General features: G+C 66.0%; 459 protein-coding genes, 5 tRNA genes, 1 other RNA gene, 1 pseudogene and 2 riboswitches (2 of these 468 cut by a window edge). Of the genes and pseudogenes, 290 read left to right on the top strand and 176 right to left on the bottom strand.

Annotated elements, in window-relative coordinates; genetic code table 11:
* The 4 genes in view from QOL79_RS01115 to QOL79_RS01130 are tightly spaced (at most 9 nt apart) and all read right to left on the bottom strand, a layout consistent with a single transcriptional unit that may run on beyond the window.
* Positions 1–146, bottom strand: the 5' portion of a protein-coding gene (locus QOL79_RS01115; RefSeq protein WP_283418344.1) for a WS/DGAT/MGAT family O-acyltransferase. 1,297 nt of this gene lie to the left of the window's left edge; 146 of the gene's 1,443 nt are visible here — the first part of the coding sequence; the start codon lies at positions 144–146; its stop codon lies beyond the left edge, outside the window.
* 9 nt (positions 147–155) lie between these two features.
* On the bottom strand, positions 156–512 hold the full coding sequence (locus tag QOL79_RS01120; protein ID WP_283418345.1) for a TehB-like domain-containing protein: 357 nt from the start codon (positions 510–512) through the stop codon (positions 156–158).
* 1 nt (position 513) lies between these two features.
* Positions 514–936, bottom strand: a complete 423-nt coding sequence (locus QOL79_RS01125) for a hypothetical protein (protein ID WP_058455692.1) — start codon at positions 934–936, stop codon at positions 514–516.
* Positions 929–1,405 carry a group III truncated hemoglobin gene (locus QOL79_RS01130; protein ID WP_283418346.1) on the bottom strand — a complete coding sequence of 159 codons (477 nt, stop codon included), beginning with the start codon at positions 1,403–1,405 and terminating at the stop codon, positions 929–931. Before QOL79_RS01130 ends, QOL79_RS01125 begins: the two co-directional genes overlap by 8 nt.
* A gap of 80 nt (positions 1,406–1,485) precedes the next feature.
* Between QOL79_RS01130 and QOL79_RS01135 the strand changes: the two genes are divergently transcribed.
* From QOL79_RS01135 to QOL79_RS01175, 9 genes are all read left to right on the top strand, one after another.
* Complete coding sequence (locus QOL79_RS01135) at positions 1,486–1,917, top strand: RrF2 family transcriptional regulator (protein WP_283418347.1); 432 nt, start codon at positions 1,486–1,488, stop codon at positions 1,915–1,917.
* Between the two features lie 41 nt (positions 1,918–1,958).
* Positions 1,959–2,573 carry a thymidine kinase gene (locus QOL79_RS01140; RefSeq protein ID WP_283418348.1) on the top strand — a complete coding sequence of 205 codons (615 nt, stop codon included), beginning with the start codon at positions 1,959–1,961 and terminating at the stop codon, positions 2,571–2,573.
* Positions 2,566–3,108 (top strand): GNAT family N-acetyltransferase, encoded by a 543-nt coding sequence (locus tag QOL79_RS01145; RefSeq protein ID WP_058455696.1) that lies wholly within the window; start codon positions 2,566–2,568, stop codon positions 3,106–3,108. Before QOL79_RS01140 ends, QOL79_RS01145 begins: the two co-directional genes overlap by 8 nt.
* An 84-nt stretch (positions 3,109–3,192) precedes the next feature.
* Positions 3,193–3,615, top strand: a complete 423-nt coding sequence (locus QOL79_RS01150) for a DUF6491 family protein (RefSeq protein WP_283418349.1) — start codon at positions 3,193–3,195, stop codon at positions 3,613–3,615.
* Positions 3,616–3,647: 32 nt separating this feature from the next.
* Positions 3,648–4,604, top strand: coding sequence for a tRNA pseudouridine(55) synthase TruB (gene truB, locus QOL79_RS01155; protein WP_058455697.1), 957 nt, complete (start codon positions 3,648–3,650; stop codon positions 4,602–4,604).
* Positions 4,605–4,626: 22 nt separating this feature from the next.
* Positions 4,627–4,896 carry a 30S ribosomal protein S15 gene (rpsO, locus tag QOL79_RS01160; RefSeq protein WP_058455698.1) on the top strand — a complete coding sequence of 90 codons (270 nt, stop codon included), beginning with the start codon at positions 4,627–4,629 and terminating at the stop codon, positions 4,894–4,896.
* Between the two features lie 194 nt (positions 4,897–5,090).
* The gene (gene pnp, locus QOL79_RS01165; RefSeq protein WP_058455699.1) at positions 5,091–7,418 is read left to right on the top strand and encodes a polyribonucleotide nucleotidyltransferase; all 2,328 of its coding nucleotides are present in this window, start codon (positions 5,091–5,093) and stop codon (positions 7,416–7,418) included.
* A 397-nt stretch (positions 7,419–7,815) separates the two neighbouring features.
* A complete protein-coding gene (locus QOL79_RS01170; protein WP_283418350.1) occupies positions 7,816–8,415 on the top strand; it encodes a DNA-3-methyladenine glycosylase I in 600 nt (199 codons plus the stop codon).
* A gap of 201 nt (positions 8,416–8,616) precedes the next feature.
* Positions 8,617–9,918, top strand: coding sequence for an Hsp70 family protein (locus QOL79_RS01175; RefSeq protein ID WP_283418351.1), 1,302 nt, complete (start codon positions 8,617–8,619; stop codon positions 9,916–9,918).
* 63 nt (positions 9,919–9,981) lie between these two features.
* Here QOL79_RS01175 and QOL79_RS01180 read toward each other — a convergent pair whose 3' ends face one another.
* Both QOL79_RS01180 and QOL79_RS01185 read right to left on the bottom strand, forming a co-directional pair.
* On the bottom strand, positions 9,982–10,515 hold the full coding sequence (locus QOL79_RS01180; RefSeq protein ID WP_283418352.1) for an SRPBCC family protein: 534 nt from the start codon (positions 10,513–10,515) through the stop codon (positions 9,982–9,984).
* Entirely contained in the window at positions 10,493–10,888 is a 396-nt protein-coding gene (locus QOL79_RS01185; protein ID WP_283418353.1) for an ArsR/SmtB family transcription factor, read from the bottom strand. Before QOL79_RS01185 ends, QOL79_RS01180 begins: the two co-directional genes overlap by 23 nt.
* Before the next feature lie 130 nt (positions 10,889–11,018).
* Here QOL79_RS01185 and QOL79_RS01190 point away from each other — a divergent pair, with 130 nt between their 5' ends.
* The 12 genes from QOL79_RS01190 to phhA (QOL79_RS01245) all read left to right on the top strand — a co-directional run bounded on the left by QOL79_RS01190 (position 11,019) and on the right by phhA (QOL79_RS01245) (position 24,426).
* Complete coding sequence (locus QOL79_RS01190; RefSeq protein ID WP_283419024.1) at positions 11,019–11,735, top strand: peptidylprolyl isomerase; 717 nt, start codon at positions 11,019–11,021, stop codon at positions 11,733–11,735.
* Between the two features lie 74 nt (positions 11,736–11,809).
* Positions 11,810–12,604, top strand: a complete 795-nt coding sequence (locus QOL79_RS01195) for an outer membrane protein assembly factor BamD (protein WP_058455703.1) — start codon at positions 11,810–11,812, stop codon at positions 12,602–12,604.
* Between the two features lie 49 nt (positions 12,605–12,653).
* Complete coding sequence (gene recN / locus QOL79_RS01200) at positions 12,654–14,321, top strand: DNA repair protein RecN (protein WP_283418354.1); 1,668 nt, start codon at positions 12,654–12,656, stop codon at positions 14,319–14,321.
* Positions 14,318–14,977, top strand: coding sequence for a hypothetical protein (locus QOL79_RS01205; RefSeq protein ID WP_283418355.1), 660 nt, complete (start codon positions 14,318–14,320; stop codon positions 14,975–14,977). The genes recN and QOL79_RS01205 overlap by 4 nt, the downstream gene beginning before the upstream one ends.
* A 7-nt stretch (positions 14,978–14,984) precedes the next feature.
* On the top strand, positions 14,985–15,671 hold the full coding sequence (locus tag QOL79_RS01210; RefSeq protein ID WP_283418356.1) for a GNAT family N-acetyltransferase: 687 nt from the start codon (positions 14,985–14,987) through the stop codon (positions 15,669–15,671).
* Positions 15,668–16,063: a putative quinol monooxygenase gene (locus QOL79_RS01215; RefSeq protein ID WP_502957441.1), complete on the top strand. Its 396-nt coding sequence runs from the start codon at positions 15,668–15,670 to the stop codon at positions 16,061–16,063. Before QOL79_RS01210 ends, QOL79_RS01215 begins: the two co-directional genes overlap by 4 nt.
* Positions 16,060–18,234, top strand: a complete 2,175-nt coding sequence (gene ligA / locus QOL79_RS01220) for an NAD-dependent DNA ligase LigA (RefSeq protein ID WP_283418357.1) — start codon at positions 16,060–16,062, stop codon at positions 18,232–18,234. The genes QOL79_RS01215 and ligA overlap by 4 nt, the downstream gene beginning before the upstream one ends.
* A 200-nt stretch (positions 18,235–18,434) precedes the next feature.
* On the top strand, positions 18,435–19,604 hold the full coding sequence (locus QOL79_RS01225; protein ID WP_283418358.1) for a sterol desaturase family protein: 1,170 nt from the start codon (positions 18,435–18,437) through the stop codon (positions 19,602–19,604).
* A 65-nt stretch (positions 19,605–19,669) separates the two neighbouring features.
* On the top strand, positions 19,670–20,062 hold the full coding sequence (locus QOL79_RS01230; protein ID WP_283418359.1) for a hypothetical protein: 393 nt from the start codon (positions 19,670–19,672) through the stop codon (positions 20,060–20,062).
* A gap of 72 nt (positions 20,063–20,134) precedes the next feature.
* Complete coding sequence (locus QOL79_RS01235) at positions 20,135–22,159, top strand: TonB-dependent receptor family protein (protein ID WP_283418360.1); 2,025 nt, start codon at positions 20,135–20,137, stop codon at positions 22,157–22,159.
* Positions 22,160–22,173: 14 nt separating this feature from the next.
* The gene (locus QOL79_RS01240) at positions 22,174–23,511 is read left to right on the top strand and encodes a PepSY-associated TM helix domain-containing protein (protein ID WP_283418361.1); all 1,338 of its coding nucleotides are present in this window, start codon (positions 22,174–22,176) and stop codon (positions 23,509–23,511) included.
* Between the two features lie 39 nt (positions 23,512–23,550).
* Positions 23,551–24,426: a phenylalanine 4-monooxygenase gene (gene phhA, locus QOL79_RS01245; RefSeq protein ID WP_283418362.1), complete on the top strand. Its 876-nt coding sequence runs from the start codon at positions 23,551–23,553 to the stop codon at positions 24,424–24,426.
* Positions 24,427–24,570: 144 nt separating this feature from the next.
* Here the strand turns inward: phhA (QOL79_RS01245) and QOL79_RS01250 are convergent, their stop codons facing one another.
* The 5 genes from QOL79_RS01250 to QOL79_RS01270 form a co-directional block, all read right to left on the bottom strand.
* Entirely contained in the window at positions 24,571–25,542 is a 972-nt protein-coding gene (locus QOL79_RS01250; RefSeq protein ID WP_283418363.1) for a 50S ribosomal protein L11 methyltransferase, read from the bottom strand.
* Positions 25,539–26,438 carry a subclass B3 metallo-beta-lactamase gene (bla, locus tag QOL79_RS01255; protein WP_283418364.1) on the bottom strand — a complete coding sequence of 300 codons (900 nt, stop codon included), beginning with the start codon at positions 26,436–26,438 and terminating at the stop codon, positions 25,539–25,541. The genes QOL79_RS01250 and bla overlap by 4 nt, the downstream gene beginning before the upstream one ends.
* Entirely contained in the window at positions 26,428–27,120 is a 693-nt protein-coding gene (locus tag QOL79_RS01260; RefSeq protein ID WP_283418365.1) for an SDR family NAD(P)-dependent oxidoreductase, read from the bottom strand. The genes bla and QOL79_RS01260 overlap by 11 nt, the downstream gene beginning before the upstream one ends.
* 38 nt (positions 27,121–27,158) lie before the next feature.
* Complete coding sequence (locus QOL79_RS01265; RefSeq protein ID WP_058456960.1) at positions 27,159–28,511, bottom strand: methyl-accepting chemotaxis protein; 1,353 nt, start codon at positions 28,509–28,511, stop codon at positions 27,159–27,161.
* A 127-nt stretch (positions 28,512–28,638) separates the two neighbouring features.
* Entirely contained in the window at positions 28,639–29,121 is a 483-nt protein-coding gene (locus QOL79_RS01270; RefSeq protein WP_058456961.1) for an Lrp/AsnC family transcriptional regulator, read from the bottom strand.
* 159 nt (positions 29,122–29,280) lie between these two features.
* Here QOL79_RS01270 and ald point away from each other — a divergent pair, with 159 nt between their 5' ends.
* The 5 genes from ald (at position 29,281) to sdhA (ending at position 33,675) form a co-directional block, all read left to right on the top strand.
* Positions 29,281–30,396: an alanine dehydrogenase gene (ald, locus tag QOL79_RS01275; RefSeq protein ID WP_058456962.1), complete on the top strand. Its 1,116-nt coding sequence runs from the start codon at positions 29,281–29,283 to the stop codon at positions 30,394–30,396.
* A 19-nt stretch (positions 30,397–30,415) separates the two neighbouring features.
* Positions 30,416–30,649 (top strand): hypothetical protein, encoded by a 234-nt coding sequence (locus QOL79_RS01280; RefSeq protein ID WP_058456963.1) that lies wholly within the window; start codon positions 30,416–30,418, stop codon positions 30,647–30,649.
* Between the two features lie 444 nt (positions 30,650–31,093).
* Positions 31,094–31,474: a succinate dehydrogenase, cytochrome b556 subunit gene (gene sdhC, locus QOL79_RS01285; protein ID WP_502957442.1), complete on the top strand. Its 381-nt coding sequence runs from the start codon at positions 31,094–31,096 to the stop codon at positions 31,472–31,474.
* Positions 31,467–31,871 (top strand): succinate dehydrogenase, hydrophobic membrane anchor protein, encoded by a 405-nt coding sequence (gene sdhD, locus QOL79_RS01290; RefSeq protein ID WP_283418367.1) that lies wholly within the window; start codon positions 31,467–31,469, stop codon positions 31,869–31,871. The genes sdhC and sdhD overlap by 8 nt, the downstream gene beginning before the upstream one ends.
* 1 nt (position 31,872) lies before the next feature.
* Positions 31,873–33,675, top strand: coding sequence for a succinate dehydrogenase flavoprotein subunit (sdhA, locus tag QOL79_RS01295; RefSeq protein ID WP_283418368.1), 1,803 nt, complete (start codon positions 31,873–31,875; stop codon positions 33,673–33,675).
* A gap of 40 nt (positions 33,676–33,715) precedes the next feature.
* Here the strand turns inward: sdhA and QOL79_RS01300 are convergent, their stop codons facing one another.
* The 5 genes from QOL79_RS01300 to leuC all read right to left on the bottom strand — a co-directional run bounded on the left by QOL79_RS01300 (position 33,716) and on the right by leuC (position 37,413).
* On the bottom strand, positions 33,716–33,985 hold the full coding sequence (locus QOL79_RS01300; protein WP_231729000.1) for a hypothetical protein: 270 nt from the start codon (positions 33,983–33,985) through the stop codon (positions 33,716–33,718).
* A 117-nt stretch (positions 33,986–34,102) separates the two neighbouring features.
* The gene (locus tag QOL79_RS01305) at positions 34,103–34,312 is read right to left on the bottom strand and encodes a DUF167 domain-containing protein (RefSeq protein WP_283418369.1); all 210 of its coding nucleotides are present in this window, start codon (positions 34,310–34,312) and stop codon (positions 34,103–34,105) included.
* Between the two features lie 65 nt (positions 34,313–34,377).
* The gene (locus tag QOL79_RS01310; protein ID WP_058456968.1) at positions 34,378–35,373 is read right to left on the bottom strand and encodes an NADPH:quinone oxidoreductase family protein; all 996 of its coding nucleotides are present in this window, start codon (positions 35,371–35,373) and stop codon (positions 34,378–34,380) included.
* Between the two features lie 22 nt (positions 35,374–35,395).
* Positions 35,396–35,986 (bottom strand): 3-isopropylmalate dehydratase small subunit, encoded by a 591-nt coding sequence (gene leuD, locus QOL79_RS01315; protein ID WP_058456969.1) that lies wholly within the window; start codon positions 35,984–35,986, stop codon positions 35,396–35,398.
* On the bottom strand, positions 35,983–37,413 hold the full coding sequence (gene leuC, locus QOL79_RS01320; RefSeq protein WP_283418370.1) for a 3-isopropylmalate dehydratase large subunit: 1,431 nt from the start codon (positions 37,411–37,413) through the stop codon (positions 35,983–35,985). Before leuC ends, leuD begins: the two co-directional genes overlap by 4 nt.
* Before the next feature lie 204 nt (positions 37,414–37,617).
* Here leuC and QOL79_RS01325 point away from each other — a divergent pair, with 204 nt between their 5' ends.
* Positions 37,618–38,136 carry a sterol desaturase family protein gene (locus QOL79_RS01325; protein WP_283418371.1) on the top strand — a complete coding sequence of 173 codons (519 nt, stop codon included), beginning with the start codon at positions 37,618–37,620 and terminating at the stop codon, positions 38,134–38,136.
* A 123-nt stretch (positions 38,137–38,259) separates the two neighbouring features.
* Here the strand turns inward: QOL79_RS01325 and QOL79_RS01330 are convergent, their stop codons facing one another.
* The 7 genes from QOL79_RS01330 to QOL79_RS01360 form a co-directional block, all read right to left on the bottom strand.
* Positions 38,260–38,940: a glutathione S-transferase family protein gene (locus QOL79_RS01330; RefSeq protein WP_283418372.1), complete on the bottom strand. Its 681-nt coding sequence runs from the start codon at positions 38,938–38,940 to the stop codon at positions 38,260–38,262.
* Positions 38,928–39,905, bottom strand: a complete 978-nt coding sequence (locus QOL79_RS01335) for an NAD-dependent epimerase/dehydratase family protein (protein WP_283418373.1) — start codon at positions 39,903–39,905, stop codon at positions 38,928–38,930. The genes QOL79_RS01330 and QOL79_RS01335 overlap by 13 nt, the downstream gene beginning before the upstream one ends.
* Positions 39,906–39,962: 57 nt before the next feature.
* Positions 39,963–41,243, bottom strand: a complete 1,281-nt coding sequence (locus QOL79_RS01340; protein ID WP_283418374.1) for a serine hydrolase domain-containing protein — start codon at positions 41,241–41,243, stop codon at positions 39,963–39,965.
* 79 nt (positions 41,244–41,322) lie between these two features.
* On the bottom strand, positions 41,323–41,772 hold the full coding sequence (locus QOL79_RS01345; protein WP_283418375.1) for a hypothetical protein: 450 nt from the start codon (positions 41,770–41,772) through the stop codon (positions 41,323–41,325).
* Positions 41,765–42,400, bottom strand: coding sequence for a CoA transferase subunit B (locus tag QOL79_RS01350; protein WP_058457034.1), 636 nt, complete (start codon positions 42,398–42,400; stop codon positions 41,765–41,767). Before QOL79_RS01350 ends, QOL79_RS01345 begins: the two co-directional genes overlap by 8 nt.
* On the bottom strand, positions 42,397–43,290 hold the full coding sequence (locus QOL79_RS01355; RefSeq protein WP_349306406.1) for an HAD family acid phosphatase: 894 nt from the start codon (positions 43,288–43,290) through the stop codon (positions 42,397–42,399). The genes QOL79_RS01350 and QOL79_RS01355 overlap by 4 nt, the downstream gene beginning before the upstream one ends.
* Entirely contained in the window at positions 43,290–44,000 is a 711-nt protein-coding gene (locus tag QOL79_RS01360; RefSeq protein ID WP_283418377.1) for a CoA transferase subunit A, read from the bottom strand. Before QOL79_RS01360 ends, QOL79_RS01355 begins: the two co-directional genes overlap by 1 nt.
* A gap of 91 nt (positions 44,001–44,091) precedes the next feature.
* Between QOL79_RS01360 and QOL79_RS01365 the strand changes: the two genes are divergently transcribed.
* Entirely contained in the window at positions 44,092–44,988 is an 897-nt protein-coding gene (locus QOL79_RS01365; RefSeq protein ID WP_283418378.1) for a LysR family transcriptional regulator, read from the top strand.
* Positions 44,989–45,050: 62 nt separating this feature from the next.
* Positions 45,051–45,860 carry a universal stress protein gene (locus QOL79_RS01370; protein WP_283418379.1) on the top strand — a complete coding sequence of 270 codons (810 nt, stop codon included), beginning with the start codon at positions 45,051–45,053 and terminating at the stop codon, positions 45,858–45,860.
* A gap of 24 nt (positions 45,861–45,884) precedes the next feature.
* On the opposite strand, the gene QOL79_RS01375 is transcribed toward QOL79_RS01370, so the two are convergent.
* The 3 genes from QOL79_RS01375 to QOL79_RS01385 form a co-directional block, all read right to left on the bottom strand.
* The gene (locus QOL79_RS01375) at positions 45,885–46,547 is read right to left on the bottom strand and encodes an HAD-IA family hydrolase (RefSeq protein WP_283418380.1); all 663 of its coding nucleotides are present in this window, start codon (positions 46,545–46,547) and stop codon (positions 45,885–45,887) included.
* A 55-nt stretch (positions 46,548–46,602) separates the two neighbouring features.
* Complete coding sequence (locus tag QOL79_RS01380) at positions 46,603–46,989, bottom strand: hypothetical protein (RefSeq protein ID WP_283418381.1); 387 nt, start codon at positions 46,987–46,989, stop codon at positions 46,603–46,605.
* An 88-nt stretch (positions 46,990–47,077) separates the two neighbouring features.
* Complete coding sequence (locus tag QOL79_RS01385; RefSeq protein WP_283418382.1) at positions 47,078–48,190, bottom strand: DUF2855 family protein; 1,113 nt, start codon at positions 48,188–48,190, stop codon at positions 47,078–47,080.
* Positions 48,191–48,246: 56 nt separating this feature from the next.
* Between QOL79_RS01385 and QOL79_RS01390 the strand changes: the two genes are divergently transcribed.
* On the top strand, positions 48,247–48,630 hold the full coding sequence (locus QOL79_RS01390) for a DUF488 domain-containing protein (RefSeq protein WP_283418383.1): 384 nt from the start codon (positions 48,247–48,249) through the stop codon (positions 48,628–48,630).
* Positions 48,631–48,684: 54 nt separating this feature from the next.
* On the opposite strand, the gene QOL79_RS01395 is transcribed toward QOL79_RS01390, so the two are convergent.
* The 3 genes from QOL79_RS01395 to QOL79_RS01405 are packed head-to-tail and all read right to left on the bottom strand — an operon-like array spanning position 48,685 to position 50,815.
* Positions 48,685–49,371 (bottom strand): VIT1/CCC1 transporter family protein, encoded by a 687-nt coding sequence (locus tag QOL79_RS01395; RefSeq protein WP_283418384.1) that lies wholly within the window; start codon positions 49,369–49,371, stop codon positions 48,685–48,687.
* Positions 49,372–49,408: 37 nt separating this feature from the next.
* A complete protein-coding gene (locus QOL79_RS01400; RefSeq protein ID WP_283418385.1) occupies positions 49,409–49,873 on the bottom strand; it encodes a GlcG/HbpS family heme-binding protein in 465 nt (154 codons plus the stop codon).
* Between the two features lie 21 nt (positions 49,874–49,894).
* Positions 49,895–50,815 (bottom strand): SMP-30/gluconolactonase/LRE family protein, encoded by a 921-nt coding sequence (locus tag QOL79_RS01405; protein ID WP_283418386.1) that lies wholly within the window; start codon positions 50,813–50,815, stop codon positions 49,895–49,897.
* A 193-nt stretch (positions 50,816–51,008) separates the two neighbouring features.
* Between QOL79_RS01405 and QOL79_RS01410 the strand changes: the two genes are divergently transcribed.
* Together QOL79_RS01410 and QOL79_RS01415 are read left to right on the top strand one after the other, a co-directional pair.
* The gene (locus QOL79_RS01410; RefSeq protein WP_283418387.1) at positions 51,009–51,608 is read left to right on the top strand and encodes a TIGR02466 family protein; all 600 of its coding nucleotides are present in this window, start codon (positions 51,009–51,011) and stop codon (positions 51,606–51,608) included.
* Between the two features lie 136 nt (positions 51,609–51,744).
* A complete protein-coding gene (locus tag QOL79_RS01415) occupies positions 51,745–53,178 on the top strand; it encodes an NAD-dependent succinate-semialdehyde dehydrogenase (RefSeq protein WP_283418388.1) in 1,434 nt (477 codons plus the stop codon).
* 270 nt (positions 53,179–53,448) lie between these two features.
* On the opposite strand, the gene QOL79_RS01420 is transcribed toward QOL79_RS01415, so the two are convergent.
* Together QOL79_RS01420 and QOL79_RS01425 are read right to left on the bottom strand one after the other, a co-directional pair.
* Entirely contained in the window at positions 53,449–54,210 is a 762-nt protein-coding gene (locus QOL79_RS01420) for an SDR family oxidoreductase (RefSeq protein WP_282946371.1), read from the bottom strand.
* Positions 54,207–54,578 (bottom strand): dihydroneopterin aldolase, encoded by a 372-nt coding sequence (locus QOL79_RS01425; RefSeq protein WP_058456990.1) that lies wholly within the window; start codon positions 54,576–54,578, stop codon positions 54,207–54,209. Before QOL79_RS01425 ends, QOL79_RS01420 begins: the two co-directional genes overlap by 4 nt.
* A 90-nt stretch (positions 54,579–54,668) precedes the next feature.
* On the opposite strand from QOL79_RS01425, the gene QOL79_RS01430 reads away from it, so the two are divergent.
* The 4 genes from QOL79_RS01430 (at position 54,669) to QOL79_RS01445 (ending at position 57,875) form a co-directional block, all read left to right on the top strand.
* Positions 54,669–55,172 carry a GNAT family N-acetyltransferase gene (locus tag QOL79_RS01430; RefSeq protein ID WP_283418389.1) on the top strand — a complete coding sequence of 168 codons (504 nt, stop codon included), beginning with the start codon at positions 54,669–54,671 and terminating at the stop codon, positions 55,170–55,172.
* A 332-nt stretch (positions 55,173–55,504) separates the two neighbouring features.
* Entirely contained in the window at positions 55,505–56,089 is a 585-nt protein-coding gene (locus tag QOL79_RS01435) for a DUF1285 domain-containing protein (RefSeq protein ID WP_283418390.1), read from the top strand.
* Complete coding sequence (locus QOL79_RS01440; protein WP_204992568.1) at positions 56,089–56,676, top strand: CoA pyrophosphatase; 588 nt, start codon at positions 56,089–56,091, stop codon at positions 56,674–56,676. Before QOL79_RS01435 ends, QOL79_RS01440 begins: the two co-directional genes overlap by 1 nt.
* On the top strand, positions 56,673–57,875 hold the full coding sequence (locus QOL79_RS01445) for a CCA tRNA nucleotidyltransferase (protein WP_283418391.1): 1,203 nt from the start codon (positions 56,673–56,675) through the stop codon (positions 57,873–57,875). Before QOL79_RS01440 ends, QOL79_RS01445 begins: the two co-directional genes overlap by 4 nt.
* On the opposite strand, the gene QOL79_RS01450 is transcribed toward QOL79_RS01445, so the two are convergent.
* Together QOL79_RS01450 and parC are read right to left on the bottom strand one after the other, a co-directional pair.
* Positions 57,848–59,527, bottom strand: a complete 1,680-nt coding sequence (locus tag QOL79_RS01450; RefSeq protein ID WP_283418392.1) for a putative bifunctional diguanylate cyclase/phosphodiesterase — start codon at positions 59,525–59,527, stop codon at positions 57,848–57,850. The two genes, QOL79_RS01445 and QOL79_RS01450, sit on opposite strands and share 28 nt — an antisense overlap.
* A gap of 89 nt (positions 59,528–59,616) precedes the next feature.
* The gene (gene parC, locus QOL79_RS01455; protein ID WP_283418393.1) at positions 59,617–61,914 is read right to left on the bottom strand and encodes a DNA topoisomerase IV subunit A; all 2,298 of its coding nucleotides are present in this window, start codon (positions 61,912–61,914) and stop codon (positions 59,617–59,619) included.
* Positions 61,915–62,014: 100 nt separating this feature from the next.
* On the opposite strand from parC, the gene QOL79_RS01460 reads away from it, so the two are divergent.
* Entirely contained in the window at positions 62,015–63,361 is a 1,347-nt protein-coding gene (locus tag QOL79_RS01460; RefSeq protein WP_283418394.1) for an acyltransferase family protein, read from the top strand.
* Between the two features lie 257 nt (positions 63,362–63,618).
* Here the strand turns inward: QOL79_RS01460 and QOL79_RS01465 are convergent.
* A tRNA-Arg gene (locus QOL79_RS01465) sits at positions 63,619–63,695 on the bottom strand.
* Positions 63,696–63,770: 75 nt separating this feature from the next.
* Here QOL79_RS01465 and QOL79_RS01470 point away from each other — a divergent pair.
* Together QOL79_RS01470 and QOL79_RS01475 are read left to right on the top strand one after the other, a co-directional pair.
* Positions 63,771–64,520 carry a queuosine precursor transporter gene (locus QOL79_RS01470; protein ID WP_283418395.1) on the top strand — a complete coding sequence of 250 codons (750 nt, stop codon included), beginning with the start codon at positions 63,771–63,773 and terminating at the stop codon, positions 64,518–64,520.
* Positions 64,521–64,528: 8 nt separating this feature from the next.
* Positions 64,529–64,912 carry a hypothetical protein gene (locus QOL79_RS01475; protein WP_058456998.1) on the top strand — a complete coding sequence of 128 codons (384 nt, stop codon included), beginning with the start codon at positions 64,529–64,531 and terminating at the stop codon, positions 64,910–64,912.
* On the opposite strand, the gene purQ is transcribed toward QOL79_RS01475, so the two are convergent.
* Together purQ and purS are read right to left on the bottom strand one after the other, a co-directional pair.
* Complete coding sequence (gene purQ / locus QOL79_RS01480; RefSeq protein ID WP_282946397.1) at positions 64,874–65,539, bottom strand: phosphoribosylformylglycinamidine synthase subunit PurQ; 666 nt, start codon at positions 65,537–65,539, stop codon at positions 64,874–64,876. The two genes, QOL79_RS01475 and purQ, sit on opposite strands and share 39 nt — an antisense overlap.
* Positions 65,540–65,555: 16 nt before the next feature.
* Positions 65,556–65,786 carry a phosphoribosylformylglycinamidine synthase subunit PurS gene (gene purS / locus QOL79_RS01485; protein ID WP_037513977.1) on the bottom strand — a complete coding sequence of 77 codons (231 nt, stop codon included), beginning with the start codon at positions 65,784–65,786 and terminating at the stop codon, positions 65,556–65,558.
* Positions 65,787–65,968: 182 nt separating this feature from the next.
* On the opposite strand from purS, the gene QOL79_RS01490 reads away from it, so the two are divergent.
* From QOL79_RS01490 to QOL79_RS01500, 3 genes are all read left to right on the top strand, one after another.
* The gene (locus QOL79_RS01490; RefSeq protein ID WP_058457000.1) at positions 65,969–66,142 is read left to right on the top strand and encodes a (2Fe-2S)-binding protein; all 174 of its coding nucleotides are present in this window, start codon (positions 65,969–65,971) and stop codon (positions 66,140–66,142) included.
* Positions 66,143–66,243: 101 nt separating this feature from the next.
* Positions 66,244–66,726 carry a bacterioferritin gene (bfr, locus tag QOL79_RS01495; RefSeq protein WP_058457001.1) on the top strand — a complete coding sequence of 161 codons (483 nt, stop codon included), beginning with the start codon at positions 66,244–66,246 and terminating at the stop codon, positions 66,724–66,726.
* Between the two features lie 241 nt (positions 66,727–66,967).
* Positions 66,968–67,396 (top strand): addiction module antidote protein, encoded by a 429-nt coding sequence (locus tag QOL79_RS01500; RefSeq protein WP_283418396.1) that lies wholly within the window; start codon positions 66,968–66,970, stop codon positions 67,394–67,396.
* Between the two features lie 194 nt (positions 67,397–67,590).
* On the opposite strand, the gene QOL79_RS01505 is transcribed toward QOL79_RS01500, so the two are convergent.
* Complete coding sequence (locus tag QOL79_RS01505; RefSeq protein WP_283418397.1) at positions 67,591–68,046, bottom strand: hypothetical protein; 456 nt, start codon at positions 68,044–68,046, stop codon at positions 67,591–67,593.
* Between the two features lie 3 nt (positions 68,047–68,049).
* Entirely contained in the window at positions 68,050–68,436 is a 387-nt protein-coding gene (locus QOL79_RS01510) for a DoxX family protein (RefSeq protein ID WP_231728997.1), read from the bottom strand.
* Positions 68,437–68,637: 201 nt separating this feature from the next.
* Between QOL79_RS01510 and QOL79_RS01515 the strand changes: the two genes are divergently transcribed.
* The 3 genes from QOL79_RS01515 to QOL79_RS01525 are packed head-to-tail and all read left to right on the top strand — an operon-like array spanning position 68,638 to position 70,179.
* Positions 68,638–69,096 (top strand): carboxymuconolactone decarboxylase family protein, encoded by a 459-nt coding sequence (locus tag QOL79_RS01515; protein ID WP_283418398.1) that lies wholly within the window; start codon positions 68,638–68,640, stop codon positions 69,094–69,096.
* 26 nt (positions 69,097–69,122) lie between these two features.
* On the top strand, positions 69,123–69,974 hold the full coding sequence (locus QOL79_RS01520; RefSeq protein ID WP_502957473.1) for a sigma-70 family RNA polymerase sigma factor: 852 nt from the start codon (positions 69,123–69,125) through the stop codon (positions 69,972–69,974).
* A gap of 19 nt (positions 69,975–69,993) precedes the next feature.
* Complete coding sequence (locus tag QOL79_RS01525) at positions 69,994–70,179, top strand: hypothetical protein (protein WP_283418400.1); 186 nt, start codon at positions 69,994–69,996, stop codon at positions 70,177–70,179.
* A gap of 364 nt (positions 70,180–70,543) precedes the next feature.
* On the opposite strand, the gene QOL79_RS01530 is transcribed toward QOL79_RS01525, so the two are convergent.
* Complete coding sequence (locus QOL79_RS01530) at positions 70,544–71,473, bottom strand: isopenicillin N synthase family dioxygenase (RefSeq protein ID WP_283418401.1); 930 nt, start codon at positions 71,471–71,473, stop codon at positions 70,544–70,546.
* 133 nt (positions 71,474–71,606) lie between these two features.
* Between QOL79_RS01530 and QOL79_RS01535 the strand changes: the two genes are divergently transcribed.
* Entirely contained in the window at positions 71,607–72,032 is a 426-nt protein-coding gene (locus QOL79_RS01535; protein ID WP_058457007.1) for an EVE domain-containing protein, read from the top strand.
* Between the two features lie 3 nt (positions 72,033–72,035).
* Here the strand turns inward: QOL79_RS01535 and QOL79_RS01540 are convergent, their stop codons facing one another.
* The 8 genes from QOL79_RS01540 to QOL79_RS01575 all read right to left on the bottom strand — a co-directional run bounded on the left by QOL79_RS01540 (position 72,036) and on the right by QOL79_RS01575 (position 76,990).
* Positions 72,036–72,350 carry a PilZ domain-containing protein gene (locus QOL79_RS01540; protein WP_282946420.1) on the bottom strand — a complete coding sequence of 105 codons (315 nt, stop codon included), beginning with the start codon at positions 72,348–72,350 and terminating at the stop codon, positions 72,036–72,038.
* Positions 72,351–72,432: 82 nt separating this feature from the next.
* On the bottom strand, positions 72,433–73,023 hold the full coding sequence (locus tag QOL79_RS01545) for an SOS response-associated peptidase family protein (protein ID WP_283418402.1): 591 nt from the start codon (positions 73,021–73,023) through the stop codon (positions 72,433–72,435).
* A gap of 2 nt (positions 73,024–73,025) precedes the next feature.
* Positions 73,026–73,424 carry an alternative ribosome rescue aminoacyl-tRNA hydrolase ArfB gene (arfB, locus tag QOL79_RS01550; RefSeq protein ID WP_058457010.1) on the bottom strand — a complete coding sequence of 133 codons (399 nt, stop codon included), beginning with the start codon at positions 73,422–73,424 and terminating at the stop codon, positions 73,026–73,028.
* Positions 73,417–74,100, bottom strand: coding sequence for an RluA family pseudouridine synthase (locus QOL79_RS01555; RefSeq protein ID WP_283418403.1), 684 nt, complete (start codon positions 74,098–74,100; stop codon positions 73,417–73,419). The genes arfB and QOL79_RS01555 overlap by 8 nt, the downstream gene beginning before the upstream one ends.
* A 7-nt stretch (positions 74,101–74,107) precedes the next feature.
* Positions 74,108–74,932, bottom strand: coding sequence for a DODA-type extradiol aromatic ring-opening family dioxygenase (locus QOL79_RS01560; protein ID WP_204993392.1), 825 nt, complete (start codon positions 74,930–74,932; stop codon positions 74,108–74,110).
* A gap of 4 nt (positions 74,933–74,936) precedes the next feature.
* Positions 74,937–75,539 carry an NAD(P)H:quinone oxidoreductase gene (wrbA, locus tag QOL79_RS01565; RefSeq protein ID WP_283418404.1) on the bottom strand — a complete coding sequence of 201 codons (603 nt, stop codon included), beginning with the start codon at positions 75,537–75,539 and terminating at the stop codon, positions 74,937–74,939.
* A gap of 68 nt (positions 75,540–75,607) precedes the next feature.
* Entirely contained in the window at positions 75,608–76,204 is a 597-nt protein-coding gene (locus QOL79_RS01570; RefSeq protein WP_282946432.1) for an FMN-dependent NADH-azoreductase, read from the bottom strand.
* A gap of 87 nt (positions 76,205–76,291) precedes the next feature.
* Positions 76,292–76,990, bottom strand: a complete 699-nt coding sequence (locus QOL79_RS01575) for a pirin family protein (RefSeq protein WP_283418405.1) — start codon at positions 76,988–76,990, stop codon at positions 76,292–76,294.
* 138 nt (positions 76,991–77,128) lie between these two features.
* On the opposite strand from QOL79_RS01575, the gene QOL79_RS01580 reads away from it, so the two are divergent.
* Positions 77,129–78,064 (top strand): LysR family transcriptional regulator, encoded by a 936-nt coding sequence (locus QOL79_RS01580; protein ID WP_283418406.1) that lies wholly within the window; start codon positions 77,129–77,131, stop codon positions 78,062–78,064.
* Positions 78,065–78,260: 196 nt separating this feature from the next.
* Entirely contained in the window at positions 78,261–78,968 is a 708-nt protein-coding gene (ctrA, locus tag QOL79_RS01585) for a response regulator transcription factor CtrA (RefSeq protein WP_058457016.1), read from the top strand.
* A gap of 68 nt (positions 78,969–79,036) precedes the next feature.
* Here ctrA and QOL79_RS01590 read toward each other — a convergent pair whose 3' ends face one another.
* Positions 79,037–79,411: a RidA family protein gene (locus QOL79_RS01590; RefSeq protein ID WP_283418407.1), complete on the bottom strand. Its 375-nt coding sequence runs from the start codon at positions 79,409–79,411 to the stop codon at positions 79,037–79,039.
* Between the two features lie 122 nt (positions 79,412–79,533).
* Here QOL79_RS01590 and QOL79_RS01595 point away from each other — a divergent pair, with 122 nt between their 5' ends.
* The 9 genes from QOL79_RS01595 to QOL79_RS01635 all read left to right on the top strand — a co-directional run bounded on the left by QOL79_RS01595 (position 79,534) and on the right by QOL79_RS01635 (position 88,677).
* Positions 79,534–80,004, top strand: coding sequence for an SEL1-like repeat protein (locus QOL79_RS01595; RefSeq protein WP_283418408.1), 471 nt, complete (start codon positions 79,534–79,536; stop codon positions 80,002–80,004).
* Positions 80,005–80,238: 234 nt separating this feature from the next.
* A complete protein-coding gene (locus QOL79_RS01600) occupies positions 80,239–80,442 on the top strand; it encodes a hypothetical protein (protein ID WP_283418409.1) in 204 nt (67 codons plus the stop codon).
* Between the two features lie 326 nt (positions 80,443–80,768).
* Complete coding sequence (locus QOL79_RS01605) at positions 80,769–80,975, top strand: hypothetical protein (RefSeq protein ID WP_231728995.1); 207 nt, start codon at positions 80,769–80,771, stop codon at positions 80,973–80,975.
* A gap of 115 nt (positions 80,976–81,090) precedes the next feature.
* Positions 81,091–83,826, top strand: coding sequence for a preprotein translocase subunit SecA (gene secA, locus QOL79_RS01610; protein ID WP_283418410.1), 2,736 nt, complete (start codon positions 81,091–81,093; stop codon positions 83,824–83,826).
* A 15-nt stretch (positions 83,827–83,841) separates the two neighbouring features.
* Positions 83,842–84,576 (top strand): sulfite exporter TauE/SafE family protein, encoded by a 735-nt coding sequence (locus QOL79_RS01615; RefSeq protein ID WP_282946447.1) that lies wholly within the window; start codon positions 83,842–83,844, stop codon positions 84,574–84,576.
* 135 nt (positions 84,577–84,711) lie between these two features.
* Entirely contained in the window at positions 84,712–86,151 is a 1,440-nt protein-coding gene (locus QOL79_RS01620) for a circularly permuted type 2 ATP-grasp protein (protein WP_282946449.1), read from the top strand.
* A complete protein-coding gene (locus QOL79_RS01625) occupies positions 86,151–87,092 on the top strand; it encodes an alpha-E domain-containing protein (RefSeq protein ID WP_058457023.1) in 942 nt (313 codons plus the stop codon). The genes QOL79_RS01620 and QOL79_RS01625 overlap by 1 nt, the downstream gene beginning before the upstream one ends.
* Positions 87,089–87,898: a transglutaminase family protein gene (locus QOL79_RS01630; protein ID WP_349306407.1), complete on the top strand. Its 810-nt coding sequence runs from the start codon at positions 87,089–87,091 to the stop codon at positions 87,896–87,898. Before QOL79_RS01625 ends, QOL79_RS01630 begins: the two co-directional genes overlap by 4 nt.
* Before the next feature lie 47 nt (positions 87,899–87,945).
* Complete coding sequence (locus QOL79_RS01635) at positions 87,946–88,677, top strand: proteasome-type protease (protein ID WP_215355205.1); 732 nt, start codon at positions 87,946–87,948, stop codon at positions 88,675–88,677.
* A gap of 207 nt (positions 88,678–88,884) precedes the next feature.
* Here the strand turns inward: QOL79_RS01635 and acs are convergent, their stop codons facing one another.
* On the bottom strand, positions 88,885–90,849 hold the full coding sequence (gene acs, locus QOL79_RS01640; RefSeq protein WP_283418411.1) for an acetate--CoA ligase: 1,965 nt from the start codon (positions 90,847–90,849) through the stop codon (positions 88,885–88,887).
* Positions 90,850–90,945: 96 nt separating this feature from the next.
* Between acs and amaB the strand changes: the two genes are divergently transcribed.
* The gene (gene amaB, locus QOL79_RS01645) at positions 90,946–92,448 is read left to right on the top strand and encodes an L-piperidine-6-carboxylate dehydrogenase (RefSeq protein WP_283418412.1); all 1,503 of its coding nucleotides are present in this window, start codon (positions 90,946–90,948) and stop codon (positions 92,446–92,448) included.
* Positions 92,449–92,568: 120 nt separating this feature from the next.
* Here amaB and QOL79_RS01650 read toward each other — a convergent pair whose 3' ends face one another.
* The 3 genes from QOL79_RS01650 to fsa all read right to left on the bottom strand — a co-directional run bounded on the left by QOL79_RS01650 (position 92,569) and on the right by fsa (position 95,709).
* Complete coding sequence (locus QOL79_RS01650) at positions 92,569–94,071, bottom strand: acetyl-CoA acetyltransferase (protein ID WP_282946460.1); 1,503 nt, start codon at positions 94,069–94,071, stop codon at positions 92,569–92,571.
* Between the two features lies 1 nt (position 94,072).
* Positions 94,073–94,867 (bottom strand): enoyl-CoA hydratase-related protein, encoded by a 795-nt coding sequence (locus tag QOL79_RS01655; protein ID WP_204993377.1) that lies wholly within the window; start codon positions 94,865–94,867, stop codon positions 94,073–94,075.
* A gap of 191 nt (positions 94,868–95,058) precedes the next feature.
* The gene (gene fsa, locus QOL79_RS01660) at positions 95,059–95,709 is read right to left on the bottom strand and encodes a fructose-6-phosphate aldolase (RefSeq protein ID WP_283418413.1); all 651 of its coding nucleotides are present in this window, start codon (positions 95,707–95,709) and stop codon (positions 95,059–95,061) included.
* A gap of 189 nt (positions 95,710–95,898) precedes the next feature.
* On the opposite strand from fsa, the gene radA reads away from it, so the two are divergent.
* Genes radA through QOL79_RS01680 form a run of 4 tightly spaced genes read left to right on the top strand, consistent with a single transcriptional unit; the run spans position 95,899 to position 100,127 of the window.
* Entirely contained in the window at positions 95,899–97,260 is a 1,362-nt protein-coding gene (gene radA / locus QOL79_RS01665) for a DNA repair protein RadA (RefSeq protein ID WP_283419026.1), read from the top strand.
* Positions 97,261–97,270: 10 nt separating this feature from the next.
* Entirely contained in the window at positions 97,271–97,819 is a 549-nt protein-coding gene (locus tag QOL79_RS01670) for a CvpA family protein (protein ID WP_283418414.1), read from the top strand.
* Positions 97,816–98,244, top strand: coding sequence for an iron-sulfur cluster assembly scaffold protein (locus QOL79_RS01675; protein WP_283418415.1), 429 nt, complete (start codon positions 97,816–97,818; stop codon positions 98,242–98,244). Before QOL79_RS01670 ends, QOL79_RS01675 begins: the two co-directional genes overlap by 4 nt.
* Positions 98,241–100,127, top strand: coding sequence for a cation:proton antiporter domain-containing protein (locus QOL79_RS01680; RefSeq protein ID WP_283418416.1), 1,887 nt, complete (start codon positions 98,241–98,243; stop codon positions 100,125–100,127). The genes QOL79_RS01675 and QOL79_RS01680 overlap by 4 nt, the downstream gene beginning before the upstream one ends.
* 509 nt (positions 100,128–100,636) lie before the next feature.
* On the opposite strand, the gene aroB is transcribed toward QOL79_RS01680, so the two are convergent.
* Together aroB and QOL79_RS01690 are read right to left on the bottom strand one after the other, a co-directional pair.
* Entirely contained in the window at positions 100,637–101,731 is a 1,095-nt protein-coding gene (aroB, locus tag QOL79_RS01685; RefSeq protein ID WP_283418417.1) for a 3-dehydroquinate synthase, read from the bottom strand.
* Positions 101,719–102,294, bottom strand: coding sequence for a shikimate kinase (locus QOL79_RS01690; protein ID WP_082657529.1), 576 nt, complete (start codon positions 102,292–102,294; stop codon positions 101,719–101,721). Before QOL79_RS01690 ends, aroB begins: the two co-directional genes overlap by 13 nt.
* 274 nt (positions 102,295–102,568) lie before the next feature.
* On the opposite strand from QOL79_RS01690, the gene QOL79_RS01695 reads away from it, so the two are divergent.
* The 4 genes from QOL79_RS01695 (at position 102,569) to QOL79_RS01710 (ending at position 107,932) form a co-directional block, all read left to right on the top strand.
* Entirely contained in the window at positions 102,569–104,383 is a 1,815-nt protein-coding gene (locus QOL79_RS01695; protein WP_283418418.1) for a hypothetical protein, read from the top strand.
* A 48-nt stretch (positions 104,384–104,431) separates the two neighbouring features.
* Complete coding sequence (locus QOL79_RS01700) at positions 104,432–105,355, top strand: tyrosine recombinase (RefSeq protein ID WP_283418419.1); 924 nt, start codon at positions 104,432–104,434, stop codon at positions 105,353–105,355.
* Between the two features lie 9 nt (positions 105,356–105,364).
* The gene (locus QOL79_RS01705; protein WP_283418420.1) at positions 105,365–106,312 is read left to right on the top strand and encodes an acetyl-CoA carboxylase carboxyltransferase subunit alpha; all 948 of its coding nucleotides are present in this window, start codon (positions 105,365–105,367) and stop codon (positions 106,310–106,312) included.
* Between the two features lie 126 nt (positions 106,313–106,438).
* Positions 106,439–107,932 carry a M48 family metalloprotease gene (locus QOL79_RS01710; RefSeq protein WP_502957443.1) on the top strand — a complete coding sequence of 498 codons (1,494 nt, stop codon included), beginning with the start codon at positions 106,439–106,441 and terminating at the stop codon, positions 107,930–107,932.
* Between the two features lie 83 nt (positions 107,933–108,015).
* Here QOL79_RS01710 and QOL79_RS01715 read toward each other — a convergent pair whose 3' ends face one another.
* Positions 108,016–108,180, bottom strand: coding sequence for a Flp family type IVb pilin (locus QOL79_RS01715; protein ID WP_058454677.1), 165 nt, complete (start codon positions 108,178–108,180; stop codon positions 108,016–108,018).
* Between the two features lie 149 nt (positions 108,181–108,329).
* Positions 108,330–108,500, bottom strand: a complete 171-nt coding sequence (locus QOL79_RS01720) for a Flp family type IVb pilin (RefSeq protein ID WP_082657531.1) — start codon at positions 108,498–108,500, stop codon at positions 108,330–108,332.
* Between the two features lie 83 nt (positions 108,501–108,583).
* Here QOL79_RS01720 and QOL79_RS01725 point away from each other — a divergent pair, with 83 nt between their 5' ends.
* Positions 108,584–108,994, top strand: coding sequence for a (deoxy)nucleoside triphosphate pyrophosphohydrolase (locus QOL79_RS01725; RefSeq protein ID WP_058454676.1), 411 nt, complete (start codon positions 108,584–108,586; stop codon positions 108,992–108,994).
* 13 nt (positions 108,995–109,007) lie between these two features.
* Here QOL79_RS01725 and QOL79_RS01730 read toward each other — a convergent pair whose 3' ends face one another.
* The gene (locus QOL79_RS01730; protein WP_283418421.1) at positions 109,008–109,856 is read right to left on the bottom strand and encodes a class I SAM-dependent methyltransferase; all 849 of its coding nucleotides are present in this window, start codon (positions 109,854–109,856) and stop codon (positions 109,008–109,010) included.
* 94 nt (positions 109,857–109,950) lie between these two features.
* Here QOL79_RS01730 and QOL79_RS01735 point away from each other — a divergent pair, with 94 nt between their 5' ends.
* From QOL79_RS01735 to QOL79_RS01750, 4 genes are all read left to right on the top strand, one after another.
* Complete coding sequence (locus tag QOL79_RS01735) at positions 109,951–110,760, top strand: ComF family protein (protein ID WP_156416455.1); 810 nt, start codon at positions 109,951–109,953, stop codon at positions 110,758–110,760.
* 12 nt (positions 110,761–110,772) lie between these two features.
* The gene (gene grxC / locus QOL79_RS01740) at positions 110,773–111,033 is read left to right on the top strand and encodes a glutaredoxin 3 (protein ID WP_058454674.1); all 261 of its coding nucleotides are present in this window, start codon (positions 110,773–110,775) and stop codon (positions 111,031–111,033) included.
* A 2-nt stretch (positions 111,034–111,035) separates the two neighbouring features.
* Positions 111,036–111,506: a DUF1178 family protein gene (locus QOL79_RS01745; RefSeq protein WP_283418423.1), complete on the top strand. Its 471-nt coding sequence runs from the start codon at positions 111,036–111,038 to the stop codon at positions 111,504–111,506.
* A 47-nt stretch (positions 111,507–111,553) separates the two neighbouring features.
* Positions 111,554–111,630, top strand: a tRNA-Arg gene (locus QOL79_RS01750).
* A 94-nt stretch (positions 111,631–111,724) separates the two neighbouring features.
* Here QOL79_RS01750 and dmpG read toward each other — a convergent pair.
* Genes dmpG through QOL79_RS01765 form a run of 3 tightly spaced genes read right to left on the bottom strand, consistent with a single transcriptional unit; the run spans position 111,725 to position 114,498 of the window.
* Complete coding sequence (gene dmpG, locus QOL79_RS01755) at positions 111,725–112,759, bottom strand: 4-hydroxy-2-oxovalerate aldolase (protein ID WP_283418424.1); 1,035 nt, start codon at positions 112,757–112,759, stop codon at positions 111,725–111,727.
* Positions 112,756–113,709: an acetaldehyde dehydrogenase (acetylating) gene (locus QOL79_RS01760; RefSeq protein WP_283418425.1), complete on the bottom strand. Its 954-nt coding sequence runs from the start codon at positions 113,707–113,709 to the stop codon at positions 112,756–112,758. Before QOL79_RS01760 ends, dmpG begins: the two co-directional genes overlap by 4 nt.
* Positions 113,710–113,712: 3 nt before the next feature.
* Positions 113,713–114,498, bottom strand: coding sequence for a 2-keto-4-pentenoate hydratase (locus QOL79_RS01765; protein WP_282946495.1), 786 nt, complete (start codon positions 114,496–114,498; stop codon positions 113,713–113,715).
* 84 nt (positions 114,499–114,582) lie between these two features.
* Between QOL79_RS01765 and QOL79_RS01770 the strand changes: the two genes are divergently transcribed.
* The 3 genes and pseudogenes from QOL79_RS01770 (at position 114,583) to QOL79_RS01780 (ending at position 116,079) form a co-directional block, all read left to right on the top strand.
* The gene (locus QOL79_RS01770) at positions 114,583–115,344 is read left to right on the top strand and encodes an IclR family transcriptional regulator (protein ID WP_282946498.1); all 762 of its coding nucleotides are present in this window, start codon (positions 114,583–114,585) and stop codon (positions 115,342–115,344) included.
* A gap of 136 nt (positions 115,345–115,480) precedes the next feature.
* Positions 115,481–115,657 (top strand): annotated as a pseudogene (locus tag QOL79_RS01775) (MFS transporter); the annotation flags it as partial.
* Positions 115,658–115,902: 245 nt separating this feature from the next.
* Entirely contained in the window at positions 115,903–116,079 is a 177-nt protein-coding gene (locus QOL79_RS01780; RefSeq protein ID WP_156416441.1) for a hypothetical protein, read from the top strand.
* An 82-nt stretch (positions 116,080–116,161) separates the two neighbouring features.
* Here QOL79_RS01780 and phhA (QOL79_RS01785) read toward each other — a convergent pair whose 3' ends face one another.
* Entirely contained in the window at positions 116,162–116,995 is an 834-nt protein-coding gene (gene phhA, locus QOL79_RS01785) for a phenylalanine 4-monooxygenase (protein ID WP_282946501.1), read from the bottom strand.
* Positions 116,996–117,199: 204 nt separating this feature from the next.
* On the opposite strand from phhA (QOL79_RS01785), the gene QOL79_RS01790 reads away from it, so the two are divergent.
* From QOL79_RS01790 to maiA, 9 genes are read left to right on the top strand one after another with little or no spacing between them, the layout of a single operon-like run.
* Complete coding sequence (locus tag QOL79_RS01790) at positions 117,200–117,667, top strand: Lrp/AsnC family transcriptional regulator (protein WP_058454667.1); 468 nt, start codon at positions 117,200–117,202, stop codon at positions 117,665–117,667.
* Positions 117,668–117,686: 19 nt separating this feature from the next.
* The gene (locus QOL79_RS01795; RefSeq protein WP_283418426.1) at positions 117,687–118,595 is read left to right on the top strand and encodes a tryptophan 2,3-dioxygenase; all 909 of its coding nucleotides are present in this window, start codon (positions 117,687–117,689) and stop codon (positions 118,593–118,595) included.
* Positions 118,592–119,221 (top strand): arylformamidase, encoded by a 630-nt coding sequence (gene kynB, locus QOL79_RS01800; protein ID WP_204993345.1) that lies wholly within the window; start codon positions 118,592–118,594, stop codon positions 119,219–119,221. The genes QOL79_RS01795 and kynB overlap by 4 nt, the downstream gene beginning before the upstream one ends.
* On the top strand, positions 119,218–120,453 hold the full coding sequence (gene kynU, locus QOL79_RS01805) for a kynureninase (protein ID WP_349306408.1): 1,236 nt from the start codon (positions 119,218–119,220) through the stop codon (positions 120,451–120,453). The genes kynB and kynU overlap by 4 nt, the downstream gene beginning before the upstream one ends.
* 10 nt (positions 120,454–120,463) lie before the next feature.
* Complete coding sequence (locus QOL79_RS01810) at positions 120,464–121,474, top strand: carbon-nitrogen hydrolase family protein (RefSeq protein WP_283418427.1); 1,011 nt, start codon at positions 120,464–120,466, stop codon at positions 121,472–121,474.
* 20 nt (positions 121,475–121,494) lie between these two features.
* Entirely contained in the window at positions 121,495–122,631 is a 1,137-nt protein-coding gene (locus QOL79_RS01815; protein ID WP_283418428.1) for a cupin domain-containing protein, read from the top strand.
* Positions 122,632–122,664: 33 nt separating this feature from the next.
* On the top strand, positions 122,665–123,573 hold the full coding sequence (locus QOL79_RS01820) for a fumarylacetoacetate hydrolase family protein (protein WP_283418429.1): 909 nt from the start codon (positions 122,665–122,667) through the stop codon (positions 123,571–123,573).
* 11 nt (positions 123,574–123,584) lie between these two features.
* A complete protein-coding gene (locus QOL79_RS01825) occupies positions 123,585–124,337 on the top strand; it encodes a maleate cis-trans isomerase family protein (protein ID WP_283418430.1) in 753 nt (250 codons plus the stop codon).
* Between the two features lie 17 nt (positions 124,338–124,354).
* Positions 124,355–124,996 carry a maleylacetoacetate isomerase gene (gene maiA, locus QOL79_RS01830; RefSeq protein ID WP_283419029.1) on the top strand — a complete coding sequence of 214 codons (642 nt, stop codon included), beginning with the start codon at positions 124,355–124,357 and terminating at the stop codon, positions 124,994–124,996.
* A gap of 11 nt (positions 124,997–125,007) precedes the next feature.
* Here maiA and QOL79_RS01835 read toward each other — a convergent pair whose 3' ends face one another.
* The 4 genes from QOL79_RS01835 to manD are packed head-to-tail and all read right to left on the bottom strand — an operon-like array spanning position 125,008 to position 129,607.
* On the bottom strand, positions 125,008–126,711 hold the full coding sequence (locus QOL79_RS01835; protein ID WP_283418431.1) for an N-acyl-D-amino-acid deacylase family protein: 1,704 nt from the start codon (positions 126,709–126,711) through the stop codon (positions 125,008–125,010).
* A 43-nt stretch (positions 126,712–126,754) separates the two neighbouring features.
* On the bottom strand, positions 126,755–127,468 hold the full coding sequence (locus QOL79_RS01840) for a FadR/GntR family transcriptional regulator (RefSeq protein WP_058454659.1): 714 nt from the start codon (positions 127,466–127,468) through the stop codon (positions 126,755–126,757).
* Positions 127,469–127,502: 34 nt separating this feature from the next.
* Positions 127,503–128,396 carry a DUF4861 family protein gene (locus tag QOL79_RS01845; protein ID WP_283418432.1) on the bottom strand — a complete coding sequence of 298 codons (894 nt, stop codon included), beginning with the start codon at positions 128,394–128,396 and terminating at the stop codon, positions 127,503–127,505.
* Complete coding sequence (gene manD / locus QOL79_RS01850) at positions 128,396–129,607, bottom strand: D-mannonate dehydratase ManD (RefSeq protein WP_204993338.1); 1,212 nt, start codon at positions 129,605–129,607, stop codon at positions 128,396–128,398. Before manD ends, QOL79_RS01845 begins: the two co-directional genes overlap by 1 nt.
* Positions 129,608–129,728: 121 nt before the next feature.
* Between manD and QOL79_RS01855 the strand changes: the two genes are divergently transcribed.
* The 6 genes from QOL79_RS01855 (at position 129,729) to QOL79_RS01880 (ending at position 140,628) form a co-directional block, all read left to right on the top strand.
* On the top strand, positions 129,729–130,883 hold the full coding sequence (locus tag QOL79_RS01855) for a glycoside hydrolase family 88/105 protein (RefSeq protein WP_283418433.1): 1,155 nt from the start codon (positions 129,729–129,731) through the stop codon (positions 130,881–130,883).
* Positions 130,880–132,103 carry an alginate lyase family protein gene (locus QOL79_RS01860; RefSeq protein WP_283418434.1) on the top strand — a complete coding sequence of 408 codons (1,224 nt, stop codon included), beginning with the start codon at positions 130,880–130,882 and terminating at the stop codon, positions 132,101–132,103. The genes QOL79_RS01855 and QOL79_RS01860 overlap by 4 nt, the downstream gene beginning before the upstream one ends.
* Positions 132,100–133,260 carry an alginate lyase family protein gene (locus QOL79_RS01865; protein WP_283418435.1) on the top strand — a complete coding sequence of 387 codons (1,161 nt, stop codon included), beginning with the start codon at positions 132,100–132,102 and terminating at the stop codon, positions 133,258–133,260. Before QOL79_RS01860 ends, QOL79_RS01865 begins: the two co-directional genes overlap by 4 nt.
* A gap of 269 nt (positions 133,261–133,529) precedes the next feature.
* The gene (locus tag QOL79_RS01870; RefSeq protein ID WP_282946529.1) at positions 133,530–136,148 is read left to right on the top strand and encodes a TonB-dependent receptor; all 2,619 of its coding nucleotides are present in this window, start codon (positions 133,530–133,532) and stop codon (positions 136,146–136,148) included.
* A gap of 70 nt (positions 136,149–136,218) precedes the next feature.
* Entirely contained in the window at positions 136,219–137,907 is a 1,689-nt protein-coding gene (locus QOL79_RS01875; protein WP_283418436.1) for a hypothetical protein, read from the top strand.
* A gap of 186 nt (positions 137,908–138,093) precedes the next feature.
* Positions 138,094–140,628 (top strand): TonB-dependent receptor, encoded by a 2,535-nt coding sequence (locus QOL79_RS01880; protein WP_283418437.1) that lies wholly within the window; start codon positions 138,094–138,096, stop codon positions 140,626–140,628.
* A 122-nt stretch (positions 140,629–140,750) separates the two neighbouring features.
* On the opposite strand, the gene QOL79_RS01885 is transcribed toward QOL79_RS01880, so the two are convergent.
* On the bottom strand, positions 140,751–143,702 hold the full coding sequence (locus tag QOL79_RS01885; protein ID WP_283418438.1) for a TonB-dependent receptor: 2,952 nt from the start codon (positions 143,700–143,702) through the stop codon (positions 140,751–140,753).
* Positions 143,703–144,137: 435 nt separating this feature from the next.
* Between QOL79_RS01885 and folE the strand changes: the two genes are divergently transcribed.
* Positions 144,138–144,734: a GTP cyclohydrolase I FolE gene (folE, locus tag QOL79_RS01890; protein WP_058454650.1), complete on the top strand. Its 597-nt coding sequence runs from the start codon at positions 144,138–144,140 to the stop codon at positions 144,732–144,734.
* 13 nt (positions 144,735–144,747) lie between these two features.
* On the opposite strand, the gene QOL79_RS01895 is transcribed toward folE, so the two are convergent.
* Genes QOL79_RS01895 through QOL79_RS01905 form a run of 3 tightly spaced genes read right to left on the bottom strand, consistent with a single transcriptional unit; the run spans position 144,748 to position 146,401 of the window.
* Positions 144,748–145,395: a heme exporter protein CcmB gene (locus tag QOL79_RS01895; protein WP_058454649.1), complete on the bottom strand. Its 648-nt coding sequence runs from the start codon at positions 145,393–145,395 to the stop codon at positions 144,748–144,750.
* Entirely contained in the window at positions 145,392–145,976 is a 585-nt protein-coding gene (gene ccmA, locus QOL79_RS01900; RefSeq protein WP_283418439.1) for a heme ABC exporter ATP-binding protein CcmA, read from the bottom strand. The genes QOL79_RS01895 and ccmA overlap by 4 nt, the downstream gene beginning before the upstream one ends.
* On the bottom strand, positions 145,973–146,401 hold the full coding sequence (locus QOL79_RS01905) for a metallopeptidase family protein (RefSeq protein WP_204993329.1): 429 nt from the start codon (positions 146,399–146,401) through the stop codon (positions 145,973–145,975). Before QOL79_RS01905 ends, ccmA begins: the two co-directional genes overlap by 4 nt.
* Positions 146,402–146,453: 52 nt before the next feature.
* On the opposite strand from QOL79_RS01905, the gene QOL79_RS01910 reads away from it, so the two are divergent.
* Positions 146,454–146,741 carry a 4a-hydroxytetrahydrobiopterin dehydratase gene (locus QOL79_RS01910; protein WP_058454646.1) on the top strand — a complete coding sequence of 96 codons (288 nt, stop codon included), beginning with the start codon at positions 146,454–146,456 and terminating at the stop codon, positions 146,739–146,741.
* A gap of 103 nt (positions 146,742–146,844) precedes the next feature.
* Here QOL79_RS01910 and rplI read toward each other — a convergent pair whose 3' ends face one another.
* The 4 genes from rplI to QOL79_RS01930 form a co-directional block, all read right to left on the bottom strand.
* On the bottom strand, positions 146,845–147,471 hold the full coding sequence (gene rplI, locus QOL79_RS01915; RefSeq protein WP_058454645.1) for a 50S ribosomal protein L9: 627 nt from the start codon (positions 147,469–147,471) through the stop codon (positions 146,845–146,847).
* A gap of 13 nt (positions 147,472–147,484) precedes the next feature.
* Positions 147,485–147,709 (bottom strand): 30S ribosomal protein S18, encoded by a 225-nt coding sequence (gene rpsR / locus QOL79_RS01920; protein ID WP_058454644.1) that lies wholly within the window; start codon positions 147,707–147,709, stop codon positions 147,485–147,487.
* A gap of 11 nt (positions 147,710–147,720) precedes the next feature.
* A complete protein-coding gene (gene rpsF / locus QOL79_RS01925) occupies positions 147,721–148,086 on the bottom strand; it encodes a 30S ribosomal protein S6 (RefSeq protein ID WP_058454643.1) in 366 nt (121 codons plus the stop codon).
* Positions 148,087–148,244: 158 nt separating this feature from the next.
* Positions 148,245–149,630 (bottom strand): Mur ligase family protein, encoded by a 1,386-nt coding sequence (locus QOL79_RS01930; RefSeq protein WP_283418440.1) that lies wholly within the window; start codon positions 149,628–149,630, stop codon positions 148,245–148,247.
* A gap of 149 nt (positions 149,631–149,779) precedes the next feature.
* Between QOL79_RS01930 and QOL79_RS01935 the strand changes: the two genes are divergently transcribed.
* The 4 genes from QOL79_RS01935 to QOL79_RS01950 are packed head-to-tail and all read left to right on the top strand — an operon-like array spanning position 149,780 to position 152,928.
* A complete protein-coding gene (locus QOL79_RS01935; protein ID WP_283418441.1) occupies positions 149,780–150,607 on the top strand; it encodes an LD-carboxypeptidase in 828 nt (275 codons plus the stop codon).
* 44 nt (positions 150,608–150,651) lie between these two features.
* The gene (gene fabD, locus QOL79_RS01940; protein ID WP_283418442.1) at positions 150,652–151,590 is read left to right on the top strand and encodes an ACP S-malonyltransferase; all 939 of its coding nucleotides are present in this window, start codon (positions 150,652–150,654) and stop codon (positions 151,588–151,590) included.
* A 23-nt stretch (positions 151,591–151,613) separates the two neighbouring features.
* A complete protein-coding gene (fabG, locus tag QOL79_RS01945) occupies positions 151,614–152,354 on the top strand; it encodes a 3-oxoacyl-[acyl-carrier-protein] reductase (protein ID WP_283418443.1) in 741 nt (246 codons plus the stop codon).
* Between the two features lie 34 nt (positions 152,355–152,388).
* Positions 152,389–152,928 (top strand): hypothetical protein, encoded by a 540-nt coding sequence (locus QOL79_RS01950; protein WP_058454638.1) that lies wholly within the window; start codon positions 152,389–152,391, stop codon positions 152,926–152,928.
* Between the two features lie 63 nt (positions 152,929–152,991).
* Here QOL79_RS01950 and QOL79_RS01955 read toward each other — a convergent pair whose 3' ends face one another.
* Positions 152,992–155,061, bottom strand: a complete 2,070-nt coding sequence (locus tag QOL79_RS01955) for a TonB-dependent receptor (RefSeq protein ID WP_283418444.1) — start codon at positions 155,059–155,061, stop codon at positions 152,992–152,994.
* Positions 155,062–155,256: 195 nt separating this feature from the next.
* Between QOL79_RS01955 and QOL79_RS01960 the strand changes: the two genes are divergently transcribed.
* The 33 genes from QOL79_RS01960 to QOL79_RS02120 all read left to right on the top strand — a co-directional run bounded on the left by QOL79_RS01960 (position 155,257) and on the right by QOL79_RS02120 (position 190,678).
* A complete protein-coding gene (locus QOL79_RS01960) occupies positions 155,257–156,228 on the top strand; it encodes a cysteine synthase A (RefSeq protein WP_058454636.1) in 972 nt (323 codons plus the stop codon).
* Entirely contained in the window at positions 156,225–156,608 is a 384-nt protein-coding gene (locus QOL79_RS01965) for a hypothetical protein (protein WP_283418445.1), read from the top strand. The genes QOL79_RS01960 and QOL79_RS01965 overlap by 4 nt, the downstream gene beginning before the upstream one ends.
* Positions 156,605–157,753, top strand: coding sequence for a Gldg family protein (locus tag QOL79_RS01970; RefSeq protein ID WP_283418446.1), 1,149 nt, complete (start codon positions 156,605–156,607; stop codon positions 157,751–157,753). The genes QOL79_RS01965 and QOL79_RS01970 overlap by 4 nt, the downstream gene beginning before the upstream one ends.
* A 304-nt stretch (positions 157,754–158,057) precedes the next feature.
* On the top strand, positions 158,058–158,558 hold the full coding sequence (locus QOL79_RS01975) for a division/cell wall cluster transcriptional repressor MraZ (RefSeq protein WP_058454633.1): 501 nt from the start codon (positions 158,058–158,060) through the stop codon (positions 158,556–158,558).
* Positions 158,555–159,544, top strand: coding sequence for a 16S rRNA (cytosine(1402)-N(4))-methyltransferase RsmH (gene rsmH / locus QOL79_RS01980; RefSeq protein ID WP_283418447.1), 990 nt, complete (start codon positions 158,555–158,557; stop codon positions 159,542–159,544). The genes QOL79_RS01975 and rsmH overlap by 4 nt, the downstream gene beginning before the upstream one ends.
* Positions 159,538–160,152, top strand: coding sequence for a hypothetical protein (locus tag QOL79_RS01985; protein ID WP_058454631.1), 615 nt, complete (start codon positions 159,538–159,540; stop codon positions 160,150–160,152). Before rsmH ends, QOL79_RS01985 begins: the two co-directional genes overlap by 7 nt.
* Positions 160,149–161,840, top strand: coding sequence for a peptidoglycan D,D-transpeptidase FtsI family protein (locus QOL79_RS01990; protein ID WP_283418448.1), 1,692 nt, complete (start codon positions 160,149–160,151; stop codon positions 161,838–161,840). The genes QOL79_RS01985 and QOL79_RS01990 overlap by 4 nt, the downstream gene beginning before the upstream one ends.
* Positions 161,840–163,279: a UDP-N-acetylmuramoyl-L-alanyl-D-glutamate--2,6-diaminopimelate ligase gene (locus QOL79_RS01995; protein ID WP_283418449.1), complete on the top strand. Its 1,440-nt coding sequence runs from the start codon at positions 161,840–161,842 to the stop codon at positions 163,277–163,279. Before QOL79_RS01990 ends, QOL79_RS01995 begins: the two co-directional genes overlap by 1 nt.
* Positions 163,276–164,652 (top strand): UDP-N-acetylmuramoyl-tripeptide--D-alanyl-D-alanine ligase, encoded by a 1,377-nt coding sequence (locus tag QOL79_RS02000; protein ID WP_283418450.1) that lies wholly within the window; start codon positions 163,276–163,278, stop codon positions 164,650–164,652. The genes QOL79_RS01995 and QOL79_RS02000 overlap by 4 nt, the downstream gene beginning before the upstream one ends.
* Complete coding sequence (gene mraY / locus QOL79_RS02005; RefSeq protein ID WP_058454627.1) at positions 164,652–165,722, top strand: phospho-N-acetylmuramoyl-pentapeptide-transferase; 1,071 nt, start codon at positions 164,652–164,654, stop codon at positions 165,720–165,722. The genes QOL79_RS02000 and mraY overlap by 1 nt, the downstream gene beginning before the upstream one ends.
* Positions 165,719–167,026, top strand: a complete 1,308-nt coding sequence (gene murD / locus QOL79_RS02010) for a UDP-N-acetylmuramoyl-L-alanine--D-glutamate ligase (RefSeq protein ID WP_283418451.1) — start codon at positions 165,719–165,721, stop codon at positions 167,024–167,026. Before mraY ends, murD begins: the two co-directional genes overlap by 4 nt.
* Before the next feature lie 25 nt (positions 167,027–167,051).
* On the top strand, positions 167,052–168,269 hold the full coding sequence (locus QOL79_RS02015; RefSeq protein ID WP_167541728.1) for an FtsW/RodA/SpoVE family cell cycle protein: 1,218 nt from the start codon (positions 167,052–167,054) through the stop codon (positions 168,267–168,269).
* On the top strand, positions 168,266–169,450 hold the full coding sequence (gene murG / locus QOL79_RS02020; protein ID WP_058454625.1) for an undecaprenyldiphospho-muramoylpentapeptide beta-N-acetylglucosaminyltransferase: 1,185 nt from the start codon (positions 168,266–168,268) through the stop codon (positions 169,448–169,450). Before QOL79_RS02015 ends, murG begins: the two co-directional genes overlap by 4 nt.
* Complete coding sequence (gene murC / locus QOL79_RS02025; RefSeq protein WP_283418452.1) at positions 169,450–170,880, top strand: UDP-N-acetylmuramate--L-alanine ligase; 1,431 nt, start codon at positions 169,450–169,452, stop codon at positions 170,878–170,880. The genes murG and murC overlap by 1 nt, the downstream gene beginning before the upstream one ends.
* Positions 170,877–171,776 carry a UDP-N-acetylmuramate dehydrogenase gene (murB, locus tag QOL79_RS02030; protein ID WP_283418453.1) on the top strand — a complete coding sequence of 300 codons (900 nt, stop codon included), beginning with the start codon at positions 170,877–170,879 and terminating at the stop codon, positions 171,774–171,776. The genes murC and murB overlap by 4 nt, the downstream gene beginning before the upstream one ends.
* Positions 171,773–172,699, top strand: a complete 927-nt coding sequence (locus tag QOL79_RS02035; RefSeq protein ID WP_283418454.1) for a D-alanine--D-alanine ligase — start codon at positions 171,773–171,775, stop codon at positions 172,697–172,699. The genes murB and QOL79_RS02035 overlap by 4 nt, the downstream gene beginning before the upstream one ends.
* A 10-nt stretch (positions 172,700–172,709) precedes the next feature.
* Positions 172,710–173,651 carry a cell division protein FtsQ/DivIB gene (locus QOL79_RS02040; RefSeq protein ID WP_058454621.1) on the top strand — a complete coding sequence of 314 codons (942 nt, stop codon included), beginning with the start codon at positions 172,710–172,712 and terminating at the stop codon, positions 173,649–173,651.
* A 3-nt stretch (positions 173,652–173,654) separates the two neighbouring features.
* Positions 173,655–174,911: a cell division protein FtsA gene (ftsA, locus tag QOL79_RS02045; RefSeq protein WP_058454620.1), complete on the top strand. Its 1,257-nt coding sequence runs from the start codon at positions 173,655–173,657 to the stop codon at positions 174,909–174,911.
* Positions 174,912–175,063: 152 nt separating this feature from the next.
* The gene (gene ftsZ, locus QOL79_RS02050) at positions 175,064–176,515 is read left to right on the top strand and encodes a cell division protein FtsZ (RefSeq protein ID WP_058454619.1); all 1,452 of its coding nucleotides are present in this window, start codon (positions 175,064–175,066) and stop codon (positions 176,513–176,515) included.
* A gap of 119 nt (positions 176,516–176,634) precedes the next feature.
* On the top strand, positions 176,635–178,560 hold the full coding sequence (locus tag QOL79_RS02055) for a tetratricopeptide repeat protein (RefSeq protein ID WP_283418455.1): 1,926 nt from the start codon (positions 176,635–176,637) through the stop codon (positions 178,558–178,560).
* Entirely contained in the window at positions 178,557–179,729 is a 1,173-nt protein-coding gene (locus QOL79_RS02060) for a deoxyguanosinetriphosphate triphosphohydrolase (protein ID WP_282946593.1), read from the top strand. The genes QOL79_RS02055 and QOL79_RS02060 overlap by 4 nt, the downstream gene beginning before the upstream one ends.
* Positions 179,722–180,369, top strand: a complete 648-nt coding sequence (locus tag QOL79_RS02065; RefSeq protein WP_283418456.1) for a Rossmann-fold NAD(P)-binding domain-containing protein — start codon at positions 179,722–179,724, stop codon at positions 180,367–180,369. Before QOL79_RS02060 ends, QOL79_RS02065 begins: the two co-directional genes overlap by 8 nt.
* A 60-nt stretch (positions 180,370–180,429) precedes the next feature.
* Positions 180,430–180,527: riboswitch (glycine riboswitch) on the top strand.
* A riboswitch (glycine riboswitch) is annotated at positions 180,528–180,647 on the top strand.
* Positions 180,648–180,702: 55 nt separating this feature from the next.
* Positions 180,703–181,845 (top strand): glycine cleavage system aminomethyltransferase GcvT, encoded by a 1,143-nt coding sequence (gene gcvT, locus QOL79_RS02070; RefSeq protein ID WP_283418457.1) that lies wholly within the window; start codon positions 180,703–180,705, stop codon positions 181,843–181,845.
* 3 nt (positions 181,846–181,848) lie between these two features.
* Positions 181,849–182,220, top strand: coding sequence for a glycine cleavage system protein GcvH (gcvH, locus tag QOL79_RS02075; protein WP_058454616.1), 372 nt, complete (start codon positions 181,849–181,851; stop codon positions 182,218–182,220).
* 36 nt (positions 182,221–182,256) lie between these two features.
* Positions 182,257–183,075 (top strand): glycosyltransferase, encoded by an 819-nt coding sequence (locus QOL79_RS02080; RefSeq protein WP_283418458.1) that lies wholly within the window; start codon positions 182,257–182,259, stop codon positions 183,073–183,075.
* 3 nt (positions 183,076–183,078) lie between these two features.
* Positions 183,079–184,437 carry an aminomethyl-transferring glycine dehydrogenase subunit GcvPA gene (gene gcvPA, locus QOL79_RS02085; protein ID WP_283418459.1) on the top strand — a complete coding sequence of 453 codons (1,359 nt, stop codon included), beginning with the start codon at positions 183,079–183,081 and terminating at the stop codon, positions 184,435–184,437.
* Positions 184,434–186,026: an aminomethyl-transferring glycine dehydrogenase subunit GcvPB gene (gcvPB, locus tag QOL79_RS02090; RefSeq protein ID WP_283418460.1), complete on the top strand. Its 1,593-nt coding sequence runs from the start codon at positions 184,434–184,436 to the stop codon at positions 186,024–186,026. The genes gcvPA and gcvPB overlap by 4 nt, the downstream gene beginning before the upstream one ends.
* A 45-nt stretch (positions 186,027–186,071) precedes the next feature.
* Positions 186,072–186,989 carry a hypothetical protein gene (locus QOL79_RS02095; RefSeq protein ID WP_283418461.1) on the top strand — a complete coding sequence of 306 codons (918 nt, stop codon included), beginning with the start codon at positions 186,072–186,074 and terminating at the stop codon, positions 186,987–186,989.
* A 9-nt stretch (positions 186,990–186,998) separates the two neighbouring features.
* Positions 186,999–187,343: a hypothetical protein gene (locus tag QOL79_RS02100; RefSeq protein ID WP_058454611.1), complete on the top strand. Its 345-nt coding sequence runs from the start codon at positions 186,999–187,001 to the stop codon at positions 187,341–187,343.
* A 16-nt stretch (positions 187,344–187,359) separates the two neighbouring features.
* Positions 187,360–187,809, top strand: coding sequence for an ABA4-like family protein (locus QOL79_RS02105; protein ID WP_283418462.1), 450 nt, complete (start codon positions 187,360–187,362; stop codon positions 187,807–187,809).
* Positions 187,806–188,441: a DUF938 domain-containing protein gene (locus tag QOL79_RS02110; RefSeq protein WP_283418463.1), complete on the top strand. Its 636-nt coding sequence runs from the start codon at positions 187,806–187,808 to the stop codon at positions 188,439–188,441. The genes QOL79_RS02105 and QOL79_RS02110 overlap by 4 nt, the downstream gene beginning before the upstream one ends.
* A 104-nt stretch (positions 188,442–188,545) precedes the next feature.
* The gene (locus QOL79_RS02115; RefSeq protein ID WP_058454608.1) at positions 188,546–190,105 is read left to right on the top strand and encodes a fatty acid--CoA ligase; all 1,560 of its coding nucleotides are present in this window, start codon (positions 188,546–188,548) and stop codon (positions 190,103–190,105) included.
* An 84-nt stretch (positions 190,106–190,189) separates the two neighbouring features.
* Positions 190,190–190,678, top strand: coding sequence for a hypothetical protein (locus QOL79_RS02120; protein WP_156416435.1), 489 nt, complete (start codon positions 190,190–190,192; stop codon positions 190,676–190,678).
* Positions 190,679–190,708: 30 nt separating this feature from the next.
* On the opposite strand, the gene QOL79_RS02125 is transcribed toward QOL79_RS02120, so the two are convergent.
* Both QOL79_RS02125 and QOL79_RS02130 read right to left on the bottom strand, forming a co-directional pair.
* On the bottom strand, positions 190,709–191,326 hold the full coding sequence (locus tag QOL79_RS02125; protein WP_058454607.1) for a glutathione S-transferase family protein: 618 nt from the start codon (positions 191,324–191,326) through the stop codon (positions 190,709–190,711).
* Positions 191,323–192,258 carry a DMT family transporter gene (locus tag QOL79_RS02130; protein WP_283418464.1) on the bottom strand — a complete coding sequence of 312 codons (936 nt, stop codon included), beginning with the start codon at positions 192,256–192,258 and terminating at the stop codon, positions 191,323–191,325. The genes QOL79_RS02125 and QOL79_RS02130 overlap by 4 nt, the downstream gene beginning before the upstream one ends.
* A gap of 92 nt (positions 192,259–192,350) precedes the next feature.
* Here QOL79_RS02130 and QOL79_RS02135 point away from each other — a divergent pair.
* The 6 genes from QOL79_RS02135 (at position 192,351) to ligD (ending at position 197,830) form a co-directional block, all read left to right on the top strand.
* A tRNA-Trp gene (locus QOL79_RS02135) sits at positions 192,351–192,426 on the top strand.
* A gap of 318 nt (positions 192,427–192,744) precedes the next feature.
* Entirely contained in the window at positions 192,745–193,302 is a 558-nt protein-coding gene (locus QOL79_RS02140; RefSeq protein WP_283418465.1) for a hypothetical protein, read from the top strand.
* Positions 193,302–193,781: a DUF421 domain-containing protein gene (locus QOL79_RS02145; protein WP_058454604.1), complete on the top strand. Its 480-nt coding sequence runs from the start codon at positions 193,302–193,304 to the stop codon at positions 193,779–193,781. Before QOL79_RS02140 ends, QOL79_RS02145 begins: the two co-directional genes overlap by 1 nt.
* Before the next feature lie 203 nt (positions 193,782–193,984).
* Positions 193,985–194,860 (top strand): non-homologous end joining protein Ku, encoded by an 876-nt coding sequence (ku, locus tag QOL79_RS02150; RefSeq protein WP_283418466.1) that lies wholly within the window; start codon positions 193,985–193,987, stop codon positions 194,858–194,860.
* Positions 194,860–195,330, top strand: a complete 471-nt coding sequence (locus QOL79_RS02155; RefSeq protein WP_283418467.1) for an MgtC/SapB family protein — start codon at positions 194,860–194,862, stop codon at positions 195,328–195,330. The genes ku and QOL79_RS02155 overlap by 1 nt, the downstream gene beginning before the upstream one ends.
* Complete coding sequence (gene ligD, locus QOL79_RS02160; RefSeq protein WP_283418468.1) at positions 195,314–197,830, top strand: DNA ligase D; 2,517 nt, start codon at positions 195,314–195,316, stop codon at positions 197,828–197,830. Before QOL79_RS02155 ends, ligD begins: the two co-directional genes overlap by 17 nt.
* A gap of 308 nt (positions 197,831–198,138) precedes the next feature.
* Here ligD and QOL79_RS02165 read toward each other — a convergent pair whose 3' ends face one another.
* Positions 198,139–198,387 carry a DUF4136 domain-containing protein gene (locus QOL79_RS02165; RefSeq protein ID WP_283418469.1) on the bottom strand — a complete coding sequence of 83 codons (249 nt, stop codon included), beginning with the start codon at positions 198,385–198,387 and terminating at the stop codon, positions 198,139–198,141.
* 227 nt (positions 198,388–198,614) lie between these two features.
* Between QOL79_RS02165 and QOL79_RS02170 the strand changes: the two genes are divergently transcribed.
* Positions 198,615–200,069, top strand: coding sequence for a CYTH and CHAD domain-containing protein (locus QOL79_RS02170; RefSeq protein WP_283418470.1), 1,455 nt, complete (start codon positions 198,615–198,617; stop codon positions 200,067–200,069).
* Between the two features lie 272 nt (positions 200,070–200,341).
* Here the strand turns inward: QOL79_RS02170 and QOL79_RS02175 are convergent, their stop codons facing one another.
* The gene (locus tag QOL79_RS02175) at positions 200,342–200,962 is read right to left on the bottom strand and encodes a TetR/AcrR family transcriptional regulator (protein WP_283418471.1); all 621 of its coding nucleotides are present in this window, start codon (positions 200,960–200,962) and stop codon (positions 200,342–200,344) included.
* Positions 200,963–201,073: 111 nt separating this feature from the next.
* Here QOL79_RS02175 and QOL79_RS02180 point away from each other — a divergent pair, with 111 nt between their 5' ends.
* From QOL79_RS02180 to QOL79_RS02190, 3 genes are read left to right on the top strand one after another with little or no spacing between them, the layout of a single operon-like run.
* Positions 201,074–201,442 (top strand): hypothetical protein, encoded by a 369-nt coding sequence (locus tag QOL79_RS02180; RefSeq protein ID WP_282946630.1) that lies wholly within the window; start codon positions 201,074–201,076, stop codon positions 201,440–201,442.
* Positions 201,439–202,173: a TspO-related membrane protein gene (locus QOL79_RS02185; protein WP_283418472.1), complete on the top strand. Its 735-nt coding sequence runs from the start codon at positions 201,439–201,441 to the stop codon at positions 202,171–202,173. The genes QOL79_RS02180 and QOL79_RS02185 overlap by 4 nt, the downstream gene beginning before the upstream one ends.
* A 40-nt stretch (positions 202,174–202,213) precedes the next feature.
* Positions 202,214–202,612 carry an MAPEG family protein gene (locus QOL79_RS02190; protein ID WP_283418473.1) on the top strand — a complete coding sequence of 133 codons (399 nt, stop codon included), beginning with the start codon at positions 202,214–202,216 and terminating at the stop codon, positions 202,610–202,612.
* A gap of 128 nt (positions 202,613–202,740) precedes the next feature.
* Here the strand turns inward: QOL79_RS02190 and QOL79_RS02195 are convergent, their stop codons facing one another.
* Positions 202,741–203,544 (bottom strand): LytTR family transcriptional regulator DNA-binding domain-containing protein, encoded by an 804-nt coding sequence (locus QOL79_RS02195; RefSeq protein ID WP_283418474.1) that lies wholly within the window; start codon positions 203,542–203,544, stop codon positions 202,741–202,743.
* Positions 203,545–203,553: 9 nt separating this feature from the next.
* On the opposite strand from QOL79_RS02195, the gene QOL79_RS02200 reads away from it, so the two are divergent.
* Positions 203,554–204,156: a DUF1579 domain-containing protein gene (locus QOL79_RS02200; RefSeq protein ID WP_156416432.1), complete on the top strand. Its 603-nt coding sequence runs from the start codon at positions 203,554–203,556 to the stop codon at positions 204,154–204,156.
* 564 nt (positions 204,157–204,720) lie between these two features.
* The gene (locus QOL79_RS02205; RefSeq protein ID WP_283418475.1) at positions 204,721–205,383 is read left to right on the top strand and encodes a BON domain-containing protein; all 663 of its coding nucleotides are present in this window, start codon (positions 204,721–204,723) and stop codon (positions 205,381–205,383) included.
* 68 nt (positions 205,384–205,451) lie between these two features.
* Here the strand turns inward: QOL79_RS02205 and QOL79_RS02210 are convergent, their stop codons facing one another.
* Positions 205,452–205,919 (bottom strand): NUDIX hydrolase, encoded by a 468-nt coding sequence (locus tag QOL79_RS02210; protein ID WP_283418476.1) that lies wholly within the window; start codon positions 205,917–205,919, stop codon positions 205,452–205,454.
* Between the two features lie 117 nt (positions 205,920–206,036).
* On the opposite strand from QOL79_RS02210, the gene QOL79_RS02215 reads away from it, so the two are divergent.
* The 3 genes from QOL79_RS02215 (at position 206,037) to QOL79_RS02225 (ending at position 208,698) form a co-directional block, all read left to right on the top strand.
* Complete coding sequence (locus QOL79_RS02215; RefSeq protein ID WP_283418477.1) at positions 206,037–206,309, top strand: hypothetical protein; 273 nt, start codon at positions 206,037–206,039, stop codon at positions 206,307–206,309.
* 309 nt (positions 206,310–206,618) lie between these two features.
* The gene (locus tag QOL79_RS02220) at positions 206,619–208,172 is read left to right on the top strand and encodes a flavin-containing monooxygenase (protein ID WP_283418478.1); all 1,554 of its coding nucleotides are present in this window, start codon (positions 206,619–206,621) and stop codon (positions 208,170–208,172) included.
* 73 nt (positions 208,173–208,245) lie between these two features.
* A complete protein-coding gene (locus QOL79_RS02225; RefSeq protein ID WP_058454589.1) occupies positions 208,246–208,698 on the top strand; it encodes a potassium channel family protein in 453 nt (150 codons plus the stop codon).
* Between the two features lie 153 nt (positions 208,699–208,851).
* Here QOL79_RS02225 and QOL79_RS02230 read toward each other — a convergent pair whose 3' ends face one another.
* The 5 genes from QOL79_RS02230 to QOL79_RS02250 all read right to left on the bottom strand — a co-directional run bounded on the left by QOL79_RS02230 (position 208,852) and on the right by QOL79_RS02250 (position 213,477).
* Positions 208,852–209,223 (bottom strand): SpoIIAA family protein, encoded by a 372-nt coding sequence (locus QOL79_RS02230; RefSeq protein ID WP_283418479.1) that lies wholly within the window; start codon positions 209,221–209,223, stop codon positions 208,852–208,854.
* The gene (locus QOL79_RS02235; protein WP_283418480.1) at positions 209,211–209,768 is read right to left on the bottom strand and encodes a hypothetical protein; all 558 of its coding nucleotides are present in this window, start codon (positions 209,766–209,768) and stop codon (positions 209,211–209,213) included. Before QOL79_RS02235 ends, QOL79_RS02230 begins: the two co-directional genes overlap by 13 nt.
* A gap of 298 nt (positions 209,769–210,066) precedes the next feature.
* On the bottom strand, positions 210,067–211,134 hold the full coding sequence (locus tag QOL79_RS02240; protein WP_283418481.1) for a zinc-dependent alcohol dehydrogenase family protein: 1,068 nt from the start codon (positions 211,132–211,134) through the stop codon (positions 210,067–210,069).
* Positions 211,131–212,840, bottom strand: a complete 1,710-nt coding sequence (locus tag QOL79_RS02245) for an MBL fold metallo-hydrolase (RefSeq protein ID WP_283418482.1) — start codon at positions 212,838–212,840, stop codon at positions 211,131–211,133. The genes QOL79_RS02240 and QOL79_RS02245 overlap by 4 nt, the downstream gene beginning before the upstream one ends.
* Positions 212,841–212,892: 52 nt before the next feature.
* On the bottom strand, positions 212,893–213,477 hold the full coding sequence (locus tag QOL79_RS02250) for an NAD(P)H-dependent oxidoreductase (RefSeq protein WP_283418483.1): 585 nt from the start codon (positions 213,475–213,477) through the stop codon (positions 212,893–212,895).
* Between the two features lie 330 nt (positions 213,478–213,807).
* Here QOL79_RS02250 and QOL79_RS02255 point away from each other — a divergent pair, with 330 nt between their 5' ends.
* The 3 genes from QOL79_RS02255 to QOL79_RS02265 all read left to right on the top strand — a co-directional run bounded on the left by QOL79_RS02255 (position 213,808) and on the right by QOL79_RS02265 (position 216,682).
* Positions 213,808–215,682 carry a PAS domain-containing sensor histidine kinase gene (locus tag QOL79_RS02255; RefSeq protein WP_502957445.1) on the top strand — a complete coding sequence of 625 codons (1,875 nt, stop codon included), beginning with the start codon at positions 213,808–213,810 and terminating at the stop codon, positions 215,680–215,682.
* Positions 215,672–216,286, top strand: coding sequence for a response regulator transcription factor (locus QOL79_RS02260; protein WP_204993425.1), 615 nt, complete (start codon positions 215,672–215,674; stop codon positions 216,284–216,286). Before QOL79_RS02255 ends, QOL79_RS02260 begins: the two co-directional genes overlap by 11 nt.
* A 72-nt stretch (positions 216,287–216,358) precedes the next feature.
* Positions 216,359–216,682 (top strand): LuxR C-terminal-related transcriptional regulator, encoded by a 324-nt coding sequence (locus tag QOL79_RS02265; protein WP_283418484.1) that lies wholly within the window; start codon positions 216,359–216,361, stop codon positions 216,680–216,682.
* Here QOL79_RS02265 and QOL79_RS02270 read toward each other — a convergent pair.
* The 4 genes from QOL79_RS02270 to QOL79_RS02285 are packed head-to-tail and all read right to left on the bottom strand — an operon-like array spanning position 216,679 to position 219,937.
* Positions 216,679–217,998, bottom strand: a complete 1,320-nt coding sequence (locus tag QOL79_RS02270) for an NRAMP family divalent metal transporter (RefSeq protein WP_058454583.1) — start codon at positions 217,996–217,998, stop codon at positions 216,679–216,681. The genes QOL79_RS02265 and QOL79_RS02270 overlap by 4 nt on opposite strands.
* A gap of 58 nt (positions 217,999–218,056) precedes the next feature.
* The gene (locus QOL79_RS02275) at positions 218,057–219,334 is read right to left on the bottom strand and encodes an MgtC/SapB family protein (protein ID WP_283418485.1); all 1,278 of its coding nucleotides are present in this window, start codon (positions 219,332–219,334) and stop codon (positions 218,057–218,059) included.
* A 22-nt stretch (positions 219,335–219,356) separates the two neighbouring features.
* The gene (locus QOL79_RS02280) at positions 219,357–219,689 is read right to left on the bottom strand and encodes a TraR/DksA family transcriptional regulator (protein WP_283418486.1); all 333 of its coding nucleotides are present in this window, start codon (positions 219,687–219,689) and stop codon (positions 219,357–219,359) included.
* Positions 219,689–219,937: an HP1242/YdcH family protein gene (locus QOL79_RS02285; protein ID WP_058454580.1), complete on the bottom strand. Its 249-nt coding sequence runs from the start codon at positions 219,935–219,937 to the stop codon at positions 219,689–219,691. The genes QOL79_RS02280 and QOL79_RS02285 overlap by 1 nt, the downstream gene beginning before the upstream one ends.
* Positions 219,938–220,215: 278 nt before the next feature.
* Between QOL79_RS02285 and QOL79_RS02290 the strand changes: the two genes are divergently transcribed.
* Both QOL79_RS02290 and QOL79_RS02295 read left to right on the top strand, forming a co-directional pair.
* On the top strand, positions 220,216–220,899 hold the full coding sequence (locus tag QOL79_RS02290) for a Crp/Fnr family transcriptional regulator (RefSeq protein ID WP_282946666.1): 684 nt from the start codon (positions 220,216–220,218) through the stop codon (positions 220,897–220,899).
* Positions 220,900–220,903: 4 nt separating this feature from the next.
* The gene (locus tag QOL79_RS02295) at positions 220,904–221,881 is read left to right on the top strand and encodes a L,D-transpeptidase (protein WP_283418487.1); all 978 of its coding nucleotides are present in this window, start codon (positions 220,904–220,906) and stop codon (positions 221,879–221,881) included.
* Between the two features lie 103 nt (positions 221,882–221,984).
* Here the strand turns inward: QOL79_RS02295 and QOL79_RS02300 are convergent, their stop codons facing one another.
* Positions 221,985–222,470, bottom strand: coding sequence for an Hsp20/alpha crystallin family protein (locus tag QOL79_RS02300; RefSeq protein WP_231728992.1), 486 nt, complete (start codon positions 222,468–222,470; stop codon positions 221,985–221,987).
* A 296-nt stretch (positions 222,471–222,766) separates the two neighbouring features.
* Between QOL79_RS02300 and QOL79_RS02305 the strand changes: the two genes are divergently transcribed.
* The 3 genes from QOL79_RS02305 (at position 222,767) to QOL79_RS02315 (ending at position 224,909) form a co-directional block, all read left to right on the top strand.
* Complete coding sequence (locus QOL79_RS02305; RefSeq protein ID WP_283418488.1) at positions 222,767–223,426, top strand: BON domain-containing protein; 660 nt, start codon at positions 222,767–222,769, stop codon at positions 223,424–223,426.
* 138 nt (positions 223,427–223,564) lie between these two features.
* Entirely contained in the window at positions 223,565–224,359 is a 795-nt protein-coding gene (locus QOL79_RS02310; protein WP_283418489.1) for a universal stress protein, read from the top strand.
* A gap of 130 nt (positions 224,360–224,489) precedes the next feature.
* Entirely contained in the window at positions 224,490–224,909 is a 420-nt protein-coding gene (locus QOL79_RS02315; protein WP_283418490.1) for a response regulator, read from the top strand.
* A gap of 27 nt (positions 224,910–224,936) precedes the next feature.
* Here the strand turns inward: QOL79_RS02315 and QOL79_RS02320 are convergent, their stop codons facing one another.
* The 3 genes from QOL79_RS02320 to QOL79_RS02330 form a co-directional block, all read right to left on the bottom strand.
* Entirely contained in the window at positions 224,937–225,137 is a 201-nt protein-coding gene (locus QOL79_RS02320; RefSeq protein WP_282946674.1) for a hypothetical protein, read from the bottom strand.
* 65 nt (positions 225,138–225,202) lie between these two features.
* The gene (locus QOL79_RS02325) at positions 225,203–226,219 is read right to left on the bottom strand and encodes a zinc-dependent alcohol dehydrogenase family protein (RefSeq protein WP_283418491.1); all 1,017 of its coding nucleotides are present in this window, start codon (positions 226,217–226,219) and stop codon (positions 225,203–225,205) included.
* A 52-nt stretch (positions 226,220–226,271) separates the two neighbouring features.
* Positions 226,272–226,817, bottom strand: coding sequence for a GNAT family N-acetyltransferase (locus tag QOL79_RS02330; RefSeq protein ID WP_283418492.1), 546 nt, complete (start codon positions 226,815–226,817; stop codon positions 226,272–226,274).
* 747 nt (positions 226,818–227,564) lie between these two features.
* Here QOL79_RS02330 and QOL79_RS02335 point away from each other — a divergent pair.
* The 4 genes from QOL79_RS02335 (at position 227,565) to QOL79_RS02350 (ending at position 235,350) form a co-directional block, all read left to right on the top strand.
* Positions 227,565–228,560 carry a substrate-binding domain-containing protein gene (locus QOL79_RS02335; protein ID WP_283418493.1) on the top strand — a complete coding sequence of 332 codons (996 nt, stop codon included), beginning with the start codon at positions 227,565–227,567 and terminating at the stop codon, positions 228,558–228,560.
* A 131-nt stretch (positions 228,561–228,691) separates the two neighbouring features.
* Positions 228,692–231,661 carry a beta-phosphoglucomutase gene (pgmB, locus tag QOL79_RS02340; protein ID WP_283419031.1) on the top strand — a complete coding sequence of 990 codons (2,970 nt, stop codon included), beginning with the start codon at positions 228,692–228,694 and terminating at the stop codon, positions 231,659–231,661.
* Positions 231,655–234,021 (top strand): TonB-dependent siderophore receptor, encoded by a 2,367-nt coding sequence (locus QOL79_RS02345; RefSeq protein WP_283418494.1) that lies wholly within the window; start codon positions 231,655–231,657, stop codon positions 234,019–234,021. Before pgmB ends, QOL79_RS02345 begins: the two co-directional genes overlap by 7 nt.
* Positions 234,022–234,120: 99 nt before the next feature.
* A complete protein-coding gene (locus QOL79_RS02350) occupies positions 234,121–235,350 on the top strand; it encodes an MFS transporter (RefSeq protein ID WP_283418495.1) in 1,230 nt (409 codons plus the stop codon).
* A gap of 183 nt (positions 235,351–235,533) precedes the next feature.
* Here QOL79_RS02350 and QOL79_RS02355 read toward each other — a convergent pair whose 3' ends face one another.
* The gene (locus tag QOL79_RS02355; RefSeq protein ID WP_204993264.1) at positions 235,534–236,280 is read right to left on the bottom strand and encodes a LytR/AlgR family response regulator transcription factor; all 747 of its coding nucleotides are present in this window, start codon (positions 236,278–236,280) and stop codon (positions 235,534–235,536) included.
* Positions 236,277–237,371: a sensor histidine kinase gene (locus QOL79_RS02360; protein ID WP_283418496.1), complete on the bottom strand. Its 1,095-nt coding sequence runs from the start codon at positions 237,369–237,371 to the stop codon at positions 236,277–236,279. The genes QOL79_RS02355 and QOL79_RS02360 overlap by 4 nt, the downstream gene beginning before the upstream one ends.
* Positions 237,372–237,575: 204 nt before the next feature.
* On the opposite strand from QOL79_RS02360, the gene QOL79_RS02365 reads away from it, so the two are divergent.
* Positions 237,576–238,544, top strand: a complete 969-nt coding sequence (locus QOL79_RS02365) for a retroviral-like aspartic protease family protein (RefSeq protein ID WP_283418497.1) — start codon at positions 237,576–237,578, stop codon at positions 238,542–238,544.
* Positions 238,545–238,735: 191 nt separating this feature from the next.
* On the opposite strand, the gene QOL79_RS02370 is transcribed toward QOL79_RS02365, so the two are convergent.
* From QOL79_RS02370 to QOL79_RS02380, 3 genes are all read right to left on the bottom strand, one after another.
* A complete protein-coding gene (locus QOL79_RS02370) occupies positions 238,736–239,965 on the bottom strand; it encodes an acetyl-CoA C-acetyltransferase (protein WP_283418498.1) in 1,230 nt (409 codons plus the stop codon).
* 26 nt (positions 239,966–239,991) lie between these two features.
* Positions 239,992–240,891, bottom strand: coding sequence for an SDR family NAD(P)-dependent oxidoreductase (locus QOL79_RS02375; protein WP_283418499.1), 900 nt, complete (start codon positions 240,889–240,891; stop codon positions 239,992–239,994).
* 202 nt (positions 240,892–241,093) lie between these two features.
* On the bottom strand, positions 241,094–242,308 hold the full coding sequence (locus tag QOL79_RS02380; protein WP_283418500.1) for a TetR/AcrR family transcriptional regulator: 1,215 nt from the start codon (positions 242,306–242,308) through the stop codon (positions 241,094–241,096).
* A gap of 282 nt (positions 242,309–242,590) precedes the next feature.
* On the opposite strand from QOL79_RS02380, the gene QOL79_RS02385 reads away from it, so the two are divergent.
* From QOL79_RS02385 to rplA, 6 genes are all read left to right on the top strand, one after another.
* Positions 242,591–242,911: a DMT family transporter gene (locus QOL79_RS02385; RefSeq protein WP_283418501.1), complete on the top strand. Its 321-nt coding sequence runs from the start codon at positions 242,591–242,593 to the stop codon at positions 242,909–242,911.
* A gap of 205 nt (positions 242,912–243,116) precedes the next feature.
* On the top strand, positions 243,117–243,314 hold the full coding sequence (gene secE / locus QOL79_RS02390; RefSeq protein ID WP_058454700.1) for a preprotein translocase subunit SecE: 198 nt from the start codon (positions 243,117–243,119) through the stop codon (positions 243,312–243,314).
* Positions 243,315–243,345: 31 nt separating this feature from the next.
* Positions 243,346–243,882 (top strand): transcription termination/antitermination protein NusG, encoded by a 537-nt coding sequence (gene nusG, locus QOL79_RS02395; protein WP_058454563.1) that lies wholly within the window; start codon positions 243,346–243,348, stop codon positions 243,880–243,882.
* 40 nt (positions 243,883–243,922) lie between these two features.
* Positions 243,923–244,849 carry an acyl-CoA thioesterase gene (locus QOL79_RS02400; RefSeq protein ID WP_283418502.1) on the top strand — a complete coding sequence of 309 codons (927 nt, stop codon included), beginning with the start codon at positions 243,923–243,925 and terminating at the stop codon, positions 244,847–244,849.
* Positions 244,850–245,004: 155 nt separating this feature from the next.
* The gene (gene rplK / locus QOL79_RS02405) at positions 245,005–245,436 is read left to right on the top strand and encodes a 50S ribosomal protein L11 (RefSeq protein WP_058454562.1); all 432 of its coding nucleotides are present in this window, start codon (positions 245,005–245,007) and stop codon (positions 245,434–245,436) included.
* Between the two features lie 4 nt (positions 245,437–245,440).
* Entirely contained in the window at positions 245,441–246,139 is a 699-nt protein-coding gene (gene rplA, locus QOL79_RS02410) for a 50S ribosomal protein L1 (protein ID WP_058454561.1), read from the top strand.
* 98 nt (positions 246,140–246,237) lie between these two features.
* Here rplA and QOL79_RS02415 read toward each other — a convergent pair whose 3' ends face one another.
* Positions 246,238–246,582 carry an arsenate reductase family protein gene (locus QOL79_RS02415; protein ID WP_283418503.1) on the bottom strand — a complete coding sequence of 115 codons (345 nt, stop codon included), beginning with the start codon at positions 246,580–246,582 and terminating at the stop codon, positions 246,238–246,240.
* Positions 246,583–246,779: 197 nt separating this feature from the next.
* Here QOL79_RS02415 and QOL79_RS02420 point away from each other — a divergent pair, with 197 nt between their 5' ends.
* On the top strand, positions 246,780–247,502 hold the full coding sequence (locus tag QOL79_RS02420) for a murein L,D-transpeptidase catalytic domain family protein (protein ID WP_283418504.1): 723 nt from the start codon (positions 246,780–246,782) through the stop codon (positions 247,500–247,502).
* Positions 247,503–247,542: 40 nt separating this feature from the next.
* Here QOL79_RS02420 and QOL79_RS02425 read toward each other — a convergent pair whose 3' ends face one another.
* From QOL79_RS02425 to QOL79_RS02440, 4 genes are all read right to left on the bottom strand, one after another.
* Positions 247,543–248,913: a L,D-transpeptidase family protein gene (locus QOL79_RS02425; protein WP_283418505.1), complete on the bottom strand. Its 1,371-nt coding sequence runs from the start codon at positions 248,911–248,913 to the stop codon at positions 247,543–247,545.
* Positions 248,914–249,069: 156 nt separating this feature from the next.
* Positions 249,070–250,428: an acetyl-CoA carboxylase biotin carboxylase subunit gene (accC, locus tag QOL79_RS02430; RefSeq protein WP_204993254.1), complete on the bottom strand. Its 1,359-nt coding sequence runs from the start codon at positions 250,426–250,428 to the stop codon at positions 249,070–249,072.
* A 10-nt stretch (positions 250,429–250,438) separates the two neighbouring features.
* Complete coding sequence (gene accB / locus QOL79_RS02435; protein WP_283418506.1) at positions 250,439–250,918, bottom strand: acetyl-CoA carboxylase biotin carboxyl carrier protein; 480 nt, start codon at positions 250,916–250,918, stop codon at positions 250,439–250,441.
* 67 nt (positions 250,919–250,985) lie between these two features.
* Positions 250,986–251,426, bottom strand: coding sequence for a type II 3-dehydroquinate dehydratase (locus QOL79_RS02440; protein WP_283418507.1), 441 nt, complete (start codon positions 251,424–251,426; stop codon positions 250,986–250,988).
* A gap of 81 nt (positions 251,427–251,507) precedes the next feature.
* Here QOL79_RS02440 and thiS point away from each other — a divergent pair, with 81 nt between their 5' ends.
* Both thiS and QOL79_RS02445 read left to right on the top strand, forming a co-directional pair.
* Entirely contained in the window at positions 251,508–251,711 is a 204-nt protein-coding gene (thiS, locus tag QOL79_RS19545; RefSeq protein ID WP_349306410.1) for a sulfur carrier protein ThiS, read from the top strand.
* Positions 251,708–252,478 carry a bifunctional sulfur carrier protein/thiazole synthase protein gene (locus QOL79_RS02445; protein ID WP_349306411.1) on the top strand — a complete coding sequence of 257 codons (771 nt, stop codon included), beginning with the start codon at positions 251,708–251,710 and terminating at the stop codon, positions 252,476–252,478. The genes thiS and QOL79_RS02445 overlap by 4 nt, the downstream gene beginning before the upstream one ends.
* A 110-nt stretch (positions 252,479–252,588) precedes the next feature.
* On the opposite strand, the gene QOL79_RS02450 is transcribed toward QOL79_RS02445, so the two are convergent.
* Entirely contained in the window at positions 252,589–253,980 is a 1,392-nt protein-coding gene (locus QOL79_RS02450; RefSeq protein ID WP_283419032.1) for a DUF1254 domain-containing protein, read from the bottom strand.
* 126 nt (positions 253,981–254,106) lie between these two features.
* Between QOL79_RS02450 and QOL79_RS02455 the strand changes: the two genes are divergently transcribed.
* Entirely contained in the window at positions 254,107–254,826 is a 720-nt protein-coding gene (locus tag QOL79_RS02455; protein ID WP_283418508.1) for a Crp/Fnr family transcriptional regulator, read from the top strand.
* 113 nt (positions 254,827–254,939) lie between these two features.
* Complete coding sequence (locus QOL79_RS02460; RefSeq protein WP_283418509.1) at positions 254,940–255,122, top strand: CsbD family protein; 183 nt, start codon at positions 254,940–254,942, stop codon at positions 255,120–255,122.
* Between the two features lie 76 nt (positions 255,123–255,198).
* Here QOL79_RS02460 and QOL79_RS02465 read toward each other — a convergent pair whose 3' ends face one another.
* The 4 genes from QOL79_RS02465 to QOL79_RS02480 all read right to left on the bottom strand — a co-directional run bounded on the left by QOL79_RS02465 (position 255,199) and on the right by QOL79_RS02480 (position 257,588).
* Positions 255,199–255,948, bottom strand: a complete 750-nt coding sequence (locus tag QOL79_RS02465) for a hypothetical protein (RefSeq protein ID WP_283418510.1) — start codon at positions 255,946–255,948, stop codon at positions 255,199–255,201.
* A gap of 86 nt (positions 255,949–256,034) precedes the next feature.
* Positions 256,035–256,481 carry a DUF1330 domain-containing protein gene (locus tag QOL79_RS02470; RefSeq protein ID WP_283418511.1) on the bottom strand — a complete coding sequence of 149 codons (447 nt, stop codon included), beginning with the start codon at positions 256,479–256,481 and terminating at the stop codon, positions 256,035–256,037.
* Positions 256,478–257,029 (bottom strand): GNAT family N-acetyltransferase, encoded by a 552-nt coding sequence (locus QOL79_RS02475; protein WP_283418512.1) that lies wholly within the window; start codon positions 257,027–257,029, stop codon positions 256,478–256,480. Before QOL79_RS02475 ends, QOL79_RS02470 begins: the two co-directional genes overlap by 4 nt.
* A 160-nt stretch (positions 257,030–257,189) precedes the next feature.
* Positions 257,190–257,588 carry a glycine zipper 2TM domain-containing protein gene (locus tag QOL79_RS02480; protein WP_058454546.1) on the bottom strand — a complete coding sequence of 133 codons (399 nt, stop codon included), beginning with the start codon at positions 257,586–257,588 and terminating at the stop codon, positions 257,190–257,192.
* A 180-nt stretch (positions 257,589–257,768) separates the two neighbouring features.
* Between QOL79_RS02480 and QOL79_RS02485 the strand changes: the two genes are divergently transcribed.
* Positions 257,769–257,990 carry a hypothetical protein gene (locus tag QOL79_RS02485; protein WP_058454698.1) on the top strand — a complete coding sequence of 74 codons (222 nt, stop codon included), beginning with the start codon at positions 257,769–257,771 and terminating at the stop codon, positions 257,988–257,990.
* A 19-nt stretch (positions 257,991–258,009) separates the two neighbouring features.
* Positions 258,010–258,927, top strand: coding sequence for an EamA family transporter RarD (gene rarD, locus QOL79_RS02490; protein WP_283418513.1), 918 nt, complete (start codon positions 258,010–258,012; stop codon positions 258,925–258,927).
* A 134-nt stretch (positions 258,928–259,061) separates the two neighbouring features.
* On the opposite strand, the gene pyrC is transcribed toward rarD, so the two are convergent.
* Complete coding sequence (gene pyrC / locus QOL79_RS02495) at positions 259,062–260,084, bottom strand: dihydroorotase (RefSeq protein WP_283418514.1); 1,023 nt, start codon at positions 260,082–260,084, stop codon at positions 259,062–259,064.
* A gap of 59 nt (positions 260,085–260,143) precedes the next feature.
* Between pyrC and ygfZ the strand changes: the two genes are divergently transcribed.
* From ygfZ to QOL79_RS02515, 4 genes are read left to right on the top strand one after another with little or no spacing between them, the layout of a single operon-like run.
* Positions 260,144–260,872 (top strand): CAF17-like 4Fe-4S cluster assembly/insertion protein YgfZ, encoded by a 729-nt coding sequence (ygfZ, locus tag QOL79_RS02500; protein WP_283418515.1) that lies wholly within the window; start codon positions 260,144–260,146, stop codon positions 260,870–260,872.
* Positions 260,873–260,904: 32 nt separating this feature from the next.
* Positions 260,905–261,495, top strand: a complete 591-nt coding sequence (locus QOL79_RS02505) for a hypothetical protein (RefSeq protein WP_283418516.1) — start codon at positions 260,905–260,907, stop codon at positions 261,493–261,495.
* Between the two features lie 40 nt (positions 261,496–261,535).
* Positions 261,536–262,081 (top strand): retropepsin-like aspartic protease family protein, encoded by a 546-nt coding sequence (locus QOL79_RS02510; RefSeq protein WP_282946732.1) that lies wholly within the window; start codon positions 261,536–261,538, stop codon positions 262,079–262,081.
* A 53-nt stretch (positions 262,082–262,134) separates the two neighbouring features.
* Positions 262,135–262,797, top strand: coding sequence for an MBL fold metallo-hydrolase (locus QOL79_RS02515; protein WP_282946734.1), 663 nt, complete (start codon positions 262,135–262,137; stop codon positions 262,795–262,797).
* Positions 262,798–262,802: 5 nt separating this feature from the next.
* Here the strand turns inward: QOL79_RS02515 and QOL79_RS02520 are convergent, their stop codons facing one another.
* Entirely contained in the window at positions 262,803–263,240 is a 438-nt protein-coding gene (locus QOL79_RS02520) for an MAPEG family protein (RefSeq protein ID WP_282946737.1), read from the bottom strand.
* Between the two features lie 429 nt (positions 263,241–263,669).
* On the opposite strand from QOL79_RS02520, the gene rpmF reads away from it, so the two are divergent.
* The 6 genes from rpmF to QOL79_RS02550 all read left to right on the top strand — a co-directional run bounded on the left by rpmF (position 263,670) and on the right by QOL79_RS02550 (position 267,194).
* Positions 263,670–263,846 carry a 50S ribosomal protein L32 gene (gene rpmF / locus QOL79_RS02525; RefSeq protein ID WP_053553947.1) on the top strand — a complete coding sequence of 59 codons (177 nt, stop codon included), beginning with the start codon at positions 263,670–263,672 and terminating at the stop codon, positions 263,844–263,846.
* Between the two features lie 22 nt (positions 263,847–263,868).
* Positions 263,869–264,903, top strand: a complete 1,035-nt coding sequence (gene plsX, locus QOL79_RS02530; protein ID WP_283418517.1) for a phosphate acyltransferase PlsX — start codon at positions 263,869–263,871, stop codon at positions 264,901–264,903.
* A complete protein-coding gene (locus tag QOL79_RS02535) occupies positions 264,900–265,865 on the top strand; it encodes a beta-ketoacyl-ACP synthase III (RefSeq protein WP_283418518.1) in 966 nt (321 codons plus the stop codon). The genes plsX and QOL79_RS02535 overlap by 4 nt, the downstream gene beginning before the upstream one ends.
* A 177-nt stretch (positions 265,866–266,042) precedes the next feature.
* Entirely contained in the window at positions 266,043–266,336 is a 294-nt protein-coding gene (locus QOL79_RS02540; RefSeq protein ID WP_058454537.1) for an integration host factor subunit alpha, read from the top strand.
* Between the two features lie 14 nt (positions 266,337–266,350).
* Positions 266,351–266,743: a MerR family transcriptional regulator gene (locus tag QOL79_RS02545; RefSeq protein WP_283418519.1), complete on the top strand. Its 393-nt coding sequence runs from the start codon at positions 266,351–266,353 to the stop codon at positions 266,741–266,743.
* 70 nt (positions 266,744–266,813) lie between these two features.
* Positions 266,814–267,194, top strand: coding sequence for a hypothetical protein (locus QOL79_RS02550; protein ID WP_283418520.1), 381 nt, complete (start codon positions 266,814–266,816; stop codon positions 267,192–267,194).
* 115 nt (positions 267,195–267,309) lie between these two features.
* Here the strand turns inward: QOL79_RS02550 and QOL79_RS02555 are convergent, their stop codons facing one another.
* Positions 267,310–267,477, bottom strand: a complete 168-nt coding sequence (locus QOL79_RS02555; RefSeq protein ID WP_167541730.1) for a hypothetical protein — start codon at positions 267,475–267,477, stop codon at positions 267,310–267,312.
* Between the two features lie 254 nt (positions 267,478–267,731).
* Between QOL79_RS02555 and ahpC the strand changes: the two genes are divergently transcribed.
* From ahpC to QOL79_RS02570, 3 genes are all read left to right on the top strand, one after another.
* Complete coding sequence (gene ahpC, locus QOL79_RS02560) at positions 267,732–268,295, top strand: alkyl hydroperoxide reductase subunit C (RefSeq protein WP_215349665.1); 564 nt, start codon at positions 267,732–267,734, stop codon at positions 268,293–268,295.
* A gap of 138 nt (positions 268,296–268,433) precedes the next feature.
* Positions 268,434–270,017, top strand: a complete 1,584-nt coding sequence (ahpF, locus tag QOL79_RS02565) for an alkyl hydroperoxide reductase subunit F (protein ID WP_283418521.1) — start codon at positions 268,434–268,436, stop codon at positions 270,015–270,017.
* Between the two features lie 250 nt (positions 270,018–270,267).
* The gene (locus QOL79_RS02570; RefSeq protein ID WP_283418522.1) at positions 270,268–270,396 is read left to right on the top strand and encodes a hypothetical protein; all 129 of its coding nucleotides are present in this window, start codon (positions 270,268–270,270) and stop codon (positions 270,394–270,396) included.
* Here QOL79_RS02570 and QOL79_RS02575 read toward each other — a convergent pair.
* Positions 270,393–271,292 carry an AraC family transcriptional regulator gene (locus QOL79_RS02575; protein WP_283418523.1) on the bottom strand — a complete coding sequence of 300 codons (900 nt, stop codon included), beginning with the start codon at positions 271,290–271,292 and terminating at the stop codon, positions 270,393–270,395. The genes QOL79_RS02570 and QOL79_RS02575 overlap by 4 nt on opposite strands.
* 97 nt (positions 271,293–271,389) lie before the next feature.
* Here QOL79_RS02575 and QOL79_RS02580 point away from each other — a divergent pair, with 97 nt between their 5' ends.
* A complete protein-coding gene (locus QOL79_RS02580; protein ID WP_283418524.1) occupies positions 271,390–272,130 on the top strand; it encodes an SDR family oxidoreductase in 741 nt (246 codons plus the stop codon).
* Here QOL79_RS02580 and glpD read toward each other — a convergent pair.
* Complete coding sequence (gene glpD, locus QOL79_RS02585; RefSeq protein ID WP_283418525.1) at positions 272,127–273,644, bottom strand: glycerol-3-phosphate dehydrogenase; 1,518 nt, start codon at positions 273,642–273,644, stop codon at positions 272,127–272,129. The genes QOL79_RS02580 and glpD overlap by 4 nt on opposite strands.
* A gap of 183 nt (positions 273,645–273,827) precedes the next feature.
* Between glpD and zwf the strand changes: the two genes are divergently transcribed.
* From zwf to QOL79_RS02635, 10 genes are all read left to right on the top strand, one after another.
* A complete protein-coding gene (zwf, locus tag QOL79_RS02590; protein ID WP_283419033.1) occupies positions 273,828–275,231 on the top strand; it encodes a glucose-6-phosphate dehydrogenase in 1,404 nt (467 codons plus the stop codon).
* Between the two features lie 95 nt (positions 275,232–275,326).
* Positions 275,327–277,249: a dihydroxy-acid dehydratase domain-containing protein gene (locus tag QOL79_RS02595; protein WP_283418526.1), complete on the top strand. Its 1,923-nt coding sequence runs from the start codon at positions 275,327–275,329 to the stop codon at positions 277,247–277,249.
* Positions 277,250–277,339: 90 nt separating this feature from the next.
* A complete protein-coding gene (gene eda / locus QOL79_RS02600) occupies positions 277,340–277,963 on the top strand; it encodes a bifunctional 4-hydroxy-2-oxoglutarate aldolase/2-dehydro-3-deoxy-phosphogluconate aldolase (RefSeq protein ID WP_283418527.1) in 624 nt (207 codons plus the stop codon).
* A 62-nt stretch (positions 277,964–278,025) separates the two neighbouring features.
* Entirely contained in the window at positions 278,026–279,594 is a 1,569-nt protein-coding gene (locus QOL79_RS02605; RefSeq protein ID WP_283418528.1) for an HAD-IB family hydrolase, read from the top strand.
* A gap of 122 nt (positions 279,595–279,716) precedes the next feature.
* Entirely contained in the window at positions 279,717–282,059 is a 2,343-nt protein-coding gene (locus tag QOL79_RS02610) for a glycerol-3-phosphate 1-O-acyltransferase (protein WP_283418529.1), read from the top strand.
* A 122-nt stretch (positions 282,060–282,181) separates the two neighbouring features.
* Complete coding sequence (locus QOL79_RS02615; RefSeq protein ID WP_058454526.1) at positions 282,182–283,786, top strand: wax ester/triacylglycerol synthase family O-acyltransferase; 1,605 nt, start codon at positions 282,182–282,184, stop codon at positions 283,784–283,786.
* A gap of 165 nt (positions 283,787–283,951) precedes the next feature.
* Positions 283,952–285,400, top strand: coding sequence for a DUF3336 domain-containing protein (locus QOL79_RS02620; RefSeq protein ID WP_283418530.1), 1,449 nt, complete (start codon positions 283,952–283,954; stop codon positions 285,398–285,400).
* Between the two features lies 1 nt (position 285,401).
* Positions 285,402–286,256: an alpha/beta hydrolase gene (locus QOL79_RS02625; protein ID WP_283418531.1), complete on the top strand. Its 855-nt coding sequence runs from the start codon at positions 285,402–285,404 to the stop codon at positions 286,254–286,256.
* Positions 286,253–287,188: an alpha/beta fold hydrolase gene (locus QOL79_RS02630; protein ID WP_283418532.1), complete on the top strand. Its 936-nt coding sequence runs from the start codon at positions 286,253–286,255 to the stop codon at positions 287,186–287,188. The genes QOL79_RS02625 and QOL79_RS02630 overlap by 4 nt, the downstream gene beginning before the upstream one ends.
* A 143-nt stretch (positions 287,189–287,331) precedes the next feature.
* Positions 287,332–288,333: an NAD(P)H-dependent glycerol-3-phosphate dehydrogenase gene (locus QOL79_RS02635; RefSeq protein ID WP_283418533.1), complete on the top strand. Its 1,002-nt coding sequence runs from the start codon at positions 287,332–287,334 to the stop codon at positions 288,331–288,333.
* Position 288,334: 1 nt separating this feature from the next.
* Here the strand turns inward: QOL79_RS02635 and QOL79_RS02640 are convergent, their stop codons facing one another.
* Positions 288,335–288,961 carry a TlpA family protein disulfide reductase gene (locus QOL79_RS02640; protein ID WP_283418534.1) on the bottom strand — a complete coding sequence of 209 codons (627 nt, stop codon included), beginning with the start codon at positions 288,959–288,961 and terminating at the stop codon, positions 288,335–288,337.
* Here QOL79_RS02640 and argH point away from each other — a divergent pair.
* The 4 genes from argH to QOL79_RS02660 are packed head-to-tail and all read left to right on the top strand — an operon-like array spanning position 288,933 to position 292,645.
* A complete protein-coding gene (gene argH / locus QOL79_RS02645) occupies positions 288,933–290,336 on the top strand; it encodes an argininosuccinate lyase (protein WP_283418535.1) in 1,404 nt (467 codons plus the stop codon). The genes QOL79_RS02640 and argH overlap by 29 nt on opposite strands.
* On the top strand, positions 290,336–290,587 hold the full coding sequence (locus tag QOL79_RS02650) for a hypothetical protein (protein WP_058454520.1): 252 nt from the start codon (positions 290,336–290,338) through the stop codon (positions 290,585–290,587). The genes argH and QOL79_RS02650 overlap by 1 nt, the downstream gene beginning before the upstream one ends.
* Before the next feature lie 19 nt (positions 290,588–290,606).
* Positions 290,607–291,866, top strand: a complete 1,260-nt coding sequence (gene lysA / locus QOL79_RS02655) for a diaminopimelate decarboxylase (RefSeq protein WP_283418536.1) — start codon at positions 290,607–290,609, stop codon at positions 291,864–291,866.
* Positions 291,867–291,868: 2 nt separating this feature from the next.
* Positions 291,869–292,645, top strand: a complete 777-nt coding sequence (locus QOL79_RS02660; protein ID WP_283418537.1) for a precorrin-2 dehydrogenase/sirohydrochlorin ferrochelatase family protein — start codon at positions 291,869–291,871, stop codon at positions 292,643–292,645.
* A gap of 152 nt (positions 292,646–292,797) precedes the next feature.
* On the opposite strand, the gene QOL79_RS02665 is transcribed toward QOL79_RS02660, so the two are convergent.
* Positions 292,798–293,601 (bottom strand): SDR family oxidoreductase, encoded by an 804-nt coding sequence (locus QOL79_RS02665; protein ID WP_058454517.1) that lies wholly within the window; start codon positions 293,599–293,601, stop codon positions 292,798–292,800.
* Positions 293,602–293,709: 108 nt separating this feature from the next.
* On the opposite strand from QOL79_RS02665, the gene QOL79_RS02670 reads away from it, so the two are divergent.
* Positions 293,710–294,222: a hypothetical protein gene (locus QOL79_RS02670; RefSeq protein WP_058454516.1), complete on the top strand. Its 513-nt coding sequence runs from the start codon at positions 293,710–293,712 to the stop codon at positions 294,220–294,222.
* Between the two features lie 225 nt (positions 294,223–294,447).
* On the opposite strand, the gene QOL79_RS02675 is transcribed toward QOL79_RS02670, so the two are convergent.
* From QOL79_RS02675 to QOL79_RS02685, 3 genes are all read right to left on the bottom strand, one after another.
* Entirely contained in the window at positions 294,448–294,999 is a 552-nt protein-coding gene (locus QOL79_RS02675) for a SixA phosphatase family protein (RefSeq protein WP_204993217.1), read from the bottom strand.
* Positions 295,000–295,051: 52 nt separating this feature from the next.
* Complete coding sequence (locus QOL79_RS02680; RefSeq protein WP_283418538.1) at positions 295,052–297,781, bottom strand: ATP-dependent DNA helicase; 2,730 nt, start codon at positions 297,779–297,781, stop codon at positions 295,052–295,054.
* Between the two features lie 177 nt (positions 297,782–297,958).
* Positions 297,959–298,327 carry a PilZ domain-containing protein gene (locus QOL79_RS02685; protein ID WP_283418539.1) on the bottom strand — a complete coding sequence of 123 codons (369 nt, stop codon included), beginning with the start codon at positions 298,325–298,327 and terminating at the stop codon, positions 297,959–297,961.
* A 94-nt stretch (positions 298,328–298,421) separates the two neighbouring features.
* Here QOL79_RS02685 and QOL79_RS02690 point away from each other — a divergent pair, with 94 nt between their 5' ends.
* From QOL79_RS02690 to QOL79_RS02730, 9 genes are all read left to right on the top strand, one after another.
* A complete protein-coding gene (locus tag QOL79_RS02690; protein ID WP_283418540.1) occupies positions 298,422–298,838 on the top strand; it encodes a response regulator transcription factor in 417 nt (138 codons plus the stop codon).
* Between the two features lie 98 nt (positions 298,839–298,936).
* Positions 298,937–299,473: a DUF4199 domain-containing protein gene (locus tag QOL79_RS02695; protein WP_058454513.1), complete on the top strand. Its 537-nt coding sequence runs from the start codon at positions 298,937–298,939 to the stop codon at positions 299,471–299,473.
* Between the two features lie 70 nt (positions 299,474–299,543).
* Positions 299,544–301,145: a lysine--tRNA ligase gene (locus QOL79_RS02700; RefSeq protein WP_058454512.1), complete on the top strand. Its 1,602-nt coding sequence runs from the start codon at positions 299,544–299,546 to the stop codon at positions 301,143–301,145.
* A gap of 120 nt (positions 301,146–301,265) precedes the next feature.
* Entirely contained in the window at positions 301,266–301,751 is a 486-nt protein-coding gene (locus QOL79_RS02705) for a DUF3291 domain-containing protein (RefSeq protein WP_282946808.1), read from the top strand.
* Complete coding sequence (locus QOL79_RS02710; protein ID WP_282946809.1) at positions 301,748–302,233, top strand: asparaginase domain-containing protein; 486 nt, start codon at positions 301,748–301,750, stop codon at positions 302,231–302,233. Before QOL79_RS02705 ends, QOL79_RS02710 begins: the two co-directional genes overlap by 4 nt.
* A 94-nt stretch (positions 302,234–302,327) precedes the next feature.
* On the top strand, positions 302,328–302,612 hold the full coding sequence (bufA2, locus tag QOL79_RS02715; protein ID WP_058454510.1) for a BufA2 family periplasmic bufferin-type metallophore: 285 nt from the start codon (positions 302,328–302,330) through the stop codon (positions 302,610–302,612).
* A 171-nt stretch (positions 302,613–302,783) separates the two neighbouring features.
* Positions 302,784–303,092, top strand: coding sequence for a hypothetical protein (locus QOL79_RS02720; protein ID WP_058454509.1), 309 nt, complete (start codon positions 302,784–302,786; stop codon positions 303,090–303,092).
* Between the two features lie 63 nt (positions 303,093–303,155).
* Positions 303,156–304,004 (top strand): MNIO family bufferin maturase, encoded by an 849-nt coding sequence (gene bufB / locus QOL79_RS02725; RefSeq protein WP_283419034.1) that lies wholly within the window; start codon positions 303,156–303,158, stop codon positions 304,002–304,004.
* Positions 303,997–304,767 carry an HvfC/BufC N-terminal domain-containing protein gene (locus QOL79_RS02730; protein WP_283418541.1) on the top strand — a complete coding sequence of 257 codons (771 nt, stop codon included), beginning with the start codon at positions 303,997–303,999 and terminating at the stop codon, positions 304,765–304,767. Before bufB ends, QOL79_RS02730 begins: the two co-directional genes overlap by 8 nt.
* On the opposite strand, the gene QOL79_RS02735 is transcribed toward QOL79_RS02730, so the two are convergent.
* Positions 304,764–305,795: a fatty acid desaturase family protein gene (locus tag QOL79_RS02735; protein WP_058454506.1), complete on the bottom strand. Its 1,032-nt coding sequence runs from the start codon at positions 305,793–305,795 to the stop codon at positions 304,764–304,766. The two genes, QOL79_RS02730 and QOL79_RS02735, sit on opposite strands and share 4 nt — an antisense overlap.
* A gap of 237 nt (positions 305,796–306,032) precedes the next feature.
* Between QOL79_RS02735 and QOL79_RS02740 the strand changes: the two genes are divergently transcribed.
* Positions 306,033–308,588, top strand: coding sequence for an EAL domain-containing protein (locus QOL79_RS02740; RefSeq protein WP_283418542.1), 2,556 nt, complete (start codon positions 306,033–306,035; stop codon positions 308,586–308,588).
* Between the two features lie 7 nt (positions 308,589–308,595).
* On the opposite strand, the gene QOL79_RS02745 is transcribed toward QOL79_RS02740, so the two are convergent.
* The 4 genes from QOL79_RS02745 to QOL79_RS02760 all read right to left on the bottom strand — a co-directional run bounded on the left by QOL79_RS02745 (position 308,596) and on the right by QOL79_RS02760 (position 312,395).
* Positions 308,596–309,867, bottom strand: coding sequence for a metal-dependent hydrolase family protein (locus tag QOL79_RS02745; protein WP_283418543.1), 1,272 nt, complete (start codon positions 309,865–309,867; stop codon positions 308,596–308,598).
* A gap of 131 nt (positions 309,868–309,998) precedes the next feature.
* A complete protein-coding gene (locus QOL79_RS02750; protein WP_283418544.1) occupies positions 309,999–310,949 on the bottom strand; it encodes an RcnB family protein in 951 nt (316 codons plus the stop codon).
* 108 nt (positions 310,950–311,057) lie between these two features.
* Positions 311,058–311,603: a (2Fe-2S)-binding protein gene (locus tag QOL79_RS02755; protein ID WP_058454502.1), complete on the bottom strand. Its 546-nt coding sequence runs from the start codon at positions 311,601–311,603 to the stop codon at positions 311,058–311,060.
* 27 nt (positions 311,604–311,630) lie between these two features.
* The gene (locus QOL79_RS02760) at positions 311,631–312,395 is read right to left on the bottom strand and encodes a class II aldolase/adducin family protein (protein WP_058454501.1); all 765 of its coding nucleotides are present in this window, start codon (positions 312,393–312,395) and stop codon (positions 311,631–311,633) included.
* A 272-nt stretch (positions 312,396–312,667) separates the two neighbouring features.
* Between QOL79_RS02760 and rpsU the strand changes: the two genes are divergently transcribed.
* The gene (rpsU, locus tag QOL79_RS02765; RefSeq protein ID WP_003047635.1) at positions 312,668–312,874 is read left to right on the top strand and encodes a 30S ribosomal protein S21; all 207 of its coding nucleotides are present in this window, start codon (positions 312,668–312,670) and stop codon (positions 312,872–312,874) included.
* A gap of 168 nt (positions 312,875–313,042) precedes the next feature.
* Here rpsU and QOL79_RS02770 read toward each other — a convergent pair whose 3' ends face one another.
* Positions 313,043–313,831 (bottom strand): cold-shock protein, encoded by a 789-nt coding sequence (locus QOL79_RS02770; protein ID WP_204993203.1) that lies wholly within the window; start codon positions 313,829–313,831, stop codon positions 313,043–313,045.
* Between the two features lie 261 nt (positions 313,832–314,092).
* Between QOL79_RS02770 and QOL79_RS02775 the strand changes: the two genes are divergently transcribed.
* The 5 genes from QOL79_RS02775 (at position 314,093) to QOL79_RS02795 (ending at position 318,404) form a co-directional block, all read left to right on the top strand.
* Positions 314,093–314,710 carry a ribonuclease D gene (locus QOL79_RS02775; protein ID WP_283418545.1) on the top strand — a complete coding sequence of 206 codons (618 nt, stop codon included), beginning with the start codon at positions 314,093–314,095 and terminating at the stop codon, positions 314,708–314,710.
* A gap of 16 nt (positions 314,711–314,726) precedes the next feature.
* Entirely contained in the window at positions 314,727–315,368 is a 642-nt protein-coding gene (lptC, locus tag QOL79_RS02780; protein WP_282946834.1) for an LPS export ABC transporter periplasmic protein LptC, read from the top strand.
* Complete coding sequence (locus tag QOL79_RS02785; RefSeq protein ID WP_283418546.1) at positions 315,365–315,943, top strand: LptA/OstA family protein; 579 nt, start codon at positions 315,365–315,367, stop codon at positions 315,941–315,943. Before lptC ends, QOL79_RS02785 begins: the two co-directional genes overlap by 4 nt.
* Before the next feature lie 103 nt (positions 315,944–316,046).
* A complete protein-coding gene (locus tag QOL79_RS02790; RefSeq protein WP_204993199.1) occupies positions 316,047–316,196 on the top strand; it encodes a hypothetical protein in 150 nt (49 codons plus the stop codon).
* A 393-nt stretch (positions 316,197–316,589) separates the two neighbouring features.
* Entirely contained in the window at positions 316,590–318,404 is a 1,815-nt protein-coding gene (locus QOL79_RS02795) for an ABCB family ABC transporter ATP-binding protein/permease (protein ID WP_283418547.1), read from the top strand.
* A gap of 89 nt (positions 318,405–318,493) precedes the next feature.
* Here QOL79_RS02795 and QOL79_RS02800 read toward each other — a convergent pair whose 3' ends face one another.
* From QOL79_RS02800 to QOL79_RS02830, 7 genes are all read right to left on the bottom strand, one after another.
* Positions 318,494–318,928, bottom strand: coding sequence for a PilZ domain-containing protein (locus tag QOL79_RS02800; RefSeq protein WP_283418548.1), 435 nt, complete (start codon positions 318,926–318,928; stop codon positions 318,494–318,496).
* A 106-nt stretch (positions 318,929–319,034) separates the two neighbouring features.
* Positions 319,035–320,354 carry a M28 family metallopeptidase gene (locus QOL79_RS02805; protein ID WP_283418549.1) on the bottom strand — a complete coding sequence of 440 codons (1,320 nt, stop codon included), beginning with the start codon at positions 320,352–320,354 and terminating at the stop codon, positions 319,035–319,037.
* 93 nt (positions 320,355–320,447) lie between these two features.
* Positions 320,448–321,014, bottom strand: a complete 567-nt coding sequence (locus QOL79_RS02810; protein WP_283418550.1) for a hypothetical protein — start codon at positions 321,012–321,014, stop codon at positions 320,448–320,450.
* A 183-nt stretch (positions 321,015–321,197) separates the two neighbouring features.
* Entirely contained in the window at positions 321,198–321,758 is a 561-nt protein-coding gene (locus QOL79_RS02815) for a hypothetical protein (RefSeq protein ID WP_283418551.1), read from the bottom strand.
* Positions 321,759–321,944: 186 nt separating this feature from the next.
* Positions 321,945–322,769 carry a glycine zipper domain-containing protein gene (locus QOL79_RS02820; RefSeq protein WP_283418552.1) on the bottom strand — a complete coding sequence of 275 codons (825 nt, stop codon included), beginning with the start codon at positions 322,767–322,769 and terminating at the stop codon, positions 321,945–321,947.
* A gap of 146 nt (positions 322,770–322,915) precedes the next feature.
* Positions 322,916–323,404 carry a free L-methionine (R)-S-oxide reductase MsrC gene (gene msrC, locus QOL79_RS02825; protein WP_283418553.1) on the bottom strand — a complete coding sequence of 163 codons (489 nt, stop codon included), beginning with the start codon at positions 323,402–323,404 and terminating at the stop codon, positions 322,916–322,918.
* Positions 323,405–323,413: 9 nt separating this feature from the next.
* Positions 323,414–325,573, bottom strand: a complete 2,160-nt coding sequence (locus QOL79_RS02830; protein ID WP_283418554.1) for a prolyl oligopeptidase family serine peptidase — start codon at positions 325,571–325,573, stop codon at positions 323,414–323,416.
* Between the two features lie 317 nt (positions 325,574–325,890).
* On the opposite strand from QOL79_RS02830, the gene QOL79_RS02835 reads away from it, so the two are divergent.
* Positions 325,891–326,547 (top strand): PEPxxWA-CTERM sorting domain-containing protein, encoded by a 657-nt coding sequence (locus QOL79_RS02835; RefSeq protein WP_283418555.1) that lies wholly within the window; start codon positions 325,891–325,893, stop codon positions 326,545–326,547.
* Positions 326,548–326,656: 109 nt separating this feature from the next.
* Here the strand turns inward: QOL79_RS02835 and rplQ are convergent, their stop codons facing one another.
* From rplQ to rpsM, 4 genes are all read right to left on the bottom strand, one after another.
* Entirely contained in the window at positions 326,657–327,076 is a 420-nt protein-coding gene (gene rplQ / locus QOL79_RS02840) for a 50S ribosomal protein L17 (RefSeq protein ID WP_058454490.1), read from the bottom strand.
* A 108-nt stretch (positions 327,077–327,184) separates the two neighbouring features.
* Positions 327,185–328,243: a DNA-directed RNA polymerase subunit alpha gene (locus QOL79_RS02845; protein WP_058454489.1), complete on the bottom strand. Its 1,059-nt coding sequence runs from the start codon at positions 328,241–328,243 to the stop codon at positions 327,185–327,187.
* A 101-nt stretch (positions 328,244–328,344) separates the two neighbouring features.
* Complete coding sequence (gene rpsK / locus QOL79_RS02850) at positions 328,345–328,734, bottom strand: 30S ribosomal protein S11 (RefSeq protein WP_003040416.1); 390 nt, start codon at positions 328,732–328,734, stop codon at positions 328,345–328,347.
* 78 nt (positions 328,735–328,812) lie between these two features.
* Positions 328,813–329,181, bottom strand: coding sequence for a 30S ribosomal protein S13 (gene rpsM / locus QOL79_RS02855; RefSeq protein WP_058454488.1), 369 nt, complete (start codon positions 329,179–329,181; stop codon positions 328,813–328,815).
* Positions 329,182–329,393: 212 nt separating this feature from the next.
* Here rpsM and QOL79_RS02860 point away from each other — a divergent pair, with 212 nt between their 5' ends.
* Positions 329,394–329,912: a TetR family transcriptional regulator gene (locus tag QOL79_RS02860; RefSeq protein WP_283418556.1), complete on the top strand. Its 519-nt coding sequence runs from the start codon at positions 329,394–329,396 to the stop codon at positions 329,910–329,912.
* Here QOL79_RS02860 and QOL79_RS02865 read toward each other — a convergent pair.
* The 4 genes from QOL79_RS02865 to QOL79_RS02880 all read right to left on the bottom strand — a co-directional run bounded on the left by QOL79_RS02865 (position 329,897) and on the right by QOL79_RS02880 (position 332,997).
* A complete protein-coding gene (locus QOL79_RS02865) occupies positions 329,897–330,310 on the bottom strand; it encodes a hypothetical protein (protein ID WP_283418557.1) in 414 nt (137 codons plus the stop codon). The two genes, QOL79_RS02860 and QOL79_RS02865, sit on opposite strands and share 16 nt — an antisense overlap.
* A gap of 90 nt (positions 330,311–330,400) precedes the next feature.
* On the bottom strand, positions 330,401–331,192 hold the full coding sequence (locus QOL79_RS02870) for an inositol monophosphatase family protein (RefSeq protein ID WP_204993187.1): 792 nt from the start codon (positions 331,190–331,192) through the stop codon (positions 330,401–330,403).
* 10 nt (positions 331,193–331,202) lie between these two features.
* Positions 331,203–332,546, bottom strand: a complete 1,344-nt coding sequence (locus QOL79_RS02875) for a TldD/PmbA family protein (protein ID WP_283418558.1) — start codon at positions 332,544–332,546, stop codon at positions 331,203–331,205.
* Positions 332,547–332,598: 52 nt separating this feature from the next.
* Positions 332,599–332,997, bottom strand: a complete 399-nt coding sequence (locus QOL79_RS02880) for a hypothetical protein (RefSeq protein WP_058454483.1) — start codon at positions 332,995–332,997, stop codon at positions 332,599–332,601.
* Positions 332,998–333,299: 302 nt separating this feature from the next.
* Between QOL79_RS02880 and QOL79_RS02885 the strand changes: the two genes are divergently transcribed.
* Both QOL79_RS02885 and QOL79_RS02890 read left to right on the top strand, forming a co-directional pair.
* On the top strand, positions 333,300–335,234 hold the full coding sequence (locus QOL79_RS02885; protein ID WP_283418559.1) for a S9 family peptidase: 1,935 nt from the start codon (positions 333,300–333,302) through the stop codon (positions 335,232–335,234).
* Positions 335,235–335,304: 70 nt separating this feature from the next.
* Positions 335,305–336,567: a SulP family inorganic anion transporter gene (locus QOL79_RS02890; RefSeq protein WP_283418560.1), complete on the top strand. Its 1,263-nt coding sequence runs from the start codon at positions 335,305–335,307 to the stop codon at positions 336,565–336,567.
* Between the two features lie 4 nt (positions 336,568–336,571).
* Here QOL79_RS02890 and QOL79_RS02895 read toward each other — a convergent pair whose 3' ends face one another.
* From QOL79_RS02895 to QOL79_RS02940, 10 genes are all read right to left on the bottom strand, one after another.
* Complete coding sequence (locus QOL79_RS02895) at positions 336,572–337,180, bottom strand: hypothetical protein (RefSeq protein WP_282946883.1); 609 nt, start codon at positions 337,178–337,180, stop codon at positions 336,572–336,574.
* Positions 337,181–337,263: 83 nt separating this feature from the next.
* A complete protein-coding gene (locus QOL79_RS02900) occupies positions 337,264–337,782 on the bottom strand; it encodes a demethoxyubiquinone hydroxylase family protein (RefSeq protein WP_204993182.1) in 519 nt (172 codons plus the stop codon).
* Positions 337,779–338,261 carry a disulfide bond formation protein B gene (locus tag QOL79_RS02905; RefSeq protein ID WP_283418561.1) on the bottom strand — a complete coding sequence of 161 codons (483 nt, stop codon included), beginning with the start codon at positions 338,259–338,261 and terminating at the stop codon, positions 337,779–337,781. The genes QOL79_RS02900 and QOL79_RS02905 overlap by 4 nt, the downstream gene beginning before the upstream one ends.
* Before the next feature lie 19 nt (positions 338,262–338,280).
* Positions 338,281–339,681, bottom strand: coding sequence for a S41 family peptidase (locus tag QOL79_RS02910; RefSeq protein ID WP_058454478.1), 1,401 nt, complete (start codon positions 339,679–339,681; stop codon positions 338,281–338,283).
* Between the two features lie 132 nt (positions 339,682–339,813).
* Positions 339,814–341,028, bottom strand: coding sequence for a murein hydrolase activator EnvC family protein (locus QOL79_RS02915; protein ID WP_283418562.1), 1,215 nt, complete (start codon positions 341,026–341,028; stop codon positions 339,814–339,816).
* Positions 341,025–341,453 (bottom strand): 23S rRNA (pseudouridine(1915)-N(3))-methyltransferase RlmH, encoded by a 429-nt coding sequence (locus tag QOL79_RS02920; RefSeq protein ID WP_282948251.1) that lies wholly within the window; start codon positions 341,451–341,453, stop codon positions 341,025–341,027. Before QOL79_RS02920 ends, QOL79_RS02915 begins: the two co-directional genes overlap by 4 nt.
* Before the next feature lie 32 nt (positions 341,454–341,485).
* Complete coding sequence (gene rsfS, locus QOL79_RS02925) at positions 341,486–341,896, bottom strand: ribosome silencing factor (protein ID WP_082657548.1); 411 nt, start codon at positions 341,894–341,896, stop codon at positions 341,486–341,488.
* On the bottom strand, positions 341,893–342,546 hold the full coding sequence (locus tag QOL79_RS02930; RefSeq protein ID WP_283418563.1) for a nicotinate-nucleotide adenylyltransferase: 654 nt from the start codon (positions 342,544–342,546) through the stop codon (positions 341,893–341,895). Before QOL79_RS02930 ends, rsfS begins: the two co-directional genes overlap by 4 nt.
* The gene (locus QOL79_RS02935) at positions 342,543–342,923 is read right to left on the bottom strand and encodes a hypothetical protein (protein ID WP_058454474.1); all 381 of its coding nucleotides are present in this window, start codon (positions 342,921–342,923) and stop codon (positions 342,543–342,545) included. Before QOL79_RS02935 ends, QOL79_RS02930 begins: the two co-directional genes overlap by 4 nt.
* Positions 342,887–344,170: a glutamate-5-semialdehyde dehydrogenase gene (locus tag QOL79_RS02940; RefSeq protein ID WP_283418564.1), complete on the bottom strand. Its 1,284-nt coding sequence runs from the start codon at positions 344,168–344,170 to the stop codon at positions 342,887–342,889. Before QOL79_RS02940 ends, QOL79_RS02935 begins: the two co-directional genes overlap by 37 nt.
* Positions 344,171–344,248: 78 nt before the next feature.
* Between QOL79_RS02940 and QOL79_RS02945 the strand changes: the two genes are divergently transcribed.
* Both QOL79_RS02945 and QOL79_RS02950 read left to right on the top strand, forming a co-directional pair.
* Positions 344,249–345,379: a DUF3667 domain-containing protein gene (locus QOL79_RS02945; RefSeq protein WP_283418565.1), complete on the top strand. Its 1,131-nt coding sequence runs from the start codon at positions 344,249–344,251 to the stop codon at positions 345,377–345,379.
* A 68-nt stretch (positions 345,380–345,447) separates the two neighbouring features.
* Positions 345,448–347,079 carry an alkaline phosphatase D family protein gene (locus QOL79_RS02950; RefSeq protein WP_283418566.1) on the top strand — a complete coding sequence of 544 codons (1,632 nt, stop codon included), beginning with the start codon at positions 345,448–345,450 and terminating at the stop codon, positions 347,077–347,079.
* Here QOL79_RS02950 and QOL79_RS02955 read toward each other — a convergent pair.
* Complete coding sequence (locus tag QOL79_RS02955; protein WP_283418567.1) at positions 347,076–347,999, bottom strand: crotonase/enoyl-CoA hydratase family protein; 924 nt, start codon at positions 347,997–347,999, stop codon at positions 347,076–347,078. The two genes, QOL79_RS02950 and QOL79_RS02955, sit on opposite strands and share 4 nt — an antisense overlap.
* Before the next feature lie 202 nt (positions 348,000–348,201).
* Here QOL79_RS02955 and purC point away from each other — a divergent pair, with 202 nt between their 5' ends.
* The 3 genes from purC to QOL79_RS02970 all read left to right on the top strand — a co-directional run bounded on the left by purC (position 348,202) and on the right by QOL79_RS02970 (position 352,645).
* On the top strand, positions 348,202–348,978 hold the full coding sequence (gene purC / locus QOL79_RS02960) for a phosphoribosylaminoimidazolesuccinocarboxamide synthase (RefSeq protein WP_058454471.1): 777 nt from the start codon (positions 348,202–348,204) through the stop codon (positions 348,976–348,978).
* 119 nt (positions 348,979–349,097) lie between these two features.
* Positions 349,098–351,989, top strand: a complete 2,892-nt coding sequence (locus QOL79_RS02965) for a M16 family metallopeptidase (RefSeq protein ID WP_283418568.1) — start codon at positions 349,098–349,100, stop codon at positions 351,987–351,989.
* A 125-nt stretch (positions 351,990–352,114) separates the two neighbouring features.
* Positions 352,115–352,645, top strand: a complete 531-nt coding sequence (locus tag QOL79_RS02970; protein ID WP_283418569.1) for an FKBP-type peptidyl-prolyl cis-trans isomerase — start codon at positions 352,115–352,117, stop codon at positions 352,643–352,645.
* A gap of 38 nt (positions 352,646–352,683) precedes the next feature.
* Here QOL79_RS02970 and QOL79_RS02975 read toward each other — a convergent pair whose 3' ends face one another.
* The 5 genes from QOL79_RS02975 to pyrE all read right to left on the bottom strand — a co-directional run bounded on the left by QOL79_RS02975 (position 352,684) and on the right by pyrE (position 356,528).
* A complete protein-coding gene (locus tag QOL79_RS02975) occupies positions 352,684–353,784 on the bottom strand; it encodes an AI-2E family transporter (RefSeq protein WP_283418570.1) in 1,101 nt (366 codons plus the stop codon).
* Between the two features lie 18 nt (positions 353,785–353,802).
* Positions 353,803–354,642, bottom strand: a complete 840-nt coding sequence (gene lepB / locus QOL79_RS02980) for a signal peptidase I (RefSeq protein ID WP_283418571.1) — start codon at positions 354,640–354,642, stop codon at positions 353,803–353,805.
* Between the two features lie 2 nt (positions 354,643–354,644).
* The gene (gene acpS, locus QOL79_RS02985) at positions 354,645–355,046 is read right to left on the bottom strand and encodes a holo-ACP synthase (protein ID WP_058454466.1); all 402 of its coding nucleotides are present in this window, start codon (positions 355,044–355,046) and stop codon (positions 354,645–354,647) included.
* Positions 355,047–355,203: 157 nt separating this feature from the next.
* Complete coding sequence (locus QOL79_RS02990; protein ID WP_058454465.1) at positions 355,204–355,935, bottom strand: pyridoxine 5'-phosphate synthase; 732 nt, start codon at positions 355,933–355,935, stop codon at positions 355,204–355,206.
* Positions 355,936–355,940: 5 nt separating this feature from the next.
* Complete coding sequence (gene pyrE, locus QOL79_RS02995; protein WP_283418572.1) at positions 355,941–356,528, bottom strand: orotate phosphoribosyltransferase; 588 nt, start codon at positions 356,526–356,528, stop codon at positions 355,941–355,943.
* Positions 356,529–356,761: 233 nt separating this feature from the next.
* Between pyrE and coxB the strand changes: the two genes are divergently transcribed.
* The 10 genes from coxB (at position 356,762) to QOL79_RS03045 (ending at position 365,562) form a co-directional block, all read left to right on the top strand.
* Entirely contained in the window at positions 356,762–357,856 is a 1,095-nt protein-coding gene (coxB, locus tag QOL79_RS03000) for a cytochrome c oxidase subunit II (RefSeq protein WP_283418573.1), read from the top strand.
* 17 nt (positions 357,857–357,873) lie between these two features.
* Positions 357,874–359,553: a cytochrome c oxidase subunit I gene (gene ctaD, locus QOL79_RS03005; RefSeq protein ID WP_058454462.1), complete on the top strand. Its 1,680-nt coding sequence runs from the start codon at positions 357,874–357,876 to the stop codon at positions 359,551–359,553.
* 73 nt (positions 359,554–359,626) lie between these two features.
* Positions 359,627–360,538, top strand: a complete 912-nt coding sequence (locus tag QOL79_RS03010; protein ID WP_283418574.1) for a heme o synthase — start codon at positions 359,627–359,629, stop codon at positions 360,536–360,538.
* The gene (locus QOL79_RS03015; protein ID WP_282946922.1) at positions 360,535–360,702 is read left to right on the top strand and encodes a cytochrome c oxidase system small membrane protein; all 168 of its coding nucleotides are present in this window, start codon (positions 360,535–360,537) and stop codon (positions 360,700–360,702) included. The genes QOL79_RS03010 and QOL79_RS03015 overlap by 4 nt, the downstream gene beginning before the upstream one ends.
* Positions 360,699–361,256: a cytochrome c oxidase assembly protein gene (locus QOL79_RS03020; protein WP_058454460.1), complete on the top strand. Its 558-nt coding sequence runs from the start codon at positions 360,699–360,701 to the stop codon at positions 361,254–361,256. Before QOL79_RS03015 ends, QOL79_RS03020 begins: the two co-directional genes overlap by 4 nt.
* Positions 361,257–361,337: 81 nt before the next feature.
* Positions 361,338–362,213 (top strand): cytochrome c oxidase subunit 3, encoded by an 876-nt coding sequence (locus QOL79_RS03025; protein WP_058454459.1) that lies wholly within the window; start codon positions 361,338–361,340, stop codon positions 362,211–362,213.
* A gap of 1 nt (position 362,214) precedes the next feature.
* The gene (locus tag QOL79_RS03030) at positions 362,215–362,601 is read left to right on the top strand and encodes a DUF983 domain-containing protein (protein ID WP_283418575.1); all 387 of its coding nucleotides are present in this window, start codon (positions 362,215–362,217) and stop codon (positions 362,599–362,601) included.
* Positions 362,594–363,253: an SURF1 family cytochrome oxidase biogenesis protein gene (locus QOL79_RS03035; protein ID WP_058454457.1), complete on the top strand. Its 660-nt coding sequence runs from the start codon at positions 362,594–362,596 to the stop codon at positions 363,251–363,253. Before QOL79_RS03030 ends, QOL79_RS03035 begins: the two co-directional genes overlap by 8 nt.
* 28 nt (positions 363,254–363,281) lie before the next feature.
* The gene (gene thrC / locus QOL79_RS03040; protein WP_283418576.1) at positions 363,282–364,679 is read left to right on the top strand and encodes a threonine synthase; all 1,398 of its coding nucleotides are present in this window, start codon (positions 363,282–363,284) and stop codon (positions 364,677–364,679) included.
* Positions 364,672–365,562 (top strand): class I SAM-dependent methyltransferase, encoded by an 891-nt coding sequence (locus QOL79_RS03045; protein ID WP_283418577.1) that lies wholly within the window; start codon positions 364,672–364,674, stop codon positions 365,560–365,562. The genes thrC and QOL79_RS03045 overlap by 8 nt, the downstream gene beginning before the upstream one ends.
* Here QOL79_RS03045 and QOL79_RS03050 read toward each other — a convergent pair.
* The gene (locus QOL79_RS03050) at positions 365,559–366,695 is read right to left on the bottom strand and encodes a GGDEF domain-containing protein (RefSeq protein ID WP_283418578.1); all 1,137 of its coding nucleotides are present in this window, start codon (positions 366,693–366,695) and stop codon (positions 365,559–365,561) included. The genes QOL79_RS03045 and QOL79_RS03050 overlap by 4 nt on opposite strands.
* A 52-nt stretch (positions 366,696–366,747) precedes the next feature.
* Complete coding sequence (locus tag QOL79_RS03055) at positions 366,748–367,989, bottom strand: MFS transporter (RefSeq protein ID WP_283418579.1); 1,242 nt, start codon at positions 367,987–367,989, stop codon at positions 366,748–366,750.
* Positions 367,990–368,428: 439 nt separating this feature from the next.
* On the opposite strand from QOL79_RS03055, the gene guaB reads away from it, so the two are divergent.
* Genes guaB through QOL79_RS03070 form a run of 3 tightly spaced genes read left to right on the top strand, consistent with a single transcriptional unit; the run spans position 368,429 to position 371,657 of the window.
* The gene (gene guaB / locus QOL79_RS03060; protein WP_058454453.1) at positions 368,429–369,886 is read left to right on the top strand and encodes an IMP dehydrogenase; all 1,458 of its coding nucleotides are present in this window, start codon (positions 368,429–368,431) and stop codon (positions 369,884–369,886) included.
* 23 nt (positions 369,887–369,909) lie between these two features.
* Positions 369,910–371,100 carry an RsmB/NOP family class I SAM-dependent RNA methyltransferase gene (locus QOL79_RS03065; RefSeq protein WP_283418580.1) on the top strand — a complete coding sequence of 397 codons (1,191 nt, stop codon included), beginning with the start codon at positions 369,910–369,912 and terminating at the stop codon, positions 371,098–371,100.
* A 32-nt stretch (positions 371,101–371,132) separates the two neighbouring features.
* Complete coding sequence (locus tag QOL79_RS03070; protein WP_283418581.1) at positions 371,133–371,657, top strand: hypothetical protein; 525 nt, start codon at positions 371,133–371,135, stop codon at positions 371,655–371,657.
* 176 nt (positions 371,658–371,833) lie between these two features.
* Here QOL79_RS03070 and QOL79_RS03075 read toward each other — a convergent pair whose 3' ends face one another.
* Positions 371,834–374,050, bottom strand: a complete 2,217-nt coding sequence (locus QOL79_RS03075; protein WP_502957474.1) for an LPS-assembly protein LptD — start codon at positions 374,048–374,050, stop codon at positions 371,834–371,836.
* A gap of 208 nt (positions 374,051–374,258) precedes the next feature.
* On the opposite strand from QOL79_RS03075, the gene QOL79_RS03080 reads away from it, so the two are divergent.
* Entirely contained in the window at positions 374,259–375,704 is a 1,446-nt protein-coding gene (locus QOL79_RS03080) for a leucyl aminopeptidase (RefSeq protein ID WP_283418583.1), read from the top strand.
* A 133-nt stretch (positions 375,705–375,837) separates the two neighbouring features.
* Complete coding sequence (locus QOL79_RS03085; RefSeq protein ID WP_058454449.1) at positions 375,838–376,287, top strand: DNA polymerase III subunit chi; 450 nt, start codon at positions 375,838–375,840, stop codon at positions 376,285–376,287.
* On the opposite strand, the gene QOL79_RS03090 is transcribed toward QOL79_RS03085, so the two are convergent.
* Positions 376,284–376,925, bottom strand: coding sequence for a dioxygenase family protein (locus QOL79_RS03090; protein WP_282946940.1), 642 nt, complete (start codon positions 376,923–376,925; stop codon positions 376,284–376,286). The two genes, QOL79_RS03085 and QOL79_RS03090, sit on opposite strands and share 4 nt — an antisense overlap.
* A 141-nt stretch (positions 376,926–377,066) precedes the next feature.
* On the opposite strand from QOL79_RS03090, the gene ndk reads away from it, so the two are divergent.
* Positions 377,067–377,489, top strand: a complete 423-nt coding sequence (gene ndk, locus QOL79_RS03095) for a nucleoside-diphosphate kinase (protein WP_282946942.1) — start codon at positions 377,067–377,069, stop codon at positions 377,487–377,489.
* A gap of 57 nt (positions 377,490–377,546) precedes the next feature.
* Here ndk and purN read toward each other — a convergent pair whose 3' ends face one another.
* Both purN and purM read right to left on the bottom strand, forming a co-directional pair.
* Positions 377,547–378,497: a phosphoribosylglycinamide formyltransferase gene (gene purN / locus QOL79_RS03100; RefSeq protein WP_283418584.1), complete on the bottom strand. Its 951-nt coding sequence runs from the start codon at positions 378,495–378,497 to the stop codon at positions 377,547–377,549.
* Complete coding sequence (gene purM, locus QOL79_RS03105; RefSeq protein WP_283418585.1) at positions 378,490–379,596, bottom strand: phosphoribosylformylglycinamidine cyclo-ligase; 1,107 nt, start codon at positions 379,594–379,596, stop codon at positions 378,490–378,492. Before purM ends, purN begins: the two co-directional genes overlap by 8 nt.
* 85 nt (positions 379,597–379,681) lie before the next feature.
* Here purM and QOL79_RS03110 point away from each other — a divergent pair, with 85 nt between their 5' ends.
* From QOL79_RS03110 to QOL79_RS03125, 4 genes are read left to right on the top strand one after another with little or no spacing between them, the layout of a single operon-like run.
* Positions 379,682–380,953 (top strand): heavy-metal-associated domain-containing protein, encoded by a 1,272-nt coding sequence (locus tag QOL79_RS03110; RefSeq protein ID WP_283418586.1) that lies wholly within the window; start codon positions 379,682–379,684, stop codon positions 380,951–380,953.
* Positions 380,953–381,609 carry an HdaA/DnaA family protein gene (locus QOL79_RS03115; RefSeq protein ID WP_282946949.1) on the top strand — a complete coding sequence of 219 codons (657 nt, stop codon included), beginning with the start codon at positions 380,953–380,955 and terminating at the stop codon, positions 381,607–381,609. The genes QOL79_RS03110 and QOL79_RS03115 overlap by 1 nt, the downstream gene beginning before the upstream one ends.
* On the top strand, positions 381,600–383,768 hold the full coding sequence (locus QOL79_RS03120) for an RNA degradosome polyphosphate kinase (RefSeq protein ID WP_058454442.1): 2,169 nt from the start codon (positions 381,600–381,602) through the stop codon (positions 383,766–383,768). The genes QOL79_RS03115 and QOL79_RS03120 overlap by 10 nt, the downstream gene beginning before the upstream one ends.
* A gap of 51 nt (positions 383,769–383,819) precedes the next feature.
* Entirely contained in the window at positions 383,820–385,262 is a 1,443-nt protein-coding gene (locus QOL79_RS03125; protein ID WP_283418587.1) for a Ppx/GppA family phosphatase, read from the top strand.
* Here QOL79_RS03125 and rnd read toward each other — a convergent pair.
* On the bottom strand, positions 385,259–386,449 hold the full coding sequence (gene rnd, locus QOL79_RS03130; RefSeq protein WP_283418588.1) for a ribonuclease D: 1,191 nt from the start codon (positions 386,447–386,449) through the stop codon (positions 385,259–385,261). The two genes, QOL79_RS03125 and rnd, sit on opposite strands and share 4 nt — an antisense overlap.
* 181 nt (positions 386,450–386,630) lie before the next feature.
* On the opposite strand from rnd, the gene aspS reads away from it, so the two are divergent.
* From aspS to QOL79_RS03160, 6 genes are all read left to right on the top strand, one after another.
* Complete coding sequence (aspS, locus tag QOL79_RS03135) at positions 386,631–388,421, top strand: aspartate--tRNA ligase (protein ID WP_283418589.1); 1,791 nt, start codon at positions 386,631–386,633, stop codon at positions 388,419–388,421.
* A 114-nt stretch (positions 388,422–388,535) separates the two neighbouring features.
* Complete coding sequence (locus tag QOL79_RS03140) at positions 388,536–389,408, top strand: alpha/beta fold hydrolase (RefSeq protein ID WP_283418590.1); 873 nt, start codon at positions 388,536–388,538, stop codon at positions 389,406–389,408.
* A 55-nt stretch (positions 389,409–389,463) separates the two neighbouring features.
* Entirely contained in the window at positions 389,464–390,396 is a 933-nt protein-coding gene (locus QOL79_RS03145; RefSeq protein WP_283418591.1) for a hypothetical protein, read from the top strand.
* Between the two features lie 70 nt (positions 390,397–390,466).
* Positions 390,467–391,252 (top strand): polyphosphate kinase 2 family protein, encoded by a 786-nt coding sequence (locus QOL79_RS03150; RefSeq protein WP_283418592.1) that lies wholly within the window; start codon positions 390,467–390,469, stop codon positions 391,250–391,252.
* Between the two features lie 55 nt (positions 391,253–391,307).
* Positions 391,308–391,844, top strand: coding sequence for a J domain-containing protein (locus QOL79_RS03155; RefSeq protein WP_204993143.1), 537 nt, complete (start codon positions 391,308–391,310; stop codon positions 391,842–391,844).
* Positions 391,845–391,851: 7 nt separating this feature from the next.
* The gene (locus tag QOL79_RS03160) at positions 391,852–392,157 is read left to right on the top strand and encodes a hypothetical protein (protein WP_283418593.1); all 306 of its coding nucleotides are present in this window, start codon (positions 391,852–391,854) and stop codon (positions 392,155–392,157) included.
* 63 nt (positions 392,158–392,220) lie between these two features.
* Here QOL79_RS03160 and mtgA read toward each other — a convergent pair whose 3' ends face one another.
* The 3 genes from mtgA to QOL79_RS03175 all read right to left on the bottom strand — a co-directional run bounded on the left by mtgA (position 392,221) and on the right by QOL79_RS03175 (position 395,005).
* A complete protein-coding gene (mtgA, locus tag QOL79_RS03165) occupies positions 392,221–392,928 on the bottom strand; it encodes a monofunctional biosynthetic peptidoglycan transglycosylase (protein WP_283418594.1) in 708 nt (235 codons plus the stop codon).
* A gap of 142 nt (positions 392,929–393,070) precedes the next feature.
* A complete protein-coding gene (gene rpoH / locus QOL79_RS03170; protein ID WP_058454433.1) occupies positions 393,071–393,973 on the bottom strand; it encodes an RNA polymerase sigma factor RpoH in 903 nt (300 codons plus the stop codon).
* Positions 393,974–394,051: 78 nt separating this feature from the next.
* A complete protein-coding gene (locus QOL79_RS03175; protein WP_058454432.1) occupies positions 394,052–395,005 on the bottom strand; it encodes an RluA family pseudouridine synthase in 954 nt (317 codons plus the stop codon).
* Positions 395,006–395,129: 124 nt separating this feature from the next.
* Here QOL79_RS03175 and QOL79_RS03180 point away from each other — a divergent pair, with 124 nt between their 5' ends.
* The 9 genes from QOL79_RS03180 (at position 395,130) to QOL79_RS03220 (ending at position 402,833) form a co-directional block, all read left to right on the top strand.
* Entirely contained in the window at positions 395,130–395,771 is a 642-nt protein-coding gene (locus QOL79_RS03180) for a histidine phosphotransferase family protein (protein WP_058454431.1), read from the top strand.
* A gap of 112 nt (positions 395,772–395,883) precedes the next feature.
* Positions 395,884–398,268, top strand: coding sequence for a chemotaxis protein CheA (locus QOL79_RS03185; protein ID WP_283418595.1), 2,385 nt, complete (start codon positions 395,884–395,886; stop codon positions 398,266–398,268).
* Positions 398,265–398,702 carry a chemotaxis protein CheW gene (locus QOL79_RS03190; RefSeq protein WP_204993137.1) on the top strand — a complete coding sequence of 146 codons (438 nt, stop codon included), beginning with the start codon at positions 398,265–398,267 and terminating at the stop codon, positions 398,700–398,702. Before QOL79_RS03185 ends, QOL79_RS03190 begins: the two co-directional genes overlap by 4 nt.
* A 61-nt stretch (positions 398,703–398,763) precedes the next feature.
* Entirely contained in the window at positions 398,764–399,138 is a 375-nt protein-coding gene (locus QOL79_RS03195) for a response regulator (RefSeq protein WP_058454428.1), read from the top strand.
* Positions 399,139–399,148: 10 nt separating this feature from the next.
* Positions 399,149–400,261, top strand: a complete 1,113-nt coding sequence (cheB, locus tag QOL79_RS03200) for a chemotaxis-specific protein-glutamate methyltransferase CheB (RefSeq protein ID WP_283418596.1) — start codon at positions 399,149–399,151, stop codon at positions 400,259–400,261.
* Positions 400,258–401,130 carry a CheR family methyltransferase gene (locus tag QOL79_RS03205; RefSeq protein WP_283418597.1) on the top strand — a complete coding sequence of 291 codons (873 nt, stop codon included), beginning with the start codon at positions 400,258–400,260 and terminating at the stop codon, positions 401,128–401,130. The genes cheB and QOL79_RS03205 overlap by 4 nt, the downstream gene beginning before the upstream one ends.
* 67 nt (positions 401,131–401,197) lie before the next feature.
* Positions 401,198–401,887, top strand: a complete 690-nt coding sequence (locus QOL79_RS03210) for an N-acetylmuramoyl-L-alanine amidase (RefSeq protein WP_282946977.1) — start codon at positions 401,198–401,200, stop codon at positions 401,885–401,887.
* Positions 401,888–402,218: 331 nt separating this feature from the next.
* An RNA gene (rnpB, locus tag QOL79_RS03215) (RNase P RNA component class A) lies at positions 402,219–402,603 on the top strand.
* Positions 402,604–402,677: 74 nt separating this feature from the next.
* On the top strand, positions 402,678–402,833 hold the full coding sequence (locus tag QOL79_RS03220; protein WP_167541754.1) for a hypothetical protein: 156 nt from the start codon (positions 402,678–402,680) through the stop codon (positions 402,831–402,833).
* A gap of 6 nt (positions 402,834–402,839) precedes the next feature.
* Here QOL79_RS03220 and QOL79_RS03225 read toward each other — a convergent pair whose 3' ends face one another.
* Positions 402,840–403,502, bottom strand: a complete 663-nt coding sequence (locus QOL79_RS03225; RefSeq protein ID WP_283418598.1) for a hypothetical protein — start codon at positions 403,500–403,502, stop codon at positions 402,840–402,842.
* A 509-nt stretch (positions 403,503–404,011) separates the two neighbouring features.
* Here QOL79_RS03225 and QOL79_RS03230 point away from each other — a divergent pair.
* On the top strand, positions 404,012–405,724 hold the full coding sequence (locus QOL79_RS03230) for a caspase family protein (protein WP_283418599.1): 1,713 nt from the start codon (positions 404,012–404,014) through the stop codon (positions 405,722–405,724).
* A 3-nt stretch (positions 405,725–405,727) separates the two neighbouring features.
* Here QOL79_RS03230 and greB read toward each other — a convergent pair whose 3' ends face one another.
* Positions 405,728–406,210 (bottom strand): transcription elongation factor GreB, encoded by a 483-nt coding sequence (gene greB / locus QOL79_RS03235; RefSeq protein WP_283418600.1) that lies wholly within the window; start codon positions 406,208–406,210, stop codon positions 405,728–405,730.
* Between the two features lie 5 nt (positions 406,211–406,215).
* Positions 406,216–408,243 (bottom strand): lytic transglycosylase domain-containing protein, encoded by a 2,028-nt coding sequence (locus QOL79_RS03240; RefSeq protein WP_502957457.1) that lies wholly within the window; start codon positions 408,241–408,243, stop codon positions 406,216–406,218.
* Between the two features lie 99 nt (positions 408,244–408,342).
* Between QOL79_RS03240 and dapA the strand changes: the two genes are divergently transcribed.
* The 13 genes from dapA (at position 408,343) to QOL79_RS03305 (ending at position 422,818) form a co-directional block, all read left to right on the top strand.
* Positions 408,343–409,218, top strand: a complete 876-nt coding sequence (gene dapA, locus QOL79_RS03245; RefSeq protein WP_283418602.1) for a 4-hydroxy-tetrahydrodipicolinate synthase — start codon at positions 408,343–408,345, stop codon at positions 409,216–409,218.
* A 9-nt stretch (positions 409,219–409,227) separates the two neighbouring features.
* Positions 409,228–409,713: an SsrA-binding protein SmpB gene (gene smpB / locus QOL79_RS03250; protein WP_204993129.1), complete on the top strand. Its 486-nt coding sequence runs from the start codon at positions 409,228–409,230 to the stop codon at positions 409,711–409,713.
* A 32-nt stretch (positions 409,714–409,745) separates the two neighbouring features.
* Complete coding sequence (locus QOL79_RS03255) at positions 409,746–410,333, top strand: DUF2062 domain-containing protein (RefSeq protein WP_349306412.1); 588 nt, start codon at positions 409,746–409,748, stop codon at positions 410,331–410,333.
* Positions 410,334–410,429: 96 nt separating this feature from the next.
* Positions 410,430–412,484, top strand: coding sequence for a M13 family metallopeptidase (locus QOL79_RS03260; RefSeq protein ID WP_502957459.1), 2,055 nt, complete (start codon positions 410,430–410,432; stop codon positions 412,482–412,484).
* 107 nt (positions 412,485–412,591) lie between these two features.
* Positions 412,592–414,952: a hybrid sensor histidine kinase/response regulator gene (locus QOL79_RS03265; protein ID WP_058457456.1), complete on the top strand. Its 2,361-nt coding sequence runs from the start codon at positions 412,592–412,594 to the stop codon at positions 414,950–414,952.
* Positions 414,945–415,301 (top strand): response regulator, encoded by a 357-nt coding sequence (locus tag QOL79_RS03270; protein WP_283418604.1) that lies wholly within the window; start codon positions 414,945–414,947, stop codon positions 415,299–415,301. The genes QOL79_RS03265 and QOL79_RS03270 overlap by 8 nt, the downstream gene beginning before the upstream one ends.
* A 117-nt stretch (positions 415,302–415,418) precedes the next feature.
* Entirely contained in the window at positions 415,419–416,501 is a 1,083-nt protein-coding gene (recA, locus tag QOL79_RS03275; RefSeq protein WP_058457444.1) for a recombinase RecA, read from the top strand.
* A gap of 236 nt (positions 416,502–416,737) precedes the next feature.
* Entirely contained in the window at positions 416,738–417,553 is an 816-nt protein-coding gene (gene speB, locus QOL79_RS03280; RefSeq protein WP_283418605.1) for an agmatinase, read from the top strand.
* Positions 417,554–417,570: 17 nt separating this feature from the next.
* Positions 417,571–418,197, top strand: a complete 627-nt coding sequence (locus QOL79_RS03285; protein WP_283418606.1) for a glutathione S-transferase family protein — start codon at positions 417,571–417,573, stop codon at positions 418,195–418,197.
* A complete protein-coding gene (locus tag QOL79_RS03290) occupies positions 418,187–418,786 on the top strand; it encodes a hypothetical protein (RefSeq protein ID WP_058457441.1) in 600 nt (199 codons plus the stop codon). The genes QOL79_RS03285 and QOL79_RS03290 overlap by 11 nt, the downstream gene beginning before the upstream one ends.
* 100 nt (positions 418,787–418,886) lie before the next feature.
* Positions 418,887–419,621, top strand: coding sequence for a hypothetical protein (locus tag QOL79_RS03295; RefSeq protein ID WP_283418607.1), 735 nt, complete (start codon positions 418,887–418,889; stop codon positions 419,619–419,621).
* A 63-nt stretch (positions 419,622–419,684) separates the two neighbouring features.
* On the top strand, positions 419,685–422,330 hold the full coding sequence (gene alaS / locus QOL79_RS03300; RefSeq protein ID WP_283418608.1) for an alanine--tRNA ligase: 2,646 nt from the start codon (positions 419,685–419,687) through the stop codon (positions 422,328–422,330).
* Between the two features lie 11 nt (positions 422,331–422,341).
* Complete coding sequence (locus QOL79_RS03305) at positions 422,342–422,818, top strand: SRPBCC family protein (protein WP_283418609.1); 477 nt, start codon at positions 422,342–422,344, stop codon at positions 422,816–422,818.
* A gap of 78 nt (positions 422,819–422,896) precedes the next feature.
* On the opposite strand, the gene QOL79_RS03310 is transcribed toward QOL79_RS03305, so the two are convergent.
* Both QOL79_RS03310 and QOL79_RS03315 read right to left on the bottom strand, forming a co-directional pair.
* Positions 422,897–423,310 (bottom strand): holin family protein, encoded by a 414-nt coding sequence (locus tag QOL79_RS03310; protein WP_215351542.1) that lies wholly within the window; start codon positions 423,308–423,310, stop codon positions 422,897–422,899.
* 62 nt (positions 423,311–423,372) lie between these two features.
* Positions 423,373–423,942 carry a glycoside hydrolase family 108 protein gene (locus tag QOL79_RS03315; RefSeq protein WP_283418610.1) on the bottom strand — a complete coding sequence of 190 codons (570 nt, stop codon included), beginning with the start codon at positions 423,940–423,942 and terminating at the stop codon, positions 423,373–423,375.
* Positions 423,943–424,014: 72 nt separating this feature from the next.
* Here QOL79_RS03315 and QOL79_RS03320 point away from each other — a divergent pair, with 72 nt between their 5' ends.
* Together QOL79_RS03320 and QOL79_RS03325 are read left to right on the top strand one after the other, a co-directional pair.
* Positions 424,015–424,992: an NADPH:quinone oxidoreductase family protein gene (locus tag QOL79_RS03320; RefSeq protein ID WP_058457435.1), complete on the top strand. Its 978-nt coding sequence runs from the start codon at positions 424,015–424,017 to the stop codon at positions 424,990–424,992.
* Positions 424,993–425,132: 140 nt separating this feature from the next.
* The gene (locus QOL79_RS03325; protein ID WP_283418611.1) at positions 425,133–425,477 is read left to right on the top strand and encodes an EF-hand domain-containing protein; all 345 of its coding nucleotides are present in this window, start codon (positions 425,133–425,135) and stop codon (positions 425,475–425,477) included.
* Positions 425,478–425,516: 39 nt separating this feature from the next.
* Here QOL79_RS03325 and QOL79_RS03330 read toward each other — a convergent pair whose 3' ends face one another.
* Both QOL79_RS03330 and QOL79_RS03335 read right to left on the bottom strand, forming a co-directional pair.
* Positions 425,517–426,260 (bottom strand): sulfite exporter TauE/SafE family protein, encoded by a 744-nt coding sequence (locus QOL79_RS03330; RefSeq protein WP_283418612.1) that lies wholly within the window; start codon positions 426,258–426,260, stop codon positions 425,517–425,519.
* Between the two features lie 44 nt (positions 426,261–426,304).
* Positions 426,305–426,381 (bottom strand) — tRNA-Pro (locus QOL79_RS03335).
* Between the two features lie 272 nt (positions 426,382–426,653).
* On the opposite strand from QOL79_RS03335, the gene yajC reads away from it, so the two are divergent.
* From yajC to secF, 3 genes are read left to right on the top strand one after another with little or no spacing between them, the layout of a single operon-like run.
* Positions 426,654–426,983 (top strand): preprotein translocase subunit YajC, encoded by a 330-nt coding sequence (gene yajC / locus QOL79_RS03340; protein ID WP_058457429.1) that lies wholly within the window; start codon positions 426,654–426,656, stop codon positions 426,981–426,983.
* 50 nt (positions 426,984–427,033) lie between these two features.
* Complete coding sequence (gene secD, locus QOL79_RS03345) at positions 427,034–428,653, top strand: protein translocase subunit SecD (protein WP_283418613.1); 1,620 nt, start codon at positions 427,034–427,036, stop codon at positions 428,651–428,653.
* 15 nt (positions 428,654–428,668) lie between these two features.
* Positions 428,669–429,649, top strand: a complete 981-nt coding sequence (gene secF / locus QOL79_RS03350) for a protein translocase subunit SecF (RefSeq protein ID WP_058457427.1) — start codon at positions 428,669–428,671, stop codon at positions 429,647–429,649.
* Between the two features lie 4 nt (positions 429,650–429,653).
* Here the strand turns inward: secF and QOL79_RS03355 are convergent, their stop codons facing one another.
* Both QOL79_RS03355 and QOL79_RS03360 read right to left on the bottom strand, forming a co-directional pair.
* Entirely contained in the window at positions 429,654–430,823 is a 1,170-nt protein-coding gene (locus QOL79_RS03355) for a glycosyltransferase (RefSeq protein ID WP_283418614.1), read from the bottom strand.
* A 106-nt stretch (positions 430,824–430,929) separates the two neighbouring features.
* Positions 430,930–431,490, bottom strand: coding sequence for a helix-turn-helix domain-containing protein (locus QOL79_RS03360; RefSeq protein WP_283418615.1), 561 nt, complete (start codon positions 431,488–431,490; stop codon positions 430,930–430,932).
* Between the two features lie 86 nt (positions 431,491–431,576).
* Here QOL79_RS03360 and QOL79_RS03365 point away from each other — a divergent pair, with 86 nt between their 5' ends.
* Positions 431,577–432,059: a DUF6456 domain-containing protein gene (locus QOL79_RS03365; RefSeq protein WP_283418616.1), complete on the top strand. Its 483-nt coding sequence runs from the start codon at positions 431,577–431,579 to the stop codon at positions 432,057–432,059.
* A gap of 533 nt (positions 432,060–432,592) precedes the next feature.
* Here QOL79_RS03365 and QOL79_RS03370 read toward each other — a convergent pair.
* Positions 432,593–434,371, bottom strand: coding sequence for an ABC-F family ATP-binding cassette domain-containing protein (locus QOL79_RS03370; RefSeq protein ID WP_283418617.1), 1,779 nt, complete (start codon positions 434,369–434,371; stop codon positions 432,593–432,595).
* A 134-nt stretch (positions 434,372–434,505) separates the two neighbouring features.
* Between QOL79_RS03370 and QOL79_RS03375 the strand changes: the two genes are divergently transcribed.
* Positions 434,506–435,252, top strand: a complete 747-nt coding sequence (locus QOL79_RS03375; RefSeq protein ID WP_283418618.1) for an SIMPL domain-containing protein — start codon at positions 434,506–434,508, stop codon at positions 435,250–435,252.
* Between the two features lie 74 nt (positions 435,253–435,326).
* On the opposite strand, the gene QOL79_RS03380 is transcribed toward QOL79_RS03375, so the two are convergent.
* Entirely contained in the window at positions 435,327–436,007 is a 681-nt protein-coding gene (locus QOL79_RS03380; RefSeq protein ID WP_283418619.1) for a prolyl hydroxylase family protein, read from the bottom strand.
* A 102-nt stretch (positions 436,008–436,109) separates the two neighbouring features.
* On the opposite strand from QOL79_RS03380, the gene QOL79_RS03385 reads away from it, so the two are divergent.
* The 11 genes from QOL79_RS03385 to QOL79_RS03435 all read left to right on the top strand — a co-directional run.
* Positions 436,110–436,186, top strand: a tRNA-His gene (locus tag QOL79_RS03385).
* A 98-nt stretch (positions 436,187–436,284) separates the two neighbouring features.
* On the top strand, positions 436,285–437,334 hold the full coding sequence (locus tag QOL79_RS03390) for a Glu/Leu/Phe/Val family dehydrogenase (protein WP_283418620.1): 1,050 nt from the start codon (positions 436,285–436,287) through the stop codon (positions 437,332–437,334).
* A 135-nt stretch (positions 437,335–437,469) separates the two neighbouring features.
* Positions 437,470–437,823, top strand: a complete 354-nt coding sequence (locus tag QOL79_RS03395) for a YbaN family protein (RefSeq protein WP_204993108.1) — start codon at positions 437,470–437,472, stop codon at positions 437,821–437,823.
* 98 nt (positions 437,824–437,921) lie between these two features.
* Positions 437,922–438,668, top strand: coding sequence for a heme ABC transporter permease CcmC (gene ccmC, locus QOL79_RS03400; protein ID WP_058457566.1), 747 nt, complete (start codon positions 437,922–437,924; stop codon positions 438,666–438,668).
* A gap of 3 nt (positions 438,669–438,671) precedes the next feature.
* A complete protein-coding gene (locus QOL79_RS03405) occupies positions 438,672–438,827 on the top strand; it encodes a hypothetical protein (protein ID WP_167541752.1) in 156 nt (51 codons plus the stop codon).
* Positions 438,824–439,261: a cytochrome c maturation protein CcmE gene (gene ccmE / locus QOL79_RS03410; RefSeq protein WP_283418621.1), complete on the top strand. Its 438-nt coding sequence runs from the start codon at positions 438,824–438,826 to the stop codon at positions 439,259–439,261. The genes QOL79_RS03405 and ccmE overlap by 4 nt, the downstream gene beginning before the upstream one ends.
* Positions 439,262–439,373: 112 nt before the next feature.
* Positions 439,374–441,341, top strand: a complete 1,968-nt coding sequence (locus QOL79_RS03415) for a heme lyase CcmF/NrfE family subunit (RefSeq protein ID WP_283418622.1) — start codon at positions 439,374–439,376, stop codon at positions 441,339–441,341.
* The gene (locus QOL79_RS03420) at positions 441,338–441,868 is read left to right on the top strand and encodes a DsbE family thiol:disulfide interchange protein (RefSeq protein WP_058457563.1); all 531 of its coding nucleotides are present in this window, start codon (positions 441,338–441,340) and stop codon (positions 441,866–441,868) included. Before QOL79_RS03415 ends, QOL79_RS03420 begins: the two co-directional genes overlap by 4 nt.
* 128 nt (positions 441,869–441,996) lie before the next feature.
* Positions 441,997–442,422 (top strand): cytochrome c-type biogenesis protein, encoded by a 426-nt coding sequence (locus QOL79_RS03425; protein ID WP_197410114.1) that lies wholly within the window; start codon positions 441,997–441,999, stop codon positions 442,420–442,422.
* Entirely contained in the window at positions 442,419–443,081 is a 663-nt protein-coding gene (locus QOL79_RS03430; RefSeq protein WP_058457562.1) for a tetratricopeptide repeat protein, read from the top strand. Before QOL79_RS03425 ends, QOL79_RS03430 begins: the two co-directional genes overlap by 4 nt.
* A gap of 56 nt (positions 443,082–443,137) precedes the next feature.
* Positions 443,138–443,776, top strand: the start of a protein-coding gene (locus QOL79_RS03435; protein ID WP_282947048.1) for a potassium transporter Kup. 1,323 nt of this gene lie beyond the right edge of the window; the window shows 639 of its 1,962 coding nt (coding positions 1–639); the start codon lies at positions 443,138–443,140; its stop codon lies beyond the right edge, outside the window.

Consider the following 443,776-nt stretch of genomic DNA (forward strand, 5'->3'; position numbering starts at 1 on the left):
TCGAGCCATTCGGTCTCGTCGACCTTGTCGGGCAAAGTATAGAGATTGACGCCGCCGACATGCATGGGGGTTTCGCGCGTCTCAGCGACCAGAAACATCGCGTCGCTTATCGGCATCAGCCGCATGGTCGCTCTCCCCACTGTCATGCTGCGACTTTATGCTGCGCAGCATGGCAGCGGCGGTGAGCGAGTCAAGCGGCGGCGATTTTCCGCAATGGTACAGAAGGTGAGGGCGATGATGACCGGACCCTCGCGTTCGAGATGATGCGGCGCGGCGGGCGGGATCAATATCGTCTCGCCCGCCGACAGGAGGCGTTCGCCGCCCCGTTGGTCGTCCCAGCAGAAACGGATATTTCCTTCCTCGACCGACAACAGGCCCCAGACGCCAGCCTTCAGCTCGTGTTGCAGCCAGAGGCCCGCGGGGATGCTGTCAGCATCGAACGGGCCGATGGTCCGGTAGGGCCTGGCCTGTACTGGAAGATCGGGGCCGCGCTGGACGATCTGCGCCGCCATATCAGAAGCCCGCAGTCGCGCGGATCACGAAGAAAGTGACGCCGAGGAAGGCGAAGCCCGCCGGCACCGCGAGGATCTGCGCTGCGACCGTGTGGCGGTCCATCGGCCCGGTCCAAGTCTGCAGCACGCCGTCGCTGCGGTCGAGCGGCGAGGCATGTTCCTCGCCTTTCTGCGCGTGTAGGATACCCGCGGTGACGAAATACATCAGCGCATAGAGCAGCGAGATCACGAGCATGAAGACCGTCGCGGTATCGCGCCCGGTCGCCGCCGCGATGCCGACGAAGAAGACGCCATAGAGCGCGAACATCGCGCGCCAGATTGTGCGGGGAAGCTGGAAGCCCGCCTGCATGCCGTGAACCTCATACGGATCGTTCGGCAGATGGATGGCGGCTTTGTCGTGGTCGGACGTCAGATGGTCAAACATGGGGAAGCTCCACTTTGCTGGACAAGGCCTCATCGCGGTCGCGATGAACGCTGATGCCGGCGAGGAGGCTTTCGGCGATCATGCGCGCCTTCGCCCCGACATGGTCCCGCGCCGCCGGCGTCGGCGCGATGTCGTTCAGTGTTCCGTAAAATAGCGCGAGCCAGCGCTCAAAATGCGGCTGACCGAGCGTCGGGATCGCTAGATGCTTCATCATCGGATTGCCGGAGAACGTCCCGGCGCCGAGCAGAATCGACTGCCAGAAGCGGTTCATCTGTCCCAGATGCGCGGGCCAGTCGTCGACGCGTTCGCCGAAGATCGGTCCCAGGTCGGCGTCGTCGCGGACGGCAGCATAGAAGCGGTCGACGAGCGCAGCGATGAAGTCCGCATCAATGCCCATCGCCGCAGCTTCGGCCTGACGGCCCGCGCGCGCGGCGATCGCATGGGGGTGGGCGGTGACGGTCCTGTTCATGGCTTCGACTCGATAATTGGTATCTGAAATACCTTTTATTCGTGGTTGAGGATAAAATCAATATCTGATATGCATATTTTATGCGATTGAGCCTTCATAGCGATTATGCCCTGCGCATCCTGATGGCGCTTGGCGCCACAGGCGAGCAGATGTCGGTCGACGAGATTGCGGGGCGCTATGGTGTCTCCCGCAACCATCTTGCGAAGGTCGCGCAGCGACTGCAGGGGCTCGGCTATGTCGCGACCCAGCGCGGGCGCGGTGGCGGGATGCGGCTCGCGCAGGACGCCGGCGAGATCAACGTCGGAACCGTCGTCCGCCAGTTCGAAAATCTCGACACGTTCGTCGAGTGCATGGATCCGGCGACCTCGACCTGCCCGGTACGCGGCGCGTGCGGATTGCAGGGCGTCCTCGGCGGCGCGCTCGGCGCCTTCGTCCGCTATCTCGACGATTATACGCTCGCCGATCTGCTGTCCCAGCCGGGCCGGTTCCGCGCGCTGCTCGGCGCCGGCTGATTCCCGTTGCGCGCCGCCACCAAGGCGGTATCGCAGCGGACATGGCCAAGCTCTATTTCTATTATGCCAGCATGAACGCCGGCAAATCGACGACGCTGCTGCAGGCGGATTTCAACTATCGCGAGCGCGGGATGGAGACGATGCTGTGGACCGCGGCGCTCGACGACCGCTATGGCGCGGGTCAGATCACCAGCCGCATCGGCCTGCTCGCCGAGGCGCATAAATTCGATCCCGAAAGCGACCTGTTCGCTGCGGTCAGCGCCGAGCATCTGGAGCGGCCGCTGGCATGTGTTCTCGTCGACGAGGCGCAATTTCTGTCGCGCGATCAGGTGCTCGGGCTCGCGCGGCTGGCCGACGAGATGAACATTCCGGTGCTTTGCTATGGGCTGCGCACCGACTTCGCCGCGAACCTGTTTCCGGGATCGGCGGCCCTGCTGGGCCTTGCCGACGCGCTCGTCGAATTGAAGGCCGTTTGCGAATGCGGGCGCAAGGCGACAATGAACCTCCGCGTCGACGAAAGCGGCCGCGCGGTCGTCGAGGGCGCGCAGACCGAGATCGGCGGCAACGACCGCTATGTCGCCATGTGCCGCCGCCACTTCATGGAGAAGCGCCGCGAGGCGGCAAGCGTGCCAACCGCGGTAGTCGCCGATGCGTAACGCGCTCTATATCGAACTCGGTGACGGCGACCTGCGTCTCGTCAAGCTGGCCGAGCCGCACCGCGAGGCGCTGCGCGCCGCCTGCGCCGCCGACCCCGACATCTGGCCGATCTATTCGTCGAGCTTCGATCCCGAGCATTTCGATGCGAGCTTCGCGGCGCTGATCGGACACGAAAGCCGGATGCCCTATGCGATTTTCGGCGGCGACCGGCTCGTCGGAATGACCGCCTGGCTGCGTCCCGACTGGACGGCGCAGACGATCGAGGTCGGCAACAGCTATATCCATCCCGACGCACGCGGCACGGGGTTCAACGGACGGCTCAAACGCTTGATGATCGATCATGCCTTTGCCGTCGGCATCCGCCGCATCGAGTTTCGCATCGACGAACGCAACAAGCGGTCCCAGGCTGCCGTCGCGAAGCTCGGCTGCACCAAGGAGGGGGTGCTGCGCGCCGAACGCATCACTTGGACGGGCCATGTTCGCGATACCGGGCTGTGGTCGCTGCTTGCGGACGAATGGAGGGCGCGCGCATGAGCCTCTGAAGGGTCAGCCCGGGTTCAGGGTCGACTTGCTATGGGACCGTGCAGGGCAGGGATTCGTGAATCGAAAGACCCGGACATGAAAAAACTGCTCTCCATCGCGCTCGCCGCCGTCCTGCTCCTCCCCGCCGCTTCGCCCGTGCTTGCCAAGTCCGCTGACGAGCCGCGCCCGCTCGGCGTCGAATCGAGCATCGCCTTTCCGAACGATGCAACGATCAAGACGTGGGAAGCCGATGGCGAGGACGGCATCTGGATTCAGACCCGCCATCGCGAATGGTATTACGGCAAGTTCGCGACGATCTGCCGCGACCTGGATTTCGCGCACGGCATCGGCATCGACAATCGCGGCACGGGGCAGCTCGACAAGTTCGCGGCAATTCTCGTCGGTCGCCAGCGCTGCCAGCTCATCTCCTTCGTGACCTCCGCGCCGCCGCCGACCAAGGCCGAACGGAAAGCGACCGTGGAAGCCGCAAAGGCGACGAAAGCCGCCGAGGCAAATTGACAAGCGCGCCGCGCGCCAGCAGGGCGCGCAGGATGAACGGCTGGATCATTCTCGACAAACCCGTGGGGCTCGGTTCGACGCAGGCGGTCGCCGCGGTTAAGCGGGTCTGCCGCGAGGCGGGGCTGGGCAAGGTCAAGGTCGGCCATGGCGGCACGCTCGACCCGCTGGCGTCGGGGGTGCTGCCGATCGCGCTCGGCGAGGCGACGAAGCTGTGCGGGCGGATGCTCGATGCCAGCAAGGTCTATGAGTTTACCGTGCAGTTCGGGACCGAGACCGCCGGGCTCGATGCCGAAGGCGAGGTGGTTGCGACCAGCGACGTGCGGCCGACGCCCACCGAGGTCGAGGCGGTGCTGCCGCGCTTCACCGGGGCGATCGAGCAGGTGCCACCCGCATACTCCGCGATCAAGATCGACGGGCAGCGGGCCTATGACCGTGCGCGGGCTGGCGAAACGGTCGAGATGAAGGCGCGGGCGGTGACCATTCACTCCCTTCGTCATGCCGGACTTGATCCGGCATCCATTGCAGCGGCCGAAGAATGGACCCCGGATCAAGTCCGGGGTGACGAAGCAGAAGAGGCGCGGCTCGCCTCCATCACCCTCACCGCCCATGTCTCGAAGGGCACCTATATCCGCAGCCTTGCACGCGACATCGCGCGGGCGGTAGGCAGCGTCGGGCATGTCACCATGCTTCGCCGCGTGCGTGCGGGGCCGTTCGACTTGCGACAAGCGATTTCGCTGGACAAATTGAACGCTTTCGGCCAAGGCGCCGCGCAATCAGATATCATTCTGCCGCTCGAGGCAGGGCTGGTCGACATCCCGGCTCTGAACCTTTCCCCGGAAGCGGCAGGGGCGATCCGTCAGGGTCGCGTCTGGACCGGGGAAAGCACGCACGACGGGCTCTATTGGGGACGCGATGCCGATAGTCGGCCGGTCGCCCTGATCGAGGCTTTGGCGGGAACGCTGAAAGTCGTGCGGGGCTTCAACATATGACACGATGTTCGAAGGAAGAAATATGTCGATTACCGCAGAGCGCAAAACCGAAGTCATCAACGACAATGCGCGCGCAAAGGGCGATACCGGTTCGCCGGAAGTCCAGGTCGCGATCCTGACCGACCGCATCAACACGCTGACCGAGCATTTCAAGGCGCACCACAAGGACAACCACAGCCGCCGCGGGCTGCTGATGATGGTCAACAAGCGCCGCAGCCTTCTCGACTATCTTCGCAAGAAGGACGAGGACCGCTACCAGGCGCTGATCGCGAAGCTGGGTCTTCGTAAATAAGAATTCGAGGGCGGCCCCGGACTTCCGGGGCCGCTGTCATATTGGTCGCCCGCATTTGCGCGCGATCGCAGGGCCGCTCCCGCATCCGGCGGGACCGCCACAGGGGCATCAAAGCGCCCCGTACCGCCCCGGGCCGGATTGCCCGGAATCAGAGGCCCCGCCCGGCATAGGGCCCGGCGGGCGAAGGAAACCACATGTTTGACGTGAAAAAAGTATCGATCGAGTGGGGCGGTGAAACGCTGACTCTCGAAACGGGCAAGGTTGCCCGCCAGGCCGACGGCGCCGTGATGGCGACGCTGGGTGAAACGGTCGTCCTGTGCGCGGTGACCGCCGCGAAGTCGGTGAAGGAGGGGCAGGACTTCTTCCCGCTCACCGTCCATTATCAGGAGAAATATTCGGCCGCGGGCCGCATCCCGGGCGGCTTCTTCAAGCGCGAGCGCGGCGCGACCGAAAAGGAAACGCTGGTCAGCCGCCTGATCGACCGTCCGATCCGCCCGCTGTTCCCCGAAGGTTTCTATAACGAAATCAACGCGATCGCCCAGGTGCTGAGCTATGACGGCCACAACGAGCCCGACATCCTCGCGATGGTCGCCGCATCGGCCGCGCTCACCATTTCGGGCGTGCCCTTCATGGGTCCGATCGGCGCCGCGCGCGTCGGTTATCTGAACGGCGAATATATCCTGAACCCGACCGACGAGCAGGTTGCCGAAGGCGACCTCGATCTGGTTGTCGCCGCGACCTATGACGCTGTGATGATGGTCGAATCCGAAGCGAACGAGCTGTCGGAAGAGGTCATGCTCGGCGCCGTCCTGTTCGCGCACGACGCGTGCAAGGAAGTCATCAAGGCGATCGTCAAGCTCGCCGAGCAGGCTGCCAAGGAACCTTGGGAAATGGCCGCGTCGGACGACAACGCCGCGCTCAAGGACAAGCTCAAGAAGCTGATCGGCAAGGACATCGCCGCCGCCTACAAGCTGACCGACAAGTCGGCCCGCTCGAACGCGCTGAACGAAGCGCGCGCGAAGGCGAAGGAAAGCTTCACCGCCGACGGCCTCAGCCCGCAGGACGTCATGGCCGGCATCAAGCTGACCAAGAAGCTGGAAGCCGAAATCGTCCGCACCGCCATCCTCAAGGACGGCAAGCGCATCGACGGCCGCACGACGACGCAGATCCGTCCGATCGTCGCCGAAACGCACTTCCTGCCCCGCGCGCACGGCTCGGCGCTGTTCACTCGCGGCGAAACCCAGACGATCGCCACGGCGACGCTGGGCACCAAGGATGCGGAGCAGATGATCGACGGCCTCAACGGCCTGTCGTACCAGCACTTCATGCTGCACTATAACTTCCCGCCCTATTCGGTCGGTGAAGTCGGCCGCTTCGGCGCGCCGGGCCGCCGCGAAGTCGGTCATGGCAAGCTCGCCTGGCGCGCGCTGCACCCCGTGCTGCCGACGAAGGACGAGTTCCCCTATACGATCCGCCTGACCAGCGACATCACCGAATCGAACGGTTCGTCGTCGATGGCGTCGGTGTGCGGCGGTTCGCTCGCGATGATGGACGCCGGCGTGCCGATCAAGCGGCCGGTGTCGGGCATCGCGATGGGCCTGATCCTCGAAGGCAAGGATTATGCGATCCTGTCGGACATCCTCGGCGACGAAGATCACCTCGGCGATATGGATTTCAAGGTTGCGGGCACGTCCGAAGGCATCACGACGATGCAGATGGACATCAAGATCGCGGGCATCACGCGCGAGATCTTCGAAGCCGCGCTCAACCAGGCGAAGGAAGGCCGCGCGCACATCCTTGGCGAGATGAACAAGGCGCTCGGCGAAACCCGCAGCGAATTGTCGGCGCACGCGCCGCGCATCGAGACGATGCAGATCGACAAGGCGAAGATCCGCGACGTCATCGGCACCGGCGGCAAGGTGATCCGCGAGATCGTCGCGACCACCGGCGCCAAGGTCGACATCGACGACGAAGGTCTGATCAAGATTTCGTCGAGCGACCTCACCCAGATCGAAGCGGCCCGCAAGTGGATCGCCGGCATCGTCGAGGAAGCCGAAGTCGGCAAGATCTATGACGGCAAGGTCGTCAACCTCGTCGATTTCGGTGCGTTCGTGAATTTCATGGGCGGCAAGGACGGTCTCGTCCACGTCAGCGAAATCAAGAACGAGCGCGTCGAGAAGGTCTCGGACGTCCTGAGCGAAGGCCAGGACGTCAAGGTCAAGGTCCTCGAGATCGACCCGCGCGGCAAGGTCCGTCTGTCGATGCGCGTCGTCGATCAGGAAACCGGCGAAGAGCTGGAAGACACCCGCCCGGCGCGCGAACCCCGCGAAGACCGCGGCCCCCGCGGCGATCGTGGCCCGCGCCGTGACGGTGACCGCGGCCCGCGTGGCGGTGGTGGCCGTGACCGCGATCGCGGCCCCCGCCGTGACGGCGGCGACCGCGGTGATCGCGGCCCGCGCCGCGAGCGTTCGGAAGACGGTCCGGAAGATCAGGGCCATGTGCCCGACTTCCTGAAGGACTAAGTCTTTCCGCAAACGGAACGAGAAGGGGCTGCCGAAAGGCGGCCCCTTTTTTGTCGGTTGTGGGGTGGTTTCCAGCCTTCCCATTCTCGTCATCCTGAACTTGTTTCAGGATCCATGGTCCGCCATTTCCTTAATCGCCGCGCCGGACGAACACTCAGTCCATGGATGCTGAAACAAGTTCAGCATGACGATGTTAGAAATGTCGTGGTCCGGTTGATTTCGGCCGTTGACGCCGGAACGGCCGCAAATGGCAGTAGATGTCCGCGACCGACCATCATCACCATCCCACGCGGCGTGGCTGCCCCCGGCCGACACGGACACGCATTGCGGTTCTTCCTTGAAACGGTCGACAGGGCTCAATAAGAGAACATATCGTGAATAAGATGGGAGGCCGGCTATGACGCTCTTCACCGCTTCCGACGGCATCGCGCGCTGCGGCTGGTGTGCGGCGTCGGAGGATTATATCGCCTACCACGACCGCGAATGGGGATTTCCCGTCGCCGACGACCGGCGATTGTTCGAGAAATTGAGCCTCGAAGGCTTCCAGTCGGGGCTCAGCTGGCGGACGATCCTGATGAAGCGCGAGAATTTCCGCGCGGCATTCGCCGGTTTCGATTTCGACCGCGTTGCGGATTTCGACGAAGGTGATGTCGAGCGCCTGCTTCAGGATGCCGGGATCGTCCGGCATCGCGGCAAGATCGAGGCGGTCATCAACAACGCTCGCCGCGCGCAGGATCTGATAGGCGAGAAAGGCTCGCTCGCGGCCTATGTGTGGGGCTTCGAGCCGCGCGGCGATATTCCCTATCTGGCCTCGACGTCGCCCGCGTCGATCGCGATGTCGAAGGATCTGAAGAAACGCGGCTGGAAATTCGTTGGCCCGACGACGGTGCACGCCTTTATGCAGGCGATGGGGCTGATCAACGATCATGCCGAGGGCTGCGCGATCCGGGCTGCCGCTGCGGACGCAAGGAAGGCCTTTCAGCCGCCACCGGGCTAGCCCCATTTTCCAGAATTCGTCATCGCGGACCCTTCGACAGGCTCAGGACAGGCTTGATCCGGGATCGATCGCGGCGATGAGGTCGTGGACCCCCGGATCAAGTCGGAGGGGACGAATCGGTGGGGCTCGCCCGGCTTGCCCCACCCGTCGTCCCGTGCAATAGGCGCCGCCCCTCGCACACCGGCCGGCACAGGACAGATTATGGATAGCAGCATGGCCGCCAGCGCGCTCGGCCTCGACTTCGGTACGACGAACACCGTCGTCGCGCTCGCCGACGGGCAGGGCGGTTCGCACCTCGTCGACTTCGCCGGCGACGAGGCGACCGGCCCCGTCTTCCGCTCGGCGCTCTGCTTCTGGGAAGAGGAGCGCGCGTGGCAGGGGATCGCATCCGAGGCGGGGCCATGGGCCATTTCGGAATATCTCCAGTCGCCGCTCGACAGCCGTTTCGTCCAGTCGTTCAAGAGCGTCGCGGCGAGCCCGCTGTTCGAGCGCGCGACGATCTTCGGCAAGCCGTTCCGCTTCGAGGATATGGGACGGCTGTTCCTCCAACGGCTCGTTGCGCACGCGGGCGGCCGCCTCGATCAGCGGCCGCGCCGCGTCATCGTCGGACGGCCGGTCGAATATGCGGGCGCGCGCGCCGACCCCGCGCTGGCGCGGCAGCGGTACGATGCGATGCTGGGTCAGTTCGGCATCGAGCTTTTCTATGTCCACGAACCGCTCGGCGCGGCGCACAGCTATGCCTCGCGCCTGACCGAACCGGCGACGATCCTCGTCGCCGATTTCGGCGGTGGCACCACCGATTTTTCGATTGTCCGCATCGCCGCGCCTGGGAGCCCGCGCCGCTGCGTCCCGCTCGCCTCGTCGGGCGTCGCGATCGCCGGTGACCGCTTCGACCAGCGGATCGTCGACAAGCTCGTCCTGCCGCTCCTCGGCAAGGGCGGCCGCTATCGCTCTTTCGACAAGATACTGGAGATTCCGGGCGGCTATTTCTCCGACTTCGCCGACTGGTCGCGGCTCGCGATGATGCGCAACCGCCGCACAATCGACGAGTTGAAGCGCCTGCAGCGCGACGCGATCGAACCCGCGCCTATCGGCCGGATGATCGCGCTGATCGAGCATGAGCAGGGCTTTCCGCTCTATGATGCGGTGGGCAAGGCCAAGCGCGCGCTTTCGGGCAGTGAGGAGGCTGAGTTCCGCTTCAGCGGCGGCGGCGTCGAGATCGGCGCGACGGTACGCCGCGCCGATTTCGAGGCGTGGATCGCCGACGACCTGGTGCGTATCGAGGCCGCGATGGACGCGGCGCTCGCCAAGGCGGGCGTCGAGGCGCGCGCCATCGATCGCATCTTCCTGACCGGCGGTTCGTCGCTGATTCCGGCGATCCGCGCGATCTTCGACCGCCGGTTCGGGGCCGAGCGCATCGCGTCGGGCGGCGAGCTGACCTCGATCGCGCACGGCCTCGCGCTGATCGGCGAGGAGCCCGACCCCGCGGAATGGGCGGCCTGACCAATCGACCGGGAAGGAAGGGGACGCGTGGGCGACCCCTTCCCTTCACACGCGGTCGGGGGATCAGCGCGCGAAGCGCTCGGCATAGTCGGCGCGCAGCCGGAGCCAATTGTCCCAATGCGGCGCGGGGGTCGCGCCGCGCAGCCGCGCTTCGAGCAGATCGACATGCGCGTGCCAGCCCGCGCTGACGTTCAGGCGGACGGTGACGTCCTCGATCCGTCTGTGGACGATGGTCAGCAAGACCTCGTCGCCCTGTTCTTCGAGGGTGAAGGTCACGCCGCCGGTGCTGCCCCACGTGACCGACAGCATGTGCGGGCCGTCGATCGCGGTGACCTCGCACGTCATGCGGTGCTCTTCGGCCATGCCTTCGGGGCGTTCGCCGGGCGGGTCGGTCAGTTCGTCGTTGCGCCAGACGAATTCGACCGGCGCCCCGACCTTTTCCTCCATCGTGCCCGCGGCGAGCCACTGGCGGCGCAACTCGCCGTCGGTGAGATAGGCCCAGACGCGGTCGATCGGGCCGGGAAGTAGGCGCTGGAGGGTCAGCGTCGCGGGCTCGGTCAGCGTGCCATAGGCGTCATCGGTCAGCGTGGCGGTCATCGTCATTCTCCTTCTTTGCCGGGGAGGGGCTTTCTGCGGGCAGGGGTTGCGGATTGCGGAGCAGTGCTTCGAGGGTGTCGAGGCGGTCGGTCCAGAAGCGGCGATAGATGCCGAGCCACTGATGGGCGCTCATCAGCGGGGCCGGATCGAGGCTGCAGACATGGGTGCGCCCGCGAACGTCGCGGCGGATCAGCCCCGCCGCCTCAAGCACCTTGATATGCTTGGACGCCGCCGCGAGCGACATCGCGAAAGGTTCGGCAAGCTCGCCGACGGTGCGCTCGCCCACGGCGAGTTCGCCGAGCATTTGGCGCCGCGTCGTATCGCCGAGCGCGTGGAAGATCGTGTCGAGGCTATGCGAATCATGTTCAACCATGTGGTTTAATATTGACGAGTCGGATTTTATTGTCAACCATATGGTTGAATGATAGCGGGCTCGCTTGGCGCAGCCGTAAACTGCGTCTAGCCTCTGTGCTGACCGTGTCCGCAATCAGAGTGATTCCATGATGTTCGAAACGCTGATCCTGTCGATTGCCATCGCGAGCGTGGCGGCCGCGCCGGCTCCGCAGCCGACTCCATCGTCCCCGCCGATGATGGCGCCGCCGCCTCCGCCGCCGCCGCTTCCGGTGCCGCCGAAGGCCGACGAGCCCGACACGCGGCCTTATGTGGCGCTGGTCACCGACGCGGGGACGATCGTAGTGCGGATCGAGAACAAGCGCGCCCCGGTCACCGCCGCCAACTTCCTCCGCTATGTCGACACCAAGCGCATGGACGGCTTTTCCTTCTATCGCACGACGCGCAGCTGGGGCCCCGACAGCAAGCTGGTGCAGGCGGGCAACCGCGGTGACGCGCGCAAGAATTTCCCGCCGATCGCGCACGAGCCGACCAATGTGACGGGGCTCAAGAGCTGCGACGGCGCTCTCCTGATGGCACGGCTCGCGCCGGGTGATGCGACCACCGACTTCTTCCTGCTGCTCAGCAACATCCCGGGGTTCGAGGCCGATCCCAAGGCGCCCGGCGACAATGCGGGCTTCGCGGTGTTCGGCGAGATGGTCGCGGGCCGCGACGTCGCCGAGAAAATCTACGCGCTGCCGGTGTCGGCGACCGCGGGCGAGGGCGCGATGAAGGGGCAAATGATCGAACCCGCGGTAAAGATCGTCTCTGCCCGCCGCGTCCCCGCGCCGGCCGAGGCGCCGAAAGGCTGCGTGACGGGGGGCAGCTGACGCGCTGGGCAAAGGCCGCGTGGGCAAGCGATCATTTATTTTGCGTTCATCCGCGCTGTGGCTATACCGCAGCCATGATTCAGCGTCCCTCCCTGCGCGCCACGACGCGCCTGCTCGCCGCCGCTCTCGTCATTTCGCCGCTGCTCGCCGCCTGTGCGGGCGGGTCGGGGGTCAAGAAGGACACGCGTTACGTCGCGCGCGACGTCAACACGCTGTACCGCGCGGCGCAGGACCGGCTTGACCGCAAGCAGTACAAGGTCGCGGCGGCGCTGTTCGACGAAGTCGAGCGCCAGCACCCCTATTCGCCATGGGCGCGCCGCGCGCAGCTGATGAGCGCGTTCAGTTACTATATGGACCGCGAATATACCCCGGCGATCGAGGCGGCGCAGCGCTTTCTGTCGATCCACCCGGGCAACAAGGACGCGCCCTACGCCTATTATCTGATCGGCCTCAGCTATTATGAGCAGATCAGCGACGTGACCCGCGACCAGAAGATCACCGAGCAGGCGAAAAATGCGCTCGGCGAAGTGATCCGCCGCTATCCCGACAGCCGCTACGCCGCCGACGCGCGGCTCAAGGTCGACCTGGTGCAGGACCATCTTGCGGGCAAGGAGATGGAGATCGGCCGCTTCTATGAGCGCAGTTCGAACTGGCTCGCCGCTTCGATCCGCTTCCGCGAAGTGACCGAGAAATTCCAGACGACGAGCCACACGCCCGAGGCGCTCTATCGCCTGACCGAATGCTATCTCGCGCTCGGCATTCCCGAGGAAGCGAAGAAGTCGGCGGCCGTGCTCGGCGCCAACTATCCGGGCAGCAAATGGTACGACCGGGCCTACGACCTGATGCGGAAGCACGCGCCGACGGCGTGATGCGGTTCGGGGAATAGATTCGCATTTTGTTCTGCGTTAAGAGCGGGACATGCTGACCGCCTTGTCCATCGCCAACATCGTTCTGATCGAACGGCTCGATCTCGATTTCGAGGCCGGGCTGGGCGTTCTGACGGGCGAGACCGGCGCGGGCAAGTCGATCCTGCTCGACGCGCTGGGCCTTGCGCTCGGGATGCGCGCCGACAGCGCGCTGGTGCGGCAGGGCACGGACAAGGCGCAGGTGACCGCAAGTTTCACGCCCCCGGCCGAAGCGACGCCGCTCGCCACGCTGCTGGCGGAGAATGAGGTCGCGCTGGAACCCGGCGAGCCGCTGCTGATCCGCCGGACGCTGAAGGCCGACGGCGGCAGCCGCGCCTTCCTCAATGACCAGCCCTGTTCGGCGGCGCTGCTGCGCGAGGTCGGGGGGTATCTGGTTGAAATCCATGGCCAGCACGACGATCGCGGCCTGCTCGCGCCCGCGGGCCACCGCGCCCTGCTCGACGCCTATGCACGTGCGGATACCGGCGCGGTGGCTGTGGCGCACGCGGCCTGGCGCGCGGCGGAGGAAAAGCTGGCGGTGGCGAAGGCCGCGATTTCGGAAGCGACACGCGACCGCGAATGGCTCGAGCATTGCGTCGCCGAACTGCAGACGCTCGACCCGCAGCCGGGCGAGGAAGCCGAGCTCGCCGAAGCGCGCGCGGCGATGCAGAAGGGCGAGAAGATCGCGGGCGATCTCGGTACGATCCTCGAGGCCTTCGACGGCAGCGACGGCGGTCCCGCACTGCTGCGCGGCGCGGCGCGGCGGCTCGACCGGCTCGCGGGCGATCACCCGCTGCTCGCCGAGGCGCTCGCGGCGCTCGACCGTGCGATCATCGACGCAGACGATGCCGAGACCAAGCTGGGAGAGGCTGCGCGCGCGCTCGAGTATGATCCCGAGCGGCTCGAAGCGGCGGAGACGCGGCTGTTCGAACTGCGCGCGATGGCGCGCAAACATGGGGTCCAGCCCGACGAGCTGGCCGAACTCACGGGCACATTGGCCGCGCGGCTCGATGCGATCGAGGGCGGCAGCGCGGGGCTCGCGAAACTCGAGGCTGCGGTGGCCGAGACCGCCGCCGCCTATACCCATGCCGCGACCGCGCTGTCCGACCTGCGCGCCAAGGCGGCGACGCGGCTCGACGCCGCGGTCGCGGGCGAACTCGTGCCGCTGAAACTCGACGCGGCGCGCTTCCAGACCGCGGTCGAACGGCTTCCCGCCGAGCGCTGGGGCGCCGACGGGATCGACCGCGTCGAATTCCTGATCTCGACCAATCCCGGCGCGCCCTTCGCGCCGCTCGCGAAGATCGCGTCGGGCGGCGAGCTCTCGCGCTTCATTCTCGCGCTGAAAGTCGCGCTCGCCGAGGAGGGCGGGGCCGACACGATCATCTTCGACGAGATCGACCGCGGCGTCGGCGGCGCGGTGGCGAGCGCGATCGGCGAGCGGCTCGCGCGCCTGTCACGCGGCGGCAAGCAATTGCTCGCGGTGACGCACAGCCCGCAAGTCGCGGCGAAAGGCGCGTCGCATTTCATCATCGCCAAGTCGAGCGAGGGCACGGTCACGCGCACCGGCGTCCGCGCGCTTGACGAGCCGGGCCGCCGCGAGGAAATCGCGCGCATGTTGTCGGGCGCCGAAGTCACCGAAGAAGCGCGCGCGCAGGCCGAAAGATTGCTGGAGACGATATGACCGGGCAGGCCGAACGCTATCGCGACGAAGGCTATCTCGCGCTGCCCGGCTTCGTGCCGACCGACGTCACGCACGCGCTGCTCGGCATGATGAAGGGCGACCTGACGCGCGGCGGCGTGTCGTTCGACCGGCTGAAGCGCAAACACGCGCTGCTCGCGAACGAGGCGGTCGAGATTTACGGGCGGCATTATCTGCCGCTCTCGACCTTCCTCTGGGGGATGACGCCGGCGGTCAGCGCGCTCGTCGGGACCGCGCTCAAGCCCTCCTATTGCTATTTCCGCATGTATCGGCAGGGCGACGTCTGCCACGTCCATTCGGACCGCTACGCCTGCGAGCACAGCCTGTCGCTGTTGCTCGCCGCAAGCGACGACAAGCCGTGGGCGCTCGAGGTCGGATCGCAGCATATCGAGACCCCGCGCGAGCGCGCCGATCCCGATTTCGGCGATGAGGCCTACGGCTCGGTGCCGATGCTGCCGGGCGACGCGGTGCTTTACCAGGGCGTTCACCGCCTGCACGGACGGACGATGCCGAACCCCAATCGCTGGTCGGCGCATCTCTTTCTCCACTGGGTCGATCCCGCGGGCCCCTATGCCGAACATGCGATGGAAGGCGTGGTGATCCCAGCGACCGAAACGCTGGCGATGGAACAGGCGTGATCGCGCGATGACGCCCGCGCATCCGCTCGACCGTCCGATCTGGACGATGCTCACCGGACGGCAGGCGCATCTGGCTGAGGGGGGCGACCGCGCGAAGCGGATCGACCGCGGCTATGGCGTGTTCGGGGTCGCCGCCGATACCGGCGCGGAGGCGCAGGCGGCGCTCGCGGCGCTGGTTCCCGATGACGGCGAACTCTGGATCGTTGAAGGCGAGCCGTGGCCCGTTCCGGCGGGTGCGCGCGAGGTAAAGCGGGCAGTGCTTGCGCAGATGGTCGCCGACGGTCCGCCCCCCGAACCGCGCGACGGCGAGCCGCCGATCGTCGCGCTCGGCGAGGGGGACGCGGCGGAAATGGCGGCGCTTGCCGACCATGCAAGGCCGGGACCATGGGGCCCCGCGACGCATCGCTATGGTCCCTTCTTCGGGATCCGCGAGAATGGCCGCCTGCTCGCGATGGCGGGGCAGCGCATCCTCGTGCCCGGCATGGCCGAGGTCAGCGGCGTTTCGACGTGGGCGGATTGTCGCGGACGCGGCCTGGCGCGCGCGCTGATCGGCCATGTCATGCGCGCAATGGTCGCGCGCGGCGAGCAGCCGTTCCTGCACAGCTATGCCGACAATGAAGGCGCGATCGGCCTCTATGAATCGCTCGGCTTTCGCATCCGGCGCGAGGTGCATGTGCTGGTGGTCGCGAAGTGAACCGCCGCGAACATCTCATGGCGCTGCTGGCGATGGCGGCAGCCTTGTTGCCCGCGGCGAGGGGCCGGGCTCTGGAGGACATGATGGAAGACGCCGATCCGCACTATGGCCTCATCGGGCAGATGATCGCGCAGCCGGGGCAGCGCGCGGCGCTCGTCGCGATTCTTGGCGAAGGTACGGGGGCGATGCCGGGCAACATCGCCTATCTGATCGGCGAGGACGCTGCGAACCCCGATGCGATCTGGATCGTCGAGCTGTGGGACAGCAAGGACGCGCACGCCGCATCGCTGCAGCTTCCCGAGGTTCGGGCGGCGATCGCGAAAGGTCGCCCGCTTATTGCAGGATTTGGCACTCGCGCGGAGTTCAAGCCGGTGGCAAAAGCCGCTGCATGACCGAGATTGAATCGCTTTCCCCCGCCGACGCCGCCAACGAACTGATGCGGTTGGCAAAGCAGATCGCGCATCACAACAAGCGCTATCACGCCGAGGATGCGCCCGAGATTTCCGACGCCGATTATGACGCGCTCGTCCGCCGCAACAATGAAATCGAAGCGGCTTTCCCCGATCTGATCCGTGCCGACAGCCCGAACCGGCTCGTCGGCGCCGCGGTCGAGGCCTCGCCGCTCGCCAAGGTCACGCACGCGGTGCGGATGATGAGCCTCGACAACGCCTTTTCGGGCGAGGATGTCGAGGAATTCGCCGCGCGCGTGCGGCGCTTCCTCAACCTCGGCGAGGGCGAGGGTGTCGCGCTGACCGCCGAGGACAAGATCGACGGGCTGTCCTGTTCGCTGCGCTACGAACAGGGCCGGCTGGTGCAGGCGGCGACGCGCGGCGACGGCACGGTGGGCGAGGATGTGACCGCGAACGTTCGCACGATCGGCGATATTCCGCAGGAGCTGGCGGGCGAGGCGCCCGACGTCTTCGAGATCAGGGGCGAGGTCTATATGGCCAAGTCCGATTTTGCGGCGCTGAACGCGCGGTTGATGGAGGAGGGAAGGGCGCTTGCGGCGCAGCGCGGGCAGGAATTCGATCCCGCGACCGTCCGCCAGTTCGCCAACCCGCGCAACGCGGCGGCGGGATCGCTGCGCCAGAAGGACGCGAGCGTCACCGCGTCGCGCCCCTTGCGCTTCCTTGCGCATGGCTGGGGTGAGGCGAGCGCGGTTCCTGCCGACACCCAGTTCGACATGATGCAGCGGATCGCGGCGTGGGGCGTTCCCGTCTCGCCGCTACTGAAGCGCTTCGAGGGCGTTGCCGAGGTGCTGGCGCATTACCGGACGATCGAGGCCGAGCGCGCCGAGATGCCCTACGACATCGACGGCGTCGTCTATAAGGTCGACCGGCTCGACTGGCAGCAGCGGCTGGGCTTCGTCGCGAAGGCGCCGCGCTGGGCGATCGCGCACAAATTCCCGGCCGAGCGGGCGCAGACGACGCTCGAAGCCATCGACATCCAGGTCGGCCGCACCGGCAAGCTGACCCCGGTCGGGCGGCTTACGCCCGTCACCGTCGGCGGGGTCGTCGTCTCGAACGTCACGCTCCACAACCGCGACGAGATCGGCCGCCTAGGCGTGCGCCCCGGCGACCGCGTCGTGATCCAGCGCGCCGGGGATGTGATCCCGCAGGTGGTGGAGAATCTGACACGCGACGAGGAACGCGCCGCTTACATTTTCCCCGATCATTGCCCGGTGTGCGGCAGCGAGGCGGTCGCCGAGGAGGGCGAGGTCGACGTGCGCTGCACCGGCGGCCTGATTTGCAACGCGCAGAAGTTCGAGCGCCTGCGCCACTTCGTCAGCCGCGGCGCGCTCGACATCGAGGGGCTGGGCGAGAAGAGCATCCAGGAATTCCTCGACCTCGGCTGGCTAGACAAGGGGCCAGCCGACATCTTCCGCCTGAAGAACCACCGCGACGAATTGCTCGGCCGCGAGGGGTGGAAGGAAAAGTCGGTCGACAATCTGTTCGCCGCGATCGAGGCGAAGCGGTCGCCCGACGCGGCGCGGCTGCTGTTCGGGCTCGGCATCCGCCATATCGGCGCGGTGACCGCGCGCGATTTGCTCAAAGGCTTAGGTGATATTGCGCTGCTGCCCGCAAAAGCGGCCGAGATTCAGGCCTATCTCGACGCCAACCCGCAAGCCGAAGGCGAGTCCGACGGCAAATATCAGACGCGCAAGATGGACGCGATCAAGGCGATCCTCGAAGTGCGGGCCGACGGGATCGGACCGGCCGTCGCCGAAGCGCTCGGCGATTTCTTCCATGAGCCGCACAACCGCGCGCTGTGGGATGATCTGCTGAGCGAAGTGTCACCGCCGCCCTATGTCGTCGAGACGCGCGAAAGCGAGGTGTCGGGGATGACCGTCGTCTTCACCGGCAAACTGGAGACGATGAGCCGGGACGAGGCGAAGGCGCAGGCCGAAGCGCTGGGGGCCAAGGCGGCGGGAAGCGTGAGCGCCAAGACCGATCTCGTCGTCGCGGGACCGGGCGCCGGATCGAAGCTCAAACAGGCGAGCGCGCTGGGTATCAGGGTGATTGACGAGGCTGAATGGGCGGAGATTGTGAAGGCGGCGGGATGATAATCCTCCCTGACGCGAAGCGATGGGGAGGGGGACCGCCCGCCATGCGGGTGGTGGAGGGGCTGCGACGTCGCGCCAATAGCCCCTCCGTCAGCGGCTACGCCGCTGCCACCTCCCCATGGCTTCGCCACAGGGAGGAGCTATAACGACGGTGCGCGCCGTCACAGACGGTCGCCACGAAATGCTGTGAAGGGGCGGACATGGCAAAGGGTCATTATCTCAAGACACTGATGCACGATCTCGAATCGCACACCGAAGTGCGGCGGTTCGGCAGCGGCTGGCTGTCGGGTTTCTTCGGGCTGCTGTTCGCGATCGCCGGCTTCTTCATGGTGATCGCGCTGCGCTTCCCCGACTGGTTCGCGACCCCCGAACTCGAGATCATCAAGAATTGGGGCGGCTTTCGCGGCGCGGTCCACCTCGTCTTGCTGATCAGCTACGGCCTGTCGTTGCTCAGCCTGCTGCTCCGCCCGCGCAAGGTGCTCGGGCTCACCGCGCTGATGATCGGGCTGGCGGCGATCCTGCTCGGCGGATCGAACGTCCAGCCGCAGGAAACGCGCGACTGGGGTATCTTCTTCGGGCTCGACTTTTTCGTCGTGAACCTGCTCGTCACCGGCTTCATGTTCGCGCCGCTCGAGCGCGCCTTCCCGCATCGCCGCGCGCAGCGGCTGTTCCGCACCGAATGGCGCGAGGATCTCTTCTATTATCTCGTGAGCACGATGTTCGTGCAGGTGCTCGGCTTCCTCGCATTGGCCCCGCAGCAGTTCGTCAACGCGCACACGAACAGCTGGGACGCGTTCCGCGCCGCGGTCGCGTCGCTGCCGTGGATCGTCCAGTTCCTGATCGTGCTCGTCGCGTCGGACCTCGCGCAATATTGGTACCACCGGCTGTTCCATAAGGTGCCGTTCCTCTGGGGCTTCCACGCGATCCATCACAGCGCCAAGTCGATGGACTGGCTTGCCGGGTCGCGGATGCATTTCGTCGAGATCATCTTGCTCCGCGCGATCACCTCGCTGCCGCTCTTCACGCTCGGCTTCTCGCCGTCGGTGATGCAGGCCTATATCGGCTTCGTCTATGTCTGGTCGTCGCTGCTCCACGCCAATGTCGGCGGCAATTTCAACCGGCTCGGCCATTGGATCGCGACGCCGCGCTTCCACCACTGGCATCACGGGCTGGAGCGCGAGGCTTTCGACGTCAATTTCGCGATCCACTTTCCCGTGCTCGACAAGATTTTCGGGACCTTTCATTTGCCCAAGGACCGCTGGCCCGAAAATTACGGCATCCCCGAGGATGTACCCAAGGCCTATTGGGGCCAGTTCCTCTATCCGTGGACGCGCACGGGCAAGAAGAGCGACGAGGCGCCCGCCGAATAGCTTGCTGCGGCGCTGGACGCTTTGTCCGCTTGTCAGCGCGGGCGCCGCGTCATAAGGGGCGGGCCGTGGGCCTCCTCGCCGCCTTTCGCCGTCCGGGCATCCTGCTGCTGCTGCCGCTGATCCTCGCGCTCGCCGCGCGGGTGCTCGTCGCGCCGGGCTGGATGATCGAGAGCGACGCGGCGGGATCGATCACCGTCCGCGTTTGTTCGGACCCGTCCAATCCGGGGGCGACGCTGACAATCCCGCTCCAGAAGGCGGGCGAGCATCAGGCGGGCGAATGGCAGCAGCATTGCCCGTGGGGCGCGCTGGCCGCGGCGCCGATCGTCCCCGACCTGCCGGCGCTGCCCGAAAAACTCGCGATCGCCGAGCCTGCGCCTGTCGCGGCCCCATCGCTCGGCTATGCGCCGGGCATCGCCTCGCCGCTCCCGCCGAGTACCGGCCCGCCGCACTTCGCCTGATCCAGCCTGAACTGCCGCCTGCGCACAATAGCGCTGCGCGGTCCCATGCCTGTATCCAGGGAAGATTTTCCGATGAATACCATTGCCAATCGCGCGGCGCCCTTGCTGGCGCTCGCCATCTGTCTCGCCGCCTCGCCAGCCCATGCCGACGAGGCCGATTCGACGATCATCGTCACCGCCCCGACCGCGACCGACGCCGCCGAAGAGCGCGCCTCGCGCACGCCGGGCGGCACCGATGTCGTGTCCTACGAAGATTATGCCGACAAATCGGTCGTCAGCTTGCGCGACACGCTCGCCTTCTCGCCCGGCGTCTATCTCCAGCCGCGCTACGGGCAGGAGGTGCGCATCTCGATCCGCGGCTCGGGTCTCTCGCGCGGGTTTCACATGCGCGGGCTGACGCTCTTGCAGGACGGGGTGCCGATCAACCTCGCCGACGACAATGGCGATTTCCAGGAGCTGGAGCCGATCTTCTTCGACCATCTCGAGGTCTATCGCGGCGCCAATGCGCTGCGCTTCGGTTCGGGGACGCTCGGCGGCGCGGTCAATGGCGTGACGCCGACCGGGCGCACGGCGGAGGGCTTCTACCTGCGCGGCGACGTCGGCAGCTTCGACAGCTATCGCGGGCTGGTGTCGGCGGGTGTCGCGGGCGACCGGGTCGATGCGTGGGGCGCGATCAGCGCCGACACCTCGAACGGCGACCGCGACCATGTGCAGCGCCGCAGCTTTCGCTTTCACGGCAATGTCGGGTTGAAGCTGAGCGACGTCGTATCGACGCGCTTCTACGCGAGCTACAATGACATCAAGCAGGAGATCCCCGGTGCGCTGACCTATAATCAGGCGCTGACCACCCCGCGCGCGGCGAGCGCGGCGGCGGTGGCGGGCGATCAGGCGCGCGATATCGTGTCGCTGCGGATCCAGAACCGCACGATGTTCGACTGGGGCGCGTTCAAGCTCGACGTCGGCGGTTTCGTCAATGCCAAGTCACTCTATCACCCGATCTTTCAGGTGATCGACCAGGATTCGGTCGACCTTGGCGGCTTCTTCCGCGCCGATTACGCGGGGGGGCCGGTCGAGGTCACGCTGGGCGGCGAATTGCGGCGCGGGACGACCGACGCCCTGCAGTTCGTGAACATCGCCGGCCGGCGTGGGGCGCTGACCTTCGACGCCGACCAGACCGCGCGCACCGCCAATATCTATGGCGAGGTGCGGGTGCGGCCGGTCGAACAGCTGACCTTGATCGCCGGCGGCGTCTATGCCGATGGCTTCCGCAAGCGGCGGGTCAATGTGTCGACTTCGCTGGACGGGCGGATCGACTTCGACGCCTTTTCGCCCAAGTTCGGTCTGTTGTTCGAACCGAGCGACGCGGTGCAGGTCTTCGCCAATTACAGCCGCTCGGCCGAATTTCCGGGCTTCGGCGAAGTGTTCCAGAATATCGGCACGCCGCCGGTCAGCCAGGTCGTCTCGACGATCCGCCCGCAGCGCGCATGGACGGCCGAGATCGGCACGCGCGGGAAGGCGGGCATAGTCAGCTGGGATCTGGCGCTGTATCGCTCGACGCTGAAGGGCGAATTGCTGCAATTTACCACCAACGCCAGCATTCCGGCGGCGACCTTCAACGCCGACCGCACGCGGCATCAGGGCGTCGAGGCGGCGCTGGAGATCGCCCCGGCTGCCTGGCTGCGGCTGCGGCAAGTCTATACCTACAGCGACTTCCGGTTCCGCAACGATGCGCAGTTCGGCGACAATCGCCTGCCGGTGGTACCGAAGCACGTCTATCGCGCCGAGGTGCGGATCGGGAGCGATGTGCTGCATGTCGCGCCCAACGTCGAGTGGGTGCCCGACGGTCCCTATGCCGATTACCGCAATCAGGTCCGCACGCCGGGCTATGCCTTGCTGGGCGTGACCGGCGGCGCCCGGATTGCCGAGGGGATCGACGCCTTTGTCGATGTGCGCAATATCACCGGCAAGAAGGCGATCGGCGACATCAGCGCGGTGATCGCCGCCACCGCGCCGTCGGTGGTCACGCCTGCGGCGTCGGCTATCTACTATCCGGTCGAGCGCCGCGCAGTGTCCGCCGGCATCCGCGCGCGTTTCTGAGGAGAGGGCAGGGGATGACCGACACCAGGCAGATTCCGCTCTATCGCACGATCTGGCGCTGGCATTTTTACGCCGGGCTGTTCGTCATCCCCTTCATCCTTGTGCTGTCGGTGACGGGCGCAGCCTATCTGTTCAAGCCGCAGATCGACCGATGGGAAGAGCGCGCATGGCGCGGGTTGCCCGCCGCCGATGCGGTCGACGCCGATGCGCAGGTCGCCGCCGCGCTCGCCGCCAACAAGGGCGCGGCCTTCCATTATTACCGCATCCCGGAGGCGCCCGGCGACGCCGCGATCGTCCATCTCGGCCTGCCCGGCGGCGCGATGCGCGATGTCGCCGTGTCGCCGCAGGGGCGCGTGATCGGGTCGGCCGATCCTGACGCGCGCTGGTCGGCGTGGCTGGCGCGCCTGCACGGCAGCCTGCTCGTCGGGCGCAGCGGCAAGCTGCTCGTCGAGCTGGCGGCAAGCTGGGCGATCGTGATGATCCTGACCGGCCTCTATCTCTGGTGGCCGCGCGGGCGCGGGCTGGCGGGGGTCGTCTGGCCGCGGCTGTCGCTCGGTGGCCGGGCGGCGCTGCGCGACCTCCATGCGGTGACCGGCTTCTGGGTCTCCGGCTTCGCGCTCGTCCTGCTCTTCACCGCGCTGCCGTGGACCGACGTCTGGGCGAGCGGATTTCGCGCGGTGCGCGCCGAAATGGGGTGGGTGTCGGGGGTGCAGGACTGGAAGGGCGGGGCGGACCCGCATGCGGCGCACGATCATCATGCGATGGCGGCGGCGCCCCCACCCGGCCACGCTTCGCGCGCGCCGCTGGAATATATCGTGATGCGTGCGCGCGCCGAGCATATGCCCGCACCCGCGATCATCCAACCGCCCGGCGCCCCCAATCTGTTCGGCCCGCCCAATGGCAACACCTGGACCCTGACCACGCTGACGCAGAACCGGCCGCTGGTGCGCAAGGTCAGCTACGACCCCGAAACGAGCCTCGAGGTCTCGCGCAGCGGTTTCGCCGACAAGCATGTCATCGACCGCGCCGTCGGCTACGGGATCGCGTGGCACGAGGGGCAGTTGTTCGGTCTCGCGAACCAGCTCGTCGGCGTGGCGACCGCGCTCGCGCTCTTCACGCTCGCGATCTCGGGATTCCTCATGTGGCGTCGCCGCAAGCCCGACGATGCGCTCGGGGCGCCGCCGCTGCCGCGCGATCCTGCGCGGCTCAAGGGCGTGGCGGCGATCGTCCTGCTGCTCGCGGCCTTCCTGCCGCTGCTCGCGGCATCGCTGATCTTGCTGTGGATCGTCGATCGGCTAATCTTGCCGCGCCTTCCGCGCGCGGCCCGGTGGCTCGGAGTCGCGCGCGTATAAAGGTTTCATTTGAAACTATTTCATGCTAGGCCGCAGCTCATGAAGGATGGCTTTACCCACGTCCACGAAGTGCCGCCGCCGGGTGCCGCGGCCGACTGGACGATTTCGCAGAATTGGGACGCCTTCACTGCCGACGAACATGCGATGTGGGACCGGCTGTTCGCGCGCCAGTCCGACATGCTGCCCGGCCGCGCGGCGGAGGCCTTCCTGCGCGGGATCGATGTGCTCAAGCTCGAGAAGCCCGGCATCCCCGACTATCGCGAGCTCAACGCGCGGCTGATGGACGCGACGGGGTGGCAGGTCGTTGCGGTGCCGGGGCTGGTGCCCGACGACGTCTTCTTCGATCATCTCGCAAACTGCCGCTTCCCCGCGGGCAATTTCATCCGCACCCCCGAACAGCTCGACTATCTGCAGGAACCCGACGTCTTTCACGACGTGTTCGGTCACGTGCCGATGCTCGCCGACCCGGTGTTCGCCGACTATATGGTCGCCTATGGCGAAGGCGGGCTCCGCAGCCTGAAATATGACGCGTTGAAACAGCTCGCCCGGCTTTACTGGTACACGGTCGAATTCGGGCTGATCCGCGAAGCCGGGGGGCTGCGTATCTATGGCGCGGGGATCGTGTCGAGTTACGCCGAAAGCGTGTTCGCGCTCGACAGCGACAGCCCGAACCGCATCGGCTTCGACCTCGCGCGGGTGATGCGGACCGACTACCGGATCGACGATTTCCAACAGAATTATTTCGTCATCGACAGCCTTGATCAGCTGCTCGACGTGACCGTGAACACCGATTTCGCACCGCTCTATGCCGCGAACGACGCGCTGCCGCCGATCGCCATTGCCGACATCCTGCCGAGCGACGAGGTGATTACGCGCGGCACGCAGGACTATGCGCTGGGGAAGCAGACCGTCTAATAAACCCCTCCCGCAAGCGGGAGGGGCAGCGAGACTTACGAGCTTGCTCGTTAGTCGCAGCGGGGTGGGCTTTCGCGAGGCCGAAAGCTCGCTATGCTCGCGCCCACCCCCAAACCCCTCCCGCCTGCGGGAGGGGGGCTTTGTTTACCAGCTCCCGAACGTTGCGTCCGCCGGATTGGACCGGTGGAGGGCGCGCTGCTTGCGCCGATAGCCGTAGCGCCGCCGCTTCACCAGCAACAGGCACGGCCATTCGGCGCTCCCGCCGCGCGCCGCAAGGCGGAAGCCCTGCGCGCGATAGGCGGCCAGCACCGGTTCCATCTGGCGCGCGATCAGCCCGGCGAGGATGGCATGGCCGCCGGGCGAGGTCGCCGCGCCGATATCGGGCGCCAGCGTGATCAGCGGCCCGGCGAGGATGTTCGCGATGACCAGATCATAGGGCGCACGGTGGCGGATCGCGGGATGATCGGTCCCCGGCGCGACCGCGAGCGCGAGCCGCCCCCCGCTGCGGCCCAGCGGCACGCCGTTGATCGCGGCATTGTCGCGGGTAACGAAGATGCTCGCGGGATCGATATCCGACGCGATCGCTTTCGCGCGCGGCCAGAGGTGCATCGCGGCAAAGGCGAGCAGGCCCGTTCCGGTGCCGATGTCGGCGATATTGCGCGGGCTCGCGCCCTGCCGCGCCAGCCGGTCGAGCATCGCCAGACAGCCCACCGTTGTGTCGTGGCCGCCGGTTCCGAAGGCCTGGCTCGCGTCGATCAGGAAGGGCACGCTGCCCGGTGGCACGCGGTCGGCATAGCTGCTGGTATGGACGAAGAAGCGCCCGGCCTGCACAGGTTCGAGTCCCTGCTGCGACAGCGTCACCCAATCCTGCTCGACCAGTTCCTCGACGTGTGGTTTCTTGCCCTTTGCGCTCGGGATCTGCGCCTGCAGCAGCCCCAGCAGCGCCGCGCCGGGCTTGTTGTCCAGATAGGCGTCGAGCTGCCACAGCCCCAAATCCTCGTCGATCTCGCGCGTCACGATGACGGGCGCCTCGGGCAACGCATCGAGTTCGGGAACCTCGCCCGACAAGGCTTCGGCCTCGTCGCGCGTGCAGGGGAGCGAGACGATCCAGCTCATTTCGGCGGCGTGCTCTCGGACGCCAGCCGGTCGGCAAGCCGCATCCTCGCACCCGCAGCATAGGCGCGGCACGATTCGGGATTGGCGAGCGTCGCCGGGTTCCCGAGCCGAGCGAAGAGGTTGCTCGCCCCCGGATGCGGCGTGATCAATATCTCGCACGGCAGCGCCTCGACCTTCGCGAAGGTCGCGCGGAAGGTCGCGACATAATCGGGATGATCGACGAACCGGTAGCCGTCGGCCGACACGGCGCTCAGGCTGTCGACATAGGCGATGATGCGGCAATCGCTGCCTTCGCACGACCGCCACGTCCAGCTCGTACCGCCGGGGGTGTGGCCCGGCGTCGCGTGCGCGGTCAGGCGCAACCCTTCGATCTCCAGCATCTCGCCGTCGCGCACGGTCCGCGCGACGGCGACGCCGCGAAAGGGCGGAATGCTGCCGCGCTGCGGGTCGGTCGCGTCGGGCTCGCCGCTGGCCAGCGCGGCTGCCGCTTCGGGCCGCGCGATGACTTGCGCACCAGTGGCCTCTTGCAGTGCCCTCAGTCCGCCGACATGGTCGAGATGCTCGTGGCTGGTCAGCAGGAACCGCACATTCTTCGGATCGAATCCCAGCGTGCGGATGTTCGCAAGGATCGATGGCGCGGCCTCTTCGGTTGCGGCGTCGATCAACACCAAACCGGCGGGCGTATCGATCAGCACCACCGATATGCCGCAGGTGCCGACATAATAGCTGTTGCCGAAAATCTTCGCGGGCGGGGCAGGGTCGCTCCAGCCGTCGCGGCCGGCGCAGGCCGCCGCGAGCGCCTTGCCGGTCGGCGCGGTGGCAAGGGCGGAGGGGGCCGCTTGCGGCGTGCAACCGGCGAGCGCCACGGCGGCGAGAAGCAGCAGCTTACCGGACATAGCTGGCTCCGTTGGCGTCGAGCACCGCCCCGGTCATCGACGCAGGTGCCTCGAGCGCGCACCAGCGCGCCATTTCGCCGATCTCTTCGGGATCGGCAACGCGGCCAAGCGGGATCTCGGCAAGCAAGGCTTCCCCGCTTCGGCCTTGAAGCGCCTCACCCGCCATGTCGGTCATCGTAAAGCCGGGACAGATGGCAAAGGCGAGGATGCCTTCCTTGGCGTAGCCGCGCGCGATCGTCTTGGTCATCGCGACCATGCCCGCCTTCGATGCCGCATAGTCCCAGTGCGCCGGACTGTCGCCGCGATAGGCGGCGCGGCTTGCGATATTGACGATGCGGCCGCCGCTGCCGCGGTCCTGCCAATGCCGAACGGCGCGGCGACAGAGCAGAGCGCTCGCAGTCAGATTGATCTGCATCGTGCGGTTCCATGCGGCAAGCCAGTCGGCGTCGGCCGTATCGATCGGATTCGCTTCGAAAATGCCGGCGTTGTTGATGAGTATGTCGATCCGCCCCTCGAGCCGGTCGAGGCCGCATTGCCACAGCGCGCCCGGAACAGCGGGATCGGAAAGGTCGCCGTCGGCGCTCGACAGCGCGACCACCCGGGTCGTGTCGAGAGTCAGGGCGTCGGCGATCGCGGCGCCGATGCCGCGGCTTGCGCCGGTGATGAAGATGCGGGTCGTCATCCCCCCGCCTTAGGGCAGGGGAATGGGCGTTGCCAAGGTCAGGCCACGCGGCGGCTGAACTCGCTCGCAGCCTTTTCAAGCGACTGGAGCCGCTCGCCCATCTTGGCGAATTCGGTGCTCAGCGTGCTGATTTCGCCCGCGACCATCCCCGAATCGTTGCGGATGCTGGCGATCGTCGACGACATCGAATCGGCGGCGAGCGCGGTCTCGTCGACGGCGGCGGTGATCGAGGTGACCGTCTGCGCCTGCGCGTCCATGGCGTCGCGGATGCGCTGCGCCGAGGTCTGGACTTCGACGATGGTCTGCTGGATCGACTGGTTGGCGCTCACCGACCCGCGCGTCGCTTGCTGGATCGCCGCGATCTTACCCGCGATATCGTCGGTCGCGCGCGCGGTTTCGTTGGCGAGGCTCTTCACCTCCTGCGCGACGACCGCAAAGCCGCGGCCCGATTCGCCGGCGCGGGCGGCTTCGATGGTGGCGTTGAGCGCGAGCAGGTTGGTCTGTCCTGCGATCTCGCGGATCAGGCCCAGGATCGACTCGATCGATTCGGCGTGGCGCGACAGCGCCTCGGACATGGCGACGGCTTCGCCCGCCTGTTCGGAGGCGCGCGTCGCGACGCTGGCCGAGGCTTCGACCTCGCTGCGCGCATCCTCGATCGCACGGATCAGGCCCGCGGCGGTCGAGGCGGCTTCGCGCATCGCCATCGCCGATTGTTCGGAGGCGGCAGCGACCTCGCTCGTCTTGGCGATCATGCCCTTCGCCGCCTGGTCGGCCGAAGCGGCCTGCCGCGCGAGCTGCTGCCGCGCGGCGTCGGTATCCTGAACCAGCGAGGCGATCGAGCGGTCGAAATCGCCCGCGAGCGCCTGACGTTCGCCCGAGATCACGGCGCGGTCCAGCTTGGTCGCATAGCGCTGCATGATGTCGAACTCGAGCAACGCGAGCCGGTTGATGGCACCGGTCAGTCGCGCCTGCCGCGCGGTGTCGCCGGCCGCGGCTTCGATGACATATTCGATGGTGAGGCGCAGGCTCTCGGCGATGCAAGACATCACCGACGCCAGCGGCAGCTTCACACGGCGTGCCATATGGGTGTTCTGGCACGCGATCGTCGCGACCTCCTGTCCCGCTGCATCGCTGTATTTGACCGCGGCGTGGCGTGCGCTGCCGCGCACATAGGATTCGAGAAGTTCGCCCTCGACCTTGCGCTCGATCCCGGGAAGCCGGTTGAAGGCGTCCCAATAGGCGCGCGCGATCATGTCCTCGCGGCCCGAGATGATGGCGTGGATTTCGGCGGCGTCTGCGGCGAGGCGTCCGTCGAGGTCATAAAAAGGGAAACGATCGGCCATCAGCACGGGATCGATCTGCTGCTTATGAATCGGATTTTCCTTCACCATGATCCTGCTTCCCTGGCCAAATTCGGACGCGCGGACTCTGTCGGTCCCCATCGTCCGCGAAACGCGTCACCGGGATATGCTGGGAGGATGGTAAAAGCGGCGTTAACCAGCCGCGGGAATTTTGGCTTCAGCGCGCCGGGTCGCCGATTTGCGCCGCCGATACCGGATAGCCCTCGAACGCCTTGATCGTGCGCAGCGCAAAGGCGCTGTGCATCGACGCGACGCCGGGCAGGCGCGACAGGCAATGGCGGTGCAGCCGGTCGAAGTCGGCGACGTTTCGCGCCGCGACGCGCAGGCGATAGTCCGACGCGCCCGACAGCAGCTGGCACTCCAGTATCTCGTCGAAGCTCTTCACCGCGCTTTCGAACGCGGTCAGCGCCTCCTCGCTCTGCGAGGTCAGGCTGATGTCGACGAAGACGTCGAGGCCGAGCCCGATCGCCTCGGGATCGAGCCGCGCGGCATAGCCGGTGATGATCCCCGCGGCCTCGAGCGCGCGGATGCGGCGATGGCACGCCGAGGGCGACAGGCCGACGATCTCGCCCAGCTCGGCGGCGGGTTTTGGCCCCTCGCGCTGCAGCAGGTGAAGCAGCTTTGTATCGATTCGATCCATAATTGTGCGTCATTTCCGCATATTGCGCTCAATATGTGCGCATCATTGCGAAATCGGGCGAGGATATGCAAGCACCTCTCGCGGCTTTACTGTTATGTTTCTCCGAAGGCTACGGATGCGGAAATTTTGCGTCCGGGCGCAGAGATATGGAGAGCGACAATGATCATCGGCACCCCCAAGGAAATCAAGAATCACGAATATCGCGTCGGCCTGACCCCCGAGAGCGCGCGCGAGCTCGTCGTCCATGGCCACCGGGTGCTGGTGCAGACCGGCGCGGGCGAAGGCATCGGTGCGCACGACGCCTTCTATCAGCAGGCGGGCGCCGAGATCGTCCAGAGTGCCGAAGAGATTTTCTCGACCTGCGACATGGTGGTGAAGGTCAAGGAGCCGCAGGCGGTCGAGCGCGCGATGCTGCGCCCCGGCCAAATTCTCTACACCTATCTCCACCTCGCGCCCGATCCCGAACAGACGCTCGACCTCATGAAGTCGGGCGCGATCTGCATCGCCTATGAAACCGTGACCTCCCCCCATGGCGGGCTGCCGCTCTTGAAGCCGATGAGCCAGGTTGCCGGCCGCATGTCGATCCAGGCCGGCGCGACCGCGCTCGAAAAGGCGCATGGCGGCCGCGGCGTGCTCCTGGGCGGCGTCCCCGGCGTGGCGCCGGGCAAGGTGTGCGTGATCGGCGGCGGCGTCGTCGGCTTCAACGCGGCGCAAATGGCCGCGGGCCTCGGCGCCGACGTCACCATCCTCGACCGCGATCCCGAGGTGCTCGAACGCGTCGGCACCTTTTTCGAGGCGCGCGCCAAGACGCGCTTCTCGAACCGCGCGAACCTCGCCGAATGCGTCGCCGAGGCCGACCTCGTGATCGGCGCGGTGCTGATCCCCGGCGCCGAGGCGCCGAAGCTCGTCAGCCGCGAGATGCTGAAGACGATGCGCCCCGGCTCGGTGCTCGTCGACGTCGCGATCGACCAGGGCGGCTGCTTCGAGACCAGCCATGCGACGACCCACGCGGACCCCACTTACGTGGTCGACGGCATCGTGCATTATGCGGTCGCGAACATGCCCGGCGCGGTGGCGCGCACCAGCACTTATGCCCTCAACAACGTCACCCTGCCGCATGCGCTGCGCATCGCAGACCTCGGGTGGAAAGAGGCATTGAAGCGCGACACGCATCTTGCGCAGGGACTCAACGTCTGGAATGGTAAGGTGACGTTCGAAGCCGTAGCGGAAGCGGTGGGAACGGATTATGTGCCTGTCGATCAGGCACTCGCCTGATAACAAGGACTTGCGTGACATGACCGATCAATCTCCCCCGCCGCCTCACGAAGAAGAGGAAAATGAAGTGCTGCGCGCCGCGCGCGAGCTTCAGGCGCAGAAGGAGGCCGCCGAGGCGACCGAAGCCGCCGACAAGGCGGCCGTGGCGAAAGGCGGCAAGAAGATCGGCTGGAAAACCGCGGCGGGCATCGGCGTCGGCTCGGCGGCCGTGCTCGCGGCGCTGCTCTACGCGAACCGCGACAAGCTGAAATAATCGCCCCTGCGCCGGTGTAGGCGCGATGTCTGTTTCGGGGTGGGGAGCGGACGTATCAACAACGTCGCCCCCCGCGGAGGCGGGGGCCGCTAGCCGCCTATTCCTGCGCGGCCGCGTAAACCGACAGCGGCCCCCGCCTGCGCGGGGGCGACGGCTTATTTCGGTCGTCAGCGGTCATCGCCTCCCGATCGGCTGCAAATGCCGGCTCTCGCCCGCACCGGCTCTTGCCTTCGCAGCGACCGGGAGCCCCCCTGCATCCAGCGAACGCCCTTCAGCCAAAATCTGCGTTCATCGCCCCCTAAGTAATTGCATATCGCGGCGGGAACGCTTAACCCGCGCCCATCGACCGATGAGAGTCAGGAAAACGGGGCTGTTATGGCTGGCAACGAACCGAGCGCGCGGCCGCTTTCGCCGCACCTTCAGGTATATAAATGGGCGCCTTCGATGGCGGTCTCGATCCTCCACCGCATCAGCGGCGACGGGCTGGCGATCGCCGGGGCGCTGATGTTCCTCTGGTGGCTCGGCGCCCTTGCCGCCGGTCCCGATGCCTATGCCGCCTTCGTCGCCTGCGTCTGGCACGATCCCAGTCCCGAGATCGGCCTGTTCCACCAGATCACGAACATTCTCGGCAAGGTCGTGCTCGTCGGCCTGACCTGGGCCTTTTTCCAGCACCTCTTCTCGGGGCTTCGCCACTTCGTCCTCGACACCGGCGCGGGCTATGAGCTCAAGACCAACAAGCTGTGGTCGGCGCTGGTGATGGTCGGTGCGGTCCTCGCGACCACCGCGACCTGGCTCTATATCGCGAAGGAGGCGCTCAATGGGTAATGGTACGCGCCTCGGTCGCGTGCGCGGGCTTGGCTCCTCGCATCACGGTTCGCATCACTGGCTGCAGCAGCGCCTGACCGCGCTCGGCAACGTCCTGCTCGTCACCTGGCTCTTAGTCTCGCTGCTCCGCCTGCCGCTCGACGACCATGCCGCGGTGCATCGCTGGGCGTCGAACCCGACCGTCGCGCTCGCGCTGATCCTGCTCGTGATCAGCGTCTTCTGGCACTTCCGGCTCGGGCTTCAGGTTCTTATCGAGGACTATGTCCATGGCGAGGCGATGCGCCTGCTCGCGATCGTCGCGCTCAACTTCTATGCCATCGGCGGTGCGGCCTACGGCATCTTCGCCATCGTCCGCATCGCATTGGTCCCCGTAGCGGGCGTTCCGGGGGGCATGTAAGATGACCGAAGCCTACAAGATCATCGACCATATCTACGACACCGTCGTCGTCGGCGCCGGCGGCTCGGGCCTGCGCGCCACGATGGGCAGCGCCGAAGCCGGCCTCAAGACCGCGTGCATCACCAAGGTGTTCCCGACCCGCAGCCACACCGTCGCGGCGCAGGGCGGCATCGCCGCCTCGCTCGGCAATAACAGCCCCGACCATTGGCAGTGGCATATGTACGACACCGTCAAGGGCTCGGACTGGCTCGGCGACCAGGATGCGATCGAATATATGGTGCGCGAGGCGCCCGCCGCGGTTTATGAACTCGAACATGCCGGCGTGCCGTTCAGCCGCAACGCCAATGGCACGATCTACCAGCGCCCGTTCGGCGGCCATATGCAGAATATGGGCGAAGGCCCGCCGGTGCAGCGCACCTGCGCCGCGGCCGACCGCACCGGCCACGCGATGCTCCACGCGCTCTATCAGCAGTCGCTGAAATATGACGCGGACTTCTTCATCGAATATTTCGCGCTCGACCTGATCATGGAAGATGGCGCGTGCCGCGGCGTGATCGCGCTGTGCATGGAGGATGGCAGCATCCACCGCTTCCGCAGCCAGGCGGTCGTGCTTGCGACGGGCGGCTATGGCCGCTGCTATTTCACCGCGACCTCGGCGCACACCTGCACCGGCGACGGCGGCGGCATGGTGCTGCGCGCCGGCCTGCCGCTGCAGGACATGGAATTCGTCCAGTTCCACCCGACCGGCATCTATGGCGCGGGCGTGCTCATCACCGAGGGCGCGCGCGGCGAGGGCGGATATCTGACGAACTCCGAAGGCGAGCGTTTCATGGAGCGCTATGCCCCCTCGGCGAAGGATCTTGCGTCGCGCGACGTCGTGTCGCGCTCGATGGCGCTCGAAATCCGCGAAGGCCGCGGCGTCGGCCCGCACGCCGACCACATCTATCTCCACCTCGACCATATCGATCCCGCGGTGCTCGCCGAGCGTCTGCCGGGGATCACCGAAAGCGGAAAGATTTTCGCGGGCGTCGACCTGACGCGCCAGCCGCTGCCGGTCGTGCCGACGGTCCATTACAATATGGGCGGCATCCCCTGTAACTATCATGGCGAAGTCGTCACGCTGAAGGACGGCAACCCCGACACCGTGGTTCCCGGCCTGTTCGCGGTCGGTGAGGCCGCCTGCGTGTCGGTCCACGGCGCGAACCGTCTCGGCTCGAACAGTCTGATCGACCTCGTCGTGTTCGGCCGCGCGACGGGCCACCGCCTCAAGGAGATCCTCACCCCCGGCGCGGCGCAGGCGCCGCTGCCGAAGGACAGCGCCGATCTGGCGCTCGGCCGCCTCGACCATTTCCGCAACGCCAATGGCGGTTCGCCGACCGCGGAAATCCGCACCGAGATGCAGCGCGCGATGTCGCAGCATGCGGCGGTGTTCCGCACCGACGAGCTGATGGCCGAGGGCAAGGAAAAGCTCGCCAAGACCTACAGCCGCATGAACGACGTCCATGTCGCCGACCGCAGCCTGATCTGGAACACCGACCTCGTCGAAACGCTCGAGCTCGACAATCTGATCGCGCAGGCGACAGTGACGATGCATTCGGCGTACAACCGCAAGGAAAGCCGCGGCGCCCACGCGCACGAGGATTTCCCCAACCGCGACGACAAGGTGTGGATGAAGCACACGATCAGCTGGTTCGACGGCTGGGGCGGCAAGGGCGGCGGCGTCCGCCTCGATTACCGTCCGGTCCACGAATATACGCTGACCGACGACGCCGAATATATCAAGCCGAAGGCGCGCGTTTACTAGGACGGATTGGCGCGATGCCCCGGCCGCAGGCCGGGGCGCCTTATTCGCTGCCGAACAGGCTTTTCGACGGATTGATGTCGGCGAAGGGTTCCTTGACCTGCTCGCCCATGACCCACAGCTTGTGGCAGGCGATGGTGAAGAACATCACCGCGATCGTCCAGACGATGATCGTCTTGATAATCTGCCACCTTTTGGCTTCATAGGCGGCCTTGGCGCGGGCCTTATAGTCGATGCCGAGCTCGCTTTCGAACTCGGCCACCAGCTGCGCGCGGCGGGTGCGCGATATGTTCGCGAGACTCGCGTTTTGCATAGTGTCTTCTTTCGAGCGGCGAGTCGCCATCACCCACACCCAATGGTCCCGATTGTCCAGCCTCCGGTCATAGACAAACAGCCCTGACAAAGGGTTAACCGGGCCGCGGCGATGCGATCAGTCGAGTGCGATTCCGATCAGCTTGATCCGCGCCGCCGCCCCGCGCAGCAGGGTCAGATCGCGCCGCGGAAGGTCCAATGCTGCCGCCAGCACGGCCAGCACTGCGTCATTGGCGGCGCCGTCGGCGGGCGACGCGGTGACCCGCACCTGCACCGCGCCCTCGACGATCCGCACCTCGTCGCGCCGCGCGCCCGGCGTCACGCGCACCTCCAGCCGGCCCGGCGCTGCAAGGATGCGCAGTGCCGCGGTCAGCGCGGGGTCGGGGCGATATTTCAGACGGTGACGACCAGCTTGCCGACCGCGGTCCGGTCGCCGAGCTTGGCGATCGCCTTGCCGCCGTCGGCGAGCGCGAAGCTTTCGGTGACGCGCGGCTTGATCTTGCCCTGTTCCCACAGCTGGAACAGCCGCGCGATATTGGCGCGGTTGCGCGCCGGTTCGCGCATCACGAACGCGCCCCAGAAGACGCCCGCGACGTCGCAGCTCTTAAGCAGGGTCAGATTGAGCGGCAGGCGCGGGATGCCCGCAGGGAAGCCGACCACGAGATAGCGGCCTTCCCATGCGATCGACCGCAATGCCGGCTCGGCATAATCGCCGCCGACCGCGTCGTAGATGACGTTCGCGCCATTGGGACCGACCGCTTCCTTGAACTTGTTGGCGAGCTCTTTCGACTGGTCCTTGTCGAACGGCTGGCGGCCATAGACGACGACCTCGTCGGCGCCCGCCTGACGCGCGATCTCGCCCTTCTCCTCGCTCGACACGCCCGCGACGACGCGTGCGCCGAATGCCTTGCCGAGCTCGACTGCGGCAATGCCGACGCCGCCCGATGCACCGAGTACGAGCAGCGTGTCGCCTTCCTCGATATGCCCGCGATCGACGAGCGCATGGATGCTGGTGCCATAAGTCATCAGCAGCGACGCGCCCTCGGCGAAACCATGGCTTTCGGGCAGGTGATAGACATTGTGGACCGAGACCGCGACCGCCTCGGACATGCCGCCGTTGCCGCAGCCCGCGATCACGCGCTCGCCGACCTTGAACTCGGTCACGCCTTCGCCGACCTCGGCGACGAGGCCGGCGACTTCGCCACCGGGCGCGAAGGGGCGTTCGGGTTTGAACTGATATTTATCCTCGATGATCAGCACGTCGGGGAAGTTGACCGCGCAGGCCTTCACATCGATCACGATCTGGCCCTTGCCCGCGGTCGGGCGCGGCAGTTCGCCAAGGGCGAGCGTTTCGGGGCCGCCGGTTGCGGTCGACAAGAGAGCCTTCATCATCTTCTCCTCTGTTTGATTATCAGGCGGCGGGCCGCATCCACGGCCGCTCGGCATCGAGCTTCGCTTCATAGGCGCCGATCGCGGCGTCGCTCTTTTCGGTCAGCGAAATCTCGTCGAGCCCTTCGAGCAGGCACATCTTGCGGAAGGGATCGATCTCGAAGACAAATCGGTCCTGGAACGGCGTAGTCACCGTCTGGGTGTCGAGGTCGACATGCACCGGATCGGTCTGTGCGACCTCCATCAGCCGGTCGATCGCCGCTTGCGGCAGCACCACGGGCAGGATGCCGTTCTTGACCGCATTGCCCGAGAAGATGTCCGAATAGGAGGGCGCGATGACGACGCGGATGCCAAGGTCGCCGAGCGCCCAGGCGGCATGCTCGCGGCTCGACCCGCACCCGAAATTGTCGCCCGCGATCAGGATCGGCGCGCCTTTATACTCGGCGCTGTCGAACAGATTGTCGGGATCGGCCCGCAGCGTCTCGAACGCGCCCTTGCCCATGCCCTCGCGGCTGGTGGTTTTCAGCCAGTGCGCCGGGATGATGACGTCGGTGTCGACGTTCTTGAGGCCCAGCGGGATCGCGCGGCCTTCGACTTTCTCGATCGGCGTCATGCCATCAACTCCCGCACATCGGTGAGCCTGCCGGTCACCGCCGCCGCCGCCGCCATTGCGGGGCTGACCAGATGCGTGCGGCTGCCGGGGCCCTGACGGCCGACGAAGTTGCGGTTGCTCGTGCTGGCGCAGCGCTCGCCGGCGGGCACCTTGTCGGGGTTCATCGCGAGGCAGGCCGAGCAGCCCGGCTCGCGCCACTCCAGCCCCGCATCGGTGAAGATGCGGTCGAGCCCTTCGGCTTCGGCCTGCGCCTTCACCAGCCCCGATCCGGGAACGACGATCGCCCATTTGACGTTGTCGGCCTTCTTGCGGCCCTTCACGATCGCGGCGGCGGCGCGCATGTCCTCGATGCGGCTGTTGGTGCAGCTGCCGATGAAGATATTCTCGATTCTGACGTCCTGCATTCGCGTGCCGGGTTCGAGGCCCATGTAAGCGAGCGACTTGGCTGCCGCGGCCTGCTTCGACGGATCGGCGAAGCTCGCAGGGTCGGGGACGGTACCGGTGATCGGGACGACATCCTCGGGGCTGGTACCCCAGGTCACGCTGGGCGCGATATCGGCGGCGTCGATCACGACAGTCTTGTCATAGGTCGCACCGGGGTCGGTCGCGAGGCTTTTCCAGTAGGCGACCGCCGCGTCCCAGTCGGCGCCCCTGGGCGCATAGGGGCGACCCTTGAGATAGGCGAAGGTTGTCTCGTCGGGCGCGATCAGTCCCGCGCGGGCGCCGCCCTCGATCGCCATGTTACTCACGGTCAGGCGGCCCTCGATGCTGAGTGCGCGGATCGCGCTGCCGGTATATTCGATGACATGGCCGGTGCCGCCCGCGGCGCCGATCGTGCCGGTGATGTGGAGGATGATATCCTTCGCGGTCACGCCGGGGCCGACCTCGCCCTCGACGCGGACTTCCATCGTCTTCGCGGGCTGTAACAGCAAGGTCTGCGTGGCCAGCACGTGCTCGACCTCGCTCGTCCCGATGCCGAAGGCGAGCGCGCCGATGCCGCCGTGGCACGCGGTATGGCTGTCGCCGCACACGATCGTCGTGCCGGGCAGCGAAAAGCCCTGCTCAGGGCCGACTACATGGACGATGCCCTGTTCGGGCGCGACCGCGTCGATGTAGCGGATGCCGAACTCGGGCGCGTTCTTCTCGAGCGCCGCCAGCTGCGCCGCGCTCTCAGGATCGGCGATCGGCAGCTTGTTTCCACCCGCATCCTTGCGCGCCGTCGTCGGCAGATTGTGGTCGGGCACCGCCAGCGTCAGGTCGGGACGGCGGACGGTGCGCCCGCTCGCGCGGAGCCCCGCGAAGGCCTGCGGGCTGGTGACTTCATGAACGAGATGGCGGTCGATGAAGATCAGGCAGGTACCGTCGGGGCGCTGTTCGACGACATGCGCGTCCCAGATTTTCTCATAGAGGGTGCGGGGCCGGGTCATGCCGGTTCACTTACGCCAGTCGGATAACAATGCAAGCGAGTGGGACACAAAAACGCAATTTTCGGTCGCACGACCATCCTTTCTTCGTCATGCCGGACTCGATCCGGCATCCCGCTATGCGACGCTGATCAGCGGGACCCCGGATCCAGTCCGGGGTGACGAGAGATGATGGCGCTGTTGCCGTAACAAGCCTATAATCAATCAATGTCCACGCTCGCCATCGTCACTGTCGTCCTCGCCACCGTCGTGGCCATGGAGTTCGTCGCCTGGGCGAGCCACAAATATATCATGCACGGCTTCGGCTGGGCATGGCACCGCGACCATCATGAACCGCACGACCGCGTTCTGGAGAAAAATGACCTGTTCGCCATCGTCGGCGCGGCGATGAGCATTGCGATGTTCGCGATCGGCAGCCCGATGATCCTCGGCGATTCGGCATGGGAGCCGGGGACATGGATCGGGCTCGGCATCCTTTTCTACGGCATCATCTATACGCTGGTGCACGACGGGCTGGTGCATCAGCGCTATTTCCGCTGGGTGCCGCGCCGAGGCTACGCCAAGCGGCTGGTGCAAGCGCACAAGCTCCACCATGCGACGATCGGCAAGGAGGGCGGGGTGAGCTTCGGTTTCGTGCTCGCGCGCGATCCCGCGAAGCTCAAGGCCGAATTGAGGGCGCAGCGCGAGGCTGGGGTTGCCGTGGTGCGCGAGGCGCTGACCGAATGACCAAAACGCCGTCTCCCCGAGCGAAGACGAGGGGCCCGTTCGAGCGAAGCGAGAACCCGTGCGGTCGCTGCCTCGACTTCGCTCGGCAAAGCCCTCGTCTTCGCTCGGGGATGCGGATGTTTCCTAACCCGTTCGGTAATCCGCCGTGATGACGCCCGCCGCCGCCAGTTCGGCTTCATGACTCTCCTCGCGCCACGTTTCCAGCAGCGCCTGCCGCTCCCATTCGACCATCGCGGGATGCGCCAGCACATGGTCGACCCATGCCTGCCCGCCGCCGACGTCGAGGCCGTAAGTGCGGATGCGGAAGGCGACCGGTGCGAAAAAGGCGTCGACGGCTGAGAAGTCGGTCCCCGCCAGCCACGGCCCGCCAAACCGCCCGAGGCCTTCCTCGAAAAGCTCACGGATACGCGACACGTTGCTGCGCAGCGCATCCGACATCGGCTTCGGCGTAACGCGCACCCCGACATTCATCGTGCAATCGTTGCGCAGCGCCGCAAAACCGCTGTGCATCTCCGCCGTCGCGCACTGCGCCCAGGCGCGCGCGTCCGGATCGGCGGGCCACACGCCCGCGTGCCGGTCGGCAAGATAGAGCGCGATGCCGAGCGAGTCGTAGATGGTGCGCCCTTCGTGCAGCAGCGCCGGAACCTGGCCGGTCGGCGAGAAGCTGCGGAACGCCTCGTAATTCACGGGCTTGGCGAAGGGCTCGATCCGGTCCTCGAACGATAGGCCCAGCGCGCGCATCAGCACCCACGGCCGCAGCGACCAGCTCGAATAATTGCGGTTGGCGGTGATCAGCACATACATGCGTCGCGCTCCTGACGGGCGAGGGGAGAGGTGTAGCCGGGGTCATGCGCGAAGGGGAGCGGCGTCCGGTTACGCAGTGCGGTCAGCACGCTGCCGAAGTCGGTTTCCGCCCGCCAGCCGAAGCGGCGCTCGGCACGCGACGGATCGTACACGCGGTCGATGGTCTCGGGGAGCACCCAATTTTCGGCCGCATAAAGTTCGGCCGCATCGGGAAAATGGCGCGCGATCACGGCGCGGGCATCGCGCGCCAACTCTTCGGCATCTTCACGCACGAAAGGCGGCGGGGCCGAGAGGATGAAGGTGTCGCAGCCGATCTTCGGCGCGGCTTCCAGCGCGGCGAGATGCGCTGCGGCGGCATCCTCGACGGTCAGGCGGCGGCCCAGCAGTTCGTTCGCTTTCAGGTTCGGCCCACTCGGGACCGCATGGGTGTCGTCATCCTCGGGAAAGAAGCGCCCGGTGCGCAGGATCAGGGCATGGATGCCATGCTCGCGGTGCACCAGCCTCACCGCCTGCTCGGCGGCAAGCTTGGTGATGCCATAGATGTTGCGCGGCTCGAGCGGACCGAAATCCTCGTCCATCCACCACGCGCCATGCACGCCCGCGCCTTCGCGCACATCGGCGCGCACCATCAGCGAGGTGGTCGAGGTGAAGAGGAAGCGGTCGTTCCCGGCCGCGACTGCCGCCTCGATCAGGTTGAGCGTGCCCGTCACGTTGACGTCGATAAAGGCCTGCCGCGGATAGCGGACGATATCGGGCTTGTGCAGCGCACCGCCATGGATGACGGCCTCGATCCCATGCTCGCCCATCGTCCGGTCGATCAGCGTGCGGTCGGCGACGGTCCCGATCACCTGCGTATGGGTGCCGGGCACGACATCGAGCCCGGTCACCGCATGGCCGTTTTCAGTCAGCAGCGGGGCGAGAGTGCGCCCGAGCCAGCCCGACGATCCGGTAAGCAGCACGCGCATCGATGATTCTCCTCTTCGCTTTGACGCGCCCGATACACGGGGCAGGGAAGGCGCGCGCTACTTTTTGAGGCTCGCGGTGACCGGCCCGGCCCCCGCCGCGCCGCCAGTCGCCGGGGGCAGTTCGCTGAGGTCGAGCCAGGCGGCGTCCGCGCGCCCGTGATAACTGTCGATCGCCGCAAACGGGATGCGGAAGGGAAAGCCCCAATCGCTGTTCCACAGCGCGACGATGCCCGTCTTCGTGGCCGGTTCGAAAATCATCGTCGCGCGGTAGCCCGACACCGCACCCGAATGCCCCTCGAGCCGGTGGCCGTCATAGCTGAAGCTCCGCCAGCCGAGCCCGTAGCCGGCATCGCTGATCGCCTGCCGCAACGAGCCCCCATACAGGCGGTCGGTGGCAACGCGGGGGTGATGCGCGATCTGCAACACGCGGGCAGGCAGCACATCGGGGCGGTTCCCCATCATCGCCTGCATCCACGTTGCGAAGTCGACGATATCGCTTTCGACCCCCGCCGCGGCGGGCACGCGCCAATAGGCTGCCTTGGCGGGGAGGACCTGTGCGCCGCGATGCGGGCGCGCCCAGTCCTTCGCGCCCGTCAGCCGTTCCATCCCGTAACCTGCGCTGACCATGCCGAGCGGCAGGAACAGGCGATCCTCGACCGCGTCGCCGAACGGCTTGTGCGCCGCCTTCGCCAGAACCTCGCTTGCGGCGTCGAAGGCGATATTCTGATAGGTGTGGCAGGTGCCGGGCTCGCATTGCAGGGGCGCGGCGGAAAGGCCCGCGCGCAGCTGGGCGGGATCCTGTCCCTCTTCCAGCTTTTCGTCATAGGCGTTTTTGGTAAGGCCCGTGCGCTGCGACAGCACATCGGCCAGCGTAATCCGTGCTTCGGCGCCCCCCGGCAGGCGCAGCGAACTGTGCCAGTCGGCGACCGGATGGTCGAGATCGACGGTACCTTCCTTCGCCATCGTCGCCGCCATCGCGCCCGTCGCGGTCTTCGAGACCGAGGCCCAGCGGAACAGGGTCTGCAGCGTGACTGGCGTCCCGGTTGACTTGTCGGCAACGCCATAGGCGCGGACAAAGCGCAATTTGCCATCCTCGACCACCGCGACCGCGAGGCCCGCCATCTCGGGTCGCTGCGCAAGGGCGGACAATTGCCGGTCGAGCGTCTTGTAATCGATCCGCCCCTGCCATTCGGCGGGCGTGTCGGGCAGGTTTTCGGAGGGCCGGAACGGGATCGGGATGCTGGCGAGCGGTTGGCTGCTGCCAAAGGCGCGAACGCCGAACCAGCCGGCCGATACCAGCGCGGCCACCGCAATCAGACTTACAATAACGCGCTTCATGGACTCGTGACTAAACTGCGACCCTATCTGTGGCCGCCGTCTTAGCCGCGACTTGTCCCTCCGTCACCCCCGCCGGGGATCAGGGCGCAAGATATCCCCAGGCTTTGATCGTACCGGCGGCGTGGACGGCGCCTAAGACCAGTACGATCGCCGACGACCATAGCGCGAATTCGGCGCTGTGGCTGTGCCGGACCAGGTTGACCGGCACGAACAACAGGCCGCGCAGCAGGTAGATGGCGGTAATGGCGACCAGGCCCGGGCGCAGCAGCGGCAGGCGCGGCAGCGATCCGGCGCCCGAAAAGGCATAAGCGGCCCAGACAAGCAATGCTGCCGCTATTCCAAGCGTGATCAGCGTCGGTCGCCGGTCGCCGCGCGCCGCGGCGCGCGCCATGGCTTCGCCGGCGCCGAAGAAGCGGTACCAGTCGGGCCGGCCGAAGATGCAGGCAATGTGCAGCACCGCCGCCGCCACCGAGAGCCATCCGCCGACGAGCAGCCAGGTCGCGCCGGGGCTGGCCGCGAGGTCAGGCAATATAATGCGCGGTTGTCTTTGCCGCGACGTCCTCGGCCGTCACCCCCGGCGCGAGTTCGATCAGCCTGAACGGGCTGTCATGATCGTCGCGCTTGAACACCGCGAGGTCGGTGATGATCATGTCGACGACATTCTTGCCGGTCAGCGGCAAGGTGCATTCGGGGATGAACTTCGGGCTGCCGTCCTTGGCGTTATGCTCCATCACGACGATGATCTTCTTGACCCCGGCCACCAGGTCCATCGCGCCGCCCATCCCCTTGATCATCTTGCCGGGGATCATCCAGTTGGCGATGTCGCCGTTTTCTGCGACTTCCATCGCGCCGAGCACGGTCAGGTCGATGTGCCCGCCGCGGATCATCGCAAAGCTCTGCTCCGACCCGAAATAGGCCGATTGCGGCAATTCGCTGATCGTCTGCTTGCCGGCGTTGATCAGGTCGGCGTCCTCTTCGCCCTCGAAGGGGAAGGGGCCGATACCGAGCATCCCGTTTTCCGACTGCAGCGTCACTTCCATCCCCTCGGGGATATGGTTCGCGACCAAGGTCGGGATGCCGATGCCCAGGTTGACGTAATAGCCGTCCTGCAGTTCCTTCGCGGCGCGCGCCGCCATGTCATCACGCGTCCAGCTCATCGGCTCGGCTCCCATTGCTTGTCGGAGGGGAAAGCGTCGTCCCAGCCCAGTTTCTCCCATGGGCCATAGACGGGATTGGGGAACAGGAACCAGCCCTTGTCCCAGAGTGCGGCAGCGCCAGCGCTCGTCGCGAGCGCCATTCGCTGTGCGGCGGGCAGATCCTTCACGTTGAACTGCTGACTGAAATCGCCGAGCTGGTCGCCGCCGAGGATGATCACGCAATATTTCGACGCGATGGTGGCTCGTCGCCCGTCCTTGCTCGACCCGCCGGCGTCATCGCCCATCAGGAACAGCGTCTCGCCATGCTTGAACTCGCCGAGCCCGGCGGCGCGCAGCGTGTCTTCGCTGCCCTTGGCATTGGCGGCGCTGCGGTTGGTATTGACGATGACGGTTATGCCCGCCGCGCGCAGGGCGTTCACCATATCGACGCTGCCCGGCATCGCGACGGCCTTGCCCGCGCCGGTCTTTTCCCACTGGTCCCAGATTTTCGGATCGAAAGCGGTGCCCCGCTCGGCGAAATAGCGCATGGGGCCGAGGTTCCAGATCAACGTCTCGTCGGCATCGAACACCGCGGCGAAGGGCTTGTTCCCGCAAGGCTCGAACGCCGGGGCGTCCACGCCCGCGCCCGGCGCCAGCACGACGCTGTCCTTCGGCCGCGCCTTGATCCGCCACAGACCATAATCGGCGATCCGTGCATTGGTCGCACGCACCGCGACCGCCGCCTCGGGCGAGCCATAGAGATATTGCAGCGCTACCGGCGGCTTGGCAGCCTCAGCGGGAGCGGGTGCCGGCAGGGGGGCAGGCGGCGGAGCCGGAGCCGTCGCTACCTCTGCCGGCGCGCTGGCGCACCCGGCAAGGAGCAGCGCGGCGGCAAGGGTGAGACTGCGCATCACGCGGTCTCGCGCGGACGCACGGTGCGGAATTCGATCTTCTTGTCGTAGGGCGCGCCGACGATCATGCGCTTCACATAGATGCCGGGCAGGTGGATGCTGTCGGGATCGAGGCTGCCGGTGGGCACGATTTCCTCGACCTCGGCGACGCAGATCTTCGCCGCGGTCGCCATCGGCTGGTTGAAGTTGCGCGCGGTCTTGCGGAAGATGAGGTTGCCGCTCTCGTCGGCCTTCCACCCCTTGATGATCGCGAGGTCGGCGAAGATGCCGCGTTCGAGGATATAATCCTGCCCGTCGAAGCTCTTCACTTCCTTGCCCTCGGCGACGAGCGTGCCGACCCCGGTCTTGGTGTAGAAGCCGGGAATGCCCGCGCCGCCGGCGCGGCAGCGCTCGGCGAGCGTGCCCTGCGGGCAGAATTCGACCTCGAGTTCGCCCGCGAGATATTGCCGCTCGAACTCCTTGTTCTCGCCCACGTAAGACGAGATCATCTTCTTGACTTGCCGCGTGCGGAGCAGCTTGCCGAGCCCTTCGCCGTCGATCCCGGCATTGTTGCTCGCGATGATGAGGTCTTTCGTACCCGCGTCGCGGATCGCGTCGATCAGCCGTTCGGGGATGCCGCAAAGGCCGAAGCCGCCCGCGCAAATCTGCATGCCGTCGAAGAGCAGGCCTTCGAGTGCGGCGGCGGCGTCGGAATAGCGCTTGTTCCCCATGAAACGGCCTCCTTGATGAATGATCGCGCGCGAGATTGGCGCATTTGATCCATCAATTCTAATTTTTCTAATTTTCGATTATGCATAAACAATGTCTATCAGTCGCGTCTCGCTCTATCACCTCGAAACCCTGCTCTGGATCGACCGGCTCGGGACCTTCTCCGCGGCCGCCGAGCGGCTCAACACGACGCAGCCCGCAGTATCGGCACGGATGCGTGAGCTCGAACAACGACTGGGAACAAGGCTGTTCCGCCGCGACGGGCGGACGATGTCGCTGACCGCGGCGGGGCGCAAGCTGGTGCGCGACTGCGACCCGCTTCTCCGCGACATGCAGGTCGCGCTGCTCGGTAGCGGCGGTTTCGCCGAAGCGAGCGGAGTGGTGCGGATCGGCGCGGGCGAGATCGCGGCGGCAAGCTGCCTGCCCGCCTTCGTTGCCGACCTCAAGGCCGACATGCCGAATGTCGGGCTGGAGATCGAGATCGATCTGACCGCGAACCTGATCCAGCAACTGCTGACGGGGCGCACCGACATCGCCTTCGCCGCGGGACCGATCGCGCACCCGGCGCTCAAGACCCAGCCGATCGGCGAGGTCGCGCTGATGTGGCTGGCGAGCCCCGCGGTCGCGGCGGCGTTCGCAGCGGGCGAGGCGCAGCTTCCGGTCTGGTCGCTCGCCAGCCACTCGCCGATCCACGGCCGGATGCGCGATGCGATCGAGGCATCGCGGATCGCGCAGGAATCGCTCAATCTCTGCAACAACGCGCGCACGATGATCGATATCGCGAAGGCGGGCGGCGGAGTCGGCATCTTTCCCGAACCGATGGCGCGGGCAGAGGTCGCCGCAGGCGCGCTGGTCGAGCTTTCGGATATGCCGGTACTCGCGCCCGTCGCTTTTCATGTCGCAATGCGCGTGTCCGACAGCGAGCCCGTGCTTGCGCGCATCTTCGAGCGCGCGGCGCTGCTCAGCCTTTCCGTGCCGCCTCAATTTTGACGCCGGTCAATGATCGGCGGCGGCGGTGGGCCCATCAAGGGCCGACACCAAAGGAGTCTGCCATGCGTTCGATTCTCGTTCATGCCGATCATGACAAAGCCAATGAAGTCCGCCTGCAGACCGCGCTCGACATCGCGCGGCGTCTGCGCGCGCATCTGACGCTGCTGATCGCGACGCCGTTCCGGCAGTTCGTCGCCGTCGATGCCTTCGGCGGCAGCTATGTCCTCGCCGAGGCGATGGCGAAGGCGCAGGCCGACGATGCCGCGCTCGAAGCCGCGCTGTCGGCGCGGCTCGGCGGCGAAGATGTGCCATGGGATATCGTCACTGCCGACGGCGACATCGTCGGGTCGCTCGCGGCGGCGGCGGCCTTTGCCGATCTCGCCGTGGTCAGCCTTCCCGGCAAACCCGGTAGCGGCGTCGGCGAGCCGTCGATGCTCGCTGGCGACCTCGCGATCGCCGCCGCGGCGCCGGTGCTCGCGCTGCCGCGCGAGGGCGGACGGCCCGACCTCGACGCTCCCGTGATGGTCGCGTGGAACGGCAGCGCAGAGGCTGCGAACGCGCTGCGCGCCGCGATCCCGCTGCTCGCCGGGCGGCGCGTCGAACTGGTCTCGGTGGGCAAGGACGAAGGCAGCTTTCCCGCGACCGACGCGCTGACCTATCTCTCGCGCCACGATATCCATGCCGAGGCGCGGATCGTCGAGCGCGGCGGCGTGACGGTCGAGGAGGCGCTCGAAAAGGCGGCCGAGGCGATGGGCGCCGGGCTGATCGTCATGGGTGCGTTCGGCAAGAGCCGCCTTCGCGAAACGCTGTTCGGCGGGGTGACGCAATATCTGGTCACGAGCGGCCGTTTCCCGCTGCTGCTCGCGCACTAGGTCGAGTAAACCGGGCGCGCGATTTCAGGGTAAGGGCAGTTCCAGCACCGCCGACAGATCGGCGAGCGCCTGTTCGCCGCTCGTCACCTTGATCGCGTGCATGCCGAGCTGGCTCGCGGGTTTGCAGTTGATGCCGAGGTCGTCGAGATAGACGCAGTTCGCGGGGTGGGCGCCCAGCGCCTCGCACATCATCTGATAGATGCGCGGGTCGGGCTTGCGCACCCCCGCCTTGCTCGATTCGATGACATGCGCAAAGCGCGCCATGATGTCGGCGACCTCGATCGCGGCTTCCGCGCTGCGCGTCATCCCCGCACCGCGGATGCCCATCTTGCCACCAGGGACGTTGTTCGTGATGCACGCGATGGTGAAGCCGCTGTTCTTCAGCGTATCGAGCGCGGAAACCATCGCCGGGCGGACCGCGCCCGCAATCACCCCAAGCACCGCTTCGCCTTCGAGCTCGTGCCCCAGCGCGCGCGCTTCCTCGGCGAACAGCGCGTCGAACGCCGCGGCGTCGATCTCGGCGCGCTCGAACTTCGCCCAGGCATTGTCGTCGGGGTTGGTCGCATTGACCCGGCGCACGAAGTCGTGCGGCAGCCCGCGCTCTTCCTCGAGCCGGTTGAAGGCTTCGAAGGGCGACGCGGTGATGACGCCGCCGAAGTCGAAGATGACGTGGGTGTAGCGAGACATGCGGCGGCTAGAGCCGAGATTGACGTTAACGTCAATCCGGTCGCGCGTCGCTGCGCTACTTCACCCGATTGCCCGACCAGCTCGCATCGTCGATCGTCAGGTCGAGCCGGTCGGGCGAGCGCACCGTGTCGAGAAGAAAGACATAGGGCCCGCTCGCTGCGAGGATCGCGTCCATCGCCTTTTCGAGGGGGATCGTCACGGTCGGGATGCGCGCATAGCTAGACTTCACTTCGACCTTGTTCGGTCCGACGCGCGTGACGGTGATCGTCACGCCATTCTTCGACGAACCGCGCGCGTCGGAGATCACGTCACCCTTGTAGGTGCCGGCAACGCGGTCGGCGAGGTCGGTCTTGCGCGGCGCGGTGGCGGGCTTGGTTTCGGCATGGGCGGCGGCGGGCAGCAGCAGCGCGGCCGCGACGGCGAGGGAAAGCGAACGAAGCATATCTGGTCCTTTCAGGGGGCAGCTTGTACCGTCATTTGGTTCTTGGCGAGCCATTTGCAGGCCGCCGTGTGCCGAATGGCGGTATAAGCTAGGGTTCGACGATGATCCCTGCCTTGGGATCGGCGCGACCCGACAGCATTTCCCTGTAAGCATCCAGCGCGGCCTCTCCGCCGCTGCGCTTGTCGATCCGCGCCAGCCGCGGCGCGACCTCCATGAAGCCCAGCCAGGCTTCGGCAATCTTCTGCCCGAATACCGCGCCGCCCCAGTCGGCGATCCGCTTCTGGCTGCGGCCGGGCGCGAAAAAGCCCTGCCGCTCGGGGCCGGGCAGGCCTTCGACATCGGCCTGCGCGTCCCAATGCGACTTGCCGACGATGATCGACGCCTTGAGCTGCCCCCCGAAATGGCTGTGGACGCTGCGCGTCACCGCGCCATTGCCCGCCATATCGACGAGGGCCGAGGGCGCCCCGGCGCTCAGCGTCATGATCTGATCATAGCTGATGACGCGGTCGTAGATATTCTGCGCGGCCAGCGCGTCGACATTCGCAGCGCTGGTCAGGCCGACGATCTCAGGCCGCGGCTCGGGCCGCTGCTTCAGCGAGAAGCCAAGCCCGATCGCGGTCTTGCTCGACGCGCTCGCGATCAGGATCTGCTCGGCGCCATAGTCGCCCTCATCCTCGAACTGGTCGGCGATCAGCCAGCCGGTCAGGAACAGCGGGCGGAACACCGGCCAATAATCATGGTCGGCGGCGCGATAATCGTGCAGCGCCTCGATCCGCTGGTAATGATTGTAGATGGGCGGCAGCGTCGTGCGGCGCGGCGTTACGTCGGTAAAGCCGCCGGGGCCGACATTCCCGGCGGTCAGCACGGCCGTCTCGGCCATCGGGTAATAGCCGTAGAAGCGGTCGCCGGGCGCGATGTCCTCGGCCGCGCTTTCGGTCACCGTCGCGAACCCCCAGACCGGAAGGCGGCCCGGTTCGCCGCGCTCGGCGAAGAAATCCCAATAGCCCTGATCCCTCCCATTTTTATCTGGGCCGAACAGCCCCGCGGGCTTCCCGAACACCGCATAGGTGATGTTGTTCGCGGTCATCGCATAGCTGTCGAGATGCACGCGGAGCTGCCCGGGCGCGAGCGGCGGCGAGGGGTCGTCGACCAGGCTGGCCTGCTTCACGTCGTCACGGTCGATGTCGATCGCCCAAGTCATGTCCGGACCCCTCCGATATCTTGCCCGCAGCCGCGGGATCGCCGATAGTCTTGCAGATGGAACAGCCAGTTACAATCGCGGTAAAGCGCATTCATGACGCGGCCGAGGCAGGCGACGGCGCGCGCTTCCTCGTCGACCGGCTCTGGCCGCGCGGAGTTTCGAAGGAAAAGGCTGCGCTTGCTGCTTGGCTGAAGCCGCTGTCGCCGAGCGATGGCTTGCGCAAACGCTATCATGGCGAGACCGCCGATTCGGACGAGGCCTGGGACGCCTTTCGCCTTGACTATTTCGCCGAGCTTGATGCGGGCGGCGGAGAGGTGAGGGCGGCGCTGTTCACGCTCGATGCCGCGATGACGGCGGGGCCTGTGACCTTGCTTTATGCGGCGAAGAGCGAGACGCGGAACAACGCCGTCGCCTTGCGCGAATGGTTGGCCCGGCTATGAATTCTTAGATCCGTCATTGCTTCGCTTCGTTCGCAATGACGAAGTTTATAGACGCTACCCCACCGCCCCGAACAGCGACCCGATCGCGATCGTCGTCGCCATTGCCATCGCGCCCCAGAAGGTCACGCGCACGACCGGCCGCAGCATCGGCGCGTTGCCTGCCCACGCGCCGAGCGCGCCGAGGAGCGCCAGGAAGATCAGCGACGCCCCCGATACGGTCCATGGCAGCGAGCCTCCATGGTCGAAAAACACCGTCGCGAGTGGCAGCGCGGCGCCGACCGAAAAGCTTGCGGCCGACGCGATCGCCGCCTGAATGGGTCGCGCCGCCGCCGCCTCCGTCAAGCCGAGTTCGTCACGCAAATGGGTATCAAGTGCGTTGTGCGCGGTGAGCTGCACCGCGACCTGCTCGGCAAGCGCGCGGTCGAGCCCGCGCTCCTCGTAGATTTGCGTCAGTTCCTCCAGTTCGAACTCGGGATCGTTCGCGAGGTGGAGCTTTTCGAGTTCGATGTCGGCCTTTTCCGCATCGCCCTGCGAGCTCACCGAGACATATTCGCCCGCTGCCATCGACATCGCGCCCGCGACAAGCCCCGCGGTGCCGGTGACGAGGATCGACGATTCGGAGGCACCCGCCGCGGCGACGCCCGCGATCAGGCTCGCGGTCGAAACAATCCCGTCATTGGCGCCCAGAATCGCCGCGCGCAGCCAGCCGATTCGCGTAACGGCGTGTGTTTCCTCATGCATCGTGGCGCTCCCCGTTGCGAACGGCGCGCCATCAGGGTCAGCGGGCGCGCTCGGACTTGAGCCCTGCTGCCGCGATCCCGGCGGCGGCGCAAGCCGCATCGTCGGCGGGCGCTTCGCCCGATGCGCCGACCCCGCCGAGCCGCGTGCGCCCGTCGGCGCTGAACACGGGCACGCCGCCCGGAACGGTGACGACATGCGGGGCATGGGCAAAGCCCGGCGTGCCCTTGGCGGCTTCCTCCATTCCGCTCGTTGCAAAGCCCCACGCCGCGACCGCGCGCGCCTTTTCGAGCGAGAATTCCATCATGCCGAAGGCATTGCCGTCCATCCGCCACGTCGCGACGGGATGGCCGCCGAGATCGACGACCGCAATCGCGTGGCTCTGTCCCTTGGCGCGGGCATGCGCGGCGCAGCCCTTGACGATCGCGTCGGCTTGTTCGGCGGTCAGCATCTGCGCGCTTGCCGGTGTCGCCGCGAGCAGAACGGCGGCCGCAACTATCCTCATCTTCGCCTCCCGGCAAAATCCCTAATGCTGGAGCTTCAAACCCGGGCGCTTCCACCGCGTCTTCACCAGCCGGCCGGACCCCGACAGGGTCAGGTAGGCGTCCTGCATATCGGCTCCACCGAAGGCGATGTTGGTGGTAAAAATGTCGTCGGTCTCGACAAATTCGACGAGCGCGCCATCGGGGCCGACGACCGATATCCCGCACTCGCCGATCGTCGCGACGCAGATATTGCCGTTCGCTTCCATCGCGAGGCTGTCGAAGAATTTATAGCCCGCGGGGCGATAGAGCGGGATGCCGGGGCCGCCGGGGCCCGCGGCATCATCGACCTTGCCCGGCGCGACGATGTTGAACTGGGTCAGGCGGCAGGTGTAGGTCTCTGCCGCATAGAGTTTGGTCCCGTCGGGCGAGATCCCGATGCCGTTCGGGTTATGGCTCGGGAAGATCACTTCCTCGATGAAGCTGCCGTCGGCCTTGGCATAGAAGATGCCGACGATGTCATGGCAGCGCTTCGCATAGTCGACCTTGCCATGGTCGGTGAACCAGAAGCCGCCGTGCGCATCGAACATGATGTCGTTCGGGCCGCGCAGCACGACGCCATGGTCGCCGGTCTGATACAGCACCTCGACCGCTCCGGTCTCGATGTCGATCCGTTCGATCCGTCCGCCCGAATAGTCGTCGGCGATCCCGTGCGGCGCCAGATAGCCGTTCGATTCGACATAATTGAAGCCGCCGTTGTTGCAGCAGTAAAGCTTGCCGTCGGGGCCGATCGCCAAGCCATTGGGGCCGCCGCCGGGGGTCGCGATAATCTCTTTCCGTCCGCCCGGCCAGCAACGCGTGATCCGCCCGGGGGCGATCTCGGTCACGATGACGCTGCCATCGTCCATCACGACCGGCCCCTCGGGGAAGCGCAATCCGTCGGCGATCAGTTCAAACTCGGCCATCCTCGTCTCCCTCTTTGCTCGTTGTCGCGGGGCCCGGGTCGTTCACTGCTGCTTCTTTTCGTCATCCCGGACTTGATCCGGGGTCCATCCGGGCCTCGGCGGGCGGAATGGATGCCGGATCAAGTCCGGCATGACGACTCAAGCAGCAGCGTCTCTCCTTGCTCTCGCGCGTTTCCTATGCTTTGCGGCCATCATGCCCGTTCGCACGCTCTTCGCCACCAATTTTTACGAGGCCGATATCGGCACCCCCGACCTGCTCGCAGAGCTGGAGGAGAGCTGCCGCCTGTTCGCCGAGGAGGATGGCGCGGGCCGTGCGTGGAGCCGCGAGCATGGCTACAAAGGCTATACGAGCTACGCGAGCCTTGGCGACCTGCCCGAGCGCGACCCGGCCTTCCACGACCTCAAGAAATTGCTCGACAAGGAGGTCAAGGCCTTCGCCAAGACCTGTCATTTCGACCTCGCCAAGCCGCTGAGGCTCGACAGCCTGTGGGTCAACGTCCTCAAGCCCGGCGGCACCCACAGCGGCCACATCCATCCGCACAGCATCGTGTCGGGAACCTTCTATGTCGCCGTTCCGCCAGGATCGGGCGCGCTGAAGCTCGAAGACCCGCGCCTGCCGATGCTGATGGCCGCGCCCGGCCGCACCGACGATGCGCCGGAGCATCAGCGTCCCTTCATCTACGCCGAACCCGCGGCGGGCCACGTCTTCCTGTGGGAAAGCTGGCTGCGGCACGAGGTGATGCCCAATGCCGCCAAGAAGGATCGCATCAGCATCAGCTTTAACTATCGCTGAGCGGCCTTATATGAGCGCTATCTGAACACCCATTTCCGTTCGTGTCGAGCGAAGTCGAGACGCCCATCGGCGTGGAGCAAGGTCGAGGGGCATCTCGACTTCGCTCGATGCGAACGGATCAGGCAGGAAATCCCCCATGACCGCGACCTACGACGCCGACCTCCAGCTCTTCATCAACGGCGCCTGGCGGAGCGGCGAAGGGCGCGACGAGCGGCCGGTGTTCAATCCCGCGACTGCGGGCACGATCGCCGAACTGCCGGTGGCGACCGCGGCCGACCTCGACGAAGCGCTCGCCGCTGCGGAGCGCGGGTGGCCCGCATGGCGCGCCAAGACCGCCGACGAGCGCGCCGCGCTGATGCACAAGGCTGCGGGCATCATCCGCGAGCGCGTCGAGCATATCGCGACCTTGCTGACGCTCGAACAGGGCAAGCCGATCGCCGAGGCGCGCGGCGAGGTGCTTTCGGCGGCGGGGCTGTTCGCCTATTTCGCCGAGCAGGGCAAACGCATCGAGGGCCGCGTCCTCCAGCGCCCGCTCGGCCAGCGCGCAATGGTCACCAAACATCCTGTCGGCCCGGTCGCTGGCTTCAGCCCGTGGAACTTCCCGGTCAATCTGATGGTCAAGAAGATCGCCCCCGCGCTCGCCGCGGGCTGCGTCGTGATCGCGAAAGCGCCTGAGGAAACCCCCGGCTGCACCAGCGCGATCATGCGCTGCATCGCCGACGCCGGCATCCCCGGCGACGTCGTGCAACTCGTCTATGGCGACCCCGACATGATCAGCCGCCACCTGCTCGCCAGCCCGGTGATCCGCAAGGTCAGCTTCACCGGCTCGACCGCGGTCGGCAAGCACCTGATGCGTCTCGCCGCCGACGGCGTGAAGCGCATCACGATGGAGCTTGGCGGTCATGCCCCGGTGCTGATTTTCGACGACTGCGACCTCGAGAGCACGCTCGACAAGGTCGTGTGGCAGAAGTTCCGCAACGCCGGACAGGTCTGCATCTCGCCGACGCGTTTCTATGTCCAGCAGGGCATCTACGACGCCTTTGTGAAGGGCTTTGCCGAGCGCACGGCGAAGGTGAAGATCGGCAGCGGCCTTGATGCCGATACGCAGATGGGTCCGCTCGCCAACGCCCGCCGTATCCCGGCGTTGGAGGCTTTGGTCGCCGACGCCAAGGCCAAGGGCGCGCGCGTGATCGCGGGCGGCGAGGCGACGGGCAACGGCTATTTCTTCCAGCCGACCGCGATCGCCGACGTGCCGATCGACGCCGCGGCGATGAACAACGAACCCTTCGGCCCGATGGCGCTGATCCGCCCGTTCGGCACCGAGGAGGAGGCGCTCGAACAGGCGAACCGGCTACCCTATGGCCTCGCGGCCTTCGCCTTCACCGAGAACGGCCGTCGCATCAACCGCATCGTCGATACCATCGAAAGCGGCATGGTCGGGGTGAACAGCTTCGTCATCTCGACGCTCGACATGCCGTTCGGCGGGATCAAGGAATCGGGCTTCGGCAGCGAAAGCGGTCCCGAGGGGCTCGACGGCTATCTGGTGACCAAGGCGGTGCATATTTATTGATCAGGGATGGCCGCTTCGTCCGATTGCGGCCTTCTCATCAGTCGTCATCCCGGACTTGATCCGGGATCCATCGCAGCGCTGAAGTCATGGACCCCGGATCAAGTCCGGGGTGACGAAGAAGGAATTATCCTCCCTGTGGCGTAGCCATGGGGAGGGGGACCGTTCGCGAAGCGAATGGTGGAGGGGCGGCAGCGGCCGCGCCAGTTGCCCCTCCGTCAGCGCTTCGCGCTGCCACCTCCCCATCGCTATGCGACAGGGAGGAACCAGTTTTCAATCCCGCTCCAACGCCACAAAATCGCGCCCCAGCGGCGCCAGGTGCGCGCCGCCGTCGACGAAGATCGTCTGCCCGGTCACCGCCTCGGCGCGCGCCAGATAAACGACGGCATCGGCAACCTGCGCCGGCGTTGGCAGCGCGCCGAGCGGCATGCGCTTCGCCAGCCGCCCGACCTGCGCCGCCGAATAATCCTCGGTCGCCATCGTCAGCCCGGGCGCGACGGCATTGACTCGCGCGCGACCGCCGAATGCGACCGCCAGCGTCGCGGTCGCCTGCCACAGCGCCGATTTCGACAGGCTGTACGCTATCTGGTCGGGCACCGGGTGGACGACGCGTTGATCGACGATATTGACGATTGCGGGTCGCTTGCCCTCGCTCGCCGCAACCAGCGCCTTTGTCAGCATCACCGGCGCAGACAAATTGACCTGCATCATCTTGGCCAACGTCGCGGCGGACAGGTCGGTCCACTCGCCCTCGGCGAACAGCGCGGCATTGTTGACGAGCAGGTCGGGCGCGCGGCCGAACTTGTCGATTACCGCCGGGACCAGCGCGTCAACCGCCGCCGGATCGGCCAGATCGGCGGCAAAACGGTGACTCACCGCCGCCGTCTCGGCCAGCGCCTCGGCCAGCACCGGATCGGCCTCGCCCGGGCTGCGCTTGTGGATCGCCAGCGCATAGCCCTCGCGCGCCAGCCGCGCCGAAATCGCGGCGCCGACGCGGTGGAGCCCGCCCGTGACGAGAGCGAGCTTCTGCGTCACTTGCGGCTCCGCCGCATCGTGATGCCGATCTGCTCGCCTTCCTCGGCGATCGCGAGTTTGACGATCTTGACCTCGACCTCCTCGACCTTTTCGTCCTGCAGGAACAGCGTGTCGATGATATGGTCGGCGACGCTTTCGATCAGCACGAAATGCACGTCCTTCGGAATGCCTTCGGTCGCCGCGAATTTCAGGTGCATGTAATTTTTCGAGCGGCTGAGCGGTGTGGTCGGGTCATAATGATCGGCCATCGCCAACTTCGCGCGCACCGAGATGCGCAGCGGCTGCGGCAGGTGCGTTTCTTCGGAATAGATGCCGGTCAAAACGTCGACGGTCAGGCCGTCCACCTCCAGCCACAATGTATCGGTCACAAGAAATTCCTGTTCGGCGGGACCGACATTCGGCTTTGCATCGCCGCGCAGCGCCCCTAAAGCGCCGCCGCATTAGCGAAAGGGTGCGCGTTGGTCGAGTTACTTCCATTGTCCGGTATCGAGCCGCAGGCGGTCGAGCATCTGCTCGACCTCGCTTTCGGACCGGATCGTTTTGGACGAACCGCCTACCGTATCCGTCAGGGCGTGGATGCGGTTCCGGCCTTGAGCTTCGCGGCGGTCGAGGGTGGCGCGCTGATCGGCACGATCCAGTGCTGGCCGGTCGCGCATCATGCGCCGGACGGCGGTGCGACGCCGCTGGTGATGGTCGGCCCCGTCGCGGTGCGTCCCGACGTCCAGCGCGGCGGCCACGGCCGCCTCCTGATGGCACATATGCTCGAAGCCGCCGAAACCGAAGCTGACAGCGCGCTGATGATGATCGGCGATCCCGAATATTATGGCCGCTTCTTCGGTTTTACCGCCGACGCCACGGGCAATTGGGATTTGCCCGGCCCCTATGAGAAGCGCCGACTGCTTGCGCGGGCAGTGAATGGGCATGGCTTGCCGACCGGTGCAGGGATGATCGGGCCGCGCTAGACAGAAAATCGCTGTCCTACATTATCCGGCGGGCATAGCTTTCCGGAATGCCGGTCGCCCGCCCTTCCGAATGTCGCTTTGCGAGTGAAGTTACGCAGATTTCTGCGGTCTCCCGGAAAGACTCCCGATCGCGCATCCCTCTCTCCAGACCCCGTCTTCGTCATCCCGGACTTGATCCGGGATCCATCTGGCGGACGTGCCGTCAACCCCCGCCTTCAGTGCAAATCGCGAGTGAAGTTGCGCAGTTTTCCGCCAATCTCCATCATCGCCCATTTCACGCGACCCGGCGCGGGGTCTCTTTACTTGCGCCCCCACATTCCTATGTCGGACGCATGGTCACTCCCGCATCCTCGCTTCCCAAGGACTTCGCCCAGCTTTCGCTGGCCGAGGCGGCCGAGCTGCTCGCAGCGCGCAAACTGCCGCCGGTCGAAAGCTGGCATCCCGAGCGCGAAGGTGACAGCGCGATGGAGATCCGCGCCGACGGCAGCTGGTTTCACGAGGGCGGCCGCATCAATCGGCCCGCGATGGTGAAACTCTTCTCGACGATCCTCCGCCGCGAGCCCGACGGCGGCCACGTCCTCGTCACCCCGGCCGAGAAACTGTCGATCGCCATCGAAGATACGCCCTTCCGCGCCGTCGAAATGAAGAGCGAAGGGCGGGGCGACGCCCGCAAGCTGATCTTCCGCCTCGACACCGACGACCTCGTCATGGCGGGCCCCGATCACCCGCTTCGCTTCGGCAGTGACGCCGACAATCCCGATCCGCGGCTCCACGTTCGCGGCGCCATCGGCAACGGCCTCGAAGCGCGAATCGACCGCGCGCTCTATTACGAGATCGTCGAGTTGGCGCTCGCCGAGAGCGCCGAGCCACTTGCAATCTGGTCGAACGGCGCCCGCTTCCCGCTGGTGGACGCCTGATGCTATCGGAGAGGCTGCGCGACGCGCTCGGCAATCTGCGCCCCGATGAGGGCGCCGACGAAGCCTACCTGCTCCACGGCCAGGCGCTGCGCGACGCCGCGGTGCTGGTGGCCTTCACCGACCGGCCCGACCCCGGTGTGATCCTGACCCAGCGCCCGCAATGGCTGCGCAGCCACGCTGGGCAGGTCGCTTTTCCAGGCGGCAAGATCGATCCGGGCGACCGCGACGCCATCGACGCGGCGCTCCGCGAGGCAGAGGAGGAGATCGGGCTCCACCGCCGTGACGTCATGGTTGCGGGGGCGACCACTGCCTATCGCTCGGGTAGCGGCTATCACATCACGCCGGTGCTCGGCGTCATCCCGCCCGATCTGCCCCTCGATCCCAATCCGGACGAGGTCGAGGACTGGTTCGAGGTGCCGCTCGACATCTTGTTCGACCCCGGCAATTATCAGCGCCGCCATGCGAACTGGCAGGGACAGGACCGCCATTATTATGACATGGACTGGCAGGGACGGCGGATCTGGGGCGTGACCGCGGATATCATCATCAATCTGGCGCGGCGACTGCCGGCGGGCTGGTATCGGTGACGGTGCTGCCCGACACGCGATGGCGCGCGGCGCCGGGGCTCCGGCGGATCGTCGCCGCGCTGGGCGCCGACGCGGTGAAGATCGTCGGCGGCGCGGTGCGGGACACGCTGCTCGGCCTGCCGGTGACCGACATCGATCTCGCGACTCCGCTGTTGCCGCAGGATGTGACGAAGCGGCTCGAGGAGGCCGGAATCAAGGTCATTCCGACCGGGATCGCGCACGGCACCGTCACCGCGATCGCCAGCGGCGACCATCACGAGATCACCACCCTGCGCCGCGACGTCGAAACCGACGGTCGCCGGGCGACGATCGCCTTTGCCGACGACTGGCGCGAGGATGCAGCGCGGCGCGATTTCACGATCAACGCGCTCTATGCCGACCCTGAAAGCGGCGCGGTCGACGACTGGTTCGGCGGGATCGCGGACCTGCAAAATGGCTGCGTACGCTTCATCGGCGACGCCGCGGCGCGCATCGCCGAGGATCATTTGCGCATCCTGCGCTTCTATCGCTTCGCCGGGCGTTTCGGGCAAGGCGATCTCGAACCCGACAGCCATGCTGCGGTCATCGCGGCGCGTCAGTCGCTGAAAAGCCTGTCGCGCGAGCGCGTGGCCGATGAACTGATGAAGATCCTGTCGCTGCCCGATCCGCGTGCGATTGTCAGGCAGATGGCGGCCGACGGGATGTTCGCTGTGATCCTTCCCGAAACGGCGGGCGATTTTGCGGCCACGCTCGACCGGCTGCTCGGCAACGAAGCCGCGACGGGCGTCTGTCCCGCGCCGCTGCGCCGTTTCGCGGCGCTGCTGCCGCCCGATGCCGTGACCGCAGAACAGGTCGCGAGCCGCCTGCGCCTGTCGACGCGCCAGCGCAAGCATCTGGCGGCGCTCGCGGCGCATCGCACCGGACCCGTTCGCCCGGCGCGCCAACTCGCCCACGCCATCGGGGTCGATGGCGCGCGCGACGTCTGGTTGCTGGCGGGAACGCCCGACATGGCGACGGCCGCCGTGCTGTCGCTGAACGGCTGGGACGTGCCGCAGCTCCCGATGAAGGGCGGCGATATCATCGCACGCGGCGTCACCGCGGGCCCGGAGGTAGCGCGCATCCTGCGTGCGGTCGAGGCGGCTTGGGTGGCCGAGGATTATCCCGATGCCGCGCGCGTCGCGGCGCTCGCCGATCAGATGATCGGGCGCACCAGCGACTGACGCCAATAGGCGAGCGCTGTGCTCGCTTCCATCGGGTGCGCGAACAGGAAGCCCTGCCCGAAATCGCAGCCCAGGGCCGAGAGCAGCCGGGCCTGGTCGGCGGTCTCGACACCTTCGGCCGTCGTGCGCATCCCCAGCACTTCGGCCAGGCTCTGGATCGTGCGGACGATCGCCGCCTTGTCGCGGTCTTCGACCATATGATCGACGAAGCTGCGGTCGATCTTGAGCACGTCGAGCGGCAGGCGCTGAAGATAGGCGAGGTTCGAATAGCCGGTGCCAAAATCGTCCATCGCGACGCGTGCGTCGAGCGCCTTGAGTTCGCTCAGCACCGACATGGCAAGGTCGGGATCGCCGATGATGGCGCTTTCGGTGAGTTCGATCATCAGCCGGTCGCCGCCGATCGCGTTGGCCGACAGCGCGTCGCGAACGACGGCGGCGATATCGTCGCGGACGAGCTGGATCGCCGAGACGTTCACCGAGATATAGCAATCGACCGGCTTATTCGTATTCTGGCGGTCCCAGTCGGCAAGCGTCGCCGCCGCCTTCCCGATCGCCCATTGGCCGAGCGGGACGATCAGCCCCGAATCCTCGGCAATCGGGATGAATTCGGTCGGCGGCACCGAGACGCCCTTGCTGTTGTTCCAGCGCGCCAGCGCCTCGAAGCCCGCGACGGTGCCTGTCGACAACTCGATCAGCGGCTGGAAGTCGAGGCGCAGCCGGTCTTCCTCGATCGCGTTGCGCAACTCGGTTTCGAGACCGAAACGATTGTCCGAAAGGATGGCGGCTTCGGGTTCATAGATTTCGATGCGATCGGTGCGCTTGGCGCGCTTGAGCGCGATCTGCGCGTGGCGGATCTGGTCGGCGATATCGGTGTCAATTTCCGGCTGAATTGCGCAGCCGAGCGCGCAATCGACGCTGACTTTCAGCTCGCCGATCCGGAACGGATGGTCGAAACAACCGCGGATACGCCGCGCCATCTCGCGGACATCGGCCTTGCCGCCGGGGACGCGCGACGAGATCGCGAATTCGTCGCCGCCGGTGCGCGCGAGGATATCGCCGCTGCGCAGGCTCGATTTCAGCCGCCGTGCGACGGTGATGATCAGCTCGTCGCCCGCCATCGGGCCGATATGCTCGTTGATGCGGCTGAAGCGCGCGAGGTCGAGCAGCAGGATCGCATGGTCGCCGCTCCCCTCGGGATCGTGGCGCTGTTCGACGAGCTCCTCGAAGCCTGCGCGGTTGGGCAGGCCGGTCAGGCTGTCGGAGACCAGCTCGCGGCGCAGGTTGCGCTCGACCATCATCTCCTGCGTGCGGTCGATCAAGGTCAGCAGAAACAGCGAGGTCGCGCCATTTTCATCGGTCAGCAGGGCGACCGATCCGCGCAGGTCGCGCGCCGCGACGCCCTTGCCCAGCCGGCACGAAAATTCGTGCGTTCCGGCGCCGCCTTGGGCGGCGCGCTCGATAGCGCGGCGAAGCTCGAACGGCGCGTCGACCCCGGCGGGGGACAGGTCGAGCCGGTCGAACGCCGAATTGCTGGCATGGAGCGAAAAATTGCCGCGATCCATCGGACGGATGAGCGCTGCCGGAACGGGCAGGGCGTCGATCCAGCCGACAAACAGCGAGGGCCGGTCTTCGCCGGTTCGATCAATAGTCATAACAGCGGGTTTTGTGCGACCTTTCCCCATTGGCCGTTGCCTAGGGGATGGGGGGTAAAGAAGCTATTTACGGCAAAGGGGTTTTACGATCAGTCGAAGCGATTATTCCTTGGAAAGCCCGTCGGCGGCATCCGGCCCGATGCGCTGCGGGCGACGCGCCAGGGGCCAAGGTCGGTTTCGGTGCGCGTGCGGCCCGTGTCGCCGCCCATCGCCCAGCTCAATCCTTCGGCAAAGACGAAGGTGGTGGCGTCGGACAGACCGCCGTCGCGATATTTCTGCAGCATCACTCCCTGGCCGCGCGCCATCACCGGGACTTCGGCGAGCGGGAAGACGACCAGCTTGCGGTTCTCGCCGATCACCGCGACGCTGTCGTGCGCTGCCGGGATCGGCCGCACGACGCTGAGCTGCGCCTTGGGCTTCAGGTTCACGACATTGCGGCCCTTGCGCGTCTCGGCGATAACTTCGCTCATTTGCGCGATGAAGCCGTGTCCGCTCGACGAGGCGAGCAGCAGGCGGCCCTCTGCGCTCGCCGGTATCAGCGCGACGATGCGCGCCTCCGGGTCGATATCGACCATCAGGCGCAGCGGCTCGCCGAACCCGCGGCCGCCGGGCAGCTTGTCGGCGCCGACGGTGTAGAAGCGTCCGTCGCTCGCGGCGACCAGCAGCTTGTCGGTGGTCTGCGCGTGCGCGGCAAAGGCGAGTTCGTCGCCTTCCTTGAACTTGAACTCGCCCCACTGGTCGGCGGCGACATGGCCGCGCTGGGCGCGGATCCAGCCGCGTTTCGAGAGGATCACCGTTACCGGTTCCTTCTCGATCATCGCGTCGAGCGGAATGTCGCGTGCAGGCGCCGCTTCGGCCAGCGTCGTTCGGCGCGCACCGAGCGCGGTTTCGGGTCCATAGACCGCGCGCAGCTTTTCGAGATCCTTGCGCAGCCGCGTCCGCTGGCGCGCCGGGCTTTCGACCAGCTTGACCAGCTCGTCGCGCTCGGCGGAGAGATCGTCCTGCTCGCGCTTGAGCTCCATTTCCTCGAGCCGGCGAAGCGACCGCAGCCGCATGTTCAGGATCGCCTCGGCCTGCCGGTCGGTCAGCATGAACTCGGCCATCATGACAGGCTTCGGTTCGTCCTCGGTACGGATGATCTCGATGATCCGGTCGAGATTGAGGAAGGCGATCAGATAGCCCGCGACGAGTTCGAGCCGGTCGTCGATTTTCGCGATCCGGTGTTTGGCGCGGCGGACGAGCACGATGATCTGGTGCTGCAGCCACTCGGTCAGCAGCTGGTGCAGGCCCATCACCTTCGGCGTGCGCGTCGCGTCGAGGACGTTGAGGTTGAGCGCGAAGCGGCTTTCGAGCTCGGTCAGCCGGTACAGGCTTTCCTTGAGCACATCGGGATCGACGTTACGGCTCTTGGGCACCAGCACGATGCGGATGTCCTCGGCGCTTTCGTCGCGGACATCCTCGAGGATCGGCAGCTTCTTGTCGGCGATCAGCTGCGCGATCTGCTCGATCAGCTTGCCCTTGGCGACGCCATAGGGAATCTCGCTGATGACGAGCTGCCAGGTGCCGCCCGCCTGCTTCTCGATCCCGGTCTCTTCCCAGACGCCGTCCAGCTTGCCGGTCGAGAAGCGCGCGCGGACGCGGAAGCCGCCGCGGCCGGTTTCATAGGCGTAGGCGATCGTTTCGGGGCTGTCGACGATGATGCCGCCGGTCGGGAAATCGGGGCCCTTCACATGCTCCAGCAGGTCGGTCAGCTCGGCCTTCGGATTCTCGATCAGCACCAGCGCCGCATCGATCACCTCGGCGGCGTTGTGCGGCGGGATATTCGTCGCCATGCCGACCGCGATCCCGCTCGCGCCATTGGCGAGCAGGTTCGGGAACAGCCCCGGCATGATCTCGGGCTCTTCATCCTCGCCATTATAGGTCGGACGGAAATCGACGGTGCCCTCGTCGAGGCCCTGCATCAGGTCGATCGCGACGCGCGTCAGCCGCGCTTCGGTGTAGCGGTAGGCGGCCGCATTATCGCCATCGATATTGCCGAAATTGCCCTGGCCGTCGACGAGCGGATAGCGGAGCGAGAAATCCTGCGCGAGGCGGACCATCGCGTCATAAACGGCCGTGTCGCCGTGCGGGTGGAACTTGCCGATGACGTCGCCGACGACGCGCGCCGACTTCTTGTAGCCCTGGCTGGGGTCAAGCCGCATCGCGCGCATCGCCCACAAGAGGCGGCGGTGGACGGGCTTCAGCCCGTCGCGGAGATCCGGCAGCGACCGCGCGGTGATCGTCGACAGCGCATAGACGAGGTAGCGTTCGGACAGCGCGCTGTCGAACGGGGTGTCGATGCTGTGGTCGGGTCCGGAAGGAGGAAGGTCGTCGGTTGTGCTGGCCATTGTTGCGGCCGCGATAGCAAGCCTCGCGCGTCAAGGCAAAGGCTTGCGTTGGCGGCGCACGATACTAGCTTGGGTTTCTCACGGGGAGAGAGATGACCGCTTGACCGAAGTCACTGGCGCAGTTCGCAAAAGCCTCTGGACCCGTGCGCGCGACATGGCGGCGCAGGCACCGCCCGAGCGTAATCGCTACGTCGATTTCCTGCGCGCGCTGTCGATTCTTGCGGTTGTCGTCGGTCATTGGCTGGTCGCCGCGCCCTATATGAAAAACGGCGCGGTCGAGGGCGGACATCTGCTCGGCATCCTGCCCTGGACGCAGTGGCTGACCTGGGGCTTTCAGGTCATGCCGCTCTTCTTCCTCGTCGGCGGCTTCTCGAACGGCATGTCGTGGGCCGCGACCCTCCGCAAGGGCGGCAGCTATGCGGGGTGGTACGGCGGGCGGCTGCAACGGCTGATCAACCCGGTGTTGCCGCTGTTCCTGATCTGGACGCTGTTCGCGGCGTTCGGCACCGCAATGGGGGTGGAGCGGGGCGTCGTCGCGATGGCGGCGCAGCTCGCGCTGATCCCGGTGTGGTTCCTGTCGGTCTATCTGATGGTCGCCGCGCTCGTACCGCTGACGTGGAGGGCGTGGAAGCGCTGGGGCTTCGCGTCCTTCTGGGCCTTGGTTGCGGGGGCGGTCGCCATTGACGTCGCGGCGCTGCGTTTCGGCGTACCTTACGTCAACTTCCTGAACTTCGCCTTCGTCTGGCTCGCGATCCACCAGCTCGGCTTCGCATGGAGCGAGGGACGGCTGACGCCGGGCAGGGCGCTCGGCTGGGGCGTCGGCGGATTGGTCGCGCTCGGCCTGCTTGTCGGGCTTGGACCCTATCCGGTCGCAATGATCGGCGTGCCGGGCTCGGCCTTGAGCAATTCGATGCCGCCGACGCTCGCGCTGCTGGCGCTCGGCATAGCGCAAAGCGGCTTTGCGCTCGCGCTCGAACCTGCGGGGCGGCGGATGCTCGACAATCTGACGCGCTGGACCGCGGTGGTGCTGGTCAACGGGATGATCATGACCATCTATCTCTGGCATCTCACCGCCTTTGTGTTCGTGATGGTCGCGGCGTGGCTCCTCGGCGGCATCGGGCTCGACGTCGCACCGGGCAGCGCAGCATGGTGGCTTGCGCGGCCCGTCTGGTTCGCGCTCTATATCGCCGCGCTGCTGCCGCTGATCCTGCTCTTCGCCCGCTACGAGCGCGGCGATGGCAAGGCCGATATGGAAACACCGCACTGGCGCCTGATCCTCGGCCTCGTCCTGATCAGCGCCGGCCTCGCCGCGACTGCCGCGATCAGCATCGCCAGCCCCGCGGGCGTCACCGGAGTTCGCCTGTGGGTCGTCGCGCTGCCCTTTATCGGTGCTGCCGTCGCGCAGTTCGGGCCGGTCCACCGGCTGGCGCGATCATCGCTGCCGTAAGTCGGCTTTGGGGTGAGGAGGGGACGTTACCAATAATCGTCGCCCCCGCGAAGGCGGGGGCCGCCATCGGCCTTTTCCTGCGCCGCAGTCGGTTTACGCGGCCGCGCAGAAATGGGCGGCTAGCGGCCCCCGCCTGCGCGGGGGGCGACGTTGTTGATACGTCCGCTTCCCACACCAAAGCTGCTTTACACAGATTCGGGCGAGGCGTGGCAGCGTAACACAGGAAGCGATATCGTACTTTAGAGAGCGATGGAGAATGGCGCGCCCGGCAGGATTCGAACCTGCGACCACCCGCTTAGAAGGCGGGTGCTCTATCCAGCTGAGCTACGGGCGCGTGCACCAAGGCTTGTCCGCCGCGCGAATAGCGCGGTTTGCGTCCGGCGCAAAGCGGGTTAAGCACCGCGTCGCGATGACTGATACTCCGACCCCTTCCGCCAGCCCCGCGCACGTCGCTGCTTCGGCGGTCCGCCACTTCCATTATTACGACCTGATGATGGCGGCGTTCGTCGCGATCCTGTTGCTCAGCAACATCATCGGCGCCTCGAAGCCGAGTTACATCGTACTGCCCAGCGGCGAGCAATGGGCGTTCGGCGCGGGCGTGCTGTTTTTTCCGATCAGCTACATCATCGGCGACGTCCTGACCGAGGTCTATGGTTATGCCCGTGCGCGCCGGGTGATCTGGACCGGATTCGCGGCGCTCGCCTTCATGGCTTTCATGGCGTGGGTGGTCGTCTCGTTGCCGCCGGCGGATGGCTGGCCGGGGCAGCAGGCCTATGAGTTCGTGTTCGGAAACAGCTGGCGGATCGTTCTCGCCTCGATGATCGCCTTTTGCGTCGGCGAATTCGCCAACTCCTATGTGCTGGCGCGAATGAAGATGTGGACCGGCGGGCGGATGCTCTGGGCCCGCACGATCGGTTCGACCGTCGTCGGACAGGGTCTCGACAGCCTGATTTTCTACCCGCTCGCCTTTTACGGGCTTGCCGGATGGCCGCCAGAGCAGTTGATGCAGGTCGTGCTGTCGCAATGGCTCATCAAGACGGCCTGGGAAGCCGCGCTGACTCCGGCAACCTATGTCATCGTCGGTGCGTTGAAGCGGCGCGAAGGTGTCGACGTGTTCGATGAAGGCACCGACTTCAACCCCTTCGGCGCCAAGGTCTGACCCTTTCGATGACATTGATAGAATTGGCTTCGCTGTTCGAGGAGCGAAAATCCTGGCTCGTCACGGCGTCCGATCTCGGCAAGGACGCGCTGCACATCTATTTCGGTCTGGCGCTCTTCATGCTGGTGCGGCTGGCGTGGCGCTGGCGCGGCGGTTGGGTGGCCGCGTGGCTGGCGGTGCTCGTCATGGCGTGCGGCGGCGAATGGCTCGACATGACGGCGGAATTCAGTAACGCCGCCATCCAGCCCGACGCCGCGCACTGGCACGACATATGGAACACGATGTTCTGGCCCACCGTGCTGCTGCTCGTCGGGCGCTGGCTCCAGCCCGTGGCGCAGCCGCGGGCGGACGTGTCAGGCGAGGACGCCGAGCGCCGCCTCGAACAGGCGTAGCCCGTCTGTGCCGCCGTGCGCGCGGTCGATCGCGCGTTCGGGGTGCGGCATCATCCCGAGTACATTGCCCGCATCGTTGAGGACGCCCGCGATATTCCGCGCCGAGCCGTTGACATTGTCGGCGTAGCGGAAGGCGACGCGCCCTTCGCCTTCGATCCGGTCGAGGGTCGCAGCGTCGGCGAAATAATTGCCGTCGTGATGCGCGACGGGGATCGCGATCTCCTCGCCCGCGCCATAGCCCGCGGTGAACAGCGACTGGCTGTTTTCGACCTTCAGCGGCACGGTGCGGCACACGAAGTTGAGCCCCGCGTTGCGCATCAGCGCGCCGGGGAGCAACTGCGCCTCGGTCAGCACCTGAAAGCCGTTGCACACCCCGAGCACGGGGACGCCGCGCCCCGCGGCATCCGAAACCGCGCGCAGGATCGGCGAGCGCGCCGCCATTGCGCCCGAGCGGAGATAGTCGCCGTAGGAGAAGCCGCCGGGCAGTGCGATGAAATCGACGCCATCGGGCAATTCGCTCTCGCGGTGCCACACCATCGCGGGCGCCTTGCCCGTCACTTGTTCGAGCGCGACCGCCATGTCGCGGTCGCAGTTGGAGCCGGGAAAGACGATGACGGCGGTCTTCATGATCGCGGCTCCTGTATTACGGGCGTTCGATGCGGTAGTTTTCGATCACCGTGTTCGCGAGCAGCTTCGCGCACATCGCGTCGAGGTCGGCATCGCTCGTGCCGTCGGCGACGTCGAGTTCGATGAAGCGGCCCGCGCGGACGTCCGCAACGCCGCCGAAACCCAGCCCTTCGAGCGCATGATGGATCGCCTTGCCCTGCGGATCGAGAACCCCCGGCTTGAGCGTCACATAGACATTCACTTTCATGGGGGCGGACCTCTGCTTTGCGGTGCTGGGAAGATGGGGGCGCCTATGCCCGCGAATCGCGCTGCGGGCAAGGCCCGGCGGGGCGAAAATTGCCACTGTTCGGATTGCGAACCAATCGCAACTTTCCAGTTGCGAATCGCTCGCACTATCCCTAGATAGGCCTTGTTGAGAAGGATTCGCACATGGTCGTCTGTGTCTGCAACGCAATAAGGGAGCGCGATCTGCGCGACGTCGCGCGCGACGGCCAATTGCGCTGCGCCAAGGCCGCCTATGCGCAACTGGGTCGCAAACCCAAATGCGGCCAGTGCCTGCCTTTCGCTCGCAATATCATCAGCGACGTCGCCGAGACCGCCTGATTTTTCTTGGTTTTCCGCCATTTTTGACCTTGGCCTGATCGGTCCGGGGCGCGTATGATGCCGCCCGATCCCATCCCAAGAAAAATGACAGGACTGACAGCATGAAGGGCGACGCAAAAGTCATCGATTTCCTCAACGAGGCGCTCAAGAACGAGCTGACCGCGATCAACCAATATTGGTTGCATTACCGGATGCTCGACAATTGGGGCATCGCGCGCCTCGCGCATTTCGAGCGGCATGAATCGATCGACGAGATGAAGCACGCCGACAAGCTGGCGGACCGCATCCTTTTCCTCGGCGGCCTCCCCAATTTCCAGCTGCTCGGGCGCCTGCGGGTCGGTGAAACCGTCGAGGAGATACTGAAGGCCGATCTCGCGCTCGAGGAAGAGGCGATCCCGCTGCTCAAGGACGCGATCGCGCACAGCGAAAGCGTTCGCGACTATGTCAGCCGCGACCTTTTCTCGGACATCCTTGAAAGCGAAGAACATCATGTCGACGAGCTCGAAAAGCAGTTCGAAATGATCGAGCGCATGGGAATCGAGAATTACATCCAGTTACAGTCGAAGCCGGTCAGCGAAGATTGACGATGGCGCGAAGGCGGAGGGGGCTTCGTCCACGGCCTAAACCGTTGAAATGAGGGGAGCCTTCGGGCGCCCCCTTTTTTGCTTGTATATGCAAATAATTCGCAATAGCAAGATTGGGCAGTCCCCTCCTGCCGGCCGCTGCACCTTTCAGCTGCATTATGGCGGCCGGCATCTTTTTCAGGCGTGGGGCGGGACCAGGAAACGTGCCGGCCGATCCGGCGGGCATCGATGGGGAATCTTCATGCAGAGCAGCGAACTGGTCCGGAAATTCAACGCACAACCGCTAGTTCGCGACCTGCCCACCGACGCCGCCCAGGCCGTTCTCGCGCTCCGCTATTGCATCCTCTGCCGCCGTGGCGAGCGCGACCCGATGCCCGAGCTCGAACGGCGCTGGGGCCATATCCTCGTCGCGCGGCGCTTCCGGCTGGTGGTCGAGGCGATCGGCCATGTCTGGCCCGACCCCTTCGCGGTTGCCCCGCCCTGCTGCCCGCAGCTCAGCTTCGACGAGGCGCTGCTCGCGTCGATCGTCCGCGCCGCGGGCGCAGGCGACCGGATAGGATTCGACGTGCTGACAGGCGAGATGCTGGGCAGCGACGCGCGGGCGATGCTGTTCACCGCGCTCGAAAACTTCGTCCGCGCGCAGGCAACGGGGAGCGTGGGCGGGCTATAAGCCGCGCCCCGACTTCGCCAGCAGGAAGAATGGCGGTTTTGGGGTGGGGAGCGGATGTATCAACAACGTCGCCCCCGCGCAGGCGGGGGCCGCTAGCCGCCTATTCCTGCGCGGCCGCGTAAACCGACAGCGGCCCCCGCCTGCGCGGGGGCGACGGCTTATTTCGGTCCAAACTCGCCGCCGCTCCCGCTGCGCTACTCTGACCTCGCTCCGTTTATTCCGCGCCGCGCCATGCAGAAAGTCCGCAGCGCGACGGCGTCGTGATAAGCATTGTGCGGGACATGGCTGAGCTCGGCCGACGAGAAACTCACCACCTCGGCAAGCTCGAAGCTCACCGCCGAGACGATCAGCCGCCGCCCGTCGCTGGTCGCGAGCAGGCGCGCGGCGTGGACGATGTCTTCGGGCCAGTCGGCGGCGAGTACCGGATGCGGGTCGGGCGCCAGATAGTCGGCGAAGGCGTCCTGCAAGGCTTCATAGGCGACGGGCTCTGTGTCGAGCACCGGCAGCACATGCGCCGCGACCCAGGGTGTCGGGTCGCGGCACTCGACCGCGCCATAGAAGCGCGGGTGATCGGCATTCTCCGGCGCGAGTCCGATCGAGATCAGCGCGCCGCCGAAGCCGTTGAACTCGGCGTCGAGATAATAGCGCACACGCTACTTCGCGCGCGCGGCGTCGACACTCCAGATCCCGGCACCGCGCGTCGCGATGTACAGGAAGATAAAGCAGTAGAGGATGATCGTCTCGCCGCCGTTGGCGATCGGATAGGGCCCCTGGCTGCCGTGCGCGACCCAATAGCCGACCGCCGACATGCCGCTCGCGATAAAGGCGGCGGGGCGGGTCGCAAACCCGATGATGATCAGCGCGCCGGCAACGATCTCGATCGTCCCCGCCGCCTGCAGCATCGGGTTCAGAGGATAGGGAAAGGCGGTCGGAAAATTGAAAAATTTCTGCACGCCGTGCGCGAGAAAGAGCAATCCGGAAACGATCCGGAGCAGGGCATAGGCGCGGTCGCCGTGGTCGTCGAGAAACTTCATGGTCATCCCCCTCTCTTGCTTTGGATTGGGCGATGCTAGTGCAGCTCCGCGGCGTGACAAAGCGCATTATCCGAAACGATGCGTTTCCAATGACTTGGTTCGGCATCGCAACGAAATGTCGCCTTCCGGTCGATTTTTTCGCACGCCATGTCACGGGCGGCCGCGCTGTCTCGTCATGCAGGTACAACCCGATGAAGGAGATGTGAGATGACCAAGGTAGCCGACCCCTATGCCGCCGCCCCGACCCTTATGAAACAGTGGACCGCGACCGGCTTCGCCGTCGAGAAGAGCCTCGACAAGACGCTCGTCGAACTGGTGAAGATTCGCTCGTCGATCCTCAATGGCTGCGCCAACTGCATCAACATGCACACGGTCGACGCCCGCGCGCATGGCGAGACCGAACAGCGCATCTACCTGCTCGCCGCGTGGCACGAAGCCCCGGTCTATACCGACCGCGAACGCGCCGCGCTCGCCTGGACCGACGCCTTGACCCGCATGTCGGAAGGGCACACACAGAAGGCCGCGAAAGACGCGCTCGAGGCGCATTTCACGCCGGAGGAGCAAGTGAACCTCACGCTGCTGATCAACATCATCAACGGGTGGAACCGCATCGCGGTCGGCTTCGACCTCTGGTACGAGGGCGGCGTGCTGGTGAAAGCGGCCTGATGACCCCCGCGGGCATTCGCGGCGCGATGGAATCGGGCGCGGACGCGGCGGCGAGTTTCGACCCGTTGCGTCCGCTCCTCACCCGTGTCGCCTATCGGATGCTCGGTTCGGTCGCCGATGCCGAGGATGTGGTACAGGATGCCTTCATTCGCTGGCTCGGCACCGACCGGGACGCGGTGCGCGAGCCCGCGGCCTTCCTTCGTCGCACGGTGACGCGGCTCTGCCTCGACCAGCTCAAATCGGCGCGCGCGCAGCGCGAGACCTATGTCGGCCCCTGGCTCCCCGACCCGCTGGTCGAGGAGGAGGACGACGACGATGTGACGTTGCCGCTCATGCTCGCGCTCGAACGGCTCTCCCCTCTCGAACGCGCGGCCTTTCTTCTGCACGACGTCTTCGGCGTCGAGTTCGACGAAGTCGCAAAGACGATCGAACGCGACGCTGCCGCGACGCGCCAGCTCGCCGCGCGCGCCCGTACCCATGTCCGCGACGCGCGTCCGCGCTACAAGCTGGAGAAGGCGCACGGGCTCGAGATCGCCAACGCCTTTTTTGCGGCCTCACGCAGCGGCGACATGGGCGCGCTCGGCGCGATGCTCGCGGCCGACGTCGGCATGTGGTCCGACGGTGGCGGCAAGCGCCCTGCCGCGATGGTGCCCGTACTCGGCTTCGATACGGTGATGACGCTGCACCGCAGCCTTGCCGTATTGTTCGGCAAATATGGCTCGACGCTCGTGCACGTCGGCACGATCAACGGCTTGCCGGGCTTCGTGACGCGCGAGGCCGACGGCGAGTTTCAGACCACCGCGCTCGAGATCGAGAATGGCAAAGTTGCCGGCATCTATGTGATGCGCAACCCCGACAAGCTGAAGCATATGCATTGACCGAACCGGGGTGCCGGCCATGACCGACGCCCCGACCCGCGACCCATCCTATCCGCAGCAGGGAAGGCCGCAGCAAGCGCCGAGGGCGCAGCATGCGGCGCTGAACGCTGCCGGAGAGGCGGCAAAGGCGGTGCTGCTGGCAAAGGCGGCACCGATGGCGGCAAATTTGATAATCGTCTTCATGGTCATTCTCCTGATAGCTTGATGGTCTGATCGGATCAGGAGGCGCGCGGAGGCGGATGAGGCGGCGGCGTTGCGGTCCCGGCGCGCTGCGCGACCGAAGGGACCGGCAAAGGGACGGTCACCGCCATGCGCGGCGTGCTGTCGCCCTGTTCGGCGGCGATGAGCTTCGGTGCGCAGGAAGGGGCACACCCCGCGCCCGGAAGGGTGCAAGGTTGGTCGCCGTCGCAGCAATCGGCCGTGCTTCCGTCGCGGCAGTAGGTCGGCCCCGTCGCCGCGCTCGCCGGCCCGAGGGCCAGGATGAGCAGGGCGAGACAGGATAGCAGCAGGCGCATACCCGTTCTTCGCACGGCATTGCGGGACGGTTACGACATGCGAAGCCGTTTGCGCTATTTTTTCAGCCCAATCTCGCGCAGCCGTTCCTGCAGATACTCGTCGGCGGTGATCGGCGTCGGGTAGAGGTTCGGGTGCGCGGCATCGATGCAGCTCGGCAGCGTCTCGATCGGATAATCCGACCGGAAGTGGAGAAAGAAGGGCATCGAATAGCGCGCGACGCTCGCGCGGCCTTCGTCGGGGTTGCGGACGCGGTGCGTGGTCGAGGGCAGGCGGTTGTTCGTCAGTCGCTGCAGCATGTCGCCGACGTTGACCGCCATCGCTCCCGGCGGCGGCGATACGGGAAGCCAGCTGCCGTCCTTGTCGAGGATTTCGAGCCCCGCTTCCTCGGCGCCGAGCAGCAGGGTGATCGTGTTGATGTCCTCATGCGCCTCGGCGCGGATGCCCTTCGCGGGGCCTTCGACGGGCGGATAGTGCAGCAGGCGCATCACGCTGTTGCCGTCCTTCACCGTGTCGTCGAAGAAATCGGGCGCAAGGCCGAGGTAGCGGGCGATGCCCGACAGGAGCCGGCCGCCGACGCGGTCGAATTCGGCGAACAATTTGTCATAGACGGCGCGGAAGCCCTCGACTTCCTTCGGCCAGACATTGTTCGGCTGCTGCGCGGCGAGCCGGTGCCCCGCGGGCAGATCGCGCCCGACGTGCCAGAATTCCTTGAGGTCGACTTCCTTCGCACCCTTGGCGATCTCGGTGCCGAACGGGGTGTAGCCGCGCGCGCCGCCGCCGCCGGGAATGTGATAGGCGCGCTTGACGTCCTCGGGCAGCGCGAAAAAGGCCTTCGCCTTCGTCCAGGCGTCGTCGATCAGCTGGGGGTCGATGCCATGGTCGGTGATCATCGCGAAGCCGAAGCGCTCGAAAGAGGCGCCGAAATCCTTCGCGAACTGATCGGCGGGGAGCGACATGGAAATGACGGGAACGGCAGCAGTCATGCGTGATGGGTCCATATGATAGGGGCGCCGCCGGCGGGGGCGGTGGATGAGTCGCGATTTAGGCGCGGCGGCGCGACCTTTAAAGGGAAAAAGGCGGTTCCACCTCGCGCGGGGCTCGGCTAAGCCCGCCGCCATGGCAAAGCAATATTGGCTGATGAAATCCGAACCCGACGCCTATGCGTGGGAGCAACTCGTCAAGGACGGGACCGGGATGTGGGACGGAGTGCGCAACCACACCGCGAAGCTCAACCTGATGGCGATGAAGGTCGGCGACGAGGCGCTCTTCTATCACAGCAATATCGGCAAGGAATGCGTCGGGATCATGAAGATCACCGAGACGGCGTCGCCCGATCCGACGGCGGAGGAGGGCTCGCCCTGGGTGATCGTCCGCGTCGCGCCGGTGCGCGCGCTCAAGCATCCGGTGACGCTTGCCGCGATCAAGGCCGATCCGGCGCTCGCCGACATGGACCTCATCCGCCAGTCGCGGCTGTCGGTCGGGCGCGTCACGCCTGCCGAGTGGAAGCATATCCTGAAAAAATCCGAAAAGCCGGCGGGCTGATCCTCAGCGCAGCTTGACCTGGAGGTGCTTCGCGACCGACGGGTGCAGCGGGTGCGTGAACTCGCAGCCGTAATTATTGCCGTCCGCGCGGCGAATGATCGCTTCGAGCGGCTGGAGGCTGGGCAGGCTGACCCAGATCGCCTTGCCGATCTGCGGGCGCGAGAATGTCACCATCCGGAAACCCGTCGAGGACAGGTCGTACAGCTCGACATCGAAGGGATTGAAGCCGGGCTCGCGAAAGCGCGCCCGTGCCTGCACGGGCGAGCGTTCGGCACGGCGGCCCTTAGTGGTCGTCTTGGTGTTGGCGTTGGTCAGCACGTCTGTGTTCCCACCTCGCTGGTCGATTCGGGGCGAATTTAACGCCCCGTTGGTTATCGCAAGGTGAAGCGAATTGATGAAATTACGGGTAGGGATAAGTGTCGTCGACCGCCATCAAATGGCTCGGGAAGGGGGTGACGAGATGCACGGCGTCGCGCCAGTCGGCGGTCAGCCAGCGCTCATGGTCCTCGGCGTGCAGGATCATCGGCATCGCGACAGGAGCGAGGCGTTCGAGCAGGCCGTTCGGGTCGGTCGTCAGCACCGCGAAGCCCGGCCAGTCCTCGGTCTGGCGCTGGATGCCCGCGAAGGCGAAGATCGGGCGGCCGGGTACCGACGCCCAGCGCTGGCGCTTCGCGCCCGCGGGCCCCGACCAGATGGCGAAGCTCGTCGCCGGAATCAGGCAGCGGAGCTCGGGATGGCGGAGTGTCCCGATCCAGAACGGACTTGTCAGGTTGCGGACGGTGGCGACGGGCTGCGTGCCCTGCGGCGGGGGCGGGACGCCCCACAGTTTCGGGCGCAGATAGCGGCGCGGCCCGCCGCGGCTGTCGGGGGCGATCACCGGCGCGGGACGGCCGGGCGTGACATAGTCGCCGGTCCAGGGATCGTCGCCCGCATCGACGCCAAAAGTAGCGGAAATCTGCGCTGCTGTGGCGTCGAGCCGATAGAGCTGCATGTCTAGTCGAGATGCACGCGGCCGCGGCCGGCCTTGACCGAGCTCCGCGCTTTCTTGGTGTCGACGCGGCGGGCCTTCGCCGCCTTGCTCGGCCTGGTCTTGATCCGTTTCTCGGGGCGGACGAGCGCGGCGTCGACCAGTTCGTTCAGCCGCGCGCGGGCGTCGGCGCGATTGGCCTCCTGGGTGCGAAAGCTGCGGGCGAGAATGACGAGTTCGCCGGCGGAGGTCATCTTGCTTCCCGCGAGCGTCTTGAGCCTGCGATAGGCATCGGGCGCGAGTCCGAGCGCGAAGACATCGACGCGAAGCTGGCACGCGGTCGCGACCTTGTTGACATTCTGACCGCCGGGGCCCGACCCCGCCAAGAACTTCTCGGTGATCGCACTTTCGGGGATGTCAGCCACGGGTCGGCGACGCCCCTTCGGGTGCCGAAAAGCCCATCGCGGCGAAGCGATCGGGAAAGGGCGCCTCGGCAATTACTGGCGGCTTGACGTCACGTTTCACGACGAGCCGTTCGGCGTGGAGCATCGTGCGATCCTTCGCACCACCATTTCCGTAAACGGGATCGCCGACGATCGGAAAACCAAGCCCTTCGAGCGCATGGACGCGCAGCTGGTGCGTGCGGCCCGTCTCGGGGCGAAAGCGCAGCAGCGCGCGGCCATCGACTTCGGCGAGCTTTTCCCAATGCGAGACCGACGGCTTGCCCTTCGGATCGACAACCATGCGCCAGCCCTGTTCGGCGGTTGAGGTCTTGCCGAGCGGCAGGTCGATGGTGCCACCGTCGCCCGCGGGCACGCCGTCGAGGATCGCGAGATATTGTTTTTCGACCGCGCGCTCCTCGAAGGCGCGGGTGAAACGGCCGTGCGCCTTCGGATTGCGCGCGAGCAGCAGGCAGCCCGAGGTGTCGCGGTCGAGCCGGTGGACGGGCAGCGGCCAACGCTTGAAGCCGAAGCGCAGGCTGTCGAGATGATTCTCGAGGCTGAGGCTGCCGTCGCGAGGTGCGTCGACGGGCAGGCCCGCGGGCTTGTCGATGACAAGCGCCTCGCCGTCGAGGAAAAGGATATGGTCTGAAAGAAGCATGGCCGCGCTATACGGCGACGCTCTCCTCGCCGAAAGCGTAAACGTCCATCGCCAGAAACGCATAGGTCGTGCTGGCGTGGAGCCGCTTTGCGTGCAGGTTATCGCCGTGGGCGCCTGCTCCCATTGCGACGAACAGCGGCAGGATATGGTCGGGCGTCGGATGGTTGTCCTTCCCATGCGGCGCGCGCTCGACCGCATGGAGGACATCGTCGATCGCATTGGCCTCCATCCGGCCGGCGACCCAGGCAGTGAAGTCGCTGACCCATGCGGGCGCCGGGGCACCGATCGCCGGGCGCGTCGTGAAGAAAGCGCGGAGATTATGCGTGATACTGCCCGATCCGATGACGAGGACGCCTTCGTCGCGCAGCGGGGCGAGCGCCTGCCCCAGCGCATAATGCCATTCGGGAGATGCGTTCGAGGCGATCGAGAGCTGGACGACCGGAATGTCGGCGTCGGGATAGATCACCGACAGCGGCACCCACGCGCCATGGTCGAGCCCGCGCTCTGGATCGGCGGCGACGGCCAGACCGTGCGCGGCGAGCAGGTCGACAACGCGCTGTGCCAGCGCCGGATCACCCGGTGCCGGATAGCGCATCGCGAACAGCTCTTCCGGGAAACCCCCGAAATCGTGAATTGTCGGCGGTGCGGGCGAAGCGGTCACGGTCGCCCGGCCGTTCTGATACGCCGCATCATGATGCGCCGACACGACAAGGATCGCGCGCGGACGCGGCAGCGAGTTGCCCAGCCCGGCGAGGAAATCCCGCGCCGGGCTGGGCTCGAGCGCCATCATCGGCGAGCCATGCGAAAGGAACCAGCTCGGGAGACGGCGCATCGGTTCAGGCGATCAGCTTGGCGGCGGTCTTCGCGACGCGCTCACCCAGATAGCGGGCGCCGCCGAGATCGGCTTCGCTCGGCTGGCGCGAACCGTCGCCGTCGGCAACCGTCGTCGCCCCGTAAGGCGCGCCGCCCTTGACCTCGCCAACGCCCATCTGGCCAGCGTAGCCATAGTCGAGCCCGACGATCGTCAGGCCGAAGTGGAGCAGGTTGGTCAGGACCGAGAACAGCGTCGTTTCCTGCCCGCCATGCTGCGTCGCGGTCGAGGTGAAGGCCGCGCCGACCTTGCCGTTGAGCTTGCCCTGCGCCCACACGCCGCCGGCAGTGTCCCAAAAGCTCGCCATCTGGCTCGCCATGCGGCCGAACCGCGTCGGGGTGCCGACGACGATCGCGTCGTAATTCGCGAGCTCGTTCGGATCGCTCAGCAGCGGATGCGCGGTGTCGGTCTTGAAGCCCGCGGCCTCGATCACCGCCTGCGGGGCGGTTTCGGCGACGCGGCGGATGTCGACGTCGGCGCCTGCGGCGCGCGCGCCGTCGGCAACGGCATCGGCCATCTGTTCGACATGACCATAGCTCGAATAGTAAAGCACCAGTACCTTGGCCATCGTTCAGTCCTTTCCTTGCAGAGAGGCCGCCGCCACGCGGGAGGAAGCGCGCGGCGGCGACTTGGGGATCAAGCGGCCTGCTTGAGTTCGTCTATTGCGGCGGTTGCGCGGTTCACGGCATCGCCATCCATCATCTGCTGACCGGCGTCGATTACGGTGACGTCGGTGATGCCGACGAAGCCGAGAACATGACGCAGATAACCGGTCGCGAAATCATAGTCACTGCCGACCGGCACGCCGCCCGTGGCGACGACCAGATAGGCCTTCTTGCCCTTCAGCAGCCCTTCGGGGCCGGCTTCGGTGTAGCGGAAGGTACGGCGGGCGCGGGCGATGAGGTCGATCCAGGCCTTCAGCGACGCCGGAATCGCGAAGTTGTAGAGCGGCACGCCGATGACGATCGTGTCGGCGGCTTCGAGTTCGCCGATCAGCTCGTCCGATGCGGCGAGCGCGGCCTTCTGATCGGCGCTGCGGGCATCATCGTCGGTGAAGTTCGCGCCGACCCAGTTTTCGGTCAGCAGGGCCGGCGGGGTCTGGGCGAGGTCGCGCACGGTGACGCTGGCGCCATAACCCTGTTCGACTAGGCGGGCGACGAGCTTGTCGGCAAGCTGGCGGGTGGTCGAGCCCGCGTGGCGCGCGCTCGCATCGATACGAAGAATGTGGCTCATCTTGTTACTCCTTCAATCTGAACTTGGTGAAAAGGGGGTGGGCCGCCGCCGACGGGGAGGGGCTTGGCGGCGGCCCGGGGGACTCCGTCAGAGGCTGTCGACCAGCACCAGTTCGGCGTCGTCGAGCGCTTCGACCTCGATCGTTCCGACGTCGCGGATCGCGATGCCGTCGCGGGGGTCGGCATCCTGACCGTTGACGCGGATGCGGCCCTTGGCGGCGACGAGATAGGCGCGGCGGCCGGGGCCGAGGTCGTAGGCGAGCTTTTCACCCGCCTCGACCGTCGCCGCGGCCACACGGGCGTCGGCGCGGATCGGCAGCGCGTCGTCATCGCCCTCGATGCCGCTCGCCAGGGTCACGAACCGGCCCGACCGGTCGGCCTTCGGAAATTCGCGCTGGCCCCAACCGGGATTGCCGCCGCCTTGGGTTGGCATGATCCAGATCTGGAACAGCGTCGTTTCCTCGTCCTCAAGGTTGAACTCGCTGTGCATGACGCCGGTGCCGGCGCTCATTACCTGGACGTCGCCCGCCACGGTGCGGCCGGCATTGCCCATCGAGTCACGGTGGCTGATCGCGCCGCTGCGGACATAGGTGATGATTTCCATGTCGCGGTGCGGGTGGGCGGGAAAGCCCGACTGCGCCGCGATGGCATCGTCGTTCCAGACGCGCAGCGCGCCCCAACCCATGCGGCCGGGTTCGTAATAGTCGGCAAAAGAGAAGTGATGACGGGCATCGAGCCAGCCGTGATTGGCATGGCCCAGCGTGTCGAATTTGCGAATATCGATCATGGCCTTGTCCTTCCTGGGTGCGGCCTTGCCGGCATTGATGCCGGACCGCGCCCTTGTGTTGAGGACAAAATAGGCTTTGGGATCGTTTCGAAAATAGCGTAGATGGAAAATCATCGTTTCCATTTTCGAGGTATTTGGATGTCGCTTCCCGATTATGAAGGCTGGGCCTGTTTCGCCGCGGTTGCCGACAGCGGCAGCTTCACCGCCGCCGCCGCGACGCTCGGCCTGTCGAAGGCGAGCGTGTCGAAAGCGGTGACGCGGCTCGAGGGGTCGCTCGGCATCACGCTGCTGCTGCGCAGTTCGCGGCAGGTGACGCTGTCGACCGCCGGGGCGGGGCTGGTCGACGAGGCGCGGGCGATGGTCGCGGCGGCGGTGTCGGCGACCGAAGCGGCGCGCGGCGACCGCCGCGACCTTGCCGGGCCGATCCGCCTCGCCGCGCCGATGAGCTTCGGGATCAAGGTGCTGGGGCGTCCGCTCGCGACCTTTCTCGAAATGCATCCGGCGGTCGAGGTCGACATCATCCTCAGCGACGCGCGGAGCGACCTGGTCGCCGAGGGGATCGACCTCGCGCTCCGCATCTCGCGGATGGACGATTCCAGCCTGCTCGCGCGGACGATCGCGCCGGTCGCGGCGTCGGTGATCGCGAGCGAGGCGTATCTGGAGCGCCACGGTACGCCGCGCCACCCGCTCGAACTCGCGGGCCATCGGCTGGTCGGATACGGGCACCGCGAACGCGCGATGCCGCTCCACTTCCACCGCGAGGGCGAGCAGGCGACGGTCGTCCCCAGCGGGCCCCTGTTCGCGAACAACGGCGACATCGCGGTTCCTTTGCTTGTCGCGGGGGGCGGGATCGCGGTGCTGCCCGACTTCATCGCCGACCAGGAACTGGCGTCGGGCGCGCTGGTCCGCATCCTCACCGACTGGTCGCTGCCACAATCCTATCTGCATCTGCTGTCGCCGCCGTCGCGGCTGCGCCCCGCGCGCGTGACCGCGCTGGCGGACTTTCTGGTCGATGTCCTCAAACGCTCCTGCACCGGCGCGCATGACGATCATCTCGCCCGGCGAACGGGGTGAATCTGGTGCAAAATGGCAACGGAATTCGCCGCGACTCGTGGATTCCTGCGGGTTAAACCAAAATTAACCTTTTCCCTTCATTAGTTTCATGGTTAATGTTCCGGCAGTCTCGCGAGCGGGGTCCGGTCGGCGCATCCAGGGGGGTCGTGCGATCGGGTTCGCGGGATCATCGTGGGAAACAGTTAAGGGGTGCCCAATGCGCGTACTGCTGATCGAGGACGAGCCGACGACCGCGAAGGCGATCGACACGATGCTCACCACCGAGGGCTTCAACGTTTACACGACCGATCTGGGCGAAGAGGGCCTCGATCTGGGCAAGCTCTATGATTACGACATCATTCTGCTCGACCTGAACCTGCCCGACATGCACGGCTATGACGTGCTGAAGAAGCTGCGCACCGCGAAGGTGCAGACGCCGGTGCTGATCCTGTCGGGCATTTCGGAAATGGATTCGAAGGTGCGCTCGTTCGGCTTCGGCGCCGATGACTATGTCACCAAGCCGTTCCACCGCGACGAGTTGGTCGCCCGCATCCATGCGGTCGTCCGCCGGTCGAAGGGCCACAGCCAGAGCGTCATCAAGACTGGCAAGCTCGCGGTCAACCTCGACACCAAGACGGTCGAGGTCGACAGCGTCCGCGTGCATCTGACCGGCAAGGAATATCAGATGCTCGAGCTGCTCTCGCTCCGCAAGGGTACGACGCTGACCAAGGAAATGTTCCTGAACCACCTCTATGGCGGCATGGACGAGCCCGAACTGAAGATCATCGACGTCTTCATCTGCAAGCTGCGCAAGAAGCTGGCGCTCGCCTGCGGCGGCGAAAATTATATCGAGACGGTCTGGGGTCGCGGCTATGTGCTGCGCGATATCGATGATGAGGGGAATGAAGTGCGCCGGGTCGCCTGAGCCGCTTCAAGCCAGTTATTACACGGGGACCCGGCGCGGAGCGATCCGCGCCGGTTTCCGTTTGGGCATCAGCCGGCGGTTTTCGCCGCGACGGCGATGGCCTCGATCTCGATCCGGAAGCGGAAATGCAGCGGTCCGGTCGCGATGACGCTCCGCGCCGGCCGCGCGGTGCCGAAGAAGGCGCCATATACCTCGTCGAGTTCGTCCCAGTCGGCGATGTCGGTCAGATAGACGGTCGTCTTGACCACCTGCGAAAGGTCGGCGCCCGCGCTTGCGAGCACCGCGCGCAGGTTGGAAAGCGCCTGTTCGGCCTGCTCCCGGAACGATGCCGCCGCCAGCGTCGTATCGCGGCCCGGCCGCAGAGGGAGCTGTCCCGACACGAAAATAAGGCCGCCGCCGAGGGTGAAGGGCGAATAATGCGGACCTGTATTGCCCGATGTCATCTCATGCTTTTCCCGATCATGTCACCGACGATAGCATGGCTTTTCGACGGGCGGTCGAAAAATGGCCGAATGACGGGTTGCGACCGGTTGCGGACGTTTGTTAAAGTGGTAATAATTGCCTTATGACCACCGCTCGTCCTTCCATTGTCGCCCTCGGCGTAGCCGCTTTGATGATGAGTGGATGTGACAATCTCGTTGAGCGTAAGTCCAGCGACCAATCCGTAAGTTCGGCGGCAGGTGTCGATGGCGCCTCTACTTTTGACATTGTTCCCGCTGAACGCATTGCGCTCCAGCAGCAGGCGCGCGCGGGCGATGGGGAGGCCGCTTATAAACTTGCACTCTTCTATGGGATGGCGGGAGGAGAATCTGGCTTTGCCGGTGACCCGAGAAACTTGCGGGAAGAAGAGCGATGGCTGCGGCTTTCAGCAAAGGCCGGGTTCGAGCCCGGTAGGCATTCCTTGGCAGTGAAAATTGGCCCAAAGGATTGCCCCACCGCGCGTCAAATGATGACCGAAATCGCGGAAACGAGTAGCGACCCCCAACTTAGTGAAAATGCCCAGTCTTGGTTAAAGGACGACGCTCTTTGCAAATGACCGCTAACGACCGATTGCGGACATTGATCCTCCCTGTGCCGCAGGCATGGGGAGGTGGCAGCGCGAAGCGCTGACGGAGGGGCAAGTGGCGCGGCCGCGGCCGCCTGCGGCGACGGTCCCCCTCCCCATGGCTGCGCCACAGGGAGGATAATTCCTTCATCGTCACCCCGGACTTGATCCGGGGTCCATGACTTCGCCGCCGCCGTGGATCCCGGATCAAGTCCGGGATGACGAATGAGGATCAGCGAACGTCCGCTCACCACCCCAAAGCCGCCATCGGCTTCAAATAAGCCTTTCCTACATTATCCGCCTGTGCCAGCCTTTACCCTGCTCTTTCATCTGGTGGACAAAAGCGGTCTCGGCCCGGCTTGCGGGCGCGGCGTGCGCGATGCGTTCGGCAATCCTGCCGGTCACAAACGGGGTGATGCATTGGGCTGAACTTTCCTGAACTTTGGAGTCCGGGCTGCGATGACCAGCGAGGCATGACAGCCCCGCACCCCATTTATCCGTCTGGCTTTTGGGCCGCCCATGAAGCCGTCGGCGCAATTCGTCTCCAAAACGCGACGGTCTGAAACTCCGCTCCAGAACCGGCGCCTCGAGCGCGGAATTAATGGATCCTGACTCTAGACGCCGGTCCGTTTTCACCCTATGTTCAGGGAACGGGGCGCAATAATCGGGGCTCCGGACGTTTAGAGGGGCGATTCTTGCGGCTTTTGCTGACCCTTTTGGCTTTGCTCACCGGTTTCGCGAGTGCGGACCGGGCGATGGCTGCGCCTGCCGTTCCGGCGGCGATGGGGTCGCTCGTCATGCTCGCCGAAAGCGCGGGCAAAGTCGAGGCCAGCGACAGCGAGCGCCGTCCGGCGGCCACCACACCGACCCGCCGCGCCAGCGGCGGCGGCGGCAAGCCGCGCAAGGCGGGCCCGCCGCATCTTCCCGGCCTCCTCACCGGCAGCGACCGCGCGCTCGAATAGCATCGCCCGCTGACGCCCTTTCGGGCTTTGCCTCCGCTCGCGCGGGGGCCGTTGCATATCATTCGCGTGCGGTTTGAAACTGCGCTGAAGCCATAGAATTCCAAGGAAATCCATTATGTTCGGCAGCCTTGCCAAGAGCCTGTTCGGTTCGTCCAACGACCGTTATGTCGCCTCGATCCGCAAGATCGTCGCCAAAATCAACGCCTTCGAACCCGAGCTCGAAGCGCTGAGCGACGAGAATCTGAAGGCGCAGACGCAAAAATTCCGCGACCGCCTCGAGGCCGGCGAGACGCTCGACGACATCCTGCCCGAAGCCTTTGCGACGGTGCGCGAAGCGGCGAAGCGCACGCTCGGCATGCGTCACTTCGACGTGCAGATGATCGGCGGCATCGTCCTCCACCGCGGCGAGATCGCCGAGATGGCGACGGGCGAGGGCAAGACGCTGATGGCGACCCTGCCCTGCTATCTCAACGCGCTCGAGGGCAAGGGCGTCCATGTCGTGACCGTCAACGACTATCTGGCGCGCCGCGACGCCGAATGGATGGGCATCGTGTACAGCTTCCTCGGTCTCACGACCGGGATCATCGTCCCGAACCTCAACGAGACGCAACGCCGCGAGGCCTATAACAGCGACATCACCTACGCGACGAACAACGAGCTGGGGTTCGATTACCTCCGCGACAATATGAAGTTCGACCGCCAGCAAATGGTCCACCGCGAATTCAACTTCGGCATCGTCGACGAGGTCGACTCGATCCTCATCGACGAGGCGCGCACGCCGCTGATCATCTCGGGCCCGACCGACGACAAGTCGGAGATGTACGTCCGCGTCAACGAGGTCGTGCATCAGCTCGTCGAGGAGGATTATGAGAAGGACGAAAAGTCCAAGTCGATCAACCTGACCGAAGAAGGCACCGAGCATGTCGAACGGCTGCTCGAAGCTGCGGGTCTGCTGCAGGGTAGCAACCTCTATGACATCGAGAACACGCAGGTCGTGCATCACGTCAACCAGGCGCTGAAGGCGATCCAGATGTTCAAGCTGGACATCGATTATATCGTCAAGGACGGCAAGGTCGTCATCATCGACGAGTTCACCGGCCGCATGATGGACGGCCGCCGCTGGTCCGACGGCCTGCACCAGGCGGTCGAGGCCAAGGAAGGCGTGCAAATCGAGCCCGAGAACCAGACGCTCGCGTCGATCACCTTCCAGAATTACTTCCGCATGTATCCGAAACTCAGCGGCATGACCGGCACGGCCGCGACCGAAGCGGCCGAATTCTTCGACATCTACAAGATGAACGTCGTCACCATCCCGACCAACCGCCCGATCGCGCGGCAGGACGACGAGGACGAATTCTACAAGAATATCACCGACAAGTTCGGCGCGATCGCGAAGACGATCCGCCAGGCGCAGGAGCGCGGCCAGCCGGTGCTCGTCGGCACCGTATCGATCGAGAAGTCGGAGCTGCTGTCGTCCTTCCTCGAAAAGGAAGGCGTGGCGCACAGCGTGCTCAATGCGCGCTTCCACGAAAGCGAGGCGCATATCGTCGCGCAGGCGGGCCGGACCGGAGCGGTCACCATCGCAACGAACATGGCGGGCCGCGGCACCGACATCAAACTCGGCGGCAACGAAGAGTTTCGTATCGAGGATGAGCTGAAGGACATGCCGGCGGGCCCCGAGCGCGAGGCCGCCGAGCAGCGCATCCGCGACGAGGTCGCGGCCGAACGCGAAGCCGTGCGCGCCGCGGGCGGGTTGTTCGTGCTCGCGACCGAACGCCACGAAAGCCGTCGTATCGACAACCAGCTGCGCGGCCGGTCGGGGCGTCAGGGCGACCCCGGCCTGTCGAAATTCTATCTCTGCCTCGACGACGACCTGCTGCGCATCTTCGGGCCGGACACGTTGTTCGCCAAGATGATGAACAAGAATCTGGAAGATGGCGAGGCGATCGGCTCCAAATGGTTGTCGAAGGCGATCGAGACCGCGCAGAAGAAGGTGGAGGCGCGCAACTACGATATCCGCAAGCAGGTCGTCGAATATGACAACGTCATGAACGACCAGCGTAAGGTCATTTACGAACAGCGCGGCGAGATCATCGACAGCGAGACCGTCGACGAGGTGATGACGGCGATGCGCGCCGAGACGGTGAATGCGATCGTCGCCGACGCCTGTCCGCCGGGCAGCTATCCCGAGCAGTGGGATATCGAGACGATGAAGGCGCGCGTCGCCGACGTGCTCGACCTCAATCCGCCGATCGACGCGTGGATGCAGGAGGATGCGGTCGATCCCGAAATCTTCGAGGAACGCATTCAGCAAATGGCGGACGCGGCCGCGGCCGAAAAGGCGGGGCAGGTCGAACCCGAAACCTGGCGCAGCGTCGAAAAGTCGATCCTGCTCCAGACGCTCGACCATCACTGGAAGGATCACCTCGCGACGCTCGACGCGCTGCGCCAGGCGATCTTCCTGCGCGCCTATGCGCAGAAGCAGCCGATCAACGAATATAAGCAGGAAGCCTTCGCGCTGTTCGAGCGGATGCTCTCGAATATCCGCGAGGATGTGACGCGCACCGTCGCGCGGATCGATTTCCAGTTCCAGGAGCCCGAGGCGATGCCGCTTCCCGAACTGCCCGACTTCCTGACCACGCACATCGATCCGTTCACCGGCGAGGATGACAGCGCCGATATCGACGGCGGCCAGCTGGGCGTGATCGCGAACACGCTGCCGCCGATGCAGGCGCCGCGCCCGGATTTGCCCGAGGGCGAAAACCCTTACGCGGCGCTCGAGATCAGCCGTAACGCGCCGTGCCCGTGCGGCTCGGGTCGCAAGTACAAGCATTGCCACGGGCAGCTATGACGTCAGGCTGAGGCAATGCCCGGACTCGCCGCTCTCTTCGGATTGACCGCGCTGCTGTATGCGGCGGTCGGTTTCGGTGGCGGGTCGACGTACACTGCGCTGCTGCTCTTGGGCGGTGTCGCGGTCGGGCTCGTCCCGGCGATCAGCCTCGCGTGCAATGTCGTCGTCGTCACCGGCGGGACGATCCGCTTCGCGCGCGCCGGAGTGATGCCGTGGGCCAAGGCGCTTCCCCTGGTCGTCGTCGCGGCGCCGCTCGCCTTTCTTGGCGGGCTGACCCCGGTGAAACAGGGCGTGCTCGTCATTCTGCTCGGCGTGTCGCTGCTCGCCTCGGCCATCGCGCTGCTGTTCCAGCCGCAGACCGCGAAGCCCGTCGAGCTGTCGCCCAAGCTGTTGCTGCCGATCGCCGCGGCGATCGGCTACCTTGCGGGCGTCGTCGGCATCGGTGGCGGTATCTTCCTCGCGCCGATCCTCCACCTCATCCGCTGGGCCGAGGCGCGCAGTGTCGCCGCGACCGCCAGCCTGTTCATCCTCGTCAACAGCCTGTTCGGGCTGACCGGCCAGCTGATCAAGGGCAAGGGCGCCGAGATGATCGACGCGGTCGCCGGGCACTGGCCGCTGCTCGTCGCGGTGCTGATCGGCGGCGCGGTTGGTACCCAGCTCGCGGTCAAGACCGGGCCCGCGACGCTGATCCGGCGGCTGACAGCGCTGCTCGTCGGCTTTGTGGCATTGCGCCTGCTCTTTGGTTTTTAAGGGCTTTCAGCGCTCTTGCCTTCCGGCGTGTCAGTGCTAGCATCACCCAACAAGCTTGGCGGCCGCGTAGCCTACAAGCGACGCAGCAGGCAGGGATGACCCGGGCCGCGCACCGCGCGCGGCCGGACCGAAGGTATGTTGCGTGGAAAGGGCTGGGGCATTCCTTTTTTCGACGAGATGACGGGACATGGGGGCGAGGTCCGATCGCCCTACCGCGATTATCATGACTGGTTCGATCGTGAGGATGCGGCCCGCATCCAGCGCAAGGCGCAGCAGGCCGAGGCCTTTTTTCGTACCACCGGCATCACCTTCAACGTCTATGGCGAGGATGAGGCCGACGAGCGGCTGATCCCGTTCGACGTCGTCCCGCGCATCATCTCGGCGGGCGAATGGCGCCGCCTGTCGCGCGGGATCGAACAGCGCGTGCGCGCCCTCAACGCCTTCCTCCACGATATCTACCACCGGCAGGAAATCCTTCGCGCCGGCCGCGTGCCGGTCAATCTCATCTCGCGCAACGAGGCCTTCCTGCCGATGATGATGGGTATGGACCCGCCGGGCGGCGTCTATACACATATCAGCGGCATCGACATCGTCCGCACCGGGCCGAATGAATATTATGTGCTCGAGGATAATGCGCGCACACCATCGGGCGTGTCGTACATGCTCGAGAATCGCGAGACGATGCTCCAGATGTTTCCCGAGCTGTTCGCGAAAATATCGGTGCGCGAGGTCAGCGACTATCCGCTCAACCTCTTGAAGTCGCTCTCGGCCTGCGCCCCGCCGAAGTGCAACGGCACGCCGACGGTCGCGGTGTTGACCCCCGGCATCCACAACAGCGCCTATTTCGAGCACAGCTTCATCGCCGACCAGATGGGCGCCGAGCTGGTCGAGGGGCATGACCTGCGCGTCGTCGACGGCCGCGTCGCGATGCGCACGACGCAGGGCTATACGCCGATCGACGTCATCTATCGCCGCGTCGATGACGATTTCCTCGACCCGCTCAATTTCCGGCCCGATTCGATGCTCGGCGTGCCGGGCATCTGGGACGTCTATCGCGCCGGCGGGATCACGATCGCCAACGCGCCGGGTACCGGGATCGCCGACGACAAGGCGCTCTACAGCTACATGCCCGACATCATCGAATTCTATACGGGCGAGAAGGCGCTGCTGCCCAATGTGCCGACGTGGCGCTGCAGCGATCCCGACCATCTGAGGGAGGTGCTGGAACGGCTGCCCGAACTGGTCGTGAAGGAAGTCCACGGCTCGGGCGGCTACGGCATGCTCGTCGGCCCGGCTGCAAGCAGGAAGGAGGTGGCCGCCTTCCGCAAGAAGCTGGAGGCGAACCCCGGCAATTATATCGCGCAGCCGACGCTGTCGCTCTCGACCGTCCCGATCTTCACCAAGGCGGGGCTGGCACCGCGGCACGTCGACCTTCGGCCCTTCGTGCTGATGTCGCCGCAGGGGATCACGATCACGCCCGGCGGGCTGACGCGCGTCGCGATGACCAAGGGGTCGCTGGTCGTCAATTCGAGCCAGGGCGGCGGCACCAAAGACACCTGGGTATTGGAAGACTGATGCTCGGGAAAACGGCAGGATCGCTGTTCTGGATGGCGCGCTACCTCGAGCGCAGCGAGAATAATGCGCGGCTGATCGACGCGGGCTTCCGCATCGCGCTGACGCGGTCGAGCACCGCGGCGGCCGAATGGCGCTCGGTGCTCGTCACCGCGGGACAGGATGTCCGGTTCCGTCAGGCGCATCAGGACTATCATTCGCAACGCGTCGTCGATTTCATGCTGCGCGACCCGGCCAATCCGTCGAGTATATTATCGGTGGTCAAGCAGGCGCGCGACAATGCGCGCACGGCGCGCACCTATCTCACCCGCGAAGTATGGGAGGCGGTCAACACCAGCTGGATGGCGCTCGGCGCGCAGCTCAAGCGGCAGGTGCGTGAGGACGATCTGCCCGATGTGCTCGCGGCGATCCGCCAGAACAATGCCCTTGTCCGCGGGGCCTTTTCGGGCACGATGCTGCGCAACGACGGCTATAATTTCGCGCGGCTCGGCACCTTCCTCGAACGCGCCGACAACACCGCGCGCATCCTCGACGTCAAATATTATCTGCTGCTGCCGTCGGTTGCGCATATCGGCACCTCGATCGACAATGTGCAGTGGGAGACGATCCTGCGCTCGGTGTCGGCGCACCGCGCCTATCACTGGCTCTACGGTACCGAGATCAGCGCGCTCAAGATCGCCGAATTCCTGATCCTCTACAAACAGATGCCGCGCAGTCTTGCTTTCTGCTGCGACCAGATGAACGACAATCTAGGCCTGCTCCAGCGCGCCTATGGCGTGGAGACCGACGCGATCCGCATGGGTTCGTCGATGTGCCGCGAACGCCTGTCGCGCCCGATCGGGTCGATCTTCGACGGCGGGCTGCACGAATTCATCACCGACTTCCTTCGCGCCAACGCCGCGCTCGCGCAGCAGATCGAGCGCGACTACCGGTTTGTGGAATGACGATGAAACTGCGTGTCGAACATACCACCCATTATCAGTACGACAGCCCGGTTCGCTACGCGCTGCAGCAGCTCAAGCTGACGCCGAAGGAGCGACCCGGACAACAGCTGATCCACAACTGGACGATCGAGATCGACGGCGGTTCGCAGCAGCTCCATTATACCGACCATCACGGCAATGGCGTCGACCTGATCGCTGTCGACAGCGGCGCGAGCGAGCTTGTCATCCGCTGCGCCGGCGAGGTCGAACTGGTGACGTGGGACGGGGTGATCGGCCCGCATCGCGGGCCGATGCCGCTGTGGGGCTTCCTGCGCCGCACGCCGCTGACGCGGCCGGGACGCGGGGTGCGCGCGCTGGTATCCTCGCTGGGCCGCGATTTTGCATCGGATATCGAGCGCGCGCACGCGCTGTCGGCGCTGATCCTCGAAAAACTGCCGTACCGGATCGGCGTGACCGATGCCGAAACGACGGCTGAGACCGCGCTCTCTGGCGAGGGCGGCGTGTGTCAGGACCACACCCATATCTTCATTTCGGCAATGCGGCAGCTCGGGCACCCGGCGCGCTATGTCTCGGGCTATCTGATGATGAACGACCGGACGCATCAGGATGCGACGCACGCCTGGGCCGAGGCCCATTTCGACAACATTGGCTGGATCGGTTTCGACGTCAGCAACGGCCATTCTCCGGATCGCCGTTACATCCGCGTCGCGACCGGGCTCGACTATCGCGATGCGGCCCCGGTTCGCGGGATGCGTTATGGTGCAGCGCAAGAAAATCTGGTTGTCCAATTGCAGGTCCAGCAATAAGCGGGCTGCGGGCGATCAGAATAATCCGGGGCGGGAAACGGGATTCGATGACTTATTGCGTTGGCATGCGTTTGAACAAGGGGCTGGTGTTCATGTCGGACACCCGCACCAATGCCGGCGTCGACGATATCTCGCAGGTCCGCAAGATGCGCAGCTGGCATGTGCCGGGCGAGCGCGTGATCACCCTGATGTCGGCGGGCAACCTCGCAACGACGCAAGCGGTCGTCAGCTTGCTCGACGAGCGCACCAAGGCCCCCGAGGAACGGCATCCCTCGATCCTCGCCGCGCCGTCGATGTTCGCGGTCGCGACGATCGTCGGCGAGACGCTACGTCAGATCGTGATGCGCCACAATGACGAGGGGCCGGCGGCGGAGTCGCTGTTCCGCGCGTCGCTGATCGTCGGCGGGCAGATCAAGGGCGCCGAGCCGCGGCTGTTCCTGGTCTATCCCGAAGGCAATTTCATCGAGGCGGGGGAGGATAATCCCTTCTTCCAGATCGGCGAAACGAAATACGGCCGGCCGATCATCGTGCGCTCCTATGATCCCGCGATGTCGTTCGAGGATGCGGTGAAATTGCTGTGTGTCTCGTTCGATTCGACGATCCGCGCCAATGCCGGCGTCGACCTGCCGATCGACCTCAAAGTGCACGAGCGCGACGATTTCACTACGGTCCGCGAACGTCGTTTCGAGCGCAACGATCCCTATTTCGAAAGCGTCGCCGACGGCTGGGCCGAGGCGCTGGGAATCGCGCTGGCGGAGCTTCCCGACTTTCATTTCTGATCCCGGCCGGCAATCGCAGGCTCGCGCCGCTAACGAAAAAGAAATGGCCCGGAAGGTGCGTAACCTTCCGGGCCTTGTTGCTCCGGCCGTCAGGGAGGGGGGAGGAGCGGCCGGAACTGGGGTCGCTCCCTCTATGGCGCCCGCCGCTCCGCCGCTCAATCATACCAAAGCATGATGCGGCCTATCCGGGGACTGCGGCCGATATTGTCAGCGGTTCTTTCGTCCTTCGATCAGCCCGTCGACGAGGCTCGGGTCGGCGAGCGTCGACGTGTCGCCGAGCGATCCGAAATCATTTTCCGCGATCTTGCGCAGGATGCGGCGCATGATCTTGCCCGAGCGCGTCTTGGGCAGCCCCGGGGTCAGGTGGATATGGTCGGGGGTCGCGATCGGGCCGATTTCCTTGCGGACCTGCTGCTTGAGCGCCGCGACGATCGCGTCGGTGGCCTCGACCCCTGCGTTCAATGTGACATAGGCGTAGATGCCCTGACCCTTGATGTCGTGCGGGAAGCCGACGACCGCGGCCTCGGCGACATCCTCGTGCAGGACGAGCGCGCTTTCGACCTCGGCGGTGCCCATGCGGTGGCCCGAGACGTTGATCACATCGTCGACGCGGCCGGTGATGCGCCAATAGCCGTCGGCGTCGCGGCGGCAGCCGTCGCCGGTGAAATATTTGCCCTTGTAGGTCGAGAAATAGGTCTCGGCAAAGCGGCCGTGGTCGCCGTAGATCGTGCGGGCCTGTCCGGGCCAGCTGTGCGTGATGCAGAGGTTACCTTCCGCCGCGCCGCCCGTTTCTTCGCAGACGAGCGTGTTGCCCTCGGCGTCGACGAGTTCGGGGCGGATGCCAAAGAAGGGCTTGCCCGCGCTGCCAGGCTGCATCGCGTGCGCGCCGGGTAGGGTGGTGATCATGATCCCGCCGGTCTCGGTCTGCCACCAGGTGTCGATCACGGGGACGCGGCCTTTGCCGACAATCTGGTGATACCACCGCCATGCCTCGGGATTGATCGGTTCGCCGACGCTGCCGAGCAGGCGGATCGATGACAGGTCGTGGCGCGTGACATAATCGTCGCCCTCGCGCATCAGCGCGCGGATTGCCGTCGGCGCGGTGTAGAGAATATTGACGCGATGCTTGTCGACGACCTGCCAGAAGCGGTCGTGGTCGGGGTAGTTGGGAATCCCCTCGAACATCAAGGTCGTCGCGCCATTCTGCAGCGGGCCATAAACGACATAGCTGTGTCCGGTGACCCAGCCGATGTCGGCGCTGCACCAGAAGATCTCGCCGGGGCGATAGTCGAAGCCGTACCAGAAGGTCGTCGCGGTCCAGACGCTGTAGCCGCCGACGGTATGCAGTACGCCCTTGGGCTTGCCGGTGGAGCCCGAGGTGTAGAGGATGAACAGCGGGTCTTCGGCATTCATCGGCTCGCACGGACAGTCTGCGCCGACGTCGGCCGACAGCGCGTCGTACCAATGGTCGCGGCCTTCTTTCATCGCGACGTCGCCGCCGGTGTGCGCGATGACGAGCACCGCCTTCACATCGACGCGTTCGAGCGCCTTGTCGACATTGGCCTTGAGCGGCACGGTCTTGCCGCCGCGCAGGCCCTCGTCGGCGCAGATCACCCAGTCGCTCGCGCAATCCTCGATGCGGCCGTGGATTGCCTCGGGCGAGAAGCCGCCGAACACGACGCTGTGCACCGCGCCGATGCGCGCGCAGGCGAGCATCGCGACCGCGCCCTCGGGGATCATCGGCATATAGATGGTGACGCGGTCGCCCTTCTTGACGCCCATCTTCTTGAGCGTGTTCGCCATGCGGATGACGTCGGCGAGCAGCGCGGCGTAGCTGATCGTCCGCGTCTCGCCGTCGGGGGCGTCGGGTTCGAAGATGATCGCGGTGTGCATCCCGTGGCCCGCGGCGACATGGCGGTCGAGCGCATTGTGACAGAGGTTGAGGACGCCGTCCTCATACCAATTGATTTCGACGGGGCCGTAGGACCAGTTGCCGATTTTCGTCGGCGGTGTGATCCAGTCGAGACGCCTGGCCTGTTCGGCCCAGAAGCTGTCGGGATCGCTCACGCTCTGCGCATAGAGGCGGTCGTAGTCGGCGGCGGTGCAATGCGTGTTCGCGGCGGCGTCGGCGGGGACGGGGACCAAAGGTTCGGAGGGGGGTAGGTCGGACACGTCTGATTCTCCCGCTTTCGATTTGACTCGGTTGCTGGCTGCGATAACCCGCGAGCCACAAACTGCAAGGGCGGTCGCCCTTATACGGAAGGATGGATGATGGCCGGGATCGGCGAAGAAGTAGCGCATTTGTTGGACGCGCTGGGTGTCGACAGGGCGGCGTGGACTGACGGATCAATGCCGTCGCACTCGCCGCTGACCGGCGAGCACGTCGCGTCGGTGCGCGTCGCCGACGCCGCCGATATCGATGCGGCGCTGAACCAGGCGAGCGCGGCGTTTCGTGCGTGGCGGAACGTTCCCGCCCCGCGTCGCGGCGAACTGGTGCGGCTTTTCGGCGACGAATTGCGGGCCGCCAAGGACGATCTGGCGAAGCTGGTGACGATCGAGGCGGGCAAGATCCCGTCCGAGGGCGCGGGCGAGGTGCAAGAGATGATCGACATCTGCGACTTCGCGGTCGGGCTGTCGCGCCAGCTATACGGCCTGACGATCGCGACCGAGCGGCCGGGGCACCGGATGATGGAGGTCTGGCATCCGCTGGGCGTCGTCGGGGTGATTTCGGCGTTCAACTTTCCGGTCGCGGTGTGGGCGTGGAACGCGGCGCTTGCACTGGTGTGCGGCAACAGCGTGGTGTGGAAACCGTCGGAAAAGACGCCGCTGACCGCGCTCGCGACGCAGGCGATTTTCGAGCGCGCGGTGGCGCGTTTCGGCGATGCGCCCGCGGGGCTGTCTCAGCTGCTGATCGGCGGGCGTGAGGCTGGCGAGGCGCTGGTCGACGACGCGCGCGTTGCGCTGGTCTCGGCAACCGGATCGACGCGGATGGGCCGCGCCGTGGCGCCGCGATTGGCTAAGCGTTTCGCCCGCGCGATCCTCGAGCTTGGCGGCAACAACGGCGTGATCGTCGCGCCTTCGGCCGACCTCGACCTGGCGCTGCGCGGCGTCGCCTTCGGGGCGATGGGAACTGCGGGGCAGCGCTGCACGACGACGCGGCGGCTGTTTCTTCATGACGGCATCTATGACGGTTTCGTGGCGAAGCTTAAGGCCGCCTATGCCAGCGCGGGTGTCGGCAATCCGCTGGAGGGCGAGGTTCTCGTCGGGCCGCTGATCGATCGGGCCGCTTATGAGAGGATGCAGGAGGCACTGGGTGCGGCAGAGGCAGCGGGCGGGGTGGTGCACGGCGGCGAGCGCGTCGGCGAGGGCGCCAGCTTCTATGTGAAGCCCGCGCTTGTCGAGATGCCGGGGCAGGTCGGGCCGGTGCTCGAAGAGACCTTCGCGCCGATCCTCTACGTCATGCGCTACTACGACCTCGATGCCGTGATCGGGCTGCACAATGACGTCGCGGCCGGGCTGTCGTCGGCGATCTTCACCACCGACATGCGCGAGGCCGAGCGGTTTCTGGCCGCGAGCGACTGCGGCATCGCGAACGTTAACCTTGGCACCTCGGGCGCCGAGATCGGCGGCGCATTCGGGGGCGAAAAGGAAACCGGCGGCGGGCGCGAGAGCGGTTCGGACAGCTGGCGCCAATATATGCGCCGCGCGACGAATACGGTGAATTATTCTGACGCGCTGCCGCTCGCGCAGGGGGTTTCGTTCGAGATTTAGCTTCCGAAAAGCCGGTCCAAAATTTCCGTTCGCATCGAGCGAAGTCGAGACGCCCATCGGAGTGGTGCGAGGCCGACAGGTGTCTCGACTTCGCTCGACACGAACGGAATAGAGGTTGGATCAGATTGACCGCCAACCGAAGCCTTCCTCCAACGCCACAATCTGCCCTGCCGTGCCCACCGGCTCGGCCTTGCCATCAGTCAAGAACGCCAGCATCGCCGCGTCGGTCACATCAACATGCGCCAGTGTGCGTGCGCCTTCGGGCGTGCGCGCCACCACGACACCCGCTTTCGGACTGCCGTCACGGTCGTAAAAGACCGTGTAGCTCTCGATCGTCGCCGGCCCCGCATAATCCTCGATCAATTCAGGCACCGGTCGACGCTTCGTTTCCGCCTCGGCCTGATAGTCGAAATCCTGCGGAAAACTCGCCGCCGCGATCGGCTCGCTGCCCAGCACGATGCAATGATTGTCGGTTGCGAAGCCGCCATTGGCGAACAGGAATCCATAGCGGCCTCCGCGGCGGAGTTTCTCCACCATCGAGACGATCGCATGGCTCATATAATTGGCGATCGGGCCGCCGCCGAAGGTCAGCCCGCCGAACACCGTTGCGGGCCGGTCGGCGGGCCAGCCGAGCGTGCGCCGCGCCATCTTGGGCACGCAGGGGAAGCAGCTGTAGAGTTCGACATAGTCGAAATCGCCGACCGCCATGCCATTCAGCTCAAGCGTGCGATTGATCGACGTCTCCATGCTCACGCTGCCGTCGTAGCGGTCGCGGTGGAGGATGCTTGCGGGCTCCTTCGCCGCCGCGCCCATCCCGACATAGATCAGCCGGTCCTCGGCGATGCCGCGACGGCGCGCTTGAGCAAGGCTCGCGACGAGGAAGCCCGCGCCCTGGTTTACCGACGAATTGGCGACCATCAGCTTCGAATAGGGGAAGGCAATCGGGCGGTTGCGCTCGTCGACGCGGAGGATGTCATCGGGCGTCGCGGGTTTACGAATCCATGCGCCGTCGTTCGCGGCCGCGATCTCCGAAAAGCGCGACCAGATTTCCGCGCTCTCGGCCTGAGCCTCGATCAGGCTTTGCCCCCATGCGGCGCGCGTAGCATTTTCATAAAGCGGATAGACATCGACCGGCGCCGCAAGGCCGTGCTTCTGTGCATAATTCGGTTCGCGCCGCGTCGCGACCTTGCGGATCGCATTATAGCTCTTGTCCTCGCCGCTCGCGGCCTTGGCGGCGCGGCCGGCGGCGGTGCGCAGCGCCTCGGCGCCGACGATCGCGGCGAGCTTGACCTCGCCCGCGCCGATGCGATTTGCGGCTTCGTTGAGCAGCCGGACCGGCGTGTCGCCGTGTGGCGCAGCCGACTGGTAGTTGATCGCCGGGTTCGCACCGATCGCGGCGGCGAGCGGCTCGGGGAGCTTGCCGAGGCTGTGAAAGCTGATCTGGTCGACGATCGCCAGGCTGTCGATGTCGGTCAGCGAGACGCCCGCATCTTGTGCCGCGACGTTCAGCGCGGCGATCATGAGGCCAAGCGAGTCCAATCCCCGATCGGGATCGTCGGGCCGGTCGTTGACCTGCCCGACGCCGATGATGACAGGAATGCGCTCGGGATCGGCAAGGCTCATATCAGCGCGCCTTCCATTCGGGCTTGCGCTTCTGCGCGAAGGCGAGCGGGCCTTCGCGGGCGTCTTCGCTGCGCATAAGCACACTGCGTTCCCGGGTATTGTGCTCCCAATAGGGCGCGTCGGCCGGGATACGGCCATCCTGAATCCCGAGCGCAACGCGCTTCGATGCTTGCACCGACAGTGGCGCATTGGCGGCGATCTTCCCGGCGAGTGCGATTGCAGTGGGCATCAACTCGGCGAGCGGGACAACATGATTGACGAGGCCGAATTCGGCAGCGCGTGCGGCGGGGATCGGGTCGCCGGTCAGCATATATTCCATCGCGAGCTTGCGCGGTAGTTGCTGGGCAAGGCGGAACGCGCCGCCCGCCGCAGCGAACAGCCCGACCTTGACCTCGGGCAGGCCGAATTGCGCATGATCGGCCGCGACGATGATGTCGCTCATCAGCGCGATCTCGCAGCCGCCGCCAAAGGCGAAGCCGTTCACCGCGGCGATGATCGGCTTCGAGATCGGGTGGGACACCATGCCCGCAAAGCCCCACGCCTGCTGCGCCGGATCGTCGGGTGCGAGACTTTCGCCTCGCGACAGCGCGACGAGGTCGGCGCCAGCGCAGAAGCTCTTGTCGCCGGCGCCGGTGATGACAACGGCGCGGATTTCGGGGTCGGCCTCCGCGGTCTCGAGCGCCGTGCCGATGCCGATATGCACCGCGGCGTTGACCGCGTTGCGCGCCTCGGGCCGGTTGATCGTGACGATCAGGACATGGCCGCGGCGTTCGGTCAGGATGGTGGTATCGGTCATCGCGAATCTCTCCCTTTCGGGCGAGTATCGCGGGTGGTTGACGTTTACGTCAACTGGAAAGGGTGGCTGTGCAAATAGGCTGTGTGCTCCCGCGAAGGCGGGAGCCCATCACCGGTCGGCGCCACTTCGAACCGACAGAAGATGGATCCCCGCCTTCGCGGGGACACACCATTATAATAGGTTGCGCAGAATTAAATCGACTGGCCCGTCTTTGCCCAATCCGCCAGGAAGCCTTCGATGCCTTTTTCGGTGAGGATGTGCTTGAAGAGGCCCTTGATGACCGACGGCGGCGCAGTCATCACGTCGGCGCCGATCTTCGCGGCTTCGAGCACATGGATGCCGTGGCGCACGCTCGCGACGAGGATTTCGGTTTCATAGGCGTAATTGTCGTAGATGAGCCGGATGTCGGCGATCAGTTGCATGCCGTCGAAACCATTGTCGTCGTGGCGGCCCACAAAGGGAGAGACGAAGGTTGCGCCCGCCTTCGCGGCGAGCAGCGCCTGCGCTGCCGAGAAGCAGAGCGTGACGTTGACCATCGTTCCGTCGTCGGTCAGCGCCTTGCAGGTCTTGAGCCCGTCGATCGTCAGCGGCACCTTGATGCAGACATTGTCGGCGATCTTCCGGAGGATTTCGGCTTCCTTCATCATCGTTTCGTGGTCGAGCGCGACGACCTCGGCTGACACCGGACCATCGACGATGGCGCATATTTCCTTGGTCACTTCCTTGAAGTCGCGGCCCGACTTGGCGATCAGCGACGGGTTGGTGGTGACCCCGTCGAGCAGGCCGGTCGCGGCGAGTTCCCGGATGTCGGCGATTTCGGCGGTGTCGGCGAAGAATTTCATGGCGCGGGCGTTCCTTTTGGGAAGGTGATTCGGATGCTGGCGATCCCCTATAGCCCTTTCCTCGTCATTGCGAGCGAAGCGAAGCAATCCAGAGTTGCGTAAGTCGCCCTGGATTGCTTCGCTTCGCTCGCAATGACGATGTCATTATCTTCTAGCGTTCGTTCTTTGTTCCCGTTAAGCGAGGCCATGATGGCCAAAGCGAAACGTCAATATGTCTGCCAGAATTGCGGATCGGTCTCGTACCGCTGGCAGGGACAGTGCGCCGACTGCAACGAGTGGAACACGCTCGTCGAGGAGGCCGGCGAGACGGCTTTTTCGGCGAAGCATGACCTGAGCCGGGGCGGGCGGACGCTGACGCTCGAAACGCTCGACGTGCATAGCCCGATGCCCGAACGCATGCTGTGCGGAATCGCCGAGTTCGACCGCGCGCTCGGCGGCGGGTTCGTCGCGGGATCGGCGACGCTGATCGGCGGCGATCCGGGGATCGGCAAGTCGACGTTGCTTTTGCAGGCGGCGGGACGGCTCGCGAAGGCGGGCAAGTCGGTCGTCTATATCAGCGGCGAGGAAGCCGCGGGGCAGGTGCGGCTGCGGGCGCAGCGGCTGGGGCTCGGCGATGCGCCGGTTGCGCTCGCCAGTGCGACGTCGGTGCGCGATATTCTCGCGACGCTCGACAGCCGGACCGCCGATTTCGTCGTGATCGACTCGATCCAGACGATGCACAGCGACCTGATCGACAGCGCGCCGGGCACGGTCAGCCAGGTGCGCGCCAGCGCGCAGGAGCTGATCCGCTACGCCAAAGACAGCGGCGCCGCGATCGTGCTCGTCGGGCATGTCACCAAGGACGGAACGATTGCGGGGCCGCGCGTCCTTGAACATATGGTCGACACCGTGCTCGCATTCGAGGGCGAGCGCAGCCACCAATATCGCATCCTCCGCGCCGTGAAGAACCGCTTCGGGGGTACCGACGAGATCGGGGTGTTCGCGATGGGCGAGGAGGGTCTGGGCGAGGTCGCCAATCCGTCGAGCCTGTTCCTGACCGACCGCAGCTGCGACGTGCCGGGTTCGGTCGTTTTCCCCGCGCTGGAAGGGACGCGCCCGGTGCTCGTCGAGGTGCAGGCGCTGACCGTCCGGCTGGCAAGCGGGGCGACGCCGCGGCGCGCGGTCGTCGGCTGGGACAGCGGGCGGCTGGCGATGGTGCTGGCGGTGCTGGAGGCGCGCTGCGGGCTGCAGATGGGCGGGGCCGAAGTCTATCTCAACATCGCGGGCGGCTACCGGCTGACCGACCCGGCCGCCGATTTGGCGGTCGCGGCGGCGCTGATCTCGGCCTTCAGCGAGCGGCCGGTGCCCGCCGACGCGATCGTCTTCGGCGAGCTGTCGCTGTCGGGCGAGGTGCGCCCCGTTTCGCACGATGCGTTGCGTCTGCGCGAAGCGGCGAAGCTCGGTTTTTCAAGGGGCTGGGGCCCAAAGGGGATGAAGGGCGTGAACGGGATCGGCGTCACCGGCTTCGGCCGGCTCGGCGAACTCGTTGACCTGATGCTCGGGCGCGACTAGCGACCGGCGAATGGCAAGTCTGACGGCTCTGGATATCATCGTGCTGACCCTCGTGGGCGGCAGCGCGATCCTCGGGTTCTTGCGCGGCCTGGTGCAGGAGGTGACGAGCCTGCTCGCCTGGGTGCTCGCGATCGCAGCGGTGCGTTTCGGCCATCCCTTCGCGACCGATTTCCTCGAAGCGTGGGTAGGGACGGAAGGCGGCGCGGCGGTGCTGGCGTTCGTATTGCTGTTCGGCGGGGTGTTCTCCATCGTCAAATGGGGATCGCGCGCCATGGGTCAGCGCAGCCGCGCGTCGCTCGTCGGCGGCTTCGACCGCGGGTTGGGGGCCGGGTTCGGTGCGGTGAAGGGGTTGATGATCGCGACCCTCGGCTTCATGCTGGTCACGCTCCTCTATGATGTCGGATATGGCAATGCGCAAAGGCCGGCGTGGATGACCGACAGCCGAACCTATCCCGCGCTCAGCGCGACCAGCGGGGCGCTGAGCAAGGTGATCGCCGATCGCCGCGCCGAAGCGCGTGCCGCCGGATCCGAAGGCGCGCCTGCAGCGGTGCCGAAATGAGCGCTCCGCTCTATAATCGCGACATATTGTCGCTGGCGGTCGCGACTGCCGATTTCCCACCGCTGGAGGCGCCGCGCCACCGCGTTTCGGCGCGCGCGCCGCTGTGTGGTAGCGCGATCATATTCGATCTCGATACCGACGAGGCGGGCTATGTGACCGCGGTCGGGATGCATGTCGAAGCCTGCGCGCTGGGGCAGGCGTCGGCGGCATTGCTTGCGCGCCACGCGGTGGGGCGGGGGCTCGCCGACATTCGCGCCGCCCGCGACGCGATTGCCGGCTGGTTCAGGAACGAGGGCGCCGTGCCCGATTGGCCGGGCTTCGACCTGCTCGCACCCGCGCGCGATTATCCTGCGCGGCACGGTGCCATCCTGCTGCCCTTTGATGCCGCGGTCACGGCGTTCGAAGGTCAGGCGGCAGCGGCATGAGCCCGATCCTCCTCACCGCCGCGACGGCCGAGGCGGCCACGGCGGCGGCGGAGACCGCGACCGACACCGCGCTGTTCGAGGGCGCGATCCTGCTCGGCGTTGCGACGCTGTTCGTGCTGATCTTCCGCCGGCTCGGTCTTGGTGCGGTGCTCGGCTATCTGATCGCCGGCGCGCTGGTCGGGCCGCACGGGCTCGGTCTCGTCGGCGGCGGCGAGTCGAAGCTCGCCTTCGCCGAGATCGGCATCGCCTTCCTCCTCTTTCTCGTCGGGCTGGAGCTCCATCCACGGCGGTTGTGGGAGATGCGCAAGGCGATCTTCGGACTGGGATTGGCGCAGGTGGTCATCACCGGGCTGATCCTCGCGGGGCTGATCCTGCTGACGCTCGGCTTCAGCTGGCAGGCGGCGCTCGCGCTCGGCCTGCCGCTCGCGCTCTCATCGACTGCGCAGGTGCTGCCCAGCCTCAAAAGCTCGGGGCGGATCAATTCGCCGTTCGGCGAAAAGGCCTTTTCTGTCCTGCTGTTCCAGGATCTGGCGATCGTCCCGATGATCACGATCATCGCCGCGCTGTCGCGCGCGCCCGCCGATCCCTCGGCGCCGCCGGGATGGCAGATGGCGCTTTATACGGTGGGAGCGATCGCGGCGCTGGTGCTCGTCGGCCGGTTCGTCGTCAATCCGCTGCTGCGCCTGATCGGCCGCTATGGCGAACGCGAGCTGTTCGTCGTCGTCGGGTTGCTGGCGGTGCTGGCGAGCGCCGCCTTCATGCACAGTCTGCACCTCTCGACCGCGCTCGGCGCCTTCATCGCGGGGATGATGCTCGCCGATTCGCCGTACCGGCACGAGATCGAGGCCGACGTCGAGCCGTTTCGCCTCGTGCTGCTCGGTCTCTTCTTCCTCGCGGTCGGCATGGTGCTCGATGTCAATGTCGTGATCCAGAAACCAATGCAGGTCGTCGGGCTCGCGGCGGGGCTTGTGGCGGTGAAGATCGTCGTGCTCACGCTGCTCGTGCGCACCTTCGGCAAGCCCTGGAGCATGTGCCTCGGCCTCGGGCTGCTGCTGAGCCAGGGCGGCGAGTTCGGTTTTCTGCTCTTTGCGCAGGCGGCGGACGCGCTGCTGATCGCGCCCGAGGCGGCAAGCCTGTTCAGCGCGGTCGTGACGCTGTCGATGATGACGACGCCCTTCCTGATGCTGTTCGCGCGCAACCTCGAATTCTCGCCGGGCGTCGATGCCGATCTCGACGACCCCGAAAATGCCCCGCGCGGGTCGTCGATCGTCATTGGCTATGGCCGGTTCGGCCAGATCGTCGCCCAGATGCTCCATGCCGTCGATTGTTCGGTGACCTTGATCGACAAGAAGCCGAGCCAGATCGAGCTGTCGGGCCGTTTCGACACCAAGGTCTATTTCGGCGACGGACTGCGCATCGACGTGCTGCGGCGCGCGGGGGCCGAGGAAGCGCGGCTGATCGTTTTCTGCACCGACGACCGGACGATCGATGCGGCGGCACTCGCGCCGATCGTCGAGGCCTTTCCCAATGCCCGCGTGCTGACACGGGTGTTCGACCGCCGCCAGCTGCTTGCGATCGAGGGCTCCGGGGCCGTGGGCGCGGTGCGCGAGGTGTTCGAAAGTTCGATCGCGCTCGGGCTCATGGCGCTGCGCCAGCTCGAGGTCGAGCCGCGCGAGATCGAGGATGTCGAAAGCGCACTGCGCCAGCTCGACGCCGAACGGCTCGACATGCAGATCAGCGAGGGCGATATCGCGGCGGGCCGCGACTACCGGTTCGTTGCCGGCGGCGGACGGCAGGCGTCGAGCGTGCTCGAGGCGCTGCGCGAACGGCGGCAGGCCGCGAAGCGGGCGCGCGAGGAAGCGGAGGCAGAACAGGCCGCCTAGCCGCGCTGTTCGGCCGGCGCGAGGGCGCGTGGCCGTCGCCAAAGTTCAGGAAAGTTCAGCCTTACGCGCACCCGGACTTGGACCTCGCGGCGTGCTGGACGCGCCCGGCAGGCCCACAGGAGCTGAACCCGGGAACCGGGCAGCGACCGCTTTTCGTTCCCCGGATGAATGAGCCGGACGAAGGCTGGCATAGCCGGATAATGTAGGAAAGACCTTTTCGAAGGCGAAGCGGCTTTGGGTTGGATTCCAGACACTCGTCACCCCGGACTTGATCCGGGGTCCACGACTTCAACGCCGCGATGGATCCCGGATCAAGTCCGGGATGACGAAGAAAGGAATATCCTCCCTGCGGCGCAGCCGTGGGGAGGGGGACCGTCGCCGCAGGCGATGGTGGAGGGGCCGCGACCTCGCGCCATTTGCCCCTCCGTCAGCGCTTCGCGCTGCCACCTCCCCATGGCTTCGCCACGGGGAGGAACCAAACGGCAACCTCCAGTCGCTAACCGTCGTCCTCAACGATCGAGGAACGCCGCCACGGCATCCAGCCCATATTCGTCGGTGACGAAGCTTTGTCCGATGCCGCGCGTCAGGATCAGCGGCAGTTTGCCGCCGCGCACTTTCTTGTCGTGCGCCATATGCGCGGCGAGCGCGGCGCCACCGGTGTTGACCCCGGCGCTGGCGAGACTGTGCGGCAGGTCGACGCTGGCCAGATGGTCGCGGACGCGGTCGGCGTCGGCGAGGGGGCACAGGCCGTTCGCTGCGGAAAATTGATGCGCGAGCACCATCCCTGCCGCGACAGCTTCGCCATGGAGCAGGCGGTCCGAATAGCCGGTTTCGGCCTCGAGCGCGTGGCCGAAGCTGTGGCCGAGATTGAGCAGCGCGCGGATGTCCTGCGTCTCGCGTTCGTCGGCGGCGACGATGCGCGCCTTGGCGGCGACGCTGTGCGCGATTGCCTTGTGCCGCGCTCCCGCATCGCCGGCGAGCAGCGCAGCGCCGTTCGCTTCGCACCAGTCGAAAAACGCTGCGTCGTCGATCAGGCCATATTTGACGACCTCGGCATAGCCCGCGCCCAGTTCGCGCCGCGGCAGCGTGGCGAGCGTCGTCGGGTCGATCACGACCAGCGCCGGCTGGTGGAAGGCACCGATCAGATTCTTGCCCGCGGGGACGTTGATCGCAGTCTTGCCGCCGACGCTGCTGTCGACCTGCGCGAGCAGGGTGGTCGGTACCTGGATGAAATGGCAGCCGCGCTTGACGATGCTGCACGCAAAGCCGACGAGGTCGCCGATGACGCCGCCGCCGAGCGCGATGACATGGTCGCTGCGCTCGATGCCTTCGCCGATCAGCCATTCGGTGAGGCGCGCCAGTCCCTCCCAGCTCTTGGTACCCTCACCTGCGGGCAGGACGAGCGAGGAAAAGGAGATATTGTCGTTCGCGAGCGATGCGCCGACCCCGACCAGATAGTGGGGCGCGACATTGCTGTCGGTGACGATCATCGTGCGCGGCCGGCGGAGCAGCGGCGCGACGTGCGCGCCGATATCGCGGATCAGCCCGTCGCCGATCAGGATCGGGTAGCTGCGGCTGCCGAGGTCGACGGTCAGGCGTTCCACTGCGACAATTCCTCCATGATGGCGCGCACCGTGTGCTCGTGCGGGCTCGACGCCGAACTGACGCGGATGTGCGCCTGAGCATAGATCGGATTGCGCACCTCGGCGAGTTCGCGCAGCACCGCGCCGGCGTCGCGGCCCTTGAGTAGCGGGCGGTGGCCGCGTCGGGCGGTGCGCTCGACCAGCGTCGGGATATCGGCGTCGAGCCAGATGCAAAGGCTGTCCTTGAGGATCAGCGCGCGTGTCTCTTCGTTGACGAAGGCGCCGCCGCCGGTTGCGAGGACGTGCGGCTTTCCCGCGAGCAGCCGCGCGATCACGCGGCGCTCGCCATCGCGGAAATGCGCCTCGCCGAATTTGGCGAAAATGTCGGAGATGGTCATCCCCGCAGCGCGCTCGATCTCGTCGTCGGCGTCGGCAAAGGCCATGCCGAGCCGCTGCGCGAGGCGGCGTCCGATCGTCGACTTGCCCGATCCCATCAGGCCGACGAGCACGATCGACCGCTCGCGGATCGAAGCGGGAAGCGTCGCAGGGGCGGCAGGCGCCGGGCTTTTCGGGTTTCGCGACATGGTGCGCGCGGCTATACCGCGCAGGCCGCGCGGGACAATGGTTTTCGCCGCGCATTTATGGGACGAACGGCGGGCATTGCATATTGCGCGAAACGGGCAGATCGGGAAAAGGCCGATGGAGGCGGCGGCTCGGCTGGCTGCTGCTCGCGCTGCTGGCTTTCCTGCTGCTGCTCTTCTATCTGGGCCGACCGGTCGAGCCCCGGACGATTGAGGTGGATGTGACCGACAAGATTGCCGAAACCGCGGCTACCAGGGACGGACCCAGAGACGAACGATGACGAGGAAATGGCTGACCTTGACGCTGGGCCTGTCGGGCACCGCGATCGCCGCGGCGCTGGTGCTGCCCGCGCTCGCACAGGAATCGCTGTTGCCCGAAGGCTTCGGCAACCCCGCCGAAACGCCGGCGCCCAAATCGTCGCCGGCACCGTCACCGACCTCTGCGACGACGCCGTCGCCCTCGTCATCATCCTCTTCGCCGGGCGTGACGCCGCCATCGGTCGTGCCGACAACGAGCGCGGCCAGTGATGAGGAAGGCGAGGACGCTGACGAGGGTGAGGAGGAGACCGCGGGTGGCCTCAAATATGACCTGCCACCGGGCGCGCGCCGCCTGCTGACGCGGATCGGGCCGCTGACGCCCGAGACCGGCGGGCTCGCCCCCGATGCTTTCGGGGTGCGCGGCCAATATGCTGCTGCGATCATGCGCAAGACCAACGGCGCGCTTGCCTCGCGCTGGGGCCAGATCCTGCTGCGCCGTGCGCTGTCTTCGGCGATCGATACGCCCCAGACGATCCATGGCGCCGACCTCGCCGCCGATCGCGCGGGCCTGCTCCTCAGGATGGGCGAATCGACCGCGGCTCGCTGGATCGTACAATCGGTCGACTATGACCGCGCGAGCCCGCGGATGCTGCAGGTCGCGCTGCAGACTTTCCTTGCCACCGCCGATCCTGCGGGGCTCTGTCCCTATGTCCCGGCGGGCCTCGCGCATGGCGAGGAACAATCGTGGCGGCTGGCCTCGGCGATCTGTTCGGGGCTGTCGGGCGATGCCGGCCCCGCAGGCTGGGCGATCGGCCGCGTCCGGTCGAGCGGCCGCATCAACAATTTCGACATCCTGCTGACCGAGCGGGTGCTTGGCGCGACCGGCGCCGGGCGCCGCTCGACCACGATCGAATGGGACAAGGTCGATACGCTGACGAGCTGGCGCTTCGGCATGGCGACGGCGACCGCGATTGCCATTCCCGCCGAACTGCGCAGCACCGAACCCGCCTATATGCGAGGGTGGACCGTGCTTGCGCCGATGACCGAGATGGCCGATCGCGTCGCCGCGGCGCCCGATGCAGCGGCGCGCGGCGTGCTGTCGAGCGAGGCCTATGTGTCGCTGCTCAGCGCCGCATCGGGAGAGGAAGAACCGCCCGAGGCGCTCGCCGCCCAGATCGACGAACTGCGCAATGCCTTCGGCGCGGCGAGCGGCGCCGATCGCTATACGGCGATGCAGGCATTGTGGGGCGCGGGAGACAATCCGGTGCAAAGCTATGCCGCGCTGGTCGCAACGGCGCGCGCCGCGGCGGGACTGCCGACTTCGACCAAGGTTGGCGATGATCCGTGGCAGCTTCTGGGCTCGATGTTCGCCGGCGGCTACGATCGCAACGCGATGGACTGGGCGTCGCAGCTCAATGCGGGAAGCCGCGCGTGGGGCGTGATGGCGGTGGGCTCGCCGCGGCCGCTGGCGGGCGTTAGCGCCGGCAGCGTCAGCAGCTTCGCGGGCAACGACGACAGCACCGATTATCTGCGCTCAAAATTCCTCGTCGCCGGGCTCGCGGGGCTTGGCCGACTCAGTTCGGAGCAGGCCGCATCGGCGGCGGGCGATCTCGACCTCAATCTCGGCAAACAGACGCGCTGGTCGCGGGCGATCATGGCAGCGGCCGAGCGGCGCGAGCCGGGGATGGTCGCGCTGATCGCGGCCGCGGGGATGCAGGGCGAATGGTCGAAGATCCCGCCCTATCATCTCTATTACATCGTCCGCGCGCTGCGCGAGGTCGGGCTCGATGCCGAAGCGCGGATGATCGCTGCCGAGGCGCTGGTGCGTGTCTGACGTTCGAGATTTGTCAGACTATGTCTGACGGGCGGGATTTGTCGGACGATGTCTGACGGGCCGCTGATCGACCGCTTTCTGGAAATGATGGCCGCCGAGCGCGGCGCATCGCGCAACACGCTGGCGGCCTATCGCCGCGATCTCGTCCACGCGGGCGAACTGGTGTGCGGATCGCTGGAACGGGCGGGCGCCGACGATTTGCGGGCCTTGATGGCCGAATATCGCTCGCTTGCGGCGAGCAGCGCGGCGCGCAAGCTGTCCGCGCTGCGGCAATTCTATGCCTTCCTGCTCGACGAGGGCGAGCGTGGCGACAATCCCGCGCTCGACATTGCGCGCCCGGCCACGCGGCGACCGTTGCCGCGCATCCTGACCCATGACGACGTCGAACGCCTGTTCGCGCAGGCCGGGGAGGCGGCGGCAGGCAAGGCTCCGCCCGCGAATGCGGTGCGGCTGCTGCTGCTGCTCGAACTGCTTTACGGTTCGGGTCTGCGTGCGAGCGAACTCGTGTCCTTGCCGCGCCGCGCGGTCACGGGCGGACGCGAATTTCTGATTATCCGGGGCAAGGGCGACAAGGAACGGCTGGTGCCCCTCTCGGACCGCGCGCGCGCAGTGCTCGACCGCTGGCTGCCGCTGCTTGCCGACGGGTCGCCATGGCTCTTTCCGTCGGGCAAGGCGCATCTTTCGCGCGTGCGGCTGTTCCAGATGCTGCGCGAGCTGGCGGGGCGCGCGGGGATCGATCCCGCCGCGATCAGCCCGCACGTCCTGCGCCACGCCTTTGCGACGCATCTGCTCGAAGGCGGAGCCGATCTGCGCGCGCTGCAACTGATGCTCGGCCATGCCGATATCGCGACGACCGAGATTTACACGCATGTCGATAGCCGCCGCCTCGTCGAGCTGGTGAACAGGCGTCACCCGCTCGCGCAAATGGAGCTTGGCGCCGCGACCGTTGACGTTGCGGCATCATCGTCCTAGCGACTGCGCATGACAGCCTTTCTGGACTTTGAAAAACCGGTCGCGGCGCTGGATCGGCAGATCGCCGAACTGCGCGAAATGGGTGAAGACCCCTCGCTCAATATCGAGGGCGACATTGCCCGGCTTGAGGATAAGTCCTCGAAATTGCTGCGCGATATCTATGGCAAATTGACCCCCTGGCAAAAGACGCAGGTCGCGCGCCATCCTGACCGCCCGCATTTCAAACATTATGTCGCGGGGCTGTTCGACGACTGGATGCCGCTGGCGGGCGACCGCAATTTCGGCGACGATCAGGCGATCCTGGGCGGCCTCGCGCGCTTTCGCGGCCGCCGCGTGATGGTGATCGGCCATGAAAAGGGCGACGATATTCCGTCGCGCATGAAGCATAATTTCGGGATGGCGAAGCCCGAGGGCTATCGCAAGGCGATCCGCCTGATGCAACTCGCCGACCGGTTCGGGCTGCCGGTGGTGACACTGGTCGACACCTCGGGCGCCTTTCCCGGCATCCAGGCCGAGGAGCGCGGGCAGGCCGAGGCAATCGCGCGCTCGACCGAGCAATGTCTCGCGCTCGGCGTGCCGATGGTCGCGACGATCGTCGGCGAGGGCGGCTCGGGCGGCGCAATCGCGCTGGCCGCGGCGAACCGCGTGCTGATGTTCGAACATGCCGTCTATTCGGTGATCTCGCCCGAAGGATGCGCGTCGATCCTGTGGCGCACCTCCGACAAGGCGGCCGATGCCGCGACAGCGATGAAGATGTCGGCGCAGGATCTTCTTGGCCTGAAGATCATCGATCGCATCGTTCCGGAGCCGGTTGGCGGCGCGCATCGCGCCCCCGAACTCGCTATCAAGGCGCTCGGCGATGCGATTGCGCAGGAACTGGACGCGCTGGCGAAGTTGCCATCCGAAGCGCTGCTCAACGAACGCGAGGAAAAGTTTCTCGCCATGGGGCGAGCATAGTCGCCGGAACCTGAAGCGACGTCATCGCGTTGAAATTCCACTTAGTCCGGCCAGTCGTCCACCAGACGGCTTGCCTTGTCCTGTTTCGGGTTTATCCCCGACGGGCGCATAAGTGGGAGGCGATCGATGAAGCGAAAGACGGCAAGCAGGCTGGGGATCATGCTCGCGGCCAGCGTCGCGCTGACGGGTGTGGCGGACGCGCAGCTCAAGGCGATCCGGACGCAGACCGCGATCACGCCGGCCGAGCGCAAGCAGGGCGACGAGGCGCATCCGCAGCTCTTGCAGGAATTCGGCGGCGCCTATGCCGGGCCGCAGGCCGCCTATGTGAACCGCATCGGCCAGAATATCGCCGTCCAGTCGGGCCTTTCGCGGAGCCCGAGCGATTTCACCGTGACCCTGCTCAACTCGCCGGTGAACAACGCCTTCGCGATCCCGGGCGGCTATGTCTATGTGACGCGCCAGTTGATGGCGCTGATGAACGACGAGGCCGAACTCGCGGGCGTGCTGGGCCACGAGGTCGGGCATGTCGCGGCGCAGCACAGCAAGAAGCGCCAGTCGGCGGCGACGCGCAACACGATCCTTGGGGTGCTCGGCGCGGTGCTTGGCGGCGCGATCGGCGACAATGGCGGGCTGCTCGGCGGACTCGGCGGCCTGCTCCAGAACAATGCGATGAAGGTCGCACAGCTTGCAACGCTCGGATTCTCGCGCAGTCAGGAATTGGAGGCCGACCAGCTCGGCGTGCAGTATCTGAAGAAGGCGGGCTATGATCCGCTTGCGCTGTCGACGATGCTCGCGAGCCTTGCCAACCAGACCAGTCTCGAGGCGCGGCTATCGGGCGGCGACGCGCGCTCGATCCCCGAATGGGCGAGCACCCACCCCGACCCGGCGTCGCGCGTCCGCAATGCGCAGAGCCTCGCATCCAAGGTCGGCACGGGTGGCGTGCGCAACGCCGACGCCTTCCTCGCCTCGGTCGATGGCGTGCTCTATGGCGACGACCCCGCGCAGGGCGTCGTCGAGGGCCGCGACTTTCTGCACCCGGACCTGCGGCTGAAGTTCACCGTGCCGAACGGCTATGGCATGCAGAACGGGACGAGCGCGGTGCTCGTCAGCGGCAATGGCGGGCAGGCGCAATTCTCGACCGCCGCCTATAATGGCGATATGAACGCCTATATCGCATCGATTTTCAAGGAGATAGGTGGGAATGCGAACCTGTCGCCGGGTTCCATCCAGCGCACGACGGTGAACGGCATCCCGGCCTATTATTCGGTCGCGCGTGCCAATACCCAGTCGGGGCAGGTCGACGTCACCGTCTTCGCCTATGAATTTTCGCGGACCAGCGCGTTCCACTTCGTCGCGCTGACGCAGGCGGGCGGGGCGGGCGTGTTCAACCCGATGTTCCAGAGCGTACGGCGGCTGACCGCGAGCGAGGCGGCGGCGATCCGGCCGCGGCGGGTCGATGTCGTGACGGTCGGGCGCGGCGACACGGTGGCGACGCTGGCGCGGCGCATGGCCTATACCGACCTGCAGACCGAACGCTTCCAGGTGCTCAACCGCCTGACCGCGACGAGCCGGCTGACGCCGGGGCGGAAGGTCAAGATCGTCGTTTACGCGAATCGATAAGGCGGCCGCGAAAAAGGGGCGGTGGAAACCACCGCCCCTTTCCTTTTTCGGTCCGCCGGCAAGGCCGACGACGAAAACCGGGATTACTGGCCCAGGTTTTTGCTGACGTCGTTGAAGGTCTGCTTCACGCCGTTACCGACGGCACCCATCGCGGCGATGCCGGCGACGGCGATCAGAGCGGCGATCAGGCCATATTCGATAGCGGTCGCGGCCTTGGTGTCGCGGACGAATTTCTTGATGAACTTCATGACTGGTCTCCTGATGCTTCACTTACCCTGTTGACGGTCTGGTCTGGGTCAACATCGACGGGTTTAGGTGAAATAGGTTTTGAAAATCTTAATGCCGGAACGCTGTAAAACGCCTTGATCGAGTCCCGAATTCGAACAACGTGAGGGCTTTAAAGCACCGCACCCGCAGACGAGGACACGTCATTCCACATATTGATGGTCGAGGTTCCGACCGCTCCCATCGCGCCGAGCGCGGCAAGGAATATCAGGGCCAAGAGAAGCCCATATTCGACGGCTGTGGCGGCCCTGGTCGACCGCAGCAGCCCCTGAAACTTGTTCATTGTTCCGCCCCTACTGAAGTTATAGTTCCCGAGGATGGCGAGCGTCGCACAGGAAGGTTAAGAAATTGTCCGTGTCCGATCCGATGAAATCGGCAATGCCGGGCCTGTTCGTAGTGGCGGCCGCATTGGTCGATCGCGACGGTCGGCTGCTCGTCCAGCAACGCCCCGAAGGCGGGGCCATGGCCGGGCTGTGGGAATTCCCGGGCGGAAAGCTGGAGCCCGGCGAGACGCCGGAACAGGCGCTGATCCGCGAGCTGGCCGAGGAACTGGCGATCGACGTCGAGGAGGCGTGCCTCGCCCCCGCCTGTTTTGCGAGCGACCGGATCGACGACCGGCATCTGCTGCTCTTGCTCTTTGTCTGCCGTAAGTGGCGCGGCACGCCGGTGGCGCAGCATGCGAGTGCGCTGCGCTGGGTGCGGCCGGTCGAGCTTCACGGGCTCGCGATGCCGCCCGCCGACAAGCCGCTGATCGGCCTGCTCGAGGCGCTGGTGTGACCGGCCGTCCGGCCTAGTCCTTGGATTTCAGTGCATCGGCGAGCGAAGCTGCAGCGCTGCCGCGCCGCGCGGGCTTCGGCTGGTCCGGGTGCGGAGCCCAGCCGCTGAAGTGGATGATGCGAAAACTTTCGGCCACACGCCCGTCGGTATCGGCCTGCGCAGCAAAGGCGGCGGCGATGCGCGCCGCTTCCTCGCGCGTCAGCGGCGCGGGTGCGGGGGTCAGCCGGCTCGACAGGCCCGCCGCGCGCAGATCGCGGACGAGCGCGAACCAGTTGCCGTAGCGGACGGTCAGCGCGTCGACATCGACCACGGGCAGGGTGAAACCGGTGCGCTGGAGCAAATTGCCCATCGCGGCGAGGTCGATTTGGGGATGCAGCCGCGCGACCGGCCGCACGCCGTCGCTCATCACCGCGCGGCGCTGGCGCGGCAGGCTGCCGTCGCCGACGAAGGCGCCGAGGAGGAGCCCGTCGGGAGCAAGCAGGGCGCGCAGCCGGACGAGTGCGCCGGGAACATCGTTCACCGCGTCGAGCCCGCCGGGCCAGACGATCAGGTCGAAACTGGCGAGCGGCAGGTCGATCGCGTCGGCCTCGCTGACGATCGCGCCCGATGCAGCGGCGAGTTTTGGCCCGGCTTCAACGATGGTGAGGTTGCCGCCTCGCACCCGTAAGGCGCCGGTGAGCGCCGCGTCATGCGCGCCGATGAGCAGCACGCGTTCAAATTCGCGGGTAACCATCGCCAGTCGGTCGAGCAGCGTATCGGCGATGATCGGGGCCAGGAAATTCGCATCCGCGGGCAATCGTCCCATGCGGTCGCGCTGGGCTGCGTGGCGGGCGGGGGAAAAGAGCATCGTGGGGGTCGACATGGGCGCGCTTGTGCCGTCCCGCGCGATGCGGCACAAGTCCGTCATGGACGCGGCTTCGGGGGACGCAGGTATCGACGGGCGAGCCGGACAAGGCATCGCCCCGTTGCGGCTGTTGCGGAGGGTCGGGCGAGCGGTCGTCGACTATGCGCTACCGCCGCGGTGTCCAGGGTGCGGGACGATCGTCGACGGCGACCGGCAGTTCTGCCTTGGCTGCTGGTCCTCGCTCGATTTTCTCGACGGCGCCGCATGCGCGCGCTGTTCGATCCCCTTGCCGACCGCGGTGGCTGGTACGGGTGTCGAATGCGGCGCGTGCATGGCCGATCCGCCTTCCTTTTCGGGCGCGCCCGCGGCCGTTGCCTATGGTCCCGTCGCGCGCACCGTGGCGCTCAGGCTCAAATATGGCCGGCGCACCGGCCATGCGCGGCTGATGGCAGGGCTGATGACGCGCAAGCTGCTCGCGCTCGGCGATCCCGCCGACATGCTGCTGATCCCCGTGCCCCTGCACCGCTGGCGGCTCTGGTCGCGCGGCTTCAACCAGGCGGCGATGATCGCCGACGCGCTGGCGCGGCAGACCGGCGTGCCGCGCGATCACCATTTGCTGCTGCGCAAAAAGTCGACGGCCGCGCTGCGCGGCAAGGGGCGGCGCGAGCGCGAGAAGATCGTTGCCGGAGCGTTCGGCTTGGCCGCCGATGCCAGGGCGCGTGTCGCGAGGCGCCATCTTGTCCTGATCGACGATGTCCATGCCAGCGGCGCGACGCTCCGGTCGGCGGCGAAGGTGCTCCACCGCGGCGGCGCGGCGCAGGTTTCGGCGCTGACCTGGGCGCGGGTCGTTCCCGATGCGCTGACGACGGGCAACATATTTGACTTTGCGGACGTTGATTCCGATATGGTGGTAAAGAGATGACAGGATAGCCGCATGGCAAAGATCGAAATCTATACGAAGGCCTTTTGTGGATTCTGCTCGCGCGCGAAGTCGCTGCTCGATCGCAAGGGGGCCGGTTTTCAGGAAATCGACGTGACGATGGATCGCGCCGGCTTCGACGCGATGGTCGATCGCGCGCACGGACGCCGCACCGTCCCGCAAATCTTCATCGATGGAAAGCATATCGGCGGCAGCGACGATCTCGCCGAGCTGGAAGCGAAGGGCGAGCTCGACGCGCTGCTCGGCACGGGGTGAGAATGATCGTCTTCGACCTTTGCTGTTCCGCGGGCGATCACCGCTTCGAGGCGTGGTTTGCGAGCAGCGAGAGCTTTGCCGACCAGCAGCGACGCGGCCTGATCGCGTGCCCGGTCTGCGGCGACGCCGATGTCCGCAAGGCGGTGATGGCGCCGCGCGTCGGTGCGAAGTCGAACCAGATGACGAGCGGCGCGCCGGCGCCGGCTCCGGTTGCCGACGACAGCGGCCCCGGACCGGAAATCGTCCGCAAGCTGCTGGCCGACCTTGCCGCGAAACAGGCCGAGATGCTGCCCCGGTCGCGCTGGGTCGGCCGCGAGTTCGCCGACGCCGCGCGCGCGATGCACGAAGGCCGCGCGGCCGAGGATCTGATCCACGGCCAAGCCTCTCCCGAAGAGGCGCAGGCGCTTCGCGACGACGGTATCGCGGCAATACCGCTGCTTGTCCCCTTCGTTCCGCCCGAAGCGGCAAATTGATCCGCCGATTGACGCTGGCCGCCCGACACCGCTAGACGGACCCCGGCGCGCCCGTAGCTCAGCAGGATAGAGCATCAGATTCCTAATCTGGGGGCCACAGGTTCGAATCCTGTCGGGCGCACCATCCTCCGTTCGCAGTTCGCACCGGTTTGCCGCGAGCCGGACAGCATTGGCGACACTCGTTCGTCCGGGGGGCGTCGCCGCCAAAGGCGACGCGATCAGCCGGCCCTCGCGTTCGCCAGCATGTCGAGTGCGACATCGACGATCATGTCCTCCTGTCCACCGACCATCTTGCGGCGACCGAGTTCGACCAGGATCGAACGCGTGTCGATGCCATATTCGGCGCTGGCCTTTTCGGCGTGGCGAAGGAAGCTGGAATAGACGCCGGCATAGCCGAGGGTCAGCGTTTCGCGGTCGACGCGAACCGGCCGGTCCTGCAGCGGGCGCACCAATTCTTCGGCGGCGTCCATCAGCGCGTAGAGATCGCAGCCATGCTGCCAGCCATAACGGTCGGCGGCGGCGATGAAGACTTCGAGCGGCGCGTTGCCCGCGCCGGCGCCCATGCCCGCGAGCGACGCGTCGACGCGGATCGCGCCATTCTGCACCGCGACGAGGCTGTTGGCGACGCCGAGCGAGAGATTGTGGTGCGCGTGGACGCCGCGCTGGGTTTCGGGTTTGAGCACGCGGTCATACGCCTGCAGCCGCGCCGCATATTGGTCCATGTTCATCGCGCCGCCGCTGTCGGTGACATAGACGCAGTGCGCGCCATAGTCCTCCATCAGCTTTGCCTGGCCCGCGAGCGCCCCGGGATCCGACATGTGGGCCATCATGAGAAAGCCCGACACGTCCATGCCGAGCGTCCGCGCCGCCTCGATATGCTGCTTTGATACATCGGCCTCGGTGCAATGGGTCGCGATCCGGACCGAGCGCACGCCCATGTCATAGGCATGTTCGAGGTCGTGGACGGTGCCGATGCCGGGCAGCAGCAAGGTCGTGAGCACGCTATGCTCCAGCACCTCGGCGACCGCGCCGATCCAGTCCCAGTCCGTATGGGCGCCAAAGCCATAGTTGAAGGACGATCCGCTGAGCCCGTCGCCGTGGGCAATCTCGATCGCGTCGACTTTGGCGCGGTCGAGAGCCTTCGCAATCGCCTTCACATGGTCGAGGCCATATTGGTGACGAACCGCGTGCATCCCGTCGCGCAGCGTCACGTCCTGGATATAGAGTTTGGTCTGCGTCGGATCGAGGGTCATGCCGGTGCCCCCACATGCAGGGTTGCGGCCATGCGTTCGGCGGTGCGAAGGGCGGCAGACGTCATGATATCGAGATTTCCCGCATAGGCCGGCAGATAGTGCGCGGCGCCCTCCACTTCGAGGAAGATGCTGACTTTTAGCCCGGTGAAGTCCGAACGATCTCCCGCCGTCAGGCCGGGGATGTGCAGCGGCTTGTTCGATCCGATGTGCTCGAACTGCAGCGCCTGCTTGAGACGGTATCCGGGGACATAGGTTTTGACCTCCTCGACCATGTCGAGCACGCTCTGCCGGATGGCGTCCTGGTCGGCGTCGTCGCAAAGGCAATAGACGGTGTCGCGCATGATCAGCGGCGGCTCGGCGGGATTGAGGACGATGATCGCCTTGCCGTTCGCGGCGCCGCCGACCTCGACGATCGCACGGCTGGTCGTCTCGGTGAATTCGTCGATATTGGCGCGCGTGCCGGGGCCGGCACTTTTCGACGCGATAGATGCGACGATTTCGCCATAGTGGACTCTGGCGACGCGGTTGACGGCATAGACCATCGGGATCGTCGCCTGACCGCCGCACGTCACCATATTGACGTTCGGGGCGTCCAGATGGGCGCCGCCGTTGACCGGTGGGATCGTGTAGGGACCGATCGCGGCGGGGGTCAGGTCGATTACGCGCTTGCCATGGCTGCGCAATATCGCGTCATGACGGTGATGGGCCCCGGCGGACGTCGCATCGAAGACGATCTCGATATCGGCGAATTCGGGCATCGCGACCAGCCCGTCGATCCCTTCGGCGGTGGTCGGGACGCCGAGCCGCTGCGCGCGCGCCAGTCCGTCCGATGCTGCGTCGATTCCCACCATCGCGGCCATTTCGAGCGCGTTCGAAAGGCGCAGAACCTTGATCATCAGGTCGGTGCCGATGTTGCCCGAACCGATGATCGCGACCTTGGTTTTGCCCATCGTTCAGTGTCCCTTGTAGGAAAAGCTGCACGCGCCGATCCCGCCGACGGAGGCGTGAACCCGGTCGCCCGGCGTCAGCGCCACCATCGGGCCGAGCGCGCCCGCCAGCAGGATGTCGCCCGCCTTGAGCGGTTCGCCGCGCGCCGCGAGCGTCTGCGCGAGCCACGCGGCGGCATTGAGCGGATTGCCGAGCGCCGCAGCGCCGATCCCGGTCGAAACGACCGCGTCGTCGATCCGCATCTCCATCGGCGCGCGCTCGAGATCGAGACCGTCGAGCGACCGGCCGGTATCCGCCAGGACGAAGAAGGCGGACGAACCATTGTCGGCCACGGTGTCGGCAAAGCTGATTTTCCAGTCGGCGATGCGGCTGTCGACGATCTCGATCGCGGCATGAACGCTGGCGACCGCGGCGGCAACCTGTTCGGGCGTGGTGGCGGGGTCGGGCAGATCGTCGGCGAGGATGAAGGCGATCTCTGCCTCGGCCTTCGGCTGAAGCGTGCGCGCCGGATCCAGATTGCCGCCGTCCGCAATCTGCATGTCGTCGAACAATACCCCGAAATCGGGCTGGTCGACGCCAAGCTGGATCTGGACCGCCCTGGCGGTCAGTCCGGCCTTGCGGCCGACGATCCGGCGTCCTTCGCTTTCCCAGAGGCGCGTGTTGATCGTCTGCACCGCATAGGCGCCCTCGGCGTCGACGGGATCGAGTCCGTCGCGCATCGGCGGCACCGCGCCCGATCGATAAGCGTCGCGCAGCCGCAGCGCGAGTTCGTCCCGGGTCGGTCTGGTCATCGGCGATATCCTCTTCCTGTCTGCGCGATGCTAGCGCGATACGCCCCTTGGCACCAGCCGCCGGGCCGGATATGTTCTTACCATATGAGAAATGGGACGCCGCAGATTGCTTCGCTCACCCGGGCGCTCTTGACCCTGGAGGCCATGATTTCCGGGGGCAGAACGCGCAACCTGTCCGACGTGGCACGCGATCTCGGCATGCCTGTGGCGACGGTCCATCGTCAGGTAACGACGCTGGTGGCCGAGGGCTTTCTCGTCCGCCTCGCGAATGGCCATTATGCCGCCGGAGCGCGGCTCGCCCGTATGCTGGGCCATGTCGACGAGAAGCAGTTGATCGCCAGCGCGGCGGCCCCGGTCCTGCATCGCCTTGCCTCCCGGCTTGGCTGCGTCGTCCAGCTCGGCACGTTCGAGAACGACATGGTGACCTACCGGATCAAGACCGGCCAGGGGGCCGGCGACCTGTTCACCAAAGTGGGAATGCAGCTCGAGGCCTATTGCTCGGGAATCGGGAAGGTGCTCCTCGCGCATCTTCCGGAAGGGGAGCGGGAAGATTATCTGGCGGCTGGCCCCTTTCCCGCGCTCACCCCGAACACGATCGTCGACCCCGACAGGCTGCGAATGGCGCTTCGGCACGTCAGGCAGCATGGCTTCGCTACCGACGATGGCGAGATCCACGATGGCATTTTCTGCGTTGCGGTGCCGATCCATAGCGCCGCTGACGATCGCGTGCTTGCCGCGATTTCTGCCACCCGGCCGAAGCGGCCGGGACGGCGCATGACGACCGAGCGGACCGTCCATTATCTCGAGCAGGCGGCGCGGGAGATCGGGGCTGCGGCTTTCGCCTGACGGTTGTCGGGGCCGATCATCGCAACCTACCGGGCGGTAGATGCGGTTCTGCCCTGCGCCGCCATCAAGAGGCCGAAAAGGCTGCCGTTCTTTTATTCACGCGCGCGTGAGTGAACATTGAAAGCGCTGTCGCTGCTATCATATCGGCAATGACTGGATCGGCGGTTTCATGCCGACGATCGGCTTTGCGATGGTCGCGGCGACGGGGAATATCTACCGAGGGCTGTGGTATGCGGTGACGATCGCCGCAGTCACCGCAGTCGTCGGGATTTTCTTCCTGCCGGAAACCTACAAGCGGGACATCGAAGGCTGAGCGCGATCGACCAAGCAGGCGTGCGCGCCGAAGGGCATCCCCGTCGGTGTTGGCGCCTCCGGTCTCTGCGGCCGGCCAAAATGACGAATCCGTAATCCGGCGGTCATCGGACGGGCAGGCGCCCACGCCTATTCCTCGGGCGTCGGGTTGAGCCGGTCCGCTCCATCCCCCTGACCCTGGCAATGGACCGGCTCCCCCTGACACCGCCCCCTAAAGGGTGGATCAACTGTCTTAGGAGTCCAATCATGCGTAACTATGCAAAGCTCGTTGCTGCCGGTGCCCTGTCGCTGGCGATGATCAGCGGATCCGCCTTTGCCGCGACCCCGGCAGCCACGCCGGCGCAGTCGCACAAGGCGGTCAAGGCCCCGGTGAAGAAGGCCCCGACGCACGCCGCGAAGAAGACCGACAAGAAGGCCCAGTAAACCGGCCGATCCCGTTCCGTCCGAAAGGCCGGTCCGCACCTTGCGCGGGCCGGCCTTTTCCGTTGGCGCGGGGGAATCGCGGTCAGGTGATGAAGGGAATGTCGCCCTCGGCCGTTTCGCCGGGCGCGAGCAGCGGAAGCGCTTTCAACCGCGCATAGATCGGCGTGAAATCGGTCTCTTCGGTTTCCTTCAGCAGATGCTCGAAACTCTCGATCACGAAATAGGTCGGCTGGAACTCGTCGAAGAGATAGTCGCTGCGCATCACGCGCGCGAGGTCGAACGACAGCCGCCGCGCGTCGGGAGACGTGACCGCATGGACGGTTTCGGCGATGCTCGACAGGAGGCCGGCGCCATAGGCGCGAATGCCGCCCGCCTCGCGCACCAGCCCGAATTCGACGGTGTGGAGGTAGAGCCGCCCGAGATAGTCGGCGGCGCCCAGCGTTTCGGCGCGCAGACCCGCCGTGCCATAGGCAACGAGGAAGTCGGCGAAGACCGGGTTGGTGAGCATCGGCAAATGCCCGAACAGGTCGTGGAACATGTCGGGTTCCTCGCTGTAGTCGAGCGAATCCGCGCCGCGCAGGAAGTTGGCGGCGGGGAAGCGACGTTCGGCGAGGTGCCGGAAAAAGGGTTCGTTGGGGATCACGCCGGGGACCGGCACGATCTCCCACCCCGTTGCCGCTTTGAGCCGCGGGTTGAGATCGGCGAGGTCGGGAATGCCGGGCCCCGCGAGGTGCAATATGTCGAGCCCGTCGAGAAAGGCCTGTGAGGCGAAACCGCCCAGCGCCTGCGACTGGCGCGCGACGAGTTGGTCCCAGGTGCGATGGTCGTCGGCGCTGAACTGGCTCCAGTTCTGCGGCATCGTCCAGTCGGCCGCGACGCCCGCGGGCGGCGCTTCGAAAACATGCGTTGCGGCCATCGCCGGGCTCCCTTGCGTTTCTGCTGGCAGGATAGCGCGCGAGGCGGCGAACATTGTCCCGAACCCGCATTGATCTTGCGCGCATTTCAGAACAATGTTCTGTCCAGTTTGAAGTACAACAAAGGCTGTTCTGACCTTTTGCAGGAAAGTTGGTTGTTTTCCTGTGGCGGGCGGACTGGCCGGTGTGCAGCCGGAGCAGGGAAGATGGACAAGATCGACTGGAAAATCCTGACCGAGCTCGAGGGCGACGGACGCTTGTCGTTCGCCGACCTCAGCGAGCGCGTCGGCCTTTCCAAATCGCCGTGCTGGTCGCGCGTGCGCGATCTGGAGGCCGATGGCGTGATCGGCGGTTATCATGCGCGGATCAGCCCCGCGGCGCTCGGGCTCGCGGTCCAATGCTATGCCGATGTGCGGATCAAGTTCGACGGCCATGCGGCGTTCGAGGCGGCGGCGCTCGCGCATCCGGCGATCATCGAATGTCACACCACCGCGGGCGATAGCGACTATCTGCTGCGCATCTATGCGCGTTCGGTCGAACATCTCGACGAACTGCTTCGCAACGATCTGTCGAAGCTGCCGGGCGTCCACCGGCTGTCGACGACCGTCTGCCTGAAGACGATCAAACAACATGCGCCCCTGACACCATGGGCATCGGAAGGAGCGCGGGCGTGACGCGCGCGGGGAGGACGGCTTGAGCATCAGGCGATTTGTCGAGGACGGGATCGAGAGCTTCGAGGCCGAGATCGACGGCGAGAGGATCCAGTGGGACAAGGGATTGTCCTACGCCCGGCATCTGCAAACCGAAAAGCTGCTCTCGTCGCAGGTTCCGGTGACCGACAAGCCCGACGAGATGCTGTTCGTCATCATGCACCAGACGATGGAGCTGTGGCTGAAGCTGGTGCTGCACGAGGCGCGGATCGCGGTCGCCGCGATCCAGGCCGACGACCTCGATCATGCGGGCAAGACGCTCGACCGCATTGCGACGATCCAGCGTCACATGATCCATAGCTGGGAAGTGCTGGCGACGCTGACCCCGCATGATTTCCTGACCTTTCGCGGCTATCTGCGCAAAGCGTCGGGGTTTCAGTCGCACCAGTATCGCGAGCTCGAATATCTGCTCGGCAACAAGCGCGAGGATCTGCTCCTCGTCCACGCCGACGACGCCGAAACCCATGCGCGGCTGAGCGCCGTGCTGAACGCGCCGTCTTTCTATGACGAGGTGCTGAAACTGCTTGCGCGGCGCGGCTTCGCGATTCCCGCCTCGCATCTCGAACGCGACTGGAGCCGCCCTTATGAGGCGTCCGAGGCGATCGAGGATGCCTGGCTCGCCGTCTATTCGGACGTCGAGCAATATTGGGATCTCTACATGCTGGCCGAGAAGGTCACCGCGCTCGAATATTATTTCCAGGAATGGCGCTTCAAGCACATGAAGACCGTAGCGCGCGTGATCGGGCAAAAGCAGGGCACCGGCGGATCGGCCGGGGTCAATTATCTGGTCAAGGCGCTGAACCTCAGCTTTTTCCCCGAACTCTGGGCGATGCGCACGCGGATGGTCGCGCCGAAGGCCGGCGGCAATTATGCCGACGGAGATGCCTCGTGAAGATCTGGGATATCTCGCAGGTGGTGCGACCCGACATGCCGGTCTGGCCGGGCGAGCCGCCGGTCCGCGTGATGCGCAACGTCGAGATCGGTGACGGCTGCCCGGTCAACGTCGGCGAGATCGACGCGCCGCTCCACGCCGGCACCCATGCCGATGCGCCCTTGCATTATGCCCCCGATGGCGCCGCGAGCGCCGATTGCGACCTTGCGCCGTACATCGGCCGCTGCGTGCTCGTCGACGTGCGCCATGCGGCGGCGCGGATCGAGATGGGCGACGTCGACTGGGACGCGGTCGCGGGCGCCGAACGCGTGATCTTTCGGACCTATGATCGCTTTCCCGCCGACGTCTGGGACAGCGATTTCACCGCGATCGCGCCCGAGGTCGTGGCAAGGCTGCGCGAGGGCGGGGTACGGCTGGTCGGGACCGACGCGCCGTCGCTCGATCCCGAAACATCGAAGACGATGGACGCGCATCACGAAATTCTCGCGGGCGACATGCGCATCCTCGAGGGACTCGTACTCGATGATGTTCCGCCGGGTGACTATGAACTGATCGCGCTGCCGCTGAAGATCGCGGCCGCCGATGCCAGCCCCGTCCGGGCGATCCTGCGGGAGCTTGCAAAGTGAACGATATTCTCGCCGAAGTCGCCGATCTCGACGCGCGCGATCCGCTGGCGCCGTTTCGCGACGAGTTCCGGCTGCGCGACGGGCTGATCTATGTCGACGGCAATTCGCTCGGCGCGCTGCCCAAGGCGACGGCAGCGCGTCTCGCGGCGACGGTGACCGAGGAATGGGGCGAGGGGCTGATCACCTCGTGGCTCGGCGCCGACTGGGTCGGCGCGCCGCAGCGGATCGGCAACAAGATCGCGGCGCTGCTCGGCGCGAAGGCCGGCGAGGTGATCGTGGCGGACTCGACCTCGGTGAACATCTTCAAGGCGGTGACCGCGGCCGCCTCGCTCCGCCCCGACCGCGCGGTGATCCTGTCGGAGACGACCAATTTCCCGACCGACGTCTATATGATGCAGGGGATCGAGGCGTTCAGCGGCGGGCGGCTGAAATCGGTGACGGTCGATCCCGCCGACGTGCTGGGCCGGCTGGGCGAGGATGTCGCGGTGCTGCTGCTGACGCAGGTGCACTACAAGTCCGGCCTGATCCGCGACATGGCCGAGGTGACGCGCCGCGCGCACGAAAAGGGCGTGCTGGTCGTCTGGGATCTCAGCCACAGCGCCGGCGCGATCGAGGTCGATCTCAACGGTGCGAACGCCGACTTCGCGGTCGGCTGCGGCTATAAATTTCTGAACGGCGGCCCCGGCGCGCCAGCCTTCCTGTTCGCGGCGGAGCGCCACCATGACGCGATGCCCGTCCTGTCGGGCTGGTTCGGTCATGCGAGCCCCTTCACCTTCGAGGAGGATTATCGCGCCGCCGCGGGCGTGACGCGCTTCCTCTGCGGGACGCCTCCGGTGCTGGGGCTCACCGCGCTCGAATGCGGCATCGACCTGATGGCGCGCGCCGACATGCGCGAGCTGCGCAAGAAGTCGGTCCGGCTCGGCCAGCTCTTCATCGAGCGGATGACCGCGCGCTGCGGCGAGTTCGGCTTCGAACTTGCGAGCCCCGCCGATCCCGAGCTGCGGGGGAGCCAGATTTCCTACGCACACCCCCATGGTTACGAGATGGTGCAGGCGCTGAAGGAGCGCGACGTGATCGGCGATTTCCGCGCGCCCGACATATTGCGATTCGGCCTGACGCCGCTCTACCTGCGCTACGCCGACGTCGTCGAGGCGGTCGAGCGGCTGCGCGACATCTGCGTGACGCGCGCGTGGGACAAGCCCGAATATCGCGTCCGCGCGGCCGTGACCTGAGGAGGCGCCGATGCTCGAACTTCCCAAATCGAAGGTCGCCGCGGTCCAGACCGCCCCCGTCTATCTCGACCCTTCGGCGACGGTCGACAAGGCGTGCGCGCTGATCGCCGAGGCGGCGGGCAATGGCGCGAAGCTCGTCGCCTTTCCCGAAGTGTTCGTCGCGGGCTATCCCTATTGGAACTGGCTGATGACGCCGGTCGAGGGGAGCGAATGGTTCGAGCGGCTCTGCCGCGCCGCGATCACCGTGCCGGGGGCCGAGGTCGAGCAATTATGCGCGGCGGCGCGCACGCATGACTGCACCGTGGTGATCGGGGTCAACGAACGCGACCCGCGCGCGCTCGGCACGCTCTACAACACCAACCTCGTGATCGGCGCCGACGGGACGTTGCTCGGCCGGCATCGCAAGCTCGTGCCCACCTGGGCCGAGAAGCTGACCTGGGCGGGCGGCGACGGCGCGAGCCTGCGCGTCTATGACACGCCGGTCGGCCCGCTCGGGACGCTCGCGTGCGGGGAGAATACCAATACGCTTGCGCGCTTCGCGCTGCTCTCGGCGGGCGAGTTGGTCCATGTCGCCAATTATATCTCGCTGCCCGTCGCGCCTGCTTCGTACAATATGGCCGACGCGATCCGCATCCGCGCGACCGCGCACAGCTTCGAAGGCAAGCTGTTCACGATCGTCGCCTGCTCGACCGTCAGCGAGGAGATCATCGCGGCGATGAGCGCCGGGCGGCCCGAAAACCGTGCGCTGCTCGAGCGGCGGCAGAGCGCCTTTTCGGGCGTGATCGGCCCCGACGGCAATCTCGTCGGCGACCCGCTGATCGACGACGAAGGTATCGTCTATGCCGAGATCGACCTTTCGCGCTGCATCCAGCCCAAACAGATGCACGATATTATCGGCGCCTATAACCGCTTCGACATTTTCGACCTGCGCATCGACCGGCGCCCGCGCACGAGCGCAAGCTGGCGCGATGACGAAGTGCCGCCCGCCGACGACGGCGGTGCGGAGCCGCCCACGGCTTGAGATTGGCAAGGAGAGGCAAGATGGCCAGCGTCGCGTCAAAACCCGATCCCCGCGATGCGCAGCTCGGGCGCTCGCGGGTCACCGATACCGACGAGCTCCGGCAATTCTACGCCGAGCTTGGCGCGCATAATGCCGATGCCTTCTGGAACCGCGCCAATGCGATCGAGCCGTGGGAGCCGCAGAGCCGGTACAATCCGACGCTGTGGAAATATGCCGAGATGCGCGAGCTATGCCTGCGCGCGGTCGAGCTGGTGCGGCCCGAGGATGCCGGGCGGCGCGTCGTGACCTTGCTCAACGACAGCGATGCGGGTCGCGCGAACACCGCGGTCTGCGGCTGGCTGTTCAGCGGCCTGCAGGCGATGCGCCCCGGCGAGATCACCCCCGCGCACAAGCATACCGCCTCGGCGCACCGCTTCATCATGGAAGGCGGCGGAGCCTATACGGTTGTCGACGGGCATCATGTCACGCTCGGCAAGAATGATTATGTGCTGACGCCGAACGGGTGCTGGCACGATCATGGCGTCGCCGCCGACGGCCAGCTTTCGATCTGGCAGGACGGGCTCGACATCCCGCTGATGAACTGCATGGAGAGCAATTTCTATGCGGTCTATGACGCGCCGGCGCAGACCCCGGGCTTTCCCGCCGACGATCTGCCACTTTCCTATGGCGGTGCGATGCAGCCCGACGGCGTCGAGGCGTGGGCGCGGCCCTTTTCGCCGACGATGGTCTATCGCTGGGAACAGGTCCGCGACGCGATCTGGAATTTCGCCAAGGTGTCCAGCGGCTCGCCCTTCGACGGGCATATCATGCGCTATTCGAACCCGCAGACCGGCGGCTGGGCGCTGCAGACGATGGGCGCGCACATGCAGATGCTGAAGGGCGGGCTGCATACGCGCGCGCACCGGCACACCGGCAACGTCGTCTATAATGTCGCGCAGGGCCGCGGCTATTCGGTGATCGGCGGGCGGCGCTTCGATTGGGCGGAGCATGACATTTTCTGCGTGCCCGCCTGGACCTGGCACGAGCATGTCAATCTCGACCCGTCGGAAGAGGCGTTCCTCTTCTCGTTCAACGACTTCCCCGTGATGGAGGCGCTCGGCGTCCGGATCGAGGAAGCGCTCGAAGACAATGACGGCCATCAGCAGGTTCAGGCCTGAACCCTCATCGCAACCCATAACAGGAAAACAACCATGCGCTTCGTGACCTATCGCACGGCCGAAACCGGGCCGCGCCTCGGCCTCGTTCACCAGGGACTCGTCATCGACGTCGAATATTTCGGCGACGCGATCGGTCATGACCTGCCCGCGACGATGCTCGACTTCATCGATCTGGGTCCGGTCGCGCTCGGCTTCCTGCAGGAGGCCGTCGCGGCCGCGACGCCCGCCGATCTGGTCGGCACGTCGCTGCCCGAGGGCAATGTGACCCTGCTCGCGCCGATCCCGCGCCCGCGCAAGAATATCTTCGGCATCGGCCTGAACTATACCGAGCATGTCGCGGAATCGGCGCGCGCGCTCGACACGTCGGACGCGCTGCCGAAGGAGCCGGTGATCTTCTCGAAGCCGCCGACCGCCGTGGTCGCGTGGAACGACCCGATCCGCCACAATGCGAAGGTGACGCAGCAACTCGACTGGGAAACCGAGCTGGCGGTGGTGATCGGCCAGACCGCGCACCGCGTGGCCGAGGCCGACGCGCTGGATCACGTCTTCGGCTATACCGTCATCAACGATGTGTCGGCGCGCGACTGCCGCCGTGCGGGGCAGTGGATCGTGTCGAAGGGGCAGGACAGTTTCGCGCCGATGGGCCCCGCGATCGTCACGCGCGACGAAATCACCGATCCGCAGAACCTCAATATGTGGACCAGGGTCAACGGGGTCGAAAAGCAGAACAGCAACACGCGCTTCATGCTGTTCAGCGTCGCGCAGCTCATCGCCGACATATCGGGCGTGATGACGCTCGAGCCCGGCGACATCATCGCCACCGGTACCCCCGCCGGTGTCGGCGCGGGCCGCGACCCGCAGGAGTTCATGTGGCCGGGCGACGTCGTCGAATGCCATGTCGAGGGCATCGGCACCTTGCGTAACCCGATCGTCGCCGTCTGAAGGACCGAGCCATGACCCGTCCTTTCCGCGTCGGCCAGATCGTGCCGAGTTCGAATGTCACGATGGAAACCGAAATCCCCGCGATGCTCCGCGCGCGCGAGGCGATCCTGCCCGACCGTTTCACCTTCCACAGCGCGCGGATGCGGATGAAGAAGGTGACGAAGGAGGAGCTGGCGGCGATGGACGCCGACTCAGACCGCTGCGCCTTCGAGCTGTCCGACGCTGCGGTCGACGTGATGGGCTATGCCTGCCTCGTTGCGATCATGAGCATGGGCTCCGGCTATCACCGCGTGTCGGAAAAGCGGCTTCACGGGCGGACCGTCGAAAACGGCCATGCCGCGCCGGTCGTCACGAGCGCGGGCGCGCTGGTCGACGGCCTGCACGCCCTCGGCGCGAAGCGAATCGCGGTGGTCGCGCCCTATGTGAAGCCGCTGACCCAGCTCGTCGTTTCGTACATCGAAAGCGAGGGGATCGCGGTGCAGGACTCGCTGGCGCTCGAGATTCCCGACAATCTCGAGGTCGCGGCGCAGGATCCCGCGAACCTTCTTGCCCACTATAAGAAGCTCGACCTCTCGGGCATCGATGCGCTGGTTCTGTCGGCCTGCGTCCAGATGCCCTCGCTGCCCTCGATCCAGAAGGTCGAGGATGAAATCGGGCTACCGGTCGTTTCCGCGGCGGTCTGCACGACGCACCAGATGTTGAAGCGGCTCGGGCTCGAAGCGCGGGTGCCGGGTGCCGGCGCGCTGCTTTCGGGACGCTATTGATCGAAGGGGGACGGGCGGTGAAGCTCTACAGCTATTTCCGGTCATCGGCCGCCTATCGCGTGCGGATCGCGCTGGCGCTCAAGGGGATCGCCGCCGACCAGGACGCGATCAACCTGCTCGCGCGCGAGCCGCTGCCGGGCTATCGGCAGGCGGTCAATCCGCAGGGCTTCGTCCCCGCGCTCGACACCGACACCGACGGGCTGATCGTCCAGTCGCTCGCGATCATCGAGTATCTCGACGAAACGCATCCGGAACCCGCGCTGTTGCCGAAACGCGTCGCGGACCGCGCCTATGTCCGCGCCGCCGCGCAGCTCGTCGCCTGCGACATCCATCCGCTCGCGAACCTCCGCGTGCTTCGATATCTCAAGCGCGATCTGGGGCAGAGCCAGGATGCGATCGACGACTGGTACCGGCATTGGGTCGAGGACGGTCTCGCGCGGCTCGAGGCTTTCGTGGCAGCGGAAGGAAAGAGTGGACGCTTCCTGTTCGGCGACGCGCCGACGATGGCCGATTGCGTCCTTATTCCCCAGCTTTTCAACGCGCGCCGGCTCGCGTGCGATCTGGCGACTGTTCCGACGTTGGTCGCGATCGACGCCCGCTGCGCCGGGCTCGATGCGTTTCGTCAGGCGCATCCGGACGCGCAGCCCGACGCGGTCTGATCAGCGATGCCTCAGCTGCAGCGGCCGAACCCCTTGCCGCGCACCGCGCGGCCCGGCGTCGCGCCGCTGTGCCGCCCGTCCTTGAGGACGGCAACCCCGTTCACATAGACGTCGCGCATGCCGACCGCATAGCGATGCGGTTGTTCGAAGGTCGCGCGATCGGCGACCGCCGCCGGATCGAAGACAACTACATCGGCGTAATAGCCGGGCTTCAACGCTCCGCGTTCGGCGATGCCGAGATTGGTCGCGGGCAATGTCGTCAGACGGCGCACCGCTTCCTCGAGCGTGATCAGTTTCTCGTCGCGCACATAGCGGCCGAGGAGACGCGCGAAATTGCCGTAGGTACGCGGATGCGCACCCGATTTCAGGAACACGCCCTCGGTCGATTGCGACGCCGCGTCGGACCCGAAGCTCATCCACGGCAATTGCACCTGCTTCCGGACATTGTCTTCCGACATCAGGAAATAGACGGTGCCGACGCGCGACCCGTCCTCGATCACGAGGTCCATCGCGGTTTCTTCGGGCGATTTGCCGCGCATCGCCGCGACCTCGGCGAGCGTCTTGCCGGTGAGCGGCTTCAGCGCCTCATTCTTGAACCCGGTCAGGATCATCTTGTCGGCGCCGGCGCCGAGATAGAGATTCTCCCAGTCGCTGCCCGGCTTCTGCATCTCCGCGGCAACGCGCGCGCGCGTCGCGGGATCCTTCAGCCGTTCGATCCATGCTTCGAGGCCGCCTGCCTGCACCCAGGTCGGCATCGCCGCGTCGAGCCCGGTCGCCCCGGCGGTGTAGGTGTACATGTCGGTGGTGATGCGCAGCCCCGCGGCGCGCGCCGCCTCGATCTTCTTCACGACCGCGTCAAGCTTGCCCCAGTTCGAGCGGCCCGCCATCTTGAGATGATAGATTTCGGCGGGCGCACCCGATCGGCGCGCGATCTCGATCAGTTCATCGACGGCTTGCTCCAGCCGGTCGCCCTCCGACCGCATGTGGCTGATGTACATGCCGCCGCACTTGCCCGCCTCGGTCATCAGTGCCGCAAGTTCGTCGGTCTCGGCATAGGAACCGGGCGCATAGATGAGCGAGCTGCCGACGCCGAGTGCGCCCTCGTTCATCGCCTGCCGGACGAGCGCCTTCATGCGCGCGAGCTGTTCGGGATTCGGGTCGACGTCATCCTCGCCGAGTTCGTGGACGCGCACTGTCGCCGCGCCGACGAAGCTCGCGATATTCGTCGAGATGCCTCGCTTTTCGAGCCAGCCGAGATAGTCGCCAAGGCTCGTCCATTCGATCTTGTAGCGGATATCGCCCTGCCGCTCGGTCTCCTGACGTTTCATCGTCGCGTTGTACGGGCCCATCGACGAGCCTTCGCCCATCACCTCCAGCGTCACCCCCTGCCGGATATCGCTTTCGCTGCGCGGATCGGCGATCAGCGATTCGGTCGCCCAGCTCAGCATGTTGATGAAGCCCGGGGCCACCGCCATGCCGCGCGCCTGCACCTCGCGCTTCGCCGTGCCGTCGACTGTGCCGACCGCGACGATGCGGTCGCCCTTGATCGCGACGTCGCCTGTGACGGGCGGGGCGCCCGATCCATCGTAGATCGTGCCGCCGCGGATGATCAGGTCATAGGCGGGGCTCGCACCCTCTGCGGCCGCGGGCGCCGCCGCCGGTATCGCGCCGCTCAGCAGCATCAGCGAAAGGACGAAAGGCCGTGGCAGCGTCATCTTTTTCTCCGTGGATGAGCGGTGAGCGTCGTCAAATCGTCCATCAATCCTTCGGCAGCGCCTGCTGAATTGCGCGGTATCGCGCGGCCGATTTCTCCATATGGCGTCGCGCCGCGCGGCGGGCGGCGGCGGGGTCCTGCGCTTCGATCGCGGCATAGATCGCGCGGTGGTCGTTATTGATCGTGCGCGCATAATGCTGGTGCCGCTCGGGGTCGCTGCCTTGCAGGTACAGCTTGCGCGAGGGGACAAGGCGGACGCCGAGGAACTGGGTGAAGCGCAGGAAATAGTCATTGCCCGTCGCCCCGGCGATCGCGGCGTGGAAGGCGGTATCCGCGGCGACCGACGCGTCGACGTCGGTGCTCGCCTCCATCGCCTCGAGCGCACCGCGCAGCGCGGCGAGGTCGGCGTCGGTGCGGCGCCGCGCCGCGAGGTCCGCCATTTCGGCCTCGAACCCCATGCGCATTTCGAGCAGGCGCAGGACATCCTCGATCTCGCCGACCTCGTCGGCGGCGATCTGGAAGGCGCGATATTGCGCGCCGTCGGGAACATAGGCGCCCGAGCCGCGCCGCGACACCAGCAGGCCGCGCGCGGCGAGGCGCGAATAGGCTTCGCGCACGACGGTGCGGCTGACGCCGAACGCCTCGGTGATCGCCTTCTCGGTCGGAAAGCGCGCGCCGGGGGGCATGTCGCCCTTTTCTATCTGTTGTTCAAAGCGCTGGACCAGATCGTCGGCCAGCGACGCTGCCTTGGTCGCCATGGCGGGCAGGGTTATCAAAGCGCCGCGACGCTGGCTAGGGCCGGAAAGCCGGACCTTGTGCCGCGACATAGCTTTCCCATGCCTCGCGCGTCGCGAAATCGCCGCGGCGGTCCCACGCCGCGCCGCTATAATAGACGAACGGCTTGCCCGGCGTGACGCGGATCAGGACCAGATAATTGTCGGCGTCCTCGGCGAAGCCGATGAACGCGGCGGGATCGACGATCACCGCGGCGGCCATGCGGCCCTTGGCGCCATCGGGCGGACCCCACCAGCTCATTCGCGCGTTTGCCGCGTCCTTGCTGATCTCGCCGACCGCGCCGCCGTTTATCGGGCGCTTCGAGAGGCCGATCCCGACGATCAGTTCGGCGTCGCTGCTCGACGTCAGCGTCGACGTCAGCCGCGTAAAATTGGTTCCAGCGGGCAGGGTGAAGCGCCGCGTCTCGCGCACCGTGCGTAGCGTATCGACCGGCCAGGGATCATAGTCGACCGTGAAATCGGCGACCTCGGGTCCGGCGCTCAGGATATGCGGGCGGACATAGTTGCGCGAGGTCCAGAGCTTGTTGTCGTACCAGATGCCGAGCCCCCCCGTGCCGCGCCCGGTGCCGACATTATAGAAATCGAGCCCCTCGCCATGGTCGGCGTGCTGGTCACCGGTGCGGAGCTGGCGATCCATATAGGGCCAGTGGACGCGTTTGCCCCATGCGTCGATTCCCGACGAAGAGGGCGGTTCGGCAGTTTCGAGCGCGCGCGAATAAATACGGTGCGCGATGCGGTCATTCTCCCAGAGCAGGTCGCCGTAACGATAATCGGCGTTCACGACCGCGGCCCGCGCCCGCTGCTCGTCCGGCGTGGCCGGACGCAGCGGCGCATGATCCTGCGCGAGTGCGGGCGCCGAGATCAACACGGCGGCGAGGAGCACCCGGCGCATCACCAGCTCCACATCGTCCCGTCCTCGAGCCGGTTCACCGGCAGATAGGCGCGGGCATAAGGATGGTCGGCGGCCAGCGCCTCGTCGATGTCGACGCCGAGTCCGGGGGCGTCGCCGGGATGGAGCATCCCGTCCGCGAAGCGATAGGCGTGCGGGAAGACTGCGTCGGTCTCGGGGGTGTGGCGCATATATTCCTGAATGCCGAAATTGGGGATCGCGAGCCCGAGGTGCAGCGCCGCCGCCATCGTGACGGGCGACAGGTCGGTCGCGCCGTGACAGCCGGTGCGGATCTGGTGCAGGTCGGCGAGCGAGGCGATCTGGCGCATATGCGTGATGCCGCCCGCGTGGAGCACGGTCGCGCGGATATAGTCGATCAGCCGGTTCTCGATCAGCGCCTTGCAGTCCCATACGGAGCTGAAGATTTCTCCGACGGCGAGCGGTGTCGTCGTGTGCTGGCGGATCAGACGGAACGCCTCCTGATCCTCGGCGGGAGTAGCGTCTTCGATCCAGAAAGGCCGATATGGCTCCAGATCCTTGCCCAGCCGCGCCGCCTCGATCGGGGTCAGGCGATGGTGAACGTCGTGGAGCAGGTGGACATCCCAGCCGAGCGCCTCGCGCGCCGCCGCGAACAGCTCGGGGACGATGCGCAGATATTTGGCCGTCGACCAGATATTCTCGGTCGGCAGATCGGCGTCGGCGGGCTCGTAGAAATATTTGTCGCCGCTGACGCCATAGGTCGACGCCATGCCGGGCACCCCGCATTGCAGCCGGATCGCCCTGTACCCCTGGCGCTGATAATCGAGCGCGGCCGCGATCGTGTCCTCGATCGTCGCGCCGTTGGCATGGCCATAGACCATGCATCCCTCGCGCGAGGCGCCGCCGAGAAGCTGATAGACGGGCAGCCCCGCGACCTTGCCCTTGATATCCCACAGCGCCATGTCGACCGCGCCGATCGATGCCATCGTCACCGGGCCGCGCCGCCAATAGGCGCCCTTGTAGAGATATTGCCAAATATCCTCGATCCGGTGCGCGTCGCGGCCGATCAGACAGGGCACGACATGGTCGGCGAGATAGCTCGCGACCGCAAGCTCGCGGCCGTTCAGGGTCGCGTCGCCGACGCCGGTCGTACCGTCGTCGCATTCGATCTTCAGCGTCACGAAATTGCGTCCCGGGCTCGTCACGATCACCCGGGCGGACACGATCTTGGGCATGGCCTCTCCATTCGTCGATAGTTGTATGACAACCTTATTGACATGCTCGACGTAAAAGGAAAGAGAGAAGTCGCCGGCGGTAAGGACTGGCGAGCGAACCTTGCGGGAGAGAGCGGTGCCGATGAACTTCTTCGCGCCCCTGATGCTGGTCGCTGCGCCCGCAGCGGTCGCCGACGCCGAACCGGCGATGCCGACTGCGGCGGCGATCCTCGCCGAGACGCGGCGGGTTGCCGACTGGCAGCTGGCCAACCGCACCAACTGGGGGGCGATGCCGGCGGCGCGGCCAAGCGTTCGCAACCCGCGCGACTGGCAGCAGGCTACCTTCTGGGTCGCGCTGACCGCGCTTGCCGACCGCGATCCGCGCTATCGCAAGCCGTTGATCGAGCTGGGTCGCGAGCTTGGCTGGAAGCTCGGTGACAAGCCCTATCATGCCGATGACCAACTCATCGCGCGCGCCTGGATTTGGGCGGCGAAGAATGGCGAGGGGGGAAAGGCGCTGGCGCCCGCGCGCGCCTATTACGACCATGTGCTCGCGAACCGGCCGACGACCGACCTCGTTTTTGCTTCCAATGCCTCGGGGCAGGGCGATCCCGCCTGCACCGATCGCTGGTGCTGGTGCGATGCGTTGTTCATGGCTCCCGAGACGCTGCTGAAGCTCGCGAAGGCGACCGGCGACAAGCGCTACGCCGATTTCGCGCACGCCGAGTTCAAGTCGACGACCGACTATCTCCACGATCCGGCAGAGCGGCTCTATTTCCGCGACAGCCGCTTCTTCGACCAGCGCGACGCGCAGGGGCGCAAGCTGTTCTGGAGCCGCGGCAACGGCTGGGTGATGGCGGGGCTGGTCGGCATTCTCGAGACGCTGGACAAGCGCGATCCGAAGCGCGGCTATTATGTGGGGCTGTTCCGCGACATGGCGGCACGGCTCGTCACGCTGCAAAAGGCCGACGGCTATTGGCCCGCGTCGCTGCTGGATCAGGGTCCGGCGACGCCTCCCGAAACAAGCGGCACCGCTTTCTATACCTATGCCTTCGCATGGGGTATCGAGGCCGGGCTGCTCGACCGCGCGAGATATGAACCGGCGGCGGTGCGCGGGTGGCACGCGCTGACGCGTGCGGTGCAGCCCGACGGGATGCTCGGCTGGGTGCAACAGGTGGGCGATAGGCCCGACAGCGTATCGGCGCGCGAGACGCAATTCTACGGCGCCGGGGCCTTTCTGCTCGCGGGGACGGCGATGGCCGACCTCGCGAAGACGCGCAGCTTGAAAATAAAATGAAGCTTCTTGTCCCCGCCTCGCTCGCGTTGCTGTCGCTGGCTTCGCCCGCCGTTTCTGCTCCATCGGATCACCCGGTCTGCGAAGGCAGCGAGGGCTATGCCGCCAGTTTCGGGGGACGGCGAACCTTCGCTCTGACGCCCACCGACCTGGAGGCGATCAAGGCGAAACGGACGAGCGACCCGGTCGTCGCCGCAGCCTATCGCGACCTGATCGCGCGGGCCGACCATGCGCTGGCTGCCAGGCCCGCATCGGTGATGGACAAGCAGGCCGCTCCGCCATCGGGCGACCGCCACGATTATGTCAGCCTCGCGCGTTATTGGTGGCCCGATCCCGCCAATCCCGCAGGCCCCTACGTGCGCCGCGACGGCGACACCAATCCCGAGATCGAGACGAACCGCTTCGATCGTATCGCGCTCGCCCGCATGGCACGCGAGGCGGAGACGTTGGCGCTCGCCTATTATTACAGCGGCGACACCCGCTATGCCGATGGCGCGGCGCGGGCGATCCGGACCTGGTTCCTCGATCCGGCGACCGCGATGAACCCGAACATGGATTTCGCGCAGGCGGTGCCGGGGGTCGCGAACGGCCGCGCCGAGGGCGTGCTCGACGGTGCAGGGTTCATCGGGGTGATCGACGCGGCGGGGCTGATCGCACCTGCGGGATCGCTCTCGCCCGCCGAAAACGCCGCGCTCGAAAACTGGTTCGCGCGCTATGTCGACTGGATGCAAAACAGCGCGAACGGGAGGGCGGAAGCGGCCGCGGGGAATAATCACGGCCTTTGGTACGACGCCCAGCTTGCGCGCTTTGCGCTGTTTGCGCGGCGCCCCGATATTGCGCGCGACATTGCGCTGCATTTTACCGAGGGGCGCATCGATGGGCAGGTCGATGGATCGGGCGCGATGCCCGCCGAGCTGACGCGGACCCGCAGCTTCCATTATTCGCTCTATGCGCTCGACGCCGCCTATACGGTTGCCGACAGCGCGGCGTGCATCGGCATCGACCTGTACGCGGAAACGGGACCAAAGGGGCGCTCGCTGCGTCGAGCCACCGATTATCTCGCGGCCTATCGCGGGCGCGCCGCGGACTGGCCGTACAAGGAAAAGGACTGGCCCGCCGACATGCTCGATGGCCTGCTGGTGCGCGCCGACCGCGCGTGGGGGCCGGGGGCCTATCCGCGGCACATTCCTGCAGATCTCGTGCTCCGCTATCGGGTGCCATGATTGCGCGGCGCACCCTGCTTCTGGCATTGTTGCTGGCAGCGCCGGCGGCATGGGCGCGCAATTCGGGGGCGTTCGACATTCGCGCGATCGAGCGCAAGCGGCTGCTGCCGCAGGGGCCGGCGTTGCTGGCGATCGAACCCCGGACGATCGCCACCATCCCCGCGCCGCGCAGCCCCGCGGGACCGCATGACTATTATTCCGAGGGCGACTATTGGTGGCCCGATCCTGATAATCCGGGCGGTGCCTATGTACGCCGCGACGGGCGATCGAACCCTGACAAGTTCGACGGGCACCGCGACGCGCTGATCGCCTTCGGCCGTACCGTTCCCGCGCTCGCCGCTGTCTGGGAGCTGACCGGCGATCCACGCTATGCCGAGGCGGCAATGCGGCATCTTCGCGCCTGGTTCGTCGACCCGGCGACACGGATGAACCCGAACCTCGACCATGCGCAGGCGATCATCGGCGTGAACAGCGGGCGCGCGATCGGGGTGATCGATACGCTCCAGATCGTCGAGGTTGCGCGCGCTGCGGAGCTGTTCGCGCGCCGCCACGCCCCCGGCTATGCCGCGATTCGGGCCGAGGTCGAGCGGTGGTTCGTCGCCTATCTCGACTGGCTGACGACTTCTCCCTTCGGGATGCAGGAGCGCGACGAGAAGAATAATCACGGTAGCTGCTGGCTGCTGCAGGCATCGGCCTTTGCGGCCCTGCTCGGGCGCGGCGATGTGCTGGAGGCGGCGCGGGTGCATCTCAGGACCGTGATCGTCCCGACGCAGGTCGCACTCGACGGCCGCCAGCCGCTGGAACTCGCGCGGACCAAGCCCTATGCCTATTCGCTGTTCAACCTCGACGTGCTTGCCGCGAGTGCCTGGCTGCTCGGCGGTCGCGATCTCGTCGCGTGGGAAACCGGCGACGGGCGTTCGATCGCGAAGGCGATCGCCTTCATGGCGCCTTATGTCGCCGACAAGGCGCGCTGGCCCTTCGCGCGCGACATCGAATATTGGGATGGCTTCCCGGTGCGCCAGCCGAGCCTGCTGTTCGGCGGACTCGCGCTTGGCCGCCGCGACTGGACCGACTTGTGGCAACGCCTCGATCCCGATCCGCGGATTGGCGAAGTTGTCCGCAATTTCCCGGTCCGCCAACCTTTGCTCTGGTTATAAGCGTTGACGCCCCGCGGCGCGGACCAAAGATGTCTGACATTTTTCTTGACATGATGTGGCGAAAGGGCGATCAATAATGACACCGGTTACCAAAATGGAACCGAGACAAGAAGGGAGAGGGTGCGTTCGGCCCGCCGCGTCGATAGCGGGCGCCCGGACATTCCCTGAAATGAGGACAAATGGCGCGCGCCGCTTCATTTGTCCGCAAGAGTAACCGGTGTCATTCCTTGCCAGCGCGGGAATGCATTGTAAAAAGTGGGAGGGATTAGATGGCAAATCGGGCGAAATACGGCGTCGGAATCTGGGCGCGGCTGGCGGGCGGCGCGTCGCTCGCGGTGCTGGCGGTGACCCCGGCGCTCGCGCAGGAACCGGCGGGCGGCAATGCCGCCGATCCGCCAAGCGAGGAAATCATCGTCACGGGCATCCGCGCTTCGCTCGAACAAGCCGCCGACATCAAGCGCGATGCGCCGCAGGTGATGGATGTCATCACGGCGGAGGACGTCGGCAAGCTCCCCGATTCAAACGTTGCCGAGGCGCTGCAGCGCGTCACCGGCGTCCAGATCACCCGCGTCTTCGGCGAAGGCCAGTCGGTATCGGTGCGCGGCCTGCAGCAGGTGCGCGTCGAGGTCGACGGCCGTACCCTGCTCGGCTGGTCGGCGCGCCTGTCGCCGCCCGAGAACGACCAGCTTGGCCGCTCTTCGGGGCTCGATTCGGTGCCTTCCAGCCTGTTCGGCCGCCTCGAAGTCCGCAAATCGCCGCTGGCCAGCCAGGCCGAGGGTGGGCTCGGCGGTACGGTCAATCTTGTCACGCCGAAGCCGCTGTCGTTCAAGGAGCCGACCATTTCAGTGCGCGCGCAGGGCGTCTATTCCGAAAACACCGACAAATTCGAACCCGCGATCACCGGCTTTGCAACGACCAAGTTCGCCGACGGCCGCATCGGCGTCATGATCGCCGGCGAATATCAGAAGCGCACCTCGACGACCCAGACGTTCGAGCGCAACAATTTCCTCAACCGCAACTATACCGGAACGGGCGGCGGGGCGATCCCGACCCCGGTGCTGCTACAATATGAACAGTTCGTCGTCGATCGTTCGCGGCTCGGCCTCAACGGCGCGATCCAGTTCGAGGTGACCCCGGAATTCACGATCACCGCCGACGCGCTCTATTCGAAGCTCAAGACCGGACGGCACCAGGATTTCTTTGCCTTTCGCCTGCCGACGGGCAGCAACCCCGTCACCAATCGCGTCGTCGAGGACGGCATGGTCGTCGCGGGTAACGCCAACGGCACGGTGACCACCGCGGGGCAGATCCGCAACGAGCCGACCGAGAGCTTCCTCTATGGGCTCAACGGCAAGTACGAGAACGACGGACTGACGGTCGAGGCCGACGGCTATTACAGCAAGGGCACGATCGACCAGACGATCCAGATCATCACGCTGCAGGCGACCGCCGCAGTTCCGGGAGCGTTTGATTTCCGGGACCAGACGGTCCCGTCGCTGACGCTCGGCGGTACCTTCAATCCGACCAACTATGCCTCCTACAATCCCGCGAACAACGGCGTGCGCAGCAACCGCCTCATCGGCCTGCTCGAGGAATGGACCGGCAAGCTCGACGTCAGCTATGAGGCCGACAGCGGCGTCACCATTTCGGCGGGCGTGCGCTATACCGACCTTCATGCGCGGTCGAACGCATTCCGCAGCCAGGTCACCCCGACCCGGACCGAGATCGAGCCCTATCTGAAGCTCATCAATGCTGGCGATATCCTGGCTGATATCCCGGGCAGCTTCCCGCGCAGCTTCCTCAGCACCGCGCCGACCTTCGATTATGTCTTCAACCGCGCGCAGGCGGCCGAGCCCAACCCCGATCCGAATGGCCGTTCGACGCTGCTTCCCAATCTGCAGCGCGACTATGATCTCAGCGAAAAGACGATCGCGGGCTATCTGATGGTGTCGGGCGAGGGCGAGATCCTCGGTGTGCCGTACAAGGCGAATGGCGGCGTGCGCATCGCGGCGACGCGCCTGTCGGTTGACAGCTATGTCAACGTCGGGGCGGTCAGCACGCTCCGCAACGACAAGAACCGCTACACCACCGTGCTGCCGAGCGCGAACATCGCGTTCAACGTCACCGACAATTTCCTCGTCCGCGTGTCGGGGTCGCAGACGATGCAGCGCGCGTCGATCGCCGACCTCGCGCCATCGACCTTCTTCAACGCGACGAACCTGTCGGTTACCGGAGGCAATGTGAACCTGAAGCCGCCGATCTCGACGCAGGCCGACGTCAGCTTTGAATATTATACGGGCAAAAGTTCGCTGATCTCGGGCGCTGTCTTCTATAAGGACGTCAAGGATTTCATCGCCAGTTTCGTGACCTCGGGGGTCGACACCAACCTCGATCCGCAGGGCCGGGTGCTCGTATTCTCGCGTCCGGAGAATCTGGCGAGCGCGAAGATCAAGGGCTTTGAAATCGGCATCCAGCAGTTCGCCGATTTCCTGCCGTCGCCGCTCGACGGCCTCGGCATCATCGCGAACTATACCTATTCGGACTCGGAGGACCAGTCCGGCTTCCCGCTCGTTGCGGTGTCGAAGAACAGCTACAACCTCGTCGGCTTGTACGAGAAGGGACCGTTCTCGGCCCGATTGGCGTATAACTATCGCGACGAGGCGGTGTTCGAATTCTCCGAAGGGCGGCCGAGCTTCATCGGCTCGCGCTCGCAGCTCGACGCGCAGGTCGGTTTCGACATCACCAGGAATTTCGCCCTGTCGCTGCAGGCGCAGAATCTGATGCCGAAGAAATCGGCGACGAAGGAATATAGTGTGAACGAAGTCGCCCTGAACAGCTATGCCCTGTCGGAGCGGCGCTTCTCGGTCGGGCTCCGCGCCAAATTCTGATGCCTTGAGGACGGCGCGGCGCCCCTTCACAAGCGCCGCGCTGTCCACGGACGATAAGGGAATGAATAGTATGCGATTGCCTGGCCGGGCCGGACGCCCTCTCCGTCTCGCCCTGTTCCTGTCGGCTGCGGTGACGTGCGTGACGATGGCCCAGGCTCGGCCGGGCGATCTGCCAAGGATACTCTCCGACCGCGCGACGATGGCCGCGAACCCGCTGCCCGATTTCTCCTATGCGGGCTATGGTTTCGGGACGCAGCCGATCCCCGGGGATGACAGGACGGTCGTTGACGTGACCGGCTTCGGCGCGATCCCCGACGACGGGCTCGACGACACGAAGGCGGTGCTGCGCGCGCTGGCCGCCGCGAATGCCGTCAAGGGCAAGGTGACGCTGCGCTTTCCCAGGGGACGCACGCAGATCACCGAGGTGCTGCGGATCACGCGCAGCGACATCACGCTCGACGGCGCCGGTGCGGGGGCAGGGGGCAGCGAGCTCTGGTTCCCGCGGCCGCTGAAGCTGATCGACAAGAGCCATGATTATGACGAGCTGCGCGAATATCTCGTCCGCGAGAAGAAGCAGCAGGTCGAGCCCGAGCATAATATCGACTATCTCTTCACCGAATATAGCTGGGCGGGCGGGATGATCTTTGTCGCGCCCGAAGGAAGCCGGCCGGTTTCCTATGACGCGGCGAAGGATGTCCGCGACCCGGTGCTTGCAAAAGGCGTGGCCGGCACGCAGTTCGCCCGCACCCTGACCGTCGACACCGCGTCGAAGCTGCGCGTCGGCGATGTCGTCCAGCTCCAGTGGTTTTCGGTCGACGGGCCGAAGAGCGCGATCCTGAAATCCCTCTATGGCGACACCGACCTGCCGATCGGATCGCACCACTGGACCTCGCCCGACCGGCCGGTCGTGGTGCAGGCGACCCGCGTGACGGCGGTCAGAGGCAGGACGGTGACGCTGGGCGATCCGCTGCTCCACGACGTGCGCGCCGACCAGCCCGCGGTGCTTGCCGAGTGGCGGCACCTCACGAACGTCGGCATCCAGAATCTGCGCTTCCAGTTTCCCGACGCGCCTGCCTTCGGACATCATCTCGAGCAGGGCTATAACGGCATCTACATGACCGGCGTGTTCGACGGTTGGGTTCGCAACCTTGTTATCGACCAGTCCGACAGCGGCATCCTGACCGACAATGCCGCGAGCCTGACGATTGCCAATGTCACGACGACGGGTGCGCGGCGCGCGCATTATTCGGTGCATGTCGGCGCGGTGCATAATGTGCTGGTCAAGGATCTGAAGGTCGAAAATCCGGTCATCCATCCGCTCAGTGTCAACACGCGCTCGACGCGCTCGGTCTTCCGGCGCGCCGACGTCGCGGCCGGGGCGGTGCTCGACCAGCATAGCGGGTCCAACCACCAGAATCTCTTCGATCAGGTCACGCTTCATATCGACCCTGAGCAGGGGAAGGACGGCTGGGTCTATCGGTTGTGGGTCGGTGGCGGCGCGCCCTATTGGAAGCCGGGGCACGGGCTCTACAACACGCTGTGGAACGCGCGGCTGGTGATTCCGGAGAGCGTGCCGGCCGACGCGACGGTCGCGATCACCAGCGGGCTCGAGGGGCCGGGCGAACGGATCGTCGGGCTTCACGCCAACCGCCGGATCAGCGTCCACTACGATCCGGCACCCTATATCGAGGGCACGGGAGAGGCCGTGGCAGGCGCGCCGTCGCTCTACGATTATCAGCTCGCGCGGCGCCGGAAATAGGAAGCGGCGCTCGCTTCCGTAACGTAAACTGTTGCTATTCGGCCACGAATCCACGAAATTTTGCCAATTTCCGCATGCGCGCGTTGACGCGCCGGTTGCGGTCGCTACAGCGACACGTTGCTGCTGGGCATCTCCCACTTAGGCCTTTGGGCTGCGTCCGGCGGTTTGGAGAGAGAGAGAGACATCATGACTTTGCGCAACATCCTGTTGGGCGCCACCATGCTGTGCGCCGCGACCACCCCTGCCTACGCCTTTGCCCAGGACGCCGATGCGTCTGCCGACACCGCGACCACCAATGACGAAGCCGAATATGGTAACGAGATCATCGTTACCGCCACCGGCCGTTCGCAGATCGCACAGGATGTGCCAATTGCCCTGAGCGTCGTTGGCGGCGAGCAGCTTGCCAACGCCGGCATCTCGGACATTCGCGGTCTCCGTCAGGTGGCGCCGAGCCTTCAGGTGACGACGGGTCAGTCGTCGGCGACCGGCGTCGTGCTGCGCATCCGCGGTATCGGTACCGCTGGCGACAACCCCGGGTTCGAGCCTGCCGTGGGCGTATTCATCGATGGCGTGCTCCGGGCGCGTGCGGGCGTCGCGCTGGCCGACTTGCCCCCGATCGATCGCGTCGAAGTGCTGCGCGGTCCGCAGGGCACATTGTTCGGCCGCAACACTTCGGCCGGTGCGCTCAACATCATTACCCAGAAGCCCTCGTTCGACCTCGGTGGCTACGCCGAGCTCAGCTATGGCAATTATGACGAGATCGAGGCCAAGGCAGGCATCACCGGCGGTCTTTCCGAGGCGGTCGCGCTCCGGCTCGACGGTGGCTATCACAAGCGCGACGGCTATATCAAAGACGCCAATTCGGATCGTCGCTTCAACGATGTAGATCGCTGGTTCGTTCGCGGTCAGGCGCTGTTCGAGAAAGATGACATCAGCCTTCGCATCATCGGCGACTATGCCAAGACCGACGAGCAGTGCTGCGGCGCGATCAACACCAATTCGGGCTTCCTGATCGCTCCCAACCCGGCGGACATCAACACCGTGCTCGGTTTTGCGGCCAGCAACGTCATCCAGGCCTTTTCGGCCAACCCGCTGCTCGGCGGCGCCGTCGGCCGCGTCGGTATCGTCCGGCCGTTCGATGCCAAGTCGCGCACGATGGCAACGTCGCCGAACCGCGACCTGTCCGAAAAGGTCGACGAATGGGGCGTTTCCGGCGAGCTGAACTGGGATCTGGGCGATGTGACGCTGACCTCGATCACCGCCTATCGCGACTGGAAGGCGCTGCGTAACCAGGACATCGATTTCTCGGGTCTCGATCGCGCCTATCGCGACGGCTATCGCACCGGCCTCACCGACTTCACGCAGGAAATCCGGTTCAACGGTTCGGCGTTCGACGGTGGTCTCGACTGGCTGGTCGGCGGTTTCTACCTGAACGAAAAGACGACGCTCACCGACCGGGTGCGCTTCGGCACCCAGGCCGACCAGTTCGTCGACGGCATGTTCAACGCGCTGACCGCCGGGCAACCGGGCCTGCCGGCGCAGGGCCTGCAGCTTTACGGCACGCTCGGGCCGCTCGTGCCGGTCTATGCCGGTGTGCCGCTGCCGCGCACGCCCGACGGGGGCGGCCAGGTTGCCGACCAGTATAGCGTCAAGACCGAAGCCTTCGCGCTCTTCACGCACAATATCGTCAACTTCACCGACCAGCTCTCGCTGACGCTCGGCCTACGCTACAACCACGAGAACAAGGACATCAAGGCCAACCTGAACTCGGTTGTTCCGGCCTGTTCGTTCCTGCAGAGCCCCGGCGCTGCCGCCTATCGCGCCGGTCTCGGTGCGCGCTTCCCGCTGGTCTATCTCTATGCCTGCAACCCGACCGTCAATTCGGAGTTCAACGGCAACTACACCGGCGACCGCAGCGAAAGCGAGTTCACCGGCACGGCGAAGCTGTCGTTCAAGGTCACGGACGATGTCCTGCTCTATGGTGGTTACGACCGTGGCTACAAGTCGGGTGGTTACAACCTCGACCGCGGCTCGTTCGACAGCGTTCTGCTCGGCGGCAACGGTGCGCAGATCACCGATCTGGAATTCGGCAACGAAACGGCCGACGTGTTCGAAGTCGGCGTGAAGAGCAATTTCGGCCACGCCTTCCAGGTCAACGCCTCGCTGTTCCACTCGACGTTCAAGGGCTATCAGAACAATGCGTTCGAAGGGACGCGCTTCGTGGTCCGCAACTTCGACAAGGTGATCTCGCAGGGCGTCGAGCTCGACACGATCATCCGCCCGGTGAGCGACCTGACCTTCCAGTTCGGCTACACCTACCTCGATACCGAGGTGAAGGATCCGCTGGCGGGCAGCGACAATGGCAAGCCGCTGACCAATTCGCCGCGCCATGTCATTACCTCGGCAATGACCTGGACGCCGCAGCTCAGCAGCTCGGTCGGCGGTCTCGTCCACATCGATGCGCGGACGAACAGCGACTCGAATACGCTCAACTCGCCGCTCGGCGTGCCGTTCACGAAGAATGACGGCTATTCGATCGTCAACGCGCGCGTCGGTCTGAACTTCAACGACAACAAGTTCGGTATCGAGGCCTATGTCGAGAACCTGTTCAACAAATATTATAATATCACGTCGTTCCCGGTTCCCGAGCAGGGCACGAGCTTCGCGGTCTATCCCGCGCCGCCGCGCTTCTATGGTGTGAAGCTTCGCGCTTCTTTCTAAGGGACGCATAACGGAAAGGGCGCGTCGTTCCGGCGCGCCCTTTTTGGTTTCTTGCTGGGGCAAAAGAAAGCCCGGCCCCTCGACGGAGAGGCCGGGCCTTTTTGTTTACGCTGTGCGCAGGGTCAGAATTTGACCCCGGCGCCGATGCCGTAACGGCGCGGTTCGAGCGTGAAGATGTTCGTGAACAGGCCCGACGACTGGTCGGTCAGGTACAGACCCGTCGTTGCGTTGCTGTCGAAGATATTCTGCACGAAACCACGCACATACCAGCGGTCGTCTCTGCCGTTGAGCTGGATCTGGGCATTGGCTTGCGCATATCCCTTCACCTTGTTCACCCGGCCGTTGAAGATATTGCCATAGCTGTCGCCGGTGTAGGTGAGATCCATGCGCGGGACGAGCGACATGCCGCTGTCGAAGTTGATCGTGTGCTGGACACCGGCCGAGAATTTGACGTTCGGCGCCTGCGGCAGCTTGTTGCCCTTGATGCTGATCGGCACGCCGCCGCCATAAGCGGTGATCGCGCCGCCGGTGCCCGCAGCCGCAGCAACGAGCGCGTCGCAGCTCGAGAAGGCTCCGCTGCCGGCACCGAGCCCCGAGTCCGACGGGAAGGCGGTCGGCCCGCGCAGGCCGTTGGCTGCGGTCAGTCCGCGGCTGGCGTTGATGCCGTTGTTCACCGCGGTGACGAAGGCATCGGCCGCGGCCTGGCCGCCGACATTGGCGACGATGGCGCAGTTGAACGCCTGGCCGATATCCTTGATGATCACCGAATTCGGCAGGCCGCCCGACGGATCGCGCTGGTTGATGAACAGCGTGTCGTCGGTGACCTTGGTGTTGAGGTAGCTGAAGCCGAGGTTGATCAGCCAGTCCGGATCGGGCCGGACGATCCCTTCCACCTCGATGCCCCAGATGTCGGCGTCGACATTGTCGTTGAGCGAGGTGCGCGCGACGATGCGGCTGAGCTGCAGGCCCTTATATTTATAATAGAAGCCCGTCAGGTTCAGCTGCAGCTGGCCGCCGCCGAAGGTGTTCTTCGAACCGATCTCGAACGCGTCGACGATTTCGGAATCGAAGGTTTCGGTCACGCCGGGAATGATCACCTGCAGCGCCGGGTTGATGCCGCCCGATTTGTAGCCGCGCGAGTAGGACGCATAGAGGAGATTGTCGTCGGTGATCTTGAAGTCGACGACGGCGCGGCCGGTGAATTCGTCGAACTTGAAGGTCCGGTCGCGGAACCGCTGCGGCCCCGGCAGTCCGGTCGCGCCCGTGTCGGCGTCGAACGTCCCCGAATAGGGCGACTGGAAGATGTCGCCGGTCGTGGAGTAGGGGACCAGGAAGTTCGCCAGCGTGGAGTTCGAGATGTCGCGCTTCTTGTCGTTGTTGTAGCGCAGGCCGACGGTGAATTTCAGCCGGTCGCTCGCCTCGAAATAGGCCTCGCCGAAAATCCCGTAGGAGGTCAGCTTGAACACCTCGTCATGGTTCCGGAAGTAGGGCGAGCCGAGGTAGGACGGCGGCAGGCCCCGCGACAGCGCGGTAAAGGTGCCGAACAGCGATGCGAAATAGTCGATCGAGAAGGAATTGACATAATAGTCGCCGTCGGTCGTCTTCGACTGCGAATAGATGCCGCCGAGCAGGAAGTTGAGCGGTCCGTCGAAGTCGCTGGTGATGATGGCTTCACCCGCCCAACTTTCATTCTTCGCGACCGAGCGGTCGAAGGACAGGGGGGTCGCCGCACAGATGGCGTCGCCGCCGAAGACGCCGAGGCCGTTCGGATTTGTGTTCGACGTGCAGACATTGCCCGCCGGTCCGTTCGGGATCAGCGCGGCCGCGATCGGCGCGAAATAGGCGTTCGTGCCGGGCAGGCCGGGGATGCCGTTGGCCGCGAGGAAGGCCAGCGAATTCAGGCCCTGTTGCAGCGGCGCGCGGCTGGCGACGTCGAGGTTGTAGTCCTGCCGCGAATCGACCCGCGTGCGCTGATAGATACCCGTGAGGCCGAGATTGATCGTCCCGAAGCTATGGTCGAGATGCGCCTGCGCCTGGATTTCGTCGGTGAAATATTCGGGCGTGAAGTCGGTGTTGACCGTCCGCACATCGGCCGGTTCGACCGATGTCGCGTTGATGTCGGCGCCGTAGAGGCTGCCGGTTCCAAGCCCGAGCGCGGGCGAAATGCCGTTGAGGCCGAACACTTCGCGCGAGCCCAGCACGCTGGGGAAGGTCGCGTTGCCGTTGACCTTGCCATATTCGCGGCGGTTGTTGAGGCAGCCGAGCACGCCGGTCGGATCGCGCTGGCAGAGCTGCTTCTGGATACGAAGGCGGTCATCCTTTTCGCGGAAATAATAGCCCATCAGGTCCAGCGTCGTGTCCGGGCCCGGCTCCCAGCGCAGCGAACCGCGGATCGCGTACATTTCGCGGCCGTCGATGTGGCTGCCGTCGAACAGGTTCTTCGTATAGCCGCCGCGCTTCAGGTAGAAGCCCGCGGCACGGACCGCCAGCGTGTCGCCCAGCGGGACGTTGACCATCCCCTTGACTTTCCACGCATCGAAATTGCCATATTCGCCGTCGACCGACGCTTGGAACTCGCCGGGCTTGGGCTTGGCGGTGACGAAGTTGACGACGCCCGAGGTCGCGTTGCGGCCGAACAGCGTGCCCTGCGGTCCGCGCAGCACCTCGATGCGCTCAAGGTCGAAATATTCCGTCTCGAACAGGCGGGTACCGAACAGCGGCGAACCATTCACATGGATAGCGGTCGCGCTGTCGCAGCTGAAGCCGACGCAAAGGTCGCCGATGCCGCGGATGGTAAAGCTCGAGCCGGTGAAATTGCCCTTGGAAAAGGTGACGTTGGGCAGGGTGAGCTGAAGGTCGGACGCATTCTCGATCTGTTGCGATTCCAGTGCCTCGGCCGAAAAAGCGCTGACCGCGATCGGCACGTCCTGCAGGCGTTCGGCCTGGCGCTGCGCCGTGACGACGATCTCGCTTCCGTAAGCATTGCTGCTTTCGCTGTCCGCGCTTTGCGCATGCGCCGGTGTCGCCACCGCCATCGCAACGACCGACGAACCGATCAGTGCCTTGAACTTCATCAACATCCTCCCTTTTTCGAACCCGCGCTTGCGGGCCGCCCAAACTCAATTGTGCTTAAAGGGGAGGGGCCGAGACCAGACGTGGCAAAGCGCGCCGAGCCGGAACGGCCAAGTGCCTGCGTGTATCCCGCTTGCCAGCAAGGCTGGTCATCGTCCTCTCCCACCGGCGTCGGGGAAGTACGCCGGCATCTCCTGATTACGGCCCGCTCGAGCGAACTCTGTAATGACTCGAAGGTGCGCCGAGTTGACGAAAGCGTCAAGTCACTTGTTACGCCAAAAACCGTCGGAAATTCAGGCGAGTCCCGAAATGGAAAAAGCGCAGATTCCGCAACGTAAACTTGGCAGGGGCCGATAAATTATTGACGTACCGGGGTTGCGCATCGCGCGCTTCGCGCCGAAATGTGCGGCATTGATGCAACAGTGAAGGCAGGGTGGATGGCAAAGGTGGAACTGGGCGCGGACGGCAAGCCCGTGGTCCCGGACGAGGTGCTGGGAGCGGTGCGCACGCTGATCGAATGGGCCGGCGACGATCCGACGCGCGAGGGGCTGGTCGATACGCCGCGGCGCGTCGCGCGCGCGTGGCTCGAATATTGCCAGGGCTATGCCGAAGATCCGGCGATCCATCTGTCGCGCACCTTCGAGGAGGTCGGCGGCTATGACGAGATCGTGATGCTGCGCGACATTCCGTTCCAGTCGCATTGCGAACACCATATGGCACCGATCACCGGCAAGGCGTCGATCGCCTATCTGCCGCGCGACCGGGTCGTCGGCATTTCGAAACTCGCGCGCGTGCTCAACGGTTTCGCGCGGCGCCTGCAGGTGCAGGAGCGGCTGACCGCCGAAGTCGCCAAATGCATCTGGGACAATTTGCACCCGCACGGCGTTGCGGTGGTGATCGACGCGCAGCATGGCTGCATGACCGGGCGCGGCGTCCGCACCCCGGGCGTGGGCATGGTCACCAGCCGCCTGCTCGGCTGCTTCCTCGACGATGAGCGCAGCCGCAAGGAAGTGCTCGCGCTGATGGGATATTGAGGGGGCGCCGCTCCTATTCGCGCAAACCCCTGAGCGCCGCGCCCGCCGCGAAGGGGCCGATCACCGTCAACAGCAGGCTCGCCGCGCCGAGCAGCTTCATCGCACCGCGCCCCGAGGGGTCGAGCATCCCCGCACCGAAGATCAGCATCGGGACCGCCAGCGGCAGAACGAGCAGGCCGCCGATCGCGCTGCCACCCTTGAGGTTGGCAGTGAGCGCCGCGCTCAGCACCGCGAGCGAGGCAAGCGCCGGGATCGCAAGGGCAAGGCCCGTTGCGAGCGTGTGGACCCGCGTCGCATCCTGCGCCAGCAGCGCGGCGGCGGGGAGCAGCGCGACGAGTAGGGGCAGGCCGAAGCCGACGGCATGAGCCGCGATCTTGACCGCTGCGACCGCTTCGTCGGCGAAACCGCGCACCGCCAGCTGGTCGAGCACTCCTGCCTCACGATCGGGACGCACGAGGCGGTCGATCGGAAGCAGCGCGGCGAGGAGGGCCGCGACCCACATCATCCCGCCGCCGGTCCGCGCGAGCAGCGGCGCGTCGGGTCCGACCGCGAAGGGAAAGGCGGTCGCGACGAGCAAAAAGAAGACGACCGGCAGCCACAGCGCCCCGCTGCCCCACGCGCGGCGCAGGTCGCGCCAGAACAGGGCGATGAGCGCCGTCATGCGAGCGCGCCCATGTCGAGTTCGGCCAGATCGGAAATGCCGAGCGTGAAATGCGAGGCGAGCAACACAGCGCCGCCGTTGGCGCGATGCTTCGCGATCGCCGCGACCAACCGTGCCTGCGCCGCATCGTCCATGCCGTTGGCGGGTTCGTCGAGCAGCCAGATCGGCGCGCTGCTGGCGATGACGCGCGCCATCGCGGCGCGTTTGCGCTGGCCGGTCGAGAGCATCGAGACCGGCACTTCGGCGAGCGAAGCCAGCGCCATGTCGTCCATCGCGCGCGTCACGACAGGACCGTCGACGGTATCGACCCGCGCCCAGAAATCGAGCGCCTTGCGCAGCGGCAGCTCGGCATCGAGCGCCGCGGCCTCGTCGATCATCGCGATGCGCTCGCGGCGGGTCACCGTCCCGGCCGCGGGCCGCAGCAGCCCCGCGGCGAGCCGGATCAGGCTCGACTTGCCGGCGCCATTCGGTCCGCGCAGCCACAGCGCTTCGCCCCGGCCGAGCGCCAGCGACAGCCCCTCGAACAACAGCCGCTCGCCGCGGATGCACGCCACGCCGTCGAGCCGCAAAAGCTCCGTCACGCCATGTCTTCCAGCGCGTGCATGTCGTCGTCGGAAAAGCCGAAATGATGGCCGATCTCGTGGATCAGCACATGGCGCACCAGCCAGTCGAGGCGCTCGCCGCCCTCGATCCATTCGACGAGAATGGGAATGCGGTAGAGCGTCACCCGGTCGGGCATCCCGCCGCTCTGGTCGATGCTGCGCTCGGTGAGCGGGCGGCCTTCGTACAGGCCGGTGAGGTCATAGGGATGTTCGATATCGAGCGAAGCGAGCGTTTCGTCGTCGGCGAATTCCGAAATCTCGATCACGACGTCGCGGATGTGCGGCTTGAAGACGGCGGGCATGGTCTCGAGCGCCGCCTCGGCCATCGCGAAGATCGCATCGGCATCGGGGGCGGTTCCCGTCCAGCCGGGCGGAAGTCGGGTCGTGGCACTCTTGTCGCTCATCGCGCCCTTCCTTATGGCGGCGGCTCGGCCTTTACCAGCGGGAGAAAATGCGATGGTCCGGAAACTCGACGATGCGGAGCGCGCGGCGCTGTTCGCGCGCTTTCCCGAATGGACCCACGAGCCGGTGCGCGACGGCATCACCCGCCGGTTCAGGTTCGACGATTTCGCGCAGGCCTTCGGCTTTATGGCGAGCGTCGCGATCATCGCCGAGAAAATGGACCATCATCCCGAATGGTCGAACGTCTATAATCGGGTCGACATATTGCTGACGACGCATGACGCAGAAGGACTGTCGGAACGCGACGTCGCGCTCGCCGAAGCGATCGAGGCTTTGCTCTAGGGGAGGGAGCGGGATTCCGCCCGACCTCGTTCTTCCGGCAAGGAAAAAGGCCCCGGAACCTTGTCCCGGGGCCTTTCCTGTCTCTTGCGAGAGGAGAGGGAGCTTAGGCTTCCTCGCCTTCGTCCGCGGCGGGCGCTTCGGCAGCCAGTTCCGACGGGGGCGTGGCGTCCTCGAACTCGTCTTCGCTGTCGGGCTCGAGCGCCGAGGCAACCGCTTCGGCCTGTTCTTCCTCGAACATGGCGGCGATCACGTCGATGCCCTGCTTCTGCATTTCGGCTTCGTCCGGCGAGCGCGCGACGTTGACCTGAACGGTCACGACGACTTCGGGGTGCAGCTTCACCTTGACGTCGAACAGGCCGAGCGACTTGATCGGGCGTTCGAGCTCGACCATCGCCTTGGTGATGTTCGCGGCGCCGTCCTCGACCAGCGCGTCGACGATGTCACGCACCGAGACCGAACCATAGAGCTGGCCGGTGTTCGACGCCTGACGGATCAGGACGACCTGCTTGCCGTCGACATCCTTGGCATGGCCTTCGGCTGCGGTACGGCGCTCGGCGTTGTCGGCCTCGATCTTCGAGCGGTTGGCTTCGAACAGCTTGCGGTTGGCTTCGTTCGCGCGCAGCGCCTTGTTGTTGGGCAACAGGAAGTTGCGGGCAAAGCCGTTCTTGACGGTGACGACATCGCCGATACCGCCCAGTTTCTCGATACGTTCGAGCAGGATGATTTCCATCGGTCCGCCCTCCTTACTTCACAATGTAGGGGAGCAGGCCGATGTGGCGGGCGCGCTTGATCGCCTTCGCCAGCTCGCGCTGCTTCTTGGTGGACACCGCGGTGATCCGCGACGGGACGATCTTGCCGCGCTCCGACAGGTAACCCTGGAGCAGGCGGACGTCCTTGAAATCGATGACCGGTGCGTCCTTCGCGCTGAAGGGGCAGGTCTTGCGGCGGCGGAAAAAGGGTCGTGCCATTGTCGTTATCCTTATTCTTCGCCGTCGCGGTCACGGCCACGGCCGCCGCGGCGTTCCTGCTTGCGCATCATCACCGACGGACCCTTTTCGAGTTCGTCGACCTTGATGGTGAGCCAGCGGATGATATCTTCGTTGATCGACGCCTGACGCTCGATCTCGGCGATGGCTTCGCCCGACACTTCGGCCGACACCATCACATAATGGCCCTTACGGTTCTTCGCGATCTTGTACGCGAGCTGCTTGAGGCCCCAGGTTTCGGTCTTGTGGACCTGCCCCTTATATTCGGTCACGATTCCCGCGACCCCTTCGGCGAGCGCATCGACCTGAGCCTGGCTCAGGTCCTGACGCGCGATAAAGACATGCTCGTAAAACGGCATGGTTTGCGTCCTTCGATTTGGCCGATCGCTGATCCCGCGCCAATCGCGAAACCCCTCCGGCTGTCGTCCGGCTTTGCGTATTGGTGCAAAGCAAACGGGGCGATGGCAACGTGGCCTCGCCCCGGATGAGCGCGCCTATACAGATTCGCGCGCGGAAATCAAGCTTGGCCGAGCTTTTCCAGCAACTCGCGTCCGAATTCGGTCAGCGTGTCGTCGCGCGCGCCGAGGATCAGGATGCGGTCGCCGGGCTTCGCTTCACCCAGCATCGCGGCGCCGCATTCGGCGCGGGTAGTCAGATGCACCGCGTCGGCGCCGCCTGCGACGATATCGGCGACGAGCTTTTCACCGCCGACGCTGCGGTCGACGGTGCCGCCGAAATAGACGGGATCGCTGACGTACAGCTTGTCGCTTTCGCGCATACCCTTCGCAAAGCTCGCCGCGAGTTCGGCGCCCATCTGGCGGAGCGGGCCGTAACCGTGCGGCTGGAAAAAGAGCAACGCGCGGCCCGGCAGTTCGGCGACCGCGGCGAGGGTCGCGGCAACCTTGTCGGGATTGTGCGCGAAATCGTCGATCACGGTGACGCCGTTCGCCTGACCGAGCACCTCATAGCGGCGCGCGAGGCCCGCGAAGCTTGCGAGCGCCGCCACCGCCTCTGCGACGGGAACGCCCGCCGCGCGGGTTGCGGCGATCGCGGCGAGCGCATTGGCGGCATTGTGGCGGCCGGGCATCCGCAGGGTGGCGGCGTGCGCTGTGCTTTCGACATTCACGGTAAAGCGGCACCCATCGGGAAGGGCTTCGAAGTCGCTGCCACACACGTGCGCCGTGTCCGTGAAGCCGAAGGTGGCGACATTGGCGCCGACGAGCAACGGCGCTGATTCGGCGTCGTCGGCGTTGATAACCGCGACGCGTGCTTTCGCGGCGAAGTCGCCGAAGAGTTGGTGGAGCTCTTCGAGGCTCTTGTGGTCCAGGCTGATGTTGGTGACCACCGCAACGTCGGGCCGGTAAAGCGCGATCGACCCGTCGCTTTCATCGACTTCGCTGACATAGGTGGCGGCATCGCCGACGAGCGCGCTCGCAAAGGGCATCGTGTCGCTGGCGAAATTGCGCATCACTGCGCCGTTCATGACTGTCGGCTTGGCGCCCGCGCGTTCGAGGATCCAGCCGATCATGCCGGTGACGGTCGACTTGCCGCTGGTGCCGCCGACGCCGATCGCCCGTTCCGCCTCGTTGAACAGCGCGGCGTTGAGGTCGGCGCGGGTCAGACGCGGCAGGCCGAGCGCGTTCGCGGCGGCGATATCGGGCACGCTGTCCTCGACTGCGGCCGAGGCGACAAGCGTCTGGCCCGCGGCGACGCCGCTGCCGTCCTGCGGAAAAAGCGCGATGCCCTGCCGTTCGATCCAGTCGAACTTGCCTGGGCTGCGCCCCTGGTCGCGGCTGCGATCGGAGCCCGCGACCGCGCTTCCGCGCGCCGCGACGATCATTGCGAGCGGCAGCATTCCCGACCCGCCGACGCCGCAGAAGAAATAGGATTTGTTTTCCGACATGGCGCGGCGTTATGGCCTTGAGGGAGGGTTTGCAACTGGCACTCGCCCCGATTTCCGTTCGTGTCGAGCGAAGTCGAGACAGCTGTCGGGATGGCCCAAGGCTGAAGGGCATCTCGACTTCGCTCGATGCGAACGGATATGGGGGATTCATGCGTATAGGAATCGTCGCCCCCAGTACCCCCATCCTGCCCGACGATGCCGAGGCGGTGCGCGCGATCGCCAGCCTTGGTTATCCCGACGTCGAACTGGAATTCGACCCGCAATGTTTCGCGGTCCACGGCCATTTCGCGGGTGAGGACGGGCACCGTTTTGCGGCCCTCGTCGACATGGCGAACCGGCCCGATATCGAGGCGGTCTGGTTTGCGCGCGGCGGCTATGGCGCCTGCCGCATCGCCGAGGATGCGGTCGCTGCGATGACTCCGGCGGCGCGCGGCAAGGCGTTCCTCGGCTATTCCGACCAGGGCAATTTGCTCGGCGCGCTCTATCGCGACGGCTTCGACCATGTCGCGCACGGGCCGATGGTCGCCGACATCCGACGCACCGGGGGCGATGCGGCGATCACGCGCGCGCTCGACTGGCTCGTCGCGCGCGATCCCGCTGCGTGCGAGCCGGGGCTGGCGCACGGCGCGCGGCACGCCGCGTTCAACCTGACGACCTTGTCGATGCTGCTCGGCACCCCGCTCGAGCCCGACCTCGCGGGCCATGTCCTGATCGTCGAGGAGGTCAGCGAATATCTCTACGCTTTCGACCGCGCCTTCTTTCATGTCGCGACCTATCTGGCGACGCGCGGGCTCGCGGGCATCCGGCTCGGCCGCGTCAGCGACGTGCCCGAGAACGACCGGCCGTTCGGGGTGGAGGCGGAGGACATCGCCCGCGACTGGTGCGTGCGCACCGGCATTCCGTATCTCGGCCGCGCCGACATCGGCCATGACGCGGCGAACAAGGTGGTGCCCTTCGGCTTGCATCGCGCGGGGTGAGCGAATAGGCGCGAGGCCAATTCAAAACATCAGGGGACGCGAACATGCGCGCATTCATCTTTCCGGGTCAGGGCAGCCAGTCGGTTGGTATGGGCAAGGCGCTCGCCGACGCATCGCCGGTCGCCCGCGAAGTGTTTCAGGAGGTCGACGAGGCGCTCGGTCAGAAGCTGTTCAAGCTGATGAGCGAAGGCCCCGAAGACCAGCTCACGCTTACCGAAAATGCCCAGCCCGCGATCATGGCGAACGCGATCGCCACGCTGCGCGTGCTGGAGAAGGAAGGCGGCGTCACGCTCGCCGCTACGGCCGATTATGTCGCGGGCCACAGCCTTGGCGAATATAGCGCGCTCTGCGCCGCCGGTGCCTTCGACCTCTCGACGACAGCGCGGCTGCTCAAGACGCGCGGGCAAGCGATGCAGGCGGCGGTGCCGGTCGGCATCGGCGCGATGGCGGCGCTGCTCGGCGCGGACATCGACACCGCGCAGAAGCTCGCCGATGCAGCGGCCGAGGGCGAGGTCTGTACCGTTGCCAACGACAATGATCCGTCGCAGGTCGTGATCTCGGGCCACAAGGGTGCGGTCGAGCGTGCGGTGGCACTGGTCAAGGATTTCGGGATCAAGCGCGGTGTGCTGCTGCCCGTGTCGGCGCCCTTCCACTGCCCGCTGATGCAGCCCGCCGCCGATGCGATGGCCGAAGCGCTGGGCACGAACCCGCCCGCCGCACCGTTTGTACCCGTCGTCGCCAATGTCACCGCGAGCCCGGTCAGCGATGCCGGCACGATTCGCGACCTGCTGGTCAGCCAGGTCACCAGCCGCGTCCGCTGGCGCGAAAGCGTCGGCGCGATGGAGGAGATCGGCGTCGCACAGTTCGTCGAGTTCGGCGGCAAGGTGCTTTCGCCGATGGTCAAGCGCAGCGCGTCGGGCGAGGTGGGGACGGTCAGCGTGATTTCGATGGACGATATCGAGGCGCTGCTAAAAACGCTCTAAGATTCAGATTTCAGGAGAATAACATGTTCGATCTCACCGGCATGACCGCCCTCGTCACCGGCGCTTCTGGCGGTATCGGTTCGGCCATCGCGCAGGCGCTTGCGGCGCAGGGCGCGCGGCTTGCGGTTTCAGGCTCCAACGCCGAAAAGCTGAACGCGTTTCGCGACACGCTCGGCGGCGATCATGTCGCGCTCCCGTGCAATCTCGGCGACGGAGCCGCGGTCGATGCGCTCGTTCCTGCGGCGGTCGATGCGCTGGGGCAGCTCGACATTCTCGTCAACAACGCCGGGGTGACGCGCGATAACCTGATCATGCGCATGAAGGACGAGGAGTGGTCGGATGTTATCCGCATCAATCTCGAAGCGAATTTCCGTCTCGCGCGCGCTGCCGCCAAGCCGATGATGAAAGCGCGCTTCGGGCGCATCATCTCGATCACCAGCGTCGTCGGTGCGACCGGTAATCCGGGGCAGGCGAACTATGCGGCGTCGAAGGCGGGGGTGACCGGCATGACGAAGGCGCTGGCGCAGGAACTGGCAAGCCGCGGCATCACCGCCAATTGCGTCGCGCCGGGCTTCATCTCCACCGCGATGACCGACGATCTGCCCGAGGCGCAGAAGGAAGCGCTGAACCAGCGCATCCCCGCGGGCCGGATGGGCGAGGGGAGCGATATCGCCGCCGCCGTGGTCTATCTCGCGTCGAAGGAAGCGGGCTATGTTACCGGCCAGACCTTGCATGTGAACGGCGGCATGGCCATGCTCTCCTGACGGATTGATCCGTGGGGGTGGAAGGAACCGGTTGATGTTCAGGACTTTGGCGGGAAGCGCGGCTTTGGTGCTGGCGGCGATCTCAGGAGCGGCGTCGGCGCAGGAAGGCGCAAAGTTCGACTGCCCGTTCGCCGCATCGGCACCGGCCTTCCGCGCTTCGCTTGGCGAAGCGATGGTGGGGCAGGGCGATCCTGCCGTACGAAGCGCGCTGGTCGAGCAGCTTCGCAAGACCGTCGATGGCTGCGTCGCCAGCCAGGGGGTCGCCGAAGCGCAGAAAGCCGATTATTTCGACTATAGCCTCGCGCGGATTTCGCGCGAATGGCTGATCGGCGCCATTGCCCGAGCGAACCTGAAGACGGAAATCGTGGACAAGGCGCTCGATTTCGGGCCGGGCCGCGCGAACCCCGACCTGTCGGGTGACATGACCGAAGACCAGATCGTCCTGATCGTTCAAGGCTATGTCAACGCCGGGGTCGACATCGAAAAGGTCGACCAGTCGGTCTGGGAAAAGGTCGGGGCCTATGCGGCCGCTACCTCGATCTATTGGAACAAGCGCCAGCGCCTGCCTTTTTGAACCTTCGACAGTGGCCGGGTCCGGCGGCGGCGCCGGACCCGGCCGCCGCCGGGCGCGCCGAGATCAGAAGCTCGCCCGGGCGGTGATGCGGATATCGCGGCCGGCGAGCGGCACATAATCCTTGGTGAAGCTCGCGTGGCGGCGTGCGTCGACGTCGAAGATATTGTCGGCGGCGAGCGTCAGCGACAGATTCTTCGTGTCGGGCAGCGGGCGCCACGTCAGCGAGGCGTTGACGAGCGTGAAGCCCTTGGTCGCCGTCTCGAACGGCGCGATGCGGGTCTGGTCGTCGGTCCATTCGACCTCGGCGCGCGCATCGAGCCGTTCGCTCGACGCTTCGAGTCCGCCGCGGATGCGCAGCGGCGGGATGCGCGGCACAAAAGGCCCGTCGACGATCTTCGCGCGCGTCATGTCGGCGGTGGCATCGGCGGCGATGTGAAAGCCGCCGACCTGCGCGATCGGGGCGGCGCCCTCGAACTCGAAGCCCCAGGTACGCGCCTTGTTCTGGCGGAATTCGAACAAGGGCAGGTCATCGGCGATCAGGCCGGTATCGGTTTCATAGATGAAATTGTCGAACCAGCTCGCATAGCCGGTGATCCCCGCCGACCAGCCATCGCGCTTGAATTTCAGCGACGCCTCGCCGCCCCAGCTCGTTTCCTTGTCGAAGGTCGGGTCGCCGCGTTCATAGGTCAGCGTCGCGGCGTGCGGGCCGTCCGACAGCAGCTCTTCCGCCGACGGCGCGCGCTCGCTGCGCGAGACCGAGAAGCTCGCCTTCAGGCCGTCGGCGAGCTGGTAGGACAGACCCGCCGCGCCCGAAAAACTGTCGAACGAGCGATCGAAGCCGATGCTGTTTGCGGTCACCTTCGAATTTTCAAAGCGCAGCGCACCCTCCAGCGTGACCGGGCCGCGTTCGAGTTCCTGCAGGGTGAACGCCGCGATGCGCGTCGTCTCGTTCGCCGGCAGGAAGGCTTCGTCGCCGATCGCCGCGAAGTCGCGGAAGCTGTACTGGATGCCGCTCGCCCCGCGCCAGCCGCCACGGTCGTTCTGCGCCAGTTCGGCGCGCGCCTCGATCCCCTTGTTGGTGAAGCGCGTCCCCGGCTCGCCGTCGTCGAATTCGGTATGCGCATAATCGGCATAGGCGCCGCGCACGCGCAGCTTTTCGAACAGGCCGTCGCCCAGCTCGACCTCGCCGCGCAGGTCGACGCGATATTGCCGCGCCTTGATCGTCGGCACTTCGTCGATGTCGGCGCGCGGCGGGATGCCGTAATCATCCTCGAGATAGCCGAAGCTGATGCCGAGCGAGCCGCCGTCGTCGATGAAGGCGGCGCCGACGCCCGCGCTCTTGCTGGTGCTCTGGCTGTTCGGCACCTTGCCGCGGCTGTTCGCGGCATCGGTCAGACGCGTCGCTTCGGCAGCGTCGCCATCGGCGTTCGCGTCGGCGGCGAGGTCGAGCAGATGTTCACGCAGTTCGGGTGCATAAATCAGCCCGCCGACGCGGACATTGTTCGAATCGCGGTAATTGCCGTCGGCATGGACGACGAAGCGCTCGCCCAGCGGCACGTCGACCGACGCGCCGATGCTTTTGTCGTCGGCAGCAGTGCCATAGCTTGCGAGCGCATCGAGATGGAGAGGCGCTTCGGGGATGCCGCGCGGGATGCGCCGGTCGAATACGTTGACCGCGCCGCCGACCGCCTGGCTCGAAAAGAGCAGGACCGAGGGACCGCGCAGGATTTCGATGCGCTCGGCGGTCAGCGGGTCGATCGACACCGCATGGTCGGCCGAGGTCGAGGAGGCGTCGATCGCGCCGAGCCCGTCGACGAGCACGGCGGCGCGCTCACCCGAAAAACCGCGCAGGATCGGGCGCGAGGCGCCGGGCGAGAAGCTGCTCGACGACACGCCGGGCTGCGAGGCGAGCGTGTCGCCGATCTGGCCGCGGATGTCCTGCGCCAGTTTTTCGCCTTCCATCACCGACACATTGCCGAGGATGTCGAGGCTGCGCACGAAGGGCGCGGTGACGACGATCGCCTGGTCGGTATGATAATCGTCGTCGCCGGTCTGCGGCGCCGTATCCTGGGCAAAGGCGGGGGCGGAAATCAGGACGGCAAGGGTGAAACCGGCGGCGGAGAGCAGTCGCATGTGGGGGAGATCCTGTTGTTCGTGACGTGAATTCGGGCTCGCAGTAATGTTATACTGTCACAAGCGCAACCCGCCGCGCTTCGCCCGAAATGCCGTTCGTCGGCGTTCGTGCTCCGTTGGTCGACAAAGGCGCGCGATGGCGCTTGCTAGAGAAGCTGTCTTGCGGCGCCGCGGGCTGCACCTTAGATCAGGGGCATGACCATTGCCAGAACGAGCCTCGAGCTGATCGGCAACACCCCGCTGGTGTTGCTCGAAGGGCCGAGCAAAGCCACCGGGTGCGAAATCTGGGGCAAGTGCGAATATGCAAACCCCGGCGGATCGGTGAAGGATCGCGCCGCGCTTTATATCGTCCGCGATGCAGAGGCGAACGGGAGCCTGCGCCCCGGCGGCACGATCGTCGAGGGGACGGCGGGCAACACCGGGATCGGGCTCGCGCTCGTCGGCAACGCGCTGGGGTACAAGACGATCATCGTCATGCCCGACAACCAGAGTGCCGAGAAGATGGCGACGATCCGTGCGCTCGGTGCCGAACTGGTGCTGGTGCCGCCCGCGCCCTTCGCCAACCCCGGTCATTTCGTCCACACGTCGCGCCGCATCGCCGAGGAAACCGACAATGCGATCTGGGCGAACCAGTTCGACAATATCGCGAACCGCAAGGCACATATTTTCGGCACCGCCGAGGAAATCTGGGAACAGATGGAGGGGCGCATCGACGGCTTCACATGCGCCGCGGGCACCGGCGGTACCATCGCGGGGACGGGGCTTGGGCTCAAGGCCAAGGACCAGACTATCACCGTTGCGCTCACCGATCCGCACGGCGCCGGACTCTATAATTATTACCAGTGCGGCGAGTTGAAACCCGAAGGGTCGAGCGTGGCCGAGGGTATCGGCCAGAACCGCATTACCGCCAACCTCGAAGGCGCGCCGATCGATACGCAATTCCGTATCTCGGACGAGGAGGGGCTGAAGATCGTCCGCCAGTTGCTCGACGAGGAGGGGCTGTGCCTCGGCCTATCGTCCGGGATAAATGTCGCCGGCGCGATGGCGCTCGCGCGAAAGCTCGGGCCGGGCAACCGGATCGTGACGATCCTCTGCGACAGCGGCTTTCGCTATCTGTCGACGCTCTACAATCCCGAATGGCTGGCAAGCAAGGGGCTGGCGGCATGACTAACAAGACAACCGCAGCCCGGTCGGGCGTCGAATCGCCGCCGGTGCAGGTCAGCGATTCGGTGCGCCGGCTCCAGATCGGCATTGCGGGTGTGCTGACGGTCTTGCTGCTCGTCGGCATGGCGGGGCTGATCGGCGATCGCGCCCGCGAAAGCGCCGCGCAGCAAGCCGCCCCCACTGCGCAGGCGGTCGCGCCCGGCGCGACGACGCCCGCGGGCAGCGCCCCGCTCGAGGAATTGGGGGTCCAGCCGGTCTCGAAGGACCAGAATGTGCCGAGCGACGCCAAGGCGCCGCAGGCGGCGCCGGTCCCGCCCAAATCGACGGTGCCCGACCTTGAACCCGATCCGGCGCTCGCACGGGCTCGCCAATCGAAGCAGTGACGCGCGGCGGATCGCTTGCGCTGCGCGCTGCGGCGGCGGCGCTTGTCGCGTTGTCGCTCGGATGGATCGTCGGCGGGCAATGCGCGCTTGGACGGGTCGATCCGGCGCTGTCGCTTCCGCTGGTGGCCCTGCCGACGCTGATACTCGTATGGAGCCGGCGCTCCGCTACGCGCGGCGAACGGTGGCGGGCGATCGCGCTCTCCCTGCTCATTCTCCTCGCGGTACAAACGATTGTGGCCCTCGCCATGTCGGATGGATCGCCGTGGCTCCAGCTCGCGCTGGTTGCCGTGGGATGGATGGTCGCCGCAACGGTCGCCGACACGCTCGTCCAGTGGCGGAGGGGCGCGGCGCTGACCTTCTTCATGGCGGCGCTGTTCGTCGCCGGCTGGTTTGCCGCCGGGCATGTGCTGCTCGCCGCGCTTTACCGGCCCGCCATTGCGTCTGGGCCGCCCGTCACCCTGCTCACGGGTCTGCCGCTGCGCTGGTCGGCGGGCGAGGATATGGCGGCGATGATAGCGGCGGGCACGAACGAGGATCCGGTGCTGGCCCGCCTCCGCGCGAGCGGGCCGGTCGAGATTGTCGACAGCCTCGTCGATCATCCGCCGGCGTCCGGTGGCGCGCTGCTCATCGCGCATCCGCGCGCGCTGGCGCCGCAGGAGCTGGTTGCGATCGACGCCTTCGTGCGCGGCGGCGGACGCGCCGTCATCCTCGCCGATGCGTTGACGGGCTGGCCGGTGCGCCATCCGATCGGCGATCCGCGCAATCCGCCGGTGACGAGCCTGCTGACCCCGCTGCTCGACCATTGGGGCGTCACGCTCGCTGCCGCGCCGGCAGGCGAGAAGGAGCGGTCGGTGGACGTCGAGGGCGCAAGGCTGCGGCTGTTCAGCGCCGGCCGCTTCGAACGCCTGGCGCCCGCGTGTCAGGCGTTCGCTGCCAGCCGCATTGCGCGATGCCCGATCGGCCGCGGTGAGGTCTGGCTCGTCGGCGATGCCGACCTGCTCTTCGCGCCGCTGTGGCAAGGCGATCCCGTCTGGGCAAACCATCTGCGCCGGGCCGACACGATGGAATGGCTCGCCGCCCGTTTGTGGCCCGACGCGCCGCGCGCCCTACTCCGTCCGCTTTGGGCGCGATTGCCCGCCGAATAAGCGCCTCAAAGCAGAGACTTCCCAAGCTCCGGACGCCAATTCACCGCCGCATGCCCGTGGTTGCCCCGGCGCGCGGTTTGTTTTCGCGCGCCCCGACCCGTCGGGTTGCTCGATTCACCCCAAAATTACCCTTCTGGGGCATAGATTCCCCATACTACCCTAAATTTCCCCTTTTCACCCCGATGGAGTCTTGATAGGCAGGAGTCGGAGAGGGGCAATCTCCACCTGAGTCTTTCGGCGCGGAATCGGTGATTCCGCGGGCAGGAAATTATTGCCCGGAGGCGCGAGACGGGGGGCTACAGCGATGGCGGTTGTTACGCCCGGCCGGTATTCGGGCACCAACTTCGCCGCGATCGATGGCAAGGGACGCATCGCCGTCCCCTCGCAGTTCCGCAACAATGTGCCCCTCAATGCGGACGGCCAGCGCGTGCTTTGGGTCGGTTTCCACGAAAAACTCCCGTGCCTCGTCGCCTACGGCCAGGATCAATATGATCGCCTGTCCGACGAGATCGAGCGCGACCGCGACACCGCGCTGACCCGTAACCTCGATTTCGACGAGGACGAGGCGTTCAAGAAGCGCTTCAGCTACACCGAGGCCTATACGCTCGACGACAGCGGACGCTTCCTGCCCAACTTCACCGCGCGCGACCGGGTGGGTGAGGCGGGCGCGACCGCCTTCGTCGGCTCGGGCCGCCGTTTCGAAATCTGGTGGTTGCCGAGCCTCGCCGAATGTGTCGAGGCCGACCCGGTCCTCAAGCGGCTCGCGACGGCATGGGAAGAAACGAAGGGGAAGGCGCGAAAGTGACCGAGCTTGCCCCCGACCTTCCTCGGGATCCCCGCCACGACCCGGTCCTCCGTGAAGAAGTCATCGCCGCCCTCGCCATCCTGCCCGGGGAGCGTCATGTCGATGCGACTTTCGGTGCCGGCGGCTACACCCGCGCGATGCTCGCGGCGGGCGCGGACGTCGTTGCCTGCGACCGCGACCCCGACGCGATTGCCGAAGGGCAGGCGCTCGTCGCCGAAGCCGACGGCCGCCTGACGCTGGTCCATGGCCGCTTCGGCGAGATCGACCGGCTGCTCGCCGAGCGCGGGATCGATGCGGTCGACGGCATCACCTTCGACATCGGCGTTTCGTCGATGCAGCTCGACCAGGGCGAGCGCGGCTTCTCGTTCCAGAAGGATGGCCCCCTCGACATGCGTATGGCGCAGGAGGGCGAAAGCGCCGCCGACTGGCTCAATCGCGCCGACGAGGAAGAAATCGCCGACGTCCTCTATCATTATGGTGACGAGCGCCAGTCGCGCCGCGTCGCGCGCGCGATCGTCGCCGCGCGCCCGCTCAGCCGGACGGCCGAGCTCGCCACTGTGATCCGCAAGGCGCTGCGTCATCCGCCCGGCGCGCCGAAGGATCCGGCGACGAAGAGCTTTCAGGCCATTCGTATCCATATCAATGGCGAACTCGACGAGTTGGTCGCGGGGCTGAGTGCCGCCGAGCGCATCTTGCGTCCCGGCGGCCGCCTCGCGGTGGTCAGCTTCCACAGCACCGAAGACCGGATCGTGAAGAATTTCCTGCGCGAACGCAGCGGCGGCGACGCCGGTGGTTCGCGGCACCGGCCCGCGCGTTCAACCCCCGCGCGGGCCGCAACTTTCGATACCCCGGCGCGCAAGGTGCGCCCCGGCAAGGCGGAGGAAGCTCGCAACCCGCGCGCGCGTTCGGCGACGCTGCGCAGCGCGGTGCGCACCTCGGCCCCCGCCTGGCCCGAAAACTCGACGAAGGAGTCCATGTCATGCTGATGGCGGCGCGCAAGCTACAGGGGATCGGCCTGGTCCTGCTCGTGCTCATCTTCGCGATGATGCTCTACCCCGTCTCGCTGAAGGTGGCGGCGACGCGCAGCGAGCTGACGCGCGTCGAGCGGCAGATCGACCGGACGCGGGCGAACATCCGCTATCTCGAATCCGAACTCGCGGTGCGCGCTTCGATGCGCCAGCTCGAACAATGGAACGCCGAGAGCTTCGGCTATTCGGCGCCGTCGGCGTCGCAATATCTCGCCAACGAACGCCAGCTCGCTTCGCTCGAAGGCCTGCCGCGCGCCCGCGGCGCCAACGAGGTCGCGCCGGTGCTGATGGCGATGGTCAGCCCGGTCGGTGCGACCGCAGCAACGCCGGCGACAACCAAGGACGAGACCGTGAAGCCCGCCGCCATCAAGCCCGCGACGGTCAAGCCCGTGATCCTCGCGCAGGCCGAAACCAGCGTCCGCAGCGACGTCGCGCCGCGCATGGCGCCGACCCGCCGGCGCGAGCAGCTCAAGATGATCGAGGACCAGCTCCTCGCCGAATCGACGCTCGCCGACCTTAAGAAGGCGGCGGCGCGCGAAGCAAGGGAGGGCAAGGCCGCCCAATGAACACGCTGGTCGTCCGTCCGACCCGGGTCCGAACCGCAGGGGTGCGGCAGCAGATCTTGCTGACCGCGCAGCAGCGTCTGATGATGCTGATGCTGCTGTTCATGGCGGCGTTTTTCCTGATTTCGGTGCGTCTGCTCTATTTTGCGCTGTTCGATACCTCGTCAGGGCACGGCAATGGCTCGGCGGCGTTCCTTCCCGCACGCGCCGATATCGTCGACCGCAACGGCGTGCCGCTGGCGCGGACGATCGACGGCTATTCGATCCGCGTCGTGCCTTCGAAGCTGCTCAACAACCGCCAATATCTGGCCGACGAGCTGGTCAAGATCTTCCCCGACACCCCGCGCGAGGAATTCGTCGCCAAGCTGTCGGGTTCGAAGCCCACCTATATCCGCCGCCGCGCGCTGCCCGACCAGGTCGCGGCGGTGAACGCGATCGGCGACGTCGGCTTCGACTTCCCGCGCGAGAAGGAACGGCTCTATCCGCAGCTCACGCTCGCGGCGCACGTTCTTGGCTTCACCGATGCCGAAGGTCACGGCGTTACCGGCATTGAGGGCGCGTTCGACAAGCGGCTGATCGACAAGGCGACGCGCGGCGAGCCGCTGACGCTGTCGATCGACGCGCGCGTCCAGGGTGTGCTCGAAAGCGAGCTTTACAACGCGGTAACGAACCTCGAAGCGATCGGCGGGGCGGGCGTCATTCTGGATGTCCACACCGGCGAGGTGCTGGCGATGACCTCGCTGCCCACCTATAATCCGAACAAGCTGGTCGCCGCCGACGCGCCGGCGCGTCGCAACGCCGTGACCTATAATCTTTACGAACTCGGGTCGACGTTCAAGCCGCTGTCGATCGGCGCCGCGATCGACGACGGCGTCGTCACCAGCATGGCGCGCCGCTATGACGCCAGCCAGCCGCTCGCGATCGCGGGCTTCCGTATCCGCGACAGCCACCCCGGCCGCTGGTACAACGTCCCCGAAACGCTGATCCAGAGCTCGAACATCGCGACCGCGCGTATCGCCGACGAACTCGGGCGCGAAAAGATGGAAAAGCTGTTCCGCAGCCTCGAATTCAACAAGCGGCCGGAGATCGAACTCAAGGAGCGCGCCTTTCCGTTGTGGCCCAAGGAATGGGGTCGTTTGTCGACAATGACGACCGCATACGGCCACGGCATCGCGGTGACGCCGCTGCATCTCGCGAGCGCCTATGCCGCGCTCGTCAATGGCGGCATCTGGCGTCCGGCCACCTTGCAGAAGATGGGCGACAAGGCGCCGCCGCAGGGTCGCCGCGTGTTCAAGGCGTCGACCAGCGCGCGGATGCGCCAGCTTCTTCGCCTCATCGTCACTGACGGCACCGGCAAGCAGGCCGATGCACCGGGTTTCCGGGTCGGGGGCAAAACCGGATCGGCTGAAAAGCCGGGGGTCGGCGGCTACCGTCGCAGCTCGGTCGTCGCGACGTTCGCCGCCGCCTTCCCCATGGACAATCCCCGCTATGTCGTCATCGCGATGGTCGACGAGCCGAAGGGCAACGCCTATAGCTCGGGCCAGCGCACCGCCGGCTGGACCGCGGCGCCGGTGGTCAGGAAAGTGGTGATGCGCGCGGGGCCGATGTTGGGCGTCTATCCCGACGAAAGCCGCGACGTCGACGTATCCGAACTCATTCCGCTCGTTCGGAGAGACGGGGAAAACGAATAATGCGTCTCTCCGCGCTGCTCGGCGATCATGGCGCGGCAGGCGAGGGTCCGGTGGTAACCGGGCTCGCAATCGACCATCGCAAGGTCGCGCCGGGCACCATCTTCGGCGCCTTCGTCGGCGAGAGATTCAATGGCGAGGACTTTATTCCCGCCGCGATCGCTGCCGGCGCCATCGCGATCGTCGCGCGGCCGGAGGCGAAGGTCGAGGGCGCGGTTCATATCGCCGACGCCAATCCGCGCCGCGCCTTCGCGCATATCGCCGCGCGCTTCTTCCACCGCTTCCCGGCGACCTGCGTGGCGGTGACGGGGACCAACGGCAAGACCTCGACGGTCGAGATGACGCGCCAGCTCTGGCGCATGGCGGGCTTCAACGCCGCGTCGATCGGGACGCTCGGCATCACGACGTCGCAGGACAGCGCCTCGACCGGTCTCACGACCCCCGACATTGTCACCTTCCTGTCGAACATGTCGGGGCTGGCGGCCGAAGGGGTCACGCACGCGGCGTTCGAGGCGTCGAGTCACGGGCTCGACCAGTATCGGACCGAGGGACTGACGGTGAAGGCGGCCGCCTTTACCAACCTCAGCCACGACCATCTCGACTATCATGGGACGATGGAGGCCTATCTGGCCGCCAAGCTCCGCCTTTTTACCGAAGTGGTCGAGCAGGATGGCGCGGCCGTCGTCTGGGCGGACGACGAATATTCGGCGCCGGTGATCGAAGCGGTGAAGGCACGCGGCGTACGCCTGTTGACCGTCGGCGCGCATGGCGATGCGCTTCGCCTCGTCTCGCGCGAACCGACCCAGCTCGGCCAGTCGCTCGTCATCGCGGCAGGCGACCTCACGCAGAAGGTCAATCTGCCGCTGATCGGCGCCTATCAGGTCGCCAATGCGCTCGTGTCGGCGGGACTCGTCATCGCGACCGGCGGCGATGTCGGCCAGACGCTTGCGAACCTTGCGCGGCTTCAGCCGGTGCGCGGTCGCCTCGAGCGCGCGGCGATCACCAGAGCGGGGGCTCCGATCTATATCGACTATGCGCACACGCCCGATGCGATCGAAGCGGCGCTCGATGCGCTGCGTCCGCACGCGGGCGGGCGGCTGATCCTGGTCTTCGGCGCCGGCGGCGACCGCGACCAGGCGAAGCGGCCCGAAATGGGCAAAATCGCGGCGGCCAGGGCCGATCTGGCGATCATCACGGACGATAACCCGCGCGGCGAAGACCCCGCTGTCATCCGCGCCGCGATTGCCGAAGGCGCTCCGGGCGCCCGGATCATCGGCGACCGCCGCGCGGCGATCGCCGCCGCGATTGCCGAGGCTCGCGCCGACGACATCGTCTGCATCGCGGGCAAGGGGCACGAACAGGGCCAGATCGTCGGGTGCGGTGAGGAAATGCGGGTCATTCCGTTCGACGATGTCGCGGTCGCGCGCGAGGAGGCGGCATGACTGCGCTCTGGACCGCACGCGCCATCGCTGCGGCGACCGGTGGAACCGCGACCGCCGACTTCACCGTAAACGGCGTCGCCTTCGACTCGCGCGAAGTGACGAAGGGCGACCTCTTCATCGCGATGAAGGGCGAAGCGACCGACGGCCACAAGTTCATCGACAAGGCGATCGCGGCGGGCGCCGCCGGGATCGTCTGCGAAACCGCGATCGATTTTCCGCACGTTCGCGTCGCCGACAGCGTCGCCGCGCTGAACGCGCTCGGCATCGCGTCGCGTGCGCGCAGCCACGGACGGATCATCGGCGTCACGGGATCGGCGGGCAAGACCGGTACGAAAGAGGCGCTGTTCGCCGCGCTCGATCGCTTCCGGCCCGGCAAGGCGCATCGTTCGGTCAAAAGCTACAACAATCATGTCGGTGTGCCCCTCAGCCTGTCGCGGATGCCTTCGACCGCCGATTTCGGCGTGTTCGAAATGGGGATGAACCATGCCGGCGAGCTCGCGGCGCTGACGCGCATGGTGCGCCCGCACGTCGCGATCGTCACCACCATCGCACCCGCGCACATGGAATTCTTCAGCGGCGAAGAGGCGATCGCCGACGCGAAGGGCGAGATTTTCGAAGGGCTCGAACCCGGCGGCACCGCGATCGTGCCGTTCGACAGCCCGCATTACGCCCGCCTCCGCGCCAAGGCCGAACAGCACGCCGCGCATATCGTCAGCTTCGGGCTGGGCGAGGGCGCCGACGTCCGCGCGGTCGACTGGCTGTCCGACGGGCAGGGCGGCTCGCTCGTCACCGCGCAGGTGCAGGATGCGCTCCTCTGCTTCACCATTTCACAAGCGGGGGCGCATTGGGTGTCGAACGCGATGGCGGTGCTTGCGGCGGTGAAGGTGGTCGGCGGCGACCTGCCCGCGGCGGGGCTCGCCTTTGCCGAGATGGGCGGGCTCGCGGGGCGCGGGGCGCGTCATCGGGTGCCGGTTCCCGGCGGCCATATCCTCGTCATCGACGAGAGCTACAACGCCAATCCCGCTTCGATGGCTGCGACGATCGGCCAGTTGGCGACCGAATCCGGTGAACGGCGGATCGCGATTCTGGGTGCGATGCGCGAGCTTGGGCCGGGCAGCGAGGCCTATCATCAGGGGCTCGCGGCTCCGCTCGTCGCGGCCGGGGTGCAGTTCGCCCTGCTTGTCGGCGAAGAGATGGCGCCGCTCGCCAAAGCGCTTGAGGGGCGTATCGATTTCGAGCATGTGGCCGCGCACTCGGCCGCGACTGGGCGGCTAAGGGACTTGATCCGCCCCGGCGACACGGTGCTGGTCAAGGGGTCGAACAGCGTCGGCCTGTCGCATGTTGTGACGGCGCTGACCAACGGGGATTATTGATGCTGTACTGGCTGGCGGAATGGCTTGGCTTTCCGGGGGTTCTCAATCTCATCCGCTATCTGAGCTTCCGCTCGGGCGCGGCGGTCGCCACGGCGCTGATCATCGGCCTCTGGATCGGGCCGCGCTTCATCCTCATGCTGCGGATGCGGCAGGGGAAGGGGCAGCCGATCCGCGACGACGGCCCGCAGAGCCATCTTGCGAAAAAGGGCACGCCGACGATGGGCGGGCTGATGATCCTGATATCGCTGATGATTTCGGCGCTGCTGTGGATGGACCTGTCGAACCGTTTCGTCTGGGCGTGTATCTTCGTGACCGGCGGCTTTGCGCTCGTCGGCTTTCTCGACGATCTCGACAAGGTGACGAAGGCCAGCCACCGGGGGATTCCGGGGCGCGTGCGCCTGCTGGTTGAGTTCCTGATCGCCGGGGTCGCGGTGGTGCTGATCGTGTCGCGCACCGGTACCGACCTGTATCTGCCTTTCTTCAGCGGCGTGGTGCTCGAACTCGGGCCCTTCTATTATCTCTTCGCGATGGTACTGATCGTCGGTTTCGGCAACGCGGTGAACCTCACCGACGGGCTCGACGGGCTCGCGACGTTCCCGGTGATCATCGCCAGCCTGACCTTCCTCGTCATCGTCTACCTGTCGGGCAACGTGAAGTTCGCTGGCTACCTCGGCATCCCGCACGTCCCTGGCGCGGGTGAGCTTGCGGTGTTCGCCGCCGCGATCATCGGCGCGTGCCTCGCCTTCCTGTGGTTCAACGCGCCTCCCGCGGCGGTGTTCATGGGCGACACCGGCAGCCTCGCGCTTGGCGGTGCGCTCGCGACGATCGCGGTGACCGCGCAGCACGAGCTCGTCCTGGTCCTCGTCGGCGGGCTGTTCGTGGTCGAGGCGCTGTCGGTGATCATCCAGGTGTTCTGGTACAAGCGGACGGGCAAGCGCGTCTTCCGCATGGCGCCGATCCACCATCATTTCGAACAACTCGGCTGGCCCGAATCCACCGTGGTCATCCGCTTCTGGATCGTCTCGATCGTCCTCGCGCTCGCGGGGCTCGCGACCTTGAAGCTCCGGTGATCACCTCGCGCGTCTTTGCCGGCCGCCGTTACGCGGTACTGGGACTGGCGCGCTCGGGGCTGGCGACCGTCGAAGCGCTGATCGCCAGCGGCGCGGGGGTCACCGCATGGGACGAACGCGAGGAGGCGCGCGACGATGCAATGGCGCTGGGCGCCGACATCGGCAATCCCCTCGATATCGACCTGATCGGCTTTGCGGGCGTCGTCGTCTCGCCCGGCGTGCCGCTCAACCGCCACCCGATCGCCGCGCACGCGCGCGCGGCGCACGTGCCCGTGATCGGCGACATCGAACTCTTCGCGGAGGCGGAGGGCGCCCTGCCGCCGCACAAGGTCGTCGGCATCACCGGCACCAACGGCAAGTCGACCGTCACCGCGCTGGTCACCCATATGCTCGAAAGCGCGGGCGTGCCGACCCTGATGGGCGGCAACATCGGCCTGCCGATCCTCAGCCGCGATCCGCTGCCCGAAGGCGGCGTGTACGTCCTCGAACTGTCGAGCTACCAGATCGACCTGTCGCACAGCCTCGCCTGCGACGTCGCGGTGCTGACGAACCTCAGCCCCGACCATCTCGACCGCTACCACGGCTTTGCGGGCTATGCTGCGTCGAAGGCGCGGCTCTTCAGCCTCCAGCACCGCGATCAGGTCGCGATCGTCGCGACCGACGACGATCCGTCGCGAATGATTGCGGGGCGCATCAATCATCGTCTCCACCGCGTCTCGGCAAAGGATATCGACCCCGTCGATCAGGCGCGCTGGCCCGCGCTGCAGGGGCCGCACAATGCGCAGAACGCCGTCTGCGCGATCGCGGTCTGCCGCGTGCTCGGATTGAACGACGAACAGATCGAGCGGGGGCTCGCGACCTACAAATCGCTCCCGCACCGGATGGAATTGGTCGGCGAAGCCCATGGTGCCCGCTGGTTCAACGACAGCAAGGCGACCAACGCGGCTTCCGCTGCACCGGCGCTGGCGGCTTTCCCGCCGGCGCCGGACCAGCGTCTTCACTGGATTGCCGGGGGGCAGGCCAAGGGCGACGGGCTTTCGGCCTGCCGTCCCTGGTTCGGACACGTCAAGCGCGCCTATCTGATCGGCGAAGCGATGGACGCCTTCGCGGCCGAGATCGGCGACGCGATCCCGGTCGAGCGCTCGGGCGACCTTGCGGCCGCGGTGGGGCAGGCGGCGGCGCTGGTCGCGCCGGGCGACGTGGTGCTGCTCTCGCCCGCCTGCGCCTCGTTCGACCAGTTCAAGGATTATGAGCAGCGCGGGGACATGTTCCGCGACCTTGTACGGGCGCTGGGGCGTGAGTGACGAGATGCGCGGGGGGAGCGAACCGATGGATGCAGCCGAACGACCGGTGATCGCCGCGACGACGCGGACGGCGAAGCGGCGCGGACCGCGCCTCAGCCGCGCCGACCGCACCCCGCTCGGCCTGTGGTTCTGGGAAATCGACCGCGTGCTGCTGCTGCTCGTTTCGATGCTGATTGCGACCGGGCTCGTCGCCGTCGCGGCTGCCTCGCCCGTGGCGGCGCAGAAACTGTCGACCACGACCGCCAGCCTCGACCCGCTCTATTATTTCTATCGCCAGCTAATGTGGGTCGTCGTCGGCGTCCCGGTAATGCTCGCAGTGTCGATGCTGCCCAAGGCGCAGGCGCGGCGTTTTGCCATCTATGGCACCATCGCCTTCATGGCCCTGCTCTTCCTCGTGCCATTGATCGGCACAACGGTGAACGGCGCGCAGCGCTGGATCGGCAGCGGCATCTTCCGCCTCCAGCCGTCGGAGTTTCTGAAGCCGTTCTTCGCGGTCACGCTCGCGTGGATCCTGTCGCTGCGCCTCCACGACCAGAGCCTGCCCGTTGTCCCCTTGTCCTTCCTGCTCACCGGCGTCATCGGGGTGCTGCTGATGGGCCAGCCCGACCTCGGGCAGACGATCATCTTCATCGGAACCTGGCTGGTGCTCGTTATGGTCGCCGGGCTTTCGATGCGGATCATCGGCGTCCTCGCCGCAAGCGGCCTTGCCGGGATCGTCGTCGCATACTTCACCTATTCGGTCGCGCATCAGCGCATCAACAGCTGGCTGTTCGGCGAGGGCGACAGCTTTCAGGAGGACAAGGCGCACGCGACGATCACCGCCGGCGGGCTCATCGGCTCGGGCCCCGGCGCGGGGCTCGCCAAGTTCAAGCTGCCCGAAGCGCATACCGACTATATCTTCTCGGTGATCGGCGAGGAGTTCGGGATCATCGCGTGCATCGCGATCGCGGTGCTGTTTCTCGCGATCATCGTCCGCGTGCTGGTCCGCCTGCTCGACGAGGAGGACAGCTTCCTGATCCTCGCGGTCGCGGGGCTGATCGCGCAGTTCGGCGGACAGGCGACGATCAATATGGCAGTGAACACCCAGCTCTTCCCGTCGAAGGGCATGACCCTCCCCTTCATCAGCTATGGGGGCTCGTCATTCATCGCTTTGTCGATCGGTATGGGTTTGCTCTTGTCGCTGACCCGCCGGAACCCCTATGCGGCGCGGGTGTCCCTCACCCGCAACTGGAACAATAGATGACAGCGACCCGCCACTTCCTCCTCGCCGCCGGGGGAACCGGGGGGCATATGCTGCCCGCCTATGCCCTCGCGGGCGAGCTGATCGCGCGCGGGCACCGCGTGGCGCTGGTGAGCGACGATCGCGGCCTCAAGATTCCGGGCGCCCCTGCCGATCTCGAAACGCATGTCCTTCCCGCCGGCCGCGTGTCGGGCGGCCCCGTCGGCTGGGTCAGGGCGGCGCTCGCGATCCGCAAGGGGCGCCGCATGGCCATCGACCTGATCGAGGAATTCGATCCCGCCGTCGTCGTCGGCTTCGGCGGCTATCCCTCGCTCCCCAGCCTGCTCGCGGCGGGCGCGACCAGGCGCCCGCGGGTGATCCACGAACAGAATGCCGTGCTCGGCCGCGTCAACCGGTTGATGGCGCCGCGCGTCGACGCAGTCGCGGTTGCCTATCGCAATATCCAGCGCTTTCCGGCGGGGCATGAGCTCAAGAAGCATATCACCGGCAACCCGGTGCGCGACGAGATCGCCCAAATCCGCGACGATGGCTTCCCGCCGCTTCCCGAGGACGGCATCGTCCGCTTGCTCGTCGTCGGCGGCAGCTTGGGCGCCACGGTGCTGAGCGATGTTGTCCCCGCCGCAATCGCGATGCTGCCGCGCGCGCTGCTCGACCGGCTGCAGGTCGTGCAGCAGTGCCGCGAGGACGATATCGAGGCGGTGCGCGCCAAATATGCCGACCTCGGCGTCGCTGCCGAATGCGCGCCCTATATCGAGGATTTTCCCGAGCGGCTGCGCTGGGCGCATCTGGTGATCGCGCGCGCGGGCGCATCGACCGTTGCCGAGCTCGCCTGCGCCGGGCGTCCCGCGATCTTTGTCCCCTATCCGCACGCGATGGACAATCACCAGACCTACAATGTCGTCGATCTGGTCGAGGCAGGCGGAGCGATTTCGTTCCAGCAGCCCGATTTTACCGCGGCAGAGGTTGCGAAGCATATCCAGCGCATGGCGCTCGAACCCGGCGCGCTCGAAGAGGCGGCCGAACGCGCCGCGAGCTGCGGTCTTCCGAACGCGACGCGCGACCTTGCCGATCTTGTCGAGTCGCTCGCCGCACCGCCGATGATGGACGTGATCCGCGTCGGATCGCCTTCGCGCGGCGCTGCCGTTGCGTCCGGCGTCGCCGCGACGCGCGCGGGAGAACGCTGATGCGCGGCGTTGCGACCGATATCGGCATCATCCACTTCATCGGCATCGGCGGCATCGGCATGTCGGGGATCGCCGAGGTGATGCACAATCTTGGCTATCAGGTGCAGGGCAGCGACATCGCCGACTCCTATGTGGTCGAGGGACTTCGGGGGCGCGGGATCAAGGTCGCGATCGGCCACGACGCGTCGAACGTCGACGGCGTCGCGGTCGTCGTCACCTCGACCGCGGTCAAGCGCGGCAATCCCGAGGTCGAGGCGGCGCTCGCGCACCGTATCCCGATCGTCCGCCGCGCCGAAATGCTCGCCGAGTTGATGCGCCTCAAGTCGACCGTCGCGATCGCCGGCACGCACGGCAAGACGACGACGACCAGCCTCGTTGCCGCGCTGCTCGATGCGGGCGGGATCGACCCGACGGTGATCAACGGCGGCATCATCAACAATTATGGTTCGAACGCTCGCCTCGGGGCGAGCGACTGGATGGTGGTCGAGGCCGACGAGAGCGACGGCAGCTTCCTGCGCCTCGACGGCACGATCGCGGTCGTCACCAACATCGATCCCGAACATCTCGACCATTATGGCAGCTTCGACGCGATCAAGGACGCCTTCGTCGAGTTTATCGAGAATGTGCCCTTTTACGGGGCGGCGATGCTCTGTCTTGACCATCCCGAGGTGCAGGCGATTATCCCGCGCATCCGCGACCGCCGCATCGTGACCTATGGCTTTTCGGCGCAGGCCGATGTGCGCGGCACCAATGTGACCCCCGGCCCCGACGGCAACCGCTTCGACGTCGTCGTACGCGACCGCGACGGGAACAGCCGGACGATCGAGGGCATCCACCTGCCGATGTCGGGTCGCCACAATGTCCAGAATGCGCTCGCGGCGATTGCTGTCGCGCTGCACATGGGCGTCAGCGACGACAAGATCGCATCGGGCTTCAACGGATTTGCCGGGGTCAAGCGCCGCTTCACCAAGGTCGGCGAGATCGCGGTCAAGGACGGTATCGTCACCGTCATCGACGATTATGCGCACCACCCGGTCGAGATCCGCGCAGTCCTGTCGGCGGCGCGCGAAGGGGCAGGGGCGGGGCGTGTTGTCGCGGTCGTCCAGCCACACCGCTTCACGCGGCTTCGCGATCATATGGACGATTTCCAGCAGGCGTTTAACGACGCCGACATGGTGCTCGCGCTCCCCGTCTATGCGGCGGGCGAAAGCCCGATGGAGGGTGTGTCGTCGGATACGCTGGTCGCGGGCCTCCGCGACCGCGGCCATCGCCATGCCTCGACCGTTGCCGACGCGGCCGCGCTCGCGGACAATATCGCGGGCGGGATCAAGGCGGGCAGCCTGCGCGGCGGCGACATGGTCATCTGTCTCGGCGCGGGCGACATCACCAAAATGGCGGCCGGCCTCGCCGCGGCGGTGGCGGCGGCATGAGCGCGGCCGAAACCCTTCCCGCGGTGCGCGGCAAGTTGACGCCGAAGGCACCGCTGGCGCCGCTCGTCTGGTTCAAGTCGGGCGGCCCCGCCGACTGGCTGTTCGAGCCGAAGGACGCCGACGATCTCGCCGCCTTCCTCCGCGATCTCGATCCCGCGATCCCGGTGATGGCGCTCGGCCTCGGCTCGAACCTGATCGTCCGCGACGGCGGCTTTCCCGGCGTCGTCGTCCGGCTCGGCAAGGCGTTCGCGAAGGTGGTTGTTGAGGATGGGCAGACGCTAAGCTGCGGCGGCGGCGCTTCTGGCATTCTGGTCTCTTCGACGGCACGGGATGCCGGTGTAGGCGGCCTCGAATTTCTTCGCTCCATTCCGGGCACCGTTGGTGGCTTCGTCCGCATGAACGGCGGTGCTTATGGTCGCGAGGTGAAAGACATTCTGATCAGTTGCGAGGTCGTGCTTCGGTCAGGTCAGCGCAAATTCCTTGCTTTGGAAGACCTCGGCTACACTTATCGCCACAGCGAATTGCCCGAGGGCGCGGTCGTCGTCGGCGCAACCTTCCGTGGCTATCGGGATGAACCCACAGCCATTCAGGCCGAAATGGACCGCATCTCGGCGAGCCGCGAAGCCTCGCAGCCGCTGCGTTCGAAGACCGGCGGCTCGACCTTCAAGAACCCCGACGGGTACAAGGCGTGGCAGCTTGTCGATGAAGCCGGCTGCCGCGGCTTCGCGGTCGGCGGCGCGCAGGTTAGCGAGAAGCACACCAACTTCCTGATCAACACCGGCGACGCGACAAGCGCCGATATCGAGGCGCTCGGCGAGGAAGTCCGCCGCCGGGTGAAGGACAAGAGCGGCATCGATTTGCAATGGGAGATACAGCGCGTGGGTAAGCCCGAATGAGCCGAGGGCCGTGGCATGTCGCCGTCCTGATGGGCGGCTGGTCCGCCGAACGCGAAGTGTCGCTGATGAGCGGCAACGGCGTCGCCGACGCGCTCGAAAGCCGGGGCCACAAGGTCACGCGCATCGACATGGACCGCGACGTCGCCTTGCGGCTCGCCGAGGCGAAACCCGACGTCGTGTTCAACGCGCTCCATGGCGTCCCGGGCGAGGACGGCACCGTGCAGGGCATGCTCGACCTGATGGGCCTCAAATATACCCACAGCGGGCTCGTCACCTCGGTGATCGCGATCGACAAGGAATTGACGAAACAGGCGCTCGTACCGCATGGTGTGCCCATGCCGACGGGGGTGATGGTCGACAGCGAAAGCCTGTTTTCAGTCGACCCCTTGCCGCGCCCCTATGTCCTCAAACCCGTCAACGAAGGCTCCTCGGTCGGCGTCGCGATCGTCAAGGACGACAGCAATTACGGCAACCCGATCGCGCGTGACGCGGTGGGGCCGTGGCAGGAGTTCGACCGGCTGCTCGCCGAACCCTTCATCAAGGGGCGCGAACTCACCGTCGCGGTACTCGGCGACACGCCGCTCGCCGTCACCGAATTGCGCGTCAAGTCGGGCTTTTACGATTATGACGCCAAATATACCGACGGGCTGACCGAACATGTCTGCCCCGCGGACGTCCCCGCCGACGTCGCGCAGCGGATGAAGGATCTCGCGCTGCAATCGCACCGCCTGCTCGGTTGCAAGGGCGCGTCGCGCTCGGATTTCCGCTGGGACGACGAACATGGCCTCGCGGGCATCTTCCTGCTCGAGGTCAACACCCAACCCGGCATGACGCCACTCAGCCTCGTGCCCGAGCAAGCGCGCGCCATCGGCATGGATTATGCCGAACTCGTCGAACGTATCGTGGGGGAAGCCCTGTCATGAGAATGAAGTCATGAGCAGTACGAAGATCAAGCGCGGCAAGGCCGCGCCGCGGCGCCCCGCGCGCACGACGAAGAAGCGGCGCTCGGTCCAGAAGTCCCGCCTCAACGCGGTGATCAATGCGCTGCCCGTGTCGCCGCAGCAGCTTCAGCGCGTCGCCAACTGGACGATCGGCCTCGGCCTCGCCGCGCTGGTCGTGCTCGTTGCCCATGCGACCGGCGTCACCGCGAAAATTCACGAGGAATATGCCCAGGCGGTCGGCCGGGCGGGCTTCATGGTCAAGAAGGTCGAGGTTGTCGGCGCCGACCGCATCGACCGGCTCAAGGTCTATGACATCGCGCTCGCGCAGAAGGACCGCTCGATGGCGGCGGTCGACCTGGAGGATGTGCGCCACGATCTGATGCAATATGGCTGGATCAAGGACGCGCGCGTTTCGCGCCGTCTGCCCGACACGCTCGTCGTCGACATCGTCGAACGCTCGCCCGCCGCGATCTGGCAGCACAACAATCGCCTCTCGCTGATCGACGAAAAGGGCGTCGTGCTCGAACCCGTCAGCGTCGCGACGATGCCCGACCTGCCGCTCGTCATCGGGCCGCGCGCGAACCAGCGCGCGCAGGATCTCGAACGCCTGCTCGCCGAGGCGAGCAGCCTCAAGGAGCTGCTCGCGGGAGCGACCTGGGTCGGCAACCGCCGCTGGGATCTGCGTTTCCGCAGCGGTGAGACGCTGTCGCTCCCCGAGGGTGAGGGCGAGGCGAAGGCTGCGCTTGCCAGGTTCGCCCATATGGACGGCGCCAACCGGTTGCTCGGGCGCGGAATATTGCGTTTCGACATGCGCGACCCGTCGCGTTTCGTGCTACGCTTGCCGCACGAAGGGCAGGTGGCGCCGACGAAGCTCGAAGACGCGCGCGATGCGGTCGACGCCGTTGCCGCGGCCAGTTCGGCGGAGAAAGGATAAGCCATGGCGCCGCCGCGCATCGAAAAGATCATCACCGCGCTCGATGTCGGGTCGTGGAAGGTCTGCGCGCTGATCGCGGGGCAGACGGCGGACGGTGCGCTCCATGTCCTCGGCACCGGCCAGCGCGAGAGCCGGGGCGTCCAGCGCGGCTATGTCGCCGACATGGAACAGACCGAGCATATCGTGCGTGAGGCGATCGAGCAGGCCGAACGCATTGCAGGGCTGAACATCGACGATGTCTGGGTCAGCTTCTCGGCGGGCAGCCTGCTCAGCGATGTCGCGCCGATCGAGAGCGAGCTTGGCGGCCACCGCATCGAGCAGGAGGATATCGACGACCTGCTCGCCGCGGGACGCGCCGGCATCGACCCCGAGGGACGGATGATTCTGCACGCGCAGCCCGCGCTCTACACGCTCGACGGCCTCACCGGGGTCAAGAACCCGATCGGCCTTCACGCCGACCGGCTCGGCGTCGACATCCATATCATCATGGCCGATGGCGCGCCGGTGCGGAACCTAGAGGCTGCGGTGCGGCAGGCGCATCTCGACGTCAACGCGGTCGTGGCGTCGCCGATCGCCGCAGGGCTCGCCTGCCTGTCGGACGAGGAGCGCGACCTCGGCGTCGCGCTCGTCGAGCTTGGCGCGGCGGTCACCACCGTCTCGCTCTACGCGGGGGGGATGCTGGTCGAAATGGCGTCGCTGCCCTTCGGCGCCAGCGACATAACCGACGACATCGCTTCGGCCTTCGGTATCCGCCGCAGCCAGGCGCAGCGGTTGCAGAGCTTCTATGGCTCGGCCTCGGCCAGTCCGCGCGACAATAACGAGATCATCGAGCTTGACCCTTCCGCCCCCGCCGGGTCGGATTCGCCGCGCATCACGCGTGCGCAGCTCGTTGCGGTCATCCGCCAGCGCCTCGACGCGATGATGGGAGACGTCGGGAGGACGCTGAAAGACCTGCATTTTGTCGGCCCGGTTGGCCGCCAGGTCGTGCTCGTCGGTGGCGGCGCGGACCTGAAAGGGATCGCCGATTATACCCAGAGCGCGCTCGGCCGCGCCGCGCGCATCGGCCGACCGCGCGGTCTGCACGGCCTGCCCGACGCGCATTCGGGCCCCGCTTTCGCGACGCTCGCGGGACTGGTTCTCTACGCCGCGTCGGACCCGGTGGACCTTCGCGACCTGCCGATGATGGCGCAGGATGTGTACCGGCCGAAGAGCACCGGGATCATCAACCGTTTGATGGCCGCTCTCAAGAGCAGTTTTTGATGCCCAGGGGGCGAAAAGGTTAATTTTTTGGGTGATTCCGAGGTCACAATAGTGCAATGCAATACCAGAATGCCGGACGGTGGGACTGACGTCCGGATGGGTCGCAAGGTGAGGGAAGCGGCGCAGGTCCGCCGCTGCAGGGAGATTAGTGGATGAGCATCAATATTGGCCCGCCGCAGGTCGATGAACTGAAACCGCGTATCGCGGTTATCGGGGTTGGCGGCGCCGGGGGCAATGCCATCGCCAACATGATCGCCTCGCGCGTCGAGGGCGTCGATTTCGTCGTCGCCAACACCGACGCGCAGGCGCTGAACGCATCGCCGGCCGAACGCCGCATCCAGCTGGGGACGCAGATCACCCAGGGGCTGGGCGCGGGTTCGCGGCCCGAGGTCGGCCGCGCGGCCGCCGAGGAAAGCATCGCGCAGGTCGAAGAGGCGCTGAACGGTGCGCATATGTGCTTCATCGCCGCGGGTATGGGCGGCGGCACCGGCACCGGTGCGGCGCCGGTGATCGCCAAGGCGGCGCGCGACCGCGGCATCCTGACCGTCGGCGTCGTGACCAAGCCCTTCACCTTCGAGGGTAATCGCCGGATGCGCTCGGCCGAGGCCGGCATCGCCGAGTTGCAGGATCATGTCGACACGCTGATCGTCATTCCGAACCAGAACCTCTTCCTCGTCGCCAACCCGAACACGACCTTCAAGGAAGCGTTCACGATGGCCGACGAAGTGCTCCAGCAGGGCGTTCGCGGCATCACCGACCTGATGGTCATGCCCGGCCTCATCAACCTCGACTTCGCCGACGTGCGCAGCGTGATGCGCGAAATGGGCAAGGCGATGATGGGCACCGGCGAGGCCGAAGGCGACGGCCGCGCGCTCGAGGCGGCGCAAAAGGCGATTGCCAATCCGCTGCTCGACGGCGTGTCGATGGCGGGCGCGAAGGGCGTCATCATCTCGATCACCGGCGGCGAGGACATGCGCCTGATGGAGGTCGACGAGGCGGCGAACCACATCCGCGAGCTGGTCGACCCCGATGCGAACATCATCTGGGGCAGCGCCTTTAACGAGGGGCTTGAGGGCAAGATTCGCGTGTCGGTCGTTGCGACCGGCATCGACGGCACCGGCGAGGTCGCAGCCCCCGCGGCGGCGATGACGCGTGGTTTCTCGTTCCAGCCCGCGCGCGCCGCGGCGCCCGCGCCGGTCGCCGAGGAAATGCTCGTCGAACCCGAGGCCGAAGAAACGCCGGTCGAGGCGGCCGCCGGGGAATTCGCCAGCGATCCTGCGCCCGGCTTCTCGCTCGGCGAAGCGCCCGAGGCTCGCGCTGCCGAGGTGGCAGAGGAGGAGCCGATGGAATTGTCGCAGGTCGCGGCGACCTATGACGACACCACCGACGAGCTGGTGCTCAGCGAACCCGAGGCTCCGGCTGGCGATGCCGGCCCGGAATCGACGGTTGCTGCCGAAGAGGCGCCGGCGCGCTCGCTTGGCGGCGGTACCCTGTTCGAACGCATGTCGCGCCTGTCGCGTGGCGGCGGCGCGGCCGAACGGGACGAGGACAAGGACGACGGGGTCGACCTGCCGCGATTCCTCGGTCGCCAGAACAACCAGTAACAGGGCAGCGATCGGCCGCCCGTCAGGGCAAGGCAGGCCGACAAGCGGGATGATCTGACTTGCCCCTGCGGTACAAGACACTGAAGACCGGGCCCCGGCGGACGCGGCGTTTCGCCGCCATGGTCGGGGCCCTTTTGCTTGGCACCTGTATCGCGGCCCCGGTCGCGGCGATGCAGGCGGCGGCGCCCGACGCGGCGACGCGCGCCGCGCTTGAAAAGCGCACCGCGGCGCGGACGATGCTGTCCTCGGCGGTCAGCCGCCTCGCGACCAATGCCAACGACACATCGGCGCTCCTCGACGCCGGGCGCGCCTCGATCGAGCTCGAGGATTATCGCGCGGCGATCACGTTTCTGACCCGCGCCGAACAGGCAAGTCCGCGCGACGGTTCGATCAAGGCGGCGCTCGGTTCGGCCATGGTCCATATGGAAACGCCGACGCGCGCGCTCGACTATTTCGGTGAAGCCCAGCTTCTCGGCGCACCCGAGCGGCTATTCCTCGCCGATCGCGGGCTCGCGCGCGACTTGCTGGGGCAACAGGATGCGGCGCAGCGCGATTACCAGCTCGCCCTGTCGATCGCCCCGAACGAAGAAACCGTCCGCCGCTATGCGCTGTCGCTGGCAATCAACGGCGAGCCCGATCGCGCCATCCAGTTCTTGACGCCGCAGCTCAAGGCGCAGGATCGCGCCGCCTGGCGCCTGCGCGCGATGATCCTCGCGATCAACGGCCGCAACGACGAAGCAACCGAGATCGTCAATGCGACGATGCCCGCCGCCCTTGCGCAGAATATCATTCCCTACCTCGTCAAGCTCGACCGCCTCAACCCCGCGCAGCAGGCGGCGGCGGCGCATTTCGGTCGCTTCCCGAGCGGCCAGCTCGGTCCGCCGCGCAAGCCGGTCCAGATTGCAGCCGCAACCCCGCCGCCCGCTCCCGCGCCGGTGGCGACCGGCAAGCGCAGCAAGCCGCCCGCGGCGACGCCCAAAGCTGCCGTGAAACCGACGCCGGCGCCGGCAACCGCTCGTCAGCCAGCTCTTGCCAGCGCCGAGCAGTACCCGCCCGGTTTTTCGCCGACGCCGAAACCGGCGGCCGCTCGCGCGCCGGCTCCCGCCGGTACCGAACAATTACCGCCGGGCTTTTCGCCGACGCCGAAACCGGCTCCCGCCCCTGCGCTTGCCGGTACGCGCCCGGCGGCTGCGGCGATCACGCCGACGCCGGCATCTGGTGCCGCCGCGTCGGGTCCGCCCGAACTGCAGTCGCCATTCCGGCCGACGATCCGGCCGGCGACGTCCGTGCCGCCGGCCGGTCCGGCTGCGGCCCCTGCGTCGCCGCCTGCGAGTTCACTGCCGGCGTCGGCGAGTGCGACGACGCCAACGTCCGTCGACGCCGCGCCGGCCAAGCCTCCGGTCGGCCCGGGATTCTCGATCAACGATCTCGGCAGGTCGGCAGACGCGGCACCCGTTCCCGCTGTAAGCGCGTCGTCCGCGCCCGAGACGGCGGCCGTCATGCCGCCGCCCGCGCCGCCTCCATCCCCCGCGGCAAGCGTCGATCCCGCGCCGCTGGCTTCGCTGGCGGCGATCGCCAGTTCGATCGAGATTCCGACCGAGGAGCTTGCGCAGGCCGACAATGCGATCGGCGCCGACACGCTCGCGAAGCTGCGCGAAGAGAAAAGGCGCGCCGATGCCGCCGAGGCGGCGAAGCGCGAGAAGGACGAGGCCGCGGCGAAGGCAAAGGCGGAAGCCGATGCGAAGGCCAAGGCCGAAGCGGCGGAAAAGAAAGCCAATCCCGCACGCCTCTGGGTCCAGATCGCGACCGGTGCCAATCCGAAGGCGCTGGCGACCGACTTCGGCAAATTCGCGAAGAAGAGCCCCGATCTGTTCAAGGGCAAGGCGGGCGCGACGACCGAATGGGGCAAGACGCGCCGCCTGCTCGTCGGCCCGTTCAAGGACAAGAAGGCCGCGCAGGACTGGCTGGCGAGCTACAAGAAGGCGGGCGGCGACGGCTTCCTCTTCAACAGCGAAGCCGGCCAAGACGTCGATCCGATCAAATGAGCGTTGCCGCCTGCGCCAGCGACCCGGCGCGAAGTCGCGGGCGATGGCATGACGAACCGGGCCGCGTCGTGCGCGGGCCGCGCGATATGTTCCAGCGCGACCGCGACCGCATCATCCATTCGATCGCCTTTCGCCGTTTGCGACACAAGACGCAGGTCTTTATCGCGCCCGACGGCGATCATTATCGCGTGCGCCTGACGCACAGTATCGAGGTCGCGCAGATCGGCCGCGGTATCGCCCGCGCGCTCGGCCTCAACGAAGATCTGACCGAGGCGCTGTGCCTCGCGCATGACATCGGCCATCCGCCCTTCGGCCACGCCGGTGAGGACGCGCTGAAAGCCGCGATGTTCGGCCATGGCGGTTTCGACCACAATGGCCATACGCTGCGCACGCTGGCGCGGCTCGAATGCCCCTATCCGCTGTTCGACGGGATCAACCTGACCTGGGAGACGCTGGAAGGGCTCGCAAAACACAATGGCCCGGTCCGCCATCCGGGCTGGGCACTCGCCGATATCGACGCCGAATTCCCCCTCGACCTTGCCAGCCACGCCAGCCTCGAAGCGCAGATTGCGGCGGTCGCCGACGATATCGCTTATGACAATCATGATATCGACGACGGCCTGCGTGCGGGGTTGCTCGACCTCGACCAGCTGATGGACCAGCCGTTCGTCGCCGCCAATTTCCGCGCCGTCGAAGCACGCTTTCCCGATGCTCCCCGCGACCGGCTCTTGCGCGAACTGGTGCGCGACCAGATCGGCGTCATGGTCAACGACGTCATCGCGGCGACCGAAGCCAATGTGATCGAGGCAGGCGTGGCGTCCGTCGCCGACGTGCGTGATGCTGGTCGCATGCTCGGCGGTTTCTCGCCCGACCTTGCGCGGCAGGAGCGCGACCTCAAGCGTTTCATGTACGCCAATCTCTATCACCACCCCTCGCAGCTCGCGGCTGCCGCCGGCGCGAAACAGGTGATCGTGCGGCTGTTCGAAGCCTATGCCAACGACCCGCGTCTGATGGGCAGTGACTGGTCGTCGCGCCTGCCCGGCGAAGAATGCGCGACAATAAGACATATCGGCGACTATATTGCCGGCATGACCGATCGTTTCGCCATCGACCGCTACGCCGCGATTTTCGGGCGCGACGCGGTGCCCGAGGCACTGGCGCATGTCTGACGTACTGCTCGTCGGTGCGACCGGAATGATCGGTCGTTCGGTGATCGAACAGGCACCCGCGTGCGCGCTCACGATCCTTGCGCGCCGCGAGGTCGAAGAAGGGCTGGGGGGTCATGGCGTCATCGTCGCGCCGTCGGAGGGCTGGAGCGAGCTGATAGCCGCCCGAAAGCCGGCCACGCTGATCTGCTGTCTTGGCACGACGATCCGGCAGGCGGGGTCGCAAGCGGCGTTTCGCGCCGTCGACCACGACCTCGTCCTTGCCGCCGCCGAGGGCGCGCGGCGCGGCGGCGCGCGGCAGATGATTGTCGTCAGTTCGGTCGGTGCGGCGGCGAAGAGCGGCAATTTCTACCTTCGCACCAAGGGCGAGACCGAGCAGGCCCTCCGCGCCCTCGGTTTCGAGAGGCTCGACATTCTCCGCCCCGGCTTGCTCACCGGCAACCGGGCCGGGCCGGCGCGTTTCGGCGAGGGGCTGGCGATGATCGCGGCGCCGCTCACCGACGCGCTCATGCACGGCTCGCTCCGTCGCTATCGCTCGATCCCCGGCGCATTGGTCGCGCGCGCGATCGTCGCGCTGGTCGGCCGGACCGAATCCGGCGCGTATATCCACGAAAACGACGCAATCCGCGCGCTCGCCGATTGACTCCGCAAAAGGCGGGCGTCAAGGCTCGGACGTCCGTCGCATCCCCCTGCAGGGGATTCGACCGGTCGCGCGGGAGAGCGCGGGACAGGGCAACCTGATCCGCCACCGAAGGAGCAACCGCCCCGGAAACTCTCAGGTCAACGGACCGCGCTGGCTGGAACGGACACTCTGGAAAGCGTTCCGGCCGCCTCGACTGGGTGAGGATCGGAACCACCGAAGGGGTAACTCCATCGCCTGATGGAGGAAAACTCTCAGGTTCCCGTGACAGAGGGGGCATGGCGGAAACCGCGGCAACCCGCCGCGCGTTCGCCATGTCAACCGCGGGAGACTGACATGACTGAAACGGATTTTACGGGCGAAGAGGCGGTAGAGACCGCAACCCTGCCGCTCGACGCTTGGCACCGCGCGAAGGGTGGCCGGATGGTCGAGTTCGCCGGCTACTGGATGCCGATTCAGTATGAAGGCATCATGGCCGAGCACCAATGGGTCCGCGAAAACGCCGGCCTGTTCGACGTCAGTCACATGGGCCAGCTCTATTTATCGGGCGAAGGTCTCGACGAGGCGCTCGAGACGATCGTGCCCGGCGATGTGAAGAGCCTAGCGGTCGGTCGGATGCGCTACTCGCTACTCCTCAATGAAGAGGGCGGCATTCTCGACGATCTCATGCTCAGCCGCTGGCCCGAAGGCATCTACATGGTCGTCAATGGCGCGGTGAAGTGGGAGGATATCGGCCACCTTCGCGAAGCTTTGCCCGATGCGATCACGATCAACCATTTCGAGGACCGCGCGCTGCTTGCGCTGCAAGGGCCGAAGGCGTTCGACGCCCTGAAGCGCCATACGACGGGTCAATGGGGCCTCGACGCGCTCGTCTTCATGATGGGCGGGCCGTATCAGATCGGCGGCGTCGATGCGTGGATCAGCCGCTCGGGCTATACCGGCGAGGACGGGTTCGAGATTTCCGTCGATACCGACAAGGTGCAGCACGTTGCCGACCTTCTGTGCGGCGAGCCCGAAGTGAAGCCGATCGGCCTCGGCGCGCGCGACTCGCTCCGCCTCGAAGCCGGGCTGCCGCTCTATGGTCATGACCTCAACGAAGAGATCGATCCGATCGAGGGCGATCTGGCTTTCGCGATCAGCAAGCGCCGCCGCGAGGAAGGCGGCTTTCCCGGCGCGGCGCGCATTCTCGGTCATCTCGCCGACGGCTCGCCCCGCAAGCGCGTCGGTCTGCTGATCGACGGCAAACTGCCGGTTCGCGAGGGCGCCAAGCTGTTCGACGGCGAAGAGGAGATCGGCGTCGTGACGTCCGGCGGCTTCGCCCCCAGCGTCGGTGCGCCCATCGCGATGGGCTATGTGCCGCGCGACCACGCCGTGCCGGGAACCGCGATCGCCGCCGAGGTTCGCGGCAAACGCGTGCATTGCACCGTCGCCGCGATGCCCTTCATTCCACACCGCTATGTCCGCAAACAGGGAGGCTGACCGATGCCGCGTTACTATACCGAAGAGCATGAATGGATCGACGTCGACGGCGACGTGGCGACGGTCGGAATCACCGACTTCGCGCAGGGCCAACTCGGCGACATCGTCTTCGTCGAGGTTCCCGACACCGGCGCCGAACTCAGCGCAGGCGGCGACGCCGCGGTCGTCGAATCGGTGAAGGCGGCAAGCGACGTCTATGCGCCGGTCGACGGCACCGTGACCGAGGGCAATGGCCAGCTCGAGGAAGACCCCGCGCTGGTGAACAGTGACCCCGAGGGCGAGGGCTGGTTCTTCCGCATGACGCTGAGCGACAAGAGCCAGCTCGACGGGTTGATGAACGCCGAGGCGTACAAGGCCTTCATCGCCGATCTGTGACGCATGGCCCCTCCCGCGGAGGAGGGTCGAGGATGTGTGAGTAGCGACGCCGCGCTTGCCGACTGCCGCCTGATGGTGGCGACGCCGATCTATGACGGTGCGCAGGGCAGCTATGTCCGTGCGGCGCTCGATCTTGCGCTGCGTGCGCAGGCGGCGGGCATCGCGGTGCGCTTCGAATTCATCCTCTACCAGCCGGCGATCGGCCGCGCGCGCGACTTGCTCACCGCCATGTTTCTGGCCAGCGATTGCACGCACCTGCTGTTCGTCGACGCGGACCTTGATTTCTCGCCGGACGATGTCTTTTCGCTGATCCGCGCGATGGGGGCGAACCCCGACGTAGGCGTGATCGGCGGCGCCTGTCCGCGCCGGATGATCAACTGGCAGAATGTCGCGCGCGCGGTCGAGGCGGGGCTCGCGAAGGACGACCCCGCCGATCTTGCGCGCTATGCGGGCGATTTCGCGCTGCACTTCCTGAATGAGGGGGAGAGCTTCAAGCTCACCGAGCTTGTCGAGCTGTCGCGGCTCGGCACCGCGATGATGCTGGTCCGCCGCGCGGTGCTCGAAGCAATGCGCGGCGCGCTGCCTGACCTCGTGTTTCGTCCCGACCCCGGCGAGCGCCAGGCGCATGGGATCGGCGAAATCGAACCGTCCTTCTTCTCCCCACTCATCGATCCCGAGACCCGGGCGCTGCTGTCGGACGATTATGCCTTTTGCCGCCGCGTTCGCGACGCGGGCTTCCGGATCTGGCTCGCCCCCTGGATTCGCACGACCCACACCGGCCCCGCCGTCTTTTCGGGGACGCTTGCCGATACCGCCCGTCTTTTTTCAACAAAACCCGCTTCTTCTCCGGAGTAGTTCATGCGCTATCTGCCTCTCACCAGCGGCGACCGGTCGGCGATGCTCGCCGCCGTCGGCGCCTCGTCGATCGACGATCTGTTCGTCGACGTTCCCGCCGAAGCGCGGCTCGACGGCCCGATCCCCGGCCTGCCGAATCATGCGAGCGAGCTCGCGGTCGAACGCCATATGGCGGCGCTGGCGCGGCAGAATCGCGCGGCGGGCGACGGGCCCTTCTTCCTCGGGGCGGGTGCCTATCGCCACCATGTGCCGTCGAGCGTCGATCATCTGATCCAGCGCGGTGAGTTCCTGACCGCCTACACGCCCTATCAGCCCGAAATCGCGCAGGGCACGCTGCAGATGCTGTTCGAATTCCAGAGCCAGGTCGCGCGCCTGCTCGGCACCGACGTTGCCAATGCGTCGATGTACGACGGCTCGACGGCGTGCTGGGAAGCAATCGTGATGGCGCGGCGCGTCACCAAACGGGGCAAGGCTTTGCTCTCGACCGGCCTCCATCCTCATTACCGCAGCGTCGCGCGCACGATGGCGAAATATACCGGCGACGTGCTCGTCGACGGCGACCCCAGCCTCGAAGCTGGCACCGACTGGGCGGCGCTGGCGCAAGCGATCGACAAGGAAACGAGCTGCGTCGTCGTTCAATATCCCGACATCCTCGGCCGCATCGACGACATGACGGCACTCGCGAGCGCGTGCCAGGCAGCCGGCGCGCTGCTGATCGCGGTCGTCACCGAGCCCGTAGCGCTCGGCGCGATCAAGGCGCCCGGCGAGATGGGGGCGGACATCGTCGTCGGCGAAGGCCAGTCGCTCGGCGTCGGGCTCCAGTTCGGCGGACCCTATGTCGGCCTCTTCGCGTGCAAGGCGAAATATGTCCGCCAGATGCCCGGCCGCCTCTGCGGCGAGACGGTCGACGCCAATGGCAAGCGCGGCTTCGTGCTGACGCTTTCGACGCGCGAGCAGCATATCCGCCGCGAGAAGGCGACGAGCAATATCTGCACGAACTCGGGGCTTTGTGCGCTGGCGTTCAGCATTCACATGACGCTGCTCGGCGAAGCGGGCTTGCGTCAGCTCGCGGCGATCAATCACGGCCGTGCGAAGCTGGCTGCCGCCGAATTGGCCAAGGTGCCAGGCGTATCGGCGATGAACAGTGCCTTCTTCAACGAATTCACGCTGCTGTTGCCGACGGCAGCGCGGCCGGTCGTCCACCAGCTTGCCGAGAAGGGCGTGCTCGGCGGCGTGTCGCTCGGCCGCCTTTACCCCGACAATGATGGACTGGCTAACGGGCTCGTGGTGGCGGTGACCGAAACCGTGACCGAGGATGATATCGCCGCCTTTGCCGCGGCGCTGAAGGAGGTGCTGGCATGACCGCGCTCAACCGCGCCGGCTGGCGCCCCGAAATGACCGCCGGCGGTGCCGACGATAACGTCACCTTCACCGGCAACCGCGCGCTGATGCTCGAAGAGCCGCTGATCTTCGAGATCGGCTCGAGCGAAACCACGGGCGTCGATTTCGACGAGGAAACCCCTGTCGCCGATCTCGGCAATCTCGCGCGCTCGACGCCCATCGGCCTCCCGGGGCTCAGCGAGTCCGAAACCGTGCGGCACTACACCCGGCTGTCGCGCCAGAATTATGCGATCGACCTTGGCCTGTTCCCGCTCGGCAGCTGCACAATGAAGCACAACCCGCGCCTCAACGAAAAGGTCGCGCGGATGCCGGGCTTCGCCGACGCGCATCCGCTGCAGCCGCAAGAGACGGTGCAGGGCGCCTATGCGGTGATCCACGAGCTCGCCGAATGGCTGGTGACGCTCACCGGGATGCACAGCGTCGCGATGTCGCCCAAGGCGGGCGCGCATGGCGAGCTCTGCGGCATCCTCTGCATCAAGGCAGCGCTCGAAGCGCGCGGCGACGATCGCCGCGTGCTGCTCGTCCCTGAAAGCGCGCACGGCACCAACCCCGCGACCGCGGCCTTCGCGGGCTTTTCCGTCGAGGATATTCCGGCGACCGCCGAAGGCCGCGTCGACCTCGCGGCGCTGAAAGCGCGCCTCGGCCCCGATGTCGCGGGGGTGATGGTCACCAACCCCAACACCTGCGGCCTGTTCGAGCGCGACATGAAGGCGATCTCCGACGCGGTCCATGCGGCGGGCGGCTATGTCTATTGCGACGGCGCGAACTTCAACGCGATCGTCGGGCGCGTGCGGCCGGGCGACCTCGGCGTCGATGCGATGCACATCAATCTGCACAAGACCTTCTCGACCCCGCATGGCGGCGGCGGCCCCGGTTCGGGCCCGGTCGTGCTGTCCGAAGCGCTCGCGCCCTTCGCGCCGCTACCCTTCGTCGCAAAGCAGGCCGATGGCGGCTTCCGCCTGATCGAGGAGGAAAACGCGGGCGAGGATCATCCCGAGACCTTCGGCCGCATGACCGCCTTCCACGGCCAGATGGGCATGTTCACCCGCGCGCTGACCTATATCCTCAGCCACGGTGCCGACGGCCTCAAGCAGGTCGCCGAGGATGCGGTGCTCAACGCCAACTATATCCTGCGCAATCTCGAAGACGTGCTGGATGCGCCGTTCGGCTTCTCGGGGCCGTGCATGCACGAGGCGCTGTTCAGCGACAAAGGCCTCGCCGAGGGCTTCTCGACGCTCGATGTCGCCAAGGGGTTGATCGACGAGGGTTATCACCCGATGACAGTCTATTTCCCGCTCGTCGTTCACGGCGCGATGTTGGTCGAACCGACCGAGACCGAGTCGAAGGCGGTGCTAGACCAGTTCATCGGGGCGCTGCGCAGCATCGCGCTGCGCGCGAAGAACGGCGATCCGGCGCTGAAGTCGGCGCCGCACTTCGCGCCGCGCGCGCGTCTCGACGAGACCAAGGCCGCGCGTAACCCGGTGCTGGCGTGGAGCGAACCGGCGGCTGCGCCGGGCGCGCCGGTCGCAAGCGAAGTCGGGGGCGGCTGACCGGGGCTTTCCTCCATGGGCGCCCCGCCAAAGGAGGGAATGTCCATGTCGCCTGTTCTGTTCTGGTCGATCCTTGTCGCGGCGGTTCCGGGCGTCGTGCAGGGCGCGGAGCCCGCTGCTGCCGTCGCACCAACCCCGGCAGTGCAGCTCGCCGAGCTGGTCGCAGCCGACAAGGCCTTCGCCGAAAGGGCGCGCGAGCTGCCGTTTCCTGACGCAATCGGCGCAATGCTCGCGCCCGATGCCGTCATGCCGGCGCGCGGTGCAAAGCCGTTCCTGCGCTCGCGCGAGGAGATCGTCGCCTATCTCAAGGCCAATCCCGCGGCAGCGTCGGCCCGCGCCGAATGGGTGCCGGCACGCGGCGGGGTTTCGGCCGACGGGAAGCAGGGCTTCACCGCCGGCTATCTGACGATCACCCAGCCCGACGGTACCAAGCAGCCGGGCAAATATATGACCTATTGGGGGCTGACCGCCGAAGGTTGGCGCGCGCTCGCCTACAAGCGCGCGCTGCGGCCCGAGGGAGCCGTGGACAGCGCGTTCCATGCGCTAGGCGTGCCAGACGCTGCAGCGTGGCGCGGCCCCGCGCAGCGCAATGCCCTCGACACGCTGCTCGCCGCCGAGCGCGCCTTCGCGGCCAGGGCGCAGGTGATCGGTGTCGGCCCGGCCTTCGCCGAATATGGCCGCGCCGACGCGATCAACATGGGCGCGGGCGCGGGCTATACCGAAAGCGCCGCGGCGATCGCCGCAGGTTTCGATCCCGAGCCGGTGCCGGGACAGTCGATCGACTGGGGGCCCGACTTCGGCATTGTATCGGCGTCAGGCGACCTTGGCGTCAGCTTCGGCCGGATCGTCCCGAAGCAGCGCCCGCCCGGCCTTGCGGCCGACGCGCCGATCCCGGCATCGCCCTTTTTTACGATCTGGCATCGTGATACGCCGGCCAGTCCGTGGCGTTTTATCGCCGAATAGGGAGCATCTATGGCGGGGTCCGATCCGATCGACAGCGAGACCCGCCGCAGCGTCGGAGGCTGCCTTGCCGCCGGCGCGCTGTTCGCGGTCGTTTTCGTCGCGGTGTGGCTTGCCGCGATCACGGTGTACGGCCTCGTCGTCGAACAATGGGAGATGGTGAAGGTCCGCCGCGAGTTCGGCTATGACTGGGCATTCCTCTATGCCCCGCTGATCGCGTTCGGCCTCGGCACCGCCGCGGCGTTCGTCGCGACGCGGCGTCTGCCCGCGGCGCGCCTGACTCTGCTGATTGTGACCGTCGGTCTGGTTGCGCTGTTCGTGGGCATCCTGCTCTTCGGTCTTGGCGGCTTGTTCTAGAAAAAAGGGGGACGTGATGAGCTGGAACACCATCTATCTGCTGGCAAACTACTGGGCGTTCGCGGGGTGGGCGTTGCTCGCCTTCGCGCCGCGCAGTCCGCGTATCCTGTCGTTCGTCATGTATGCCGGGGTGTTCCTGCTCTGCCTTCTCTATGTCGTCCTGATCGCCGGCTTCCTGTCGGGCGGGATCGATCCGGGCGGGCAGGGAAGCGGCGGCGATTTCTCGTCGCTCGCGGGGGTGATGAAATTGTTCGACACGCCCGGCGGCACGACGATGGGGTGGGTGCATTATCTCGCCTTCGACCTCTTCACCGGCATGTGGATCGCGCGCGATGCCGATGCCAAGGGCTTCGGCCGCATCGCGCAATTTCCGTTCCTGTTCCTGACCCTGATGGTCGGGCCGGTAGGCCTGTTCCTGTGGCTGATCGTGCGCGAGCGCCGCGCGCGGGCGCAGGCGAAGGCGTGACATCGGCGCCCTGGACACTGGGCGACGGCGGGAACGAAGCCAAGCGCCACGCGCCCGCGACGCTGCGCAACCGGGACGCCATCGTGGCGGTGCTGGCCGATTGGCTGCCGCCCGCTGGCACCGTGCTGGAGGTCGCGAGCGGGTCGGGCGAGCATATCGTCCATTTCGCCGCCGCCTTTCCGCATCTGGACTGGCAGCCGAGCGATCCCGATCCCGACGCCCTGACGTCGATAGCGGCCTGGAGCGCCGAGGCCGGGCTGGCCAACCTCGCCCCGCCGCTGATGCTCGACGCGGCTTCGCCCGATTGGCCGCCGGCGAGCGCCGATGCGCTGCTGTGCATCAACATGGTCCACATCAGCCCCTGGGCCGCAACGCCCGGCCTGTTCGCGGGCGCTGCGCGGCTGCTTCCTGCCGGGGCGTCGTTGATCCTCTATGGTCCCTATGTCGAGGCCGATGTCCCTATGGCCGAGAGCAACCTTGCGTTCGACGCCAGCCTCCGCGCCCGTAATCCCGAATGGGGCCTGCGCGACACCGCCGATGTCAAGGCAGCGGCCACCGCAGCCGGCTTTGCGCTCACCGAACGCCGCGCGATGCCTGCCAACAATCTGATGCTGCTGTTCCGCTACGGCTGACTGGCCGCCGTGGCGGGTCGGTCAATCGCGGCTTTACGTCGCCGCCCGAGCCGTTAGCCTCTTCGAAACCGCGCAAAACGACGCGATTCGATGGAGAGAGATGGATGGCCCGCGATGTTTCGGAGCTTTTTACCTTCGACGAATTCCTGACCCATTGGGCCGAGGACCGGCCCGACCGGCTGGCGATGCGCGAGGAGGACCGGCTTTTCACCTATGCCGAGGTCGAGGAGCGGACCGCGCGGGTCGCCACCGCCCTGCTCGCCGCCGGCCTGCAAAAGGGCGACCGCGTCGCGTGGATCGGCAAGAACAGCGACCTCTATTTCACCCTCTTTTACGGCGCGGCGCGCGCGGGGATCGTGATGGCCCCGATCGGCTGGCGCCTGTCGCCCACCGAATGGGCTTATGTCGTCAACGACACCAAGGCGAAGATCGTCTTTACGGGGCCGGGGTTCGAGGCGGTGCCCGACCAGCTTGCCGGCAAACTCGAGCACGCCCCGCGGATCATCGGCGCCGCCGAGGCGCGCGCGTTGATCGCGAACACCGCCCGCGCGCCGTTCACCCCCTCGCGGCAGGACGATGCGGTGCTTCAGCTCTATACCTCGGGCACCACCGGCAATCCCAAGGGTGCGGTGCTGTCGAACCGCAATCTCTTCGCGCTGCGCAAACATTCGAACGAAGCCGACATGCCCTACACCAAGTGGGAGGATGACGAGGCCGTGCTCGTCGCGATGCCCTGCGCGCACATCGGCGGCACCGGGCTCGGCATCATGGCGCTCGCTGCGGGGCTTCCAGGCATCATCCTCGCCGAATTCAACCCCGACGGGGTGTTCGACGCGGTCGAGCATCATGGCGTCACGCGCTTCTTCATCGTCCCCGCGGCGCTGCAGATGCTGCTGATGCATCCGCGCTGCGCCAGCGTCGACTACAGCCGCCTCAAATATATCCTCTACGGCGCGGCGCCGATCCCGCTCGAGCTGCTGCGCCAGTGCATCAAGATGTTCGGCGCCGACTTCATCCAGGCCTATGGCATGACCGAAACCACTGGCACGATCTGCATGTTGCCGCCCGAGGATCATGATCCGGAGGGCAACGCGCGGATGCGCTCGGCGGGCAAGGCGCTGCCCGGCGTCGAGATCCGCATCCTCGGTCCCGACGGCCAGAGCGTCCCGACCGGCGAGGTGGGCGAGGTCGTCACCCGCTCGTCGAACAATATGATCGGTTACTGGAACCTGCCCGAGGCGACCGCGAAGACGATGACCGCCGACGGCTGGATCCACACCGGCGACGCCGGCTATCTCGACGAAGACGGCTATCTCTTCATCCACGACCGGATGAAGGACATGATCATCTCGGGCGGCGAGAATGTCTATCCAGCCGAGGTCGAGAGCGCGATCTTCGGCCATCCCGCGGTGCAGGAGGTCGCGGTGATCGGCATTCCCGACCAGAAATGGGGCGAGACGGTGAAGGCGGTCGTCGTGCCCAAACCGGGCATGAGCGTCGAGGAAGCCGACATCATCGCCTGGGCCCGCGAACGCATCGCGGCGTTCAAGGCCCCGCGCAGCGTCGACGTGATCAAGGCGCTGCCGCGTAACGCCTCGGGGAAGATTTTGCGGAAAGACCTGCGCGCGCCCTATTGGGAGGGCTATGAGCGGATGGTGAATTGAGTGGCGGTTAGCGACCGATAACCGTCATCGTTAAATGCGGGATAATGAGTTGCCTGCTTAGCGGGGATAGGTGATATCCCCTTAATGAGCAGAAACTACCCATTTTTCCGGCGACCCTCGCCAAATGCCTGTGTAGTCGAAACACGGATTGCAGCTATCTTGCCGCTATGGTTGCTTGTTCTTGCACTCGCAATCGGCGGATACATTGTGAATGGCCCGGCAGTCTTCACTTTGGACTATTGGCTCGATGGTCACGGTATTCGCTACAATCCGATCACGGGAATTCCCATCATCGTAGCGAGCCTCATTGCTCTGCTGTATTGGACGGCGGACTGCATCTTAGGGTTGCCATGCTACCTCGGCATTCTGGATGAAAACCTTGTGGTCCATCGTCGACGCGTTATCCCATTGGAAGATCTTCAGATCGAAAAAATGAGCATGGGTCGACGGGGGCTCTTTATTCCTCGAAAAAGTCGGCCCTCTTCGCCGCTCTTTATTTCATCGATGCTGGCGAACACTTCCCGAAGTGAACTTCAAAATCGGCTGGTACAGATAATTTCCGCTCAAGACTGACCGCTCCCACCCTCAAAACAGCCCAGAGATCTAAGCCTTCTGTCGCTCGCGTGCCCGCTTGAATCCGTCGCGCGCCATGCATCGCTCCAGCCACGCCTTCGTCGCATCGCCCAGCACATCGTCCGCGCCGAGCGTCGTCGCCAGAAACGCCGCATAGCCGATCACAATGTCGGCGATGGTGAAGCGTCCCGCTACCAGCCATTCTCGCCCGTCGGCCAGCGCCGCCTCGATGCTCTTTGCGCGGCCGCCGAAAAAGGCCTTGTAGTCTTCGACAGCCTGTGCGAGCCGGCGTTCCTCGGGCTCGACGCGCGTGTAGCGGATCATGATCGCGAGCGGGAAGGTCAGCGTCGCGTCGCTGCGATGGAGCCAGTTGCGCGCATCCCAATAGTCCGGCTCGTCGCGGCGCACCTCCAGCGGTGTGCCCTCCGCGATGCGTTCGCAGATCGCCGCCGATTCGGTCATCAGCCGCCCGTCCTCGACCCAGCCGGGGATCGTCATCAGCGGGTTGACCGCGCGGTAGTCGGGCTCGAACGCGCGCGGGGGGAATTTGAGGAGGCGGAGGTCGACCTCGATGCCGGTCTCCTCGACCGCCCACAGGCAGCGCAGCGAACGCGCATCGGCGCAGTGATAGAGAATGGGTAGCGTCATGCAGCGACTTCCTTCGGGCGGTCGATGTGGCGGCGATGCTCGCGCCAGGCGATGAACAGCCCGCTCGCGACGATCAGCGGCGCACCGACCCAGGTCGTGTCGGCGGGCAAGGTGCCGAAGAACCACCAGCCGCACGCGATCGACCAGAGCAGCGCCGAATAATCCATCGGGATGACGACCGCGACTGGCGCAAGTCGCAGGGCGCCGGTCAGCGACAGCTGCACCACCGCGCCCGAAAAGCCGAGCCCGACAAGCAGCAGCCATTCGTGCGCGCTGTGCGGCGTATAGACAAAGGGCAGGGCGATCCCGAGCGGGATCATCGAGAGCAGACTGAACCAGAAGACGATCGTCGCCGCGGGCTCGGTGCGGCCGAGGTCGCGCACGGCAATGGTGATCAGCGCAGTCATCACCGCGCCCGCGAGCGCGATCAAGGTTCCCATGCCATGCGCGCCGCCGAAGCCGCCCGCGAAGCTCGCGCCGGGGTTGAGCACGACAAGGACGCCGACGAAGCCGACGATCACCGCGCTCCAGCGCTGCCAGCCGGTTTGCTCGCCGAGCAGGATGGCGGCAAAGATCACCGCGAAGATCGGCACCGACAGGTTGATCGTCGTCGCCTCGGCCATCGGCAGGAAGATCATGCCGCCGAAGTTGCACGCCATGCCGGTGAGCCCCATCATCGCGCGCCGCGCGTGCGCGCCGATGCGCTCCGTCTTCAGCGAGGCGAAGCCGCCGGTCGTTGCGCGAATCCAGACGAGCAGGACGGGCAGGACCAGCGCCTGCCGCCAGAACAGACTCTCGGCAAGGTGGATGCCCGCCTGGTCGATATATTTGACGAGTACGAACATGAACAACAGGCTTGCCATCGCGAGCAGGCGCAAGGCTATGCCGCCCAGATAATGCTGCGGCGGGCCGGAAGAGGAAGCAGCGGTCATGCAACTTTGCGCATATCAGCCAAGCCTGGATGCGCAACCCGTCATACCCCTTGCTACCATCCTGCAATCGGGCTAGGGGCGCACTCCGGCCTAGGGGTATAGCTCAGCTGGTAGAGCATCGGTCTCCAAAACCGAGGGTCGCGGGTTCGAATCCTGCTGCCCCTGCCAGGCCGGGGTCCCAGGGGGGCTCAGCAGGGACCAACGTGTCCCGGAAAATTCAATAAAGACACTGGTTGCGGTGAGCGGGTCGTCCATGACGTCCCACTTGGCTCCTCTTGCAGCCCAGACCGATTGTTGTCGGGTTGTGGGTATCCATTGCTCGATTGTTGGTACGCCAACGCGCGCGCTACCATGACCATCGCCCCTCGCTTATGTTTTTCCTGGTTGGCGACCGATGTTCCGAATGGATAGGAGGCCGATTTGCCCGGGCCGTTCATCCGGCGAGGCGAAGGCGACGGGCGGACGCGCAAGGCAACCAGACTTCGGGTGCGACGTTATCTGGCGATGGAACGCGATGCCGACGAACCGACCGAGCGGCCCGACGGAGTGGGCGAGCCGATTGTCCATCGCGGGCTTTGGCAGCGCCACGCGAGCCCGATTACCTTGCTGATGCTCGGGACGGTCCTCGCGCTGGCCTTCGCAGGTTTCGCCGGCGGTCAGCCAAGCCCGCGCAACGAGAGCGACTTCGGCGGCGCTGCGCTCAGCATCAAGACGCCGACGATCATCCGCAATGGCGAATTCTTCGAGACCGATATCATTGTTCGTGCCGCCGCGCCGATCGACGAAGCGGTGCTCGCAGTCGACGCAGGGCTATGGCGCGACATGACGATCAACACCATGATTCCAGCGCCCGCCGACGAAGAATTCAGGGATCACTCATTCCGGTTCTCCTACGGTCCTCTCAAGGCGGGCGAGGCGCTCCGCGTCAAGATCGACGGCCAGATCAATCCGCCCTTGTTCGCCGGGACGCGCGGCGGCATCGCCATCTACGACGGCAAACGGCTCATCGGACGCCAGCCGCTCCGCATCAAGGTTTTGCCCTGATGGACATCGTCCTGCGCGCGACGGCGATGTTCGCCTTCCTGTACATCCTCATCCGGTTGCTCGGGAAACGGGAACTCGGCCAGATGACGCCGTTCGAACTGGTTCTCCTCATCGTGATGGGCGACCTCATTCAGCAGGGCGTGACCCACAATGATTTCAGCCTTACCGGCGGCCTGCTTGCCATTTCTACCTTTGCTTTCTGGGCGCTCGTGCTCAGCTGGACGACTTATCTTTTTCCGAAGGCCAAGGATCTGCTCGACGGCACGCCGCGGGTGATCGTTCGCGATGGCGAGTTGATCGAGGAAAATATGCGCCGCGACCGGCTCACGCGCGACGAAGTCCTCTCCGAGATGCGGCTCGCCGGCATCGGTCGCCTGTCGGAGGTGGCATGGGCAATCCTAGAGCCACAGGGCAAGATCAGCTTCATCGCCATGGACGACGGGCCGACGCCGCAACAGGATCGCGCCGAGCCGGTGTGAGTGTGAAGCGTGCGGCACGGCGGAAACGTCGGCCCGGCATTCTCGTTCTGGAAGAGATTGGGGGCGGGCAGCATTGGACGGAAGCCGGAATGGGACGCCCGGCCCCGACGCCACCCATATTTTCGCCAAGGATCATCGCGCCGTCGGCAAGTGGAACGCCAATTGGTCTTGAGCATTTTCTTGGAGGAAAGTGAGAAAAGGTCATGCCTGCACGCGCCTATTGGAAGGGACAGATCCGCCTTGCTCTCGTGTCGATCCCCGTCGAAATCTATTCCGCGACCAAATCGGGCGCCGCGGTCAGTTTCCGCCAGATTCACGAACCGAGCGGCAAGCCGGTCAAATATGAAAAGACCGTCCCGGGCATTGGCGCGGTCGATCATGACGACATCGTCAAGGGCTTCGAACTGTCGAAGGGCAATTATGTCCTGCTCGACGAGGAGGAGATCGAAGCAGTCAAGCTGGAGAGCAAGCGCACGCTCGAGCTGGTCCAGTTCGTCGACGCCGGCGACATCGACATCCTCTATTATGCCAAGCCCTATTATGTCGTCCCTGCCGACGAACTGGCCGAAGAAGCCTATATCGTGCTGCGCGAAGCGCTCCGCCGCACGAAAAAGGTCGGGCTCGGCCAGCTTTCGCTGCGCGGGCAGGAACAGCTCGTCGCGCTGCGTCCCTGCGGCAAGGGCCTCGTGCTCGAAGCGCTGCGCTATGCCGACGAAGTCAACAAGGCGGCCAATTATTTCCGCGACGTCGGCAACGCCAAACCCGACGCCGACCTGCTCGACCTCGCCGAAACGCTGATCGAAAAGAAGAGCGGCGCGTTCGACGCCGGCGATTTTCGCAACCATTATGTCGATGCGATCGAGCGGCTCGTCGCCAAAAAGGCGAAAGCAAAAGGCAAGCGTGTGCTCGAGGATGTCGAGGAACCCGCCGACATCGGCCGCGGGTCGAACGTCATCGATCTGATGGCGGCGCTGAAAGCCTCGGTCGACGGCAAGAAAAAACCGCCCGCCGCCGCGGCGAAAAAGCCCGCCGCCAAAAAGGCGCCCGCTAAAAAGACAGCCGCACGGAAGCGCGCCTGATGCTGCTCAACGACGCGCTCAGCGGCGAAGTGCTGCTGCGCCTCGGGGTTGCGACGCTCGCCGGCCTGCTGCTGGGACTCGACCGCGAGCTAAAGGGCTATGACGCCGGGCTGCGCACGCACGGGCTGGTCGCGCTCAGCTCGTCCTTGATGACCGTCGTCGCGATCGCGCTTTATCACCAGCTGGGCGGTGCCGAATCGTCGATCGACCCGCTGCGCGTGATCGAAGGCATGGCAGCGGCGATCGGCATCATCGCCGCGGGGCTGATCATCGTCAAAGGGGGCGAGGTTCGCAATCTCACCACCGCGGCGCACATCTGGCTAACCGCAGCGATCGGCGTTGCCAGCGGCGCGGGCTATTTCGCGCTGGTGATTATCGCGGCGGGGCTGGCGCTGGTCCTCCTCGTCCTGCTTCGTTTCGTCGAGCGCCGCCTGCCCGCGCCGGGGAACAGCGATGCCCCGCCGCGCTGACCCCCTCGCCCAATATAACGCCAAGCGCGACTTCAAGCTGACCCCCGAACCCGCGGGCAAGGTCGAAAAGGGCGCGACGACCGGCGGCGGACGCTTCATCGTCCAGAAGCACGACGCGACGCGGCTTCACTACGACTTCCGGCTGGAGGTCGACGGAGTGCTCAAAAGCTGGGCGGTGACCAAAGGACCGAGCGCCGACCCCGCCGACAAGCGGCTCGCGGTGCGTACCGAAGACCATCCGATGAGCTACGCCGACTTCGAGGGCGTGATCCCCAAGGGCGAATATGGCGGCGGCAGCGTGATGCTGTGGGACCGCGGCACCTGGGCGCCGATCAAAGGCAAGAGCGCGAAGGATATCGAAGAGGGCCATCTCCACTTCACGCTCGACGGCGCGCGGATGAAGGGCGAATGGCTGCTCGTCCGCATGAAACCCCGCGCTGGCGAAAAGCGAGAAAACTGGCTGCTCCGCAAGGTCGACGACGCTTATGCCGGGGGTTCCGACGATCTGGTCGGCCGGCATTTGACCAGCATCCTGACCGATCGGACGATGGCCGAGATTGCGGGCGACGAAGGCGGCGAACAATCGCTGAAAGGCGCCAAGGGCGCCGCCTTCACGAAAAAGATGGCCGCCGCCGCCGCGCACAACAGGCAGGCCGCGAAGCCAAAAGCCAAAGGCAAGCCGCCCAAATTTCGCCCGCTCCAGCTCGCGACGCTTGTCGATGCGGTGCCCGTCGGCAATGGCTGGTTCCACGAGATCAAATATGACGGCTACCGCGCCGAGGTCGCCGCCGCGGGCAACGATGTGCGCGTCTATACGCGCAGCGGCCTCGACTGGACCGACAAATTCGCCCCGCTCGCCCGCCACATCGCCGCGCTCGATCTGCCGCCCTGCCTGATCGACGGCGAGATCGTCGCCTATGGCAAGGACGGCAATCCCGACTTTTCTGCGCTCCAGGCGGTGCTGAAGCGCGGCCATGGCGCGCAGGACGACGGCACCGACCTCCATTTCTTCGCCTTCGACCTCATCGAACTCGGCGGCAAATCGCTGACGAAGCTCGGCAATCTCGAACGCAAGGAGCGGCTCGAAGCGCTTCTGCGCGATGCCGCACCGCCGATCGCGGTCGCCGACCATGTCATCGGCGCGGGCGAGCAGCTTTACGCCGCGATGTGCGGCGCGGGGCAGGAAGGCATCATCTCGAAACGCGCCGACGCCGCCTACACCGGCCGCCGCAGCCGCAATTGGGTCAAGGTCAAATGCACCCGTCGCCAGGAATTTATCATCGTCGGCTGGAACCCCTCCTCGGCAAAGGGCCGCCCCTTCGCCTCGCTCCTCCTCGCGCAGCGCGAGAAGGGCGAACTCGTGTACAAGGGCAATGTCGGCACAGGCTTCGATACCGAGACGATGGCCGATCTTGCGAAGCGTTTCGCGCAGCTCGAACGCAAGACCGCCCCGCTCGAGGTCGACGCCGCCACCGCGCGCAAAGCGCACTGGCTCCGCCCCGATCTCGTCGCCGAAATCGCCTTCGCCGAATTCACCGCGAGCGGATCGGTCCGCCACGCAAGCTTCCTCGGCCTGCGCAGCGACAAGGAGGCAAAGGATGTGACCCCCGAGAAGAAACAGCCCGCGCCGGCACCCGCCAGCGACGTCACGATCAGCAGCCGCGACCGCGTGATCTTTCCCGAAGCCAAAGCCACCAAGGGCGACCTTGCCGATTATTATGCCGCCATCGCCCCGCTGATGCTCCCGCACATGGCGCGCCGCCCGCTCAGCCTCGTCCGCTGTCCGCAAGGGCGCGCCAAGAAATGCTTTTTCCAGAAACATGATTCGGGCAGCTTCGGCGCGCATGTCCACCATGTCCCGATCCGCGAGAAGGACGGCGGGTACGAAGATTATCTCTATGTCGATGACGCCGACGGCATCCTCGCCTGCGTCCAGATGGGAACGATCGAATTTCACGGCTGGGCGAGCCATGTCGACGCCATCGAACGGCCCGACCGCCTGATTTTCGACCTCGACCCCGACGAAGGGCTGGGTTTCGCCGAGGTCAAAAAAGCAGCGCTCGACATCCGCCGCCAGCTCGCCGACATCGGCCTCGTCAGCTTTGCGATGCTGTCGGGCGGCAAGGGCGTGCATGTCGTCGTGCCGGTCGATCCCGGCCACAGTTGGGACACGCACAAGGATTTTGCCAAACGCTTCGCAGAGGCGTTGAGCCTCGCCGAGCCCGACCGCTATGTCGCGACGATGAGCAAGGCGAAGCGCAAGGGCAAGATCTTCATCGACTGGCTGCGCAACCAGCGGGGCAGCACCGCGATCATGCCTTGGTCGGTCCGCGCTCGCGAGCGGGCGCCGGTGGCCGTACCGGTCAGCTGGGCTTCTCTTTCCGAAGTCGGGAAAGCAAGCGCGTGGACGATCAGGGATGCAGAAGAATTGCTTCAGCGCGCCGCTGCTCCCGACCTCAAGGGGTGGGGATTCGTAAGTCAGTCTTTGCCATCAATTTAAAATCGAGAGTATCTGGCGAACCGCAGCTTCGGATGCATTGTTGCGGAGAGCGGGCGGGCCTGCAGGCAGTGATATAAGGCGCGGCGACGTCGTCGATCGACGTTGCGTCGAAGCCGCGATCGGCGAATAGCTCGGCCGCGACAGTGGCAATCTGACGCCGCTTGTCGTCGCTCTTCGCGCTCATCGACAATCCTGTCGAAAACGGGCCGCACGGGGCGCGTCGGCCACCGGGCATTGGCGATGGGAACAGGGGGAAGGCGAGCGAGGGGGCAGAGGGGCGGCGCCACACCTCGCTCGCCGGCACCGGCCTATTGGGCAGGCAGTGCCTTGGTCATGTTGCGGAGCAGCCGGGTGAGCTTTGCCTCGGTCACGTCCTTACCGGTGACCCGCTTTTTCGACGTGGCGCGCCACGCCAGCCGACCCGTGTCGGCGTCGATCAGATCCAGCACGAGCGTCCCCTGCGTATGCTGACTCGCGTCGAGCCGGTAGTCGCCGCCCGTCGGGCAGAAGGGAAGGCCGCAACCCACGCCGTCGGCCTCTCTTTGTTTGGTCGTCAAAAGCGGACGGACAGCAACCGGCCAGACGCGGACGTCATAGTTCGTTGCGGGCTTAGAGCGGCGGGGCAGTTGCGACCCACTTGCAAAGAGTTGCTCCAAACCTTTGGGCTCGTCGGAGCCGCCGTTTTCTTTTCGGCGACGGTTCGTGCTAGATCGACGGTAGGAAGGTTCATCCTATTGACGGATATCTTGCCGAGAACCGCTTTACGCAACGGGACCGAAGTTCCATGGGCGACGAAATCGAACTGAAACTTGACTTGTCCCCTGCCGACGCGGATCGAATCGTCGCGTCAAAGCTGTTCGGTGACAAGGGCAAGGTCGTAGAACAGGTTTCGACCTATTTCGATACCGATGAAAATGCGCTTGCCAAGGCCGGCTTTTCACTTCGCATTCGGCGCACCGGCAATACGCGCGTCCAGACGGTCAAAGCCGGTGGAGGAACTTCGGCCGGACTCTTTGCCCGCACCGAATGGGAGCGTGCGGTGGACGATGACGCCCCCGTGCTCGACTATGCGACCCCGCTGCCGACCCTCATCGGCGACAACGTCGACAAGGTTGTGCCTCGTTTCATCGTGAAGGTCGAGCGGTGCAAATGGCTTGTCGAAGAGGACGGGACGACAATCGAGGTCGTTCTCGACCGCGGCGATGTCAGGGCAGGCGACCGGTCGGACCCTGTCTGCGAGATCGAGCTCGAGCTGAAGTTGGGTGACTCGGCGGCGCTTTTCGGTCTTGCGCGCACGATCGACGCCATCGTTCCGATACGTCTCGGCGTGCTGGCCAAATCGGAACGTGGTTACCGGCTGGCAGAGCCCGATCGGGCGAGCGTCAAGGCCGAGCCTATTTTACTGGGAGCCGATATAAGCACCGCCGAGGCGTTCAAGCGGATCGTTCGATCAGGCATTCGCCACTTCCGGCTCAATGAAGACCTGCTCCTTTCGAGCCGCAGCGCCGACGCGCTGCACCAGGCGCGTGTAGCAATCCGCCGGATGCGCTCGGCCTTTTCGGTTTTCAAACCGATGACCGGGGGCGATGGCGCGGGCCTGCGCGGGGAGCTTAAATGGCTCGCCGCCAGCTTTGGGGAAGCCCGCGATCTCGACGTGCTTCTCCAACGGGCGCCGTCGGAAGCCTTGCGCGATTGCATCGCCGCCGCTCGCGAGAAATCCTATGACCATTTGATCGAGACGCTGGCGGATCGCCGGGCCCGCATCGTGATGTTGAACGTCGCGCACTGGCTGGAAGAGGGGCGCTGGGCTGACGGCAAGGGCAGAGAGGTCGACGGAAACGATCCGGCTCGCGCCCTTGCTGAAAACGAGCTCGCGCGCCTCCGGCGCAAAGTCAAACACCGGGGTAGGGGGCTTGCATCCGCCACCGACGAGACACGTCACGAGCTCCGCAAGGATGCAAAAAAGCTACGCTATGCGAGTGAGTTTTTCGCTTCCCTGTTCGATCGAAAACGCGAGCAGCGGAGGCACGGGCGTTTTGTCGCGGCGCTAGAAGGGCTGCAGGATTGTCTTGGCAAGCTTAACGACCTCGCTGCTGCCCCGGTCCTGCTGAATAAACTTGGAATCTCCGATCAAGATGGAGCAACTGCGCTTCTTTCCAGTGAAATGGACAAGAAGGAAATGCTCGAGCGCGCGGAACGTGCGTATGGCGAGCTTTTCGACACCAAACGCTTTTGGTGATCGCGCGGATTGCTCTGCCCTGGGTGGCTGGGCCCACGCACCAAATGTGCAAAGACAATGGCAGCTCCTGTCGCTTCGGCGCCAAGATCTGACTGGCAGCCCATGGCCAATTTTGCGCAGAGTCCGCCCCCTGTTGAATATCCCGTTTCGGCCAGAAACAGATGGTCGCGCATCGGGTTTTTTGTCGGCAAAACCGCAGTGCCGGACCGGGCCGCGACGGAGAGGCTGCAACCGGGAACAACGATCCGCGGCTGATGGCAGGCGCGGGGCGCTCATGCGCGCCAGGCGCGGATAAACGCATCGGCGTGCGCGACCAGCAGCGTATCGAGGTCGAGCGGGCGCACCGCGGCGCCGCCGAGCGGGCGCTGGTGCAGCACCGCAACGATGATCGGTGCGGCCAGCTGGACGGCAGCGAGGCGCGTTTCTCCCGCCCGCATCTCGCCAGCGCGCACATGATGCTCGAGCCGGGCTTCGACTGCCTGCAACATCGGTTCGAGCAAATTGCCGATGAAAGCCGGGCCAAGGACCGGATGGCCAAGGCCTTCGGCAAGCCCCGCGGCGATCATCCGGTCGAGGTCGGCGTTCACGAGCCCGGCCGCGAGATGCTCCACCGCGTCGCGAACCGAAATATCGAACGCGCCGCTCGGCTCGGCCATGATCGCCATCGGCGTCGCCCCATGCGCGCGTTCGTCTTCCATGACCGCACGAATGATATCCTCACGCCGTCCGAAGTGATGCGTCAGCGACGACAGGCTGACGCCTGCGGCCGCCGCGAGGTCGCGCCAGGACGGTGGCCCTTCGCTGCGGCTGCGCAGGCGCGCGCGCATCTTCGCCAGCAGTTCGGCGCGCCGCTCGGCAGTCGAGCGGTTAGGGGTTCCCGAATGGCGTGCCATGTATCACTTGAACCAATCTATAATTTCGTGCATTGTATCATTCGATCCATCCTAACACCGGGCCGCGTGAGGCTCCACGGAAAACGGGACTATCGAAATGCGGCGCTTCCCATGACCGACGATATGCTTCTCCGCCTCGCGTACGGCGCCAACATCCTGATCCTCCTGCCGGTCGTCACCGCGCTCCTGTGGTCGGGCACGGCGGCGGTGTTCGGCCCCGGCGTGCCGGAATCGGCGGGACTGCGGCTGCTCGTCGCCGCGCTCTGGGGCGCGATCCTGCTTTGCTCGGTCATCGGGCTTGCGTGGCCGCGGCCGATGATGGGCATATTGCTGCTCCAGATTCTCTACAAGACCGGCTGGCTGCTGACTTTTGTCCTGCCCGCGATCCGCGCGTCGGAGCCTGTTCCGTGGGGTCCGACCCTCGTTTTCATTCCGATCATCCTTCTCTGGCCGCTCATCCTGATACGGGTCTGGCTGTGACCGCGATCGACATCTTGCGGGCGGCGCTGGTCATTGTCGCCGCTATTGCCCAAGCGGTCATGGGAAGCTGGCCGCAATGGCGCCGATGGGAGCACAGCGTTCCCGAACGTTCGGCGCGCCTGCATCTTCCGATCGTCCCTTGGCCGCCCTTTTTCGCAATCTGGGGCGTCATCTTCCTCGCAAGCTTCGGCTTTGCGATCTGGCACGCTTTGCCCGCCAATCTCGACGATCCCCTGTTGCGTATGCTCGGCTGGTTCGCGGTTGCCGCCTGGACGCTCAATGCCGCTTGGGAATGGCATGTCCCGCGCCGCGACATCGACTGGACAAGCCTCGTCCTGATTGCGGCGGCGCTCGCGGTCCTGCTCGCCGCGATGGCGACGATCGCCCGCGCGCCTTCGGAACGCGGGCTGTCCTTCTGGCTCGGCATCGCGCCGATCCAGCTCCTCGCCGGATGGATATCGGCCGCTGTCTGGGTGAATTTGGGCTCGACCCTCAAATGGAGCGGCGTCCCGGTTCGCACCGCGTGGCAGATCGTGCTGCTGCTCGGCGCCGGCGCGCTGGGATCGATGGTCGCCTGGTTGTCGGGATCGCCCGTTTACGCCGGCGCGATCGCTTGGGCGCTGGCCGGCATCGTTGTGCAGAATATTGTCCGCGACCGGAATCTACCGATTTCGCTCACTGCCGCCCTTCTGGCGCCAGCCACCGTGGTCGCGGCGCTGATGTCATCATGATCGAGCATCCTCGACCGACTTTGCCCGACCCTGGAGGACCATGATGCTTTCGCATACCGTACCGATCGTTCCGCTATACGCAGCCGCGCTCGCCGTCCTCTTCCTCGGCCTCTCGGTGCGCGTGATCGCCTACCGGCGCCGCGAACGGATCGCCTTTGGAAGCGCTGGCGATCTTGAACTCGAACGCCGGATCCGCGTCCATGGAAATTTTGCCGAATATGTTCCGCTCATCCTGCTTCTCCTGCTGATCGCCGAAAGCCGCGGAGCCTCGGTGCTTGGCGTCCATGCTGCCTGTGTCCTGCTGCTGCTTGGCCGTCTTGCCCACGGCATCGGTGTGTCGCGCAGCGCGAGCGACGATGTCGGCCGGATCGTTGGGATGACGGGAACGCAGTCGGCGGCACTTCTTGCCGTCGGGCTGATTGTCTCTACCTATATTTGATGGGGTGTTCCGGAGAGGCTGGGGCAGGATCGGTTATTCGGACGCGCCGTCCATTCCCTGACGGCGTCATCAGACCAAAAGTTGGCAAAATCAGCCATGTCGTTCCAGCTGGATGCAAGCGACATTCGCTACAACCATCCGCGGGCTCGAAGGTCGGCGGCCGCTGAAGGACTGACCCCGATCGATCGGCCATCCTTCAGCGAAACATGCCATTGGCGACCGCGCCGCTCGATCGTCTGCACCGACGATGCCGCGACCCAATGGCCGCGCCGGATGACGGCTCCGTCGGCCGCCTCAAGTTCGGAGACCAGATCGCCGAACCGCGCATGAAGCAAGCTGCTCGAACCGTCGCTTCGCCAGATACGGCAATAATGATCCTCGGCCGCAATTGCGGCGATCGCGTCCGCATCCCGGAACCCCCCGCGCCAGAGCAGCCCTTTCGAGAAGTCGGGGCGTGTGGTCGCGGGCGCCGGGCGTATCGCAACGACGAGCACAAGCAGAAGCGCGAGGCTGATGGCAGCGGCGCTCGCCCAGCTTCTCGTCCAGTCGACCGGCATCGGGAGTCCGAGAAGCTGGCCGTACAGACCGATCTCGGCAGGCAGCGGCAAGTTGATGACGACCATCCCGAGCAGCGCCGCGCGCCACCAGTCGGTGGGCCCGCGCACGCGCCACGCGAACCACAAAACCCATAGCAGCACGTTGGAGCCGATGAGCAGCGACCAGAAAGCGAGCCGGGCTGCGAGCGGTATATCCAGCGTGCCGAATGCGCCCGCCGTCGTCATCAGGAGGATCGCCGCTCCTCCGCCAACGAAATAGATGGCAAGCCCTGGCAGATTCCGGACGCGGTTGGCGAAGGCAAGGACGCGGTTCGCGAAATAAGCTTTGCGATCCGGGCTCGCCTGTCCTTCCGAAGCCGAAGCGCGATTGTCCATGGCGAACTGATGGCACTGCGCATCAGGAGGAACAAGATGAGAATAGCGACCGGTTTGTCAGGTGCGATACTTCTGGCCGTAACCGTGCCGTCTTCGGCGCAGCCGGTCCAGCAGGACCCCGGGGCTTTGCTCGCCGCCGAGCGCGAGGCGATGCAGGCCTTTGCCTGGATGGATGGCGAGTGGCGTGGCATTGCGGTCACTCAGATTCCCGGCGGCGAACACCGCGTGACGCACACCGAACGGATAGGACCGTTGCTTGGCGGGTCAATCAGATTGGTTGAGGGGCGTAGCTATCGCGCCGATGGCTCGACCGGATTCAACGCCTTGGCGATGCTCAGCTTCGACCCGATAGCCAAGACTTATCGGATGACCAGCCATGCTGACGGTCGATACGGAAGTTTCGCAATCGCTCCGAATGCGACGGGATATGTCTGGCAGATCCCGGCAGGTCCGATGACGATCCGTTATACGGCCACGCTGCACGATGGCGTGTGGACCGAGATCGGCGAGAGGCTGGTCGATACGAAGCCGCCCGTGCCCTTCTTTCGCATGGAATTGCGGCGCGTCGGAGATAGCGGCTGGCCGGCGGAAGGCAGCGTAGCGCCAAATTGAAACGTTGGTGGTGCGAGTGTTCGCCTCTCCAGCCTTGATAGGCTTTGGCAGGCGGTAGCCAATGCGCTCAGCCCGGCACGGGGACGTATTTACGAGTCGGCAGGTGCGCGATCATATCGTGATCGGAAGCGGTCAAGTTATCGACCAGCGACCGGAGGTCGTCGAGATAGTTGGTACGAAGGGCGTGCGGCGAACATCTCAATCCGAAATTGTGAACGATCGGAGGAGCGCTCCTTGAAAAGCGCGCACTTCCCCGGCCCAATTTGATGTCTAACGTCTGACTTTGCCAGCGGGCATCATTGGGGTCGGGCGTGCGCGGGTACCATGCTTTCGATCAGCAAGGGCTACGGATGTAAAGCAGCGGCGAAATCCGCTTCTCGCCACCGGCGCCTCTAGGCCGACCGACACTTCGCTGACGTGCGATGCCATTGGCGGCAGGCGCTACCCTTACGGATGTTTGCGAATAGGGCTGAAGCGCGGGCCAGGTGAAAATCTCCGAACCGAAACCATCGGGTTCTGCCGGCCTTCTGCCGGGCGGCAACCCTTCCGGCAAAGAGGAGACAGATGATGTTGAAGAAAACAGACGGGCAGTTGCAGCGCGACGTGATGGACGAACTCGAATGGGAGCCGAGCGTCGATCACGCCGATATCGGCGTTGCCGTGACCGATGGCGTCGTCACCCTGTCGGGATATGTGAAAACCTATCCCGAGAAGATCGCCGCCGAGAAGGCGACGCGGCGCGTCGCCGGCGTTCGCGCGATCGCCGAAGAGATCAAGGTTCATTTCGCGTCCGAGCCCAAGATGGCCGATCATGAGATCGCCAAGCGCCTGCTCGACATGATGGCCTGGACCGTGTCGATTCCGACCGAGAAGGTGAAGGTCAAGGTCGAGCATGGCTGGGTGACGCTGAGCGGCACGGTCGACTGGGATTATCAACGCAAGGAAGCCTTCCGCGCTGCGAGCCGGGTCACGGGCGTCGCCGGTGTGAGCAACCTGATCGAGGTCAAGCAGCACCCGGCGCCCGCCGACGTGAAGGAGCGAATCGTCTCGGCCTTCAAACGTCAGGCCGATCTCGACGCCGCCGGGGTGACCGTGTCGACCGAGGGCGGCACCGTGAAGCTCGGCGGCAAGGTCAAGGCGTGGGCCGAGCGCGGAGTCGCCGAGAGGGCCGCATGGTCCGCGCCGGGGGTCACCCGGGTCGAGGATAATATCATCATCGCGCTTTGACCGGCGCGACTGGCGAGATCGCGTTGGTGGCCGTCCCGGAACCGGGGCGGCCGCTGCGCCTCTGCGCGTCAGTCCCCCTTCGCCAAAAATTCGCTCAGCCGATCCAGAAATGGCCGCTGACTGGGCAGCATCATCGTGTCGGCCTCGGCCATCGTGAACCACCGTGCGGCATCGACCTCGGGAAACGACTGGCGCCGGCCACTTTTGGGCGGCCACTCCAGTTCGAAGCAATTGCTTACAATCGCGGCCGCCTCGATATCCTGCCCCAGCGCAAAGGCATGAACCATCTTTCCGCCTGCCTGCCGAAGCTGCCCCAGCGCAGCAAGCGGGCCCTCAAGCGCGACGCCAAGTTCCTCTCGGGCTTCGCGGCGTGCGGCGTCTTCCGCGCTTTCTCCGGGCGCGATCAGCCCCTTGGGAATCTGCCAGGCGCCGCGGTCGCGCCGGCGCCACAAGGGACCGCCGGGATGGACAAGCAAGACCTGTAGCGCCCCGGCTGACCGGCGATACAACAAGATTCCGGCGCTCTGGCCGGTCACGACGTGCGATGACGGCGACGATCGGTTTCCATTGGCCGCCTCTCCTCAAATCCATCGACTGGCTGCGCTGGCGCACAGGGCGCGGCTTGCTCCCTTCAAGGCCAGACCAAAGCGCATATGCAGCTCCAAGCTTTGCGTGACATGCGGGAATTTGCGTATTTCCTGTATAGCGCGCGTCGCTCACTCTCGCTCCATACCCTGGCTATGGAGGCTGAGATGGATATCCCCAACGTCGACACATCGCTCGCCAAGCTCGGCGTGCCCCGCCGTACGCGCAAGAAAATCGGTCGCATATCGCGCTCCCCCAAAATGCGGGCCGCGGCGGCGCTTGTTCCGCTTCTCACCGCAGGATTTCTCGCTGCGCGGGCCGTCGCGCGGCGCGGATCATGACGATGAGTCCGTCGGAGATCGACGACCCGTTCGAACGTGATCGCGAGCGATCGGCGGCCATCCGATTTTGGATCGCGTTTATCGCGTTCACGATATTGGGAAGCATCTGGTTCATGCTCTTCCGTCTCTGACACGTCGAACCTTTATCAATCCTGGCGGACGTCGCTTCGCGGTCCGGCAGCCGAAGCGCCGCTAACTTGCGGGCCCCCCTACGCCGGTTTCCTGTCCGATCTCTGGTTGACCAGGATCAATGTCTGCAGCGCGCCCGCCGGCGATATTCGAACCGTACCAAAGAGGAGGACGAGGAAGATGTCACGAGCCGAAGCTCAAGGGGCGGGAGGTCGGGTCCGTCCCCTTCATGTCGATGTGCTGATCGTTGGCGCCGGTATCTCGGGCATCGGCTCGGCCTATCATCTTCAGCAGCAGTGCCCGGGCAAGAGTTACGCGATACTCGAGGCGAAACCGACCTTCGGCGGGACGTGGGAGACTCACAAATATCCCGGCGTACGGTCGGACTCGGACCTCTACACCTTCGGCTATCGCTTCAAGCCCTGGGTCGGCGCGCCAATCGCCAGTGGCGCCGAAATCCTCAAATATATGGGCGAGGTAATCGAGGAGAACGAGATCGGCGTCCATATTCACTACGGCCATCGCATCACCGCCTGCCACTGGTCGAGCGCCGCCAATCGCTGGACGATCGAGGCAGTGCGCGCGTCGGATGGCGCGGCGGTCACCTTCACGGCCAGCTTCCTGTGGATGTGCCAGGGCTATTATGATCATGACAAGCCCTACATTCCCGATTGGCCGGGTCTTGAGGATTTTAGAGGGCAGTTCATTCACGCCCAGCTCTGGGATCCGACGATCGATTATGGAGGCAAGCGCGTACTCGTCATCGGCTCGGGCGCTACCGCTGCGACCATCGTCCCGGCCTTTGCCGAGAAGGCAGCGCATGTGACGATGCTTCAGCGTTCGCCGACCTATTTCTATTGCAGCGAGAACAGGAACGAACTTGCCGACCGGCTGCGAGAGGTCGGGATCGACGAGCCGACAGTCCACCGCGTCGTGCGGGCTCAGATCATGCACGACCAGGATCTGATGACGCGGCGGTGCCAATCGGAGCCCGATGCGGTGTTCGAGGATCTGAAAGCGCTGATCCGGGCTTATTCGGGCGATCCCGACTTCGCGTTCGAGCCGCATTTCACGCCGAAATACCGGCCGTGGCAGCAACGGCTCGCGTTCTGCCCCGAAGGCGACATTTTCAGGGCGGCGGTGCAGGGCAAATTGACCGTCGTGACCGACACGATCGACTGCTTCACTGCGACAGGTGTCCGCACCGCGAGTGGCGAGGAGATCGAGGCCGACATCATCGTCGCCGCGACCGGGTTCAATTTATCGGTCATGGGTGGGATCCCGTTCGATATCGACGGCGCACCGGTCGATTGGTCGAAGACGATCACCTATCGCGGGATGATGATGACCGGCGTCCCCAACCTCGCCTGGGTTATGGGCTATTTTCGGGCCAGCTGGACGCTCAGGGTCGACATGATGGGCGACTTCGTCTGCAACCTCCTCAACCATATGGACGACATCGGCGCGAGAAGGGTCGAGGTCGCGCTCAGGCCCGAGGATGAGGGCATGCAGATCCTGCCGTGGATCGAGGAAGACAATTTCAATCCAGGCTATCTTATGCGCGGCCTCGACGCGATGCCGCGGCGCGGCGACAAACCCGAATGGCGCCACAATCAGGACTATTGGGCGGAGAAGGACGCCTTCCCGAAGATCGACCTGCGCGGAGCGGAGTTCGTCTATGACGGTGAGCGCTCGGGGTGGTCGGCCCGCACCGACGCGGAAATTGCGGCCTGATGGCGCGGCCGCGCCGCGAGGCCGGCCAGGGGCATAGGCCGGCCATCATACAGGCGGCCGCCGGGAGCGGATCGTGACGCTCGCCCACCAGCTCGGTCTCGCCACTCTCGTCGTCGGGCTCACGGTCGTCGTGCACCTCGCGGGACTTGCGCTGCTGCTTGCGATCCTTCGCCGCTACCGGCGTGCATCGCGACGCTATCTTGTCATTCTTCTCAACGGGGGCGCGATTCTCGTCGCCGCATTCGGGCTGTTCGCGCTGCACTCGGCCGAAATCTGGATCTGGGCAGGGATCTACCAGCTTCTCGGCGCTTTCATCGACTTCGAACATGCCTTGTATTTCTCGACATCGACCTACGTCACCATAGGCTATGGCGACATCGTCCTGCCCCCGGGGCTGCGGATCCTTGGCGCGATCGAGGGCGCGAGCGGGATCATCCTGATCGGCTGGTCAACGGCCTTCTTCTTCTCGATCGTCGATCGTATGAAACTCCTCGAACGCAGTTTCGATACCGATCATGGCCGATAAGGCATCGACTGGGACGCCGCGTGGCCGTCGACACGATCGCGTCGTTCGTCCCGAGCACCGATGCCTGCTGTCAGGCCGTCCGCGATACGAGACGGGCTTCGCGATCATTGTCGCGCGGGGACGGCCAAGGACCGGGCAGGAGGGTGATCGTAATCAGTTGCGCCCTTCGACCCACATCAGGGCCGCGCCGCGATCCTCGGGCTTGAACACCCGATAGCTGATATGCGGCAGAAGCGCGCTTTCGATCCGCGTGAGCGCCCGTATCCAGACTTGATCGGCGACGACCGCGACGCGTCCGAACCGGCCGAGCTTGGCGAAAAGCGGTGCGGCCCGCGCGATATGCGCGGCCAGCCCGCTGATCTCGATACCGTCGATCGACCGCGTCTCGGCATAGACATGCAAAGTCTCGTTCGCCGCCATCGCGGTGTCGAGCCGGTCCATGATCGAGGCCAGATCCTCTCCCGTGATTTTGCCGTCGATACGGACGGCGAGCACATCGTCCTTCGTGTCGATCATTTCGAACATGACGGGGCCTTTCCGGTGACGCTCGCCAGCATCGCAGAGACGGCGAGCAGGTCGAGCGTGAGGCTCTGCGCCGCGGGAAGGATCGAGGCGAACGGCCAGGCGAACCCGATCGCGAGCGACACCATCAGGCTGACCGTGCCCGAGAGATAGAGCCAGCCGCGGCCCGCATGGTTACGTGCGAGCGCGAGCGTCAGCCGCGCCGCTGCTCCCACCGCGAGAACGCCCGCCATCGCCATCGCACCATGATAACCGCCAAGCAGCGGATCGACGAACAGGATGATCGCCTGAATCAGGCAGACGAGCGCGCTGGCGAGCCAAAGCCGACGATCCAGCCGATTGGCGCAGGTCGCCGCCATGCGGGCCTGGACGAGCGCGGCGAACAGCAACGCGGCCACCAGCATGTAAAGCGCCGCGATGGTCTCCAGGAAGGTGCGTGATAAAATGAACAGGATGAGGAGGCATACCGCCACGCCAATTTCGAGGACCGAGATTTCTTTCCAGAGGCTGCTCTGCACCGGGCGGCCGGGCGCATCGGTCACAATCATCAATCGTCTCCCTTGCGGAAAATGGCGGTGGGGGCAGGCATAACGCGATGCTGGAAGCGCCGCATTGCGGGATTCTACGGACCTTCGTTGCTGCGCGTCCGCGTGCCGCGACGAGGCGGGCCAGAAATGCGCGAACGCTCGTCTTGAGCTTCCGTTGTTCGCTCAGGATGCCGCGCTCAAATTCGACAAGCTGGTCATGAAACGCGCACCCCCAGCGCGCTGCGCCGAGGTTCGATCTCGCGATCGAGTGCGGCCTGCAGATCGACGATGGTCCGCGCGATTCCTTGCATGCGCTGGGTTACGCGGCGGACCTCGCCGCAGCGGGATCGGCCGCTTCGATGATGACCTTGAGCGCCTGCGTCTCGGCTGCCCTGGAGAAGACGTCATAAGCGTCCATCATGTCGGCCATTGCAAAATGGTGGGTGACAAGCTGTTCGGGATCCAATTGTTTCGCCTCTACCATCCGCAGCAGCTGCGGCGTCGAGACGGTGTCAACCAATCGCGTCGTGATAGTGATATTGTGGGACCACAGACGCTCGAGATGCAGGTCGGCCTTGGCGCCATGCACCCCGACGTTCGCAATCGTTCCGCCGGCGGCGACGAGCAGCTGGCAGAGTTCGAAGGTCGCGGCGACGCCGACCGCCTCGATCACCGTATCGGCCCCGCGCCCACCCGTCATCTCCATCAGCGCCGCTGCGGCGTCGCGCGCGCCGCTGTTGATCGTGTCGCTGGCGCCGAACCGGCGCGCGACAGCGAGGCGTGCCTCGTCCAGATCGATCATGATGATCCGGGCGGGCGAGAAGAGCTGCGCGGTGAGCAGCGCGGCGAGACCGATCGGTCCCGCGCCGACGATCGCCACGGTCGATCCCGGGGCGACCTTGCCATTGAGCACGCCGCATTCGAAACCGGTCGGGAGGATGTCGCTGAGCATGACCAGCGCATCCTCGTCCGCCTGCTCGGGGATGGCGTAGAGGCTCGTGTCGGCATGCGGGATGCGAACATATTCGGCCTGGGTGCCGTCGATCATATTGCCGAGGATCCAGCCCCCCGTCGCGCAATGCGACTGCATGCCCCGGCGGCAATATTCGCAGCGCCCGCACGCGGTGATACAGCTGATCAGAACATGATCGCCGGGCGCGAAAGCCGTTACGCCCGTCCCGATGATATCGACGATGCCGACCCCCTCATGCCCGAGGATGCGGCCCGGCGCGCAGCTGGGGACATCGCCTTTCAATATGTGGAGGTCGGTGCCGCAAATGGTCGTCTTGGTGATGCGGACGACCGCGTCGCCCGCATCCCGCACCTGGGGGACCGGCCGCTCCTCTATAGTTTTCAGGCCAGGGCCGTTATAGACGAGGGCTTTCATTCGAAACCTCCTTTCGTGCGGGGAGGGGCGTCTGGACCGTTGCCTTGGCGGCTCGATCGTGTCGGCACCGCGGGATGCGAGGTTTCTGCCTTTGCCGCACGGCGGCGCCGTTTCTGTTCGGTGCGCGCCGCGTCATAGCTGGCGAGAACCCGCCGCATCTCGTCGAGCGCCTTGCGGCGACCTCTCTCGCTGCGGATATGCTCGAGGTTGTGCTTCAGATTGGCGGCGAAATCGGCATAGTCATTCTGCCAGTCTTCGCCCGCGAGCTGGGCAAGATCGATGCGTCCGGTCTGGATTCGCTTGGGCGGCACGCCGGGGGCGAGCGCGAAGCTCTCGCCGATCGCGGGAGCGACGACGGCGAGGCCCGGCGTTTCGGATTGGACGAGCGAGCGAAGCGCTTCGATCGCTTCGCTCTCGCCATGGTCCAGAAAAAGTCCGCCGCGGATTGGACCACGTTCGCGAATCCAGGCCGCAAGCTCGTCCCGGTCGGCATGCGCCGAATAGCTTTCGATGCGCCGGATGGCGGCACGAACGTTGATGTCCTTGCCCGAAAGCCGCACGCGCTCGGCCCCATCGAGGATGACCCGCCCGAGCGATCCGCGCGCCTGGAATCCGACGAACAAGATCGTCGACTGGCGCCGGTGCAGATTATGCTCGAGATGGTGGCGGACGCGCCCGCCCTCGCACATGCCCGAGGCAGCGAGGATGATGGCGCCCGACACGCTGTTGAGACGGATCGATTCGGCGACGTCCTCGACATAGCGGATCGAGGGATGACGGAAGACGTCACTGCCCGCGACATCCTCGAGCTCGGCCGCGTGCGCCGCGAAGACTGTCGTTGCTTGGCTCGCAAGGGGCGAGTCGACGAAGATGGGAATGTTCGGGATGCGGTTCGCCTCGGCGAGGCGGGCGAGGTCGAGAAGCAGCTCCTGCGTCCGCTCGAGCGCGAACGCCGGGATGATGAGGTTGCCACCGCGCGCGAGCGCCGCCTTCACTTCGGTTTCGAGGAGCTGACGGCGGTCCTCGATCGTCAGTTTCGGCCGCGGCCGGTCGCCATATGTCGATTCGCATATGACGAAGTCCATGCCCGTGGGCGCATCGGGATCGCTCTGGAATGCCTTGTTGCCGGGTCCCAGATCGCCCGAAAAGAGCAGGCGAACACCGCCCGCCTCAAGCTCGACCGAGGCCGACCCCAGGATATGCCCGGCATTCCACAGCCGCGCCTTGAAGCCCGGTGCCGGCTCGAACCAGGTTCCAAGCTCGGCGGGCTGGGTCAGGCTCCACGCCCGCAGCCCATCGGCCTCGGTGTAGAGCGGCTCGAACATCGTCTCGCCCGCGCGGTCGTAACGGCGGTTCCGGCGCGCGGTGTCGCTCTCCTGAATTCGCCCCGCGTCGGCGAGCATGAATTCGAGAAGGTCGGCGGTCGGCGCGGTGCACCAAAGGGGACCGCGATATCCCTCCTTCGCGAGCTTCGGTAACAGTCCGCAATGATCGATATGCGCATGGGTAAGCAGAACTGCGTCGATCTTGTCGACGTCGAACCCAAAGGCGCCATGGTTCAGCGTCTCCAGGCTCCGCGATCCCTGGAACAGCCCGCAGTCGATCAGGATCCTTCGCTGTCCGAGCGTGAGTTCCATGCACGAGCCGGTGACCGTTCCCGCGGCGCCATGGAAGGCAATCTTCAGCGGCGTTTCGGGGTCGGCCATGACACTCTATCTTTCGTTCGCAGGTGGACGGAGAGGCGGCCTCGCATTGCGCTCAGCGCCCCGCCGCGCCAAATTGGGTCATTGTCTCGAGCCACTTCGTGCGGTGCTCGGCATCGCCTTCGACATTGCCGACGATGCTTCGCTCCGTGGGCGCGATGCCGACAAAGCCGAGAATATTGCGCTCGAGGCTGCGCAGGCTGTGCGCGCCAAAATACAGGCGGTAGAACAGCGCGGGCATCCCCATTGTCACGACGATATGTGCCGTTCGGCCTTTGAGGCGTTTTTCGGGCAGGCCCTTTGCCTTGGGCGCGAAGGCGAATCCGGGCCGCATCACCTGTTCGAAGAAGCCCTTGAGGCGGGCGGGCAAGTCGCCGAGCCAGAGCGGGTAGAAGATCACCAGATGTTCGGCCCAGGCAATATCGTCCTGTGCCTCGGCTATCGCGGGCGGAAGCGCACCCTCTTCCCACTCTTTGCGACTTTCGAGCAGATCGAACGCGAGGCCTGCGACGGCGATGCGGCGGACGTCATGACCTGCCGCCAGCGCCGCCGCCGCATATGTGTCGGCGAGCGCATGGACGAACCGCCCCGGATCGGGGTCGGGGTGTCCGTCGATCAGCGTGATCCGTCTGGCCACCATGCCGAATTCCTAAAGGTTCGGGGTGCGCGCGTTGGCGCGACTGGAACGGAACACCGCGCCGGGCCGAGCTGGACGGGACGGGCGCGGCGCGGCGATCCGCCTGCCGCTTTTGGGATTGCGGACGCATTCCTCCTATCCGTAGTTTCCCGCATGGCCCCGCCACGCGCACGGCCTTGGCGAAACGGCATGTCCCATAAGGATCAACGCGGATCGCGGTCGCAGCGATCGTTTCGCTCTCGCCCGAAAATCGCTATGGAAGGCGTCCGCGGGAAGGCGAACCTTGAGGATGGCGCCGCCTTTTTTACAGCGCGGGCGGAGGCTGCGCGGTCGATGTCGATGTTGCAACGCTCTTTTGCGGCGCGTCTCGCCTGCGCGCTGGCTCTCGTCGCCGCCGCGGCGCTGCTGCGCTATGCGCTCGAGCCCTGGCTCGGCGGCAATGCAGCCTTCCTGCTGTTCGCGCCCGCGATCCTCGCCGCCGCCGTTCTCGCCGGACCGCTCGCGGCATCCATCGCGACGGCTCCGGCTCTGCTCATCGGGCTCTATTTTGCCGGCTACCGGGGCGACAGAACCCCTAATCTGGTCGAAGCCGCGGTTTTCCTGCTCGCAGCGGGCGGCATCGTTGCGCTGTCGCAGGCTTTCGAGCGGATGCGCAAGCGCATGCGCGAAAGTGACCGGCATGCCGCGCAACGCGATGCCGAGGCAGCGCTCGTCGCCGAGGAGCTCAATCTGCTGATCGATGGCGCCGAGGGCCATGCGATCTATCTGCTCGATGCCGGAGGCCGGGTCACGATCTGGAACAAGGGCGCCGAGCGCCTCAAGGGGTGGCGCGAAGACGAGGTTGTCGGAGAGGATGCCGCGATCTTCTACCCGCCAGATGCGATAGCCGCGGGCAAGCCCGCCGAGGATCTCGCCACAGCCGCCCGCGACGGCCGCCTCGACGCCGAAGACTGGCGCGTCCGCAAGGACGGTTCGGAGTTTCTCGCCGACGTGTCGATCACCGCGCTTCGCAACGAAGACGGAAGCCTTCGCGGCTTCGCCAAGATCGTCTCCGACATCACCGGGCGCCGCGCCGCCGAGGAAGCCTTGCGATCGCGGGAAAGCCATCTCCGTTCGATCCTGTCGACTGTGCCCGACGCGATGGTCGTGATCGACGATCGGGGTCTGATCGTCTCGTTCAGCGCCGCCGCCGAGCGGCTGTTCGGCTATCAGGAGGCCGAACTGCTTGGCGTCAATGTCAGCCGGCTCATGCCCTCGCCCGATCGCGAACGCCACGACGCCTATATCCGCCGCTACCTCGAAACAGGGGAAAAGCGCATTATCGGAATCGGACGGGTGGTGTTCGCCGAGCGCAAGGACGGCTCGACCTTTCCGATGGAATTGTCGATCGGGGAGGCGTCGAGCGACAGCCATCCGCTCTTCACCGGCTTCATCCGCGATCTCACCGAGCGCCAGCTGACCGAGGCGCGGCTCGAATCGCTTAAGTCCGAGCTGATCCACGTCTCGCGCGTAAGTGCGATGGGGACGATGGCTTCGACCCTTGCCCATGAGCTCAACCAGCCGCTCACCGCCGTCGCCAATTATGTCGAGGCCGTTCGCGACCTGCTCGCGAGCCCCGCACCTGCCGATATGCCGATGATCCGCGATGCGCTCGACGATACGGCGAAGGAAGCGCTGCGCGCCGGGCACATCGTCCGGCGGCTGCGCGATTTCGTGGCGCGGCGCGAGGTCGAGAAAACGATCGAGAAACTGCCGTTGCTCATCAACGAGGCGGCGGTTCTCGGGCTGATGGGCGCACGCGAGAAGAGCGTCGAGCCGCGTTTCGATCTCGATCCCTATGCCTCGCCCGTGCTCGTCGACAAGGTCCAGATTCAGCAGGTGCTGATCAACCTCATCCGCAACGCCGTGGAAGCGATGGCCGACAGCCCGGTACGGCAGCTGACCGTCACGAGCCGTCCCGACCAGCGCGGTTTTGTCCGGGTGATCGTCGCCGATACGGGCCCGGGCGTCACGCCCGAGGTCGCCGCGCAACTCTTCACGGCGTTCGTCAGCACGAAGGCCGAAGGCATGGGCCTCGGCCTTTCAATCTGCCGGACGATCGTCGAAGCCAATGGAGGCCGCATCTGGATGGAGAAAGGTGCCGGCGGCGGGACCGAATTTCATTTCACGCTGGTGAGCGCGAAAGCGGAGGAAGATGATGTCGGATAGGAAGCTGGTGCATATCGTCGACGACGAGGAGGCAATCCGGCGTTCGGCGAGCTTCATGCTCAAGACCTCTGGCTATGCTGTGGAGACCTGGGCCAATGGCGTCGCTTTCCTGAAAGAAATCCGGCATGTCTCCGAAGGCTGCATCCTGCTCGATGTGCGCATGCCCGAGATGGACGGGCTCGAAGTCCAGCAGGCCTTGCTCGAGCGGGGGGTCACCATGCCGGTGATCATCCTCACCGGCCATGCTGACGTATCGATCGCAGTGCGCGCGATGAAGGCCGGCGCGGTCGAATTTCTGGAAAAGCCCTTCGAGAAGGCGGTACTCATCGCCTCGATCGAAGCCGCTTTCGCTCGTATGGAGGCGGCGGAAGGTGCGGCGGCACGCTCTGCCGAGGCCGAGGTGGTGCTTGGCATCCTGACGCCGCGCGAGCGCGAGGTTCTTGAAGGTCTCGCGCAGGGGCTGCCCAACAAGACGATCGCCTACGATCTCGGCATCTCGCCGCGAACGGTCGAGGTTCACCGCGCCAACCTCATGGCGAAGCTCGAAGTCCGCAGCCTCTCGGACGCGCTGCGACTCGCCTTCGCCGCCGGGCTCGGCGCCTGAAATCTGCGGACATTACGTAACGACCGCGCTCTTTCCGATGGGTAGATCATTGTCCATCGGAGGAGGGACCGCATGACGACAGGCCGCTGCGAAGACCCTGCGAGGACGATCCGCCGTCCCGCGCCGGACCGCGCCGCGCGCCCGCGGCCGTCTTCTCCCACCATCGACCAACTGACGCATCGCGAGCTTGAAGTCGTCGACGGGCTCGTGCGCGGTCTAACCAACAAGCAGATCGGACAGGAACTCGGTATCAGCCACCGAACCGTCGAAATCCATCGGGCACGCCTGATGCGCAAGCTCGGCGCTGCGACGCTTGCCGCGCTTCTCGGCATCGTCCTGCCGCAGCGCGACCGGATCGACGCGCTGATCGCCGAACAGGCCAGGGCGCGGGCCTAGACCTTCCCCGCGGCAAGGAAGAAAAAGAAGAGCAGGGTGGCCGCTGCCATCACCGCAGTCGCCGCCCAGCCTGACCAGAGCTGCCGCCGCGAAATCCGGAGGCGCCCCATTGCGCGCGGATTGCGCGCAATCAGCATCATCACGACCATGAGCGGCGCGGCCAGCACGCCATTGACGACCGCGGCCCAGTAAAGCGCGCGCGCGGGGTCGATCCCGATCGCCGAGAGCGAAGACCCCGCGAGCGTCGTCGCGGCGATCGTGCCGTAGAAGAGCCGGGCGGAAAGCGGCTTGGCGTCGAGGCTGCCCGCCATGCCCGCCATCTCGGTCACCGCATAGGCGGCCGATCCCGCGAGCACGGGAACGGCGAGAAGGCCGGTGCCGATGATCCCGAGCGCGAACATCGCGAAGGCGAACACCCCCGCGACCGGGCGCAGCGCTTCTGCCGCCTGCGCCGATGTCGCGATGTCGCGCACACCCTCCGCATGCAGCGTCGCCGCGGTCGCGAAGACGATCGCAAGCGAGATCGCCGTGCTCAGTGCCATGCCGGTCAGCGTGTCGATACGGATGCGCTTGAGCTCGGGGCCCGCCGCGGCCGGCGTCAGGCACAGCGGTTTTGCATGATGGCGATGCTGTTCCTCGATTTCCTGCCCGGCCTGCCAGAAGAAGAGATAGGGGCTGATCGTCGTCCCGAGGATCGCGACGAAGGCGGTGGCATAGGCGGCGTTGAGCTCAATATCGGGTATCACCATCGACCCGAGCGCCTGGCTCCAGGGGACATGGACGACGAACAGCACCGCGACATAGGTGAAGAGGGTGAGGGTCGTCCATTTGAGGATCGCGGCATAGCGTGGATAGCTGAGTCCCACCTCGAGGACGATGCTGAGGATGCCGAACAGCAGGGTGTAGAGCCCGGCATTGCCGCCGGCCAGCAGCGCCAGCGCCGCGCCCATGGCGCCGAGATCGGCGCCGAGGTTGATGATGTTCGCCACCAGCAGGAGCGATACCATCGACCACAGTAGCGGGCGCGGATAGTGCCGCCGCAGATTGCGGGCGATCCCCGCTCCGGTGACCCGCCCGATCTCGGCGGCGATGCCCTGGATTGCAACCATCAACGGGAAGCTGAGCACGAAGGTCCAGGACAGGCGATAGCCGAAGGCCGCGCCGATCTGGCTATGCGTCCCGATCCCGCTCGGATCGTCGTCGGCGGCGCCGGCGATCAGCCCCGGGCCGAGCGCGCGAAGAAATTCTCTCGGGCTCGGCCTGGGCGCTGCCGATGCGGCGGGAGCCCTTACGTCCTCGTCACTGGTGATCGGCATGGATGGTCTTTCTTTTCGGACGTTCGCGTCCGCGACGGCCTTGATCGGTATTTGGGCTTCAAAAGAGCAGGATCGGGACAAGCATGAGGCTCGCCGCGACGCTGAGGACGAGCGGCAGCGCAAGCTTCCACCCCTTCCGCCAGCCGGCGATCGCCAAGGCGGTCGCGCCCTTGAACAAGGTGTTGGCGAGAACCGGGGCGACGATCACGATCGTCGCGAGCTGGCCCTTGAGCAGGCCGTGGGGGAGCGAGCCGACGGCGATGATTGCCGAGTCGACGTCGGCCAGTCCCGAGAGTGCGATGACGAGCGCGAGGCCGCGCTCGCCGACCATCGCCATCATCCAGCGTGCGGCGACGGTCAGCAGCATGACGAGCAGCATCAGGCCGATCGCCGGGGCGAGGCGGAACGGGTTCTTGAGTTCGACGGGGCGGTCGGTGGCGCTGGTATCGCGCCGGCTGCGCAACGCAAGGAATGTCGCTCCACCACTCACCAGCGCCGCGGGCGCGGCAATCCAGCCGAATTCGGGCATGGCCGCCGGCGCCAGTACGGCGCTCAGGATCGCCGCGCGGATGAGCATCACCGCCGATGCGGCGCCGATCCCGGCGATCGCCATCGCTTCGCTTTCCTCGCCGTCGCGCACCCGCATCGCGAGTGCCGCAGTGACCGCCGTCGAGGAGACCATCGCGCCGGTTGCAGCCATGACGAGCGTGCCGCGCGAGGCACCGTAGCGCTTGGCGGCAATATAGCCGAGAAAGGAGAAGCCCGAGACAAAGACCACGACCATCCAGAGCTGACGCGGATTCCAGGCGTCATAGGGACCGAAGCGCTGGTCGGGCAGCAAGGGCAGGATGGCGAGCGCGATCAGCGCAAAGCGGACGATCGCCCCGACCTCGACATCGCTGAGCCCCGCGACCCAGCGATGCAACTTGTCGCGAAGCGCGAGCACCAGCGTCAGCGCTACGGCAATCACCGTCGCCATCTCGCTTCGACCGCTCGCGGCGAGATAACCGCAGCCGAGCGTAATGAGCGCGGCGAGACTCGTTGTCCCGCTGAGCTGGTCGGGCGCCCGCGCGCTCTTCGCATAGCCGATGAGGATGAGGATCGCTGCTGCGCCGGAGACGATCGCGGCGATAGCCGGGGCGGGGGCTGCGGTGACCGCCGCCATACCGCCCGCGAGGCCGAACAGGGCAAAGGTTCGCACGCCGGCGAAACGGCTGCCCGCGGCTTCGTTGCGCAGGCTCCAGCCCCGCTGGACGCCGACGAGCAGCCCAAGAAAAAGCGCAAGCCCGATGCCGGCGAGCGGTTGCAACTGGGCGCCTCGAAAGGACTCGATCATGTCGCTCACCCGGCGCGGAGGTTCAGCCGCCGCCGAACTCGCGCTCGCATTCGATGCAATGCGCGGCGTGCGGAACGGCTTCGAGGCGCGCGGCATCGATCGGTATGCCGCATGCCGTGCAGAGGCCGTAATGGCCGGCATCGAGCCGGGCAATCGCGAGCCGGACTGCCTTCATCTCCGCCGCTGCCGCGCTTTGCTGTGCGTCGATCGTTTCGTCATCTTCGCGTTCGATTGCCTGCTCGCCCGAATCGTCGTCGAGCGGCACCCGCTGCTGGCTTTCCAGCCGTTCGACCTGCGCTGCGAGCCGGTCGAGGCGCGCGACCAGGCCGGCGCGTATTTCGGACAGATTATCCATCAGCCATTCTCCTCGACCGCGATGAGCGCGGCGATTTCGTCGAGGATGAACAGCCGCCTCTTCTTGAGTTCCTCCAGCTCGTCGTCGGCGAGTGCGGCAAGGCAGGCTTCCACGCGCTGAATCTGGCTCTGAAGGTCATGATGCTCCTCGGCAAGCTGACGATAGTTCGCGCTGGAGAGCTTGAGCGCATGCAGCGCTGGCCCGTGGTCAGGAAATAACGTGTGAAGGTCGTGACCAGATTCGCTCATCTTCGGTCCTTTCGTGATGGATTTGCCTCCCAAATTGCGCCCGGACACTTCGCCTGTCGCTACGCAATAGCCCTTACGCTCGGCGTAGCTCCGGCGGCCGACGCCATCCGGCCGCGCTCCAGATGAAAGGTGTACGTACAGTTGCGTAATCACCTCTGCGCGGCGACTCGCTATCCGGACTGCATGGGGATTCAGCAAAATCCATTCCGCTACCAGGGCGGCCACCGCCCGACACGGGCCCCGAGCGCCGTTCGCGCGTCACTTGCCGGAGCACGGCAATGAGCGATTGCGCGTCCTGCGCCGTGCGCTGCCGCGCCATCTGCGCCAGCCTTGCGGTCGACGAAGCCGCCGAACTTGGCCGTATTGGCCGTCGGCAGCGTGTGAGGGCGGGTCACACCCTGCTATGGGAGGGCGACGAAGCGCCGACGGTCGCGAATGTCCTGTCGGGGGTGCTCAAGCTCGTCGTCGCCACCGCCGATGGCCGCGAACAGATCGTTGGCCTGGTATTCCCTTCCGATTTTATCGGCCGCCCGTTCGGCAAGCAAAGCCCTTACCGGGTGACCGCCATGACCGACGCCGAGGTCTGCATCTTCAATCGCCATCAGTTCGACGACTTCGCGGGTCGCCACCCGCATTTGCAAAAAAAGCTTCTCCACCGCACCCTCGACGAACTTGATCGGGCGCGGCACTGGATGATGCTGCTAGGCCGCAAATCGGCGTCCGAGAAGGTCGCCTCCTTTCTGCTCGATATGGAAGAACGGCTCCCCGGTGCCGCCGACGGTGCGTCTGGCGGCTTCGAGCTGCCCTTCGGTCGCCAGCAGATCGCCGACATATTGGGACTGACCATCGAGACGACTTGCCGCCAGCTCACGCGCATGCGCAGCGAAGGCCTCGTTGACCTTCCCTCGAGGCGCGCGGTGCGGATCAACGACCGGGCGCGAGTGGCTGCGATGGCCGGCTGAGACAATGGGAGCTTGCGCGAAGCTGGCCGGAAGGGCGGCGCTGCTGCTGGGGGCTGCGCTGCTGCTGCCACTCGCGGCGTCGGGCGAGCCCACTGGACCGCACGGGAGCGTTGGCGAGGCGGCCGAGCGATTGAAGCCCGGAGAGTATATCTGGGCGCCCGAGATCGCCCCGCGCGGCCCCCTGATGATGATCGTGAGCCTCGCGACCCAGCGTGGCACCCTCTATCGCAATGGCGTCCCGATCGCGATCACCACCGTCTCGACGGGCAAGGCGGGCCATGAAACCCCGACCGGTGTCTTCACGATCCTTCAGCGCGACGCCGATCATCGCTCGAACCTCTACGACGATGCGCCCATGCCCTATATGCAGCGGCTGACCTGGGGCGGAGTTGCGCTACATGGCGGCACCTTGCCGGGCTATCCTGCTTCGCACGGCTGCATCCGGCTGCCGCAGGCCTTTGCCCGCCTCCTCTATGGCGTGACGCGGCTCGGGATGACGGTCATCGTCACCGAGGCCGCAGTCGTTCCGCGCGCAGCTCCCGGCGATTCCCTGCTCCGGACCGGGCCGACGCCGGCAGAGGGGGCGGTGCTATGGGAGCCGGACCGGGCACCAAGCGGCCCCGTGTCGATCATTGTCAGCGCCGCCGACCAGCGGCTGCTGGTGCTGCGCAACGGGATGATGATCGGATCGGCGCCCGTGCGCCTCGAAGGCCCGGTTACGGGCACCTCGGCATTCGTCCGCCAGTCGGACGAATCGGGCGCGGCAGCCTGGCTCGAGGTCCCCATTCCGGAGGCAATTGCCGCCAAGGTGCCGGAGCGCTTCGCAGGGCGCGTCGATATAGCAGCCGATCTACGCGCGCTGCTTGAGCCTCTCATAACCGTGGGAACCAGCGTTATCGTCACGCCGGACTCGCTTCGCACCTCGAGCCCGCAGCCGGTGGAGATACTCGGCGGCGACGAGGGCAGCGCGCCAACGCCCTAAGGCGTGACCGAATCGGTCCAGCGGCTGAAGGTGAGTGACATTTGTCTGCCCCGGAAGGGGGGCGGCGGCCGGAACCGCGCCCCAAGCGGCCCGGCGCACGCGTCTAGCTGCTGATCTTGATCTTGCGGGCGGGATCGCGCGCCTTCTCGGTCTTCGCGATCTCGACGCTGAGCAACCCATGCTTGAACTTCGCCTCGATCTTGTCGGCATCGGCATCCCCGGGCAACGCGATGCGGCGCCGGAAGCTGCCATGGCGCCGCTCGCTGATCAGACGCCCGTCCTCGCGGCGCTCGGAGGATTCGTCTTTTTCGCTCGCGAGCAGAAGCACTCCGTCGGCGACTTCGAGCTGGATGTCCTTCTCGGTGAGCCCGGCGAGTTCGGCCGTCAGCTTGTAGGCTGACCCGGTATCGACCAGCTCGACCGCCGGGACCGGACTCACGAGCCGCGGGACATAGCTCAGCAGGCTGCGGCCGGGGACGGCGAACTCTTCGAACATGCGGTCAAGTTCGCCGCGCAGCCAGTTCATGGCGCCAAGCTCCGCCTGCGCGGGCTGGCTACCCGCGGTGCGGGTCGGGGTGAGATCATTCATCAGCTTGCTCCTTCTGAAATAGAGAGGGATCGCGGCGGCGGGTTATGTCCGAGGAACTCTCTCGGAAGGGCCTCATCGCCGTAATGCGCCGGTGCGCTATCGGAACCTAGCGAGAAGGCCGCGACGGCAGAATCCGGGAAGCTCCCAAGCGGAGCTCTCCTTAAGGGAAGTTGCGAATAAGCCGCCAGCTTCGTCCCCGGTAAGGGTGGCCATAATCGCCCGGCGGCTCCTTGCCAGCGCTCGGCGGGCGTCGGTCCGCTCGCAAGGGGGCGGAGGCCCCTCAAAGGAGAAAGATCATGCCGAACAAGAGTGACAGCCAGCTTCAGGATGACGTGGTCGCCGAGCTCGAATGGGACCCAAGCGTCGATCACGCGGATATCGGCGTCTCGGTCAACGACGGCGTCGTGACGCTTGCCGGCTATGTGAAGAGCTTTCCGCAAAAGGTTGCGGCCGAACGCGCCGTGCGGCGCGTCGCGGGCGTGCGCGCGCTTGCCGAGGAACTGAAGGTGCGCTTCGCGTCCGATCCCAAGACCGCCGATCATGAAATCGCCAGGCGGATCGTCGACATAATCGGCTGGACGGTCGCGATCCCCGAAGGCCAGATCAAGGTCAAGGTCGAGCATGGCTGGGTCACGCTGAGCGGAACGGTCGATTGGCACTTTATCGCGAAGGAAGTCGCGCGTGCCGCGGGCCAGATATCGGGCGTCACCGGGGTGTCGAACATGATCAAGGTCGGCGATGTTCCGACCCCTGCCGACGTCAAGGCGCGGATCATGGCGGCGTTCAGGCGTCGGGCGGGCCTTGACGCGAGCAGCGTCTCGGTGACGACCGACGGCAGCACGGTGACATTGCGCGGCCGCGTCAAGGCCTGGCGTGAACGGCGCATGGCCGAGCTCGCGGCCTGGTCGGCGCCCGGCGTGACCGACGTAGAAGATTATCTCGCAGTCGACGGCTGATCCCGCTCGCTTGGGGAAGAGGCGACCCCTCTGCGGCCGTCCGGAAATTCGGGCGGCCGCCTTTCTATCCGTATCATTGCGCATACCGGCTTGGGCTGGCGACACATAGGCTCGGCGAAGAAACCAAGGAGACGGCTCATGAAGAATATCCTGTTGCTCGTACATGACGACCATGGCCAGGAAGCACGCCTGCAGGCGGCGCTCGATATCACCCGCGCGGTCGAAGGCCATCTGACCTGTATCGACGTCACCCCCTATCCGCTCATCGCGGGCGATGGGTTCGGCTTCGCCGAAACTGTCGTGGTCCTTGACGAGCGCGACAGCGAAGCGAAGAACAAGTCGGTGATCAGCGACCGTCTGTCGCGCGAGGATGTCAGCTGGAGCTGGATCGACGCGATGGACGAGATCGCCAACGCGGTGCTTGATGCCGCCGACCTCGCCGACCTCATCATCCTCAATCGCGCGCTCGACGGCTTTCCGATGCCCGACATGCGCGACATTGCGAGCCGCATCGTGGCGCGCGCGAGCGCGCCCGTGCTCGCGGTGCCCGAGACGCTTGAGCGCTTCGAGCTCGAGCGCGCGCTCGTCGCATGGGACGGCCGCACATCCGCTGCGGCCGCGCTCCGCGCCGCGGTCCCGCTCCTCGCCTTTGCGAAGGAGGTCGAGATATTCACCGCGCAAGAGTCCGACAATCATATCGTGCCCGAGGATGCCGCGACCTATCTGTCGCGCCACGGCATCGCGGCGAATGTGCGCAAGGCCGACATCGGCAAGTTCCACGCCGATTTCCTGATCTCGGACGAGGCCAAGATGTTCCGCGCCGATTACATCGTCATGGGCGCCTATGGCCGCGGTCGGCTGCGCGAAACCTTCGGGGGCACCACGAAGAATCTGCTTTCGAAGAGCAAATTCCCCCTGCTGATGAGCCATTGATCGATGGCCCCCGGCCCTGTTTTCCGGCTTCGGGCTCGCACCTCCGACAGGGCGAGCCCGACAATTCTGCAAGACCTAGCATGGTGCGACCAGGAACCAGGCGCCATGCAAAAATTTCGATAACGGGACCATGGACATGTTGATCGCCCGATCGGGTTGGAGCGAGGCACCGCCGACCATCCTTATCGTCGAGGATGACCCGGCGGTGCGCCGCTCGCTCCTCCTGCTTTTGCAGGGGCGCGGATTTGCGGCGAAGGCCTGGCCCGCAGCCGATCCCGCACTCGCCGAGGCGGCGCGCGCCGCGCCCGATTGTCTGATCGTCGATTACCGGCTCGAGAGCGGCGACGGCATCGCGATGCTCGGCGCGCTGCGTGCACAGGGCTGGGATGGACCGGCGATCCTCATCTCTGCCTATCCGTCCGAGGAATTGAGCGCCCGTGCGCTCAAGGCGGGCTTCGCGCTTGTTTTCGAAAAGCCGCTGCGCGAGCATATGCTCGTCGATGCCGTGACCCGTCTCACTCGCAGCGGTACGCCGTCGGCAAATCCTTAAGCCTCGTCCTGCTCCTCGCGGGCGGGCCTATTCGGGATATTCGCGCGGCGTGCCTTCGGGATGGCTGTCGGGAAGCACCGGCGCTTCGGGCGACGTGCGCAACGGCTGGCGATCTGGGTTTGGCGCCGGTGTTTCGGGATAGGCCTTGTCGGGCTGTGCCGGCGGGTCGCAATCGGGACACTCGGGAGGGCGCGCCGCGCTGGCGGTGTCTCGCTCGAAACGATCCATGGCAGTTTCTCCTGACCGGCCGGTCTGGCCTTCGCCTCTTTCGCGCCGCTGCCCCCGGCGCGCCATTAGGGATTCCCCGTAGCCACTCCCTCGGGGACGAGGACGAGCGCGCCTTCCACTTCGCCGGCGCGCAACCGGTCGAGCGCGCGGTTCGCATCGGCGAGCGGCAGCACAGTGACATGCGTGCGCACGTGGCAGCGCGCTGCGGCCTCGAGGAACGCAGCGCCATCGGCACGGGTCAGATTGGCGACCGACCGAATCGATCGTTCTTCCCAGAGATCGGCATAAGGAAAGGCGGGAATGTCGCTCATATGGATGCCGGCGCAAATGACGCGTCCGCCCTTCCGCACCCGGCGCAGCGCTTCGGGCACCAGCGCGCCGACCGGCGCGAAGAGAATCGCGGCATCGAGCGCGGCGGGCGGGGCCTCGTTCGACGCGCCCGCCCAGATGCAGCCGAGGCGGCGCGCAAAATCCTGGCCTGCCGTGTCGCCCTCGCGCGTGAAGGCATAGACGTCGGCGCCGTCGGCGATCGCGATCTGCGCAAGAATATGCGCGGCGGCGCCGAAGCCATAGAGGCCAAGCGTCTTCGCGCCGTCCGCCATGCGATAGGCGCGGTAACCGATCAGTCCGGCGCAGAGCAAAGGCGCCGCGTGAACATCGTCGAAGGCGGCGGGGATTGCGAGACAGAAGCGCGCATCGGCGACGACGTGCGACGCGAAACCACCGTCGCGCGTAAAGCCGGTGAACTCGGGTGCGTCGCAGAGATTTTCTTGGCCCGTAGCGCAATAGGGGCAGGCGCCGCAGCTCCGGCCGAGCCAGGGCACGCCGACCCGGTCGCCAAGCCCGAACCGCGTGACACCCAGGCCGAGCGCATCGACGCGGCCGACGATCTCATGGCCCGGAATGATCGGGCGCCGACCGCTGATGTCGCCGTCGGCAATATGGAGATCGGTCCGGCATACGCCGCACGCGAGGACAGCGATCCGGATCTCGCCGTCGCCCGGTGTGGGCATCATCCGCTCGACGCGGCGTAGCGGCGCCCCCGGCGTGTCGAGCTGCATGGCATAAAAACATTGGTCCATTGGGTGCGCCTCCGACTGCCTGCCGCTCGGGGCGCCGACCCGATCGCCCAAGTCAGCGAAGCTCCAGTTCGAGCAGCGCCAGCGTGGCGTCGCCGTCATAGTCGCTCGCCTTGAACCCCAGCGTGCGTTCGACCTCCATCGCGCCACGATTGGCGCGGCTCTCGATCGACCGCAGGGTCGTGAGGCCGCGGGCCCGGGCGAGATCGACGGCATGGTTGAGGAGCGTCCAGCCGACCCCGCGCGTCTTATACGCCGGCGCGACCGAAATCGCGACCTCGGCAGTCACGAACGCCTCGTCGGCTGCGATGAGCAGGCTCGCGACCAGCTCCGACGTTGCCGCATCGAACGCGAGCAGATGCTCGCGATGCCGGTGATCGACCCCGATCATCGCCGCGAGTTGCACGCTCGACAGGTGCGACTGGCCGCTCAGGAAGCGGAACTGCATATCGTCGGGCGTCAGCCCATCGAAGAAATGATTGACGATGTCGGCGTCGCCGTCGGTGACCGGCCGCAGGCGGAGATCGACGCCGCTGCGGGTCTGCAAACAGGTCTCGGTCGCCTCGCTCAGCGTGGTGTCGGGCGCATTGGTAAGCGTCATCCTCTGACTCCTTGATTTGGGACGGGCCGCCGAAGCGGCGAAGCGCGAAGGGTTAGGGTGCCCGCGATGCGGCTTTGCTCGCGCCGCGGGTCCGGCGGTGCGCGATTCACCGGGGTCCGGCGCGGGTGCGCGCGACACAGGGTCAATGGTCGGGGTTTCGGCATCGCCTGCTCCTTTGTGACCTCAGGCTAGCGCCCCGCGCGGTCGGCGCATTTCGTAATTATACGGACTTCCGGGCCTCCAAAGCGATGCTCCCATGCGAGCCAAGCCGTGTGGCAGGTTCGATCCGATGCGGATTTTGGGGCGGGGAAGCCGGCTTGGCGGCTGGACTCAAACCGTTCGGGGTCAAATGAGCCTATCCCAAGCACGGGCGAGCCTCATTTCGAGAGCCGCACGATCAAGCGACAGCTCGACTCCAGCCGCGGTGCGCCAATCCGCGAGCGCGAACCGAAGTTTGCCATCGGCTCGGCCAGCGGGCTGGCAGCTTTGCCAAATTGCCGCCGGCGACGTTGCCAGCCGGCCCACGACCGATGCGGTGCAGCGTCGTGTCTCCCTATCGCGAGAGGTTCCCGACCCTGGAAGTCGAGGGCCCGCGGTCCGGGATGGCATGTGAAAAACGCGTCGTGCGCCGCGCGCGCTTGAGGTCTGACCGCGAAGCCGCTTGTGAAAGTCCTCCGTCGGGCGTTAGGGGTGGGGCATGGCCCAGCATATCAATCCTTCGTCAGCGATCGCCAGGCCGGGTCGCGGATGAGCAAGCATAAGCCCAACGAGCGCGCGCGGCCGACCATGGCGGACGTCGCCCGCGAACTCGGCGTCGCGAAGATCACCGTATCGCGCGCATTGTCGGAGCATTCGACGGTCAAGGAAAGCACGCGCACGCTGATCCGCGAGACCGCCGAGCGGATGGGCTATCGCCTCAACGTCTCGGCGCGCAACCTGCGGCAACAGCGCACGCGGACGATCGCGGTGGTCATCGAAATGGCGCCGTCGCACGACCGGTTGATGAGCGAACCCTATCCGCTGTCGCTGCTCGGCGGGATAATGCAGGAACTGACTGCGGCGGGGCAGAATATGGTACTGACCACCATCGACCTGTTCGCCGCGCACCCGCCCTCGACCGACGGGGTGATCCTGTTGGGGCAGGGCGTGCATGACGACGCCGCTGCGATGATCGAGGCGACGGGGCTTCCCTATGTCGTATGGGGCGCCGCGCATGGCCCGCCCGAACGGATCGTCGTCGGTAGCGACAATCGCGATGGCGGCCGGCTTGCCGCAGACTACCTCCTCAAGAAGAAGCGCACGAAATTGCTCTTCCTCGGAGAAACCCAGCATGGCGAAGTCGAAGACCGCCTGGGCGGATTCGAGGCGACGCTGAAAGGGGAAGGGGCGGCGATTGTCGATCGGGTCGCCTGTGGCTTTACTGTCGCCGCAGGGCGCGAGGCGACGTCGAAACTGCTCGAACGCGGCAAGGGCTTCGATGGCATTTTTGCCGCGAGCGACGCAATCGCGATGGGCGCGATCGAGGCGGTCGAGGCGCAGGGGCTCTCGGTCCCGGGCGATGTTTCGGTCGTCGGCTTCGACGATTCGCCGGGGGCATCGCTCTTCTCGCCGCGGCTCACCAGCGTGCGTCAGGACTGGGCCACCGGCGGGGCCTTGCTGGCGCAGAAGGTGCTGGATCTCGTGGCAGGAAAACGCGTCGAATCCCGAGCCATGCCGGTCGAGCTGGTCGCCCGCGAAAGCTGATCTCCGATATTGCGAAACTCTCCGAAAACCAAGCGAAAGGGCAAAATGGTATCGATATCTTGACATCGATACCATTTTGCCGGACATAGCGTCGAGAAGCACCGGCCGGAGCAGCCGTTGCCGTGGTGAGGATGCGCGTGGCGATTTCCGACATGTCTCTCGATGCGATGCGGCTTGTCCGGCGCGGCCCCGATGCGGTCGGCGAGCAGGCGGCGGCGCTGTTCGCGCTGGCGAACGGCCTGTGCGGCGTCGCGGGCGTGATCGACGAGCGCGCGTCGAGTCCCTGCGCCTATCTGCCCGACGCCTATGTCAGGCGGCCGATCACCTATCATGAGAGTTTCCCGGGCTATGCGACCGCGACCGACACGCGCGTGCCGTGCCCCAGCCCGCTGCTGGTCCGTCTCCATATCGACGGCCGGCCTGTCGATTTTGCGGCGGCCGAGCTGCTCGATACCGAATGCGTGCTCGACTTGACGACCGGCGCGGTTCGCCGCGTCTCAAGCTGGCGAATCGAGGACGGTCGCACGCTCGAAATCGCGGTCGAGCGCATCGTACCGCTCGCTGGCGCCGCATGTGTCGCCTCGCGCATCCGCATCCGCCCGCTCGACTTCGCGGGCAGCTTTCAGGCCTGGCTGACCTATGGCACCGAAGCCGAGGGCGCGGGTGGCGCCGAGGCCGACGACCCCCGCATTTCCGGACGTTTGCGTCCGGTCTGGAGCATCATTTCCCCCCTGCCGGGTGACAACCCTTCCGTCACCCGGTTCGCGCAGGATGCTGTCGAACTCGCCTACCGCCAACATGTCGCAAGCGCGGCCGCTAAGGTCGCGGCGGTCCACGCGGGTCATGTGGTGCGCCGCGAGTTGGTCGCCGGCAGCGTCCTGACGATCGACCGGGTGGTCGCGATGGCTTGCGCCCGCGGCCGCCCGGTCGACCTTGTCGCGCTGGATGGCGTGGCGATGGATTTCGACGCGATCGCCGCGGGACAGCGCGCGGCGGTGCAGGCGCTGTGGGAGAGTGCGGCGCTCGACATCGACGGCGACGACGAACTGGCGCGGGCGCTGCGCTTCGACCTGTTCCAGCTCCACCAGTCGGCGAGCCGCGACGCGAACCACAGCATCGGAGCAAAGGGGCTGTCGGGCGAGGGTTACGAGGGTCATTATTTCTGGGACGCCGAAACCTTCATGCTGCCGGTCCTTGCGCTGCAGGCGCCGGAAAGGGCACGGACGCTGCTCGCTTATCGCATCGGCAAGCTGGACCGCGCGCGGGCCCATGCGCGGGCGATCGGCCATGCGCGCGGCGCGCTCTATCCCTGGCGGACGATCGCCGGCGACGAATGTTCGTCGCATTATCCGACGGGGTCTGCACAATATCATATCAATGGCGACATTGCCTATGCGCTCGCCCTCTATGTCGCGGCGTCGGGCGACGAGGCGTTTCGCGCCGAGGCAGCCGAAATGCTGTTCGAGACCGCGCGGGTGTGGATGGAGATCGGCGCCTTCGACGCGCGGCGTGGTGGCGCTTTCTGCCTCCACGGCGTGACCGGCCCCGACGAATATTCGGCGCTGGTCGACAATGATTTCTACACCAACGCGATCGCGCGCCGGCATCTGGCCTATGCTGCCGAAACAGCCGAATGGCTTCGCGCGCGCGGCGAGCTTGCCGCGGCGACGGCGGCGATCGGGCTGAGCGATGGAGAGGTCGCCGAGTGGCGCCGCGCGGCCGACGCGATGTGGCTGCCGGTCGATCCGGCGCTTGGCATCAATCCGCAGGACGATGCGTTTCTGAGCCGTCCCGAACTCCCCGGGCTAACCTCGGCGCGCGATGGCCATGGGCCGCTGCTGATGCGCTATCACCCGATGATCCTGTTCCGGCACCAGGTCGCGAAGCAGGGCAATGTCGTTCAGGCGATGGCGATGGATCTGGTTGAAATGCCCGTGTCGCGGCAGCGGCGGAATTTCGATTATTATGCGCGCGTCACAACGCATGATTCGACGCTGTCGTCGGTGTCGTTCGGGATCGCGGCGGCGCGGCTGGGCGATGAAGCGGCGGCGCTCGACTTCCACCGCGAATGCGCGTTCGTCGATCTTGAGAACCGTCACGGCAACACCTCGCACGGCCTGCACATGGCGGCGCTGGCGGGTAGCTGGCTGGTGCTGGCGCAGGGCTGGGGCGGGCTGCGCCTCGACAGCGCGGCGCCGTCGTTCCGGCCGCAGCTGCCGGCCGCATGGACGGGCTATCGCTTTCGCCTGCAATGGCGCGGAAGCGTGATCGAGCTGGCGGTCAGCGGCGAGGGTTGCACCTATCGGCTGGTGTCGGGCGATCCCGTCGACATTCTCGACCATGGGCGCCCGCTCCGCGTGGGCAGCGATCCCGTCGTCATGGACCGGCCGCGCCTGAAAGGCGTGATTTTCGATCTCGACGGCGTGCTGACCGACACGGCCGAGGACCATTATCAAGCGTGGCAAGCGCTCGCCGACTCCTATGGCTTCGCGTTCGATCGCGAGGTCAATCATCGGCTGAAGGGTGTCGATCGGCGTAACTCCCTGCGGCTGATCCTCGAACATGCGGGGGCGGAGGTCGAAGCGGAGAGATTCGACGCCATGCTGGCGGAGAAGAACGACATTTATCGCGAACGGCTTGCCGCCTATTCGCCCGCGAACCTCTTCGCGGGGGTCGGCGCGCTGTTCGACGGCCTGCGCGCCGCGGGGCTGAAGATCGGCCTCGCGTCGGCCAGCCGCAACGCGCCCGACGTCGTGCGCCTGCTCGGCATCGCCGACCAGTTCGATTTCATTGCGGATGCGGGGGCGGTCGCGAACGCCAAGCCCGCGCCCGATATCTTCCTGGCCTGTGCCCACGGCATGGGCCTTCGCCCGGACCAGTGCATCGGTATCGAAGATGCAGAGGCCGGGGTTTCGGCCATCCATGCGGCGGGCATGGTGGCCATTGGCATCGGGTCAGAAGAGGCGCTGCCCGACGCCGACATGCACGTCCCCGCCACAGGCCAGCTCACGGTCGCCAATATCCTGTCGTTCGAACGGGCTGCGGCGGCGCGCGGGGGCCTTTCAACCAGACCAGATAAAGTGGAGGAAATCTCATGTTGAACCGGACCCGTCTGCTGGCGTCCGCCGCGCTCTTTGCGCTGCCGACCGCCGCCTATGCCCAGGAAGCGCCTCAGACCGATTATACCGCGCCCGCCGAGGACGAGATCATCGTGACCGGCACCGCCGGCGGCGGCATCAACCGTCAGTCCGCTGCCTTCGCGATCACCAACATCACTGCCGACGCGATCGCCAAGGCGGCGCCGAACAGCACCGCCGATCTGTTCAAGGTTATCCCCGGCGTCTCGGCCGAAAGCTCGGGCGGCCAGAATGGCGCGAACATCTTCGTGCGCGGCTATCCCTCCGCCGGTGACGCCGAATTCGTGACGCTGACGACGCAGGGCGTGCCCTTCTTCTCGCCGCCGACCTTGTCCTTCCTCGAAAACACGCAGCTCATCCGCGTCGACGAGACGATCGCGCGCGTCGAGGCGGTTCGCGGCGGCACCGGTGCCCTGTTCGGCAACGGCCAGCCCGGCCTGACCGTCAACTTCGTCCAGAAGGAAGGCGGCAGCGAGTTCGAAGGCTTGGTGAAGGCCAGCATCGCCGATTATGGCGACGTGCGCGGCGACCTGGTGCTTTCGGGTCCGCTCGGTGACAATACGACCTTCCTTGTCGGTGGCTATTATTCGACCGGCCATGGCATCCGCAATCCGGGCTTCTCGCCCGAGAAGGGCGGCCAGATCACCGCGAACGTGCGGCATGACCTCGACAAGGGCTCGATCCTCGTCTTCGCGCGCTACCTCAACGACCATGGCCAGTGGCTGCTGCCGATCCCGGTCGTCCGCGACGGCGACAAGGTGCGCCAGTTCGGCAACATCGACCCCGGTACGGGAGCGCTCGCCGGCCGCGAAACGCGGCTCAGCCTGCTGCCCGACGGCAGCCGCGCCGATCTGGCCGACGGCCGCGGTGCGAAGCTGATCAACCTCGGTACGAATTTCGATTACGAAATCGGTGATGGTCTGCAGGTCCGCTATCGTGCCAGCTATCTCAACGGCGATGCCGATACGACGGGCCTCGTTCCCGCGAGCACCGCGCAGTCGGCGAGCGGCTATGCGGCGAGCCTTGGCGGGACGATCGGCAGCCTGACCTATGTCAATGGCGGCGGTGCTGTCGCGGGCACGCAGCAGGTCATCCGCGCCGGCACTTGGATCGTGCGCAAGCAGATCGAGGATTTCACCAACGATCTCAACCTCGAATGGAAGAGCGGGAACAACAAGTTCACCGTCGGTGCCTATTTCTCGGACTTCTCGTCGAACGACCAGTGGAACCTCGGCAACATCCGCCTGCTGACCGCAGAGAATAATGCGCGCGTCCTGGACCTCGTCCTCGCCGACGGCCGCGTCGTCACCAATCGCGGTTTCACGCAGGGTTCGTTCTTCAACGTCAACGCCGCCTATGACGGCCGCGAATATGCCTTTTATGCGGTCGACGAATATCAGATCACGCCCGAACTGCGGTTCGACGCGGGTATCCGGTATCAGAATTACAAGGCGACGGGCACGCTGGAGAACAACAATTTCGGCGTCGACGTCGATGGCGATGCGAACACGCTCTACGACAGCAACACGGCAGTCCTGAACGGCACCTTCAACACGATTTCGTACAAGAAGGGCGCCTGGTCGTGGACGGCGGGCCTGAACTATGACTTCACCTCGTCGCTCGGCGCCTATGTCCGCTACAATCGCGGCAACACCAACCCCTTCTTCGACAATCTGCGTGACGGCATCCGCGTCTCGCCGCGCGTCGACAATTATGAAGGCGGGATCAAGCTGCGTACCGACCTCGTGTCGCTCTATGCCACGCTGTTCCACACCAACTTCAAGGGGCTGGTGACGACGGTCATCGGCAATGGCGGACCGCAGGCGTCGATCGGCGGGGCGCGCAGCACCGGCGTCGAGCTTGAAGGACAGATCCGTCCGATCGACAATTTCGCGATCGCCTTCTCGGGCACCTGGCTCGACGCGAAATATCGCAACTTCTTCGCCAACAACGGCGCAACCGACCTCAGCGGCAACCGCGTCCAACGGCAGCCGAAGTGGCAGTGGCGCGTGACGCCGTCGTATGACATCGAATTCGGCAGCGACAGCAAGGTCTCGCTCTATTCGACCTTCGCCTATGTCGGCGACCGCTTCTCCGACACCGGCAATACGCAGGATCTCCCGCATTATTTCAAGATCGATGCGGGCGTCACCTTCGACGTCAATCGCGCGCTGACCTTCGCGGTTACCGCCGACAATCTGACCGACAAGGTCGGGCTGACCGAGGGCGATCCGCGCACGATCGGCCAGACCGGCGGCGAAGTCGTCAACGCGCGCCCGATCCTCGGCCGTTCGTTCCGCTTCAGTGCGGCCTATAAATTCTAAGAGGGAGGAGGGGGATCGACCTCTTTTCGTAACTCTCCTACTGGGTGGTCGCGGCCTCTTCGCGGCCACCCCTTCTTTTAGGTCTCACGGGGGACGGACATGGCGCGTACTCGGCTGATCGCCGCACTGATATTGACCTATGTCGCCTTTGCGATGCTCCTCAACAGCGTCGGCACGGTCATCCTCCAGTCGATTTCGAGTTTCCATGTCACCAAGCCCCAGGCGAGTACGCTCGAAGGCTTCAAGGACATCACCATCGCAGTCGTGTCGTTCGTCACGGCGAGCTATTTGCCGCGGATCGGGCTGCGCAAGGCGCTGATCGGCGCGCTCGCGCTCGCGGTGGCGGCGTGTTTCATCATGCCGTTGTTCGGCAGTTTCAACGTCGCGCGGCTGCACTTCGCGCTCGTCGGCGCGGCTTTCGCGGTCGCCAAGGTCGTCGTCTATTCGATGATCGGGCTCGTGACCGACGACGCGCGCAAACATGCCAGCCTGACCAGCCTGATCGAGGGCATGTTCATGGTCGGCGTATTGTCTTCCTATTGGGTGTTCAGCGCCTTCATCGATCCCGCAGGGCTGCGCTGGCTCGACGCCTATTGGGTGCTCGCGATCATCCCGGCGCTGGCGCTCGCGCTGCTGCTGTCGACCGGGGTCGACGAAAACCGGACGCATATCGGCGATGAGGAGCCGGGGATGGAGCGCGCGCCGATGCTGGCGATGCTGAAGCTCGCGGGGCTGCCGCTGGTGCTCGTCTTCATCCTCTGCGCCTTCGTCTTCGTCCTTATCGAGCAGGGGATCGGAACATGGCTGCCGGTCTTCAACAACGAAGTGCTGCACCTGCCCGCGCAGATGAGCGTGCAGGCCGCCAGCCTGTTCGCGGCGTGCATCGCGATCGGGCGGTTCGGCGCCGGAGCGGTGATGGCGCGCTTCGACTGGTATCCGGTGCTCAACGTCTGCCTTGCGCTGCTCGCGGCGCTGATCATCCTCGTCCTGCCGCTCGCCGACGGGCTGATGCGCGGTGCGATCCACGGCTGGGGCGACGCCCCCGTTGCCGCGTTCCTGTTCCCGCTGATCGGGATCGCGCTCGCGCCGATTTACCCGACGATCATCTCGGTGATGCTGAGCGCAATGCCCCATCGCCAGCATCCACCGCTGATGGGGTTGGTCGTGATTTTTTCCGCGCTTGGCGGCACCACCGGCTCGATCATTACCGGCGCAATCTTCGCGCATTTCGATGGGCGTACAGCCTTCACGCTGATGCTCGTCCCCACCGCAGCGCTGACGGTCGGGCTCTTCATGCTTCGCCGCAGAATCCGGGCCTCCGACGCTTGATCGCCGGAAAAGGCAAACGCAAGCTGACGCGATTGACCGCGACATCGCCGCTGCCAATGATCCCGATCGAGGCGCCGTGTTCACGCTTACCTTCCCTGGGGCGTTGATTGCCCGCGCCGTCGATCCGTTTGACTCTTTGCCTCATGGTCGGGCGGTCAAAGACGGATGAGATCGGTCAAGGGGTCAAGGCAAGCCCAGTCGTTCGAGCACCGCTTTCACATAGGTCGGGCCGACCTGTACGACTGCGCCATCCTCCATCTCCAAAGAGATCAAGCCCTTGCCGAGCCGCCGTACCGCTTTCACCAGCGCGGGACGGATGAAGGTCGAGCGGTGGACGCGCATCAATTGCTGCGGATCGAGGAGCTGTTCGAGCGCGCCCATCGAGATGCGATGGATGTGGCTGCGCGTCGCGGTGTGAAACAGCACATAGTCGCGCGCCGCCTCGACCCATTCGATTTGCGCGACGGGCAGGCGCAGATTGCCACTCGCGGTCTGAACCCAGATCGCGTCGTTGTGCGTCTCGTGCGGCGGCGCGGTTGCCAGCCGCTCGGCGGCATCGCGCATCGCGTGGCGCCGGCGTGCGCGCTCGACCGCTTGGCGCAGCCGGTCGAAGCGGACGGGCTTGAGCAGATAATCCGCCGCCTCGACCTCAAAGGCATCGGGCGCATATTGTTCGAAAGCGGTGACGAAGACGATCTCCGGGCGCGGGGCGACGACCAGGTCGGCGGCGACACGAATCCCGCTTTTCTTCGGCATCGAGATATCGAGCATGACTAGGTCGGGACGCAGTTCGGCGATCCGCGCCTCGGCTTCCTCGCCCGTCGCGGCGGTGCCCACGACCTCGGCGCCGTCGATATCGCCGAACAGCGTTTCGAGCCGGCGGAGCGCCAGCGGCTCGTCGTCGACGAGCAGGACGCGGAGCGCGCTCACGCCGCCACTCCCTCGTCGCTCCGTTCGAGCGGCAGGCGCGCGATCGCAAGGAAGCCGCGGTCGCGCGTCAGCGTCTCGAGCGTGCCCTTGGCGCCATAGTGCGTGTCGAGCCGCTGCCGGACGTTCGCGATACCGAGCCCGGTGCCGGGGCGGGCGTCCTGTTCGAGGCCCGCGCCGTCGTCCTCGACCGCGATGACCAGGGTGTCGCCGTCGCGCGAGGCTTCGACCTTGATCGTCACGGGCTCCGCCGAAGGCGCCAGCGCATATTTGATCGCATTCTCGATCAGCGGCTGGAGCAGAAAGCCAGGCACCAGCGCGCCGTTGAGCGCAGGCGGGCAGGTGAATTCGACCGCCAGCCGATCGCCGAAGCGAACGCTCTCGATCTCCAGATAATGCTGCAGCGTCGCCAGCTCGTCCTCGAGCGGCAGCAGCGCGTCGGGCTCTGAGGACAGGGTCGCGCGCAGAAATTCGGACAGTTTGGCAAGCATTGCGTCGGCTGCGCCATAATCGCGCGTGACGATCAGCGACGAGATGGCGTTGAGCGTGTTGAACAGGAAATGGGGGTTGAGCTGGTAGCGCAGCGCGGCAAGGCTGGCGGCGCTCGCCGCCGCTTCTGCTCGGCTTGCCGCCTCGCGCGCGGCGGCGAGTTCGAGTTCGCGCTCGCGGGCAAGCTTGTTCGCTTCGATCACGGTGAACGCCGCGCCCAGCAGCGCGAATTGCCAGACGAGGGCGATGAAGTTGTTCGTGGCGCGCAAGGCAAAGGGGGCGATCTTCTGCGTGGATACGACGAGCCGTCCGATCCATTCGCCGGTCGCGGCGTCGATCAGGGCCAGGGTCGCCGACGCCAGGATGACCGCAGCGCCCATCGCGGCCAGCCGGACGACCATGTTGCCGCGGCGCGTCCTGCGCACCGCCCAATAGACGCCGCCCGAAAGCAGGACGCCCATCACGCAAATGTTGATCACCGACACCGTGACGTAGAGGCTGGCACCGCTGAAAACATGATAGGGGATCAGATACAGCACCCCGGACAGCGTCCAGGTCGCGATGACCAGTGCGATGGTCTGGCGATGTTCGGGTCTCAGCGGCATTGCGATTCCTTTGTGTAATGCGCGCCAAGCATAAGGGAAGCCTGCGCCGCGGGCGTCCTTCCCCGTCGCGCCGGCGTCGGTCTTCGTCGCACGAAATCGGGTCGGGCGACCCGCGATCCGGGTTCGTAGAAGAAGGATGGAGCCGATATGCCGGGCCCGATAGCCGGCCTCCATTCGCGGCATTCCGCCGCCAGGAGACAGACTGTGGCAAATCGTTACCGCACCGGGCTGATCGCCCTCGGGCTGCTCGGCACCCTGATCGTCGCCGAGGGGCGCACCAACGCGTCCGAGCCTGTCGCTGCGACGCCCGCAGCCGCTGCTTTCCAGCCGCTCGAGATGCTGCCGTCGGGCCATCCGGTGATTCGGGTCGCGGTCGACGGGTCGGCGCCAAGGCGTTTCGTCATCGACACCGCGGCAAGCGAGACCACGATCCTGCCGAAACTTCGCGCGGCGATGGCGGGGCTCGTGGTCAAGCCGTCGGACGAGCCGCTCGACGGCGCGGCGGGGCGGTCGGAGGTCGAGACCGCGACGGTGGGTCTGCTGGAGGTCGCCGGTTTCGGCTTTCGCTCGCTCGAAGCGCTGGTGCTGCCGCCGGGGCCGGTCGATGGCCTGGGCGTCGACGGCATTTTGGGCGCCGACATCATCGCCGACTTCGCGGTCGAACTCGACATTCCGGCGCATCGCTGGCGCATGACGCGGTCCGCCGATGCAGCGATGCTGCGCGGGCTATCAGCATCGGTTCCCTTCACGCTCGACGAGGAACGCGCGCCGCGGCTGACGATCCGGCTGAACGGCGTCGAGGTTCCGGCAGTACTCGATACCGGAGCGCGCGGGACCATCATAAACTGGGCGGCCGCGAAGGCGATCGGCCTGACCCCCGATACGCCCGGACTGGTCAAGGGAACCGATGTCAGGGGAGCGACCGCCCACGCGACGCCGAGCGTCAAGGCGAAACTCGCCCGCCTGTCGATCGATACCGCCGAAATGCGCGATCGCGACATCCGCATCGCCGACCTGCCGGTGTTCAAGGTGCTCGGCTTCGAGGCCGACCAGCCCGCGGTGATCTTGGGCATCGACATGTTCGCCGACCGGCGCTTCGTCATCGATCATCCGGGGCTCCGCCTGCATGTCTCGCCGCCGGCGGACCCTGCTTCCGGACCGAAGCAACCCTGATGGAGCAGGGGCGGGCCGGTGCTGCGAACGCCCGCCGATAAGCCCGCCCAAAAAGAAGGCGCGCGGTACGGGATACCGCGCGCCCAGTTCGTGCCCAACGTGCCCCGTTGGATTTCCCGCGACGCCCATCGCGGGGCAAGGAGCACGGTCCGACCCGGGAGAGAGGGTGTGCCGGACCGCGCAATGCCTCGTTAAATGCGTTCGATGATCGTGACCGGCGCCATGCCGCCGCCGGTGCACATGGTGGCAAGCCCGGTATTGAGATCGCGGCGCTCCATCTCGTCGAGCAAAGTGCCGAGGATGATCGCGCCGGTCGCGCCGATCGGGTGGCCGAGCGCGATCGCGCCGCCGTTGACGTTTACCTTCGCCGGATCGACGTCGAGGTCGCGCATGAACTTCAGCGGCACGACCGCGAAGGCTTCGTTGATCTCGATCAGGTCGATGTCGCCGATCTCCATACCCGCCTGTTTCAGCGCCTTGCGCGTGGCGGGGACGGGCGCGTTGAGCATCAGTTCGGGGCTGTCGCCCGCCGAGCTGAGGTGACGGATGCGCGCGCGCGGCTTCAGCCCATGCGCCTTTGCATAGTCTGGCGATGCGATCACGACCGCCGCGGCACCGTCGACAACGCCCGACGAGTTGCCCGCGTGGTGGATGTGGTCGATCTCGACCTCGGGGTACGTCGCACGGACAAGCTGCGCATAGGTCGTTCCCGCCGCGTCAAGCGGGCGCTCCATGAAGCCGGGAAACGCGGCCGCCAGCGACGACAGGCCTTCCATCGTCGTCGAGGGGCGCGGATATTCGTCATGATCGAGCGCGAGGCGACCGTCGACATGGTGGACGGGCACGACCGACCTGGCGAAGCGGCCATCCTTGATCGCCTCGTCGGCGCGGCGCTGGCTTTCGAGGCCGAGCGCGTCCGCCTCTTCGCGCGTGAAGCCTTCGAGCGTCGCGATCAGGTCCGCGCAGATGCCCTGGTGCGGCTGCGGGTGTCGGCGGCGCAGATCTTCATTCCCGGCATCGACGAACGGGCTGCGGTCGGTGGTGCTGATGAAGGACATCGATTCGACGCCGCCCGCCATCGTTAGGTTCATCATTCCCGACATCACGCCCATCGCCGCGACATTGACAGAGGTAAGCCCCGAGCCACAGAAACGGTCGATCGTAAAGCCGGGCGCAGCCGGGCCGAAGCCCGCGTCGAGTGCGGCCATGCGCGCGATGCAGGATCCCTGCTTGCCGAATTGCGAACCGCAGCCCGCGATCACTTCGTCGATATCGTCGGGGTCGATGTCATTCCGCGCCGCGAGCGCTCGCAACACTGTCGACAACAGGCGCTGCGGATGGACTTCGGTCAGCGATCCCTTGCCGATCTTGCCGCCGCCGCGTGGGGTGCGGGCGGTGTCGATGATCCATGCTTCGGTCATGCAAATATCCTTTCGAATAGAAGAGCTCAGGCGGCCGCGCCGGCCATGGCCTTGGCGAACACGCCGCGCAGCTGACCGCCGCCATGCTCTGGCACCGCCTCGTCGGTGCGATCTGCGATTTCGGCAAAGCGCGCGGCGACGAGTTCGGGGGTCGGCGCTTCGTCATAGATACCCTTGGTCAGCGTGATGTTGGCAGTCTCGAAGCCGCCGGCGCCGGCGCACAGCGTCGTACGCGTCGGCGCCCCCTCGGAGACCAGATAGACAAGTCCGGCCGCGACGGCTTCGGGCTGGAGGCGGGCCAGAATCTCTTCCGCCATCAGGTTTTCGGTCATGCGCGTCGCCGCGACGGGCGCGATGCAGTTGACCCGAATGTCGCTCTTCGCACCCTCGATCGCGAGCGTCTGCATCAGGCCGACGAGCGCCATCTTCGCCGCGCCATAATTGGCCTGGCCGAAATTGCCGTACAGGCCCGACGAGGAGGTCGTCATGACGATACGGCCGTAATTCTGCTCGCGCATCAGGTCCCACACCGCCTTTGAGCAGATCGCGGCGCCCATCAGATGGACGTCCATGACGAGACGAAAATCCTCGATCTCCATCTTCGCAAAGCTCTTGTCGCGAAGGACGCCTGCATTGTTGACCAGAATATCGATGCGGCCCCACCGGCCGCGCGCGGCATCGACCATCGCCTGAACGTCGGCGACGCTGGTGACCGAGGCGCCGCTCGCCATCGCCTCGCCGCCGGCGGCGCGGATCTCGTCGACGACGCGGTCGGCGGCTTCGCTCGACCGGCCCGAGCCGTCGAGCGAGCCACCGAGATCGTTGACCACCAGCTTCGCGCCCCGACGGGCAAGCTCGAGCGCATAGGCGCGGCCAAGCCCGCCACCTGCGCCGGTGATGATTGCTACCTTGCCGTCGAACCGCATCGCATCCTCATTATTTTAGGTTTCGGTATGAAATTTTCCGGTCCTAGACCCCAGCAGATCGACAAGAGTCAATTCTGATTGGCCAAGTTTGCGTATTTGGTTTCCTGTTTGGCGCGAATAGTCGGGGCGCAGAACGGCCCCGTCCGCGGATCTGCGGATACGGCGGCCGAAAAATTTGGAGCTCGGGATGGCGGCTGGCGCGTCAGTGCGCGAGTAGCCCGGCGAAGAAGGGGCGCGTGTAGGCGGCGTCGATCGTCGTCTTGTCGAGTTCGGGCGCCCAGAGCCGGAGGTCGCCGACAGCATTGGTGATCGCGAGCAGGAGTTCGGCGCCGATATGTGGGTCGATTGGCCGGATCGAACCATCGGCGATGCCGCGGCCGATGACGAGCGCCGAGCGGTTCGAAAGGCGCCCGAATTGCTTGAGCAGCGCATCGCGTTCGGGATTCGGTATGCTGACGACGGCTTTCAGTGCGAGCAGTGGACCGGCCTCCGACATCTGGAAGTCGATCAAGGCTGCGAAGCTGGCATATATCTCGTGAAGCCCGCTACCCCCTTGCTCGTCGGCCTGCCGCTGTGCGGCGCGCATGATCGCAATCGTCCGTTCGAGGCACTGGATCACCAGGTCGTGCTTCGTCTCGACATGATGATAGAAGCTGCCCTTCGTGACCTTGAGCCGCGCCGAGATGCGCTCGACGGATGCCCCGGCATAGCCCTGATCGTTGATCAATTCGGTCGCTGCTTTGAGGAAGCGTTCGGGGCCGGCGTCCGACGGCGATCCGGGCGGCGGGATTTCGAGGGGCAGGGCAGGGGCGCTTTCTCCGGCCGCAAGCGCACCGATACCGTTCCGCAATATGTCGAGGATGCCGTCGGCGATCTCGGCAAAATAGCGGCTGTCGTAACTCTCCATGATCCGCCGCGACCAGAAGAGCGCCGCGAGCAACTGATGCGTCTGCGCGGCAAGTGCGGTGGCGTCGACCGGGGCGTCGGCGGTGACAAGCAACCCCCGGAACGACCGGAAGAGGCGGACAAAGGCGGCGTTGACCCCCTTGTCCCCCAGCGCCTGCGCATCGTGGAAATGGACGATCGGCGGCGTGCGGCCCTCGCAGATATCGGCATAGAGCGCGGCATATGCCCGAAACACCGCCGCGACACGCTGGAACGGTGTCGGCTGGGGCGCGGCCTCGCCGACAATCTGCTGGAAGCGGTCGATCGCCTGCAGGAAACATGTCGCGGCAAGCTGTTCCTTGCGCCGGAAATAATAGGCGACGCCGGTCGCGACGATGTCGAGGCGCGCCGCGACTTCCGCGAGCGTCATGCCGTGGACGCCCTTTTCGTTGATCAGTTCGACCGCGGTCTGGACAACCGCGTCGCGGCGGCGAAAGCGTCTGTCGGGTTTGGGAGAGGCGGATGCGGTCATGGGACAGGGGCTCGATCGGGCGCAGAAAAAAATGCCGCCTTGCGGAGCGCGTAACAAAAGATGCGGCGACAATCCATCATCCTGCCGCGGCGTTTGGCAGACGAAGCGCCGCCGCCGATGCTTCGACGATCGCCTTTGTATCGTGGTAATCCGGCGGCCGGTCGCTATATGGAGGGCACCGACGGGCTCCTGCCGGTTCGCCAAAGGGGCCACGTCCCCGCCCGCCCTGCGGCGGGTTTCAGGTCCGGGACGGCCCGGCAGTCTTTTCAAAGGAGGCTGCCCATGCCGTGGGTCTATCTTGTCATCGCCGGGCTGTTCGAGGTGGTTTGGGCTTTTTCCATGAAACAGTCGGATGGCTTCACGCATCCCGGCCCGACGATTGTCACCATCGCCGCAATGATCGCGAGTTTCGCGCTGCTTTCGCTGTCGATGAAGTCACTGCCGCTCGGTACCGCCTACACCATCTGGACCGGGATCGGTGCGGTCGGGGCATTTCTGGTCGGGATCGCGATGCTGGGCGAGGCCGCGAGTGCGATGCGCATCGTAGCGGCGCTGCTGATCGTCGCCGGGCTGGTGCTGATGAAAATTGCCACGCCGGCGTGACGCCGCGATCTGCCGCTATCGCTTGCCATCGTCCGGACGCGCGGCTAAAGGCGCTTCATTCGGACAGATGCGCCGTTTTCCTTCCGCCTTTCGCCGACATGCTCGGGGAGGGTGGGCGGACTATTGCCCGAAGCACGGTTGACGTGTGGGGGACGGCAACCCATCTGGCCCGGAACATTGACGCATGAAGGACAGGACGATCGATATGGCGAGGCCCAAGATTGGCGAATTCGTCAACCAGGTGAAAACCGAAGCCACGAAGATCGTGTGGCCGACGAGCCGCGAGACGGTGCAGACGACGATCATGGTGCTGATCATGACGACGATCCTGTCGCTGTTCTTCTTCGGCGTCGATTCGGTATTCAAGCTGATCGTCGGCTGGCTGACGTCGCTCGCGCGCTAAGCGCGAATCCAGGGATTAAGGAACAACCATAATGGCGCGCTGGTACATCATTCACGCCTATTCGGGCTTCGAGAACAAGGTTCGCGATTCGGTGATCGCCGAAGCCGAACGCATGGGGCTGACCCAGCTCGTCGAGGCGGTCGAGGTGCCCGTCGAAACAGTCACCGAGGTCAAGCGCGGCAAGAAGGTTCAGGCCGAGCGGAAATTCTTCCCCGGCTATGTCCTCGCCAAGCTGACGATGACCGACGACGTCTATCACCTTGTCAAGAACACGCCGAAGGTTACCGGCTTCCTGGGGTCGTCGGGCAAGCCGCAGGCGATCAGCGAGGCTGAGGCCGCGCGCATCCTGAACAGCAAGGAAGAGGCCGCGGCGCGTCCCAAGACCGAAATCCGCGTCGATTATGAGATCGGCGATCAGGTCAAGGTGCTCGAAGGTCCGTTCGCGAGCTTCAACGGCGTTGTCGAGGAACTCGATTTCGACAAGGCGCGCGTCAAGGTCAGCGTGTCGATCTTCGGCCGCGCGACCCCCGTCGAGCTCGATTTCGAGCAGGTCGAACGCATGAAGTGATGGCTCGGGCCATCGCTCTCCGAAAAGATTGGACCGTCGCATGAGTCTGACTCCTTCAGAGATTCAGGCTCGTGCCGATCGTGCGCGCGCCATCCACGCCGCGGTCGACCGGGAGCGCGTCGTCCGCCGCGTCACCAAGCTCTTCGATCTCGAAGCGGCTGAAGAGCCCGACGAATTTACCTTCCCTGCCTTCACCAAGCCTATGCGCCAGCGGATCTTCGGCGGGCAGGTGATCGCGCAGGCGATGGTTGCTGCGGCGCGAACGGTCGACGCGGGGAAGGGCGTGCATTCGCTCCATGCCTATTTCCTGCGCGGGGGCGACGAGGCGAAGCCGCTCCATTTCCGCGTCCACCGCGATTTCGACGGACGCAGTTTCGCGAACCGCCGCGTCGTCGTGCGCCAGGACGGCAAGGTGATCTTCAACCTCACGGCATCCTTCCAGGCGCCCGAGCAGGGGCTGTCGCACCAGGCGCCGATGCCCGATCTGCTGCCGCCCGACCAATGCCGCGACTTCGGCGATGTGATCGCCGCCGATCCGCTGATCGACGACGCGCGGCTCGAACAGTTGGCAACCAACCATCCGTTCGACGTCCGCAGCTTTCGTCCGCCCGCGGGCACGGCCTCGACGATGCATTATGAATGGTTCCGCATCGCGGCGCCGGTCGGCGACGACCCGCTGACGCATCGCGCGCTGCTCGCTTACGCATCGGACATGGGCCTCTTGTCGTCGGCTATGGTGCCGCACGGCCTGACCTGGACGCAGCCGGGGTTGTTTTCGACCAGCCTCGATCATGCGATGTGGTTCCACGACGACATCCGCGTCGACGACTGGTTCGTCTATGTCATGGACAGCGACTGGACCGGCGGCAGCCGCGGGATCAACCGCGGGCTCATCTATCGTAAGGACGGCACCCTGATCGCTTCGGCGGTTCAGGAAGGGCTGATCCGCCTCGTTCCGACCGCATAAGGCTTGTTTTCTGCGGCGTTTGCGCTTATGGGCGCCGCTTCGCGTCAGATAAGGGCGTGATTCCGCGCGGGAGGAAGGGGTGATGCCCTTCTGCTTGACCGCTTATTTTGAGCCCCGGATTGCGGTCGGGGGCGACAGAAAGAAAGGAGGCCATCATGGCCAAGAAGATTAGCGGCTACATCAAGCTGCAGGTGCCCGCCGGCACAGCCAACCCCTCGCCGCCGCTCGGGCCGGCACTGGGTCAGCGCGGCGTGAACATCATGGAATTCTGCAAGGCATTCAACGCCGCGACGGATGGCATGGAAAAGGGCACGCCGACCCCGACGATCATCACCGTCTATGCCGACAAGAGCTTCTCGTTCGTCACCAAGACGCCGCCGGCGACTTACCTGATCAAGAAGGCCGCGAACCTGAAGTCTGGCTCGAAGGAACCCGGCAAGATCAGCGGGGGCAAGATCGCCCGTTCGAAGCTGACCGAAATCGCCGAGATCAAGATGAAGGATCTCAACGCGAATGATCTGGAACAGGCAACGAAGATCATCGAGGGCAGCGCGCGCTCGATGGGCCTCGAAGTGACGGAGGGCTGAACCCATGGCTAAGCTGACCAAGAAGCAGAAGGCCCTCGAGGGCAAGGTCGACGCGCTGAAGCTGCACGGCGTCGACGAAGCGATCAAGACGGTGCGCGAGCTGGCCTCGGCCAAGTTCGACGAAACGCTGGAAATCGCGATGAACCTGGGCGTCGATCCGCGTCACGCCGACCAGATGGTCCGCGGCGTCGTCACGCTGCCCGCCGGCACCGGCAAGGACGTCAAGGTTGCCGTGTTCGCGCGCGGCGACAACGCCGACAAGGCGCTGGCCGCCGGCGCCGACAAGGTCGGTGCCGAAGACCTGATGGAAGACATGCTCGCGGGCAACCTCGACTATGGCCGCGTCATTGCGACGCCGGACATGATGGGCATCGTCGGCCGCCTCGGCAAGACGCTGGGCCCGAAGGGCCTCATGCCGAACCCGAAGCTCGGCACCGTCACCCCGAACGTCGCCGAAGCGGTCAAGGCAGCCAAGGGCGGCCAGATCGAATTCCGCGTCGAAAAGGTCGGCATCATCCACGCCGGCATCGGCAAGCTGTCGTTCGGCGAGGAAAAGCTTCGCCAGAACTTCGACGCCTTCGTCGATGCGATCGTCAAGGCCAAGCCGGCCGGTGCGAAGGGCAAATATGTCCGCAAGATCGCGCTTTCGTCGTCGATGGGCCCCGGCATCAAGGTCGATACGGCCGACGTGACCGGCGCCTGATCGAGCGTACAGGATACAGCGAAAGGGCCGGGGGAAACCCCGGCCCTTTTCTTATGGACGTTGCCGTTTCGGGGCGATGCGGGTCGCCGCGGGAATCGTCAGAGAATCTCGCGGACCAGATCTTGCGGGCGGCAAAAGCGAACGCCCTTGTCGGTCTCGACGAACGGGCGGTTCACATAGGCGGGATTTTCGACCATCGCGGCGATGATCGCCTCCTCGCCCGCGTCGCCTAGCCCGCGTTCCTCGGCGTCGGTGCCGCGCAAGCGCAGCGCCTCGCGTGCCGTCATGCCCGCGTCCCTGAACAGCTGGCGCAGCTTGTCCGCGGTGTAGGGCGTCTTCAGATAGTGGACGATCTCGACCTCGATACCGGGGGTCTCTTCCAGAATCGCCAGCGTCTTGCGCGAGGTACCGCAGGCGGGGTTGTGCCAGATTGTCGCTTTCATGCGGCGTTCCCTAACGAGAGTGTAACGGAGCGTAAACCGGCTATTCATGGCGATTATGGCACATTTTCCCGCATGAAGAGGCTCGACCGTCTTGCCTTTGCCGCCGGGAACCCGATCTATGCAGGATCGAGGGACCGCCAATAGGCGGCCAATGCGGGGTTGTGGTTCAAGTGAATGAGTTGATCGATCGCAGGGCAATGCTGGCAATGGCCGGTGCAGGCGCGTTCGCGGCGACGTCGGCGCGCGCCGCGCAGTTGCCCGACTGGCTTACCCAGCCGCGTCCGCCGGTGCCGGTTCAGGCGCCGGTCGACTATCTCGCCGTCGCGAAAAAGCAGCTCGCGCTGCAATCGCGCGCCATTCCGCAGACCGACCGCGTCGGCATCGTCGATTTCGGCCTGCCCTCGTCGCGGCCGCGCTTCGCGCTCGTCGACATGGTGAAGGGCAGGGTCGAGATGTTCCCGGTCACCCACGGCCGCGGTTCGGACCCGCAGCACGACGGCTGGCTCAAGCGCTTCTCGAACGCGCCGGGCAGCCTGGCCTCGTCGCGCGGCGCCTATCGCACCAGCGACTATTATTGGGGCGCCAATGGATCGTCGATGCGCCTCGCCGGGCTGGAGCCCGACAACAGCAACGCCGACATGCGCGCGATCGTCATTCACGGCGCCTGGTATGCCGACCCGTCGCTCATCGCGACGCAAGGCAAGCTGGGGCGCAGCGAGGGCTGTTTCGTGTTCGGCGAGGATCTGTTGCCCGAGGTGCTCTACAAGCTCGGCCCCGGCCGCCTGCTGTTCGCCGACAAGCTGAGCGTGCCGCCGCCGGCGCCGGCGTTCGAAATGCCGCCGCGCGAACCGCTGCCGGGCGAGGACAAGCTGATCCGCACCGGCGCGAGCAGCGGGACGATTCCCAAGACCGCAGATTGACCAGGTCCGTCGCTGCGTTCGCAATGACGGGAACAGTGTCTCAGTAAATTCCCCCGTTGCCGGGCTTATTGACCTGCGTGGTCGTCATCGGCGCGGTCGGGACCACTTCGGGCGGGTTCGGCGAGATCAGCACCGCGGCGGCGCGGCCGGGCTTGGCGAAGCTCGTTACCACCGGCGCGTCGCGGCCATAGATGTCGGCCAGCTTGGCGATGCCGCTCCCCGCCGCGTTCGGGACCACGGTCCAATAAGCGACATAGACCGGGAAGGGGTTTTCGAAGCTGAACTTCGTCGTCTTGCCGCTCGCGATCGCCTCGCCGAACTCCTCGGGGCTCTTGCCGGCGAAATAGACCGCCATCAGCCCGGAGAAATGCAGCGCGCGCTCGGTGCGGATGCAGCCGTGGCTGAAGGCGCGCGCGGCGGAAGCGAAGGCCCCCTTCGACGGCGTATCGTGCAGGTAGATGGCGTGCGGATTGAGCATCTCCATCTTCATCACGCCCAGCGCATTGTTGGCGCCGGGCTGTTGCACGACCGACAGCGTCTTGCCGCTCCCTGTCCATGTGTAGCCCTGCGCGCGCGCCGTCGCGGGGCTCCGCGCGATCGTGGCGCCGATGCCCTCGGCGATGATGCTCTTGGGCAGGGTCCATGTCGGGTTGACGATGATCCCCGTCGCCATCGGGTTGAGCTGCGGCGTCGGCGTCGTCGGTTTGCCGACGACGGCCTTGTGCGTCGCGATGATCGTGCCGCCATGGACGACGCGGGTCAGATATTCGGGGACGTTGCTGACGACATAGCGGTCGCCGAGGTCGCGCGGCATCCAGCGCCAGCGTTCCATGTTGACACGGATCGCATTGGCGTCGGCAGCCGATTTCGCACTCTTGAGCGCCGCCTTCAGCACCGTGAAATTGGGATGCACGGGGTCGAGGCCCGCAAGCGAGCGCGACACCGAATTCGAATTGAGCGCCGAGGTCAGCAACGGGATCAGTGGCGTGGCCTGCGCGTCGCTGTCGGTCATGAACCACTGCTTGCGCGCGGCATTGGGCGTGCGGCCGTCGCGCAGATGCGTCGCGAGCAGCAGGAAGCTGTCGGTCGCGACCTTGTCGAGCTGGATCTGGTTCTTCGCGAGGATCGCCTGCGCGAGGCCGTCGGGGTTATAGTCCTGCGGGAACAGTCCCTCGCTGCCGACCTTTTCGATGAAGCTCAAAAGCTCGGTCGCATTGGTTTCGGACCAGCTCGGCAGATTGGCTTCGGTCACGGTTTCGACGACCGGCGCGTCGTCGGTCACCTTGTCGGGTTGCAGGACGACCGAATCCTCCTTGACGCCATTCTGCGCGAAAACCGGCGTTGCAAAAAGGGTCAGGGGAAAGACAAGTGCCGCCGACCGGCGCAGCGAAAGGGGGGAATTTTTAGCCATGGTCAAAGCCCATAGCCAAAAACCATCCCTAGTGAAAGTGAGCGGCGGCACAGGTCGGCGCATCCGAAATATCCTCACCCCGCACTGGATCCGGGGTCCGTGCAGCGCCGCACGAATGGATACCGGATCAAGTCCGGCATGATGAAGCTATAGGGTTCAGGCCGTGCCTTCGTCCTGCTTCGCCAGCCATTCCTCGAGCCACTTGATCGTATAATCGCCGTGGATCACGTCGGGGTCGGCGAGCAGCGCCTGATGCAGCGGGATGTTCGTCTTGACCCCGGCGATCACCATTTCATCGAGCGCGCGGCGCATCCGCATCATGCAGCTTTCGCGGCTGCGGCCATAGACGATCAGCTTGCCGATCATGCTGTCGTAATAGGGCGGGATCGAATAGCCGGCGTAGAGCCCGCTATCGACGCGGACGTGCATCCCGCCCGCGGGATGATAAGCGGTGACCTTGCCCGGCGAGGGCAGGAAAGTGCGGGGATCCTCGGCATTGATCCGGCATTCCATCGCATGACCGCGGAATTCGAGGTCTTCCTGTTTGACCGAAAGCCCGGCGCCGCCGGCGATGCGGATCTGTTCGCGGACGAGGTCGAAGCCGGTGATCATCTCGGTCACCGGATGCTCGACCTGGATGCGCGTGTTCATCTCGATGAAGAAGAACTCACCATTTTCCCACAGGAACTCGATCGTCCCGGCGCCGCGATAGCCCATCTTCGCCATCGCGTCGGCGCAGATGCCGCCCATGCGCGCGCGTTCCTCGGCCGAGATGATCGGCGAGGGAGCTTCCTCCAGCACCTTCTGGTGGCGGCGCTGGAGCGAGCAATCGCGTTCGCCGAGGTGGATGGCATTGCCCTGACCGTCGCCGAACACCTGGAATTCGATGTGGCGCGGGTTGCCGAGATATTTTTCCATATAGACGGTCGGGTCGCCGAAGGCTGCCGCCGCTTCGCTTGACGCCTGACCCATCAGGCTTTCCAGGCTGTCTTCGTCGGGAACGACCTTCATGCCGCGTCCGCCGCCGCCCGAGGCGGCCTTGATGAGGACGGGATAGCCGATTTCCTTGGCGAGCTTCTTGGTCTCCTCGCTGAAGGTCACCGCCCCCGGCGAACCCGGAACGACAGGAAGGCCGAGCGCAACCGCGGTGCGCTTCGCCTCGACCTTGTCACCCATCGTCCGGATATGCTCGGGCTTCGGGCCGACGAAGATCATGTTATGTGCTTCGATGATCTCCGCGAACCGCTCGTTCTCGGAAAGGAAGCCGTAACCCGGATGGACCGCGTCGGCGCCAGTGATCTCCGCGGCCGAGATGATCGCCGGGATATTGAGATAGCTGTCCTTCGCCGCCGGGGGGCCGATGCATACCGCCTGGTCGGCAAGGCGAACGTGCATCGCGTCGGTGTCGGCGGTCGAATGGACCGCGACGGTCTTGATGCCCATTTCATGGCACGCGCGGTGGATGCGCAGCGCGATCTCGCCGCGGTTGGCGATCAGCAGTTTCTCGATAGCCATCGGGTGAGGCTCAGCTGATGGTGAACAGCGGCTGGTCGAACTCGACCGGCTGGCTGTTCTCGACATGCACGGCCTTCAGCGTGCCGGCGGCGGGCGCGACGATCGGGTTCATGACCTTCATCGCCTCGATGATCAGGATCGTGTCGCCGGCCTTAACCGCCGAGCCTACAGCTGCGAAATTCGCGGCACCGGGCTCGGGGGCCAGATAGACGGTGCCGACCATCGGCGACTTTACGGCATCGGCGAAAGTGTCGGCGGCGGGCGCTGCGGCTGCGGCGGCGAGCGCAGCCGGAGCGGCAGCAGCGGGCGCCGCGACCGGCGCGGGCGCATAAGCGACGGGCGCGGCGGCGGTCAGCGTGCGCGCGACGCGCACCTTGCGGTCGCCGTCCTCGACCTCGATTTCCGACAGCTGCGTGTCATCGAGCAGTTCCGCGAGTGCGCGGACGAAAGCCGGATCGATGTTGATGCCGTGCTCTTTATGGTCACCCATGATGCAATTCCTGTTCTGTGGCATCGTGGTCCGATGCCCTGACCCCTGTTTTTCTGGCGCCCTCTTGTCAGAGTCGTGCCGCCGCGTCCAGCGCGAGCGTATAGCTGTTCGCGCCATGGCCTGCAAAATGCGCTGCGGCGGCCATCCCGACATAGCTGACGTGGCGGAATTCCTCGCGCTTCATCGGGTCCGACAGATGGACCTCGATCACTGGCACCCTGATCGACTTGATCGCATCGTGAATCGCGATCGAGGTGTGGGTATAGCCGCCGGCGTTAAGCAGCACCGCCTTGGCGCCCGCGACATAGGCTTCGTGCAGCCAGTCGATCAGCACGCCTTCATGGTTCGTCTGACGGCATTCGATCCGTAGCCCCAGTCCGGCCGCCTGCGTCTCCAGCCGCGCGTGGATGTCGTTCAGCGTGTCGTGCCCGTAGATCTCCGGCTCGCGCGTTCCGAGCAGGTTGAGGTTGGGGCCGGAGAGGACATAGACGGTCGGAAGTTCGGGCAAGAGACGGTCTTTCGGTTGCGACGCGATGCGCTCCCCCTATATGGGCTGCCAAGCAAAAGGCAAAGCAAGGCGGATTCCCCGGTGATATCGGTCATTCTCAACGGCGAACCCCGGCAGGTGCGCGAGGGCAGCATCGCCGACCTCATCGCTTCGCTGGGGCTTGATGCGAAAAAGGTCGCGGTCGAGCGCAATCGCGCGATTGTGCCGCGCTCGACGCTGGCCGACGTCGCGCTCGCCGAGGGCGACGCGCTGGAAATCGTTCATTTCGTAGGAGGCGGGTGTTGACCGACAGTTGGAGTGTTGCCGGACGGACGTTCACGTCGCGGCTGATCGTCGGCACCGGCAAGTACAAGGATTTCGAGCAGAATGCTGCGGCGGTCGAGGCGTCGGGGGCCGAGATCGTCACCGTCGCGGTGCGCCGCGTGAATGTCTCGGACCCGACCGCGCCGATGCTGACCGATTTCATCGACCCGAAGAAGATCACCTACCTGCCGAACACCGCGGGCTGCTTCAACGCCGACGACGCGATCCGCACGCTGCGGCTGGCGCGCGAGGCAGGCGGCTGGGATCTGGTGAAGCTCGAGGTGCTCGGCGAGGCGAAGACGCTCTATCCGAACATGCGCGAGACGCTCGAGGCGACCGAAGTGCTCGCCAAGGAAGGCTTCCTGCCGATGGTCTATTGCGTCGACGATCCGATCGCCGCGAAGCAGCTTGAGGATGCGGGCGCGGTCGCGATCATGCCCTTGGGCGCGCCGATCGGGTCGGGCCTCGGCATCCAGAACCGCGTCACGATCCGCCTGATCGTCGAGGGCGCGTCGGTGCCCGTGCTCGTCGACGCGGGCGTAGGCACGGCGAGCGACGCGGCGGTGGCGATGGAACTCGGCTGCGACGGCGTGCTGATGAACACTGCGATCGCCGAGGCGAAAGATCCGATCCGCATGGCGCGCGCGATGAAGCTGGCGGTCGAGGCGGGGCGCGATGCGTATCTCGCGGGGAGGATGGGGCTGCGCAAATATGCCGATCCGTCGAGCCCGCTGGCGGGATTGATCTGATAGCGCAAATCTAGCGGTGTGTCCCCGCGAAGGCGGGGATCCATCTCATGTCCGTGCAAAATAGCGCCTTCCGGAGATGGGCCCCTGCCTTCGCAGGGGCACAAGCTGGTTTAAGGCACCCGCTTCACCGGGGGCGGCGTCCAGCTTCCGTCGGTTGCGCGGCGTTGCGGCAGATACAGCCGCAGGTTCATCGTGAACGGACCCGTTGGTGCGGGGAGCCAGTTGGCCTCCTTGTCGGCGCCGGGCGAAGCGTTCTGGATGTAGAGGTCGAGCGAGCCGTCGGGGTTGAATTTCAGTTTGTCGCGATCACCGATCGCGAAGCGATTGATCGGGTTGGCGACGAAAAACTGATCCTCGCCATACATCGTCAGCGACCAGAAGGCGTCGGCGGGTGGGATCTGGTCCTTCTCGAAATGCAGCACGTAATTCGAGGCGCCCGTCAGCGGCTTGCCGTCGTCGCCGAGCATCGCCATCGGATAGACGGCTTCCTCGGGCGGAAGGGCGCCGAGCCCTGCAAAGCCGATGAAGGCGCGTGCCAGATAGTCGTTGCCATAGACACCGACGGCGCTGCCGATCGCGCCCCAGCCCGTACGGCCGATTCCCAGAGCCTTCCGTCGCGTGACAATACGCTGATACGCGTCGGCGGCGGCGCGGGTGAGTCCGCGCTGGACCGCGGGATCGGCCTTCGACAGATCGAAGCTCTGGCCCTGGACGATGCCGAGGCGTTCCATGCGCAAAACGATCGAATAGTCGCTGGCGTGAGGCGGGTTGCGCTTCATGAGCTCGGCAAAGGAGGCGAGAAAGGCCTGCGGCGCCATCTGCGCGACCTGCTGGACCGGCGGGGTCTTCATGTCGACCGATGCGTCGGCTGTTGGCGTGGCCGCTGCGACCTCGGGCTTGCCCCAGCGCGACAGCGGCGTGGCCTTGAGCCCCGCCTGCAATGTATGGACATGGTCATAATCGGCGGCGCCATTGGTCTGGATGCGGCCGATGATCCAGCCCATCTCGGTCGGGCTACGGACCAGGCGCATGCCCTTTGGCAGCGTGCCCTTCCAGTTCGGGCCGACGATCGCAGCGATGCCGCCATCATTGCCCGTCGTGCGCGTGCCGAGCGTCGCGAACACGTCGGTCCACATGTCCATCAGCGGAATGACATGATAGCGGCCCTGCGTGTTCGGCAAGGTGAGCACCAGCGGCTCCTTGCCGACATCGAACCACATCGAGGAATAAAGCGTGTCGGCGTTCGGTCGCACAACGTCCTTGAAGCTGGCGTCGGGGTAGGTCTTCATATGCCCGAACCGGTTGACCGGCGCGCGCATCAGGCCGGGTGCGCCGGTGTTGGTCGCAACGCGCCGCGTGGTCTCCATCAGCACCAGCGGATAGGCGTAGGTGTAGGCTTCGATACCGATGGTATAGGCTTCGTCTTCGGTGACGGGCGCCGCCGAAGCGGTACCGGACAGGAAGGCGGCGGCCATCGTCAACAGGGCAAGCAGGCTTTTCATCACGGAGCGACTCCTGAACAGGGACTGCCGCCCGTTAGATGCCGCGCCGCGTCCAGTCTGTCATCCTGCCGACAATCTGCTGGGAATTTTATCGCGCGAGCCTAAGGTCGCCGGGGGAGAAGGCCGATGGCGACGAAGGCGCATCCATGGTCGCAGGGCGAACGCGAAGCTGCGCTTCGCCGTTGCCCGCTCTTCGCGTGCTGGCCCGAGGTGCGGATCGCCGAACTCGCCGCAATCGCGCGCGCCGAATTCTACCCGCGCGGCGCGGAAATCTTCGCTCATGATCCCGAAAGGCGCGAGGCATTCGTCATCGCCTCGGGCGAGGTCGAGGTCAGTCGCGGGTCGGCGGCGGGCAAGAAATTCGTGCTCGGCATCAACGGGGCGCCGCAGATCCTCGCGATCGTCCGGCTGCTTGCCGATCCGCCGATCCGCTATGACTATCGCGCCTATGAGGACAGCGTGCTGCTGCACCTGCCCGCCGATGGCCTTGCCGCGATCCTCGATGCCGAGCCGATATTGTGGCGCGACGTCGCCCTGCTGATGTGCACGCGGCATGGCGACAGCCTGCGGCTGCTCGGCGATCACAATCTGGGATCGCTCGACCAGCGGATGGCGGCGACGCTCGTCGATCTGGCGCGCATCCACGGGATCGCGGGCGGGCAGGGCATCGAACTCGGCCTCCGCCTGCCGCAGGAACAACTCGGGGCGATGCTCGGCGTCACGCGGCAGAGCGTGAACAAGCTACTCCGCGGTTTCGAGGCAGCGGGGCTGATCGCGATAGACTATAACCGCATCACGATCCGCGACCCGGCGGCGCTCGACGCGATCGCAGAAGGCGGCGACTGACTGGTTATCCTTTGTAAAGAACGCTTTGTCCCACGCCGCCGGAACATGGCGGCCCGCCCGTCGGTTCTACCTGCGAGAGGCTGCTCCCGCCTCTTCGAGCAAGGAGAACCCCCGTGGGTGAACTGACAGACAAAACCAAGGGCCTGGCCAACGAAGCGGTCGGCAACACCAAGCAGGCGATCGGCAAGGCGAGCGGCAACGAACGCCTGCGCGCCGAAGGCGAAATGCAGGAGCGCAAGGGCGAGGCCCAGAATCTGAAGGGCAAGGTCAAAGGCGCGCTCGGCGACAAGATCTGACATTCTTCGTCGCAGATGAAAAAGACCCCGGGGTTCCCTCTCCCCGGGGTCTTTTCATTTGTTTCCGCGATGGGAATCAGGTGCCGCCCGACGCGACGAGGTCGACGTCGGTCATGCCGCCGTCGCGGCGCAGCATCACGACATAGGCGAGGTCGCCCTTCGTGCCGCCGAGCATATGCTCGTTGCCGCGCACGCGGTGATCGCTGGTGTAGCCCGCTCGGATCGCCATCGTATGGTAATAGTCGAGCACGCCCTGGATCGAGGCCGCGGTCTGGAAATTGACGACGCGGATGTTACACTTGCCGCCGTCGACCCCCGCCGCCTCGCGCAGCGTCGCGCGCGGATAAAGTTTGAACGCGGCGGGCAGGCGGTCGGCCCACTGGTTGCCATAGGTCAGCTTGGCATCGCAGCTGCCCTTTTGCTGGTCGCGCGCGAGCCCGCCGATCGTGACCGGACGCTTGGCGTCGCAGTCGGCGCCGCAATTTTCCTCGAACGCCAGCGCCTTGGGCGCCTGTAGCAACTTGCCGGCTTTCAGCGCGGCGGCGGCCTCGGCGGCGGTCGCCGCCTTGCCCGCCGCGACACCCGGCGCGCCGCCATCGACCGGCCGGTTACCCGGACCCGCGGCATTGCGGTTCGCCTGACCCGTCAGCTTCGGGTCGACCATGATCTTGTCTTCGAGCGCACCCTTCACGGCCGGGTCGGCGTCGGTCAGCCCGTCGTCGAGCGGCTTGAGGTCGGCCTTGGCATCAGGATTGTCGCGGCACCCCGCGAGCGGTGCCGTCGCGATCAGCAGGCCGGCGACCAGCCATTTTCCGCGCACCTTCATAGCTAACACTCCCTTAATATCCCCTCGGGAATGCCCGATCCTGGTTAAAAAGGCTCAAATAAAATGCGTTAACGCGTAACCCTTTGTTATCCGAAAACTGTGCCGGAGCGAGACGGAAGCAGTCCCGGCGCGGTGCGGATCAGCCGCGACGTTTCGACCGCCGCCTGCCGGTGGACCACCGCCTGACGATAGACGGGATCGGTGACCATTTCCATGAAGGCGCCGCTGTTCGGATATTCGGCGACGAACATCGCGTCCCATTTCTCGCTGTCGGGACCGATCAGCATCGCCTCCATCGACCCGCGCCAGACGATGCTGCCGCCCACGCGCTGGAACACCGGGCCGCTGTCCATGCCATAGTTCGCATAGGCTTCGGCGCCGCTCAGGCCTCTGCCGGCGAGCGGATGATCGTCGGGATATGTCGCCTCGTCCTTGAAGCGGACGAGGTTCAGCATGTGGATTTTCGTGTCGCGCGGCAGCGCCTTGAAGGCATCGAACTGCGCGCGTTCGGGGTCAACATGCTTGTCGCTCATGGCTGGAACTCCTTGCGTTTGATGCGCCAGGCGTCGGCGCTCTGCGTCCAGGCGTCGACCGGCGCCTGTTCGAACGGCGCGGGCAGGCGCGTCGGCCCGCTGTTCGTCGCGCCGAGGCGAATGGCAAGCGCCTGCGACCGGACATTTGCGGGGTCGATGCTGTGCATGAGCTCCGGCCATTTGAGGAATTCGACCGCGAAGTCGCACGCCGCGACTGCGCCCTCGAAGGCATAGCCCTTGCCGGCGAATTTGGCGCGGACGCCGTAGGCGATCTCGGGCGCGGGCCAGCCGTCGGGTTCCCATGGGCCGAGGCGCCCGACCCATTCGCCGCTGTCCCGCTCGATCACCGAAAACATCGAAAAGCCGCGGATGTGCCACGCGCCCGCCAGCGTGCACCACTGCCGCCACGCGGTCGAGCGCGGGCAGGTGCCGCCGATGAAGCGCATCGTGGTTTCTTCGGTGCACATTTCGGCGAAGCCGTCGAAATCCTCGGGCGCGGGCGGACGAAGGATCAGCCGCTCGGTCACGAGCAGGGGGCCGTTTAGCATTTTTCTCTCCCGCAGCAGTCGGCGACGCTTTTGCGGGAAGACGAGGGGAACGGCAAGAGGATGCGCTTGAGGGCGCCGGCGATTAACCGGCGCCCTCTCCATCACGGGGTGCAGGTGGAGGGGTCTCGGACCCACACCCGCGACGGGTCAGCGATTTCGTTTAGCGGCAGCGATATTTGTCGCGGTCGATCTCGCGGCCGAGCAGCGCGCCGCCCGCGGCGCCGAGCACCGTGCCGAGCAGCTTGTCGCCATTGCCCGCGATCTCGTGACCCGCGAGACCGCCGACGGCGCCGCCGATCAGCAGGCCGGTCGTGCCGTTATCCTTCTTGCAGCGATAGCGGCCGTCGCTGCCACGCCAGATGCGCGTGTCGCCGTTGATGCGCTGGTCGCGCGAGGCGTAATAGCGGCGATCCTTCTTGCGATAGAAATTCGCGCCTTCGTCGGCCTTGCTATAGCGCTGCGCCGGGACCGCGCCCGACAGACCGGCATAGGCCGGGGCGGTGCCGACGACACTCGCGGCAACGAGCACACCCATCAGGCCCTTGGTCAGAATACGCATCTTTTTTCCTTTCCTGGTTTCGACGCCTCCTTCCCGCCAGGGACCGGGCGCTTCGAGGGGAAGAACGAGCAGGGTCCGCCGGGCGTTGCATGAACGGCAGGCAACAAGACGAAGCGAGCCTGACCGTCGATGAACCGAAACTGGCTTGAAGGGCGGCATGAGGCGTGCGACAGTGGCCACATGCTCAATATCGCCTCGCTCGTCATCGGCGTCATCGCGCTGGTTTTGGCCGTTTTTGCCTTCATCCCGCTGCTTGGCTGGGCGAACTGGGTGATCGTGCCTTTTGCGGTCGTCGGCCTCGCGCTCGGCGCCATGTCGGACCGTACCGCGGGGCGCAACCTCAATATCGTCGTCATCGTCATCGGCATCGTCCGGCTGATGCTTGGCGGCGGCCTCATCTGATCCAGGGCGGCGACGCGTCATGAACAAGGCACCAGCCCCCGCGGGGAGCCACGAAGGCGGGCTGCCCTACGCGCTCGCGGCCTATGGCATCTGGGGCTTCGTCCCGCTCTTCTTCAAGCTGCTGAGCAGCGTCCCGCCGGTCGAGGTGCTCGCGCAGCGCATCGTCTGGTCGCTGCCGCTCTGTTTCCTGATCATGGCGTTCCGGCGGCAGATCGGCGAGTATCTGGCGGTGCTGCGCGACTGGAAGGTGCTGCGGCTGCTGCTCGCGAGTTCGGTGCTGATCGCGATCAACTGGCTCGTCTATATCTATGCGATCTTTACCGACCATGTGCTCGCGGCGAGCCTCGGCTATTATCTCAATCCGCTGGTCAATGTGATGCTGGGAATGGTCTTTCTGGGTGAGCGACTGTCGCGGATGCAGATGCTGGCGGTTGTCATCGCCGGGGTCGGGGTCGCGATCCTGCTCGCGGGCGCGCTCGACACGCTGTGGATCAGCCTGACGCTCGCGCTGACATTCGGCATCTATGGGCTGCTGCGCAAGGTTGCGCCGGTGGGATCGCTGCCCGGCCTGTCGGTGGAGACCACGGTGCTGTTGCTTCCTTCGCTTGCTGTCGCCGGCTATTATCTCGCGGCTGGCGACGGGCGCGGCTTCGGATCGGAAAATTCGATCAGTCTGCTGCTGATGGCGGGCGGGGTGGTGACCGCGGTGCCGCTGCTGCTCTTTGCGACCGCAGCGCGGAGGATGAGCTATGCCGCGCTGGGCTTCGTCCAGTATATGGCACCGACGATCCAGTTCCTGCTCAGCCTGTTCGTCTTCGACGAGCCGCTGAAACCGGTGCAGTTCGCCTGCTTTCTGCTGATCTGGGTCAGCATCGCGGTGTTCAGTTTCGACATGTGGCGCAAGATGCGTGCCGACCGGATGATCGAAATCGCCTGAGGAAATTCCTCCCTGCGGCGCAGCCGTGGGGAGGGGGACCGCTCGCGGAGCGAGTGGTGGAGGGGCGGCGTTCAAGCCCCTCCGTCAGCCCGGTGGGCTGCCACCTCCCCATCGCTGCGCGACAGGGAGGATCGTCAAACCAACCGCCACCCCAAAGTTTCGCCCGCGTGGAAGGGCACGACCTCGCCGATCTTGTCCGGAACGCTGGTCTCGCCGCGTTCGAGGGTGATCGTGCCGCCATTCAATGGCAGCCCGTAGAAGTTCGGGCCATGCTCGCTGGCGAAACCTTCGAACCGGTCGAGCGCGCCTTCCTCGTCGAACACCGCGATATAGCTTTCGAGCGCATAGGGGGCGTTGAAGATGCCCGCGCAGCCGCAGGCGGCTTCCTTTGTATGCACCGCGTGCGGCGCGCTGTCGGTGCCGAGGAAGAATTTGGGTGAGCCCGACACCGCGGCGGCGCGCACCGCGAGCCGGTGCTGCTCGCGCTTCGCGACGGGCAGGCAATAGGCGTGCGGGCGAATGCCGCCGACGAGCATCGCGTTGCGGTTGATGTGAAGATGCTGCGGCGTGATCGTCGCGCCGACATTGGCGGGCGCGCTTTTCACGAACTCGACCGCTTCGGAGGTGGTGATATGTTCGAAGACGATCTTGAGCTGCGGCAATCTTTTTACCAGCGGCGCGAGCGTGCGGTCGATGAACACCGCCTCGCGGTCGAAGATGTCGACGTCATGGTCGGTGACTTCGCCGTGGATCAGGAGCGGCATGCCGATCTCGGCCATGCGTTCGAGGACGCCCATGATGTTCGCGACGTCGGTGACGCCGTGCGCGCTGCCCGTGGTCGCGTGTGCGGGGTAGAGCTTCGCCGCGGTAAACACCCCCGCAGCATGGCCGCGCGCCATCTCGTCGGCGTCGCTGCTGTCGGTCAGATAGGCGACGATCAGCGGCGTGAAGTCATATTCGGCCGGAACGGCGGCGCGGATGCGGTCGCGATAGGCTTCGCCCTCGCTCGCGGTCGTCACCGGCGGCGACAGGTTCGGCATGATGATCGCGCGCGCGAACTGGCGCGCGGTATAGCGCGCGACATGCTCGAGCATCGCGCCGTCGCGAAGGTGGACATGCCAGTCGTCGGGGCGGCGGATCGTCAGGCGGTCGGTCATCGGGAGACTCACGAGCAAGTGGGGCTTGGCTTTGGCTGGGGCGTCCCTAGATTATCGGCATGGCCAATACCACCCTCAACGACCGCGCGCTCATTCGTCTCTCGGGGGAGGATGTCCGCGGCTTCCTGCAAGGACTCGTCACCAACGATGTCTCGGGCAATCTGCCGGTGTGGGCGGCGCTGCTGACCCCGCAGGGCAAGGTGCTGTTCGACTTTCTGGTCTGGGGCGACGAGGCGGACGTCCTCGTCGATTGCGAGCGCGAGGCCGTAGAGGCTTTGGCGAAACGCCTGACGCTCTATCGCTTGCGCCGCGCGATCACGATCGGGCGCGAGGAAGGGCTTGCCGTGCATTGGGCGAAGGAGGGCGACCTCGGCGTCGTCGATCCGCGCCTTTCCGATCTCGGCCAGCGTTGGCTGGCGCCCGCCGACGAGGGCAAGGGCGCCGACGCCGCATGGAAGGCCCATCGCCTGTCGCTTGGCGTCACCGAAGGCCGCGCCGAACTGGGCGACGGAACGACGCTCTGGCTCGAATGCAACGCCGCCGAGCTGAATGGCGTCAGCTTCACCAAGGGCTGCTATGTCGGGCAGGAAAATACCGCGCGGATGAACTGGCGGCAGAGAGTCAATCGCCGCCTTGTCGTCGTGCCGGTCGCCGAAGCCGACGAAAAGCGGCAGGTCGTGGCCTGGCCCGACCTCGGCTGGTCGGTCGAGCATCGCCGGGTCGAGGCGATCGCTCCGGCCGCCGCACCCTATTGGATGCGCGAGGCCTTGGCTGCAGCCGGCTCATGACAGGTACAGGCATGCGTGCTAATCTCCCCGCCATGCGCGACCTGCTGATCCCGTCGGCGCTTGTCGCCGCCTTCATCGCCACGCCGGCCGCCGCGGAAAGCGGCTGTGCGGCTCCTGCCGTCGCCGACTCCACCCCGCTGATCCCGATCGAACCCGAAGCTGCCGCCGAGCCCGCGCCCCTTGCTCCGCTCGCGCCGGATTCGCCGTGGCGCGCGCGCTTCGAGGCGGCGGCGGATGACCTGCTCCCCGCGCTCCGTTCGAGCGACTGGCAGCCGCTCCTCGGCGGTCGCTGGCTCGGCGAGGCTGACCGGCAGGCGGTCGCGGCGTTGCTCGCCGACAAATGCGCGGCCTTCGCCCCGCTCCTCGCCTCCGGCCATCCGCTCGAGCGCCGCATCTTCGGCTGGACCGTTCCCGCGAGCTATTCGCTCGCCGATCGCGCGGAGATCGCCGCGCGGCCCGAGGCCGAGGCGCTGGTCTGCTGGTCGGCGGCGGGCGGGAGGAGCTGGCCTGCCACCGCTGCCGACGCCGACAATAGCGCGGGGCGGCCTTACGCCTGTGCGCGCATCGCCTATTCGATCCGCGGCGGCGTGCCGAGTTGGCGTGCGTTTGTCGAGCGCGGCTGATTTAACCAATCCCCAACCTTGATCTGCAACAAGCGCGCCCATGTTGGGGCGCTTCATCACCTTCGCGGTCATCGTCACGGCGGGCGCGGTCGGAATGGTGGGCTTCGCCGACGGGCCTCCCGTCGCGGCGCCCGCATCCAGCCAAGGCGACCAGAGCAATTTCACGACGCAGGCGCGCGGGCGTAGCAGCTGGTCGTCGGCCTCCGTCGCTGCATCGCCATCGGGCGAGGCGCGTCTTACCCGGGCGCCCGACTCGCATTTCTATGCCGATGTCGAGATCGACGGGCGGCAGGTTCGCATGATGGTGGATAGCGGCGCGTCGATGATTGCGCTGACCCGCCGCGACGCCGAGGCGGTCGGGATCGACGTCGACCGGCTGCCGGTTGGCGGCATGGCGCAGACTGCAGGCGGGCAGGTGCCGATGCGCATCACTATGCTGCGCAGCGTCGAGGTCGACGGCATCGAGGTTCGCGGGGTGCAGGCGGCGGTGATCGACGCCGACATGGGGGTCTCGCTGCTCGGCCAGAGCTATTTGGCGAAATTGGGCAAGGTGAATGTCGAGGGCGACACGATGACGCTGCGATAGGCGCGGAACCTCGCGGACTTGCCATCTTCGTCGCATTTCCCCACATCGGGGACATGAATGCTCCCAATCCTCCGCTCAAGGCCGCCATCGTCCCGGTTACCGCCTTCCAGCAGAATTGCACCCTGCTCTGGTGCACCGAAACCAACAAGGGCGCGCTCGTCGATCCCGGCGGCGATCTGCCCAAGCTGCGCGAGGCGATCCGCCAGACGGGGGTCGAGATCGAGAAGATTCTCGTCACCCACGGCCATATGGACCATTGCGGGCAGGCCGGTGTGTTCGCGAAGGAGCTTGGCGTGCCGGTCGAGGGGCCGCATGAGGACGACCGCTTCTGGATCGAGGGCCTGGCGACCGCAGGCGAACGCTTCGGCATGGAGGGCGAGCCGTTCGAGCCCGACCGCTGGCTGGTCGACGGCGACAAGGTGACCGTCGGCAATCTCGAGATCGACGTCATCCATTGCCCCGGCCACACGCCGGGCCATGTCGTCTTCTATCACCGCCCGTCGAAGCTCGCGATCGTCGGCGACGTGCTGTTCCAGGGCTCGATCGGCCGCACCGACTTTCCGCGCGGCAATCATCAGCAACTGCTCGATTCGATCACCAAAAAGCTGTGGCCGCTCGGCGGCGACACCATCTTCCTGCCCGGCCATGGCGCGCACAGCAGCTTCGCGCAGGAGCGGCGCACCAACCCCTATGTCAGCGACGCCGCGCTCGCCTGACCGGCCTACTTCGGTGCGACGGCCTCGGTCTCGACCATCTTGGTCGTGATGTTCGTCGGCGTCAGATAGACGATCGTCAGCGCCGTGATCGCGAGGCCGAGCTGCGTCAGCATCGTTATGATCGTCCCGACCATGCGGCCCCACATCATCCCGTCCATGCCGAGCGCGTGGAGAATCCGTCCCACCAGATAGAGCGCGCCGACGCCCCACAGCCACATCGAGGAGCCCGCGCCGAGTTCGACGAGTGCGAGCAGGATCAGCACGAAGGCGGTGTTTTCGACGAAATTGCTGTGCGCGCGCATCCGCCTTGTTACCGCTTCGCTTCCACCGTCGCCGATAAAGACCTTTTCCTTGGTCCGCACGCGTCCCACGCGCACGCTGAGCCACAGGTTGAGCAAGGCCGCCCCCGCGGCGATCGTCAGGCTGATCGGCAAGATAATCATGATGGCTTCCCCCTTGTCGTTGGCCGGTATTCCGGCGGTGACGAAGCTGTGGCATCGCGGGCGGGGGAGGGCAAGGGGCGCCTGTATCGCTTCGTCATCCCGGACTTGATCCGGGATCCACGGCGGCGCTGAGGGCACGGACCCCGGATCAAGTCGCCCGAGCCGCGCGTCTCGTTCGAGGGTGACGAAGAAAGGGTCTTGATTCCGTATCGCCTCGGGGGTTGCCTTTGCGGGCAAAAACGCTATAGCCGCGCCCGATCCGGCACCCGACACCAACAGGCGTTGAGGCACCCTCCGGCGGACGTTTTTCTGTCTCTTATCAGGCGGAAACGACCCTCGCACGGCGGGCGGGCCAGTCATTCCCGGCAACGGGGGCGACATGTCCGGGTTCGCCGATTCGTATAAACAGTTCAGAATGCAGGATATAAAATGGCCGTTCCCAAGCGAAAAACCTCGCCCTCGAAGCGCGGTATGCGTCGTAGCCACGACAGCCTGAAGGTCGAAGCCTTTCAGGAATGCCCGAACTGCGGCGAGCTGAAGCGCCCGCACAATCTTTGCAACGCCTGCGGTCACTACAATGGCCGCGAAGTGGTGGCTGGCGCCTAAGACCTAGCCGGAGAGCGTTCGGATGAGCCTCACACCGCGAATCGCGATCGATGCGATGGGCGGTGACGTCGGCGTGCGCATGATGCTCGCCGGCGCCGCTATGGCGCGCCACAAGCACGATGGCCTGCGCTTTATCCTCGTCGGCGACGAGGGACAGATCAAGGCCGCGCTCGAAAACCACCCGAACCTGCGCGCCGCGTCGGATATCATCCACACCGATGGTGTCGTGACCGGCGAGGACAAGCCCAGCCAGGCGATCCGCAAGGCGAAGAGCACCTCGATGGGGCTGGCGATCGACGCGGTGAAGCGCGGCGACGCCGGCGGCGCGGTTTCGGCGGGCAACACCGGCGCGCTGATGGCGATGGCCAAGCTCGCGCTGCGCACCATGCCGGGGATCGACCGCCCCGCGCTCGCGGCGCTGCTCCCGACGCTTGGCGACAACGACGTCGTCATGCTCGACCTGGGCGCGAACACCGAATGCGACGCCAATAATCTCGTGCAGTTCGCGGTCATGGGCGCTGCCTACGCGCGTACCGCGATGGGGCTCGAACGCCCGCGCGTAGCGCTGCTCAACATCGGCACCGAGGAACTCAAGGGCACCGACGAGATCCGCGATGCCGCAGCGCTGCTGCGCGAGGCCCACGGGCTGCCGATGCAGTTCGCGGGCTTCATCGAGGGCGACAAGCTGTCGCGCGGCGACGTCGACGTGATCGTCCACGATGGTTTCTCGGGCAATATCGCGCTGAAGACGATCGAGGGGACGGCGCGCTTCGTCACCGACCTCCTGCGCCGCGCCTTCACCTCGTCGACGCGCTCGAAGATCGGCTTCCTGATCTCGCGCCCGGCGACCGAGTTGCTGCGTCACCATCTCGACCCGAACAATCACAACGGCGCGGTATTCCTCGGCCTCAATGGCGTCGTGCTCAAGAGCCACGGCAGCGCCGATGCCAAGGGGGTCGCGAACTGTGTCCATCTTTGCGCCGAGCTGATCGAAAAGGACATTACGCGTCAGGTGACCGAGGATCTCGCGAATTTCCGCCGCGGCGACGCCGCATGACGATCCGCGCAATTCTGGCCGGTACCGGCTCCGCCCTGCCGCGCACGCGCGTTTCGAACGCCGAACTTGCAGAGCGCGTCGACACCAGCGACGAATGGATCGTCGAGCGCACCGGCATCCGCTTTCGCCATATCGCCGAACCCGACGAGACGACCGCGACGCTCGGCGCCGATGCGGCGAAGCAGGCGCTGGCGGCCGCCGGGCTCCAGCCCGCGGACATCGGCCTCATCATTGTTGCAACCGCGACCCCCGACAACACCTTCCCGGCGAGCGCCACGAAGGTGCAGGCGATTCTCGGCGCGCCCGACTGCATCGCTTTCGACGTCGCCGCGGTCTGCTCGGGCTTCCTCTACGCCGTATCGGTCGCCGACTCGATGCTGCGGACCGGCGCCGCGAAACATGCGCTCGTCATCGGTAGCGAAACCTTCAGCCGTATCCTCGACTGGGAAGACCGCACGACCTGCGTGCTATTCGGCGACGGCGCGGGCGCGGTCGTGCTCTCGGCCGCGGACGTCGAGGACGATCGCGGCATATTGGCGACGCGCCTCCACGCGGAGGGCAAATATACCGACATGCTCTATGTCGACGGCGGTCCGTCGACCACGGGCACCGTCGGCCACGTCCGGATGCAGGGCCGCGAGGTATTCCGCCATGCCGTCACCAACCTCGCCGCTGTGCTGGGCGAGGTGCTGGAGGATGTCGGACTCTCGGCGCACGACATCGACTGGGTCGTCCCGCACCAGGCGAACAAGCGGATCATCGATGCGACCGCGAAGAAACTCGGCCTTCCTGCCGAGCGCGTGGTGCTGACCGTCGATCAACATGCGAACACCTCGGCCGCTTCGGTTCCGCTCGCGCTCGACCTTGCGGTGCGCGACGGGCGGATCAAGCGCGGCGACCTTGTCGTCCTCGAAGCGATGGGTGGCGGCTTTACCTGGGGCGCGGCGATCCTGCGCGTCTGACGGCACCCGACGGGCGAGTCGGGCTCAGGAACACACTTGTCGCATCAACTCTTCGCTCCATCCATTTCAGTTTGGCGGATTTATTCGCTTTTGTTACATATGCGTCCGGGACTCGTGATGGTGGGGGCCTTCCGGGAACCTTTGTTTGCATTTGCTTCAGGAGGGGAAGGGAACATCATGACAGCCGGGACACTTACGCGGGCGGACATCGCGGCGAAGATAAACCAGCAGATCGGTCTGTCGCGCAACGAATCGGCCGCGATCGTCGAATCGATTCTCGATCACATGTCGGATGCGCTGGCGGGCGGACAGAATGTGAAGATTTCGGGCTTCGGCACCTTCGTTCTGCGCGACAAGGCGCAGCGGATCGGCCGCAATCCCAAGACCGGCATCGAGGTGCCGATCCTGCCGCGGCGGGTGATGACCTTCCGCGCCAGCCAGACGATGCGTGCGCGCGTTGCCGGCAAATAACCCGGGCGCCGCCTATGGCTGATTTCGAGACCGAAACCGCTGGCAAGGCATCGGGTGCGATGCTTGCCATCGGCGAACTCGCGGACCGCATTGGCGTTCCGACGCATGTGCTCCGCTATTGGGAAACGCGCTTCCCGCAGCTTCGCCCGCTCCAGCGGTCTGGACGGCGACGCTATTACCGCGCAGAGGACGTCGCGCTTGCCGAGCGCATCCATCATCTGTTGCACGAGAAGGGCTTTACCGTCGAGGGCGCGCGCAAGGCGCTGTCGGAGACGGGCGGGGCAGTGCGCGCCGAACCGGTTTCGCCGACTGTTGCCATTCCCGTCGCGCCGACAGCGGCTAGCGACGGCATCCCGGTCGAAGCCCTGATCGCGCTACGTCAACGGCTCGCCGCCGCGCTGGGCTGAGGCGCGCGGCGGCTATCGACCGATTGCGGACGCTTTGAGGCCATTGTAATGTTCAGCATGGGTGGCGCTGATGTCTCAAGCTGAACGAATGAATTCCGCTTCAAATGCTTGGGAAGCCGATCCTTGGGATGCTTCCGATGCGATCGCGGAATTGCAACTGACGGGATTCCGCGAGCGAGCGGCAAAGGCTATTGAGTGGACGTCGATGCGCAACGCAGGCGCATCTGTATTCAGCATTGAAATTGAGAAGCTTATTGGTGCTGACGTCGCATTTTTCGCTACGCATGATGGCGAGGAACTGCTGCTGATGCAGTCAGTTTGGCACGGCTTTCCTGATCCGCCAGAATGGCGATTGGCGACACGAGCAAACGGAAGCGACGACCAATGGTCATCGTGGGGTCATTTTGCTGATCTGCCAGACAATTGGCAGCTGCCGCCAAGTGACAGCTAACCACCCCCAAGCCGACATCCCAATGGTGGCGCCCGAGCGCGAGGCGCAATCTAGGGCGCGGTAGCGAAACGCTCTGGCTCATCTTCGCCGGTTGCGGCGCGCCATTTTCGCGTGACTATTCGGTCGCCTGCTCTGCCCGCTTCAGCTTGCGCGCCTTCTGCTCGTGCTTGACCGCGGCCTCGCGCAGGCGGCGCGCGAGGAAGGGATCGTCGGATGCGTTCGCCTTCAGCCGCGCGACCCGCGCAAGCTGCTCATAATAGATCGAATCGCGAATCTGGTCCATTCGGGGACAGGTATCACGATGCTGTCACAAAGGGTCTAACGCAATTCCGCCGCTTTTATCCCGATTCGGGGCAGGCGCGATGGTGGGCGGGGCCGTGTGGGGATTTCTCCCGACATCGACGGGGGCCGCCGCTGCCACCGCACCACCATTGCTTCATGATCGATATTATCGATCAAAGATCACGATATTTTCGCTTTTCGCACTGCAGCAAACATGGCTAGGGGGAGCCTCCAACAACAAAGGAGCTCTCCCTAATGTCCGTTTTGAACACGACCCTGAAGCCATTCAAAGCCACCGCTTACAAGGACGGCAAGTTCGTCGACATCAGCGACGAGAGCGTGAAGGGCAAGTGGGCGGTCTTCTTCTTCTATCCGGCCGACTTCACCTTCGTCTGCCCGACCGAACTCGAAGACCTCGCCGACATCTATCCGACGCTCCAGAAGATGGACGTCGAGGTCTATGCCGTGTCGACCGACACGCACTTCAGCCACAAGGCTTGGCACGACACCTCGCCGGCGATCGGCAAGATCAACTATTACATGGTCGGCGACCAGAACCACAATCTGTCGAAGAATTTCGAGGTTCTGCGTGAAGGCGTCGGCCTTGCCGACCGCGGCACCTTCGTGCTCGACCCGCAGGGCGAAATCCAGCTGCTCGAAATCACCCCCGAAGGTGTGGGCCGCAACGCCGCCGAACTGCTACGCAAGATCAAGGCGCTGCAGTACTGGGTCAGCCACCCGGGCGAAGTCTGCCCTGCGAAGTGGGAAGAGGGCGCCGAAACGCTCGCGCCCTCGCTCGACCTCGTCGGCAAGATCTAAAAGATCATAAAACGCCGCGTGCCCCTGCGCAGGCAGGGGCCCATCTCCGGATGGTGCAACATAGCGCCCACAGGAGATGGGCTCCCGCCTTCGCGGGAGCACGGGCTCTTTATCCGAAACAAAGCAGGAGCTCTCCCCATGCTCGACGCCAATCTGAAGCAGCAGCTGCAAGGCCTCCTCACGAACCTTCGTGAACCGATCGAACTGATCGCGTCGCTCGGCGACGATGCCAAATCGGCCGAGCTGGCGAGCCTGCTCGATGACATCGCCGCGCTGTCGGACAAGGTCAGCGTGACCCGCACCGACGACGATGCGCGCCGCCCCAGCTTCCTGATCCGCCGCGCCAGCGACGCCAATGTCGCGGTCCGCTTCGCCGGCATCCCGATGGGGCATGAATTCACCTCGCTCGTCCTCGCGCTGCTGCAGGTCGGCGGACACCCGCCGAAGGTAGCGCCCGAGGTGCTCGAGCAGGTCGCGGCGCTCGACGGCGACTTCCACTTCGAAACCTATTTCTCGCTGTCGTGCCAGAATTGCCCCGACATCGTGCAGGCGCTCAATCTGATGAGCGTCGTCAACCAGCGCATCACCCACACCGCGATCGACGGCGGGCTGTTCCAGGCCGAGGTCGAGGAGCGCAAGATCATGGCGGTGCCGACGATCTTCCTCAACGGCGAAACCTTCGGGCAGGGCCGCATGGAGCTCGAACAAATAATCGCGAAGCTCGACAGCGGCGCGGAGGCGAAGGCCGCCGAGAAGATCGCGGCGAAGGACGCATTCGACGTGCTCGTCGTCGGCGGCGGTCCCGCGGGCGCTGCGGCCGCCATTTATGCCGCGCGCAAGGGCATCCGCGTCGGGCTCGCCGCCGAACGCTTTGGCGGGCAGGTGCTCGACACGATGGGAATCGAGAATTTCATCTCGGTCCAGCACACCGAAGGCCCGAAGCTCGTCGCGCAGCTCGAGCAACACGTCAAAGACTATGATGTCGACATCATGAACCTGCAGCGGGCGGAAAAGCTGATCCCGGCGAAGGTCGAGGGCGGCCTCCACGAGGTCAGGCTCGCGAGCGGCGCGTCGGTTAAGGCGCGCACCGTCATCCTCTCGACCGGCGCGCGCTGGCGCCAGCTCGGCGTGCCGGGCGAGGACCAGTATCGCAACAAGGGCGTGGCTTACTGCCCGCACTGCGACGGCCCGCTCTACAAGGGCAAGCGCGTCGCGGTAATCGGCGGCGGCAACAGCGGCGTCGAGGCGGCGATCGATCTTGCCGGCCTCGTCGCGCACGTCACCTTGATCGAGTATGACAGCGAGCTGCGCGCCGACGCGGTGCTCCAGCGCAAGCTCGCCAGCCTGCCGAATGTCAGGATCATCACCTCGGCGCTTACTACCGAAGTGCTCGGCGACGGCGAGAAAGTGACGAGCCTCAGCTACAAGGACCGCCACAAGGACGAACTGCACCAGGTCGAACTCGAAGGCGTGTTTGTCCAGATCGGCCTCGTCCCCAACACCGAATGGCTGAAGGACAGCGTCACCCTCTCGCGCCACGGCGAGATCGAGGTCGACCATCGCGGTGAGACGAGCCAGCCCGGCATCTTCGCCGCGGGCGATTGCACGACGGTGCCCTACAAGCAGATCGTGATCGCGATGGGCGAGGGGGCGAAGGCGGCGCTGTCGGCGTTCGACTACATGATCCGCCTGCCGGTGGAAGCCGAAGCCGAGGCGGCCTGATAAATCCTCCCTGTGGCGAAGCCATGGGGAGGGGGACCGCTCGCAAGGCGAGTGGTGGAGGGGCGTAAGTCGCGTAATGGCCCCTCCGTCAGCGCTTCGCGCTGCCACCTCCCCATGCCTCGGCACAGGGAGGATTTTCTTTTATCGTCATGCCGGACTTGATCCGGCATCCATTTGCGGCGCAATGTCGCGTGGGCCCCGGATCAAGTCTCACGAGCCACCTGTCTCGTTCGAGGGAGACGAGGTTGTAATGGCCGAAAAGAAGAACCCACCCGCCCCGATCCCGCGCTGCTGCTTCGAGGAACTGGCCGAGCGCGAGAACCGGCTGCCCGAGGAAGCGGCGCGCAAGCCGAAGATGCCCGCGCGCAAACCCGGCTAACCCGCCATCATCGCATAACGTTTCGGCGGCATCCCGACCTGCCGCGTGAACGCCGTGCTGAACGCGCTCGCCGACCCATAACCCACGCGTTCGGCAATCACGTCGAGCTTGCCCGCGCGGCGGCGCAGCATGTCCTTGGCCAGGCTCATCCGCCAGCCCTGAACATATTCCATCGGCGGCACCCCGACGATGCGTGCGAAGCGGTCGAAGAATGCCGAACGCGACAGCGCCGCTTCCTTCGCCAGCGCCGCGACCGTCCACGGCCGCGCGGGTTCGTCATGGATACAGCGGATCGCGCCGGCCAGCCGCGCATCGGCCAGCCCGCGCAGCAATCCCGGCGGTGCATCGTCGCTGCCGACCGCGCGCAACGCCTCGACCAGCAGCACCTCGACCAGCCGCGCGAGCACGAGGTCGCGCCCCGGCCGGTCCTCCCCGGTTTCGCTGCGCACCATCTGCACGAGCGTTCCCAGCCGCTCGGCCCCGCGCAAATGGATCATGGCGGGCAGCTGCGATACCAGCAGCCCGGCGTCGGGCGAGGCGAACATGAAATAGCCGCCGAGCATCCGCACATCGGGTGGCCCGTCCTGCCGCCCGTGGCGCACCTCGCCGGTCACGCCGATGCTCGCATGAGGGTCGAAGGTTGCCGGCTCGACGGGCTCGAAGCCCGACTGGGTGAAGCCGGGAGTCGCGGGCAGCAGAACGAAATCGCCCGCTTCGAGCGTGATCGGTTCCGCGCCGTCGACCGCGAGTCGGCACGATCCTTCGAGCACGGTGCAGAAACCCGGATGCCCGAACGCCGAATAGCGCACGCCCCAGCGCCCCGCACCGCTGATCCCTTTCGAGAAGACCGTGCTGGGGCGCAGCAACGCGATGACGTCGGAAAGCGGGTCGAGCATATCGGGACTATCGCAAATGAAAAATGGATTTCAAATTATAGATAGTCCGGACGTTGCTGGCTAGATGCTTTCTATCGCAAGCATGAAAGGACGAAAGATGAAGACCATCCTGATCACCGGCTGTTCGTCGGGCTACGGCCTCGAAACCGCCCGCCACTTCCTTGCCAGGGACTGGAATGTTGTGGCGATGATGCGCACCCCGCGTCTCGACCTCTTCGACACGTCCGACCGTCTCCGCGTCCTGGCGCTTGACGTCACCGACGCCGACAGCATCGCGTTGGCGATCGAGCTTGCGGGCCCTATCGACGTGCTCGTCAACAATGCCGGCATCGGCCTGTTCGGTGCGCTCGAGCATTCGCCGATTGCGAAGATCCGCGACGTCTATGCGACGAACACGCTCGGCACGATCGCGATGACGCAGGCGGTGATCCCGCAGATGCGCGAACGGGGCTCGGGCACGATCATCAACGTTACGTCGTCTGCAACGCTCGCACCGTTCCCGCTCGCGGCGGCCTACACCGGCAGCAAGACCGCGATCCAGGGATTCACCGGCAGCCTTGCGCATGAACTCGCGCCGCTCGGCATATCGGTGAAGCTCGTCGAGCCGGGCTACGGGCCGACGACCGCATTCGCGGCGAACACCGACATCAAGCTCGAGGATGTGCTGCCCGAACCCTATGGCAGCTATGCCGCGCCGATCCTCGCCGGAATGGCCGAACCGGCGCTGTTCACGACCGAGGGCGATGTCGCCAAAGCGGTGTGGGCGGCGGTGCATGACACGAGCGGCAGGTCGCACTTCCCGGCGGGCGCCGACGCACTGGCGCTGGTGGCGGCCTAGGCCGGCTGCGAGAGCGGCCGCTTGGCCTCCAGCCAGGCGGCCAGCTTCGCCACCTCCGCCTCGTTGAACAGCAGTCCCAGCTTGCTGCGCCGCCAGAGGATATCTTCGACGTCGCGCGCCCATTCGTGGGTCATCATCCATTCGACCTCGGCGGCGCTGAGGCCGTGGGCGATCTCGCCGCCGAGCGCATCCCAATCCTCGGCCTTGCCGAGCCATTGGGCCGCGTCGGTGCCATAGGCCTTGACGATCCGGTCGACGGTCGCCGAGGACAGGAAGGGGTGGGCGAGCTTGTAGCGGGCCCGCAGCGCCGCGGCGCCGCTGGTCGGGAAGGTTCCGCCCGGCAGCGGCGCCTTCGCGGTCCAGCGTTTGCCCGACAGCACGCCCAAATGCTCCGCCAGCTTGTCGACCGCATGTTCGGCGACATGGCGGTAGCTGGTGATCTTGCCCCCATAAATGGTGAGCAAAGGCGCGCCCTCGTCGGTGTCGAGGTCGATCCGGTAGCCGCGCGTTGCCGCCTCGGGCTTGCCCGACCCGTCCTCGATCAGCGGCCGCACCCCCGAATAGGTCCAGACCACATCGGCCGGGACGACGGGCACCTCGAAATATTGGCTCGCGCCCTCGCAGAGATATTCGATCTCGTCGGCGCTCGCATGAATATCGCCGAGCGCGCCGTCATGGTCCTGGTCAGTGGTACCGATCAGTGTGAAATCGCGCTCATAGGGAATCGCGAAGAAGATGCGCCCGTCGGGAAGCTGGAAGAAATAGGCATAGTCGTGCTCGAACTTCCGGCGCACGACGATGTGCGACCCGCGCACCAGCCGCATCTTGTGGTCGGGCGGCGCCGAGGCGCGGCCGAGCACGTCGAGGACCGCCGGGCCCGCTGCATTGACAAGGCTCTTGCCCGTGAAGCGATAGCTGTGCCCGCGATCGTCGCTCGCCTCGACCACCCACAGCCCGTCCTCGACGCGCATAAGGTCGGCGCGGGTGTGCGTCTTGACCCGCGCACCGCGATCGGCGGCATCGCGTGCGTTGAGCAGCACCAGCCGCGCATCGTCGACCCAGCCGTCCGAATATTCGAAGGCCTTCACATATTGCGATTGCAACGGCCCGCCCGCGACATGGCGCCCCAGATCGACCGAACGCGTCGCGGGCAGCTTCTTGCGTCCGCCGATATGGTCGTAAAGGAACAGGCCGAGCCGCAGCAGCCAGCGCGGGCGCAGCCCCTCGCGATAGGGCAGGACGAAGCGCAGCGGCCAGATGATGTGCGGCGCGATGCTCCACAGGATTTCGCGTTCCTTCAGCGCCTCGCGCACCAGTCCGAATTCATAATGTTCGAGATAGCGCAGCCCGCCGTGGATGAGCTTGGTCGAGGCCGACGAGGTACCGCGCGCGAGGTCGCCCGCTTCGAGCAGCAGCACGCGTGCGCCGCGCCCCGCGGCGTCGCGCGCGACCCCCGCGCCATTGACACCGCCGCCGACGACGATGACATCATAGGGGAGGGCGCTGTCGGGCATGGCCGCTCCCTAAGGCAAGTGTGGCGATTTTGCCAAGCGCAGACATCGTATGCGGCTTACGTATGCGCGTTGCATTCGCTGGGGGCATCCTCCAATTCTGAAAAGCTATCCAAGGGGACCCAAGTGAGCGTGAAAGTCGAGACCCTGATCCTGTTCGGCGCAACGGGCGACCTTGCGCAGCGGATGCTCTTTCCCTCGCTCTATAACCTTCACGTCGACGGGCTGCTTGCCGACGAACTGACGATCATCGCCTCGGGCCGATCGAAGATGGAGCGTAGCGGCTGCCATGCGATGGTACGCGAAGCACTGGTCGACCATCTTCCCGCCGACCGGCTCGATGACGGTCACGTCGCGAGTTTCCTCGAGCGCATCGATTATTGTTCGGTCGATGCCGGTGCGGGGACCGGTTATGACGCGCTCGCGGCGCAGCTCGGCGAACGGCTCGGCCGGACGATCGGTGCCTATCTCTCGACCCCGCCGTCGATGTTCGGTCCGATCGCGCAGGGGCTGAAAGCTGCGGGCATCGCTTGCGCCGAATGCCGTATCGCGATGGAAAAGCCGATCGGCCACGATCTCGCCTCCTCGCGCGAGGTGAACGAACAGGTCGGCGACGCCTTCGCCGAGGACCATGTATTCCGCATCGACCATTATCTCGGCAAGGAAACGGTCCAGAACCTCCTCGCGCTGCGTTTTGCCAACATGCTCTTCGAACCGCTGTGGAACGCGCAGGCGATCGATCATGTCCAGATCACCGTCGCCGAGACCGTCGGGCTCGAAGGCCGGGTCTCCTATTATGACGGGGTGGGCGCGCTCAAGGATATGGTCCAGAACCATATGCTCCAGCTGCTCGCGATCATCGCGATGGAGCCGCCGTCGAGCGTGTCGTCGACCGCCGTGCGCGACGAAAAGGTCAAGCTGCTGCGGAGCCTTCGCAAGCTCAAGGCCGATGATGTGAAGGCGCATAGCGTGAAGGGCCAGTACACCAGTGGGGCGGTGAATGGCGCCGCGGTCGCGGGCTATGCCGACGAACTCGGCCATCCGTCGAACACCGAGACCTTCGTCGCGATCAAGGCTTTCATAGACAATTGGCGCTGGAAGGGCGTGCCCTTTTACCTCCGCACCGGCAAGCGGATGCCGCAGCGCAAGTCGGAGGTGCTGATCCAGTTCAAGCCGGTGCCGCACAATATCTTCGCGCGCGTCGGCGCGGGCAAGCTCGATGCCAACAGCATGATCATCAATCTGCAGCCCGAGGAAAATATCCGGGTCAAGGTGATGGCGAAGCAACCCGGGCTCGACCGCGACGGCGTCAAGCTCAAAGAGGTAACGCTCGACGTGTCGCTCTCGCACAGCTTCGAGGGCGAGCGCCGCCGCATCGCCTACGAGCGGCTGCTGCTCGATTTCATCGAGGGCGACCAGACCCTCTTCGTGCGCCGCGACGAGGTCGAGGCGCAATGGCAGTGGATCGATTCGATCCGCGATGCGTGGGCCGAGGTCGATATGGCGCCGCAGAATTACACAGCGGGAAGCTGGGGGCCGTCGAGTGCAATCGCGCTGATCGAGCGCGACGGAGCGAGTTGGCATGACTGAGGCATACACGTCGCCCCCGCGAAGGCGGGGGCCGCTGGCAACCTTGCGCTGTGCCTATAGCGGCCCCCGCCTTCGCGGGGGCGACGAGGAAATATATGACTGATCTCCACCCAACCATCGTCCAGGTCACCGACCGCATCATAGAGCGCAGCAAACCCCGCCGCGCCGTCTATCTCGAGCTGATGGAGCGCCAGCGCGAAGCGGGGACGAACCGCGGCAGCCTCTCCTGCGGCAACCTCGCCCACGGTTTCGCCGCCGCGGGCGACGACAAGCCCGTCATCCGCGCGGGCGCCGCGATGAACATCGGCATCGTCACCGCCTATAACGACATGCTCTCGGCGCATCAGCCCTATGGCCGCTATCCCGAGCAGATCAAACTCTTCGCGCGCGAGGTCGGCGTCACCGCGCAGGTCGCGGGCGGCGTTCCCGCGATGTGCGACGGCGTGACGCAGGGGCAGGCGGGCATGGACCTGTCCTTGTTCAGCCGCGACAATATCGCGCAGGGCACGGTGATCGCATTGAGCCACGCGATGTTCGAAGGCGCGCTGCTTCTCGGCATCTGCGACAAGATCGTGCCCGGCTTGCTGATCGGCGCTTTGCGCTTCGGCCACCTGCCGCAAATCCTGATTCCCGCCGGACCGATGCCCTCGGGCCTTGCGAACAAGGAAAAACAGCGCGTCCGCCAGCTCTATGCCGAGGGCAAGGCGAGCCGCGACGAGCTACTGGAGGCTGAGGCGGCGAGCTATCATGGCGCCGGCACCTGCACCTTCTACGGCACCGCGAACAGCAACCAGATGATGATGGAGCTGATGGGGCTGCACATCCCCGGCAGCGCCTTCACCAACCCCGGCACCAAGCTGCGGCAGGAACTGACACGCGCCGCGACGCACCGGATTGCCGAGATCGGCTGGGACGGCGAGGATTACCGTCCGCTCGCGCGCTGCATCGACGAAAAGGCGATCGTCAACGCCGCGATCGGCCTGCTCGCCACCGGCGGCTCGACCAATCATGCGATCCACCTGCCTGCCATTGCGCGCGCAGCGGGGATCATCATCGACTGGCAGGATTTCGACGAGCTCAGCCACGCGGTGCCGCTGCTCGCGCGCGTCTATCCGAACGGCGCGGGCGACGTGAACAATTTCCATGCCGCGGGCGGGATCGGCTTCGTCGTGCGCGAACTGCTCGGCGCGGGATTGCTCCACGGCGATGTACTGACCGTCGGGGGCACGATGGCCGATTATGGGTATGAGCCGGTGTTGCGCGACGCCGAAGGAGAAGGGATCCCCGGCGAAAGCCGGGGCCCATCTCCGGACGATGCGACTGGGCCGCGGCTTTCGCCGGGGATCCCATCGCTCACATGGCGGCCCGCCCCCGAAACCTCGCGCGACGATACGATGCTGCGCCCCGTCGCCGAACCCTTCTCGCCCGACGGCGGGATGCGCCTGCTCGCGGGCAATCTCGGGCGCGCGATCATCAAGACGAGCGCGGTCGCCGAGGATCGCTGGACGATCGAGGCGCCGTGCCGCATCTTCGACGACCAGAACCAGGTGCTCACCGCGTTCAAGGCAGGCGAACTGGACCGCGACGTCGTCGTCGTCGTCCGCTTCCAGGGGCCGCGCGCCAACGGCATGCCCGAACTGCACAAGCTGACCCCCGCGCTCGGCGTGCTGCAGGACAAGGGCTACCGCGTCGCGCTGCTCACCGATGGGCGCATGTCGGGCGCTAGCGGCAAGGTCCCCGCGGTGATCCACCTCTCGCCCGAAGCCTTGCCCGGCCCCGACGGGGTGAGCGGCCCGCTCGCTTACCTCAAGGACGGCGACGTCGTCCGCGTCTGCGCTGTGAACGGCGAGGCGATCGCCTTGGTCGACGACGCCGAATGGGTATCGCGCACCCCCGCCATTGCTCCGCCGCCCGCACTCGGCGTTGGCCGCGAATTGTTCGCCCTGTTCCGCCATCATGCCGACGAAGCCGAAAAGGGCGGGTCGGCGGTTTTGGCGGCGATGGAGGCCGTAGTTTAACCGTCGCCCCCGCGAAGGCGGGGGCCGCTATCGGCCTAGCGCCACCCTGCCAACGACCCCCGTCTTCGCGGGGGCGACGAAGGAAAAGAAATGACCGACCAGTCCATCGACCAGATCATGCGCCTCGCCCCCGTCATCCCCGTGATCGTGATCGACCGGGTCGAAGATGCGGTGCCGATGGCCGAAGCGCTCGTCGCGGGCGGATTGCCGGTACTCGAGGTGACCTTGCGCACCCCCGCCGCGCTCGACGCACTGACGGCTATGAAGGCGGTGAAAGGCGCGGTCGTCGGTGCGGGGACGGTGCTCGACCCCGCGATGCTGAACAGTGCGATCCACGCGGGCGCAGAATTCATCGTCTCGCCCGGCCTCACCGACACTCTCGGCAAGGCGGCGGTCGCAAGCGGCATTCCCTTCCTGCCCGGCACCGCCAACGCCGGCGACATCATGCGCGGCATGGACCTTGGCCTCTCGCGCTTCAAATTCTTCCCCGCGGCAACGAGCGGCGGCATCCCGGCGCTCAAGGCGCTCGCCGGACCCTTCGGAACCGCGCGCTTCTGTCCCACCGGCGGGATCAGCGCCGCGACCGCACCCGAATGGCTCGCGCTCGATGCGGTACTCTGCATCGGCGGTAGCTGGATCGTCCCGTCGGGGCCGCTCGACCCGGCCCGGATCGAGGCACTTGCTCGCGAGGCATCGACGCTTTCGCGCCATTGATAAACGCCATCTTTACTGCCATCGTGCAGGGGAAAGCGGCAACATAGCCGTTTGGTGGGGAGATGCGCGTGCCGAGGCCGCAGCCGCATTTGGAAGAAGTACTCGCGTCCGAACCCGGATCGCATATCGCCGCGCTCTTCGATTTCGATGGAACGATCATCTCGGGCTACTCCGCGACCGCGATGCTGCGCGAGAAATTCCAGCGCCGCGAAATGTCGATGGAAGAGATCGCCGAGACCGCGCAGGTCGTCGCGCAGCACAGCCTCGGCCAGATCGGCTTCTCCGGGCTGATGTCCGCCGCCGCCAAATTCATGAAGGGCGTCGATGAGGAAAGCTTCGTCGAATTCGGCGAGGAACTCTACAAGAAGCATATCGCGCGGAAAATCTATCCCGAAACGCGCGCGATCATCGAGGCACATCAGGCGAAGGGCCACCGCGTCGCGATCATCTCGTCGGCGACGATCTACCAGATCGAACCGACCGCGCGCGACCTCGGCATCACCGACATCAAATGCTCGGCCTACGAGATCGAGGATGGCGTCTTCACCGGCGAGATCATCCGACCCTTATGCTTCGGCGAGGGCAAGGTGCTCGCCGCAGAGGAACTCGCCGCCGAATATGGCCTCGATCTCGACCAGAGCTTTTTCTATTCGGACAGCGACGACGATATCGAGTTGCTCGAACGCGTCGGCAAGCCGCGCCCGCTCAACCCGAACATGAAGCTGAAGGGCATCGCCGACGAGCGGGGCTGGCCAGTGCAGCGTTTCGCAAGCCGCGGCACGCCGTCGTGGATCGACTATACGCGCACCATCTACGCGACCGGTTCGCTCGTCGGCGCGTTCGCCGCGGGCCTCCCGATCTGGGCGCTCACGCGCTCGCAGCGCGAGGCGGCGAATTTTTCGATCGGGCTGTTCGGCGATTTCGCGACCGCGATCACCGGGGTCGAGCTGGAGGTCGAGGACGAACGCCACCTCTGGTCGTCGCGCCCGTGCATCTTCATCTTCAATCACCAGAGCAAGGCGGACGTGATGATCCTCGCCAAGCTCATCCGCCGCGACATGGGCGGCGTTGGGAAGAAGGAGATCAAGGACATCCCCATCCTCGGCAAGCTGATGGAATGGGGCGGCACCGTCTTCGTCGACCGCGCCGACGGCAAGAGCGCGATCAAGGCGATGGAGCCGCTGGTCGACGCGATCCGCCACGAGGGCAAGTCGATCTGCATCTCGCCCGAGGGTACGCGCACGCTGACCCCGAAGCTCGCGCCATTCAAGAAGGGCGCCTTCCACCTGGCGATGCAGGCGGGCGTGCCGATCGTCCCGATCGTGATCCATAACGCCACCGATGTCGCGCCAAAGAACGAGTTCGTGATGCGCCCCGCGACGGTCCGCGTCACCGTGCTGCCGCCGGTCGATACGTCGAAGTGGAGCGTCAAGACGCTGAATACGCATGTCCGCGACGTGCGGAACATGTTCCTGCGCACGCTTGGCCAGACCGAGGAGAGCGCGGCGGAATCGGTTGCAGCCGAGGCTCCGCCACCCAAGCCGAAGGCCGAAAAGGCCAAGCCGAAGAAGGCCGCCGAGAAGAAGCCTGCCCCCAGGAAAAAGGCGGCTGGAAAGGCGGCGAAGGGATGAGCGTTTATCTCCTTTCCGTTCGCATCGAGCGAAGTCGAGATGCCCATCGGCTTGACGCTCGCCATCGGGGTGTCTCGACTTCGCTCGACACGAACGGGTCTTTGGCGGAGCTCTATTAAGCGGTGGCCGACGGAACGCCCCGCACCGGAATCGTGGCGGAGGACGCGGCCGACCGGCTCTACATCATCGACGCGCGCAACGGGGTCGAGCGGCGCATCTTGCTCGACTGGATCCATTCGACGTCGGGCGACAGCGAACCGCAGTGGGCGAGCCTCGATATCGAGGACGGCGATCATGCGCTGCCCGTCGACGTGCTGCGCGCGCGGCTCGGCGGGGCGGCGTCGCGGCAGGTCGTGCCGCTGCGCATCGCCTGGCGCATCCCGGGCTTCGACCGCGACCGCGCGCTCAAGCTCCGCCACCTGATCTTCGGCGACCCGCGCCATCCGGGGGCGCTCCGCGCGCGGCTGATCCTCCTCCGCGACCGGCGCCGCGCCCAGATCCTCGTCGGCGAGGCCGCGACGCTCGATACACTTCGCGACCGTTTCTGCCGCCAGACCGGCGGCGGTGACGGCGAGGGTGCCGACAGCCCCGAATTCGCGGGCTTCGTCGCGCGGCAGGCGGCGCTCGCGCTCGACGTCGCTGAACGCGGCATCCGGGGAACACGATACAAGGTGCCGCGCTTCGTCGCCGATGGCCTCCGCACCAGCCCCAAATTCCGCGCGGCGCTCGCCGATCTCGCCGAGAAGACGGGCCGCCCGGTCGGCGACCTTTACCGCGAAGCGCGTCCGCTGATGAAGGAGGTCATTGCGCGGCCCTCGGCGCTGTTCCTCGATCTGCGCGCCCGCCTCGACCGGATGATGTTCGGCGGCTACGCGCCCGAGATGGAGGTCGATGCCGCCGAGCTGGCGAAGCTGCGCAGCATCCTTCGCGAACATCCGACCGCGATCCTCTTCACGCACAAAACATATATCGACGGCGCGACGCCGAGCCGCCTCACCTATGAAAATGATATGCCGATGCTGCACAGCTTCGGCGGCGCGAACCTCGACTTCGCGGTCATGGGCGAATTCTTCCGACGCTCGGGGATGATCTTCATCCGCCGCAGCTTTCAGGACCAGCCGGTCTACAAGCTCGTGCTGCGCCATTATATCGCCTGGCTGCTCGCCAAGCGCTTCCCCTTGAGCTGGGCGTTCGAGGGGACGCGCTCGCGCCTCGGCAAGCTGATGCCGCCCAAATATGGCCTGATGAAATATGTCCTCGACGCGGCGCACGCGACGGGGACGCGCGACGTCCATTTCGTCCCTTTCGTCACCAGTTTCGACCTGATCCGCGACGTCGAGGAATATGCCGCGGAGCAGACCGGCCGGAACAAGAAGCCCGAAAGCCTGTCGTGGTTCCTCGGCTATATGAAGAGCCTCAAGGAGCCCTCGGGCCGCATCCGCCTCGACATCGGCAATCCCGTTATCATCGACGAAGCCCCCGGCCCCGACGACAAGCGCGCGCTCGAGAAGATCGCCTTCGCGGTCGCGGTCGAGGCCAATCGTGTGACGCCGCTGACCGTCACCTCGGTGATGTGTCTGATCCTGCTCGGCCTCGCCCCGCGCGGCGCGACCGCGGCCGAACTGCTCGCGGCGATTGCGGCGGTCACCGACTGGGCGCGCGAGCGCGGCATCCGTCTCAGCAGCGAGCTCGAAAGCCGCGACGACACCGCGCTGTCGGCCACCGTCGACACGCTCGTCGAGAGCGGTCTGCTCACCCGCTACGAGGCGGGCAGCGAGAATGTCTATTCGATCGACCCCGCCAAGCATCCGATGGCGAGCTATTACCGCAACATCATCGCGCATCATTTCCTCGATCGCGCGATGATCGAGCTGGCGCTGTTCCAGCTGCGCGAAAGCGGCGAGGGCGACGCGACCGCAGCCTTCTGGGCAAAGATCGACCGCCTGCGCGATCTGTTCAAATTCGAATTCTTCTATCCCCCGCGCGACGAGCATCGCGCCGCGATCGAGGCCGAACTCGCGCGCATCGACCCCGTCTGGGACCGCCGCCTCGCGAGCGGCGACCGCGGCGTCGCGCAGCTTATCCACCGCTGCCAGCCCGTCGTCGGACACGCGATACTGCTGCCGTTCGCCGAGGCCTATTCGGTCGTCGCCGAGCTGCTGACGCGCGCCCGGCCGGGCGACGAGGTCGATGCGAAGGCGCTGCTCGACACAGCGCTCGTTGAAGGGCGGCAGGCCTATCTGCTCCGCCGGATCAGCAGCGAGGCCGCGATCGGCAAGCTGCTCTTTGAAAACGGGCTGTCATTGATGCGGCATATGGGCCTTGCCGAGACCGCGACCCCCGACAGCCTCGCCGCACGGCGCGCGCTGCTCGCGGAACTTCGCGGGCTCGCGGGCGCCATGGAATCGATGCGCCTGTCGACGACGGCGCTTGCCGACAAACTACCGGGGGCAGGTGATGCATAAGCTGCCGCCTCATTCTCGTCATCCCGGCGAAGGCCGGGATCTCGCCGTTGCGTCCAGTTGCGAGGGCGAGATCCCGGCCTTCGCCGGGATGACGATATTGTGGAACTGCAAAGGAACCCGACATGCTTAAACAGCTCAGCGCGCAGGATGCCCAGTTCCTCTACACGCAGACCGCGAACAATCTGACACACATCATGGGGGTCTATATCTACGACCCCTCGACCGCGCCGGGCGGCTTCGTGCGCTTCAAGGACATCATCCGCCACGTCGAAAGCCGCGTGCACACCTCGCCGCTGTTCAAGCGCCGCCTCCACCGGCTACCGTTCGATCTCGACCATCCCTATTGGGTCGAGGACGAGCATTTCGACATCGAAGCGCACATGAGCCACGCGCGCCTGCCCGAGCCGGGCGACTGGCGGCAGTTCTGCATCGCGGTCGCGCGCTATTTCTCGAAGCCGATGGATATGAACCGGCCGCTCTGGGACATCTACATCATCGAGGGGCTCGACCGCATAACGGGGATTCCGAAGGGCAGCTTCGCGATGCTCCACCGCGTCCACCATGCCGCGGTCGACGGCGCGTCGGGCGCGCACGCCTTCATCGCGATGAGCGACATCGACGCGAAGGGCACCCCTGCGATTGCCGAGCCGCCGCCGGCCGAAGAGCTCGGCCGTCCGCCGTCGAGCGCCGAAACGGTGACACGCGCCTGGTCGGCGTCGATGCAGTCGCCGGTCAAGTTCATGAACGCCCTGCTCAAGGTTTCGCCCGCGATCGTCGCGTCGGCGCGCAAGTCGATGGCCGAGGGCGGGATGACCGCCGGCGTTCCCGAAACGCGCTTCAACGCCCCCGTCGGCCCGCACAAGATGTTCGACGGAACGACGGTGGCACTCTCTGACGTCGCCGAAATCCGCAAGAAGGTGCCGGGTGCGACGGTCAACGACGTCGTCCTGACCACCGTCGGCGGCGCGCTGCGCAAATATCTCGCGAAGCACAAGGAGCTGCCGAAAGAGAGCCTTGTCGCGGTCGCGCCGATCAATTTGCGCGGCAAGGAAAAGGGCGCGGGGAAAGCGAGCACGCCCGGCAATCAGGTCTCCGCGATGAGCGTGCCGGTGCGCACCGACATCGCCGACCCGCTCGCGCGCCTCGCGGCGATCCGCGACTATACGGTCGAGGCGAAAGAGGCGAAGGCGGGCGTCAGCGCGCGGATCATGACCGACCTGTCGCAGCATATTCCCGGCGCGACGATGGCCGCGGTCGCGCGCATTATCACCAGCGAGCGGTTCGCGGTGCGCGGGACGAACCTGTTCATCTCGAACGTGCCCGGCGCGCAGGTGCCGCTCTACCTCGCGGGCGCGCAGCTCGTGCAGCAGCACGGCATGGCGCCGCTCGCGAACAATATGGGGCTGTTCGTCGCGACCCCAAGCTACAACGGCCGCATCGCCTTCTCGATCATCAGCGAGCGCGCGATCATGCCCGACATCGCCTTTTTCAGGGAGTGCATCGATGAAAGTTTCGCCGACCTGATGGCGGCGACGCCGAAGGCGGAGAAGGCGCCCGCCGCACCGAAAACCGCCACGGCAAAGCCAAAAGCGGCGCCCAAGCTGGCCACGAAACCCAAGGCAAAAGCGAAGCCTGCCCCGAAACCTGCCACCAAGCCGAAGGCGAAAGATAAGGCCCTTGTGAAGGGGAAGAAGAGGCCCCCTCCTTCTTCGTCATCCCGGACTTGATCCGCGATCCACGTCTGCGCCGGCGTGATGGATCCCGGATCAAGTCCGGGATGACGACAGTGGGTATCCGGGTCGACGGGAGCGGGACAGCGATGTCAAAACAGTTGCCAAAGACAACGTAACCAGCAAGAATCGCTAAAAATAGAAACAATGCAGGATGACCGAATGATTTTTGCCCCGACGCTCAGCGCTGACGCCGAGCTTGTACGCGCATCCGACTATGCCGCCTGGTCGAAAGCGGCGCTTGCCGCGGACGTAAAATCGGGGATGCAGGCGTGGCGCGATTCCGACGAGAGCCGGCATTTCGATTACAAGGCCATTCGGGCAAGGCTGGAAAAGCTCCGCAAGCTTTCGGCGGCGGGTGACGTCAAGGGGCTGCTCTTCGTCCTCAACGAGGGCATCCACGGCAATATCGACGGCATGGGCGCCGAGCGCCTCTACCAGAAGGCGCGCTTCGGCACGAAGAAGCTGATCGAGGCCTATGTCGCCGAGGTTGTCGCCGCGCTCGACAAGATCGCCGCATCGCGCTCGATCCCGCGCGAGGAAAAACGCGACTTCTTCCGCCGCGCGCAGCATTGCTACGGGCGCTCGGCGCTCTTGCTCTCGGGTTCGGGGAGCTTCCTCTTCTTCCACGTCGGCGTCGTGAAGGCGCTCTGGGAACAGGGCGTGCTGCCGAACATTCTCGCGGGATCGAGCGGGGGGTCGATCGTCGCGGCGATCGTCTGCACGCGCAAGGACGCCGACATCGGCCCCTTCCTCGACAGCAAGCGCCTCGCCAATCCCGCGCGCGATCCCGAGATGAAGCGCCTTGCGCCCGACGAAGTGCGCGATCGCCTCGCCGAGCTGATTCCCGACCTGACCTTTCAGGAAGCATACGAGATCAGCGGTCGGCATCTCAACGTCTCGGTCGCCCCCGCGGAGAAGTATCAGAACGGCCGCCTCCTGAACGCGATCACCGCGCCGAACGTGCTGATCCGCGAAGCGGTGCTGGCGTCGTGCGCGGTGCCCGGCGTCTTCCCGCCGGTCATGCTGATGGCGCGCGACGAGGACGGCAACCGCGTCCCCTATCAGCCCGACCGGCGCTGGGTCGACGGATCGGTGACGCACGACATTCCGACCAAGCGGCTCGAACGCCTCTATGGCGTCAACCACCATATCGTCAGCCAGGCAAACCCGCTCGCGCTGCCCTTCGCGACCGATACGCGCAAGCAGATGGCGCCGATCGAGGCCATTCAACACGCGTCGATCGCGACCTTCAAGGCGTGGCTCAACGCGAACATGGTGATCTTCCAGAAGCCGCTCGAACTCGTGCCGCCGCTCAACAGCCTCGCCAATATGGCGCGTTCGGTGATCAATCAGGAATATACCGGCGACATCAATATCATTCGCCCGCCCAAATTCTGGTCGCCGACCAAGATCCTGAGCGACCTTGCACAGGACGACATCGACGAACTGATCGACACCGGCCAGCGCACCGCCTGGCCGAAGGTCGAGATGGTGCGCACCCAGACCGCAATCAGCCGCGCGCTCGACGCGATCCTCGCCAAGATCGACAAGGCCGGCGACGACGGCCCCGGCCACCGCAGCTCGGCGCTGAAGAAAGCGGTCCGCTAACATGCCCGCGCTGACGCTGCCCGCCGGATCGGCCGGCGCCGGCGCGAAGCTGCACGTCACCCACTGGCTTCCCGAAGGGCGACCAAAGGCGGTGGTGCTGCTCGCGCACGGCTATGCCGAACATGCGGGGCGTTATGAGTATGTGGCGAAGCGGCTGACCGACGCCGGCTACGCCATCTATGCGGTCGACCATTGGGGCCATGGCGCCTCGGACGGCGAGGGCGGTTTCGTGCCGCGCTTCTCGGCTTTCCTCGATGGCATGAGCGAATTGCTGACGCTCGTCGAAGTCAATCATGGCGACACGCCGCGCCTGCTCCTCGGCCACAGCATGGGCGGCCTGATCGCAACCCTGTTCCTGATCGAGCGCCAGCAGGCGTTCGTCGCGGCCGCGCTTTCCGGCCCTGCGATCCTGCCCGCCGAGCCGCCGTCGCGTTTCACCGTGTGGATCAGCCGCTTCCTGTCGCGCTTCTTCCCGCGTCTCGGCGTGCTGTCGCTCGATGCGACCGGGGTCAGCCGCGATCCCGCGGTGGTCGCCGCCTATCAGGCCGACCCGCTCGTCTATGGCGGCAAGATCGGCGCGCGGCTCGGCAAGGAATTCATGGACGCGATGGCGGTCGCGCAGGCCGACGCGCCCAAGATCCGCCTGCCGATCCTGATCCAGCACGGCGAGGCCGACCGGCTGACCGCGCCTGCCGGATCGCGCTATCTGTTCGAGCATGTGTCGTCGGTGGACAAGAGGCTCGAGATCTATCCGGGCCTGTTCCACGAGATCTACAACGAGCCCGAGCGCGATGCGGTGCTGGGCGACCTCATCGCTTGGTTCGACGCGCATAGTCCGGGCGGAACCGCATCATGAGCTTCATCATCATCGTCCTCATCTCGGCCATCGTCTTCCTGACGCTGCTCTATCTCTTCTTCCCCGAACAGATCGTGCTGCTGATGCGCTGGCTGATGCGCAAGCGCGCCCGCGTCGAACGGAAGACGGTGACGGTCGACGGCCGCACCTGGCCTTATCTGGAGGGCGGCGATCCGTCGAAGCCGACCCTCGTGATGGTGCACGGCTTCGGTGCCGACAAGGATCACTGGACCTTTTATGCGCCGTGGCTGACGAAGGACTATCATCTGATCGCGCCCGATCTGCCGGGCTTCGGCGAGAATGACCGCGACGGCGAATTGCCCTTCGACGTCGGCAGCCAGGCCGCACGGCTGAAGGGTTTTCTGGATGCGCTCGGCATCGACCGCCCGCACCTTGGCGGCAACAGCATGGGCGGCTGGATCGCGCTGCGCTTCGCGATCGATTATCCCGATGCGCTCCGCACGCTGACGCTGATGAACAATGCGGGCATCCTCGGCGCCGACGAAAGCGAGTTGCAGAAGCTCGCCGCGAACCGCGACTATAATCCGCTGGTCATCGCCAATCTCGAGGACGCTGACCGACTGATCGCCTTCGTCGTCCGCAAGCCGACCTATGTGCCGGCACGGCTCAAGCCGGTAATCTACGCCGACGCGCTGAAGCACCGCGACCTGCTCGACAAGATCTTCTGGACGATCGCCGACGAGATGGAGGCGAAGCCGCTCAACGACGAGCTTCACAAGGTGACGGTGCCGACATTGATCATCTGGGGCCGCCACGACAAGCTGATCGACGTCAGCTGCGTCGCGGTGCTCGAAAAGGGGATCGCGCGCAGCAACAGCCATATCTTCGAGCATGTCGCGCACGTCCCGATGATCGAGGACCCGAAAGCAACCGCAGAGGTCCAGCGCGCGTTTCTGGGCGAGCACCCCTGAACCTTCGTCATCCCGGACTTGATCCGGGATCCACGACAAGCGCGCGGTGATGGACGCCGGATCAAGTCCGGGGTGACGAATGGGCAAACGCCTTGCCAACCCCCTCATCCCGCGCCACTCTCGCCCGAAACAGGGAGAGACATATGCGCCTCAAAGTGGGCCTGCTCGGCGGGGGTAGCTGGGGAACGACGGTCGCCTCGGTCGTGTCGCGCAACGCGCCGATCACGCTCTGGGCGCGCGATGCCGAAACCGTCGAGAGCATCAACGGCGCCAGCGAGAACCGCAAATATCTGCCGGGCATCAAGCTGCCCGCGGCGCTCCGCGCGACGAACGACATGGCCGAGGTCGTCGCCGGTGCCGATGTGCTCGTGATGGGCGTCCCCTCGCACAGCTTCCGCGGCGTCCTCGAGGAAGCGCGCAACCATCTCCGCCCATGGGTGCCGGTGATCAGCCTCACGAAGGGCTTGGAGCTTGCGTCGGGCAAGCGGATGACCGAACTGATCGAGGAGATCCTGCCCGGCCACCCGGTTGGCGTGCTGACCGGCCCGAACCTCGCGCGCGAGATCATGACGGGGCAGGCGGCGGCGAGCGTACTCTCCATGGAAGACGAGATTGTCGTCCGCGCGCTCCAGCCGGTGTTCCACTCGGGGCTGTTCCGCGTCTACACGAACACCGACCTGCTCGGCTGCGAGCTGGGCGGGGTGCTCAAGAATATCATCGCGATCGCGGTCGGCATGGGCGACGGGCTTGGGGCGGGCGACAATACGCGCGCGGGGCTGATGACGCGCGGGCTGGCCGAGATTACGCGGCTCGGCGTCGCGATGGGCGGGCGGCCCGAAACCTTCGCGGGGCTCACCGGCATGGGCGATCTGATCGCGACCTGCACCAGCCCCTTGAGCCGCAATCGCCATGTCGGGGTCGAACTCGGCAAGGGCCGCCATATCGACGACATCATCGCGGGGATGAACATGGTCGCCGAAGGGGTGAAGAGCGCCCCGACGGTTATGGCGCTCGCCGAAAAATATGACTTGGCGATGCCGATCGCACGCGACGTGTTCGACGTGACGCAGGGCAAGCGCGACGCGCGCGAGGTGTTTCGCGGCCTCCTGAAATCGAGCGTCGGCGACGAAGCGCACCCGGGGTGAGCTAAGCCCCCGCCTCGGCCAGCAACGCCTTCGCTTCGTCTCCCTGCCAGTCGATCGCGCCGACGACGCGCCAGACTTCCTTGCCCCGCGCGTCATAGAGTATGCTCGTCGGCAGCGCGCTGGCCGCGGCGTCGAGCAGGCCGTTCTTCGGATCGAGATAGGGCTGCAGCGCCTTGAGGCCTGCCTTCTGGAACCAGGGATCGACAACGGCGGCGCCCTGCAGATCCTGCGCGACCGCGATCACCGTCAGGCGTTTGCCCTGCTGCGCCGCCAGCGCGTCGAGCGTCGGCATTTCGGCGACGCACGGCGCACACCAGGTCGCCCACAGGTTGACGAGCAACGGCTTGCCGCGGAACGACGCGAGCGTCACCGGCGCGTCGTCGGGCCCGGTAAAGCTCACCGCGGGGGCGGCTTTGCCCGCATTGGTGCGGTCGACGATATGCTTGAAGGCGCCGACGTCCCTCGCTTCGCCGGATGAAATATTTGCTTGGGGCGCCGCGGCTTGCCCGTCGGCCTGCTTTTCCCTATCGCAGCCCGCGATCAGCGATCCGGCGAGCATCAGCGGCAGGATCATCGGAAATTTGGTCAGGGCGCGGCGAATGGCGGATACTCCGGACAGCAACAGCATGTGGGGCGGCCGCTTCGGTGGCGGACCCGCGGCGATCATGCAAGAAATTAACGCCTCGATCCCCGTCGACAAGCGATTGTGGGAAGAAGATATCGCCGCCAGCCGGGCCCATGCGGCGATGCTGGGAACCTGCGGGATCATCAACCCCGACGATGCGGCGCAGATCGACCGCGGTCTCGCGCTGATCGCCGACGAGTTCGCCGAACGGGGCGTGCCGGTCGACCTCAGCCTCGAAGACATCCACATGACGGTCGAATCGCGGCTGAAGGAACTGGTCGGCGAAGCGGCCGGGCGCCTGCACACCGCGCGCTCGCGCAACGACCAGGTCGCGACCGATTTCCGCTTGTGGGTCCGCACGGCGTGCACCCGCATCGACGCGGGGCTTAAAGCGCTGCAGACCGCGCTGCTCGCGCGCGCCGAAGACCATGCCGACAGCATCATGCCGGGCTTCACGCACCTCCAGGTCGCGCAGCCGGTGACGCTCGGCCATCACCTGCTCGCCTATGTCGAGATGTTCGCCCGTGATCGCGGACGTTTCGCCGATGCGCGCCGCCGCCTCAACGAATCGCCGCTCGGCGCCGCCGCACTCGCGGGGACCAGCTTTCCGCTCGATCGCCACGCGACCGCATCGGCGCTCGGCTTCGACCGGCCGATGGCGAACAGCATCGATGCGGTGTCGGACCGCGACTTCGCGCTCGAATTCTGTGCCTCGGCCTCGATCGCGGCGATCCACCTGTCGCGCCTCGCCGAGGAAGTGGTGATCTGGGCGAGCCAGCCCTTCGGGTTCGTCAGCCTGCCCGATGCCTGGTCGACGGGCAGTTCGATCATGCCGCAAAAGCGCAACCCCGACGCCGCCGAGCTCGTGCGCGGCCGCGCGGGGCTGCTACTCGGCGCCTTCCAGCGTCTTGCCGTGATCGTGAAGGGCCTGCCGCTCACCTATTCGAAGGATCTGCAGGACGACAAGGAGACGGTGTTCGGCGCCTTCGACGCGCTTGCGCTGTCGCTTGCCGCGATGACCGGCATGGTCGAAACGCTGAGCTTCCGCATCGACCGGATGCGCGCGCTCGCCGCCTCGGGCTTCTCGACCGCGACCGACCTTGCCGACTGGCTGGTGCGCGCGGCGGGGGTGCCGTTCCGCGAGGCGCATCATATCGTCGGTGCCTGCGTGAAACGATCCGAGGAGCTTGGCGTTGAGCTGTCGGCGCTGCCCGCCGCCGAGGCCGCCGCGATCCACCCCGCGGTCACCCCCGATGCGCTCGCGGCGCTGACCGTCGAGGCTTCGGTGGCGAGCCGCGTCAGCTATGGCGGTACCGCGCCCGAACGGGTAAGGCAGGCCATTGCCGCGGCCCGCGCCGCGCTGGAAGGACAGGATTGATGGCGACGAAGCGCCTCATCGCGACCATGATCGCTGCCGCCGCGTTGCTCGGCGCGTGCGGTGCAAAGGAAGATCTGAAGCCGGCGGCGAACCAGCCCGCGCCGGTCGTTCCCGTCGGCGCGACAAGCGCCCCGACCACGGAGGAGCTCACGACGCCTGACGCGCAGGCCCGGCCCGCGCGCAGCGACGAACTTCTCAAACGGTCCGAACGCCGCGAACCCGACGATTTCGATTTGCCGCCTCCGGGCTGAGCTTCAGGACTTTCGACCCATGGACCATTTTGAATACCGCGACGGCGTCCTCCACGCCGAAGACATTCCCTTGCCGCGCATCGCCGAGGAAATCGGCACCCCCGTCTATGTCTATTCGCGCGCGACGCTCGAACGCCATGCACAGGTTTTCGCCGAGGCGCTCAAGGATATTCCCAGGAAGCACATCGCCTTCGCGATCAAGTGCAACCCCAATCTCGGCGTGCTGCGCGTTCTCGCGCGGCAGGGCTATGGCGCCGACGTCGTCTCGGGCGGCGAGCTCGAACGCGCGCTCGCGTCGGGCATGGCGCCGCAGGACATCGTCTTTTCGGGGGTCGGCAAGACGCGCGCCGAGCTGGCGCAGGGCCTCGACCGCGGCATCGGTCAGTTCAACATCGAGCATGAGCCCGAGGGCGTCGCGCTCGCCGAAATCGCGCTTGCGAAGGACATGACCGCGCCTGCGGTGCTGCGCGTCAATCCCGACGTCGATGCGGGGACGCATGCGAAGATCTCGACCGGCAAGGCCGAGAACAAGTTCGGGGTCGGCATCGACGTCGCGCCCGAAATCTTCGGCCGCCTAGCCGCGCTGCCGGGGCTGCAGATGCGCGGCATCGCGCTCCACATCGGCAGCCAGCTCACCAGCCTCGCGCCGCTGGAGGCCGCGTTCGAGCGCGTCGGCCGCCTTGTCGCCGACCTCCGCGCCGCGGGGCACAGCATCACCCACGTCGACCTCGGCGGCGGCCTCGGCGTGCCATACCGACCCGAGGACAATCCGCCGAGCCCGGCGGAGTATGGCGCGATGGTCGCGCGGGTGACGAAGGACTGGGACGTCACCTTGATGTTCGAGCCCGGCCGCGTGATCGCGGGCAACACCGGCGTCCTGCTCACCGAGGTGCTGTGGGTGAAGCCCGGCGCGACCAATCCCTTCGTGATCGTCGACGCCGCGATGAACGACCTCGCGCGTCCGGCGCTTTACGATGCGTATCACGACTTCGTTGCGGTCAGGCCGACGGGCGAGACGATGACCGCGTCGATCGTCGGACCGGTGTGCGAGACGGGCGACACTTTCGCGCGCGACCGCGTGATCGACAAGGTCGAGTCGGGCGATCTCGCGGTGTTTCGCACCGCGGGCGCCTATGGCGCGACGATGGCATCGACCTACAACAGCCGCAGCCTCGTTCCCGAGGTACTGGTCGACGGCGACCGCTATATCGTCGTCGCCGACCGCATCGCCGCGGGCACGATCATGGCCGCCGAGCGCGTTCCCGACTGGATCGACTGACGATGCAGCAGCTTCCCGTCTTCCTCAACCTTGCCGGCCGCACGGTCGTGCTGGTCGGGGAAGGCGAGGCGGCCGAAGCAAAGGCGCGGCTGGTGACGCGAGCGGGCGGGCGGATCGTCCCGGTGTGGCAAGAAGGCGCAACCATCGCCTTCGTCGCGCTCGCCGATGACGAAGCGGCGCGCGCGGCGGCGGCCGACCTCCGCGCGCGCGGTCTGCTCGTCAATGTCGTCGACCGGCCAGATCTCTGCGACTTCACGACCCCGGCGATCGTCGACCGCGCGCCGGTGACGATCGCGATCGGGACGGGCGGTGCGTCGGCCGGGCTCGCCAAGGCGGTGCGCCAGCGGATCGAAGCGTTGCTGCCGTCGCGGCTCGGCGCGCTCGCATCGGCGCTCCATGCCGCGCGCGGTACGATGAAGGCGCGCTGGCCGGCGGCTGCCGACCGCCGCCGCGCGATCGACGCGGCGCTCGCGGCGGGCGGGGCGCTGGACCCGCTCGTTCCCGGGGCGGCCGACAAGGTCGGCGAATGGCTTGACGGTACGGCAGAAACTATGCCCCCGCGCCTCGAAAGCATCCGCCTCACCGGCGATGACCCCGACGATCTGACGCTGCGCGCCGCGCGGCTGCTCGGCGAGGCCGACCATATCTTCCATTCGCCGGCCGTCCCGGCCGCGGTCCTCGACCGCGCGCGCGCCGATGCGGTGCGGCATGTCGCCGATGCGCCGCCCGGCGATCCGCCGCCGGGGCTGTCGCTGTGGATTTCGGAGAGCGGTAGCTGACGAACGGAAGTGGACCATCCAACATCGTCACGCCGGACTTGATCCGGGGTCCATGCTGTCAACGCCGCGGTGGATCCCGGATCAAGTCCGGGATGACGAAGGGGAGGGTGTGACGTCCGCGTCGCCCCCCAGCTGCAATCATCCTCGCGGCATCAATGTCCCGCGGTTCCCAGCCCGTCGATCTTCTTCGACTGCTTCGCGATCAGGCCGGGAAAGAAGCGCGCGAGGCGAGAGAGGCGCTTGGCCATCTTGCCGACGGTGACATGCACCTTGGTGCCGTGAACCGCTTCCCACGCCGCTTCGGCCACGCGCTCGACCGGCGAGATTTCGAAACCGGCGGCCGACAGGCGGCCGCGCGCGGGCTCGTTGCTGTCGGCGCTGACCTGGTCGAGGATCGGCGTGTCGATGAAGCCCGGCATCAGCGAGCGCACCTTGATGTCGTGCTTGGCGAATTCGATTTCGAGCGCTTCGGTCAGGCCGCGCACCGCGAATTTTGTCGCCGAATAGACCGCAAGCCCCGCGACGCCATAAAAGCCCGAGGCCGATCCGGTGTTGAGGATCGTCGAACCCGGCGTCGCGCGAAGCAGCGGCAGCGCCATATAGACGCCGTTGACCACACCGCCGAAGTTGATCGCGATCAACCGGTCGGCCTCTTCCGGCGCCATGTCGATGAACTGGCCGCCCGATCCGATCCCTGCGTTGTTGAACAGCACGTCCAGCCGCCCGCCGCTGGCCTTTGCGAAATCATCGAGCGCGGCCTTCCACTGGTCGCGGTCGCGGACGTCCATGACATGGCGTGACGACGCGCCCACGGGCAGCAATGCGGCGGTTTCGTCGATCCCCGCCGAATTGACGTCGGCGATTCCGACGAACCAGCCCTGCGCGGCGAAATGGCGTGCCGTCGCGCGGCCGATGCCCGATCCGCCGCCGGTGATGAAAATCGCCTTCCGTGCCACCCTCGTCTCCTTACATCCTTGTCAGCGCGAGAAGAGGCCAGCTTGACGGACACGTCAAGCGCAAAGGTGGCTTGGCAATCGGCGTGGGGGATGGCTATCAGGGCGCCGATGTTCCGCCTGCGCCTGATGCTCCTCGCCCTCCTGGCTTTCTGTCTCGGCGCTGCGGTTCCCGCATCGGCCGCGGTCACGGTCAGCTTCTACAGCCACGATTTCGGCGACCGTTTCCCGCACGCCTTCATCGTCGTGAAGGGACGGCTCGACGGCAGCGGGCAGGCGGTCGACAATAATTTCGGCTTCACCGCGAAAAATGTCAGCCCCGCGATCCTGCTCGGTTCGGTGAAGGGCTATGTCCAGACGTCGCAGCCCGACTATATCGCGAAGAGCGACCGACAGTTCAGCGTCACCATCGACGATGCGACCTATGCGCGGCTGATCGCTAAGGTCCGCGAATGGCAGGACCGCAAGCAGCCAAGCTACAGCCTGAACAAGGCGAACTGCGTCCATTTCGTCATGGAACTCGCCGAGGTCGTGGGGCTCAAGGTCAATCGCAAGAGCAAATATTTCAAGAAACCCAAGACCTTCCTGATCGAAGTCAGAGAGCTGAACCCGGCGCTGGGGTGACGAACGACCGGTAACGACCGGAAGTGGACGTGACGCCCAACCTAATCCGTTCGCATCGAGCCCTTCGACGGCCCGCAGGGCGGGCGCTCAGGATAAACTTCAGCCTTCGGTCGAAGTCGAGATGCCCCTCGGGCTAGGCGCAAGGCTGCCGGGTGTCTCGACTTCGCTCGACACGAACGGAAATAGGGGACGGTCTGGAATCCGCCCCGAAAGCCGCAATCCGCGTCAGTCGTTATCCATCGCCGGTCCCAGCGCCGGGTCGAGGTCGCGCGGACGGACGAACGCAGTGATCCGCGCCTTGTTGACGTCGAGATCGTGCCAGTCGGCGATGTCGAGTTCGAGCCGCACGAGCGCCGAGGTCGGCAGCTTGTCCTCGACCTGCTCGCGGAGCGGGCCGCCGCCGTCCGACGGGACGAGTTCGAGCACCAGATCCTCCAGACCCGGATTGTGACCGGAGATCAGCAGGTGCTCCGCATCCTTGCCCATGTCGCGGATGACGTCGATCAGCGTCGCCGCCGATGCGAGATAGATGCGCCGGTCCCAATGCGGTTCGAGCGCATCGAGCGCCGCCGCCGGCTGGAACAGGTCGAGCGTCTCGGTCACGCGCACCGCGGGCGAGGCGATGATGCGGTCGACGGGCAGGCCCTGCCGCTTGACATATTGCCCGATGAGCTCGGCGCCGCGGCGGCCGCGGGCGTTGATCGGCCGGTCGAAATCGCGTTCGACCTGTACGTCCCAGCCCGACTTTGCGTGCCGCAGGATCGTCAAACTTTTCAAAATCGCTCCCCGCGTTGCCCTGTGACCCTCTCGCTCGCTCTCTGCCGGAAACTTATGACGGTGAAAAGGCGGGAAAGGCGCTTTTTCTTCGTTCGACATTCGCCGCCGCGACATGGTTCACCGCCTCGTCGAGCGGCAGGCGGCGGACCGGCGTTCCGTCGGGAAAGCCGCTCAGCAGCCTTGACGGGAAGCTGGGCGAGAGCATCACGAACTGGCCGAAATCGTCGGCGCGGCGGATCAGCCGCCCGAACGCCTGGCCGATGCGCGCGCGGATGACGCTGTCGTCATAGGCGCTGCCGCCCTGCGCCGCACGGCGCGCGGCGTGGAGGATCGTCGGGCGCGGCCAGGGCACGCCCTCCATCACGACGAGGCGTAGCGACTCGCCGGGCACGTCGACGCCGTCGCGCAGCGCATCGGTGCCGAGCAGCGAAGCGTGCGGATCGGCGCGAAAGATGTCGACGAGCGTGCCGGTGTCGAGCGGATCGACGTGCTGGGCATAGAGCGGCAGGCCGGCGCGGGCGAGGCGGTCGGCGATGCGCGCGTGGACGATGCGGAGCCGCCGGATCGCGCTGAACAGACCGAGCGCGCCGCCGCCCGATGCCTCGATCAGCCGGCTGTACGCGCCGGCGAGCGCAGGCAGGTCGCCGCGCGGGATGTCGGTGACGATCAGCACCTCGGACTGGCGCGCATAGTCGAACGGGCTCGGCACGGCGAAATGCTGGACCCCGCCGTCCATGTGCCGTGCGCCGGTGCGGATGTCGGCATCGGTCCATCCGCTTCCGCTACGCAAGGTCGCCGAGGTCACGAGCACCCCCTGCGCGGGCCGATAGACGATCTCGGCGACCGGCCGCGCCGGGTCGAGCCAGTGGCGGTGCAGCCCCATATCGAACTCGCGTCCGTCGAAGCGGTCGACCGCGAGCCAGTCGACGAAGTCGGGATCTGCCGGGCCGCCGACGCGCCCGAGCAAGGAGAGCCACCCGCCGAGCGTGTCGATGCGCGTGCCAAGGCTGTTGCGCGCGCCGTCGACGCGCGCGCGCGCCTGTCCATCGAGCCAGTCGGGCGGATCCTCGACCAGCGCGTCAAGCCGTTTGCCAAGCGCCATCAGCGGGCGCAGCAGCGCCTCGATCGCGTCACTCGCCTTCGCGGCGGCGGCGACCAGTTCGGGATCGGGATCGGCGAGTTCGGTTTCGAGGCCGTAGCCGCTGTCGCCGGTGCGCGTGTCGACGCTGCGCGCATAGGTCATCGCGCGCACCGCGACGAGTAACCGCTCGATCGCACCCCATGGTTCGCTCTCGGAAATGCGCCCTAGCCAGCCTTCGCCGGGCAGTTCGCCGGCTGCCTGGATCGCGGCCTGGATCGCCTTGTCGCCCGCCTCGTCATAGCTCGCGACGTCGGCGAGGCGCGCCGCGAGCCCGCGCCGCCGTCCGCGCGACTTGCCTTCGGGTCCGAGCACCCAGCGGCGGATTTCGACCGCTTCCTGTCCGGTGAGCGCCGCCGCGAACATGCTGTCGGCGGCATCCCACAGATGATGGCCTTCGTCGAAGATCAGCCGCGTTGCAGGCGCACCGCCGTCCCGCGGGCGCGCCGCCTGCACCATCGTCAGCGCATGGTTGGCGATGACGATATCCGCCTGGCCTGCGGCGCGCGCCGAGCGCTCGATGAAGCATTTGCGGAAATGTGGGCAGCCCGCATAGATGCATTCGCCGCGCCGGTCGCTGAGCGCGGTCGTCCCGTTGCGGCGGAACAGCGCGGGGAGCCAGCCGGGCAGGTCGCCGCCGACCATGTCGCCGTCGCGCGTATAGGCCGCCCAGCGCGCGACGAGCTGCGCAAGGATCGCGGCGCGGCCCGAAAAGCCGCCCTGCAAGGCATCCTCGAGATTGAGCAGGCAAAGGTAATTTTCGCGGCCCTTGCGCACCACCACCTTCTCGCGGTGCGTCGCGGCGTCGGGATAGAGTTTCTCGGTCTCGCGCGACAATTGGCGTTGCAGCGCCTTTGTGTAGGTCGAGATGCAGACCGCACCCGCCGACTGGTCGATCCACTGCTTGGCAGGGGCGAGGTAGCCCAATGTCTTGCCGATCCCCGTGCCAGCCTCGGCAACGAGCATCTGCGGCATGTCCTTGCGCTCGCGCGGCGCGAAGATCGCGGCGGCCGCGCGGGCGTAATCCTGCTGCCCCGCGCGCCGTTCGGCGCCGTCGCCGGTCAGCCGGTCGAGGCGCGCGCGGACGTCGTCGGGATTGACCGTCACCTGCCGCGGTTGCGGGCGCGGCGGCGCTTCCTCCCATTCGGGAAGTCTGGCGAAGAGCCAGCGGTCGGCCCTGTCGGGCGGGCCGAGGCGCGATTGCATGAGCGACGCCCACGGCCAGCGCTGGCGCCCGAGCGCCTGCAGCCCGTGCCAGGCGCCTTCGCGCTCGAGCCAGTCGGGCTCATCTAGGCTGGCGAGCATCGCAGCGGCGGCGAGGCGGAGGAAGAACGCGATGTCCTCTTCGGCCTTCGGCGCTTCGAGGCCGATCGATGCGGCGATCCCGGCGGGCGTCGGCACCGCGAAGCGCGCCGGGTAGAGGAAGGCGAACAGTTCGAGCAGGTCGAGCCCCGACAATTCGGGATAGCCGAGCCGATCGCCGGTCAGCGTTGCATTGAGGAGCAGGTGCGGTGTCGCAGCGACGGCGGCAATGGCTTCGCCGCGCCCGACGCGCTGCACGCGCCCTGCGGGATCGGCGATCCAGATGCCGACATGGCTCGCGTGGAGCGCGGGCAGGGCAAGGGGATCGACGCGGGGGAGCATCGCAATACGCTAGGGACAAAAGGCGAACGCGGCAAGGCGGCATACCAATCCTCCCTGTCGCAAAGCGATGGGGAGGGGGACCGCCGAAGGCGGTGGAGGGGCGAGAGGCACCGGCCCTTCCGTCAGCGCTTCGCGCTGCCACCGCCCCATGCCTTCGGCACAGGGAGGATGGAAGGACTAGCTGAGCCCGCGGCGTCCGAAGCCCGCGGTGCGCTGGCTCAGAAAGGCCGGCGGCACGTCGGTGGGTTTGACCCTGCGTGCGTTCCGGAGCGCGTTGTAGAGCGCGCCATGCGTCAACTCGTAAGGGAAGCGGACGCCCATACGGTCGAATTCCGACCACATCACGATCGCGTAGGTGACCTCGCCGGCATAATGGATTTCGCAGCGCGACCGCGCGGGCATGCTCGCGCCGTCGATGCGCGCGCCGCCTTCGGACAGGTCGACGATGCGCCCCTCGACGAAATTGAGGACGCCATTGACCATGACCTCGATCGAAACCGGCGTCCGGTTGTGGCTGCGCGCCGTGGGGGAACGAAAATTCGTCATGCAGGGAAGCTAAGCCCAACATGGTAAATTTTCCGGTAACGATAACCCGACTGACGGTGCCATATTGCAAGCAATTGCGGACAATGATTTACCGATGATCGTGGCGCGGTCGATCATCCTCTATGGCATTGCGCTGGCCGCGGTGGCGTTCCTGCTCGAATGGTTGAATTATCGCCATGTCGTGCATCGCTGGTCGGCCGAATTCTATATCGTCTGCATTGCCGCCGTTTGCGTCACGCTCGGCATCTGGGTCGGCAACCGGCTGACCGCGCGGCCGCGGCAGGCTTTCGCGCGCAACGACGCGGCGATCGCCGCGCTCGGGCTCAGCGCGCGCGAGTGCGAGGTGCTCGAAATGCTCGCGGCGGGGCACGCCAACAAGGTCATCGCGCGCCAGCTCGATATTTCGCCGAACACGGTGAAGACGCATGTCGCGCGGGTTTATGAAAAACTGGAGGTCGCCAGCCGGACGCAGGCGGTGCAGAAGGCGCGGACGCTCGACATCCTGCCGTAGTTTCGGACGAAAGGCCCAAAATCACCCGTTTGGGCGATGGATTTCGGCCGTTGTTCCGGCGCATCTCGCATGGCATTCATCCATCGGGGAGATATATCATGGGCAGGATCATCGCGGTTTACGGCGCCATTGCGGGCGTCATCGTCGTCGCGGGGATGTTCATCAACATCGGCTTCCTCGCCGACCATGGCGCGATGGGAATGGTCGCCGGCTATCTGTCGATGCTGGTCGCGCTCATTTTCGTCTTCGTCGGCGTGAAGCGCTATCGCGACGTCGATCTGGGCGGGGTGATCGGCTTCTGGAAAGCCTTTGGCGTCGGGATTGGGATCGGGCTCGTCGCGGGGCTGTTCTATGTCCTCGGCTGGGAACTTTATATGTGGCGGACCGGCGGGACCTTCATGGCCGAATATATCGCCTCGAGCATCGAGGATATGCGCGCGGCCGGCAAATCGGCGGCGGAGATCGCGAAATTCTCGTCGGAAATGGGCGCGATGGCCGAGCAGTACAAGAACCCGCTGTTCCGCATGGCGCTGACGTTGACCGAGATATTGCCGGTCGCGCTCATCGTGTCGCTCGTGTCGGCGGCGCTGCTGCGCCGGAGCAGCTTCATGCCGGCGGTCCAGCCGCGCGGCTGAACCGGGCAAGAAGGGGACTGGCGCGTCCGGTCTTCTTCCCATCCGCGCTTCTTGCCGCTATGGGCGCGCCATGACTGACTTGCACCTTCACCCGTCGCTGCGCGAGCCCGCGCAAACGTCCAAGGCCTGGCCGTTCGAGGAAGCGCGCAAGCTGGTCAAACGCTATCCGCAGGGCAAGCCGGGCGGCGAGGCGGTGCTGTTCGAGACCGGCTATGGTCCCTCGGGCCTGCCGCATATCGGCACCTTCAACGAAGTGCTGCGCACGACGATGGTCCGCCGCGCCTATGAGGCGATCACCGGCGGCGCACCGACCCGCCTCGTCGCGTTCAGCGACGACATGGACGGCCTGCGCAAGGTCCCCGACAATGTGCCGCAGCAGGAGATGCTGCGCGAACATCTCGGCAAGCCGCTCACCGCGATCCCCGATCCGTTCGGCAAGTATGAAAGTTTCGCGCATCATAACAATGCGATGCTGCGCGAGTTTCTCGACCGCTTCGGCTTCGAATATGAATTCGTCAGCTCGACCGAGCGGTACAAGTCGGGCGCGTTCGACGAGGCGCTGAAGAATGTCCTGCGCCATAACCAGGACATTCTCGACATCATGCTGCCGACGCTGCGCGCCGAGCGCGCCGCGACCTATTCGCCGATCCTGCCGGTCAGCCCCAAGTCGGGGATCGTGCTGCAGGTGCCGGTGACCGTCGTTGACGCCGACAAGGGCCTGGTGTCGTTCGAGGACGAGGGCGAGACAATCACGCACAGCATCCTTGGCGGCGGCGCGAAGCTGCAGTGGAAGGTCGACTGGGCGATGCGCTGGGTCGCGCTGGGCGTCGACTACGAAATGTACGGCAAGGACCTGACCGACAGCGGCATCCAGTCGGGCAAGATCGCACGCGCGCTCGGCGGGCAGAAGCCCGAGGGGCTGATCTACGAAATGTTCCTCGACGAAAAGGGCGAGAAGATTTCGAAGTCGAAGGGCAATGGCCTCAGCCTCGAGCAGTGGCTGAGCTATGGTAGCGAGGAGAGCCTCGCCTTCTTCGCATACCGCGAGCCCAAGGCGGCGAAGCAGCTCCACATCGGCGTGATCCCGAAGGCGGTCGACGAGTATCTGCAGATGCGCGGCAACTATGCGGCGCAGGAGCCCGACAAGAAGCTCGGCAACCCGGTGCATCACGTCCATGTCGCGCGCGGCGAGGATATGCCGTCGGCCGAGCTGCCGGTGACGTTCGGGCTGCTGCTCAATCTCGTCGGAGTGATGGGCGCCGATGCGTCGAAGGAGCAGATCTGGCGCTACCTCGGCCAATATGTCGACGGCGCGAATGCCGAGACCTATCCCGAACTCGACCGGCTGATCGACAATGCGATGGCGTATAACCGCGACTATGTCGCGCCGACGCTGAACCGTCGCAAGCCGCAGGGCGGCGAAGGCGCGGCGCTGGCCGAACTCGACGCGAAGCTCGCGGCGCTGCCCGCCGACGCCTCGGCCGACGATATCCAGAATATCGTGTACGAGATCGGCAAGAACGAAGCCTATGGCTTTGAAAACCTGCGCGACTGGTTCAAGGCGCTCTACGAGACGCTGCTCGGTTCCAGCGCGGGTCCGCGCATGGGCAGCTTCATCGCGCTGTTCGGGATCGACAACACGCGGCGGTTGATCGCCGAAGCGCTGGCTTAAACGCAAGCCGACGTTAAATTCCGTTCGTGTCGAGCGAAGTCGAGACACGTTGCGGCGTAGTGCCAAGCCAAGGCATCTCGACTTCGCTCGATGCGAACGGACGTTTATTGGGAGGATAACATGGCGGACTATGAACTCGCGCAGATCAATATCGCGCGCTTCCGCCTGCCCGCCGACCATGTCGCGAACCGCGACTTCATGGCGGCGCTCGACGGCGTCAACGCGATCGCCGAGGCGAGCGACGGCTTCGTCTGGCGGCTGACCGGCGAGGGCAATGACGCGACCGATGTGGCCGTCACCGACGATCCGCTGGTCATCCCGAACATGTCGGTGTGGCGCGACCTCGATGCGCTCGCGGCCTTCGTCTATCGCCAGCCCGAGCATCTTTCGATCATGCGGCGGCGCAAGGAATGGTTCGACCATATCGCCGTCTATCAGGTGCTGTGGTGGGTGCCCGCGGGCCACCGTCCGACGGTGGCGGAGGGGATGGCGCGGCTTGCGATGCTCGAAGCAAGCGGGCCGGGTCCCGAAGCCTTCACCTTCAAGCAGCCGTTCGCGGCTCCCGACGGCACCCCGGCCCTGCCGGTCCAGGACGAATGCGCGTGATCGACATTTTCACGACGGGTGGGACGATCGACAAGGTCTATTTCGATGCCTTGTCGGAATTCCAGATCGGCCCCGCGGCGATCCCCGACATGCTGCGCGAGAACAACGTCCATGTTCCGCACCGCGTCACCCAGCTGATGCGCAAAGACAGCCTCGAGCTGACCGACGCCGACCGCGAGACGATCCGCGCCGCGGTCGCCGCGAGCGATGCAGGCCGCATTCTCGTGACGCACGGGACGGACACGATGGTCGTTACGGGTCGCGTTCTCGCAGGGATCCCAGGCAAAACGATCGTCATGACCGGGGCGATGCAACCCGCATCGGTGCGCGCAAGCGATGCCGAATTCAATGTGGGTTTCGCGCTTGCCGCCGCGCAAACGCTGCCTCCGGGCGTCTATATCGCGATGAATGGCATGATCTTCGACCCCGAAACGACGGTGAAGGACCGCGCCGGCGCGCGCTTCGTGTCGAGCGCCGGATAAACGCGGCGGCGCTGTAACCTTCTTTCGGCGCATCCGAATATCCCTCCGTGGACCGGTATCGTGCCGCGCCATCCTGTCTTCGGAGGAAATCATCATGACCAGCAACAAATTCGCCGCCGCCATCGCCGCTTCGGCCACCGCCCTCGCGCTCGCCGGCGCCGCCATGGCCGCGCCCGCTCCGGCGGGCAGCTCGGGCGCCGCGGTCGGCGCCAAGGACACCGTCCACTGCTACGGCGTCAACAGCTGCAAGGGCACCGCCGACTGCAAGACCGCGTCGAACGAATGCAAGGGCCAGAACGAATGCAAGGGCCACGGCTTCAAGGCGATGGCCGCGGCCAAGTGCCTGTCGGACGGCGGCGTGATCGGCGACCTCGGCTGATCCCGCGCTGATCGTCCAATCTTTCCCGTGCGGCGAACCGTCCCGCCGCACGGGAAATCCCTTCGCCTGTGATCCAGATCATGCCACAAGGCCCTCGGGTCGTGTGACAAAAGCACGGGGGCGACGAGTCGCTCCACCTTTATCTGGACAACCAAGGGAAGGGACGATCACATGAATAGCAACAAACTCGCCGGTATGATTGCCGCCTCGGCCACCGCGCTCGCGCTGTCGAGCGCCGCGATCGCGGCCGACAAGCCGTTGCCGAAGCAGATCGGCGCCAACGACACGGTGAAATGCTATGGCGTCAACAGCTGCAAGGGCTCGTCCGATTGCAAAACCGAAGCGGCCTCGTGCAGCGGCGATTCGGGCTGCAGCACCGCGGGCAACAGCTGCGCCGGCGCCAACAGCTGCAAGGGCAAGGGCTTCAAGAAGATTGCGGCGGGCAAATGCCTGACGGACGGCGGCAAAATCGGCGTCTGACGCGAAGACGGGCGGGTCCGGCTACGCGCCGGACCGCTTCGTTCGCCATGGAGACGACGCGTGATTGAACCCGATCGCAAGACCGCGCCTTCGCCGGGTTTTGGCCTGGGGTTGCGCCCCGATCATTACCCCGATTTCCTGCGTGAGCCCCAGCCGGTGGACTGGCTGGAGATCATTTCCGAAAACTACATGGTGCCGGGCGGCAAGCCGCTTGCGATGCTCGATGCGATCCGCGCCGATTATCCGATGGTCATGCATGGCGTGTCGCTGTCGATCGGGTCCGACGAGCCGCTCGACATGGATTATCTCGCTGCGTTGAAGGCGCTCGAAAGACGCGTTGAACCGCTTTGGATTTCCGACCATCTTTGCTGGACCGGGATCAATGCGCATAACACGCACGACCTGCTGCCGCTCCCCTATGATGCGCCCGCGCTCGACTGCGTCGTCGAGAATATCGGCCGTGTGCAGGATTATCTCGGCCGCCGCATCCTGATCGAAAATCCGTCGAGCTATGTGACCTTTCGCTCGTCCGACCGCAGCGAATGGGAGTTCCTCGCCGAAATGGCCGGGCGCGCCGACTGTCTGCTGCTGCTCGACGTCAACAATATCTATGTCAGCGCGCGCAATCACGGCTTCGATCCCGAGGACTATCTGGCGGGGCTGCCGGTGGACCGCATCCAGCAGATTCACCTCGCCGGGCACAGCGACATGGGCGATTATGTCATCGACACCCACGATGCCGACGTCTGCGACGCGGTATGGGATCTTTATGCGAGCGCGATCAGGCGGTTCGGATCCGTCGCAACGATGATCGAGCGCGACGACGCCATTCCGCCGCTTGCCGACGTGCTCGACGAACTCGATTGCGCCCGGGCGCTTGCGGCGCGCGCGCTGGAGCCCGAGCATGCCTGAGACGCTGCGGGAGATGCAGCGGCGCTTCCTTGCCGGCATCGTCGGCGACGATGGGGAGGCGGAGGAGCTGATCGTCGACGACGACCGCGTCGGCGCCCGCCGACGGCTCGACATCTATCGCAACAATTACCGCGCCAGCCTGACCGGCGTCGTCGCCGATCATTATGAGCGGCTCCACGCCTATCTGGGCGACGAGCAGTTCGATAACGTCGCGCAAGCCTATGTGACTGCGCACCCGTCAACGACGCGGAACCTGCGCTATTATGGCGAGGCGTTGCCGGCGTTCCTCGCCAAACATTTTCCCGCTGACGGCGAGCTTGCCGAGCTTGCAGCGCTCGACTGGGCGCTCCGTCATGCTTTCGATGCGCGCGACACCGCGATGCTAGATGCCGCGGCGGTCGGCGCGCTTGGCGACGCATGGATCGAGCAGCGCCTCGTGCTGCATCCCTCCGTGCGTTTGCTTCGGGTGCGCTTCAACGTCGCAGCGTTGTGGAGCGCGCTCGATGCCGAACAGGAGCCGCCCGAGCCGGTAGCCTTTGCGTCGCCTGTCGCGTTGCTCGTCTGGCGGAGCGGCCAGCAGCCGAGTTTCCGTAGCCTGCCGGAAGCGGAGGCCGACGCGCTGGCGCGGTTCGAAGCCGGTTCCAGCTTCACCGACCTCAGCGCACATGTCATCGCCGCGATGGGGGAGGCGGGGGCGATGGAATCGCTCGCGGCCTGGCTCGGCCGCTGGCTCGCCGACGGCGTGCTGATCCTGGCCGACTAGGCCTTTGCCGTAACCTGCCGTAGCACCGCGCGGTAGTTCGGCGCGATCGTCATCGCCCGATGCTTGTCCTGCGACCCCAGCATCGCGTGGACGGCAGGCAGGCGATAGCAGGGCACACCCATGAACAGATGATGTTCGGCGTGATAATTCACCCAATATGGAGCGACCGTCGCGCGCGCGATCCAGCCGGCATAGGTCGTGCGCGCATGGGTGAAGGGATCCTGACTGCCGGTGGTCGTGCAGGCATGTTCGGCGATGTTGCGAATGCGAAGATAAAGCTGAAAGGTCGTCGCCAGCCCGGCGAGCCACAGCAGATAGGGCGTCCAGCCATAGAGCGCGAGCGAAGCCGTCAGCAGCACCACTTGCACGGCGAGGAAACGCCCCACCGCACGCGTCACCGCCATCGCGCCCGCGACGTCGATCGTCGGTGACGTCATGCCGTCGTCCGACTGCTTGTTGAACGGCGTCCCCGCCTTGGTACTCGCACGGCCGTTTTCAATCGTTTCGCCGCGCAGCATCGCCTTCAGGCCTTTGAAGGCGAATCCGAACTGCGCCATGCGCTGCTTGAAAAAGGTCTGGCCGGTCAGGTCGCGCAGCACCTTGCGTCCGAGGCTGGCCCGCGTGGTGGGGAAAGGCTTTGACAGCGACAGGTCGGGGTCTTCGGGTTGCTGCGTGAATTTGTGATGCTGAAGATGATAGGTGCGATAGGCGATCAGGTCCGACCCGATCGCGGCGCCCGTAAGCCACTGGCCAAGGAAGTTATTCACCTTGCGATTGGGGTGCAGCAAGCCGTGTGCCGCCTCATGCATCAGGATCGCGAGGCCGAGCTGGCGCCCTCCGACGATGATCACGGCGAGCAGCCAGGCAAGCGGATTGCCGCTCCATGCGGCGAGGCCGACCGCGGCGATGCTGACGATCCATGCGTGGGCCACGAGCCAGGGCCCGCGCCAGCGCGACGGCGCGGTGATCGCGGTCCATTCGGCGCGGTCGAAAAAACGGTCGGGCGGCAGCAGGCGGACGGCAGGCATGCGACCAGTCTAACCCGTTGCGATCCGAAACCCAACCCCTTCCGTTTTGGTACAGGATCGGGGGAAACGGGGGCGGTGGCGGTAAGGATTTGGAAACCCCTTTCCCGACAGAGACGGGAGGGGGCAGTTGAGCGGATTGGGGCGTTTTTTTTGGGGGTTAAGCATCATATCCTGCGGCCAGCCGAACGCGATATGCCCGGTGGGGGCGCGTCGCCGTTTGCAACACCCGAGTTCGCGATGCGCCTGCTGCGCGTCGCGCAGCTTTGGCATTATGTCTTTTTCGCGCGCACGCTCGCCTTCCTCTCCTTCGCCTTTTTCCCCGGTGTCGAGGGCTTTCTCCGCCATCCTTCGCAGTGGTTCGTCATGGGGGCGGGCCTGGTCTGCGACCTGGCGCTGACGATCATCGGGCAGATGTCGCGCGGTTGGCGCAAGCTGCCCGTGAACCGCATCCAGGCCATTCTCGCCGTTAGTTTCTCGCTGGTGACATTGGGAACGATGCTATGTTCGGCGGCGACTTTCTCCGCAGTCGCCGTCCACGACGGGCGCCCCTATTTCGACGCATTCTCGGCGGTCCAGCTCGGTGTGATCCTCGTCGCGGCGGCGGCATCGGCGATCCAGCGCCCCGCCTTTTTCGCCTTCGCCGGCGCGACCGCGGTCGGCGGCGCGATCGGGATCGCGTCCTGGCCCTTCGGTGTCGCCGGGCTCGTCTTCCTCGGCCTGCTCATCGTGATGCTTCGCCACGATGTCCGCCGGCAAATGCGCGCGACGCGCGCCAGCAGGACGACGATCAGTGAACAGCAACGCGCGCTCGGCCTGATGCGCGATTTCGAGCGCGCGGGGCGCGGCTGGTTCTGGGAGACCGACCGCAATGGTCACCTCGTCTATATTTCCCCGACGGTCGTTGCGAAACTCGGCCTCTCGCTGTCCGACGTCCTCGGCCGTCCGTTCACCGAGATCATCCGCAAGCGGCTCGGCAATGACGAGAGCGAGGAGCGGACGCTGGGCTTCAGCCTGTCGTCGCGCACGCCCTTCAACGAACTCACGGTGCTGGCGGCGGTGCCGGGCGAGGAGCGCTGGTGGTCGATCTCGGGGCATCCGATCAGCAACGAGCTTGGCAATTTTCAGGGCTTTCGCGGTTCGGGAACCGACCTCACCGACAAGAAGAAATCCGAACGCGAGATCAAGCAGCTCGCGCGCTACGACACGCTGACGGGCCTCGCCAATCGGCTGCATATCACCGAATTGCTCGAACGCGCGCTGCGCAACCATATGGGACAGGTGCAGCCCTGCGCGCTGCTTTTGATGGATCTCGACCGCTTCAAGGCGGTCAACGATACGATGGGGCACCCCGCGGGCGACCAGTTGCTGCAGCAGGTCGCGGGCCGGCTCACGCAGATCATCGGCGACAAGGGGCAGGTCGGCCGTCTCGGCGGCGACGAGTTCCAGATCGTGCTGCCGCAGATCGTCGAGCCCGAGAAGCTGGCAGGAATCGCCAACGCCATCATCCTCAGCCTCGCCAAGCCCTTCGCGATCGAGAATGAGCAGGTGCGGATCGGGTCGTCGATCGGCATTGCGATGTCGGAAGGCGGCGGCGTGACCGCGTCGGCCCTGGTCCGCAATGCCGACCTCGCGCTCTATGCTGCGAAGGACGCCGGGCGCGGCGTCCACCGTTTCTATGCCGACGCGATGCACAATCAGGCGAGCGAGCGGAAGGCGATCGAGGATTCGCTGCGCGATGCGCTGGCGAACGACGAGTTGCAGTTGCTCTATCAACCGATCGTCGATGTGAAGAGCGAGCGGATTTCGGGCTTTGAGGCGCTGATCCGCTGGCGCCGCGAGTCGGCGGAGATCGTCAGTCCGTCGAAGTTCATCCCGATCGCCGAGGAATCGAACCTGATCATCCCGATCGGCGAGTGGATCATCCGGACCGCCTGCGCGACGATCGCGCGGCTGGGCCCCGACTATCGCGTCGCGGTCAATGTCTCGCCGCGCCAGTTCGCGAACGAGAAGCTGCCCTTGACGATCCTGAACGCTGTTGCGGCAGCGGGGATCGAGCCCGGCCAGCTCGAGCTTGAGATTACCGAGGGCGTCTTCCTCGACGAAAGCCCCGCGAATCTGGAGATGTTCCAGAAGTTGAAACGCACTGGCGTCCGCCTCGCGCTCGACGATTTCGGAACAGGCTATTCGGCGCTCGGCTATCTGAAGAAGGCGCCGTTCGACAAGATCAAGATCGACCAGAGCTTCGTGCTCGGCGCGGCCGACAGGAACAGCATGAACGCCGCGATCATCTCGTCGATCGTCGGACTTGCCGACGCGCTGGGGATGGAAACCACGGCGGAAGGGGTCGAGACGCACGACGACCTCGCGCTGATCCGCGGGCTCGGGTGCAGCCACGTTCAAGGCTATATCTACGGCAAGCCGATGGATCTCGATGAGGTGGAGGCGCTGCTGGCCGAGCAGGGCGGCCTTGCAATCGCGCGCGGGTTCAAGAGCGCACGTGAGCCGCGCGTCCGCACCTTCCGCACGATACAGGTCGAAAGCGGCGGACATCGCTATGAAGCGATCGTGCGCAACCTGTCGTCGCGCGGCGCGCTGCTCGAAGGCCTGTGGAATGTGCCCGAGGGAACGCTATTGTCGCTCGAATTCACGCCAGAGGTGCGAGTCGACGGTCAGGCCCGCTGGTCGACCGAAAGCCGCGTCGGAGTGCAGTTTGCCGAGGCGGTGGATACGGGAGCGCTCGTTCGCCCCGTCAAGGCGAAGGCGGTTCGTCCGCGCGTCCACCGCGCCGCGTGAGCGACGGTCAGTCGGCGGCGCGGCCGCGCACCATCACCCAGTCGACCTTCTCCAGCACTGCAACATCGCTCAGCGGATCGCCCGCGACGGCGATCATGTCGGCCGACATGCCGGGCGCGATCCGTCCGATCTGATCCTCCATCGACAGCAATTTCGCGGCGACCGTCGTTGCGCTCGCCAGCGCCTCGCGCGGGGTCAGGCCATATTTCACCAGCAGGGCGAATTCGCCCGCATTACGGCCATGCTCGAACACGCCAGCGTCGGTGCCGAAGGCGATCGGGACGCCCAGCGCCTTGGCGCGCCCCACCGCCTTGCCGACATCGTTCATCGTCATCCGCACCTTGGCCTCGACCGTCGGCGTATAGATGCCCTTGCCGAGGCGCTCCTTGATGCCCTCGAACGCCATCAGCGTGGGGACCAGATAGCTTCCCTTCGCCTTCATGACCTTGAGCGCTGCGTCGTCGGCGAAGGTGCCGTGCTCGATGCTGTCGATCCCCGCTGCTGCGGCCGACTCGATGCCGCGCGCGCCGTGTGCGTGCGCCATCACCCTCAGCCCCAGCGAATGCGCGGTGTCGGCGATGCTGACGAGTTCGGCATTCGAGAAATGGCCTTCGAGCCCGCGCCCCTGCTGCGACAGCACGCCGCCGGTCGCAGTGATCTTGATGACGTCGGCGCCCGCGCGCGACGCCTCGCGCACCTTCTCGGCGCATTCGACCGCGCCGGTGCAGGTATAGCCCTGATCGAGCACGGCGTGGACGTCCTCGCGAAAGCCGGTGACGTCGCCATGCCCGCCGATGATCGACAGCGGGGGACCGGCCGCGACGATCCGCGGACCTTCGATCATCCCCTCGGCAGTGCCGCGCCGCAGCGCGAAAGCGGTATATTGCGCCGATCCCGCCTCGCGGACGGTGGTGAAGCCTGCGCGCAAGGTGAGGCGCGCATTCTTGGCACCGACGACGACGCCCCATTCGTCGGGATCCACTGCTTCGCTGCGATAATCGCCGCCTGGATCGCCGGTCAGGTGGACGTGGAGGTCGATCAGGCCGGGGAGCAGCGTCTTGTCACCAAGATCGACGATCTCGGCGCCCGCTGGCGCCTCGCCGCGACCGGGCGCGATCGAGGTGATGCGATCGTCGGTGACGACGACGGTCGAGGGCCCCAGCGCCGGCTTGCTCGCGTCGGTGATGACGCGCCCTGCATAGACGACGGTGGTTTTGGCTATCGCAGTGCCGCTCAGCAGCGCGAGCGTCGCTGCCGCGACCAGTCGGATTGAGCGCATGATATTTCCCCTCATGTTGTCACGCGATCGTGGCGCGGCGGGCGGGGGAGGGCAAGCGGGTAAACGCCGGTCGATTAAAAGAGGGGCCGGAAGGCCGGCCCCTCAGTTTGCCTCTGATAACCGAAAGGATGTTACCAGAAGAAGTCGTAGATCACGTCGACCACGCGGCCGCTATAGACGTCGACAAGCAGCGCATCGTCATAATAGCGGACCCAGCGATAGTCCCCGTAGGCCGGCGGCAGGCGATAATACCAGGGATCGTTGATCCAGTAGCGCTGGCCGTAGAAGAGCGACCCGAGCGTGAAGCCGATGCTGAAGCGCGTGTAGCCATAGCCGCGATAGGGGTTGTAGTAACGCGGCATGCGATAATAGCTGCGGTTCCGGTCGCGGTAGCTTCGCCAGTCGTAGCGGCGGTCGTCGCGCCAGCTGCGGTTCCAGTTGTTGCCCGGACGGCCGTCGCGATAGCGCCGGTCGACATATCCGTTGCGGTTATTGTCCCAGCGCCGGTCGACGCGATTGTCGTTGTTGCGATCCCAGCGGCGGTCGAGATCGCCGTTGCGATTGCGGTCGTAGCGGCGATCGACGCGGTTGTTGTCGTTGCGGTCCCACTGACGATCGACCTGGCCGTCGCGATTGCGATCCCATTGGCGGTCGGTGCGGCCGTTGTTGTTGCGGTCATAGGTGCCGCGCTGGCCCTGCACGCGCTGCTGCTGCGCGACCGGGCGCTGCGCATCGCCGCGCTGGCCCTGGCCCTGCCACTGTCGCTGCCCTTCGCTGCGCTGGCGCTGGCCGTTCCAGCTATTGTTGCCGCGGTCGCCGCGCGGTGCCTGCTGCACCTGCTGCGTCTGCGGGGCGTTTTGGCCCCGCTGACGCTCGACGCGCTGGCCGCCGCCGTTCCAGTCGCCGCGGCGCGCTTCGGGGCCGCGCGGCCCGCGCTCGCCGCCGCGATCGCCGCGCTGGGCGATCTGGATGCGCTCGCCATTCGCCTGGGCGGCGGCCGGCGCTATCGGGGTGAGGATCGTCGCTGCGATCAGCAGCCCTCCGAACATCTTCTTCATCTCGGCTTCACTCCAGAATCCCATCCGGCACCCAGCCGATCGGGAAGATGAATCGAAAGTTACCGGAGGCAAGATGATTAGCGGCTGAACATCGCTGTTGCCTGCGGTTCAGCTACATGAACGGAAAATCCGCTAGTTGCCATGCGGGGTTTTGAGCGCGGGCACGGCGCGTGCGGCGTCGGCGGGGCGGATGCCCGGCGGCGGCGCGGCGGCGATGCGTTCCTCGCCGCGCATGACCCGGCCGGCGCGGCGGATTGCCGTGCGAATCCGGGGATAGGTGCCGCAGCGGCAGATGTTCGTCATCGCCGCATCGATCTCGGCATCGCTCGGGTTGCTGTTCTTCCGCAGCAGCGCGGCGGCGGCCATGATCATCCCCGACTGGCAGAAGCCGCATTGCGGCACCTGTTCGGCGACCCATGCCTGCTGCACCGGATGGCTGCGGTCGCGCGACAGCGCCTCGATCGTGGTGACGAATCGGCCCTCGCACTCGGCGATCGTGACGAGGCAGCTGCGGATCGCCTCGCCATCGATATCGACGGTGCAGGCGCCGCAGTCGCCGGTGCCGCAGCCATATTTGGTGCCAGTCAGGTTCGACGCGTCGCGCAGCGCCCACAGCAGGGGCGTTTCGGGATCCATGCGATATTCGACCGGACGGTCGTTGACCGAGAAGCGCGTCATAGGGCCCCTAGTAACGACCCCGCCGGATTAGTCACGCCAGCTCGTGTCGATCTTGTCGACCTTGCGCACCATCGCATCGAACTCGGCCTTGCCCGACTGGCCGGGGATCGCCGCCATATAGAGGTCGCGCTGGTGGACCTTGATCACATCGTCGCCAACCAGGATCGGCTTGCCCATGCTCATCGTCGCAAGCTGGATCTCGCACGCGCGCTGGAGCGCCCAATATTTGATGAAGGCGTCGGTCAGCGACTTGCCCATCACGACGGGGCCGTGGTTGCGCAGCATCAGGATGCGCTTGTCGCCGAGGTGCTCGACCAGCCGCGCGCCTTCTTCTTCGCGCACCGTGACGCCCTCGAAATCATGATAGGCGAGCTGACCCATGAAATTGCAGGCATAGAAATTGGTCGGCTGCAGCCCGCCCTCGAGCCCGCATACCGCCATCGTCGCGGTCGTATGGGTGTGGATGATCGCATGCGCGTCGGGCAACACGCGGTGGAACAGGCTGTGCTGGACGAAGCCCGCCTTGTTGACGTGCCAGGGATTATCCTCGTCGAGCTTGTTGCCGTCGATGTCGATCTTGATCAGGCTCGACGCGGTGACTTCGCTGAAATGCATGCCATAGGGGTTGATCAGGAAGGCGCCTTCCTGATCCTCGAGCTTCACCGTGATGTGGTTGAAGATCATCTCGTCCCAGCCCATCATCGCGAAGATGCGATAGCAGGCGGCGAGTTCCTGCCGCGCGGTCCATTCGGCTTCGCTGTATTTGCTGTTGCGCTTGAGCTGCGTGGCCATGGGGCAGTCCTCTTCCTCTATCGGTTTCGTCCTGCTACCTATGCCACAGCAAAAGGGGGGCGCACAATCCCGCCTGACGGCCTTCTGCGCCATGATTGTCGCGCTTTGCCGCGTTGGGGCTTGCATTTCCGCGCGAATCTCTCTAGTGGCGCTCTATCGGAACGTCGCGCTTTTGCGGCGCTTCTTTTATTGCCCGAATATCGGCGACCTATGGCGAACCGGAACGAAGCCGGGGACACAGGCCGTTTGACGAACAGGAGACGACACGGCGTATGCAGATCATCGTTCGCGACAATAATGTCGACCAGGCCCTTCGCGCGCTCAAGAAGAAGCTGCAGCGTGAGGGCGTGTATCGCGAAATGAAGCTGCGCCGTCACTACGAGAAGCCCAGCGAAAAGCGCGCCCGCGAGCGTGCCGCCGCTGTCCGCCGCGCCCGCAAGATGGAGCGCAAGCGGATGGAGCGCGACGGTATCAAGTAAGACCGTCTCCCGTTCGGGATCCTGATTCGAGAAAAGGGCGCTGCGGCAACGCGGCGCCCTTTTTCGTTTGGGCGGCGTGGACGGCCGCCACCCGCCGACGCTGGCCTTGCGCCCAAACAAAAAGGGCGGCCCGAAGGCCGCCCTTTCCTGCATCGATTGTATCGGGACTCAGTCCTGCGACGGCTGCAGGTTCACTGCGGCGAACTTGCCGCGATCGTCGACCTCGATGTCAAAGGCGACGCGGTCACCCTCTTCGAGGCCCGCCATGCCGGCGCGCTGCACCGCGCTGATGTGAACGAAGGCATCGGCCTGTCCGTCGTCGCGCGCGATGAAGCCGAAGCCCTTCGTCGTATTGAAGAATTTGACCGTTCCCGAGGTGCGCTCTCCGGTCAGCTGGCGACGGCCGCGGGCGCCGCCCGGACGGTCGCCGCCGGGGCCGCGATCGTCGCGGCGCGGAGCGAATTCCTCGACCGGCATCGGCTCGCCCTCGATCTTGAGATCGATTGCCGACACTTTGCCGTTGCGTTCGACAAGCGTGAAGCCGAGCGGCTGGCCCGAAGCGAGACCCTGAAGCCCCGCCTGTTCGACGGCGCTGATGTGCACAAACACGTCTTCGCCGCCGTCGTCGCGCGCAATGAAGCCGAAACCCTTCGCCGGGTTGAAGAACTTCACCTGGCCCTGGCCTTCGCCGACGACCTGCGCAGGCATCCCGCCGCCGCGTCCGCCGCCGAAGCCACCGCGGTCCCCACCGCCGAAGCCGCCGCCGCGATCGCCGCCGCCGAAGCCGCCGCCACGGTCACCGCCGCCGAAACCGCCGCGATCGCGGTCTCCGAAGCCGCCGCGCCCGCCGCCATAGCTATCGCCGCCATAGGGCGCAGGTTCGAAGCTGTCGAAATTGCCGAAGTCATCGCGCTTGCCGCGTCCGCGATGGCCACGGCGATCCTTGTTGAAACTCATTGCTTGATAGTCGCTTTCGGTCGTCCGCACCCCATTTACCCGGCTCCTTGCGCCGGACGGGGACGCAACTCACCACAGGCACAGACTCGCCCCGTGCCACACACAGCGCAAGATATAACCTAATTATCCACAGGCTGCGAACAGAAAATTCAAAAAGCCGAAGCAGAATTTTGCACGCTTTACCGCGCGCTTGAGCAAGGGGGGTGGGTGCGGGGAAACCAGTCATTGAGCGGCGGGGCCGCTTGGCCTAAGGCGGGGTCCATGACTGTCCATTTCCACGAAGAAGATCTGCCCGAAGGCGCGCTGGGACCCGGCGCGGTCGCGGTGGACACCGAAACCATGGGTTTGAACCCGCTGCGCGACCGGCTGTGCGTCGTCCAGATCAGCGACGGGTCGGGCGACGAGCATCTCGTGCGCTTCGGCCCCGGCAGCGCCTATGACGCCCCGGTGCTGAAGGCGGTGCTATCCGATCCGAACCGGCTGAAAATCTTTCATTTTGCGCGGTTTGACATCGCCGCGATCGAGCATGCGCTGGGGATCGTGACGGCGCCCGTCTATTGCACCAAGATCGCATCGAAGCTGGTCCGTACCTATACCGACCGACATGGCCTCAAAGAGCTGGTGCGCGAGTTGCTGGGACAGGATGTGTCGAAGCAGCAGCAATCGAGCGACTGGGGCGCGGCGGAACTTTCGGACGCGCAGCGCGATTATGCCGCGAGCGACGTGCGCTTCCTCCATGCGATGAAGGACGTGCTCGACGTGCGGCTTGCGCGCGAAGGGCGCACCCATCTGGCGCAGGCCTGTTTCGATTTCCTGCCGACGCGCGCGGCGCTCGATCTCGCGGGCTGGCCCGAAATCGACATTTTCGCGCACACGTAAGAAGAGCGATTCGCGAATGTCCGAACGCGCCGACCATGATCGCACCATGCGCCGCATGTGGGCCGCAAGCGGGTCGAGCCACGACCGCGTCGTGCGCATATTGCGCTTTGGCCTGCCGCTCGTCATCGGGGTGATCGCGGCGGTGCTCGTCTTTTCGCCCTTCACCCAGCGCACCGAAATCAGCTTCCTGCTCGCCAAGGACAAGGTCGACATGGCGAGCGAGCGGATGAAGGTGACGCGTGCCGAATATCGCGGCCAGGATTCGAAGGGCCAGCCCTTCGCGCTGCTCGCCGGGAGCGCGGTACAGAAGAGTTCGGCCGAGCCGATCGTGCGGATGAGCCAGCTGTCGGGCGCGATCAGGCTCAATGACGGCCCCGCGACGATCGCCGCGGCCGAGGGGCAATATGATATGGACACCGAGAAGGTGTCGGTGCCGGGGACCGTGCGGGTACGCAGCGCGAGCGGATACCGGCTCGACGCGAGCAACGTTGCAATCGACCTCAAGAGCCGAAGCCTTGCCGGGACCGGCGGAGTCAACGGCGCATTGAATATCGGACAATTTTCGGCCAACCAGCTGTCGGCCGACCTCGACCAGCGCGTCGTGCGCCTGACGGGCAACGCGCGGCTGCGGATCAACCAGGGAGCGCTGGGTAAATGAAGGGGCTTTGGACGATGAAGAGCGGCTTGCTCGCGGGCGCAGGCTTCGCACTCACCAGCCTTGCGATCCTGAGCGCGGGGCAGGGCGGTAGCGCCGCGCAGGCGCAGGCGCTCGCGAATCACAACAGCAACGCGCTGGTCGATTTCAATGCCGGCAGCATCGAGGTGCAGGATCGCGCCGACCGCGTCGTGCTGTCGGGCGGGGTGACGGTAACGCAGGCGGGGCTGACGGTGCGCGCGCCGCGGATGACCGTCGCCTATACGCGGGCGGGCGGCACCGACGTCAACCGGCTCGACGCCACCGGCGGCGTGACGGTGAACAAGGGCGACGAGACCGCCAAGGGCAATGTCGCGATCTATGACCTCGACAAAAGGCTGATCACGATGGTCGGCAACGTCCAGTTGCAGCAGGGCGCCAATCACCTGCAGGGCGGGCGGCTGGTGATCGACCTCACCAGCGGCCGCGCGACGGTCGACGGCCGCGGCGCCGCACGCGGGCCCGACGGCAATCCGGTCACCGGCGGGACCAACGGACGCGTCACCGGCACCTTCAGTGTGCCGCAAAGGAAGCAATAACCTTAGTCGTTAAGATTTGGGCAAGCGCGCCGCGCGAGGATCGCGGGCGGGGACCAGATCCATTGCGGTGCCGGGGGGCGGCCGCGCGAGCGAGGCGTTCCCCATGCGTTATGCAACCTTCCTACCCCGCCGGCGGCCGATGTTCGGACGCCGCACCGAAGCAGCCGAGGTCGTCGCGGCGCGGCCGACGCGCGAGGAACGACGGCTGGTACAAAGCATCGTCCGGCTGATGGGGCCGGCGAAGCCCCGCTGAGCGCGCGGGGCGGAGTCCGCCCAGGTCGATTTGGGGGTGGTGAGCGGACTTCGCTCTGGTGCACCCCGGCGAAAGCCGGGACCCAGAGCGGCACAACGCGACACTAGCTCTCTCACTCCCTGGGGCCCGGCTTTCGCCGGGGATCACAATATCCACCTCCGGTCGTATGCGGTCATACGTCATCCCGGACTTGATCCGGGATCCACCGCAGCGCTGAAGTCATGGACCCCGGATCAAGTCCGGGGTGACGATGATGGTTAGGGCGGCCTCCTGTCGATTCCGGTCATTCGATCGAGATCGGCACGAGTGCGGGTATAGCCCCACACCAGTCATTCGCCCCCGCCGCGCCAGGACGCTTGGCGGATGGCCCGTGCGTCCCTACATGGGGCGACCATGCCGCCCGATACCGCTACCTCCGCCGATCGCAACCGCGAACCGCCCGTGCTTGCGACACTCGGGCGTTTCATGCCCTATCTGTGGCCCGCGGGGCAGACCGAGCACAAGGTCCGCATCGTCCTTGCCGCGCTGATCGTGCTCGCATCGAAGGGCGTGCAGCTGTCGATGGGCTTCCTTTATGGCGCCGCGATCGACCGGATGGCGCCGGGGATGGAAGAGGGCGTCGCGCTCGCGATCGGGCTCGTCGTCGCCTATGCCGGCGCGCGCTTCGCCGGGGTGCTGTTCGATAACCTCCGCAATGTGGTATTCGAGCGCGTCGGGCAGGATGCGACGCGCGAACTGGCGATCGCGACCTTCACCCATTTGCACGCGCTGTCGCTGCGTTTCCATCTTGCGCGACGGACGGGCGAGGTCACCAAGGTGATCGAGCGCGGCACCAAGAGCATCGATACGATGCTTTATTTCCTGCTGTTCAACATTGCACCGACGATCATCGAGCTCGCCGCGGTGCTGATCATCTTCTGGACCAAGTTCAGCTTTGGCCTCGCCAGTGCGACGGCGCTGATGGTTGTCGTCTATATCATCTTCACGCGGCGGGTGACCGACTGGCGCAACGCGCTGCGCACGCGGATGAACGACCTCGACACGCTGACGATCGGGCGCAGCGTCGACAGCCTGCTCAATTACGAGACGGTGAAATATTTCGGCGCCGAGGAACGCGAGGCTGCGCGCTACCGCGACGTGGCCGACCAATATGCCCGCGCCGCGGTGAAGAGCGAGAACAGCCTCGCCTGGCTCAACATCGGGCAGAGCTTCATCACCAACGCCGCGATGGCGGGGACGATGGCCTATACCGTCTGGGGCTGGTCGGTCGGAGAGTACAAGGTCGGCGACGTCGTGCTGGTGAACACCTTGCTCGCGCAGCTCTTTCGCCCGCTCGACCTGCTCGGCATGGTGTACCGGACGATCCGCCAGGGGCTGATCGACATGGAGGCGATGTTCCGCCTGATCGACACCCCGCCCGAGATCAGCGACGCGCCGGGCGCGCCAGCGCTCGTCGTCAATGGCGGTGCGGTGAGTTTCGAGGATGTCGTCTTCGGTTACGAGCCCGACCGCACGATCCTGAACGGCGTCAGCTTCGCCGTCGGGGCGGGCGAGACGCTGGCGATCGTCGGGCCGTCGGGCGCGGGCAAGTCGACGATCGCGCGGTTGCTCTACCGTTTCTATGACCCGCAGGGCGGGCGCGTGACCATCGACGGGCAGGACATCAAGGCAGTGACGCAGCAAAGCCTGCGCGCCGCGATCGGCATCGTCCCGCAGGATACCGTCCTGTTCAACGATTCGATCGGTTATAACATCGCCTATGGCCGCGCCGACGCCAGCGTCGAGGAGATCGGGGCGGCGGCGCAGGGCGCGGCGATCGACGGTTTCATCGCGCTGCTGCCGCAGGGCTATGAGACCGAGGTCGGCGAGCGCGGGCTGAAGCTGTCGGGCGGCGAGAAGCAGCGGGTCGCGATCGCGCGCACCCTGCTCAAGAATCCACCGGTCCTGATCCTCGACGAAGCGACGAGCGCGCTCGACAGCCGCACCGAGGCGGCGATCCAGGACACGCTCGAGCGCATCGCCGAGCGGCGGACGACGCTGGTGATCGCGCACCGCCTGTCGACGGTGGTGAATGCCGACCGGATCGTCGTGCTCGAGAAAGGCCGAGTCGCAGAGACCGGAACGCACGACCAGCTGCTCGCGATGCGCGGGCTCTACGCCGACATGTGGGCGCGGCAGCAGGCCGAGCGCGAGGAGGGGACGGTTTAGGCCGCGGCGGCGCAGGAAAGGTCGTGATGACGTTTTCCGGGCGATCGGGAACGTCTGCTCCCCGCCCGCAACGGCGCCTTCCGCCCGCTTTACCGCTTCCGCCCGAAATGCCCGGGCAGCGACGTCGCGCGGGTCAGGCCGGGTCGCCAGGTATCGAGCTTGGGCGCCGGCACGATCTGGAAGTCGGCGACGCTGTCGGCGGTGCGCAGGTCGTCGCCGTGCGAAGCGCGCAGTCGCATCGTCTCGACCGGCTTGTCGGTTTCGAGCCCGAAGCGGTTGCCCGAGACCCAGCGTACCGTGCCGAGCATCGGTTCGTGCCCGGGCAGGAACACCGTCATCCGCTCGCCGATATTGAGGCTGTGCGGGCCTTGCCCGCCGATTCCGGTCTCGGAAACATTGCGGATAGTGACATCGAAACGGCCGAGCCGCTGGCAGCCGAGCGACCCCTTTACCAGCCGCGACTGCCGCGGCTGGCGCTTTTCATCCGGAACTGATGAGGCCGTGGGGGCCTCGGGACTCGACATAGGCGACCAACATTCTTCACCGCCCGTCACCCACGCCAGGCGGTCATTTTGGTCCCATCGCTGCCATAACGCGCGAAGGTAAATTTTCGTTTGTGCTGTTTTCTAATTATTTCGCGGGCGGCAAACCGCCGAAAGTAACCAGGCTTTCGTGCCCTTCGGCCGAAATAGCGGAAACGCCGAAGAAATTATCGTCGACGATGATCGCGGGCAAAATCAATTCGTTAGCGGCGTCCGACGGAACGACGCGCGAATCCGACCAGTCGTCGCGATCGGCGCGGCGCCAATGGACGCGATAGGCGGCAGCGTCCTTAACGGGCGACCAGCGAACGATGGTGTCGGAGCTCACCGCGCCGTCGATGCTGACGCTCTCGGGAGCGGCCGGCGCGTCCGCGAGTTCGCGGGCGAGGGCGACGTTGAGCGCGGTGACGCGCGCCAGATAGGGGAAGTCCATCTCGTCGACCGTGTCGCCAAATTTCCGGCCGTTTTCGGTCCGCAAATCCTGATGCTGGTGATCATAATCCTCGATCCCGACGGTGAAGCGTATCGCGGGATAGCCGAGCTCGAGCGAAGGCAGGTGATCGCCGCCGCGACGGAAGCGGTCGGGGCGGCGCACCGCGAGGACGTCGAGCCCGATTGCCGGATTGGCCGCCGCCGCACGCACCGCCGCCTTGGCGAGCGCGCGCGACGGCCCGTCGTCCTCGCCGCCGATACCGCGGCGCGCGAGCTGCGCCGCGAGATCCTCGGAGGCGCGAATGCCTTCGCTGAACACGCGGACCCGGTCCGCAACGACCGTGCCGTCGGTGCCGCGGGTGCCGCCGACGATGTCGTTGTTGAGCATCGCGGTGACCTGCCAGCCCTTTTCCTTCGCATGGGCGGCGAGCAGCTTGCCGCCCCAGAGCCCCTGTTCCTCGCCCGAGAGCAGCGCATAGACGATCGTCGCGCGATGCTTGTCCTTCGAGAGCAGGCGCGCTGCCTCTAGGACCAGCGCGGTGCCCGAGCCGTCGTCGTTCGCGCCGGGGGCGTCGGCGGTGAAATTCATCGGGTCGCTGACGCGGCTGTCGATATGGCCGGCGATCATGATCACGCGGTCGGGGTCGCTGCCCTTCTGGATCGCAAGGACATTCTGCACGATCACGCCCGACGGCGCGCGCGGTCCTTCGAAACGGTCGCTGATCCGCTCGATCGTCAGGCAGCCGCCGCACGCTTTTGAAATGCGCTGGAATTCGGCAGCGCCCCAGTTGCGCGCGGCGCCGATGCCGCGCTTCGGATCGGTCGTCGACGACAGCGTATGGCGGGTGCCGAAGGAGACGAGTTTTTCGACCAGTGCTTTCAGGCGCGCGGGATCGGGGGCGGGCGCGGTGTCCCCGGCGGAAGCGGCGGCGGGGGCGGCGAGCAGCAGCGCGGCGGCGAAAGTGGCTCTGAGCATGATGCTTCATGCGGCCTGCCCCGCGCCGACGCAAGAGGGCCCGCCGGCGCCTGGATGCCGGCGGGCCAGTTGGCTCTCTTCTATGCTTCGGGCTTAACCGAGGCCCGAATAGTCGACGTCGACGACGCGGCCATAGCGGACGTCGCAGCTGAACTTGCCCTTGTCGTACGAGCCGCCGCGACCCCAGCGGCCGCCGTAGCCGTCGCGGACGACGACGCGGCCCTTGACGCGATAGCCGTCGCGCTTGCGGTCGATGCTCGTTACCTGCGTGACGTCGGTGCGGCCATAGCGGCTCGTCCCGCGCTCGACGGCGTTGACGCACTGGCTGACGGCGCCGCGGCTGTTGCCATAGCGGTTATAGTCATAGCCGTAGCCGTAGCGCGGGTCATTGTCGTAGCGGCCGCGGTCGTAGCGACCGTCGTAACGGCCGTAGCGGTCGTCGTAGCGGTCATAACGGTCGTAACGGTCGCGGTCGTTGTTGGACGACGACAGGATCGCGGCGAGTCCGCCGAGGACGACGGCGCCCGCGATGACTTCGCCCGCACTGATGCCGTCGCGGTCGTGGCGATCGCGCGCAGCGGCGGGGGCAGCGCTCACCAGCATCGCGCCGGCGGTGGCCGCACCAATCGCGGCCTTGGTCCAAGATGTATTCACAGCCATGGTTCGGTCTCCAGATAGCGCAGGCGGCACCCGTGCGGCCTGTTGTCATCCTTTTACCGAGTCGGCGGTGACGCGGCCCTGAACCCGCCGCTTATCTGGCGTTAAGCCTTGGTTTTGCTGGCGTTCATAAACAAAAGGCCCCGTACCGGCGGTACAGGGCCCGGTCCGTCGCTCGTCGCCGGTTCAGCCGAAGCTGACGTCGACGACGCGGCCACCCCGAAAGCTGCAGCCAAAGCTGCGCACCTCGCCGCCGAGGCGCGAGGCGGTTCCGGTGACGTACCAGCCGCCGTTGTTCGGCTCGGTCTTGGTGATGCTGTCGACGCGGGCGTCGTCGCCCATTTCGCCCTCGACCGCCCAGCTGCAGGCGTCGGCGGCGCGGGCTTCGGCCTCGCCATTGCCATAGGGGCGGACTTCGGTGGCGCCGTCGCCATAGGGGCGCGCGTCGTCGGCGGGCGGATCATAGTTGGGCGCATCCTGTCGCGGCTCGCGATAGGGCGGGTCATAGCGGTCGTCGCGGTCGCGGCGTTCGGCCTTGCCCTTGCTCGCGGCGCTGGCGATCGCGGCGATGGTGCCGATGATCAGCAGGCCGCCGATGACGTCGCCGGCATCGATATCGTCGCGGTGACGGTGGCCCCAGCCATAGCCATGACCATATCGGTCGCGGGCTTCGGCGGGGGTGGCGCTGACGCCGACCGAGGTGAGGATGATCGCGGTCGCGGTGGCGAGGCCGGTGAACTTGCGCATGGGCGGGATACTCCGCAGGCGCGGGCAAGGGACGCTCCCACCCGCAACAGGATTCGCTGTTACGCCCGCCATGCTTTCGCGCCGCTGAACCGTGGCGCCGCCGCGATGAAAGGAAAGGCCCGCCTTCCGTGTGGAGGGCGGGCCTGACGGGACCCTCGTGACGGTGACCAGACCAGTCGGGGTCGTTCAGCAGACGCAGCGCGGTTTCGGTTTCGGCTTCCACTTCTTCTTCGGAGCATAGCGTTTCCGGACCGGCGCATTTTCATAATAGGTCTTGGTGGTGGTCTCGACCGTCTCGGTGACCAGCGGGGCGCCGTTGATGATCGTCGTGACAACGACGCCGGGCGTGTACCAGCCATAGCCGTAACCATAGCCGCTGCTGTATGAGTAGGCGCCGGGGTAAGTGCCGCCGTGATGCCAGGCATAGCCGCCCTGATGATGGCGGCCGCGGCCCTCCCACCATTCGTCGCACTTCTTCTTGTCGGCTTCGTTGCCGATCGCGGCGCCGGCCAGCGCACCGACACCGCCGCCGATCAGCGTGCCTGCGGTGCGGTCGCCATGCCCGGCGACGCGGTTGCCGACGACGCCCCCCACGACGCCTCCGACAACCGCTCCGGTCGCTGTGCCCCCCCGGCCACAGCGACGCGCCATCTCCGCATCCTCGGGATCGGGATGGCCGCCGTAATAGGGATCATAATAGGGCGGCGGCGGATAGCCCGCGCCATGGCCCTCGACCGTGCCCTCGTAAGTGCCTTCGTAGCGACGACCGTCGGGCGCGTCGTAAGTGCCGGTCCAGCTTCCGGTCCAGCGGCCCTCTGCGTCATAGCCCCCTTCGACATGGCGATAGTCGGTCTCGCTCGGCACGCGATCGGGATAGCCGGTATAGACCCGGACGTCGGGGGCGGCGGGGGCGCCATAGTCGAGCTTCGGCGCGGGATCCGCGGCACGCGCGACGCCACTCGTCAGCAACACCGTTCCGACGGCCGCCCCCAGAAGCAAGATCGTGCGCATTCTAAACTCCCTGTTACCCTGGCCGCGCCGTCCGCATCGCTGCGTCGGCGAGCGACTGGTTAACAGTTTGTTATCAAATCAGGGTGATTCTCGCGAATCTGTTAACCCTGAGTTTTGCGTCCCGATTTGGGTCAGGCCGATTTGGGTCAGGACGCCAGCGCTGCGGCGATGCGCGCGACGAGACTTTCGGCGCCCGACTGATCCTCTGCGGTGAAGCGCGCCGGCGACGGGCTGTCGAGGTCGAGGACGCCGATTAGTCGGTCGTCGGCGACGATCGGGACGACCAGCTCGCTGCGGCTGTCGGCGTCGCAGGCGATATGGCCCGGAAAAGCGTGGACATCCTCGACGCGCTGCGTCTCGCGAAGCCGCGCCGCGGCGCCGCACACCCCCTTGTCGAGCGGAATGCGGATGCACGCAGCCTTGCCCTGGAACGGGCCGAGGACGAGTTCGGTCCCGTCGAAGCGGTAGAAGCCCGCCCAGTTGAGGTCGGGAATCGCCTGCCATACCAATGCCGTGACGTTGGCCATATTGGCGATGCCGTCGGGCTCGCCCGCGACGAGCGCCTCGGCCGCGTCGGCGGCCTCTGCCCACAGCGTTGCGGGGTCGGTTGCCGAAAAGGAGAGAGCGTAGGACATGTGGGCTCCCTATTCGACCTTCAGTCCGGTCCATTTGGCGGCGAAGGCATATTTGTCCGCCGCCTCGGCGATGATCTTGTCGACCGGCTTGCCCGACCCGTGACCCGCGCGCGTTTCGACGCGGATCAGGTGCGGCTTGGGGCCGATATCCTCATGCTGCAGTTCGGCGGTGTATTTGAAGCTGTGCCCCGGCACGACGCGGTCGTCGGTGTCGGCCGTGGTGACGAGAATCGCCGGATAGGCCGCGCCGCCCTTGATATTGTGATAGGGCGAATAGCCAAGGAGGTTCCGGAAATCGGCTTCCTTCGACGGATAGCCATAATCATCGGTCCAGTAGCGGCCGGCGGTGAAACGGTCGAAGCGCAGCATGTCCATCACGCCGACCGCGGGCAGCGCCGCAGCGAACAGATCGGGGCGCTGGTTCGTCACTGCGCCGACAAGCAGGCCGCCGTTCGACCCGCCCTCGATGACGAGCTGACCCTTGCCTGCGATCCCCTCTGCGATCAGATGTTCTCCCGCGGCAATGAAGTCGTCGAACACATTCTGTTTCTTGTCGAGCCGGCCGGCATCGTGCCACGCCTTCCCATATTCGCCGCCGCCGCGCAGGTTAGCGACCGCGAACACGCCGCCCTTGTCCATCCACGCGAGCTTGGTGGGCGAGAAGCCCGGCACCTGCGACACGTTGAACCCGCCATAGCCGTAGAGGAGGGTGGGCGATCCCTTGCTGCGATCGAGCCCCTTTTTCATCACGACGAACATCGGGATCTGCGTGCCGTCCTTCGACTTGTAGAAACGCTGTTCGACCGAAAATTGCTTGGGGTCGAAGGTCAGCTTGGGCGCGGCGAACACCTCGCTCTTGCCGGTCACCGTATCGAGGCGGAAGATCGTCGTCGGCGTCGCGTAGCTCGAAAATTCGTAAAAGGTTTCCGCGTCCCTCGGATTGCCGCCAAAGCCCTTCGCCGACCCGATATCGGCCAGACGGATTGCTGAAATCGGCTTGCCGTCGAGCCCGATCATCACCGCCTGCGACTTGGCGTCGCCGAGATAGGACAGGATGATGCGGTTGCCGACGCGCGAGGCGCCGACGAGTGTCGACTGGCTCTCCGGGACCAGTTCAGTGATTTCGCCGGGCTTGCGGATGTCGAGCGACACAAGGCGCGCGCGCGGCGCCCCCTTGTTGGTCAGGAAGGTGAAGCGGGTGCCCGCGTTGGTGACATATTCCCAATTGTTTGCATAGTCGTCGACGAGCGGGATCGCCGCGCCGCCCTTCGCAGGATGCAGTGTCAGGCCATAGCGTTCGTCGGTCCCCTTGGACGAGACAACAAGGACATATTTTCCGTCGTCGGTGACGACCGCGCTGTGGTTGAGCTTCGGCTCGTCGGGGGTGGCGTGGATCAGCACGTCCTCGCTCTGCGGCGTGCCGAGCTTGTGGAAATAGACCGCGTGATTTTCGTTGAGCGACTGGAAGGCCTGGCCTTCCTTCGGCTCTGGGAAACGCGAATAGTAAAAGCCGCTGCCGTCCTTCGCCCAGTCGAGCGCCGAGAATTTGACCCAGCGGATCTCGTCGCTGGTGTCTTGTCCCGTCGCGACGTCCTTGACGCGGACGATGCGCCAGTCGGTGCCGCCGTCCTGCACCGAATAGAGCAGATATTTGCCGTCTTCCGAGGGGTTCCATTCGCCGAGCGCGGTCGCGCCGTCCTTTGCCCAGGCGTTGGGGTCGATCAGCACGCGGCCCTCGCCCTTCAGTCCGTCGCGGACATACAGCACCGACTGCGGCTGCAGCCCGTCGTTGCGCGTGTAGAAATAGTGCGTCCCCGCCTTCGTCGGCAGGCCAAAGCGTTCGTAATTATAGAGTTCGGTCATCCGCTTGCGGAACGCGTCGCGGCCGGGAAGCGTCGCAAGATAGGCGTCGGTGACCTTGTTTTGCTCGGCAACCCACGCCGCGACCTTCGGATTGACGCGAACATCGTCCTCCAGCCAGCGATAGGGGTCAGCGACGTCGACGCCGAATTGCCGATCGACCGTCGAGCCGCGTTCGGTCGCCGGATAGGCGAGCGCCGGGGCAGGGGCCGCGGCGGAATCGGCGGCGTTTGCAGCGGTCGGCGCAGCGGCGGGCGTCATCATCAGCGCGACCAGCGCAAGCGGCGCGCGCATATCTTTACAGGGCATGGCAAGGCGATCCTCATCGTCGGAGCAACAATCGTGCGCCATTATGTAAGGATAGAAAGAGGCCGGGCAAGCGGATTTGGGCATCGATTTTGGGTGCCGGCCATATTTTGAGCGGCCAGTCGGCGGGGCCGCTGCAGATCGCTCGACGGCCGGGCGCGGCCGGCGATCGTCTGCAAAAAGATCGCCGCAAATCAGCATGTACCACTTCGGCACATCTTCCCCGGTGCCCTACTTTCATGGTTTCCGAAATGCTAAAACTCCGAGTCGCCGGGCGTGACGAACCGAATGAAGGGCGCGCCGGGCGTGGGGGAAAAGACATGAAAAAACCGCTTGCTGCTATGGCCTTGCTCCTTGCATCCGCGCTTCCGGTTGCGGCGCAGGCCGCCGTGACGATCACCTTCGACGACAAGGCGACGATTTCGAGCAGCAATGATTTCAAGTCGCAGCTGAACGCGCTGGGCCTCACGAAATATTCGTCGGACGACGTTTCGCTGGTCCTCACCGAAAATTCGATCATCACCTTCTATCTGCTTGGTTCGGAAAGCGGCTTCAACGACAGTTTCGCGACGATTTCGACCCCCAATCTGATCAAGAGCGAGAACACGCCCTTCCAGAACAATTTCGGCGCGCCGGTTTCGATCGGCAGCGGCGCGTTCAATGCCGGCAGTCTCGCCGGCCGCCTGAATTTCTCGAGCGTCGGCGGGAAGCCGGCGACGGTCGGGGACGACGGCTTCGGCATCTTCCTGACCAAAATGCAGAAGAGCGGCACTTCCGTTTCGACCTTCTATTTCGGTTATGACGACCAGATTCAGGGCGCCGACAACGATTATGACGATCTGATCATCAAGGCCGTCGTCACCTCGGCGGTGCCCGAGCCCGCGACCTGGGCGATGTTCCTGCTCGGCTTTGCCGCTGTCGGCGGCGCGATGCGCGCGCAGCGCCGGAAGGGGAAGCTTTCCGTTTCCTATGGCTGAGGCCTCGGTTCGGCGACCGGCCGGGCGAGCCTCCGCATTATCGAACATGAAAAAGGGCGGCAGTCCCTGCGGACGCCGCCCTTGATCTTTTGTCGCTGGAAGCCGCGGCTTACGCGTCTTCGAATTCGTCCTCGGTCAGCACCGGACCCGAATCCTGACCCTTGGCATCGACGTCGCGGTCGACGAATTCGATGATCGCGATCGGCGCGGCGTCCGAGGCGCGGATGCCGGCCTTGATGATGCGGGTATAGCCGCCGTTGCGGTCCTTGTAGCGCTCGGCGAGGACATCGAACAGCTTCGCGAGCTGCGTGTCGTCCATCAGGCGGCTCTTGGCGAGACGGCGGTTGGCAAGGCCGCCGCGCTTCGCGAGCGTGACCAGCTTTTCGACATAGGGACGCAGTTCCTTCGCCTTGGCGACGGTCGTCGTGATCTGCTCGTGCTTGATGAGCGAGGCCGACATGTTGCGGAACATCGCGATGCGATGCGCGCCGGTGCGTTGAAGCTTCCGGCCACCCGATTTATGACGCATGATTTCTTCCTTCGTTCGTTAAGGGCCCGTGTGAGGTAGCCCAGACCAGGTCGATTATCGGGCCGACCCATTCCCGTTGTGGGGCCCGGCTTTCGCCGGGCCGCAAGATCAGCCGAGAAGCTCTTGTTCGAGCTTCTTCGCCATTTCCTCGATATTCTCCGGCGGCCAGCCGGGGATGTCCATGCCGAGGCGCAGACCCATCGACGACAGCACTTCCTTGATTTCGTTCAAGGACTTGCGGCCGAAGTTCGGCGTGCGGAGCATTTCGGCTTCGGTCTTCTGAACGAGATCACCGATGTAGATGATGTTGTCGTTCTTGAGGCAGTTCGCCGAACGGACCGACAGTTCGAGCTCGTCGACCTTCTTGAGAAGGAAGCGGTTGAGCTGGTTGACGTCCGATTCCTCGGTCGCGGCCGAGGGGGCCGCCATGCCGATCAGGCCGCTGTCGTTCATCGCCTCTTCGAAGTGGACGAAGACCTGCAGCTGGTCCTGGAGGATGCGCGCCGCATAAGCGACGGCGTCTTCCGGGGTGACCGTGCCGTCGGTTTCGACGGTCAGGCTCAGCTTGTCGAAATCGAGCTCCTGGCCGATACGCGCATTGTCGACCTTGTAGGCGACCTGGCGGACGGGCGAGTAGAGCGAGTCGACCGGGATTAGGCCGATCGGCGCGTCGGCCGGGCGGTTCGCGGTCGCGGGGACGTAACCCTTGCCGGTGTCGGCGACGAGTTCCATGTTCAGCGTCGCGCCGTCGTCGAGGTGGCAGATGACATGGTTCGGGTTCATCACCTTGATGTCACCCGACACCATGATGTCGCCCGCCTTGACGGTCGCGGGACCGGTCGCCGAGAGCTGCAGCCGCTTCGGGCCTTCGCCTTCCATCTTGAGGGCGATCTGCTTCACGTTGAGGACGATGTCGGTGACATCTTCGCGCACGCCGGCAAGGCTCGAGAATTCGTGCAGAACATTCTCGATCTTGATCGACGTAATGGCCGCACCCTGGAGCGACGACAGCAGCACGCGGCGCAGCGCGTTGCCAAGCGTCAGACCGAAACCGCGCTCAAGCGGTTCGGCGACGAAGGTCGCCTTGCGCTTGCCGTCGCCGCCGGCCTTGATTTCCAGGTTGCTGGGCTTCTTCAATTCCTGCCAGTTCCGGATATTGACAGTCATGGACTTCCCTTCGCTATGGGCGGGGCGGCTGGGGTCGGCAGCGGTCCCGCGGAGATATTGCGGCGGCACGGCGGCCGAAGCCGCCGTTCCGGAAAAAGGTGTCAGACGCGGCGGCGCTTGGCCGGGCGGACACCATTATGCGGGATCGGCGTCACGTCGCGGATCGACGTGATATGGAACCCGACAGCCTGCAGGGCGCGGAGAGCCGATTCGCGGCCTGCGCCGGGGCCCTTGACCTCGACTTCGAGGGTGCGGACGCCGTGTTCGGCGGCCTTCTTGCCCGCGTCTTCGGCGCACACCTGCGCGGCGTACGGGGTCGACTTGCGGCTGCCCTTGAAGCCCATCATGCCGGCGCTCGACCAGGCAATCGCATTGCCCTGCGCGTCGGTGATGGTGATCATCGTATTGTTGAAGGTCGCGTTGACGTGGGCCACACCCGACGAGATATTCTTGCGTTCGCGCCGACGAAGGCGCTGCGGTTCACGAGCCATGATGAAATCCTAACCTAAATCCGTAAAGCGGGCCGGGGCACAAGCCGGTGAAGGCGGCCGCCGGCGCGAAAAACCGGCTTACTTCTTCTTGCCGGCGATCGGCTTCGCCTTGCCCTTGCGGGTGCGCGCATTGGTGTGCGTGCGCTGGCCGCGGACGGGAAGGCCCTTGCGATGACGCAGGCCACGATAGCAGGCGAGGTCCATCAGGCGCTTGATGTTCATCGCCGTGTTGCGGCGAAGGTCACCCTCGACGGTGTGGTCGGCGTCGAGCGTTTCGCGGATCTGCAGGATCTCGGCGTCGCTGAGGTCCTGGACGCGGCGGCTGTGGTCGATGCCCAGCTTGTCGGCGATGTCGACGGCGGTCTTGCGACCGATGCCGTGGATGTAGGTGAGCGCGATGATGACGCGCTTGTTGGTGGGCAGGTTGACGCCCGCGATACGTGCCATTGGTAACTTTCTCCTGCTCCACAGGGTCGCTGGCAACGACCCCATCTCAAAGCGTCTGATTTCCAACGCAAAAAACGGACCACGAACACGCTTGGAGCGTTTCGCCGTCCGGTCAGGCTGTCGGAATGGTGCGCAGGTAAGGCGAGTCGGGCAGAAAGTCAAGGGAAGTGCGGCCATTTGCACCGCTCCGCCATTCGTGCCACAGCGCAGGCGTGACCGAGGCCGCCGACCGCCCTGCCATCTGGCTCGACCCGCTCGCCGATCATGTGCTGGCGCATGGCATTGCGGCGTCGAGCCTGCGCGCGCTGGCCCGTGCGGCCGGAACCAGCGATCGGATGCTCCTTTATTATTATCCCGACAAGGGCGCGCTGCTTGCTGCCGTGCTCGAACGCGCCGCGGGGCGGATGACGGCGCTGCTCGACGCGGCGGCCCCGGCCCAGCCTCTGGGAGCAGAGGACCTGCGCGCGCGGATCGTCCCGATGCTTCGTGAGCCGGTTGCGGCCCCATTCATGCGTCTGTGGCTGGAACTTGCCGCACGGGGCGCTGCGGGCGACGCGCTGGCGCGGCGCGTCGGCGCAGCGATCGGCGGCGGCCTTATCGTGTGGATCGAGGCCCATCTGCTTCCCGATGCTGGCCCGGCAGCCGCCGCGCGATTGCTGGCGGAAATCGAAGGCCTGGTCCTTCTCGACAGTCTGGGAATGACGAGCGTGGTCGATCAGGCGCTCGGCTGAATGCGGTTCAGCCAGCAGCCGAGGAAGATTGCGACCGCCCCACCCCACAGGATCGACGCACCCGCCGACGCCAGATTGTTGCTATTCGCCGCGTAAAGCTCCGGCACCACGACCATCGCGACACTGTCGAGCGTGATGGCCGCAGCCGTGGCGATTGCGCTCGCCAGAGCCATCTGGTCGCTGCGCAGTCCCGCTAGCGCCCTTAACAGCAGCAGCACGGGCAAGGTTCCCGGTATCAACGCCGCATAGACGATCCAGCGCGCCGTGCCGGCGTACCAGCCGGAATCGCCGATCCAGCGGCAGACCAATGCCCCGACGAACCAGACGACGACCCCCATCCCGACGATGATCGCGAGTTGGCGCGTGGTGAAGGGAAGGTGCCGGTCCTGTGCTGCCATGGTAGAGCTCCTTTATGTAGCATGTGCTACAGAGGCGAATAGCACGATGTAGCACATGCTACAACAGGCCGGCTCATCGGCGCCGTTGCGTCAGGCGTTGTAGGCGATGGTGGCGGCGCGGTCGTGTAGCCGGCTGACGACCGCCCGGTGAATGCCGGGGGAGCAGGCGATGACACCGAAGGCTTGCGCGCGCGGCGTATTGAAGACCAGCGGTTCGCCGAATGCGTCGGTGACGACGGCCCCGGCCTCGGTCGCAATCAGCGCCGCAGCGGCGACGTCCCACTCGAACCCCCAGCGCAGCGTCGCGACCAGGTCGGCGCGGTCGTCGGCGACGAGCGCCATGCGCAGCGCGATGCTGTTCGGCTTCGTCACCATGATCAGGTCGCGGTCGATCTTCGGCAGGCTGTCGGCGGGGACGCGCGATCCATCGAAGATCATCCGGCGGCTGGCGCGCAGCGTTTCGCCGTTCAAGGTCGCGCCCTTGCCCTTTTGCGCGACCCACAGCTCGTCGAGCGCGGGGGCATAGAGCACGCCGAGCTCGGGTTGGCCGTCGATCACCAGCGCGACCGACACGCACCAGCCGGGGCGGCCGCGGATGAAATCGCGCGTGCCGTCGATCGGGTCGACGCACCACATGGCGCGGCACGACAGGCGGTCCTCATTGTCGGCGGTCTCTTCGGAGAGCCAGCCAGCCTCGGGCACCATCGCGCCGAGCACGGCTTTCAGCCGCGCATCGACGGCCAGGTCGACGTCGCTGACCGGATTGTCGTGCGACTTGTTCCAGACGTCGACCGCCTTGCCCTCGCCGCGCCAGCGCGCCATCGCCATGTCCCCGACCTCGCGCGTCGCGGCGATCACGGCTTCGAGGTTGCGACCCGGCATCGGCGGCGGCTCAGCTGCTGGCGACGGTCATGCCGTCGATGCGCAGCGTCGGCACATTGGTGGCATGCCGGAATTCGAGGTCGTTCGCAGGGACCAGCGCGGCGAACATGTCGACCAGATTGCCCGCGATGGTGAATTCGGCGATCGGACCGGCGATTGCGCCGTCGCGGATCACGAAGCCCGAAGCGCCGCGGCTGTAATCGCCGGTGACGGGATTGACGCCCTGGCCGATGAGTTCGGTGACGTAGATGCCTTCCTTGATGTCGGCCATCAGCGCCTCGGGGCTCAGGGTGCCCGCGGCGAGATGGAGGTTGCTCGCGCTCACCCCCGATGCACCGCCGCCGCGGCTCGCGTGGCCGGTGGGCGAAAGGCCGAGCTGCTTCGCCGAGGCGGTATCGAGCAGCCAGCCGGTGATCCTGCCGCCGGACACGATGTCCCGCGCTGCGGTCGGCAGACCTTCGCCGTCGAACGCCCGGCTGCGCAGGCCGCGCGGACGATGCGGCTCGTCGCGGATCAGGATGCTGCTGTCGAAGAGCGCCTGCTCCTCCTTGCCGAGCAGGAAGCTGGTGCCGCGCGCGATCGACGGACCCGCGATCGCGCCGAGCAGATGGCCGACGATGCTGCCGCCGACGCGCGGATCGATGATGACGGGGAGTTTACCGACCGGCGCCTTGCCGGGATTGAGGCGGGCAACCGCGCGCGTCCCGGCGCGCGCGCCGATCTCGGCGGTGCTTTCAAGGTCGGCAAGGTGGTGCGCGCTGTGCCAGCCATAGTCGCGCTGCATCGAAGCGCCTTCGCCGGCGATCACGCTCGCCGACACGCTATGGCCGCTTGACCCATAGCCGCCGGCAAAGCCGTGGCTCGTGGCGAGCGCGAAGCGCGTCCGGCTGTGGCTCGCACTGCCGCCCTCGCTGTTGGTCACGCCGGTGATCGCGCGCGCGGCTTCCTCGACCGCGAGCGCGGCTTCGCGCAGCGCCTGCGGGTCGGCCTCGCTGCCGTCGTCGAGATCGAGATCGGGGACGGGCCCCTTGAACAGCAAGTCCTGCGGGGCGAGACCGGCATAGGGATCCTCGGGTGCCTCGCGCGCCATCGCGACACAGCGCTCGACGAGCTTGGCGAGTTCGCCCGCGTCCATGTCGGCGGTCGAGACGCTGGCGCTCCGCTGCCCGACGAAGACCCGCAGGCTGATATCCTGTCCTTCGGAGCGTTCGACATCCTCCAATGCGCCAAGGCGCATCGAGACCGAGGTCGCGGCATTGCAATAATAGAGCGCGTCGGCGGCGTCGGCGCCGGCTTTGGTCGCGGCGCCGCACAGCATCTGCGCGCGGTCTAGGGCTTCGGCAACGGTCAGCATCCGCGCGCCCTATACGGCGCGCGGGTCAGCGTCAAAAATTAAAGTCGATGATTTAGCGCGCGATTGCCGCGATGGCGTCGGTCGCCGCCATCGCTCCGCTAACCCAGAGAAAGGGCAGGATGAGAGCAGCCGCCCAAAGCCGACGCGTATCGCGGCGGAAGCGCTGATGAAGCCCGCGGCTCGCGAGGGCCTGGCGGCTGAGATGATACCAGCGCCGTTCGGTCATCCGCGCGATCGGCAGCGCGAGCGCGACGAGCATGATGAGCGCAACGATGATGAGCGCCGAAGGAGCACCGGCCGAAACGGCGCTGGCGACGAGCCAGACCTGAAGCGCGGCGAAGGCGATGAGGGCGGCGGCGGCGTGAACGGTCATGCGGCGGCCAAGGCTGCGTGCCGGCGGTACGCTTGCAGTCGATCGGCGCCAGAGGCGCGGTCCGAACGTCGATGCCATGTTTTTCAGCCTCCCCGGCCGGCGATTCCCAGAAACCGCACGATTTGCCCCAAAAATTCCCAAGTCAAGACACTCTGCGCGCGATTCGTTAAAAAATGCATTCGATTCGTCCCGGATTCGCAACGAAATCGCGCCGGGGCGCCCAAATCGCTGCAAAAACGGTGATAATTGGCCCGATTTTTGCCCTCGGCGGGTTGCAGACGGTCGAGCGTGGAGCGCCGTTGGTCGAAGCCATGCATCCAGGGGCCGGGGTCGTGCCGTCTAAGTTTCATCCACTCGCACGAAGCAATTGGGGAAATAGCATGCGTCATCTCGCCATTCTGGCCGCCCTCGCTCTTCCGCTCGCACCGGCCCTCGCCGCGGAGGGCGACCGGCCGGGAATCGAACCCAAGCCCGCGGCGCTGATCGCCGACGGGATCCCGGAAGTTCCGGCCGATCTCACCGCGGCGACGCGGCCCTATATGGAGAATCGCAGCGCCAGCTTCGTCGGCTGGAACGAGGTCGATCGGTCGATGCTGATCGCGACGCGTTTCGGCAACACCGCGCAGATCCACCGCGTGGCGGCGCCGATGGGCGCGCGCCAGCAACTGACGTTCGAGGCCGAGCCGGTCGGCGTCGGCGCCTGGTCGCCGAAAAGCGCCGACATCATGCTGGTCCAGAAGGATGTCGGCGGGAACGAATTTTTCCAGATTTATGCGTTGAAGGACGGCCGGCTCGAACTGCTGACCGACGGCAAGAGCCGCAACGGATATAATGCGTGGAGCAGGGATGGCACGACACTCGCCTACACGTCGACGCGTCGCAACGGTCGCGACAGCGACATCTACCTCATCGATCCGCGCGATCGCGCGTCGAACAGGATGATTGCGCAGGTCGAGGGGGGCGGCTGGGCGGTCAATGATTTCTCTCCCGACATGCGCTGGGCGATCGTGTCGCAATATGTGTCTGTCGAGCAGGCCGACCTGTTCCGTCTTGATCTTGCCAGCGGTGCGCTTACGCCGATCGGCGATCACAAGAAGGCGATAGCGCAGCGCGGTGCCGAATTCGCACCCGACGGCACGATCTGGCTGACGAGCGATGAAGGGTCGGATTTCCAGCGGCTCGGTATGCTGGACCCGGCAAGCGGCAAGTTCACCGCGAAGGGCCCCGCCGAAAAATGGGATGTCACCAGCTTCAACATCGCCGACGACGGCAGTTTCATCGCCTATGTCGTCAACGAAGCGGGCATGTCGAAGCTGCGGCTGCTCGATCCGAAGAGCGGAGCGGTGCGCACGGTGGACCTGCCGGCGGGTGTCATCGGCGGGGTGAGCATCGCGCCATGGGGCGAGGTTGGTTTCAGCTTCACCTCGGCGCGCAGCGCGACCGATGCGTATAGCGTCGACCCGAGGACGCTGAAGGTCACGCGCTGGACGCAGAGCGAGACCGGCGGGCTCGACGTCACGCGGAATGTCGAACCCGAGCTGGTCAAGGTAAAGAGCTTCGACGGGCTGGAAGTGTCGGGTTTCCTCTACCGTCCCGACCCCGCGAAATTCCCCGGCAAGCGTCCGCTGATCATGAGCGTCCACGGCGGCCCTGAAAGCCAGTCGCGTCCGGGCTTCATGGGCCGCAACAATTATCTGCTCAACGAAATGGGGGTGGCGCTTTTCTATCCCAATGTTCGCGGTTCGACCGGCTACGGCAAGACCTTCGTCGGGCTCGACAACGGTCCGTTCAAACGCGAGGACAGCGTCAAGGACATGGGGGCCTTTCTCGACAGCCTCGCGAAGGACAAGGGGCTCGATGCGAGCCGTTTCGGCCTGACCGGCGGCAGCTATGGGGGATATATGTGCTATGCCGCCGCGACCCATTTTGCCGACAAGCTGCGCGCGAACCTGTGCGTCGTCGCGATCTCCAATTTCGTGACCTTCCTCGAGAATACGCAGGAATATCGCCGCGACCTGCGCCGCGTCGAATATGGCGACGAGCGCGTGCCTGCGCAGCGCAAGAAGCTGATGGAAATCTCGCCGCTGACCCGCGTTTCGGAGATCAGCAAGCCGATGTTCGTCGTCACGGGCGCGAACGACCCGCGCGTGCCGGCGTCGGAGGCCGATCAGATCGTCGCGGCAGTGCGCGCCAAGGGCGGCACGGCGTGGCACCTCGTCGGCACCAACGAGGGGCATGGCTTCGCGAAGAAGGAGAATGCCGATTATCAATTCTGGACGTCGCTGATCTTCTGGCAGAAATATCTGCTCGATTGACGGTGATGCCTTGACCCGGCGCGGGGCCGGCGATTAGCGCTTTCGGCGGATTTCAGCCGAAGGAGATGCGATGCGCCGGCCCAAGCTGCTGGATACGATGCGCGACTACAGCTGGCCGCTGTTTCGCGCCGACGCTCTGGCCGGGATCAGCGTCGCGCTCGTCGCCCTGCCGCTGTGCATCGCGATCGCCATCGCGTCGGGCAGCACGCCGTTCGTCGGGCTGGTCACCGCGATCATCGGTGGCTTCATCATCTCCGCGACCAGCGGCAGCAGGGTACAGATCGGCGGGCCGACCGGCGCCTTCATCGTCGTCGTCTATGGCGTGATCCAGAGCCACGGCATGGACGGGCTGATCGTCGCGACGATCATGGCCGGGATCATCCTGGTGATCGCGGGCTTCTTTCGCGCCGGCCGGCTGATCGCGCTGGTCCCCGAGCCGGTGATCGACGGCTTCACCATCGGCATCGCGGCGATCATCGCGGTCAGCCAGTTTCAGGATGCGCTTGGCCTGTCGGCGGGCAAGGTTCCGGCCGACATGATGCCGAAGCTGGAGGCACTGTGGGCGGCGCGTGCGACCCTGAGCCCCGCCGCGCTCGGCATCACCGCCGCGACGATCGCCGCCATCCTGCTGCTGCGCCGCTGGCGCCCACGATGGCCGGTGCTGGTGATCGCGGTCGGGTTCGCGTCGCTCGCGGTGCTATGGTTGCATCTTCCCGTCGATACCGTCGGATCGCGCTTCGGCAGTTTGCCGACCGGCCTGCCGGCGCCGCACTGGCCGCAGGTGACGGCCGATCGTGTCGTCGTGCTGCTGCCCTCGGCCTTCACCATCGCCTTTCTCGCCGGCGTTGAGTCCCTGCTCTCGGCGATCGTCGCCGACCGTATGTTCGGCGGCCATCACCGTCCGAGTGCCGAGTTGCTGGCGCAGGGCTATGCCAATATCGTCACGCCGCTGTTCGGCGGGCTGCCGGTGACCGGCGCGATCGCGCGCACCGCGACCAACGTCCGGGCAGGCGGGCGGACGCCGGTCGCGGGTATGGTCCATGCGCTGGTGATCCTGGCGGTGGTGCTCGTCGCCGGGAAGCTGGCGGGCGCGCTGGCGCTGCCCGCGCTTGCGGCTGTGTTGCTCGTCACCGCGCTCAACATGGCCGAGCCCGAGAAATGGCGCGAGCATCTGGCGCTTCCTAAAGAAGACCTGCTGCTGCTCGTGTTGACCCTGGTCCTGACCGTCCTCGCCGACCTCACGATCGCGATCGGCGTCGGGGTCGCGCTCGGGCTGCTGCTGCGCTGGGGGAAAGGGCGCGCGTCGGCGCCGTGGACGCCGCGCGGCCGCTGACCGGTCAGTTCTTCGGCGGAACCGGCAGCTCGCCCGCGTCGACATCGGGCGTAGCCGGGGCAGGGGCCTGACCGCTCGCCTGACGCTCGAGTTCTGCCGCCGCCTTCTGCCGTTCGGCGAGCGCCTTCTCCTCGGCGGTTACCGCCGCCTCGACCTCGGCGGCCGCCGCGTCGATGCCTGCGAGGCGCTTGGCGCGCTCGTCGGCGATCATCGTCTGCCAGTCGGTCTTGTCCGCCGCCCTCTGCTCGGCCTTGGCGCCCGCGACGAGTTGCTGGGTGCAGCCGGTGAAGCCGCCGAGCCCGACCGGCGAGCAGCTGTCGGTGCCGAACCGGCCGACGCGTTCCATCGAGGTCACGCGATTGAGCCACGCCTGGTTGCGCGGGTCGAGCGGGTCGCCGCCGCGGAAGATCTGCGGCACACGATAACGGTCCTGTTCGGGCAGGCGGTTGCAGACGACGATCTCGTCGGGGCTCGATGACTCGCACTTGTCCTGACCGTACACGATGACCTGGTTGATCTTCTCGGCATTCGTCGTGTCGGCGTCCTGCGCGGCGGCAGGAAGCGCGGCGAAGCTGCTGGCAAGAAAGAGCGCGGCGAGCGGCAGGCGGGTCATCAGTTTATCCTTCATCCTGTTTTGGCGGGCTTGGCACCATAAGCCTGCATCCGTGCTGAACGGGCAGGATTGTTCGAATTCTATCAGATACGCTTCGACAGCGCGATGGCTGCGCGGCAACCGGCGCGGATTGCGAGGCTGAGCAGCGGATAGCCGGGCGCGCTTTCGGCACCGGCCGCGAGCGCCGTTTCCTTATGCTCCAGTTCCTCGGCGCGGAAATCCTCGACCGCGGCACTGAGTTCGGGGTCGCTATCGCCGAGCTCGTCCAGCTGGTGCCGATAATGGCGGTCGATCTCGGTCTCCACCGCGGCGGTGCAGGCCATCGCGGCGCGCGGGCCCATCGCGGCAGTGACCGCGCCGAGCGCGAAGCCCGCGACGTTCCACACCGGCTGCAGGGCGGTCGGGCGCACGCCCCGCCGCGCGACCATCGCGTCGAAGAATTTGCGGTGCCGCTCTTCCTGTTCGGCCATATGCGCGATTTCGCGCGCCATCGGGTGACGGTCTCCCATCACCGCGAGCTGGCCCGCGTAGATGCGCGTCGCGCCATATTCGCCCGCCTGATCGACGCGGATCATCGATGCGTTTTTCGTCGGCCTGCTCATGCTGCCGATGTGCGCCCGCGGCGGAGCAAGGTCAAGACGAGCGCGGCGGCGGCAGCCGAGAATATCGCGTTGAAACCCGCGAGCGAAATGCCGGCAAAGGTCCATTGTGGGACGTCGCAGCGCGTGATCGGGGCGGCCATGATATCGTCGAGCGTGATCGGGCCGGTGACGCCGGTGCTGCACGTCGTCAGTCCCTGCCAAAGGCCATATTCGACCCCGGCATGGAAGACGCCGATCGCGCCGCTGATCGCAATCGCGATCGCGGCGAGCAGGGTCAGCGTGCGCATCGCGCCGTCGTTCTTGCGCAGCAGCAGCGCGAGCAGCGCCAGAACGATGGCGGCCTGGTGCGGCCAGCGCTGCCAATAGCACATCTCGCACGGATGGAGGCCGAAGCCGAACTGCGAGACGAGCGCACCGCCATACAGGAGCAACGGCGCGGCGAGCGCGACGAACGGCGCGGCGAGACGCGATTTCAACATTGCGACCCCTCGAAAACTGTCAGTTGCGCGCGGTCGGCTTGGCGGCCGGCTTTACCGGCGGCTTGCCGCCCTGCGCCATACGCGGCGCGTTCGGGCCGATCCGCCCGATCGTCTGCAGCGCGTAGTAAAGCTGATAATCGTCGATACCCTTCGCCTTCAGGTCGGTGGCGCTCGCGGTGAAGCGCGGGTCGTCCTTCTCGTCCTTTTCGAGCAGGCTGTTGTCGACCTTCTTCTCGTTGATCAGGTGGCGCCGAAGGTCGCTCTCGCGGAAGCGCGGACGGTTCTTGTAATCGGGGTCCGAAAGCTGCGGCACGCGGATGTCGGGCTCGATCCCGCCTTCCTGCACGCTGCGGCCCGACGGCGTGTAATAGCGTGCGGTGGTGAGACGAAGCGCGGTCGTGTCGGTCAGCGGCAGCACCGTCTGTACCGATCCCTTGCCGAAGCTGCGTTCGCCCATGATGACCGCGCGATGCTGGTCCTGGAGCGCGCCCGCGACGATTTCGGAGGCCGAGGCCGAGCCGGCGTCGATCAGCACGATCACCGGCGCGCCGCCGGTCATGTCGCCCGTTTCGGCGAAATAGCGTTCGATGTCGCCCTTCTTGCGCCCGCGCTGCGACACGATCTCGCCGCGGTCGAGGAACAGGTCGCTGACGCCGACTGCTTCGTCGAGCAGCCCGCCAGGGTTCGACCGGAGATCGAGCACCCAGCCACGCGGTTTGCGGCCCAGCGATTTTTCGACCGAGACCATGGCCGATTTGAGGTCGCGCGTCGCGTCGGCGGAGAAGCTGGTGATCGTCAGCACGCCGACGTCATCCTTCACTTCCCACTTCACCGGCTTCACGTCGATGATTTCGCGCGTCAGCGACATTTCGATCGGCTTGTCCTGGCCTTCGCGCACGACGGTAATGTCGATCTTCGTGCCCGGACGCCCGCGCATCTGCTCGACCGCCTCGTCGAGCGTGAGCCCGAAAATCAGTTCCTTGTTGATGTGGGTGATATAATCGCCCGCCTTGATGCCCGCGCGTTCGGCGGGCGTGTCGGCGGTCGGAGCGATCACCTTGACGACGCCGTCCTCCATGGTGACCGACAGGCCGAGCCCGCCATATTCGCCGTCGGTCTGCGTGCGCAGGTTCGAATAGTCGCGCGCGTCGAGATATCCCGAATGCGGGTCGAGGCTGGCGAGCATCCCGTTGATCGCGCCCTCGATCAGCTTGTCGTCGCTGACGGGTTCGACATAGTTGGATTTGACCTCGAGAAAGACGTCCATGAAGCGCGAGATTTCTTCCTGCGTCGACGCGTCGACCGTCGCCATCGCCCCGGTCGCGAGCGGGACGAGCGCGAGGGTCGAGAAGGCAGCGGCGCCCTGCCACAGCGCGAAGCGGCGCTTGGGGGAGGCTTGGGTCTTGGTCGATTCGGTCATGGTCGTCTTTCAATCCGCGAGGAAGCACCTCGCCTTATAAATCCCGGCCGTCCATCGTCCTATGGATTTATGAGGCCGTCAAGCGCTCATCCCGATACGGGGCAGGCCCCGAACGGGCGATTAACGCGCGTCTCAGCCGAGCATCGCCACGATGTCGACCGGGCGGCCGGCCCGGCGCAATTCGATGGTGATCCGGCTGTCCTGCGATCCCGCGCGGCCGACCGGCGTCCCGGCGTCGAGCGTATCGCCGACCCCGACCGACAGCGCGATCATTCCGGTGACGAGCGAGGTCCAGCCCCCGCCATGGTCGATGATCACGATCTTGCCATAACCGCGATAATCGCCAGCAAAGCTCACCCGGCCGGGAGCGGGCGCGACCACCTGCCCGCCGGGGCGCGCGGCGATGGTGATGCCGCGCGATCGGACGCCGCTTTCATTGACCTCGCCAAGCCCGGCGACGATGCGCCCCACGACGGGCAGGCGGTAAGCGCCGCGCGCGAGCTCGGCTTCGGCCGGAGCGGGCGGCGCGGCGATCATCGCCGCGCTCGTCGGATCGCGCGGACGGGGCAGGGGGCCGGCGAGTTCGGCAAGTTCGCCGCGCGTCGCGCTGTCGATCTCCAGCGTGTCCATCAGGTCGACGATGTCGCGCGCCTTTTCGCCGAGTCCGAGCGCGCGGTCGGCCTCGAGCTGCGCGCTGCTCATCAGCTCGCGCGAGCGGAGGCGGCCTTCATTCTCGAGCCGCGTCAGCGCGTCGCGGCGCTGCGCGAGCTGGGTCTTGCTGGCGGCGAGGGCCTTCAGGGCGATCGCCTGCTGGGTCTTCGTCGCGCGCAATTGCACGAGTTCGCGGCGGACCCCTGCGGTGCGCTGCGCGATCACGGGCATCGCGGCGTCGAGCACGGCGCGCGCATGGACCATGTCGGCGAGCGAGCCCGGCTGCGCGAGGACGCTGACGGGCGGCTGGCGCGACAGTTGCTGGAGCGCCGCGGTGAGTTCGAGCAGAGGCTGGCGCTGTTCGGCAAGACGCGCTTCCTGCGCCGCGACACGCCGGCTCACCAGCGCGACGCGCGCTTCGCCCGCGTTGATATCGGCCTCCGCGGACTGGATGCGCGCGGCGAGCGCGGCGCTGCGTTTCTTCAGCCGGTCGGCTTCGCTCCGCGCGGCAGTCGCCTGCGCTTCGAGCGCGGCGCTGCGTTCCATCGCCTCGGCCGATTGCTGCTTGGCGGTCAGGAGTTGCTGGCGCTCGTTCGCGGCGATCGCGTCGGGATCGAAAACGTCGCTTTGTGCGATGGCGAGTGCCCCGCTCGCGACCGTCACGGCCAGCGCCAGCGTCGCCAGCGCCCGCCTCATTGCCGTCCCTCGCGATGATAGGGATGACCGGCGACGATGCTGGTCGCGCGCCACAATTGTTCGGCAAGCATCGCGCGCGCCATCAGGTGCGGCCAGGTTGCGCGGCCAAAGGCAATCACCTTGTCGGCGCCCTCGCGCTCGTCGGGCGTGAAGCCGTCCGCCGCGCCGAGGCAGAAGCGCACTTCGCGGACGCCGCCATCGCGCCACTTTTCGAGGAGTTTGGCAAATTCGAGGGAAGAGAGCTGCTCGCCGCCCTCGTCGAGCAATATGGTGCGGCTGTTCTCGGCCGCGGCGGGCGCACGACCGCCAGTGTCGGGAAGCTCCGAAATCTTCTGCGCCCAGGTCACGCGCTTCATGTACCGCTCGACCAACTCGGCCTCGGGCCCCCGCCCGATGCGCCCGCGCGCGATGATGTGCAGCAACATGACGCCTCGCCTACGTTAGCGAGGCAAAGGCGTCAATTTACCGCGGCAACCGGCGGCGCGTCGCCGAACGACCACATGCGCTCGAGGTTGTAGAAGCTGCGCACTTCGGGGCGGAACAGATGGACGATCACGTCGCCCGAATCGATCAGCACCCAGTCGGCGTTCGGCAGGCCCTCGACGCGGACGTGTCGGCCCGTTTCCTGCTTGATGCGCTGTGCCAGCTTGTCGGCGATCGCCGACACATGACGCGTCGACCGGCCGCTGGCGATCACCATATGATCGGCGATGCTGCTCTTGCCGGCAAGCGGGATGGAGATGGTTTCCTGAGCCTGATCCTCGTCCAGCTGGTGGAGGATCAGCGCGTGGAGTGCTTCCACGCTGTCGTCCGAAGACGTAGGGGCGGTTGCGGCGCCGGGCGCGGCATCCTTACTGGCGGCTATCAAGCTTTTTCATTCCTTTCATCCATGGCCAGCCGCGAATGCGTGACAGGGTCGCGCATCGCGCGGCCTGCATAGCTCTCGAACCAGCGGGGGTTGGCCTGCCGTATTGCAGTTGCGGATCGCACATCGGGCGAAAAACGCAGGAACACGAGGGCAGGCGGTCTCCAGTCTGTCCATCGACATCTCTGGTCCGCGGGCCGGACAAAGCGCCGCAGCCATCCCATCGCCTTCGCAGCGTGGGTCCGACCATTATAGCCCGGACGCGCGACAACCGCAATCGGGATCAAGCGTGCGATCTCCCGCCAGTCGCGCCATTCGGGCAATTGGGCGAGGTTGTCGGCACCCATGATCCAGATGAACTGCCGGTTCGGGTAACGGCGGACGAGTTTTTTCAGCGTATCGATGGTATAGCGTGTGCCGAGTTCGGCCTCGATCGCGGTCGCGCGAATCGGCGATCGGCGGGCCATGCGCTGCGCCGAGCCGAGGCGGGCAGGAAGCGGGGCCATGCCTTTCGCCGGCTTCAGCGGATTGCCCGGCGAGACGAGCCACCATAGTTCGTCGAGTCCCAGCGCGTCGATCGCGTTGAGGCTGATCGCGCGATGGCCCCCGTGCGCGGGGTTGAAACTGCCGCCGAGGAGGCCGGTGGTGATCATTCGGGGAAGGATTTCACGACCCGTATATGGCCCACGATCGCCCGGTTGAAATTCGGTAGGTCCTCTGCGGGTATCCAATATTCCTCATGCTCGCGACCGCCGGCCTGTTCGACCCTGTAGCCCGCGAGATAATCGGCACTCACATCGAATTCGGTCACGAAGCCGGATCCCGATGCCGGCACATTCCAGTCGCGCGCGATTTTTACGGCATATTCGAATGTCGTGACCGGATAGAAAATGGGCTGATCGGGCAAACGGGGCGGGAATTCGCGCATCGCACTATCGGTGATCAGCGTCAGCTCCTTCGGCCCGACTGGCCGCCACAAACGGACTGTTTCGCTCAAGGCCGGGCCTGCCCCGTGCCGCGCACCAGCCATTTGTACGTCGTGAGCCCCTCGAGCGCGACCGGGCCGCGCGCATGGAGGCGGCCGGTCGCGATGCCGATTTCGGCGCCGAGGCCGAATTCGCCGCCATCGGCGAATTGCGTCGAGGCATTGTGCATGACGATCGCGCTGTCCACTTCAGCGAGGAAACGCTCGGCCGCCGTCTTGTCCTCGGTGACGATCGCGTCGGTATGGCGGCTCGAATGCGCGTCGATGTGCGCGAGCGCGCCATCGAGGCCGTCGACGAGCGCAATCGAGACGATCGCATCGAGATATTCGGTGTCCCAGTCGCCCGCCGTTGCGGTCTCGACATGCGCGCTCAGCGCCGCGACACCCTTGTCGCCGCGCACTTCGCAGCCCGCCGCGATCAGCGCGTCGACGATCGCGAGCGGTGCGGGGTAGGCGCGATCGATCAGGATCGTTTCGGTCGCGCCGCAGACACCGGTGCGACGCATCTTTGCGTTGACCGCAAGTTCGACCGCCTTCGCCGGATCGGCGGCCGCGTCGATATAGAGATGGTTGATCCCGTCGAGGTGCGCGAGCACGGGCACGCGCGCCTCGTCCTGCACCCGCGCGACAAGGCCCTTGCCGCCGCGCGGAATGATGATGTCGACCAGTCCCTGCGCGCGGAGCAGTGCGCCGACCGCCGCGCGGTCCTGCACGGGCACGAGTTGCACCGCGTCGGCGGGCAGGCCGCTTGCCTCCAGACCCGCCGCCATCGCGGCATGGATTGCGCGGTTGCTGTTCACCGCCTCGCTGCCGCCGCGCAGGATCACGGCATTGCCCGACATCAGGCCGAGCGCCGCGGCGTCGGCGGTTACATTGGGGCGGCTTTCATAGATGATGCCGACGACGCCCAAGGGCACGCGCACGCGGCTGAGTTCCATGCCGTTGGGCCGGGTGGCACGGTCAATCTCGCGCCCAACCGGGTCGGCAAGACCCGCGACATCCTCGACCGCGTCGGCGATTGCCGCGAGGCGCCCCTCGTCGAGCCGCAGCCGGTCGAGCATTGCCGACGACAGGCCGGCGGTCTTGCCCGCGTCCATATCCCGCGCATTGGCCGCGAGAATCGCCGGTGCCTGAGCGCGCAATTCGGCTGCGGCGGCGCGCAGTGCGGCCGCTTTTGCGCCGGTCGGTGCGACGGCCAGGATCTTTGCGACGACGCGCGCGCGCGCGCCCATTTCGGCGATCAGCGCATCGGCATCGATAAGGCGCGGCGTGGCAAGGGCTTCGGCGGTCATGACGCCGCCCCTACCATGTTTTGCTTGGACCCCGAAAGCCCCGTTGCACGCCGCCGCGCGCGCCACTAGTCAGGGCGCATGAGCGGGGATATCGAGAGCATCGGGGCGGCGATCACGGCCGGGCTGGCGGGCGCGGCGGTCGAGCCGAAACATGGTGGCGCGGCCGGGCATGACGGAATCCGCTGCCTCAACTGCGGGACCAGCCTCGTCGGCTCGCACTGTCATCGCTGCGGGCAGAGGGCCGATGTCCATCGCAGCTTCGGGGCGATCGGGCACGACCTTGTCCATGCGATCTTCCATTTCGAGGGCAAGCTGTGGAACACGCTGCCGCTGCTGACATGGCGCCCGGGCGACCTGACGCGCCGCTATATCCACGGCGAACGCGCGCGTTTCATCTCGCCGCTGGCGCTGTTCCTCTTTGCGGTGTTCCTGACCTATGCGGTGCTGGCGATGGTCGGCAGCGGCGGGGTCAGCGAAGGGCTCAGCAAGGCGGCCGCGGAACAGACCCGCACCACCGCGATCAAGGACAGTATGCAGGAGGAAGTCGACCGGATCGACGCCGAGCTTGCAAAGGCCGACCTGCCGCGCGCGGATCGCCGGAAGCTGGAGCAGGAGCGCGAAATCCTTCAGAAAAGTGCCGATTATCTGGGCATCTCGCGCAGCCGCAGCGAAGCCGAACGGGACGCCGAGCGCGCCGCGGGGCCGCCGGTGCTGAACGACCCGAAGCAGCAGGTCGCGAGTAGCGCCGACTTCATCACGCGCAACAAGGTCAACACCGGTGTGCCCTTCATCGATCACGGTCTGGAGAAGGCTTTCGCCAACCCCGCCCTGATCCTCTACAAGCTTCAGGCGAACGCCTATAAATTCGCCTGGGCGCTGATCCCGCTGTCGCTGCCTTTCATGTGGCTGCTCTATCCGTTCAGCCGCCGCTTCCACACCTATGACCATTTCGTCTTTGTCACTTACTCGATCAGCTTCATGCTGCTCCTGTTCGTCGCGGTGCGGCTCCTGAACCTCACGATCTTCGGCGATGTCGCGACCTTCGTCGCGATGTTCTATGTCCCGTTCCATATGTACCGGCAGCTTCGCGGCGCCTATCGTTCGTCGCGGTTTGGGTCGCTGGCGCGCGCGACCCTTCTGCTCTTTTTCAGCCTGTTTTCGGTGATCATGTTCATGCTGCTGCTGCTCGCGCTCGGGTTCAGCGGCTAGTCGGCAGTCCGGGCGCCAAGCTGTAACAAAAGCCGGGCAAAGACCCGGCGAATCCGGGAGACTATGTCATGCACCAGCTTTGGGGCGAAATGGATCGCCGCCTGCTCATCAAACTCGGCACCGCGGGGCTCGCTGCGCTTGCGCTGCCCGGCGCCGCGCGTGCCGCGATGGCGCAGGGCTTCACGCATAATGTTGCGAGCGGCGAACCCGGTCCGACGAGCGTTCTGCTCTGGACGCGCTATGCCGCGCCGTCGAGCGCGCGATTGACCGCCGAAGTCGCCGAGACGGCCGATTTTGCGCGCGTCGTCGGGGGTGGCAGCGCCGACGCCGAGGGTGGGAACGATCATACGGTCAAGCTTCGCGTCCACGGGCTCGAGCCGGGACGCTGGTATTTCTATCGCTTCGTCGCCCCCGACGGCACCACGTCGCCGGTCGGCCGCACGCGCACCTTGCCGCAGGGGCCGACAAGCGCTTTCAATATAGCGCTCTTTTCCTGCTCGAACCTGCCCTTCGGCTGGTTCAATGCTTATGCCCACGCGGCGGCCCGCGGCGACATCGATCTTGTCGCGCATGTCGGCGACTATCTTTATGAATATCGCGTCGGCGAATATCCCTCGATCGAGGAAGCGCTTCCCGGCAGATCGATCCAGCCGACGCACGAAATCGTGGCGCTTGCCGACTATCGCTTGCGCTACGCCGCCTATCGCAGCGACCCCGACCTCCAGCGGCTGCACCAGCTATTCCCGATGATCGCACAGTGGGACGACCATGAATTGGCGAACGATGCGTGGCGGGACGGCGCCGAGAACCACAATGAAGGCGAGGGGCCGTGGCCCGAACGCAGGCGCGCCGCCGAGCGCGCCTATCGCGAATGGATGCCTGTCGACGACAGCCGCTGGCGCCAGTACGAAATCGGCGACCTTGCGACCATCTTCCTCCCCGAAACACGGATCACCGGCCGCGACCGCCAGTTCGAGGTCGACGAGATCATTGCGGGCGGGGGCGATGCTGCGGCGAAATTGCGGCAGTTCGCCGAAACGACCTATCGCGATCCCCCGCGTCAGATGCTCGGGGTCGAGCAGGAGAAATGGCTGACCGGCGCCATCGCCAGATCCGCAAAATCGGGCACGTGCTGGCAGATTTGCGCGCAGCAGGTGCTGATGGGCAGCCTCTTCACACCGCCCGACGTCGTGAACTGGTTCGGGCCCGATATGTCCCCCACGGTGCGCCGCCGCGTCGAGACGGGGCAATTTGTCGCAAAGGCCGGCCTTCCGCTCAACTTCGACAGCTGGGATGGCTATCCCGCCGCGCGCTCGCGCCTGCTCGCGGCGGCGCAAGCGGCCGATGCCGACTTCGTCAGTCTTGCGGGCGATTCGCACAACGCATGGGCCTTTGACCTGGCCGAAGGCGGGCGTCCCGCCGGGATCGAGATCGGTGGTCACAGCGTCACTTCGCCGGGCTATGAACATTATACGCCGGGCATTTCGGACGCGCAGCGCGTCGGCGGCCTGCTGGGGTCGTCGCCCGAACTCAAATGGGCGAATACCGAGGATCGCGGTTATGTCACCGTCCAGCTGACGCGCGACGCGGTGACCGCGAACTGGCACAGCGTCGAGACGATCCGCAGCCATACGCCCGCGCTCAAATCGACGCACAGCATGACGGCGCGGCGCGGGCGGCGGATGTTCGAGGCGGCTTAGCTGTAGGGCGGCGATTCCTCGAACTCGTCGAACCAGGGATAGTCGTTCGCCACGCTCGCGGTGAAGTTGGGCGGGCGTTTTTCGAGGAAGCTCGTCACGCCCTCGGCCGCGTCGGGGCTGCGTCCGCGCGAGAAGATTGCGCGGCTGTCCCAGCGATGGGCCTGGATCGGGTGCGGCGCGCCCATCATCCGCCAGAGCATATGGCGGGTTAGCGCGACCGAGACGGGCGCGCTGTCGGCGGTCATCTCGCGCGCCTTCGCTATTGCCGCATCGATCAGCGCGCCGGGCGCATGGACCGACTGGACGAGGCCTTTGTCCCGCGCCTCCTCGGCCGAGATGAGGCGGCCGGAATAACAGAGGTCGACCGCGTTCGCGATGCCGACGAGGCGCGGCAGGAACCAGCTCGACGCGGCTTCGGGAACGATGCCGCGCCGCGCGAAGACGAAGCCGTAACGCGCGGTCTCGCTCGCCAGGCGCGCGTCCATCGGCAGCGTCATCGTCGCGCCGATGCCGACCGCCGCGCCGTTGATTGCGCCCAGCACCGGCTTCTTCGCCTCGAAAATGCGGAGCGACAGCCGCCCGCCCGAGTCGCGTATCAGCGGGTGCGACCAGTCGATGCTGCCATCCGCACCGATCGGGCTCGCCGAAGCGCCGTCGGGCAGTATCGCTTGTTTGTCAGTGCGCTTGTCATAATCGAAGGTCGAGGCACCCGAACTGAGGTCGGCTCCGGCGCAAAAGGCACGATCGCCCGATCCGGTGAAAATGACCGCGCGCACGGCGTCGTCGGCGTCGCAGTCGTCGAGCGCGGCGACGGCTTCGATCATCATCTCGGTCGTGAAGGCGTTCATCCGGTCGGGACGGTGGAGGGTCAGCAGCGCGATGCCCTCATGCTTGTCGAGGCGAATCTGGTCGAAACTCATTTCACTCTCCTTTGATTTTCGGACATGGTTGCAAGCGGCGTGCGCCAAGGCAAGCTCTAGTTTACGTAAGCGTAAAGATCGCCGGGGATGACGGGCGGTTTCTTTGCCGCTATAGCGCGCCCGACCGCCCCGGCGCCGCGCCTCTTTCCTGAGTCGCCATCGCCGGGGCCATTCATTTGGTTCCGACAGAAAGTACCCGCCCATGGCCCGCCGCCGCCAGATTTACGAAGGCAAAGCCAAAATCCTCTATGAGGGGCCAGAGCCCGGCACGCTGATCCAGTATTTCAAGGACGACGCGACGGCGTTCAACGCGCAGAAGCGCGGGACGATCAATGGCAAGGGCGTGCTGAACAACCGGATTTCGGAGCATGTCTTCACATTGCTCGGCCAGATCGGTGTGCCCACGCACTTCATCCGCCGCCTTAACATGCGCGAGCAGTTGATCCGCCAGGTCGAGATCGTGCCGATCGAGGTCGTCGTGCGCAACGTCGCGGCGGGCTCGCTGTCGAAGCGCCTCGGGATCGAGGAGGGGACGCAGCTTCCCCGCACGTTGATCGAATATTGCTACAAGGACGACGCGCTCGGCGATCCGCTCGTCGCCGAAGAGCATATCGCCTGCTTCAACTGGTGCAGCCAGGAAGAATTGCACGACATTCAGGATATGGCGATCCGCATCAACGACTTCATGTCGGGCATGTTCGCTGCGGTCGGCATTCGCCTGATCGACTTCAAGCTCGAATTCGGTCGCCTGTGGGACGGCGAGTATAGCCGTATCATCCTGGCCGACGAGATCAGCCCCGATGGTTGCCGCCTGTGGGACATGGTTTCGGGCGAGAAGCTCGACAAGGACCGTTTCCGCCGTGACCTTGGCGGCGAGGTCGAAGCCTATCAGGAAGTCGCGCGTCGGCTCGGCCTGCTGCCCGAAGGCGGCGAGAACGCGGTGCTCGACCTGGAAAGCCACCGCAAAAAGAAGGGCTGAGCGGCCGGGCTTTCCCGGTCGCTTCCGTTGGTCGGCGGCAGACGTCGTTCATCGAAAAGCCGCTCGACCGGGTTTCCGACGTGGCTTGACGGGGCGGAAATCGGGGCCATCACGGGGGGATGACCCTCCGCCTTGCCCGCCGCGCCACGATCGCGCTCTTGCCGCTCGTCCTCCTCGCACTCCATCAGGCGCCGCTGTCCGCAAAGGAGGCGGCCAAACCGGCGGCTGCCGCCACGATCAATTCGCAGACCCCCGCGGCGAAAGTGTGGAACTTTGCTGCAAGCGACATTCCGTTCGATTCCAACATCATCTTCGGCGTCCTGCCCAACGGGATGAAATATGCGCTGCTGAAGAATACGACGCCAAAGGACAGCGTCGTGCTGCGGATGCGCTTCGACGTCGGCAGCTTTGCCGAGGCCGACGACCAGCGCGGACTCGCCCATTTCCTCGAGCATATGGCGTTCAACGGCTCGACCCATGTGCCCGAGGGCGAGATGGTGAAGCTGCTCGAACGCAAGGGGCTGGCCTTCGGCGCCGATACCAATGCGTCGACCGGCTTCGACCAGACGGTGTACCAGCTCGACCTGCCCAATGCGTCCGACGACCTTGTCGACACCGGGCTGATGCTGATGCGCGAAACCGCGAGCGAGCTGACCATCGATCCCGGCGCAGTCGACCGCGAACGCGGCATCATCCTGTCGGAGCGGCGCGCGCGCGACACCTATCAGCTGCGCAGCCTGATCGACCAGCTCGATTTCCAGATGCAGGGGATGAAGGTTGCAAGCCGCATTCCCGTCGGCACCGAAGAAGTGATCAGGACCGCTCCCGCTGCGCGCATCCGCGACCTTTACGACCGCTATTACCGCCCCGAGCGCGCGACGCTGGTGATGGTCGGCGATTTCGATCCGGCGGCGATGGAGGCGAAGATCAAGGCGCGCTTCGCCGACTGGCAGGGCCGCGGCCCGGCGGGTGCGAACCCCGACATCGGCAAGCCCGATTATGCCCGCGCCGCCGCGAGCGACGATTTCGTCGATCCCGCGATCCAGGATTCGGTGACGATCACGGCGTTCCGGCCGTGGGTGCAGGAAGCCGACACCAAGGCGAAGCGCGCGCGCAAGCTCGCCGAGGATATCGGCGAGTCGATCGTCGGCCGCCGCCTCGCCAAGATCGCGCTCGAAGAGAATTCGCCGATCCTTGCCGGCTATTTCAGCGATGCTGAGGGCTGGAAGGTTTTCGATCAGGTCACGATCGGCGCGGTCGCGAAGGAGGGCGCGTGGAAGGACGCGCTCGCGCTCGTCGAACAGGAATGGCGACGCGCCGCCGAATTCGGCTTCACCGAAGCCGAGGTTGCCGAACAGGTCGCGAACCGCCGCACCGCGCTCAAGAATGCGGTCGCGGGGGTGACGACGCGGCGCAGCGATACGATGGCCGATGTTCTCGTCGATGCCGCCGACGGCGATTTCGTCGTCGTGCGGCCCGAAACGTCGCAGGCGATGTTCGAGGCGGTGGCGCCGTCGCTGACCTCCGACGCGATCACCGCCGCCTTCCGCAAGCGGATGGAAGGGCTCAGCCCGCCGCTCGCGCGCGTGACCTCGAAGAAGCCACTCGACGGCGGAACGGGCGCGATCCTCGCCGCGCTCAAGGCGTCGGCGCAGGTCGCCGTCGCGGCGCCGGCGCGGACCGAGAGCGCAGCCTTCGCCTATGACAATTTCGGGACACCCGGAAAGGTCGTCAGCGACGGCCGCATCGACGATCTCGGCATTCGCCGCATCCGCTTCGCGAACAATGTGATGCTCAACATCAAGAAGACCGATTTCCAGAAGGAGCGCGTCTATCTGTCGGTGCGCGTCGATGGCGGCAATCTGCTCGCGACGCGCGACGATCCGACGAAGGTCGCGCTGGCGGGCTCGCTGACGGTCGGCGGGCTCGAAGCGCATAGCGCCGACGAGCTGCGGACGATTCTGGCCGGCAAGACGGTGAGCCCCGGCTTCGGCGCCAGCACCGATGCTTTCGGGGGCAGCGCGCTGACCTCGCCCGAGGATTTTGCGCTGCAGGCGAAGCTGATGGCGGCGTTCGTGACGCATCCGGGTTACCGCGCCGACGGGCTCGCACTCATCCGCCGTTTCCTGCCCCAGCAATATGCCGCGAACGATGCGACGCCAGCCGCCGTCCTCGGCCGCGACGCAGCCGGAATCCTCGCCAATAACGATCCGCGCGCGCAGACCCCGCCGCTCGAGAAACTGCTGGCGCTCGACTGGAACCAACTCAAGCCTGCGATTGCCGACAGCCTTGCGCATGGCGCGATCGAGATCGGCGTCGTCGGCGACATCGACGAACAGGCGGCGATCGATGCGATCGCGGCGACCTTCGGCGCGCTGCCCGAACGCCGCGCGGCTTTCGATCCGCGCACCGATGCGCGGGTCCGTCAATATGCGACCGACCGCAGCGAGCGGACCTTGATCCACAAGGGGCCCGCCGAGCAGGCCGAGCTTCGCGTCTATTGGCCCGCGCGCGACGACAGCGACCTTGTCGAGGCGATGCGGCTCAACCTGCTCGCGCGCGTGATGCAGTTGATGCTGACCGAGGAACTGCGCGAGAAACTGGGCGAAAGCTACAGCCCCGGTGCGGCGGCGAGCCTGTCGGACGAATATCCGGGCTATGGCCATCTGTTCGCCGCGAGCAACGTGGATTTCAAGGATCTGGCGACGACGCGCGCCGCCATTTTCGCCATCGCAAAAGAACTGCGCGACAAGCCGGTCGATGCCGACCTGCTCGACCGCGCGCGCAAACCGCTGCTTGAGGCGATGACCAAGGCGCGGCGCGAGAACAGCTATTGGCTGCCCTATGTGTCCGAGGCGACAAGCCAGGAGGCACGGCTCGACCGTAGCCGCAAGAGCATCGCGATCGTCGAGGCGGCGACCCCCGCCGACCTCGAAACGCTCGCGCAGCGCTACCTGACGGACGACAAGGCGCTGGTAATCAAGGCGATCAGCGACAAGGCAGGGAAATAAGGGCCGGGAAATAGGGTCGGGCGGCGGACAGGCACGGACGATTGCCTCTGGACCCTCCGGCGCTCGTCCGCCTATAGGCGTCGCCGATGGTTTCGCGCCCGAAAGGGCAGGGGAAGGACAAGATTATGAGCGTGACGACGGTTCCACTGCGCCCGGTGAGCAAGGGCGGGCTGTGGTTGATGTGGATCGGGCTGATCGCGTTGCTCGTCGCGGGTGCGGCGTTCGCGTTCACCGGCACGCCGAAGATCGGTTTCGAAACGGTGAAAGCCGGGACGGGTCCGAGTCCGACCACTGCCGACGTCGTCCTCATCAAATATGAGGGGAAGCTCGATAATGGCACCGTGTTCGACGCCAATGAACAGGCGCCGATGCAGGTGTCGCAGGTCGTTCCCGGCTTTTCGCAAGCGCTGACCCGGATGCAGAAGGGCGGCAAGTACAAGATCACTATTCCGCCAGCGCTGGGTTATGGCGACCGCGCGGTTGGACCGATCCCGGCGGGTAGCACGCTGCATTTCGACATCGAGCTGATCGACTTCCGCACCGAAGCCGAAGTCCGTGCGATGCAGCAGATGATGCAGCAGCAACAGATGATGCAGGGTGCCCCTGGCGGCGCTCCGGGCGCACCCGGCGCCCCGGCTCCCGCGCCGCAGCCTTAATCGGCTCGCTCGGGCAAAAGAAACGAGGCGGCGGCGGGCTAAGGGCTCGCCGCCGCTTTCGATTGTCCGGGGCCCGCGTTGCGCTCGGCTTCGCGTTCCAGCGCGACCTTGATCATCGCCACGATCGGGTCGGCGAGGAACAGCCCCATGATGCCCAGCAGGGCGCCGAACAGGATCTGTGCGCCGAGGACGAGCGCGGGGGCGAGGTCGACGGTCTGCTTCGCGACCATCGGGACGATCAGATAGCCGTCGACCGTCTGCACGATGAAATAGATGGCGATCGCCCACAGACCGGTGTCGGTACCCGCAGAAAAGCCGACGAGGACGAGCAGCACCCCCGAAACGATCGCGCCGATGTTGGGGATGAAGGCGAGCAGGCCGGTCAGCAGTCCCATCAGCGCGGCCATCGGGATGCCGACCGCCATGCAGGCGAGCCACGTCCCGACCCCTTCCACCGCCATGCCAAGCAATCGTCCCGCCATCAGCCGGCGCAAGGTGAAGCCCATGCGCGCGGTGGTGATGTAGAAATTCTCCCGGGCTTTGATCGGCAGCATCCACGCGACACCGCGTTCGTACAGCCGCGGTTCGATCGCGATGAAGACGCCGAGGACGAGGATCATGACGAGGCTGGTCAGCCCGCCCAGCACCGTGCCGACCGCGGCGGTGACGCGGCCGAAGGTGCCCGCCATATTGTCGGTGATCGTCTTGGTATCGAGCTGGAACTCGCCCATGCCATGCTCGCTGGCCCAGGCGGCGATGCGCTCGACCTGACCCATGACCACCGTCTGCAGTGCCGCGGCCTGGTCGGCGATCTGCGAACCCGCGAACATCACCGTCCAGATCAGGAAAGCGACGAGCGACAGGCAGACGATCAGCAGCCGCCAGCCGCGCGCGATCGGCAATATCCGGCCAAGCAGGCGCGTGCCACCGTCGAGCATCGACGCCATCACGATCCCGGCAAAGATCAGCAGGATCGGCTGGATCAGGACGATGCAGACGCCGATCAGCAGCGCGACGCCGAGCCAGACCCCCGCCTTCAACAGTTCGGTGCGGACAAGCTGGCTGCGGATTTCGGTAGGGCCGGGGGCGGCGTCCTGCGCCTTGGCTTGCGCGACGGCTTCCTCGCTGGTCGCAGCCATGGTCTTGCTCCCTCGAACCTAATCTACGTTTTTATCATGCTCGGGGCGCAGATTGGTTCCCGCGCGGCCGGGGCGCAGCGCCTCGAACCAGCTGACCGGATTGTACCATTCCGCGGTGCCGTCGGTCGAAAAGCTGATGATCTCGGCGCGGCCTGCGATCGCGTCGAAGGGAACCGGTCCGCCGAGACCCTTCTGCTGCACCGACACGCGGCTGTCGGCGCTGCCGTCGCGGTTGTCGCCCATCAGGAACAGATGGTCGGCGGGTATCTTGATCGGGCCATAGTCGTCGGTCTGGTATCCGGGCCCCATGTCGATCGTGTCGAAGGTCGCGCCCCCGGGCAGCGTCTCGCGCACGATCGGCAGTTCGAGCCGGTCCTTGCCCGCCGCGTCCTTGACGATGAAGCGGCCGAGACTGCTGTCGGGGCCGGGCAGGTTGGCGTCGACCGGGATCGACAGCATCGGCTGCACCTCGCGCTTTACCGGCTTGCCATTGATGAACAGCGCGCCGCCCTTGAGTTCGATCGTGTCGCCGGGCAGGCCGATCACGCGCTTGATATAATCGACGCGCGTCACCGGATGTTCGAGCACGACGATATCTCCGCGCGCGGGCAGCTTGCCGAACCATCGGCCGGCCGTTTTCGGCGCGAGGTGAAAGCTGACCGAGGCGTAGGACCAGCCATAGGGGTATTTGCTTACCACCAGCCGGTCGCCGTTGCGCAGCCCCGGCATCATGGAATCGGAGGGGATATAGAAGGGCTTGGCGACGCAGCTATGGATGCCGAGCACCAGCAGTACGATCACCACCACGTCGCGGATCAGCTTGCCCCAGCCGCCTTCATCCTTGTCCGCTTTCGCCATGCTCAGTCCTTGATCGCCTCGATGATGACGAATGCCTGCGCCCACGGATGGTCGTCGGTCAGCGTCAGGTGGATATGCGCGCTGTGTCCCGCCGGGATCATCTCGGCGAGCCGCGCCGCCGCGCCGCCGGTCAGCGCCAGCGTCGGGGCACCCGACGGCGCGTTGACGACGCCGATGTCCTTCATGAACACGCCGCGCTTGAAACCGGTTCCGACGGCTTTCGAAAAGGCTTCCTTCGCGGCGAACCGCTTGGCGTAGGTACCGGCGCGGGTGAACGGCCGCCGCGCCGCCTTGGCGCGTTCGACGTCGGTGAAGACGCGCTGCTCGAAACGCTCGCCGAAACGGTCGAGCGAATTCTGGATGCGCTCGATATTGCAGAGGTCGGAACCGAGACCGATGATCAATGGATATCCTCCCTGTCGCGCAGCGATGGGGAGGGGGACCGCGCCCGCAGGGCGTGGTGGAGGGGCCGCGACGTGGCGCCATGAGCCCCTCCGTCAGCGCTCCGCGCTGCCACCTCCCCATGGCTCCGCCACAGGGAGGATATTGTGATTGGCAAGGTCATCCCCGCGCCTCGTCCATCAGGCCGCGCATCCGCTGGATCGCATGCTCGAGGCCGGTAAATATGGCCTCGCCGATCAGATAATGGCCGATGTTGAGTTCGGCGAGTTGGGGAATTGCGGCGATCGGGACCACATTGTCATAGGTCAGGCCATGCCCTGCGTGCGGCTCGATGCCGTTCTTCCACGCGAGCGCCGCGGCGTCGGCGATGCGGCGGAGTTCGGCGGCGCGTTCCTCGCCCTCGACATGCGCGTAGCGGCCGGTGTGGAATTCGACGACGGGCGCCTTCAGCCGCATCGCAGCCTCGATCTGGCGCGGGTCGGGTTCGATGAACAGGCTGACGCGGATGCCCGCATCATTGAGGCGTGCCACAATCGGTGCGAGGTGATTGTGCTGGCCTGCCGCGTCGAGCCCGCCCTCGGTCGTGCGTTCCTCGCGCTTTTCGGGCACGATGCACGCGGCGTGCGGCATATGGCGCAGCGCGATCTCCAGCATCTCGTCGGTCGCCGCCATCTCGAGATTGAGCGGCAGGTCGGTCGCGGCCTGGATGCGCGCGAGGTCGGCGTCGCGGATGTGGCGCCGGTCCTCGCGAAGATGCGCGGTGATGCCGTCGCCGCCGAACGCCGCGACGATCTCCGCCGCACGCACCGGATCGGGATGGTCGCCGCCGCGCGCGTTGCGGATCGTCGCCACATGGTCGATGTTGACACCGAGCCGCAGCTTTGAGGGCATGACGCTCAAGCCGCCGCGCTCCGGCTCCCCGGCTTCACCGCCTGCGTGCCCGCCAGTTCGGGCGGCAGTTCGTTGGGGTCATAGGTCGGGAAATTGATCGCGACGAGCGGAAAGAAAGGGACGCCGAGGTCGACGCTGCCCGCCGAGCGATCGACGAGCGCCGCTTCGGCGACGACCTCGCCGCCCGCCGCGCGGACCGCCTCCATCGCCTCGCGCGACGACAGGCCGGTGGTGACGACATCCTCGACCATCAGCACTTTCGCGCCCTTGTCGATCGTGAAACCGCGGCGCAGCTCGAAGGTGCCGGTCGGACGCTCGACGAAAATCGCGGGCTTGCCAAGCGCGCGGCCCATTTCATGTCCGATGATCACTCCGCCCATCGCGGGCGAGACGACGACGTCGATCGCCTGCCGCAGGTCGCGCGGCAGCTTGGCGGCGAGCGCGGCGGCAAGGCGTCCGGCGCGCGCCGTGTCCATCAGCACGCGCGCGCACTGGAGATAATATTCGCTGTGGCGGCCAGAGGAGAGCAGGAAATGTCCCTGCAGCAGCGCGTCGGCGGCGCGGAACTCGGCCAGGATTTCATCATCGGTCATGGGAGAATGGGTCTTTTGTTCCTGTCATCGCCCCGATCGGGGCGACTGGGTTTCGGCAGCGAAAATTTGTCTGCCGTAAAATAGTGTTAGAGATGCTTGAGGCAAGCGGCAAGCGGGGTTATAGCGCCCGCGAGATTCAGCCTTGGGGACGGCTGCCGCGACGCGTGTCCGGCGACCCGGACAAGGGGTTGGGGCATCGAAAAGAACAACAGGCAACGGGCGGCACAATTCTTATGAAGAGCTTGAAAACCCTTGTAATCAAAGGCGCAATCGCAGCGGCTTTGTCGCTCGGCGCGGTGGGCACCGCGCATGCGACGGCTCCTGCGGCGGTACCTGTCGCCGCGCCTGCGGCGACTCCGGCACCGGCGGCGCCCGATGCGGCCGCGCCGACCGCCGCCCCGGCTGCGACCGACGCCGCGAAAGCGGCCGTGCCGGCGGGCGATGCGACCTATGTTCCGATGAAACCGACCCCCGGGATCGGCCAGCCGGTTGACGGGGGCGTCAATTTCCAGCCGCAGGTCACCCCGATCGGTGAGCAGGCATACTGGTTCAACCATGTGATCCTGCTGCCCGTGATCACGGTGATCTCGCTCTTCGTTCTCGGCTTGCTGCTCTGGGTCGTCGCGCGCTACCGCGCCAAGGCGAACCCGGTGCCGTCGAAGACCACCCACAACACCTTCATCGAAGTGATCTGGACCGCGATCCCGGTGCTGATCCTGGCGGTGATCGCCGTCCCGTCGATCCGCCTGCTCGCGGCCCAGTACGAACCGCCGAAGAAGGACGCGCTGACGATCAAGGTCACCGGTTATCAATGGTATTGGGGCTATGCCTATCCCGACCAGGGCATCGGCGAATATGTCTCGAAGATCCTGCCCGAAGACAAGGCAAAGGCTGCGGGCGAGCCCTATCACCTCGCCGTCGACAACCGCATGGTCGTTCCCGTGGGCCGTCAGGTCAAGCTGATCATCACCGGCGCCGACGTGATCCACAGCTTCGCGGTTCCGGCTTTCTGGACCAAGATGGACGCGGTCCCCGGCCGCGCCAACGAAACGACCTTCACCCCGACCAAGGTCGGTGTCTATTACGGCCAGTGCTCGGAGCTTTGCGGCGTCGACCACGGCTACATGCCGATCGCGGTCGAAGTGCTGCCGGTCGACAAGTGGGAAGCCTGGGTCCGCTCGAAGGGCGGCAACCCCAATCCGGCGCCCGCGGCTCCGGCCGCTGCGGCGCCCGCCGCACCCGCAACGTCGGCAGCAGCTCCCGCTGCAACCGCACCCGAAGCAGCGCCGGCTGCGGCTCCCGCCGCTGCTCCGGCCGCAAAGAAATAAGTTAAGGGGTCCGACAGATGACCGATATCGCAGCGACTGCACCCGCGCACGGCGCCGAACACGCTCATGCCCACGCGCACGATCACGACCATGACACGCCGGGCTTTTTCGTCCGCTGGTTCATGTCGACGAACCATAAGGACATCGGCACCCTCTACCTGATCTTCGCGATCGTTGCGGGGATCGTCGGCGGTGTGATTTCGGGCATGATGCGCCTTGAACTGGCCGAACCCGGCATCCAGTATCTGCCCGGCTGGGCGTCGATGCTGGGCAGCGGTGCCGACGAGGTCGCGGGCAAGCACCTCTGGAACGTGCTGATCACCGCGCACGGCCTGATCATGGTCTTCTTCATGGTCATGCCCGCGATGATCGGCGGCTTCGGCAACTGGTTCGTGCCGCTCATGATCGGCGCGCCCGACATGGCGTTCCCGCGCATGAACAATGTCAGCTTCTGGCTCACCGCGGTCGCGTTCGTGATGCTGGTGGGGTCGAGCTTCGTGCCCGGCGGCAGCGGCCACGGCGCCGGCACCGGCTGGACGGTCTATGCGCCGCTCTCGACCAGCGGGTCGGCAGGGCCGGCGGTCGATATGGCGATTTTCTCGTTGCACCTCGCAGGTGCGGCGTCGATCCTCGGGGCGATCAACTTCATCACCACCATCTTCAACATGCGCGCACCGGGCATGACGCTGCACAAGATGCCGCTGTTCGTGTGGTCGGTGCTGGTCACCGCCTTCCTGCTGCTGCTCGCGCTGCCGGTTCTGGCCGCCGCGATCACGATGCTGCTGACCGACCGCAACTTCGGCACGACCTTCTATGATGCGACGGGCGGCGGCGATCCGGTGCTCTACCAGCATCTCTTCTGGTTCTTCGGCCATCCCGAAGTGTACATCATGATCCTGCCGGGCTTCGGCATCGTCAGCCAGATCATCTCGACCTTCAGCAAGAAGCCCGTCTTCGGCTATCTCGGCATGGCTTACGCGATGGTCGCAATCGGCGTCGTCGGCTTCATCGTGTGGGCGCACCACATGTTCACCGTGGGCATGAGCGTGAACCTCAAGATGTATTTCACCGCCGCGACGATGGTCATCGCGGTCCCGACCGGCATCAAGATCTTCAGCTGGATCGCCACCATGTGGGGCGGTTCGCTGAGCTTCAAGACCCCGATGGTCTGGGCGCTGGGCTTCATCTTCATGTTCACCGTGGGCGGCGTGACCGGCGTCGTGCTCGCCAACGGCGGCGTCGACACCAACCTGCACGACACCTACTATGTCGTCGCGCACTTCCACTATGTGCTGTCGCTGGGCGCGGTCTTCTCGCTCTTCGCGGGCTTCTACTACTGGTTCCCGAAGATGTCGGGCCGGATGTACAACGAGTTCCTCGGCCAGCTGCACTTCTGGGTGTTCTTCATCGGCGTCAACGTCATGTTCTTCCCCCAGCACTTCCTGGGCCAGCAGGGCATGCCGCGCCGCTACCCCGACTATGCGGAAGCCTATGCCTATTGGCACCACATCTCGTCGCTCGGCTATGTGATCATGGCGGTGGGCATGCTCTTCTTCTTCGTGAACATCCTCTGGTCGCTGTTCGCGGGCAAGCAGGCGGCCGACAATCCGTGGGGCGAAGGCGCGACGACGCTCGAATGGACGCTGTCGAGCCCGCCGCCGTTCCACCAGTTCAACGAACTGCCCCGGATCGCGTGACGTTTATCGCCTGACCAGCTTCGCCCTCTGCTGACATTCGGCAGGGGGCGTCGCCCGACAGGCCGGAGTATGCATGGCGCAGAGCCTGACCCACGGCGCAACGGCGCTACCCGCCGACTGGCGCGACCTGTTCGCGCTGACCAAGCCGCGCGTGATGTCGCTCGTCGTCTTCACCGCGCTGTGCGGCCTGCTCGCGGCGCCGGGCAGCGTGCACCCGGTGCTCGCTTTCTCGTCGATCCTCGCGATCGCGCTGGGGGCAGGGGCGTCGGGCGCGCTCAACCAATGGTATGAGGCGGGTCTCGACGCCAAGATGAAGCGCACCGCCGGACGGCCGCTTCCCGCAGGGCGGCTCGATCCGCAGACGGCATTGCAGTTCGGCGTCGGGCTGGCGGCTTTCTCGGTCTTCCTGATGCTCTTCGCCGCCAACTGGCAGGCGGCGGCGCTGCTGACCGTCTCGATCCTCTTCTACGTCTTTGTCTATACGATGTGGCTGAAGCCGCGGACGCCGCAGAATATTGTTATCGGCGGCGCGGCGGGCGCCTTTCCGCCACTGATCGGCTGGGTCGCCGCAACGGGCAGCGTCGCGCCGCTGCCGGTGCTGCTGTTCCTGCTCATCTTCCTCTGGACCCCGCCGCATTTCTGGGCGCTCGCGCTGTTCGTGCGCTCGGATTATGCCGCCGCGGGCATTCCGATGATGCCGGTGGTTGCAGGTGAAACGTCGACGCGGCGCCAGATCCTGTTCTACGCGGTGATCATGGCGATCGGCGCGATCGCGCCCTGGCCGCTCGGTTACGCCGGCGCGCTTTACGGCTGGACCGCCGCGCTCCTGTCGGCGGTCTTCGTCGCGCTCTCGGTGCAGGTCGGGACCCGCACGACTGGCGAGGGCGATTTGATGCAGCCCGAAAAGCGCCTCTTCGCTTTCTCTATCGCCTATCTCTTCATCCTGTTCGGCGCGGTCGTCGCCGACCATTGGTTCCCGCTATGACCCCCGACGTACCCGGCGAAACGCCCCCCGAACCACAGCCCTTCGACGAGGCCGAATATCGCCGCCGCCAGCGCAGCCGCGCGAACCTGATGGGCTGGCTGCTCGGCGGGCTCGCCTTCCTCTTCTTCTTCATCACCATCGCGCGCATGGTGGTGCCCAAATGAAGACGATGTCGGCCAATGCGAAGACCGCCTCGCTCGCTGCTCTGCTCGCGGTCGCGATGGTCGGGCTGGGGTTCGCCGCGGTGCCGCTCTACAATCTCTTCTGCCGGGTGACCGGCTTCGGCGGCACGACGCAGCGTTACGATCCGGTCGCCGCGGCTGCCGAGCCGAAAATCCTCAGCGATACCATCTCGGTGCGCTTCGACGCGAATGTCTCGCCGAAGCTGCCGTGGAAATTCTATCCCGAGCATCCGACCGACACGGTCAGCATCGGCGCGCGCGACATGGCGATCTTCATCGCCGAGAACCAGTCGCCGCACGAGGTGGTCGGAACAGCCAGCTTCAACGTCACCCCCGACGCGGCGGGCAAATATTTCACCAAGATCCAGTGCTTCTGCTTCACCCAGCAGACCCTGAAAGCGGGTGAACAGATCCGTATGCCGGTGCTGTTCTTTGTCGATCCCAAGATCAAGGACGATCCCGACGCGCGCGACATTCAGGAAATCACGCTCAGCTATACCTTTCACCCTGTAGACGGGGGCAAAAAGGCGAGCTAAGGCCGCGTTCAAAGAGTCTTACCAAGGACCGGCGGGCGGTTGGGGAATCGCCACGCTGGGGCAAAAAACGGGAACTGTGACATGGCCGGTGCCAAACATCATGACTATCACCTCGTAAATCCCAGCGTCTGGCCGCTCATCGGGTCGGTCGCCGCGCTGGTGATGTTCTTCGGCCTCGTGATGTTCATGCATGCCGACTATTTCGGCGGCGCGGGCAAATGGGTTCTCGGCCTCGGTATCATGGGCGTGATCGCCACCTTCTTCAGCTGGTGGTCGGACGTCATCAACGAAGCGCACGCCGGCGACCATACGCCCGTGGTTCAGCTCCACCTGCGCTATGGCATGATCCTGTTCATCGCGTCGGAAGTGATGTTCTTCGTCGGCTGGTTCTGGGCCTGGTTCGATTTCTCGCTCTTCCCGGTGCCGGTCGAGATCGTCGACGGGGCGGTCAGCAACCTGTTCGGGCAGGATGGCGCCGTGGCAGCCACGATCTGGCCGCCGAAGGGCATCCATGTCATCGACGCCTTCTCGCTGCCGCTGCTCAACACGCTGATCCTGCTCTGCTCGGGCACGACGATTACCTGGGCGCACCACGCACTGATCCACGGCGACCGCGAAGGCCTGAAGAAGGGCCTGTGGGCGACGATCATCCTCGGCCTGACCTTCAGCTGCATCCAGGCCTATGAATATGCCGAGGCGCCGTTCCCCTTCGGCACGATCAACTATACCTCGGCCTTCTTCATGGCGACCGGCTTCCACGGTTTCCACGTGCTGGTCGGGACGATCTTCCTGATCGTCTGCCTCGTCCGCGCCTACAAGGGCCACTTTACGCCGCAGCAGCATTTCGGGTTCGAAGCTGCTGCCTGGTACTGGCACTTCGTCGACGTGGTGTGGCTGTTCCTCTTCATCATTGTCTATGTCTGGGGCGGCTGGGGCGCGCCGGTCGCTGCACACTAACTTGCCGCAGAACAATCAGACACCAAAGGGGCAGCCGCCGATCGCGCGCGCTGCCCTTTTGGGCCTCTGTCCGCAGTGCGGGGCGCAGACGCTGTTCGACGGGGCGGCGAAGTTCGCGCCGCATTGCCGCGTCTGTTCGCTCGATTTCCAGAGCTACAACGTCGGCGACGGCCCCGCAGCCTTCCTGACCTTGATCGTCGGCGCGTTAATCGTTGTCGCGGCGCTGGTCGTCGATTTCGCGTTCGCGCCGCCGCTCTGGCTGCACATCATCCTCTGGGTCCCGCTAACAGTCGGTGCGGTGGTCTATGGTCTTCGCGTCGGCAAAGCCGCGCTGCTCGCCAGCGAGCATCAGCGCAAGGCGGCCGAAGGAAGGCTCAGCGATGACTGAGCCTGTGCCGTCGGCCGCCCCCCGGTCGTCCGGGCGCCGCTGGCCGCTGATTCCGACGATCTTCGTCCTGTGCGCGGTCGCGGTGATGATCGCGCTCGGCGTCTGGCAACTCCAGCGCAAGGCCGAGAAGGAGGCCCTGATCGCGCTCTATGAGCGCAACCGGGCGATGTCGGCGCTCGTGACCTACCCTGAGCTGCCGCCGGTTCCCGATGCGATGCTGTTCCGCAAATCGAGCGTCGTGTGCCTTGAAGTGGTGCGCTGGGACCAGCGCGGCGGCACCGATCGCATGGGAAAGTCCGGCATTCGTATGGTCGCCGATTGCCGTACCGGTGCCGAGGGGCCGGGCGTGCTTGTCGATGTCGGCATCGCGGACGACTTCATTCCGCCCAAATGGACGGGTGGCACGGTGCAGGGGACGATCGTTCCGGGCCCCGAACAGCCGACGGTGGTCGAGCGGCTGATCGGCCGTGCGGTTCCGGCGCGCGCCATGCTCGTGGCCGACGCGCCGGTTGCCGGGCTCCGCGCCAGCGAGGTGCCGTCGGGTGCCGACGTACCCAACAATCATCTCGCCTATGCCGTGCAATGGTTCATTTTCGCGGCTGCGGCGCTGATAATCTACGCGCTTGCGGTGCGCCGCCGCTTGCAGCGGTGACGGTGCGCCGTTAGGGCGCATCTCCGTCATGGAATATATCAGCACTCGCGGCTCTGCGCCGACCCTCGACTTTCGCGCCGCAACGCTTGCCGGCCTCGCCAGCGACGGCGGGCTCTATGTGCCGGCGAAATGGCCCGAGATGTCGGCCGCCGATATCCGCGCGCTTGCAGGGCTCGATTATGTCGAAACCGCGGTGCGGGTGATGACGCCCTTCGTTGCGGGTGTCCTGTCGGAAGATGAGCTGCGCGAGCTCTGCAAGGCTGCCTATGGCCGCTTCAGCCACGATGCGGTGACTCCGCTCGTCCAGCTCGACCACCGCCACTGGCTGCTCGAACTCTTTCACGGTCCGACGCTCGCGTTCAAGGACGTCGCGCTGCAATTGCTTGGTCAGCTCTTCGAAAAGTTCCTCGGCGGCGGCGAGACCGACCTGACGATCGTCGGCGCGACCTCTGGCGACACCGGTTCGGCGGCGATCGAGGCGGTCGCGGGGCGCGAACATATCCGCATCTTCATGCTCCACCCCGAAGGCCGGGTCAGCGACGTCCAGCGCCGCCAGATGACCACCGTGCTGGCGCCCAACGTCTATAATATCGCGATCGACGGCAGCTTCGACGATGCGCAGGCGATGGTGAAGCGGCTGTTCGGCGATGCCGAGGCGCGCAGCGCCCTGACTCTCTCGGCGGTGAACAGCATCAACTGGGCGCGGCTGATGGCGCAGGTCGTCTATTATTTCTATGCCGCTGTGCGCCTCGGCGCGCCCGAGCGACCTATTGCTTTCAGCGTTCCGACGGGCAATTTCGGCGATGTCTTTGCGGGCTATGCCGCCGCGCGCATGGGGCTTCCCGTCGCGCGGCTCGTCGTTGCGACCAACGTCAACGACATCCTCCACCGCGCGCTGTCGTCGGGCGACTATAGCGCTGGCAGCGTCACGCCGACCGCGACCCCCAGCATGGATATCCAGGTCAGCAGCAATTTCGAAAGACTGCTCTTTGATCTCGCAGGCCGCGATGGCGCGGCGATTGCCGGCATGATGGACGCGTTCGATCGGGATCGGTCGATGAGCATCCCTGCCGACATGCTCACCGAGGCCCGCGGGCTTTTTTCGAGCGCGCGGATCGACGGCGATGCGATGTCGCTGGCGCTGCGCTGGGCGCAGGAGAAGGGCGGCCAGATCATCGACCCGCACAGCGCCGTCGGCCTTGCCGCCGCACGCACGCTCGAAATCGATGCCGATATTCCGGTCGTCACGCTCGCGACTGCGCACCCTGCAAAATTCCGCGACGCGGTCGAGCGCGCGACGGGTGTCCGCCCGGCGCTTCCCGCGCGCCTCGGCAATCTGTTCGACCGCGAGGAGCGCTATGAAAAGCTTCCCGGCGATTATGACGTGGTGAAGGCCTATATCCTGTCGGAAGTGGCGCGTGGCTGAGCTTGCGCCGCTGGTCACGCTTGTCGGTGAGGCCTGGGAGGATTATGGGCTGGTCGACAGCGGCGGCGGGCGCAAGCTCGAACGCTATGGCCCTTACCGCTTCATCCGCCCCGAGCCGCAGGCGATGTGGCACCCCGCGCTTCCGCAGGACGAATGGGACAAGGCCGACGGCGAGTTCATTCCCGCGTCGGATGATGATGGCGGCGGGCGCTGGTATTACAACAAACCCGTTCCCGCCGAGGGCTGGCCGCTCGGCTGGCGCGAGACGCGCTTCACGGCAAGCTGCACGCCCTTCCGCCATCTCGGCTTCTTTCCGGACATGGCCCCCGTCTGGGACTGGTTGCGCGCGCAGGTGGCGGGGAAGCCGGACCCGACCTTCCTGAACCTCTTCGGCTACACCGGCGTAGGCAGCCAGGCGCTCGCCGCCGCGGGTGCGTCGGTGACGCATGTCGACGCCTCGAAAAAGTCGGTCGCGCAGGCGCGCGAAAATGCCGCTCTCGCCGGTATGGCCGAAAAGCCGGTCCGCTGGATCGTCGATGATGCGGGCAAATTCACCGCCCGCGAGGTGCGGCGCGAAAGGCGCTACGATGCCATCCTGCTCGACCCGCCCAAATTCGGACGCGGGCCGGGAGGCGAGCGCTGGCAGCTGGAAGAAGGGCTCGCACCCTTGCTCGCCGATTGCCGGCAATTGCTCGATGCGGACAGCCGCGCGTTGTTCCTCACTGTCTATGCGGTGCGCATGTCGGCGCTCGCGATCGGCGAACTGCTCGCGCAGCTCTTCGTCGACCTGCCCGGCACGGTCGAATGCGGCGAGCTGGCGGTACGCGAAGAGGCGCGAGGGCTCTTGCTCCCAACGGCGATCTTCGCGCGCTGGAGCAATTAGTCGAGCGGCGTAGCCAGCTCGATCCGGTTCCGTCCGCTTTCCTTGGCGCGATAGAGCGCCTCGTCGGCCGCTTTCAGCGCCGCGCGGGCATCGCCGAAGCCGAACACGTCGGCCACCCCGCCCGAGAAGGTGATCTTGCCGAACGGCTGGTCGGTCTTGCGGTTGATGAGCCGCCGCTCGGCCAAGCCTTCGCGCGCCTCGTCGAGCCGCGCGGCCGCCTCGCTCGGCGGCAGACCGCGGAACAGCATCACAAATTCCTCGCCGCCGTGCCGCGCAACGTGGCAATGGTCGTTCGAAATCTTCGCGAGCGTGTCGGCGATCAGCTTGATGACGCGGTCGCCGGCTTCATGGCCGTGGATGTCGTTCACCTTCTTGAACTCGTCGATGTCGCAGAAGGCGACCGACAGCGGTTCGCACGCGGCGCGCGCTTCCTCATAATGACGTTCGAGCAGCACCTCGAAGGCGCGCCGGTTGGGGAGGCCGGTCAGATAGTCGACCTCTGCGTCGCGCTTGGCGCGGGCAAGGCTTTTGCGCAGCGCCTTCGCCTCGTCCTCGCTCTTGCGCATTTCCTCTTCGGCGTGGCGCGTTCGCTCCAGCATCACCTTCGCAATGTCGGCGAGGTGCGAGACAAGCTCGCCCGTCTTTTGCACCTGTTCGAGGTCGCTGACATGCTCCTCCAGTTTCGACCCATATTCGCTCGTCGCGCTGCGTGCGGCCTTGGTGCTGCTCTGGAAGGTCTCGAGGTTCGTTTCGAGCCGCGCGATCATCCGGTCGAGGTCGGCGCGATCGGCCAGCGTGGGGTCATTCTCCATCAGCTCGTCGAGCCATTGCTGCGTCACGCCTTCGCTCGTCATCGAGCGCGCCGCGATCTGTCGCGCGAGCCGTGGGTTGATCCCCGAAAAGGCGCTGTGCGCGATCAGCAGGTTCGCCGCCGAAATATCCAGATCATGGTCGATCAGGAATGCGCCGATCGCACCGACCAGCTGCTGCCGCGCCTCCCGCACCAGGCTGCGCGAACCGCGCGCTCCCGAGGATGCCTGTTCCTCTTCGTGGGCCCCGTTCTTCGCGCGGAGCCCCAGCCAGCCCAGGAGCCGCCCGACCGGCTCGTTCGATGGAGTTGCATGTGTGGTCATGCGCAAATTAACGGGCGCCTCGAAACAAGGTTAAGGCGCCGGAGGAAAAATTTCAGGGATCGATCCGTCCCTCGTCCCGTGCGGGCATCGGGGCGAGGAATGGCAACAACAATGCCGTCAGAACGAGCCATCCGCCCGAGAGCAATATGGCAGTCGAAAGCGACCAGATGTCGGCCGCGAGACCCAGCATATAGGCACCGAGTGCCATCGCGCCAAAGGTCACCGCTTGATAGATCGACAGGCAGCGGCCGAGGATCGCCTCGGGGGACCGGAGCTGCATCGCGACGTTGAGCGTGGTCAGCGTCGAGACCCACGCCATGCCGGCGACGAAGGTCGCCGCCATGACGACCGCGATTGACCCCGTCAGCGCCACCGGGACGGTCGCCGCCGCGAAGACGATCGCCGAACCGCTGACGATGCGGTCGCTCCCCCAGCGGCGGCGCAGATTCCCGACCCATAGCGCGGCGAAGATCGACCCGGCGCCGAAGGCGGCAAGGCAAAGACCATAGACGGTCTCGGTGCCGTGCAGCCGGTCGCGGACGAGCGCGGGCATCAGCGCCTGGATACCGATCGCTGCGGCGCCGAAAGCGAAGCCGCGGATCAGGATTCGCCGCACGGGGTCCGACTGGACGCAAAAGCGGATGCCGGTCGCGATCGCGGCGAACATCGGCGTGCGCTGCGGCTGCGACACCTCGGGATGCCAGCCGAGCAACACGATGATCAGCGCGAGATAGCTGATCGCATTGAGCCCGAAGCCGAGCGCCGGGCTGGTCAGCGAAATCAGCAGGCCGCCGAGCGCGGGGCCCGCGCTCCGCGCAAGGTTGAAGGCGATGCTGTTGAGCGCGATCGCCTGCGGCAGATCCTTCGGGCCGACTTGCAGCCGCACCGACGCTTGCCACGCGGGACCGTTGAGCGCGGTTCCGCAGCCAACCGACAAGGTGAAGAACAGCAGCAACAGCGGGGTAATCGCGCCCATCCAGGTCGTGAGGGCCAGCGCCGCGGAGATCAGCAGCATTCCCGTCTGCGCCGCCAGCATCACGCGTCGCCGGTCGAAATTGTCGGCAATCGCGCCGGCGACGACGCCGAGCAGCAGGATCGGGATCGTCGCGCTCGCCTGCACCAGTGCGATCAACTGGTGCGAACCGGTGATCTCGGTCATCAGCCACGCGGCGCCGACCGACTGGATCATCGATCCCATATTCGACGCGAGATTGGCGATCCAGATGGCGCGGAAAGCGGGATAGCGGAAGGGAGCGATGGAAGAAGGCGGGGAAGAGGTCTGCGTCGCGCTCACGGATCAAGCGCGTAGCCATTGAAGGATTGAATCGCAATCGGCGCGGCAAGCTTTTTCGAAATCCCGATGGCGGCTTTGGGGTGGTTTCCAGAGGGAATTATCCTCCCTGTGGCGTAGCCATGGGGAGGGGGACCGCTCGCGAAGCGAGTGGTGGAGGGGCCGCGACGTCGGCGCAAAAGCCCCTCCGTCAGCGCTTCGCGCTGCCACCTCCCCATGCCCACGGCACAGGGAGGAACGGATGCCCGCAACCGGCCGCTTTCACACTCTCGTCATTCAGCATCCCTCCGATCCTCCTGTCCGGCCCCGCCGCGGGAAATAATCGTGCTTCCCCCACTGGCGCGCTTGGCTCCGACTGGTTACATGGGCCGCCACCAAACGAGTCGCGAGTGCCGCCCCGAACCCTGCGGGCAGGCGCCGCCCGCATGAGAAAGTGGCATCCATGGAAATCATCACCGGCCTGACCTTCGACGACGTGTTGCTGGTGCCCGGCGCGTCGGACATTCTGCCGTCGGATGCCAATCTCCAGACCCAGCTCACCAGCGACATTTCGCTCAACATTCCGATCCTCTCGTCGGCGATGGATACGGTGACCGAGGCCGACATGGCGATCCTGATGGCGCAGATCGGCGGCATCGGCGTGCTCCACCGTAACCTCACGATCGAGGAACAGGCGGCGGCGGTGCGGCAGGTCAAGCGCTTCGAAAGCGGGATGATCGTCAACCCGATCACCATCACTCCCGACGCGCCGCTCTCCTATGCGACCGCGCTGATGGACCAGCACAAGATCTCCGGCATTCCGGTGGTCGAACCCGGCGGCAAGCTCGTCGGCATCCTGACGCATCGCGACGTCCGCTTCGCCGACAATCCCGGCCAGCCCGTCCGCGAGCTGATGACCGCCGACAATCTCGCGACCGTGCGTCCGGGCGTCGGGCAGGACGAGGCACGCAAGCTGCTCCACCAGCGCCGCATCGAAAAGCTGCTGGTGGTCGATGACGACTATCATTGCATCGGGCTGATCACCGTCAAGGATATGGAAAAGGCGGTGAACTTCCCCGACGCGACCAAGGACGGCAGCGGCCGCCTGCGCGTCGCGGCGGCGACAAACACCGGCGACAGCGGGATCGAACGCGCCGAGGCACTCCTCGATGCCGAGTGCGACCTGATCGTCGTCGACACCGCGCATGGCCATAGCAAGGGCGTCGGCGCCACCGTCGAACGGATCAAGAAATTGTCGAACCGCGTGCAGGTGCTCGCGGGCAACGTCGCCACCGGCGATGCGACCAAGGCTTTGATCGACTGCGGGGCCGACGGCGTAAAGGTCGGGATCGGCCCCGGCTCGATCTGCACCACGCGCGTCGTCGCGGGCGTCGGCGTGCCGCAGCTCACCGCGATCCTCGACAGCGTCGAGGCGGCGTCGAAGCTGGGCGTCCCGGTGATCGCCGATGGCGGCCTCCGCACGTCGGGCGACATCGCCAAGGCGCTCGCTGCAGGCGCGTCGAGCGTCATGGTCGGCTCGCTCCTCGCGGGGACGGCCGAGGCGCCGGGCGAAACCTTCCTCTTCCAGGGCCGCACCTACAAAAGCTACCGCGGCATGGGCAGCGTCGGCGCGATGGCGCGCGGCAGTGCCGACCGCTATTTCCAGCAGGACATCAAGGATCAGATGAAGCTGGTTCCCGAGGGCATCGAGGGACAGGTGCCGTTCAAGGGCCCGGCGAAGGACGTGATCCACCAGCTCGTCGGCGGCGTGAAGGCAGCGATGGGCTATACCGGCAGCCGGACGCTAAAGGATCTGCGCGAGCGCGCGAAGTTCGTGCGCATCACCAATGCGGGCCTGCGCGAAAGCCATGTCCACGACGTCGCGATCACCCGTGAGGCGCCGAATTATCCGGTTGGATAACATGACGGGGGAAGGTTGAAGCAGTGACCCCTGCCGCCCGCATCCAGACCGCGATCGAAATTCTCGACGCCATCGCCGCCGCGGCACGTGAGGGCGGAGCGCCCGCCGATGCCATTTTCGCAGAAGCGATGCGCGCGCGCCGCTACGCGGGGTCGAAGGATCGCCGCGCGATCCGGGCGCATGTCTATGACGCGATCCGCTTGGTGCGCTCGGCGCCCGTATCGGGCCGCGCGGCGATGCTTGCGCTCGCCGACGCCGACCCCGATATGGCGGGCTCGTTCGACGGATCGCCCTACGGTCCCGCGCCGATCGCGGAGGACGAGCCGCGCGCCGAGACAGGGCTGGCCGCGCAGGCGCTGGTCGATCTCTTCGACCCGCTGGTGGGGATGGACGAGGGCAGTGCGATGCTTGCCCGTGCCTCGCTCGACCTGCGCGCCAACCGCCTCAAGGCGACGGTAGCGGACCTCGCGAGGCTCTTCGCAGAAGGCGAGGCGATCCCGGGCGCGCCCGACGGCTGGCGCCTGCCGCCCGAAACCGCGGCGGCCCAGCATCCCGCCTACACCGACGGCGCGTTCGAGGTGCAGGACGCCGCCAGCCAATATGCCTCGGCCGCGCTCGATGCATCGCCGGGGCAGGCGATCGTCGATCTTTGCGCGGGGGGCGGCGGCAAGACGCTCGCCATCGCTTCGCTGACCGATGGCGACGCCGAAATCCTTGCCTGCGACACCAACCGTGCGCGGCTGCAGCAGCTCTCACCGCGCGCCGAGCGCGCGGGCGCGACGCGCATCGAGACACGATTGTTGAACCCCGACCAGGAATCGGAGATGCTCGCCGACTGGCAACGGCGCGCCGACCGCGTGTTTGTCGACGCCCCCTGCTCGGGCAGCGGGACGTGGCGGCGCAGCCCCGAACTCCGCTGGCGGCTCACCCCCTCGCGGCTCGACCGGCATCTCGCCGATCAGGCCAAGCTGATCGACATCGGCGCCGATCTGGTGGCGCCGGGCGGCAAACTTCTTTATGCTGTCTGCTCGATCATCGCGCGCGAGGGGCGGGTCCAGGTGGACGAGTTTTTGAACCGGCATCCCGACTGGACGGCTGACAGCGGCTATCTGCCCGAAGGCATCGGGCGCGCCGCAGGGCACGGTTTTCTGCTAACTCCGGCGCACGACGGATGCGACGGATTTTTTCTCGCGCGGCTGACACGGCCATGTTAGCATCCCCCGAAATGACGAAATGGGAGAATGCGATGCGCGTCAGTTTCCTGGCTATCGGTGCCGGCCTCGTCCTTGCCAGTATGCCCGTGGCCTCGGACGCGCAGCGTGCCGACAACGACATCCTGACCCGCTCGACCCAGCTCCAGCATCAGGGGGCTGAGGCGCAGGCGAAGGGCGATCTGACGGCGGCGGTCGATTTCTATGAATCGGCGCTCGCCGCCGATCCGCGCAACCGGTCGGCGATCGTTGCGCTGGCACAGGTCGCACGGGCACAGGGCCTGCCGGGGAAGGCGATCGGTTTCTACCGCGAGGCGCTGCTTCTCGAACCCAATGACGTCGTCGCGCTGACCGGGCAGGGCGAGGCGCTCGCCGACAAGGGCGCGCTCGAACTCGCGCGCGAAAAGCTCGCCGATGCGAAACGCGTGTGCAAGGCGAATTGCCCGCAGGTCGCCGCGCTTGAAAAGGCGATCGCGGCGGGCAGCGAAAAGCGCGTCGTCGCGGCCGAGGCGATCGCGCCGAAGCCCGTCGTCGCGACGGTCGGCACCAGCCAGAACTGATCTTTCCGCAAGCGCTGGCATCAGCTATCCGTTTGGTGCGGGCAGCGGACGTATCAAACAGCGTCGCCCCCGCGCAGGCGGGGGCCGCTAGCCGCCTATTCCTGCGCGGCCGCGTAAACCGACAGCGGCCCCCGCCTGCGCGGGGGCGACGGCTTATTTCGGTCGCTACCTGACGCTCAGAACCCTAAGTTCCGGAATGCGATCCGGAACGAGAAACTGTTGCCGCGCTTTGCGTCGCCGGTGTCGATATAGTCGCGACGCCAAGTGAGGGCGATCGACAGGCAGTCATCGTCATAGGCGACGCCGAGGCGGTGGCGGATCGGTTCGAAGCCGTCGGCCTGCGCCAGCGGGTCGTCGCTGCGGCTGGTGAGGTCGACAATCGCCGATCCGAATACCGACCAGTTCTTCGCGAAGCCGACGCGGCCGCCGACGCGGGCCTCCTCGCGGTCCTGCAGATCCTCGCCGAGCAGCAGGATGTCGCGGTTGAGCCGCGAATAGCCGAGCACGGCATAGGTCGAGCGGCCGCCGATCGTCGCGTCGAATTCGTTGCGGCGGATCGCGAAATTATCCTTGTCGAGGCGGAAGCGATGCGTCAGCCGCAGGAAGCTCTTGTAAGCGATCGTCGTGCGTCCGACGATGTCCGAGGTGCGGTCGGTGAGTCCGGTGCCGTCGGGGAACAGGCTGGGCTTGTCGGACAGGCGATAGCTCTGTCCGATCATGCTGTTGATCGTGAAGCTCGGCCGGCTGTAATTCCATTCCACGCCATAGGTGATGCGCGCGCCGTCCTCGAACCGGTCATAGCCGTTGAAGCGGTTGATCGCGAACAGGTTGCTGTCTTCGAGGTCGAAGGCGCGGGCATCCTCGTTCGGAATGTCCAGATTCTTGATCGGCGGCGTCGCGACGATCTGGACGCGCGGGGTCAGCGTCTGCGTACCGCCGGCAAATTCGCCGATGAAGGGCCAGCGCATATCGGCCGCGACCGCCGCGATGCCGCGGCCCTGCCACCCCGACTTGCCGCGATAACCGGGGATCGCGGTCAGCAGATTCTCGTCGCTGTGATAGACGTCGCCGCGCACCAGCGCGGTGACGGTGACTTCCTGCCCGAGGCCGGTGAGCCCGCGCAGATCCCAACGCGCCCCTGCGAAGGCGCGCTGCGTGTCCTGCCCCGACGTGCGCCCGATCGCCAATGTGTTGAGCTGCAGCTCGACCTGTCCGCCGAGCAGCGGATCGGCGAAGCGTTGGCGATAGTCGATGATCGGCAGCGCGACCGGCTGCTGCCCCTGGCTGTCGTTGCGGCGCAACGTCTGCGTCGCCCAGCCCGCGATCGAGAGATAGCTCTGCCCGCCGATCCGTTCGAGCTCGAAGGTCGAGCGCAGCCGGTCGTCGCGGCTGATGTCATAGCGGCGCATGAAGGTGCGGTCGGTCGTGACGCGGCCCGAAAAGGACAGGCTCCAGCGCGGGTCGAACTGGAATTTGCCCGCGCTTTCGAAATAGCCGCGGAACTGGCGATTGCGGTCGGTCGTCGGCCCCGAGACCGGAACCGCCGCACTATGCGTTGCAAAGCCGTTGAGGCGGAATGAGCCGACGTCGGTCAGCGCGCGGAACTCGCCCTCGATCATCGGTGCCGCGCTGGTGTAGATATGCGGCGTGATCGTGATGTCGCGATCGGGCGCGAGGCGGAGATAGTAAGGAACCGCGATCTCGAACCCGTTCGTCCGGTCGAGGCGGATTTCAGGCACCAGCAGCCCGCTGCCCGCCTCCTGGTTCGCCGGATGGCTGAGGCCGGGGAGCGGGATCAGCGGCAGGCCGAAAATCTCGACCCGGGCGCCCTTGTATTTCACCTTGTTTTTTGCGCGGTCATAGGTGACGCGCACGGCGCGGATCTGCCAGCTCGGATTCTTCGGGCATCCCGAGTCATCCTCGACGGGGCAGGGAGTGTAGGCGGCGTTCTCCAGCTCGATATTGCCGTTGTCGAAACGTGTGCCCTTCATCGCCGCGAGGCGCGAGCCATTGTCGAGCACGACGAGCATATTTTCGACGACGCCATCGCGCAGCGTGTCGGTCAGGACGATGCGATCGCCATAGGCGGTGTCGCCCTCGGGATTCTTGACCGCGACATTGCCCTCGGCGACGACCTCGCCGGTCTGGCGGTTCCACGTCACCTTGTCCGCGCGCATCTCGATCGCGTCGCGGTTCATCTGGACATTGCCCTCGGCGATGACGATGTCGGTCTCATTGTCGTAGTTGAGGGCGTCGGCGGCGAAGCCGACCTGGTCCTCGGTCGCGGGTGCCGGGGCGTCGGCTGCGGCGGCGGGGACGGTGCGGTCGTGCAGGTCGGGTTGGGCGACCGGGGGTGGTTCGACCGTCTGCTGCGCGGCCACAGGGCATGCCATGAGCGCGGCAGTGCTGGCCGTGACGAACCACAGCGATTGCGCGCGCGACCCCCGATGGAACAAAGTCCAGCCCATTTAATCCCTTTGTCCCAGACCCTATATGGTCGCTGCCCGGCCTTGGACCGGCAGCTTTGTTTTTGCAACTCGCAAGCGAAACCCCTATCGGTCCGGCACGTTCCAATCAATCATCGCATAAGAAAGTTACCGCATGGACATCCAGTTTGTCGCGCAAATCGATGCGTCCGCCGACGTCGTCGCTTTCCCCGTCCGCAAGGGCGAGGCCGCAAAGCTCGGTGCGCTGCTCGGCGCCGCCGCGGCGCAGGCGCGCTTCGAGGGCGCGGCGGGCGCGATCGCCGAAACCGCAGCGATCGACGGCGATCAGGCGCGGCGCCTGCTGCTCGTCGGGATCGGCGACGGCACCACGCACGACCTCGAACGCGGCGGCGCCGCGCTGACCGCGCGGCTGCAGACCAGCGGCGTCACGGCCGTGCATGTCGATTTCGCCAGCGCGGGGCAGAGCGACGAGGACGATGTCCTTGCCTTCGCGATGGGCGCACGGCTGCGCGACTGGCGGCTCGATACCTATCGCACCCGGCTTTCGGACACCGCGAGGCCCAGCCTCAAGACGATCGTGATCGCCTCGCCGGCGGGTGACCTGTCGGCGCGCTGGGGCAGCTATTCGGCGGTTGCCGACGGTGTCGCGCTGACCCAGACGCTCGTCGCCGAGCCGCCGAACATCCTCTATCCCGAAAGCTTCGTCGAACGGTGCCAGCATCTCGCCGAACTCGGTGTCGAACTCGAAGTGCTCGACGAGCGCCAGATGAAGGCGCTGGGCATGGGCGCGCTGCTGGGCGTCGCGCAGGGCTCGACGCGCCCGCCGCGGCTGCTCGCGATGCGCTGGAACGGCGGGACGCCGGGCGAAGCCCCTGTCGTGTTCATCGGCAAGGGCGTCACCTTCGACACCGGGGGCATCAGCCTGAAGCCCGGGCCGGGCATGGATATGATGAAGTGGGACATGGGTGGCGCGGGCGCCGTCGCGGGCGCGATGAAGGCGATTGCGGGCCGCAAGGCAAAGGCGAATGTCGTCGGCGTCGTCGGCCTCGTCGAAAATATGCCCGACGGCAATGCGATGCGCCCTGGCGACGTCGTTACCACCATGTCGGGCCAGACGGTCGAAGTGCTCAACACCGACGCCGAGGGGCGCCTGGTTCTCTGCGACGCGATCACCTGGGCGCAGAAAGCCTATAATCCGAAGGTCATCGTCGATCTTGCCACGCTGACCGGCGCGATGGTGATCTCGCTCGGACACGAATATGCGGGGATGTTCGCCAACGACGACGAACTGGCGGCGAAACTGCTCGAAGCGGGCGATGCCAGCGGCAACAAGCTGTGGCGCTTCCCGCTCTCGCCCGCCTATGACAAGCTGATCGACAGCCCGATCGCCGACATGAAGAATATCGGCCCGCGCGAAGGCGGATCGATCACTGCCGCGCAGTTCCTGAAGCGCTATGTGAACGAGGGCGTCGCCTGGGCGCATCTCGACATCGCGGGCATGGCGTGGGGTGACAAGGACGGTCCGGTATGGGCCAAGGGCGCGACGGGTTATGGCGTCCGCCTGCTCGACCGTTACATCGCCGACAACCACGAGTCTTGATGCTCTTCAACCCGCCATTGCGAGCGGAGCGGGCCGAAGGCGGCCGTAGGCCAACCAATCCAGAGCGGTTACCGCACACTCTGGATTGCCGCGTCGCTTCGCTCCTCGCAATGACGGTGGAGAGATATTCCTGATGCCCCGCGTCGATTTCTACCGGCTGATCCGCGACCCCGTCGAACGGGTGCTGCCGGCAATCGCGACGCGAATCTTGGGGAATGGCGACCGCCTGCTGGTGGTCGCCGCCTCGGCGATGCAGCGGCAGGCCATCGACGAGGCGTTGTGGACGCTCCAGCCCGCGAGTTTTCTGCCGCATGGCAATGCGGGCTCGCCCGATGAGGCGATCGAGCCGATCCTGCTGGCCGGAACGCTCGAGGCGTCGCCCCCCAACCAGGCGACGCATGTCGCGCTCGCCGACGGCGAATGGCGCGAAGAAGCGCTGGCGTTCGAGCGCGCCTTCCTGCTCTTCGACAACAGCCGCATCGACGATGCGCGCGCAACCTGGCGCGCGCTCGCGGCGCGCGACGATGTCGACAATCGATTCTGGAAACAGGATGAGCGCGGGCGCTGGTCCGAAGGGCCCTAACCGTCCATGAGCACGACGTCCCAGCGATATTTCGCCGGCGTATCGAGTTTCGCCAACGCGGTGTCCGCCCCGTCGCCGAGCCCTTTGTAGAGCATGTCGGAGGCGTTGGTCGCCGCATCGTCCGAAAAATACATTTGGGTGACGAGCCGCTGGCTCTTGCCATGGACGTCGAAATGAATGTGCGGCGTCCGCCGGCCGATCGGCGAGTCATAGGCGGCGGGTTTGACCGTGACGATCCGCCATTCGCCGCTCGCGCCCGTCCTGATCTGGGCGTAGCCCTGGAAATTCGGATCGAGCGGTGCCGTCGCAATATCGTTAGGATGGGCATAGCGGCCGACCGAATTGGCCTGCCATATCTCCAGTGTCGCGCCCCGCACCGGATTGCCATGCCGGTCGAGCACGCGTCCGCTGACTTCGATGACCTCGCCGAGCGCACGCGAACGACGTCCTTTGACCCACGTCAGGTCGGCATCGTCCTCGGCGAGTCGTTCGACAGGATAGAAGGGGCCGAGGTCCCCGAACGCGGTGGGCCGCAGCGCGGCTTCCGCCGCTTTTGCTCCGCCCGTCAGTGCGATAGATGCTGCCAATGCCGAGCCCGCAAAGGTACGGCGCGTCATTCCGTCAAGCCGGTCCGTCATGCAATGGTCCCCTCTCTTGGCAATATTAGCATGAGCTCCTGCCATTTCGCAGCGCATTTGGATGCCGGCGACCTTGCGGTGCAGCAAAAGCGCGGCTAGAGGCGCGCGCATCGCAGAAAATACCAACGCAGGAGCTTTCCCATGGCGGTCACCCGCACCTTTTCGATCATCAAGCCCGACGCGACGCGCCGCAACATCACCGGCGCCGTCACCAAGATGCTGGAAGACGCCGGCCTCCGCGTCGTCGCGTCGAAGCGCATCCACATGACCCGCGAACAGGCCGAGGGCTTTTACGCGGTCCACAAGGATCGCCCCTTCTTCGGCGAACTCGTCGAATTCATGACTTCGGGCCCTGTCGTCGTGCAGGTTCTCGAAGGCGAAAACGCGATGCAGCGCAACCGCGACATCATGGGCGCGACCAACCCCGCCAACGCCGAGCCCGGCACGATCCGCAAGGAACTCGCCGAGAGCATCGAGGCGAACACCGTGCACGGTTCGGACAGCGAAGAAAATGCCGCGATCGAGATCGCCTATTTCTTCAAGCCCGAAGAGATTGTCGGCTAAGCCATTCGGTAGAGTCGAACCGAAGAGGCCGCCGGAGCGATCCGGCGGCCTTTTTCATCAGAATTCGTCGGCCACGCCCATCAGCCCCGCGAGCTTCTTCGGCGCGATCGCCAGCCAGCTCTTGCGCAGCCATTCGCCGATCGCATCCCAGTCGGTGTCGCCGAGGTCGAGGCGGATGCCGACCCACCCGTCACCGAAATAGGCGGGGCGGTAATAGCGGTCTGCGTCCATCTCGATGAGTTGCGCCTGTTCGTCGGCGCCGCTGATCTTGACCAGCAGCGCGGTCTTGCCGTCGCCATGATGGTCCTGCGTGAAATAGGCAAACTTCTTGCCCTTCACGATCCCGAAACAGGGCATGCCGTGCGATGTCACCTCGTCGACCTCGGGCAGCGCCATCGCAAGCTCGCGCACGCGGCCGAGCAGCCAGTCGGGCGAGCGTTCGCGCCCCACAAACGCGGCGAGAGTGGCGGGATATAGCTGATGCTCGGCAAAGCGCACGCGCTCCGCCAGGGTTCCCGCGGTGTCGCCCGCAACGATCGCGACGGGCGTTTGCGCCAGCACGGGGCCTTCGTCGACACCCGGCGTCACGATATGGACGCTGCATCCGCCGAATTTGTCGCCCGCGTCGATCGCTTGGCTGTGGGTGTTCAGCCCCTTATATTTGGGAAGCAGGCTCGGGTGGATATTGATCATCCTGCCCGCCCAGCGCGCGACGAAATCGTCGCTCAGGATACGCATATAGCCCGCGAGCGCGACGAACTCGGCACCCGCTTCGCGCAATTGCTCGTCGACCAGCGCGTCGAACGCATCGCGATTGATGCCCTTGTGGCTGAGGCTCCACGTCGGAACACCCTCGGCCGCGGCGATCGCAAGGCCTGGCGCATCGGGATTGTTGCTGGCGACGAGCACCAGTTCATAGGGGCAGTCGGCGGCCTTCGCGGCGTAGAGCAGCGCCGCCATATTGGTGCCGGCGCCGGAGATCAGAACGGCGACGCGCGCCTTAGCCATTATGCGTGGCGCTCCACGCGGCGCGCGCGCTCCATGTCTCGGGTCCGCCGCTCACGGTGCAGCCCTTCTCGCCCCCCGCGATGTGCCCGATGCGGAACACCGTTTCGCCCGCGGCCTCAAGGGCAGCTGTCACGGCGGCGACATCACCCTCGGCGACGACGACCGCCATGCCGATCCCGCAATTGAAGGTCCGCGCCATTTCCTCGGGCTCGATATTCCCCTGCGCCTGCAGGAACGCCATCAGTCGCGGCTGCTCCCACGCGTCGGCATCGACATGCGCGTGCAGCGTTTTCGGCAGGATACGCGGGATATTTTCGAGCAAACCGCCGCCGGTGATGTGCGCGAGCGCGTGGATCTGGCCGGTCTTCACGAGCGGGAGCAGGCTTTTCACATAAATGCGCGTCGGCGCCATCAGGGCGTCGATCAGGCGGATATTCTGGTCGAACAGGGCGGGGCGGTCGAGCTTCCAGCCCTTGTCGGCAGCAAGGCGGCGCACGAGCGAGAAGCCGTTCGAATGGACCCCCGACGAGGCAAGGCCGAGGATCACGTCGCCCGATGCGACCTTGTCGGCTGTCAGCACCTGGTCGCGCTCGACCGCGCCGACGCAGAAACCGGCGAGATCATAGTCGCCGTCCGCATACATGCCCGGCATTTCGGCGGTCTCGCCGCCGATCAGCGCGCAGCCCGCCTGTTTGCACCCTTCGGCGATGCTTGCGACGACGTCGGTCGCGACCGCGTTGTCGAGCTTGCCCGTCGCATAATAGTCGAGGAAAAACAGCGGCTCGGCGCCCTGCACGATCAGGTCGTTGGCGCACATGGCGACAAGGTCGATCCCGACGCCGTCGTGCTTGCCCGATTCGATTGCGAGCTTGAGCTTGGTGCCGACCCCGTCGTTCGCCGCGACGAGCAGCGGATCGTTGAACCCCGCCGCCTTCAAGTCGAAGAAACCGCCGAACCCGCCAAGGTCCGCGTCGGCGCCGGGGCGGCGCGTCGCCCGGGCGAGCGGGGCGATGGCGCGGACCAGCGCATTGCCGGTCTCGATCGAGACGCCGGCCTCCGCATAAGTGTAGCTGGCGGGTTTGTTCTGCTTGGAATCCATGGCCAGCGCGCCTAACGCTTCCGGCCGACAATTGCCATGATTTCCTTGTCGGGCATCGCACTTCGGGGCAAAGACCAGAGAAGATATGACTGCCGCCGCTTTCCCCCGTACCGCATCCGGCTTCTCGCTCCGCTCGCTCGCACCGCGTGACTGGCGCTGGCTGGCGCTTTTCGGCCTGCTCTGCGCGATTATGCTCGCGGGTATCGTCGAGGGGCAGATCAGCCGCGGCGACCGCGGCATCACCCCGATCAACAGCAGCGGCGACTTTCTGGCGAGCGGGATCGCGGTCGACGTAATCGGCGACAATGCCGACGACGCCCGTGAAAAGGGCTGGCGCGAGGCGCAGCGCAAGGGCTGGGCGCAACTCTACAAGCGGATCAACGGTTCGGACGGACCGGCGCTCGGCGATTCGGTTCTCGACGGCATCGTGACCGCGATCGTCGTCGAGGAGGAACAGATCGGCCCGCGCCGCTATGTCGCGAAACTCGGCGTCCAGTTCGACCGCGTCCGCGCAGGGCAGATCCTGGGCGTGAGCGGCCGCACACTTCGCTCGCCGCCGCTGCTCGTCATCCCCGTCTATTCGATCGACGGCATCCAGCAGGTGTTCGAACAGCGCAGTGCCTGGCAGCGCGCCTGGGCCGAATATAACACCGGGCAGAGCGCGATCGACTATGTACGCACCGCGGGCACCGGCGCAGATACCCTGCTACTAAACGCGGGGCAAACCGGCCGCCGCAGCCGCGTCTGGTGGCGCGTGATCCTCGACCAATATGGCGCCGCCGACGTGCTGATCCCGATCGCGCGGGTCGAGTACAGTTATCCCGGCGGCCCGATCAAAGGCTATTTCGCGGCGCGTTTCGGCCCCGACAACAAGCTGATCGGTACGTTCACCATGACGGGCCCGAGCCCCGCGGCGCTTCCCGACATGATGCAGAAGGCGGTGGCGCGGATGGATTCGATCTACACCGCCGCGCTTGCGGAGGGTGTGCTGCGCACCGACACCTATCTCGTGCTCGAAAAACCTGTCGAAAAGGAAGACCTGCCCGAGGAGACGGCGGCCGACGAAGCCTTGCCGGTCGAAACCGACGGCAGCGCGACGACGGCGACCCCGGCGGCGGGCCTCCAGAGCTTCACGGTCCAGTACAACTCGCCCGATGTTGACTCGGTATCGGCGACCGAGCGCGCGGTTGCGGGCGTCGCGGGCGTGCAGTCGGCCTCGACCACCAGCCTCGCGCTCGGCGGCATGTCGGTGATGCGCGTGACCTTCCGCGGCGACCTCGCGGCGCTGAAGGCGGCGCTCGCGGCGCGCGGTTTCAATGTCCAGGAAGGCGGCGGCCAGCTCAGGATCAGTCGCTGATGTCGGCGCGTCCGGGACAATTCGCGCTGCCGCTCGACTGGAGCTCCGGCGGTTCGAACGACGGTCCGCTGATCGTCGGCGCGAGCAATGCCGATGCGGTGCGATACCTCCGCCATGTCGCGACCTGGCCGGTGCGCTCCGCCGTGCTCACCGGCCCGCGCGGTTCGGGGCGCAGCCTGATGGGTCGGATCTTCGCGCGCGAAACCGGCGGGCGCGTGATCGACGGGCATGATAGCGTGTCCGAGGAAGAGATTTTCCACGCATGGAATGCCGCGCAATCGTCGGGCACCCCGCTGCTCATCATCGCCGATGCGCCGCCGTCCGAATGGGGGATCGGGCTGCCCGACCTGGCGTCGCGGCTCCGCGCGGTCCCGGTGCTCGCGATCGGCGAGCCCGATGACTGCTTGGCGCGCGACCTGATCGAGGCGCTGTTCGCGCAGCGCGGGATGGCGTTGGCGCCCGGGGTCGCTTCCTATATCGTGCCGCGGATGGAACGCAGCTATGCCATGATCCATCGCGTCGTCGCTGCGCTTGATGCGGCGTCGCTCGAAAAGGGACGCGGCGTTAGCGTTCGTCTTACGCGTGAAACATTACTGTCACAGGGGCTGATCGATCCCGATCTCCTCGAAAGGCAGGACGCACCGAAATGTCGATAGGCGGCAATCCCCTTCGCGCCGACAATGACGCCGATACGGCGCAACCCTCGCTCGGCCCCGCGCGCTTCTTCAATCGCGAACTGTCGTGGCTCGCCTTCAACCGGCGGGTGATGGAGGAGGCGCGCAACCCGGCGCATCCGTTGCTCGAACGGCTTCGCTTCCTGTCGATTTCGGGCAGCAACCTCGACGAATTCTTCATGGTCCGCGTCGCAGGCCTGAAGGGCCAGCAGCTCCAGGGGATCGACGATCCCTCGGCCGACGGCCGCTCGCCGGGACAGCAGCTCGCCGAGATCGAGGCCGAGGTGAACCGCCTCGTCGACCAGCAGCAGAGCGAGTGGCAGCAGTTGCACCGGCTGCTCGCCGAACAGGGAATCGTCGTCCACGGCGCCGGCTCCGACGTCGAAAAGCTGCGCCGCGCGCTCCGCCAATATTTCCTCGACCAGATATTCCCGATCCTCACCCCGCAGGTGCTCGACCCTGCGCATCCGTTTCCCTTCATCCCGAACCGCGGCGTCGGCGTGATCTTCGATCTTCAGCGCAAGGCCACCGGCGACACGGTGCGCGAGCTGGTGATGATCCCCGCCTCATTGGCGCGCTTTGTCCCGGTACCGGGCGAGCCGGGCGGTTTCGTTCCGATCGAATATCTGATCGAGATTTTCGGCGACCTCGTCTTTCCGGGCTTCTCGATCCGCGCGATCGGCGTCTTCCGCATCATCCGCGACAGCGACATCGAAATCGAGGAGGAGGCCGAGGATCTGGTGCGCCTGTTCCGCACGGCGATCCGCCGCCGTCGCCGCGGCCGCGTGATCCTGCTCGAGCTCGAGGCCGACATGCCGGCCGATCTCGCCGCCGTTCTCAACGCCGACATCCAGGGGCATGAGGCGATCGTCGCCAAGATCGGCGGCTTCGTCGGGCTCGCCGCGCTGTCGGCACTGGTCGACGTCGATCGCCCCGACCTGAAATTCCCCGCCTATTCGGCGCGTTTCCCCGAACGCATCCGCGAACATGGCGGCGATTGCTTCGCCGCGATCCGAAGCAAGGACATTCTCGTCCACCATCCCTATGAGAGCTTCGACGTCGTGCTCTCCTTCCTGCGCCAGGCCGCTGCCGATCCCGACGTCGTCGCGATCAAGCAGACGCTCTATCGCGCTGGCAACCAGTCGCCGGTCATCCGCGCGCTGATCGAGGCGGCCGAGGCGGGCAAGTCGGTGACGGCGGTCGTCGAACTCAAGGCGCGCTTCGACGAGGAGCAGAATCTTCTCTGGGCGAACCAGCTCGAACGCGCGGGGGTGCAGGTCGTGTACGGCTTCATCGAGTGGAAGACGCACGCGAAAATCTCGATGGTCGTGCGCCGCGAAGGGCCGGGGTATCGCACCTACTGCCACTTCGGCACCGGCAATTACCATCCGGTCACCGCGCGCATCTACACCGATTTGAGCTTCTTCACCGCCGATCCGCGCGCGGGGCGCGACGCGGCGCAGCTGTTCAACTACATCACCGGCTATGTCGAACCCGAGCGGCTGGAGATGGTGACGATGTCACCGCTCAACATGCGGGCGCACCTGAGCGAACTCATCGATACCGAGATCGCGGCGGCGAAAGACGGCCGCCCGTCGGGTCTGTGGGCGAAGATGAACAGCCTCGTCGACCCCGATATCATCGACAAGCTCTATGAGGCGAGCGCGGCCGGAGTGCCGATCGAACTGATCGTGCGCGGCATCTGCTGCCTGCGTCCCGGTGTCCGTGGGCTATCCGAAACGATCCGGGTCAAGTCGATCGTCGGCCGCTTCCTCGAACACAGCCGCATCTGGGCGTTCGCGAACGGCGCGCACCTGCCGCACAGCGGCGCGAAGCTCTATATTTCCAGCGCCGACTGGATGCCGAGAAACTTCGACCGCCGCGTCGAATATATGATCCCGATCGAGAATCCGACCGTTCACGACCAGATATTGGATCAGGTGCTCGTCGCGAATCTGATCGACAATGAACAGAGCTGGGTGCTGCAACCCGATGGCACGTACCGGCGCTTGGTACCCGGAGACAAGCCCTTCAACCTCCATCATTATTTCATGAACAACCCGTCGCTCTCGGGCCGGGGCACGGCGCTTCACAAGCGTCATGACGTCCCGACGCTCGACTTTCCCATGCGCGAGGCGTGATCGGTTTTGGGGCAGGCACGCACTTCCAGACAGGCCGTCCACCGCTCCGCGGTGATCGACATCGGATCCAACTCGGTCCGTATCGTCGTCTATGAAGGCCCCGCACGCGCGCCCGCGGTGATCTTCAACGAGAAGGTCGCGGCGGGCCTTGGCCGCGGACTGTCGACCGACGGCCGCATCGCCGCCGAGGATGCCGAGCGCGGCCTTGTCGCGCTGCGCCGCTATGCACTGCTTGCCAGGCATATGGAGGTCAAAGACCTGCAATGCGTGGCGACAGCGGCGGTCCGCGATGCCGCGAACGGTCCGGCGTTCATTGCGGCTGCCGCCGAAGCGGGACTGAATATCCGCCTGCTGTCGGGCGAAGAGGAGGCCGAGGCGGCGGGCTATGGCGTGCTTTCGGCGATCCCGGACGCGCGCGGGATCGCGGTCGACCTTGGCGGCGGCAGTCTTGAGCTCGCCGAAGTTGCCGACGGCAAGGTGGGGCGGCGTGCCTCCTTCCCGCTCGGGGTGTTGCGCTTGCCTGCGCTCCGCAAGGATGGCGAAGCCGGGTTCGAGCGCGCGGTCCGCAAGATGCTGAAGGCTGCCGACTGGCCGCGCGAGGGGCTCTCCGGCTTGCCGCTCTACCTCGTCGGGGGGTCGTGGCGCGCACTTTCGCGTCTCGACCTTGAACTGACCAAGGATCCGCTTGCCGTGCTCGACCAGCACACCTTCCCGCGCACCGCTATCCGGCGACTGATTCGCGCGACCCGGCGGCTGACGTTCGAGCAATTGCGCGCGATCCCCGGCATGGCCTCGAACCGCGCCGCCGCGCTGCCGGATGCCGCGGCGTTGCTCGCGGCGCTCGTCAACATTCTCGACGTCCCCGAGATGACCGTGTCGTCGTCGGGGCTTCGCGAGGGCTTGCTCTATCAGGCTCTCGACGCGGAGACGCGCGCGCAGGATCCGTTGATCGTAGCGGCAGAATTCGAAGGACGCCGTCTCGCCCGCTTCGCGCCGCACGGCCGCGCGATCGCCGACTGGATCGCGCCGCTGTTCGCCGGGGAGGCGCCGCAGGACAGCCGCGTCCGCCTTGCCGCGAGCCTGCTCAGCGACGTTGCCTGGTCGGCGAACCCCGATTTCCGCGCCGAGCGCGGGGCCGAGATCGGGCTCCACGGCAATTGGCGCAGCATCGACATTCCGGGCCGCGTCCTGCTGGCGCGCGCGCTTTATGCGGGCTTCGGCGGCGCCGACGCCGAATTTCCCGCGATGGGGGCGCTCGTCAGCCCCGACCGGCTCGCGCGCGCACGACAATGGGGGCTTGCGATCCGTCTCGCGCAGCGGCTCACCGGCGGGGTCGAGGCGCCATTGAAGGCGAGCGGGATTGCACTTGTCGACGGCAAGCTCAGGCTGTGCCTCGATGCCGGATGGCACCATCTTGCAGGTGAGTCGGTCGAGCGTCGGCTGCGCCTTCTCGCACAGGCGCTGGACGCGAAACCGGAACTGGTTCTGCTTTAGACCTCGCTCGCGGTCGCAGTGTCGATTTCGCTCATCACCAGCTTGCCGTTCTTGACGGCGAACCCCATCCGCCCCTCGACCAGGTCGAGCGCGGCATGGCCGAAGACGTCGTAGCGCCAGCCCTGCATCATCGGGATGTCGTCGCTGCGTTCGTTCGCGGCGAGCGCTTCCAGTTCGTCGCTGCGCGCGATCAGCCGCGCGGCGACGTTGAGTTCGCGCGCGCGAATCTTGAGGAGGAGCTTCAGCAGGTCGGCGACGAGCGCGCCCTCCTTGCCAAGCCCTGGTCCGCGCGCGGCGCGGTCGGGCATGTCCTCTTTCGCCAGCGGTTTCGCGGCGGCGATCGCGTCCATCAGCCGGCCGCCGATATCGTTCGACTTCCACGTCGCCGACAGCCCGCGCACACTGCCAAGGCCCTCCTGCGCCTTGGGCGGATGCGCGGCAAGGTCGGCGAGCGTCTCGTCCTTGACGATGCGGCCGCGTGGCAGGTTCTTGTTCCGCGCCTCGCGCTCGCGCCACGCCGCGAGCGACTTCAGTCGACCCAGCACCTCGGGCTTGCGCGTCGGCACCTTGATCCGCTGCCATGCCTTTTCGGGATCGAGGGTGTAGTTGGCGGGGTCGGCGAGCTTTTCCATCTCCTCGTCGAGCCAGTGGCCGCGGCCGGTCTTGACCAGCTTCTTGAGCATCATCGGAAAGATTTTCGCGAGGTGCGTCACATCGCCGATCGCATAGTCGATCTGGCGCTTGTCGAGCGGGCGGCGGCTCCAGTCGGTGAAGCGCGCGCCCTTGTCGAGTTGCAGGCCGATCCACGCCTCGACCAGGTTCGAATAGCCGACCTGTTCGGCTTGGCCCAGCGCCATCTGGCCGATCTGCGTATCGAAGATCGGGTGCGGGGTCTTGCCGGTCAGGTTGAAGATGATTTCGACATCCTGCCCGCCCGCGTGGAAGACCTTCAATATGTCCTCATTGTCGACCATCAGGTCGAGCAGGGGCTGCAGGTCCATTCCCGGCGCCATCGGATCGATCGCGGCGGCATGGTCGCTGTCGGCGACCTGGATCAGGCAGAGTTCGGGCCAGAAGGTGTTTTCGCGCATGAACTCGGTGTCGACGGCGATGAAATCGCTGCCCTTGATGAGGTCGACAAATTCGGCGAGTGCTGCACTGGTTTCGATAAGCGGATGGATTTGCATGTCAGGCCTATACCGCGACTTTGACGAAGCGGGCAGGAAAATTTACTGCCGATGAACTGGAGACGCGGAGAGGGCGAATCCGCCCTCGACCCTTGACAAATCGTGCGCCGCATTGCCTTAGGCGCGGCCATATCGGGGCGTTTTCCGGCGCGCCTCTCCTGACATTTGAAAGACGATCACAATGCACGCCTATCGTACCCACACTTGCGCCGATCTTCGCGCCGCCAACGTTGGCGAGGAAGTCCGCCTTTCGGGCTGGGTGCACCGGACGCGCGAGCATGCGAACGTGCTCTTCGTCGACCTTCGCGACCATTATGGCATTACCCAGATCGTGGTGGAGACCGGCTCGGACCTTTATCCCACGGTCAATGGCGTCGGCCCCGAGTCCGTCCTGACCTTCACCGGCAAGGTCGCGGCGCGCTCGCCCGAGACGCTCAACCCGAAGCTCGCGACCGGCGAGATCGAAATCTATCCGACCGCGGTGACTGTCCAGTCGGCCGCCGAGCGCCTGCCGCTGCCGGTGTTCGGCGAGGCCGAATATCCCGAGGAAATCCGCCTCACCAACCGCTTCCTCGATCTCCGCCGCGAACGGCTGCACAAGAATATCGTGCTGCGCTCGAACGTGATTTCGTCGCTGCGCCGCCGGATGATCGACCAGGGCTTCACCGAGTTCCAGACCCCGATCCTGACCGCGAGCAGCCCCGAGGGCGCGCGCGACTATCTGGTGCCCAGCCGCGTCCATCCCGGCAAATTCTATGCGCTGCCGCAGGCGCCGCAGATGTTCAAGCAGCTGCTGATGGTCGCGGGCTTCGACCGCTATTTCCAGATCGCGCCCTGCTTCCGCGACGAGGACGCGCGCGCCGACCGCTCGCCCGGCGAATTCTACCAGCTCGATTTCGAGATGAGCTTCGTCACGCAGGACGACGTCTTCGCCGCGATCGAGCCTGTGCTGCACGGCGTGTTCGAAGAATTCGCCGATTTCGACGGCAAGGGGCGCACCGTGTCGCCGCTGCCGTTCAAGCGCATCCCTTACCGCGAGTCGATGCTGAAGTACGGCAGCGACAAGCCCGATCTGCGCAACCCGCTGCTCGTCCATGACGTGGGCGATTTCTTCAAGGGTTCGGGCTTCGGCCGCTTCGCGTCGATGGTCGAGGAAGGGCAGGTCGTCCGCGCGGTCGCCGCCCCCGAAACGCACGAGAAGAGCCGCAAATTCTTCGACGAGATGAACAGCTGGGCGCAGTCGGAAGGTTTCCCCGGCCTCGGCTATGCGACGCAGAAGGACGGCGTGTTCGGCGGCCCGATCGCCAACAACCACGGCCAGGAGGGCATGAAGGCGATCGCCGACGCGATGGGCCTCGGCCCCAACGACGGCATCTTCTTCGCCGCGGGCGTCGAGGCGAAGGCCGCGAAGCTCGCCGGCCTCGCCCGCACGCGCGTCGCCGAACAGCTGGACCTGATCGACAAGAGCCGCTTCGAATTCTGCTGGATCGTCGATTTCCCGATGTTCGAGGCCGACGAAGAGACCGGCAAGATCGATTTCAGCCACAACCCTTTCTCGATGCCGCAGGGCGAGATGGACGCGCTGACGACCAAGGATCCGCTCGATATCCTCGCCTATCAGTATGACATCGTCTGCAACGGCGTCGAACTGTCGTCGGGCGCGATCCGGAATCATCGCCCCGACATCATGTACAAGGCGTTCGAGATTGCGGGTTACAGCCAGCAGGACGTCGACACGAACTTTGCAGGCATGATCAACGCCTTCAAGTTCGGCGCCCCGCCGCACGGCGGTTCGGCGCCGGGCGTCGACCGCATCGTGATGCTGCTCGCCGACGAGCCGAACATCCGCGAAGTGATCGTCTTCCCGATGACGCAGAAGGCCGAGGATCTGATGATGGGCGCCCCCGCGCCGGTCAGCGAAAAGCAGCTCAAGGAACTGCATATCCGCCTGGTGGATGGTCCGAAGAACTGATCCTTGGATAACGGCCGGTCTCGCTTTTCTCATCATCCCGGCGCAGGCCGGGATCTCGCCGCTGCGGCGGAACGAGATGGCGAGATTCCGGGTCGCGCCGGGATGACGATCTGAATGGAACAGCCCCGCAAGCACCGGCAGGCGACGCCGGAAGGCAAAATCTGCTGGTTCGAATGGGGTCGGCGGGGCGAGGGGCCTTCGCTCCTCCTGCTCCACGCGACAGGCTTTCACGCGCGGCTATGGGATCAGGTGGTCGCCGCGCTTCCCGATAGCACACATGTCATCGCCCCCGATCACCGCGGCCATGGGCGCAGCTTCAAGCCCGCCTCGCTGTCCGACTGGGCGGCGACCTCCGATGCGCTGCTGCCGCTGGTCGATCGCCTTGCCGGCACGCCGCTCGTCGGCTGCGGGCACAGCATGGGCAGCTATGTGCTGAGCCGCCTTGCGGCAGAGCGCCCCGACGCGTTCCGGCACATCTTCCTGATCGATCCGGTGATCATGGACCCCGTCTTCTACGCGCATACCGCGGGGCAGCCCGTGCCCGACCCGTCGGAACATCCTGTCGCGCGCCGTCGTAACCGTTGGGACGGGTGGGAGGCGATGCTGGCGAGCTTCGCCGAGCGTCCGCCCTATGCCCACTGGCAGCCTGAAGTCCTCGCCGACTATTGCCGATACGGCCTGCTCCCCGTCGCCGACGGAGAGGGATGGGAGCTCGCCTGCCCGCCGCGGCTCGAAGCATCGGTTTACCTCGGCGCCGCGCGCACCGATCCCTATGCCTGGCTCGGCCGCATCGCCGCGCCGTCGACCGTCATCCGCGCGAAAAGCGGCGAGCGCGCGAACAATCTCGATTTCTCGGTGAGCCCGTCGTGGCCGGGGCTCGGTGCGCAGCTGGGTTCGGTGCGCGACGAGCAATGGGCCGAGCTCAGCCATTTCATCCCGATGGAAGCGCCGCGGCGCATCGCCGACCTGATCGCAACCGCGCTTTGACAGGCCCGCGGGGCTGCGATAGCCCACGCCGGGGTCGGACATCGGGGGGTGATTCATGCTGCGTGCGTTGTTGGCTGCGACTGCCCTGTCTCTCGCGATCCCGGCGGCCGCCGAGACGCTGCCTATCGCTGGCAGCGACCCTGCAACGGCAAATGTCAACGACCTGCTCCGCATCGCCGTAGAACGCTTCGAGGGCGCGGACGGCGCAGCGGTTGCGCAGCATCTGGAAGCCGCGCTCGGCGAGGCCCGCTTCGACGGCCGCATCTATTATCGCATCGTCGCACCGGAATCGGGGGCGCCGATCGACGGCCTCGTCACCGGCACGACGCGCGCCAGCGTCGACGAGGTGCCGGTCACCGAGAAGCGCAAGAAATGCACCGAATATGATCCGGCCGACAAGAAGAAGTGCGTGACGGAGGTCGAGGTCGACATCCGGTGCCGGCGCCGCACGATCACCGTCGCGACGACCGCGCGGCTGGTCGCGATCAAGGATGGCTCGATCCGCTATACGCGTCCGTTCAGCGCGCGTGACCAGCAGACCTGGTGCCCCGACCGTGCCGCGTCGCGTACCGCCGACGATTATATCGAATGGGCCGAGCGCGACCAGGTGCAGGCGATCCGCCGCGATCTGGCGCCGACGGGCTATGCGATCGACGTCCGCGTCGACGAGAATCGCGAGGGGCTCGGCAAGCCTGCGGCCGATGCCTTCAAGGAGGCGATCCGCCTGACCAAGAGCAATCCCGCCGCGGCCTGCGAAACATGGGCCCGCCTGACGCGCGACGCCGAGCCGACCGCCGCGCTCGCCTTCAACCTCGGCCTCTGCGCCGAGATGGGCGGCGATTTCGCCGCCGCGGTCGACTGGTACGGCCAGGCGCAGCGGCTGGGGTCGAAGAACCGCGATATCGGCGAAGGCATCGCGCGGATCGACCGGCACCGCCGCGCGCTCGCCGACTGGGATGCACGCAAGCGGCTGATGGGCGTCGACTGACCGGGGTTTGTGCCGGAAACGGACACATCGCGCGCTTGGTCGAACGGCCTCGCTTGGCTAGGATAAGGCCATGACCATCCAGCTCTCCGACTATGAAACCGGTGCCAAATATGCGGGCGACTATGCCAAGGACGTCGCGCTGCTCGAGGCGCGGCTCGAACGGGTGCAGGCAGCGCACATCACCCACGGCCAGCGCAGCGTCATCATGCTCGAGGGCTGGGATGCGGCGGGGAAGGGCGGGATCATCCAGCGCCTGACAGCGTCGCTCGACCCCCGCTATTTCGAGGTGTGGCCGATTGCGGCGCCGAACGAAGAGGAAAAGGCGCGGCATTTTCTGTGGCGTTTCTGGAAGCGCCTGCCGGGCAACCGCGAAATATCGATCTTCGACCGCAGTTGGTACGGCCGCGTCCTTGTCGAGCGCGTCGAGGGCTATGCGACCGAGGCCGAGTGGCGCAAGGGTTATGACGAGATCAACGAGTTCGAGGCGCAGCTGACCGGCAGCCACACCAATCTGGTCAAGCTGTTCGTCCACGTCACGCAGGAGGAACAGGACAAACGCTTCGCCGACCGGCTCAACGATCCGTGGAAGCGGTGGAAGACCGGCGCCGACGACTATCGCAACCGCTCGAAACGCAAACAATATCTGGCGGCGATGGAGGATATGTTCCAGCAGACCGACACGCGCTGGGCGCCGTGGACGGTCATCGACGGGAACAACAAGAAGGCGGCGCGCATCGCAGCGATGAGGCATGTCATCGAGACGCTGGAGGCGGCGGTGCCGATGACCCCGCCCGATCTCGACCCCGCGGTGGTCAAGCTCGCACACAAGGCGTTCGGTTATTCGCCGAAAAACTAGGTTTACCGGCCGCCGCGCCTAGCCAATCGGCGCCCCCGTTGCTACATGGGGTGGAATGAGCCGCGCCAAGAGATCCGACGACTGGGGTTTTCCCCGCTGGCGCCCCTATGGCTCGTCGCGCGAGACGCAGAAGGTCCGCCTGTGCGACCGTCACGGTTGCACCAATCCCGGCAACTGCCCCGCGCCCAAGTCGCCGAACAGCCCCGAGCGCTGGTATTTCTGCGAGGCGCACGCCGCCGAATATAATCGCGGCTGGGACTATTTCGCCGGCCTTTCCGCCGAAGACGCTGCGGCGCGCGCCGCCGAAGAGGCGCAGGGCGCCCGCAGCTACGCCCGCGCACAGCATTATGCCTGGGGCGGATCGGGCGACGGTAGCCGCAGCGCCGACGAGATGCGCGCGCTCGAACTCCTCGGCCTCGACCCCGACGCCGATTTCGACGCGACGAAGAAGGCGTGGCGCGCCTATGCCAAGGAATGCCATCCTGACGTGAACCCGGGCGATGCCGAAGCCGCGAAGCGCTTCGCGGCAGGTCAGGCGGCGTTCGAGGTGCTCAAGCAGGCCGAAGAGCGGAAGAGCTGGAAGCCGGCGTAACCTAGCGATGGTTTCGACGCCCGAATGGTGGCCAACGCAAGGCTTGGTGGGCGGCCTGTGCATCCAAGTCGTCGACGGGCGCTGGGATAGGGCAGTGGGCGCTGGCTTGGCATTCAATGAGGCGGCGATCGATCTGATCGAACCTCATATCTCGGCATCTTGCGCCGGATGGTCGCCCGAGCGTCGATATGGCGTGTTCGAACTTTCGTCGAAATGTCGAACAAAGATGTCGGTCGCGCTCCGCCACTCGGCGCATCCGGTCTTCGACAAATTATCCGTCCAGGGCCGACTATTCTCTGAATTTGCTGACTGACTTGAACGGAGGCCAGATGCGCGTCAAATCGTTTCGATTCTCGGCATTTGAGCCCTGTCGGCTCTAATTGTAGATACACCCATCCAGCCCATCGCGCCGTACGATTCCGATCCGCGCGCGGATCGAATTGCCATAGCGTCGCGTGAAGCCCGACGGGCTCACCGCCTCGCGCTTCTTCGGCAGCGGCAGGATCGCGGCGATCCGTGCGGCCTCCTGCGGGGTCAGCTTGCTTGCGCCATGCTTGAAATAACGCTGCGCACCGGCCTCGACCCCATAGGTGCCCAGCCCCGTCTCGGCGACGTTGAGGTACACCTCCATGATCCGCCGCTTGCCCCATATCTTCTCGATCAGGAAGGTGAACCACACCTCGGGCACCTTGCGGATATAGCGCGTCCAGCCGCTGCCCTGCCACAGGAAGACGTTTTTCGCGGTCTGCTGGCTGATCGTCGATCCCCCGCGCATCCGCTTGCCCTGGGCGTTGCGTTCGATCGCCTGCTCGATCGCCTCGCGGTCGAACCCGTCATGGCTGCAGAACTTGCCGTCCTCGGCGGCGATCGCGGCGCGCACCATGTTGCGGTCGATGTTCGACAGGCTGGTCCAGTCCTTGGTTATGCCGTTGCCGTCGGTCAGCATCGTGATCGTCACCGGCGGCGGCACGACGGCATAGATCAGCACCCAGACGACCGAGATCGCGATGAACCACAGTAGCCATTTGATGGGCCGCAGATACCAAGGGAGCTTGCGCGTCTTCGCGCGGGACTTCGTTGCCATGCGGGCAAATTAGCCGCTAGCGAGGTGGTGGCAAGCGGGCATGGCATATAATAATCGTCACCCCGGACTTGATCCGGGGTCCATTTTGCGGCGTCGCAGTGGACCCCGGATCAAGTCCGGGGTGACGAAGAAAATACAGCGGCTATGCGTTGACCAGTCGCCGGTCGCCCGCCAGCTTGAGCATCGCTTTCTGCAGCTTCTCGAAGGCTCGAACTTCGATCTGGCGCACGCGTTCGCGGCTGACGTCATAGACCTGGCTCAGATCCTCGAGCGTCTTCGGATCGTCGGTCAGGCGGCGTTCGGTCAGGATATGGCGTTCGCGCTCGTTGAGCGTGGCCAGCGCTTCGGTCAGCAGCTCGTGCCGCACGTCGCGTTCCTCGGCCTCGGCCACGCGCTCGTCCTGCAGCGGACCCTCGTCGCCAAGCAGATCCTGCCACTGGCTGTCGCCGTCCTCGCCCATCGGGACGTTGAGCGAGGTGTCGCCGCCCATCGCCATGCGGCGGTTCATGCTGACGACCTCGTCCTCGGTGACGCCCAGATCCTTGGCGATCTTTGCCACATGCTCGGGGCTGAGATCGCCGTCCTCGAACGCGTCGAGGCTGTTCTTCATCCGGCGCAGGTTGAAGAACAGCTTCTTCTGCGCCGCGGTGGTGCCCATCTTCACGAGGCTCCACGACCGCAGGATGAATTCCTGGATCGAGGCGCGGATCCACCACATTGCATAGGTGGCGAGGCGGAAGCCGCGTTCGGGATCGAACTTCTTCACGCCCTGCATCAGGCCGATATTGCCCTCGCTGATCAGCTCGCTGACCGGCAGGCCATAGCCGCGATAGCCCATCGCGATCTTCGCGACGAGGCGGAGGTGCGACGTGACGAGCTGCGCCGCAGCTTCATTGTCACCATGCTCCTGAAAGCGCTTCGCGAGCATATACTCCTGCTCGGGCGTCAGCAGCGGAAATTTGCGGATTTCGGCCAGATAGCGGTTCAGGCTCGCCTCACCGCCGAGCGCGGGCACCACTGCCGGAACATTGCTTTTGTTAGCCATGGAGAGTGTCTTCCCTAAAACCTGAAATCATTCTGCCCCGGTTGGGTCCAGCGGTCAAAATAGATTTTCATTCGAAACTTAAACGCGCAGTTCATCGATCAGTTCCCGCATGTCCGCTGGGAGTTCGCTGTCGAGCGCGATGCTGTTACCGGTCACCGGATGAATAAAGCCCAAATGCGCCGCGTGCAACGCCTGACGGGTAAAATTACGGGCTTTTAATGTGTCCGACAGCGGCTTTTTGGCGCGGCCATAGACCGGGTCGCCGACCAGCGGATGGCCGATATGCGCCATATGGACGCGCACCTGATGCGTGCGGCCGGTTTCCAGTCGGCATTCGACCAATGTCGCATTCTTCAGCGGTTCGATCGTCCGGTAATGGGTGATCGCATGTTTGCCGCGCCCTTCGGCCACCACCGCCATCTTCTTGCGGTTGGTGCTCGACCGCCCGAGCGCCGCGTTGACGGTGCCGTTCGGCGGGATCGGGCGGCCGGTCGCGAGAGCCAGGTAGCGGCGGTCGATGCTGTGCGCCGCGAACTGCTTCGCCAGGCCTTCGTGCGCCTTGTCGTGCTTCGCGGCGACGATCAGCCCGCTGGTATCCTTGTCGATGCGGTGGACGATGCCGGGACGCGCGACGCCGCCGACCCCCGACAATTGTCCCGCGCAATGGTGGAGCAGCGCATTGACCATCGTCCCGTCGAGATTGCCCGCGGCGGGGTGGACGACCATCCCCGCAGGCTTGTCGACGACGATCAGATGCTCGTCCTCAAATGCGATGACGAGGTCCATATCCTGCGCGACATTATGCGCCGGGGCGGGGGCGGGCAGACGGACCGCGAGCGTCGCAGCCGCGGCCTTCGCCGACGGATCCCACAGCACTGCGCCCGACGCGTCCGAAACGCGGCCACCCTTGATCAGCGTCTTCAATCGCTCGCGTGAAAGATCGGGGAGCGCCTCGGCCAGCGCCCGGTCGAGCCGCAGCCCGGCCGCGCTGTCTGCAAGCGTCACGGTCAGTATTTCGTCGTCCCCCAACATTGCTCGCGATATGGGAGCGGGGCGCCGAATTTCAAGGTGAAGGGGATGCCCCTTGCCCTTAACCATGTCCCTGCCTTAGGGAGCAGGCGCGAGCCGGAAAGGTCCGGTCTGCGGGGAGTGATCCATGTCCGACGACCGCGTCGATTTCGCGTCCATGCTGGCCTCGCGGCTGTGCCATGATCTCTTGAGCCCCGTCGGCGCCTTCGCCAACGGGCTCGAACTGCTGGCCGACGAAAAAGACCCGGAGATGCGGGCGCGCTGCATCGAACTGCTCGAACAGAGCGCCCGGACCTCGGCGAACAAGCTCAAATTCTTTCGCCTCGCCTTCGGGTCGGCGGGCGGCTTCGGCGAACTGGTTCCCGCCGACGAGGCGAAGTCGGCGATCCAGGGGATCATCGGCGACCGCGCGATCGACCTCAACTGGATGATCGGGACCGATCCGCTGCCCAAGCCCGCGGTGAAGATCATCCTCAACCTGTCGCTCCTTCTCGTCGATGCGCTGGTGCGCGGCGGCCGGCTCGATATCGGCTGCGAAAATCAGGGAGAGGGCATCGAGATCGCGCTGCACGTCGAGGCCGAGCGCATCTTCCTCGACGCCGATGTCGAACGCATCCTTGCCGAAGGGGAGGGCGCCAGCGCGATGACCTCGCGCACCGCGCCCGCGGTGCTCGTGCAGGCGGTGGCGAGGCAGAATGGCGGCACGGTGATGCTGGCGCGCGAGACACCGACCACGCTGCTTGTCGGCGCGGTGCTCAAGGGTCGCTGATCGCGCTCGCGTAGCGGCGCAATTTCCTTGCACATTCTCCCCTAAACAAACCCTCCATTAACCATTGTCCGGCAATGGTGAGCCCGGGATTTTGGGGCGCACCGACACCGCAATGGACGACCTGCTGAACGATTTTCTGGCCGAAACGGCCGAAATCCTTGCCGAAGCCGGCGGGGCGCTGGTCGCGTGGGAAGCCGATCCCGCCGACCGCGCGCAGCTCGACGCGATTTTCCGTCTCGTCCACACGATCAAGGGCAGCTCGGGATTCCTTGCTTTGCCGCGCGTCACCGCGCTGGCGCACGCCGCCGAGGATGCGCTCGATCAGGTTCGGCGCGGCAACCGCCCGGCCAACGCCGCGCTCGTCACCGGCGTGCTCGGCATCGTCGACCGGCTGTCGCAGCTTTGCGCTGCGCTCGGCAGCAAGGGCGCCGAACCGGCGGGCGACGACAGCGATGTGATCGGCGCGCTCGCCGTGACGGAGGACACGCCCGAAGCCCCGGCCGAACCGGCAGAAATCCAGCTTCGCCGCGACGACGACATCGTCACCGACCTGCAGGGTTGGCGCTCGATCCGCGTCCCGCTGCCGCTGCTCGACAGCGTGATGACGGGGGTCACCGATATCGTCCTCGCGCGCAACGAATTCGCGCGGATGCTCCGCGAATCGGGCGCCGATCCCGCGCTGATCGCGGCGTTCGACCGCTTGTCCGACTCGATCGCCGGGATGCGCCAGTCGGTCAGCCAGATGCGGATGCAGCGCATCGACAAATTGTTCGCGCCCCTGCCGCGCATCGTTCGCGATCTCGCGCAGGATCTCGGCAAGAAGGTCCGCTTTGCGACCAGCGGCGGCGAGGTCGAACTCGATCGCGAGATGATGGAGAATATCCGCGATCCGCTGATCCACATCGTCCGCAATGCGATCGACCACGGGGTCGAGGCGCTCGACGGGCGCGTCGCGGCGGGCAAGGACATTACTGCGACCATCGCGGTCTCGGCGCGCCAGTCGGGCAACCAGATCGAGATCGAGGTGCGCGACGACGGCCGCGGCCTGTCGCCCGACGCGCTGGTGCAAAAGGCGATCTCGGCGCGCATCCTGTCGGCGGCCGACGCGCGCGCGCTGACGCCCCGCGAAAAGCTCGAACTCATCTTTCGCCCCGGCTTTTCGACCGCCGCCAAGATCACCTCGATCTCGGGGCGCGGCGTCGGCATGGATATCGTCAAGGCGAATGTCGAAAAGATCGGCGGTCTCGTCGAACTGCGCAACGACGAGGGCAGGGGCCTTGCCGTCGTGCTGCGTGTGCCGATGACGCTGACGATCATCTCGGGGCTCATGGTCCGCGCGGCGGGGCAATATTTCGCGATCCCGCGCGGCGCGGTGCGCGAAATCCTGCTCGAAACGAGCGACACGGTCCGCATCGAACGCGTTGGCGGCGGCGAGATCGTGACCGTACGCGGCGAGCAATTCCCGTTGCTCCGCCTCGAAACGATTCTCGGCCGCACGCGCGATCACCGCGACGATGTCGAGGACCGCGCGCTCGTGCTCGTCCGGCCGGGACAGGGGCAGAGCTATGCCCTCAGCGTCGCGGCGATCCACGATCATGAAGAGCTCGTGATCAAGCCCGCCGCGCCAATGATCATGGCGACCGGCCTCTATGCCGGCACCACATTGCCCGACAACGGGCGCCCGGTGCTGCTGCTCGACGTACAGGGAATCCTCGCCGCTGCCGCGATCGACGCGTCCGAGGCTGGCCGCAGCCTCGATCATGCCGTCGAGGCCGAAGCGGCCGCGGCGGCCGCGCGCAACGCTGCGCAGCTCCTGCTATTCCGCGACATCGGCGGCCGCACGCGCGGCATCCGCCTGTCGGTGATCGAGCGCGTCGAGGAAGTGCCGGCGCTCGCGCTGTTCGAAAGCGCGGGGCAGATCCAGGCGCAGATCGGCGACGATATCTTCCCCGTCCACGCGGCGAAACTCCCCGAGGGCCATGGCACGCTCAAGCTGCTGCGCCTCAACGACGGGCAGATGGTGCTTTGCTATCCGATCGAAGAGGTGGTCGATATCGTCCGCCTGCCCGACATGGTCCAGCCCGCAGCGGCGCCGGGGCTGGTGGCGGGCATCGCGATCGTCGCGGGCGATCCGGTCGAGCTGGTCGATCCCTTCTGGCTGATGGAGCAATATGCGTGCGGCGCGGTCGCGCCCGCCGTGCGCCAGCCCATTTGCCGCATTGCCGACGATCACGACGGTTGGGGCGACAACTTCCTCGCCCCGATCCTGCAGAGTGCGGGGTATCGCGTCGTTGCCGAGACCTCCGGCGAAACCGCCGACGTCATGCTGTGTCTGACCGACGAGGGCGCGGCGCGGGCCGGCGATGGCGACGTGCCGGTGATCCGTCTCCGCGCCTCGGCCGCGGCGGCCGGGCCCGATGACGAGACCGTCTATCGCTACGACCGCGGTGCGCTGCTCGATGCGCTGCGTCGCCGGACCGGGGGAGCGGGCGCATGATGGACAAGCTCTACCTCGTCGCGCGGATCGCCGACACGCGCGTCGCGCTGCGCAGCCGCGCGATCAATTCGGTCGTCACCGTCGGCACCCCGGTCGAGGTGCCCGCCGCGCCGCCGCATGTCGCGGGGCTGTTCGCGCTGCGCAGCCGGGTCTTCACGCTGATCGACCCGCATGTCGTCGTCGGCCTGCCGCCGGTGCCGGTTGCACCCGGTCAGCGCGTCGTCGTCGTCGATGTCGCCGAACATGGCTATGCGCTGCTCGCCGACGAGATCGAGGACGTCTGCTTCATCGACGCGCCCGAGACGCGCGTCACCGGAAAGCTGCTGCCCGGCTGGGCGCGCGTCGCCGATGCGATGATCGAGCATGAGGGGCATTCGCTCCTCGTCGTCGATCCGTCGCATTTCATCACCTTGCCCGCCCAGCGCGCGGCATAAGTTAACTAGCTGAATACTCCTTCAGGTTAGCATGGCGCGAAACCGGGGTGCGGAGGTCCTAATGTCGAAGTCTTGTCTGGTCGTCGATGACAGCAAAGTCATCCGTAAGGTCGCCCGGCATATTCTTGAATCGATGGAATTTTCTGTCGATGAGGCAGCCGACGGGCAGGAGGCGCTGACCTTTTGCCGCGCGAACCGTCCCGACGTGATTCTGCTCGACTGGAACATGCCGGTGATGAGCGGGATGGAATTCCTCACCGCGTTCAACGACCTCGACTATGGCTTCGACGAGCGTCCGCGCGTCGTCTTCTGCACGACCGAGAACAGCATCGACCATATCCGCGCCGCGATCGAGGCGGGCGCGGACGAATATGTGATGAAGCCGTTCGACCGCGAAACGCTCGAGGGAAAGCTGCAGCTCGTCGGCGTGGCGTGAGGCGGCGGCGATGGGACGGCCTGCCCCCCTGATGTCAAACCCGGCGGGAGACGATCTCCCCGTCGGTCGCCGCGTCCGCGTGATGCTGGTCGACGACAGCCTTGTCGTCCGGTCCATTCTCGAGCGCATCGTCGAAGGCACGCCGGGGCTTCAGGTCTGCGCATCGGTCGCCTCGGCGCATGATGCGCTGGCGTTCCTTGCGTCGGAGCCCGTAGATGTCGTTGTGCTCGACATCGAAATGCCTGGCATGAACGGCATCGATGCGCTGCCGCACATATTGGAGCGCGCCGCCAATGCACGCGTGCTGATCCTTTCGTCGAACTGCGTCGAAGGCGGCCCCGCCGCGATCGAGGCGCTTGCGCTCGGCGCCAGCGACACGCTCGCCAAGCCTGGACGCGGCAGCTTTTCGGGGCGCTTCGCCGAGGTGCTCACCGAACGCATCCTCTCGCTCGGCCAGCGTCAGGCGATTCCCGCCGCGACGCGTGTCGCCTATCGCCCGCCCGCACCCCCCGCACCGGTCGTGGTCGATGCCGACCAGTCGCTCGAATGCATCGCGGTCGCGGCGTCGACCGGCGGAATTCCGGCGTTTGCCAATTTCATCACCCACCTAGACCCGCGCGTCACCGCGCCGATCCTGCTGACCCAGCACCTGCCCGACGCCTTCATGGAATTCTACGCCAAGCAGATCGCGACGATGACAGGACGCAAGGTGTGCGTGGCCGCGGCGGGCATGGCGGTCGAGGCGAACCGCATCTATCTCGCCCCCGGCGACGCGCATCTGATGGTTGTCGCGAACGGCGCGCGCCGTGAAATCGCGCTCGACCGCCGGCCGGTCGAGAACGGCTGCTGCCCCTCCGCCGATCCTATGCTCGCGTCGGTCGCCGACGTTTACGGCAAGGGCGGCGTGGCGGTGGTGCTCAGCGGCATGGGCCGCGACGGCGCGAACGGCGCCGAGCGTCTGAAATCGGCGGGCGGCACGATCTTCGCGCAGGCGCCCGAAAGCTGCGTGATCTGGGGGATGCCCGGCGCGGTTGCCAAGGCGGGGCTCGCGACCGCTACGCTCAACCCCGACGCGATCGCGCTGATGCTCGGCAGCTTCCTTACCGGACGCCGCGCGTCATGATGGGCGGCTCGGCGAGCGAGTCCGCCTATCGCGTGCTGATGGGCGTGCTCGAATCGCGGACCGGGCAGACGCTGTCGCCGAACCGCATCTGGCGGATCGAAATGTCGCTGAAGCCGGTGATGCAGCGTCACGGTATCGCCGACCTCGACGCGCTCGTCGCGGCGCTCGTCACCTCGAACAGCCGTCAGCTGCTCGACGATACCGTCGATGCCATGCTCAATAACGAAACCTATTTTTACCGCGAACACAGCGTGTTCGACGATATAGCTTCCAACGCCCTCGAACATCTTCGGCAGATCAACGCGCGCCAGCGCCGGCTCACCATCTGGCATTGCGGCGTTTCGACCGGGCAGGAAGCCTATTCGATGGCGATGCTGGTTGCCGAGCAGGACAGAAAATGGGCGGGCTGGCAGATCGATATCGTCGGTACCGACGTCAGCTATCATGCGATCGGCCGTGCGCGCGTCGGCCTGTATAGCCAGTTCGAGATCCAGCGCGGGCTGCCGGTCCAGCGCATGGTGCGCTGGTTCGACCAGACCGAGGGGGGGTGGCTCGCCAAGGCCGACCTGCGTCGCCGGATCGATTTCTCGGTGCAGAATATGCTTACCGACCGTCCGCCGCTCGCGGGCACCGCCGACCTGATCTTCTGCCGCAATCTCCTGCTCTATTTTTCGGCCGACATGCGGAAAAAGGCGTTCGCAAAACTGCGCGCGATGGCGGCGCCGCAAAGCTTCCTTGTCCTCGGTGCGGGTGAGACGGTGCTCGGCCAGACCGACCAGTTCGTCGCGAGTCCCCGGCTTCGCGGCTTGTACGAGCCCGCCGACCAGCAGGTGCGCCGCCCCGGCATCTCGCCCTCGATCGCTGCCTGACCTTGCTTTTTGCGCCTTGGTGGCGCAAGCGAAGCGCTGGGCTGGGCAAGGACGGACCGCGACACGCATGAGCGATTTTATCGAACGCTGGTCTCCCAATTTCGACGAGCGTTCGCTGCCCATTTCGATGATCGTGCTTCACTATACCGGCATGAGGACCGGCGCCGAAGCCCTTGATCGGCTTGCGGATCCCGAGGCCAAGGTGTCGGCGCACTATGTCGTCAGCGAGGACGGGCAGATCACCCACATGGTGCCCGAGGAGAAGCGCGCCTGGCACGCCGGAAAATCGCACTGGCGCGGGGTCAGCGACATCAATTCGGCGAGCGTCGGGATCGAGATCGTCAACCCGGGGCATGAATTCGGCTATGTGCCCTTTCCCGACCCGCAGGTCGCGTCGGTCGTCCGCCTCGTGCATATGATCAAGGATCGCCATTCGATCACCCGCGGCAATGTCGTCGGCCATTCGGACATCGCGCCGACGCGCAAGCAGGATCCGGGCGAGCTCTTTCCGTGGGAGGAACTCGCGCGCCGCCGTCTTGCGCTGCCGCGCCCGACCAAGAAACTGACCGATCCGCTGTGGACCGACGCGGGCTTCCTGCTCGCGCTCGAACGCTTCGGTTATGACGTGACCGACGGCTTCGCGGCGACCGTCGCCTTCCAGCGCCGCTTCCGGCCCGAGCTGATCGACGGGACGATCGACGGCGAATGCCGTGCAATCCTGCTCGCGCTGCTGCTGCCGCAGCCCGAGGGCGGTTGATCGGCCGTTAGCGACCGGTTGCGGGCATCCGTTCCTCCCTGTGCCGCAGGCATGGGGAGGTGGCAGCGCGAAGCGCTGACGGAGGGGCAAATGGCGCGACGTTGCCGCCCCTCCACCACCGCCTACGGCGGCGGTCCCCCTCCCCATCGCTACGCGACAGGGAGGATGGTTCCCGCTTCGTCATCCCGGACTTGATCCGGGATCCATCGCGGCGTCGAAGTCATGGACCCCGGATCAAGTCCGGGGTGACGAGTGTCTGGAAACCACCCCAAAACAGCCCTTCCGCACAATCCCTCGCAATGCCGCTCCATTCGCGCTATAGTGCGCCCAGCCAGAGGGTCGGGCGGTCGCCGCCGCGCAAGCGGGGGAGGAAAGTCCGGGCTCCACGGAAACCACGGTGCCGGATAACGTCCGGCGGCTCCGGGCAACCGGGGTCAGGGAAAGTGCCACAGAGAGCAGACCGCCAAAGGCTTCGGCCCGGCGAAAGGTGAAAGGGTGCGGTAAGAGCGCACCGCGCGGACGGTAACGGACGCGGCATGGCAAACCCCACCGGGAGCAAGGTCGAATAGGGATGGCACGAGGTAACTCAGGGCTGGTTCCGGCCCCGCCGTCCGGGTTGACTGCTTGAGCGTCCGGGCAACCGGCCGCCTAGAGGAATGATCGCCCATCCCCGGCAACGGGGTGGACAGAACCCGGCTTACAGACCCTCTGGCCTATCTCTCCCCATTCGATGCGCGGGAACCGCGCGTGGAGGGGCCGCGTTTGATGCGGACCAGAAGGGAGACGAAGCATGCAAGTCGTCGATGACCATGTCGAGGTGACCGAGACCGAAGCGAGCGGCGGTGTGAAGGAACATGGCGTGCGCTACGTCCTTGCGATTTCGCTGTTGCTTGCGGTGGTGGTGCTGTCCGCAGTCTGGATCGTGCCCGCACTGCTCCAGCAATAACGCCGCCTATTTCGCCCGGGTCGCGCGGATCAGTTCCTCCTCGGGATCGGGTGTATCTTCCATATAGACGGTCGTGACGGGCCGTTTCGACTTGCGCGTGAACTGCTTGTCGTAGCTCGCGTCCTCACCCTTTCCGACGAGCTTCAGCTGCGACGCGACGACGTCGCCGGTTAGCAGGTTCCAGCTCATCTCGCTGCCGTCATGCGCCCAAGTCCGGCTGTAGAGCGTGGCATCGAGCCCGATCAGCCGCATCCTTGGAGGAGCCTTCGCCTTGTCGGCGCGGAAGCGATAGGTCGAGGCAAGCGCTGTCGTGCCTCCCGTTAGGTCTTTCACCACGAGTACGCCCTTGCTGATCGACAACTCGGCGGGCCCGAGCGGGTCGGTCGCCAGCTTGGCGCTGCCCGCGGGATCATGTCCGAAATCGACCTCGGTGCGATAGCTCAGGACGACATAAAGTGTCCGCGCGTCGGGGCTTGCGACCACGAACGCGGTATCGGGATCGCCGTCGCCGTTGAGGTCGCCATCGACACGCGCCTCGATCTCTTCGCCGAGTTCGAGCCCGTCCTGCAATGTCTCGTCGGCAACCGCTGGTCTCGGCTCGGGCGCCGCCGCCGCGTGCGCGGTTCCGCCGAGCAGCAACGCAGCGATCAGGGCCAGGCTTCGCGTCATCTTCGTCTCCCTCGCGATCAGATTAGGGTCAGAACCCATTAATTCCGCGATCGAGGCGTCGAAATGGCGAAGATATCGGGTTCGGGCGGGTGCAGCGGGTAGCATCGCTACCCGCAAGGCCGCGCGGGCCTGAGATCGAAGCCATTTCGGCGTCCCTGCGGGATTTGACCGATTTTGCCTGTGGCTTCGTCGAAAAGTCTGGAAATATCGACATATTCCTGCGCTTTTTCTCCTCGCCCCAAGCAAAATCGCTTCAAACCTCGATCGCGGAATTAATGGATCCTGACCCTAGCATTGCGTACCGGGCCGTCCAGCGACGCGGGGTGACGCGGCGCACAGTTCGACATGATTTGGGCTTTCCTACACTATTCCGCTGACCTACCCTTGCCTCCGGGGCCGCGTCGGCCGGTTGCGGGCTGGGGCCCGGGCGGGGCGCAAGAGGTGTGAATTGCGAGTGAAGTTGCGCGGTTTTCTGCGGTTTCGCTATTTGCCGGGGTGGAAAGATCGAAATGATGCGTTGGCAATATGGGGCGGCATTGGCGGCGGCGCTCGTCTTGATGGGAGGGCTCGCTTCCGCGGCGTCGGCGCAGCCGTCGGCAACCTGCGGCACCGCGCCGCTCAAGGGCGACCGCGTCGCGCTGCTGATCGGCAACAGCGCCTATAACGACTGGGAATGGCCGTCGCTCAGAAATGCCGTCAACGACATCGGCTATGTGTGCGACGCCATGGCGAAGGCCGGGATCTCGCCGCGCGTCGTCAACAACGCCGACAAGGCCGGGCTCGACGCCGCGCTGGCGAAATTCGCCGAGGAAGCGAAGGGCGCGAAGTCGGTCGTCCTCTACTACGCCGGGCACGGCTTCGAATATGGCGGCCGCAACTGGCTGGTGCCGGTCGAGGCGCCGCCCGCGACGCGCCGCGCCGATGTCGAGAAGCGCTATCTGTCGATCGAGGCGCTGGTGAAACGCGTCGTGCCGCCGGGCGCCTTCACGCTGCTGTTCGTCGACGCCTGCCGCACGCCCGACCCGGTGGTGCGAATCGAGGACACCGACATCGCGAAGGGCGAGGCGGGATCGGCGCCGCTCGGCCTGCTCGATATCGGGCAGGGCGCGGTCTTCTATTCGACCGCAAAGGGCCGTCCCGCGCTCGACTTTGCGCCGGTGGGTTCGCCGGTCAGCCCGTTCGCGGCGGCGGTGGTCGCGGAACTCGGCATTCCGGGGCTCGAAATCTCCGATTATTTCAAGGTCGTGTCGCGCGATGTTTACAAGCGCACCTATGGCATGGAGCTGGGGCCGCAGCAGCCCTTCCATTATGGGAGCTGGTTCGACGATTATTATCTCGTCGCGCCGCCCGAGGTTCCCGAAAGCGTGAAGTCCGGCCCGACGCTCGGCGCGTTTGCCGCGCCGCCGGGGCCGCCACCGGTCGCGCGCGGCGCGCTGAAGCCGGGCGCGCTTGCCGACATTTCGCTCGACCGGCTCGCGATCGAGGACGAGCCGATCATCATTGCCGACGTGCTGTCGCACCATCCCGCCGCCGAACTGATCGGGCTCGCCGATGGCGGTGATCCGCTCGCGCAGCATCTCGCGGGCTATATGTTCTCGCTCGGCGTCGGGGTGAAAAAGGACGTGCCGCGCGCGCGCGCCTACCTCGAACAATCGGCGGCGCAGGGTTTTCCGGCGGGGCAGCAGGAGCTTGCCTATCTGCTGCTCGAGAATGACCCGACGCCCGCCGACGTGAAACGCGCCTACGATCTCTATATCGCGTCGTCGAACGCCGGTTTTTCGAAGGCGAAGACGCATCTCGCCTATCGCCTGGCCTCGGGCACCTTCGGCCCGCCCGATTTCGTGCGCTCGCAGGCGCTCTATGCCGAGGCGGCCGAAAAGGGCCATCCCGCTGCGATCTTCGCGCTCACCTATTTTGCAACCACGCGCGACGCGAACCTGAAACGCCTGCGCGCGATCGCCGATGCGGGGAATCCCGAGGGCAGCCACTGGCTTTGCGAGGCGCATTTCGCCGATAAGACGCTGAAAGACGCGATCGAGGATTGCGGCGTCGGCGCACGCGCGGGTTTCGCGGGATCGCGCGCGATCCTCGCCTGGGCCTATGCGAAGGGCGATGGCGTCGCCGCCGACCCGAAGGAGGCGGTCTTCTGGGCGAAGCTCGCGCGCGACCTGCCCGAACTCCGGAAAGACCAGCGCGACCTGATCGCCGGTATCGGCGAGTGATCGTCAGGGGTAGGTGACCGCCATAACCTCCCATTCCTTCGGCCCGGCGGGAAGCTGTACGGTGCGAAGATCGCCCACCGCTGCGCCGCGTAGTGCGCGGGCGAGCGGACTGTTCCAGCCGATCCGGCCTTCGCCGGCCTCGGCTTCGTCGTCGCCTACCAGCGTGACGGTGCGACGCGCATCATCGTCGTCGGCCAGTTCGACCGTCGCGCCGAACCAGATGCGGCTCTTGTCGGGCTGCGCCGCGGGATCGACGACGCGCGCCGCCTTCATCCGCCGCGCGAGGAAGGACAGCCGCCGGTCGATCTCGCGCAGCCGCTTGCGGCCATAGATATAGTCGCCATTTTCGCTGCGGTCGCCGTTGCCCGCCGCCCAGCTGATCGTTTCGACCAGTTTCGGCCGTTCCTGGGCGAACAGCACGTCATATTCGGCGCGCAGCGCGGCGAAGCCCGCCGGGCTGATGATATTGGTCTTCTCCCCCGCCATCGGGATCAGCCGGGGTCGCGCTTGCCGAGGTAGAAGCTCAGCGGCGCCTTGGGCACGCTGCGCCCGTCGCGGAGCGTGTCGTAAACGACGGCATTTTCGAGCACGCGCTGGACATAGTTGCGCGTCTCGAAGATGGGGATCGCCTCGATCCAGTCGACCATGTCGATCCCGCCGCCGCGCGGATCGCCATTGGCGCGCAGCCATTTGTTCACATTGCCGGGCCCCGCATTGTACGCCGCGACCGCGAGCGGGTAGCTGCCGCCGAAATAGCTCAGCATCTGCTGGAAATAGGTCGATCCGAGCGTCAAATTGTAGTTTGTGTCGGCCGTGAGCGATCCGGCATCATAGCTCATGCCGAGCTTGCCCGCGACCTCGCGCGCCGTTCCGGGCATGAGCTGCATCATGCCGCGCGCCCCGGCGTGACTGATCGCCTGCCGGTCGAACTGGCTTTCCTGCCGGGTGATCGCATGGATGAAGGTCCAGTTGCTCTCATGGCCGGAGGGGACGCGCACCGTCGGGAAGCCCGACACTTCGACCGCGTCGAGGCTGTTCGCCTGCGCGCTGCGGCCGATCATCACACCCAGGTCGGGGCGCCCGATCGAAGAGGCGAGCTGGCCCGCGAGCACATGGTCGGCGGGTGAGGACGCGCGCTGGGCGAGCGCGCGCAGGAACTGCGACTGCTCGCGCCACGCGCCGATCTCGCCGAGGGCGCGCGCTGCGCGTACCAGCCGGTTGTCCTCGAACGCGCGCTTCTCGTCGCTGCTGACATGGATCGTCGGTTCGGGCTTTGGCCTGGGCTGTGGCCGGTTGAGGCGTTCGAGCGAGAGCTGGCCGTAGAATTGGTCATAATGTTCGGCGGCATCGGCGAAATAGCGGTTCGCGGTGTCGCGGTCGCCCGCGGCCAGCGCGGCGCGGCCGGCCCAGTAAAAGCCCTTGGTGCGCGTCTGCGCCGAACGCGCCGCCTCGCCATAGGCGCGGTACAGGCGCACCGCCTCGACCGGACGGCGCAGATCCTTGTAGGCGAGCTGCCCCGCGAGCCACGCAAGCGACGTAAAATCGTCGCGCACGCTGAGCGGCGCTTCGCGGATCACCACGCCGGGCGCGAAGCTGTCGTCGATCTGCTTGGCGATATTGAAGGCGGTCTGCTTGTCGCCCGCGGCGTCGGCTGCCCGCGCGTTGGTGAGCAATGTTTCGAGCCATTCCTCGGCATCGGTCGGCGCCTTGGCGAGCGCGCGCGGAGCGGCGAGCAGCGCGCGCGCCTCGCCGACGCGGCCACTCTTGCGTAGCCACGTCGCCTTGTCGGTGATATAGCCCGCGTCGGTGCGGAGCAGCGAGGGGTTGGCGCTCTCCACGGCCGCCGACTGGAGCGCCGCATCGACCGCGCCGCCGCGCATCGCCAGCCGGGCGGCAAAGATCGCGCGCTTCTCCGGCGAGGTATAGGTAAGTTGGCGACCCGCCGCGATCGTCGAGCCGGTCCACAGCAGCCGGTCCATCCGCGCGTCATGGTCGGCCGGGCTGAAGGCGCCGGAGAAGAAGCCCAGCGCGCGGCTGACCTCCATGTCGTCGATGATCCCGCCGGTCCACGCGCGCCGCGCGGCGGCATTGGCCTCGTCGCGGCGGCCGGTCGCGTTGAGCGCGAGCGCGAGACGGAGCTCGCCGCTGGCCGTGCGCGGCGGATAGGCCTGGAAGAAGGCGAGGGTGCGCTGCGGGTCATAGCTGTCGAGCGCGATCGCCTTTTCGGCGCGAACGCGCAGCTTCTCGGCATCGGGCCAGTCGCGGTTCGCCATCAGGAACCGCGAGAGCTGGTCGAAGGAGGCGATGTTGTTCGCGGTCAGCCGCCGCCATTCGAGCACCGCGTCGCCGACCGAACTGGTCGAGGGCGGCGTGGCCGACTGCGCGGCAAGGCCCATCTGGGCACGATACCATGCCATCTGTTCGGGGGTGAGTTCGCTTGCATGCGCTGTGGCCGGGACGACCAGGGCCAGCGCGAGCGCCAGACGGGAAATACGGGGCAGCGAAATCATGCGGGGCATTTTAGTGCCAAACTCCTTGCGGGGCGCTGAATAGACGTCCAATAGCGGCGCCCCGGCCAATTCTATCGGTCGCATGGAGTCTTTGTAAAGGAGCGGAGCATGTTTTCGGGGTCGATTCCCGCCTTGGTGACGCCATTTCGCGACGGTGCGTTCGATGCGCCGGCGTTCAAACGGCTGGTCGAATGGCAGATCGACGAAGGAACCAGCGCGCTCGTCCCGTGCGGCACGACGGGCGAGAGCCCGACGCTCGGCTTTGAAGAACATTATCGGGTGATCGACGCCTGCCTCGAGGCGGCGGCGGGCCGCGTCCCCGTCATCGCCGGATGCGGGTCCAACGACACCGCGACTGCGATTCGCCACATGCGCTATGCCCAGCAAGCCGGCGCCGCGGCGGCGCTGGTCGTCGCGCCCTATTACAACAAGCCGTCGCAGGAAGGTATGATCGCCCATTACCTGGCGCTCGCCGATGCGTGCGACCTGCCGATCGTCGTCTATAACGTCCCCGGCCGCACCGTCGCCGACATCAGCGCCGAGACGATGTGCCAGCTCGCCGAAATTCCCACTGTCGTGGCGATCAAGGACGCGAGCGGCGATCTGGCGCGTGTCACTGTGCATCGCGCGGGGGCTGGCGCGGACTTCTGCCAGCTCAGCGGCAACGACGATCTGTGGCTGCCGCACGCCGTGCTCGGCGGCGCCGGTTGCATCTCGGTCACCGCCAATGTCGCACCGCGCCTCTGCGCCGATTTTGCCGCTGCTTGCGCCGCAGGCGACTGGGCAGGAGCGCTGGTGCTCCACGACCGCTTGTTCGGCCTGCACAAGGCGATGTTTTCCGACGCTTCGCCCGCCCCGGCCAAATATGCGCTGTCGCGGATCCACGACTGGTTTTCGCCCGAAGTGCGCCTACCTATCATTCCGGCGTCCGAAGCATCGCGCGCGGCCGTCGATGCCGCATTGGTCGCGGCTGGAGTTCTCTAGGTTCGTTCAATGGCCCGTCCGCAGTCCGCCGCCGAATTCGACAAAAAAAAGGTCGTCGCCGAGAACCGGCGCGCGCGGTTCGACTATGCCGTGGAACAGGTGTTCGAGGCAGGGATCGCGCTGCAGGGTACCGAGGTGAAGTCGCTGCGCTTCGGCGAGGGCACGATCGCCGAAAGCTATGCCGAGGTGAGCGGCGGCGAAGTGTGGCTGATCAACGCCAACATCCCCGAATTCAGCCACGGCAACCGCTTCAATCACGAACCGCGGCGCCCGCGCAAATTGCTGCTGAACGGGCGCGAGATCAACAAGCTGCATGCCGGGGTGATGCGGCAGGGGATGACGATCGTTCCGCTGTCGGTGTATTTCAACAGCCGCGGCCGCGCGAAGGTCGAACTCGCGCTCGCCAAGGGCAAGAAGGCGCACGACAAGCGCGAATCGATCAAGGAGCGCGACTGGAAGCGCGACAAGCAGCGCCTGCTGAAGGACCGCGGATGAGCGGCGGCGAGCCTCGCGACAAGGCGGCGGTCATGAACTGGATCCGCCGCAACTCGCCGACCCGCGAGGACCTGCTCGAAAGCCGTTTCGTGAGGCCGTTCGCACACCGCGTCGCGCATAGCCATTTGTGGCGGTTCACCCGCACGTCGGTGCGGCGCGGCACCGCGCTGGGGCTGTTCGTCGGTATCTTCTTCCTGATCCCCGGCGTCCAGATTGCGGGCGTGGCGCTGCTTGCCTTGCCGTTCCGTGCCAATATCCCGATCGGCGCGGCGATGACCTTTCTGTCCAATCCGCTGACCACGCCGCTCATCCTTGCCGCTTCGGTGTGGCTGGGCAATGTGCTGTTCGGGCTGCGAACCAATGTCGCCGACCTCTATGTCCTGTACGACGAAGGGGCGTCGCTGGTCGAATGGTGGCACTGGTTCACCGCGAACGCCGGGCCCGCGCTGCTGGGCGGAGTCGCCGGCCTGTTCGTCATTTCGGTGGTTTCGGCTGTTGTCGGCTATGTTCTGGCGTCGATCGGTTGGGATGCCTGGATACGCCTGCGCTGGCGGCGCAAAATTCGCCGGGCGCGCGACAAACGACTTGAGGCGTCGACGAGCGACACCGTCGCCGGTTGAACCCGGCCGGAGCGGGCCTATAGCTGTTCCATCGCAAGATCGCGCTGGCGGAGGGAACCGCGGGCGCGCTATCCATTTGTTCATCTGGGGAACATCATGAACCGTCCGAACATTTCTTCGCGCCTGATGGCGACCGCGGCGCTGGGCGCCATGCTGCTGGGCGCCGTGCCCGCGCTTGCCAAGGATGAGGCCGCACCGGCGACGTCCGCGTCGGCCAAGCCGCAAATCGGCGACTTCGGCTTCGACCTCACCGGCATGGACAAGACCGTCCAGCCGGGCGACGATTTCTATGCCTATGCCAACGGCACCTGGGCGAAGAACACGGCGATTCCGGCCGACAAGTCGAACTACGGCATGTTTACCGCGCTGGCCGACCTGTCGCAGAAGCGCACGCAGGAAATCCTCGAGGCGGCGAAGGCCGATCCGAACAGCATGATCGGCCGCGCCTATGCATCGTACCTCGATTCGGCGGCGGTCGAGGCGAAGGGCCTCGCGCCGATCCAACCGTGGCTGGCGAAGATCCGGAGCGTTGACAAGGCAGGCCTTGCGGCTCTGCTCGCCGAGGCCGACCGCAGCGGTGTGGCGCACTTCTTCGGCGGTTATGTCGGGCAGGACGACAAGAATCCCGACGTCTATATCTACACGATCGGGCAGGGCGGCATCGGCATGCCCGACCGCGATTTCTATCTGAAGGACAGCGAGCGCAACACCAAGCTGCAGGCCGCTTACCTCAAGCATCTCGAAAACGTCCTGACGTTGGCAGGCGAGGCGGACGCCGGCACGCGCGCCAAGGCGATCTACGATTTCGAAAAGCAGATCGCGACGGTCCACTGGGACAAGAACGACAGCAGCGACGCGACCAAGGTCTATAACAAGATGACCGTCGGCGAACTGGCCAAGATCGCGCCGGGCTTTGACTGGACGACCTTCGTTCGCGGCGTCGGCGTCAAGGAGGACTCGCTCCTCGTGTCGCAGCCGAGCGCCTTTACCGGCGAGGCGAAGCTGATCGCCGACGCGCCGATCGGCGTGATCCGCGATATCCTGACCGTCCGCAGCCTCGACAGCTTCTCGGGCGTGCTGCCCGACGCGGTCGCGAAGGAAGCCTTCTCCTTCTATGGCACCGCGCTGTCGGGCACCCCGCAGATGCAGGAACGCTGGAAGCGCGCCGTCGACTTCACCACCAACAATATGGGTGAAGCCGTCGGGCAGGATTATGTCGCGAAATATTTCCCGCCCGAAACCAAGGCGGCGATGAACGTGCTGGTCAAGAATGTCCTCGCCGCGCTCGACACGCGCATCGGCAACCTGACCTGGATGCAGCCCGCGACCAAGGTGCGCGCGAAAAAGAAGCTCGCCAATTTCACGACCAAGATCGGCTATCCCGACCGCTGGAAGGATTACAGCAAGCTCGAGATCAAGCGCGACGACCTGTTCGGCAACGCGCTGCGCGCCAACCAGTTCGCGCACGACGACAATATCAGCCGCCTCGGCGGTCCGATCCGCCGGTGGGAGTGGGGGATGACCCCGATGGAGGTCAACGCCTATGCCAATTTCGGGATGAACGAGATCGTCTTCCCCGCCGCGATCCTGCAGCCGCCCTTCTTCGATCCGAAGGCCGACGCCGCGATCAACTACGGCGGCATCGGCGCGGTCATCGGTCACGAGATCAGCCATCATTTCGACGACCAGGGCGCAAAATATGACGAGACGGGGAAGCTGGCCGACTGGTGGACGCCCGAGGACGTCAAGGCGTTCGAGGCGGCCGGCAAGGCGCTCGTTGCACAGTATGATGCGTATGAAGTGCTGCCCGGCGAGCATCTCGATGGCACCTTTACGCTCGGCGAGAATATCGGCGATCTCGCCGGCCTGACCATCGCCTATGACGCCTACAAGAAGTCGCTCGGCGGCAAGCCGGCGCCGGTGATCGACGGGCTGACCGGCGACCAGCGCTTCTTCCTCGGCTGGGCGCAGGTGTGGCGGCGCAACTATCGCGAGCAGAATCTGGCGCAGCGCATCACGACCGATCCGCATTCGCCCTCGATCCAGCGGACTTGGGTCTCGCGCAACCTTGACCCTTGGTATAAGGCCTATAACGTCAAGGAAGGCCAGAAGCTGTATCTGGCACCCAAGGATCGTGTCCGCATCTGGTGATGCGGCTATAGAAAGAGCGTCAGTTGACCGCGCAAAGCCTGCCCTCCGCTGAGACCGATTTCAGCAGGGGGGCGGGCCCCGCGGGACCGCTCGGCGCGCGGTTCAATCTGTCGCGCGTCGATCTGGCCGTGCTCGGCGGTCTTGCGCTCCTGTCGGTCGGCCTGCTGTTCTGGGCGACCGGAAACGTCGTACTGGCGGCGGGCTTTCTGGCCGGGCTGGCGATCGCGGCGGGCGGTACCTTGCTGGCCCGCCGTCTGTTCCCCAAGGCGGCCGCAGGTGAAGCGGCGCTCCCCGACTGGACGATGCTGCGCGTCGCGGTGAACCACGACGATGTCGCGGTGGCGGTGACCGACCGCGGCGGACGGCTGGTCTGCGCCAACGATCTGTTCGCGACCTGGTTCGGCGGGTTCGTCACCCCGCCGGGTCTGCCGGTCGATGCACGCGGCGCCGAGGCATTGAAGAACGCCGGCCGCACCGCATGGCGCGACGGCGAGGGGGTCGCCGACGATATCGCCGTCGGTCCGTTGCAGCTTCGTGCGCATATCTTCCGTACCGGGCAGGCCGAGGATTATCTTGTCTGGCGCTTTTCGGCAAACGAACGGCTCGATCTTGCGACCGAGATCGTCCGCCATCTCGACGGGCCGGCGGGCCTGACGCTCGCGCAGGCGGGCGTCATGGCGGCGCTCGTCAGCGCCGAGGGGCGGCTCCGCTCCGCAAATCGCGCCTTTCTGCTCCGCGCGCTCGATGAGGCCGATCAGGCACATTATGTCGGGCGCGACGTGTCGGCGATGCTGCGGCTCGACGAAGCGGGTTCACTCTATTTCGCGCGCGAGGGCGACCGCGCGACGCCGGTGCGGATGATCCAGATCCCGCTCGCCCCCGCCGACACCCACGGACCGGTGCTGCTGACGATGCTCGACGAGGAGATCGGGCCCGCCGATCGCGGCACTGCGCAGGCCTATGTCGAAACCTTGCTTTCGCTGCTCCCGTTCGGGCTCGCGCTGGTCGATCGCGACGGCCGATTTCTCTACATGAACCGTGCGTTCAAGCGCGCTGGCAATGTCGGCGAAGGCCGGATGCCACGCTATCCGGGCGACCTTGTCGTCGGCGAGGACAAGGGGCCGCTCGCCGACATGATCCGGCGCCACAGCAGCGGGCAACAGGTCGGAGGCGACTTGTCGATCCGGCTGGTCGGGCAGGGTGACGATCCGGTGTCGATGCGCGTCGTCGGCGTGCGCGGGCTCGGCGAGGCGGCGGTGCTGCTCAGCCTCAAGGATTCGAGCGAGGAATCGCGGCTCAAGCGGCAGGTCGCCCAGGCGTCGAAGATGCAGGCGGTCGGCCAGCTTGCGGGCGGCGTCGCGCACGACTTCAACAATATCCTGACTGCGGTGCTCGGAAGCTGCGACCTGATGCTGATGCGTCACACACCCGGCGACAGCGACTATGACGACATCCAGCAGATCCGCAGCAACGCGAACCGCGCCGCCAGCCTGACCCGGCAATTGCTTGCTTTCTCGCGCCAGCAGACGCTGCGCCCGCAGATCCTGCAACTGCCCGACGTCATTTCGGAGGTGTCGCATCTTCTGAAACGTCTGATCGGCGATACCGTCCATTTGTCGGTCCATCACGGCCGCGGGCTCGGCGCGGTGCGTGCCGATCCTGGGCAGCTCGAACAGGTGATCATCAACCTTGCGGTCAATGCGCGCGACGCGATGCCCGGCGGCGGGACGCTGACGATCGAGACCTATCCGGTATCGGCGGCCGACGTGCGCCAGATGGGCAGCGAGTTCATGCCGCCCGCCGACTATAGCGCGCTGAAGGTCAGCGACACCGGCACCGGAATCCCCGCCGACGTGCTGCCGAAGATCTTCGAGCCCTTCTTCACGACGAAGGACGTCGGCAAGGGCACCGGGCTCGGGCTGTCGACGGTCTATGGCATCATCAAGCAGTCGGCAGGCTTCATCTTTGCCGACAGCAAGCCCGGCAAAACCAGCTTCACCATCTACCTCCCCGTCCACCGCGCCGAGCACGGCGCACCGGCGACGCCCACGCCGGTGTCGAAGCCGAAAAAGAGCCAGTGGGGCACGGGTACCATTCTCCTCGTCGAGGATGAGGATATGGTGCGTGCGGTCGCGGAACGAGCCCTGGCCCGTGCGGGTTATACGGTCGTCACTGCATCGCAGGGAGAAGAGGGCTTGGAACGTTTCGCCGGGATGGAAAAGGTCGATCTCGTCGTCAGCGACGTCGTGATGCCGACGATGGACGGGCCCGCGATGGTGCGCGAGATGCGCAAGAAGCGGCCGGCGCTGCCGGTCCTGTTCATGTCGGGCTATGCCGAGGAGCAGCTTCGTCAGTCGATCAACATCGACGACGTCGCCTTCCTGCCCAAGCCCTTCTCGGTCGCGCAGCTTGCCGAGGCGGTGTCGGCGGCGCTCGACAATGCGGCGCATCGGGCGTCCGATGGCTGACGCGAATCGCATTCTGCTCGTCGAGGACGATGTGCTGATCGGCATGATGCTCGTCGACATGTTCGACGCGCTCGGCCTGCCCGAACCCGCGCAGGCCACGACGAATGAAGAGGCGCTGGCGATCATCGCCGCCGAAGCGATCGGCGGTGCGCTCGTCGACATCAACCTGGGCGACGAAAAGGGCTGGCCGATCGCCGATGCACTGGCCGCGCGCGGGATTCCTTTTGCCTTCACCTCGGGCGGCGGCGACATCATTCCGGCGGAACATGCGCATCGGCGGCTGGTCGCCAAGCCGTTCCGGATCAGCGATATCGAAGCGGTTCTGGACGAATTTTCGGCCGGAAACTGAGCATTTCTTCCCCTTCGATTTTTCTTTGTTCCCCACTTGTTCCATGAGAACAAATATGGCACATAGTCTGCCATTGCGATGCTTCTGCCGTCGCTCTAGAGCTGGAAAGGGACGGTCATGGCCGGACAATTGTCACTCGTCGAATCGGGGAAATCAGTGAACGGAACGGACAGGCAGAAGGCGCTCGACGCCGCGCTCGCGCAGATCGATCGCGCGTTCGGCAAGGGCTCGGTGATGAAGCTGGGCTCGAAGGAAGCGATGCAGGTGGAGGCGATCTCGACCGGCTCGCTTGGCCTCGACATCGCGCTCGGCGTCGGCGGCTTGCCGCGCGGACGCGTCATCGAAATCTACGGCCCCGAAAGCTCGGGCAAGACCACGCTGGCGCTGCACTGCATCGCCGAGGCGCAGAAGATGGGTGGCACCGCGGCCTTCGTCGACGCCGAACACGCGCTCGACCCCGTCTATGCGCGGAAGCTGGGCGTCGACATTGACGAACTGATCGTGTCGCAGCCCGATACGGGCGAGCAGGCACTCGAAATCGTCGACACGCTCGTCCGCTCGAACGCGATCGACGTGCTCGTCGTCGACTCGGTCGCCGCGCTCGTCCCGAGGGCGGAGATCGAGGGCGAGATGGGCGACAGCCACGTCGGGCTTCAGGCGCGCCTGATGTCGCAGTCGCTGCGCAAGCTCACCGGCTCGATCAGCCGTTCGCGCTGCATGGTGATCTTCATCAACCAGCTGCGCATGAAGATCGGCGTGATGTACGGCAATCCCGAAACCACGACCGGCGGCAACGCGCTCAAATTCTATGCATCGGTGCGTCTCGACATCCGCCGTACCGGCCAGATCAAAGATCGCGACGAGATCGTCGGCAACACCACCAAGGTGAAGGTCGTGAAGAACAAGGTCGCACCGCCGTTCAAGCAGGTCGAGTTCGACATCATGTACGGACAGGGCATTTCGAAGATCGGCGAGATCCTCGACCTCGGTGTCAAGGCGGGGCTCGTCGAAAAGTCGGGCGCCTGGTTCAGCTATGATTCGATCCGCATCGGGCAGGGCCGCGAGAATGCGAAGAATTTCCTGACCGAAAATCCCGAACTGATGCAGCGTCTCGAAAGCGCGATCCGTAGCCGTACCGACGCGGTGGCCGAAGAGATGATGGCCGGCCCCGATGATGAAGGCGACGATGGCGATCTTTGATCGCCGCTACTGACGCCATCCGGCCGGTTTCCCCGATCTCGGCAGAAACCGGCCAGCCGACGGCGGCGGGCCCCGCGGTCTCCTTGCGACCGCACCGTACCTGCGCAGCCCCTCTCCTGCAGGTCGGCCCGCCCGCCGTCCATTGCTCGCCGGTGATCAGGGAATGGCGATTTCCTTGAGCCAATTCTCAACCACCAGCGCCTTGCGCGACCTTCGCCAGCGGCTACAAGCAGCCCATGCCCGCGATCCGTCTTTTCGGCCTGCCCACCGACGTCAACAGCAGCTTCGAGCGCGGAGCGGCGGCGGGGCCGGCGGCGATCCGCGCCGCCTTGCGCAGCGAGCGCGGCAATCTGGCGAGCGAGCTTGGGCCCGAGATCGGCGTCGATATCGCCTTTGCCGACGACGGCGACCTGCCGCTCAGCGAAGACACGGCGCGCGACGATGCGGCGATCCGGCGCCACGTCACCATGCTGCAAGAGGATGGTGAGGTGCCATTGGCGCTCGGCGGCGATCATGCGGTGACCTTTCCGCTCGTCGAGGCGGCGGCAACCTGTTTTGGCCCGGTCAACATCCTTCACTTCGACGCGCATCCCGATCTCTACGACGATTTCGGCGGCAATCCGCGCAGCCACGCCTCACCCTTTGCGCGCATTTGCGAGGCTGGCCATGCCGGGCGGCTGGTGCAGGTCGGCATCCGGACGCTGAACAGACATTGCCGCGAGCAGGCCGAGCGCTTCGGGGTCGAGATCGTCCCGATGGCCGGGTTCACGCCGGGCGCGGTGCCCGTACTCGAAGGTCCGCTCTACATCTCGATCGACCTCGACGGGATCGATCCGGCCCAAGCGCCCGGCGTCGCGCATCCCGAGCCGGGAGGTCTGACCGTCCGCGAGGTGTTGGCGGTCCTCCACAAGCAGACCGCACCGATCGTAGGCGCCGACATCGTCGAGCATCATCCCGGCCGCGACGTGGGCGGCGTCACGGCGATCCTCGGCGCGAAGTTGGTGCGCGAACTCGCGGCGCTGATCGACCGCAACGGACCCTATCCAAATTGACCCCGAAGGAGAGAGCGATGAGCCTGATCGTCCACCATCTCAACAACAGCCGCTCGCAGCGCATCCTCTGGCTGCTCGAAGAGATTGGCGCGCCCTACGAAATCAAATTCTACGATCGCGACCCTGTCACGAATCTCGCGCCGCCCGAACTCATCGCGGTTCACCCGCTCGGCAAGTCGCCGGTGCTGGAGGATGCCGGGCGCATCATCATCGAGTCGGCGGCGATCGCCGAATATATCTGCGACTATCATGGCGGTGAGAAACTGGTGCCGCAGCGAGGCACCGACGACCATGTCCGCCACCTGCAATGGATGCATTTTGCCGAAGGCTCGGCGATGACCCCGATCCTGCTGCGCATTTATACGGCGCGTCTCGGCGAAGCGGCCGCGCCGCTCGAAGCGCGGATCACGCAGCAACTCGATTCGCACTTTGCCTATATGGAAAGCGCGGTCAGCGAGGATGGGCATTTCGTCGGCGATAATCTGACCGCCGCCGACATCATGCTGAGCTTTCCGGCCGAGATCGCAATCATGCAGGGACTGGCGCAGCGCTTTCCGAAACTCGCCAATTTCGTGAATGCGTGCCACGGCCGGCCGGCGTGGCGCCGCGCGCGGGAGAAGGGCGGCGCCTATTATGGCTATTGATCGCCGGCCCGGCGGTCGGTTGTGGTTGGTGTCGGCTTTCCTCCTTTCCGGTATCCCGGCGGCTTTCGGCGCGCCGCCGCTGATCGCGCCCGAGGTCGAGCGCGACGTGGTCGTGCCCGGGGGCGTGATCTTCAAGCCGACGGCGGCGGATGAGGAGGGAGCGGTTGATCGTTTCGCGGAATATACGCTGGCGCTGGCGCGGCGCGACTATGCTGCGGCCTATGCGATGCTGCGCCTGTCCTTCCAGGCGGCGAACCCGCGGCTCGAATGGGAAATGAACCTGCGCAAGCGCGCTGCGATCTGGGCCGATGGCCGGATCCGTGTTTTGCGGTTGAGCTGGTATCCCGACCCTGCCGGACAGCCCCCGGGGCTTTACGCCGCCTTCGATTTTCGCGGCGACCGGGCGGACGGGACGATGGACTGCGGCTATGTTGTCGTTCACCGCGCGAAACCGGGCGACGGCTTCACCGTGGTGCGGATCGACACGTCCGAAGTCCCGCCCCAGTTGGTGGAGGATGGCGTGCCGAAGGCCGATGTCCTGCAGCAACTGCCCTGCTATCTCGGCAAGGGCATCGCCACCTCCTTTTGAGGCGGTCAGACAACCCGAAGAAATTAGACTTGTCGAGCCTTGCCGCCCGATCCCATATGATCCCCGCCGTGGAGCGCGGCGCCAACAGGGGGTGGGCGGCATGAGTTTTCTGGCGATGGCATTGATGCTGGCGGTTACCGAGCCGGGAATCCGGATCGATGCGGTGCCCGGCCGCGGCTATACAGCGACGGTCGACAGCTTTGAATCGGCGGCCTTCGGCAAGGTCATGGAACGAGTGCAGGCAGAGGCGGTGCGTCGCTGCGGCAAGCTCGGAACCCGCTTTGGCCGGCATTATTTCGACAGCCGCATCGACACGGCGCGCAACGTGATGCTGATCGAGAATCTGCGCCAGAACTTCTTCTGCTTCGATCCGGCGACCGATCCGTACAAGCCGGTGCCCGCCGATTGGACCGCAAGCGCGGCGGAGACCGCGAATGTGACGGTCTTCGTGACGCGCTTTCTCGATCGGCTGAACCGCGGCGATGCTGCTGGCATGGCGATGATGGATCCGATCATCGAGATCAGCAAGGCCGACTGGGACGGGCTGGTCAAGGGCGCGACGCAGGGGCGCACGGGCAGCGCAGGGACGCTCACGCCGAAGTTCGTGACGTGGAGCAACAATCCGGCGGGGGCTGCCTATCCGGGCGCCTATGCCTTCTTCTCGGTGATCGACGATCATCCGGGGATCGAGGGGACGTGCGGCGGGATCATGGTGCAGCGGGTGCGCGAGAATGAATATCGCATCTCGCAATATGACGTGCAGTTCATTCCGACCGCGCTGGTCGAGCAACGGGGTTTGACCGACGACGAACTCGACGGACTGTGCGCGCGCTGACGGCGCGGTACCTTCTCGTTCGTAATGCTTGAGAAACGCGGCGTGTCGCACTAGATCGCGCGCATGACCTCGACCAACGACATTCGCCGCTCTTTCCTCGACTATTTCGGGGAGGCGGGCCACCATATCGAGCCGTCGGCGCCGCTGGTGCCGTACAACGACCCGACGCTGATGTTCGTCAACGCGGGCATGGTGCCGTTCAAGAATGTATTCACGGGGCTGGAGAAGCGTCCGTACAGCACCGCGACCTCGTCGCAGAAGTGCGTGCGCGCGGGCGGCAAGCACAACGACCTCGACAATGTCGGCTATACGGCCCGGCATCACACCTTCTTTGAAATGCTGGGGAATTTCTCTTTCGGCGACTATTTCAAGGAACAGGCGATCGCCCATGCATGGACCCTGATCACCAAGACCTGGGGCCTGCCGCCGGAAAAGCTGACCGCGACCGTCTATCACACCGATGACGAGGCCTATGACCTGTGGCGCAAGATCGCGGGTCTGCCCGAGGATCGCATCATCCGCATCCCGACCAGCGACAATTTCTGGTCGATGGGCGACACCGGGCCGTGCGGTCCGTGCAGCGAAATCTTCTATGACCATGGCGACCATATCTGGGGCGGCCCGCCGGGATCGCCCGAGGAGGATGGCGACCGCTTCGTCGAGATCTGGAACCTGGTGTTCATGCAATATGAACAGTTGCCCGGCGGTGAACGCGTCGACCTGCCGCGGCCGAGCATCGACACCGGCATGGGGCTCGAACGCATCGCGGCGGTGCTGCAGGGCGTTCACGACAATTACGACACCGATACGTTCAAGGCGCTGATCGCGGCGTCGGTCGATCTGACCGGTGTTCCGGCCGAGGGTGGAAGCCAAGCCAGCCACCGCGTGATCGCCGACCACCTCCGCGCGTCGAGCTTCCTCGTCGCCGACGGCGTGCTGCCGTCGAACGAGGGCCGCGGTTATGTGCTGCGCCGGATCATGCGGCGCGCGATGCGTCATGCGCATCTGCTGGGCGCCAAAGATCCGTTGATGCATCGGCTGCTGCCGTCGCTGACCGCCGAGATGGGCGCGGCCTATCCCGAGCTGATCCGCGCGCAGCCGCTGATCGCCGAGACGCTGGAGCGCGAGGAGGTCAAGTTCCGCCAGACGCTCGAGAAGGGATTGCGGCTGCTCGACGAAGCGACAGCCCAGATGGGCAAAGGCGATACGCTGCCCGGCGAGGTCGCGTTCAAGCTCTATGATACCTATGGTTTTCCTTACGATCTGACCGAGGATGCGCTGCGGCCGCACGACATCAACGTCGACCGTGAAGGCTTCGACGCGGCGATGGCGCAGCAGAAAGCGGCGGCGCGCGCGGCCTGGAAGGGCAGCGGCGACAAGGCGTCGGACGAAATCTGGTTCGACCTCGCCGAAGCCAACGGCAGCACCGAGTTCACCGGCTATACCTCGACCGCGGGCGAGGCGACCGTGATCGGGCTGGTCAAGGACGGCAAGCCGGTCGGCGAAGCGAAGGCGGGCGACGAGGTGGTCGTGCTGACCAACCAGACCCCCTTCTATGGCGAGAGCGGCGGGCAGATGGGCGACGCGGGGACGATCGCGACGCTGGAAGGCGCGAAGGCGTCGGTGAGCGACACCGGCAAGCCGCTCGGCCGCCTGCACACGCATCAGGCCAAGCTGGAGGCGGGAACGCTGAAGGTCGGCGATACGGTCCAGCTCACCGTCGACGCCGCGCGGCGCGATCGCATCCGCGCCAACCACAGCGCGACGCACCTGCTGCACGCGGCATTGCGCAACCGGCTGGGCGGCCATGTGACGCAGAAAGGCAGCCTGGTCGCCGAGGATCGCTTCCGCTTCGACTTCTCGCACCCCAAGGCGCTGTCCGCCGAGGAGATTGCGCAGATCGAAGCCGATGTGAACGCACAGATCCGCGGCAACGAGCCGGTGACGACGCGGCTGATGACCCCCGACGATGCGATCGCCGCGGGCGCGATGGCGCTGTTCGGCGAGAAATATGGTGACGAGGTTCGCGTTCTCAGCATGGGCGCGGCGGACGATCATCACTATTCGGTCGAGCTGTGCGGTGGGACGCACGTCCGCGCGCTCGGCGACATCGCCTTGTTCAAGATCGTCGGCGAAAGCGCGGTCTCGTCGGGCGTGCGGCGGATCGAGGCGCTGACCGGCGAAGCGGCGCGTCAGTGGCTGAACGGCCGCGACGAGGCGCTGAAGGCGGCGGCTGCAGCGCTCAAGACCTCGCCCGACGAGGTGCCGGCGCGCGTTGCGGCGCTTGCCGAGCAGCTCAAGAAGGCCGAGCGCGAGCTGGCCGACGCGAAGAAGGTACTTGCGATGGGCGGCGGCGGCGGCGCGGCGACGGGCCCGGCGGTCGAGCAGGTGGGCGATGTGGCGTTCCTCGCGCAGGTCGTCGACGGGCTCGATCCCAAGGAACTGCGCGGCGCGGTCGACGGCCTGAAGAAGCAGGTCGGCAGCGGCGTCGCGATGCTGGTTGCGGTCACCGACGGACGCGCTTCGGTCGCCGTGGGCGTTACCGACGACAGGACCGGCAGCCACAGCGCGGTCGATCTGGTCAAGGCCGCGGTCGCGGCGCTCGGCGGGCAGGGCGGCGGCGGCCGTCCCGACATGGCGCAGGGTGGCGGTCCGAACGGCGGCGCGGCGAACGATGCCGTCGCCGCGGTCAAAGCCGCGCTCGCCTGAAATCGAACAAGTTGAAACCGACCAAGAAGACGCGGCGCACCGATCATGCCGAACGGCTGATCGCGGCGCCGCTGGTCGATGTGTTCGCCGCCTTCACCAGCGCCGACAAGCTCGCACGCTGGTTGCCGCCCGAGGGGGCGACGGGTGAATTCGAACATTGCAATCTGACCGAAGGCGGTGGTTTCCGCCTGCGGCTGACCTTCGACGACCCGGATATCGAGACCAAGAGCGAGGACGACGCCGATATCGTCGAGGTCCATATTCCGGTGCTCGACGACGGGCGGCTGATCGTCTGGGAGGTCGAGTTCGAATCCGACGATCCGCGTTTTTCAGGGACGATGGCGATCCACTGGTATCTCTCGCGCAAAGGCGGCGGCACGCTGGTGACGATCGATGCGCATCACGTGCCGCCGGGGATTTCGGCGAAGGATCATGTGGCGGGGCTGACGAGTTCGCTGGCGAATCTGGCGGCGGTGGTGGAGGGGTAAATGTTGCCCGGCGTAAGCCGGGGCCCAGCAACGCCGCGCTGCCCACGTGGACCCCGGCTTTCGCCGGGGCGCAGGAAATCAGCTCTCCACCCCCTTTGCCTTCCCCCACGCGCGTGCGGCGGTGTAGCCGAGATAGCCGGTGCCGAAGAGCGCGTAGAGCGGCTCGGGAATACCCGCGAGATAGGCGTTCATTCCCTCGGCGATGCCCTTTGCCATGTCGGGCCGTGCGGCGGCGATGAGGCCCATCGGGATCGCCCATAGCAGCAGCGCATACATCACATAGAGGAAGCTCGGCCGGGCGCGGCTGGTCCAGGGGTCGGCGCTGTTCGCTTCGGCGACGATCGCGGTCATGCGGGTGCGGATCGCCTCCATCTCCTGGCTCCCCTCAAGCTTCAAGAGCTCGAGCTTGGCGCGGTCGCGTGCTTCCGGGTCGGGGATGATCTTGTCGATCAGCTTGGCGATCGGGCCGATCAGGCCTTCGATGATGCTCATGGCAATGCTCCTCAAGGTTTCAAAGTTCAGTAAAGTTCAGCCCAATGACGCGCGATGGGGCATCAGTCGCCCGCGATGCGGTTCGCGAGCCAGCCGTAGAGAAACGCCTCCTGGCTGGGACGGCGTTCGGCGAGTGCGATGTAGCGTTCGCCCTGCAGCGCCTCTATCGCACGCAGCAGGACGGTCTCGCCGCCCTTGCCGCGCGCCTTCAGGAAGCCGTCGAGCGCCGACAGCGTGCGCGGTCCGATGTCGCGATCGACCGCGATATCGGGATAGTCGCGCGCGGCGCGATTGAACGCATTGAGCGCGCGTTGCAGGAAACCGACGGCGGTGCCGGTGCCCATGTTGACGCCGGTGTCGAAGAGTTCGGCGGCGATCCGGGGCGCGCGCAGCGCCACCTTGTCGAAGCCGGGGCGCAGCCAGTAGAGGCGGCGATAGATGATCGCGGCCTCGGCGCGCGGCAGGTCGCGCATCGAGCCGTCATAGCCCTGCGCCCGCGCGACGGCTTCGGTGATTCCCCAGCAGGTCGGGCCGCCGCGGTCGGCGGGGTGGTTTACATATCGACCTTCGCGGTCGATGACGGCGTCGATCAACGCGTCGGCGTCGCAGGTCGATGGATCGGGTCGTGGCATGATTCGTTCCTTTCGGTTTACCGGGTGCCGTAAACGAACCATATGGGTACATTGTAGGAAAGGCCTTTCTCGATGCGGGCTTTGCAGGTGCGTGAATTGCTGCCCGACCATGCCGGTGCGGGGCTGGTCGACCTTCCGGTGCCGGGGCCGGGGGCGGGCGAGGTGCGCGTTCGCGTGCGGGCCGCGGCGGTGAATTTCCCCGACCTGCTGATGACGCGCGGCGGTTATCAACTGAAGCCCGATCTGCCCTTCGTGTCGGGTCTGGAATTTTCGGGCGAAGTCGATGCGGTCGGCGCGGGCGTCACCGATTGGAGAGTCGGCGACGCGGTGGTCGGCGGCAACCGGTTCGGGGCAATGGCCGAATATACCGTTGTTCCTGCTGGGGCGCTCCGTTCAAAGCCTGAGGCGATGAGCTGGGAGGCGGCGGCGGCCTATCCGGTCGCCTACCTGACCGCCTATGTCGCGCTGGTCCGCTGCGCGCGGGTCGAACCCGGCGAATGGGTGCTGGTGCATGGCGCCGCGGGCGGCGTCGGGCTCGCGACGGTCGATCTGGCCAAGGCGCAGGGCGCGCGCGTGATCGCAGCGGCGAGCAGCGCGGAGAAGCGCGAGGCGATCACGCGGCTCTATGCGCCCGAAGCGGTGATCGCCGCCGAGCCGGGCTTTCGCGACGAGGTGAAAGCGCTGACCGGCGGCAAGGGCGCCGATGCGATCTTCGATCCGGTGGGCGGCGATGTGTTCGACGAATCGACGCGCTGCATCGCGTTCGGCGGGAGGCTGCTCGTGATCGGCTTTGCGTCGGGCCGCATTCCCGAGGTGTCGGTCAATATGCCGCTGATCAAGGGATTCTCGGTCGTTGGCGTTCGTGCGGGCGAATATGGGCGGCGCTTTCCCGGGCGCGGGGCCGAGAATGTCGCGGCGGTGGATGCGCTGGCGACAGCGGGCAGGATCCGGCCGCATGTCCACGCCGTGCTCGATCTGGCCGACTGGCGGGAGGCTTTTGCGATGCTCGAGAAGCGCGAGGCGGTGGGGAAGGTCGTGTTGCGCCCCTGATGCTCGATCACCGGACGGGCGCGGGGAACGCCCCGCCGCATCCGGCATAGTTTTGCGACAATCGCCGCGCCATGGAGCGTCCGGGGTGCACCTGTTCAGGGTATCTGGCGGCAGCGCCGCCCATCGATAAAGGACGATTTGTGAAGAAACGGATTCTGATTGCCGCGCCGCTGGCGCTTATCGCTCCCGCGGCCCATGCCCAGCCGCCGCACGACGGCGGGCGTATTTTCGCAATGATCGACGCCAATGGCGATGGCAAGCTCGACAAGGCCGAGATCACGAAAATGGCCAAGATGCGGGCCGAGAAACAGGGCGACGCATCGCTCGCGGCGCCCGAAAAGATCGACATTTTCTTCAAGCATCTCGACGCCAATGGCGACGGCTTCGTCGACAAGAGCGAGATCGAGGCGATGCGCAGCGCCCGTGCCTCGGCGCCGCCGCCCGAAGCACCGCAGGGCGACGCGCCGGCGCAGGACGCCAACTGACCGGTGCCGAGGGCGGCGTCCCGAAGAGGGGCGCCGCCCTCAGGCGACCGCGATCCGGATCGCCTGAACGAGAAAGGCGAGCCCGACGAGCGTCACCAGCCAGCGGCGGATGAGGCGGAACTGCGCGTCGCTGATCCGGTCGAGGATGATGCCTCCGACACTGATCCCGGCCATCGACGCCGCGACGGCGACGAGGGTGGCGGGAAGTGCGAGCGCTTCGCGCCCTTCGGCGCTGACCAGCAGGCCGCCGTAAACGAGAATCTTCGAGGCATGGCCCATCGCCTGCATCACCGCCTTGGTCGCGACGACCTGATGCCGGTTCAGCATAGTGTTGACGAACAGCAGGTCGCTTACCGGCCCGGAGACACCCGAGATCAGCGAGATGGCGTTCGCGACGAAGCCGCCTGCGACCGCGTGCGAGCGTTTGCTGGCGTCGAGCCGGATCCAGCGTTCGGGAAGCCAGACGAGGATCGGGGTCAGGCCGAGTCCGAGGAAAACGAGGAATTTGGTCGGCGCGAACAGGATGACAGAGAAGAGCGCGAGCGACGCGGCTGATCCGAGCCCGAACCAGACCAGCACCGGCCACGCGATGTGCCGCCGGTGGAGCAGAAAGCGCCAGGTGTTCGACGCGAACTGGATGACACCGTGCAGCGCGAGCGCGAGTGCGGGGGGCAAGAGCCAGGTGAGCACGCCCATGAAGACGATGCCCCCGGCCATGCCGAAAACGCCCGAAAGGATGGAGGTGAGGAAAGCTGCGACGACGATCAGCGCGCTTGCCTGCATCGTTGTTCACGCTTTCCGTGCAAACCGCAGTCTTGCGGTGAAATTGGTCGGGACGAGAGGATTCGAACCTCCGACCCCCACACCCCCAGTGTGATGCGCTACCAGGCTGCGCTACGTCCCGACCGGCCCGATTGGGCAGGCGTGGCCCCTAGCGCGGGTTGGCAAACGATGCAAGGCTCTCCTGAGCAAAGTCGACCGGCGGCGGGTGCGGCGATGCCATGGCCGCTACCGCCTTGATCTGTCGGCGGCGGCCCCCATGTGGGACGGGTCTGGCGGGGGAGGCTGCGCAGCGAGCGGTTGCGTCCATATTCCCCGCGTGATAGGCGCCGCGCCATTATTGTGCCCGCCCGTTCCGCTGGACGGGTGCCGCTGCAAAGAGAAAGTCTTTCGTTCATGTCGACTAATTTGCTTCTGACCCAGGCGGCTGGCTCCGGGGGCGGGGCCGCCGGTTTCATCATGCTGGTGCCCTATCTGCTGATCTTCGTCGTTTTCTGGTTCTTCCTCATTCGCCCGCAGCAGGTGCGGATGAAGGAACATCGCAACAAGATCGCCGCGGTGAAGCCGCGCGACCAGGTCGTGACCGGCGGCGGAATCGTCGGCAAGGTGACGCGCGTCGACGATGAATTTGCCGATGTCGAAATCGCGCAGGGCGTCAAGATCAAGGTCGTGAAATCGACCCTGTCCGACGTGCTGGCGCCCGGCGGCAAGCCCGCGAACGACTGACGTTCCGGCGCCGCCCGCTTGGCAGCGCCCAGACCAACCGGAATCCCCCTATGCTCGATTTCCCGCGCTGGAAAACCATCGGCATCAGCATCATCCTGCTGCTCGGTATCCTTTTTTCCATTCCCAGTTTCCTGCCGTCCAAGACGTTCGAGAGCCTGCCGGGCATTGCGCAGATCAAGGTCAATCTGGGCCTTGACCTTGCCGGCGGCAGCCACCTGCTGCTCGAGGCCGACGTCGCCGACCTGCAGAAGACGCAACTCGCGAACATGGAAAAGACGGTGCGCACCGCGATGCGCGGCGAGCGCGGACCCGACGACGATATCGCGATAGGCGAACTGTCGACCGCGGGCGGCAAGATCAGCTTCCTCGTTCGCGACCAGCGACAGCTCGACGCGGCGCGCGACCGGCTATTCAACGAGACCGGCGGCGCCCCCATTGCAACGGGGCAGCGCGACTGGCAGATCGACGTTATCGATACGACGCGGATCGTGATGACGCCGACGGCCGCCGGTCAGACGGAGGCGATCAAGAATGCGATGGATACGGCGCGCGAGATTATCGACAAGCGCGTCAACGCGCTGGGCACGCGCGAGCCGACGATCATCCGGCAGGGCGACGACCGCATCGTCGTGCAGGTGCCGGGCCTGCAGGATCCGCAGCAGCTGAAAGACCTGATCGGGAAGACCGCGCGCCTCGAATTCCGGATGGTCGACGCCAACGCCGACCCCGCCGAGGTTGCCGCGGGCCGTGTGCCGGTGGGCAGCGAGATCGTGCCCTATGCCGAGGGCGCGAACGCGGGCGGCGCCCCCTATGAAGTGCTGCGCCGCCAGGTTATGATCAGCGGCGAGCAGCTGCTCGACGCCAAGCAGGGCTATGACGGGCAGTCGGGGCAGCCGGTCGTCAACATCCGTTTCGATTCGGGCGGCTCGGCGACCTTTGCCAAGGTCACCGCGCAGAATGTCGGCAAGCGCTTTGCGATGGTCCTCGACGGCCGCGTGCTGTCGGCGCCGTCGATCAACGAACCGATCCTCGGCGGCAGCGCCCAGATTTCGGGCAGCTTTACCGTCGCGACCGCGAACAACCTCGCGATCTCGCTGCGTTCGGGTGCGTTGCCGGTGAAGATGACGGTGGTCGAGGAACGGACGGTCACGCCCGAACTCGGCGCCGATTCGATCCGCAAGGGTATCATCGCGGGGATCGTCGCGACCGTTTCGGTGCTGACGCTGATGGTGCTCGTCTATGGCCGTTTCGGCGTCTATGCCAACGTCGCGCTGTTCTTCAACATCTTCCTGATCATCGCGATCATGGCGGCGTTCAACGCGACGCTGACCCTGCCGGGTATCGCGGGCTTCGTGCTGACGATCGGCGCCGCGGTCGACGCGAACGTGCTGATCAACGAGCGTATCCGCGAGGAATTGCATCGCGGGCGGCGCGTCTTCCAGGCGGTCGAACTCGGCTATTCGGAAGCAAGCCGCGCGATCTTCGACGCCAACGTCACCAACGTCATCGCGGCATCGCTGATGTTCTGGTTCGGCTCGGGTCCGATCAAGGGCTTTGCCGTCGTGCTGACCATCGGCATCGTCACCAGCGTCTTCACCGCGGTCACCGTCACGCGCCTGTTCGCGTCGCGCTGGCTGCACAAGACGCGTCCGGCGTCGATCAACATTTAAGGAAAGGGCGACATCATGCGTTTGCTGAAACTCGTCCCCGACGACACGAACATTGATTTCCTGAAATGGCGGAAGCTTGCTTCGGCCATGAGCTTCATCCTCGTCGCCATCTCGATCGCGCTCGTCGCGGTCAAGGGGCTGAACCTCGGCGTCGATTTCGTCGGCGGCCAGTCGGTGCGCGTCGAATTCAACGGGACGATGCCGCCGATCGATCAGATCCGCGAAAAGGTCAGCGCGATCGGCCTCGGCGAGCCGACGATCCAGCAGTTCGGATCGGACAAGGCGGTGTCGATCCGCACCGCGCTGCCCGAGGGCGACAAGACCGTCGCCGACCGCGCGGGTAAGCAGCTGGTCGCGGGCATCCAGAAAGCGTTCCCGACCGCGCATACCGGGTCGGTCGAAACCGTGTCGGGCAAGGTGTCGGGCGAGCTTATCAGCACCGGCGCGCTGAGCCTCGCGCTCGCGATGCTCGGCATCTCGATCTATATCTGGATCCGCTTCGAATGGCAGTTCGGTGTCGGCGCATTGGGCCGCCTGTTTCACGAAGTCGCGCTGACCTTTGGTTTCTTTGCGGTGACGCAATTGCAGTTCGACCTGAACAGCATCGCGGCGCTGCTCACCATCGTCGGCTATTCGCTGAACGACACGATCGTGGTGTACGACCGCGTGCGCGAAAATCTGAAGAAATATCGCAAGATGGACATCGTGCCGCTTCTGAACCTCAGCATCAACGAGACGCTGTCGCGCACGGTGATGACGAGCGTTTCGGTGATGCTGGCGCTCGCGATGCTGCTGATCTTCGGTCCCGACGTGATTTTCGGTTTCACCGCGGCGATGCTGTTCGGCGTGTTCGTCGGCACCTATTCGTCGATCCTGATGTCGACGCCGGTGCTGGTGTGGCTGAAGGTCGGCTCTGACAGCTTCATACCGCGCACGACCGCTGCGAACGAAGGCGCCGAGCGCGTGACGCGCAAGGATGACGGCGCAGTGGTATGATCGGCTAACGGCCGGCGCAGCGGCGGAGATGTTCCGCCAGCTCGCGGCCGTTTCGGTCCCAGTCGAAGCGGCCGCCCAGCGTGGCGGCGACGTCTGCCGGTGATGGCGGCGCGGCAAGCAGCGCGCGGACCGCGTCGGCAATCGCTTGTGGGGTGCGGTCGACGATGCGCCCGGCAACGGGAGCGGTGACGAGTTCGGCGCCGCCGCCCGCGTTGCTGATGACGATGGGGGTGCCGCAGGCGAGCGCCTCTACCCACGCATTGGCCAGCCCTTCGCTCGCCGATGGCATGACGACGATGTCGGCGGCGCTATAGAGCATCGGCAGGTCGGCGTTGGCGACCGGACCCATCAGATGGACGCGGTCTGAGACGCCCAGCCGCTGGGCGAGTGCGCGGTAGCGGGCTTCCTCTTCGCCCGCACCCGCCAGCCAGTAATGGACGCCTGGAAGTGACTTCAGGGCTTCAATGACGAGCGCCTGCCCCTTGCGCGGAATGAGGGCACCGATAGTTGCGATCGCGGGTTCCTCACCCATCCCGAGCGCGGCGCGCGCGGCGGCGCGGTCCGCCGGATGGAACCGGGCCGTATCGATCCCTGTATAGTGAACGGCGATCTTGTCCGGATCGATGCCGATCGCGGCCATGTCGCGCCGCATCGCATCGGAGACGGCGAGCAGGCCTGCGGCGCGATTTCCCGCTTCGAGGACCTGGGCCTTCGTCGCCGGGTCATGGCCGAAATGGCTGATGTCGGCGCCGCGCGCCTTCGCGGAGAAGGGGAGGCCCAGCGCGTCGGCGATACGCATCGCTGCTGGGCCGTCGGGGTAAAAGAATTGCGCGTCGACGACGTCGAACGACTGGCCTCGGACGGCCGACAGGACGGCGCGTGCGACCTTCGCAGGGTTGAGACGCGCGCCGTAGCGCGGGATCAGCGTAAAGCGTGGGCGATGGACGGTGAGACCGTTCCATTGCTCGGCGTGCGGCAATGCGCGGAGAGCACGGTAGCGCTCGTGCAGCGAAAGCGGGAAGGGCGGGAGTCCGACGGGTGCGATGACGGTCAGGTCGATGCAGGGCTGCACGGCGAGCGCGCGCAGACTCCTCTCGACGAACAGGCCGAAGTTCGGCCGCGCAGCGTCAGGGAAGAGGGTGGCGATCGACAGGACGCGAAGAGGCGAAGTCATACTCGCCCATCCACCTTTTCGTCATTGCGAGCGAAGCGAAGCAATCCAGACTGTGCGTAAACCGCTCTGGATTCCTTCGCTTCGCTCGCAATGACGGGCTTCAGGATCACAACGTCCGGATCAATCTAACCGCGATCGCCGCCCATGGCGGGTTGCTCACGACCTGCTGGCGTTGACCGGTGCCGAGCGGGAGCAGGTGGAGCTTTTCGCCGTCGACGTTGAGCAGGCGCGCGAAGAAGAAGCGGCCGGCCGGGCGGGGAACGAGGATGTCGCGGTTGAGCGCGCTCGTCCAATCTCCCTCGATCCGGCGGCACCAGATTTCATCGCCCGCGCGATAATCGCCGATCGACGAGGTCACGCGTATGGCGACCATATCCTCGCCCGGACGCGCGGTGAGCGCCTGTTCGACCCGCGTCGGCGCCTGGGCACCGTCGGCGCCGAGGTGCGCGGTAATGGTGAGCTGCGTATCCTGCGGCAATTGGACGAGCTCGGCGGCTTCGACCCCCAGCGCCTTGGCGATGCGGTTCATCCAGCCCAATGACAGCGTTCGCGTGCCGGTTTCGAGGCGGCCGATCGTCTGCGCGGTCGTCGGCGGATCGCAGCGCTGCCCGACTTCTTCAAGCGTCAGCCCCTTGGCACGACGCACGGCGCGGATGCTGTTGATCATTGCCTATCCCCCAATAACCAAATCGGTTTCTTCTTTCCTACAAAATAATCCAATGTCAAGCCGGTCGTGCAAGACAGGAGAATCGCATGACTGCACGCCGCCTCGAAACGCGCATCCATCCCAACGACCGGATCGATCCGGACAAGGCGGGGCCGCAGGTGATGCGGCATGTCACGGTCAATGTGGCGGAAAGTCCGATCGCCTGGCTGGCGTCGCGCGGGATGCTGACGCCGGAGCAATTGCACGCGGGCGAGCGGCTGCGCGCCGATTACGAGCGCGCGGGGCTGGCGGCGCGGGTGACGATGCGGTGGGACACCGCGCCGCCGGCAAAGGGGCGTGGCGGAGCGCGGGCTTCGGATGCGTCGCTGGCACGGATCGACGCGCACCGGCGCTTTCACGCGGCGATCGACCATGTCGGGCCGGGGCTTGCCGATATCTGCTGGCGCGTTGTGTGTGCTGGAGAGGGGATCGGAGGGGCGGAGAAGGCGCTGGGCTGGCCCACGCGGTCGGGGAAGCTGGTACTGGGGCTGGCGCTCGACCGGCTGGCGCGGTTTTACGGGACGGGGTGAGGATGTCGATGATCGCTTTCGGCTGGTTGCGGCCTTGGTGATTCCCGGCGAAAGCCGGGATCCAGACAACGAGCGCTGCGCTTGCTTCATGGGCCCCGGCTTTCGCCGGGGTCCACATTACGACTGCAAACAACCGGAAGCCGCCGTAATTTACATCGTCATCCCGGACTTGATCCGGGATCCATGACTTCAGCGCTGCGATGGATCCCGGATCAAGTCCGGGATGACGAAAACAGCAAATGGCAGCTAACGACCGATTGCGGACATTGATCCTCCCTGTGCCGCAGGCATAGGGAGGTGGCAGCGCGAAGCGCTGACGGAGGGGCAAGTGGCGCGGCCGCGGCCGCCCCTCCACCATCGCCTGCGGCGACGGTCCCCCTCCCCATGGCTGCGCCACAGGGAGGATAATTCCTTCATCGTCACCCCGGACTTGATCCGGGGTCCATGACTTCGCCGCCGCCGTGGATCCCGGATCAAGTCCGGGATGACGAATGAGGATCAGCGAACGTCCGCTCACCACCCCAAAGCGGACGTTAGCCCAGCGCTTCGACCTCTTCCGCCAGTGCCAGCCAGCGATCCTCGGCTGCCGCTTTGTCATCGCGCAGCTTGTCGAGCTTTGCCGTCAGCGCGTTGAAGCGCGTGTTGTCGCGCGCGAACAGGCTGCCGTCGGAGAGTTCGGTTTCGATGGCCGCCATTTCCTTCTCGATCTCCTCGATCCGGGCGGGGAGCAGGTCGTAGTCGCGCTGGTCCTTGTAGCTCAGCTTCTTGCGCGCCTGCGGCGGGGGAGGCGTGGTTTCGCCGGCCGCGGCCTTGGCTTTCGCCGCGGCGGGCTTCACGCGCTTCGCTTCCCAGTCGGCGTAGCCGCCGGCGACGATGTCGACCTTGCCCGATCCGTCGAGGCCGAGCGTCACCGTAACGGTGCGGTCGAGGAAGTCGCGGTCGTGGCTGACGAGGAGGACGGTGCCTTCGTAATCCGCGATAACCTCCTGCAACAGGTCGAGCGTTTCGAGGTCGAGGTCGTTCGTCGGCTCGTCGAGAACGAGCAGGTTCGATTCGCGGGCGAATTCGCGCGCCAGCAAGAGCCGCGAGCGTTCGCCGCCCGAAAGCGCGCCGACGCTGGCATTGGCGACCCCGGGCTCGAACAGGAAGTCCTTGAGATAGCCCTGCACATGCTTCTTGACCCCGCGCACCTCGATCCAGTCGCCGCCGTCGGCGAGAATGTCGCGAACGGTCTTGTCGGGGGCGAGCAGGCTGCGCTGCTGGTCGATGACGATGCCGTCGAGCGTCGGGGCGAGGGTGACGCTACCCTCGTCGGGCTGGATTTCGCCGGTGAGCAGCTTGAGCAAGGTCGACTTGCCCGCACCGTTCGCGCCGACAATGCCGATGCGGTCGCCGCGCTGAACGCGGAAGGTGAAGTCCCTGATGATCGTGCGGTCGCCGAAGCGCTTTGTGATATGGTCGGCGGTGATCACCGATTTCGAGCGGACGTCGTCGTTGGCTAGGCCGAGCTTGGCGACGCCGGGGCCGCCCATCATCGCGGCGCGGGTCGCGCGCATTTCGTGCAGCTTTTCGAGGCGGCCCTGGTTGCGCTTGCGGCGCGCGGTGACGCCGCGTTCGAGCCAATGCGCCTCGAGCCGGAGCTTTGCGTCGAGCTTTTCGGCGGCGCGCGCTTCCTCGGCGAACACCGCCTCCATCCATGCGTCGAAGCCGCCGAAGCCGATTTCCTTGCGGCGGATGCTGCCGCGGTCGAGCCACAAGGTCTGGCGTGTCAGGCGGGTCAGAAAGGTCCGGTCGTGGCTGATCGCGACGAAGGCACCGCTATAGCGCGCGAGCCAGCTTTCGAGCCAGTCGATCGCCGCGAGGTCGAGGTGGTTCGTCGGCTCGTCGAGGAGCAGCACGTCGGGATTCTGTGCGAGCGCGCGGGCGATCGCGGCGCGGCGGCGTTCGCCGCCCGAGGCACTCGAGGCCTCGCGTCCCATGTCGATGCCGAGCTGGTCGGCAATGGCCGCGACCTCATGCTCGGGCGGGGCGTCCGGGCCGGCGATGGCATAGTCCATCAGCGTCGCGAAACCGCGGAAGTCGGGCTCTTGCTCGAGCAGCACGACATGCGTGCCGGGGACGATCGTGCGCTTGCCCTTGTCGGGTTCGATGCGGCCGGCGAGCAGTTTGAGCAAGGTCGTCTTGCCCGCGCCGTTGCGGCCGATCAGCGCGAGCCGGTCGCGTTCGCCGATATAGATGTCGAGATCCTGGAACAGCCAGCCTGAGCCCTGAACCAGACCGACGCCTTCGTAAGAGAGAATGGGGGCAGCCATGATGAACGGCTCGCTACTGGCGCGTTCAGCATCATGCAAGCGCCGACAGAGCAAAGGCCGGAACGCACCCGCTCCGTCAGCGTTGGAGGGGCGGGATCACACAAGGCCGGAACACCGGTTCACAGGAGAATGAAATGACGAAGCAAATGCTCACCGCTATGGCTGCGGGCCTGGTGCTGGCGGCCGCGACGCCGGCCATCGCGCAGCAAGGAGGTTCGACGGTGACGACAGCTACGACGCAGGGTCCGATGCTGTCCTTCAGCGTGAGCGAGGAAGTGCGCTCGCGCCCCGATCAGGCGACCGTCGGCGCCGGGGTGACGACGACCGCACTGACCGCGGTCGAGGCGATGCGCCTCAATGCTGCAGCGATGGACAAGCTGATTGCCGCCGCCAAGTCGAAGGGGATCAAGGCCGAAGACATCCAGACGAGCGGCATCAACCTGTCGCCGCAATATGATTACAGCAACAACGGCAACGGCCAGCCGCCGCGCTTTATCGGCTATCAGGTGTCGAACAGCGTTCGCGCGACGACGCCCAGGATCGACGACATCGGGCCGCTGCTCGATGCGCTGGTCGCGGCGGGCGGCACCAATGTCGACGGCCCGTGGTTCGCGATGAAGGATCCCGACGCGCAGCTCGTTGGCGCACGCGGCAGCGCGATCAAGGCGGCCGAGGCCAAGGCGGCGGACTATGCGCGGCTTGCGGGCTATCGCGGCGCCGAGCTGGTGTCGATCAGCGAAGGTAGCTTCGGCGGGCCGCAGCCGCCGATGCCGATGGTGCGCCTGCAGGCGATGGACGCGGCGGGCAAAGCGACGCCGGTCGAGCCGGGGCAGGTTGCCAATACGCTGACGCTCAGCTTCCAGTATCGGTTGGTTCGGTAATCTGGTGCCCCGGCGAAAGCCGGAGCACAGATAAAGTCCGCTGCGAATGGGCCTCGGCTTTCGCCGGGGTTCACTCAGCCCAGTTCCCCCTCCGCCCACGGCCAGGGGCGTTCGCGGAACCATTTGGTGATGATATATTTGCGCCCCTTGCGCACCTTCATCCCGTGATGGAGCGTGTCGGGGTTCACCGTGCCGTCGGGGCGGACATTGTTCCAGGCCAGTAGCTTGCCGGCTTCGGGCTGGTGCATCTTTCCGGTCGCAAGGAAGCGCGTTGCGCCGCCTGCGGGCGGCTCGTTGAGGTAGATCATCAATGTCCAGCTCCGCTGGCCGGGTATCGCGCAATAGGTTTCCCAGTCGGCGCCGCCGGGATCGAAATAGTCGGTGTGCGCCTTGAACTCCTCGCCGACGTCGTAACGTTGTCCCTGCAGCGGCTCGCCATATTCGAGCGGGATGCCGGTGAGATCGTGGAGTCGGTTGTTCACCGCGACGACAATCGGATTGCGGTGGTCGAGATCGCAGGTCGAGCTGGTGCGGAAGGCTTCGTCGCCGTTCGGATCGGCGATCGTCGAGGGGCGCGCGTCGCCGTCGATCAGGGCCATCAGCGCGGCGCATGTGTCGGCATCGAGAAAGCGCGTCAGCATGAACTGCTGCAGTTTCGGCGAAGGCGCGCGGCGGATGCCGGGGACGGCGGAGAGCCGGTCCGCGGTGCGGTCGGCGCCCGAGGTCGCCATGTCGACATGATCGTTGCCAGCCATGGCGCGCTTTTAGTGGGGCGGGGCCATGCGAACAATGCTTGACGAACAAGGGGTGCGCGCCTATCGCCGCGCGCTGTCGCAGGCGGTTTCGCCGGGCGTGTGGCGACCATAGCTCAGTTGGTTAGAGCGCCGGTTTGTGGTACCGGAGGTCGCGGGTTCGAGCCCCGTTGGTCGCCCCATTTTCACCATCATTGCGCATATGCGGGATTTGGGGTGACACTTGCTCCATGACGGATTATTACGCCCTAACGTAATTTTCTAACGCGAGGAGTCGCGCATGTCTGCTGTCTGGGATTTCGCCGATTTCGACGATCATGAGCATGTCCACATGTTCCGCGATCGGGCGAGCGGGCTGACCGCGGTCATCGCGGTCCATTCGACGCACCTCGGCCCCGGCGCGGGCGGGGTGCGCTATTGGCATTATCCGCAGCGCGCGGCGGCGATCACCGATGCGCTGCGCCTGTCGCGCGGCATGAGCTACAAGAATGCGATGGCCGGCCTGCCGATGGGCGGCGGCAAGGGCGTGATCCTGGCCGAGGAGAATGGCGCCAAGACGCCCGAACTGCTCGCAGCATTCGGCCGCGCGGTCGATTCGCTCGGCGGCGCCTATGTGACCGCCGAGGACGTCGGGATCACCGACGCCGACATGGTCGAGATTTCGAAGCAGACGAAGCATGTCAGCGGGCTGCCCGTCGCGAGCGGCGAAGCCGGCGGCGATCCGGGGCCGTTCACCGCGCTGGGCGTCTATCTGGGGATCAAGGCGGCGATTCGCGAAGGCCTCGGCACCGACAGCGCGGCGGGCGTGCGCGTCGCGATACAGGGCGTCGGCAGCGTCGGCGGCGGGGTCGCGCGGCGGCTGGCGGCCGAGGGCGCGAAGCTGACCCTCGCCGACGTCAATCTGGCACGCGCCAAGGCGCTGGCCGAAGAGCTGGGCGCCGAGCTCGCCGATTCGGCGGCGATCATGGAGATCGAGGCCGACGTGCTGAGCCCCAATGCGCTCGGCGCGATCCTGACCGAGCGCAGCATCGAGAAGCTGCGCGTGCCGATCATCGCGGGCGGCGCGAACAACCAGCTGGCGACCGCGGCCGACGGCCAGCGCGTGCACGATCGCGGCATCGTCTATGCCCCCGACTATGTGATCAACGCGGGCGGCATCATCAACGTCGCGCTGGAATATCTGGGGCAGGGTAGCCAGGACGAGGTCGAGAGCCGCATCCACCTGATCCCGGGGCGGCTGGCCGAGATATGGGCTGAGAGCAAGGCGAGCGGGACGCCTGCGTCAGTCGTGGCCGACCGGATGGCGCAGAAACTGATCGGGCGGGGGTGATCCTGTTCAAAAGGCGGAAGGTGGGCGCACCGAGCCCTCCCCGCTGCGACTAGCAAGCAAGCTTGCAAGTCTCACTGCCCCTCCCGCAAGCGGGAGGGGTTTTGTTGTTGGCGATTTCCGCTAAGCCAGCCTGCGATGAAACGGCACTTCTATCTGGTCGCAGGCTGGGCTTCGCTGGGACTCGGCGCGATCGGTGCGTTCCTGCCGCTGCTGCCGACGGTGCCGTTCGTCATCCTTGCGGCCTTCTGCTTCGCCAATTCGTCGCCGCGGCTCGAGGCGTGGCTGCTGAACCATCCGCATTTCGGACATCATATCGTCGCCTGGCGTGAGAAGGGCGCGATCAGCCGCAAAGGCAAGGTTGCGGCGACTGTCGCGTTCGCCGCGAGTATCGTGCTGGCGGCGATCCTGTCGCCCTGGCCGTGGGTCATGCTGCCGGTGATTGCGGCGGCGGTAACGGGGAGCTGGATCTGGACGCGGCCAGAGGCTTGACGTCACGCACCGCACGGGCAACAGAAGCCCCGCCGGGTCGCGCCGGGGCAATTCACTGGACCGACAAATCGGCCTCACCTAAAGACGACGCGAGACCGATGCACGCTTACGCCAACCCCACCCGCTTCCTCGCGATCGCCAAGCCGCTGACCCCGTGGCTGCTCGGCGTCGGGCTGCTGTTCGTGCTGGGCGGCGCGTTCGCGGGCCTGACGATGGTGCCGGGCGAGGCGAAACAGGGCGAGACCGCGCGCATTCTCTATGTTCACGTGCCCTCCGCGTGGCTCGGCATGGGCGGCTGGACGAGCCTTGCGGTGGCGGGGCTGGTGCAGCTCGTCTGGCGCCATCCGTTGTCGGGAATCGCGGCGCGCGCGATCGCGGTGCCGGGGATGCTGTTCACCGCGCTGTGCCTGGCCACCGGATCGATCTGGGGCAAGCCGACGTGGGGCACCTGGTGGGAATGGGACGGCCGGATGACCTCGATGCTCGTCCTCCTCTTTCTCTATGCGGGCTTCATCGCGCTGACGAACGGCGACGCCAACGGAGCGGGGGGCCAACGGCAAGGCGGCTCGCTGTCGCGCGGCGCGGCGGTCTATGCGCTGGTCGGCGCGGTCAACATTCCGATCATCAACCGCAGCGTCGTGTGGTGGAACAGCCTGCATCAGGGGCCGAGCATCACGCTGGGTGGATCGAGCATCGACCGGACGCTGCTCTGGCCTTTGGGCTTGACCCTGGTCGGCTTTTCGCTGCTATTCGGCGCCATCGTGCTGATGCGGATGCGGCGGATCATCGCCGACAACCGCGTTGCGGCGCGGCTGCGGCGGCTCGCCGACGACGAGGGACATTGAGGCATGACGGGGGTGATCAGCGGGGGCGGGCAGTGGGCCTATGTGGCGGCCGCCTATATCCTGACCGCGTTGCTGACGGGCGGCGTGCTGTGGACGAGCTGGCGCGCGATGGCGAAAGCCGAGAAGCGCAGCGACGCGCTTCGCAAGGACCGCAAATGAAGGCGAAGCATCAGCGATTGATTCTGGCCGTGGTCGCGCTGTGCGGTGTCGCGGGTGCGGGCGTGCTCGCGGCGAGCGCGCTACGCGACGAAGCCGCCTATTTCCGGACTCCCGCCGAAGTCGTCGCGGGCAAGACGACCGTCGACGAGCCGATGCGGCTCGGCGGAATGGTCGCTGCGGGGAGCATCAAGCGGCAGGCCGATGGCCTGACGATCGATTTCGTCGCAACCGACGGCAAGGCGTCGATTCCGGTGCAGTTCAAGGGGATCGTCCCCGATCTGTTCGCCGAAAATTCGGGGATGGTCGCCGACGGCCGGATGCGCGCCGACGGGGTCTTTGTGGCCGACCGTATCCTCGCGAAACATGACGAGCGCTACATGCCGCCGCAGATGGGCGAAATGCCGAAAAATATGAAGGTGGCGCCGAAGGTATGATTAGCTTTTTCCGGCGCCCCCGCGAAGGCGGGGGCCGCTATCAGCATTGCGCAAGGCTGCCAGCGGCCCCCGCCTTCGCGGGGGCGCCGGCCTGTCATTCGGTGACAAATAGATGATCGCCGAACTCGGCCTCGCCCTGCTCTGGATTGCGGCGGCGCTTGCGTGCCTGTCGCTGGTCGCGGGGATTGCCTTCGTCCGGACGGGCAAGGACGACCTCGCCGCACTCGTGCGGCCGGCGAGCGTCGCGCAGGGGCTGCTCACCGCGGCCGCCTTTGCCTTGCTGATCGCCCTTTTTGTGCGATCGGACATGTCGGTCGAACTCGTCGCGCGCAACAGCCACAGCCTGAAGCCGATGCTGTTCAAGGTCGCGGGGGCGTGGGGCAATCACGAAGGGTCGATGCTGCTGTGGCTGACGATCCTCGGCGTCTCGGGCGCGCTCGTTGCGATTTTCGAGAAAAGGCTGCGCAACGACACGCTGATCGCGACGCTCGCGGCGCAGGCGGCGCTGAGCCTCGGTTTCTTCGCTTTCCTTCTGTTCTCGTCGAACCCGTTCAAGCGCTTGCCGGTGGCGCCGCCCGACGGGCAGGGGCTCAATCCGCTGTTGCAGGACCCCGGTCTCGCCTTCCATCCGCCGACGCTCTACGTCGGTTATGTCGGGATTTCGGTGGCTTTCAGCTTTGCGGTCGGCGCGCTCATCACGCGCGAAATCGGACCGGCGTTCGCGCGCGCGATGCGGCCGTGGGTTCTGGGCAGCTGGATCTTCCTGACGCTCGGCATCACCGCGGGCAGCTATTGGGCCTATTACGAGCTCGGCTGGGGCGGTTGGTGGTTCTGGGATCCGGTCGAGAATGTCTCGCTGATCCCGTGGCTCGCGGGGACCGCGCTGCTCCACTCGGTCGCGGTGACTGCAACGCGCAATGCGCTGCGCGCGTGGACGGTGATGCTGGCGGTGATCGCCTTCTCGATGTCGATGGTCGGGACGTTCATCGTGCGGTCGGGCCTGCTGACGAGCGTCCACAGCTTCGCCGTCGATCCCGAGCGCGGCACCTTCCTGCTGGCGTTGATGGCGATCTATATCGGCGGCGCTCTGACGCTGTTCGCGCTGCGCGCGGGGGCAGTCGCCGAGGGCAAGAAGTTCGCGCTGATGAGCCGCGAAGGCTCGCTGGTGATCAACAATCTGTTGCTGACGACGATCCTTGCGCTCGTCCTGCTCGGCACGCTCTATCCGATCGTCGCCGAGGCGATGGGAGAAAAGATTTCGGTCGGACCCCCTTATTATAACAAGGTCGCGGGGCCGCTGGCGCTGATCCTCTGCCTCGTCATGGTCGCGGGGCCGCTGCTGAGCTGGCGCAAGGACGATGGCAGGAAATTGTGGACGCGGCTTCCGGTCGCCATCTTCGCGGGCGCGGTCGTGCTGTTCGGACTGGTGTTATTTGGGGGCGACGTCGGCGTGCTGCCGCTGCTCGGCATGACGGTCGCGGGTGTTGTCGCAGTGGCGAGCCTCGCGCCGCTGTGGAAGCGCAACCTGCGTCGCACCCCGCTGCCGACATGGGGCATGGTGATTGCGCATTTCGGGGTGGCGGTCGCGCTGGCGGGCATGGCGGCCGAGAGCGCCTTCATCAAGGAACGGCTGGTCGCCGCGGCACCGGGCGAGACGGTGAAGGTCGACGATTTCAGCGTGAAGTTCGCGGGCGTATCGCCGATCGCCGGGCCGAATTATACCGCGATCCGCGGGACGCTGATCGCAACAACCCCGTCGGGTGCGTCGTTCACCCTGCATCCCGAGGCGCGCATGTTCCCGGGGCTGATGGGCACTCCGCCGACCGAAACCAACGAGGCCGCGCTGCTGACGCGGCCGGGCGGGCAGCTCTATGTCGTGCTCGGCCAGGCGGTGACGAGCGCGGACGGGACGGCCGACCGCTATCAGCTGCGTCTGTGGTGGAAGCCGCTGGTTTGGTGGATATGGCTCGGTGGCGCGCTGATCGCGGTTGGCGCCACGCTGTCGCTGCTCGGCCGCGCGCAATTGCTCGAAATCTGGCGTGCGCGGCGGGCGCGCAAAGCACAGGAGCGCTTCGCATGAGGAGCCGCTGGGTCCTGTTCGTGCCGCTGGCGATCATGGGGCTGCTGTTCGGCGCCTTCGTCTATCGCCTGACGGTGCCCGCCGAGACGCTGATCCAGTCGCAGTGGATCAACAAACCGATGCCGCTGTTCGACCTGCCGCCCGCGACGGCGGGGGTCGAGGGGCTGAAGAGCAGCCAGCTTGCCGACGGCAAGCCGCGGCTGGTCAATGTGTTCGCGAGCTGGTGCATCCCGTGCCGTGCCGAGGCACCGCAGCTTGAGGCGCTGAAGGCGGCGGGCGTGCCGATCGACGGCATCGCGATCCGCGACCGGCCCGACGATGTCGCGGCCTTCCTGCGCGAAAACGGCAATCCGTTCGACCGGATCGGGTCGGACCAGCAGAGCAGCGTCCAGATCGCGCTCGGCTCGTCGGGCGTGCCCGAAACCTTCCTGATCGACGGCAAGGGGATCATCCGCGAGCAGATCCAGGGCGTGATCCTGCAGGAGCAGGTGCCCGAGATCATCGCCAAGCTGGAGGCGATGAAGTGAGGGGGGCGGCGCAAGACCTCCGCGCCCCTGCGCAGGCAGGGGCCCATCTTGTGCTCTCGCGGTTTGGCGCAGCCCGTGGCCTGATGACGCGCCTCCCGGTGATGGGCCCCTGCCTTCGCAGGGGCGCGATGGCTTTTTTCCTCGCGGTGCTTGCGTGTTTTGCCGGGGCGTCTGCTACCGCCCAGGACCGGCTGCCACCGGCACCCTATGCCTATCAGCAGCTCCGCGATCCGGCGCAGGAGGCGAAGGCGAAGGCGTTGATGGAGACGCTGCGCTGCCTTGTCTGTCAAGGGCAGTCGATTGCCGACAGCGATGCGCCGCTCGCGGGCGACATGCGGCACGAGGTGCGCACGAAGATCGCGGCGGGCGAGAGCCCCGATGCGATCCGCAAGTGGCTTGTCGCGCGCTATGGCAATTGGGTGACCTATGACCCGCCGCTCGATGCGGCGACCGCGCTGCTCTGGTTCGGGCCTCTATTGTTTCTTGCGCTCGGCGGCTGGCTCGCCTTCGGGCGGTTCCGGCGGAGCGATGGCGACGGGGAGAGCGAGATATGATCTGGCTCTGGATCCTGCTCGCCGCGCTGGCGACCGTCGGCGGCATCTTCTGGCTCGGCAAGCTGCCCGCCGCGTCGCGGCCGCTCGCGGGGGCGGCGGTGATGCTGGGGCTCGCGGGCTATGCCTTGCAGGGGAGCCCGTCGCTGCCCGGCCATCCGGTCGCGAAGGCGGCCGAGCCCGATGGTTTCGGCGAGGCGATCACCGACCGTCAGCAGGGGATGGCCGACCGCTTCGGCCCCGCGGCGCAGTGGATCGGCATGTCCGACGGCTTCATGCGGACCGGCAAGACCGCGCTCGCGGCGCAGGCGCTCGAAAAGGGGCTGCAGAAATATCCCGACAATGTCGACCTGTGGGTCGGGCTCGGCAATGCGCTCGTCGCGCATGGCGGCGGGGTGATGTCGCCCGCGGCGGCGCTGGCGTTCGACGAGGCGGCGAAGCGTGATCCGAGCCATCCGGCGCCGCCCTTCTTCGCAGGGCTCGCGATGGCGCAGAGCGGCGACCTGAAAGGCGCCGAGGCGGTGTGGAGCGGCCTCCTCGCGCGCTCGCCCGAAGGGGCGCCGTGGCGGCCGGATCTCGAGATGCGACTGGCGCAGCTGCGCGAGGCGATGGGGCCGGCGCTGCCGCCCGAAACGCCCGCTGCGGCATCGGCCGCCCGCTGAAGTGCGTTCCGATTTGGAACCTATTATCATCGGGCAAGCTCGTCTAAAGGCGCGCAATGACTGCTGAGTCGCAACAGGCAACAACCGGGGCGGTATCCGCCTCGACTGCTGCCGCCGAAACGGTCCATTACGGCCACGGACATCATAGCGATAGCAAGCTGAAGCTTGCCGTCGGCGCGGTCGGCGTGGTGTTCGGCGACATCGGGACGAGCCCGCTGTACGCGTTTCGCGAGACCTTTGCCGGCCACCATTCTATCGAGGCCGACCAGCTCCATATCTATGGCGTGCTGAGCCTCGTCTTCTGGTCGATGATGCTGGTCGTGACGTTCAAATATGTGCTGACGATCATGCGCGCCGACAACAAGGGCGAAGGGGGCAGCCTGGCGCTGCTCGCGCTGATCAGCCGCCAATCGGAAGGCAAGCGCTGGACCTGGCCGATCGTGCTGCTGGGCGTGTTCGCGACCGCGCTCTTCTATGGCGACAGCATGATCACCCCGGCGATGTCGGTGCTGTCGGCGACCGAGGGTCTGCAATATGTAAGCCGCGGGTTCGAGCCCTATATCGTGCCGATCGCGCTGGCGATCCTGATCGGGCTGTTCGCGATCCAGTCGCGCGGGACGGCGAAGGTCGGGGCGCTGTTCGGGCCGATCATGCTGCTCTATTTCACGATGCTGGCGGTGCTGGGGATCATGCAT

This window comes from Sphingopyxis sp. Geo48 (genome assembly GCF_949769155.1).
GTDB lineage: Bacteria > Pseudomonadota > Alphaproteobacteria > Sphingomonadales > Sphingomonadaceae > Sphingopyxis.

Coding starts and splice junctions, on each gene's coding strand:
- QOL79_RS01575 (WP_283418405.1), bottom strand. CDS start 76,990: ATGATCGATATTCGCAAATTCGACACGCTGGGCCATGCCAATCACGGC.
- QOL79_RS03270 (WP_283418604.1), top strand. CDS start 414,945: ATGGCTGACGCGAATCGCATTCTGCTCGTCGAGGACGATGTGCTGATC.
- QOL79_RS01130 (WP_283418346.1), bottom strand. CDS start 1,405: ATGAACAGGACCGTCACCGCCCACCCCCATGCGATCGCCGCGCGCGCG.
- QOL79_RS01765 (WP_282946495.1), bottom strand. CDS start 114,498: ATGACCAGACCGACCCGGGACGAACTCGCGCTGCGGCTGCGCGACGCT.
- rplI (WP_058454645.1), bottom strand. CDS start 147,471: ATGGAAATCATCCTGCTCGAACGTATCGAGAAACTGGGCGGTATCGGC.
- speB (WP_283418605.1), top strand. CDS start 416,738: ATGCCCGCGATCCGTCTTTTCGGCCTGCCCACCGACGTCAACAGCAGC.
- QOL79_RS02810 (WP_283418550.1), bottom strand. CDS start 321,014: ATGGCTGTGAATACATCTTGGACCAAGGCCGCGATTGGTGCGGCCACC.
- QOL79_RS02115 (WP_058454608.1), top strand. CDS start 188,546: ATGGCCCGCGATGTTTCGGAGCTTTTTACCTTCGACGAATTCCTGACC.
- rpoH (WP_058454433.1), bottom strand. CDS start 393,973: ATGGCTAACAAAAGCAATGTTCCGGCAGTGGTGCCCGCGCTCGGCGGT.
- QOL79_RS02720 (WP_058454509.1), top strand. CDS start 302,784: ATGAATAGCAACAAACTCGCCGGTATGATTGCCGCCTCGGCCACCGCG.
- QOL79_RS02475 (WP_283418512.1), bottom strand. CDS start 257,029: ATGCTAAACGGCCCCCTGCTCGTGACCGAGCGGCTGATCCTTCGTCCG.
- msrC (WP_283418553.1), bottom strand. CDS start 323,404: ATGTCCTACGCTCTCTCCTTTTCGGCAACCGACCCCGCAACGCTGTGG.
- QOL79_RS03035 (WP_058454457.1), top strand. CDS start 362,594: ATGACTGAGCCTGTGCCGTCGGCCGCCCCCCGGTCGTCCGGGCGCCGC.
- QOL79_RS02955 (WP_283418567.1), bottom strand. CDS start 347,999: ATGAGTTTCGACCAGATTCGCCTCGACAAGCATGAGGGCATCGCGCTG.
- QOL79_RS02130 (WP_283418464.1), bottom strand. CDS start 192,258: ATGACCGCTGCTTCCTCTTCCGGCCCGCCGCAGCATTATCTGGGCGGC.
- QOL79_RS02255 (WP_502957445.1), top strand. CDS start 213,808: ATGTCGATGTTGCAACGCTCTTTTGCGGCGCGTCTCGCCTGCGCGCTG.
- QOL79_RS02380 (WP_283418500.1), bottom strand. CDS start 242,308: ATGACCGCATCCGCCTCTCCCAAACCCGACAGACGCTTTCGCCGCCGC.
- QOL79_RS03085 (WP_058454449.1), top strand. CDS start 375,838: ATGCCCCGCGTCGATTTCTACCGGCTGATCCGCGACCCCGTCGAACGG.
- QOL79_RS01360 (WP_283418377.1), bottom strand. CDS start 44,000: ATGGGGAACAAGCGCTATTCCGACGCCGCCGCCGCACTCGAAGGCCTG.
- murB (WP_283418453.1), top strand. CDS start 170,877: ATGAGCGCGGCCGAAACCCTTCCCGCGGTGCGCGGCAAGTTGACGCCG.
- QOL79_RS01650 (WP_282946460.1), bottom strand. CDS start 94,071: ATGAGCCTTGCCGATCCCGAGCGCATTCCTGTCATCATCGGCGTCGGG.
- QOL79_RS01960 (WP_058454636.1), top strand. CDS start 155,257: ATGACCATTGCCAGAACGAGCCTCGAGCTGATCGGCAACACCCCGCTG.
- QOL79_RS02650 (WP_058454520.1), top strand. CDS start 290,336: ATGGCGACGAAGCGCCTCATCGCGACCATGATCGCTGCCGCCGCGTTG.
- QOL79_RS02285 (WP_058454580.1), bottom strand. CDS start 219,937: ATGAGCGAATCTGGTCACGACCTTCACACGTTATTTCCTGACCACGGG.
- QOL79_RS02740 (WP_283418542.1), top strand. CDS start 306,033: ATGCGCCTGCTGCGCGTCGCGCAGCTTTGGCATTATGTCTTTTTCGCG.
- QOL79_RS02305 (WP_283418488.1), top strand. CDS start 222,767: ATGCCGAACAAGAGTGACAGCCAGCTTCAGGATGACGTGGTCGCCGAG.
- QOL79_RS02595 (WP_283418526.1), top strand. CDS start 275,327: ATGACTGATCTCCACCCAACCATCGTCCAGGTCACCGACCGCATCATA.
- bfr (WP_058457001.1), top strand. CDS start 66,244: ATGAAGGGCGACGCAAAAGTCATCGATTTCCTCAACGAGGCGCTCAAG.
- QOL79_RS01510 (WP_231728997.1), bottom strand. CDS start 68,436: ATGACCATGAAGTTTCTCGACGACCACGGCGACCGCGCCTATGCCCTG.
- QOL79_RS02100 (WP_058454611.1), top strand. CDS start 186,999: ATGGCGGGGTCCGATCCGATCGACAGCGAGACCCGCCGCAGCGTCGGA.
- murG (WP_058454625.1), top strand. CDS start 168,266: ATGACAGCGACCCGCCACTTCCTCCTCGCCGCCGGGGGAACCGGGGGG.
- QOL79_RS01720 (WP_082657531.1), bottom strand. CDS start 108,500: ATGAACAAGTTTCAGGGGCTGCTGCGGTCGACCAGGGCCGCCACAGCC.
- secF (WP_058457427.1), top strand. CDS start 428,669: ATGCGTTTGCTGAAACTCGTCCCCGACGACACGAACATTGATTTCCTG.
- QOL79_RS02630 (WP_283418532.1), top strand. CDS start 286,253: ATGAGCTTCATCATCATCGTCCTCATCTCGGCCATCGTCTTCCTGACG.
- QOL79_RS02265 (WP_283418484.1), top strand. CDS start 216,359: ATGACGACAGGCCGCTGCGAAGACCCTGCGAGGACGATCCGCCGTCCC.
- QOL79_RS02970 (WP_283418569.1), top strand. CDS start 352,115: ATGAGCGTGACGACGGTTCCACTGCGCCCGGTGAGCAAGGGCGGGCTG.
- QOL79_RS01475 (WP_058456998.1), top strand. CDS start 64,529: ATGACATTGATAGAATTGGCTTCGCTGTTCGAGGAGCGAAAATCCTGG.
- QOL79_RS02145 (WP_058454604.1), top strand. CDS start 193,302: ATGGACATCGTCCTGCGCGCGACGGCGATGTTCGCCTTCCTGTACATC.
- QOL79_RS02875 (WP_283418558.1), bottom strand. CDS start 332,546: ATGCTGACCGTTGCCGAAGCCCTAGACCGCGCGCAGATGCTGTGCGGC.
- QOL79_RS02480 (WP_058454546.1), bottom strand. CDS start 257,588: ATGCGTATTCTGACCAAGGGCCTGATGGGTGTGCTCGTTGCCGCGAGT.
- QOL79_RS01905 (WP_204993329.1), bottom strand. CDS start 146,401: ATGAGCGACAAGAGTGCCACGACCCGACTTCCGCCCGGCTGGACGGGA.
- QOL79_RS01190 (WP_283419024.1), top strand. CDS start 11,019: ATGTTCGAAACGCTGATCCTGTCGATTGCCATCGCGAGCGTGGCGGCC.
- QOL79_RS02155 (WP_283418467.1), top strand. CDS start 194,860: ATGCTGCTCAACGACGCGCTCAGCGGCGAAGTGCTGCTGCGCCTCGGG.
- gcvH (WP_058454616.1), top strand. CDS start 181,849: ATGCCGCGTTACTATACCGAAGAGCATGAATGGATCGACGTCGACGGC.
- QOL79_RS01580 (WP_283418406.1), top strand. CDS start 77,129: ATGTCGCTTCCCGATTATGAAGGCTGGGCCTGTTTCGCCGCGGTTGCC.
- recA (WP_058457444.1), top strand. CDS start 415,419: ATGGCCGGACAATTGTCACTCGTCGAATCGGGGAAATCAGTGAACGGA.
- QOL79_RS01600 (WP_283418409.1), top strand. CDS start 80,239: ATGAGGATCAGCGAACGTCCGCTCACCACCCCAAAGCCGCCATCGGCT.
- QOL79_RS03175 (WP_058454432.1), bottom strand. CDS start 395,005: ATGTTGGGGGACGACGAAATACTGACCGTGACGCTTGCAGACAGCGCG.
- folE (WP_058454650.1), top strand. CDS start 144,138: ATGGCAAAGGTGGAACTGGGCGCGGACGGCAAGCCCGTGGTCCCGGAC.
- QOL79_RS01300 (WP_231729000.1), bottom strand. CDS start 33,985: ATGCAAAACGCGAGTCTCGCGAACATATCGCGCACCCGCCGCGCGCAG.
- QOL79_RS02485 (WP_058454698.1), top strand. CDS start 257,769: ATGCTCAATATCGCCTCGCTCGTCATCGGCGTCATCGCGCTGGTTTTG.
- QOL79_RS01545 (WP_283418402.1), bottom strand. CDS start 73,023: ATGCAGCTCTATCGGCTCGACGCCACAGCAGCGCAGATTTCCGCTACT.
- QOL79_RS02935 (WP_058454474.1), bottom strand. CDS start 342,923: ATGGCTGGTGCGCGGCACGGGGCAGGCCCGGCCTTGAGCGAAACAGTC.
- rarD (WP_283418513.1), top strand. CDS start 258,010: ATGAACAAGGCACCAGCCCCCGCGGGGAGCCACGAAGGCGGGCTGCCC.
- ygfZ (WP_283418515.1), top strand. CDS start 260,144: ATGGCCAATACCACCCTCAACGACCGCGCGCTCATTCGTCTCTCGGGG.
- QOL79_RS02635 (WP_283418533.1), top strand. CDS start 287,332: ATGCGCCTCAAAGTGGGCCTGCTCGGCGGGGGTAGCTGGGGAACGACG.
- QOL79_RS01385 (WP_283418382.1), bottom strand. CDS start 48,190: ATGACTTGGGCGATCGACATCGACCGTGACGACGTGAAGCAGGCCAGC.
- QOL79_RS01340 (WP_283418374.1), bottom strand. CDS start 41,243: ATGAAGCGCGTTATTGTAAGTCTGATTGCGGTGGCCGCGCTGGTATCG.
- QOL79_RS01250 (WP_283418363.1), bottom strand. CDS start 25,542: ATGAGCTGGATCGTCTCGCTCCCCTGCACGCGCGACGAGGCCGAAGCC.
- QOL79_RS01520 (WP_502957473.1), top strand. CDS start 69,123: ATGGAATCGGGCGCGGACGCGGCGGCGAGTTTCGACCCGTTGCGTCCG.
- ccmE (WP_283418621.1), top strand. CDS start 438,824: ATGAAGGCGAAGCATCAGCGATTGATTCTGGCCGTGGTCGCGCTGTGC.
- QOL79_RS02125 (WP_058454607.1), bottom strand. CDS start 191,326: ATGACGCTACCCATTCTCTATCACTGCGCCGATGCGCGTTCGCTGCGC.
- QOL79_RS02325 (WP_283418491.1), bottom strand. CDS start 226,219: ATGGACCAATGTTTTTATGCCATGCAGCTCGACACGCCGGGGGCGCCG.
- QOL79_RS01930 (WP_283418440.1), bottom strand. CDS start 149,630: ATGTCGGAAAACAAATCCTATTTCTTCTGCGGCGTCGGCGGGTCGGGA.
- QOL79_RS02245 (WP_283418482.1), bottom strand. CDS start 212,840: ATGGCCGACCCCGAAACGCCGCTGAAGATTGCCTTCCATGGCGCCGCG.
- QOL79_RS02425 (WP_283418505.1), bottom strand. CDS start 248,913: ATGGCTAAAAATTCCCCCCTTTCGCTGCGCCGGTCGGCGGCACTTGTC.
- QOL79_RS02755 (WP_058454502.1), bottom strand. CDS start 311,603: ATGACGCGCTTCTCGGTCAACGACCGTCCGGTCGAATATCGCATGGAT.
- QOL79_RS02035 (WP_283418454.1), top strand. CDS start 171,773: ATGAGCCGAGGGCCGTGGCATGTCGCCGTCCTGATGGGCGGCTGGTCC.
- QOL79_RS02000 (WP_283418450.1), top strand. CDS start 163,276: ATGACTGCGCTCTGGACCGCACGCGCCATCGCTGCGGCGACCGGTGGA.
- QOL79_RS01885 (WP_283418438.1), bottom strand. CDS start 143,702: ATGAAGTTCAAGGCACTGATCGGTTCGTCGGTCGTTGCGATGGCGGTG.
- gcvT (WP_283418457.1), top strand. CDS start 180,703: ATGACTGAAACGGATTTTACGGGCGAAGAGGCGGTAGAGACCGCAACC.
- QOL79_RS03075 (WP_502957474.1), bottom strand. CDS start 374,050: ATGGCATGCCCTGTGGCCGCGCAGCAGACGGTCGAACCACCCCCGGTC.
- QOL79_RS03370 (WP_283418617.1), bottom strand. CDS start 434,371: ATGGCTGCCCCCATTCTCTCTTACGAAGGCGTCGGTCTGGTTCAGGGC.
- gcvPB (WP_283418460.1), top strand. CDS start 184,434: ATGACCGCGCTCAACCGCGCCGGCTGGCGCCCCGAAATGACCGCCGGC.
- QOL79_RS02170 (WP_283418470.1), top strand. CDS start 198,615: ATGGGCGACGAAATCGAACTGAAACTTGACTTGTCCCCTGCCGACGCG.
- rpsR (WP_058454644.1), bottom strand. CDS start 147,709: ATGGCACGACCCTTTTTCCGCCGCCGCAAGACCTGCCCCTTCAGCGCG.
- QOL79_RS02945 (WP_283418565.1), top strand. CDS start 344,249: ATGAGCGGGGATATCGAGAGCATCGGGGCGGCGATCACGGCCGGGCTG.
- QOL79_RS02200 (WP_156416432.1), top strand. CDS start 203,554: ATGGCACTGCGCATCAGGAGGAACAAGATGAGAATAGCGACCGGTTTG.
- QOL79_RS03420 (WP_058457563.1), top strand. CDS start 441,338: ATGAGGAGCCGCTGGGTCCTGTTCGTGCCGCTGGCGATCATGGGGCTG.
- parC (WP_283418393.1), bottom strand. CDS start 61,914: ATGGCCAGCACAACCGACGACCTTCCTCCTTCCGGACCCGACCACAGC.
- QOL79_RS02815 (WP_283418551.1), bottom strand. CDS start 321,758: ATGCGCAAGTTCACCGGCCTCGCCACCGCGACCGCGATCATCCTCACC.
- QOL79_RS03160 (WP_283418593.1), top strand. CDS start 391,852: ATGGTTTCGACGCCCGAATGGTGGCCAACGCAAGGCTTGGTGGGCGGC.
- QOL79_RS02420 (WP_283418504.1), top strand. CDS start 246,780: ATGCTGGCAATGGCCGGTGCAGGCGCGTTCGCGGCGACGTCGGCGCGC.
- QOL79_RS01500 (WP_283418396.1), top strand. CDS start 66,968: ATGCAGAGCAGCGAACTGGTCCGGAAATTCAACGCACAACCGCTAGTT.
- rpsK (WP_003040416.1), bottom strand. CDS start 328,734: ATGGCTCGTGAACCGCAGCGCCTTCGTCGGCGCGAACGCAAGAATATC.
- QOL79_RS02820 (WP_283418552.1), bottom strand. CDS start 322,769: ATGCGCACGATCTTGCTTCTGGGGGCGGCCGTCGGAACGGTGTTGCTG.
- QOL79_RS01710 (WP_502957443.1), top strand. CDS start 106,439: ATGAAGCGAAAGACGGCAAGCAGGCTGGGGATCATGCTCGCGGCCAGC.
- pyrC (WP_283418514.1), bottom strand. CDS start 260,084: ATGACCGACCGCCTGACGATCCGCCGCCCCGACGACTGGCATGTCCAC.
- QOL79_RS01950 (WP_058454638.1), top strand. CDS start 152,389: ATGTTCAGGACTTTGGCGGGAAGCGCGGCTTTGGTGCTGGCGGCGATC.
- QOL79_RS01125 (WP_058455692.1), bottom strand. CDS start 936: ATGTTTGACCATCTGACGTCCGACCACGACAAAGCCGCCATCCATCTG.
- ald (WP_058456962.1), top strand. CDS start 29,281: ATGATCATCGGCACCCCCAAGGAAATCAAGAATCACGAATATCGCGTC.
- QOL79_RS02055 (WP_283418455.1), top strand. CDS start 176,635: ATGGTCGGGGCCCTTTTGCTTGGCACCTGTATCGCGGCCCCGGTCGCG.
- QOL79_RS03185 (WP_283418595.1), top strand. CDS start 395,884: ATGGACGACCTGCTGAACGATTTTCTGGCCGAAACGGCCGAAATCCTT.
- QOL79_RS02940 (WP_283418564.1), bottom strand. CDS start 344,170: ATGACCGCCGAAGCCCTTGCCACGCCGCGCCTTATCGATGCCGATGCG.
- pyrE (WP_283418572.1), bottom strand. CDS start 356,528: ATGACCGATGATGAAATCCTGGCCGAGTTCCGCGCCGCCGACGCGCTG.
- QOL79_RS02415 (WP_283418503.1), bottom strand. CDS start 246,582: ATGAAAGCGACAATCTGGCACAACCCCGCCTGCGGTACCTCGCGCAAG.
- QOL79_RS03330 (WP_283418612.1), bottom strand. CDS start 426,260: ATGCAGGCAAGCGCGCTGATCGTCGTCGCAGCTTTCCTCACCTCCATC.
- ndk (WP_282946942.1), top strand. CDS start 377,067: ATGGCGGTCACCCGCACCTTTTCGATCATCAAGCCCGACGCGACGCGC.
- QOL79_RS02220 (WP_283418478.1), top strand. CDS start 206,619: ATGTCACGAGCCGAAGCTCAAGGGGCGGGAGGTCGGGTCCGTCCCCTT.
- QOL79_RS01995 (WP_283418449.1), top strand. CDS start 161,840: ATGCGTCTCTCCGCGCTGCTCGGCGATCATGGCGCGGCAGGCGAGGGT.
- recN (WP_283418354.1), top strand. CDS start 12,654: ATGCTGACCGCCTTGTCCATCGCCAACATCGTTCTGATCGAACGGCTC.
- QOL79_RS02885 (WP_283418559.1), top strand. CDS start 333,300: ATGCGTCATCTCGCCATTCTGGCCGCCCTCGCTCTTCCGCTCGCACCG.
- lysA (WP_283418536.1), top strand. CDS start 290,607: ATGGACCATTTTGAATACCGCGACGGCGTCCTCCACGCCGAAGACATT.
- rpsO (WP_058455698.1), top strand. CDS start 4,627: ATGTCGATTACCGCAGAGCGCAAAACCGAAGTCATCAACGACAATGCG.
- QOL79_RS01655 (WP_204993377.1), bottom strand. CDS start 94,867: ATGACCGATACCACCATCCTGACCGAACGCCGCGGCCATGTCCTGATC.
- QOL79_RS01880 (WP_283418437.1), top strand. CDS start 138,094: ATGACTTTGCGCAACATCCTGTTGGGCGCCACCATGCTGTGCGCCGCG.
- QOL79_RS01435 (WP_283418390.1), top strand. CDS start 55,505: ATGGTCACTCCCGCATCCTCGCTTCCCAAGGACTTCGCCCAGCTTTCG.
- QOL79_RS01395 (WP_283418384.1), bottom strand. CDS start 49,371: ATGCATGAGGAAACACACGCCGTTACGCGAATCGGCTGGCTGCGCGCG.
- accB (WP_283418506.1), bottom strand. CDS start 250,918: ATGGGTGACCATAAAGAGCACGGCATCAACATCGATCCGGCTTTCGTC.
- QOL79_RS01260 (WP_283418365.1), bottom strand. CDS start 27,120: ATGACGACCCGCATCTTCATCACCGGCGCAAGCCGCGGCATCGGCGCC.
- QOL79_RS03390 (WP_283418620.1), top strand. CDS start 436,285: ATGTCTGCTGTCTGGGATTTCGCCGATTTCGACGATCATGAGCATGTC.
- QOL79_RS02270 (WP_058454583.1), bottom strand. CDS start 217,998: ATGCCGATCACCAGTGACGAGGACGTAAGGGCTCCCGCCGCATCGGCA.
- purS (WP_037513977.1), bottom strand. CDS start 65,786: ATGAAAGTGAATGTCTATGTGACGCTCAAGCCGGGGGTTCTCGATCCG.
- murC (WP_283418452.1), top strand. CDS start 169,450: ATGCGCGGCGTTGCGACCGATATCGGCATCATCCACTTCATCGGCATC.
- QOL79_RS01725 (WP_058454676.1), top strand. CDS start 108,584: ATGAAATCGGCAATGCCGGGCCTGTTCGTAGTGGCGGCCGCATTGGTC.
- QOL79_RS02535 (WP_283418518.1), top strand. CDS start 264,900: ATGACGATCCGCGCAATTCTGGCCGGTACCGGCTCCGCCCTGCCGCGC.
- QOL79_RS03115 (WP_282946949.1), top strand. CDS start 380,953: ATGTCGGCGCGTCCGGGACAATTCGCGCTGCCGCTCGACTGGAGCTCC.
- QOL79_RS02735 (WP_058454506.1), bottom strand. CDS start 305,795: ATGCCTGCCGTCCGCCTGCTGCCGCCCGACCGTTTTTTCGACCGCGCC.
- rpsM (WP_058454488.1), bottom strand. CDS start 329,181: ATGGCACGTATCGCGGGCGTCAACCTGCCCACCAACAAGCGCGTCATC.
- plsX (WP_283418517.1), top strand. CDS start 263,869: ATGAGCCTCACACCGCGAATCGCGATCGATGCGATGGGCGGTGACGTC.
- QOL79_RS01895 (WP_058454649.1), bottom strand. CDS start 145,395: ATGACGGCGCTCATCGCCCTGTTCTGGCGCGACCTGCGCCGCGCGTGG.
- QOL79_RS02620 (WP_283418530.1), top strand. CDS start 283,952: ATGATTTTTGCCCCGACGCTCAGCGCTGACGCCGAGCTTGTACGCGCA.
- QOL79_RS01590 (WP_283418407.1), bottom strand. CDS start 79,411: ATGACATCGGGCAATACAGGTCCGCATTATTCGCCCTTCACCCTCGGC.
- secE (WP_058454700.1), top strand. CDS start 243,117: ATGGCGAGGCCCAAGATTGGCGAATTCGTCAACCAGGTGAAAACCGAA.
- QOL79_RS02605 (WP_283418528.1), top strand. CDS start 278,026: ATGCGCGTGCCGAGGCCGCAGCCGCATTTGGAAGAAGTACTCGCGTCC.
- QOL79_RS03180 (WP_058454431.1), top strand. CDS start 395,130: ATGTCCGACGACCGCGTCGATTTCGCGTCCATGCTGGCCTCGCGGCTG.
- QOL79_RS02900 (WP_204993182.1), bottom strand. CDS start 337,782: ATGAGCAGGCCGACGAAAAACGCATCGATGATCCGCGTCGATCAGGCG.
- QOL79_RS02470 (WP_283418511.1), bottom strand. CDS start 256,481: ATGAGCGACAAGCATGTTGACCCCGAACGCGCGCAGTTCGATGCCTTC.
- QOL79_RS02345 (WP_283418494.1), top strand. CDS start 231,655: ATGTTGAACCGGACCCGTCTGCTGGCGTCCGCCGCGCTCTTTGCGCTG.
- QOL79_RS02095 (WP_283418461.1), top strand. CDS start 186,072: ATGTCGCCTGTTCTGTTCTGGTCGATCCTTGTCGCGGCGGTTCCGGGC.
- QOL79_RS02515 (WP_282946734.1), top strand. CDS start 262,135: ATGAATGCTCCCAATCCTCCGCTCAAGGCCGCCATCGTCCCGGTTACC.
- QOL79_RS01270 (WP_058456961.1), bottom strand. CDS start 29,121: ATGGATCGAATCGATACAAAGCTGCTTCACCTGCTGCAGCGCGAGGGG.
- ahpF (WP_283418521.1), top strand. CDS start 268,434: ATGCTCGACGCCAATCTGAAGCAGCAGCTGCAAGGCCTCCTCACGAAC.
- rplQ (WP_058454490.1), bottom strand. CDS start 327,076: ATGCGTCATAAATCGGGTGGCCGGAAGCTTCAACGCACCGGCGCGCAT.
- QOL79_RS03015 (WP_282946922.1), top strand. CDS start 360,535: ATGACCCCCGACGTACCCGGCGAAACGCCCCCCGAACCACAGCCCTTC.
- QOL79_RS01450 (WP_283418392.1), bottom strand. CDS start 59,527: ATGACTATTGATCGAACCGGCGAAGACCGGCCCTCGCTGTTTGTCGGC.
- QOL79_RS02895 (WP_282946883.1), bottom strand. CDS start 337,180: ATGACCCGCCTGCCGCTCGCCGCGCTCTTTCTTGCCAGCAGCTTCGCC.
- QOL79_RS03405 (WP_167541752.1), top strand. CDS start 438,672: ATGACGGGGGTGATCAGCGGGGGCGGGCAGTGGGCCTATGTGGCGGCC.
- QOL79_RS02865 (WP_283418557.1), bottom strand. CDS start 330,310: ATGGCAGCACAGGACCGGCACCTTCCCTTCACCACGCGCCAACTCGCG.
- ahpC (WP_215349665.1), top strand. CDS start 267,732: ATGTCCGTTTTGAACACGACCCTGAAGCCATTCAAAGCCACCGCTTAC.
- QOL79_RS01120 (WP_283418345.1), bottom strand. CDS start 512: ATGGCGGCGCAGATCGTCCAGCGCGGCCCCGATCTTCCAGTACAGGCC.
- QOL79_RS02400 (WP_283418502.1), top strand. CDS start 243,923: ATGAGTCTGACTCCTTCAGAGATTCAGGCTCGTGCCGATCGTGCGCGC.
- QOL79_RS02640 (WP_283418534.1), bottom strand. CDS start 288,961: ATGCTGTTGCTGTCCGGAGTATCCGCCATTCGCCGCGCCCTGACCAAA.
- QOL79_RS01225 (WP_283418358.1), top strand. CDS start 18,435: ATGGCAAAGGGTCATTATCTCAAGACACTGATGCACGATCTCGAATCG.
- QOL79_RS02320 (WP_282946674.1), bottom strand. CDS start 225,137: ATGGATCGTTTCGAGCGAGACACCGCCAGCGCGGCGCGCCCTCCCGAG.
- zwf (WP_283419033.1), top strand. CDS start 273,828: ATGCTCTTTCCCTCGCTCTATAACCTTCACGTCGACGGGCTGCTTGCC.
- QOL79_RS02065 (WP_283418456.1), top strand. CDS start 179,722: ATGTCTGACGTACTGCTCGTCGGTGCGACCGGAATGATCGGTCGTTCG.
- QOL79_RS01840 (WP_058454659.1), bottom strand. CDS start 127,468: ATGGCGACCAAGGCAGCGTCGCTGGCCGACGATCTGGTCCAGCGCTTT.
- QOL79_RS01335 (WP_283418373.1), bottom strand. CDS start 39,905: ATGCGCGTGCTGCTTACCGGATCGTCGGGCTGGCTCGGGCGCACTCTC.
- QOL79_RS03375 (WP_283418618.1), top strand. CDS start 434,506: ATGACGAAGCAAATGCTCACCGCTATGGCTGCGGGCCTGGTGCTGGCG.
- QOL79_RS01350 (WP_058457034.1), bottom strand. CDS start 42,400: ATGAGCTGGACGCGTGATGACATGGCGGCGCGCGCCGCGAAGGAACTG.
- QOL79_RS01440 (WP_204992568.1), top strand. CDS start 56,089: ATGCTATCGGAGAGGCTGCGCGACGCGCTCGGCAATCTGCGCCCCGAT.
- QOL79_RS01935 (WP_283418441.1), top strand. CDS start 149,780: ATGCGTATAGGAATCGTCGCCCCCAGTACCCCCATCCTGCCCGACGAT.
- QOL79_RS03090 (WP_282946940.1), bottom strand. CDS start 376,925: ATGACGGACCGGCTTGACGGAATGACGCGCCGTACCTTTGCGGGCTCG.
- QOL79_RS02370 (WP_283418498.1), bottom strand. CDS start 239,965: ATGACCGAAGCATGGATCATCGACACCGCCCGCACCCCACGCGGCGGC.
- QOL79_RS01185 (WP_283418353.1), bottom strand. CDS start 10,888: ATGGTTGAACATGATTCGCATAGCCTCGACACGATCTTCCACGCGCTC.
- fabG (WP_283418443.1), top strand. CDS start 151,614: ATGTTCGATCTCACCGGCATGACCGCCCTCGTCACCGGCGCTTCTGGC.
- QOL79_RS01390 (WP_283418383.1), top strand. CDS start 48,247: ATGGAACAGCCAGTTACAATCGCGGTAAAGCGCATTCATGACGCGGCC.
- QOL79_RS03395 (WP_204993108.1), top strand. CDS start 437,470: ATGAAACGGCACTTCTATCTGGTCGCAGGCTGGGCTTCGCTGGGACTC.
- QOL79_RS01240 (WP_283418361.1), top strand. CDS start 22,174: ATGACCGACACCAGGCAGATTCCGCTCTATCGCACGATCTGGCGCTGG.
- QOL79_RS01265 (WP_058456960.1), bottom strand. CDS start 28,511: ATGGTGAAGGAAAATCCGATTCATAAGCAGCAGATCGATCCCGTGCTG.
- QOL79_RS02920 (WP_282948251.1), bottom strand. CDS start 341,453: ATGTTGCTGCACATCATCGCGCGCGGGCGCATCGGGCGGGGGCCCGAG.
- glpD (WP_283418525.1), bottom strand. CDS start 273,644: ATGCCCGACAGCGCCCTCCCCTATGATGTCATCGTCGTCGGCGGCGGT.
- QOL79_RS02180 (WP_282946630.1), top strand. CDS start 201,074: ATGACCGACGATATGCTTCTCCGCCTCGCGTACGGCGCCAACATCCTG.
- QOL79_RS03020 (WP_058454460.1), top strand. CDS start 360,699: ATGAAGACGATGTCGGCCAATGCGAAGACCGCCTCGCTCGCTGCTCTG.
- pnp (WP_058455699.1), top strand. CDS start 5,091: ATGTTTGACGTGAAAAAAGTATCGATCGAGTGGGGCGGTGAAACGCTG.
- QOL79_RS03195 (WP_058454428.1), top strand. CDS start 398,764: ATGTCGAAGTCTTGTCTGGTCGTCGATGACAGCAAAGTCATCCGTAAG.
- QOL79_RS03220 (WP_167541754.1), top strand. CDS start 402,678: ATGCAAGTCGTCGATGACCATGTCGAGGTGACCGAGACCGAAGCGAGC.
- dmpG (WP_283418424.1), bottom strand. CDS start 112,759: ATGACCCTCGATCCGACGCAGACCAAACTCTATATCCAGGACGTGACG.
- QOL79_RS02580 (WP_283418524.1), top strand. CDS start 271,390: ATGAAGACCATCCTGATCACCGGCTGTTCGTCGGGCTACGGCCTCGAA.
- sdhD (WP_283418367.1), top strand. CDS start 31,467: ATGGGTAATGGTACGCGCCTCGGTCGCGTGCGCGGGCTTGGCTCCTCG.
- purQ (WP_282946397.1), bottom strand. CDS start 65,539: ATGAAGACCGCCGTCATCGTCTTTCCCGGCTCCAACTGCGACCGCGAC.
- QOL79_RS02760 (WP_058454501.1), bottom strand. CDS start 312,395: ATGGCCACGCAGCTCAAGCGCAACAGCAAATACAGCGAAGCCGAATGG.
- QOL79_RS01635 (WP_215355205.1), top strand. CDS start 87,946: ATGACTTATTGCGTTGGCATGCGTTTGAACAAGGGGCTGGTGTTCATG.
- rplA (WP_058454561.1), top strand. CDS start 245,441: ATGGCTAAGCTGACCAAGAAGCAGAAGGCCCTCGAGGGCAAGGTCGAC.
- QOL79_RS03285 (WP_283418606.1), top strand. CDS start 417,571: ATGAGCCTGATCGTCCACCATCTCAACAACAGCCGCTCGCAGCGCATC.
- grxC (WP_058454674.1), top strand. CDS start 110,773: ATGGCAAAGATCGAAATCTATACGAAGGCCTTTTGTGGATTCTGCTCG.
- QOL79_RS01525 (WP_283418400.1), top strand. CDS start 69,994: ATGACCGACGCCCCGACCCGCGACCCATCCTATCCGCAGCAGGGAAGG.
- purM (WP_283418585.1), bottom strand. CDS start 379,596: ATGGATTCCAAGCAGAACAAACCCGCCAGCTACACTTATGCGGAGGCC.
- rnd (WP_283418588.1), bottom strand. CDS start 386,449: ATGCAAATCCATCCGCTTATCGAAACCAGTGCAGCACTCGCCGAATTT.
- QOL79_RS02835 (WP_283418555.1), top strand. CDS start 325,891: ATGAAAAAACCGCTTGCTGCTATGGCCTTGCTCCTTGCATCCGCGCTT.
- truB (WP_058455697.1), top strand. CDS start 3,648: ATGAACGGCTGGATCATTCTCGACAAACCCGTGGGGCTCGGTTCGACG.
- QOL79_RS03320 (WP_058457435.1), top strand. CDS start 424,015: ATGCGGGCTTTGCAGGTGCGTGAATTGCTGCCCGACCATGCCGGTGCG.
- aspS (WP_283418589.1), top strand. CDS start 386,631: ATGCACGCCTATCGTACCCACACTTGCGCCGATCTTCGCGCCGCCAAC.
- QOL79_RS01535 (WP_058457007.1), top strand. CDS start 71,607: ATGGCAAAGCAATATTGGCTGATGAAATCCGAACCCGACGCCTATGCG.
- purN (WP_283418584.1), bottom strand. CDS start 378,497: ATGGCTAAGGCGCGCGTCGCCGTTCTGATCTCCGGCGCCGGCACCAAT.
- QOL79_RS02680 (WP_283418538.1), bottom strand. CDS start 297,781: ATGCTCCCCCGCGTCGATCCCCTTGCCCTGCCCGCGCTCCACGCGAGC.
- QOL79_RS02195 (WP_283418474.1), bottom strand. CDS start 203,544: ATGGACAATCGCGCTTCGGCTTCGGAAGGACAGGCGAGCCCGGATCGC.
- QOL79_RS02670 (WP_058454516.1), top strand. CDS start 293,710: ATGTTCCGCCTGCGCCTGATGCTCCTCGCCCTCCTGGCTTTCTGTCTC.
- smpB (WP_204993129.1), top strand. CDS start 409,228: ATGGCCCGTCCGCAGTCCGCCGCCGAATTCGACAAAAAAAAGGTCGTC.
- ctrA (WP_058457016.1), top strand. CDS start 78,261: ATGCGCGTACTGCTGATCGAGGACGAGCCGACGACCGCGAAGGCGATC.
- QOL79_RS02330 (WP_283418492.1), bottom strand. CDS start 226,817: ATGACGCTTACCAATGCGCCCGACACCACGCTGAGCGAGGCGACCGAG.
- QOL79_RS02975 (WP_283418570.1), bottom strand. CDS start 353,784: ATGGCTGCGACCAGCGAGGAAGCCGTCGCGCAAGCCAAGGCGCAGGAC.
- QOL79_RS02790 (WP_204993199.1), top strand. CDS start 316,047: ATGCGTTATGCAACCTTCCTACCCCGCCGGCGGCCGATGTTCGGACGC.
- sdhC (WP_502957442.1), top strand. CDS start 31,094: ATGGCGGTCTCGATCCTCCACCGCATCAGCGGCGACGGGCTGGCGATC.
- cheB (WP_283418596.1), top strand. CDS start 399,149: ATGGGACGGCCTGCCCCCCTGATGTCAAACCCGGCGGGAGACGATCTC.
- QOL79_RS03230 (WP_283418599.1), top strand. CDS start 404,012: ATGATGCGTTGGCAATATGGGGCGGCATTGGCGGCGGCGCTCGTCTTG.
- QOL79_RS01985 (WP_058454631.1), top strand. CDS start 159,538: ATGCTGATGGCGGCGCGCAAGCTACAGGGGATCGGCCTGGTCCTGCTC.
- QOL79_RS01325 (WP_283418371.1), top strand. CDS start 37,618: ATGTCCACGCTCGCCATCGTCACTGTCGTCCTCGCCACCGTCGTGGCC.
- QOL79_RS01405 (WP_283418386.1), bottom strand. CDS start 50,815: ATGGCCGAGTTTGAACTGATCGCCGACGGATTGCGCTTCCCCGAGGGG.
- rpsF (WP_058454643.1), bottom strand. CDS start 148,086: ATGCCGTTTTACGAGCATGTCTTTATCGCGCGTCAGGACCTGAGCCAG.
- QOL79_RS02730 (WP_283418541.1), top strand. CDS start 303,997: ATGCCTGAGACGCTGCGGGAGATGCAGCGGCGCTTCCTTGCCGGCATC.
- rplK (WP_058454562.1), top strand. CDS start 245,005: ATGGCCAAGAAGATTAGCGGCTACATCAAGCTGCAGGTGCCCGCCGGC.
- QOL79_RS01380 (WP_283418381.1), bottom strand. CDS start 46,989: ATGCTTCGTTCGCTTTCCCTCGCCGTCGCGGCCGCGCTGCTGCTGCCC.
- QOL79_RS02295 (WP_283418487.1), top strand. CDS start 220,904: ATGGGAGCTTGCGCGAAGCTGGCCGGAAGGGCGGCGCTGCTGCTGGGG.
- QOL79_RS03140 (WP_283418590.1), top strand. CDS start 388,536: ATGGAACAGCCCCGCAAGCACCGGCAGGCGACGCCGGAAGGCAAAATC.
- QOL79_RS02570 (WP_283418522.1), top strand. CDS start 270,268: ATGGCCGAAAAGAAGAACCCACCCGCCCCGATCCCGCGCTGCTGCTTC.
- QOL79_RS02615 (WP_058454526.1), top strand. CDS start 282,182: ATGCTTAAACAGCTCAGCGCGCAGGATGCCCAGTTCCTCTACACGCAG.
- QOL79_RS01780 (WP_156416441.1), top strand. CDS start 115,903: ATGCGTAACTATGCAAAGCTCGTTGCTGCCGGTGCCCTGTCGCTGGCG.
- ligD (WP_283418468.1), top strand. CDS start 195,314: ATGCCCCGCCGCGCTGACCCCCTCGCCCAATATAACGCCAAGCGCGAC.
- QOL79_RS01820 (WP_283418429.1), top strand. CDS start 122,665: ATGCGCTTCGTGACCTATCGCACGGCCGAAACCGGGCCGCGCCTCGGC.
- QOL79_RS02965 (WP_283418568.1), top strand. CDS start 349,098: ATGACCCTCCGCCTTGCCCGCCGCGCCACGATCGCGCTCTTGCCGCTC.
- QOL79_RS01560 (WP_204993392.1), bottom strand. CDS start 74,932: ATGCGCCGTCTCCCGAGCTGGTTCCTTTCGCATGGCTCGCCGATGATG.
- QOL79_RS03120 (WP_058454442.1), top strand. CDS start 381,600: ATGTCGATAGGCGGCAATCCCCTTCGCGCCGACAATGACGCCGATACG.
- QOL79_RS01845 (WP_283418432.1), bottom strand. CDS start 128,396: ATGCGCCGGGTGCTCCTCGCCGCCGTGTTGATCTCGGCGCCCGCACTC.
- alaS (WP_283418608.1), top strand. CDS start 419,685: ATGACCTCGACCAACGACATTCGCCGCTCTTTCCTCGACTATTTCGGG.
- QOL79_RS02040 (WP_058454621.1), top strand. CDS start 172,710: ATGAGCAGTACGAAGATCAAGCGCGGCAAGGCCGCGCCGCGGCGCCCC.
- QOL79_RS02785 (WP_283418546.1), top strand. CDS start 315,365: ATGAAGGGGCTTTGGACGATGAAGAGCGGCTTGCTCGCGGGCGCAGGC.
- gcvPA (WP_283418459.1), top strand. CDS start 183,079: ATGCGCTATCTGCCTCTCACCAGCGGCGACCGGTCGGCGATGCTCGCC.
- QOL79_RS03415 (WP_283418622.1), top strand. CDS start 439,374: ATGATCGCCGAACTCGGCCTCGCCCTGCTCTGGATTGCGGCGGCGCTT.
- bufA2 (WP_058454510.1), top strand. CDS start 302,328: ATGACCAGCAACAAATTCGCCGCCGCCATCGCCGCTTCGGCCACCGCC.
- QOL79_RS03225 (WP_283418598.1), bottom strand. CDS start 403,502: ATGACGCGAAGCCTGGCCCTGATCGCTGCGTTGCTGCTCGGCGGAACC.
- dapA (WP_283418602.1), top strand. CDS start 408,343: ATGTTTTCGGGGTCGATTCCCGCCTTGGTGACGCCATTTCGCGACGGT.
- bla (WP_283418364.1), bottom strand. CDS start 26,438: ATGTCCGGTAAGCTGCTGCTTCTCGCCGCCGTGGCGCTCGCCGGTTGC.
- QOL79_RS01815 (WP_283418428.1), top strand. CDS start 121,495: ATGGCCAGCGTCGCGTCAAAACCCGATCCCCGCGATGCGCAGCTCGGG.
- ftsZ (WP_058454619.1), top strand. CDS start 175,064: ATGAGCATCAATATTGGCCCGCCGCAGGTCGATGAACTGAAACCGCGT.
- QOL79_RS01235 (WP_283418360.1), top strand. CDS start 20,135: ATGAATACCATTGCCAATCGCGCGGCGCCCTTGCTGGCGCTCGCCATC.
- QOL79_RS01170 (WP_283418350.1), top strand. CDS start 7,816: ATGACGCTCTTCACCGCTTCCGACGGCATCGCGCGCTGCGGCTGGTGT.
- lepB (WP_283418571.1), bottom strand. CDS start 354,642: ATGGCGAAAGCGGACAAGGATGAAGGCGGCTGGGGCAAGCTGATCCGC.
- QOL79_RS03365 (WP_283418616.1), top strand. CDS start 431,577: ATGACTGCACGCCGCCTCGAAACGCGCATCCATCCCAACGACCGGATC.
- QOL79_RS03290 (WP_058457441.1), top strand. CDS start 418,187: ATGGCTATTGATCGCCGGCCCGGCGGTCGGTTGTGGTTGGTGTCGGCT.
- QOL79_RS02775 (WP_283418545.1), top strand. CDS start 314,093: ATGACTGTCCATTTCCACGAAGAAGATCTGCCCGAAGGCGCGCTGGGA.
- QOL79_RS01375 (WP_283418380.1), bottom strand. CDS start 46,547: ATGTCTCGCTACACCCACGTCATCTTCGACTTCGGCGGCGTCATCACC.
- QOL79_RS03240 (WP_502957457.1), bottom strand. CDS start 408,243: ATGCCCCGCATGATTTCGCTGCCCCGTATTTCCCGTCTGGCGCTCGCG.
- QOL79_RS02310 (WP_283418489.1), top strand. CDS start 223,565: ATGAAGAATATCCTGTTGCTCGTACATGACGACCATGGCCAGGAAGCA.
- QOL79_RS02950 (WP_283418566.1), top strand. CDS start 345,448: ATGCACCAGCTTTGGGGCGAAATGGATCGCCGCCTGCTCATCAAACTC.
- QOL79_RS01175 (WP_283418351.1), top strand. CDS start 8,617: ATGGATAGCAGCATGGCCGCCAGCGCGCTCGGCCTCGACTTCGGTACG.
- phhA (WP_283418362.1), top strand. CDS start 23,551: ATGAAGGATGGCTTTACCCACGTCCACGAAGTGCCGCCGCCGGGTGCC.
- QOL79_RS03150 (WP_283418592.1), top strand. CDS start 390,467: ATGACCATCCAGCTCTCCGACTATGAAACCGGTGCCAAATATGCGGGC.
- ku (WP_283418466.1), top strand. CDS start 193,985: ATGCCTGCACGCGCCTATTGGAAGGGACAGATCCGCCTTGCTCTCGTG.
- QOL79_RS01530 (WP_283418401.1), bottom strand. CDS start 71,473: ATGACTGCTGCCGTTCCCGTCATTTCCATGTCGCTCCCCGCCGATCAG.
- ctaD (WP_058454462.1), top strand. CDS start 357,874: ATGACCGATATCGCAGCGACTGCACCCGCGCACGGCGCCGAACACGCT.
- QOL79_RS01355 (WP_349306406.1), bottom strand. CDS start 43,290: ATGCGCAGTCTCACCCTTGCCGCCGCGCTGCTCCTTGCCGGGTGCGCC.
- QOL79_RS03260 (WP_502957459.1), top strand. CDS start 410,430: ATGAACCGTCCGAACATTTCTTCGCGCCTGATGGCGACCGCGGCGCTG.
- QOL79_RS01680 (WP_283418416.1), top strand. CDS start 98,241: ATGAGCCCGATCCTCCTCACCGCCGCGACGGCCGAGGCGGCCACGGCG.
- QOL79_RS01810 (WP_283418427.1), top strand. CDS start 120,464: ATGCTCGAACTTCCCAAATCGAAGGTCGCCGCGGTCCAGACCGCCCCC.
- QOL79_RS01695 (WP_283418418.1), top strand. CDS start 102,569: ATGACGAGGAAATGGCTGACCTTGACGCTGGGCCTGTCGGGCACCGCG.
- QOL79_RS02350 (WP_283418495.1), top strand. CDS start 234,121: ATGGCGCGTACTCGGCTGATCGCCGCACTGATATTGACCTATGTCGCC.
- QOL79_RS01370 (WP_283418379.1), top strand. CDS start 45,051: ATGCGTTCGATTCTCGTTCATGCCGATCATGACAAAGCCAATGAAGTC.
- fsa (WP_283418413.1), bottom strand. CDS start 95,709: ATGAAATTCTTCGCCGACACCGCCGAAATCGCCGACATCCGGGAACTC.
- lptC (WP_282946834.1), top strand. CDS start 314,727: ATGTCCGAACGCGCCGACCATGATCGCACCATGCGCCGCATGTGGGCC.
- QOL79_RS01620 (WP_282946449.1), top strand. CDS start 84,712: ATGTTGCGTGGAAAGGGCTGGGGCATTCCTTTTTTCGACGAGATGACG.
- QOL79_RS02990 (WP_058454465.1), bottom strand. CDS start 355,935: ATGCCCTCAAAGCTGCGGCTCGGTGTCAACATCGACCATGTGGCGACG.
- QOL79_RS01990 (WP_283418448.1), top strand. CDS start 160,149: ATGAACACGCTGGTCGTCCGTCCGACCCGGGTCCGAACCGCAGGGGTG.
- thrC (WP_283418576.1), top strand. CDS start 363,282: ATGGAATATATCAGCACTCGCGGCTCTGCGCCGACCCTCGACTTTCGC.
- QOL79_RS02375 (WP_283418499.1), bottom strand. CDS start 240,891: ATGCGGTTCGACGGCAAGGTAGCAATCATCACCGGCGCAGGTGGCGGG.
- QOL79_RS03025 (WP_058454459.1), top strand. CDS start 361,338: ATGGCCGGTGCCAAACATCATGACTATCACCTCGTAAATCCCAGCGTC.
- sdhA (WP_283418368.1), top strand. CDS start 31,873: ATGACCGAAGCCTACAAGATCATCGACCATATCTACGACACCGTCGTC.
- QOL79_RS03295 (WP_283418607.1), top strand. CDS start 418,887: ATGAGTTTTCTGGCGATGGCATTGATGCTGGCGGTTACCGAGCCGGGA.
- QOL79_RS01730 (WP_283418421.1), bottom strand. CDS start 109,856: ATGTCGACCCCCACGATGCTCTTTTCCCCCGCCCGCCACGCAGCCCAG.
- QOL79_RS01715 (WP_058454677.1), bottom strand. CDS start 108,180: ATGAAGTTCATCAAGAAATTCGTCCGCGACACCAAGGCCGCGACCGCT.
- QOL79_RS01150 (WP_283418349.1), top strand. CDS start 3,193: ATGAAAAAACTGCTCTCCATCGCGCTCGCCGCCGTCCTGCTCCTCCCC.
- QOL79_RS02235 (WP_283418480.1), bottom strand. CDS start 209,768: ATGATTGTGACCGATGCGCCCGGCCGCCCGGTGCAGAGCAGCCTCTGG.
- QOL79_RS02660 (WP_283418537.1), top strand. CDS start 291,869: ATGCAGCAGCTTCCCGTCTTCCTCAACCTTGCCGGCCGCACGGTCGTG.
- guaB (WP_058454453.1), top strand. CDS start 368,429: ATGGAAATCATCACCGGCCTGACCTTCGACGACGTGTTGCTGGTGCCC.
- QOL79_RS03205 (WP_283418597.1), top strand. CDS start 400,258: ATGATGGGCGGCTCGGCGAGCGAGTCCGCCTATCGCGTGCTGATGGGC.
- QOL79_RS03145 (WP_283418591.1), top strand. CDS start 389,464: ATGCTGCGTGCGTTGTTGGCTGCGACTGCCCTGTCTCTCGCGATCCCG.
- QOL79_RS02120 (WP_156416435.1), top strand. CDS start 190,190: ATGAGCAGAAACTACCCATTTTTCCGGCGACCCTCGCCAAATGCCTGT.
- QOL79_RS02545 (WP_283418519.1), top strand. CDS start 266,351: ATGGCTGATTTCGAGACCGAAACCGCTGGCAAGGCATCGGGTGCGATG.
- QOL79_RS02930 (WP_283418563.1), bottom strand. CDS start 342,546: ATGATCACCACCGGCCTCCTCGGCGGCAGTTTCAACCCCGCGCACGGG.
- QOL79_RS02505 (WP_283418516.1), top strand. CDS start 260,905: ATGCGCGACCTGCTGATCCCGTCGGCGCTTGTCGCCGCCTTCATCGCC.
- QOL79_RS02385 (WP_283418501.1), top strand. CDS start 242,591: ATGCCGTGGGTCTATCTTGTCATCGCCGGGCTGTTCGAGGTGGTTTGG.
- QOL79_RS01195 (WP_058455703.1), top strand. CDS start 11,810: ATGATTCAGCGTCCCTCCCTGCGCGCCACGACGCGCCTGCTCGCCGCC.
- QOL79_RS02750 (WP_283418544.1), bottom strand. CDS start 310,949: ATGGGATTCTGGAGTGAAGCCGAGATGAAGAAGATGTTCGGAGGGCTG.
- wrbA (WP_283418404.1), bottom strand. CDS start 75,539: ATGGCCAAGGTACTGGTGCTTTACTATTCGAGCTATGGTCATGTCGAA.
- pgmB (WP_283419031.1), top strand. CDS start 228,692: ATGCGCGTGGCGATTTCCGACATGTCTCTCGATGCGATGCGGCTTGTC.
- QOL79_RS02450 (WP_283419032.1), bottom strand. CDS start 253,980: ATGAAAAGCCTGCTTGCCCTGTTGACGATGGCCGCCGCCTTCCTGTCC.
- QOL79_RS03010 (WP_283418574.1), top strand. CDS start 359,627: ATGGCGCAGAGCCTGACCCACGGCGCAACGGCGCTACCCGCCGACTGG.
- QOL79_RS03380 (WP_283418619.1), bottom strand. CDS start 436,007: ATGGCTGGCAACGATCATGTCGACATGGCGACCTCGGGCGCCGACCGC.
- QOL79_RS03210 (WP_282946977.1), top strand. CDS start 401,198: ATGAGCGATTTTATCGAACGCTGGTCTCCCAATTTCGACGAGCGTTCG.
- QOL79_RS01760 (WP_283418425.1), bottom strand. CDS start 113,709: ATGGGCAAAACCAAGGTCGCGATCATCGGTTCGGGCAACATCGGCACC.
- QOL79_RS01570 (WP_282946432.1), bottom strand. CDS start 76,204: ATGAGCCACATTCTTCGTATCGATGCGAGCGCGCGCCACGCGGGCTCG.
- QOL79_RS01690 (WP_082657529.1), bottom strand. CDS start 102,294: ATGTCGCGAAACCCGAAAAGCCCGGCGCCTGCCGCCCCTGCGACGCTT.
- QOL79_RS02905 (WP_283418561.1), bottom strand. CDS start 338,261: ATGTTGAAATCGCGTCTCGCCGCGCCGTTCGTCGCGCTCGCCGCGCCG.
- QOL79_RS03080 (WP_283418583.1), top strand. CDS start 374,259: ATGGACATCCAGTTTGTCGCGCAAATCGATGCGTCCGCCGACGTCGTC.
- QOL79_RS01180 (WP_283418352.1), bottom strand. CDS start 10,515: ATGACCGCCACGCTGACCGATGACGCCTATGGCACGCTGACCGAGCCC.
- QOL79_RS01615 (WP_282946447.1), top strand. CDS start 83,842: ATGCCCGGACTCGCCGCTCTCTTCGGATTGACCGCGCTGCTGTATGCG.
- QOL79_RS02205 (WP_283418475.1), top strand. CDS start 204,721: ATGATGTTGAAGAAAACAGACGGGCAGTTGCAGCGCGACGTGATGGAC.
- QOL79_RS03050 (WP_283418578.1), bottom strand. CDS start 366,695: ATGACCACACATGCAACTCCATCGAACGAGCCGGTCGGGCGGCTCCTG.
- QOL79_RS03155 (WP_204993143.1), top strand. CDS start 391,308: ATGAGCCGCGCCAAGAGATCCGACGACTGGGGTTTTCCCCGCTGGCGC.
- QOL79_RS01595 (WP_283418408.1), top strand. CDS start 79,534: ATGACCACCGCTCGTCCTTCCATTGTCGCCCTCGGCGTAGCCGCTTTG.
- QOL79_RS02190 (WP_283418473.1), top strand. CDS start 202,214: ATGATGCTTTCGCATACCGTACCGATCGTTCCGCTATACGCAGCCGCG.
- QOL79_RS03355 (WP_283418614.1), bottom strand. CDS start 430,823: ATGACTTCGCCTCTTCGCGTCCTGTCGATCGCCACCCTCTTCCCTGAC.
- radA (WP_283419026.1), top strand. CDS start 95,899: ATGGCCAAAGCGAAACGTCAATATGTCTGCCAGAATTGCGGATCGGTC.
- purC (WP_058454471.1), top strand. CDS start 348,202: ATGGCCCGCCGCCGCCAGATTTACGAAGGCAAAGCCAAAATCCTCTAT.
- QOL79_RS01865 (WP_283418435.1), top strand. CDS start 132,100: ATGATTGCGCGGCGCACCCTGCTTCTGGCATTGTTGCTGGCAGCGCCG.
- QOL79_RS01555 (WP_283418403.1), bottom strand. CDS start 74,100: ATGCTTCTTTCAGACCATATCCTTTTCCTCGACGGCGAGGCGCTTGTC.
- QOL79_RS02455 (WP_283418508.1), top strand. CDS start 254,107: ATGGCGACGAAGGCGCATCCATGGTCGCAGGGCGAACGCGAAGCTGCG.
- QOL79_RS01605 (WP_231728995.1), top strand. CDS start 80,769: ATGGCTGCGCCTGCCGTTCCGGCGGCGATGGGGTCGCTCGTCATGCTC.
- QOL79_RS01330 (WP_283418372.1), bottom strand. CDS start 38,940: ATGTATGTGCTGATCACCGCCAACCGCAATTATTCGAGCTGGTCGCTG.
- QOL79_RS02805 (WP_283418549.1), bottom strand. CDS start 320,354: ATGCTCAGAGCCACTTTCGCCGCCGCGCTGCTGCTCGCCGCCCCCGCC.
- QOL79_RS01745 (WP_283418423.1), top strand. CDS start 111,036: ATGATCGTCTTCGACCTTTGCTGTTCCGCGGGCGATCACCGCTTCGAG.
- QOL79_RS02315 (WP_283418490.1), top strand. CDS start 224,490: ATGGACATGTTGATCGCCCGATCGGGTTGGAGCGAGGCACCGCCGACC.
- QOL79_RS01790 (WP_058454667.1), top strand. CDS start 117,200: ATGGACAAGATCGACTGGAAAATCCTGACCGAGCTCGAGGGCGACGGA.
- QOL79_RS03190 (WP_204993137.1), top strand. CDS start 398,265: ATGATGGACAAGCTCTACCTCGTCGCGCGGATCGCCGACACGCGCGTC.
- mraY (WP_058454627.1), top strand. CDS start 164,652: ATGCTGTACTGGCTGGCGGAATGGCTTGGCTTTCCGGGGGTTCTCAAT.
- QOL79_RS02555 (WP_167541730.1), bottom strand. CDS start 267,477: ATGGACCAGATTCGCGATTCGATCTATTATGAGCAGCTTGCGCGGGTC.
- QOL79_RS02625 (WP_283418531.1), top strand. CDS start 285,402: ATGCCCGCGCTGACGCTGCCCGCCGGATCGGCCGGCGCCGGCGCGAAG.
- QOL79_RS01955 (WP_283418444.1), bottom strand. CDS start 155,061: ATGCGACTGCTCTCCGCCGCCGGTTTCACCCTTGCCGTCCTGATTTCC.
- QOL79_RS01410 (WP_283418387.1), top strand. CDS start 51,009: ATGCCCGTTCGCACGCTCTTCGCCACCAATTTTTACGAGGCCGATATC.
- QOL79_RS02260 (WP_204993425.1), top strand. CDS start 215,672: ATGTCGGATAGGAAGCTGGTGCATATCGTCGACGACGAGGAGGCAATC.
- QOL79_RS01700 (WP_283418419.1), top strand. CDS start 104,432: ATGTCTGACGGGCCGCTGATCGACCGCTTTCTGGAAATGATGGCCGCC.
- QOL79_RS02745 (WP_283418543.1), bottom strand. CDS start 309,867: ATGCGCTCAATCCGACTGGTCGCGGCAGCGACGCTCGCGCTGCTGAGC.
- QOL79_RS02015 (WP_167541728.1), top strand. CDS start 167,052: ATGGATGCAGCCGAACGACCGGTGATCGCCGCGACGACGCGGACGGCG.
- QOL79_RS02915 (WP_283418562.1), bottom strand. CDS start 341,028: ATGAGGCGGGCGCTGGCGACGCTGGCGCTGGCCGTGACGGTCGCGAGC.
- QOL79_RS01310 (WP_058456968.1), bottom strand. CDS start 35,373: ATGAAGGCTCTCTTGTCGACCGCAACCGGCGGCCCCGAAACGCTCGCC.
- QOL79_RS02230 (WP_283418479.1), bottom strand. CDS start 209,223: ATGTTCGAAATGATCGACACGAAGGACGATGTGCTCGCCGTCCGTATC.
- QOL79_RS02910 (WP_058454478.1), bottom strand. CDS start 339,681: ATGACCGAATCGACCAAGACCCAAGCCTCCCCCAAGCGCCGCTTCGCG.
- QOL79_RS02215 (WP_283418477.1), top strand. CDS start 206,037: ATGCAGCTCCAAGCTTTGCGTGACATGCGGGAATTTGCGTATTTCCTG.
- QOL79_RS02280 (WP_283418486.1), bottom strand. CDS start 219,689: ATGGATAATCTGTCCGAAATACGCGCCGGCCTGGTCGCGCGCCTCGAC.
- QOL79_RS02540 (WP_058454537.1), top strand. CDS start 266,043: ATGACAGCCGGGACACTTACGCGGGCGGACATCGCGGCGAAGATAAAC.
- QOL79_RS01470 (WP_283418395.1), top strand. CDS start 63,771: ATGACTGATACTCCGACCCCTTCCGCCAGCCCCGCGCACGTCGCTGCT.
- QOL79_RS03315 (WP_283418610.1), bottom strand. CDS start 423,942: ATGCCACGACCCGATCCATCGACCTGCGACGCCGACGCGTTGATCGAC.
- QOL79_RS01145 (WP_058455696.1), top strand. CDS start 2,566: ATGCGTAACGCGCTCTATATCGAACTCGGTGACGGCGACCTGCGTCTC.
- QOL79_RS02240 (WP_283418481.1), bottom strand. CDS start 211,134: ATGAAAGCCCTCGTCTATAACGGCCCTGGCCTGAAAACTATAGAGGAG.
- QOL79_RS01625 (WP_058457023.1), top strand. CDS start 86,151: ATGCTCGGGAAAACGGCAGGATCGCTGTTCTGGATGGCGCGCTACCTC.
- manD (WP_204993338.1), bottom strand. CDS start 129,607: ATGCCCAAGATCGTGTCCGCCCGGGTGATCGTGACGAGCCCGGGACGC.
- QOL79_RS01400 (WP_283418385.1), bottom strand. CDS start 49,873: ATGAGGATAGTTGCGGCCGCCGTTCTGCTCGCGGCGACACCGGCAAGC.
- QOL79_RS02275 (WP_283418485.1), bottom strand. CDS start 219,334: ATGATCGAGTCCTTTCGAGGCGCCCAGTTGCAACCGCTCGCCGGCATC.
- ccmC (WP_058457566.1), top strand. CDS start 437,922: ATGCACGCTTACGCCAACCCCACCCGCTTCCTCGCGATCGCCAAGCCG.
- QOL79_RS02510 (WP_282946732.1), top strand. CDS start 261,536: ATGTTGGGGCGCTTCATCACCTTCGCGGTCATCGTCACGGCGGGCGCG.
- ftsA (WP_058454620.1), top strand. CDS start 173,655: ATGGCGCCGCCGCGCATCGAAAAGATCATCACCGCGCTCGATGTCGGG.
- QOL79_RS01965 (WP_283418445.1), top strand. CDS start 156,225: ATGACTAACAAGACAACCGCAGCCCGGTCGGGCGTCGAATCGCCGCCG.
- QOL79_RS02845 (WP_058454489.1), bottom strand. CDS start 328,243: ATGACTGTCAATATCCGGAACTGGCAGGAATTGAAGAAGCCCAGCAAC.
- leuD (WP_058456969.1), bottom strand. CDS start 35,986: ATGACGCCGATCGAGAAAGTCGAAGGCCGCGCGATCCCGCTGGGCCTC.
- QOL79_RS01870 (WP_282946529.1), top strand. CDS start 133,530: ATGGCAAATCGGGCGAAATACGGCGTCGGAATCTGGGCGCGGCTGGCG.
- QOL79_RS01860 (WP_283418434.1), top strand. CDS start 130,880: ATGAAGCTTCTTGTCCCCGCCTCGCTCGCGTTGCTGTCGCTGGCTTCG.
- QOL79_RS03425 (WP_197410114.1), top strand. CDS start 441,997: ATGGCTTTTTTCCTCGCGGTGCTTGCGTGTTTTGCCGGGGCGTCTGCT.
- QOL79_RS01855 (WP_283418433.1), top strand. CDS start 129,729: ATGAACTTCTTCGCGCCCCTGATGCTGGTCGCTGCGCCCGCAGCGGTC.
- secD (WP_283418613.1), top strand. CDS start 427,034: ATGCTCGATTTCCCGCGCTGGAAAACCATCGGCATCAGCATCATCCTG.
- coxB (WP_283418573.1), top strand. CDS start 356,762: ATGAAGAGCTTGAAAACCCTTGTAATCAAAGGCGCAATCGCAGCGGCT.
- QOL79_RS01825 (WP_283418430.1), top strand. CDS start 123,585: ATGACCCGTCCTTTCCGCGTCGGCCAGATCGTGCCGAGTTCGAATGTC.
- QOL79_RS02465 (WP_283418510.1), bottom strand. CDS start 255,948: ATGAAGGTGCGCGGAAAATGGCTGGTCGCCGGCCTGCTGATCGCGACG.
- QOL79_RS01835 (WP_283418431.1), bottom strand. CDS start 126,711: ATGACGCTGCCACGGCCTTTCGTCCTTTCGCTGATGCTGCTGAGCGGC.
- nusG (WP_058454563.1), top strand. CDS start 243,346: ATGGCGCGCTGGTACATCATTCACGCCTATTCGGGCTTCGAGAACAAG.
- QOL79_RS02290 (WP_282946666.1), top strand. CDS start 220,216: ATGAGCGATTGCGCGTCCTGCGCCGTGCGCTGCCGCGCCATCTGCGCC.
- QOL79_RS02695 (WP_058454513.1), top strand. CDS start 298,937: ATGGGCAGGATCATCGCGGTTTACGGCGCCATTGCGGGCGTCATCGTC.
- QOL79_RS03310 (WP_215351542.1), bottom strand. CDS start 423,310: ATGAGCATCATCGAAGGCCTGATCGGCCCGATCGCCAAGCTGATCGAC.
- QOL79_RS03070 (WP_283418581.1), top strand. CDS start 371,133: ATGCGCGTCAGTTTCCTGGCTATCGGTGCCGGCCTCGTCCTTGCCAGT.
- QOL79_RS02175 (WP_283418471.1), bottom strand. CDS start 200,962: ATGGCACGCCATTCGGGAACCCCTAACCGCTCGACTGCCGAGCGGCGC.
- QOL79_RS01205 (WP_283418355.1), top strand. CDS start 14,318: ATGACCGGGCAGGCCGAACGCTATCGCGACGAAGGCTATCTCGCGCTG.
- rpmF (WP_053553947.1), top strand. CDS start 263,670: ATGGCCGTTCCCAAGCGAAAAACCTCGCCCTCGAAGCGCGGTATGCGT.
- QOL79_RS02250 (WP_283418483.1), bottom strand. CDS start 213,477: ATGGTGGCCAGACGGATCACGCTGATCGACGGACACCCCGACCCCGAT.
- accC (WP_204993254.1), bottom strand. CDS start 250,428: ATGGCTATCGAGAAACTGCTGATCGCCAACCGCGGCGAGATCGCGCTG.
- QOL79_RS01515 (WP_283418398.1), top strand. CDS start 68,638: ATGACCAAGGTAGCCGACCCCTATGCCGCCGCCCCGACCCTTATGAAA.
- QOL79_RS01670 (WP_283418414.1), top strand. CDS start 97,271: ATGGCAAGTCTGACGGCTCTGGATATCATCGTGCTGACCCTCGTGGGC.
- QOL79_RS02800 (WP_283418548.1), bottom strand. CDS start 318,928: ATGTCGAGTCCCGAGGCCCCCACGGCCTCATCAGTTCCGGATGAAAAG.
- QOL79_RS03430 (WP_058457562.1), top strand. CDS start 442,419: ATGATCTGGCTCTGGATCCTGCTCGCCGCGCTGGCGACCGTCGGCGGC.
- QOL79_RS01135 (WP_283418347.1), top strand. CDS start 1,486: ATGCGATTGAGCCTTCATAGCGATTATGCCCTGCGCATCCTGATGGCG.
- QOL79_RS03255 (WP_349306412.1), top strand. CDS start 409,746: ATGAACTGGATCCGCCGCAACTCGCCGACCCGCGAGGACCTGCTCGAA.
- QOL79_RS01770 (WP_282946498.1), top strand. CDS start 114,583: ATGAGAAATGGGACGCCGCAGATTGCTTCGCTCACCCGGGCGCTCTTG.
- QOL79_RS02575 (WP_283418523.1), bottom strand. CDS start 271,292: ATGCTCGACCCGCTTTCCGACGTCATCGCGTTGCTGCGCCCCAGCACG.
- QOL79_RS02550 (WP_283418520.1), top strand. CDS start 266,814: ATGTCTCAAGCTGAACGAATGAATTCCGCTTCAAATGCTTGGGAAGCC.
- leuC (WP_283418370.1), bottom strand. CDS start 37,413: ATGACCCGGCCCCGCACCCTCTATGAGAAAATCTGGGACGCGCATGTC.
- QOL79_RS01415 (WP_283418388.1), top strand. CDS start 51,745: ATGACCGCGACCTACGACGCCGACCTCCAGCTCTTCATCAACGGCGCC.
- QOL79_RS01675 (WP_283418415.1), top strand. CDS start 97,816: ATGAGCGCTCCGCTCTATAATCGCGACATATTGTCGCTGGCGGTCGCG.
- QOL79_RS02700 (WP_058454512.1), top strand. CDS start 299,544: ATGACTGACTTGCACCTTCACCCGTCGCTGCGCGAGCCCGCGCAAACG.
- QOL79_RS01630 (WP_349306407.1), top strand. CDS start 87,089: ATGACGATGAAACTGCGTGTCGAACATACCACCCATTATCAGTACGAC.
- QOL79_RS02685 (WP_283418539.1), bottom strand. CDS start 298,327: ATGACGAATTTTCGTTCCCCCACGGCGCGCAGCCACAACCGGACGCCG.
- QOL79_RS01490 (WP_058457000.1), top strand. CDS start 65,969: ATGGTCGTCTGTGTCTGCAACGCAATAAGGGAGCGCGATCTGCGCGAC.
- QOL79_RS02880 (WP_058454483.1), bottom strand. CDS start 332,997: ATGGCATCGACGTTCGGACCGCGCCTCTGGCGCCGATCGACTGCAAGC.
- yajC (WP_058457429.1), top strand. CDS start 426,654: ATGTCGACTAATTTGCTTCTGACCCAGGCGGCTGGCTCCGGGGGCGGG.
- QOL79_RS02890 (WP_283418560.1), top strand. CDS start 335,305: ATGCGCCGGCCCAAGCTGCTGGATACGATGCGCGACTACAGCTGGCCG.
- QOL79_RS01280 (WP_058456963.1), top strand. CDS start 30,416: ATGACCGATCAATCTCCCCCGCCGCCTCACGAAGAAGAGGAAAATGAA.
- QOL79_RS03110 (WP_283418586.1), top strand. CDS start 379,682: ATGACTGCCGCCGCTTTCCCCCGTACCGCATCCGGCTTCTCGCTCCGC.
- QOL79_RS02105 (WP_283418462.1), top strand. CDS start 187,360: ATGAGCTGGAACACCATCTATCTGCTGGCAAACTACTGGGCGTTCGCG.
- QOL79_RS02705 (WP_282946808.1), top strand. CDS start 301,266: ATGGCGGACTATGAACTCGCGCAGATCAATATCGCGCGCTTCCGCCTG.
- QOL79_RS02300 (WP_231728992.1), bottom strand. CDS start 222,470: ATGAATGATCTCACCCCGACCCGCACCGCGGGTAGCCAGCCCGCGCAG.
- QOL79_RS01975 (WP_058454633.1), top strand. CDS start 158,058: ATGGCGGTTGTTACGCCCGGCCGGTATTCGGGCACCAACTTCGCCGCG.
- rpsU (WP_003047635.1), top strand. CDS start 312,668: ATGCAGATCATCGTTCGCGACAATAATGTCGACCAGGCCCTTCGCGCG.
- secA (WP_283418410.1), top strand. CDS start 81,091: ATGTTCGGCAGCCTTGCCAAGAGCCTGTTCGGTTCGTCCAACGACCGT.
- amaB (WP_283418412.1), top strand. CDS start 90,946: ATGATGGCCGGGATCGGCGAAGAAGTAGCGCATTTGTTGGACGCGCTG.
- argH (WP_283418535.1), top strand. CDS start 288,933: ATGGCGGATACTCCGGACAGCAACAGCATGTGGGGCGGCCGCTTCGGT.
- QOL79_RS02360 (WP_283418496.1), bottom strand. CDS start 237,371: ATGCCGCTGAGACCCGAACATCGCCAGACCATCGCACTGGTCATCGCG.
- QOL79_RS02795 (WP_283418547.1), top strand. CDS start 316,590: ATGCCGCCCGATACCGCTACCTCCGCCGATCGCAACCGCGAACCGCCC.
- QOL79_RS02870 (WP_204993187.1), bottom strand. CDS start 331,192: ATGCCGGGTCGCAACCTCGAAGCCGTGATCGCCGCGACGCGCGAGGTC.
- QOL79_RS01210 (WP_283418356.1), top strand. CDS start 14,985: ATGACGCCCGCGCATCCGCTCGACCGTCCGATCTGGACGATGCTCACC.
- QOL79_RS02690 (WP_283418540.1), top strand. CDS start 298,422: ATGATCGTGGCGCGGTCGATCATCCTCTATGGCATTGCGCTGGCCGCG.
- QOL79_RS02335 (WP_283418493.1), top strand. CDS start 227,565: ATGAGCAAGCATAAGCCCAACGAGCGCGCGCGGCCGACCATGGCGGAC.
- QOL79_RS02520 (WP_282946737.1), bottom strand. CDS start 263,240: ATGATTATCTTGCCGATCAGCCTGACGATCGCCGCGGGGGCGGCCTTG.
- greB (WP_283418600.1), bottom strand. CDS start 406,210: ATGGCGGGGGAGAAGACCAATATCATCAGCCCGGCGGGCTTCGCCGCG.
- phhA (WP_282946501.1), bottom strand. CDS start 116,995: ATGGCCGCAACGCATGTTTTCGAAGCGCCGCCCGCGGGCGTCGCGGCC.
- mtgA (WP_283418594.1), bottom strand. CDS start 392,928: ATGGCAACGAAGTCCCGCGCGAAGACGCGCAAGCTCCCTTGGTATCTG.
- QOL79_RS01910 (WP_058454646.1), top strand. CDS start 146,454: ATGGTCCGGAAACTCGACGATGCGGAGCGCGCGGCGCTGTTCGCGCGC.
- QOL79_RS01875 (WP_283418436.1), top strand. CDS start 136,219: ATGCGATTGCCTGGCCGGGCCGGACGCCCTCTCCGTCTCGCCCTGTTC.
- QOL79_RS02830 (WP_283418554.1), bottom strand. CDS start 325,573: ATGCCCTGTAAAGATATGCGCGCGCCGCTTGCGCTGGTCGCGCTGATG.
- QOL79_RS01140 (WP_283418348.1), top strand. CDS start 1,959: ATGGCCAAGCTCTATTTCTATTATGCCAGCATGAACGCCGGCAAATCG.
- QOL79_RS02060 (WP_282946593.1), top strand. CDS start 178,557: ATGAGCGTTGCCGCCTGCGCCAGCGACCCGGCGCGAAGTCGCGGGCGA.
- QOL79_RS02770 (WP_204993203.1), bottom strand. CDS start 313,831: ATGAGTTTCAACAAGGATCGCCGTGGCCATCGCGGACGCGGCAAGCGC.
- ligA (WP_283418357.1), top strand. CDS start 16,060: ATGACCGAGATTGAATCGCTTTCCCCCGCCGACGCCGCCAACGAACTG.
- QOL79_RS03360 (WP_283418615.1), bottom strand. CDS start 431,490: ATGATCAACAGCATCCGCGCCGTGCGTCGTGCCAAGGGGCTGACGCTT.
- fabD (WP_283418442.1), top strand. CDS start 150,652: ATGCGCGCATTCATCTTTCCGGGTCAGGGCAGCCAGTCGGTTGGTATG.
- QOL79_RS01705 (WP_283418420.1), top strand. CDS start 105,365: ATGACAGCCTTTCTGGACTTTGAAAAACCGGTCGCGGCGCTGGATCGG.
- eda (WP_283418527.1), top strand. CDS start 277,340: ATGACCGACCAGTCCATCGACCAGATCATGCGCCTCGCCCCCGTCATC.
- QOL79_RS01365 (WP_283418378.1), top strand. CDS start 44,092: ATGTCTATCAGTCGCGTCTCGCTCTATCACCTCGAAACCCTGCTCTGG.